The organism is Flavobacterium sp. B114r (genome assembly GCF_056824125.1).
Genome location: NZ_CP124858.1, coordinates 4,729,054 through 5,190,426 on the forward strand (window position 1 = coordinate 4,729,054; position 461,373 = coordinate 5,190,426).

A 461,373-nucleotide genomic window follows, 5' to 3' on the forward strand; every position below is an offset into this window, starting at 1 on the left:
ACTACTGCGCTAAGGGTAACATTACCTGTGTTTGTGACAGTAAAACTATACGTGATCACATCACCTACTGCTCCGGTACCTCCAATAGTACTTGTTTTTACAAGCGCGATTTTTGGTGCTTGTCTCAGTGATGTTTCGGTTGGATCATCATTTGAATCTGAGGTTCCTGAAGTATCATTTACTGTTGCGTTATCAGGAGCTGTTCCTGTAGCAACGGCCGAGTTACTCACACTTCCCTTATCAAGATCAGATTGTTTGATGGTATAAGTAGCAGTGGCAGTACCTGTAGCACCTGGAGCTAAACTTGAAGGACTGGTAGTCAGATTGGCACTGCCAGTCATTGTATCATCAACAACTACTGCGCTAAGGGTAACATTACCTGTGTTTGTGACAGTAAAACTATACGTGATCACATCACCTACCGCTCCTGTACCTCCAACACTGCTGGTTTTTACAACGGCAATCTTTGGGGTTTGGGTCAATGTCGTTTCAGTAGCATCATCATTTGAATCTGAGGTTCCTGAAGTATCACTTACTTTTTTGTTATCAGGAGCTGTTCCTGTGGCAACAGCTGAGTTGCTCACACTTCCATTATCAATATCAGACTGCTTAATGGTATAAGTAGCCGTAGCAGTACCTGTGGCTCCGGGAACTAAACTCGAAGGGCTTGTGGCCAGGTTGCTGCTGCCAGTCATTGCATCATCAACAACTACTGCGCTAAGGGTAACATTACCTGTGTTTTTAACACTGAACGTATACGTGATTACATCACCTACCGCTCCTGTACCTCCAACACTGCTGGTTTTTACAACGGCAATCTTTGGGGTTTGGGTCAATGTCGTTTCAGTAGCATCATCATTTGAATCTGAGGTTCCTGAAGTATCACTTACTTTTTTGTTATCAGGAGCTGTTCCTGTGGCAACAGCTGAGTTGCTCACACTTCCATTATCAATATCAGACTGCTTAATGGTATAAGTAGCAGTGGCAGTACCTGTGGCTCCGGGAACTAAACTCGAAGGACTGGTAGTCAGATTGGCACTGCCCGTCATTGCATCATCAACAACAACTGCACTAAGGATTACATCACCCGTATTGGTCACCGTAAATGTATAGGTAATCAAATCTCCTACTGCTACTGTATTGCTAACATTACTTGTTTTTACAAGTGCAATTTTGGGTGATTGCGTTACTGTTAGTAAAGCCTGATCTGTTGTTATAACACAGCCTGCATTACTATCAGGATGGGTCGTTATTATTTTGTAAAGGTTTTTATTACTTACTAACTGTACATCTGTTAGTTCCAGTTTTGAATTGACTTCTTCCTGTAAAGCAGTAAATATAATTCCGTCATCTTTACTTACATACCATTGGTAAGTAAGCTCATTGGTGACATCTGCAACAGTCTTAGGATTTGTATAAAAATTACTTACTTTGGTTGCAGAAATAGCTGATGAAAAAATAGCGGTATCGCCAATATTTACTGTTTGATCAGGCATTAATACATTTACAGTAATTTTTAAAGCAGTGTAAACAGGCACTAAAGTACCGGTATATGTAGCCATTGGATTAAGAACTGTTCCATCAGGTTTAGTTGCTACAGGATCCGGACCTAATCCGTACTGACCTCCGTCTCCTCCGTCTGCATTTGGATCGTTATAATACTCATTAGAATCAGGACAACCATCATTATCGCTATCCAAATCAAATGCATCAATTATCCCATCACCATCTGTATCAAAAACATCGGCTATTCCATCTCCATTTACATCGGTATAATCTGTTTTAGATCCATCACCCGGACCCGGACCTTTGCTGACATCTTGAAAATTTAAAATACCATCTCCGTCTTCATCTCCAAAAATATCATATCCATGAGATTCGTCAGTATCCAAAATACCGTCATTATCTGCATCTAAATCTACTCCATCATCCTTACCATCGCCATCAGTATCCGTTACTTGAACAGGTATAGAAGCTATATTGTTTTCGTAATCACATTCTACTAAACCAGTCGATGGAAAATCTGACCCTAAATCAAAAGGCGTTTGAACTGAACCGTTATCATTAACAACTGCAAACAATTTATAGCTTTGATAAGAAGGGATTGTAATTGTAATAGTTTTTGTAGTACCCGAAGCAATCACTTCTGTTGTATAACCGGTTCCTACAATGGTTGCTGCTGTGGTAGTAGGATTACCATTGTACACTGTTACAGGGCTTCCTGCAGGTAGATCTGATGCTCCTAAAACACTCACTTCAAGTGTCAATTCACCTTTAGGAACATTATAATGTTTCACACTTTTTAATTGCACGTCTGTAGCTGCAACTGTTCCTGGTTCTAATACTAAATTTATGGGATTTAGCTGAACATTATATTGATTTAAAATTCTATATTTTGTAGAATTTACCGGCATAAAGTTCGACATTTTGGTTTCTTGCCTGGTCACGGTCAAATCATCATTGATATTTACGACACGATATCCGCGTTGGTTCCATACTTTTCTTGCCGGTTGCCAAGAAGATCCTGCGCCAGCTTTAAAAATATTTAGACGCCCCTCGCCTGAAGCAGCACGTGGAAGACCAGTAAAAGCAATTATTTCTGCCTGACCATCATTATCAATATCAGCTATCACAGGATGCTCCATCCAGGTTAGCGTCCCGGAACTAAAGGTCGCCAGATTAACAGGAGTTCTGGTGTTTCCATCAATAATACGCACTTGCGTCTCATCATTATAAACAAGTTCCTGAATAGCATCACCATTAAAGTCAAAGGATGTTATTCCTGTTTCGCCTGAACTATCGGTTGTAGCGAGTGACCAAACTACATTTCCGGGAATTTGTAAATTATAGGCAACAATCTTGTTCGTGTATCCTATCAAAATTTCAGGGAAATCTTTACTCATGCCATCATTTGCAACCTCATCATACATATACGAAATTGTAGGCATACTTTGCCTTGCAGCACTTCCTACTGTGGCTATATTTAATAAAATTTGATTCGCGACTGGATCCCAAACATACACGCGGCCACCATTCGAAAATACAATATCTAAATTTCCATCTAAGTTCAAATCCGCTACAGCTGTGGGGCCGTCAATATTTAATGCAATTGAACTGTTAATAGCATTTAAACTCCTTAGTACTGTCAGAACTCCGGTTGTCATATTAACGCCATATACCGTACCTCCCGCCACAATTTCTTTCCCGGGATTTGAAGGTAAGATATCAACTACAACTATATCAGCCCCCCAAGAACCTGTATCTTTTCCATGCGGCCTACTTGTTGGGAGAGAAGTAAATCGTTTTAAGGTTTTATTTATCAAATCAAATTTAAATATGTTGTGTCCTACAATAATTTCCGGGACACCATCTTCATCAATATCTGCTATCCGCGGAGAACCATATATGACGGTAGAAGGCAAGTCAGATTTAAATTTATAGGTTGTTGCATTACCTCCTGTATGACCGAATACGTAAACATATCCATTCACATCAACACTAATAACCTCTGCTTTTCCATCCCTGTCAATGTCAGCTATAGCAGGTTGTACAACAGTACCACTAACAGGCTGGTACAAGGATATTCTAAAATTAATACCCGCATCTACGATTGCTCCTCCAATGACATGATAGGTCATATAACCTGTAGTACTGTTTCCTAAAGGGGCTATAATTTCTGGAATACCATCTCCATCCAGATCTCCAATTGTTGGCGATATCGATACATCTAATGTGTTTGGAGGTCCCTGAAGCGCTAAATCTATTTTAAAATTTGGGGCTGGTGCGGGCACAAAACATGTAGGTGCAAGGGTCGTATAACACTGCGGATCATACTGATCAACATAACCATTGCCATTATCATCAAGCCCGTTATTACAAATTTCCTGAGCCTGCAGCGATAAATGCAATAAAAAAAGAAGCATGCAATAAATGATCTTCTTTTTGTTATTTAAAAAAAAAGTAAAGTTTTTCATAAATGTATGATTTAATTGTCTCGGGTTGTATGCTAATAATTTTTGAATTATTAAAAATGAGGAAGGGTTTTTATAGCGGTATTTTTGAATCTGGTAGCGAATTTTACAACTCGAATTTTGAATACTCACTGTCTAAAAAGGTGTTAAAAAAGGACATTAATAATTGAATAAAGTTTGTCTCTCGTTACTTTTAAATTAAAAAAAAGAAATCAGTTATTTTTTTTAGCACTATCAACTTCTAATTATTTATTTCATTACTATTTCTCTTGCTAAATTACTTTAATACTATTTTAGAATAAAGCACATAAGTATGCACTATCGTGAAAGTGGATAGGCGAATAAAAACCATTAACAATTGACTATAAGTAATTTAAACCGAAATTAACACGTTAACTTTTCTTTAACAAACAGGGCAAAAAAAGATCCTGTTTTATCTAAAAAACAGGATCTTTTTACCTATTAAAGCCAGTACTAAGTCGTTATACAGCCTTTTTTTTAACTAAATATTCCATAAAAGTAGAAGGAGACATACCTATTGTACTCTTAAAAATCGAAGCAAATTTACTATGTGATGAGAAACCGCATTCTTCTGCCAAATAGCTTATTTTATAACTTAAATATATGGGGTCACTTTCCATCTTTTTTATAATGTAGTAGATTCTAAGTGTGTTTATATAATTATAAAAATCCATTCCTTTGTGTTTGTTGATAACATAGGAAAGGTATTTACTGTTTATATCAAATTTTGACGATAAACTCGAAAGGCTGATATGGTTGTTTGTGAAAGTATTTTTCTCTTCAAATTTTTGTAATTTTTTTAATAGTAACATTTCAGTTTCTTTTGACATTAAATCTTTCTTCCCTACATCCTCTTCATCAGTCAGATAACTTATTTTCTTGGGCGTAAGAGAAACATTTTCAATTTTATGTATGATCTCTTTAAATTTTCTAATGTCTGCTATTTTTCTCCTGACTATTACAAATATGATAACTAATAATATACTTACGCCAATAATAAAAAGCATTATTATTACTTTTTGTTTCTCAAATAATTTTGTTTGTTTGTCCTGTAATCTATTAATGATATTATTGGCTCCTTCTTTATTGGCATTCATTATCTTAAATTGCACATTTTCATACAATTTACTATAATGCTTATAATTTTCTACATCGTTATTATTTTCGTAATAAACGGCAAAATTATAGTAGATCTCTTCTTGTAAATTCAAAAAATCTGAATTCACAGCCACCACAAGCGCTTTGCTATAATTGAGTTCAGCGTTTTGTAAATCTTTTTTCTCAAAATATATTCTTCCTATATCACTATATATAAAGCCGCTCAAAATTGTCCCTTCTTGTGCTGTGTTGTTCATGTTTAAAATTAGTAAAGCAGCGTCATAATATTTGCGGGCTACTTTATAATTTTTCAATCCTAAAAACGACTGCCCGAGCATATAATTATTGGTTGCAGCATTGAAAAATTTAGCTTTAGAATTCTTCATTCTATCAATATACAGACTTGATTTATCTAAATGAGAGATCGCCTCTAAATAATTTTCATCATCAATAGAATACCTAGCAATCTGCTGATTAACAATTGAATATAATTGATTTTTTGTGTTTGTTTTTTTTATTTTAACTATAATTACCAGCACTTTTTTTAACGACAAAAGACTTTGTTCCTTTAATCCTATTGTACGATATTGAGCAGATAAAAATCCTGATATCCTTACCTGCCACTCATACAGACTATTAGATTCAGCTATAGTATCTGCTGCTATTGCATAATCAATAGCTTTTTTAAAATCCCCTACATTTTTTTGTAAATCAGCCATTAACATAATTGATTTGACTTTCTGTACGGGATCAATTGAATGTGTATAAAGGGAATCTGCAGTTTGCATTGCTTTGGTACTATTTTTACTTGCCAGATCAACTGACGTATGGTAAATAATACTATCAAATGAAACTTTTTTTTGTGCCAGGCCTTTGTTCATTGTTAATGTAAATAGTATTATTACATTAAAAACAATAGGAGACCATTTCACATCTAAGCATGAGAAAATCTTATTCATTTAATAGAAAGTTAGTAGGTTACTTGTTTTTTTAGAGAATACTCAATGAGTATATTTGACAGAGAAATTCAGGAATAAATTTTCTGTACTATTGGTAGAAATAGTAATAATTATGCTAAAATACTGCTACTTATTTTGCTTCTATTAGAATAATTAACAAAAAAAAAATTATTATCAATAGTTTAGAAAAACACCGTTATTTAAGGCTTATCAATTGTATTTTTAATAATAAGCCAACAATAATACGCAGCTTTTTAAGTAGCCACAAACGCAATCAACGAACCATTATTGCGTGAATAAATAAAAATTATTGTTTTGCAAGAAATCACATACCTGAATGTACTATTTGGAAGTGTACTTTATAATTTCAATGTTAAGATTTTGGTCATTACACCATTGCGTTAAAGTGAAAATCTAAATTTTTCATTTTCATAATTTTATATTCAGATATGCCGATTAATAATTGTTTTTTTATTAAATTTTTATAGTGAGATTTCCTGTCTTATTAATTTTACAAGTCAAAACCCATATAAAATTGCCAAACTCTGTTTTGTGCTTTTTGCTGATCATATAAATCACCTAAACCTAAATGGTAACGTGCTCCTAAACTTATACCGGAATTTGTTTTAAATCCTCCGCCAAAGTTTAGTCCCCAATCAAAACTATTAGGTTCATATTCTTGAGAACTATTAAAAAAACCGTCATATTCTTCTTTGTGCGAGACTGCTAATCCAATCTGTGGGCCAGTTTCCAAAAAGAAATTTTTAGAAGGATATACCTTAAGCATTATAGGAGCGTTTATGTAATCTAATTTTTGGGTAAAAGTTCGGTTGGTATTGGTTATTTTATATCCTTGTTGAGAATAAAGCAATTCAAGCTGAATAGAAAAACTTTCACTAATAAATGACTCTCCATAAACCCCTACATGAAAACCGTGTCGTTGGCCTGTTTCTCCATCTCCATCAAAACTTACAGCTGCCAGATTATAACCTCCTTTTAAACCTCCATTTGATTTAGGAAGAGTTTTGTTTTGTGCATTTATTATGGTTATACTGAAGAATAAAGTCATTATTAAAAAAAATACTTTGATCTGTTTCATATTTATATTATTTATTAAAGGTTATTTTCCTCCATTAGCACGGAGGTCTGCAATGCATTGCGCATCTAATTGTGGTGGCGCACCACCTGTAAGCATATTAGAAATACCACTGCCTGTTTCTGAAGACCAATACATTAAACATGTTTTTTCACTACAATGCTTTTGATGTTCTGCATCTTCATGATTGCTTTGCAAGGGAGTACCAAGATTGGTTAATCCTAATACATGTCCAAATTCATGGGTGATTACTGTAGTTTCCAGCTTACTTCTGTTGGTTTGAGAAGGACTGTTACTCAAACCCTGGATCGTTTGTTCGAAAATAACAAAAGAAGTGTTTCTGTAAGCCGTTCCTAAAATAACTGATGTTCCGGTATCACTAGACGACTTACCATCTGCAAAAAATGCCCAAACTGCTATTTCATCCTGGCTGTTGTATTGTGTTCTGTTGGCATCTTCTATACTAGCAATCTTCTCATTACTATACCCTGAATTTCCAGGAGAAGCAATAGACCGTTTGATTACTCTTATGCCATTTGGTTTGTGTGCTCTTGCGGTAAGAAAGCTTACAAAGTTATTTATTGCTGCACTGCCTGGCTCAAAACCTTCTACATAGACGAGTTCTATAACGATACTTTTAAATTTTTTATCTGATAATAAATCGTTGGCAGAATTTCCTGTTGGCTGTTTGTTTGCTTTAATATTAATTGCAGTGGGATGATCAATCGCATCTTCTTCTTTAGAACAAGATGTAATGAAGAGAAACAAGCCAAGGGTTAACAAAGAAATTATATTTTTCATTAGACCTTTATTATACGTTTATATATAGAAGAGCAGCTACCTTGTGTAAAACTAGCTGCTCTTAAAAATTTACTTTCTTAAATTCTACTATATTTGTTTCAGCACTAATGTTAGGGCCGCATTTGTTTTACTTTGCATTGTGATTGTACCATTCGTAAAGCTTGTTACTTTCCAGGTATCATTTAATGCCGTAATCAAGGTATTTCCAGAAAAATTAAGTTGCATAAAAACATCTAATTGTGAGCTTAAAGCATAAGTTCCATTAAAGGTTGTGTTTACCAGATCTACAGCTTTTATGGATAGATTATTTGCAAAATTGATCGTAAAATCTTTGTAATTCGTAGCTGAATTTACTCCTGCATTTACAAATGCATCTACCTTATACTTTCCGTTTACGAGGATAGTTTCTAATTTTTTTCTGCTTTGAACCGCTACGGCAATCTCCCCTTCGATTTTTAATGAGGTATTGATCGCTGCCTGCAATTCTGCATCGCTGGAAATCATCATTTTGGTTCCGTCAGCAATTGTCAGTGCAATAGGGTACTTTACCGAAAATAATTCTGTACTGCTAACATTAGACATGTAGGTGTATAATTGTTGTTCAGACGTTATCAAAACACTTCCTGTTTGTTGTAAACTCAAATTATACGTTAAAACTGTTATCGGAAAAATAATATTTACAGAAGAAATAGCATCCTGACCAGAAGATTCAGCTGATGTACAAGCATTAAGAATCGCATTATACTCCGTTTGATTATTAACCGTTGCATCTGTATAATTGCTTAATTTAACTCTTAGCGGGAATTTTAATACAACACTGTCCTGATCATTATTAGATTCTGCCAAAATAGCAATAACTTGCTGATAGTCTAATTGGCTTAAGATCGAAACCTGAATACCATTTACTGTAGCGCTGGCAGGTAACATAATTGAGGAACATGATGCTCCATCCAAGAAATCATCAAATGAACCATCGTATTGCGATGTGCGTTTTAAATTATTTGTTGTAGCTGAATTGGCTGAATTTGTATTTGGATTTTCTCCTTGCACATCATCAACTTCACTTTGGCATGATGCAAAACCTATTATGGCTAACATAGTAATTCCTATAACAATTTTTAATTTTTTCATAATTTTCAAATTTAGTGTATTTGTGTATTCATAGACGATGTTTTAGCGCCTTTCTAACAGTAAGACAACACTATTTATTTTTACCCTACTTAAAAAATGAAAAAAAATACAAATCTTCATAAATAAAACACAAAACACTACTGCTTAACACATTGTCTTTTATTATGTTATTATAAAATGCATTTGTATTGATCTCCCCATATTTTGCGAAAAAATAGGATACATTTACAGCCTACCAAAAAGAAATAATACTCCATGAGCGACAAAAAAAGTACACTTTGCGACGAGAGTCACTTTCGGGATTTTTACTTAAGGCATGTACAATCAGCAAGTAATTTTGCTTATTATAAATGCGGTGATAATCAAGCAGCATTAGATTTAGTACAGGATGCGTTTACAAAAATATGGGAGAATTGCTCTAAAATCGATTTTAACAAAGTCAAGACCTATTTGTTTACCAGTATCAATAATTTATTTCTAAATACTATAAAGCATCAAAAAGTGGTACTAAGATATGCAAAAGACAGCCCTAACTTAGACACTAATAATCAAAGTCCTGAATACCTATTTGAAGAAGAAGAATTTAAACTTAAACTCACAAAGGCGATTGCATCATTAAGCGAAGTACAGCGCGAAGTGTTTTTATTGAATCGAATAGATGCAAAAAAATACCGCGAAATAGCTGAGTTGCTCAATATCTCTCAAAAAACTGTCGAAAAAAGAATGTCCGGGGCGCTTCAACTCTTAAAAGCTCAAATAGAAAATATATAAATAGTCTTTTTAACTATAGGGTAATCTATAAGTTAATTGTCTTATAAACATAGAGGTATAAAATGAAAAACGAAAAAGAAATCTTAAAATGGTTCAACAATGAGCTTTCAGGCAAAGAAATTGAAGATTTGAAACAATCTGAAGATTTACAAACTCTTGAAAAGATCGCTCATTATGCCACACACTTGAATGCTCCAACAGTAGATACTGATGCGGCTTTTCAAGCATTCAAGGCCAGAGGCCACTCTGAAAAGAAACTAAAAACAAGAACTTTAAACTTCACACCATTTTACAGAGCAGCTGCTATTTTAGTTGTGGCATTGACATCTGCTTATTTTCTTTTTCATGCAACTACTATTTCTTTTGAGACCAAAATAGCAGAAACAAAATCAGTTATACTACCCGATCATTCTGAAGTGATCTTAAATTCTGCTTCTAAACTAAGTTTTAATGAAAAAAAATGGCCTGAAAAAAGAGAGCTGACATTAAAGGGTGAAGCTTTTTTTAAAGTAAAAAAAGGGCAGACTTTTAGTGTAAATACAGCTGCCGGAGTAATTGAAGTTTTAGGAACACAGTTTAACGTAAAAGAACGCAAAAATTATTTTGAAGTAAAATGTTACCAAGGTTTAGTAAGTGTTACTTATCAAAATAAAACGGTAAAATTACCTCCCGGAAAAACATTTAGAGTCCTAAACGGCAATATCGAAACTGTCGACGATTTTGTCGTTCAAAAACCTTCCTGGCTGTTGCAGGAATCAAGCTTTGATAAAATTCCGTTAACTCAGGTTATTGCAGAAATGGAGCGTCAATATAATATAAGCATAAAAGTAGAAGCCGTTGATACTACAAAACTCTTTACCGGAAGCTTTACTCATACCAATAAACAAATTGCGCTTGAGTCTGTTACAATCCCGCTTCAATTAAGTTACAAGATTCAAGGAAACGTTATTATATTTTACAACTATGTTGTTAAATAAATGGGGCATTTATTTGCTGTTATGCATTGGCAATTTTTGTTACGGACAAAATACACCTCAAAAAACTCCGTTGACCGAAGTTATTATTACCGTTGAAAAGCAATTTAATATCAAATTTTCATATGCTGTTGAAGATGTTAAAGCTGTTATGATCCAGATACCTAATGCTGCTTTTACATTACAAGAAACTATAACTTATCTCAACTCGAATACACTTTTAAATTTTAAAATTTTAAATGATCGCTATATTACCATTTCAGTACTCAACAAAACAATCTCTATTTGTGGAGTCATTTTCTCTGATAAAATAAAATCTCCCTTAGTGGGAGCATCAGTATTTGTAAATAATAGTAAAAGCAGTACGATAACAGATGCAAATGGCAGGTTTTCCTTCGGCAGCATTCCAATAACAGCGACACTTACTATTTCGTATGTGGGTTTTGAATCCAGGCAGTTTTCTGCAAACGAATTATTTACTACAGCAGACAAGTGTACTGAAATAGTGCTTTATTCAAAAAATGAAGAGTTAAATCAGGTTTTAATAAATGTTTATTTAACCCCCGGAATCCAAAAATACCTGGATGGAAGCACCGTTTTAAATACTAAAAATTTTACTATTCTTCCCGGATTAATCGAACCCGACATTCTGCAGTCGATACAACTGCTACCCGGTGTTGAAAGCATTAATGAAAGCATTGCCAATCTTAACGTGCGTGGCGGAACTAACGATCAAAATTTGATGTTATGGGATAACATTAAGATGTATCATTCCGGTCATTTCTTTGGGTTAATATCAGCCTACAATCCCAATCTTACCAACAAAGTGGTCGTCAATAAAAATGGTACCAGTGCAGAATTTAGCGATGGAGTCTCGAGTACGATCAACATGTATACAAAAAATTTGCTAACCAATACCTTTTCCGGAGGTGCAGGAATTAACTCTATTAGTGCTGATGCGTTTTTGGAAATTCCAATCACTAAAAAATTAGATTTACATATTTCAGGACGCCGCTCTGTTACTGATTGGGTAAAGTCCCCTACTTATGATAAATATTTTGAACGTAGTTTTGAAGACACTGAAATTAATAAAAGTAGCTACCAACATGATACCTCTTCTGACTTTTACTTTTATGATTATACCGCTAAATTACTTTTTGATTTAAATGAAAAACATCAATTTAGAGTCAATATTATTGGTATTAATAATGCTTTGGATTACTCCGAGCGTCTCACAAATTCAAATGAAACACAATCTAAAACCAGTAATTTATTCCAAAAAAATATAGGCTACGGGGGGAATTGGAAAGCAATCTGGAATACAAAATTAAGCACTGATTTTATCTCTTACTTTTCTAAATATACTATTAATGCTAATGATTATCGGGTAGAAACAGATCAGCTTGTAAGCGAAGAAAATCAAGTATTAGATACCGGTATAAAACTAAATACACATTACAAAACAAATGAAAACCTAAATCTCTTATTTGGGTATCAGTTTAATGAAACCGGAATGTTGAACCAAACAATTGTTATAAATCCAAATTATTCCAGTACTATAAAGGGAGTTATGCTCAATCACGCTTTGTTTTCTGAAGTCGAATACCATAAAAATAACACGTATGTGAGAGTTGGGTTGCGTTTTAATTATTTCCAGAAATTTGACAAACTTTTAATCGAGCCGCGAATAAACATTCGCCAAAAATTATCGAACGAATTTGCCTTAAAATTAGAAGGAGAATTTAAAAACCAATCTTCTACACAAATCGTAGATTTTCAGGATGACTTTCTTGGTGTTGAAAAAAGACGCTGGGTTTTAGTGAATAATAAGGACATACCAATCGCTACCAGTAAACAGGTGTCTTTTGGTTTAGAATTCAACAAAAACAAAGTCAATATTGAGGCCACGGGTTTTTATAAAATTGTAGATGGCATTACAGCTTCTAATCAGGGTTTTTACAACAGCTTTCAGTATACGATTGCCAATGGCAGTTATACTGCAAAAGGGCTTGAATTTTTCGCTAATAAAACAGGTTATCAATATAGCATTTGGCTGAGTTACACTTTTAGTATCAACAACTATCAATTTAATACCCTTAAACCTTCTGAATTCCCTAATAATGTAGATATAAGACACTCCTTATCTGTTGGTTTTTATTACACTATTATTAAAAATATAAAAATAGCAGTTGGTGGGAGTTGGAGAAACGGTCAGCCTTATACAAAACCAATTGAAGGTGCACAAACAAAACAAAACGGGAATAATGTTATGGTAAACTATGGTTCTCCTAATAATGATAACCTGGATAATTTCATGCGCTTAGATGCTTCTTTAAATTACAGTTTTAATTTGTCACCGTTAATTAAAGCTTCGATTACTGCCGGTGTAATTAATGTAACCAATCAGGATAATGTTATAAACCGATATTACAAAGTCAATTCAAATGATAAGAACAATGCCCTACAAGTAGATAACAAATCACTTGGTTTAACACCAAATATTAGTTTTAGGATAAATTTCTAAAGCATATTTTGGTGAGCAAATTACTCGTAGACTTGATATTCCGTTTCATTAGTAACTTTCCAACTAAATGAACCCTTTGCAACCCCAAAACTTTTATGATAAATGATCTTATGATTATTTTGAATCAGCACCGTTCCATTGAATAGGTTCGTAACAGCATACTGATTCACCATTTTGCTGATATTGCCTTTTTTGGCATAAAATATGTGCACATAAAAAGTAAAAGTATCAAATTCAAAACATTTTTTATTTTATTAATTTTATTGAAATTCGTAATATTTTTTTCTTTAAAGTTATCCAAATCTACGTGACTACTGTTAAGGAATTTTTTGAAAAGTTAGCCAAATTAGAGTTTATACTGATTCTGTATATTTTAACCAAGGACTTTTTTACTAGAGCCGAAGTTAACCGCTCAACTTAACATCAAAGTAAAAATGTTCAATTGTAAAATCAATAAATTGTAAAAATGCCAAGGTTAAATAATTTTTCATACTAGAATAATTTTCTAATTAAATCAACTTCTGATGTATGTTTTTTTATAAAATTTTTAGTCGCTAAATTTTGATGCAGTTATTTAAGAATTATGAGTTAAATTTTCTTGTGACAATTAGATTTTTATATAGAAAATTATTTATAGTTGAAATTAACGATTTTTACATTTAATCTCTACGATACCTACTTAAATACTAAAAAAGTAATTCCGTCAATATTTAACTATAGTGTTCTTGCTAAAAACTAATCAAAATACAACACACCTCGCTTATTTTTAATCTCTATTACTATGCTTCACCTTAGCCACAGATAATGGTAAAAGTCTGGATGGCAGTTATAAATAAAGAAAATTATAACTTACCAATTTATTTAGCACTAAATTTTAATCTAGACACTTTTCCAATCTTCTTAAATCCAGTATATTTACCCCAAAATAGGCAATAGGTTCGCAGAACTAACCAATTTTGATTTTTAGAGAACTTATCTTAGCAGTAATTTTATGACTACCTTACAGACCTTGGAGAACACTCCCATTGAAAAACTTTTAGAAGTTTTCAATTTGTCATTCTCAGACTACATAGTGCCATTTTACTTAACAAAAGAACAACTCGAAGATAAAATAAAAAGCGACAGTATTAAACTTGAATTTTCAGTAGGTGCTTTCCAGGATAACCAATTGATTGCTTTTATTCTTCACGGCTATGAACTTGTTGACCAATTGAAAATTGTTTATAATGCAGGAACAGGAGTAATTCCAGCAAAAAGGGGAAATAAATTAACGGCAAAATTATACGAATATGTTTTACCCATTTTACACCAAAATAATATTGACAAGTTGTTATTGGAAGTAATAACCAAAAATGAGTGTGCAATAAAAACCTACAAGAATATAGGGTTCAAAATTATCCGGGAATTAAATTGTTATAAAGGTGTAATTAATATAACCAATAGAAAAAGTGATTTTGAAATTCGCAAATTGGAAGAATATAATTGGCAAAAACTTCAATCCTTTTGGGACATAAAACCATCGTGGCAAAATTCAATTACATCCCTTGAAAAGCTGAAAAATTTCAATATTTCTCTAGGTATATATGATAATGAAAAACTATTAGGCTACACGGTTTTTAATCCCAAACTAAAAAGAATTCACCAACTTTCAGTTGATAAAAATTACAGAGGAAAGGGAGCAGGTCGGCAACTTTTACAATACATTGCTACAAATTATGAAAAAGATGTTTCTGCTACAAATATTGAAAATGCTTCAAAAGAAACACTAAGTTTTATGAAAGACATAGGAATGAATATTTTCGTTAAACAATATGAAATGGAATTTCTTTTGAAATAAAACTATCATTTCCTAATACTATTTTATCAGAAATGGTGGACCTGTAATATGCAGAATAACTTTTTCAAATTATTTTAGCTAATCAAATCAATTTGACTTTTCCCTTTAAAATGCAGTAACAAACTCTTAAGAGAATAAGGAAATTTTAAAGGATATTGCAAACCTTTTTTTTTAACACTGCCACTTTATCAAAGATTATTTTAGGCAAGAAATACCAGCCTGATTCACAGAACACTAAATGGAGTCTATTTAAATATAAAATCTTTAAATAGACTCTCGGAAAATACGTTCTTTAAAAAATAATATCTCAATTAAATCTTACTTTTTTTTAACTTTTACTTTACTAAAAACACCAACCATTGTAGAATTGGCTTTAAGAATTATTTTGCAAATCCAATTGAAAATATACAATAAGAGAGTTGTAAAAATCTTGTATAGAATGGTCTGAAAATTATCTAGCAAGACTCCCACAACAACAAGCTTTTAATCCTAGTCTAACCCCAGCTATAATATACTGAGGATTGTACAGCATTTATATCTGAGTTATTTTCGTAGATGTATTTCTGAATGATCAACCCTATATAATATGACTATGAATTTCAGTAACGATCGTCTATCCTTAGACAACATAAAGTCATTGGATATGGTTTCTTATTTACACTCCTTAGGATTTGACCCCTCTAAGGTAGCACATGATGATTATTGGTACCTTTCGCCACTTCGCAATGAGAAGACTGCTTCTTTTAAAATCAACCGAAGAATCAATAGATGGTATGATCATGGTATTGGAAAAGGAGGTAATATTATTGACTTTGGAATACTTTTTTTTAAATGCTCCATTGGAGAATTCTTGAAAGAACATAGTGGAAATAACACCTTATATCATTCGCCAGTTCCTGACAAAGATATCTTGGAGCAAAGGCAGTCAAAAATAACCATAGTTAAAGAAGAGTCCCTTAAATCTGCCGCTCTGTTACAATATCTTAAACAAAGAAAAATTCCCCTTGGTGTTGCCTCTAATTTTTGCTCAGAGATTAGTTATAACATAAGTGATCATCATTATTACGGCATCGGTTTTAAAAACGATCTGGGAGGATTCGAAATTCGAAATCCATATTTCAAATCCAGTAGCTCTCCAAAAGGAGTAACCTCTTACGATTATAACAATAAAGTACTGGTAGTCTTTGAGGGATTCATGGATTTTTTATCCTACAAAGCTATGAATTACGGTCTGAGAGAAAAAAAAGAGAATTTTTTAATTCTAAACTCGCTTTCCTTCCTGGATAAAGCCAGGCCATTTATGGAAAAACACAAATTAGTACAATTATATCTCGATCAGGATCAGCCAGGACAAAATGCTACTAAACGCGCCCTTGATTGGGGTAGTAAATACCTTGACCACAGTTCACTTTACAAGGAGCATAAAGATCTGAATGACTGGATTATAAATTCACCGCAAACAGTTTCAAAAAAGATAAAAACGGCCCCTAAACCATAGGATAAAGTCCTTAATAAATAAATCTGATCCCTAACAAAGAAAATAGTATTGACAAAGCAAAAAATTCTATAGTCAAACACCTCACTGAAAACTTATATTTTTTTATGCTCTACCAACCTTAACCTCTAAATCAATGGCGATGCAAACTGGAGAAAACGAACAGGCACTGAGGAAAATACTAGATATGACAAGGCTCATAAGTATTGCTTTACTGTGTTTGCATTTTTACTATTATACCTATAATGCATTCTCACAATGGCATCTTGTAAACGAGTTCGCCGACACGATTCTGCGCATTATTACCCGTACGGGGTTATTTGATAATTTCCACCTCTCCAAATTGTTTTGCTTCGGCTTTTTGTTCATATCTCTTTTAGGAGCCAAAGGAAGAAAAGATGAAAAACTAGGATATAAGACTGCTTTTCTCTGGCTAGCCCTGGGGTTGCTTCTATTTTTCATGAGTTATCTCTTAATGTTTTTAAAATTACAAAGCACCGATATTGCCCTTCTCTATATTGCCATAACTGCTACGGGATTTATTTTCCTTCTCACAGCAGGTACTATTTTCTCACGTATTATAACCAAAAAGCTCAATTCAGATGATATTTTTAATGAAGAAAACGAGACTTTTCCGCAAGAGGAAAGGCTTCTGGAAAATGAGTATTCTGTGAACCTACCCGCGCAATATCATCTTAAGGACAAAGTTCGAAAAAGCTGGATCAATATTATCAATCCCTTTCGCGCTCTTTTGGTATTGGGTAGCCCTGGTTCGGGTAAATCCTATTTTGTAATTCGCCATGTCATTACCCAGCACATCCGAAAAGGTTTTGCCATGTTTGTTTATGATTTCAAATACGATGATCTTACCATAATTGCCTATAATACATGGCTTGAATATAAAGCACATTATCTAATTTGTCCAAAATTTTACAGTATCAATTTTGATGACCTCTCTCGTTCACATCGCTGTAATCCATTAGTGCCTTCAGCCATGACTGATATTACTGACTCTTCTGAGTCGGCTCGGACTATTTTACTGGGACTCAACAGAGAGTGGATTAAACGTCAAGGAGATTTTTTTGTTGAATCCCCTATTAACTTTTTAACAGCCATAATATGGTACTTAAAAAAATATAAGGAAGGTCAATACTGTACATTACCTCATGTAATTGAGCTCATGCAAATAGATTATGATGATCTCTTTACCCTTCTCAGAACAGAAAAGGAAATAGAGGTCTTGATTAATCCTTTTATCAACGCATACCTAAATGATGTAATGGAGCAACTAGAAGGTCAAATCGCCTCGGCTAAGGTAGCCATGGCAAGACTCTCCTCTCCTCAACTTTACTATGTGCTCTCAGGTAACGACTTTACTTTGGATATTAATAATCCTGAGGATCCAAAAATTATTTGCATGGGAAACAATCCTCAAAAAATACAAATTTACGGCGCAGTACTCTCCCTGTATGTAAATCGATTATTGAAATTGGTAAACCAGAAAGGAAAACAAAAGAGTAGTCTTGTCTTTGACGAATTTCCAACTATTTACCTCAACAATATTGACAGTCTTATTGCGACAGGCAGAAGCAATAAAGTGGCAACATGCTTGGGAATGCAGGATTTTAGTCAGCTACGAAAAGATTATGGTCGTGAACAGGCCGATGTGATTATGAATATCGCAGGAAATATCATAAGTGGCCAGGTTACAGGAGATACGGCCAAACAATTATCAGAGCGAGTCGGTAAAATCATGCAGGATAGGGAAAGCTTTTCAATAAACAGCGGCGATACTTCTGTGAGTCGCTCCAAACAATTGGAATTAGCTGTTCCTGCTTCCAAAATTTCATCTTTAAGCTCTGGCGAGTTCGTTGGAATGGTAGCCGATGATCCAAATTGCAAAATAAAACTCAAGACATTCCATAGTGAGATACTAAATGATCATAATGCACTTGAAAAAGAAGCCAATAATTATAAAGAAATTCCCATTGTACGCAAGTTAAATAACGAGATCATACAGAGAAACTATTTTCAAATAAAACAAGACATCCAGGATATTGTGCATTATGAAATGGATCGTCTTGTAAGTGATCCGGAATTGTCTTACATGGTTCTTAAAAAATAACAATAATCCCAGATAGCATAGCAAAAATTAAATTAAAAGGTATAAAAAACATGCGTAAATCTTTGCTTATCCATTAGGAATAAAATCACTTAAAATAAAAAGATGATGATAAAAGATGATCTAAATAGAATTCGAGGTGTTTATGTAGGCTTACCAATTAATCAATATTTTGAAATTCAAAGTCAATGCAAAAAAAGTACCTGCCATACGGTAAGTGAGTATATACGAAAACGATTATCTGATAAGCCTGTAACGATATTGTACCGAAATCAATCTTTAGATGATTTGATAGAAGAAATAGCAGCACTTAACAATCAGATCAATACCGTTAGAAATAATGCATCCCAAGTTCTGGAAAAACTAAGTCAACACCAACAAATTAATCACGATGTTGTATCAATCTCAGGACTGGAAATAGCAATAAAGAATCTTAATCAGAGAATTGAAGAAATTAAAATGCAAATTGAAAAAATTATAGACAAATGGTTACAATCATAAAAATAAATAATTCAATACACAGAACTATCACCTACAACGAAAACAAAGTCACAAAGGGAATAGCCCAGTGCATTGGCGCGGTTAATTTTCCTGTGGACCTCGAGAAGATAAACGCTGCTATAAAATTAGAACGCTTCACCAGAAGGATGAAATTGAATGAAATTGCAAAACAAAATACAGTACATATATCGCTAAATTTCTCTTCCCTGGAAGAGCATCCCAGAGAAAAACTTTTGAGCATAACCAATTGCTATATGCAAAAAATTGGTTTTGATAAACAACCTTATTTAGTATACGAACATTATGACTCCGGGCATCAACATTTACATGTGATCACTACTAATATTCAAAGAGACGGCAAGCAGATCTATATGCATAATATAGCCATTAAAAAGTCCGAACCGGCAAGAAAAGATATTGAAAAACTCTTTGATTTGGTTCCTGCTGTAAGTAAAATAAAAACAAATCAATTTACTCTGCCTTTCACAAATATTAGCAAAGCTTGTTATGGTAAAATGGAATCAAAAAAAGCCATATCAAATGTTATTAATTTTGTTTTGAATAAATACTCCTGTACAAATTTGTCCGAACTTAACGCAGTGTTAAGTCAATACAATATTATAGCTGACAGATGCAGAGAGAGTTCAATAATATTCCGCAATGGAGGATTATTATATAAAATACTAAACGAAGAGGGAAAACCTATAGGCATGCCTATTAAAGCCAGTGATATACAAAACAAACCTACATTGAAATTTCTGGAGAACAAATTTAAAATAAATACAATAAAAAGTGCCGGTCAGAGAATAAGGATTAAAAAAATTGCGGATTTGTACTCAATAAGATCCGTATCGATAAACCAACTAATTAAAATGCTACAAAAACAAGGTATTACCGTTGTTTTAGCAAAGCAACATCATAGCTCTAATTATACAATTACTTATATCGATCATAAAACAAAAAGCGTCCTAAGTGATACTACATTCCCTCAAGAATCGATTACAGAAACAATAAAAGAAAATAATGAATTAAAACAGGATTACAAAAACAATAAGATCATTAGAAAAAATTATTACTTAAATAACTTGTGATCGTTAAGATCTGAATCTCTTTTATTGTATTAATTAATGTGCCTTTTTTATAATTTTACCTGCGGAAAAAAAGAAGAATTAAGCACCAAAAAAACAATCTTTATTTGATTGCTTTTTTAAGTTTATCAAAAGAAGCATCCTTTGATTGGTTAATTTGATTGACAACAATTTGTGCAATTGCTCTGGCCCCCTTCAGTGAGAGATGCGTATCATCGGCCTTGTCTTTATCATAATAAGGATTTTCACCTGCTTTAAAGTGTAAATGCAATTGCTTTGACTTTTCAGGTCCATAGGATTCTTCGAGTAATTCGCTGTAATATTCTAGATCTATAAAAGGAACATTATACTGCTGCGCTACTAGTCTGGTCTCTAATGGATACTCTCCATGAGTGGGAACCAGTACGCCCTTTTCATTAAAATTTCGTCTGGCAATAGAGCTCAGCAATACTGGGATTGCTCCTTTTTCACGACTTTCATTTACAAACCGAATAAGATTATATCTATAGGTTGTATGGGGGTTGGTATAACGGGTTGAATCTTCTATTTTTTGATCATTATGCCCAAATTCAATAAAAACATAATCTCCTTTTTTTAGCTTTTTATAAATAGAATCCCAACGTTTTTCATTGATAAAACTCTTAGTGCTCCTACCATTTACAGCTTTATTCTCAACGGTGAAATTATCTTTAAAAAAAGGTTGCAGAACTTGCCCCCAACCGTGTTCTGGATTACGATCTGGATCTTTTTTATTTGCCATTGTTGAATCACCAATGGTATAAATAGTAGTTTTTTGAGCAAAACAACTCACTGAGATTAAGCAGATAATTAACAGGTAATATTTCATTTTTTTGATTTTTGATTTTATTATACTCTCGCATCTTTCAACTTCGTTCAGTACAATAAGTATTGTGGTTAATTTATAGTTTTTATACCTTAGGCTAAAACAGCAACCACAAACTTTTTGTAACTTTTAGTACATTTTTCAGGCTTTGTCTTTTTCAACTTTCCTTAAAAAAAACTATTTTGCAGCTGAGGGAACCGTTGCTTTTTCTCCGATAAAAACTTCGTTCAAAAGTACATTCTCTGCATTGGCGCTTGAAATCGCATTTTTGGCCCATTTGATATCAATATTGTTCAATGAGATATTGGTGACTTTTTTCTCAGCAAATCCCTGAATCACAATTCCTGATGCTGTGGCTTTATTACAGGTAATATCCCAGAATGATATATTGGATATTTCGGACTGAAAACCATTACCTTCCCCATGATAATTTGCCGTGATATACAAACAATCTTCCAGTTCATCCAGCTTGATATTTCGAACAAAAACATTTTTTATAAAACCTCCACGATCAGCATTGGTCTTTAGATAAATCCCTCTTTTCAAATACCCTACGGTTTTGCAATTCTCTACATATATGTTTTGAACCCCAGCTGACATTTCGCTTCCTATAACAACGCCGTGAAGTCCTTTGAAATTACAATTTCTGATCACTATATTCTCACTTGGTGTGGCCGCGTTTGCTCTGCCTTCGTGATCTCTTCCGGCTTTAATGGCCACGTTATCATCTGCGTTATCAAAAGTCACATTTTCTATCAAAACATCCTTAGCATATTCAGGATCAATACCGTCATTATTATGATTTAAGGATTTATAACTAATTCCACGCACAGTAATGCTTTGCGATTTTAGTAGATGCAAACACCAAAAAGGTGAATTTTCTATTCTGATATTTTCCACCAAAATGTTTTTACAGTTAAAGAACTGAATCATTTGGGGACGCAAAAAATATCCTTCTCCAAATTTTCTATCTTTTAAAGGAGTTGCATTATGATTCATGCCACGGCTTAAGTTTTTCCCTGCACCTTCTTTTGCTTTAAAGCTTTTCCAAACCTTGCCTCCTTCTCCATCAATTATACCTTCGCCGGTTATGGCAATATTAGAGCAGTCATAAGCATAAATAAGCGGACTGTAATTGTAGAGCATAGTGCCTTCCCAGCTCGTTAAAACCATTGGTAGATAATCCTTCGGATTATCACTGAATTTGATTTTGGCCCCTTTCTCTATTTTTAAATTTACATTGCTTACAAAATGAATTGGACCATTGATTTTATAAATACCTTTTGGTACCACAATAGTTCCTCCATTGTTCTTTTTACACAATGCCATCGCCTTATCAAATGCTGCTTTATTATTGGTTATAGAATCTCCTTTTGCTCCCAATTTTACCACATTAATCTGATAAGATGGAAAGACAGGAAGCTGAATTCTCTTTACAATAGAATCTACTTTTTGGGATGGAAATTGCTGATTCTGAGCAAAAGAAGTCCATGAAATCAATAGAAAAATGAGAAGTTTAAAATTCATATTTTTTGTTTTTTTTAAATCTATTTTTTTACTTTGAATACCAATTGGCAATTGAATCTTTTAAAATATTCTCGATGGTATATTCTTGAGCTTCTTTCTTTTGAAGTTGGTGTGACCAAAAGACTCTCTTGGTGGGCTGAAATCCTTCACCTTTGCAATTATATTCAGCATAGAAAGCATTCTTTTCAGCTTCGGGTTTCGACCAGTTCTCCCAGCCCTCAGGTCTTATGTGTTTTCCCATATCACAATTCATATAAACCGTTTTTGCATAAATTCGCCATGGTCTGCCTAAGTAAACCGCCGTTGCAGCGGGTTCCCCGGTAAGTTTACAATCTTTGAAAACAAACCCAAAAGCGCTATTTTGGGGAGTTGAAGCAGCCGTAATAAAAGAACTCTTAATACTGTGAATCTCGCAATTTTCAAATAAAGCAGTGGCACCTCCAAAAATAAAATCAGTTGTTCCTTCAATATAACACTCTTTAAAATATTGCTTTGCATTTTTTCCAGAGAGGTATAATGTATCCTGATTTCCAAGAATATTACAGTTTACAAGCTTTGCGCGATTTGAAACAACAGACAAAGCAATTGCCTGACCTTTATCGCCTGAGGCATTTTTAATGGTTAGATTTGAAGCTAGAAAATCATCGGCTTCAACTAAAACTGTAGACGTGTAAAAAGTACTGTTTCTTCCTAAATTGATTCTAGAGAAATTATCATCAAAAGTGATAATGGTATTCTCTTTACTCTCACCAATCAAAGATAGATGCGTATTCCACTCGGGAATTCGCACTTTTTCATTGTAAATTCCATTTTTCACAAACACCGTCACTTTCTCGTACGGAAAAGAAGGGCTTGCATTTATGGCATCCTGAATTTTGGTAAAATCACCCGAACCATCTAAAGCAACTGTAATAAAATTGTTGTTTTTCTTATCTGTTTTTTCTGCCGATGAAACTTTTACTGCGTTTTTTATGGCCCATGCAGGATATTTTTTCAGAACTTCTTTTGGAGCATCCGAATACCATGAATAACCATTTCGTCTTTCAGCACCTATTTCATCCAATGATTTTTTCTTTATTCCGTCACGATCACAAAAGAACGGTTCGTTCGTATTAAGGTCCATAAACCTCGCCCAGAGTGGTGCTGCATTTTGGGTGGGAATCATCTTTTTGTCGATGATCTTTCCGACATCATTCAAAACACGTTTCTCTTCAAGATTCGTAATTTTAGTTTTTTCAAACCATGCCTGAGCGCTTTTAACTGCCGTAATGATCTGGGTCGAAGGTTTTTCGATTCTCATTAAAAGCAATACAATTTTAGCCGATTCGTATCCGCTAAGCGATGCTAACTCAAAAGCCCTTGCATTTGCCGGCGCTAATGTAACTTCATCATGCTGGGCACACCAGGCGGTTAAAACACCATTTTGTTTGTGCTGCGTTTTCAGTATACAATCAATTCCTTTATCAAAAGATTTCTTTGCTTTTTCAACAATTTCCTTTGATGGTTTTATGCTATAAAAATCAGTTTCTTCACTTACTTGTTCCATGATATTCATAATGTTTATCATCGAATCATCATTGTAAGTAATATGGGTATAATATCCTTTTTTTAACGGATAAAACTGAGGCCATCCTCCGTTTTTATATTGGGCTTCAAATAAATAATTTAATCCTTTTAAGAAGGATTCCCTGTAGCGGTCATCCTTGATCTGTGCATACATTTTCGACATAAAAAGCATTTCCTGAGAGGTTGCTCCATTGTCTGTGGTTGTTTCTGCTGTCGTTTTTTTAAGGGCTAATAAATCCTTTTTTTGAACAGGAGTCAATTCTTGCTGCATCTGGATATTCTTTGGCCATCCTCCAATGTCTCGTTGATAAAGCAATACATTCTCAGCTATTTTTTTAGCTTGGTCGGTACCAAACCAGACAGCATCGTTTTTACGAATGATATCAGGCCAATTTTTATAGGTATTCTGAGCATTTATACTAAAACAAACACTGAAGAAAACGAGAAGTATGTATTTTTTTAATGGAATCATTATTTAAGTTTATTTTGTAATTCTAAACCAATCTACTGCCACATTTCCCGAATCATTTGTCACTTTTTCGCTCAGGGCAAAAAGTCCGACTTTTGCACCAATCCATTTACCTTCTTTGGCAACAAAATCAGTACCTATTGGCTGGTATTTTTTATCATCTGAACTATAAAAAAAACTGCAGATTCCGCCTTTTTTAATTTTAACCCGTAGATAAATTGTATTGTTCGCTACCAGAACCGGTGTTGTTTCTGTCTCTGAAATTTTCTTGTCGAAAGTTCCGGTCTTTTGATTCAAATATAACTTTCCGTTATTATTCTTAAAATTCAAATAGCTATAATCTAATCCCATGATTATAAGTCCTGTTGATTCGCTATTTAATCTTGTATTAAAAGTCAATTTGGTCGTTACAGTAAACTCTTCAGCAGGAAATTTTTGCAGCAATAAATTTGGAGCGTCAAAAATTTTCTGATTGTCTTTTAGTGTGGTTTGACAAAATAAATTCAAATAACCTAAGCTTGTCGGGAAACCCCAATTGATTTGCGAATTCGCCTGCCATTGCCATTGCAGACCTAACCGAGGCTCATTAAACTCATCTGATTCTGCGGGGGTTTCTATTGGATATTTCTTGCCTACATTTGGTTTTTTGAAAGTTGTAACAGGTTCTCCAATTCCGTTTTTATCAAAATCCTGTCCCATAACCGGCCAGTCTTTTTCCCATTTCATAGGTTGAAGATGCACAATTCTGCCGTACGCTCCTTTGTCCTGAAAATGTATGAACCAATCTTCTCCGGTTTGTGTTTGTACCCACGCGCCCTGATGCGGTCCGTTTATTGCTGTTTTACCCTGTTCGAGTACTTTCTTCTTTTCGTAAGGGCCAAACACATTTTTAGATCTTAAAATAGTCTGCCACCCTGTAGCAACTCCTCCTGCCGGAGCAAAAATGTAATAATAATTATTACGTTTATAGAATTTTGGTCCCTCAATTGTTCCTTCGCTTTCGTGTCCGTCAATGACCATTACTTGGTCATTATTGGCAACTGTTCCTTCAGCATTCATACTGCAAACCACAATCAGACTTTTTATTTGAGCACGGCTTCCCGCAAAAGCATGAACGAGATAAACTTTACCGTCATCATCCCATAACGGACTTGGATCAATAAGTCCTGTTCCTTCTTTTACTAAAAGAGGTTCTGACCAAGGTCCTTCGGCTTTTTTGGCTTTTATCATGTAAATTCCAAAATCAGGATCGGGATAATAAATATAGAATTCATTGTTATGAAAAGTAATACTTGGCGCCCAGACTCCATTTCCATGCTGCACTTTATTAAAAACCTCAAATGGTGGTTGTTTTGGCAAAGCATAACTAACAATCTTCCAGTTAACCAGATCTTTAGAATGCAAAATTGGCAATCCCGGAATACAATTGAAAGACGATGCTGTCATATAAAAATCATCTCCTACACGAACAACATCCGGATCTGAATAATCGGCATGAATTATAGGATTGGTATACGTTCCGTCTCCATTATCAGGTACCCAAACCTGCGCAAAATTCTCTTGTATCGAGAATACTGATAATAGAAAAAAGAGAGCTTTTAAATTTTTCATTTTTTTTGTAATAATTACTTTTTAATTAAACCGGACAGGTTTTAAAAAACCTGTCCGGTTTGTCTATCTAGAAGACAAACTTTAATTATCTGTTCAATTCTAAAGCGGCCAGAATAAAAGGTCCGGTTGCTTTAGGGTCGTTGTCTTTTTTTCTTTCGTTTACATAATATTCATATGAACCATCACGATAAGGTGTTCCTCCTAATCCGGCAACCTGACAGGCGTGGGTTAATGTAATTCCGCCATCAGCATCTACTTTTGTGATGAGTTGAGTTGTTAAACCATCAAAAGCTTTGTTGGCTAATTTTTTATATTTTGCCGGCAAATAACCTTTGTTTGCTCCTTTTGCAAAAGCATAAGCAAACATTGATGATCCTGAAGCTTCAAGATAATTTCCTTCCTTACCTGCTTTGTCGGTTACCTGATACCACAATCCTGATTTATCCTGATATTTTGCTAAAGCAGCACATGCATTGTTCAAATACTTTACTAATTCTTTTTGTTTTGGATGTTCTTTTGGCATATAATCCAGAACATCAACAAGTGCCATTACATACCATCCTAAGGCTCTTGACCAGAAATTTGGCGAATTACCTGTTTCCTTATTTGCCCATGGCATTTGCTTGCTTTCGTCCCAGGCATGGTACAATAATCCTGTTTTTGGATCTGTGGCATGCAATTGAATCAATTCGAATTGTTTTGCGATATCATCAAAGCTTTTCCCGTTTTCAAACGTAAGGGTATATTGCGCATAAAAAGGTTCTCCCATGTACAAACCATCTAACCACATTTGGTTTGGATAAATTTGTTTGTGCCAGAAACCTCCGCTTGCAGTTCTGGGCTGCTCTGAAATTTGCTTGCGTACTAATTGCATTGCTTTCAAATATTTTTCTTCTTTTGAGGTTGCATAAATATCAAAAAGTAAACGTCCCGGAACCACAAGGTCGATATTGTATTTGTCTAGTTCGTAGGTTTTGATCGTTCCGTCATTTTGTACCAGTTCATCTACATAACCTCTTATGTAAGATTTGTATCTGGGATCAGGATTTTTCTTGTGTAATTCTTCGATCGAGTGCAACACCAACGCGTGGACATAATCCCATTTTGGTTTTTTAGAATCATCGATCATATAAGCTTCCGGATGGCGTTTCATTAAGGTCAAAGCCATTTTATCAGACCATTTTGCATCTTTAGAAATTACGATTTCTTTTTTTTGTGGTTCTTGCGAAATTACTTTACAGCTTGTAAAAGCCATTAAACAAACTAACATCACTGACGTAAAATAACCTTGTCTTTTATTATTTTTCATTTTAAAATATATTTAATTCTACTATTTTTCTAATTCAAGTGCCGCCAAAATAAATGGCCCTAACCCATGTGAGTTATCAATTTTTATTTTCTCTCTGATATAATATTCATAAGAACCATCACGATACGGATTTCCTCCTAGTCCTGCGCTGGCACAAACCTGCGTGATATGAAGTTCTCCATCAGGATCAACAGTAATTAATTTAGTAACGATTGCATCAAAACCTTTTTCTGCCAGTTTTTTATAACTTGCCGGTAAATATCCTTTTTTTACTCCTTTTGCAAAAGCATAAACAAACATTTCTGATCCGGATGCCTCGAGATAATTTCCTTCTTTTGCTCCTGAATCAGTAACCTGATACCACAATCCTGATGGATCCTGATATTTTGCCACTGCCTTTGAGATTTCATTGAGATACTGAATTAATTCTTTTCTCTTAGGATGTTCTTTTGGCATATAATCTAAAACATCTACCAAAGCCATCATGTACCAGCCTATAGAACGTGACCAAAAATTGGGTGAAGTTCCGGTTTCTTTATTTGCCCAGGGCATTTGTTTGCTTTCGTCCCAGGCATGAAAAAGCAAACCTGTTTTTTTATCAATGGTATGCAAATGTATTTGTTCGAATTGTTTCGCCACATCATCCAGATCTTTTCCCTTATCAAATTCTACTGTATATCGGGCATAAAATGGTGTTCCCATATACAATCCGTCGAGCCACATTTGATACGGATAGATTTTTTTATGCCAAAATCCGCCTGAATTTGTTCTTGGATGTGTTGCCAATTGTTTTCTCAAGCTTTGCATCGCAATGAGATACCTATTGTCTTTTGTAGTTTTATACAAGTCAAAAAGTATCTTTCCCGCATTGATATAATCAATATTATAATCTTCGAGTTTATAGTTCATAATTTCTCCTGAACTGCTGATAACCGTTTCTGCGTATTCCTTTACGTAATTTTCATAAACAGGATTGTTTGTTTTTTTATAAAGCTGCTCAAAAGACATCGCGACGAGTCCCAACTTATAATCCCATTTAGGTTTTTCGTTATTGTCAATTTGCCATAATTTAGGATCACGTTTCATGATAGAAAGTGCCATTCGCTCTGACCATTTCAGATCCTTAGAAATAACAACTTCTTTCCTTGCGGTTTGCTGAGCTGTCATTTTACCAACTGAAAATGCAATCAGGCAAACGAGCATAACCGCAGCAGAATGATTTTTTTTTCTATTTTTTATCATATCCTGAATCCTTAATTATTTATTCAATTCGATTGCGCTTAACATAAATGCTGCCAGAGCCGGTGAACTACTGTCTTTTGCTTTACTTTTTATATAATAATCATTTGTACCGTCACGAAATGGTTTTCCTCCTAAACCAACATTCGATGATACATTTGAAATCATTACTTGTCCTTTATCATCTTTTTTGACAAATTCTTTAAGGTAGGCGTCAAATGATTTTTGAGCCACCTTTTTATAGTTTGAAGCTAAATAACCTTTATCTGCTCCTTTTGCCAACGCATAGATAATCATTGCCGAAGAGGAAGATTCAAGATAATTATCTTTCAAATCCGGTTTGTCAGCCACCTGATACCATAATCCAGAAGTACTTTTGTACTGATCTGCACTTTTTGTAATTTGATTCAGATATCCTCTCAGCACTTTATATTTTGGATGTGTCTTTGGATAATAATCTAATGTTTCTACCAGCGCCATCATGTACCAGCCAATGCCGCGTCCCCAAATTGTGGGAGAAGTTCCCGTTTCAGGATTTGCCCATGCAATTTCTTTGCTTTCATCCCAGGCCTGAAAAACCAATCCTGTTTTTTTATCTGCAAGATGATTTTGAACCAGCTCAAATTGTTTGGCAATATCATCTAAAGCTTTACCATTTTCGAACTTCACGGTATATTGCGTGTAGAATGGTTCTGCCATATACAAACCATCAATCCACATTTGGTTGGGATAAATTTGTTTGTGCCAGAATCCTCCGCTTGTGGTTCTGGGCTGAGTCTGGAGTTGGGCTCTTAATTGTTTAATAACTTTAAGATAGCGCTCATCCTTTGTTTTATCATATAGATTAAAAAGTAATTTACCCGGATTTGCACAATCGATATTGTATTCTTTTATATCGTATTTGATGATATTTCCATTTGAATCTATCAATTCATCAGCATATTCTTTGATATAATCAAAATACTTTTTATCATTTGTTTTCTGGTATAATTTTTCAAAAGCTGACAAAACCAAACCCATTTTATAATCCCATTTTGGCTTTTCTGTTCCGTCAATCCGGTACGCTTTTGGGTACTTGCTTAAAATGGTAAGTGCTGTTCTTTCTGACCATTTTAGATTATCAGCAAGAACAGCATTTTGATTCGTCTGAGCCATTATCTTACTACTAAAAATCAATAGCAGAACCATGATACTTTGGGTAAAATTGATTTTTATAAAAGTCGATTTAAACATAAAATTATATTTTAATACTGTTTTTTTATTCTAAATTATTCAAATACTCTGTCTAAAAATTGTGTGGTATAAACCACCGTTTCATCTAGCCAGGGTTTAAAAAACCAAAAAGAATGAGGCGAATTCTGAATTGTTTTTACTTCATTATAAATCTTGTTCTGATTTAAAACTGCAATCATATCGTCTCTTCCGGCATGAAACCGATCAAAACTGCTGTTGATAAACAGTGTTGGCGGTGTATTTTTATTAGCATGATTTAATGCCGATGCCTGTTTCCAGTTTTCCGGATTTTCGTCGTAGGTTCCGCTGAGCCAAAAAGCTGCCATTTGGCCTTCTTCAGATTCGGGATGTTTAAAAGCGAGAATTCCATCTACATCGATAATTGCCTGAACTTTCGAAGAAGATTTACTTTTGTGTTGTAGATCTTCAAAAGCTAAATCTTCATTTGTTGTACCAATCAAAGCTGCCATCTGACCTCCCGAAGAGCATCCCAGAACTGCAATTTTGTTTGGATCTACATTGAATTTTTTCGCATTATCTTTTATAAATTTAATCGCATTTTTTACATCATAAATCCCTTGTGGATATTTTGCCTCAAGTGATAATCTGTATTCTATTGCAAAACAAGAATAACCTTTTGATGTTATTTCTTGTGCCAAAACCTGCATTTGATCTTTATTTCCTGATCTCCATCCGCCGCCATGAATCAGGATCACGCCCGGATTTCTTTTTTTATTTTTATTAAAAAAAGCATCTAAATGTAATGCTCTGTTTTTGTCCTGACAGTAAACTATATTCTTAATATGAGTATCATTTATTGCTTTATTACCTTCAGCAATTTTTATAAAAGGATATTTCTTAATTAGTTTTGCATAGGTACTCTTTACGGTGTACGATGTATCTGTACTATAGTGACTTTGCGCTATAATACCCTTAGAAAAAAGCAATAAAACAATTAATAATCTTTTCATTTCCGGTGCACTGGTATTTCGTTAAGAAAGGAGTCCGATATGACCGAACTCCTTTTTAACTTCTTCAAAAAAACTAAACCTCAAAAATTTTAAAATTACTAATAACCAGGATTCTGAGGAAAATCCTTGTTTTGATTTAAATCAAGCGCTGTTTGTGGAATTGGTCTTAAAATTTTAAGTTTACCATCTACTCCAACAAAATTGGCTGCCTTAATTTTATAATTATAAGCCGAAGCTCTGTCTACTAATGTACCGGTACGTTTTAGATCGAACCAACGTTTGTATTCTCCTACCAGTTCTCTACCTCTTTCATCTAAGATATAATCGATATTAAACTGTCCTATAGTTGCATTTGCTACACCTGCTCTTCTTCTCACTTCGTTTAAACGATCTAAACCAGTTGTAGGATTTCCAGCTTTAAAATAAGCTTCTGCCGCAATTAAATAGGTTTCTCCCAATCTTGATACAATAATATCTCTTGTACTTACAGGACCTGTACTTGAAGGTGTTGTTGGATTTGCATCATCAAATTTCTTAACCGGGATAGTATAACAATCACGGTTGTCAATCAGGGTATGATCTGCTCCGTATTCTCCCCACGGATGGTATACAAAAGTTGTCGCTCTTCTTGCTGCATTTGCTGTCATCCAGGCTGCTTTATCTGCAGCAGTAAACCATTTTGGCTCATAAAAGTGTCTTACTTTTACTGCACTCGCATTTGCAGGTCTGTAATAAGGAAAATATAGATTTGTCTTCGCTTTACCGTCAACAGTTACTGTTTCTTCCAGAATTTCTGTCATAAAGGTAGCGTCCCATCTTTTATCTCCTTTTTCGTATAAACCTAATGCATAAGTTGTTGGGCATAAATTGTAGCTTCTTAACGGCGCTCCTGTTTCTGCACCTCCTAAGTACGAACTGAAATAGTAAAACTGATTGTTTCCTAATTTTGTAGGATCTGTACTTGTAGAATTTTTATCATACTGCACTGAGAATATTGTCTCTGCATTCAAATCATTATCGCTTGTTGCAGTAGTCACGAATAATTGATTAAAAGGAATATTTAGTGCCTGACCCGCGATTGCAGCATCAGCATAAGCCGCTGCTTTTGTAAAATCTGCAGGAGTACCAAAAGTTTCGTATCCTCTTGTTAAATATACTTTTGCCAATAAATCGTTTACAGCTCTTTTATTTACTTTTCCTGTTGCAGCATATGCACCGGTTCCTACAGCAGCTAAAGAAGCATCCAGATCTGCGATAATTTGTGTGTACACTTCTTGGGCTGTATTTCTTTTGAAAGATAAAACCGCAGAAGTAATGTTATCCAGAACAATTGGAACTCCACCATAAGTCTGAACCAATAAAAAATAAGCATTGGCTCTTAAAAATCGTGCCTCACCAACAAGAGAGTTTAAACTTGCTGTTTGCTCTGTTATTGTCGAATAGTAGACTGTTTTGTTTACAGACTGAATCTGTTGGTAACATGACGTATACAAATCATCGACGTTTGCCGCAGACGGAATCAATAATGTATATTGACTGATACCGGCTGGTTCCGGAGTTCTTCCCTCAGCATACATATCTGTACCGGATTCAAACAACCATGGATTTCCTCCATAAATTCCTTTTAGTCTCGCATAGTCTGAATTTACTAATAACTGAAATCCTGATGCTGTTTTATATGTTTCGTCGGCAGGTACATTCGAAAGACTTTCTTCTTCGATGTAGTCACTACATGAACTGAAAGCAGTAACGATTATTCCTAAAACTAATATTATTTTTTTCATTTTATATCTTATTAAAATTTAACACTTAAACCCAATTGTGTAGTAACAGATGCAGGTCGGTTGATACCAAAATTAGAACCTGCCCATTCCGGATCATATCCGTCAAAATTTGTAAATACAAATGGGTCTAAAACATTTACATAAATTCTTAAATTACTCATTTTTAATCTTTTTAGTAATTCAGAATTAAAAGTATATCCTAGAGAGATATTTTTAATTTTAACATAAGATGCATCTCTATAGTAACCAAATAAAGAAGTCCAATAAGCACCTGCACCAGTTGCAACGGGTCCTGGTCGTGGATTTGTATTGTTTGCATTCGCTTCAATACCTGTTGCGTTTGTTGGAATAAAATAATCCATTTTAATTTTTTGACGGCCTCTGTCACTTACGTCAGCAAAATTTTGATGAAAAGTACTCAATACTGTTTGTCCCTGGCTTGTGATTACAGAGAAGTTAAAATCAAATTGACCTACTGTTAATTTAGAATAAAAACTTCCTTGCCACTGCGGATTTGCGTTACCGATAACTTGTCTGTCATCAGCATTAAATTTACCGTCTCCGTTTAGATCTTTGGGTCTCGCTTGTCCCGGTGCCATACCAAAAGCTGCTGCCTGAGCTGCTTCGCTTTCCTGCCAAACACCATCATATACGTAGTTGTAATTTGGATTTATTTCTGAACCTAAAATAAGTTTGTTTCCAATATCACTTACTTTGTCCTGATTGTAGATAGACTCTAACTTGTTTACGTTTTTAGTAAAGGTAAAAGTCGTTTCCCAGTTTACATTTTTAGATTTTATATTTTTTGTAGTTAATAAAACCTCGATCCCTTTATTGCTTACAGAACCCACATTCGAGAAAGTGTTTTTCCATCCTGTTTCCAGTGGCAATTGTTGTTTGTAAATCAAATCGTCTGATAATCTGTCGTAAACATCAACACTACCTGTAATTCTGTTTTTTAAGAATCCAAAATCAATACCTAAATTGATCTCTCTGGTTTTTTCCCATGTTAAATTTTGATTGGCAAGATTTTCAGACTGCCATCCTGATACTACATTTGCTCCGTTAGCATAAAAAGTTTGCTGATTTAATAAAGCTTGTGATGTATAAGGGGCAACATTATCATTTCCTGTATATCCTAAACTCGCTCTCAATTTCAAATCAGAAATTACGGCGCTACTTGATAAAAATGATTCTTTACTAATTTTCCATCCTAAGGCTACAGATGGAAAACTTTGCCACTTATTATCTGCTGATAAAACGGACGAACCATCCCATCTGTTAGAAGCTGTTAATAAATATTTGTCTCTAAAAGTATAGTTCAAACGAACGGCATAAGAACTTAAGGTATTTTTTGCATATCCTGAAGTTATATTATAACTGGTCTGAACTCCTGAACCCATATTATTTGATCCTACATCAAAAGGTTGGTTATTAGAATACATATAAGAGTTTTCATCTGTATTAGAATAAGAACTCTGCAATAATAATAAGCTAAAATCGTGAACATCATTAAAAGTGTGTTTCAAATCAATCTGATTATCCCATGTATAATTAAAATTATTATAGGTTTTAATTGATGCTGAATTTTTTCCGTTTAATGTTACCCCTGCATTAGTCTGTGCTGTATAAGCTGTACTTGTAGTTGTATTTTGAACTCCTGCAGAAAATGTCGTTTTGAACGTTAACCATTTTAATGGCTGGTATTGCATATATGCATTTCCAACGGTCTGCCAGGTTTTTTCAAGCTGAGATGAATTGGCAATCTCCATTAACGGGTTTACAGCACTGGTTTTATTAATTGCCCATGATCCGTCAGGGTAGGTTAATTTACCCGGTAAGAAAAACAAAGAACCTACATTCTCTTTTCCGCTGGCATCTACTGACCAAGGCGACATTAAAGGGCTTAATCTAAATGCATCCTGCATGGCTAAATCACTACCAAATTGTGTATCAACATGTGCTATTGTAACATTTGCTCCTGTAGAAAATTTGTCGTTTATCTTATGGTTTAAACCTAATTTGAACGAGTATTTATCAGTACCGTCATTATCAACTAATCCTTCGTCGCTCTGAATACCGAATCCCATGTTATAACTCAATCCGGATTCTGAACGCCCTGAAATATTCAAATAATTGTTTTGGGTCATTCCCGGTTTAAGAACTGCATCGTACCAGTCAAAATTATAACCGCTATTGGCTCTTGATACCAACAGAGGACTTTGATTTCCTGCCAATGTTGCTAACTGGGCTGGTGTTTGTGTTTGTGGTGTTGCGCTCATATAAGCCACCTGGTGAAATTTCCACCATTCTGAGCCCGACATCATTTCCGGTAATCTTGCAGCAGTTTTAGTACCATAAGAAGAGTCAAAAGTTACATTGATACCTGGTTTAGCATTTATTCCGCTTTTAGTAGTCACAATGATAACCCCATTGGATCCTCTTGAACCGTAAATTGCAGCCGAAGATGCGTCTTTCAGTACATCCATTCTGGCAATATCCTGTGGATTCAAAAAGTCAATTCCGTCCATTGGCACACCATCAACTACATACAAAGGTGTTGATCCTAATACATTTGGATTGTTCGAATCTGCCAATAAGGAGTTATTACCTCTAATTACTACCTTAAATCCATCTCCCACACGTCCTGAACTGGATGAAATCTGAACTCCCGGTGTGCTTCCCTGAATTGCTTCTAATGCACTTGTCGTATTTCTTTCTGTAATTGTCGCCGCACTAATAGTACTTACTGATCCTGTAAGATCTGTTTTCTTTACAGATCCGTATCCTACGACCACAACTTCATTAAGTGAGTTGGATTGCTCTGAAAGGCTCACATTTAATCTTGATTTTCCTGCAACACTAACTTCTTGTGTCTGAAATCCTAAATAACTAAAAATTAATACTGCTTTATTATTGGTTACATTAATTTTAAAACTTCCCTCAAAGTCTGTAGAGGTACCATTTTTAGTTCCTTTTTCCTGGACATTTACACCTGGAAGCGATAATCCCGACGCGTCTGTAATTTTTCCTTCTACTACTGTTGATTGCGCATAAATTGTTGTGCTCAACAGGAAATTCAGGAAAAATAAAAATACAAGATTGTATTTTGTTTTTTTCTTTGTTAATCGTTTTAAGTTCATAGTTTGGTTAAATAGTTTGGTTAATTGATAGTTTTTAATTTTTAATTTGTGCTACTTTTTTTTCATTGATATAAGTATTAATAAAGTTTATATTCTTGACATTTTTCAATAAATAGATGGAATCTACTTTATGAATCACTACGTTTTTAAGAGTTATATTCTCTACCGGAGACTCTTTGTATCCTTCTGCCCAGACACTGTATTTTCCTCCATTTTTTACATTGATATTTTCAAGGCTGATATTTCTGATTGTGGGAATAAAATTTCCTGTTTGCGATCCGTAGACGTTATAAAACATGTTCAGTTTTAAAACACATTCTTTTACTGTGCCTACTTCAAGATTTCGAACGAAGACATTTTCAATCACTCCTCCTCTTTTAGAATTTGTTTTAATACGTATCGCACGATCAAGATTGGGACTGTCCATGATACAATTCTCTACAAAAACGTTATTTACGCCTGCAGATATTTCACTCCCAATAACCACTCCGCCATGACCATCAACCATTTTACAATTCTGGACAATAATGTTTTTACTTGGCAGTGCGACTCTTCTGCCATCTGCATCACGACCCGCTTTTATAGCAATACAATCGTCACCAGTATTAAATGTGCAGTTTTTAATGAGTACATTTTGCGAATATTCAGGATCACAACCATCATTGTTAGGTCCGTGGCTGTTTACTGTAACACCGTCGATAATTATGTTATTGGTTTTTATAGGGTGCAGGATCCAAAACGGAGAGTTGATTACTTTTACATCTTTTACCAAAACGGTATTGCACTGGAAAAACTCTATAAAATTGGGGCGCAAATAACGTCCTTCTCCAAAAATTCTTTCAGTAACCGGAACACCTCTTTCCGCCATATCAACTAAAACTTCTCTGTTTTGAGGATCATTCTGTGATGGGATTCCTTTTTTCCAACCGTAATCTTTACCTCCGGACCAAATCCACCAATTTGTGCTGTTCGCCTGTCCATTAAGAGTTCCTTTTCCGGTTATGGCAACATTGGTTTTATTTTTAGCATAAATAAGAGGAGAATAATTCATTAGTTCTGTTCCTTCCCATGAGGTATGAACGATTGGATAATCTTTTGGATTTAAACTAAAAAGTATCTCAGCATCATCCTCTAAATGTAAATTCACATTACTTTCAAGATGTATTGCGCCGGTAAGATATTTACCGTCAGGAACCAAAACTCTTCCTCCGCCATTTTCTGTACATGCTTTTATTGCTTTTTCAAAAGCTGCAGTATTGGAAGTTTTTGCGTCAGCTACAGCACCGTAATCCTTAATATTAAAAGTTTTATCAGGAAATTGTGTTTGAGGAATGCTTTTTATAATCAGTTCCATTCTTCTCCACGGATCAGAATCAGAAACATTTGTAGTTTGCTTTGCACATGAAAAAACCAATGCAGTAAACGTACTAACCATTAAAACTCTCTTCAATGCTATAATCCTGTTTGCAATCATCTTGTAGTATTTGTTATTTGGAAGTCAAATCAATACATGTATGTAATCGATTACACGAAAATAGAAAATAACTTCGAGTGCACCAAATTTATTTAGAAATAAATTATATATTTAATTTTTATTAGGAATTATATTTACATTTAATGTAAAAAAACATATAATTTATTATCATTGTAGAATCGAAAACGTTTTAATTATAAATTATGGTAATCGATAACAATTTGTTTAACATTATAAAAAAAAATGTATTTTTGTCTAAGATTAATCTGAAAAACCTTTTTTAATGAGCGAAAAAATAACCATTTACGATATTGCTGAGAAATTAAATATCACTGCCGCTACTGTTTCAAGGGCTTTAAACAATAACCCCAAGATTAAAGAGAGTACGCGTGAGTTGGTTATCAAAACGGCTGCTTCGATGAACTACAAGCAAAACAAGCTCGCTTTGGCATTAAAAAGCGGAAGAAGTAATAATATAGGAGTAATTGTCCCTCGTATCGACAGTAACTTTTTTGCATCTGTTATCAGGGGAATCGAAGAAGAGTTACATCCTCATGGTTATCAGGTAATTATTTGTCAGACACATGAAAGCCCCAAAAGAGAAAACGAAAATTTATATACACTAATAGATGCGCAAGTCGATGGTATTATAATGTCTGTTACGGATGTTACTACTGAAAATGATGGTGCTTTTCGCAACGTATTAGAAAAAAATGTCCCTCTTATATTTTTTGACAGAAGTAAACATATTGATGGTGTTAGCTCAGTAACTATCAATGATTTTAAAGGCGGATATCTTACAACGCAACATTTAATAAACGAAGGCTGTAAATCTATTGCTCACTTATCAGGGGATCAATCTCTTGAAATTTTCAAAAACAGGTTTTTAGGATACAAACAAGCTTTGCTTGATAACGGATTGACTTTTAAAGAAGAATATGTTCTTCCTGTAAAAAGTTTTGTTGATGCCGGAAAAGAGGCTGTTGACATTTTGCTACAATTAGAAACTCCGCCAGATGCCATATTCTCATCTAGTGACTTTGCTGCCCTAGGCGCAATTCAAGAACTAAGAGCGCGAAATATTAGTATTCCTAAAGATTTTTGCGTGGCGGGTTTTAGTAATGAGCCTTTTACAAAATTCATGGAATTATCGATTACTTCTGTTGATCAGTCTCCTCTTGAAATGGGAAAAATGTCTGCACGTGTTTTCCTTGAACAGGTTGACAAAACGGACACTATTAAAATTGAAAAAAAGGTGGTTCTGGCACCGGAATTACATATTCGTAAATCATCGTCGAGAAGTAACACTTAACGCTTTACACCATATACATGTAGAGACGCACAGCTGTGCGTCTTTTTTTTACCATATAATGACATAATAAAATACAAACTGGCCTGTATAAATTAGCTCATATTAGTAATTTCCGATAACTATCCGTATATAATGGTTTAAAAAAAGTTAGCCACGAATTACATTAATTATGACTAATTTTAAAATGCTAATTATCCACCATGTAAGTTATAAAATATAATAAAAACTGCATTGTAGCGACAAGCTCATATTAGTGATTTCCGATAACTATCCTGATATAATGATTTAAAAAAGTTTGCAACGAATTACACGAATTATCACGAATTTTTTATTCTCTGATTATTTAAACTAATCTTTGCAAGATTAGTTTAAGACAATTAATTCGTGGAATTCGTGGCAAAAAAACTTTTAATATTTTTAATCTGTGGCAAAAAAAAGCACCATATAAAACTTATATGATGCTTTCTCATTTTGTATCTTTTTATAATACAACTTATATTTTCTTAAGACGCACTGCTGTGCGTCTCTACATGTATATTACGACATAACCTTACAAAGAAACGCCTCTTTTCCAAGGAATAAAATCGTTTTGGTTTAAGATTGCTGCTTTGGTTTTGATTGTACCGCTAGCGACATTTATTATAAATTCTAACATTTCGTCAGCCATTTCGTCAATTGATTTTTCTCCAGTGATGATTCCACCAGTATCGATATCAATAATATCAGACATTTTATTCGCTAATTGTGTGTTTGAAGAGATTTTTACAACCGGTGCGATCGGGTTTCCTGTTGGCGTCCCTAAACCTGTTGTAAACAATACCATATTTGCTCCTGAACCTACCATTGCAGTTGTACATTCAACATCGTTTCCAGGAGTACATAACAATGTAAAGCCTGGTTCATTAATATATTCTCCATAATCGAAAACACCTGTAATTGGTGAAGTCCCTCCTTTTTTAGCAGCACCAGCAGATTTCATTGCATCTGTAATCAAACCGTCCTTGATGTTACCCGGAGATGGATTCATGTCAAATCCTGAACCTGCATCTACAACTGTTTTTTCGTACCATTGCATTAAGTCTAAGAAACGTTTTCCATCCTTATCATCTACACAGCGATTTACTAATTCCTGCTCTACTCCACATAGTTCAGGAAACTCAGAAAGAATTGTAGTTCCTCCTAAAGCAACTAAATGATCCGATAACACTCCCAATGTTGGATTAGCTGAAATTCCAGAGAATCCGTCAGATCCACCACACTCTAAACCAATTCTTAGTTTCGATAACGGAGCTGGTTCTCTTTTTATTTCATTTGCTTTTTTAATCGCTTCAAACGTATCTTTTACAACACTGCTAAGCATTGCTTCGATAGTTCCTATTTGTTGCTGATCGTAAATCAAAACAGGCTTGTTACTGTTTGGATTGATCGCATCCATTGCGTCTTTAAAGATCTGAATCTGTAAGTTCTGACATCCTAAACTCAATACAGTTGCTCCTGCCACGTTTGGATTGTTTACATAACCTGCCAATAACTTAGCCAGACTATGCGAATCCTGACGAATACCTCCACAACCACCTTGGTGCGTGATAAACTTTACTTCGATATTATTGAACAAGTTAGCATCGTTTGAAGCCGCCTCATTTCCTGCACCGCCAGTTTCAGTTTTTACCAAAGAACGAAGCAATAATTGATAATCGTTTTCCTTTGGCTTCATCAATTCTTTTTCGAAGATATCTTTTAATATCTCGATATTTCTGTTTTCACAGAATACTAAAGGAAAAAACAACCAAACATTCTCAGTTCCAACCTGTCCGTCTTCCCTGTGATAACCTTGCCATGTTCTGTCTTTCCATTTATCAATATTTGGAGCAGTCCAGCCAATTGTTTCCGTTTTACCGGTTACTTTATCGCTTTCATGTTTTACGTTTAGTGTAGAAAGCAATCCTCCTTTTTCGATTCTCGCACTTGCTTTCCCTACCAAAACACCGTACATAATAATCCTGTCTCCTACATTAAAAGGAACCATTGCGATTTTATGTTTCATTTTTACATCAGCCTCAACAGTGATATCTTCACCTTCAAAGTTAATCACTTCACCTGCTGAAAGATTCACCAAAGCTACTGCTACATTATCAGTAGGATGAACTTTTATTAATTTTTTTTGCGTTGCCATAACTAAACTTTCTGAGTTGTTGTATTTAATTGTTTTTGAAAATTGGCGAACCCATTTTCTATTCCGTTTGCATCAATTTCTTCTAATGCTATTGTAATTGCTTTTGTTAAACCTGGTACAAGAGTTAAATCTTCATCCCAGAAACTTTTATTCTGCAAAGTAAGTCTTGCTATTTTCTCATAATCATCAGATTTCCAAAGTCCATTAAAGAAAGACACAATATCTTCGCTGTCTTTAACCGGTAAACTTTGACCATTCCATGTTCCTTTGTAGAAACGAATTAAACTCGCTAATGAAAAAGTCAAATTAACAGGTAATTTTTTGTTCGCATTATAATATCCTAATAAACTAGGCAAAACCCTTACTTTGAATTTCGAGACAGAATTTAATGCAATATCCGCAAGTGCATGTTTGATAAACGGATTTTTAAATCGGTCCATTACTTCCTCAGAATAGGCCGTAATTTCATTTTTGTCCATATCAAGAGTTTCACTAATTTCGCGAATAACGCTATTGACAAATTTTCCTGTAAAATCTCCGTCAACAGTTTCCATTACTAATTTGTTTCCGTACAAAAGTGAAAAAGGAACCATTGCTGTGTGCGAACCGTTTAAAATACGAACTTTAATCATTTTAAAGGGACGTATATCATCAACGATTTTTACATTCAAATCTGTTTTATGAAAAGGCAATTTTGTTTTTAAAGCATCTCCGCCTTCAATAGCCCAAAGGAAAAAAGGTTCAGCAGCAACAATTAAATTATCCTGATAATCTAATTTATTATTGTATTCTTCAATTTCAGCTCTTGGATATCCGGGAACAATTCTGTCAACCAAAGTACTGTGATATGTACAAGCATCTGATACCCAAGTTTTAAATGCATCTTCTAACTTCCATGTATCACAATATTGCAAAATATATTTTTTCAGCGTTTCTGAGTTATAATCAATCAATTCACAAGGAATGATTGTTACTCCTTTAGAAGCATCTCCATTAAAATGTTTAAATCTTTCATACAATAAAACAGTCAGCTTTGCAGGAAATGACACTGGCGGCTGCATGTCCGGAGTATCACTTTCAATGAATTCAATTCCAGCTTCAGTAGTATTGGAAACAATAAACTGAAGTTCTTCTTCTTTGGCTAAAGCCAAATAATTTGCAAACTCAGTATATGGGTTTATCGTTTTTACAATATTAGTAATCAACTCAATATCCTGTATCTTTTCGCCTTTTTTAATTCCGTTCATAAACAAGGTATAAAGACCGTCCTGATCATTAATCATGTTTACCATACCGTCTTTCAAAGGTTGAACTATTGCAATACCGGCATTAAAATCAACTTCTTTATTTAGTTTGTGAAAAGCATAATCAACAAAAGCTCTTAAAAAGTTACCTTCTCCAAACTGAACTACCTTAATTGGATATAACTTTTCTAATCCTGTATTTATTCTATTTAATTTTTTCATTTTAAATTTTCTTTAAAGCGTTATAAATAACCACATTAAATACCTTATTCTTTTATTAGCTTTTTTTTTACATTGTAAAAGAAACATTACACTTGTGTGAGGAAAATAAATCTTGCTGTGAGGAATGACAAGATTTATTTTTCAAGTGTAATGCTCAATTACAATCTCTAAAATCTAAAAAAAACGCAATCTAAATAAGGAATTGGCATGATTAATCCTTATTTATTTTCTAATATTTTTAATGATCTCAAGAACCTGACTTACTTTGGTTTTTAAACCGTCATAATCCTTATTATCTAATATGTCTTTTGATATTAATTGCGATCCGATACCTACGCATGTTGCGCCTGCACTTAGCCATGAAGTCAAACTTTCTACCGTTGGCAAAACACCTCCTGTAGGCATGATGCTTGTCCATGGGCATGGGCCTTTTATTGCTTTTATAAATTCCGGTCCGTAAATATCCCCAGGGAATAGTTTTACAATTTCGCAACCCAATTCTTCTGCTCTTGCTATTTCTGTAAGTGTTCCGCAACCTGGCGACCATAATACCTTACGACGGTTACAGGCAATTGCGATATCTTCTCTAAAAACCGGAGTTACAATAAAATTAGCTCCTAAACTCATGTACAATGAGGCTGCAGCAGCATCAGTTATAGAACCTACACCCAACATCATTCCCGGTAGTTCAGCCAATGCATATTTGTTTAAAGCCCCAAAAACTTCATGAGCAAAATCGCCCCTGCTTGTAAACTCCATTAACCTTGCACCACCATCATAACAGGCTTTTAATACTTTTTTGCTTATTTCGATATCTGAATGAAAAAACAACGGAACCATTCCGTTTTCTTTCATTTGTAAAGCCACTTCAATTCTTGAATATTTTGCCATTTTATATTAATTATCTAGATACTAATGCAGAACCATCACCATCTATCATATTTTCAACTTCTTTTAAAGTAACCAGGTTATAATCTCCTGCAATAGTATGTTTTAAACAACAGGCAGCTACTGCAAAATCTAAAGCTCTCTGGTTATTATTCTGGTATTGCTGTAATCCGTAAATTAATCCTCCCATAAAAGCATCTCCACTGCCTACTCTGTCTACAACCGGCGTAACTTCTTTTACAGCTGCCTGATAAATTGCTTTTCCGTCAAACAAAATACCTCCAATTCGTTGGTGTGATGCGCTTACAGAATAACGTAATGTTGTTGCTACTGTTTTTAAATTCGGAATCAGATCAAACAGCTTTGTGTATAAAACCGGAAGCGATTTCTCATCCTGATAATTAGGATTTACTTTTGGGATTCCTAACATGAAATACGCAGTATCAATATCACCCAAAATAACATTGCTGTACTGTAACATTTCCGGCATAACATCACTTGGAGTTTTGCTATATTGCCATAGTTTTGATCTGTAATTCAAATCGCATGAAATCGTAATCCCTAATTTATGAGCCGCCTGAATAGCTTCTAAACAAGCTTCGGCAGCACTTTGTGAGATCGCCGGAGTAATACCGCTCCAGTGAAACCAACTTGCACCTTCCAGGACTTTCTCCCAGTCAATTGATCCTTTTTGAATAGTTGCCATTGAACTGTGTGCACGATCGTAAACAACGTTACTGCCACGTGTTCCTGCACCAGTTTCAAGAAAATAAATTCCTAAACGTTCACCTCCATAAACTATGTTTTTGGACTCTACATTCATTTTTCTCATTTCTTTTAATGCCGAAGCACCAATTTCGTTTTCAGGTAATCTTGTTACAAATTCCGCATCTAAGCCGTAATTCGCTAAAGACACACAAACATTAAATTCGCCTCCTCCATAAGAAGCGCCAAATGCTTTAGCCTGCGAAAAACGTAAATGCCTCTCTGTCGAAAGACGCAACATAATTTCTCCGAATGCAACTACTTTACTCATATTGTTTTATTGTTTTACCAGTAAATTTTTCTTTTTTTCACCATTAAGAGATTAAGCAAATTAAGCTGTGTCTTAATAGTTTTCTTTTACCATTAAGTGATTAAGAAAAATTAAGCTTTGCTTTAATATCTTAATGGTAAAATTCTTTATTCTCAATTAAAATTTGAAATATTCTTTTGCGTTGTTGTATGAAATATCAGCAACCAGTTTTCCTATCCATTCCATGTCGTTTGGCAATTCTCCGCGTTTGATTTCATCTCCAAGAAGATTACATAAAATACGTCTGAAATATTCGTGTCTTGGGAAAGACAAGAAACTTCTTGAATCTGTAAGCATTCCAACGAAACAACTAATTAATCCCATGTTTGAAAGGGCATTTAGTTGTTTGGTCATTCCGTCTTTTTGATCCAAAAACCACCAACCAGATCCAAACTGCACTTTACCTTTAATGCTTCCGTCATTGAAATTTCCAATCATGGTAGCCATCACTTCGTTATCAGCCGGATTTAAATTATAAATGATCGTTTTGGTCAATTTATCTTTACTGTCCAATGCATTTAAAAAACTTGATAATTTTTGGGCCTGTGGATAATCTCCAATAGAATCCCAACCTGTATCAGGTCCTAAAATGCTATGCATACGAGCATTATTATTGCGCAATGCACCTAAGTGAAACTGCTGTACCCAGCCAAACTGATGGTATGTTTCAGACAAGAATAACAATACTGCACTTTGAAATTTCAATGCTTCCTCGGGAGTAATAGTTTGATTTTCTCTTTTCTTTTTGAAAATTGTATTTATTTCACTCTCCGTAAAATTTTCAAAATAAATCTGATCCAAACCGTGATCACTAAGTTTGCAGCCATTTGAATTAAAAAATTCAATTCTGTTTTTTAATGCACTACATAAATCTGAGTAGGTATTAATTGCAACTCCGGACACATCCCCTAATGTGTCCAGATATGCATTATAACCATCATTAGAAATTAAGATGGCTTTATCAGGTCTGAAAGCCGTACTCATTTTAGTTCCGATAGGATTTTTTGCCAGTTTCTGGTGAAACTCTAAACTATCAATCGGATCTTCTGTAGTACAAACCAATTCAGCGTTTACTTTTTTAAGCAGGTTTTGTGTGCTGTATGCCTGAGAATTAATTTTTTCCGTAGTTTCGATATAGATTTTCTCTGCTGATTTTTCATTCAGTAAATCATAGATATCAAAATAACGTGCTAATTCTAAATGTGTCCAGTGGTACAAAGGATTACGCATGGTGTACGGAACCGTTTTTGCCCAGTTGATGAACTTATCTTTATCTGAACCATTTCCGGTTACGAATTGCTCGTTGATTCCCAACGTACGCATCGCGCGCCATTTATAATGATCTCCGTTGATCCAAACCTGTGTGATATTGTCAAAAATTTTATCTTCAGCAATAAACTGAGGATTCAAATGATTGTGATAATCGATTATAGGTTGATTTTTTGAATAGTTATGGTATAACTCTTCAGCAAATTTATTTTCAAGTAAAAAGTTATCGTTTATGAATGTTTGATTTGCGCTCATGTCTTTTTAAATATAATTTGAGAATTATTCTTCGTTTGATGGTTTACCAATTGTAGCCAAAATTCCACCATCTACATACAAAATGTGACCGTTGACAAAATCACTTGCTTTTGAAGATAAAAATATTGCTGCTCCTGCTAAATCACCCGGATCTCCCCATTTTGCAGCCGGAGTACGACTGATGATAAAATCGTTAAAAGGGTGACCATCAACACGAATAGGTTTTGTTTGTTCCGTAGCAAAATAACCCGGTCCGATTCCGTTGATCTGAACATTGTATTTTGCCCATTCTGTCGCCATGTTTTTAGTCAGCATTTTCAAGCCGCCTTTTGCAGCAGCATAAGCACCAACCGTATTACGGCCTAATTCACTCATCATCGAGCAAATGTTGATTATTTTTCCTTGTCTTCTTTCGATCATTCCTTTTGCAACATGCTTAGAGACAATAAAAGGAGAAACTAAATCGATATCAATCACTTCTTTAAAATCGGCAACTTCCATTTCGATTAACGGAATTCTTTTGATGATTCCCGCATTGTTAATCAAAATTGCAATTGGCCCTACTTCACTTTCAATTTTCTGAATTGCAGAGATCACTTCTTTTTCATCGGTTACATTAAATTTGTAACCCACCGCATTTATTCCTTCACTTTGAAGTGCTGCTACAGCATCGTCAATTTTTTGCTGAGAAGAGTTTCCGTTTACAACAATTGTTGCTCCAGCCTGACCTAATCCTTTTGCCATTGCCATACCCAGTCCGTGTGTACTTCCTGTAATCAGGGCAATTTTTCCTTTTATATCAAATAAGTCTGTCATAATTCTTATCTTAAATCTGTGATTTTACAAACATCCATATCTCCGTAATCTAAATTTTCTCCCGCCATTCCCCAGATAAAAGTATAATTACTGGTTCCTGAGCCTGAGTGAATTGACCATGGCGGAGAAATCACTGCCTGATGATTGTTCATCCAGATATGTCTTGTTTCCTGAGGTTGTCCCATAAAATGGCAAACTGCCTGATTTTCCGGAATATCCAAATAAAAGTAAACTTCCATTCTACGATCGTGAACGTGTGCCGGCATGGTATTCCAGACACTTCCCGGACGCAATTCCGTCATTCCCATTTGCAATTGGCAAGTCGTAACCACACTTCCAATAATCATTTGATTTACAGTACGGTGATTGGCTGTTTCCATCGTACCCAATTCTAATTTATTTGCTTCTGCCAAACTTACTTTTACCGTTGGGTAAGTAGTATGGGCCGGTGCAGAGTTGATATAATATTTTGCCGGATTTTTGCTGTCATTACTTCTAAAGATTACTTCTTTGTTACCGCTCCCGATATACAAAGCATCTTTAAATCCTAATTCATATGTTTTTCCTTCAACAACAATAGAACCGCTTCCTCCAACATTGATAATTCCTATTTCTCTTCTTTCTAAAAAATAGCTTGCTTTAAGCGGATCGATACTTTCTAATTTCAAATCTCCTTTTACCGGAACCGCAGAACCGGCAATGTATCTGTCGTAATGAGAATATGTTAATACAACTTCGTCCTGCTGCATTAAATCATCAATTAAGAATTCATTTCTCAATTCCTGAGTATCATATTTTTTTACAGCTTCTGGGCTTGACGCGTATCTTGAACTATATTTTGTCATAATTTTTATTTTAATGTAATCGATTGCACAAAATTAGATTTTTATTTTAAATATACATTTTTTGAAGTAATAAAATTTTCCAAAAATATTACATTCCTGTAATCGGGCTGTATTTTGGAACTAAAGCTTTCATTACTATCCAGCCCGTTAAGTAACAAACAGCACAGATGGAGAAAATGATGAAGTATCCGGCTTCAATACCGTGAAAGCCCATAAAAGACATATTGGTTTCTTTAGCATGATCAAATAATAATCCAGAACCTTTGTTGATTATCGTAGAACCAACACCTCCTGCTAAACCGCCAATTCCTGTAATGGTAGCAATTGCTTTTTTAGGAAACATATCACCAACGGTTGTAAAAATATTGGCTGACCATGATTGATGCGCTGCACCTGCAATACCAATAATAATTACGGGAATCCAGTAACTGATATACCCTAAAGGCTGCGCAATTAGAGCTAATAAAGGAAAAAATGCAAAGATTAACATTGCCCTCATTCTGCCCTCATAAGGATTCATTCCTTTTTTCTCTACAAAATAAGTTGGTAACCAACCACCAATAATAGAAAGCAGTGTTATCATGTAAAGAACAAATAACGGAAGAGCAGCCTGAGTAGAATCCATTCCGTAAACAGAACTTAAGTACGCCGGTGTCCAAAACAAAAAGAACCACCAAACACCATCTGTCATAAATTTACCAAAAGCAAAAGCCCAGGTTTGTTTGTATTTAAAGCATTCAGCAAAAGATACTTTAGTTGTAGTTTCAGGCACATAACCTACTAATTTACTATCTGCAACATCATCTTGCTGGATATATTCTAATTCAGAAGCAGATACTTTTGGATGTCTTTCCGGTTTATCATACATAAAAACCCAAAATCCCATCCAGACAAAACCTAGTGCCCCAATAATAATAAAAGCCATTTCCCAACCGAAAGATTTCGCGATAAACGGAATCGATATCGGAGCGGCTAATGCTCCTACAGTTGCACCGGCATTAAAAATACTGGTAGAAAAAGCCCTATCTTTTTTAGGAAAATATTCTGCTGTAGTTTTTATAGCTGCAGGAAAATTTCCTGCCTCTCCTACCGCCAAAACAAAGCGGGCAAAAATGAATAATGTAACACTTACATTAATAACTAATCCGGTATCTTGCACAAGATTAATAGCGTCTTTAGCCCCTTCAAAGCCTACAAACCAATTTCCTGTAATAATTCCTGCTGTTGCAATACCACAAAATGCATGCAAACAAGCTCCTAAAGACCATATTCCGATAGCCCAAAGAAACCCTCTTTTAGTATCTAACCAATCGACAAATCTTCCTGCGAATAATAATGAAACTGCATAAAAAATAGAGAATAGTGCTGTAATATTTCCGTAATCATTGTTTGTCCAATGAAATTCAGGTGCAATAAAATCACTCCATGTTAAAGAAAGTACTTGTCTGTCTAAGTAATTTATGGTCGTTGCAAAAAAGAGCAAGGCACATATACTCCAACGATAACTTCCTGTTGTTTTTTTTGTTTCATTGTTAATAACTGCATCTGGTGGTTGATTCATAGTAAAGGCTTGTTAAAAAATTGATATTTTTTTTGGTAATTTCATTTTGCTCCTTAAAACCCTGCGCACAGACCGTAAAATCAATGCATTAAATCTAATGAAACAAAACAATGTAATCGATTGCACAAATATACTTTTTAATCTTTATATTCCAAATAAATTGTATAAAAAATTATTTTAATCAAATAAATAAACATATAGAATAAAAAAATATGCTCAAAATTACAAATTAAACAATATATTTGTTAAATGATCACATGTGAAATTTGTCCTTTTTAAGGGGTAAAATTGTACCAAAATCAATACTTTCAAATCTTTTTTAGACGAACTTTCTTATTTAAGGCAAAACTTGTTTTTTTAACTTTCTTTAAAATTCATAAATCAATAAAAAGTTCTATTTTTGAATATCTTCCAATACATTATCATTGAACTAAATCACAATACAATTGAAAACTCCGAAAAAATCCCACTGGAAAAAAGCTTTTATAGTTCTTGCGCTCGTTGCAGGAATAACAAATGAAATGCAGGCACAAAATCAAATAATCCCGATTTGGAATAAAATACCGGATCAAATTAAAGCTCCGGATTACAAGGAAAACCAAAGTATCAAAGACGGAAAAGTGCAAAGCACAAGTTTAGTTTCAATTCCTACTTTGAGTATTTTTTTGCCAAAGGAAAACAAACCCAATCAAGCGGCAGTTCTTATTTTTCCCGGCGGTGGATATCAGCATTTGGCTATTGACAAAGAAGGTACTAAAGTTGCTGAATGGCTTAATACTTTAGGAATCGCTGCTTTTGTGGTAAAATACAGATTGCCAAGTGATAAAATAATGAAAAACAAAAGTGTTGGACCGCTACAGGATGCTCAGGAAGCGTTGCGTTACGTGAGACAAAATGCTATAAAATATAATATTGATCCTACCAGAATTGGAATTATGGGCTTTTCTGCCGGCGGACATTTAGCCTCGACTTTAGCGACGCATTATGATGATAAAGTTTATGATACAAGTTCTAAAGTAAGTGCGCGTCCGGATTTTGCACTTTTAATTTATCCTGTAATATCAATGGTTGAAAATATTACGCACAAAGGTTCACAAACCAGCTTAATAGGTGATCATGCTTCTCAGGATGTTCTGGACTATTTTTCGAATGAAAAAAGAGTAACAGCTCAAACTCCTCCCACTTTTTTAGTACATGCCAGCGACGATCAGACCGTTATGCCAGAAAACAGTATTAATTATTATTTGGCTTTGAAAAATAACGGAGTTCCTGCTGAATTGCATATCTATGAAAAAGGCGGACACGGTTTTGGACTAGGTGTAAAAGATACTAGCAAATTCTGGACAAGAGACTGTGAAGAATGGCTTAAAACCCGCGGATACAGCAATCAAAATTAAAGTAACACAAAAGGCGAAACTCATAAAGTTTCGCCTTTCTAACTAACATCAAAAAGTATAAAAACGGATTCTCAGTCCGTTATACTGACAATTCTTTCTCTAACACTTGCTTAGGTTTAGCGATGGGAATTGCTTTTGCCGCAACCTTTGGAGATGAAACAGTTTTTTTGCCAAATTTCTGTTTTCCCCACCAAATTAAAAATCCCGTAATGGGTAAACTTGCCGAAATCAGACTGGCAAAAAAAGCAATAATTTTTCCGGTAAGTCCAAGGACAGCGCCCACATGAATATCATAATTCATCCTGCGAATTTTATCCGGAATATTGGCTTCGATATATTTTCCTGAAAAAGGAGTTTTTATCGATATTTCTTTTAAGGTTTGCTGATCAAAACTATAGCGATCCATATTATAATAGGTGTTCTTTTGTTTGTAAACAAATGCGCCAATAGGGTCCGCTGGCTTTTCAGGAATACTAATCATAATTCCTGCAGCCTGAGGATTTTCTTTTGCTATGTTTTTTAAAACCCTGTCAACTGTAGACAATTCAAATGTTTTGACGTGCGTTGTATCAGATTTTGGAGATTCTCTATTTTCAACTAATGGTTTTCCGCCGGAAGTAACCCAATATAAGGATTTACTCCACCAGCCAAAACTCCATACCAAGCCGGTTACAGCAATAAAGAACAGAAAAATACAACTGTAAAACCCCAGCACATTATGCAAATCATAATTGACACGTTTAAAACTGGCATCTGTTTTTATTTTGAAACTTTTATTAATAATTGACTTAATCCATTTGGTTGGCCACCAAAGTACTATACCTGAAATCAATAGAATAACAAAAATTATAACCGCCACACCTACAATTGGCCTGCCAATATCATAAGGCAGCCATAAGGCACGATGACCATTTAAGATCCATCTGAAAAAATCCGGGGAATCTGTTCTTGAAACTGATTTTATATTAAGAATCTCACCTGTGTAAGGATTCATATATATACTGGTAAAAACACCACTTCTTCTCTTTTTGGGTTTTTCTTCTTTTCCTTTTCCCTTTGCTTTTCCTTTTTCTAATGTTTTTCCTTTCTCGCTATCGTTTTTAGCAATTCCTTCTTTTTTCCCTTTTCCTTCTTTGTCTTTTCCTTCTTCTTTCTTTTGGATAAAGTATCCCACAATGGCGGCATCCTCTTTTTCTCCAAAAGTTACACTGGTTGCATGTTTTCCTTTCATTGCTTTATCTGCAATTGTAACCAACTGGGAGGGCAATAAAAAAGCTTTTTCCTGAGGTTCGACAAAACGCCAGTCTTCAATAAAATCTTTAATTTCATTTTCAAAAACATAAATACAGCCCGTAATACTAACAATGACGACGATAATACCAGAAGCCAGTCCGAGCCATAAATGCAGCCAGGCCATAACACGCTTGAAAAGCGATTTTTTACTTTTTTTCTTATTTGAACTTGATTTTGATTTTGAAAAAGAAAACATATTTAATAACGTATAAGGATAAATAAAAAAACCGCAAGCCCCGAAAGGCCTACGGTTCAAAAAAAACCAATTTTAATATTTTAACTTCGCAATTGCAGTAATTTGACCACCTTCGACTTTCATACCTTTAGTAGCAACCGCAGTTGAACCATTAATAGTATAAATCCAGTTTCCTTCAGGTGTATTAATACCAATTACAGCAGAATTTCCGTCTTCTGTAGTAATATTATAACGACTTGTAGCCGAAGTTAATGTTGCGGGAACATTCGTTACCCATGTAAATGTTTGGTTGTAAACATCTGCAATAGCCAATTTAGCTGCTCCGTTGTTTTTACCCACATTACCGTACATCAACAATAAAAATTTACCTTTTGAGATATAACTTGTAGCTGAGATTTTGTACCCTCCTGATTTTTCCTGTACATTAAAAAAGTATGACTGATCAAATTCTGTAGTTCCTTTTTTAATTTTAATAATTGCAGATGGCTTTTTAGAAACCAAAACTGAATTACTTGTTGCGATTGCTCCTGAGAATCCATACGCATCACCGTTTTCATCCTGAAACAATCCATTTGTAAAATAAGCACCTAAATAACTTGTACGGTTATCTTTGATTACTTTTTCTAATTTAAGCTCCGGATAGTTGTAAACAGCCACCCAGGTACTATCCGGATTTACAGTTCCAAAATTATCAACTCCATCTCCTTTGATACTCATATACGGCATATATACTTTATCTCCAACCTGAGTCGCCCAGGTATAAAAAGCTCTTTCTCCGTTTTTTGCTAATTTTTTAGTGTCGTGTTGCGCTTCACCGGTAATTAATGATTTTTCAGCATCAATTTTATACATTGAAGCAATCGAAGCATCACCGCTTCTTGGAACTTTTATTGTTAAGATATCTTTGTTTACTGCTGCAAATACCTGTACGGTTTCAGCCTGGAAATTCGATTTTTTCACCAATTTTCCTTCTGTATTCAGATTATAAGTAGTTACTGCACCAGGGTTTCCTTGTCCGTAAAGTAAGCTAAAGAATTTATTTTGATTGGTAATATAATAACGGTACGAACCGTCTTGCTCTAATCCGTTTCCTGTTGTTGTAATAGATCCTGTAGAAATATCATCAGCCGTCAGTAAATAATCTGCAATTCCTGCTGCTCCTGTAGTAGCAGTAATAATGTATTTTGTTTTACCTGTATCTCCTCCTCCACCTGGTTCGCCTGCAGATTTGTCAGAATCACTGCTGCACGAGAATGATGTAAAAGCCACTACAGCCGATAATATCGCTAATTTGCCCATTTTTTTCATAATAGTTTATTGTTTGAATTATTAAATTTATTTATTTGATTTGGTGAAAAAATACCTGAATTTTATATTAAAAGCACGACTTGGTTTTTGCAGCGAAAAGTTGTCATACAGCTTGTTGTCTAAGACATTTTTGCACTCGAATGCGATATTGTATTTACCATCTGCAAAGGTGTAAACCGCATTTAAATCATGATTAAATTGTTGTGGTATATCAAGTTTACCATCCTTGGTACCGCGGCTTGGCCATGATAAATAATAGTCGTGTACATACAAAAAGTTGTAGCCAATAGATAAATTATTACCTTTTTTTATACAATCATAAAAAAATACTGAAGCATCCAGATTGCCAAAAAGAAAAGGAATATTAGGCACTCTGTCTTTGTACCATAACGACACAAAATTTTCGTTTGGTTCGTATTTCGTCATATTACGAAGATTTTGATACGTCATATTCATCCCCGCAGTAAATCTATTTCGGTATGAATATCTCACTTCACCATCTATACCATAATTTGTAACTCCTTTTTGGTTCACATTGGTTACCATTGTTTGATTCAGATTCAATTCAGGACGAATAAAATCAGTTGCATCCCGATACAAAAGATTTACATCGAATGTCATCGCATTGACTTTCTTAAAACTAGTCTGATAACTGAATCCAAGATTAAAATTGTTACTTGTTTCCGGCTCAAGTCCAATATTCCCCGCTATATTATTATTTACGTTTCCAAATAATTCTTCAGGAGTTGGCAATCTGTAGCTTTTTTCAAAAGACCCCTTTAACTGCAGATTATGTTTTAAGTAATAACTGCTGGCGGCACCATATCCAACCAGATTTTTGTTGTTAACATGTTCTCTGTACGCAATATCACCAGTTGTACCGGAAGGGTTGTAACTTTCTGAATAAGTACTTTTTAAAGAGTAATTTTTGATAAATACAGATGTGCTCCATTTCTCATTGTAGTCAAATTTGTAACCTGCGCCCAAAACATTTTTTTGTGTTTTTTTCGGTTGCTTATATACTAATGATTCCGGAACCAACTCATCGCTTTCTTTACGATCAAAAGTATTAAACGTGTTATTTAGCATAAAAGAATGTCTTAGTCCTAAAGCATACGTAAAATTTGCTGTGGCTATACCATTATTATTTTTGAATTTACGCAGCGTACGGCTACGTTCACCACCTAATCCTACGAGTTCTCTGTAATCTCCAAACCAGTTATACCTTCTATAAACGGTATCGACATTCTGTTCTTCACCAAAATTAAAATTACCCGTAACGTTAACATTTAGCCCTTTTGTAAATAAATCTTTTACCTGATACTTTACTGTTGGCATTAAGATATTTCCTGTGCTGTACACTTTTCCAAAGACACTCGTCATTCGGGCTCCAGTTTGAATATCGGCTTTGTTTTCTCCGGCTGTAAAACCAAATAATAATTTATCAGCGTATTTTTTACCTGTTATTCCAATATTAAAAATCACCGTCTCGTTGCGATAACTATCATGAAACCTTCTCACACGGGCATTTGGAAAATATTCGCCTGTGTACAAATCGGCCGCTTCAACATTTACCCAATAATTATTATCTGAATAATTCTGAAACGCGTTAATTTCAGTAGTAAAACCACTTTTTGCCGTATATCCCGCATTGATAGTCGTACGATGTGTATTGAATGATCCAAAAGAGTACGAAGCATCCAGATAAGTGCGGGGTTTAGAATTTGTTACAATATTAACCGCACCTCCAAGAGCATCTCCGCCTAACCAGATAGGCACAACACCTTTGTAAACTTCTATTCTGTCAGCAAGATTTATTGGAATATTATTCAATTGAAAAGACGAACCAAAATTATCCATAGGCACACCATCAATAAAAAACTTTACCTGATTACCTGAAAAACCATTAATAGAAAGCTCAGATTTAGAACCTACACCACCCGATTCACGAACCCGAACACCGGAAACCCTGTCTAATGCATGCGACAAATCGAGAGTAGAATTGTGGAGCTTTTTTGCATCAATCGCCGTAACGCTATAAGCTTGTTTGTTTACTTTATCTGTTTGCGAACGGCCTAACACTGTTACAGATTCTAATTGATTCAATTCACTCTGTAACTGAACAGAAAAACTGACATTACTTGCTAAAACTTCAATGTGTTTTTTTTGAGTTGAGAAACCAATTGCCGTAATTTTTAAAACATGTTTTCCCGGCTTTACATTTTTGAAAATAAACTTTCCGTTTTCATCAGAAATAATACTTAAGTCAGTTTTTTCTATATTAATTGTGGCATAAGGAATTGTTTGCCCTGAATTTTCTGTTACCTCTCCACTTACTGAAACTCCCAGTTTTTGCTGGGAATACGATAGGATTGTAAAGAAAAAAAATATACTAAAAAATAAAAATTTGTGAGTTGTCATATCTTTAATTAGACTAATTATAAATAACTTTGGCGCAAAAGTACCATCAACAACTCTAAAAAAGATAGGGAAAAACGGATTATTATTTTGTAAAAACGGATTATATTTTGAAGATCAAATCGAAAATTTCAGGACACGAAAACTCAATTATTCAAATTGAAATTGGTGGCACTCATTATCCGAAAAATTATTTAACGGAAGAGAATGTCTACATAAAAAACAACGATTCAGAAGAAATTAAAAGCCATCATTTGATTACAGACGGAATGGTTTTACTGGATACACAAATGCTTTTTTCGACCCCACAAACTATCATTTTTGAAATTGACGAAGAATCAGTTGTCATGAATTTTATCTGCTGCAATAATGTCGAAACTCATATTGATCAATTAGAAACCGAAAAATATTCAAAAAAGAATACCCATAATATATTTTACGCTACAAAATATAAGGCAACTTTTAAAATACCTGCTTTCGAACAAACTAACCATTTCTCAATCATCCTATCAAAAGATTTTTACTACAAGATTATCAACGAAGACTGGGAACTTCATGAGAAATTTTCAAAAAATATCTTGCTTAAAAAATCCAGTTATCTGACCTCAAAATACATTCCGTTTACGCCAGCGATACAATGGGTAATTCACGAAATAAAGAATTGTAATCGTCAGGGCGCATTAAAAAAAATGTATTTGGAAACCAAAATCAAGGAACTGCTGATACATCAACTTGAAAAAATCATAACCATACCGGTACAAAAAGATCAAATTGATGAAGACGATTATAATAAATTACTGGAAGCGAAACATATATTGGATAAAGATTATGTTCATGCACCAACATTAACAGAGCTTTCAAGAACGATTTCGCTAAATGAATTTAAGCTAAAAAAAGGATTTAAAGCTTGTTTTGGAACTACTGTAAAAAGCTATATTATTAAACTCCGAATGGAACATGCCAAAGAACTATTTCAGAATAAGGCTTCGACCGTTAGCGACGTAGCATATAAATGCGGCTATAAAGATGTGTCACATTTTTCGGCAGCTTTTAAAAATTTCTATGGTTTTTCTCCCCAGAAATTCAAAATCAATTGGGACTTTATTCATATCTGGATTACCGGAATTCTAATATTCACCCAATAAAAAAAGGGTCTTTAGACTTTGTTACAAAATAACGTTATCTAAAAACCCTGTAAAATTAGACTTTTGTATGCTTGCAAACTTATACAAAGCCATCCATCATCAAATGGATATGTCAAATTTCATTGCAAAAAAAAAAAATGTTTCTCCAAAAACAGTTAACCTGTAGTATCTGTAATGTTGTTTAAAAAGGCAAAAAACATCACCTATATCGATTTCTACGCGACAAAATTACAAGCTACTTTAAAGAAAACATTACGGCTTTCCTCATTCATGCAAAATATTTTTATCCAAAAAACGCTAACACACTAATTCTCTGAGGTTATCGTTTATTTAACTCTAAAAAAAAATATCTCTTAAAAACACTTTTTTCAAGAAATTGCTAAAAACCTTACTTTCTGAATTGCTTAAATATTCAAATTAAAAACTCAGAAACTCTATTTCTTATCCTGGATTAAGTCCAAACTATTATTTTACTTCTAAATTTGCAAATAAAATATTGATTATGAAAACATATGAATTCTTAATACTCGGAAAAAACCAACCGATCCTGGAAATTTTACTACGACTGGTAAACGCTTACGAAAACTGGAATGCAATAGCTTTCAATGACGAAAAAACAGCTCAGACATATTTCTTAAACAACAAAATTGATATTGTTTTATTAAGTTCTGCGATAGAAGAACAAGTCGAAAAAGATTTTACATCGTTTTGCATCAAACACCAACCTGAAGTAGAAGTAATTGAACATTTTGGCGGAGGAAGCGGATTACTTAAATCAGAAATAGAACACAGATTGTATTTAAAGGGAAAACTTTAGGTTTCCTTATTTTTAAAGTATCGATCATACGTTTTCATTTTAAAATTTAAATTTGCATAAAATCCAATCTTAAATGGAAAAGAAATATTCAGTTGTTATTCATCCTTCAGAAGAAATTATACAAATTATCAAAACCATGAAAGAAGGTTTGGCTTCCAGAATTGGTTGGTTCAACAGCAAAAATTCAGTAGCTCACATTACAATTTGCGAATTTAAAATTGATGATTCTCAAATCGATAAATTCAAACAAAAGCTGGGTAAAATCGCTGATACGTTTACTCCTTTTCAGGTACATTCAGATCATTTCGATTCTTATCCAAATGGTGCATTCTTCATTGGTCCTGACGAAAACTCTAAAGTACAACTGAAATCTATCATGAAAAAAATTCAGGATACACTCCTGATACCTGGTAAAGACAGAAGCAGCGATCCACATATTTCTATTGCAAGAAAACTTAGTCCTGAAAATATTGCAATTGCAAACGAATTATTTACCACAATTGATGTTCGCTTTTTGTGCGATCATATAATATTACGAGAATTAGAACCTAAAAAGCAATATTTCGTAATAGATAGTTTTTCTTTTGGCAGTAATCCACAACCGGAATTAATTCAGGGAAGTTTGTTTTGATGGGGTTGCCGCAAAGGCACTAAGACACAAAGTTTATTTATTAAATACTGCTATCTTGGGATCCTTCGCTCCTCAGGATGACAAAAATGAACAAAAAAATCAGCTTAAATCCGTTTAAATCTGCTAAATCTGCGTGCTAAAAAACATAAAATTCTAAAAGCTTTGTCTTCAAGCAGCTTTGCGAACTCTTTGCGTTTACTAAGCGCAAACTAAAAAATTGCGGCCTTTGCGGTTAAATAAACACAAAGCAAAGCAACCTGAAACTTCAAACTAAAAAAACAATCTTTTAATTTTCGTATATTTGAATTTTACAATTCACTCTTATGAAATCACTAGATTCATTCTACCAGGATATTACCGAAGGCTCTTCTGTAGAACCAAGCTCATTATTACCCAACGACATTAAAAAAGAAATTGGTCATTTTAATGTTTTTGATATTAAAGAACTTTTGGAAAGAATGCAGGGAAAACCCGGGATGCCATATGATCGACGTGCTTACTACAAAATCAGTTTGATAAAAGGTAAAAATCGAGCTGAATATGCCGATAAAATAATCGAAATCAACAAACAGGGGCTTTTATTTGCTACACCAAAAATTCCTTATAATTATCTTCCGCAAGACACCAATCAATCCGGACAATTTTGTGTTTTTACAAGTGAGTTTTTATCCAAAAACAAAAGCGGAATTGACTTAGATGAACTTCCTATTTTTGCATCAGACGGATATCCTATTTTTCAGCTTACGGATGAAGAAGTTGCCGAAGTGGAATTGATTTTCAACAAAATACAAAAAGAAATTAATTCTGATTATATTTATAAATATGATTTAATCCGAAATTATGTGGCGGAGTTAATTCACTTTGGGCAAAAATTGCAGCCTATAACCGCTTTGTATTCCAAACATAATTCGGCAGCAAGAGTTTCCTCTTTATTTGCTGAATTACTGGAAAGACAATTCCCAATAGAATCACCAAATCAACGATTAGAACTGAGAACAGCCAAAGATTTCGCCGAACGATTATCCGTTCATGTGAATCATTTAAATAAAGTTTTAAAAGAAAACACCGGAAAAACCACCACTGAACTCATCAGCAGCAGATTAACCAATGAAGCAAAAGTACTCCTAAAACAAACCGATTGGAATATCTCTGAAATCGCATTTTCATTGGGTTTCGAGGAACTGGCGCATTTTTCTAACTTCTTTAAAAAACAAACAACCTATACGCCTTTAGCATTCAGGAATTGATTATAGAATATAGATCATAGAATATAGATCATAGAATATAGATTATAGAATATAGATTATAGAATATAGATTATAGAATATAGATCATAGAATATAGATCATAGAATATAGAATATAGATTTTGGAAAACTTTGTCAAAGTTTTAAACTTTGACAAAGTTGAACACCAAGTTTTGGAATTTGGAATTTATTTTTTAGAATTTATTTTTAGATTTATTTTCTTCCCTTGGTTTGAATTTCGCAAACATCGATTTGATATTTACAATTCCCTAAGCCTACTTCGCTCCTACCTTTGTCCTATCAATTTAAAAGAACGAAAAAGATGAACTTATCAAATAACAAAATTCTAATAACAGGTGGCGCAAGTGGTATTGGACTTGGCTTAACCGAAAGATTTATTCAGGAAAACAACACTGTAATTATTTGCGGCAGACGAGAGTCTGTTTTAAATGAAGTAAAGGCAAAATTCCCAGCCGTAATTACAAAAGCATGTGACTTAGCAATCGAATCTGAGCGTATAGCGCTTTACGAATGGATTGCAGAAAATCATCCTGATTTGAATGTTTTAATTAACAACGCAGGAATCCAGAAATGGGTGTCGGTTACGGATGCTGATTTCTATGAAAGTGCTAAAACAGAACTTGCTACCAATATTGAAGCTCCGTTACATTTAACGTCACTTTTTATTCAGCTAAAATCGCTTACGACCGTAATGAATGTGACTTCTGGATTGGCACTTTCGCCTTTCGCAAAAGTTCCGGTTTATTCAGCTACTAAAGCATTTTTCCGTTCGTTTACAATTTCACTTCGTCATATATTGAAATCAAAAAACATTGAAGTGATCGAAATTATTCCTCCGGCACTAAATACAGATTTGGGAGCTCCTGGTTTGCATGACGCACATCCAAGCGTAAGTGATTTTATCATCTCTATTTTTGAGCAATTGAAAGAAGGAAAAGATGAACTTACTTTTGGAACCAGTGCAACAAGAATAAACGCAAGTGTTCCGGAATTAAAAGCTTCATTTAACGCATTGCATTCTAATTAATTTGATGGAACATAATTTAATTAAACACATAGAAACATAGCTTTTAGCAACTTTAAAAAAGGCATTTCATTTATTTAAATTCACATAGCTATGTGTTAGAAACTAGTTTCTTTTACAATCTTTTTAACTCAAAATAAAATCTATGTTTCTATGTGTTTAATTTTTTTCTCGCAGATTTAAAAGATCAAGCAGATTTTATAATCTATTTAATCCTTTAATCTGTGGCATACATTTTTAATTCTCAATTTTTAATTCAATAATAAATAAAATTTAAAACATATATAAAATGGCAGTAAATACAAAAATAGCTCTTGTTACCGGTGGTAGCAGAGGTTTAGGAAAAAATATGGCAATCGCAATTGCAAAAAAAGGAATCGACGTTATCATTACGTACAACAGCAAAAAAGACGAAGCTGATGCTGTGGTAAAAGAAATTGAAGGTTTAGGACAAAAAGCAGCTTCATTACAATTGAATGTGGCGGATTCAGGAACTTTTGATGGCTTTTTTAATCAAGTTTCAGAGGCTTTAAGAAGTACTTTCCAAACAGATAAATTCGACTTTTTAGTAAATAATGCGGGAATAGGAATCCATAATTCATTTGTTGGAACAACTGAGACTGAATTTGATCAATTGACTAATATTCAGTTCAAAGGTCCATTTTTCTTAACTCAAAAAGCGTTGATCTTCTTAAATGACGGTGGCGGAATTGTGAATATTTCTACAGGTCTGGCTCGTTTTTCATTTCCTGGTTATGCTGCTTATGCCGCTATGAAAGGTGCTATTGAAACTCTGACAAGATATCAGGCAAAAGAATTAGGCACAAGAAAAATTAGAGTAAACGTAGTTGCTCCTGGTGCTATAGAAACAGATTTTGGCGGCGGGGTTGTTCGTGATAATGAACAAATGAACCAACAAATAGCATCTGTAACAGCTTTAGGAAGAGTTGGTTTACCTGATGATATTGGCGGTGTCGTTGCTTTTTTATGTACCGAAGATGCGAGATGGGTAAATGCACAGCGTATTGAAGTTTCAGGCGGAATGATGCTTTAATTAATTGTGAATTATTAATTGTTGATTGTTAATTAATCATAGTGTTAAACCCGACAGGTTTTTGAAACCTGTCGGGTTTGCTCATAATACTTAATATCCTAAAAAACAAAATCCGACAGATTGCAAAATCTGTCGGATTTGTCATTTAGAAATATATTGAGTTAGTAAGTATTCTGGTTTAATCTTTTTCGACAATCACGTCAAAACCTCCATTTTTATCAAACACAACATCATAGAATTTCAAGTCTTTTTGTATTTCTACTTCATATGTTGTCTTATTTTTATCATCTACCACAACTGCAATTTCTTTAATGGCTTTGGCAGGATAATTTTTCTTTAAGTATGCCTGAGCTTTTGCAGGAAGTTTACTCAGCGCAATCTGAGATTCAAAGGCTTTTAAAACACCCAAATTATCATAAACTGCTAATGCTTCGCTAGTCGCATTGGTTTTGAATTTGGCTTCGTAACGAATTTCATCATCATCGTCGCCAACATACTTCATTGTCCAGGTGGGCGTTTTGCCGGGATATTCTTTTTGAAAAGTATATAAAACTTTTTCCGGCGGAGTAACTGCTTTATCCGGAGAAACTCCATTTTGTCCTATTATAAAACTACTGCATAAAAAGATAATAAATAAAAAAAGATTTTTCATGATCCTGAGTTTTAAATTGACATTCGCTAAATAACGTATTAAAATTACTACTTTATTTTGAGAAAAATTAATTTATAAAAGAAATGTTAAAACAAATAGTAACATTATTCGAAATTAACCGTCTTATAACAAACCACAACCACAAAAACCATGAAATTTAGTCTTAAGAATTTCGAAAGTTCACCGCAAAATTATGCTCGTATTGCAGGAATGCTATATCTCATAATTATCATCATGGGATTCTTTGCAGAGACTTTTGTTCGAAATAAACTGTTTGTTTCAGGTGATGCTGCTGCAACAGCAAATAATATTATACATTCTCAATTTTTATGGAAAATAGGGATTACGGCTGATCTGATTATGCAAATTTGCGATTTGCCTGTAATGATCCTGCTTTATTACCTTTTAAAACCGGTAAGCAGGAAACTGGCCTTAATTAATTTGTCATTCAATTTGATACAAACAGCCGTTTTGGCTGCTAATAAATTAAATCTCTTAGCCGCATTATTCTTTCTGGGCGACGCTGATTATCTAAAATCATTTACTCCGGATCAATTGCATACTTTATCGTATCTGTCGATCAAACTGCATGATTTTGGATTTGGGGTTGGATTAATCTTTTTTGGGTTTGTTTGTCTTATTGAAGGATATTTAATTTTTAAATCAGGATACTTTCCAAAGATAATTGGCGTTTTAATGACAATAGCAGGGATCTGTTATCTGTTCAATAGTTTTGCCTTAATTCTTGTTCCGCAGCTTTCCGGCATAATTTTGTTAATGCCATGTCTGATTGCAGAATTAACATTAAGTTTATGGCTGATTTTCAAAGGAGTAAATCTACCCGTCTGGAAACAAAAATGCATATAATATATATTAAATAAAACTCAACCAGAATCTAAAAAGCCTGTCAGAAAAACATCATCACAGGCTTTATTTGAAATAATTTGAATTAGTAAGCAATCTTATTTCGAGTTTTATTTTTTTATCCGGTCGGATAATTCCCTTTTATAGGTAATCCCGACCGGTAATTTTTCATTTTTAATGACCACAAAATCTTTGTCTGTTGCTTCGATTTTATCCAGCGCTACGATATATGATTTATGAATGCGCATGAAATTTTTCTCAGGTAAACATTTTTCCAATTCGCTTGTTGTAATCGAGGCTAAATAGGTTCTTTTTATTGTGTGCAATTTTACATAATTACCAAAACTCTGCGCAAATAAAAGCTGATCAAGTTCGATATCCATAAAATAACCATCGACTTTTACATTCACAGAATTCACAACTGTTTCTTCTGTTTTTATTTTTGCGCCCTCGGTAGCAAAAAAACGATCAATTGCTTTTAAGAACCTTGGAAAATAAATAGGTTTTAAGAGATAATCTATTACACCATAATCATAACTTTCGAGCGCATATTCAGAATAAGCCGTTGTCAAAATGGTTTTAGGATGTGTTGGAATAATCTTTAGCAATTCCATTCCTGAAATCTCGGGCATATTGATATCGAGAAACATTAAATCAACAGGATTCTCACGAAGATAATCCATTGCCTCGATGCCATTATAGCCCTGAAAAACCAACTCTAATTGTGGATTTTGCTTTATATAATTCGCCAACACATAATGTGCCGCCGGTTCATCATCTACAATTATACATTTTTTGGGTTCTCTCATTCTACAAACTTTTTCAATTGCAACTTCAAATCTACAATATATGTGTTCTTATTACCATCCTGAATGTCTAATTTATAGTTTTTACCATAGATTAAATTCAAACGTTCTATTGTATTTTTCAATCCAATTTTAGTAGAAACAACATCTGTCTTTTTTGTCGGAATTGAATTGACGACATGCAAATGCAGCAAACCATTTTCTACTGTAATTATAATTCTGACATAACATTTCTCAATCGCACAAGTCCCGTGTTTAAAGGCATTTTCGATAAAAGCAATCAACAGCATCGGCGATACTTTATAGGCATTCTCGTTATCGATTTTACAATCATAAGTAATCTCGCAACGGTATCCTACCCTTTCTTTTTCGAGTTGTACGTAACTGTTTATAAACTCCAGTTCATCTTCAAGAGAAACACATTTCTTATTATTGCTTTCGAGCTGATAACGCATTAATTGCGACACTTTCATGATCAAATCCGGCGTTCTTTCGGGAAACTCCAAACTTATTCCGTAAAGTGTATTAAAGGTATTAAATAAAAAGTGTGGATTCAATTGCCCTTTTAGTGAATTGAGCTGCATTTCGTTGAACAATAAGGTTTCATCTGTTTTTTTTCTGTGAATCCTATAGAATTTAAATACGATTATAGGACTTAAAATACAAACCAGAGTTCCTAAAACACTTGCCAATTGATACGCATAACTTCGTTGATGAGAATTTTGATACAGATGACAATTACTAAACATATCGAGCATTGTAATCTCATATAAAACTACCGAAAAGACAAATACACCAAAAAGAGTTAAAATGATATAAGTTACAGGACGTTGTGTTTTGAATAAAATAGGTAAAAGAAAGAAACGATTGAATTGGGCATGCATGTATAAAACCAGATAGAAAAACACACCCATTAATATGGAAGTAAAAGAACTAAATAACATCCAGTCATTTTTTAACGTATAGATCGTAAATGAAAAGACAACAACGGCTACCTCCTGCCACCATTTGTTGTCTAATATGTTATCAAATTTTTTATTCATTTTTAATACTTAAATAGTTTACAAAGTACGCACAAATAATTAATTATTATTTCCAATAAATGACAAATTCAATTGGTCATTTATTATCGTAGTACATCATTTAACATGACATATATCAGCGCAAGAGAAATAATTTTGTTCTATCAATTTCATATCACTAATTTTATGTACTTCAGAAAAATTACTTTGTTAGTTTTCTTGATTTTTGCCTGTGGTAGTTATGCACAAACCTTGTCTTTAAAAGAAGCAGTAAAAACAGGTTTAGAAAACTACGGTTCGATCAAGGCAAAAAGCAATTACACGAATGCGTCACGCGAGACTCTCAAACAATCCAAGCGTGATTATCTGCCAAACCTTAACTTATCGGCACAACAGGATTACGGAACCATCAATGGCCAGAACGGTGTCATGTATGGTTTTAATGGTTTAGGAACAGCTTCTTCCGGACCCGCATTGCCGGATCAAAACTGGAACTCAGCTTTTGGCGCCTTGTATTTGGTCAACATGAACTGGGATTTTTTCACGTTTGGAAAAATTCAGGAGAAAATCAATTTGGCGAAAGTCGATGTTCAGGCAAAAGAAAAAGATTTGAAACAGGAAGAATTCCAACAGGAAATCAAAATTTCTGCTGCTTACCTGAACTTACTAGCGAGCCAAAGATTATTGATTTCCCAACAAAAGAATTTAAGCCGCGCAGAAGTTTTCAAAAAGACAGCTGTTGCACGGGTTAAAAATGGATTATTGGCCGGAGTCGATTCTACATTAGCTACAGCCGAAGTTTCTAAAGCTAAAATCTCTTTGAACCTGGCTAAAAACTTCGTCAAAGAACAAAATAACAAATTAGTTGATTTGATGGGAGTTGCTCCTCAGGATTTTGTAACGGACACTTTATTTGTAAATGAAATTCCGAAAGAGATTCTTCGAGGAACAGCAACTTCTGATAGTCTGCACCCTTTACTTCAATTTTACAAAACTAAAATTGATTACAGCAATCAACAAATGAAACTTTACAAACGTTTTTATTATCCAACTATGAGCGCATTTGGTGTTTTGCAAACGCGTGCTTCCGGATTTAATAGCGATTATATCACAGATCAAAATTCGTTCAACAGAAATTATTGGGATGGCGTAAATCCGGATCGTACCAATTATTTGGTGGGAATCGGAATTAGCTGGAACCTGACGACGCCTTTTAGAGCAAGCAAACAAGTAAGCGCTCAAAAATATGTTTCGCAAGGTTTACAAGAAGAATATAACCAAGCCGACAGAGAACTAAAATCGCAACTGGCATTGGCCGATGATAAAATAAAAATCACAATCGACAACTTTGCCGAAGCACCAATTCAGGTTGATGCAGCAAAAAGAGCCTATTTGCAAAAATCGACTTTATATAAAAACGGATTAACGGATTTAACGGATATAACCCAAACGCTATATACGCTGAATCGTGCCGAAATCGATCGTGATATCGTCAACAATAATGTGTGGCAATCATTCTTGCTTAAAGTAGCAGCTACTGGCAATTTTGACTTATTTATAAATGAATTTTAATTAGATCCCAATGAATTTAATACGTTTTGCACTCCGCAAACCCATCTCCATATTAGTATTGGTTGCGGGTCTATTTTTCTTCGGAATTGGTGCCATCAAGGACATTAAGGTAGATATCCTGCCAAAAATGAACTTGCCGGTTATCTATATTGCACATCCTTTTGGTGGTTATACACCGGACCAGATGGAAGCTTATTTTGCTAAGACTTATGTCAACATTTTACCGTTTGCCAATGGTGTAAAATCGGTAGAAACCAAGAATATTCAGGGGTTGATGATTATGAAATTAACCTATTATGAAAACACGAATATGGCTCAGGCTGCAGCCGAATTGAGTTCACTTTCGAACAGAATCCAGGCGGCATTTCCTCCGGGAACACAACCGCCGTTTATCATTCGTTTTGATGCTTCGTCTTTACCAATTGGTCAATTGGTTTTGAGTAGTAAAATCAGATCAAATAATGAATTACAGGATTTAGCCAACGTTTACGTTCGTGCTTCGTTTACTTCGATTCCCGGTTTATTATCTCCGGCACCTTTTGGCGGAAGCCCAAGAACTATCGAGGTCAATGTTGATCCGGATTTATTGCGTTCGCACAATATGACGCCGGATCAGGTTGTAGAAGCCATTCGTATCAACAACCAGACAGCTCCGTCAGGAAATGTGAGAATTGGTGATAAAAATTACATTACACCAACTAATAATACCATTAAAGAAGTTAAGGATTTCGAGAAAATTCCGTTGTTCAAAGGAAGCGTTCAGAACTTAACTCTTGGCGATGTGGCAACTGTAAAGGATGGTGCCGATATTACGGCAGGTTATGCTTTGGTAAACGGAAAACGTTCGGTTTATATCAGTATTGCAAAAGCAGGAGATGCTTCGACATGGGATGTAGTTCAGAAATTAAAATCAGAATTGCCAAAAATTCAAAGTACACTTCCAGAAGATGTAAAATTATCTTACGAATTTGACCAGTCGGTTTATGTAATCAACTCGGTAAAAAGTTTGATTACCGAGGGTATTATCGGGGCAGTTTTAACCGGATTAATGGTTTTACTTTTCCTTGGAGACAAACGTGCCGCTTTGATCGTAATCTTAACGATCCCAATTTCGATAATATCAGGAGTTTTATTCCTGAAATTATTCGGACAAACGATCAACTTAATGTCTTTAAGCGGATTGGCATTGGCCATTGGAATTTTGGTGGATGAAAGTACGGTAACCATCGAAAATATTCACCAGCATCTCGACATGGGCAAACCCAAGGCACTCGCCATCTGGGATGCGTGTCAGGAAATTGCGTTGCCTAAATTATTGATTTTACTTTGTATTCTGGCGGTTTTTGCTCCGGCATTTACCATGGTCGGAATTCCTGGAGCTTTGTTCCTGCCATTAGCCTTGGCAATTGGTTTCTCTATGGTTATTTCGTTTTTATTATCTCAGACTTTTGTTCCCGTAATGGCGAACTGGTTAATGAAAGGACACGAAAAACACGAACACGCACCTGGTATTACAGATGATGAAGCTGAATTTAACGATAGCGGAATTACACCGGAATCTGAGAGAGATTTGATTACTCAGAAAAAAGGTTACGTTGAAAGAGATGATACTAACAATGACGGAAAAATTGGTGCTTTCGAGCGTTTCAGAATCCGATTCATGAAGACTTTAAATAGTTTATTCCCTCATAAAAAAGCAGTTACTTTAATCTACTTAGTAGGAATTACGCTTTTGGCTGTTACCCTTCTTAATTTCATTGGAAAAGATGTTTTCCCTAAAGTAAATTCAAGTCAGTTTCAGCTAAGAATGCGTGCTCCTGATGGAACCCGTTTAGAACGTACCGAAGAAAAGGCGATTATTGTTCTGAAAGAATTACAAAAAATGGTGGGCAAAGAGCATATCGGAATTTCATCTGTATATGTAGGACAACACCCGTCGTTATTCTCGATTAACCCGATTTATTTGTTCATGGCAGGTTCGCATGAAGCAGTATTTCAGGTGAGTTTAAAAGAATATCATGTCGATATGGACGACTTTAAAGACGACTTTAGAGCCAGAATAAAAAAAGTGCTTCCCGATGTGAAACTTTCTTTTGAGCCAATCGAATTAACAGATAAAGTTTTGAGCCAGGGATCCCCTACTCCAATCGAAGTTCGTATTGCCGGAAAAGACAAAAAACGAAATGAGTTATACGCCAATCAAATTGTAGAGAAACTTAAAAAGATTGCTTATTTCAGAGACGTACAAATTGGTCAGCCAATTCATTATCCAGCCATGAATATTGATATTGACAGAACTCGTGCTGCTGAATTGGGTGTTGACATGAATGATATTTCAAGATCACTTGTGGCTTCTACCTCATCATCAAGATATACCGAGAAGAATATGTGGGTAGATGAAAGAGCAGGATTATCATACAACGTTCAGGTTCAGGTACCACTAAACCAAATGAAGAGCAAAACTGATATTGGAGAAATTCCAGTATTAAAAAATTCATTACGTCCTGTTTTAAGTGACGTTGCAAAAATTACACCCGGATTTGTAAGTGGTGAAAATGACAATTTAGGGGCTATGCCATACATTACCGTTACAGCCAACATTAGCCAGACCGATTTAGGTACGGCAGTAAAAGATGTGGATGCAACTATCAGTTCGTTGGGAGAATTACCTAGGGGGTTATTCATTACTCCTATCGGAATGAGTAAAGTATTGGTAGAAACATTAAGCAGTTTACAAGTAGGTTTATTGGTTGCCATATTTGTAATCTTCTTAATGTTAGCCGCTAATTTCCAGTCGTTCAAGGTTTCGTTGGTAATTTTAACCACAGTTCCAGCGGTAGTTTTAGGAGCATTATTAATGCTGACTATTACAGGTTCTACACTAAACTTACAATCATATATGGGAATCATTATGTCCGTTGGGGTGTCGATTGCAAATGCCGTTTTATTGGTTACGAATGCTGAACAGCTTCGAAAACGAAACGGAAATGCATTAGAATCAGCACGTGAAGCTGCAGCGTTGCGTCTTCGTCCTATTATCATGACATCTGTTGCGATGATTGCGGGAATGTTGCCTATGGCAATTGGTCATGGCGAAGGTGGCGATCAGGTTTCTCCGTTAGGTAGAGCTGTAATTGGTGGATTATTATTCTCCACTTTTGCAGTATTGCTTATCTTGCCATTGATTTTTGCATGGGCACAAGAAAAAACAACAACACAATCTGTTTCTTTAGATCCTGAGGACGAAGAAAGCATCCATTATATCTCATCATTAAATCCAAAAAATGAAAAATAACATTATACAATCGACCGCATTATTTTTTGTAGCCGTATTTTTTCTAACTAGTTGTAATTCCAAGAAAGAAGAAACTCCTGCTGCAGAAATTGAGCCTAAAACTGAAACGTTTTCTTTAGAAAAAGAAAAACTAACTACAGAATTGCGTTTACCTGCCGAATTAACCGGTTTTCAACAAGTAGACTTGTACGCAAAAGTAAGCAGTTTTGTAAAATTGCTAAAAGTAGATATTGGTACTAAAGTAAAAAAAGGACAACTTTTGATCGTTCTTGAAGCGCCGGAAATCAGTTCTCAACTAGCTGCAGCCGAATCAAGACTAAAATCGATGGAAGCTATTTATGCTACTACAAAAAGTACCTACAACCGTTTGTATGAAACGAGTAAAGTCGAAGGAACGATTTCTAAAAATGACTTAGAAATGGCCAACGGAAAGAAAAACTCAGATTACGCACAATACCAGGCAGCAGTTGCAGCCCACAAAGAAGTGTCGATTATGAGAGGTTATCTTGAAATTCGTGCTCCTTTTGACGGAGTTGTAGCAGCAAGAAATGTGAATTTAGGAACATTTGTTGGTCCTGCAGGAAAAGGATCTGATTTGCCTTTATTGACCATTCAGGAACAAAGCAAATTGCGTTTAGCAGTCTCTATTCCGGAATTGTACACAGGATATTTACACAATGGCGATGAAATGAGTTTTAATGTAAAATCATTGCCGGAAACTTTCAAAGCGAAGATCACGAGAATGTCCGGAGCATTAGACATGAAACTTCGTTCTGAACGCGTAGAAATGGATGTACACAACACAAAAGGAGATTTATTACCAGGAATGGTAGCCGAAGTTTTGTTACCGCTTAACGCGAAAGACAGTACATTTGTAATTCCAAAATCGGCTTTAGTGAATTCTGCTGAAGGATTGTTTGTGATTAAAGTAGTCAACCACAAAGCAACAAGAGTTGATGTAAAAAAAGGAAGAGAAATCGACGATAAAATTGAAATCTTCGGTGATCTAAACCAAAAAGATAAACTGGTAAAAATTGCCAGCGAAGAAACTAAAGAAGGCGATATCATAAACGAATAAACTTCGTTTAGCTTTCTTATAGTAGTTTACCAAAAACTGTACGCTTCAATGCGGCATTTTAAAATCTAATTTTAGAATGTAGATTAAAATTCACCTTTAGGGCGGTACTTGATATAGTATCGCCCTTTTTTTATGCTTTTTTGTTTTTGCCACAAAGGCGCTAAGTAGCTAAGTTTTTATTCTCATTTTTTATCATACCCTATTGTCACCCTGAGCTTAGTCGAAGGCTTATGAAATTAAAAATGAATCTAGAAATCCCGATAGCTATCAAAAGCAAAGTTTTTTATTCTCATTTTTTGTCATACCATTAAAGAATCAAATTCAATTACAAAAAAAAAGCAAGACCAAAATTGATCTTGCTTTTTTTACAACCTGATAATCTAAATAAAAATATTTTTTAAACTGTCTGGCGCTCGTGTTTTCCTTCTTTAATTTCTTCCACCATTTTTTTATTAAAAGCAGGTAAATCATTCGGGTTTCGGCTGGTTACTAATCCGTTGTCTACGACTACTTCTGAGTCTTCCCATTGTGCTCCTGCATTTTTCAAATCGTTTTTAACAGAGAAGAAAGAAGTTACTTTTCGACCTTTTAAGACATCAGCATCTACCAGAATCTGAGGACCATGACAAATCGCCGCTACTGGCTTTTTACTTTCAAAAAAGGAACGTACAAAATTTACTGCGGCTTCTTCTCTTCTCAATAAATCAGGGTTTATCACTCCTCCCGGAAGAACCAAAGCATCGTAATCTGCTTCATTTGCCTGATCTAATACTACATCAACACTATATTCCTTGCTCCAATTTCCGTCTTTCCAGGCTTTGATAGTTCCAGATTTCAAACTGATAATATCTGCGTTCCAGCCTTGCTCTTCCAGATAGGCTTTAGGCGATGATAATTCTACTTCTTCAAAACCGTCTGTGGCTAATATGGCTATATTCTTTTTCATAATTTTAAATATTAAAACGTTATTAATTTTTATTTTTATTAAAATTAATAATTTCAGACAGTCCGCTAAAACAGACCATGTTAAACCTTTCTTTAATAAAAGTTAATTAATTACATATCAATGCTTTATTAAAAACAAAATTGAAATTATATAAAATTCATGTCAATTTAGTTTGCTATTTTATAGGATAAAATCTAAAAGAATAATGCTATAAATTACTTAGTATGAAATAAAAAGAAAATCGTTTTTTTTTGTTTGAAAAAACAAGATCTATATGATGACACCAACTGCCGGAATAGTTTCTGAAAATTGAAATAATTAAATTCCTAAACATCTTCTTTTCCTACAACATTCAATTTTAACAACAATTGCGATAATTAAATGTTATTTTTGATAATTCGCTTTTCTAAATTAATATTATGCAAGAGATAAAAATCACAATATATAAAGTCAAACCTTATGAATTGTCTAATAAAGAACAAGAGATTTTAGATAGCCAAGTTCAGCTGGATAAAAATCTATATACCGATGCTGAATTGCTTTATACTGATTTAATAAAGAAATATAATTTATAAAATAAATACTTTATAAAAACGATTCATCAGGTAATTTCGCTTTAGTTCATTATCACTTCCTGATAAATTCAAAACAACTATTATAACATTAGATTTTTAAGTATGAATGTTCTGCTCATTGAGGATGATAAACGCATTAGCGAATTTATTATAAAAGGTTTAGAAGAAAACAATTTTACGGTGCATCTGGCTGAAACAGGCGAGATTGCCCGCGATCTTATTCAGCACGATACCTGGGATATTATCCTGATGGATATTATGCTTCCGGGAATTGATGGTATTCAGCTGACTAAAATGATGCGCTTTAAAAAAATTCATACTCCAATTTTAATGTTAAGCGCTCTTAGCGATACGGATGATAAAGTAAATGCGCTGGATTCCGGTGCTGATGATTATTTGGTTAAGCCTTTCCATTTTAAGGAATTGATTTCCAGAGTAAATGCTTTGACACGCCGAACCAAATTTAATTATGTCAATGAAGAAACCTTATACAAATTAGGAACTCTATCTATAAATCCTGAAGAACATAAGGTTACAGAAAATGATGCTTTGATTGATTTGTCTCCAAGAGAATATAAATTGCTTTTATTTCTATTAGAAAACAGAAATAAGGTTATGTCAAGAACGCAGATATTAAATGCAGTTTGGGGCATTAATTATGACAATAATACGAATGTTGTCGATGTCTATATTTCGTATTTAAGAAACAAAATCGAGCAGAACCATAAATTTATCCATACCATAAAAGGAACGGGATATATGCTTAAAGAAGAGTTATGAAAATACGCAACAGGTTTACCTTAATATCGTCTTTTACTTTTAGCGTTGTATTTGTCATTGCTTCTATTATAACGTATTTTTCGTTTTATAGTTATTCGGAAAAGATTATTTATAACGAACTCCAAAAAACATGTTTACTTACTGGTATTTTCTATCTTGAAAAAGATGAATTACCAGAAAAACAACATTTAATAATTGGTCAGCAATTCAGAGAGAATTCACTTGAGATCATAACTCGTGTTTACAACAAAAAAAATCAGATTGTATATGGTGACAAGGCAATTGACGCTAATATAAATGCAGAAAGGCTGGATTATATTAGAAAAAATCGAAAGCTGAATTTTAAATCGAATCATCATTTTTATTTCGGAAGTTTTTACCATGACAATGAAGGGGATTTTGTGGTATTTGTTAAGAAAAATGATCAGGAATTTAAAACCATTACCAATCGTTTACTAATTATCATGATCCTGGTTTTAATCAGCGGATTAATTACGATTTACATTGTGAGCCGTTTGCTTTCAAACCTTGCCTATAGCCCGATAAAAAACATTATCAATCAGGTCAATGAGATCGAAGCTTCGTCTTTGGATCGTCATATTACCTCTCCCAATACAAAAGATGATATTCAGGAATTGATCGAAACGTATAATAATTTATTCAAGCGACTTTCGGACACGTTTATCATCCAGAAGAACTTTATTAATTATGTTTCGCATGAATTCAAAACGCCTTTAACAGCAATATCCGGAAACCTGGAAGTATTTGCCCAAAAAGACAGATCAAGTGCTGAGTACAAAGAAATGTCTGAAAAAGTATTAGAAAACGTCTATCAGATCGAAGATACGATGAATACGCTCATGATGCTTTCCGGACTGCGGGACAATACAGAATTAAATGAAATTTTCAGGGTCGATGAACTCGTTTGGGATATTAACGATCAACTGCCGGATGTCTATCAATTAAAAGGTTCTCAGATACAAATTGCGATCGAAATTGTCAATGATAAATTGCTTTCGATAAAAGGAAACAGTAATGAAATTAAAATCGCTTTATACAATATTATAGAAAATGCCGTAAAATACTCCAACGGTAATCCTATAAAGATAAGTCTGTTGCAGCACGACAATCAGCTTAAAATTGTAATCGAAGATCACGGAACGGGTATCAGCGAAGACGACTTAAAATTTATTAAACAGACTTTTTACAGAGGTAAAAATGTAAATAATATAAAAGGTAGCGGTGTTGGACTTTCGCTTGCTAATATCATCTTTAAACAAAATAATATCTATTTTACAATTACATCTAAGAAAGACGAAGGAACAACGGTAACTTTATTATTTCCTGCGCTCTAATCGTTTTCTAATGTGACTCTAACTCCTTTCTAACAGACATCAAATTAAGGGTTAATATACCGCAGATAACTTTGCAGCATATTAAAAACAAACTTAATTTGAAACGTATACTTTTAACCCTGCTCGTTATTGTATCGCACAACGGTGTGGCGCAAATTGCCGCAATAAACGATACAATTGTTCTGTCCCGAACACAAGCCGAGGCTTTGTTTCTGGATAAGAATATTTCTCTTATTTCTGAAAAGCTAAATATCGACATTGCTGATGCGCAAGTTATTCAGGCGAAATTATGGCCCAATCCTACCCTTACTATTGGCGAGATCAATCTTTGGCACAATGCCACAGCCGAGCAATTACCTCCTTTATGGGGAAATTTTGGAACGACCTCCCAAGTGAATGCTGAACTTGAGCAACTTATCCAGACAGCCGGCAAAAGAAAAAAATTAATTGCCATGGAGAAAGTGGGAGTAGATATTGCCAAAGAATACTTTAAAACCTTTTTGCGCAACCTAAAAATTGAGTTCCGAGGCAATCTAACCGAATTGCAGTATACACAAGGACACCAAGCTGTTTATAAAAAACAAATTTCTTCGATACAAATCTTACTTAAAGCATACAGCAACCAAGTCTCACAAGGCAATATAGGAAGAGGCGAATATATAAGACTTAAAGCAACTGAGCTACAATTCTTAAAAGAAATCAGCGATTTGCAAAAAGAGAATAACTCCTTACAAAAAGAGCTTAAAGTTCTTATGAATCTGCCTGCTACAAGTTATATCAAACTTACCGAAGATGGTTTTGTTCCCAATAATAAAAATCTTGACAATATTAATTTAGGCAATCTTATGGCTTCAGCTCTAGAGAACCGACCTGATATGAAAGTCATTAAACTAGCAAATGAGTATAACAACAATAAGTACAAATACGAAAAGGCGATGCGAACACCAGATGTTACCCTTGGAGTCACCTATGACCGTGGGTCTAGTACAATGGTAGATTTTGTTGGTGTTGGTTTTGCTCTTGATCTTCCATTTTTCAATAGAAATCAGGGAAACATAAAAGCAGCTAAAATATCGGTTACCCAAGGTAAGTTATTGACCGAAGAAAAAACAATTAGCATCCAGTCTGAAGTATTACAAGCTTATGAAGATTTACTGGTAACCAAAAAATTGTATGAGAGCGTCGATGCCAATTATGAAGAAGATCTTGATAAACTTCTTGAAAGCTACCGCAAAAATTTCATGCAGCGAAATACAAGTATGTTAGAATATCTTGATTTTGTTGATGCTTATCTAGACAACAAATCTATCCTGCTAAATTCTAAAAAAGACCTTAATAAAAACCTTGAAGAACTGCGCTACATCTCAGGTCAGGAAATTAATTAATTATACTGATCCTGAATACTTAGCAAATGATCTTACAATAATAATAAACACAATGAAGAAACTTATTTTACTCCCGATACTTGGGTTAATGCTCGTTTATGGATGTGGCAAAAAGGAAGAAATCAAAGAAACAAAAGAAGAAAAATTTTGTATCGATAAAGACTTAAAAGAAAAAATCACAATCGAAGCCGCACAAAAGCGTTCCGTTACTGAGTCTATCAATCTTACCGGAAATATCACTTATAACGCAGATCATGTAGTACAATTTAATAGTCTTGTAGAAGGAATTATTACCAAAACTACTTTTTCATTGGGAGATTATGTAAAAAAAGGACAAGTTCTGGCTGAAATAAAAAGTACAGAACTGAATGGTATGCAATCTGAAAGTAAATCGTTTCAATCTCAGATAGCAGTGGCACAACGTAATTTACAATCGATCAAATCAATGTTTGATGATGGAATTGCTTCCCAAAAAGATTTAATGCAGGCGCAAAGCGAATTGGATGTTTTAAAGTCTTCTCTTGAAAATGTGAGAGCCAATCTTGCCATGTTTAGTGCCAGCAGCGAGAGATCAGTTTTTCAGATAAAAGCACCTACCGAAGGATATATCGTGGCTAAAAACATTAGCCCGGGAATGCAAATAACAGATGGCAGTGATCCTCTTTTTACTATTTCTGACTTAAAAGAAATCTGGGTATTAGTAAATGTATATACTAGTAATCTGAAAAACGTAACCGAAAATATGTTAGTAGACGTTACAACACCTGCTTATCCAGGCGAAGTTTTTAAAGGGAAAATTGCCATGCTTGCCAAAGTTTTTGATGCAGATGAACATGTATTGAAAGCCAGAATTGTGTTGGAGAACAAAAACCTGAAACTAAAACCCGGAATGACGGCAGATATCGTAATCGATAAAAGCAAAGGTGGAGAAATGTTAGTTTCTATTCCTGCAAAAGCAGTCATTTTTGATAATAATCGCGACCATATTTTGATCTACAAAGATGATTGTACAATTGAAACCAGAGAAATTAATCCGATTATAAAAAACAACAACTGGGTTTATTTTGACAAAGGAGTTAATGAAGGTGAAATGGTGATTACCAAAAATCAACTTTTGATTCACGAACGATTAAAAAACTAATTATCCCTAAAAACGGATAAATACCATACAAGAAATGAAAAAATTTGTACAAGGTCTGGTGGCTTTCTCGCTAAAAAACTCTCTTATAGTTTTTTTCCTAACAGCCGTATTACTAGTCGCGGGTATAGTGAGCTATATCCATACGCCCATCGAAGCTTTTCCTGATGTAACCAATACAAGGGCAAGAATCATTACACAATGGCCGGGAAGAAGTGCCGAAGAAGTAGAGAAATTCATCACACTTCCTATTTCAAAACAAATGAACACGATCCCGAAAAAAGCAGAAGTACGTTCTATTTCACTTTTCGGATTATCAGTTGTAACTGTATTATTTGATGATGATGTCGAGGATTTCTACGCACAGCAATATGCCTCTAATCGCCTTAACGGATTAGATCTTCCCGAAGGTGCCGATGTAGAAATTGAACCACCATCCGGAGCAACAGGCGAAATATTCAGATACATCATCAAAAGTGATTTGCCAATTAAGGAAATAAAAGCCATTCAGGATTGGGTAATCGAAAGAGAACTAATCGCTGTTCCCGGTGTTGCCGATGTGGTAAGTTTTGGCGGTGAAGAAAAAATGTTCGAAATCAAGATCAATCCAACACAATTAGAGAATTACAATCTTTCTGCATTAGATGTTTACGAAGCAGTTTCGAAAAGTAATATCAATGTTGGTGGAGATGTTATTCAGCGTGGTGATCAGGCTTATGTAGTACGTGGTGTAGGTTTGATTAATAAAGTCGAAGATATTGGTAATATCCTGATTGAAACCAAAGGATCATCACCCATTTTAGTAAAACACGTAGCTGAAGTTTCGATATCAGCCAAACCAAGATTAGGACAAGTAGGTTTAGACGGCGATGATGATGTTGTAGAAGGTATTGTAGTGATGCTTCGTGGAGAAAATCCAGGCGAAGTAATCAAGAGACTCAAAGATCGTTTGAATGAACTGAACGAAAGAGTACTGCCGGATAATGTAAAAATAGTCCCGTTTATTGACCGTACCAAATTGGTAGATACAACCGTAAAAACGGTAACAAAAAACCTTGTAGAAGGTATATTATTGGTTTCATTAATTGTATTTATTTTCCTTTACAACTGGAGAACATCATTGATTGTGGCATCTGTAATTCCGCTTTCGTTTTTGTTTGCCATTATTATGTTGAGAATTCAGGGATTGCCCGCAAATTTAATTTCGATGGGAGCGCTGGATTTCGGATTATTACTCGAAGGAACATTAGTAATTGTCGAGCAGGTCTTTGTATCGCTCGAAAAGAAAGCACATAAAGTGGGAATGGAACGCTTTAACAACATGAGTAAAATGGGACTTATCAAGAAAAGTGTTGGTAGTGTGGCTACTTATATTTTCTTTGCCTTAATCATTTTGATTGTTGCATTAATGCCAATTTTCTCTTTCACAAAAGTAGAAGGAAAAATGTTCTCTCCCCTTGCCTTTACACTAAGTTATGCCCTTTTAGGATCTTTGATTCTATCCCTTACCTATGTTCCGGCAATGTGTAAAGTGATGTTGACCAAAAATATTGTAGAGAAAGAAAATATGATTTCGCGTTTCTTCAGAGTAAATCTTTTTAAACTTTTTCAATGGAGTACCAGACATCGTAAAGCAACAATATATGCTTTCTTAGCTTTACTTGCACTTTGTTGTGCCAAATTTGCTTTTTATGGTTCAGAATTTATTCCAAAATTGAATGAAGGAGCTATTTATGTCAGAGCAACTTTGCCTAATAGTATCAATCTGGACGAAGCCGTGAGGCTTACCAAAGAAATGAAAGGCAAAATAAGGAAATTCGAAGAAGTAAAATTCGTTCTTACCCAAACCGGAAGACCAAATGACGGAACAGATCCAACAGGATTTTTTAATATCGAATTGCATATCGAATTAAAACATCAGGACGAATGGAAACGTAATATCAGCAAAGAAGAACTGATTGCTGAGATCAAGAAAGAACTCGATGTATATCCCGGAATCGGATTTGGATTTAGCCAGCCTATTCAGGATAATGTCGAAGAATATGTTGCCGGAGTAAAAAGTCCGCTTGTAATTAAGATATTTGGAAATGATCTTTTTCAATTGGAAGAAATGGCTAAAAAAGTAGCTAAATCAATCAAAGATGTAAAAGGGATCGAAGATATCAATGTCTATAAAAACATTGGTTTACCGGAATTAAGAATTCAACTTGACGACGAAAAAATGGCGCGTTACGCAGTTACAACTGCCGATGCGCAAGCTGTTATCAGAATGACAATTGGAGGTCAGGCAGCAACCAAATTCTATGATGACGAAAAGGTGTTTGATATCACTTTACGTTTTGAGAAAGAATATCGTGACTCAAAAGAAAAGATTGAAGACATTCTTATTCCGACAATGAATGGCAAAAAAGTTCCGTTGAAAGAGATTGCTACTGTAGAATATAAAACAGGTCCAACATTCATTTATCGTGAAGGAAACAGTAGATATATTGCCGTAGGTTTTAGTATTGAAGGAAGAGATTTAGGAAGTACGATTGACGAAGCTCAGAAAAAAGTAGCTGCAGAGGTAAAACTACCTAAAGAAAATGTAATGAAATGGGCAGGAGAATTTGAAAGCAAAGAAAGAGCTTCTAAACAATTAGCAATGATTGTTCCGGTTGTTTTGATTTTGATTTTATGTTTGTTGTATTTCAATTTCGGTAATTTCAAAGATACCTTAGTGGCTATAAGTGCCATGCCTTACGCTTTTATTGGTGGTTTCTTATCACTTTGGGTCACAGGAACCGTGTTCGGAATATCAGCCGGAATTGGTTTTATTATTCTCTTTGGGGTCAGCGCTATCGATAGTATTGTCCTCATTGGTATGATCCGGGAAAATATGCAAGCAGGAATGCATTTGAAAGATGCTATTTCTAATGGTATTTACAGCAGAATTCGTCCAATTGTTATGATTGCCCTTATGGGATCTTTAGGATTACTACCTGCAGCATTATCAACAGGAATGGGTTCTGAAGTTCAAAAACCATTAGCCATCATGATCGTCGGTGGATTGATAACTTGTATGTTCTTATCACTAACTGTATTACCACAAGTTTTTTATCTGGTATATCGCAAAAAAGATACAAGCAGAATAGATTCATAAACATCTTATTATATTTTAATTTTGAAGACACCTCTAGACAACTTTATGTTTAGAGGTGTATTTTTTATTATTCCTTTTTAATTGCTCATTTTTAAAAGCAGATAAATTTCATTCAACCAGAACTTTAGTTCCGCTCTACATTATATCTTTTCCTGTCTAAAGATCCAGGAAAAAGATATCATTTCGATCGGGAACATTCTAAAAAATTAAGACTTCAATCACCTTTCACATTCCTATTAAGTCCTGCCTTCATTATAAATAAAATTTAAATATGAAATTAAATTTTGAATATATGTAGTTAACTACGTATATTTGTACACGATTTATTTTCAAGTCAATCCCGCAATTATATTGAACTGATTAATAATATAATAATTTATTCGAAGCCATAAACAAGTAAAATACCAGAAATTATAATGAGCAATAACAAAACTCAGACGTATACCGAAAACACAATTGTAGTAGAAAAAGTTGAAGATCAAAAATTAATAGAAACCGCATTCTCAATTAGAAAAAAAGTATTTGTCGAAGAACAAAATGTATCTCCGCAACGCGAATCAATGGATGATGAAGATGCAGTACATTATTTGGCAACCGTAAATGGTTTCCCGGCCGGAGCAGCACGATACCGAAAAATGGAAAAAGGAGCAAAAATTGAACGAATCGCTGTCCTAAATATCTTTAGAGGGCAACGAATTGGTGAAGCCTTACTATTAAAAATATTAGACGATTTAAAAAACGAAGACAAAATTTATCTTTATGCTCAGGTAATTGCAACTCCGTTTTATATCAAAAACGGATTCAGACAAACTAATAATTATTTCCTCGATGCGGGAATTGAGCATGTAGAAATGGATTTTATAAAATAATTTTTTATTAAAAGCTCCAGCCGACCGATATATATATTTTTCTGAATTATAAATATGTCGCAAAGTCCAAAATCACAAAGATTTTGTCATCTCGACAAAGGAGAAATTACGCTAGAAGATCGACAAAGATTGGCGATTCCAGGTACGGAGTTTCGTGTGTGATTTCTCTGCTGAAGCTTCAGAATCGAAATGACAAGATTGTGTTTCAACTTTCGGCTTTGCTACAAAAATCATACTTCAAAAAAGTAACATTAAAAATAATCAAACTTATGTTGCTGAAATAATTAATGATTTTTTAAATTCAGATGGAGAGATTCCCGTACTTCTCATGATGAATTTATTAAAATGACTACTATCAATAAACCCTAAATCATTACTGATTTCTGAAAAAGTCAAATTGCTTTTACTTAATTTTTCGATAACTACTTTCAGCTTTGTTTGCTCGATATAATCTCTTAAAGTAATATTGAGATGCGTTTTAAAGTACTCACCAATATAATGGATCGAAACATTGAAATAAATCGCCATTTTTTTTTTCTTCAGCAAATGTGGATTCGCAATATTCGAACGGATATAACTTAAAATAGTATCAATCTTTAAAACCTCGTTAGTTTGAAAATTAAGACTGTTTTCGTTTATGCCGGCATTTCGTCGAATAATCTGAATTAATGACATCATCAAACTTTTAATAATGATTTCGTTTTGCCCTTTTGGTTGAGCAACTTCGTCCAGTATCTTTAAAATAACCATTTCACAAAAAGCTTTATCATCTTGCAAAAAAATCAAATTTCCATTGGTTTGATTGTGATAATAAAATAGCATTTCGATCTCTTCTATTTCTTTTTTGTTCGAAAAAAAATTGGGCAGAAAACGCAAACAGTGAAATTTTGTGGGCTCCAATGTTTTAAAGGAATGATAATCCTTGGGAGTAAGTAAATAAATATCGTGCTGTTTGTAATGATGAGCAATCGAATTTAAAATATGATTTCCTGTCCCGTATTCGATATATAATAGTTCGAAAAAATTATGTCGATGTACTTCCTTTTTCCAGGTGAGTTCTTCTACAGAATAAATTTCGAAATCTTTGTATATAAAAAAGGTATCTTTCATAATCCTTAATTTTTACAAATATAACCGATATTTTTACATCAATCATTCGTCTTAAACCTATTTACTTTGCATTGATAATTTAAAACCCAAAATACTACGATATGAACTCAGATACGATGAAAATAGGAATTCTTGGAATCGGCGGCATCGGTGGATTTGTTGGTGCTCCACTAGTCAAAAAATATAAAGACAGTACAACCAAAATTATATTCATTTGCAGAGGTGAAACCAAAAACGTAATCCAAAATAAAGGTTTAGTGTTTGAATCTAAAGGCACTAAAGAAACTATATCTCCCGATTTAGTATCAGATAATCCAACTGAAATTGGAATTCTGGATGTTTTGATCCTTACTTCTAAATCTTATTCTATAAAAGATGTATTATCTACATACAAAGATTGTATAGGTCCCGAAACGATCATAATCACTTTGCAAAATGTCGTGAATGCCAAAGAAATAATTCAAGAAAATTTACCGCAAGCCGCAAACATTATGGAAGGTTGTATTTATGTGGCTTCAAACGTAAAGCAACCAGGACATATACAGCATGTTGGGGGACCTGGGAAAATTTTCGTTGGAGGACATGAGAATAAACAATTAATAGAATTATTGGCTTCAGGAGGTTTAGACATTACATATGCAGAAAACATCAATCAGATCTTATGGACAAAATATCTTTTCGTTGCTCCCGTTGCAGGAATCACGTCGGCATATAAAATTACCTTTGGTCAACTTTTAAAAGATCAAAACCTAATGTATATTCTGGGAAATATGATGATGGAGATTCAATCACTTGCCAGTAAAAACAATATCACCCTGACAATGCAAGACATCGAAACTTCTAAAGATTTATTGACCAAATTTCCATTCGAATCCAAATCATCTCTACAATTGGATTTTGAAAACAATAATCAAACAGAGAAACGTTTCTTGGTAGATTACGTGATTGAAAATGCCAATAAATATGGAATCGAAACTCCTTTTTATAATGATGTAAATGAAAAAATAAAAACATCTTGTAATGTTTATTAATGAAACATACTCATTTTAATCTGGATTAAAATCAAGCCTTACAATATAAATCATTCCTCTGGAATTTTACAATCTATTTGGGTAAGCATAAAAATGATTAAAAAAAGAGCCATATGCTCGAACTATATTGTAAGGCTGGATTTCAATCCTGTTTAACATAAATAATTTCGTCAAAATTTTATTCGCGATTAAACCGAAAACCTCTTAAAAAAAACAGATCTTCCCCTAGTCACGATCGAAACGGCATCCTTTTATAGCGGCGTTTACCATAAATGATACAGTGAAGAGCGGGAAAAATGGTCTTGAAACACGAAAACCCATCTGCTTCTTAAAAAAGAAAAGCTGAAAATAGCCTTATAACTAAAGGCTTTCAACGTATTTCAATATTTGTCTATACAACAATAAGAAAATATTATGATAAATTTATTTCATAATCAGAAAAACCACCATACATTTGCCTAACGGTGTTAAACAATTTAATACTTAAATAAAATGGCTAGTAAAGATCGTATTTTAAGACAAAAAGAAGAGACAAGAAGTAACATTCTTGAGGCTGCTTATGCTATCGTTAAAGAAGAAGGATGGCAAGGTCTGAGCATGCGAAAAATTGCTGACAAGATTGAATATACGGCTCCGATCATTTATGAATACTTTTCGAATAAAGAAGCTATTCTTAATGAACTAACCGGAAAAGGTTTTATCAAGTTAGCAAAAGAACTTCAGGATGCCCGAGATAAATTTGAAAAACCGGAAGAACAATTAGAAGCCATGTGGATGGCCTATTGGGATTTCGCTTTTACAGATACCGAAATGTATCAGGTGATGTTTGGAGTGCAAATGAATTGTTGTTCCCAACAATGTTCAGCTCAGGAAAGACCTTATAAATTATTCACTTCGGTAATTGCTGAAATTATGAAAAACAGCAACCCTACTGATGAAGTAATCAAACAGAAGTATTTTACTTTTTTCTCTGTAATTCACGGTTTGATTGCAATTAATATCATCAATAAAAGCGAAATAATGGAAACTATCAACAATCAAATCCTAAAAGATGCGATTGGTGGAATTATAAAATCAATTCAATAAAAAAATTTCATTTTAACTTAACAGTGATAAATGATTTAATAGAGTAATTTAGCAACTATTTTTTTACTACTTTACTTAACAGTGTTAGAAAATTTAATTAGCGTAATATCAGAATTTGTTTTCCGATTTACTTAACAGTGATAAATAATTTAATCCCATTTCATAATAGATTTGGAAAGTACTGTTATTTGAATTTTTGCACAATATTACTTAACAACGTTAGATAATTTAATATAATTAAATATGAACACCGGGAATGCCAGAATGCCACAATTTTTTAACAAAGAGAATGTCCAACAAATTAAAACCAATACTAAAATGAAAAATGTAATTATAACCAGTTTTATCCTGGCACTAGTGCTAAGCAGTTGTGCAGATAAATCGCAGGCTCCAGCAGCTCCTGCTCCACCATTGTTACCCGTTCTAGCTATTACAAGCGAAAACACTACTACAGATGCTGAATATCCTGCTTCGATTCAGGGAACAGTTGATGTTGAAATTCGTCCTCAGGTAAGCGGAAACCTTGAAAGAGTTTTTGTAGACGAAGGAGCTTATGTAAATAAAGGTCAAACTTTATTCAAAATAAACGAACGTCCTTTCCGTGAGCAATTAAACAATGCATTGGCAAGTCTTCATGCTTATGAAGCGGCTTTAATAAATGCTCAGTTAGAAGTTGATAAATTAACTCCTTTAGTTCAAAACAAAGTAGTTTCTGATTATCAGTTAAAAACAGCTAAAGCTTCTCAAAAAATTGCTGCTGCAAACATCGAACAAGCAAAAGCAATGGTAGGATCTGCCAAAATTAATTTAGGATATACAAATGTTACAGCTCCAGTAAGCGGTTACATTGGTAGATTGCCTAAAAAACAAGGAAGTTTAGTTTCTGCAACTGATGTTGAGCCGTTAACAAACTTATCTGATGTTCATGAAGTTTATGCTTATTTCTCTTTAGGAGAAACTGATTTCATCAATTTTAAAGCGCAATACGCTGGAAATACACTTGGTGATAAACTAAAAAAATTACCTCCTGTAACTTTGGTTTTAGCAGATAATAACGCTTATCCTCAAACCGGAAAAATCGATATGGTAGACGGTCAATTTGATAAAACTACCGGCGCGATTACTTTAAGAGCAACTTTCCCTAATGCTGGCGGAACTTTACGTTCAGGAAACACAGGAAGAATTCGTTTAGGTCTTCAACATGATGATGCGGTTTTAGTGCCACAATCAGCTACTGTTGAGATGCAGGATAAAGTTTTTGTTTTCACAGTAAATAAAGAAAACAAGGTTACTAAAATGCCTATCACAGTTTCTGGTAAAAGCGGAACGAATTACATTATTAAAGATGGTGTAAAATCCGGTGACCAAATTGTATTAAGCGGAATCGATAAACTTCAGGACGGACAAGCAATTCAGCCGGAAAAATCATCTCCTGCAAAAGTTGCCCAAATAATTAATAAAAAATAATTTTTACGAAAATGTTCAAAATATTTATACAAAGACCTGTACTGGCAACCGTTATTTCCATTTTATTGGTCATATTAGGTATACTTGGTCTTACGAAGTTGCCCTTACAACAGTTTCCTGATATTGCACCGCCATCGGTTTTGGTAACGGCAGTTTATCCAGGAGCGAATGCAGAAACGGTTTTACGTTCTGTGGCACCATCACTTGAAGAGTCTATCAATGGTGTTGAGAACATGACTTACATGAGTTCTACGGCCAGTAATGACGGATCTCTTGCAATTACAGTGTTCTTTAAATTAGGAACTAATGCAGATCAGGCCGCGGTAAACGTGCAAAACAGAGTTGCTCAGGCAACTAGTCAGTTGCCGGCAGAGGTTGTTCAGCAAGGTGTGACTACTGCAAAACAACAAAATAGTTTCATTATGGCTATTGGTATGTTTACCGAAGATGAGTCAAAATACGATCAGACTTTTGTTGCCAATTATGCACAAATCAATATTATTCCGGAGATCAAACGTATTCCAGGAGTTGGTTCAGCCAGTATTTTTGGAGGTGTAAAAGATTACTCAATGCGTGTTTGGTTGAATCCAACGCAAATGTCTACTTACAAAGTGACACCAAACGAAATCATGAGCGCGATTCAGGATAAAAGTTTGGAAGCTGCTCCGGGTAAATTTGGAGAAAGAAGTAAAGAAGTTTTCGAATATGTAATTAAATACAAAGGAAAATTAACTAAACCGGAAGAATATGAAAATATAGCTATACGTTCTAATGCTGATGGTTCAATACTTCGTCTTAAAGATGTAGCCAGAGTTGAACTTGGTGCTTACTCTTATAACAGTTTAACACGTTTAAATGGTAAAAAAGGAGTTGTAATTGGTATTATCCAATTAGCAGGTTCTAACTCGAATGATATACAGGTTGCCATTAATAAATTGATGGAAAAATCAGCTAAAGATTTCCCTAAAGGAATAAAACATAACATTTTCTATAGTACAAAAGTTGCTTTAGATCAATCTATAGAACAAGTTCAGCATACTTTACTTGAAGCGTTTATATTAGTATTTATCGTAGTATTTATATTCCTTCAGGATTTTAGATCAACATTAATCCCGGCTATTGCTGTACCTGTAGCAATTTTAGGAACGTTCTTCTTCATGCAGTTATTCGGATTTTCGATCAACCTTTTAACGCTTTTCGCTTTAATTCTGGCGATTGGTATTGTGGTAGATGATGCGATTGTGGTCGTCGAAGCCGTGCATGCGAAAATGGAGCACAAACATTTGTCTCCAAAAGTAGCCACTCATGAAGCAATGCACGAAATAACGGGTGCTATTATCTCGATTACGCTGGTAATGGCTGCTGTATTCCTGCCGGTTGGTTTTATGGAAGGCTCAACAGGGGTTTTCTATCGTCAGTTTGCCTTTACGATGGCGATTGCAATTGTAATTTCAGCTGTTAACGCATTGACTTTAAGTCCGGCACTTGCTGCTTTATTCTTAAAAGACAATCATACAGCTCACGAAGGAGATGCTCCGTATGTTAAAAAAGGATTTAAAGAGAAATTCTTTAACGGATTCAATAAAAGTTTTGATTCCTTAACCAACCGTTATGTTGGTGGTTTGAAATTTTTAATTAGAAGAAAATGGTTAAGTTTAGGAGGTTTAGCTTTAATTACTGTAGCAACTGTAATAATGGTAAAAACTACTCCTGCAGGATTTATCCCAACTGAAGATCAAGGTTTTATTGCAATTGCAGTAAACACTCCTTCAGGAACATCTTTAGACGGAACTCAAAAAGTGATGACTGAGGCTGAAAACATTCTTAGCAAATTAGATGCATCAAGAGACGTTACCGCAATTTCAGGTTTCAACTTATTGACCAATTCTACAAGTCCATCTTCAGCTGTTGTTTTCGTATTACTTAAACCAAATGAAGATCGTGGAGATGTCAAAAATATTGACGAGATCATGAATCAGGTTCGTGGAAAATTAGGTTCAATTTCAGGCGGAAGTTTCTTCGTATTTAGTTTCCCTACTGTTCCCGGATTTAGTAACGTTGAGGCTTTAGATTTAGTACTACAGGATAAAACGGGAGGAAAACTGGATAAGTTTAGCGGAATCTCTCAAAACTTCATTGGCGAATTGATGAAACGTCCGGAAATTGCAGTAGCATTTACTTCTTTCAAAGCAGATTATCCTCAATTGCAATTGGATATCAATGATGAAAAAGCAGATCAGTTAGGCGTAAAAGTAAAAGACATTTTGCAAACCATGCAAACGTATTTTGGTAGTGCACAAGCTTCTGACTTTAATAGATTTGGTAAATACTACAGAGTTGTTGTTCAGGCAGATATCGATGACAGAGCTGATCCGTCATCAATAGACAGAGTTTTTGTAAAAAACAAAACTGGCGAAATGGTGCCAATAAATACTTTAGTAAAACTAACCCGTATTTATGGTTCAGAAACTGCTTCGAGATACAATTTGTTTAATTCGATTTCGATCAATGCAATCCCAAAACCAGGATTTAGTTCCGGAGATGCGATTAAAGCGATTCAGGAAGTAGCAGCACAACAATTACCTGCGGGTTACGGTTTTGAATTTTCAGGACAAACTCGTGAAGAGATTTCGTCCGGAGGTCAGTCAGCAACTATTTTCTTACTGTGTTTGATATTCATCTATTTCTTACTTGCTGCACAGTATGAGAGTTACATATTGCCATTGGCCGTAATCTTATCAATACCTGCAGGTATATTTGGAGTATTTGTTGCCATTGGATTAACAGGAATCGAAAACAACATTTACGTGCAAGTTGCACTGGTAATGCTTATTGGACTTCTCGCCAAGAATGCGATTCTGATTATAGAATTCGCCGTCCAGAAAAGAAAATCAGGTCAGGCACTAGTCAGAGCGGCAATCGACGCAGCGAAACTACGTTTACGACCAATCATCATGACGTCACTAGCCTTTATTGTGGGTCTAATCCCAATGATGAGCGCCACAGGACCATCAGCACAAGGTAACCACTCAATTAGTATTGGTGCCGCCGGAGGTATGATATCAGGAGTAATACTTGGGTTGTTTATCATCCCGGTTTTATTCATCATCTTCCAGCATTTACAAGAAAAGGTTTCTGGAAAACCAGTAGCCGTAATTCATAACGAAGAAAAATAAAATGGAAAACTATATAACGACAATCCTCGTGGCCATCATAATTGGCATTGGATACATATCCTATAAAATCTCAAGAGATCTTGATAACAGAAAAGATACTTGTACAGAAATTTAATGACAACATATAAAATGAAAAATTATATAACCAAAATCGTGATGATCGCCATTTTGATCACGACTATAATATCCTGTAAAGTTTCGAAGGATATTGAAACTCCAAAAGATGCATTTCCTGAAAATTTCAGGAATGCATCGGTTTCAAAAGACACCGCGAGTATTGCAGATGTGGAGTGGAAAAACTTCTTTACAGAAAAAGATATTATTCAATTGATTGATAGCGCTGTAGCAAGAAACAATGATTTGCAAATTGCAGTTAAAAATATCGAAATTGCACAATATAGATTTACACAATCAAAATGGGGAAATGTTCCTCAGGTGAGTTTGAATGTAAGTGCAAGTACAAGCAATCCTTCTGATAATAGTTTTACCGGAAAGAATTTAGGACAGGCTTTAGGCCAAAATCATATCGATGATTATTCTGCCGGAGCATCACTTTCATGGGAAGCTGATATTTGGGGGAAAATCAAAAATCAGAAAAAAGGTGCTTTTGCAAGTTACCTTCAGTCAGAAGAAGTTAAAAAGGCTTTGCAAACTACTATTGTAGCCAATGTTTCTAAAGGATATTACAATCTTTTGATGTTGGATGCACAATTGGAAATCGCGAAACAAAACTATAAATTGAATGACAGTACAACAACCATAATCAAATTAAAATACGATGCAGGTCAAGTAACTACATTAGCGATTCAGCAATCAGAGGCGCAGAAACTAGTTTCGGCACAATTGATTCCACAATTAGAACAAAACATTGCCATTCAGGAAAATGCTTTGAGCGTTTTGACAGGATCTTTTCCAAATTCAAAAAACAGAACGATTCGTTTAAGTACTCTTGAAGTAAAAAACAATAAAGCAGTTGGAATTCCATCTTCATTAGTGAGTAGAAGACCGGATGTAAAAAGTGCTGAATTAGCGCTAAAAGTTGCTAATGCAAACGTAGGAATCACAAAAGCCGATTTGTATCCGGCACTTAGGATTACAGCTCAAGGTGGTGTAAATTCATTTGAAACAAGCAATTGGTTCAACATTCCGGCTTCATTGTTTGGAACTGTTGCCGGAGGTTTGACTCAGCCTTTATTAAACAATAAAAAGGTAAGAACGCAATACAATATTGCTGTTGCCGAAAGAGAAAAAGCAGTTTTAAGCTTTAGACAATCTGTTTTGGTTGCTGTTAGCGAAGTATCTGATGCTTTGGTAAAAGTAGAGAAACTACAACAGCAAGAATTTTTCCTAAAAGAAAGAGTAAAAACATTGCAGCAAGCGATTAAAAATGCCAATTTGTTATTTAAAAATGGTATGGCTGAATACTTAGAAGTTCTTTCTGCTCAGGCAAACTTATTGCAAAGCGAGCTGGAACTTGCCAACATAAAAAGAGAACAATTTTCTGCTAATACCGAGTTATATCGTGCATTGGGCGGTGGTTGGAGATAATACCCGTTAATTATTTATTTTTTGAGATGAAAACGCTGTAAGACTTAGGTTTTGCAGCGTTTTTTATGCTTTATAATGACATGGCACGCGGATGACACAGATTTGCTTCGCGAAGCGCGGATTGACGCATATTTTTTCTCAATCTTTGTGTAATCGTACGCTGATGACGCAGATTCGCTCCGCGAAAACACGGATTTACGCAGATTTTTATTCGCAATTTATCATCCTGACGCAGGAAAGCTCACATAAGAAACCCTGCAATAATAATTACATTTGTCACATTGAGCGAAGTCGAAGAGCGGAATGTAAATAACCAATCTTTGTCGAGCTACTTGTGTGTCCTTCGAATTCGCTCACGATGACAAAAATGAGAACAACATACATAAACAGAACAAAAATCCGCGTCAATCCGCGTTTTTGCTTTAGCAAATCCGCGTTATCCGCGTGCCATTTGTCGCAAGCCATTTATTACACTTTATTTCTTTACTTTTGATAAGCCTAAAAACCTCAGGAATGTCTATCAATTACAATAAATACCTCAACGATTTAAAACTAAAATTTGAAAGCTACTCTCCTATTTCAGCAGCATCATGGCAATTGATTGAAAATATAGTTGAGATCAATTCAATAAAAAAAGGAGAATTACTTTTAAGAAACGGACAAGTTGCAAAAGAAATCCATTTTATCGCGAAAGGTGCTCTACGTGCTTTTATAACAGATGACGAAGGAAATATTTACAATAAGAATATTTTTCTCGAAGGTGATCTTGCAGGCTCAACGGCTTCTTTAATACAGCAAACTCCTTCTTATTTTGCAATAGAGGCCCTCGAAGATTCTATTTTAATCAACATCAATTACAAAAAATATCGCCAACTGATATTCCAAAATGACGATCTGAAAAACTTCTATATTGCCTATCTCGAAAGAAATTGGGTGATCGAAAAAGAGCAAAGAGAAATCTCGATAGTCATGGAAAACGCCACCGAAAGATATTTGGACCTTCTCTCTAAACATCCTGATATTTCAGAGAGAATTGCATTGCTTCATATTGCTTCACATTTAGGGATCACGCCAACGCAATTAAGCCGTATCAGAAAATCTCTTGAAAAAAAATTGTAAGTCAACATAGGTAAAGATTTTCCAAAAAAACTAAAAGTATCTTTGCTTTATATTCTGTATAATTATTATCGAAATGAAAAATACCAAGCTAATCGAAGACAACATAAACAATCTAACCGATTTATGGAAAACTGTTGGAACTCCCTTCCTATCTTATCATAAAAGCGATTCTTTTGAATATTGTAAAATCGAAAATTCAGAGTGGCCAAATAAATTGTGGTTCCGTAAAGATATTTCCAAAAATGAAGTAATAGACATTCGTAGAACCATCCAGAATAATTCAGGTTTAGTTCTACCCTATTGGGATATTTTCGGGACAAATTCATACGAAATATTTGATGCATATGGTTTTGAAATAAAAAGCAAACAAATTGCGATGGCATTGAAATTAGATCAGAAATTTACGTTTCAAAATAATCTACACTTTAAAAAAATTAACAATCAACAAGATGCCAAAATCTGGTCTGACTTATATCCAAATGCTTTTGGTTATGTAATCAGCAAAGAAACTCTGATTCATAATCATAATAATGTTCACTTTTATTTGGCTTCTCATGAAAACCAGCCAATAGGAACTTTTATGCTTTTTCAAACTCAAAACAACATCGGAATACATGGCGTTGGTGTAATTCCTGAAATGCGAAGAAAAGGATTCGCAGAAGAAATTATGAAATTTGCTCTAAATCTTTCTATAGATTTAAAAGCTGATTATGCTTTATTGCAAGCTTCTGAAATGGGAAAAGACATTTATACAAGATTAGGATTTGAAGATTTATTTGTGATTAAAAACTATATTTTGAAAGCTGAATAATGGCACGCGGATGACACGGATTCGCTTCGCAAAAGCGCGGATTTTTTTTATTCTCTTTTTTTTTATTCGTAATCTTGTCATCCTTATATAGGAAGAATCACACCAATAATTCGATAAAGATTATCGATTTTGATTGCGGAGTTTCTGGCGTGGGCTTCGACTCCGCTCAGCCTGACAAACTATACGAAAAACCCGGTGTAAAAACTACATTCTATTTCTATTACTCTTTACTCTATACTCTTTCCTCTTCATTCTTCATTCTTTCTTTTTTTTTCTTTCTTCTATACTCTTTATTCTATTCTCTTTATTCTATTCTCTTTATTCTATTCTCTTTACTCTATTCTCTATTCTCTTTACTCTATTCCCCACATTTCTTCCACTTTGTCCTAAATGACCTTAAAATAGTCGCAAATGTGTATTTACACAACAAAATAAGAATCGTAAGTTTGTAACACATTAACTGATAACCATTTAAAAATAAACCACATGAAAAAAGCAAAGATCATTTTTTGGATTACGACAATTATTATTTTTCTGTTCGAAGGTGTTATGCCGGCATTAACTTCGCAAACTGAACTTGCTAAAGAAGGAATCAAACATTTAGGTTATCCGGAGTATTTTGGAAATGCTTTAGTTGTTTTTAAAATCCTGGGCGTTTTAGTATTGGTAATTCCTCAAATTCCAAAAAATGTAAAAGAATGGGCATATGCCGGATTTGGTTTCGATTTCATTTTCGCTTCGATAAGTCATTTTTCTGTTGACGGTGTTGGTTTTCAATCCTTTTTTCCGCTAATCTTTTTAGTGATTCTCGCAATTTCATATACCTACTATCACAAAATTGAACGATATAAAAATATTGCTTTGTAATTTTAGGAAACGATGATCGAAGTTTTTAAAACAAATGTTCAGGAAGTAGAGCAATCGCAAATGATTGTTCAAAAACTTCTTGAGCATTTCCCAAACAGCGCCATTAATTTTGATTTGGAAGATTGTGACAAAATTTTACGGATTCACAGTTTATCAATTTCAAACAGAAAAATTATTGCCCTTCTTAATGCGCATGGATTTTATTGTGAAGAACTTTAAAAACCATTTACGTCATAATAAACTGATTTTTAAATTCTTAATTTAAAATTGTAAATTTATCATACTAACTATTAAAATAATAGAAATATGATTTTACCAGCAGGACATCAGGCGATAATGCCTTATTTAATTTTGAATGGTGCAGCACAATTCATCGATTTTACAAAAAAGGTTTTTGATGCAGAAGATTCTAAAGAACAAATTCTTCGTAAAGACGGCACTATTATGCATGCCGAAATTATCTTAAACGGAAGCACTCTTATGGTTACGGATGAAACTAAAGACTGGACGAAACAAACTGCCAACTTATTTGTTTATGTTCCTAATGCCGATGAAACCTACAAAAGAGCGCTCGAAAATGGCGCAACAAATCTAATGGGATTATGCGATCAGAATTACGGCAGGACTTGCGGAATTACTGATTCTTTTGGAAATGTGTGGTGGATAACCTCTGTTTAGAAACAATTTCAATTTTAAAATCAACAAAATGAAAACAGCACTTCAAAAAAATATTGTTGAAACGTTTAAAAAATTAAACGAAATCCTTTCATCTTTTTCTAATGAAGAATTAAATATTGTTCTTTACAAAGGGAGCTGGACAGCCGGACAAGTTGTACAGCATATTATTTTGGGAAATTCCGGTTATCCCGAACTGTTTAATGGAAAAACACAAAAAACAATCCGTAAATATGATGAACATGTAAAAGAGCTGGAAATTCTTTTTCTAAATTTCAATACTAAAATGAATGCGCCGGATTTCCTAAAACCAGAAATGAAAAATTACAATAAAAATGAGTTAACTTTATCCCTGCACGAAATAGAATCTGAATTATTGAATGCATCTCAAAATTATGATTTAACTTTAACCTGTGTCGATTTTAATGTCCCGGGGTTTGAAAATTTTACTATTTATGAATGGATTAATTTTGCTCTTGTTCATTCTCAGAGACATACACACCAATTGAATTCTATATTTAAGATGTTAACTAAAGTGTAATGTTTTAAGATCCAACACAAACCCATCTCTATGAAATCAAAATCAGGAACAATTTTTTTATCAGGTCTAATAGCCGGAACACTTGATATTCTGGCGGCTATTTTTGTGTATGTCATCATACTCGAAAAAACAACCACAATAAAAATTCTGCAATCTATAGCCAGTGGTATTTTCAAAAAAGAGGCATATACGGGAGGATCACAAATGATATGGTTTGGACTGGGATTTCACTACCTGATTGCTTTTGTTTTTGCCTGGTTCTATTTTAAAATTTATCCCTATTTACCATTTCTTAAAAAGAGTACTGTCATATCTGGATTTCTATACGGAATTTTCGTGTGGATTATAATGAATCTAATCGTCCTGCCAATTGTATTTCCAGTTCTGCCAGAAAAACATTTTGATTTTCCTTTACTATTATCTATCACAATATTGATGCTATTTATTGGTCTTCCAATTGCGTCTGTCACAAAAAAGTACTATTCTCCATTAGAATAAGTTTTCAGTCGCAATAGCAACCAGAAACCTAAAAACTTCAAACGATCTGAAACAAAAAGTCCCCGTATTCAAATTTGCAGCAAAAAACTGAAAATTGAATACCGGGACTCGATACTGTATAAAGTTTTGCTACACTTTTGTTCTTCCGGTAAATAATGAAATTATAAATAATACCAAAAATATAAAGAATAAAATTTTTGCAATGCTGGCTGCTCCTGCGGCAATTCCGCTAAAACCAAAAATTCCCGCTATTATAGCCAGAATTATAAATGTGACTGTCCATCGTAACATAATTATAGATTTAAATTTATAAATATGACTTTTATAAGTCGGATTTGTTTGTTACACAAAGTTTCTTAAATCTTACAAAATCCTTTAACTCAAAACGTTAATTTATTATCTCAATCAACTATAAATCAGTTTTTTGACGTACTTTTATAATTCCCCATTTTCGTTACAGAATTCCCACAGAAATGCTTTTGAGTTAATTTTTTGATTGATTGGATTAATCGGGCCTGCATCCATAAAGTAATTTTAGATAAAATTTTCAGAGATATGGAATTGGCGACAAAGCATGGTGTGATTTTAGAAAAAACCGAAAGAGCTTTCGAAGAATTAGGTGTTTTGAATCCTGCCATATATCAAGATGAAAATAATGTTCATATGTTTTACAGAGCTGCTAAAAGAGGAAACTTTTCCACAGTGGGTTATTGTCGACTTGAAGGTCCGCTAACTTTAGTAGAAAGAAGTACAGAGCCCATTTTTTCTCCTGAATATATTTACGAAATTCATGGTGTAGAGGATCCCCGAATTACAAAAATCGATGATCGCTTTTACATGACTTATGTAACTTATGATGGCATTAATGCATGTGGAGCTTTAGCAACTTCTAAAGATTTAAAAAAATTTAGAAAGAGAGGAATTATTACACCTAAATTCATTTTGAATGAATTTACTAATTTGATTAGAAAACATTTACAAAATCCGAGTATTGCAAAAATACTTGCTTTTAATCTGGAAAGAAATTATCCTTTGACAGAAACGATAAAGGATAACTTATATGTATGGGATAAAAATGTAGTCCTTTTTCCGAAAAAAATCAATGGAAAATTTGTGGCATTACACCGCTTATTTCCATCAATTCAAATCTTTACTTTCGAAAAAAAGAAAGATTTAACAGTTGAATTTTGGAAAGATTACTTGAAAAACCTTCCTGATTATATTGTAATGGAGCCTAAATATGATCACGAAACAAGCCATATTGGTCCCGGCGCTCCTCCTATCGAAACTCCTGATGGATGGTTATTAATTTACCACTCAGCAGAAAAGCGCGATAAAGGATTGGTTTATCATGCATCAGCAGTTTTACTGGATCTTGAAAATCCGCAAATCGTTTTAGCACGATTACCAAAACCAATTATTACGCCCTCAGAATATTACGAACGACACGGTTATGTAAATTATGTTGTTTTCCCAACAGGGACAGCCATTTTTGAAGACCGATTATATATTTATTACGGTGCTGCCGATGACAAGATTGCGGTAGCTTCATTGAACCTAAACGACTTATTAACAGAACTAAAACAGAATCCCAATGAAAACGATATCAAATAAATCAAAAATAGTTTTTCTATCTACATTTCCACCAACTCAATGTGGCATAGCAACATATACGCAGGATACCATAAAAGGAATTACAGAAGTTTTTGGGAAATCAATTACTTGTCAAATTTGCGAATTAGTAGATAAACCGAAAGAAAATCCAACTCAGGCTTATACTTTAAACACAAAAAATAAGCAAGAATATACCAAAGTTGCACAGGAAATCAATAAAGATAAATCTGTGAAATTGGTTCATATTCAGCATGAATTTGGTTTATTTGGAGGAAATTATGGAGACTATTTATTAGATTTTTTGAATGAAGTCAAAAAACCATTAACCTATACCTTTCATAGCGTAATTCCAAACCCGAACAACGAACTTAAAACTTTCGTGAAATTGTTACTTTCTTATAGCAATTCGGTATTTGTAATGACCAATCAGTCAAAAGAAATTTTGATAAAAGACTATGACATTAAAGAAGAGATTATCACTTACGTACCACACGGAACCCATATTGTAATTTATGAAGCTCCACAACAGGCTAAAGAAAAATTTAATATACAGGACAGAAAAGTATTATCAACTTTTGGCCTTTTAGGAGAAGGAAAAAATATCGAAACTGGTTTACAGGCATTGCCAAAAATCATTGAAAACACACCAAATGCCCTATATTTAATCATTGGCAAAACACATCCTAATTTAATTATTGATGGCGTTGACGCTTATCGTGATAAACTAGAAGGCATTGTAAACGATCTCAACCTAAAAGATCACGTTCGTTTTATAAATCAATACCTTGATACAGATGAGCTTTTAGATTACTTAAAAGCCACAGATGTATATTTATTTACATCAAAAGATCCAAATCAGGCAGTAAGCGGCACTTTTTCTTACGCGATGAGTTGCGCTTGTCCTATTGTAGCTTCAAAAATTCCACATACCAGAGAAGTTTTAACACCAGATTCAGGGATATTAGTAGATATAGGAAACGTAGATCAATTTTCTAAAGCCGCAATAAAACTACTGTCAAATGACAATTTAAGAGAAGAAATGGGGATTAACGCATTTAGAAAAACCCGCGCATCATCTTGGGAAAATGCAGCAATTACACATATGAATACTTATCAGGAACTTTTTGAAAATCAGACAGAAGTAAAATTTACATATCCTTCTATTCAATTGGCACATATCAAAAAAATGACCACTGATTTAGGAATTATACAATTCAGTAAAATCTCAATTCCTGATCTTGATTCAGGATATACATTAGATGATAATGCTCGTGCATTAATTGCTTTTTGCATGCATTTTAAACTAACTCAGGACAAAGAAGACTTAGCTTATATTTTAGTTTATTTAGATTTTATTATTCGCTGCCAACAGCCAAAAGGCGATTTTATCAATTACGTTGATCAGGAGAACCGTGAACATGTCGAACAAAATGCCGAAGTAAATTTAGAAGATTCTAATGCAAGAGCCATTTGGGCGTTAGGAACTGTTGTGGCAAATAGCGAAATATTACCTGAAGCTATTGTTAAAAAAGCGTCTAAATGTTTGTTGAACTCTCTAAAATGGGCTGAAAATATTCAATCGCCACGTTCTATTGGTTTCGCAACAAAAGGTTTGTATTTGTATCATACAGCTGTTCCTAACTTATATGTAGCGGCGATCATCAATAAACTGAATGCGAAGCTGCTTTCTAATTATGAAATTCATGCTTCAAGCGATTGGAAATGGTTTGAAAACTATTTAACTTACGGAAACGGAATCTTGCCGGAATCAATGTTATATGCTTTTCTCACCACCAACAAACCTATTTATAAAAAAGTAGCATTAGATTCTTTAGACTTTTTAATGTCGAAAATGTTTATTGATAAAAAGTTCAAGGTAATCTCTAATAATGGATGGCTGCACAGAAATTCACAAGAAGCAGTAAACCAATACGGAGAACAACCAATTGATGTGGCGTATACAATTCAGACTTTGAATTCATTTTATAGTGCATTTGGAACTCCTGAATATAAACATAAAATGAAAACGGCCTTTAATTGGTTTTTAGGAAAAAATCATCTGGGAGAAATTATGTACAACCCAATTAGCGGCGGTGGTTATGACGGACTTGAAAAAGAAAATGTAAACTTGAATCAGGGTGCTGAATCGACTGTTTGTTTTCTAACAGCAAGATTATTAATGGAAAACCTTAAATTATCTGAGATAAAAGTAATACCGCTAATGAAACCTAAAAACGGAATCGCTATTAATTCTTAGCAATAACATCCTATATTACTGACTAAATATACTATTTAACCGTAAAGGGCTGCCACAAAAGGCAGCCTTTTTTATGCTCCATTTTGTCGTTCTCGCGAAAGAGGAATCATATTATCCCACTGACAACAATTGCCCCTGCAGATACAAGTACAAGCTAAGTATGAATTTTACTAATTATTACTAATTGGTTTGTAAAATTGATTTCTCAAACCAGATTAACACAATAAACATTTGTGCAAATTCGTGCAGTTCATGTTGTTGTTGATTTATGATATTCATCTTGATACATTATCCTTAAAAGTTTCTTTGTTTTTAACAATTTCCCCATAACGTTACTATTTTCAGATTATTGTGTTTAATTATGTTAATTATATAAACTTGAAAAAAAGTTGTGTAAGATTTTTTCTGTAGTTCTAAAGTAATTTTAATCTACAATAATCAAAGGGTATGCAACCAGATCAAACCGTTGGTTTTCATGCATTTGATTTAACTTAAAAACATAGTATTTTGATACTTACTTTAAAAAATACATTCACAGAAATAGGAAATGCAACCGTGTTTGCAAAGCAGTTTTTTAAGGAGGTTTTTGTTCCGCCTTATGAAACGAAAGAGTTTTTGAAACAATGTTATGTTATTGGCTATAAATCATTGCCGCTCGTTGCCATAACCGGTTTTATAATGGGTTTGGTACTTACGCTTCAATCCAGACCAACTTTGGTGAAATTTGGGGCCGAATCGTGGTTGCCGGGAATGGTTGCGCTTTCGTTAATTAGAGAAATTGCTCCGGTAATTACAGCCTTAATTTGTGCGGGAAAAATTTCGTCAGGAATTGGTGCTGAACTAGGCTCTATGAAGGTTACCGAACAAATTGATGCAATGGAAGTTTCAGCTATTAACCCTTATAATTATTTAGTAGTTACCCGAATTTTAGCCTGTACATTAATGGTTCCTATTTTGGTGTTTTTTGCTGATGCAATAGGAATTATAGGCGGATACGTTGGTATAAATATTCACGGTGATGTTAATTTTTACCGTTACCTGACACAAATACTACAATCACTGGAATTTTTAGATCTTTTTCCGGCAACTATTAAAACATTTTTCTTCGGTTTTTTTATTGGAATGATTGGATGTTATAAAGGCTTTAATGCTGCAAATGGAACTGAAAGCGTGGGAAAAGCAGCCAACTCTGCAGTAGTTACGGCTTCGTTAACCATTTTTATTATTGATATGGTCGCTGTTCAAATAACCGATTTATTTTTTTAAGATGATTAAGGAAAAAGAAAATATAAAAAAACCTGTTTCAAAAGCTAAAAAGCAAGAGCCTATTATTGTGATAAAAGACCTTCACAAGACTTTTGGTTCTGATAACGAAGTTTTAAAAGGTGTAAATCTTACGGTAAACAAAGGAGAAGATTTAGTGATTTTAGGACGTTCAGGATCAGGAAAATCAGTTACAATAAAATGTATCGTAGGCTTAATTGAACCTGATAAAGGCGAAATAAAAGTTTTTGATGAAAACGTATTAAACCTAACTAAAACGGAACTGAATAAAATCAGGGTCAGAATTGGGTTTTTATTTCAAAGTGGTGCTTTATACGATTCAATGTCCGTACGAGAAAATCTGGCTTTTACATTAAAAAAGCATAAAAGGGATTTAACCGCAGAAGAAGTTGAAAATGAAGTAATCGAAGCGCTGGATAATGTTGGATTAAGTGATGCAATCGACAAAATGCCATCTGAATTATCTGGCGGAATGCAAAAACGTATTGGCTTAGCCAGAACTTTAATCCTAAAACCGGAAATCATTTTATACGATGAACCTACAACCGGATTAGATACCATAACATCCAGAGAAATAAGCGAGTTAATTCTCGACATCAAACATAAACGTAAAACAACTTCGATCATTATTACGCACGATATGGCTTGTGCAAAATTGACAGCTGACAGAATTATGGTTTTGAAAGATGGAGTAATACATGCCGAAGGGACATACGAAGAACTAGAAAAAGACGAAGACGAATGGGTTCGCTCTTTTTTTCAATAATACTAAAAATAAATAATTAGAAATCATGGATAAGCAATCTGGATATACTTGGAAATTAGGAATGTTTGTAACAATAGGTTTGTTGCTTTTTATAATGGCGATTTACTTTATTGGGAAACAAAAAAATCTTTTTGGTTCAACATTCCACATCTCATCAAAGTTTAAAACCGTTAGTGGTTTAGAGGTGGGAAATAATGTTCGTTTTTCAGGAATTAATATCGGAACAGTCGAAGAAATAAGATTGATTAATGATTCTTCGGTTGTGGTAAGAATGGTCATAAAAGATGAAGTTCGTGAATTCATTAAAACTGATGCTCGTGCCAGCATAGGTTCAGACGGATTAATGGGCGATAAAGTTTTGACTATTTCTCCAGGTGAAAAATCTCAAAAAGTCGTCGAAAACAACAGTGCAATTGCTTCTATTGATGGTATCGAAATGACTGACATCATGAAAAGTGTCAAAAAAAGTGTGGATAATATTGGTGTGATTTCTGATGAAATTGCCATTTTCAGCCATAGCATGAATAACGGAAATGGTGCTCTGGCACGATTAGTTCGTGATGATAAAATGGCCAATAGTGTTTCTAACACGCTTTCTAACCTAGAATCAGGTACAAAAGGTTTCAGTGATAATATGCAAGCAGCTAAAAGCAACTTCTTGTTTAGAGGTTACTACAAGAAAAAAGAGAAAGAAAAGGAAAAGAAAAAAGAAGAGCTGAAAGAGAAAAAAGAGGAACAGCAGGAAAAGGCAGCAAAAGAGAAAGAGGAGAAAGAAAAAGAGAAAGCTGACAAAGAACTAAAAGCGAAAGACGAAAAACAAAAACAGGAGAAGCAAAAAGAAGAAGACGCTAAAAAAGCTGCATCTGAAAAAGGAAAAAAATAATTGATTAAAGTCAATAATATGAAAACTTCATATAAAAATATAAGCCTGAAAATCTTAAAAGTAACGGGAATAGTAATAGCAAGTATCTTGCTGTTACTATTTTTGATTCCGCTGCTTTTTCCCGGAACTGTAGCCAGCGAAGTAAAGAAAATTGCGAACGAACGTTTAGATACCAAATTAAATTTTACGAAATCAAGACTATCATTTTTTACTCATTTTCCCTCATTAACCGTTTCATTAGATGATTTATCCCTTACCGGCTCAGCACCTTTTAGCAACGATACTTTGCTTAAAGCAGACCAAGTTGCTTTTGGGATTAACTTAAAGAGATTGATTTTTGACAATGAAGTAAAAATTAATAAATTATATGTTTCTAAAGCATTAATTAATATCATGGTCAACCAAAAAGGGCAAGCCAATTATAACATTTATGTAGCTCCTGAAGACCGCGATAAAAAACCAAATGATCCAAATGCACCTGAGGAAGGAACTGCCATTCGATTAGAACGAATTGATCTTAAGGATTGTCACGTAAAATACAACGATCGTTCTGCTAAAATTTTGGTCGATGCAAAAGGTTTTAATTATATTGGAAAAGGAAATCTGAGCGAAGATATCTTCGACTTAAATACGGATGCCAGAATTGATAATGTCGATTTCTATTATGACCAAACTGCGTATCTAAGAAAAAAAGCAGTGCGTGCTGATTTAATTACCAGAATTAATACACATGCACTTTCGTTTATTCTTCAAAAAAACGAATTAAGAATCAATAAATTACCTCTAAAATTTACCGGTTTATTTACCATTTTAAGAGATGGATATAAAATCAATATCAAAGCGGCATCAGAAAACACAACCGTCAAAGATTTGCTTTCTGTAATGCCTCCGGAATATTCTTCCTGGATGGATGAAACCGAAATTTCGGGTAATAGTGACCTCCTTTTTACTTTTAGGGGAAATTATAATGTAGCCAAAAAACAAAAACCGGATCTGGCTTTTAATCTAAAAATTGATAAAGGCGCCATAAATTATCAAAATGCCCCTGCCCCGTTAACAGATTTTCAAATGAACCTGAATGCAGTTCTGCCTTCACTTGATATCGAAAAACTCTTGATTAATCTGGACACTTTTAAATTTAAAGTTGGAGAAAAAGATTACTTCACCGCTTATTTACGAAGCAAAGGTTTTAACGAAATGACTGTAGATGCGAGCGTAAAAGGTGCATTAGATTTAGCCACAGTCGATGCTGCACTGGGTTTAACAAGCATTGATCTAAAAGGAATTTTAAAAACTAACATTCAGGCAAAAGGAATTTTTAGCACATCAAAAAAACTATTCCCTAAAACGATTGGCGGAATCGCATTACACAACGGCTGGCTAAAAACAGATTCTTATCCCAACCCTATTAAGGACATTACTTTTGTCGCTAACGTACTTAACAAAGCAGGAACGTTTCAGGATTTAATTGTTGCAGTTGCTCCCGCTTCATTTGTTTTTGAAGGCAATCCGATGTATGTAAATGCAACACTTTCTGACTTTAGTGATTTAGCTTATAATGCCAAAATAAAAGGAGAACTAAATGTTGGTCGCATTTATCAGGTTTTTTCTAAAAAAGGACTTGATGTAACTGGTTATGCAAAAGCTGATCTCTCACTTAAAGGAAAACAAAGTTACGCCACAAAAGGACAATATGAAAAACTGGACAATCGCGGTACAATTATCTTAAAAAACATTAAAACAACATCAGAACTTTTCCCTAAAGCATTTTTTATTAAACAGGGAAATTTCCGCTTTCAGAACGAAAAAATGTGGTTCGAAAGATTTGATGCTTCTTACGGAAAATCTGACTTTGCCATAAACGGATATTTACTCAATACAATCAATTACTTTCTTGAATCGCACGGAACTTTGAGCGGGAATTTTAACATGAAGTCAAAACTGATCAATGTCGATGAATTTATGGCGCTTAAAAAAGGTGAAAATACAGATCGTAATATCGAAGTAGAATATGCTAAAGAAGATCATCCAAAAATGAGCGGAGTTGTTATTGTGCCCAAAAACTTAAATGTTGCGCTTACTGCAAATGCGGATAAAGTAGAATATAACGGATTGGTCTTAAACAAACTTAACGGTAAAGTTGGAATTACTAAAAATGGTTTTTATTTAGAAAATACCACTTTTAATATTATTGACTGCCTATTGGGTGTTGATGCTACCTACAAAGATGAATCGCCAACATCTGCCCATTTCGATGCTCATTTTACGGCCAAAGACTTTAGCGTTCAAAGGGCTTACAAAGAAATCCCGATGTTTCACGATATGGTTAGTGTAGCAGAAAAAGCACAAGGAATTATTTCTGTCGATTATAAAATAAAAGGTGATTTGAATGGTAATATGGGACCTATTTACGAATCGCTTGAAGGTGGCGGAAAATTGAATTTACGTGATGTAAAAATTAAAGGATTAAAACTATTTGACGGAATCAGTTCGCAAACTGGCCAAAAAGGCCTGGATGATCCTAATCTGAAAGGAATCGAAATTAATTCGACGATCGATAATAATTTAATTCATATCGAAGACTTCACTTTTAGCGTCGCCAGTTTTAAACCTACGATTAAGGGAACAACAAGTTTCGACGGACTTCTAGATTTACGAATGCGATTAGGATTGCCGCCATTTGGTATTATAGGATTTCCAATTGTTATTACAGGAACACACGAAGCTCCTAAAATTAAAATTTTCAGTAAAACGGGTCAAAAAATTGATCCTGCTGTTTATGATGAAAAACACAATAAAGTTATTCGCGAAGAAAAAGTAAGTAAAAAAGTAGATAAACGGAAAAGGTAAATTCAAATGAAAACTAAAAAACAAAACAAAAGCAGTGCTTTCGAAAAATTCGCAACCAATGTTTCTAAAGCCGCAGGAAGTACGACCGCTTTTATTGGTGCTTTTTTAATAGTCGTTGCCTGGGCAGTTTCAGGACCAATTTTCGATTATTCAGAAACGTGGCAATTGGTTATTAATACCGGAACTACTATTATTACTTTTTTAATGGTTTTCCTTATTCAGAAAGCGCAGAATAAAGATTCACTTGCTATACAGCTAAAATTAAACGAATTAGTAGCTTCAAACGAGTATTCAAGTAACAGTTTGGTCGACATTGAAAGTATGACTGAAGAAGAGATGATTATTGTTCAAAAATATTATCATAAACTAAGCGAGCTTGCCAAAAAAGATGAAAGCATAAGAAATTCCCATTCTATTGCAGAAGCATCTGAACAGCATGAACGCAAAGACAAAAGCAGAACTAAATTACGTACCAGAAATATCACTAAAAAATGAAACTACGCTCTACTGAAACTTTCTGGCCCTTAAAAAGTGCCATGAAATACAGTTATCCGTCTATAGATTCAGATCTTAAGACGGAGATTTTAATTATTGGCGGAGGAATAACAGGGGCTTTAATCGCTTACAAGTTAATCTCTGAAGGCAAAAAAGTAATATTGGCAGATCGCCGCGACGTTGCAAACGGTAGTACGGCTGCAAGTACGGCTTTGCTTCAATATGAAATTGACGTTCCGCTGCACGAACTTATCAAAATTAGAGGATTAGAATGTGCCGTTGATAGCTATAGAAACGGAAAAAAAGCCATTTTTGATCTCCGCACTATTATTGATACAATAAAAAGTAACTGCCAGTTTGAATTCAAAAAAAGTATTTATTACTGCTCTCTAAAAAAGGATATTCCATTTTTAAGAAACGAATATAAATGCCGAAAAGAACACGGGTTTGACGTCAACTGGCTCGAAAGATGGGATCTTGAAAAAATGGGTTTAAATGCAGTTGCAGCCATAGAATCTAAAACTGCTGCTGTCATGGATCCTTATAAATTAGCGATAGATTTATTGCGTTATTGCCAAAAAAAAGGAATGCAGATTTTTGACAGAACTAATATAACATCTATTCAAAATATAAGAGGAAAGTCTATAGCGCACACTGAAAATAAATGTACCATTACGGCAGATCACGTTATTCATTGCAGTGGTTATGAAAGTACCGAAACATTAGCTGAAAAAGTAGTCGATCTAAAAAGCACTTACGTCATAGCATCAGAAAGCATAGAGGTATTGCCAACAGCTTTTAAGAATGCTATTTTTTGGGATACTTCTAAGCCTTATCTCTATTTTAGGGTCACGGCAGACAACAGAATCATTATGGGCGGTGGCGACGAAGATTTTAAAGATGCTGTAAAGCGTGATAAATTATTACCTAAAAAAGAGCAATATCTTTTAAGACATTTTAGAAGAAAATTTCCCAACATCAATTTTAAACTAGATTATTCATGGGCGGGAACTTTTGGAGAAACTAAAGACGGTTTGCCTTATTTTGGAAAACCAAATCCGGAAAAAAATGAACATTACGTTTTGGGATTTGGCGGAAACGGAATTACTTTCAGCGTGATAGGCATGAACTCAATTCTTGATTCTATTAACGGTAAACAGAATACTGATTTAGACTATTACCGCTTTGGAAGATAAAAAAGGTTAAACCTTTTTTAGGCACAAAGTAACAAAGGTTCAGAGGGACAAAGTTCTAACCTTTGCGCCTTTGCAACTTTGAACCTTTGTAACTAAATTTTTAACTCCATCTGAATATTACAACGTTTATAAGGTGTTGCTAATCCAAAAACCTTCTGGAAACCTAATTTATAATACAGGTTTATTGCAGGTTTCAGTATTGTATTGCTTTCCAGGTAAATTTTCTCAGCACCTAATTCCCTGGCACTATTTGCGATTGCCTGACCTAATAAAAAACCAATATTTTTGCCTTGTGCTTTAGGCGAAACCGCCATTTTTGCCATTTCAAAATCATAATCTGAATTGTTCATTTTGATAAGTGCACAAACGCCAACAGGCTCATCATGATACAAAGCCACCAGAATTTTTCCCCCTTTATTCAGGATATATTCATCAGGATTATCTAAAGCCTTATAATCCGCTTCTTCCATTTCGAAATAAGTCGAAATCCATTCTATGTTTAACGATCGAAAAGCGTCCAGATATTTAGGCTCAAATTCAACAATTTTTACATCCTGGCTTTCGCGTTTCTTTTTATGTTCATTTACCCTTTTTAGCAAACTTTTTTGCTCCAATAAAAATTCCCATTCTTCCAGCGCGGCCCAAAGATTATGACTCGATTCGGTTATTAAACCATCTACAGCAGCTTCAACATCTTTAAGCTGTAATTTTAACTCTTTCGAAAATTCCCACCCTTGTGGCGTGAGCACAACAATGTTTCTACGTTTGTCACTGCTCTTTTGATTTTCTTCTATCAGCCCTGCAGCAATCATTTCCTGAATAATTTTACTGACTGATGGTTGCGAATGACCAATTTCGCTCGCGATTTCAGTAATTGTCATCTCTTTTTCTTCCAGAAGAGTATAAAAAACAGGAAACCATTTGGGCATAAAATTCATACCATACGACTCATATATTCTTGCCGCATCATCTGTTATGATTGCCGTCATTAAACGTAAACGACTTCCTAAAGCCACTTTACCTACTTTATTAAAAAATTCCATATATAATCAATTACATAACTAGTTATGCAAATGTATATATTTTTTAGACACTAAGGTTCTAAGTTGCTAAGAATCTAAGTTTTTTTTTGAAATACTTATAAATTAAAATACATATCTAATGAAAACGAGTGCCATAGCCCTGATAGAAGTGGAAATCCTTTTTTGCCGGGGTTCGGCACAAAAGATTGAAACGGATAGCAGGAAACAGCTCCTAGAAAAGATGCAAATTCAGCTTGACATTCATAACGAAAGACACACTGCTACGAATCTCTACGGTAAAAATCCAGAAAACTTTGAACACAAAAAAAAGACGCACTTGATGTACGTCTTAGTATAATTTTCGCAACTTAGCAACTCAGAACCTTAGTAACTTAGCAGCTTTAATCAAGCTGTAATAGCCAAAGGATTTAAATTGAATTTATATTCTTTAGGACTGCAATGGAATTTTTGTTTGAATATTTTTGAGAAATAGCTTCTGCTTGTAAAGCCAATACAGTACACAATTTCGGATATATTTAAGTCTGAAGTTCTAATTAGAATTTCGGCTTTTAGCACACGCATATGGGTAATGTAGTCGTTTACAGTTCTGTTGTGGATCATTTTAAAACCTTCCTGAAGTTTATTGGGTGACAAACCTGATTTTTTGCTCAACGATTTTATCGTAAAAGCTTCTTCAGGATTGGCTTTTATAGCTTCAGACAGTTCTTTAATTTCTTCCATTTCGCGTAAAGTCAAACAATTTGTATCTTTTGAGAATGCACATTGATCATCAGTATGTTGTTGGATTTCCATTGCCAGAATGATTCTTAAAATTCCTTCTTTCAAAAGATTTCTAACAATTCCGGTTTGATTAATGGCATCTAATTGCTCTATTTTCTCGGCAATTTTAAGATTGTACGACCCTAAATAAAAGAAATCCTGACCTGCATTATTTTCAAAGAAAGTTTCTTTTACTTTTTGGTTTAAAGAATGCATTTGATCCTGTACAGTGTTTTGGGTTCCTACAATAATTAATGTGAATTTTGTTTTCTTGTCTTTTTCAAAAAGCAATACATTATCCTGTTTTTGTTTTGAAGTTACGATCGCAGTCTGAAAGGTTTTAAACTTTCTTTCTTCGCCGGTAACGCCAAAACTGTGCGATAAATTACCTTTAGAACAATAAGCAAAATATATAGGAGACGATTTACTGTTAATGATATCCATGCGAACATCGACTGAAAAAGTCATATCGAACTGAACGTACGAAATATTGTCATTGAAAGAGGCACCAATAATTGAACCTTTTGCAAAACTATTGTTCGTTTCAAGCGTATATTCGTTCAAATCAAATGTTACTTTTCCTCCAAAGTTTGTATTTAATTCTTCAAAAATATTTTGTGCTTTTTCTGTATTTATAGTAACTATTTTCATTTTGCAAGGATTTAGAATTCTACTTAATTTTATATAGATTTATAAAAAAGAAAAACTCCGTTTTGTAGTACTGGATTTCTAAAAATCTATAGTTCAAAGTTCGTCCACAACCAAAGCAAAAATGTTATATAATTTTTCTAAATTGTTTTATAATTACTTATGGATGATTATTTTAACTTTTAAAATCTTTACCTTGTTATATTACTAATAAAAAAATTATGAAAAGTTTTTCATTTTCCCCTATATCGAATAACGATGCTACTATTTTGATTTTAGGCACAATGCCCGGAACAAAATCCCTGGAACTGAACCAATATTATGGTCATAATCAGAATAATTTCTGGAAATTTATGTTCGCCATTTTCAAGGAAGATTTCTCGAACGATTACGAAACCAAAAAAGCTCTTTTGCAAAAAAACAAAATCGCTTTATGGGATGTGCTCCAATTTTGTGACCGAGTGGGAAGTTTAGACAGTGCAATAAAAAATGAAATTGCCAATGATTTTGAAACGTTTTTAAAACAACACCCCAATATTAAAGCGATATTATTTAACGGGCAAAAGGCAGCGGCTTTCTTCAGGAAATATGTTCACTTAAATAATGCGTATCAACTTATTACGTTACCATCAACAAGTCCCGCAAATGCGAGCAAAACATATCAATCAAAATTAGAGGAATGGCAGATTGTTGCTTCTCTTCTAAAAAACAATTAAGTTCTTAAATATTGAAATTTTAGAACTTTTCTATTTTAAAATATAACATAAATCAAACAAAGCGAGACTAATTTTACCCTAAACAAATTAAAGCCATGAAAAAGGATGATCATGCAAGTGAGGCTTTTTTAAATATTGATATTACTAAACAAACTTTAATAAGTTTAATTTATAAAGGAAACATTGGTTATGTTAGTTTATTTTTGGAAAAAAAGCTATTCTATTTTTTAGGGTAGCTTTTGTTTTTTTATGCCATACTTAAAACAAATAAATTATGAAAATTCAAACCTATTACAATCATATTCGCTATTATGCCCCACATCATTTTGTTTACTATCCAGTTTTGACAATCTTCTTAGCTGCAAGTATTTACTTTGCTTTTACAACAGACGATTCGTTAATCTGGTCGTTTATAAGCGTAGTTTTTGTGTTCCTGTTTTGTCTTGCTTTTATGTTGCGCCAACATTATGCATTAATTCTTCAAAACCGAATTGTACGATTAGAACTTCGCTATCGTTACTTTACTCTTAGCGGGAAAAGATTTGAAGATTTGGAATACAAATTAACTGATGATCAAATATTTGCCTTGCGATTTGCTCCCGACAATGAACTGTTGCCTCTTATCGATGACGCCTTAAAAAATAACCTGACGGGCGATGCTATAAAAAAAGCAATCGTACACTGGAAAGCCGATTATAACAGGGTTTAGAATAGCACTTGCAATGTCTAAATCAATAGCAATGGCAGGAATAAATATAAATGTAAAGAAGTAAAAACGCTATTTAGTCTTTTTATCTAGGCCGTTTTCTTTTATAATTAAACAAAATATAAATTAGAAACCCAAGTAGCCAGGCACCAAAAACAACACCAAAAAAGATTCCAATAATCGAGGGATGAAGATAATTGGGTTCATAAAACAATCTGTCCAAAGTTGTAAATTTTTCTTCTAATATCTTTCTGTCAAAGTTATTATTGATTCCGTTGAGCAGTTCATTATTATGATCTTTAAAATAGGCAACCTCTTTAGCAAGCTGTTTAGGAGTAATAGAACTTTGTACTCTATACTTTTTAAGCAAAGTATCCAGTTTCTGAAAATTAGCTACCAACGAATCCGGTTTATATTTATAAATCAGTTTGTATCGTTTTACCGCTGCATCATATTGCTGTTTCTCAACCGGAACTCCTTTTACAGGCTTGTACAAAGAATTGTTCTCTACAAATATGCAAATATCTACATCATATCTCGGGTCAACGGTTCTGCCCTTATAAATAATTTCAGTACTGTCTTTTATTATATTCTTCTTAATTATTCGATCCAGAAGTTCTTTTTTACCAAAACCAATGCTGTCCAATATTGTGCCCGCTGCATTCGAAACTTTATTTAAATCTGTTGTCAGCATTTTCAAAGTATCAATACTGTAATATCTATAGTCAACACTATAATAGTTACCCGAAATCAAAGTGCTGTCGACAACCTCAATAACCGGATAAGGTTTCGGATATAGAATATTAAGCGGATTAAATAATTTCTCTGAGCTATAAGATGTATAATTATACAAAAACGGATTCAGGACATTCAGCAGCATTTTGTCCTTATTGAATTTTGCTTCAGACAATTCCGATTTCAATTTTGCATTCATACCAAAACTATAACTGAGAAAAAATGAAAAACTCAAAAAAGAAACCAACAGCAATACACCGCCAATTTTAAGCAAATTTGCAAAAGAATAATTTTGTTTGGAATGATTTTTTAATAAAAAAATCAGAAAAATGAGTAGAAATAAACCGGTAACAAAAAATTGGGAAATCGAAACATCATCATAAAATTTAAACCTGTAGAACTCTGTATTGATATAGATATTTCCTATGCCATCAAACTTGAAATAGCCGTATAAAAAATACCCTAAATGAATCAACAATAGCACTACAAAAGACTTAACGAAGAATTGCTTTAATTTTTTATCCATAATTGTTTTCAGATTATACTTTCAAATATAAAGAATCAATTTTAAATATCAATAGCAATGGCAATTACAACTACAACTAAAAAAATGTGATTACAGAATCAAAGGCAAAAAATGCACTGCTGTGCGCCCATACAGAAAACCTTTTGAGACCAAAAAAATTTACTGTTGTTAGACCCGACAGGTTTTAAAAACCCGTCGGGTTTATATTGAACACAAAAAAAAGACGCACTGCTCGCTTCTACAGAAAAACTTTGAGCTTTCTTTTAAACCTTTAAACCTTTCAAAAGAAGCCCTACTTAACCTCAAATCCTTCTTTTACGATTTCTTTCTCTACTTTATTTATTAGTTTATTTGTTTTACCGGTAAGTCGCTCTTTTTTCCAATCGCCTTTTGCATAAATAAGCATTGTCACAATTGCAGTAATAACGGTTGAAACAGGGAAAGCCCACCATATTCCGACTGCTCCAAGTGAGGTATTATGCGATAAAATATAAGCCAGCGGAAATTGCAGAACCCATTGCGAAACCAATGTTAGAATCATAGGAAGCGTTGTATTTCCTACCGCTCTAAAAACACCTAACAAACACATTTGAAGTCCCAAAAATCCCCATGACAAACACGTAATTCTCAGGAAAGTTGTACCTCCCTCGATAACTGCGGGATCATTTGGTACGAAAAAAGCAATTAAATGTGGCGCAAAAGCATATGCTATTATTCCAATTCCGGTTAATAATCCAAAACCTAAATAAGCACCTAATTTTGCTATTTTTCCGGCACGAAGCATATTCCCGGCGCCAATATTTTGTCCTACCAAAGTAGCAATTGCCATAGAAAGTCCCAAGGCCGGAATCATAATCAACTGAATCAGGTTAGAGCCGGCTCCATAAGAAGCAACCGTTGTTGTGCCAAAATGTACGATCAAAAAAGTAATGGCGGTTAATCCAATCGCACGCATCGATTGTTCTATTGAAGATGGAAAACCAATTTTAAACGCTTTTCTTATATGCTTAAAATCTGGTTTAAAATCTTTTAATTGCAAATGAATACCATGTTTTCCTCTAAACAAAATGACAAAACCAATGATGATTGCCAGGCTCTGAGTAGACAAAGTTGCCAGAGCTGCGCCTTTTACCCCCATTGCAGGAATAAAATTCCATCCAAAAATAAACAACGGATCTAAGGCAAAATTTAGAATTACAGTTCCCAATACGATATATACTGGCAAAGTAACACGACCAACGCCTCGCATAACGGACTGAAAAATCATGAAACTAAAACTAAAAACCAGTCCAATAAAAGCAATCTGCATAAAGCCCAGCGCATTATTATAGACTTGTGGTGTGACTTTAAGTAAATATAAAAAATACGGACTCAGCCAATATCCAATAAAAGATAGCACTATAGATACTGTAATAACCATTAATAATGTTTGAGCAGCAACATGATTGACCATTTCCTGCTGTCCTGCACCAAAATATTGTGCGATAAGTATAGATCCGGCAATTGCCAATCCGGTTCCTAGAGCAATCATCAGAAAAATTACAGGTGTACTTACAGAAACTGCAGCAACGGCATCTCCGCCCAAACGTCCCACCCAAAAAGCATCAACCAATTGATAAGCAGCTTGTAGTAAATTAGCAATCATAATTGGCACAGCCAATTTTAATAATGAAGAAAGTATCGGACCTTCTAATAATTCAGTTTTATTCATTTTGCATTTTTTGTTTTTAATGTTTTTTTATACCACGGATTGCACAAATTTTCATGAATTGCATTTACTTCTTCTTCTGTATAAAAATTCGGGCTAATTTGTGTAACTCGTGGCGAACTTTTTTTAGAGAATAAAAAATTCCTCGAAAACCAGCCTAATTCATAAAATCATTGTACTGTTTTAAAGCGTATCCAATTTATCTGCATAACCTCTGATTGTTTCTAAAGCTTCTGTTCTTTCTTTAACTGAAAAAACGGCCAAAACCTCATCTTCTGATCGTTTCATTAAGAGCCGAATGCTTTTTGCCAGACTAATTCCTTCTTCCGTGAGGCTTACGATATTTTTACGCTTGTCTTCTTTATCTTTCTGAACGTTCACTAAAACTTTTTTTTCAAGTGCATTTATACTTCTTAAAATAGAAGATTTGTCACGCATTGTAATATCAGAAAGTTCTCTTTGAGAAAAACTCTTTCGTTGCAAAATCATAATTATCGGAAGTTGTTCTAACTGTAAATTTATTCCGGCTTCATTCATTAAGGCATTTGTATGACGAAAAATAGTTCGTTTCATTCGATGTATCTGAAAGAAAAAACTCTCTGAAATTCCATCATTAAAAGTATTAAAATCTTCTTCATTTTTTTCCATAGGACAAAATTACAAAAAAGAGTGACATGTCAACTAATTTTAACAAATCACATAATTCATTGATAATCAGTATTTTTATTCAAATAAAAAATATAAAAAATAAAAATGAGTGATTTTTTTTGTTAACTTTAAGTGTTAAAAATTTATCAATAAAATTTAAAAATAAATCCAATGAAAAACTTATTTTATTTTTTGATAGTCTCTCTTTTTTGTCTCTCGATTCAAGCTCAAACCACTTCTGAAATCCCAATCGAAAATTCCCTGCCTGCTATACAAAATGATAACTCAGAAAATCCGCAGGATTATGACGCCACAGATTTACCCTGGCATGATAGACGATTTAAAGTAACTGCCGGAGCTTTTTTTCCTGTAAATAATACTGAAATTGAAGTAGGTACAAACAATGGAAACAGAGGTACAAAAATAGATCTCGAAAATGACTTAGGATTCTCAAAATCAAGCGCTTCCTTTATGGCAACATTTGACTGGCGTATTTCAAAAAGATCGAGATTAGGTTTTGAATATTTTGCTTTAGACAGAAGTTCTACCAAAACTCTGGAAAAAGACATCACTTTTGGAGAAAATACTTACCACATAAACACAAGAGTAACCGCGTTTTTTGATGTTCAGATTGCCCGGATTGCTTACGGTTATGCCTTTTTAGTAAAACCAAAATATGAAATCGGTTTATTAATAGGTGCCCACGTACTTTTTACAGATCTGGGGCTACGCGTTGATGCCAATCAGGCTGTAACAGAATACAGAGATAGTTTTAATTTCACGGCTCCATTGCCTGATGTTGGAATCTGGGGCGAATTTGTCCTGACAAAACGTTTTGGCTTGTATGTGAATGCAAATTATCTTGCTTTGAAAATTGACGATATCGATGGGCGAATTATTAGCTATAATTTATCCCTTTTATACAATGTACACAAAAACTTTAGCCTTACCGCCGGATATACGGGACTAAATTTTAAAGTTGATGCCGTAGAAAAAAGACTAAACGGTTTTTTAAAATGGGGATATAATGGTCCTACTCTCGCAGCAGCCTATACTTTTGGCGGACACATAAAGCTTAATAAACATTAGAAAGTTAAATTACAATTGTTCATAATTTTTTCATTTTCGACCACGGGGAGAGTACTTGATTCCAAATAAAAAATCTGTTTTATCCGCGTTTTCGCAAAGCGAATCAGTCAAGTAATAGCATAAAAATCACACAATTAGAGTATTCAATTCTAGATTACCTTTGTCAAAGTTTAAAACCAAGAGTGTAAGGAACTTTATTTTATGCATTGAATGTCTCTATTTTAGCAGGATCCCCACCACAATGTATTACTATTTGTTGAATGATTTCATTTTGTAATTGATTACAAAATGAAATTTTGGGGATCTTATATCCTTTTAATTCATTTAGTTTTATATAACTCAAGAGCAAGATTGATGCAATTAAAATAATATATATCATTACCTGAATTCCATTCCACTGTCTTGAAAAATAGTGCTTAAAATTCATTTCTTGCTTTATAAATCTAAAGAAACGCTCAATGTCCCAACGCTTTTTATAAATTTCTGCTATTTGATCTGCCGTAAATTCTTCTTCTGGCAAATTGCTTAAAAACAAGATCTTCTCTCCATCAGATTTTAATATCCCTTCCACTAATCTAAAAACTATTTTAGTCTTTTTTTGATTCGAGTAAAGATAAACCCTGCTATGTTTTGTTAATTTAAGAATATCATTTTCAAAATCCAATGGAGTGACCTTACTGCCTTTCTCTACTTCATATTTAGATGATTTATAAATTCGGGTTACAAAATATTTATCATCAGTAGAGAGATCAACCATTGTTTTTCTATTCTTCATTCCACGATCAAAAACGGCAATATCTTTTTTGTTGGCTATGTGCTCTTCTAGAATATTGCCCAAAGCCAAATCTTCACTAATCATTTTTTGATCCTTGTGAAACTTTACATTAAAGGGCAATTCATTAAAACCAATTGTAAATTTTATACTATTTTTGCCCTGTTCTCCTTTTTTGTTTTTCTGCCCATTTCGCATCCCGAAACTTAACAAAGAAGCAGATAAGCTTGTAATTGTGGAATCATACAAACTTAATTTGATCTTATCTTTATCATTGAGTTTATCCTGAAAAACAGTAACGGTGTGCTGATAAAGTTTTTCGAAATACTCAACGTTTATTTTTCCTATTCTCTCTGCAATACTGCTGTGACTTACACTTTTATCTTTGGGAATTTGAGCATATTTACAAAAAAAATGATTCTCATAAAAATTCTCAAATACTCTAGAGCTGGCTCTATTTTCATTTAAGACTCCAAAAACACAAAGTTTAAATAATTCCTTGCCTTTTAGTTTTTTAGCATTCCAGTCAACCATAGTTTGCTGAGCAAAAAAATCAAGTTGATCTTCTGAAATATAATTTAATATTTCTTTTACTTCTGTTCTGATTTGCATTTTCTGATAGATTTATAAATACAGAAAATAAAAATAATAGTTTTTTACAAAAGTTCCTTACACTCTTGGTTTAAAACTTTGACAAAGGTATCAACCAAACTTATAATATCTTACCTCAACTTATATGGTAAAAAAATAAAAATAACAAACCCGATACTTTTTTTCAAAATATCGGGTTCATTGCACCAACTTAAACTTAACTCAAAATAAAATCAAACTAACTTATTTCTCGATTGGAGTAAATTTTATAGCTGTTCCTCCGCCAGCTGCCAATTTAAGATCAAATACCGTTTTGTTATTTACTTTCTGTTTTGAAATCGTGACAGGATATGGGTTTGTTTTATAATTTGCTCCCGCTCCATCAGCATAAATTTCAGCTTCATACTCTTTTTCAGCATCTAAAAACGTCAATGCTACTTTTAGATTTCTGGCATAGCTGTTTGTAATAGAGCCCAAATACCAATTTTTCTCGTCCCAGTCTTTACGCACGATTGTTGTATATTCTCCTATTCTGGAATCTAAAACTTTAGTGTCTGACCATGTACAGGGAACATCTTTGATAAACTGAAACTCCGGTTTTCCTTCGTAATTCTCCGGTAAATCTGATGCCATTTGCAACGGACTGAAAATGATAACATACAATGCCAATTGATTGGCTAAAGTTGTTTGCACTCTTGCTCCGGAAGGTGTTTTATAATCAAAATTAAAATTCCCTGGTGTATAATCAAACGGTCCTGAAAGCATTCTGGTAAAAGGCAAAGTCGTTAAATGTTCCGGAGTATTTCCGCCATCAACAGACCAGGCATTGTATTCTTGTCCTCTTCCGCCTTCTTGTGTCATAAAGTTTGGATAGGTGCGCTGCAATCCTGTTCCTTTTATAGGCTCGTGATTGTCGATCATGATATGATATTTAGCCGCTGTTTCCATTACTTTTCTGTAATGACGTGCTCCGTATTGGCTATCATGCCATTCTTTTTTATCCAGATATTTATTTACATAACCCGTTTTTACGGTATTTACGCCCATTTTCTGATACAATTTAAAAGCATCTTCTAGCTGGCTTTCGTAATGTTTTGTAGCACCTGCCGTTTCGTGGTGCCCTATTAGACGAACATTTTTTATGGCTGCATATTTTGTAATTTCTTCCAGATTAAAATCAGGATATGCTTTTACAAAACTAAAAGAAGATCCGTCAGCGGTCCAATCGCCATCCCAACCTTCGTTCCAGCCTTCTACAAGAACTCCGTCTAAATTATTTTTGGCAGCAAAATCAATATATTCTTTTGTATTTTTAGTTGTCGCACCGTGTTTTGGTCCTTGTCCCCAAGTGTATTTTTCCAGATGCATTCCCCACCAGATTCCAATATATTTTGAAGGTGTAATCCAGGAAAGATCTTCAATTTTTGAAGGTTCATTTAGATTTAGCATAATGGTCGAAGTCGCAACTTCTCCCGGATTTTTTCCTACCACAATTGTTCTCCAAGGAGTTTTAAAAGGTGTTTGGGCATATACTTTTACGCCATTTTTCCAAGGCACCAATTCGCTTTTGTATTGTTTATCATTTGTTTTCAATAATGTCATTGAAGTGAAATCCGTTAGATTGGCTTCGTGAATTGCTACAAATAATTTTTCTTTTGTTTCAAAAGTCGCCGGTGTATTGATCGTATCAGTTTTACTTGTTGGCGTTTTACGGTAGGTACTTTCATAATAACTGTTTTCACGGTGCACGGGAATCCACCAAACATCATTATTTGATTTGAAAGTAAATTGAGTAATCTCATTGGATATTTCAACTTTATTTAAATGTGGCTGTTTTGGAAATTCATATCTAAAACCAACTCCGTCATCAAAAACCCTGAAGATGATATCAACCAAACGTTCTTCTCCTTTTGACTCTTTCAAGTGAACAATTAGTTCGTTATGGTGATCTCTTACTTTTTTGAATTCTCCCCAAGGTTGTTCCCATGTTTCGTCTGCTGATTTTTCTTCGGTGGAAACCACTTCAAAACCGTCGGTCATTTTTTGGATTCCTTTAAATTCAAATCCCATTAAAGAAGGTTCTATAACTGATTTTCCGTTTGCTGTAAAACTATATTGTGGCTGACCTGTGGGGGTTAATTCAAAAACTAATTCAGTATTTTTTCCCGGAGAGCTTATTTTATATGTTTTTTTAGTACTGCATGCAACTAACAATATTGATGCTAAGGCGATTAGACAGTATCTATATTTTATGTTTTTCATTATTTAATTGTATTAATTACAACTCTTTATTTAATTTCGTTTAGTAACTGTTTTGCTTTTGCTGGCTGCATGGAAACAAAATAATTAAAAGCCTGATCTATTTTTTTCTGGGCATCGGCATTGCCTTTTTTATCCATTCGCAGATTGTACATTTTACTGATATCAGGAAAAACAGTTTCGGTACTTTTTACACCGGCAAATGCTTTTACTTTTTCGATATAAGTATAGCCAAATTCTACTGTTGGTTCGAACATTGTTCCTTCTCCAAAGTCATTCCAGGTCACCAATTGCAGGTAATTGACATTGGCATTTTTTGCCAGAGAAAGTGTTTCATCCAGAGTTGCTCCGTTATTGTGTTCTATAGTCCAGCCAATTGCTGCTCCACCGCCGCCTTCGGCATAAAAATCTTTAAAACCGGGATAAGCACTTCCCATTGCAACGCCCAATTTTGGCATTGTATTGGTGTAAAAATTTGTAAGCGTGGTACTGTTTTTATATACCCAGGCATATTCTCCTGAGGCATTGTCTCCCGCGTCTGCAGATTCGCCCCAAAGGGTTAAAAAAGTAGGTTTTACGGTTAACGTATTAAAAACATTTGTCCATTCAGCCGGTGTCTGCAATACAATTGGTCCGAAATTAAGCAACAATGGTTTTCCATTTATTTTGATATAATTTTTATCTCCAAAATAATTGGTTTGCAAATAAGCTAAGTCCGTTTTTGCTGCACCTGTAACTGAAATCGCTTTTCCTGCATTTACTACATTGGGCAAAAATCGATCTTCATAAACAATAGCATATTCTAGTCCTACTTTGTTTAACATGGCTATTAACTGTTCTGTGTTTTCCTTTACCATTCGATAATCGTTTACATCAAAAGTGCCATACCAATCGATCAAAACACCATCGATTCCTGAATATTTCATCAATAATAAATGATTTTCAATCACATTTTTATCGCCTGAATGATAGGGACCAATTAGCGGATAATAGTACGACGCAATTTCTCTGCGATTGTTTGCACCAATGTTATTTGGATTTTTGTTTGCCATTGTCCAGTGATATCCCCATTTTTTATCGGCACTACTTTCATTGGTTTCAAACCAAGACATATAATGAACATAAATTTTGGTGCTATTTGTTTTTTCAATCGCAACAGGTTCAAATGTTTCCGGTTCTGTAGGTTTATCAGAATTTTTATCATCGCTGCTACAACCTGCGGCGACTAAAATATTCATGATCCCAAAAAACAATAATGTGATAGATCTTTTCATATTGATGTGTTATTTGTTTTATTTTTTTGCCACAGATTAAAATGATTAGAAAGATTTTTTTTTAATTATTTCATGTAGATGAATTGTAATTATATCAAAACCAAATCTGCTTTAATCTGCTCAATCTGCGTGAAACTTTTTTAATCATTTTAATCTTCTAATCTGTGGCTAAAATTATTTCACGCAGATTGAGCAGATTATTTTTTTTGCCACTGATTAAAAAGGTTTCCATAGATTTTTTTAATCATTTTAATCCTCTATAATTTGTGACTAATTTTTTCTCGCAGATTTTGCAGATCTGGCAGATTTATTTTTTTTGCCAATGATTAAAAGATTTTTAATTCTCAATTTTTAATTCATAAGTTTCATTCATATAAAAATATGTCAGCCTTCCACGACTAACCAACACGGAAGACTGACATTCAAGAACCTAATACCCAGGATTCTGTACCAGGTTTTTATTTGTAGTTAAAACTGTGCTTGGAATTGGAAAAATTGCTCTGTACTTTTCAGTTGTTCCTTTTTCCCACCATGTCTTGAAGAATGTTCCAAAACGGATGTTATCTGTTCTTCTTCTTCCTTCAAAAGTAAATTCCTTAAGCAATTCTTTATCAATAAAGTCAAGATCGATCAGGGTTGGCATTTCTTCTCCGGCACGAGCTGTAATTTGTTGAACAAATGGTTTTGCCAAATCTGCAGATCCCAGACGAACATAACATTCAGCTTGCATCAATAAAATTTCGGCATAACGAATCAATACAAAATCATTATCACGTTCCCATTGATCACCTGCTTTCATTTCATATTTTCCTAAACGAACTCCTTGGTTTTCTTTGGCATCAGCAACACTGGTAACTTCTTCTGTATATGTTAACGGTTCTCCGTTATCCATTACAATAACCTGACCTGTTGCAACACTAATCTGATCTCCGGCCACCATACATTTTCTTCTTTTATCTGTCTCGGCAAAAGCAGAATATACGCCTGGTTGAGCACACATTCCGTTCGCACTCCACGGAAAATCATTTCCTGATGCCGAGATCGTCAATTTATGTAAATAATGGCACGACATTGAGCTCATATAATTACCTACTGTTCCTGCTTTTTGATCGTAAGGAATTGCGAAAATAATCTCTGGTGACTTTTCATTTTCTTTTGCAAAATTGGCAAAGAAATCGGGTGTCAAAGTATATCCGGTAACTTTCTGGCACATATTGATGCAATCCTGCCAACGGGCCGTACCTATAAAAGCTTCTGAATTTAAATACAATCTTGCCAGTAAAGAATAGGCTACATTTTTTGTCAATTTAGAATACACCACATTTGAATTTAAATATGGAATAGCATCCAGCAGCTCTTTTTCTACAAAATCATAAACTTGTTTTCTGGTAGAATTTGATGGTAAAGAAGTATCCTCAAAATTGACTACAATTGGCACATTACCAAATGCATCTAAAAGGTTGTAGTAATAATAAGCTCTCAACGATTTTAGCTCTGCATAAATTGGAGCTTTTGCTGCATCTGTCAATGGCGATTTATCTACTTGGTAAATAATCGAGTTGATTTTGGCAATTCCGGTATAATTGTAACGCCAGGCCGAAAGAATCAAACGATTATCTGCCTTCCAGGTGTGCTTTTGTATGTCCTGATATTGACCTCCATCATACCAGTTGGTTCCTCTTGTTGGAATCGTCGCTTCGTCTGAAGCTGTTTCATTCAGGAAAAATACATACTCACTTGTTGGATAATTATTTGATATTCCGTCTGCAAATCCTCTTAACGAAGAATAAGCTCCTCCCACTAATGCATCAACTTCTTTTGGAGTATTTCCAAAATTGCCGTCTTCTACTCTGTCATATAAATCTTCATTCAGATTGGTACATGATATCGTAAAAAGCACGCTCACTAATAGTGCTGCTGTTATTTTGATTTTCATTTTTTATATTTTTGAGTTAATCGCTTAGTTATTTAGCGTAAAATTTAATCCTACAGAAATCGTAGTTGGTCGGGGATAATTATTATATCTGTCAATTCCGGGAGCTGCTAATCCGGTTAAATCCATTACTCCAGTCTGATTGATTCCGTCTTGTGCATTTAATCCAATTTCAGGATCTACGCCTTTATACTTTGTAATTACAGCAAGATTTTCTCCCATAAGATAAATTCTCAATTTTGAACTTTTGTATTTCAAAGGCATAGTATACCCAACAGAAACATTTTGAAGCCTGAAGAAAGAAGCATCTTCGATCCAATAACTGGAGTATTTTGGAGCAGATGTAATGCCGCTATTTAGAAAATCATCAGGAACATTAAAACTTGGTAATCTGTTAGGATCGTTCAACATCATGTTGGTTGCATTCAATGCTTTTTGACCAAACATTCCGTATCCTGTCACACCTAAATCAAAATTTCCGTAAGCAAAATTCATTCCGATACCCATAGTCAAATCAGGCTGGATATTTCCTAAATCTCTTTTGTCACCATCTACTAAAACATTATCTAAAACTTTGTCTCCGGCAGCATTATAGTATAACATTTTTCCATCGGCACCAAGTCCTGCGCTTTGAAAGCCCCAGAAAGTTCCAACTGCATAACCTTCGGCAATAATTTGAGAATATTGTCCTGACATACCTGCTAAACCATGCAAAGATCCACTGTAAATTACATCAGTTTTATAAGTAGGATTGGATAATTTTTCTATTTTTTGAACGTTGTGACCTAAAGTCAAATTAGCGTTCCATGAAAATTTATCTCCTTTTATGATATCAGCATTCAAAGTAAGTTCAACTCCTTTGTTGGACATTTCGCCAACATTTGCCAACATTGTTCCAACTAAATAAGGAGGCTGAGGCACTTCGTAAGTATATAATAGATCATCAGTGTTTTTTATATAATACTCAAATGAACCTGTAATTCTGTTGAACAAACTAAAATCTACACCAACGTTTAATTGTCTTGTTGATTCCCATTTTAAATCAGGGTTCGGATTTTGTTTTGGTGAATATGCCAAACTCCAGGTTCCTGTCTTTGGATCGTAGTAACTATCATTACCAACTCCTAAAATCGAAAGTGATTTGTACTCTCCAATTCCGTCCTGATTACCTGTAACTCCATAACCTACTCTAACTTTAAGATTGTCTAACCACCCTTTTGTTGAGCTCATAAATTCTTCGCTTGAAACTTTCCATGCCGCAGATGCTGATGGGAAAGTTCCCCATTTATTGTTTTCTCCAAAACGGCTGGAACCATCCCTTCTTACAGTACCTGTAAGCAAATATTTACCATCGTAAGAATAATTTGCACGGGCATAAAACGAAACCAAATCTGATTTTCCTTTATAAGAATACACATCGCCCAAACGATAATTATATCCCGCTCCTAAATTGTTTGAGGTAAAAGCATCTGTTACAAAACCACTACGCTGAGCACCAAAACCTTCGTAAATATTCTCTAAGTAAGAATATCCTGCAAGAGCACCAATAGTGTGTTTATCAATTACTTTATTGTAATTTACATAAATCTCGCCTTGAGCATTTGCAAATTCTGCATATGTTTTTTGAGCATAACCGTTTTCAGTTGTCCCTTCCATAACTGCATAACTTGGTTTGTAAGTACTACCTTTTACTGCATTATGTTCGTATGAAATGTTTGCTACAGCAAGAAAGTCTTTTGCAAACTTTACTTCGGTTTTAAAATACCCTAACAATCTGTGTCTTTCGTTATCAACCGTTCTGTTGGTTAAAATCTCTACTGGATTTTCGTAAATATTTCCGGAAACAGCTGAAAATTTGCCATTAGCATCATATACCGGAATTGTTGGATTTAGATTATAAGTACGCTCAAAAATTCTATAATCCATAGGATGCCACTTATCAACATTGGCAAATAACCCCATATCGAATTTCACCTCTTTATTATCTCCTAAATATTGATAAGCATTAACGTTTCCACTTAATCTTTCTAAACCTGTTTTTTTAATAACTCCCTCATTATTCAGGTACGAAAGTGATGTTCTAAAACCACTGTCAGCTTTTCCTGAATTAATACTTAAAGTATGAGATTGTGAAATTGCAGTTTGTTCAATTGCTTTTTGCCAGTTTGTATTTCCGCCATAATCAACAGCATCTTTATTTCCTGTACTGCGAACATAACCTCTCCATTGATTGGCTGATAAAAGATCTAAATTATCTGTTACATAACCCACACTTGATAAACCGGTGTAGGTAACTGAAACTCCTTTTGTACCGGATTTTGTTGTAATGATAATAACTCCGTTTGCTCCTCTTGATCCGTAGATAGCTGTTGCCGAAGCATCTTTTAGAACATCTACTGATTTAATATCAGAGGGCTGAACGATATTAATATCAACTCCTGCAATACCATCAACTACAATAAGCGGACTGTTGCTTGCTGTTAATGAAGTTCCGCCACGTAAACGTATAGTAGAACCTGCTGCAGGATCTCCCGAAGGACGAATAATATTTAATCCCGCTACTTTTCCCTGCAAAACCTGCTCTGTAGAAGAAAGTGTTCCTTTTACTAAATCATCTGCCTTAAGACTTGAAATTGCTCCTGTTAAATCTGATTTCTTTTGTGTTCCGTACCCTACAGAAACTACCTGAACTTCAGCAAGCATATAACCGTCATTTTGCAAACGAACATCTAAATTTGGTTTTGTTGCTGTAGTGATCTGAACTTTCTGAGTAGTTGATCCTATAAATGAAACTTCGATAGAACCTCCTACGGCTACGGCTAAAACAAATTTTCCGTCAAAATCTGTTGTGGTTGCATTTCTGGTTCCTACCTCAATTACCGTCGCTCCCGGTAATACACTTCCCACATTATCATAAACGGTACCTGATACCTGCTTTTTTTCCTGAGCAAACATTCCTGCCGAAAGAAAAAGCATGAAAATCATGAATACCACATTTTTAGTAGTCCACATTTGATGCAGGACTATTTTTTTATTTTTACTATTCATATGTAGTTATTTATTGTTTTTATCGGTCATATGCAATTCACATAGCCATTATTGGTTTTAGACCAAATTTTAGGTTATGCTCATTTCATTAGAATTGATGTTTTAATTTGATAGTGAATTATTTGTCTAAAGTTTTAAGAGGAATCGTGGTATCCGAAATCGTTTTGTCTTTATTATCTTTTACCAAAACATGAATTTCATTTAAATTAGGAACATCCTTAAGCTCTGTAACCAGATTGACAAATCCTTTTATTTCTGCCGTTCCTCCGGCAAACTCACCCTGAATTACTTTGCTTCCGGCTGTAATTGTATAGATCAATTTGTTTACACCCGACTCATTATTTTTTCTTGACATTCCAAGAAAATCTTTTTGACTGATTTGCAACGGAAAAAATCCAAAAACTGGCGGTGGAGGTGGCACAAAAGCTCCTGCGTATAAAACCTGATCCGGAGTTGTACCTGCCCAATTATCTTTTACCATCAGGAATACTAAATTTTTCATTTCGTAACCATCCGGTGTATTGTAATAATCCTTAGGAACTAAATCCATTTTATAAAAACCGTTTCCTAAATCTTTCAATTTTGTTTTTTCGGCAATTTCTGGTTTCGATGCTTCATACATTTGCTGAACGTCCCAATCATTCAATCCGCTATGTATGTGAACACTTGTTGCTCCCGCAAATTCCGGAATTAGATTAGCATTAAACAAAATACTTACTCCTTTATCAATTGTTGGTTTGGTCGGATAAGCTCTGATCAGCTCATTAGCCGTGTAAAATGAGGAAAAATCAGTATAAGCTATATTTGCTACTTCACTTTGTTTTGATCCGTTTTTATTTTTTATACGAAGCCAAAATCCATCACTTGCAGCAATTTGAGCTGCGGTTTTAGAAAAATATTGTGTTGGAGTCAAAGTAAAACTCCAGATTTTGTCTTTGACGTGAGTCAGTTTTGCAAAATCAGAAGAATTTTCCCAATGTCCTGCATCTGGTTCTGATGGTGACCAAATCCACATGTATAATTCTTCATTTTCAGCATATGTAGTTGCCGAAAGATCAAAAAACCATGTCACCTTTTCATCATATTTGTACACGACAGGAAATGATGATATAGCACCCACAGCTCCTACAGTTTCTTGTGCCTGCATAAAATTAGGAGCCATCAAAAGGGCAAGTAAAATTGTATATATAAATTTTTTCATATTACTTTTTATTTAATAGCAGTTAATTTAAACACATAAGATAGAAACGTAGCCCCTCCGGAAGTACGCGCTAACTGTAATTCCATTTCACCACCTTTACCCGGAATCGAGGTCACTCTTAATTCATCTGTTTTCTGAGTTTTTTGCGCATCGCTATACAAATAAATCTTAACAGCAGTACCCGGCGTTGTTGGCTGAAAGTCTGAACTTAGCTGCCAATAGCCTTTTGGTGCAAAAAGTGCAGGCACATTGCCCGTAACTTCATAACTTGTTGGATTGTTTTTTTCATCTACGCTGAATTTGATTTTAAAATCCTCGTAGTTAAAATAGGTACTCAAGTTTTCTTCGCTTGGTTCGATCTTATTTGCCTTCGCAAAATCATCCACCATTTTCAAATTTGTTAATCCCCAATTTCCACTTACTTTCTCATAAATGGTAATCGGATCAACGTAGCTTCCCTCTTCAGTGTTATCACAGCCAATGGCAAATAAACACATCATAAGAGCTAACCAGTAAATACTTTTACATCTCATAAATTTTGGTTTTTGTTAGTTTTTTTATCCCTTTAAAAGGACAGTACGAAACTAGATGTTAAATAAATCTAAAAAAAAACATCTGTGAAAAATCAAGATAATATCTGAATATATTCAAACTTAAACCGTTGAAAATCAATAAACTATTACGTTTTCGTAAATTCAAAAATCAAGACTTTGTTGAGATAAAAAACGCAAATAAATTATGGTAAAAATGACAATATCCAAATTAAAACATATTATTTTTTCACTATACTTATATTTAATTGGTTTTTATTGTATAATTGCAAGTTATTAAATTACTTTTAACATTTCGAAACCACTTTCTCACTGTACTGCCACTTTATTTAATCATATATTTATACTAACTACCCTAATTATTAAAAGTTGCTAATCATCAGCTCTTAAACTATTTTTGAATTACAAAAAGATTAACCATAACTATTTTTTTTACCCTAAACCAATCCAAAAACATGCGAAGAATAGTAATTCTGTATTTTTTCATTGCGGGTTTTTCTCTATCTGCAAAAGAGACAAATCCTGTTCTAGAAGAATTAGATAAAGTACTCCTCAAAAAGGAAACATACTTAAAACAGAAGTATCGTAAAATAGAAGCTTTAAAGAAAAATGTATCCAAGTTTACTTTGAGCCAAAACAACGATCTTCTCTATGATAATTATATGCTGTTGTTTGAAGAGTATAAATCTTTTAAATACGACTCTGCTTACTACTATTTAGAACAAGCTAAAATCAAGGCAATTGTTCTAAAAGATCCCAAGTATCTGGCTAAAAGCCGCATTAAAGAAGGATTCGTATTGCTTTCGTCCGGTCTTTTTAAGGAAGCAATTGATACACTAAATGTAATCGACGATAAAAAGCTCGATCTTAAAAACAAATTCGAATTCTACTCTATAAAAGCGCGCGCTTATTATGATTTAGCCGATTATAACAGGGACCAACGCTTTAATATACATTATGTACAACAAGGAAATCATTTCCTGCAAAAGGCGTTGGCCTTAATTGGTACCAATACTAATGAGTATTGGGCGGCAGAAAGTTTAAAACGCCTGAAACAGCAAGATTGGCGTGGCGCAGAATTTGCTTTTAGTTATTGGATCAATAATTATAAATTACCTCCGGATTATTACGGTATTGCAACTTCAAGCCTGGGTTATATTTACTCTGAAAGAGGATATACAAAAAAAGCCATTCATTATCTGGCTCTTGCCGCTATTGCTGATGTTAAAAATGCGACAAAAGAAACTGTGGCATTGAGAAATTTAGCCAATGAGCTTTTTAAAATGGGCTATCTCGACAAGGCCAATGAGTATATTAATATCGCCATGGATGATGCAACGTTTTATAATGCTAGGCATCGAAAAATAGAAATTTCGTCGATATTACCTATTATCGAAAAAGCACAATTGAATAATGTAAAGGAGAAAAATGATAAACTGGAAAGAATTATTATACTATTAACGATTTTGACTTTGATTATTATTCTGTTTTCTATCATTATTTTCAAACAACTAAAAGAAAGAAATAAAGCCAGAAAAATAATGGCTTCGTCATATGCGCAACTTCAGGAAATGAACATTAGCATGAGTGAAGCAAATAAGATTAAAGAAGAATATATTACGTATTTTATTAAGGCAACTTCAGCTTTCATTAATAAAATAGATCATCTGCAAAAAAGTACATTACACAAGATCATAACTAAGAAAACAGATGAAGTTATTGCGAGTTTAAAGCGTTATAATGTTAAGGAAGAACGCGAAAATCTCTTTCATCAATTTGATGAAATCTTTTTGAAATTATTTCCCACTTTTGTGGCTGATTTTAATCATTTATTCCCAAATGACCATAAATGCATCGTTAAAAAAGGAGAACTTTTAAATACGGAACTCCGCATTTTTGCTTTGTACAGATTAGGAATTCAGGACAGCAATCAAATGGCAGAATTTCTGGAACTTTCTGTGGCTACAATTTATACGTATAAAACGAGAATCAAAAGCAAATCTGATTTTAAAGATTCTTTTGAAGAGAAGATTATGGCGATAAAAACGATTTAAATTATTTGGCCAAGGGTTAAACGGGTTAAAACAGATTTACACAGATTTTTTTTAAAATCTTTGGAAAAAAAATAGCCACGACCCGAACGATCAATGTCATTAAGTTAAACGTTTTTGGAAAATAAAATTAATCGCGCAAAGGCGCTAAGATGCAAAGTTTAAACACAATAATGTCCTCCGATTAAATCTTTGCGATTTTGCGAAAGATTTAATCGGAAAACATTATTGCTTTTTTCTTAACTTAATGACATTGCCCGAGCGAGAGCGAATAAGCCACGCTATTCACGAATTTTCACATACTGATTGTACATAATAATTCGTCAATTCGTGGCTAACTTTTTTAATCTTTATAAAAAATCTGTGATAATCCGTTTAATCCGCATAATCTGTGGGCTATTTTTTATTCTGAAACTTCTAATTGAAGGACCACGTTTTGATATCGGGTACTTAATGAAAATAGCTGCTCGGCAAAAATCATAATGGCAAGCGGAACAAAGAAAAACGAGATTAGATTTTCTTCGTATAAAAAGTAAGTCGTTACAATAAAAATGCGTCCATATTCGAGATAATATATCCATTTTCGCTGTTCTAACAAAGCACCACAATTCACTAAAGTGATCAGAATAATCAAAAGCACAAATACCTTATCAACAGCATTCAAATATTCAAAATAATACGTAAAAACGGTTAAAAACAAAGTGCAAACTCCTAACTGAATATAGAGATAATTTTTGAATCGAAGTCTCTGATGCGGATTGGCTTTGTCTTGCAGAAAACGTTTCTCTAATATTGGCCTTATATCCTGATCCATATGAGCAGGACTTCCAAAAACGGCTTTCCATTTGGCTTTAAAACCTTTAGAACGTTTCCATAATTCATAGATTTCGAAATAATAATGAAAGTGCTGCCACAGAAAACTATAACTTTTTAAAGGATGTGTCAATCCATATTTGGGTTTTTCCTCTTCTTCCTGGAAAGTTCCAAAAATACGATCCCAAAAGGTAAACATATCACCATAATTTTTATCCAAATATTTTTCGTCAGAGGCATGATGGATTCCGTGAATAGATGGTGTTACAAAAACATATTCCAGCCATTTTATACGTTCAATAAGCTGCGTGTGTGTAAAAAAAGAATACGCTCCGTGAACAATTAACATTGTAATAACCATAGACGGATGAAAACCAACAAACGGAAGTACGCACCAAAAACCTGTTCTTACTATTGCCTGAAAGGTTGTAATTCTTGCTGCTGCAGTAAAATTAAATTCTTCGCTGTGATGGTGCACGATATGCGCCGCCCAGAAAAAATTGACTTCATGCCCTAACCGATGGTACCAATACCAAACAAAATCAGTCGCAAGAATTAAGGCAAACCAAACAAAAACATTACTTGGTATGTCAAAAATTCTATAATTATCATAAATCAAATAATACAATTGATAGAAGCTTGCCGCAATAAATAAATTGATCAATCGCTCTGCAATACCAATGCTAATATTCGAAACTGAACTTTCATAATTAAAAATTTCCGGTCTCTTTTTTCGTTGCGCTAATTTATATTCTAAAAACAAGAATAGAAAAAAAGCGGGCATTGCAAAAGCTAGAAAATTAATATGTTTCATTTTAAAAATTACTTTTTTGATTTAAAAAAAACTTAATACATTTTACTATAAACACTGGGACAATTATTTTTAACACATAGAAACATAGCTTTTGCTTACTCAAAAAAAAGGACGTTTCACTTATCTAAATTCACATAGCAACTATGCGAAAGAAATGTATTTCTTTTTGTATCCTTTATTTCACATAAATTCCTATGTTTCTATGTGTTTAATAATTTTTCACGTCATACAGTGCATTACTATTAACTTAAAACAAAGATATTTTCATTGATTAATACTTCTTTTTTGAAAAAATAGTAATCAATGAAAACAGTCTTTATATTCTAAAATCTAATTTTTAATTTTGCTTAAATTTTGGTTCAGCCAACGCTACTTCTTTTACAGACTGTGTATCGGCTACTTTTTGCAAAGCAATTATATAAGCTGCAATACGCGGTGTCACATTATGCTTTGCTGCAATTCTAAAAACGGTTTCGAAACCTTTTTCCAGAATATCTTCCAAACGGGTATTAATTTGGTGAATTCTCCAGGATTCTAATAGTGAATTTTGAAGCCACTCGAAATAAGAAACAGTTACTCCCCCAGCATTTGCTAAAATATCAGGAACTACCAAAACATTATTATCATGCAATATCTGATCAGCATCAGAAGAAACTGGCCCGTTTGCACCTTCTACTATGATTTTAGCACGAATATTATTGGCGTTTTTTTGCGTGATAACATCCTCTTTAGCCGCAGGAATCAGTACATCGACATCTAATAATAATAAATCCTCATGTTTGATAGCAATTGAATTTGGATATCCTTTGATACTTTTATTATTTAGATTATAGTATAAAATTAACTCCGGAATATTTAATCCTTCAGGATTATAAAAAGCTTCAGAAACATCACTAACAGCTACTACTTTTAATCCTTTTTCGAACAAAAACAAAGCGGAGTGCAATCCTACGTTACCAAAACCCTGAATTGCAACACTCGATTTTGCTGGTCTTAATTTTAATTTTTGAAGCGCAAGCAAAGTAATAATACTTACCCCTCTTCCTGTGGCTTCTACTCTGCCTAAAGAACCGCCTGAATGCAAATGTTTTCCGGTTACAACGGCGTGAATCGTTTTGCCGTGAACTAATGAAAACTCATCCATCAACCACCCCATTTCGTCAGGGCCAGTTCCCATGTCCGGTGCAGGAACATCTTTTTCAGGTCCAAAAATATCAGCTAAAGCTTTTGTATAAGCTCTCGTAATTTTTTCTAATTCAGTTTTAGAAAGTAATTTAGGATCACAAATAATTCCGCCTTTTGCTCCTCCAAACGGAATTCCGGTTACGGCTGATTTCCAGGTCATCCAGGCTGCAAGAGCTTTTACTTCATCCAGATTTACAGCTGTATCATAACGAATCCCTCCTTTTGAAGGCCCTAAAGCTGTATTATGGATGACACGATATCCTTCGAAATTTTGTTCTTTTCCGTTGTCTAACCTAATAGAAAAATTAACAACAATTTGTTTTTCAGGTCGTTGTAGTTTTTGTCTGATCGATTCATCTAAATTAAGAATGTCAGCAGCGATATTAAAACGATCAATCATCGATTGAAAGGGATTCTGTTTTATTAATTCTGTACTCATGATATATTTTTTTTAATTTGGGTTATTTGGTATCTTTTTAAGTCTTTAAAAGCTTTTGTAATTACTCAAAAGCTATTTTATTTATTCTTCATTAATTAATGACGACATCCGCAACATGGAATTTTAATAAGACAGCATTGCATTATGATATTGGTATTTCTATTTGATCTCATTTTATTTGTTTTTTAATAGTTCTAAAAAAAGCCTTTCATGGTGCATGAAAGGCTAAAAAAAAAAATAACTAACAAGTACTTTCTCTATTAACGCCATTTCATCACGTAGTTTTGCATGCAACACATCGTGGTACTGCATTTGAACGGGATGATATATAGACTATAGTTTTTCATTGTTACTGCAAATCTATAAATATATTTCTTATATTCTATAGAATTAGTCGAGTTTATTTTCAATATAATAAAAACATAACACAAAAACACCTGTAAATTAACGATTTAAGAGTTAAAAAAAAAATTATTTAAACTGGGAGATAACAATCAAAATAATAGAAATCAAAGCCAAAAAGATTCCAATAAAATTAATTTTTGATAGTTTTTCCTTAAAGAATAACAAACCAACAAGACTTCCTAAAATGATCACTCCCATATTCATTCCGGCAAAAACTGTTGAAGGATTTTCGGCGAAAGCTTTATGTGCTTTCAAATAAAACAGAATATTTCCGAAATTAAAGACGCCAACTAAAGCTCCAAAAAGAATATTTTTAGATTTTAATTTTACCTTTTTAAAGCCAATTTCATAGACAGAAATTAAAATTGCAACGGCCAAAGCAATACAAAAAACTACAAATAAAGAGGTAGGATAAGGTAAAGTGGTATAAAGTGCTACTTGCTTAAAAAGAATGTCGATTACCCCAAAACCAACTAAAACAGCTGCGGGTAAAAACCATTTATTTTGTGTGTTTTCAGATTGTTTTCTCAGGATAAATAAAAGGGCAAGAAAACCAACAACAATTCCCACTACTTTATAAGAATTAAACTCTTCCTTAAAAATCAGCCAGGCAGCTAATATTGGTATAAATAGAGATAAACGCTGGGCTGCATCTGTTTTTACGATTCCCATGTGCTTTATTGATGCTACTAAAACCAATAAAATAAAAGGTAATAAAACGCCAATTGCAATATAGATGTTCCAAGGTGCATTTGCGTCCACTTCTGCCAGATTTGGACTAAAAGTAAAATAGCAAAGTGCTAAAGCTGTCAAATAATTAATTGCTACAATCTGAATTGGATTGCCATTGTATTTTCTGGTAATTTTGAAAATTACGCCCACAATTACACTACAAAGAATACTTAAAACAAGGAACAACATAGGATTAAATTTTGGGTACAAAAATAGTACTTAAACTCCTTTTGTTTTATTTTTTTTACCGCAAAGTCAGCAAAGTTTTTTTTTAATTAAGCAGTTTTAATAAAACACAAAGTTCCAAAAGCTTTTTGCTGAAGCTGTCTTGAGAACTTTGCTGTAAAATTTCCATTTTTTAGGTCTTTAAAAAAGTTTAATCACTCTTTAACCAACCTGTAATACTCATTCTTGTGTTTTGGGTAACCAAAACTTCATGAACCAGTTCATTACTTTTAAAGAAAACTGTCTTGCCCTGAGTTGGTGAGATTTTTTGATTATTATTTTCCTGATGGATCATTAGTTCTCCTCCATCGCTTTCCTGCCAATTGCTATTAAGATAGGTAATCATGGAATACTTACGGCTTGGATTATTTTTAAACTGATCTAAATGCTTTAGGTAAAAATCTCCTTTTTCATATAGCGAATAATGAAATTCATAACCGGTAATTCCGGTGAAGCAACTTTCATTGAGATACTGTACAAAAGCATCTATTTTATCAAAAAACTCATTTTCAAAAACATTATCATGCTTTTTATCCAACCAATATATCGAATCACTCCTGATAGCTCCATCATAAGACAGTTTCTCTGAGTTTCCGATTCCTGCTGCCTGCAGTAAGCTTTTTTGATTTAAATCAAGTAAATTTTGTTTTAAATGATTGGCTAATTCCGGGCTAAGAAAATATTCTGCAATACCTACTTTATTCTCTATATAAGAAGCAATTAAATCTTCGAAACTATCATCCATTTTGATTTTGGGAAAAACTGCAAATACAGTCAACGGAGCAAGGTAGAATAATAAAAAATGGTAATGGCATTTTTAAAAATAATAAACTTAACTGGCTTTACATAAGTAAGCTTAGTATTACAATTCACTTCTGTAACCGCAAAAATAAACCCGACAGGTTTTTTGAACCTGGCGGGTTTGACTAACAAAACGTTGAGTTACAATTTACTGATATAACTTCCGTACATATCCTTAAACTGATGTCCTTGTGCAAAACGATCTTTGCTTAATTTTTTATATTCTACCAATCCCCACAAAATAAATTCTTTCATAAAATATTGGTCTTTTTTATCTAATTGTGGCTGATATTTTTTCAATAAAGTATCCAAAGGCGTTACTTCATCTAAAATTGCCTGATAATCCTTATCTGAAGCATCATCTAATAATTCGAAACCACTTTCAGCAAAGAACCATTCAATCAAATCTGAATATGGCGTTTTTTCTCCTGGTTTTTCTAATTTTTCAATCTTAGGCAAAAGCGTTGGGAATAAAGTTCTGATCGCCGATCCAATTAAATTTTGCGCTACTGCAGCCGCTCCCTCCTGCTCTCCTTCATATACCAATTCTACTTTTCCGGTAATCGCAGGAATAATTCCAATGAAATCAGACAAACGCAAAGTAGTTTTATCTACTCCTGCTTTTAGTGCGCGACGTTCTGCCGTACTCATTAAATTCTCGAAAGCCGTGATACTCATTCTAGCACTTACACCACTTTTATTGTCGATGTATTCGCTGTCACGAGCTTCAAAACTTATTTGTTCCAAGATATCTTTGGCTAAACTTGGCACATAAACTAATTTGTGTTGGGTTTCGTCTAACTTCGCTTCTTGTTGTGTAATTGTTCTGGCAATAGCAACACTTTCCGGATAATGTGTCAGGATTTGAGAACCAATTCTATCTTTTAACGGCGTAACAATACTTCCTCTATTGGTATAATCTTCAGGATTGGCCGTAAATATAAATTGCAAATCAAGCGGCATTCTTAATTTAAATCCTCTAATCTGGATATCTCCTTCCTGCAAAATATTGAACAAAGCTACCTGAATTCTTGCCTGTAAATCTGGCAACTCATTAATAACGAAAATGCAGCGATTCGCTCTTGGGATCATCCCAAAGTGAATTACGCGATCATCAGCATATGATAATTTAAGATTTGCGGCTTTTATCGGGTCAACATCTCCAATTAAATCGGCTACGGTAACATCCGGTGTTGCTAGTTTTTCAGAGAAACGTTCGCTTCTGTGCAACCACGAAATTGGCGTTTCATCTCCTTTTTCATCAATTAGGTCTTTTGCAAAACGCGAAATTGGATTCAACGGATCATCATTGATTTCTGAACCTGCCACAAACGGAATGTATTCGTCTAACAATTCGACCATTTTACGCGCCAAACGTGTTTTTGCCTGACCACGAAGTCCTAATAAATTTATATTATGACGAGATAGAATAGCACGTTCTAATTCCGGGATTACAGTATTTTCGAAACCATGAACACCTTCAAAAACCGGTTTCCCTGATTTTATTTTCTCACGAAGATTATTTCGCAATTCGTCTTTGATACTTATGCTTTGATATCCTGCGGCTTTTAATTGTCCTAATGTGTTTATATTTTTTATTTCCATTTTTATTGAAATATGTATTTTGTTATTTATTGTTTTTGTGAAAAGAATTGTGTCTTCACTTTGAGGAGATACAGTGCTGTGCGCCTCTACGTATATTCGTTGTGCGCTTCGACTCCGCTCAGTGTGACAATTAGAAACCTTTTTCACTTTGCTTCTTTGAACCTCTGAACCTTTGTAACTTTGAACCTATTTAACGAACTCTCTTCTTCCTATTTGTTTCATAATCTTCAAAAATCATTTCTCCCAAACCTTTTAGTCCGGTGTAAAATGCTTTTCCCTGATTGGCTTCGGTAAATTGATTGACAAAACGCTGTAAATACGGATCGTTTGCAATCATAAATGTTGTAATTGGTATGTGTAACTTTCTAGCCTGCTGTGCTTGTGTGTAACATTTGTCTACGATGTATTCGTCAAGTCCGTTACTATTCATATAATACGAACCATCACGTTCGCGCACGCAACTTGGCTTTCCGTCAGTAATCATAAAAATTTGTTTATTGGTATTTCGCTTTCTTCGCAAAATATCCATTGCCAATTGCAAACCTGCAACTGTATTAGTATGATAAGGACCAACTTGTAAATACGGTAAATCTTTGATTGGAATTGTCCAGGCATCGTTTCCAAAAACCAAAATATCAAGTGTATCTTTTGGATAACGGGTTGTGATTAATTCGGCTAAAGCCATTGCTACTTTCTTGGCTGGCGTAATTCTGTCTTCACCATACAAAATCATACTATGGCTGATGTCGATCATCAAAACCGTACTCATCTGGGCTTTGTATTGCGTTTCTTCTACTACCAAATCATTTTCAGTCAGCATGAAACTTTCGACGCCATTATTAATTTGGGCATTTCGCAAACTTTCTGTCAGTGAAATTCGTTCTAAACCATCGCCAAAATTAAATTCGCGGAATTCTCCGGTATGCTCATCGCCATTTCCGGCATGTTTGGTTTTGTGATTTCCTGTTCCGGAACGCTTCAAATTTCCGAAAATCTGATCTAATGCTTGTTGTCGAATGGCGCGTTCTGTTTTAGCAGTGATTCCAAAACCACCTGTTCCATCCTCTTTAACCTCGTCTTTTATGTAACCTTTCTTTTTTAAATCTTCGATAAAATCATCGATTGTGTAGTTTTCATCAGTCAGTTTATATTCTTTGTCCAACTCCCGAAGCCAGTCTATAGCTTCATCAAAATCGCCCGAAGTATGGGTGATTAACTCTTTGAAAATGCCAAAAAGTTTTTCAAACGGAGACTGAAATGGGGCTTCGTACGTCTTAAAATAAAAACCTTTTTTAAATTCGTTTTTCATAATTCTAAAATTACGCTATTTTAGAATTATGAAAAAAGAAACGTTTACTAATTTTTAGTTAAAGTATTTCAATAAAATTAGCCGAAATTGGCAAGAAGTATATTAATTATTCAAACTTTCCATCGACATAATACCAAGCACCATTTTCGAATCTGAAGGTCGAAAATTCATAATGCACCTGAGGATGATTATTTGAATCAAGAAAATAAGCTTTGAATTCGACTGTGTTTTCAGTAGAACTCAAAATTTCCAGTTTTTGCCATTTATTGGCGGTTGCCCAATTTAGGATTTCTGTTTTTGAGTAATGCTTTCTTTCAGAAATATAAGTAGTTTCTAAAAGATAATCGGCATTATGAGTTGCATACGCCGAATACCTAGATCGCATTAAAGCTAAAGCCGTTGGTGCTTTTTGATTGTTTTCAAGATACAATTCGCAACAATCTTTAAACAATAAACCAGTATCGCAGAAACATTTATACTCCATCAACTTGCTCTTCGCCGTTAATCTTTACATGCAGCTGATTCAATAATACCTGATATCTGCTGATTTCTCTTAAATCTTCGTCTTCTTCTGCATGATCTAACATTTCGTCTAAAGTTTCATTTACTTCAAGTAATTTGTTGTTTGCTTCTCTATTATTTTTTGCAGCAATTAAATCAATAATTTCCTGTACGCTTGCTTTTAAATCTTCGAATTTCATATTTATGTGTGTTTTTTGTTTCAGGTTTCTTTTGTTTCAAGTTCTAGCAAAGTAACTTGAAACAAGGAAAATTTGAAACTTTTTTATTCTTCCTTTTTATCTTCGTTGAACTTTTTGATAATCTCTTTTAGTTTTTCCTTACGTGCAATTTCAGCCTGTTTTACTTTGTTTTGGGCTTTGTGCAATTTGTCATTGTGCTTTTTAATATTTCTTTCGTTGTTGCGTCCCATTATATTTCTCTTTTAATTTCGTCTAAAGTTTTCTCTGTGTAAATTAATTCGTTGATAATTTGCTTTCGTAAATCATCGATATCATCATAATCAAAATGTTTTGCCCATGATGTTAGTTGCTGCAAATTCCTGATTTGTTTAATGCGTTTCGTGGTTTCAAAACTGGTTCTCAGAATGGCTTTACTATTATATTTTGGATTCTTTTTATGCTGATAGGTTACTGCATTTTTATCAAAATCAGCTTCTATATAATAGAGCTTTTCTTCGGCATTATCAGGATAAAACTCATTCCATGCAGCAAAACCTATTTTAGTTTTTGATTCGGTTTCAGGTTCACGCGCTATCAAACGCCATTTACTGTTGGCTAATCTTCCCCAATGATTTGAAATGCGATACATTCCGGTTTCAGTGTAATAATAAGTACTTCCGGCTTTGCTTTCAAACTGTTTCTTTAAACCTTCGATTTCGCTTGAAAGCACTTCGTGAAAAACACAAAAGGTATTTTTGAACGAATTAGGATGTGGCTTGAAGTTTTTTTGCATGTGCAAATATACTCAGATTGACCAAAACTCCCTAAAACAAACATAAATTGATTAACTTTGTACCTTTAATTTTAAAATAAAAAAGTCATGTCTAAGGATTCACAAGAAAAAATGTTGCAAAAAGGAGTTTATACTGGCATCATGGAGAAAGATGAAAACAACAATTATTTTTGTGGTGAATATCTTTTAGATTATAAAATCGCACATGCTAATCATGCTATTGGCGATTTGATTACTATTAAATCTGTTATCGAAAATCCAAGCGATATTAGTTATGATAAATATCCAAAGAAATCAAAAAACTTCCATAAAGCGAATCAGAAACCTGAGGATAAGTAAAAATTTGTTTTTTTAGTTTAAGGTTTTCTTTGTTTCAGGTTTGAAATGAGAGTTTAACCGCTAAGAGCGCTAAGTTTTTCATTCTATTGTAGAATGTTTAAAAAATATAAAGTTCGCAAAGCTGGCTGAATACCTGGTTTTGCGAACTTTGCGTTTTAATAGAATTCATAAAAAAACTTTGCGTCTTTGCGTGATTAAATTTTAAGCATTGTTAAACTTAATTGAGAATTCACGCAAAGGCGCAAAGCTAGATTAACACAATCCCGATAGGTATCGGGCAATGTCATTAAGGAGGAATCTATTAAATTACTTAACAGTTTAATCAGAAAAGTAATTAGAAAATCCGTTTTTATCAGCGTTTTCGCTTTAGCGAATCAGTAAAATCAGCGTCTAATTTTGACGCGGATAAAACAGATTTACTTCGTAAAAACGCGGATAAAAACGGATTTGATTTGCAATATATTTTTTTTTAAAAGCGTAACTTAATAACATTGAGCTATTTGTATTGCACTTTGCGTTTCTATAAAATTGCTTGATAAAAAACTTTGTGTTCTCTGTGGTAAAAACAACCTCTTTCAAACTTTTGAAAACTAAACATTTTATGAAACCTAATGCCCTAGCCCCGATAGAAGTGAAAATCCTTTTGTGGCGGGGTTCGCCACAAAAGATTGGAACGTATAGCGGGAAATAGCTCCTCATTATAATTAAGCAAACAAGAAACCTACTTCTGCCCGTTCACAATGAATATTTTAGATATTTTTCGAATATTTTTTGCTTCAAAAGTAAAAAGTTAAAAAAAAGTGTACCTTTGCAAAAAATTTGTCTTTTGAACAATTAATTTCAATTTCAAACTAATAGACAAGTAGTTACCTTATTTATGAAAAAAATAGTTGAATACCGCAAGTTACTAAACGTAGACAAAACTGCAGAGTTAAAAGATTTAAAAACAATCTACCGTAATGCAATGAAAGAATCTCATCCTGATAAATTTCAAGGTGATGATGCTGGATTGAAAGATGCAGAAGAAAAAAGTAAAGCTATCATTGAAGCTTATCACTTTTTGGTAAGCATTAATCCTGAGACAATTAAAGCAAATTTACCTGAATATACTGAAACTATCGCAACTTCGGCAATTACTGATTATAAATTTGTTGAAGGTCGTTTGATTATCGATTTTTCTAACGGAAGTGTTTACGAATACATTAGTGTTCCTAAAGCAACTTACGTGAAAATGGTAAATGCTGATTCTCCTGGAAGATTCGCAAAAAGACACATTTTGAACTCTTTTACATGGAGAAAGAAAACTAATCAAGAATAGTTTTACACCAAAATATTTACAAAAGCACTCCCTAACAAGAGTGCTTTTTTTATGCACAAAAATCAAAAAATTATCTATTTAGATTCATAATAATAATATAATTAAGAGTTTAAAATGAAATTAAGCCCGCAAACACCCTGATTATATGCGAATTAAACCTGAAAAAACTATAACAAAATTTTAGGTTACAAAATTCTGTATGTTTTATAATTTTAGATACTTTTGTTGCACAAATCAATTAACTAATTAATTTTTTATAATGAAAAAAATACTTTTTTTACTAACCGCTTCTGTAGCGATTATTTCATGCAGCAAAGTTAAAGACGGAGAATACCTAATTACTGGAACTGCAACAGGAATTGAAAACGGAAAAACAATCATTCTTCAAGGTCAGGATCCTACTACTAAGATGGCAGTATCTCTTGATACAGTAAAAGTTGAAAACGGAAAATTCGAAATAAAAGGAAAAGTAACTGAACCAGCTTTCCATACTTTAATAGTACAAGGTGCAAACGGACCAGTTCCTTTTATATTAGAAACAGGAGAAATCACTATTGCAATTGACAAAGACAGTATTCATAAATCTAAAGTTTCTGGAACTTACAACAATGATGAGTACGTAAAATTCAACGAGGATTTGACTAAAACTCAAAAAAGTTTAATCGACTTCCAGAAAAAGAATACTCAAAAAATGCAACAAGCTCAACAAGCTCAGGATACAGCTACTGTTAATGGTTTGATGAAACAATACATGACTCTTCAAACTGAAGTACAAGCTAATTCTAAAAAGAAATATTTAGCTTACGCTGAAAGTCATCCTAAAGCTTACATCTCTGCTTTGATTATTCAAAGTATGATTTCTGATCCAAGCGCTGACATAAAAAAAACAGAAAGTTTATACAATGCTTTAGATGAGTCTGTAAAAAATACAACTCCTGGAAAAGAAATTAAAACAAAACTAGGTCAAGCAAAAATGCCTGCAGTTGGTGCGTCAGCAGCTCCTGTTGGTAGCCCTAACTGAAGATCAGATTTTTCAGCTCCTAATCCAGAAGGAAAAGTAGTTTCGCTTAAAGAAAGTTTAGGAAAAGTTACTATTGTTGATTTTTGGGCTTCATGGTGTGGACCATGCAGAAAGGAAAATCCGAATGTTGTAGCAATCTATAAAGAACTACACTCTAAAGGATTAAATATTATTGGTGTTTCTCTTGATAAAGAAGCAGCAGCATGGAAAGAAGCAATTGCTAAAGATGGTTTGACATGGACTCAGGTTTCTAATCTGAAGTTTTGGGAAGAACCAATTGCAAAACAATACGGAGTAGAATCTATTCCGGCAACTTTTATTCTTGATGCATCAGGAAAAGTGGTTGCTCAAGACTTAAGAGGTCCTGAATTAAAAGCAAAAATCTTAGAGCTTTTAGCTAAATAATACCGATATTAAGAATACAACAAAAAATCTCCCTAGTGGAGATTTTTTTTGTTTTATTGAATACCATTGAATAAAAAAAATTTAAACTAAATTATGTCAGACAGATGTATGAACTTTTAGATATAACCTGTTTGCATTAACAAACCCAATTTTCTAATCGATTTAAAGATCGTTTTGTTTAAAATCATACTTTGTTCTGCTTTTAATTAAACAAAGCAGAATAAGCTTTAAAATGAGCTAGCATAAAAAAGCTTTTTATCAGGATCGCTTTTCTATCTAAAATTTTAAAAGATGTATTTTCTAAAATTTAGAAAACAGAAATATTTAGATAATTTTATTCTTAATTCATCAGGAAAAGTAATCGCTCATAGCCTAAAAAGTTTAAAATTAAAATCAGATACAGCATAAATACACCTACGAAAATTCCTATATTTAAAAACAAATCAAAAAAAAGTTTCGATTTGATATTTTTTATTTTATTCAATTTCAACGAATTAAAAAATAACTTTAAAATTGCTTAAAATTAAGTTCCTTTTTTGTTTGTAAACATTAAAAACGTTCTTATATTTGCAACCGCTTAGCAAAACAAAGCGCATCAATACAAGCTTCGGGGAGATACTCAAGCGGCCAACGAGGGCAGACTGTAAATCTGCTGTGTGAACTTCGCAGGTTCGAATCCTGCTCTCCCCACGGAAAGGCCAAAAAGGCGGAAAACTTAAAGTTTTCAATCTTTTCAAAAAGCCTCAAAAAATGTCTGAAGACCTGCAAATTCAAGGATTTGCAGGTTTTTTTTATTTTAGGCCTGTTTTCAATATTTATAAATCCTCACAAAATTAAAGGGGATGAAGCGCAAAGCTTGGGGAGGAAATGTCAAAATAAAATAAGAACTTTGTAATCTAAGAATTTTATATGACCCCTATAGAACTTTTGAAGTTTATGCTTCCTGATTTTTTAGTAGAACATTTTGAAGTAGTTTCATCTACTAATAGCGAAGAAATATTACACCTCTATTTTGAAGAGAATGCTAAACCTCCAGAAGAGTTTAGTGATCTTCAATTAGTCTCAAAGGGTTTTCAAGATGAGATTACCATACAGGACTTTCCTCTGAGGGGTAAGTTCGTGTATTTACATATCAAAAGACGTCGCTGGACTAATAAAAATACAGGTGAGATCGTTAAAAGAGATTGGAATTTAGTAGCTAAAGGAACCCGCATGACTCAAGAGTTTGCGGCTTTTTTAAAAGAAATTAATAGATAAAACTGCTATTGACTGTCGTACCATTGGAGGTTTCTTTGGAGTCAATGGGAAAAAATTACAAAGACAATACAAAAAATTTTTAAGCTCCTTTAGTACGTGGGCTCCACGTGAACATGCGCATGAGTGGATTATTTATCCTGAAAATATAGGTACTCACTTGTCAATTGATGAAGTAGCCTTGTCTCAGGGTGAGCTTTTTACTATTGTAACCAATAAGGAAGCTACAATTGACAAGTTATATTTTCTTAAAAAAATAAGTCACCAAAGCAAGAGCAAAGCCAAAAAAACAAGAAATTAAACGTAAAAATGTTTGTACTCCAAATCAAAATATGGAATTAAAAATACCAAATCAATCTAATTTTTTAAGCTATTTTTTTGTAATTGAAATGAACAATCAATCTGTTGTCTACTAATGTTATCCCAGGAGCTTTAGAGGCAATATAACCAGCTTCTTGCTTTTGATATAAGGATGAAACAATGCCTGATAACCTGACAGTAGCCCCATCCACTTTTACCATTATATCTTTAGACCTGATTGACCAGTTTCGTGCAAGAGCCTGCTCAACGTCCCTTTGTTCAACAGTGTCGTGAAGTTTAGATTGGACTATAATATCGTTAGTGATACTTTTGACCCCCTTAATATATCCTAAAAATGCCTGAGCCGAGAACTTTTGATAAAGATATGGCACTACTCCGGTAAGGGTTACCTTTCCATTTTCTAACTTTACCTCTATACTGCTTCTGGGTATAGACCAGTTATTATCTAAGACGCTCATGATTTGTTTGAAAAGTTTGCTATGGGATTCAGGCGATGTGACATGAGTTGGAACTTCCATTTTTACAACAACATCTTTTACACCCATAACATTTTTTACTGCATTTTCTGCCTCTATTTTTTCACCAAAAGTATCAACTATTCCCGTAAGGGTCACTACGCCGCTTCTAACCCCTATCACTATTTTTGACGATTGTAATGAGGGTATCCAATTCAGGGCAGCCTGTACTTTTTTTTGTAATTCTGAATCTGTTTTCATAAGCAAAGTTTTTTATTTCTCTCAAATAATAGTCATTAGTCAATACTGTTTTTTTATGCCCAATAATAATTTGTGTGATCCGTAATTTCTTTATTTTTCGAGTTTCCAGTTTTCGGATATTAAATTCTCTATTTGCCCTGAGATGTTAATTTTCTAAATTTTAACTATCATTTTACCCTGATTGGTTCCTTCAAACAAATCCAGAAATGCCTGTGGGATATTATCAAAGCCTTCGATTATTGTTTCACTATAGATAAGCTTGCCTTCTTTAAACCATGAAGTCATTTTTTTTTGCGTCTCAGCGAAATGTTCTGTAAAATCGCTAACTATAAAACCAGTCATTGTAGCGCTCTTAGTCAATAGTAAAGGCTGTAAACGCGGTCCTGTTGCCGCGGCAGTATTATTGTAGAGTGAAATAGCACCGCACACCGGCAGTCTGGCATATTTATTAATATTGGCCAGTACAGCATCGGATATCTCTCCCCCAACATTGTCAAAGTACACATCTACACCCTGGGGGCAGTATTTTTTAACAGCCTCATTAAGATCGGTAACAGTTTTGTAATTAATGGCGTGATCAAATTTAAATTTTGATTCCAGGAGTGTTACTTTTTGGTCAGAACCTGTAATTCCCACAACTCTGCATCCAAGAAGTTTGCCTATCTGTCCCACAACACTGCCAACTGCCCCAGCGGCTCCAGATATCACCAGGGTTTCACCTGCTTTTGGCTTGCCCGCTTGTATAAGTCCCAAATAAGCTGTCAGGCCTGTCATCCCTAAAATCCCCAGATATACAGAAAGCCCACTCCCCTGATCGGTAATTTTAGTTAGGCCTTTTCCCTTAGAAACCTGATATTCTTTCCAGTCCAGATTACCTGAAACAAAGGTCCCTGTTTTAAAATCAGCATTTTTACTTTCCACAACCTCTGCTATAACAGCTGATTGTATGGGCTTATTTAATTCGAAAGGCGGCACATAAGATTTGATATCATTCATCCTTCCACGCAGGTAGGGATCTACAGAAATATATAATGATTTTAATAAGATCTCACCCTCTGAGACAACTGGTATTTGTTCTGTAATCAATTTAAAATCATTTAAAGCTGGTTTTCCAACAGGACGCTTTGCTAAAAGAATTACTTTATTCATAATATTTTTATTTATTGGTCTATTTTCTATTTTCATCTTTTACCTAAACTAAGGACGAATAATACAAGTATGAGCCCCGAAGCAAATAAATCAATATTCCAGTAAAAGAAATCGGGAGTATATGCTCCCGACCCTACGTATTAGTCGATTAGCGCATAATCATATTCCACCACCAGATTATTTTCCACACTCCATACTCCAGGGGTATCCCAGGCAATACGGGCAGCCTCATCTTTTTGGTATAAAGAGGTAACTGTACCGGTAAGGGTTATTTTTGTTCCTGATACAGATACGGTTATATCTTCTGCATTAATGGACCAATGTCTTGTAAAAGCATCCTCAACACGTTTTTTTTCAAGGGTATCATGTGCTTCTGATTTGATGTTTATATCGTTGGTTATACCTTTAACACCTGAAAGTCTGGCTACAGCACTTTTAGCTGCGTCTTTTTGGTAGTGCCATGCAAGTTCGCCATCAAGGGTAACCCATCCATCCTCTACTTTTACGTTGATCTGATTATTAGGAACAGACCTGTCATCTTTTAATGCTTTTACTACCTCGGCAGCAATTTCATTATTGGTTTTTAAAAAATTGCTGGGATATTTAACATTGATTTCTTCCACCACAGCATTAACGCCCGCTACTCCTTTGGCAGCTGTTTCTGCCTCTGTTTTTTTGTAGTATCCGTCAACAGTACCTGTTAGGGTTACTATAGCGTCTTTTACCGTTACACCAATTTCAGCAGCATGAAGGGACGGCTGCCATTTCATAGCATCCTGTACATCTTTTTGTAATTCCTGATTTGTTTTCATTATATAACTGTTAACTTTATATCATTTGAGTACCTTACTTTAAGGAGCTTTCAGATAATTTCCTAACAGCAAAGTTGTGACTTTATAATAGCCAGGGAAATGACAGTGATCATGTATCTGTGTGATTTATAGCACTATTTAACAAGCTGCCTGTTATCGATTTGCAGAATCAATAACTATTTGAAAAAAAAGATGTATAAAAAAGCAGTATACCTTTTGTTGTATATCACTAAAGTTTGAGTAGTATGAAATCCATAAAATGACTGGATAATATATTTTGTACCCTCAAAATTAAATCAAAGTTCTATATGTAAATGAGCACTGGAGTAACTATGCACTACATATAGTGAAACAGGCATCAGGGAAACTTATTTGTTGCCACTGCCTACATAATGGATGGTAAAATGAAGTAAAAGAGCCCTGGAAATACGCATTATTGGAATCTGCAGGCCAAAACAAATGATGATAAAGAATCCCAGCATCATTTCTAAAGAAAGCGAATAAGTCTCTTTCAAAAGAAATCCAAGAAAAATCATGGGCACAAAAACAATGAGTACTATAGGATAACTAATCCATAGTGCGGCGGAATAAAACCCAGGCTCGATCCTGAAATCCTGATTGCAGCACGAACATCTCTCGGGCATTTTTAAAATGGACTTAAAAACAAAAAGCCCCGGTCTGGTAAATAAATTCCCCTTATAACATCGAGGGCATTTTAATGCAAAAATGTTGTATAATTTTGTTATTTCTCTCATGGGTCAGGTAAGTTATTATAATTTAATCCAGAGAGCCCAATTAAGAGCTGTCTGGATTAAGCAGCTAATGAAACATACTACATATTATCGACAACTGCCTGGCCGAATTCAGAACATTTCACAAGGGTTGCCCCTTGCATCAAACGCTCAAAATCATACGTAACGATTTTATTGCCGATTGCGCCTTTTAGTCCCTTTACGATAAGATCGGCCGCATCCTGCCAGCCCATATACTCGAGCATCATGACCCCTGAAAGGATTTCAGAAGACGGATTTACCTTGTCAAGATCCTTATACTTAGGCGCCGTACCGTGTGTGGCTTCAAAAATAGAAACCCCTGAGGCGTAATTGATATTGGCTCCGGGCGCTATCCCTATTCCTCCCACAATAGCGGCCAGGGCATCAGAGATGTAATCTCCGTTAAGATTTAGTGTAGCAATCACATCATACTGCTCAGGCCTTAAGATGATCTGCTGTAAAAACGCATCTGCTATTACATCTTTTATAATTACTTTATGTCCGTATTTTTCCATAATAAGCCACGGACCTCCCTCATACTCTTTGGCTCCAAACTCGTCTTTAGCCAACTGATAGCCCCATTCTTTGAACTGTCCTTCGGTAAATTTCATAATGTTTCCTTTATGCACGATAGTCACAGAGTCCTTCCTGAAATCAATGGCATGCTTGAGAGCTGCTCTTATCAGGCGCTCACTTCCTTCTTTGGAAACTGGTTTAATACCAATGGATACTGTATTGGGAAACCGAATGTTTTTAACCCCCATATCATCAATAAGAAAGTTTTTTACCTTTTCCAGCTCCGAAGTTCCTGCCATCCATTCGATGCCGGCATAAATATCTTCGGTATTTTCCCTAAAGATAATCATATCAACTTTTTCGGGCGCTTTTACCGGAGAAGGTACCCCTTTGAACCACTTTACCGGTCTTACACACGCATATAAATCCAGTTTTTGTCTCAGCGCAACATTCAGTGATCGCATACCGCCTCCAACAGGAGTGGTCAAGGGCCCTTTAATAGCCACCAGAAACTCCTCAATATCTTTAATAGTCTGGTCCGGAAGCCAGTTTCCTGTTTTTTCAAAAGCTTTTTCACCGGCATATATTTCCTTCCACTGGATCTTTCTGCTGCTCCCGTAGGCTTTTTGAACTGCAGCATCGAAAACCAATCTTGAAGCTTTCCAAATATCCGCCCCTATGCCGTCTCCCTCAATAAAAGGAATTATAGGATGGGAAGGCACGACGAGTCTGCCGTTTTGAATACTTATTTTATTTTCGTTCATCATACTGTAAATTTTTGAAAAAAAGTTCCACGCAGACTTTCCTTGGTTCAACTTTATTTTCGTTATTTAACCTTCGCTATTGACTTACTTAATTAAACGTAAGAAGCACAGCTAATTTTTACAAATATATAACAAATGTTATGTATTTAATTAATAAATGTTATATTTGTTTTATGAAAGATTTCTTTTCCCAATTTGATTTCCAGAGTAACCTGCTCTTTGAAGACCTAACGGAGTCAGAAAATCAGGCTGTTCAAAACGTTATGGAACCTCTTGTTATAAAAAAGGGCAGTATGCTTTTTTATGAAGGGGGCATCCCTACTGGTATCTATCAGATAAAGCAAGGCAAAGCCAAAAAATTCAAACGGGGTTTTAGCGGTGAGGAACAAATATTTTACATTTATACCCAGGAAGATGTACTGGGTTATCATGCCCTGCTTGGACAGGAACGATATCAGGACTCGTGCGAGGCTCTCGAAGATTTAAAAGTAAATTTTATAGCTAAGGAAGATTTCCTTAGACTGCTTAATGAAATTCCTGCCTTGCAGCAAAAACTCATTAAAAACATCGGTCACGAATTTGGTGTTCTGGCCAACATCATTGCTGTACTGGCACAAAAGAACCAGAATGCACGTTTGGCGCTGTTTTTACTCCTTTTGGAAAACAGGTTCAATCGAAACTCCCCAATAGTAAAAGGCATAGACCTGACGCGTGATGATCTGGCGAACCTTATCGGCACATCACCCGAAAGCCTGGGCAGAAGCCTTAAGCAATTTAAGGAACAGGGCTACATTGAAACTGACAAAAGAAATATTTATATAAAAGACAGCCTACAGCTCGAGCAGCTCCTGCAGGTGAAAACAGACTGATTTTTACCTCCGTAAAAATAGACCAGCCGCCTATTTTAAAAAATGACGAAGATTACCTTTTGGGGTGATCTTCGTCATTTTTGTTTTTTTTACTTCCTCTTAACTTGCTCTCTGATACCTAACAACCAATACATGGAGATGCAAGTACAGAAAAAAAAAGCAGCTCTTATCGTGGCCCATCCTGATGATGAAACCCTATGGGCTGGAGGAATGCTGCTCAGTAATCCCCATTGGGAGTGCTTTATAGTATGCCTTTGCAGAAAATACGACCCTGACAGGGCTCCTAAATTTTATAGAATGCTCGAAGTACTGCAATGCACAGGTAACATGGGCAATCTGGACGACGGACCTGACCAGATACCTCAAGATAAATCAGAAATCGACCGCCTAATACTGCAATTATTACCTGCAGAACACTATGATATCATCCTTACTCACAATCCGCTAGGCGAATATACAAGGCATCTAAGACATGAAGAAACAGGCTGCTCTGTAATAGGACTCTGGGATGAAGGAAAAATTTCATGTGATGAGCTTTTGGTGTTTGCCTACGAAGACCACAATAAGCAATATTATCCCAAAGCCATGCCAAATGCTGATATTCAATTAACACTTCCATCTGAAATCTGGCAGAAGAAATATGAAATTATGACCCAAATATACGGCTTTACCACCGATAGCTGGGAAGCTCAAACGACTCCAAAAACAGAAGCATTCTGGAGATTTTCCAGCAAAAAAGACGCCCATAACTGGCTTAAAGAAACAAAACTATGAAAGTACTTGTATTATACGATTATCCGCCCACACCCGGTGGTCTTGCTACCCAGGGGGACCTGCTCTATAAAGGCCTTCTGGCCAATGGCGTGGAGGCGCATGCAGTTCATCTAGAATCAGCTCTTGAAAAGCAATGGTATTACAACTGGTTTAAACCCGATGTTGTGGTAGGCACCGGTTACTGGGGGCATACGCCACAGCTGGTGCTGCATCCTCAAAAATTCGGTATCACGGCTGTACCCTGGCTCGTGGCCGACGGCTATATTGCCAATTACCAAAATGTACTCAATGGCTTGCCGCTGATACTGGTCACTTCCAACTGGGTAAAGGAAATGTATGTAAGGGATGGCATTAGCGGTGATAATATTGAGGTCCTTCCCGTGGGCTGTGATACCGACGCCTTTAGGCCTTATGATGTAAATGATCCAAAAGTAATCGCAGCGCGCAAAGCTCTTGAAATAGATCCGCAGGATCAGCTCCTGCTGACCATTGGCGGGGACGCGGCCTCCAAAGGCGCCCGTGAGGTCATGGAAGCACTGGCTATTGCAGGGAAAGAGCTGCCACCCTGGAAGTATGTCTGCAAGGTCTGGCCACAGCCCAGAACTGCCCTTCAGAGCAATCTGGATCAAAAGCTTGCCGAACAGCTCGGGATCAGCAAAAACGTGATATTCCAGACCAGTATCATCTCAAGAAATTTTATTCCGTATCTGTTAAATGCCTGCGATATCTATGCCGCCCCATCAAGGCTCGAAGGATTTGGCATGCCCCAGGTGGAAGCAGGCGCCTGCGGCAAACCCGTAATCGGGATTAAGGCAATGGGAATGCTTGATACCCTTATAGACAACCAGACTGCCTGCCTGGCGGGTATAGGACAAAAAATAGTAGTCAATGAAGTAACCCTGGGCAACGAATCAGGTTTTGAGGAAAACAGGCGAATTGTATTTGATGAGCCCAGAACAGTAGATTACCGCGCCAATGTAGCGGATATAAAAGATGCCCTTGTCAAATTAATGAACAATAAAGACCTGCGCGGACAAATGGGAACCGCAGGGCGAAAACGGGCAGTTGAAAACTTCGACTACAGGATTGTGGCAGCGAAATTTATAAAAATCATCAATGAAAGACTCCAAATATATTAAATTCCACAGCTCATGGGCAAAAGAAACTGGACAGAAATAGAACTAGCAAAAAGTGCAGCCCTACAGGTACTGCTGCACAATGTAAAAGGTCCCTTTGAGGGGCTTCCCAGAACTGCGGCATGGGGATATCCCGAGCCTTATACGCGGGATTTAATGATTAGTATCCTTGGTGTTGCCGTATCCAAAAATGAAGAGTTAATCACAGCGATGCAGAAAACACTTCAGGTGCTTTCTAAAAATCAGTCTCTCAGGGGAAACATTCCTTCACTAGTCCACGATCCTGACAATAGAGGAGCAAGCGATACCACGCCTCTATTTTTACTGGCAGTGGGCATTTTCCGAAAATTAACAGGAGAAAAGGATTTTCTGGAAGAGGCAGTCCAAAAGGCATTAACCTGGATGGAGTACCAAAGTCCTTCTGATGATTATCTTGTGGCTCAACAGCCTACAAGTGACTGGCGTGACGAGCAATGGGTGTTAGGATATGGCTTGTATGTTAACACTTTGACCTACAGTCACCTCAAGATACTGGGGCATACGGAAAGGGCACTCGGACTGCAAAACGCAATGGAACATTTTACCATTACCACCCCTACAAATCCTACTCATCTGCATGAGGGGATGCTGATAAAACAAAAGCCCTATTACGCCTTATGGTCTTATAAAATATACAACAGTGAACGATTTGACCTCTTGGGCAACAGTCTGGCTATTCTCTCAGGACTTGCTTCTGAGCAGAGGGCAGATGAGATTGTGAAATGGATAGAAAATCAATGTGATATTATGATACAGAATAAAGATCTGGCCTTAAAACTGGCCCCGAATTTCTTCCCTTATATCCTGCCTGAAGATCCCGACTGGATCCCCAGATATGAGCAGTATAATCTTCCCGGGGATTATCACAATGGAGGTATATGGCCTTTCATTTCAGCCCTTCACATAGCAGCTCTGGTTCGGGCCGAAAAACAGGAACTGGCAAGAGAAAAATTATTCCTGCTTACCGACCTTATTAAAAAATCAAGAAACAAAGACCTCGATTATGGTTTTAATGAATGGTATAAAGCCCAGGATGGCGAGCCTATGGGGCAGGACTGGCAGAGCTGGTCGGCCTCCCTCTACCTTTACGCGGCAGAATGCGTAAAGACAAACAGCACGCCTTTTTTTGCATTCTGATGCTGTGCTTGAGCATACTTTAAAGTATTCTTTGCTCATAATAAAGGTCGCTAATCCCTTTAAAACTCTTTTGGATGAAACAGTACTATTAGCTCCTGCTCAAATCAGGAGAATAGTATGATGCTATCGGGAAGTGTCACAGATCACTTTTTCAGATGATCGGTATCATTGGCAGGGGATGAAATTTAATACAAATTTGCATCAAATCACAAATCGTATGATACCTATCAGTATGCAGATCATCTGGCTTTTTATTTTGGCAATGCCTATTGCATGCGTTGCCTGGACGGTAACCCATGAGGAAGTATTCCGGGAGCCTAGAGACTATTGCACCCGGCGCAGTAAAACAGGCATCTCTATAGCAGAGCGAAAATTCTTTTATCTCTTTACCTGCGAATATTGTTTTAGCCATTACGTCACTATTGTTGTACTTATTGCTACGGGATATAAACTTCTCATGCAAAATTGGACCGGTTATCTCGTTGCAGGTTTCGCCCTGGTCTGGATCGCTAACGTTTATATGAGGCTCTTCGGTCTGCTTCGTCAGGATATTAAAAAGGAGAAAACCCAAATCACTGAAATTGAAAAAAGCATTTCATCGAAAGAAAATCTTCCTGACTAATCCAATAGCATGTTTTTTAGATTATCAGATATATCCTTAAAAAAGTGTTTTAGATCACTTTCAAATCTGCCGGGCATCATTTGCTGCCAACTTACCTAAATAGATCTTTGCAATAAGAAAATTTCTTAAAAAAATAAAATAGATACTAATGAAAACAACTATAATAACCTTTGCAGCAAGCGTCTCCCTGATGTTTTGCAACTGTAATACGGCATCAAAAAAAGACCTGAGCGATGCAAAAGACAATATCAATAAAGCCAATCGAGAGCTGCAACAGGCTGCAAAAGATTCCCGCGATGCAGCAAAGGAAAAAACAATAAGTGAGTGGAAAACTTTTAATGATAAATCTGAAAAAGATATGGAAGCCTTAAATGACCAGATCAGGCAATTTCAAAAAAAAATAACCACGGCAGATCAAAAAGAAAATTTGAGATTAAAAAATGAACTGAGCCAGAACCACGAGAAGCTCAAAGCAATGAGGGAAAAGCTACGTGAACGTAACGCTAAATTCGAAAATGGCATGCTCAAATTTGATGATTCCATTGTATCGAAAAATGAATCTTTCCAACGGGAGTTCAGCTACGATATGGATGAACTTGACAAAGCTGTTAAAGACCTTTTTAAAAATAATGTGAAATAATCTAAAAACAAATATCATGTCAATACAAACCACTGATCCCAATACCAATAGGCTTATCAAAAGTTTTGAAGAAATGACCGATGCATCCCTTGAAACAGCTGTTGCAACTGCAGAAGAAACTTTTCTGAACTGGAGAAAAACATCCTTTACCCAGCGAATTGACTTAATGCATAAAGTGGCCTCTCTAATGCGTAAAAAAAAGCAGGAACTTGCCCGGGTCATTACCCTTGAAATGGGAAAGCTGATCTCGCAGGCAGAAGCCGAGATTGATCTTAGCGCCAATATTATCGATTACTACGCAGATAATGGAGAACAATTCCTGTCTGACAAACACCTTGATCCTGAATACGGTAAGGCCTTTATACGTTATATGCCCCTGGGTGTAGTATTTGCGGTAGAGCCATGGAACTTCCCGTTTTATCAGGTAGCCCGTTTCGCAGGCCCTAATATCATTGCCGGAAATACCGTGCTTATTAAACACGCCTCCATTGTTCCCCAATGTGCCATCGCCATCGAAGAACTCTTCAATGAAGCCGGAGCTCCAAAAGGATTGTACACCAATCTTCTAATCTCTGGAAAAAGGGCTTCAGCACTTGTTTCTGATCAGAGAATCAAAGGGGTTTCCTTAACGGGAAGTGAAGCCGCCGGTGCAAGCCTGGCCGCAGAGGCTGGCCGAAACCTTAAAAAATCGGTTTTGGAACTTGGCGGAAACGATGCCTTTATTGTACTGGAAGACGCCGATATCGAAAAAACAGTCCATTGGGCCATGGTAGGAAGAATCAATAACAACGGACAATGCTGTGTGGCTTCAAAAAGATTTATAGTTGTTGAGGCTGTGGCCGATGAATTCCTTGCCAAATTTACCCAAAAAATGGCCAGCCTGAAAGTAGGTGATCCTATGGACAGAACAACAGAATTAGGTCCATTATGCAATGAGGAAGCTGCAGTACTGCTAGCCGATCAGGTCATGAGATCCGTAGATGCAGGGGCAAAAGTCGTGCTTGGAGGCAGCCGCCTGAAACGCGAAGGAGCTTTCATGGAGCCCACTATACTAACAGACCTAAAACCCGGAATGGCCGCTTATCATGAAGAACTCTTTGGTCCTGTGGCATCATTTTACAGGGTAAAAGATGAAAAGGCCGCCATTGACCTTGCAAACGACAGCCCATTCGGACTTGGAGGTTCTGTTTTCACCAGTGACATAGAACGCGGTAAACGCGTGGCAGACCAGATTGATACCGGAATGGTATTTATCAACCATCCTACCTGGACACAAGCCGATTTGCCTTTTGGAGGAACCAAAAGATCAGGCTACGGAAGGGAATTATCTGAACTTGGAATTAATGAATTTGTGAATAAAAAACTGATCCGCGTAAGCGCGCTCTCTGATCCTTTTTAAATCGATAATACCTATAGAAATCGTTACAAGGTTTAAAAACAGTTTTCAAACAAGATAATACTACACCAATGATAACAAAGGATAAGTATGCTTTTTCACAGGATGTAAAAATACATATAGAAAAACTTCATGAGATTGTCCGCAATTCCATTGAAGCTGAAGAGCTTATTGTACACAAGCTCTCCCATCCTGATATTGAAAACCTTAGCAGGGGAGAAAGAATTTCTGATATGGTGGCACGATTTGGCGGAAGCTGGAAATTTATAATCTCATTCTTTGTCATACTAATCCTTTGGATCACCTTTAACATTCTTGCTATCGGGATTTATGAATTTGATCCTTCTCCCTTTATCCTTCTCAATCTGATTCTTTCTTGTCTTGCAGCATTGCAGGCCCCTATTATCATGATGAGCCAAAACAGGCTTGAACAAAAAGACCGGATACGCAGTGAAAATGATTACCTCATCAACCTAAAGGCAGAAATGCAGATTCGAAGCCTCAATCAAAAGGTTGACTTACTGCTGGAAGAAGAAATAAAAACGCTGTTTGACGTACAGCAGAAACAGTATGATCTGCTTCGTTCTATCAATTCAAAACTGTCCGTAAAAAAAAGTAAGTGACCAGGCTACCTTTAGTATTTAAAAAATAAAACTAATAAATTTAAAAAATATCCCCTATGAAAACGAATGAAGAATTACAAAAAGACGTACAAGATGCCATTAAATGGGAACCGCTTTTGCATGCCGCAGAAATTGGCGTAATTGTTAAAGACGGCGTTGTGACCCTTACGGGAATTGTAGACAATTATTATAAAAAGACAGAAGCCGAAAATGCCGCCAAAAAAGTAGGTGGTGTCAAGGCAGTAGTTGAAAAAATTGAGATACAGGACGCGCGGCACTTTATAAAAAATGATACTGATATCGCTTCAGATCTGGTAAAATCCTTTTCAGAAAACCTATTGCTTCCTCATAATAACCTGACAGTTAAAGTTGAGGACGGCTGGGTTACACTGGAGGGTCAGCTGGGATGGAATTATCAAAAAGAGCTGGCCAGAAAATCTGCCACCGAACTCAGGGGTGTTAAAGGTGTTATGAACAATATCACTGTTCAGTCAGAATCAAACAGTGCCATTGAGAAAAAACACGTAGAGAATGCCTTAGCGCGCCATTGGGCCATAAATGCCAAGGATATTACAGTATCGGTATCAGGAACAACGGTAACACTTACTGGCGATGTTACCTCGCTCTACCAAAAAGAAGAAGCCGCCAGAATTACCTGGAATACACCCGGGGTTGCCTTTGTGAAAAATGAATTAATAGTCGATTATGACTATGCCTTTACAGAATAAAAAATTGATACTATTTATCTAAACATTAGTACTGAATTACAAAATAACTTCCCTGAATATGCTATGCCATTCAGGGATTTTTTTTAAAATAACTTCAATAAAATGTAATGAGGGTCACTTCGCGCAATGATATCCATCATTTCTAAACGCACCATGCTATTGCATCTTTGCCTGAGGATACTACAAAGATTCAAAACTAAAACTAAAAGCATCATAAATTCAATTTTATAGCGGTCAAGAGAAGAAAATTCACCTGTTCGGAAATCAGGTCCTAACCCAGTAAAATTGTTTTTTAAACTATAACCTAAATCAAATCTTATAATGATAGCCATCGTAAAAGAGCAGCTTACACAGGCAGGAAATTTTTCATTGTTCATAGGACGTTTTTTTAAAGAAATTTTTGTCCCTCCTTTTCAAATCAATGAATTCCTTCGCCAATGTTACACCATTGGATGCAAATCACTTCCCCTTGTAAGCATAACGGGCTTTATCATGGGTCTGGTACTAACCATTCAGTCGCGGCCGACCATGACAAAATTTGGGGCAGAATCCTGGCTGCCAAGTATGGTTTCGCTTTCCCTGATCAGGGAAATAGCACCAGTGGTTACAGCACTTATCTGCGCCGGAAAAATTGCATCAGGCATAGGCGCTGAACTGGGGTCAATGAAAGTATCCTCTCAAATCGATGCCATGGAAGTCTCTGCCGTGAATCCCTATAAATATCTGGTGGTTACCCGAATATTAGCCACAACACTAATGGTGCCGCTATTGGTTATTTTTGCTGATCTGGTGGGTATTTTTGGAGGTTACATTGGCTATAATATACACAATACCATTACAATGAGTAGGTATTTTTCAGAAGTCATTGAACATCTGGATTATCTGGATCTTATGCCCGCTACGATAAAAACGTTCTTCTTTGGATTTTTTATCGGGGTCATCGGCTGTTATAAAGGTTTTAATGCCTCAAGCGGTACGGCAAGCGTGGGACTTGCTGCAAATTCAGCAGTCGTAACAGCATCACTTTCTATTTTTATTGTCGATATGCTGGCAGTTCAAATCACCGATTTATTTTTTTAAACCATGAAAGACGAACCCATCATAAAAATCAAAAACCTCTACAAAGCCTTTGGGAAGAACAAAGTGCTTAAAGGGATTAGTTTTGAGGTAAACAAAGGCGAGGATCTTGTAATCCTGGGACGCTCCGGCTCAGGGAAATCAGTGGCAATAAAATGCCTTGTCGGCCTTCTGGATCCAGATAAAGGTAAAATGGAAATCCTCGGCACAGACATGACAAAACTTACCTATAAAGAACTCAATGAAATCAGGCTCAAAATAGGTTTTATGTTTCAGGATGGAGCCTTATACGATTCCATGTCGGTTCGTGAAAACCTGACTTTTACCCTCAAACACCATACGCGCCATTTGACAGAAGAAGACATTCAGCAGCAGATTATGGAAGCCCTGGACAGCGTTGGGCTAAAAGAAGCTATTGACAAGATGCCTTCTGAATTATCAGGCGGTATGGTCAAACGTATTAGCCTGGCACGAACGATAATTATCAAGCCCGAAATCATATTTTACGATGAACCCACAGCCGGACTTGATACCATTACGGCGCAGGAAATCAGCGAACTGATCTTATCGGTACAGAAAAAATACAAAGCAACCTCCATTATCATTACCCATGATATGATCTGCGCTAAAATGACCGGAAACCGCATCATCATTATCAAAGATGGTCTGATTCATGCGCAGGGCACCTATGAGGAACTCGAAAACAGTACTGATCAGTGGGTAAGATCATTCTTTTTTGCAAACAATTAATACCCCGACAGGCCCTCGCCTGTCTATTTAAATAATACCATCATGAAGAAAAAATCAGGCTATATCTGGAAATTGGGATTGTTTGTCATTGCCGCGCTGACGATTTTTCTCGTAGCGGTTTATTTTATTGGCAAAAGCCAAAACCTGTTTGGTGACACCTTCCAATTGAAAGCAAAATTCAAAAATGTCAGCGGACTCAAAAACGGCAATAATGTACTATTGTCCGGAATTAATATTGGTACCATAAAAGACATCTCCTTTATATCCGATTCTACCGTAGTGGTCGACATGATCATCAGGGAAGAAGTGCATCAATACATTAAAACTGATGCCTGGGCCAGTATTGGCTCCGATGGGCTAATGGGCGATAAAGTACTGACAATTTCTCCTAAAAACAGCTTCGCGCAAATGGTAAAAGACGGCGATATGATTGCTTCCAATGAAGCTGTCGGGATGGAAGATCTGATTGCCGGGCTCAAAAAAAGTGTTGACAATGCTCAGATCATCACCAAACAACTTTCTGAATTCAGCTATAAAATCAATAACGGAAAAGGCGCACTCTCTAAAGTATTAACCGATGAGAATTTTGCAAACAGTATCGATGTTACGATGAAAAACCTAAAGGAGAGTTCCAACGAATTTGCTGTTTTTACCAAAAAAATTAACGATAAGGACGGAACGTTATCAAAGCTCATGACTGATCCTTATTATGCCAACAGCATTAAAAAAACACTTTCTGGTTTTGAGAAAAGTGTCTCTGATTTAAATGTTTTTACCTCAAAACTAAATACAGGAAAAGGCATCCTGCCAAAACTGATCAGTGATGAGAAATTGTCCAATTCCTTAGATTCAACCTTAACAAATTTACAGACAGGCTCTAAGAATTTAATTGAAATCGAACTGGCTGCCAAGCAAAATTTCCTGCTTAGGGGTTATTTCAAAAAAAAGAAAAAACAAGAGGCAAAAAAAGAACTGGAACTGCAAAAAGCATCCGGTGCTAATTAAAAATATAAACCCAAAGAAAAAATGAACAGACTTCAAAACAAAGTAGTATTTATCACAGGTGGTAATTCAGGAATAGGAAAAGCCTCCGCTCTGGAAGCGGCGCGCGAAGGCGCGACAGTTGTAATTGCCGATCTTCCCGGAAAAGACCATCAACAGACAATTCTGGATATTGAAGCGCTGGGCGCTCCGTGTATGTTCGTCCCAATTGACGTCAGTGATGTTCAGAGCGTTAAAAAGGCCATTACAGCCACAGTTGAGAAATACGGCAGGCTTGATGTGGCGTTTAATAATGCAGGAATCGGCGGGGTATATTCAGGAATTCACGATATGCCTGAAGCAGTATGGGATAAACTAATCGCCGTGAATCTTACCGGCCAGTTCTATTGTGTTAAATACGAATTACAGCAATTTCTCAAACAAGGCGGTGGTGTTATTGTCAACATGTCTTCCCTCGGCGGATTAAAAGCCGAGCACGGTTTAGTTCCTTATACGGTTGCCAAACATGGAGTATTGGGATTAACAAAAAATATCGCCGTTCAATATGGTGCCCAAAACATACGCGGCAACGCTATATGTCCCTATTATGTAGAAACACCTTTACTGGGCGCCGCGCCGCAAACAGTCCATCAGGCCTGGATCGATGGCACTCCGGCCAAAAGGTTATGTACGCCTGAAGAAGTAGCCAAAACATTTATTTTTCTGGCCTGTGATGATTCGAGTTATTGCAATGGTACCCAAATTATTTTGGACGGCGGCGTACTGGCTTAAAGGTCTGCTTTATTATGACTTTGGCAACAGCTATGATATTGCACTTGCCAATAAGTAACAACGCTCACTTATTGCTGCGCTTTCTATCATTTTGGTTTGGCTCTAATAGTTTCAACTTTGCTCTGAAAATAAGCAATTCAAAAAAAACGAAAATGAAAACCACTACTTCAAAAAGAGCTCATATAAGAAACCTATCGAGTAAACTCTCGAGTATTCTTTGTGATGAGTACATCCTATTAACTAAAACTCAAAGTATCAATAACAGTTTACAGTCGATTGATTTTCAGGATAAATATCTTTTTTTTACAGCCCAATCCAGCGAAATTGATAGTATAATTGAGCGCGTTGAGAAACGTGTTCATGCCTCAGGTCATTATGCTGATGCCATGCTCAAGGCTTTTTTAAAGGTGACGCGGTTCAATAAAAAAAGAAAAAAAATAAATGATCGCGCAGGTTATATCAATGAATTGCTCGGTGATCATGAAAACCTTATTACGATACTAAAAAACAATACATCCCTGCTTGAAACGACTTCTAGAGACTGTAAAACAGATGATTTTGTTACCACACTAACCGAAAGCCATGAAAAAATGGCCTGGTTCCTTCGCTCCTACTTAAAATAATGCCTTTAATAAATTAAGAACAATCATGAAAACTAAAATAAAATTCACGCTTTTACTTCTGACCATAGTCTTCTCAGGGATGAACCAGACGGTTTTGGCACAATCCCATTTCAAAATTGGTACATCCAAAGTTAATGAAATGAAGATATCGGGAACCTCCACCTTCCACGACTGGACGATGAAAACGGCTTCTTTTTCAGGAAAAGCAGCATTTAATATCGATAGTGAAAATCAAATTACAAAACTCAGCGCTATTGAGTTTAACCTGCCGGTGCTCACCCTTAAAAGCGGTCAGAAAAAATTAGACAAAAATGCGTACAAAGCCCTGAAAACGGATCAGTTTAAAGAAATCCTGTACAAACAGGTCTCCGCTGAAGTAATGAGCTTCAGCAATTCCAAATTCCATATCAAAACAGCCGGAAAGCTTACCATTTCAGGTGTTACCAAAGATGTTGTTATTGATTTGTACTGTTTTGTAAATAAAGATGGAAGCATCAGCTGTGAGGGCAATTACCCCATAAACATGAGCGACTACAATGTTGCTGCACCTGTATTTATGGGCGGAGTCATGAAAACCGGTGATGCGATCAAACTTGAATTTTCTTTCCTTTTTGAAAAATCTTAATTCAGATGAAAAATATAATATTGCTATTACTGTGCCTTTGGATAACATTGGCACAGGCACAAAAGAAACCTATGCAGTATTTTAGGTACAACGACCAAAGAGGACTCAATGTTTTTGAAACCACCAAGAAGGACAGCTCCTCTTTTGAAGGCTTCACAGTAAAAATGGGAGGGAACTTAACATTGGATTTTCAGGGACTAAACCATCAAAATACAGCAACCCCTGTACTGATTGACGCAATAAACAGCAATGAACTTATTGATATTACCAATGGGTTCAATCTGGCTATGGCCAATATGAATCTCGATACGCAACTAGATGACGGAATACGAATGAACCTTACTATATATTTGTCATCAAGACACCATGAGGAAACCTGGGTCAAGGGAGGTTATATACAGTTTGATAAACTTTCTTTTCTAAAAAGCAATTTTATAAATCAGGCAATGAAATATGTAACTCTTAAAGTAGGCGCCTACGACGTAGACTATGGGGATCAGCACTTTAGAAGGAGTGACGGAGGAAACGCCATTTACAACCCTTTTATTGAAAACTACATCATGGATGAATTTGCTACTGAAATTGGAGGTGAAGTATATTACCATGACAATTCAGGCATGATGATCATGCTGGGACTCACAAATGGCGCCCTGAACCCAACTGTGGTGGTTTCCACTAAAATAGATGCGGCAACAGGAGAATTAAACAAACCCACAGCGGCATTACATGGTAAAATAGGTTATGATAAACAATTCGACAAAGATTTACGACTAAGGCTTACCGGTTCCTTTTACCATGTAAAAAGAGCTTTGAACAATACCCTTTTTGCAGGTGACCGGACCGGTTCCCATTATTTTTATGTATTGGAGAATACAACTGCAACGGCTGTTGACAATTTCAGATCCGGACGTTACAATCCAGAATTCAGCCAAGAGGTAACCGCATTAATGTTTAATCCCTTTCTGAAATTTAAAGGATTAGAAATTTTTGGAACCTATGAAGTTGCCAAAGGAAGAAAAATTACCCAGTCAGATACCCACCAGGTTGTACAGTCTGCTATTGATCTAATTTATAGATTTCCTGCCGGAAAAGAAAATTTCTGGATTGCAGGAAGGTACAATACCCTAACTGATTCTCCGCTAAATCAAAATGACCAAAAAATCAATAGAGTCACAGCTTCTGCCGGCTGGTTCTTAACTAAAAATATCCTGATCAAAGCGGAGTACGTAAACCAGAAGTATAAAAATTTTCAGCCTAGCGATATCAGAAATGGCGGGCAATTCGACGGCTTTATGTTAGAATCAACGGTGGGATTTTAAATATGTCAAAAAGATACTTGTAAAAAGTGTCTAACATCAATTATGAAAATGAGCAGAGTCATTTTGTAAGGCTAAAGTTCTGCTCATTTTTGTATCCATATAATACCTCTGGTTTTATTTCAATAAATCAGATATCAAAGATAACATCTATAAAAATTTAAATTATGAAAGCAAATTCAAAAAAAATGGCCGCTGAAATAACAACGGCAATTACCACTGCACTAACCGCAAAATCAAACACAAAAAAGATTCTGAAAACAATTGACAATACAGCCAAAAAGATAGCTAAAAAAATCAATAAGAGAATCGTTAAAACTACTGCAGGAGTTAAAGGAAAGAAACTAAAAAAAGCTCAAAAAATAAAAAAAGGCCAAAATGGAATGCTGCCCGAGGTGAAAAAAAATAAATTACTCACAGAGATGGCGGCCGACGAAATTAAAGCCAATTAAAATATCCTGCAATTAAAGAAAACCTGAACATAACAGTACCTATTGTTATGTTCATTTTAATTAAAGACTTCCCCCTTTCAAATTATACTGTCGAAAAATCCAAGCTAATACCTCCCCGATGAAATATAAATACGCATTGATTTTCTTAATATGCGGTACCTGGCTAATGTCCCGGGCAGATTCTGTGAATCATATTCAAAAACATTTTCAGGAAAATCTTTCGCAAATCGACACCACAAAAATTGCTGCTTTTTTTGACTCCTATCCTAAATTCAGCCCGTATCAGGCTCAGGTACATCTACTCTACAAAAAACATGGCGATTATATTTGGTACAACAACAAAGGACTTGTTGAATTTGCCTATGCACTGCACAAACAGGTAGGGCAAATGAGACAAGAAGGGCTTCCTGTAGAGATACCCTATGAAACCCAATGGGAAAAAATCTTTGAACAAAATGCCAGTACAATTCCAAATTTAGAATCTGAGCTACTGATCAGCTGCATGTATTTTTTCTATACTACCAAAGTTTTTAGTGGATTTACCATAGGAAAAAGCGAAGAAACAGGATGGTATCTTCCCAGAGAAAATGCTTCCAACGTGGCATACATTGACACCCTTGTACAGGGAATTGAATCTAAAAAAGAATTCAAACACGACTATTTTAATCAATATTATCCCCTTAAAGAGGCTTTAAAAAAATATCTTGAAATTGAAAAAAACGGAGGCTGGAAAATTGTTAAATTTGAAAAAGAAATCAAATCCTTTCATCAGGGCGATTCTTCCACTACGATAAAAGAGGTCAGAAACAGACTTTTTTTAGAGGGTTTTGTCAAAGAGGATAACGCATCTCTTGTTTTTGATCAAACCATAACTGACGGCATTTTAGCTTATGGAACCAGTCAAAATCATGATTTTGAAAACAAGATCACGCCCAAACTTATTGAAATGCTTAATGTTCCTGTAGAGAGTAGGATCAAAACCATTTCGGTTAATATGGAAAGATGCCGCTGGATCAGTCCTAAAATAAATACTGCGCAGGAATATATCGCAGTAAACATACCTTCCTACAAACTGCTCTATTATCGTGATGGAAAACCAATTCTTGTTTACAAAGTGGTAGTAGGAAAGGAATTTCATAAAACCATAGTATTTAGTGGCAATATCAGTTATTTAGCTTTCAGCCCATACTGGAATGTACCCACGAGTATTCTTAAAAAAGAAATACTACCCAAGATAAAAAAGAATCCTAATTACCTTGAAAATCAGAATATGGAATGGCATGACGGACAAGTAAGGCAGAAACCTGGAGGTAGTAACGCATTGGGATATGTGAAATTTATGTTTCCAAACTCCCATAACATTTACCTTCATGATTCGCCATCAAAATCCTTTTTCAATAAAGACAAAAGGGCTTTTAGCCATGGATGCGTACGGGTTGAAAAAGCCCGTGATCTTGCAATCGCTATTATGGAAAAAGAAGCGAACTGGAGTATCAAAAAAGTGGATGAAGCCATGCATTTAGGAAAAGAAAACACCTATGTGCTCCAGGATAAAATCCCCGTCTATATTGCTTACTTTACTGCTTGGGCTGACGGCAGTGGAAATATTGCCTTTTACGATGACCTTTATAATCGGGACAATGCACTGGCCAAAGTACTTTTTGAAAATTAAGTTTATGGCCTGCCAATTTAAGAAATCCCAATGGAGTACCCATTGGGATTTTTCTGTTATATCAATTTTTCATCTTGCTTATTTTCATGTAATCCAGAATTTTCAGCTGGCTGCCTTTTTTTTCTATTAATCCTTCATTTCTAAACTCGGTTAAGGTCCTGCTCACGGTTTCTGAAGCCGTTCCTGACATCGCCGCCAGATCATCCCTTGTTACATTGATGCTATCCCCTTTTGCGGCTTCTTCCTGACGAAAGAGTCTCAGCAGGGATTCGGCAATGCGCTTTCTGACCGACTGATAGGCCAGTTGCAGCAAATGAGTGTCCTTGCTCCTTATCTCATTCGATAAGATTTTAATGAATTTTTCGGCTACATCAGGATATAGTTTTAGCAATTCTTCGAGCTGTTCTTTTGGAAAAAAACAGACCTGACTATCTTCCAGTGCTGTTGCAGTATCGGTGTAGGTATCATCAGAAAGAATTGTATTGACCCCTAAAAAATCATTGGCATGGTACATACCGGTCATCAGTTCACGACCGTCTTCAGACATCTTAACTGTTTTGATTTTACCTGAGATCACCAGGTAAAGACCTATAGCCCGATCCCCTTCATAGTGAATAATCTGGTTTTTCTTAAAGGGCCTGTGAATATGCTCCTCTATCATTTTTTTTAGCTCGGAAAGTCCTTCCCTATCCCCTACTAAACTCCCAAGCTGTCCCAGGGACTGGCTGTAAAAATCCCTTTCTGAATTCTTTTTGTTCAGCCTGCTTTCAATGGCCTGTAAAAGTTCCATATCATCAAAAGGTTTGGTCAAGTAATCATCTGCTCCCATTTCCATGGCCTTTCGCAAATCAATTCTTTCGGATTTGGCAGTTATAAAAATAAAAGGAATAGTGCTTGTTTTTGGATTTTTATTCAGCATATACAATACACCGTAACCGTCCAGTTCGGGCATCATAATATCACATAAAATAATATCGGGCAGGTTTACAACAGCAGATTCAACCCCTATTTTACCATTATTGGCCTGATAAATGGTGTAACCTGCCAAAGTAAGTATTTCGGCAATATTTTCCCTAATGTCATTATGGTCTTCAATAATCAATACTTTGCTCATGATATGGGAAATGTTAGGGTGAATAATGTTCCTTCTTGTTCATTGCTTTTAAAATCAGCTGTTCCCTTCATAAGTGAAACGTAACGGCTCACTATATTCAGACCTAGCCCAGTCCCAGGGATACTGCCGGTGTTATACGCTCTGAAAAAAGCCTGAAACAAATGTTTTTGTTCTTCCAAAGGAATACCGATTCCGTCATCATGAACTGAAATGATATAATCTAAATCATTAATTTCTGTTGTAAAATCAATACAGCAGCTGTCTCCGGAATACTTTATGGCATTTCCAATTAAATTAATGGCACAATTCTTTAACAAATTAGCATCGAGGTATATCATGGTTTGATCTCCGAGATGTTTACAAATGATATTTTGGCTGGGTTTGGCCAGAAGCTGCATTTCTTCGGTTATTTCTTCGCCAAATTTAACCAGATCAAAACAAGTGAACTCAGGCTTCATTTTGCCTATTTCCAATTTTTCAACATACAGAAAGTCATTGAGTATCGCCGTTAGGCTCTTTACCGAATTTTTGATCTTGCCAATATGTTTTCCGATAGGTTCACTTTCAAAAGGTATAGCGTATTTTTCAATTAGTGAGGCCGATAACTGCACATTGCTGAGCGGTGTGCGAAATTCATGGGAAGCCATCGATAAAAACCGGTTTTTTAATTTACTGAGCTCTTTTTCCTTTTCCAGGGAAATACTCACTTTTTCTTTTGCCTTTTCCAAGGCAAAAATAGTATCGTTGAGCGATTTTGTCCTCTCCTCGACAAGTTCCTCCAGATGAGATGCATAATCCTTATACTTTTCCTCATCTATTTTCTGCTGGGATAGATCATGAATAAAACCGGCATAAATAGTCCTGCCTGAATATTTTACCTCACTAACTCCAAGTTTCATTGGAAACAGAGCACCGCCTTTACGCATTCCTGTCAGTTCACGCCCCACACCAATTATGCTGGCTTTTCTTGTTGTTTTGTATTTACTTAAATAGTTATTGTGCCTTTCCTTATCCGGAGAAGGCATAAGCATTGAAATGTTTTTACCTATAACTTCCTCTGGCTGATAACCAAAAAGTACACAGCCGGCTGGATTAATAGTTTCGATAGTACCAATGTCATCTATGGTAATGATGCCATCCAAAGCATTTTGTACAAGAGCGTATAACAGGGCGGCATTGTCCATCATCAAATCGATCAAATTATGATGATCCTTATAAAGGTCGGCTATTTAAAAATGGGAAGTTACATTCTGCCTGAATTTCACACTATAATTAACACATTATCATTCATTTAACAACAAACAAAACTTATTCTGATAATTTTAACCGCTCCATCTACTTTTAAAAAATCTTTAATAATGGATTGACATTTTTAAATAAGTAAAATTTAATAGAGTGACCTTTTCTTATCGGTTTAATCGTTGTCTATTTTTTATTCTAAAAGTGCCCTACATCATTTTTATTGCTGATGACTGTCATTTCCAGTTCCTTGCTTCTACCTCAACTTTGTATTAGTAATAAAGAATACAATTTAAGTTTTCAGTCGAATTTTAATTTAAAGGAACAAGAACGAAAAAGAATGAAATTTTACAGAGAGATGTTCTGGATACCATAAAATGGGAACCGCAATTATCAAATAGAAAGCCCCGAATTTTCGAAACATAAAAAACAATCTCAAAGTAATTAAGAAAACCTGCAAAGAAAATACAGGATGTGTTTATAAAATAACTCATTAAAAACTATCAATATGAAAAACACAAATACATTAGTCGCCTTTTATGCCACGCATCAAAAGGCGGAAACAGCTATTAAAAAGCTCGAAAAAAGCGGATTCGATATGACCAAACTATCCATAATAGGAACAGACTACCATACTGACGAAACTGTAACAGGTTACTACACCGTAGGAGATCGAATGAAAAAATGGGGAAGTTTTGGAGCCTTTTGGGGAGGCTTCTGGGGTTTACTATTTGGATCTGCTTTCTTTTTTATTCCCGGACTTGGGCCTCTACTTGTTGCCGGGCCGCTTGTTTCAGCTATTATTGGGGCTCTAGAAGGTGCAGCCTTACTGGGTGGTACCAGTGTTATTGCAGCTGCCTTAGTTAGTTTGGGTATTCCAAACGATGAAGTGCTAAAATATGAAACAGAAATAAAGGCAGGCAAATTTATGCTCTTGGCACACGGAAACAAAATCAATATTGAAAATGCCCGAAAAGTGCTGAGGCTTCATGTCCCAAAAGAAAACGGTGTGAAAAACGAAGAATCCATTTCTGCTGAGGAAATTGAAGCCGCGGCAATGCAATAAGAAAGAAAACATTAAAACTTATACCTTAAAAAAATGAAAACTATAAATCAATTAGGAATTTACCTGGATCATGCCTCCGCCAATTTGATCGATTTTACCGATAAAGAGAGTGAGACTATAATCTCTGAATTTGATATTCAGGATAAACATGAAACCCTGCAAAGAAGCGAAAGTGAAATGCACCATAAAGAGCAGGATAAACAAAGGTCATATTTTAAGAAAATTGCGACGCTCGCCATTGGCTACAATGAAATCGTTTTATTTGGTCCTACTACGGCAAAAACTGAATTACTGCACTTCTTGCAAAAAGACAACAGTTTTATCAAAATCAAAATAGAAGCCGAAAATACGCCAAAAATGAATCTTCAGGAGCAAGAGGTTTTTGTTCACGACCATTTTAAAAAGTTTGACTTTAAAAATAGTTGAGATGGAAAATATACTTTTTAAAATAAACTGCTATACCCTGCAAAATGGAATTGTAATCAAAACCATTGCCTTATACCAGAGCATTCGATATTATCTGGGAATTGTATTTCCAATCTGATGCGTAAGCCTAACTATTACCCTGGATAAAACTTTTTCAAGGGGCATTAATTACAAAAAAATTATAAATTTTTAAATACATACATTATGAAAACCAACGAAGAATTACAAAAAGACGTTCAAAATGCTATCAAATGGGAACCGCTTTTACATGCCGCAGAAATTGGAGTAACTGTAAAAGATGGTGTCGTAACCCTTACGGGCATTGTAGACGGATATTTTAAGAAAAAGGAAGCTGAAAATGCGGCCAAAAATGTATCCGGGGTAAAGGCCGTTGTTGAGGAAATAGAAATCAAATACTCTAATACCTTTACCAAAACAGACAATGATATTGCCCATGAAGTATTAAAAGCCTTGAAAGACAATTGGGCCGTAGCTGAAGACCGTCTTAAGGTAAAAGTAGAAGACGGATGGGTTACCCTTGAGGGCGAACTAACCTGGAATTTTCAGAGACAAGATGCCAAGACTGCTATCAGCTTCCTTCCTGGAGTTAAAGGAGTGACCAATGAAATCAAAATTAAATCCGACATCAAGGATGCCATTGAAAAAAAAGATGTCGAAAAAGCGCTCGCAAGAAGCTGGTCACTTAACGCTAAAGATATTACAGTTACTGTAAATGGCACCAATGTAAAATTAACCGGTTTTGTTGATTCTGTTTACCAAAAAGATCAAGCTGAGAAAATCGTCTGGAAAACTCCGGGGATCTGGTCCATTGACAATGACCTTGTTGTGGAATATGATTATGCCTTATTATAAAGGTTAAAAAAATAGAGGGCAACGTCCTCTATTTTTATTTTAAGTTTGAGCCTGATTGACCTGTAAATTAAACAATTAGTGTCAGAAGATCCTTTAAACACTTAAATGAGCATTATGATATCAATAAAAAGAGAAGGAATTATACTAGAGAAAACCGAACTTGCATTTGAAGATGAAGGGGTAATGAATCCGGCTGTTATCAAAAAAGGAGATGCAGTTCATCTTTTTTATCGGGCCGTGAGCCATGGCAATTATTCAACTATAGGTTATTGTAAACTAGAGGGCCCCTTGCGCGTTATCCAGCGAAACACTGTGCCTATAATTACTGCTGAATTTGACTATGAAAGTCACGGATTAGAAGATCCAAGAATAGTAAACATCGAAGAAATATATTATCTCACCTATACCGCTTTTGATGGCGTAAATGCCTTGGGCTGTCTGGCCGTTTCTAAAGATTTAATCCATTTTGAAAAAAAAGGAATAATTGTGCCCACCATTACCTATGCCCAGTTTAATGAATTGACAAACGCTAAAATTTTAAACAACAGCAAATATTTCAGATACAACCAACACAATGGAATGGTCGAACAAGATGGTAAAAGAATACTCATATGGGATAAAAACGTTATTTTCTTTCCCCGGAAAATAAACGGCAAATTCTGTTTTATGCACCGCATTAAACCGGAAATCCAGATTATTGTTGCTGTTACATCACTTGAGGACCTGACAGCTGCGTTCTATAATAATTACTTCATGAATTTTAATGACCATATTTTACTCTCACCAAAATACGATCATGAATCCAGTTATGTAGGCGGCGGATGTCCGCCGATAGAAACACCAAAGGGATGGCTTATTATTTACCATGGGGTCAAGGACAGCATTGATGGATATGTATATTCAGCCTGTGCCGCTTTAGTGGATCTTGATAACCCTCAGATTGAAATAGCACGTCTGCCCTATCCTCTTTTTAGCCCAAAAAAAGATTGGGAATTGGAAGGAGCAGTAAATAATGTGTGTTTCCCCACCGGAACAGTTGTCTTTAGTGATACTTTATATATTTATTATGGTGCCGCAGATGAACAAATAGCCTGCGTATCGGTCAGCTTATCAGGTCTGGTTAATGAATTAATGCTTAATACTAAAAAAAATGATAATTAAGACTCCGCTTCGCAAAAGTATTAGCCTATGGGCAAATAAAAATAATACCATTATTTCAGAGAATCAAAAAGAATTTAAAACTCCTGAAATTTTATTTATCACATCATTTCCTGCCCGGGAATGCGGTATTGCAACCTATTCTGAAGATTTAATTGCTGCTTTAAACAATAAATTTGAGCACTCTTTTAACATAAAGGTCGCTGCTCTGGAATCTATCAATGACAGCTATACTTATGGGGATGCGGTAGATCGAATTCTTAAAACGGACTCCCCTGATTCCTATCTGAAGCTTTCTGAGCACTGCAATACCGATAAAGCAGTAAAACTAATTTTAATACAACATGAATTCGGGCTCTTTAAAAATAATGAGACAGATTTGATTAAATTCTTAAGCGCTTCGATAAAACCTGTTTTAATTGTTCTTCATACTGTTCTGCCTCACCCCAATGGAGATATGAAAAGAAATATTATCGAAATGGATACTCTTATCGACGGATTTATTGTCATGACCCAAAGATCTGCTGCATTGCTGGAGAGTGTTTATGGCATTGACAGGGGAAAAATTACGGTTATTGCCCATGGAACACATTTGGTAAAACATGGTGATAAAGAAATTTTAAAAGAAAAATACGGGCTTTCAGGAAGAAAAATCATCTCTACTTTCGGACTCTTGAGTTCTGGTAAATCGATTGAAACCACGCTGGATGCTTTACCTGTTATCGCAAGCCAAAATCCTGATATTTTATTTCTGATTATTGGCAAAACACACCCATCAGTGATTAGGCAAGAAGGTGAAAAATACAGGGATTTTCTAAAAAAAAGAGTCGAAATCTTAGGGCTGCAGGCACACGTAAAATTCATTAATGCCTATTTGCCTTTAGAGGAATTACTCGAATATCTGCAGCTTACTGATATTTATCTTTTTACTTCCAATGATCCGCATCAGGCTGTAAGCGGCACTTTTTCATATGCTATAAGCTGCGGGTGTCCTATTATATCTACCCCCATTCCGCATGCACTTGAAGTGCTTGAGGATGGAATGGGAGTTATTATAGAATTTGAAAATACGATCCAATTGGCTGAAGAAGTTCTAAGGCTTTTAAAAAATCCACAATTACGTAAAAATATTTCAGCCAATGGTATACACAAAATGGCACCAACGGCATGGGAGAATTCCGCAATTGCACATGCAGGATTATTTAAAAAAATTATAGCCGAAAAAATAGCATTGCATTATAAAATTCCTGAAATAAATCTGAGTCATTTCAAAAATTTAACCACTCCATTTGCCATGATACAATTTTCAGTAATTAACCATCCTGATATCGATACGGGTTATACTTTAGATGACAACGCACGTGCATTGGTAGCCATTTGCCAGCATTATGAATTGAAAAGAGAGCCTGAGGATTTAGAACTCATTGAAAAATATTACAGGTTTATCAAATTTTGTCTGCAGCAAAATGGGAGTTTTTTGAACTATGTCAGCAAAGAGGAAGAATTTACCAAACAAAATAGTGAAAACCTGGAGGATTCTAACGGAAGAGCAATCTGGTCTCTGGGTTTCATGCTGTCTCTTTCGAATATTTTACCTGTCGGATTTACAGCAGATGCTGCAAAGACCATGGATTTAGCTTTACAAAAAGTAAATACAATTTATTCAACAAGGGCAATGGCATTTATAATTAAAGGAGTTTATTATCGCAACAAAAATGCTGTAGATTTTGAAAATATTACACTTATAAAACTGCTTTCGAATCGATTGGTAAAAATGTACAGGCACGAATGTAAATCAAACTGGAAATGGTTTGAAAGCTACCTGACTTATGGCAACAGTATACTGCCAGAAGCACTTCTTTGTGCCTATTTAGCCACGGGCGAATATCAGTATAGGGAAGTTGCCAAAGAATCCTTTGATTTTCTTTTATCCTGTATTTTTACCGAGAATAACATCAAGGTAATATCCAATAAAGGATGGCTTGACTCGAGCAGGCAAAATAAAGAAACCATAGGCGGAGAACAACCTATTGATGTTGCCTATACTATTCTTGCCCTTGAGAGATTCAATACCGTTTTTAAAAATTCATCCTATCTGGAAAAAATAGAAACTGCCTTTACCTGGTTTTTAGGCAACAACCATTTGCACAAGATAATCTATAATCAATGCACCGGAGGATGTTATGATGGCCTGGAAGAAAATTATATTAATCTCAATCAGGGTGCAGAATCTACAGTAAGTTATTTAATGGCCCGTTTAACGATGGAAAAATTTACTGCTAAAAAAGAGGTCCTTTATGAAAATACAAGCAAAATCAAGCTTTCAGAGCCTATTGCCGTAAACATATAAATCATTATCCAAAAATAGTGGCAGGAAAACAAATCTGATCAATCTAATGATTTAAAGATACTTCACTCCCGAGAGCTCTAATTTTGTATTAAATTCATATACTCGTGGCTGACCTGTGGGGATATTTACCTTGACAATGTCAAGCGGATTGATGTTTTCAAGGTACATCATCAGGGATCTTAAACTGTTGCCATGGGCTACTATTAAAACATTTTGACCCATTTTTAATTTTGGTTCTATTTCTGTTTTATAATAAGGGACTACACGGTTGTAGGTATCGAGCAGGCTTTCTCCTCCGGGAGGACATATATCATAACTTCTTCTCCAGATATCCACCTGGGCCAAACCATACTTTTGCGCTGTTTCATCTTTGTTGAGTCCTTGCAAAGTGCCGTACATCCGCTCATTAAAAGCTTTATTTTTTACAATGGGAATCGTCACGTGCATTTCACGCAGGATAATCTGCAGGCTTTCCTGTGCCCTTATAAGCATAGAAGTATAGGCCATATCAAAAACATAACCGATCAGTTTTTGACCTGCCAGCTTCGCCTGTTCTTTTCCCAGGTCAGTGAGCGGAATATCCAGGATTCCTGTAAAACGGTTCTCTAAATTATAAAGAGATTGTCCATGTCTGACAAAGATTAATAGTGCCATTTTTTTTCTTTAAAACCAGTCTCAAAGCTAAGGTAAAAATAGCCTGAAAAAGTGTTCCAGATCACTTATTACAATGTTGATGATCATTTCACTACTGGCTGCTTTGTGTCAAATTTGCTGAACAGATTTGAAAACTAAATCTTATAAAATTTAATCTTTCTAAAATTATAATCATGAAAACAATATTCGCACTTATCGCATTGGCCGCTTTAACAGCTACTATTCTTTTGGATACTATAGGCAGAAGAGTTACACCAACTAAACCAAGTCCTAGACCTTAAACTAGTAATTTATGTGTTTTTCTGCTACAGCAAGTTTCAGTGCCGGGATTGTTCTTACAATTATTGGGGTTTCTTCCATAAAAAAAGTACAGCATCGCTCACAAAGGATGTTTGCCTTAATCCCCTTTATATTTGCCATACAGCAGTTTTCTGAAGGTTTTTTATGGCTGTCCATTCCCAATGAAAAGTGGTCCTACCTGCAAACCGGGATCACTTATTTTTATCTGATTATCGCACAAATAATCTGGCCCGTCTGGGTTCCGGTTGCCATACTGCTGTTGGAAAAAGAAAAAACAAGGAAAAAGACACAAAGACTACTTGTAGCAATTGGAATAGCGGTTTCCCTATACCTTACTTACTGTTTGCTCCATTTTAATATCAGATCTGAGATTGATTGTTATCACATAGCCTATATTCAGACTTATCCGGAACCCTTTCGGGTAATGGGTGGATTGCTTTATATCATCGCTACAATTCTTCCCCCATTCTTTTCGCACATCAGACGCATGTGGTGGTTGGGAGTTATGGTTTTAATATCCTATATCGTTACAACTGTTTTTTATGAAAGTTATCTCGTATCGGTATGGTGCTTTTTTGCTTCTGTCATTAGTTTATCGGTATACCTGATTATGTCAGAAATAAGAATCAGTCATCGTGAAGAAATATACCTAAAAAAAGCCATAGAACAGAACTAAAAAAAATAGTATGAAAGTAGCTGTATTTAGCACCAAATATTACGAAAGAGAATATCTGAACAACTACAATAAGGAAAACAGGCATCAGCTGACATTTTTTGAAATGGCACTAAATACACAAACCGTGTATCTGGTTACTGCTTTTGATGCCGTTTGCATACAGCTTACCGATATTATAGATACGGCTGTTATTGTAAAACTGTCTAAGTCCGGAATAAAACTAATCGCTCTTCGAAGTGCGGGATACGACAATGTAGATATCAAAGCAGCTTTAAAGAGTAAAATTACCATAATGCGAGTTCCTGCTTATTCTCCACAGGCTATTGCCGAGCATGCTGTAGCCCTTATTTTAACGCTGGACCGTAAAACCCACAAAGCCTACAATAGAGTGAGGGAAAATAATTTCTCTTTGCAGAACCTAATGGGTTTTAACCTTGACGGAAAAACTATAGGTGTGGTAGGTACCGGAAAAATTGGTGCCGTATTTTGCAAAATTATGCTGGGTTTTGGATGCAAAATAATAGCCTTTGATCTTATTGAATCCAAAGTCCTGATCCGCAAAGGTGTTCATTATAATACCTTTGACAAACTCCTTGAAAACTCTGATATCATTTCCATACATTGTCCCCTTACTCCAAAGACAAGACACCTTTTTAATAAAAAAGCATTCTCAAAAATGAAACCTGGTATGATGCTCATTAACACTAGCCGGGGTGCGCTCATTAACACATCAGATGCCATAATTGCTCTTAAAAAAAGAATTATTGGTTATCTGGGTATTGATGTTTATGAGGGTGAGGAAAAAATATTTTTCAAGGACTTGTCAGCTGCCGTAATAAAGGATGATCTCATTGAAAGGCTCATGTCTTTTAACAATGTACTGATTACACCTCACCAGGCCTTTTTTACATATGAAGCATTGAGTGAAATAGCGCGTATTACAATCGAAAATTTTTCCAATTTTGAAAATGATGTTCATTTGGAAAATAAAATCAACTAATACATTTCATCACGATATGTAACTACAATCAGTTTTTAGAATGTCGACGATCATTTCTAAATACTACCATTTGGCTCAACTTTGCTTCAATAAATCTATTAGCAAATGAAAACGAACGAAGAATTACAGCGAAAAGTGATAGAAGCCATCAATTGGGAACCCCTGTTATCAGCAGCAGAAATTGGAGTTGCCGCTTTCGATGGAATTGTAACCCTGACAGGTTCGGTAAATAGTTATGCCAAAAAAGAAGAAGCCGAAAGAGCTGCTAAAAATGTATCGGGCGTAAAAGTCGTAGTAGAAAAAATTGAAGTTGTACTAAACGACAAAACTCAAAAATCAGATAACGAAATTGCTGCCGAAATTATAAACGCTTTCAAATGGCATTGGGACATTCCACATGAAAGGGTTCAAGTAAAAGTCGAAAATGGCTGGGTAACCCTTACCGGATCCCTGGAATGGAACTACCAAAAAGAAGAGGCTAAAAAAGCAGTTAGCGTTCTCATTGGCGTCAAGGGGATCATCAATAACATAATGATTATCTCTTTATCCAAAGACCGAATCAACAAAAAAGATATCGAGAATGCTATAGAACGAAACAAAATTATTGGAAATATAGCTATTAAAGTTGAGGTATTGGACAATTCTGTTACTTTAAAAGGGAATGTTGAATCCTGGTTTCAAAAAAATGAAGCAAGCCGCCTGGCATGGAAAGCCCTTGGCGTACTTGAAGTTAAAAACAACTTATATGAAGACCTTGAACAATAGTCTGAAACATTCCCTGCAAAAAAAATATGAATTATGGAAAAAGTAAACATGGACAGTCTGGTCACTGTACTGGCTGAAATAGAAAACCTGGGATTTACATCCCAATTTGAAGTGAACGGAAAAAGTCTGGTTTCACTCAAGACAGATCATCACTTTACGCCTGATCAGATAAAAATAACCCATTTCTATCGTTTTGAAGGCGAATCAAATCCTGAGGACTCTTCGATCATGTATGCCATTGAAACCAATACTGATGAAAAAGGTACTCTTGTGGATGGTTACGGAACTGCAGCTGATCCTGCAACAGCAGATTTTATGTGTAGAGTAAATGACATTCATAAATAACAAATCCTATACTAAAGATGAAAAAACTGAACCCCTCCATTGCTGTCATTTTTGTAATCTCGATAAGTATCATTCTACTTAACCAATATACCCAGTTTCATATCAATGATTACCGGGTACATTTCTTTTTTTTGTTTTTTGCAGCCTCATCACTGGTCATCGCTATTGGACAATTCTTTAAAAAACTCCAAACCAACTGGTCCATTATTTCAGTGTTTTTAACCATTGGAATCCTATGCGGATTAAAAGCTTTTTTTACCTGGGGGGGAGACTGGAAAACACAAACAGTGCTTTACAGCAATATCGGGAATCCGGCTAAAACAATTAATTATCAACTTCGCGGAGACCGATTTGCATTTGGCTACAAAAAACGTGTTGTGGGCATTTACCGTTTAGCACCTTTTATGGAATGGACAACAGATATTGATACCCTTCACTTGGATAAAACAAAATGGAAAAAACTAGATCTGAAGCTTAATGAAATGAAACTAAAATAAGACAATCATCATCTAAAATTGCTGATTTTTTTTAGATAAACCTCCAAACAACGATTTCAGTTTAAAAACAAATACAATGAAAAAATTACTCGTTACTACAGACTTCTCAAATATCTCAAGGGCAGGGATACGATTTGCGATTCAATTTGCCGCTCAGACTCCCTGCGAACTCATATTCTATAGCGTAAACACCAAAACCTTTGAGGATAATATCGACAACTATTATAAAAAAACCACGCAGGATTATAAACTTAAAAAATTCATATTATCCATTTACAAAACAACCAAAAAAGAACCTGGTAAGGTGGAATTTGTAACAGAGAACCATACTCACGTAGATCAGGCCATTATAGCATATGCACAAAAATGCCATGTCGATTTTATTTGTATCAATACCTCCGGCCCAGGGATATTTAATCAATTGATAGGCACTACTGCCACAAAATTGATTACTACTTCCCCTATTCCGCTTTTGGTTATTCCTTATAACTATCGCATGAAGACAATACAGCTTTTATTATACGCCTCAGATCTTGTAAAACTAGGTGTGGAACTGCCTTTTGTTAAAAAATTTGCAGCCCTTTTTGCTGCAGATGTGGCATTGTATCATTACAACGAATTATTGGATCAGGGTAATTTCAAGGAAAATTTCAATAAGATAGCCCAAAACTACCAATCAGATAAAGTCTCTTTTAATTTTAAAAAATTAAATATCGAATATTCCCTGCTCAATCATTTAGAAGTAGATATCAGAACAATAAGACCCTCAATTGTTGTAATGTTTACCAAACAAAACCGCGACTGGTTTGAACGCCATTTTCTTTCGAGTAAAACCAAGGAATTTGGTTTTGACACCCATACTCCTATACTTGTTTTTAGAAAGTAAAAAATAGTTAAATAATGACTACAAACAAATTTAATACAGCTGGTTTAACCACTGCACAAGTACTTGCGGCCAGGAAAAAATACGGCCAAAACGTATCATCGTATAAAAAAACAAACCGTTATACGGCTGCGATGATCCGAATGATCAAGGAACCCATGATGATCCTATTATTGGTTGCATCGAGTATTTATTTTATCAGCGGAAAAACGGCCGATGGTTTCTTTTTAGCCTCAGCAATAGTTTTGATTGCAGCTATTTCATCGTATCAGAATGCGAGAAGCCGTAATGCTTTGGAGCAGTTGAAAAATTTCACCAAACCCAAATGCAAAGTCATAAGAAATGGCGATTCTGTAGAAATAAAAACAGAAGAGATAGTTATTGGTGACAGTCTTTTGGTAGAAGAAGGCGTTTTAATTGCTGCCGATGGAATCATTTTACATTCCAATGACTTTTCTGTTAATGAATCGATCCTTACCGGAGAATCCATGGCCGTCAATAAAGACAAAGAGGCCAAAGACAATACAATTTATCAGGGAACGACTGTTGTAGGCGGATTAGCCATTGCAGCGGTCACTGCCATTGGCACCGAAACCAAACTGGGTAAAATAGGCAAAAGCCTTGAGGGAATAAAAGAAGAAAAAACACCTCTGGAAATTCAGATTGGTAATTTCGTAAAAAAAATGGCTATTGCCGGAGCCGTAGTTTTTTTGATTGTATGGGGAATCAACTACTTTCATTCCTTTAAGATATTCGACAGTCTGCTAAAAGCCCTAACACTTGCCATGAGCATCCTTCCCGAAGAAATCCCGATCGCTTTTACCACCTTTATGGCTATTGGCGCCTGGCGGATGATGAAAGAAGGCATCATTGTCAAACAAATGAAAACCGTCGAAACATTAGGAAGTGCTACGGTGATTTGTATTGATAAAACAGGAACTATTACCGAAAACAAAATGAGTCTGGCTAAGATTTTTTCTTTAAAATCAGAGAAAATTACCGATTTGGAGTCTTCATTATCTGACGATGAGAAAAAGCTAATTAGCCTGTCGATGTGGGCAAGCGAACCCATAGCTTTTGACCCGATGGAAATCGCTCTTCATGAAACCTATGCAGAGATTACTGAAAAAGATCAGAGACCTTATTTTCAATTGGTACATGAGTACCCTTTGTCGGGAAAACCGCCTATGATGACGCATGTTTTTGAAAATAAATCAGGCAGTAAGATCATTGCCGCTAAAGGAGGCGCAGAAGCGTTAATGGAAATATCAGAACTTACCATAAACCAGAAAAAAATAATTCTAAAAGCAATCCAGGAATTATCCCGGGACGGTTACCGAGTTCTGGCAGTGGGCGAAACGCATCAGACTTCTGAGCATTACCCTAAAACACAACAGGAATTTAAATTTGAATTTATTGGACTATTAGCCTTTTATGATCCTCCGAAAAAAAATATTAAACTCGTTTTACAGCATTTTTATAAAGCCGGCATAGACGTAAAGATCATCACCGGTGACAATGCCCTGACTACTTCATCCATCGCAAAACAGATCGGTTTTAAGGGATACGAAAAAAGCATCTCCGGAGATGAGCTGATGAAACTTAACAAAAAAGAACTCAAAAAATGTGTCAGGGATACTACTTTATTCACCCGAATGTTTCCTGAGGCTAAACTCAAAATCATCAATGCCCTGAAATCTAATAAGGAAATTGTTGCCATGACCGGTGATGGTGTAAATGATGGGCCAGCGTTAAAAGCGGCTCATATCGGAATTGCAATGGGTAAAAAAGGAACTGAAATTGCCAAACAGGCAGCTTCACTTATTCTGGTCAATGATGATCTATCAAAAATGGTGCATGCTATTGCCATGGGAAGAAAGATTTATGCTAACATCAAAAAATCAATCCAGTTTATTATTTCAATCCATATACCGATCATATTTACCGTTTTTATTCCACTGGCGCTGGGCTGGCGATATCCAAATATATTTTCTCCCATCCATATTATCTTTTTAGAATTGGTGATGGGTCCCACCTGCTCTATTGTCTATGAGAATGAACCAATGGAAAAAAACACAATGGCACAGCAGCCAAGACCTTTTACTTCAACATTTTTCAATTGGAGGGAACTCTCTACCAGTATTGTTCAGGGATTAGTAATCACTATTGGTACACTATTTACTTATCAATATTCTATCTATAGCGGTTATGACGAGCAGCATACGCGTACTATGGTTTTTATTGTACTGGTAACCGCTAATATCTTTTTGACATTAATGAACCGCTCTTTTTATTATTCCATTTTTACCACTTTACGCTACAAAAATAATTTAGTTCCATTAATTATAAGTATTACCATTTTCATTACCGCAATGCTGCTTTACATCAAACCATTTGCAACATTCTTTGCATTTGAACGCCTTGATCTCCTTTCGCTGTGTATGGCAATTGGAGTTGGTTTTCTGGCTGTGATTTGGTACGAATTAGTTAAAGTATGGAAACGAAATTTCAAAGAATTTAAACCATGATCCTGTCACTCACTACAATGATAAAAAAGCTGCTTGTATTATTTTTAATTTTTACAGGACTATATTTTGCTAAAGATCTTCTGATGCCACTTTGCATCGGTGGTATTTTAGCAACCTTATTTCTGCCTTTGTGCAAATGGATGGAAAGCAAAAAAATGACAAGAAGTATTTCCATATTCTTTTGCCTGCTGACCTTTTTGTCGGTAATTTTTATTCTGATTGCTGTTTTAGGTTTAAAAATTTCGGAGCTTTTAACGGATATAGCTTTTATCAAGCAAAAGTCAATAGAATCTGTAGCCCATCTCCAGAAATACATTTTTAATCATCTAAACATTTCGATAGACGAGCAATTTGAAATCCTTAAAAATGAACAACCCTCCTACTCTAATATCCTGCAGGCAATTTTTGGGTCTGTAGCTTATTGTTTGACCACCTTTATTCTTGTGATGGCCTATTTTTTATTTTTACTGCTTTACAGAGATCATATCAAAAATTTTCTATTGAAAATTACACCCGCAGCGCAAAAGCCAGAAATGAAAAATATACTCTACAGCGCTGCACATATTTCCTATCAATATTTAATAGGCCTCTCCAAGATGATTGGTCTGCTTTGGATTATGTATGGCATTGCCTTTAGCATCATAGGAATTGAAAATGCTGTTTTCTTTGCGGTATTATGTGGTTTGCTTGAAATCGTTCCCTACATAGGCAATATTACAGGAACTATACTGACCGTCATTTTTGCGGCTATTAATGGCGCCCACCCTATAATACTTGCTGGAATTGTACTGAGTTATGGGATCATACAACTTGTTCAAACCTGGTTCTTTGAACCCTTGATTATGGGACCACAAGTAAAAATAAATCCTCTTTTTACCATTATTGCATTGGTACTTGGAGAATTGCTCTGGGGCATACCCGGACTTGTTCTGGCTATTCCCCTTACGGCACTACTCAAAATTGTTTGTGATCATATACCTGCCTTAAAACCATACGGGTTTTTAATAGGTACCATTAAGCCTGTTGTCCATCCTAAAATTATTTGACTTTAAATTGTATGAGACGCCTGTACTTTCTTTCGAGTAAAACAGCATTAAAACGAATCCTGTCATATAAAAGTCCTAAAAGCAAAGCGACAACTCCAATGAGTAAAACATGCAATCCCATATTCGAATAAAAAATGCCGCCAATAATGCCACCAAAAAAGAAAAAGCTAATAATGGTCATTCGTAACTTGATCGATACAAACAGTTTTTTTCGAAAGAGTTCTTCGTGATAAAAAAACAGTTGGGATAATTCGATTCCAAGGTCTGTAAAAAGCCCCGTTAAGTGTGTTGTTCTCACTGTGGCATTGGAAATTTTTGTTACTAAAGAATTTTGCAGCCCCATGGCAAAGAGTAACGTATAGGCTATAAAGTCAGGATTATCTATAATTAAATTCTCCCCAAAGACTGCAATCCCAAATAAAATAGCACTTTCAATTGCTGTTGGAATTATATAACTGTATTTTTCATTTCTTCGCAAAAGAAACTCTACAAGCAGACTGGAGAAAAAAGAACCCAGAAAAAAGAAGAAAATATATAAAAAGTATATAAATCCCTGTTTGAAATTGAGCTTAAAAACCTCATCTACAAAAAAGGCAAAATGTCCTGTAACATTTGTAGTCAGTTTTTGAACTGCCAGAAAACCAGCGACATTGACCAGTCCGGCAACAAACGATAATAAAGAGGCTATTTTTAGATTGTGTCTTAAATTTCTTTTATTTCCGTGATGTTTGAACATTCTCTTTTAGTATTTTACAATCCTTTAATTCCAATTATTCTTTAACTATGCTATTGTTTTAGAAATATTTTGGTTGTATTTTATTTCTGTGACTTGAAACTTTGCGTATGTGTAATCTCCTGCTTTCAATTTCCAGACTACCTGTGCCGAAAAAGGGATTTTCACTCCATTAATTTCTTTATAATTTTCCATTTTGCAAAGCCATGGTTCCCTTTTATTGGTCATGAAGCGTTGGGTTTCCATTGTAACAATTTCACCCACAGTATTAAATGTAACGATAAAATCAAATGAGATTTCTTTATATCGGAATGATAATTTTGCCAAATTTTCATCTATGGCGATCCATGTTACATTCTCTGAAGGAAGTAAATTTGTTGGAAACCAAACGCTTTCGGCCAGCCAGCGCTGCATCTCGCCTTCACTAATTTCGCTGCCTTTGCCGTCAACCACTGTAAAAATATTGAATAATGAAACTTTTAAATTTCCCTTGTCGGCAATGAAACTGTCTCTTGCGGTAAAGATTAGCGTTGAGCCTTTCCATATAAATTGTGGTTTTTGAACAGAAAAATATTGCTCGCCCGTAATATTGATGAACCCACTTTTTAAATTGGTTTTGAATAGACCCTTATGTTTTAATCTAACTGAACTTATATAGGGCATTCCGTCTTTGAGTACATATTTAAAATAACGCTGTACTGGTATGGGCAAGCCATCTAACTGACCTATACTATAAGTTTTATCAGATATATTCAATGCATTTGAGTATAACAGCTTGACCTGATTTTTAAATTTTAAATACATCGTTATTTTTCCCAGAAGTATCACCAGCAGTAATACTCCAATAATGATTAGTAAAAGTATCATTGTTTGCTATTTTTGTTAGGTTGGCAGGTGAAGTTTTTTGTGTAATTATTTCTTGTATACGGCAATAAGGCAACAATAAGCATAGCAATGGCATACAGCATATAAAACATTTGCAACCAACCAACTCCCTGTACAAAAAAGGTTTCCACCTGTATCCAAATAATGAGCGCGAAAGCGATATAAATGCTAAAAGTCCAAGCCCAGTACATGTCTTTAAAAAGATTAAAATGTTCTGCAAACGGAATGAAAGGTCTTTTGAATAAAGCCATTACTATTAAAACTGGGAAAAAGCCTAAAACGGAAAACGGAAAACAGAATAATCCCGGGAATCAGGAAATCAGTGAATGGTGAGTTTTCTAAAATAGATAGCGGCAGTCCTCCAAGAAGTTTCCCTGATGGTGAAATAATTAATGCGCCACCACCAATCATAGCAGTAAGTCCCAAAAATAAGAGAAGTGCACGATGTGTATTTTGCGCTACTTTTTTCATCACGTTATCTCGTTTAACTGTCTTATGTTTTTATTTGTCAATACTTAAATTCCAAAACGCTTAACATTATAAAAACTTTATATCTCACTTATACCTAAGTTCAATATGATTGATTGCAAACTTTAGACAGCATATCAATCAGGCTCCACCACAAGTTCATTATCAACATACCATACCCCAGGAGTATTCCATGCTATCCTTTCTGCTTCTTCTTTCTGAAAAAGTGAACTCACAAAACCGCTAAGGAATATCGTTTTGCCATCAACTCTAACTTTAATATTGTCAATATCCAAAATCCAGCTGCGACTGAGCGCTTTCTCAACAATCTCTTGCCCTAGTTCATTTTTTACTTCCGCTTCAATCTTTATCTTATCAATTACTCCTCTCACTCCTTCCAGATAACGAATAGCGTTATCGGCAGCTTTTCTTTGAAAATTCCAATGTAAAATCCCCTCAAGAGTTACCCAGCCTTGTTCTACTTCAACTCTTAATCTATGATCGGGAACAGCCCAGTTATCCTGTAGTGCCTTGACAACTGAACTGGCAATATCTGTATCATTTTTGCTTGCTGCCGGAGATAAATCAACCTTGACATCATCGACAACTGCCTTTACCCCGGAAATGTGTTTAACGGTCTCCTCAGCTTCCCTTTTTTGAGCATAGTTCTCGATGCTTCCTTCAAGTGTCACAATACCCTCTTGTACGCTAACATCTATTTTATTGGGCTGCAAGAGAGGCTGCCATTTGATAGCCTCAATTACTTCTTTACATAAAACTTCATTACTTTTTTTCATTAGATCTTTTATTTAGGTAATGATCTGTAAAAGTCATTGGTTTACTTCTTACATTCAGTGATCAATAAGCAAAAGTGAAAAAAACAGGTCTAAAAAAAAATGATTTCTGTCAATCTAAAAAGTGATAAGAAACATTTTGACAGTTAAGAGAATACCTAACTTTATTTGATTCTTAAAATAATAACAATGAAAGAAAATACAGTTAAATTTGATAAAGTTCTAAATGCCAAAACTGAAAACAGAAATGTAAACCATGAACCTGATTCCAGTAAAGAGCAGCAGCGCAATACACCTGAAAAATCAATGCCGTTTTCGGATCAGATTGGAAACTATCAACGCAATATAGGGATTCCCCTAAAATCGTATAAAGACAGTAAAGTTTATATTATAGGCAGTGGTATCGCCGGTATGGCAACAGCTTATTACTTTATTCGCGACGGGCAGATTCCAGCCAAAAATATTATATTTCTAGAACAACTTCATATTGATGGCGGATCTCTTGATGGTGCCGGTAATGTCAAAGACGGCTATATCATAAGAGGCGGCAGGGAAATGGATATGACTTATGAAAACCTTTGGGATATGTTCCAGGATATTCCGGCCCTTGAAATGCCTGCTCCTTACAGCGTTTTGGATGAATACCGTCTTATTAATGATAATGACTCCAATTATTCCAAAGCACGCCTTATCCATAACAAAGGAGAAATAAAAGACTTCAGCAAATTTCGCCTCAACAAAAAAGACCAGTTGGCCATCATTAAACTTTTACTAAAGAAAAAGGAAGAACTGGACGATTTAACTATTGAAGATTATTTTAGTGAATCCTTTTTAAGCAGTAATTTCTGGACGTTCTGGCGTACTATGTTTGCCTTTGAAAACTGGCACAGTCTGCTTGAACTAAAATTGTATATGCACCGTTTCCTGCATGCTATTGACGGCTTGAATGATTTTTCATCTTTGGTATTTCCCAAATACAACCAATATGACACTTTTGTAACACCACTGCGTAACTTTCTACAAGAGAAGGGTGTCACCATTGAATTTAATACACTGATAAACGATTTGGATATTCTTATCAATACTGATGGGAAACTAGTGAAGGGAATTATCGCAGAAAGGGATGGCAAAGAACTAAAAATACCGATTGGAAAAGAAGATTATGTGATTGTAACTACTGGATCAATGACCGAAGACACTTTCTATGGCGACAACAAAAAAGCTCCTGTTATTACAATTGATAATCAAACCAGCGGAAAAAGCGGTGGATGGAAACTATGGAAGAATCTTGCCACTAAATCAGAGGTTTTTGGCAAACCTGAAAAATTCTGCAGCAATATCGAAAAATCATCCTGGGAATCAGTGACCTTAACCTGCAGGCCTTCCGCACTCGTGGAGAAACTTAGTGAATATTGTGTGAATGATCCTTACTCCGGAAAAACGGCTACAGGAGGAATTGTCACCATTACAGATTCAAGCTGGCTAATGAGTTTTACCTGTAACAGACAGCCCCATTTTCCTGAACAGCCGGATGATATTCTGGTACTTTGGGTATATGCATTGTTTATGGACAAAGAAGGAAATTACATTAAAAAGACAATGCCTGAGTGTACCGGAGACGAAATCCTTGCCGAATTGTGTTATCATACCGGGATCATCGATCAGTTGGATAATGTGATCCAAAACACGATTATACGTACGGCCTTCATGCCTTATATTACTTCGATGTTTATGCCAAGGGCAAAAGGTGATCGTCCAAGGGTTGTTCCTGAAGGATGCAAAAATCTGGGACTAATAGGTCAGTTTGTAGAAACAAATAATGATGTGGTTTTCACGATGGAAAGTTCGGTAAGAACTGCGAGAATAGCTGTTTATGAATTATTGAATCTCAACAAACAGGTACCTGATATCAATCCTCTGCAATATGATATCCGCCATTTGTTTAAAGCAGCAAAAACACTCAATGACAATAAGTCCTTTTTAGGAGAAGGCATATTAAGAAAAGTTCTCAAAGGAACTTACTTCGAACATATCTTACCGCCAAATGTAGAGGAAGATGAAGAACACGAGTCTTTTTTAACAGAACAGGTAAGCAAATTTAAAGATTGGCTCACAGGTGTAAAAGAGTAATACCTACTTTAAGATTTTATTTTGCAATCTTAACATTTATCAAAAACGGAAGTAGGATTTACATAATTAAGTAAATCCTACTTCCGTTTTTCATGCTAATATAACTGCTTCTCTTCTCAATCGAAAAAGATCTAGATAGGCAATATGATATGAAATTCCGCGCCAATATTTTCTTCGGCTTTAGAGAAAATAATTCCCTTGTGATTTTCTACTATTTTTTTTCCAATTGATAGTCCAATACCAGTACCTATATACACTTCATTATTGTGAAGTCTTTGAAAAATAGTGAAAATCTTATTTTCATATTGCTGATTAAATCCAATGCCATTGTCTTTTATTATGATCTCACAATATGCTAAACCTGGATCCAGATCCGGATATGTTTTAACTTGTTTTAAAGTCAGTTTTTTGGAACTTATCTCTATTTTAGAAATTGAATTGTCTTTTTTATAAAACTTAATGGCGTTACTGATTAAATTATAAAAAAGCTGATTCATTTGAAGCGGAATTGCATTGATAACGGGTAAATGACCCACTTTTATTTTAAAATTGCGTTCCTGAATCAGCAACTCAAAATCAATTAAAATATTGTCGATAACCGTATTCAAATCAGTGGCTTTAAATTGCCTATCGGGATTGTCAAGATAAGAATAGGCCAATAAATCTTTAATAAGCGTATTCATCCTAATAGATGATTTGCTGATTTTTTCAAGCAGCAAAAGAGCCGGATCAGAAATTTTTTCCTCCATTCCTAAAAGCCTGCTGATAAACATCAATATTTTACGCAATGGCTCCTGCAGGTCATGACTGGCCACATAAGCGTATTCCTGCAACTGTTCATTGGCTGTATGCAGGTTTTTTACAGAGTTTTCCAACTCCTTATTGGACGTGAGCAGGTCTACCGTACGTTCCTGAACTTTAACTTCTAAACCATCGGACATTGCCTGTAATTTCTTTTCAATCTTCCTGCGTTCGGTAATATCTTCAATAGCCAGCAGAATTAATTGTTTTTTACTGGTTTCATAAGTGACTTGTCTGGCATTTAGAAGCAGAATACTTTCGCCGTAAGGCAAAAGATTTACCGCTATCTGATAATCATCAAGTTGTGTTTTTTGCTGAAGTACTTTTTCTAGCATGGCGCGCATTTGAATATCATCAAAAAGATGATTTTGAATTTCATATATGAGCCTGTCTGCTGCCTCTTCTTTGGTAATATTATATTTTTCAGAAAATGCCCTGTTGATGTTTTTTATTCTAAGCTTGTTATCCAAAACAACTATAGGTTCACGAAGAGTTGCCACTATTGCTTCTGTATAATTTTTTGCAATATTAATTTCCTGTTGCTTGTTTAATAGTTCCTGATTGATCTGCGATAGTTCTTCATTGCTGGATTGTAATTCTTCTTTAGAAGTTTCCAATTCTTCGTTCAGGCTTTGCAATTCCTCGCTTCCGCTTAATAATTCCTCATTAGCCCTCTGCAGTTCTTCATTCGAAGCTTCCTGTTCTTCACTAATCGCATTTACGTCATTTCGTATTTTTTCCAATTCTTTTTCAAGCTGTGCGATCCTTTTTAAATTGACATCATTACGGATTTCTTCGTCCGTCATATTGTTTGGGGATATCACTGGTTGGATATTGTTTGTTTTATAAAACAATATTAGGAAATAGGGCTCTGAAGTATCTGGCAGCGGCTGTACTTCGATTGTAACTTCACTTATAACTTCTTTCCTTTTAACCTGTATTGCTTCTTTTTTTACAAGCGATCCTGTTTCTTTAGATTTATGCAAGGCATTACGAAGTTCAAAAGCCAATCCTTCTCGAACCATTTTCAGCAAATTAAAAGTAGGCTTGCCCTGTGAAAATTTAATAAAATCAGTAATATCTCCAATAATATGTAAAATATCCACCTGTTCATTTACTATGACACTTACTGGTCTATAATTCGAAAGTAAAATTAATTCTGCACTTTTTATAAAATCTTCTTTTACGATTTCTTTTTTGGGAAGTTCTGATTTAAAACTTTTCAATTTGTCACTAGTTCCTACTCCCCAGCGAGATTGCACTGATCTTGCTGAAACCTCTTTTCTTGTATATATTTTTCCGGCTTTATCAAAAGACTGAAAAAGTTCAACGGCCGGAATAGCAGTTTCTGATTTTCCTAAAAGTAAAAAACCGTTTTCTTTTAAGGCATAATGGAATGTACTTAAAGACTTTTTCTGTAAAAATGCATCCATGTAAATAAAAACATTCCTGCAGGTAATCAAATCCATTCTGGCAAATGGAGGATCTGTCAAAAAATTATGAACAGCAAAAACGCATAAATCCCTAATTTGCCGTTTAATAGTATAACCGTTGGTATTGGATGTAAAATACTTGGAAAGCGTAGCTTCAGAAACATTACGCATTTGAGATTTTCTATAAAATCCAGCCCTAGCCTTGGCAATAGCAACTTCTGAAATATCCGAAGCAAAAATCTGAATTTCTTTTCCCTGAAGATTTTCTCCCAAAAATTCATGAAGGGCAATAGCCAGCGTGTAAGCTTCTTCACCGGTAGAACATCCTGCAATCCAGATTCGTATTGCATTTCCTTCCGGTACCCTGCCCACTAATAAAGGGAAAACTTTTTCCCTCATCATCTGAAAAATTTTAACATCCCTGAAAAATTCCGTTACCGGTATAAGCAGATCGTTAAATAAATCTTCAGAGGCCAATTTATCACCTCTCAATACTTTAAGATAATCCCTCAGATTGACGATTTTATTTAATGCCATTCGTCTGGCAATACGTCTGCGTATCGTAGTTTGTTTATAATAAGCAAAATCAACCCCGCTGTGGTGACGCAGAATTTTAATAATTTCATTAAATACTGCCTCATCATTAAGTTCATTATCTTCACCGGCAATCGCTTTTGCATTACAAAGCTCAATTAATTTCGCCACTATTTTCACTGGTGATAATACGTAATCAACAACTCCGGCATTAATTGCATTTTGCGGCATTTCATTATAAGAAGCGTCAATATCCTGAGCAAAAGTTATGCCTCCGTGTTCCTTAATCGATCCCAAGCCAAGTGTCCCGTCAGATCCATTTCCCGAGAGCAATACTCCGCAGGCCAAATTAAGATGAACCTCCGCCAATGAATTAAAAAAAATATCGATTGCCTGATTTTTAGTATCTTTAAGACGTGGACTTAGTTTTAGTACTCCATCAAAAGAAGTCAGTATTTTGTTTTCCGGAATAACATAAATAGTATTTGGGGCCAAATGAATATCGTCGGTAATTTCAATAATTGGTATTCTGGCTACGCGAGATAAAAGCTCTGTAAGTATACTGTCATGCAATGGATGTAAGTGCTGAACAATGACATAGGCCATTTCTGAGTCTTCAGGGATAGCATCAATAAACTGGGTAAAAGCCTCAAGCCCTCCTGCCGAAGCTCCAATACCAACAATAGGAAAGTCCTGGCGTGTAGCCTTGGGCAAGATGTTTTTTTTATGTTGCATTACTTGTAATTTAATTCTGTTGTAATAAGTTACCTCAAAAGTGCAAGAGTTTAATTAAACCGTAATAATAAAAGATTCTAATTTGGAATATTTCAGCTGTTCTTTCCAATCCATTTCGATAACTTTTCTTATGAGTTTCTTTAACTCGTTAAAATCAGTGGGCTTCACGATATAGGCATTGGCACCTGATCCAAAAGTGTTCTTAATACCTTCTTGAGATGATGAAGTGGAATAAATGGCAATAATAGGAATGTCCTTAAATAAAATGTCTTCTCTAATTTGTTTCAGGGTTTCAAAACCTGACATAATCGGCATATTAAGGTCTAAAAATATGATGTCAGGGATAATACGATTTTTATCATAAAGATAATTTATAAGCTCAAGTCCATTTATACAAAATTCAACAGTCACATTAAGATGAAGATCCGCTACTGCATCTGCAAAAAATTCCCTGTCATCCTGATCGTCGTCAGTGAGTAAAATCCGTATATTTTCTTTATTATCCATTAGTTGTTTATCAATTATTTCAAATGTACGCTTTAATCAACGTTAAGCAGTTTATTATTGTTTTAACTGTAAATTAAAACCTAAGCAGGCACCGATCAGCGCAATTCTGTTGCTTTGCAAATCTTCGTCGATAAATCTCATTAGATTTCATATCAATCAAATTCTACAAAAAGTTTATTATCCACTTGCCATACTCCGGTTGTATTCCATGCTATCTTTTCTGCCTCTTCCTTCTGAAGAAGAGAACTAACTATACCACTAAGGAAAATCGTTTTACCATCAACTCTAACTTTAATATTACCGATATCAAGTATCCAGCTGCGCTTAAGCGCTTTCTCTACAATCAGTTTCTCCAGTTCATTATTTATTTCAGCTTCAATAATTATTTTGTCCATAACTCCTCTTACACCTTCCAGATTTCGGATGGCATTCTCTGCGGCCTTCCTTTGGAAATTCCAATGCAAAATACCATCAAGGGTTACCCATCCGTCTTGGACTGTAACTTTTAATCTGTGATTAGGTATAACCCATTTTTGCTCTAATGCTTTAATAACTGCACTGGCAATCTCTTTATCACTTTTAATTACTGAAAAAGAAAGGTCTACCCTCACGTCATCTATAATGGCCCTAACCCCTGATATATCCTTAATTGTATGTTCAGCTTCTTTTTTTTGATTATAATTATCTACAGTTCCTGCAAGAGTAACAATTCCATCTTGAACACTAACCTCTATTTTATTAGAATCTAAAATAGGTTCCCAATTTATAGCTTCCATAACTTCTTTACGTAAAACATCGTTACTTTTTTTCATTAGATTTTTCGTTAATATTTTTCAACAATAAGCATTGATATACTTGTTTTTATAAGTATAATAATCTCTATATCGGTAGGCAAAATTGAGACAAATAGAGCTGAAAAAAAATGATTTCTGTCAATCGAAAAAGTGATAAGAAACATTTAATATATTGAAGCAATAAGGACAATTATTTACTTATACCATTATTTGGTTGTATTTACAACCTGAACTTTTGTGGGCACTTTTTCTATCGAGAGAAAAGAATTCAATAAAAGAAGAACAATAGCTACAAGAATGGCAAAAGTGGTAAGACCCACTCCTTGCATGTACCTTTTACTCGCTTTTAACGTTGCTTTATTGTTTTTTATGTAAGAAACTTTGTTTGCTTCAATTTCATAAAGTAATATATCTTCATACGACTTCTTTAATAAGGCTTCATACTTGGTTACAGATAAGGCCTGATCCAATGGTTTACTTCTAAAAATACTGAGCATTAAAAGGATAGAACTGATAAAACATGCGATAGGTATAATCGTAATTAATTGAATACTTTGATTAGCCCCCTCTAAACTATTTAAGAAAAAAGGAATAAACAATACTGTAAAACCAATAATGGTACCTGCATAAGAATGCTGCTGACGATAGGAGTCTACTTGTTTTTCGATAACTTCTTTAGAATTCAGGGCTAGAAATTCTAAATATCTAATGTCTTTCTCCATTTAAAATAATTTTAAGGTTTTAAAGCTTGTAAAAAAATCCTGTTGAAAATTATTTTTCAACAGGATTTAATATATTGTTTTATGCTTGTTCCATATACTTTATCCCCTAATTATAAATAAGTTAAAAAAACTTTATAAATTTATATACCCTTAAAAATGATAAATACCGGTAATATTCTAATAATAGAAGATGATGCAGATGAAAAGGTATCAGAGATCTTTTAATAAATCTTCTAACTTATATTTTTCCTGAAGATAGTCTTCTTTTAATGAGTCAATTGTATGCTTTAGAGCTGGATCATATTTTTCAATATGAATTGCAAACCCTTTAATATATTTTACTTTTTTCTTCAATTGATCAAGATGCTGTTGAGCTTCTCCAATGCATGAATTAATATACTCACGCTCATCTGGCGGATGAGCTTCCACTTCGGTTCTCTTTTGCTTAATAGTCTGTTGTGCCAAAGCCATTATACTGTCTGATTCCCTATTCATTAAAAACCACTTCCTAACCATCCTATCACTGATGCCAGAGATTTCAGACGAATCTGTCTCCATACCACTTTCATTTGAACCTGTCCAATCCTTTTGCTGGCAAGAGTATAAAAGTATAGCCGTGACAACAAGCATACTTAACTTCTTTTTCATCTGTTTATTTGTTTAGTTATTCCTGTAAAACATAGTGTTGAAATGCTATTTATAGCCGAAGATTTTAGGTTCATCATAAAATTAATTATAAGGCCCAAACCTTGCAAAGACTTGAAAAAATACAGGATTATTTCGTGAATAAAATTAGATTAAAAAGACGTCTACGAAAATGATATTTATCAAATTAATATGTGATATACAACATATAATCCCCAACAGGACATCCAAATAAAAATACTCAAGACATCAAAATACAGCCACTACCAGTAGTAAGCCAATCTCTTCAAATCGTCCATAAAATTTACAGAAATTTGTGCATATCCTGTCACCACAGCCAAATGGCACCAATTAAAGACAATTGGCGCCTTATTTTGCTTAAAAAAATTTTAATCAATGATTAGTGATTTTTTGTTTTCATTTCCTTTTTTATAAGACATAAGAGCCAGAAAATATTTTACAAAAAAACTTTATTTTTTGCACCACCTGTAAATTAGAAATACAACAATTGAATTCAAATTTACATTTCTCCAAACGCAAAATAGGGCCTACAGCCCTTAGCCCCGATAGCAGTGGAAATCCTTTTGTGCCGGGATTCGACGCAAAAGATTGCAACGTATAGCGGGAAAAGCTCCTAAAAGTTTATGGGTGATGCTATGCAATTGGACATGAAATCCTATTAACAGCTGATAAATAAAAAATAAGGCATTTTTTAACAGTTGCTTTATTCAATGGCTAATTTAGGGTGAATTGAAGTAAAAAAACAATCAGATTTAACATTTAGAACCATTCTACTGAGTAGGAAAAAACTTCCAGTAACAACTTTATCGCCCTTTGTTTTTAAACAGCCTTTTATCTTTGTGCAGGTAAAACTTAAAAGTATTTTGGCAAGACTTAACTATTTACAACATTTCTAAACAACCAGTTACCTCAAAATATCATAAGAATATTAGTTATATTTGAATTGTGAAAAAACAACTGTCCATATTATTTTTATCTGTTTACCTGCTGTCTATAACACAGCTGGGCGAACTCATAAAACTGCCTGTAATGGCAGAACATTATATGGAACATAAAGAACAAAATCCTAATTTAACTGTTCTTGAGTTTTTATGCATTCACTACCAGGGACCAGATGTATTTGATGCCGATTATGTAAAGGATATGAAACTGCCTTTTAAATCGCACGCCAATATCAGTTCTGTTGTATTTTATCCGTTGACACAAGAATACAAAACCATGCAAAAAGTAAATTTTACGTATAAAAAACAAAATTTATATACGTATTCTTTCTCCTATTTATCTATTTCCCTTTCCTCTGTCTGGCAGCCGCCCAGAGACTGTTAATCGTTTTTTATCGGCTTAAAACTCTCACGTCTAATGGCGCGTGTTTTTGCTATTGCTTATTTTTTAAAGCGGCGATTAACAAAACAAGCTTATGCTTACTAAAATAATTGCGTTTTCCCTAAGCAATAAACTCATCGCAGGGCTTTTTACAATTGCCGCGACTGGTCTATCAAGAGCAATGCCGAGAGGAAGAAGCATCGGGCTCAGCCAGCGCATTGCCCGGATAAAATGGAAAACAAAGAAGAATAGAAAATCAATACTTTAAAACAAAACATTATGAACGGAGCGCATTATCACTTAGTATTGAACCACCTGCCTATTATTATACCCATTGTAGGTTTATTGGTTCTCATAGGTGGATTTATAGTAAAATCTGAAATTGTAAAAAGGACAGCTTGCTGTATTTTTATACTGGGGGCAATTACGGCATTTGCAGCAACAGCAACAGGGGATGGCGCCGAGCACGTGGTAAAACAAATTGAGGGAATCTCTAAAAATTTAATCCATGAACATGAAGAAAAAGCAGAGGTATTTGCTTTACTATCCTATGTACTGGGCATCGGTTCGATAGCTGCTTTATGGAGCAATTGGAAAGAGAAATCGTATGCTGATTATATTGCACTGGCTCTGATGGTGTACTCTCTGGCAGTTTTATACTCTGGCCGGCAGACAGGCACTACAGGGGGAGAAATCAGACATTCTGAAATCAGATAATATACTTTGATCCTTTCATTAAAAAAAATATTTTAAATATGGGTATCATTAGAGATCAGGCAAATCTCCAGATTATTCTAAAAAAGGCTGACTTAGATATACATAGGCTTAATGATCAAAAAATAAAAGCCTTTTTTGAATTTTTAGGATTGAAGGACCGTGAGGATATCCCTAAGAATTTTCTTGATTGGGAAAACATTCTTGTTGTAGTGCCAAATCGCGGAATGTTACATGAGATTATGAAATACAAGGATTCAATATCCCGGATTTCATTTGTTACAAACACAAATGCCAAGCAGATTCATATTTATGATATCAATGACTGGAAAAGCGCTACACAAAACAAAACAGCATTACAAATTAGACAGTTTCTAAAAACTAATTTTGGAGGTGTTCCAAAAACCTCTGAAGATCCGCATTGGATTAAACTACTATAAAATTAAAATTATGCATGTTGAAAATCATTATATCAATAGAAGCGGATGGCTCAGGGCAGCAGTTCTGGGGGCAAACGACGGAATTTTATCGACCACCAGTTTAGCCATTGGTGTGGCTGCGGCAAGTGTTACAAGAGAGCCTATTTTACTGGCTGCCGTAGCGGGTCTAACAGCAGGTGCGCTTTCTATGGCAGCAGGTGAATATGTATCGGTAAGTTCCCAGTCTGATGTAGAAACTGCAGATTTGAAAAGAGAAAAAATCGCTCTTGAAACCCTGCCGGAAGAGGAACTGGAAGAACTCACCGATATTTATATTCAAAGGGGATTAAATAAAGAACTTGCCAGGCAGGTTGCTGTGGAATTAACGGCTCATGATGCCCTTGAAGCCCATGCGAGGGACGAACTCGGAATTAATGAAATCACACAGGCCACCCCCCTTACAGCAGCTTTTGCATCGGCCATATCCTTTATTATTGGTGGTTTATTGCCGCTTTTGGTGGCCATTTTTGCCCCTATAAAAGAAATGGTATTTTATCAGTATGGTTTTTCAATACTCTTTTTGGCATTATCGGGAATGCTGGCCGCAAAAGCCGGCGGATCCCATACGCTGAAAGCGATATTGCGTATCTGCATCTGGGGCACCTTTGCCATGGCAGCCTCGGCATTTGTGGGCTATATTTTTGGTGTTCAGACTGCTTAAAAAAACAGCTTTTTATTTGGTTTAAAATTTAACCGAATCTTAAGCAAGTTTAAAAAATAAGATACCTGACAATTCGTTATTTCGTATATACCTAAAAACAAACTGAAAAATGAAACTAATTACATTATTTCTGTTATTAACAGTGCTTCCCATCAACTGGGAACCTGACTTTACTAATGCCAAAAAAACAGCAAAGGAAAAGCACGAGTTAATTCTACTGAACTTCTCCGGTTCAGACTGGTGCGGGCCTTGTATTGTAACGCGCAGAGATTATCTTGAAAGCCCGGCATTCACAGAGATGGCCAATGAGAATCTGGTACTGGTTAATGCTGATTTTCCAAGAAAAAAGAAAAACATAGGAACGCCCCAGCAGGTAAAAAGAAACGAGGATTTAGCCGAGATTTATAATAAAGAAGGAAGTTTCCCTCTAACCCTGCTTTTGGATGCTGATGGTAAAGTACTTAAAACCTGGCACGGAAAACCAGAAACTACTCCTGAGCAGTGGACTGCCGAAATAAAAGCAATCTGTGATAGCAAAAAGTAATATATTAAAAAATAAAAAATATTCGCAATCCCTAAAACTCATGGGAAACAACTTTACAATTACAGTTGTGGCTGAAAATGAGAAAATTGGGAATGAGAATATTAATCTTGCTATTGAAGAAATCAGACGGATCGAAAAACTTTTGACTACTTATAAAGATGATAGTCAGACGAACCTGATTAATGAAAATGCAGGAATTAAGCCTGTTAAAGTAGATCTTGAAGTTTTTAATCTTATCGAAAGATGTATTGGAATTTCAAGAATTACGCAAGGTGCCTTTGATATTTCATACGGAAGTATCGATAAAAGTCTTTGGAATTTTGATAAAGCCATGACCAAATTACCAGATGCCGAAACAGCACTCAAAATGGTACATCTTATTGATTATAGAAATATCATTTTAGATAAAGAAAACTCAACCGTATTTTTAAAAGAAAAGGGAATGCGAATTGGTTTTGGCGGAATCGGAAAAGGTTATGCTGCCGAGATGGCAAAACAAATACTTTTAAATCATGATGTTGAAAGCGGCATTATCAATGCCAGCGGAGATCTTTCGGCCTGGGGATTACAGCCTAATGGCAAAAAATGGACCATTGGCGTAGCAGATCCTGATGCTCCAAATGCGGCATTTTCTTATATGGAAATTTCCAATAAAGCAGTGGCAACATCCGGGAATTATGAAAAATTCGTGACCATTAACGGAAAGAAATATTCACATACTATTGACCCAAAAACAGGATTGCCTATAACAGGAATTAAAAGTGTAACCATTATTAGCGGGAACGCAGAATTTGCAGATGCAATGGCAACGCCAATAGCAGTTATGGGTATTAAAGCAGGCTTGTTTTTAATAGATCAGATAGCAGATCTATATTGTATAATAATCGACGACAACAACAAAATTTACACTTCAAAAAACATTAACCTGAAATGAAAAAGCCAAAACAAAAAGCGCTCGTACTATTTTGCAGCATTGCTTTTACGGGCATTCTACTCACCTCCTGCACATCGGTAAAAGAATACCAGAAAGGAAAAATCAACGATTCTGAAATGGTCCTTTCTAACAGAAAAATCGAAAAAACAGAACTTAGTTTTCAATCCTACCGTGAAGGAGCTTCCGGAGCAAATTCAGGAAAAAGCGGCGGTGGCTGTGGCTGTAACTAATTTTCATACTCTTAAAAAATGAAAAGAATATTCATTACAGGATTTGCCTTACTGGCATTATTTCAAACAAGAGCACAAAATGTTCCTACAGATTCTACCAGTTACAAAAGCAAAAAATTAAAACTGGAAGAAGTAAATTTAGTTTCCAGTTATTATAAGCAAAACGGAGACAATTCGGCCGTTACAGGAGGAATTGGTTCTGAACATCTTACCGATATTGCCAATACCATTGACGTAAAATTGGTAAAATATGGAGAAACCGGAATCAAACATACTTTTGATATTGAAGCTGGAATTGATCATTATACTTCTGCCTCATCAGATATGATTGATTTGAGTGCCAATTCATCTGCATCTTCTTCAGACAATCGTTTTTATCCTTCTTTGACTTATTTAAGAGAAAATGAAGCAACAGGAAGAACAATTGGTCTTGGAGTTTCATCATCCACTGAATTTGATTACCAGTCTTTTGGGGGAAACATTAGTTTTTCCCAAAAAACAAGAGACAGGAACGGAGAGTTTACAGCTAAATTTCAAACCTTTCTCGATCAGCTGAAATTAATTGAACCTGTTGAGCTTCGTACTCCGGGTCAGGAAGGCTACGGAAGTGCAAACCGAAATACTTTTGCAGGAACTTTAAGTTATTCTCAGGTGGTCAACCAGCGATTGCAGGTAATGCTTGTAGGTGATGTGATTAGCCAAAACGGGTATTTAAGTCTTCCGTTTCACAGGGTTTATTTTACTGACGGATCTGTACATCAGGAAAAAATGCCCGATACAAGACTCAAAATTCCATTGGGGATCAGGGCAAGTTATTTCCTGGGAGACAATGTAATCATTAGGGCTTATTACAGATATTATACTGATGACTGGAGCTTAAAAGCACATACTGCCGATCTTGAAATTCCTGTAAAATTAACTCAGGCCTTTTCGATAAGTCCGTTTTACAGGTATTATACTCAAACGGGAACGAAGTATTTTAAACCGTATGGCGAACATTCAGCAGCGGACGAATATTATACCAGCAATTATGATTTATCTAAGTTTGACAGCAGTTTCTTTGGGATGGGAATGAAATTCACTCCCTTAAACGGAATATTCGGTCTTAAACACTGGAATACATTGGAGATTCGTTACGGGCATTATACCAGAACGACAAATATGACTTCGGATATTATCAGCATCAATATTAAATATAAATAGAGTATAAAGTCAAATTTAATAACAAAAGCCCTATTATAGCGCTTTTGTTATTAAATATAGCTAATCATCAACTCTTGCTTTTAACTTTATTACATTATTATTATCAGAAATCTTTTAATGCATCTTCTAACTTATATTTCTCCTGAAGATAGTCTTCTGCAAATTCCGGTTATATTGATCACCCCATTCCGTTTTAAAGTGAGCACCTGATTCCAGTTCAAAATGACCACCTAATTCCGGAGCAAAATGACCACCTCCGTTTTGATTAAAAACTATATTTTTTCATCTGTTAATTAGTATTCAAATATAATAAAATATCACTCTTTGTTTATTCCTCTTTTCTTTCTCATCGATTCTCCATGTAATTCAAGCCTGTGAGATTGGTGTATCAGTCTGTCTAATATTGCATCTGCTATCGTTTTTTCTCCAATTATATCATACCATCCTTGAACTGGGATTTGTGATGTCACTATTATAGAGCCGTTATTATGCCTGTCCTCTATGATCTCCAAAAGAGTAATTCGGTTATGGCTGTCAAGTGCCTGAAGCCCAAAATCATCAAGTATTATAACATCCTGTCTTTGTATTTTGGTAAGTTCCCGCAGATAAGTACCATCTGCTTTAGCCATTTTTAGTCTAGCAAACAATTTTGAGGTATTAAAATAACTTACCTTAAAACCCTGTATACAGGCTTGATAACCTAATGCGGTACCTAAATAACTTTTACCGACCCCGGTACTTCCAGTGATTAAAATGTTTTCATTTTTCTCTATAAATTCGCATTCTGCCAGACGCAGTACCATGTTTCTGTCCAGATTACGTGATACATCAAAATTGATACTTTCAATATTTGATTTGTAATGGAATTTGGCATTAGTTATACTTCGTTCAATACGACGATTGTACCTTTCATCCCATTCTGCATCAATAATCATCGATACAAACTGGTCAAGGGTATAATGATCTGTTTTTCCGCTTTCAATGGCTGTTTTAAAAGCATTAAACATGCCATAAAGCTTCATTTGTTTCATTTTGGTTACTGTGGATTCATTCATTTTTTCAAGATTTAATTTAGTTATAATAATGTTTTCCTCTTATGTTACTGTGATCGGGAAGTTCCTGCTCAGGCTCTTGATCAAAATCAATATGATCCAAGTTGTTTTCTAAAATATTTTGTATGGTCTTAAAATTGTAAATTTTAAAATCAAGTGCCCGCCTGCAGGCATTTATTAATCGCTGTCTGCCTACCTTTTTTTCAAAATTCAGTATTCCTAAACAACTTTTATAAGCCTGTTCTGGATGATTTCTGCTTTCGATTATCTGCATTATATATTCTCCCACTGACTCATCAATATTATTAGCCCATTCAATGAAGCGGGCAGCACTCCATTGGGCTACAAATTGATGTGTACTGGCTAAATGCTCAGGGGTTGTTGTATAGACATAAGGTTTGTAGTTTCTTGGATGTACAGCTATTCGATTGTATTTATAATAAATCTCTACCGTTGATTTGGTATATAACAGCTTTGCTTTCTTTTTTACATATTGATACGGAACGCTGTAATAGTTTTTGTCCTGGCTTAATTGAACATGACCGTTTTGCATTACCGTTGCAAAAGACTGGTATTTAATTTCAAAACGATCTTGTGGCAGTGGACGCAGTTTTTCTTTTTCGTCTTCTAAAAATAATTCAAAGCGGGAATAAGGGCGTCCTGTTAGTTTTCTGTTATTATGAGAGTCAAGTAAATCCCAGATCTGCTGATTTAATTGTTCCAGAGAAAAGAACTTGGTTTCTTTTATGGTTACATAAATCCTTCGATATAATATCTTAACAGCTCCTTCAACTAATGATTTGTCCCTGGGCCTGTAAGCTCTGGCAGATAAAATTGTAGTTTCGTAGTGTTCTGCTAAATCAGCCAGGGTTTCATTGATTGTCGGTTCAAAACGACTGCTTTTTATTACTGCAGATTTTAAATTATCCGGAACAATGGCAGCAGGAGTACCTTCAAAAAAGCGCATGGCATTCTCTACTGAGTCAACAAAGTTTTCCTTTTGCTGGCTCATGGAAGCTTCAGCATACGTGTATTGGCTAGCGCCTAATATTGCTACAAAAAATTGTACTTCTTTGACTTCTCCGGTATCTATATCAATAATTGAGAGTGTCTTTCCGGCATAATCAACATACATTTTATCACCAGCCTTATGGTTCATATGCATGACCGGATTAACTCGTTTGCCCCATATATTGTAGTGATAATGAAATTGTGAAGTTCGATAACCATCAGGATTTACAGCAATATATTGTTCCCACATATGCTGTACGGTAACGCCAACTTTTTTTAGTTCACGTTCCATTTTAGGAAAAAAATCATAAAGTGTCTGTAATCTCGGGCTAATGGCCTCTACACTAGTCTGGGAGAATAAAAGTTCCAGCTCTGCATCGGTTTTTTGGTCGATTAATTCAAAGCTTAATCCGAGAACTTCAAATAAAGAAATATATTTCTTTACCGTATTTCTTGAAAGGGATAAGTAGCTACTTATAAATAACTTACTCTTTCCATTACAATAGAATTTAATTACTTTTCTAATTTTACTCATGTCTGTTATTTTGTTTGCCATAATCCGTATGTTTTTAACGAATGTATGGTTCTAACAACATGAAAAAATCAATAGTTTTTAATCGTTAATTAACCACAAAACTTGGTGGTCAATTTGCTCCGGAATTAGGTGGTCAGTTTGCTCCGGAACGGGTGGTCAATTTACTCCGGAATTAGGTGGTCAAATTGACCGGTTTTTCCAATCAATGATCAAACTCCAAATGCAATTTTAGGATCTTGGACTTGGCAAAAATCAATAGGGCAAGATGGAAATTATATCTCCACCCCAAAGACTCTGGGTCATACTAAAAAAATAGTTTTTACTCCGGACAATAAAGTTACTACCTATATGAATGATATAGAGCTAAGGATCAGCAAATATGTTATTAGCAAAGGCATAAGCGTTTATGATAATAAAGAGCATGATATGGTCATTTTTGAAGGTCTAACATATATCATTGAAAATCCTGACAGTAAAACTCTTACTCTTACAAATAATATTATAAACGGCTATAGTTCTTCGTATAAGAGGAAAAAGTAGTCTCCCAAAAAAACATACTAACAAAATTATATTTCATCAAGCTGGAGTGGATACCTCTTTCTCCATATGCGGAAATAAAATTTAAACCCTATTTAATTTCCTCAAATCATCCGCAAAATGGTTTGAGAATTTTCCCGTCAGGGCTACTAAGACAAAGCTTCAGAGAAATCTGAGGCTTTTTGTTTTAAGCGAAAACTTAAAAAGTCAAGAGACTTTTATAAGGTTTAATTTTCATAAAAATGCCCCCAAATAGTGTCTAACTTTTTGAGGGCAGTTCAGAGACATTTGCGCAGCATTATAAGTAATACTTCGGAGAGCGAGGGGAATTTCAAAAGTAGGCGAAAACAAGCAATTACTTATAGCCATTGTTGTACAGTGTTTTTTATTCAACTGGTATGCAAAAGTCAACAATAGCTTTCCCTTCAGTATGTTCATTAAAATTATTATAATAAATTTCAAAAGGCTCTCTGTCAGCTTTCTTATATCCATTTTCGTTCATCCAGACAAATAATCCAGTCCACGACTTTTCAAATTCGTTTAATCCAATTTCAAAACTTCCAACGATAAATTTTCCAGCTTCTATTGTTGTCAGTCCGATTTCTCCATTTGTTTTCACTGCCTTATCAAGTAAAATCGAAGCACTCATCCTTACTTTGTCGGCTTCAGTAACTTTAAAACTGTCGTGATAAACCGTTATCATTTTTGTTTGGTCGTTCATTAATCCTTTTGGTGTTGCCCATTGCATTAATTTTCCATAGGCATTCTCAAGGTTATGAGGACCAATACTTGATACATAAGCCAAATCTATTTTTGACATTTCTTTAATTTCAATTTTTGCGTTCATTTTTATCCAATTTTTAAGATTATTAATGACACAAATGTATTTTTTATAGTCAGGATATTCTTGTCCATTCTTGCTTTTAAGTTGACGAATCTTGCTAAATCTATTTGGATTTTGGTTTTTAAATTCAGTCGGGCTTACTCCAAAATACTTTTTAAATGCTTTGGAATAGGAAGAATTATCACTAAATCCATATTTATGTGCTATTTCAGTTGCTGTTATGTTTTTATGTAACAAATCAGATGCTGATTTTTCTATTCTTCTTCTTTTTACGTATTCATGTAGAGTTTGTTCTGTAACAAATTTGAAAACTCGATGAAAATGAAATGATGAGAAAAAAGCAATTTCCGAAACTGCATTTAACGATAAATCCGATTCCAAGTTTTTGTCAATAAATTCAAAAACTTGGTTAATTCGATTTTTATAATCAGCTTGTATTTCTTTATCAGTTACTGTCATTTCTTAAATGCTATACAACTTGTTTATATGTGTGACAAACTACACAAAGCTATCCAAATTTGGGTAACTTTATGTGATAAGTTATTAAAAAAATATCAAGATGCAATGGGATAATATTATAATAATCTTCAATTAACTGGTTAGATTTTTGAATGCGTTGCGCTACAAGTATAAAGCTTCAGAGAAATCTGAAGCTTTTTTTGTATCATAAATTTGATTAAATTTTAGGTGCGAAGTCAGATACATGCGCACAGCATTAGTTTTAATTAGAAGATATGACTCTTTTAGTTTTCTATCAAAAAATTAAGAAGTTAAACTAAATGAAGATCTCTCGGAAAATAAGTAAATTCTCTAATCGTTTTTTGGAATACTTCATTTCTGTAATTTTCTATTCTCTCTATCCAGTTTCCTTGTTCATCATATTTGTATTCATATGTCCTATCGGTTGTTTTAGTAAGATTATCATGTACATCATATTCATATAAATGATGTGTACCCATATATCCCTTTGGAAGAGAAATTTTGTTTTTTAATCAATAAATCTTTGGGTTCTGTCGCATCTGTCAGAATCAAATATAAAAATTTAAGTCATTTAAAAGTTAGCCCGCCAATTTACAGAATGATTTAAACATAGATATTCCTGGTCTAACCATCTGACTCTTTCTTAGCATATGTACAACTTCAATTCCACTCAAGGTTCGTCTGGCCGATTCAAAACTTTTAAAACCTAATCCGTTTTGTATGCGCCACTTGATAAAACGATGATCTTGTTCTACAATATTGTTGAGATATTTACACTGTCGGATTTTAATCTTTGAGAATGAACGCTTGTTATAGAATTTGATAGCGGCAGTATTTGAACCACTTTTATCAATATTTATTACTCTTGGCTTGTAGTTATTATTAATTGCTTTAATTAGAAATGACTGAGCACTCATTCTCTGTCCTTTTTCTGGTCAAAAGAAAGTCTACTGTATTGCCCAATTTATCTACCGCTCGATATAAATAACACCAAATACCTTTTACTTTAATATAGGTTTCATCCAATCTCCAACTCGCCCCCACTCTGCCTTTTCTCTTCTTAATCTCTGACTCAAGCAAAGGTGTAAACTTATAAACCCAGCGCTGAATATTAGCATGATCAACAGAAACTCCTCGCATTTTCATGATCTCTTCAACATCCCGATAGCTTAATGTAAACCTAAGCTTAAAATATACGGCCTGCAGTATAATTGACTTCGGATAGCAATGACCTTTAGTATTCATGAGTTTAAGAATTAAAAAGGCAAAGATAAAACTTAGCTTTAGATGCGACAGAACCACATCCGCCAGCCCCTGCAGTGGATTTGGGTATTTAGATTGGAACCTATAGCGGAAAGAGCTCCTAAAAAATAATCTTAAATACACTCCCGCTAATCAATCCAATTTTAAATATAGGCAAGTTTATAAAGGTCTCTTATGAGCTAAAAAAAAAACGCATGCATGGAGATTTTTTGCCAAGACCTGACAGGCCCGGCCTTGCTTTTGCCAAAGGACACGGACTACCTTTGCTCGTGAAATAAGACAAAAGCATACAGGGTCTCTGATAAAAACAAAAGGGAAGCAGTTGGGATACTGTGGATAAAGAGCACTAGGGGAGAAAAGCAGTGAGCTTGGGCATGAATTCCAAAAGATTCGCTTAAAAAAGCTTACTAATTGCACAAAGCCAACTAAAAAAAATTGTATTATTGCCATTTTATGGCTGGTATAAATTAGTTGGCAGTAATTGAAAACGAAAAAGAAATAAAAAAATGAATTTTGAAAATTGGGAGTATGATGTGATTACAACTGTTTTTATTTGTGTTTTATTACCACTATTCCTTTATTTTTCATATTGGCTATTTATCAACGGAATTATTGGGTTACATCGAATGGAAGAAAGTACGAGATGGAAATATTGCATTGGAGAAGTTAAAAACGCTGAAATAAAATATATGCAATTTTCTAACGATGGTGATACTGATTATCAATTCACGTTAAAAAAAACATATAAATATGTTGTAAACAATATTGAATATGAATCAAATCAAACTTACGCAAGTGCTTCTCTATTTGAAAAAGAACATAAAAGTTTGGATCAATTTCCAAAAATCGATGAAATCTTTTTAAAAAGTAAACAATTCATTCAAATTGAAAAAGAAAAAGAAATCCAAATAGGAAGAAAAGTAACCGTTTATTATGATAAAAACAATCCGAAAAAATCTTGCCTGATAAATAAAATCAATAAACAGATTTATTTACCAATATTTATGGGATTTTTTTTTGGATCGGGACTAACCATTTTTGCGTTGAAACTAATCGGAAGTTTAACTCAATAAAAAAATCAACTACTGCCAACACACCCTACAAGCAATTTGGGAATTTTGGCTTAATGGAAAAATTGGTTTGTATTTGGAAGATTTAGCAAATCCGAAAAATAACGATAATTTACCCCCAAACTTCTTGTAGTGCCAGAACGTCAGGCTGTGAAAAAACCTCCTTTTCTAATTAAAACCTCCAAATTTCAAGGTACTACAATTCAAATAAATCGTTATACTGAACCCCTTTTTTTTAGGCTGCCAATTTCTCTGGATAAAAATTAGTTGTTGTATGAAGCTTTAAATAACTCGTTTTTAGTAAAAACAAGACTTTTGTCTTATAGGGTGAGTTCCATTTTTGGAGTTTTGCAATAAGTTCGGGGACGCCGAGTATATTGATACTGCGTTTGATGTTATATACTAACATAATTAAGCTGTGTTCTCCGTTTACTTTTTCTAATCCTGTCAAATTGGTGTGATTGTAGCCCCATTGCCGTTTGATCGTACCAAAGATGTGTTCGTTGATTTCCTGTCGCTTACGGTAGAGTTGTGGGTTTTCCCCATAGCGTTTGTTGTTTTCTTCTACAGCATCAGCATATTGGCTGCGGTCTATTTCCCTACCTGCTGCTCTACTGGTACATAAATGTTTTACGGGACATTCTTTGCATTTGGGTGTTCGGTACTTTTTAAAATTATAGCTGTCTTTATCGGTCGTTTTTTTATGCCAACTACCCGTAGTTTTTAGTATTTCACCTTGCGGACAAGTATAAGTATCGGTAGTTTTATCGTATCGGAACCTGGCTACCAAATAATCCTTGGTGGTGCCGTTTTCGTTACTTTTTCCTTGTTCGGGTTGCGCTACAATGGTCGTTATGTTGGCTTGTTTACAGATTTCTATTTGTTTCCCGTTATGGTAGCCTTTATCTACCAAAGCGGTATAGGTTTCAATTCCTAAATTCTCTTTGGCTTCAAGGGCGATAGCAGATAAAGCGCTGCGATCGTTTTTATTTATAGTATGAGTAGCTACCACAAGATTGTGCTTAGCATCAACGGCTGCTTGTATATTAAATGATATTTCTACTACTTGTCCTTGTACTAATAATGCTCTGGCATCGCTATCGGTAGTGCTTATTTGAGGCTCGCCGCTGGCTTTTAGTTTTTTCTTCCAGCATCTCATAGCGAAGTTTGTTTTGCTTTAATCGTTCTATTTTTTGTTGGATGTTTTGAATTTCAGGTCGCTTTTCATTGGAATCATTTTCTTCCAAAGCATCAAGATATTCCTGAGTTTTGGCTTCAATATATGCTAGGTGCTTGTCAATTTTTTTTTGATTAAAATTAGCTTTTTTACTGTTGTGAGCGCGGCTCTTGGTGCCGTCAATGGCAATGGTTTCGCCACTTATCAAATCGGCATCTTTCAAGAACGAAACAAATAGTTTGAATAGTTTGTTCAAGGCGACAGGATTATCTTTTCTAAAGTCTGAAATGCTGTGGTAGTTCGGACGAATGTCTTCCAATAGCCATTGTATTTCTATATTTCTAAAACATTCTTTTGCTAATTTTCGAGAGCTTCTTATTCCATTGAGATAACCATACAAATAGATTTTAAGAAACGCCTTGGTATTATAACTCGGGCGACCCTCTTTTTTGAGCGTTTTAACTTCAAAACCAAGCTTAGATAAATCTACAAACGATACAAAAGCATCTATAAAACGAACCTGATTATCGGGACTGATAGCGTCTTCTAAACTTGAAATACGCATCTGGTGGCGGGAAATTCCTGATATAAATTGCATTCTTAAAAATACGAAAATTCCTGTTTTAGCACAACTTTTTTGTTATATTTGAGGTAATACAAACGGAAGTTTTTTCAAAGACTGTCGTTATAGGCAATGAGTGCCTCAGTATTAAAAGTGGTGAAAAACTGTAGATTTTAAACTTAAAAACATGCAAAAATATATTTTAATTTTATTGACAATATTATTTTCAAATAATTTAATCTCCCAAACTATAATTCAAGAAAACGATAGATCTAAAGCATCAGATTTAACAGGCGATTTTAAGGAAGGCTTGGCAAAAGTTAAAAAAAATAGTAAATGGGGATTTGTTAACGATAAAGGAGAAGTTGTAATTCAATTAAATTATGATTTTGTTGATGATTTTTCCGAAGGTCTGGCTCCAGTTAAACAAAATGGGAAATATGGGTATATTGATAAAACTGGAAAGGTTGTTATTCCAATAAATTTGAATTACTTATCTGTTGGACGTTTTTATGAAGAACGAGCTTTTTATCTTGATTCTAATAGGAAATTTGGATTTATTAATAAATCCGGAGATGTTGTAATACCTTCAAATTATCAATCTATAAATAATGGATTTAAATCTGGGTATTGTTTAGTTTCAAATAATGATTTGTGGGGCGCTATTGATATTGAGGGTAAAATCATTGCGCAAATTCAATATATTTTGTTTGAAAATTTTTCAGAAGGTCTTGCTGTTGTTGTAAACGAAAATGGAATGTATGGTTTCGTAGATACAAAAGGTAAAGTAATAATTCCTTTGAAATATAAAAGCGCAGAAAATTTTAAAAATGGGAAAGCAAAAGTTTCCGATAACCACAAGACATTTTTTATTAATATGAAAGATAAAAAAATATAATTTACTTTCGATTGAGATAAAAATACCAATGCTAACTTCCTATAACACCTACTACAACGGATTTGGACAATTGGCTTAGTGGAAAGTTGGCTTTGTATTTGGGATGGTTTGCTTCGCCTGTTCGCTATCGCTCGGGTGGCAAATCCGAAGAATGGACTTAATTTAGTTCCAAACCTGCTGTAGTACCCAAAGGTTAGTCCTTATATTGAGAAAGCAAAGAGTTTAAATTAATTATCTATGAACGTGTTTAATCCTGATGAATTTCCTAAAAACTTAAATGACGAGGAAATTGAAATATTATCCCAGCTAGTTATTAAAAATCCAATATCAGATTTATGGAAGCAGATTGCCAGTAAACTAACTTCTGAACAAAAAGTAAGAATCAATAAAAAAATTGACAGTAAAAAATATTCTGAATCAGAAAAACTGCCCTCATTCCATAAAAAAGCAATGGATGATCAAGAAAAGAAATAGAAAATTAGATACAGCGCCTAACAGCCGTTTGGCGATATTTTTTTTGCCTTAATGGAAAGTTGGTCTTGCATTTGGAAAATTTGTGTTTAACCGAAAAATCTCCCTCATAATTGCCAAACCCACTGTAATACCAGGACGTTGTGCGATACTACCCTAGCCCCGATTGCTTCGCCAGTTCGCTTCGTTCGTGTGCAATGAAAATCCTTTTGTGCCGTGGTTCGGCACAAAGGATCGGAACGGATAGCGGGAAAGGCTCCTAAAAACTAACAATAAACCTATACTAATATTAACTTGCAGCCATACAGTGATACTGCCCGCAGTCCCTCTCACTGGGATTAAATCAAAAAGATTTAATATTATTCTTATATTCGCAAAAATCTTACAATCGGCATACGACTAAAAAAAATCGTAGTGCTACGATTTATCGATGCTATAAACTAAGCTCCAGGCAATGCAGACGATTATAAAAAACCACATTACAAAAATACTGTTGAAATAATCTAAACTATAAATTAGAAAAATGAATAAAATCACATTAACTTTTTTAGGCCTATGTCTGACACTTTTTACTTTTGGCCAGGGAAAGAACCAGAAAAAATGGGAGAAAGTTGCTACAGAGATGACCAAAGCAAACCAGGGCGACACCATTTCCGTAAGGTCAAAAGCTATTTTGGAATGGTCTGATTTTAAAATGCCGCCTGAAGTAAACAAAGATCTGCATGTTTATCCGGAATTGACATTTGGTGTTTTTACCAAAAAAGTAAATGTCTGGACAGGAACTATTACTGTTGAATCCTATGGAGGAATCAGAAGGGATTTATCCTGGGTTGAACCCGAATATAAATCCCAGCAATTATTGGATTACCTGCAGCTGAAATATAACATTTCACATTACTTTGCAAAAAAATCAGAAAAAGAAATTAACAGCGGGAAAATAAATGCTGGAAATGTAAATAAAATTAACGCAATTATAGAGAAACATTTAGACGCGAGGGACAAAGCTATTAATGAATTTGATACAGAGTCTAGTTTTGGAAACAATGCTGAAGCTCTTAATAAGTGGAAAGAAAAACTCCGCCAAAACGAAATATAAAACGCACCGCCTGATGCAGCTGCTGCAACGGATTTGTGCAATTGGCTTAATTGAAAGCATTTCTAAAGCAGTGCTAAATAAGGATTACGGAAACGTGGCAGTCATAATCCAAACACTGTAATATTTCTTGTAAACGCGACTGCCTGTAAACAATCAAATTCTTAATTTCCTTTATGCAAAATTCTACGAAAATTCTACTTGCAATTCTCTGTTTTATTATAGGGATAGCAACTAATATTGTTACATCGGGAATGCACAATGACGCAATTTCATTAATGAGCTTTTTGATATATGTCGGAAGTTTAATATATATCTTTTATATAGCCACAAAAACCAATAAACGATAAAATATAATGCCGCTAACAGCTAATAAGCGCCATTGCATTAACAATTAAATTTTATAAGCAACACCTTTAAATTTACTATGAAAAATTTAATACTAACCTTAGCACTAATTGTAACTGTACTTAGCTACGGACAAAGTGAAGAACAGAACAAAAAAGTCTACAATGAGCTTTATCCGATTACTGTTAATGATATATTCGGTTTTATTGACAAAAAAGGAAAAATTGTAATAAAGCCCCAATTTTATATAGCCACCTATTTTAACGAAGAATTTGCAGTTATTAAAAACACTGCCGGCAAATTCGGTTATATAGATCTTTCAGGAAAAACAGCTATCATGCCTCAATTTGATTTTGCAGATAAGTTTAGCGAAGGACTTGGATTAATTAGTATAAAGGAAAAATTTGGCTTCGTTAACAAAGCAGGAAAAATAGTAATTAAACCACAATTTACTTGGGCTAATGATTTTCAGGAAGGACTTGCATGTGTTAAATATGACGACAAATATGGCTATATTGATCAAACAGGACAAATAGTCATCAAAGCGCAATTTGACTACGCAGATAAGTTTAGTGAAGGACTTGCCATGGTCATCCTTAATGGTAAATCGGGTTATATCAATAAAACAGGAGAATTAGTAATCAGCCCTCAATTTGGGATAGCGCATGACTTTAAAGAAGCACTAGCCCCTGTTACTATTAATGGTAAATTTGGTTACATCAACAAATCCGGAGAAACAGTTATAAGCCCCACATTTGATTCTGCATTTCCATTTAATGACGGGCTGGCCAGAATCATAGTGAATAAAAAACAGGGCTACATTGATAAAACAGGAAAAATAATTGTCGATCCTCAATATGAATTTGCACGGGATTTTTGTGCCGGCTTTGCACGTATTAAAAATGGTGATAAATACGGTTATCTTGACAAAACAGGACAAATAGCCATCAAAGCCCAATTTGATTATGCAGATGATTTCAGGCAAGGAATTGCAAACGTCAAATATAATGGCAAATACTCCTACATTGATGAAACAGGAGCACTTATTTATAATCCAAAAATATAAGCTAAAAATTAAATATATTGCCCATGACAGCTACTATAAAGGAGGTGGGCTATTGTCTTATTGGAAAGTTATGAATTAAAAATTAAACTGACAAGCTTTTATATTTGGATTGCCGCAAAACATTAGAACGGTCCTTCCCTAGCCCCGATTGCTTCGCCAGTTCGCTTTGCTCGTGTGCAGTGGAAATCCTTTTGTGCCGGGGTTCGGCACAAAAGATTGGAACGTATAGCGGGAAGAGCTCCCAAAAGACAGCGTTATATACAATAGAATGATGATGATTATTCAGATAAGATTCCGGTAACAATTCTTGATACAAAAATTAGAAAAATATGCCAAACAACAGGAAGGACAATCATTTATTCCCGCTGCCTACATAATGGATGGTAAAATGAAGTAAAAGAGCCCTGGAAATACGCATTATTGGAATCTGCAGGCCAAAACAGATAATGATAAAGAATCCCAGCATCATTTCCAAAGAAAGGCAGTAAGTCTCTTTCAAAAGAAATCCAAAAAAAATCATCGGCACAAAAATAATGAGTACTATGGGATAACTAATCCATAGTGCGGCGGAATAAAACCCGGGTTCAATGTGGAAATCCTGATTGCAGCGCGAACATCTCTCGGGCATTTTTAAAATGGACTTAAAAACAAAAAGCCCCGGCCTGGTAAATAAATTCCCCTTATAACATCGCGGGCATTTTAATGCAAAAATGTTGTATAATTTTGTTGTTTCTTTCATGGGTCAGATAAATTATTATAATATAATCCAGACTGCCCCGGATGGGACCGCCTGGATTAAGCAGCTAATGAAACATACTACATATTATCGACAACTGCCTGGCCGAATTCCGAACATTTGACCAGGGTTGCCCCTTGCATCAAACGCTCAAAATCATACGTAACGATTTTATTACCAATAGCTCCTTTTAGTCCCTTTACGATAAGATCGGCCGCGTCCTGCCAGCCCATATATTCGAGCATCATGACCCCAGAAAGGATTTCAGAAGAAGGATTTACCTTATCAAGATCCTTGTATTTTGGGGCTGTTCCGTGTGTTGCCTCAAAAATAGAAACCCCTGTGGCATAATTAATATTGGCTCCGGGCGCTATCCCAATTCCTCCCACTATGGCGGCCAGGGCATCTGAGATGTAATCCCCGTTAAGATTTAGCGTAGCAATCACATCATACTGCTCGGGCCTTAAAATAATCTGCTGTAAAAACGCATCGGCTATTACATCTTTTATAATTACTTTATGTCCGTATTTTTCCATAATAAGCCAAGGTCCTCCCTCATACTCTTTGGCTCCAAATTCCTCTCTGGCCAGCTGAAAACCCCATTCTTTGAACTGCCCTTCAGTGAATTTCATAATATTCCCCTTATGAACGATCGTCACGGAATCTTTCCTGAAATCAATCGCATGTTTCAAAGCCGCTCGTATCAAACGCTCACTTCCCTCTTTGGAAACCGGTTTAATACCAATGGATACCGTATTGGGAAACCTAATGTTCTTAACCCCCATCTCATCAATTAGAAAATCTTTCACCTTTTTGAGTTCCGGCGTTCCTGCCATCCATTCGATACCGGCGTAAATATCTTCTGTATTTTCCCTGAAAATAATCATATCTACTTTCTCGGGCGCTTTTACCGGAGAAGGAACTCCTTTAAACCATTTTACAGGCCTTACGCAGGCATATAAATCCAGTTTTTGTCTCAGGGCAACATTCAGTGATCTCATCCCACCCCCAACCGGGGTGGTCAAGGGCCCTTTGATGGCCACCAGAAATTCCTCAATATCTTTAATAGTCTGATCCGGTAGCCAATTCCCTGTTTTTTCAAAAGCTTTTTCGCCTGCATATATTTCCTTCCACTGGATCTTTCTGCTTGTGCCGTATGTCTTTTGAACTGCAGCATCAAAAACTAATCTGGAAGCTTTCCAAATATCCGCCCCTATTCCGTCTCCTTCAATAAAAGGGATTATAGGATGGGAAGGCACAACTAGCCTTCCGTTTTGAATACTTATTTTATTCTCATTCATCATTTTGTAAATTTTTGAAAAAAAGTTCCACGCAGACTTTCCTTGATTCAACTTTATTTTCGTTATTTAACCTTTACTATCCGGTTCTGTTTTCTATTCAAACAGAACTTACATAGCTCTACAAATATATAACATTTGTTATATATTTTATTAATAAATGTTATATATTTGTTATATGAAAGATTTCTTTGCCCAATTTGATTTCCAGAGTAACCTCCTTTTTGAAAACCTGAGCGAACCCGATAAACAGGCTGTTGAAAATGTAATGGAGTCCCTTGTTGTAAAAAAAGGCAGTATGCTTTTCTTTGAGTGCGGTATCCCTACTGGTATCTATCAAATAAAAAAGGGCAAAGCCAAAAAATTCAAACGCGGTTTTAGCGGTGAGGAGCAAATATTTTATATCTATACAACCGATGACGTACTGGGATACCATGCCCTGCTTGGACAGGAAAGATACCAAGACTCCTGTGAGGCTCTTGAAGATTTAACAGTAAATTTCATTGCCCGGGAGGATTTTCTCAGACTACTTAATGAAATCCCAGCCTTGCAGCAAAAACTCATTAAAAACATCGCTCACGAATTTGGTGTTCTGGCCAATATCATTGCTGTACTGGCACAAAAGAACCAAAATTCACGCCTGGCCTTATTTTTACTCCTTTTGGAAAACAGGTTGAATCGAAACTCCCCAACCCTAAAAGGCATTGACCTCACGCGTGACGATCTGGCGAACCTTATCGGAACATCACAGGAAAGCCTGGGCAGAAGCCTAAAACAATTCAAGGAACTAGGCTGTATCGAAATAGATAAAAGGAATATTTATATCAAAGACAAAAAGCAATTAGAGCAATTACTGCAAGTCAAAATAGACTAATTTTTTAATCAAGTAGCATTAAACCATCTGCTGTAACCTAAAGCTATTTACTTTTAAACTGCACTATACGTCTTCTGTACTTCCTTTGCAATAAAAAAGCATTAAACCTGATCCTGTCATATAAGAGCCCTAAAAGCAAAGCCATAACTCCTATTAATAAAACACGCAATCCTACATTAGAATAAAAAATTCCACCTGTTATTCCTCCTATAAAAAAAAAGCTAATAATGGTTATTCGTAATTTTATCGAGACAAACAGCTTTTTTCTAAAGGAATCTTCATGATAAAAAAACAGTTGGGATAATTCGATTCCTAAATCTGTAAAAAGCCCTGTCAGGTGTGTTGTTCTTACAGTAGCATTAGATATTTTTGTGACCAGAGAATTCTGCAGGCCCATTGCAAACAATAAGCTATAGGCTATAAAGTCAGGATTCTGTATAATTAAATGTTTTCCAAAGACAGCAATCCCGAACAAAATTATGCTTTCAATTGCTGTTGGAATTACATAACTGTATTTTTCATTTCTTCGCAAGAGAAACTCAACAAGTAAACTTGAAAAAAAAGATCCCAGGAAAAAAAAGAAGATGTAGAGAAAGTAAATAAACCCCTGCTTGAAATTAAGTTTAAAAATCTCATCTACAAAAAAAGCAAAATGTCCTGTAACATTGGTTGTTAATTTTTGAACTGCCAAAAAACCCGCTACATTTACCAGTCCTGCCACAAACGATAATAAAGAGGCAATTTTAAGATTATGTCTTAGATTTCTTTTGTTTCCATGATGTTTGAACATTGTATTTTAGTATTTTATAATTCTTAAATTATAATTATCACTGAACGGTAAGATTCCACTAAACTAAGTAAGATATACACCGTCAGCAAAAAAAATGGTGTCACAGATAAACAATCGATTGATCTTCGTTATTAGCTAAAAAAGTAATTGCATCTGGTAGATTTTCTCCATTGCTAAATACTGCAATAAACTCTTGTAATTCACAAATAGTTTTAAATGATACTTCAAAAAATTGAAATATTATCATCCTGATCCAAAATACGTATAATTTTGAATATATCGTTAAAAGTTAAGCTCTAATTTAATTATAGTTGAGTTTGTTGCCTAGTATACAGTTCCTTCGAGCTTTGTGTTTTATATCATCCATGTCAGGTGTTTTTTTATATACCTAAAAACAAATCTGTAAAATGAAATTAATTATAATCTTTGCCTAGCTTAATTTTGTCTTTAATGTACAATATAAAATAGTGGCTATATATAATACATATATATAAGTTCTCTTAAGATTGAAATGATTAAGAATAGAAGCGAGAATTCATTATCTGAAATTGCAGTAGAATTTGGTTTTATTGATTCAAGTCACTTTAATAAATTTTTCAAAAGACATACCGCTATTACTCCATTGAGCTACAAAAAAGAAATAAAATAAAAATAATATCTTAATTATCTTTTATTGAATTAAAATTAAACCGATAAGCTTTTATGCATTGGATTACAACAAAACAACAGTGATGGCCCTGCCCCATTAGCACCGATAGCAGTGAAATTCTTTTGTGCCGGGGTTCGGCACAAAAGATTGCTTCGCCAGTTCGCTGGCGCTCGGGTGGAACGGATAGCGGGAAGAGCTCCTGAAAAATAATATTATATACAATTGACGATGATGACCACTCCAAATTAATTGCCTAATTTATCTACCGCCCTATATAAATAACACCAAAACACCTTTTACTTTAATATAAGTCTCATCCCATCTCCAACTCAACCCTACTCTGCTCTTTCTCTTTTTTCATCTCTGACGCAAGCAAAGGTGCAAACTTATAAACCCAACGCTGAATCGTGGCGTGATCCACAAGCACTCCTCACATTTTCATGATCCCTTCTACTGTATATTTCTCCTAGAAGACAATTATTTACATATCAGCTTCTTCTCTTTAAACAAATAAACTTCGATAATTCTTCTGTCGAAGTGTTTAGTGATTCAGCAGATTGAATAATCAATAGTAAAACTTCTCTCAACTCATTATTTCCAAGATTTATATCTTCACACAACAATTTTGAAAGACCTAGAATATTAGCAACAGACTTTCTGACTTTGTGTGAAATCGAAAACATCATCTGTTCTAAATTGCTATTAAATTCTTCCATATCAAACTCTTTTTCCGTTTCGCGAATATTCAGATTTATAGTAGCAATTTTTAAATCGCTAGTACATTTTTCCAATTCTTCATGATTCAAAATAAGTTCTTGCTTCGCTTTTTTTAACTTATCTAATATATTATTTTGATCCATAATTTTCAATTATTAAAGTGAGATTAAAAGTACAACATTTAAAGCTACTTTAGAATGACAAGAACCATCCCTATTTTACATTAACATACTTAAAATCAATACGAATAACCCTAAAATTTAGACGTAAAAATCATTTGACAGGTATAAGTTTAAATTTAATATTGTCAATCAAAGTGCCTTCGGTACTGCTTAAAATAGTAAATTCAAATGAATTTGAATTAGTTGCTAATCCTATTTTTTCCAGCTTCTCTGTATTAATTTTTGCTGTATAATTACCCGGTAATAATCCTAAGTAAGAAAAATATCCGTCAGCCTCAGAAGTTATTTCTGTAATTTTTTTAGATTTATCATTGTAAATAGTGATTGTGATACCTGCAATTCCTTTTTCGTCCTGATTATCCACTACAAAGACACGTCCTGCAACCTCTCCAAATACAGATACAGGCACTTCAATGTTTTTTACAAAATTAGGCTCTACAACTACCGTATAGTTTTTTTTAAGCAGTCTCCAGGCTACGCGTTCAAATCCGGAAGGATCCAATTCTATATTTAAGTTTCCATAAGCTTCAAGATCTTTTATAAGTATAGAACCATCTTTGGCTGATCGTTCTGTTCGCCCTGCGTTTACCATTACTTTTAAACCTTGTACATTAGGCTCATCCTGGTCTCTCCTCTTATTACCGTTCAGATCCAGATATGGAAGCAATAGAACTGCTCCTTTGCCAATACTGGTATAATTATTAAAGTCTGTAATACCTGATCTGCCATCATGTATCAAACTTCCGTTAATACTTTGCAGTGTACGGTAAACCTCATTGGTTTTACGTACAGAGAACCTTGTCTGGGCAAAAGAAAAATCATAACGCAGACCAAATTCAACATAGCTAATCTCGCTAATGAAATTTTTCTCATAAGAAAGATTGGCGTATCCATTTATGAAAATTCTTTTTTCTAATTCTGTTTTTATGGTCATTACCTTTTTACTGCTATACTCATACTGGAGCTGCTGAGTGATGAGCATATTTCTAAAGGACCTGATCCCAACAGCGTAATTAGTATAAAGATAAGAGGCCTTGTCTGGGAAAAAAAGTCCAAAAGTATTAGCGCTGGCATTAACATTTCCTACAACAGTTGAAAGCATCCATTCTGTAGCGCTGTAACGTGTATTCTCTAAACGAATATCCTGCCATGACAAACGGGTATACGCGGCATAATGACGTCCTCTGAAGGGAAAAGAAAGAATTGCCTTGTGGTCCTCTATAAAGGTAGTATTGATCGCTGTTTGTCCTCTTTTGTACCAATAGTTGTACATCTCAAATTGCAGGCCTGAAGTTAAATTATAACTCAATACTGCCTTGGACCTCACATTAAAATCATACTCTCCTGAGATGAGTAAATTTGGTAACAAACGAAAAGAAGTATTTACATAAGGAATTTCTGTTCCCGAAGTTATAGAAGACAAGTATTCAAATCCGGCTCCTACAGTAATATTTTTGTTAAATCCGTAATTGCTACTAAATCTTGCAAACCGCGTATCTTGTCCATCTTCCACAATACCTGCACTGGCTGTATATTCGAATTCGCCTTTGGGTAAAAAATTAAAGGGAATATTTATATTTTGTTCGGTGGAGCGTTCTTCTCCAAACGGACCGTAGAATCGTAACTTTACAGCAGTATTTCCATAGACAAGAGGTACTTTAAAAGTATAAAAACCAGCCGCATCAGCTTTAATGTAATTAATAAGCACACCGTTAACGTACAATTCTACAGTCCAATTTGGCTCTGTATAATTATTTATGGTATAGGTCCCAAACGAGCGTCGGTAAGTTGTAGGAGCGTTAGTAACCTGCACACCAACTATAGGGGCATAAATAGACGAAATAGACTGTCCTCTTATTTTTCCGGCTAAAAACTGTCTGGCAAAAGTTTTGTCATTATCTACATAGCGCCACAAGTAATACTGCTGGCGATTAGAAAAAGCAATATTACTCTGATAATTCAGGATTACATTTGTTTCGCCGCCAGCTACTATACCGCCAACACCAAGACTTGCTCTGGTGTCTGTGGGAGTTTCTTTATTTCCAGCCGAAGTAACAAATGAATAATCTGCTGTCCCGAAATAAAAAGATGGATTTTTGCGTCCCACAAATTCATCTGTTTTAAAAACACCCTGCAATTTGTTTAGGTTATTTCTCATCTGTTCCAATCTCATTTCACGCATAATAGGCAGCTCTAAATCTGTGCTAATAACTACCGAAAGACTACGAAAATTAAACAGGCAATTCAACCCGAAAATCTCATAAAAATAATCAGAACGCAGATAAAGATTCGTTGTAGTTCTAATAAGACTATTGGGTTTTAGATCAAAATTCTTTCCCTGATAAACAATACGATTATTGGGCAAATCAAATAAAAATGCTGAATTTGGGTGGATGAATGTCCCGCTTAGAGCATCCAGATCCCTTACTATTATATTGATCTTTAAAAAATCAAAGAGATCAACCACAGGTATGTACGCCGTTTGATTATAGATAAGAGTCGACATTTCTGCTGTACCGATGCGCTGAATATTGAATGATACTGAAATTTCATCATAATCAGTTATCGTCTGGGCTTTACATGTCATACCCGATCCTGCCATTATGATCCACACAATGGTAATCTTAGCCCAAAAGCATGTATGTAAACTGACGTTGACTTTGTGCATGGGTTAGGGTTGAATAAATGTTACAGAAAAGGTACCGTTATAATTTCCCGGAGGATTGACTAATGGATTACCTATGGTTAATGTTCCACCTATCCTAATAAGGGTTCTTGAAGGAGAAGTGGCTGTCGCAATAAACGGGCTTGGTGGATCGGCACTACCTATACTTAGAACTATTGTACCTCCGTTACTTCCGGTAAGAGTAACATCGGGTCCGTTTACAATAGTAACCAATGTGCCAGGTTCGGCCTCTACTTCAAATATTGCAGGAGAAAAGGAAACCCCCTGACTGGTTTGTATTACACTGCCTGTTGTTGTTCTTGATCCGTTTGGATACACCATCACTGAACCTCCTGTACCTCCCTGATAAAAAGCTCCAAAATTCAATCCCTGTGCCGGATTTACATATATTACTACAGGTTTGGGAGGGTTCTCCGGACCTTGGGCACGGGCTGAAAAAGTGGCTAAAAAAGAGGCAATAGAAAAAACAATCACTATGGATATTTTACTATTGAAAAAGTATTTTATTTTATTTTTCATCTTACTTCATTTTGATAATCATTCCGGTTATCATCATTTATTTTTATTTATTGCTCAGCAGTGATTATTTTAACGGTATATTTACTACCCGAAGTAATAAAACTAACAAAGTACACTAAATTTGATGTTAGATGCCCCAGGTTATATTCACCGTTTCCACTTATTGGAGTACTTGATATTTCCTGACCCAGAATATTATGAATAAGCAATTTACCAGGCTGCTCATCTACAAGCTTAATTTTAATAAACATATCGACACCTGACCCGTAGGCCATAAAAATGTTGTCGTTATTTTCAATAACACCATCTACAGCCTTGAAAAACAAAAAGAAACGATTTTCTATAATTCCCTTTTTTAAATTTACACTGTAGACCGGATCCTTTTGCAAATCCTTACTGATACCCGTTTGAGTATCTCTTAAATAGAGGTTAAGATGTACAGGCAAATTTTCAATATCCCGAAGATTAAAACTTATTGTACCATCTCGCTCGGTTTTTATTCCAAGAGGAATTACTGTTGCCCCATCTATTGTGGAAAGTCCATTGATTACTAATTTTGAATTATCGGCTGCTATGGAGTATAAATTGGGCAGCTGATCATCTATATTCATCAGTTTTATAGCATCATAACTCTTGTCAAAATTAGAACTAGCTTCATTAGCCCTATAAACAACCAATGGATCGGCTGACTGGGTATGATCTGAAAAATTAGCACTGATTCTAATCAGAATTCTATCAGAATCAGAATTAGCTGTGCGCATCGTTGATTTATGAAAAACAGGTGAAAGATCGTCTGTTCTTGCAGTATTATTTATTGCCAGTGTTCCTGCTACCGGATATGCACCATCACTAACATGTATAAAAAATCCCTGCATAGAAGCAATAATAGGAACTGTAAGTCCATCGCTGGAAACACCATTAATATAAGAGCTGTATGCCCCTGTATACTGGCTTACTGCTCCGGAGTTAAAGAAATAAATAGCATTGTCTATGTTTGTCTTGTTCCAGCCTGTTGGCGAATCCCAATTGACAGGAGAAGGATAAGGGTTTCCAACCAGGTTAAATCCTTTGGTATAGGGTTGATTGTTGTTGTATAACGTAGTTGAAAGACTACCGTTATTTACAAGTCCGGTCATAATTACCGTTTTCTGTACTGTAGCAGATCCAAAATCTGCGGCATAGCCCTGCATTGGGTACAATGGATTTGAAGGATTGGTATATGAAGTAAATCCGCTGCTTAGCTTGTTTTCAATGTAATTATAGAAATTAGGGAAACCTGCATTTAAATCTACTGTTGATGCAAAACTGTTTACTGTAACATTCTGAAAAGGTGAGCTAAAATATTTATAGCCAAATCCTGCAACCAGATAACGCTGCATGGTAACATTTCCTGAGACTGCCCCTTGACCGCTTCCGTCAATTAGCGCTGTCTTATCCACTGTTGAAATCAGCGTAAGATTGCCTGCAGAACTTAAAGTGCCCGTGTTTACAAGTAATATTTCTGTCAGGTTTAATGGGCCTGCCAGCCCGACACCTGCCGGGTTGGCAATGGTTAAGTTTCTGATCAGATTTCCTGTAAAAGCGGATGCAGCGATTGTTTGTGGATTAGTTCCGTTCATTTCAACAGTTCCCTCATTAACAATAAAATTTCCACTGCTAGTGATGTTTCCTCCTATGGCTATAAGCCTGTCATTTATATCCAATGTACCTGCAGTAATGGTAACATTATTTTTAACTGTTAAATCATTACCTACCAAAGGAACTGTAACACCTGCATTACTCACTTGTAAATTAAAAAGCGGCCTAGTGGTATTAATACCCATTATCTGAGTTCCTGCAGTAGCAGAATTTCCCATTTGAAGCATTCCTCCGGTAAATCCCGTACCAGCTGCAGACAGGTTTTGATACCCCAGATTCTGCCCTGCAGTTCCTCCTGAATTTTGAATAACGATTGTTCCTCCTGATACATTAAAAGCATCCGTGACAACATCCATATTAAAAGGAACAATACTACTTAGTGTACTTCCAAATGTATTTACATTCATAATTCCTCCTTGCATATTAAAATTCCATGTTGCGCCAGGATTACTAATTGACGAAGCCAAATTTAATGTTCCTGCTGAAACTGAAAACTGTGCCTGATTTTTAGGAATCACTACATTGTCTGTCGCATTTCCCATATTCAGGGTTCCTCCCGTTACTTGTATGGATCCTGCAACAGTCCAATTCATAGAAGATGAATTAACTGTTCCTGCATTTACCCATAAACCGGCGCTTGAAGGAATTAAATAATGGTCACTGACAATATCTGCTGCAAATGGAGTTATATCCAAACTTGTATTATCGAGTTTAAATGTTCCATTACTTAAAGTCAAAAAACCGATTGGAACAACAAATCCGGAAGTCGTTACATCAAGTATATTGGCATTGTTATAACCTTGATTTACTATGATTTGATGGAAATCACTAATGCCTGATCCTGATATGGTTTGATTTCCATCTCTTATAAAACTCACAGTAGCCAGACTATTTGAATCAGCAGTCATATCCATTACCCCATTATTGATTATATCTCCGGCAATATTGATCGAATGTGTAGCATCTGAAGAAGGAGATATGGTTAAAGTTGCTCCGCTGGCAATAATAATATCGTCATAAACATTAATTTTATGCTCATCATTTGTACTTCCTATATGAACAGCCCCAAGACTTACACTAAAAACTTTATTGACAGTTACATCATGCAGCGTTACAATACCTGATGGATTTGAAGCGTCAAGGTTGTAATAAACCATATCTGCAATGGTTTGGTCAGAAGTACCATTATAACTAATAGTACCCGCATTGGATAATGCATCCGGGGTAATTGTACCTGCATTGATAAGGCTGCCGGTAATACGGGTAACACCTGCTGCAAAGGTTTTTATACCCGCATTATCCAGTGTAAGATTATTATAGGCAGTCGCCGCTATTGTCTGAGCTCCGTTACCATTATAACTGACAGTACTTCCCGCAACCGTATAACTGTTCACCCCTGGAGTAAATGTATTGGTAATCCCAATTATACCCGTTGATGCAAATACTCTGGTGCCAGTTGAACTGCTTACCAGATTATAATAATTATATGCCGGTATGGTTTGTGACCCCAATCCGGTAAAGCCCACAGTTCCTGCCGATACATCAACAAGGCCTGTTATTGATGGAAATGCTCCAGCCATGTTAAATGTTCCTGAGGCCAGTGTCAGATCTCCCGAAATCGAAAGTGTATTTACACCAATAGTACTTAAAACCAGATCCGGATCACTTAGTAAGAGACTCTTAGTTATGGCTGGAACATTAATGTTAATAATATAGGCACCGGTTAATTGCACATTGTCATTCACTGTAGGAACACCATCAACATTCCAGTTGGCTGCATCTCCCCAATTAATCGTTCCGGCACCACCGTCCCAGGTCTTAATAGAAATCGTTAATTGCCCAATTTGGAAATCTGCAAAATTGGTAATTCCACCAGCTGTAAGACTTGTAGCTGTTAAGGCTGTAACCATAGGATAATTCCAGGAACCACTATTGTATTCTCCTAAAACAAAAGCATTTGTAACGGCTCCCACATCCAGATCTGCTGCTAGGTAATTAAAAATAACATTAGCAGTACTAAAGATAATTCCATTGTTATTTATTGTCCAATACCTGTTTACGCTTTTATCAGGATTGATCAGTGAATTGCTTATGCTGGGCTGATCGCCTTCAATAGTAGACACTGTCAAATCTCCGGAAGTACTAATATTGGCAAAAGCCACAGAAACAGGAAGGTAGTTAGTCGAATTTCCTATTTCGAAAGTTTTGGTAATTACTCCGGTTCCTGTATTTTTCTGCAAGCTGCCATAGATCCAGCCTGTATTTTGGGCTGCTCCTAAAACTGAACCTGCGGCCGGTTGAATAACTACATAATTACCTGTTTTAATTTTCCCTGTTGTAAAACTCAGGGTATTGTTAACCGTTATATTTGTGGACATCGTAACAATTCCGCTGCTATTGTTTATGATAAGACCATATAAAGGAGAAATACAGTACAAGTCCTGAGCAGCACTTCCGTTTAAAGTAAAAATAGAAGTTCCACTATTTAAAGTACCATTATTTAATAGGTTCCCCCCAAGTAAATAATTATAAATTCCTGCATTAAATACCGATCCGTTATTAATGGTAAAATTGTTTTTAATTGTGAGATTAGAAACAGAAGTAATGCCTGCCGGATTTGTATTTGAAATGAGCACGTTTTGTAATGACACGGGATTCCCGGCAAGTGTTATAGCTCCCGTGCCGCCAAAAACCACAGTTCCTGTACTTGAAAAATTAGTTCCCATATTAAGCATCACTGCAGAGGAAGGAATAAAATTAAAAGTACCTGCACTTGTTATTATGCCATTATTGGTAAGAGTGCCCAGCAAATTATGAGTTGATATGCCTGCATTAAATGATGCACCGCTCCCTATCGTAAGGGCATAAGCAATAGTCCAGCCAACACTCGCATTAACACCTGCTGTATTATTGATATTCAGATAGCCAAATTGTGGAGCTGAGGTAGAGTTTAATACGGGAGAAACAGAACCATTAAAATTAACTGTTATAGCCACTGTTGTCACTGCATTAATAAGACTAAGGGTCTGTAGAATAGTTCCGGTAAAAGTTGTGGTACCTAAGGTATACAATGTACCACTGTTGATTAAGTCGGCATTAACAACAGTACTAATACCTGCGCCGCCGCTGAGCGATCCCGAGCTGGTTATATTTAGTAATCCATTAAAGGTGACATTATTTAAGATGGTGTAACTTCCTGTAACAGTTAGCCCATTGAATGTAGTATCACCTGTTATGGTTTTTGTCGCGCCTGTAAGCAATAGCGTACTTGCTGCAGGTACAAATGTCCCATTATTGAACCAATTCCCATTCAGAGTAATCGTATTGGCACCGGCATTAAAAATAGCGGTGCTCTCTATTGTTAAATTATTTTTGACGGTAATTGGCGTATATAATATTTTTGTTCCCGAATTTCTGAAAATTATATTTCCATAAACAACCCCTGGCAATAGTAAATGTTGTGTCCCTATTCCATTAAAAACAACACTGCTTCCGGTACTTAAAATATAGTTTGAAAAATTGTTTGGCGCATTGTCTGCTCCAATAATTAAGGTAGCATCATCATTTAATGTGGCAGTACCACCCTGTGTAATTCTATTGAAATAATATGATTGAATGTCAAGGGTTCCTGAAGTCCCGTTAAGGTTACCGTTGATCGTTACATTACCTGTTAATGTGGCAAGAGTACCTACAGGTTTATTAAAAACAAGATTATTAAAGGAGGTTGTTGATATTGTTTGTGTCCCCGTTCCATTAAAAATGACGCTGGTTCCGGAATTGTTTGATGCAAAAGAGCCATTGTTGTTCCAGTTACCTCCAACACTTACAGTACTGTTATTCTGAAAAATAGTACCGGAAGCAATATTTACATTTCCGGCAATAACACTGGCGGCATTACTATCAAATTCACCCGCCGTAATATTCAGATCACCTGCAATGGTTAAAGCACTAACAGCAATTGCATTTGCAACCGTTTTATTAATCATCAGGTTATTATAATTTACAATACCCACATTCTGATTGGAACTTCCATTGTAGGTAACTGTGCCGGATCCAGGTGTAAAAATGCCATTTACATAATTAAAATCACCTCCAATGTTCAGATTTCCTGCCCCTGTAAAGGTAATATTGGCATTGCCATTTTCGGTTAGTGCTCCAATAATGTTTAGTGTTCCAGAATCAATATTTAAATTAATAGCATGGCCGGAGGTACCATCACTCAATGCCAGGTCTCCATTAACGCTAATGGTTTGTGCATTTACATTTAGCGTATGTGTAGCATTGGTACTCCATATTCCATTCATGTTAGATGAAACGAGCGATCCTCCTGCTGCCATTGAAAGGGTTACGGATTTCTGGCTACCAAAATTTATATTTTTGACCGTTACCGCAGTGCTTATAGTAGGCTGGTTCGTAAAAGTTGCAGTACCCAAATTTACTATATCAGTAGCCGCAGGAGGTGCTGAGGCTGAGCCTTGGGTCACTGTCCAATTAGCTGCAGTGTTCCAGTCTGTACTGACACTTCCATTCCACTGTACCACATTTGAATTATCAGAGATAGTCCAACGGTTGGTGATATTCAATAGCAATGTCTGCTCCACATAATTACTTGTCGTATTATTGAATGTTTTACCACTATATCCCCACGAAGCTCCATTATAATGCCACAAAGCCATGGTACTTTCGTTACTACCGTTAAGTTCATTGTCTTCATAATGAAGTCGAAGTGTTGCATTATCATATGTTCCAGAAGGAATAGTAACAGTATAAGTACGGTTTATTGATCCATTAAATGGAAAATCGCTAACAGGGGCACTTATGGCAGTTATTGTTACACTATTAATAGCTGATGCAAGAGTAAAAGTAATGAGGTTGTTAGGTCCTTCAAAAGCATAAGACGTTCCGGATGAAAAGGCATGATTTCGGGTTATCGTTCCCAATATAATACCATTGCCTGTTCTTGTCGTTGTTATAATCAATGTATTGGTTCCTGTATGCACAGTACCACTAGTCATATTAATCGTAGCTACCGAAATATTGCTCAGCAAAGTAAGCGTTATAGCCGAACTGGTATTATTAACTGTTACAATATTAAAGGTAGTGGCTCCACTAATTACTGAATTCTGACTGCCAAGAAACTGTACTGTACTAGTTCCGGCAGTAAAAATGCCGTTATTGTACCAATTGTTATAAATAGAATGTGTAAAAGTACCAGCTATAAACGTGGTACCCAATCCTATTGTTATATCATTATTTACTGTTATTGCCCCGGCTGCTGTTTTAGTACCCGCATTACTCGTTACTAAATTATTATAGGTAATTGCATTGATACTTTGTGCCCCACTGCCATTAAAATTTATGGTGTTGGGCGTTGCACTTACATTAAGTGTACCTGCTGTAACCGTAAGTGCCCCGGCAATACCCAGATTTGCATTTGCAGATAGCTGAAAGGAAGTTCCATTGATTGTTACATTAAACAAATTAGCAATTCCGCTCAAACTAGACGTTCCTGTAAAAGTTACTGTTCCTGCTGAGGCCGTTAAACTTCCATAGACAAGTAAAACTGAAGAAATGCTAAAATTTACAGCAGTAGTAACTGTACCGGTAAGAGAAAGGATATAAAAAGTTTTAGTCCCTGACCCCGATATGGATTTAGAAGTTCCGCTCATGATAATAGTTCCCGTACTGGCAGTAAAACTTCCACTCACTGCTAAATTACCCGTTAAGATAATAGATGAGGTTGTTGTCACTGATCCACTAATAGCAAGGTTATCGACAGAGATTGAAACTCCGCTAATAGTAACACCTGTTCCGGTCATCGTCAAAGTTCCGCCAGATGCCTGAATAAATGATCCTGATCCGGTTGTGGCTAAATTTCCTGATAAAGTAAGCCCTTCTGCTGAAAAACTAACCAAAGATGCGGCCACCGTAAGACTATTGAAATTTTGAGTCCCCGGTCCGCTTACTGTAGTGCCTGAACCTGTAAAAATTACCGTACCTGTGTTACCATTAAATGTACCGTTATTGATCCAGTTCCCTCCTACATTATGAATAAAACTGCCACCATTAAAGGTCGTAGAAGCTCCTATTACAGTGTTTCCATTTATTGTAATGGCCGAACCTGCCGTAAAGATTACCGAAGTTCCGGCACCTATCGCACTGGTCAAATTACCAATTATGGTTAAGGCTGTCACGGGGAAAGTTTTTACTGCTAAACCGCCAGAGCTGCTTAATCGCAAGTTACCATAAACCTGATTGGCAACTATTTGGTTAGTACCTGAATATTCAACTGTACTGGCCGTAACCAGAGTATTAGTCGTATAATTTGAAGGATAAGTATTAGTACCTCCTATTTTTAGTGTTGCATTATTGGCCAGGGTAAGTGTACCGCCAGCTGTAGCTCTGTTTGCCGTAAAGGCTCCCAAATCAAAAGTCCCCGTATTTACCCAAAGATTTCCGGTAATACTGGCATTGACAGCAAGACTTACAGTGTTTCCAACATTTGCTATAATGAGGTTATTGAAAGTGGTTGAAAAAGTTCCTCCAATGACTTTGGCTGTTGTACTATTAAAGCTAACTGTACCTGTACCCGCTGTAAAAGCTGTACCTGATGTATTATTTGTCCAGTTCCCGGCTATACTAATATTGAAATTATTTGCATTTAGCGTACCCGCAGCAATTATTAGGTCATTATTAATCGTAATACCTAAGGGCAATAACAATCCGCTGCTATTACTGAGTGTTAGATTAAAAAATGAAGTAAGGCCTGAAAAAGTCTGCTGACCAGTTGTTCCGTTAAAATTTACAGTTCCTGTATTGGTAAAAGTGCCATTGTTTATTAAGCTGCCAGCAATATTTAAGGTACCTGAAACTGCCAATGTTAAATTTGCTCCATTATTTATGGTAAGACTTCGGCTATTTACACTGGTACTAATGTTTGGCATTCTGGCTGCACCAGCTGTAATTACCACATCTGTAGCAGCTGTAGGTAAGGTTCCGCTACACCAGTTAGCGGCATTAGCCCAATCGTTACTCACATTTCCGGTCCATTGTCCACTTGAGGTAGTAGATACAACATTTGTATAGGCCGTTGTAGTAACAGCACATCCCGCTACGTTTACCTGTACTGTGTAGGTACCTGCGTATGCTGCTGAATAAGTAAGACTTGGATTTTGCAGCAAAGAAGTAAAACCATTAGGACCTGTCCATGAATAACTAGCTCCTGATATAGAAGAAGCAGTAAGGTTAAGATTGGCTCCGGCACAAACCGGAGAATTACTTCCCGCACCATCTGGCGAATTGTACAGTACACTTACCTCTGAGGCAGATAATTCACGGTGGTATACCACCATATCATCCAAGGTTCCCTGAAAGAAATAACTTGAAGATTCATTGGGCCATGTAGAAATATCACTATATCCTAATCGCCAATATCCGGTAGTAGTTTCAGCAGCTGTTACCGTTAAATCACTTGCAGAAAGTACACCATCTATATATAACTTCATACCCCCCCCTCCAAGGGTAGCGGTAACCATATGCCAGTTCCCATCGTTGTAAGCAGTAGTGGTATTGATATATTTTTTTACTGCGCCCGGTGCTACACCAAAATATAATACTCCTGTACCAGTCATATAAACAAATCGGTCTCTGGTACCTCCTGCACCGGTTTGAAGGCTCGAAAATCCAATTAACGCTCCACCAATAGCAGAGGTAGTTTTAAACCAGGAAGAGACACTTACAGAAGCCGGATTTACATATAAATTTGTAGTAGAGATATAATTAGTCGTTCCATTAAAAGCATAAGCTTTTCCTGCATTATTGAACCGATCAACAGACGGTGTAGGTGTGCCTCCCTGCAAAGTGCCGGAATTGTTACCGGTAGCATCTGCTGCATTTCCTTCAAATTTATAATAGGAGATTAAATTTGTTACTGGTAGTTGAGATATTACAGGACCGTTACAGGTAGTTGCCTGAGTTCCATTAAGAGCGCTGCTCATTGCTCCTTCCGTAATGGCATATACTTTCCAATAGTAAGTTGTTGCTGCAGTCAGCCCTGTTTGAAGTGAAGAGGTCGCTCCGGCCGCAGTCTGACTTATAAAAGAATAGTTAACTCCATCTGTAGAACGATAAATAACAAAGCCTCTCTCGTTTGTAGAGAGGTCGTTCCAGTTGAGTGTCATCGAAGAGAGCGTTATTGCAGAGAAACTAAGATTTCCAGGGGTAATAGGTATTGGCGAGGTAAATCCGTATGTTCTGCCGGTTACCCGTTTGGTGGTAACAGTTGCAACAGTAGTAGAACTTACACTGGTACCTGCATTATTTACAGATAAAAAATTTCCCGAACCCGTAGCTGCGGTAGTTATCCCAATAGAGGCAGAAGGAGCGTTTACTGCAAAAGCATCAGAACGATAAACAAATTCAATTTTTCCAGTAGTTTCATAAAAATTTACCTGAAACGAGCATACCGCGCCTAAGGCTAAATAATTCCATTCTGTATTAAGATATTGTATTGTAAAAACTCTATTACCCACTGCTCCTGCTGTTCTATAGGTAACATTTGCCGTAGAAACAATATCAAGATCGTCCCACAAAGGGGCAATCACCGGTCTGGGTGATCCCGAAGCAGATAAATTATTGTTATAAACAAAATCAGTTGCAACAGTTCCCAAAGTCAGCCATCCATTAGTAGTTGCTCCAATAGTGGTATATCGTATACCCATATACCAAAAGTCAAACCCTATTGGGATAAGTGCAGATACTGCATCATCTGTAGACCCTGTCCATGTTGTTGTATTTCCGCCAGTAATTGGTGTAAAACCCGCCGCTGTAGTACCAACAAATGCATAATTAGTGATTGATTGACTAAAAAGCTTTGTATTAACAGAGAGTAATAAAAAAATGACAAGCATACATCTACACGATAAAGCAAAAATAATTTTTGTTTTCATGTGCTGAAGGGCTAAATTAGCAAAGATTGATTCGTTTGAAAGCTATTTCGAACTAAAGGAGATCAACTTGTGAAGAAGTGATTACTATTGGTTTTGTTTCAGATAAAGTAGTATATATAATATTGAGTTTTCCTTTACGATAATCCACCGTTGAATTCTTGTCTAAATTAAGGGTAAAATTACGTACAGAATTAGGAGTGTAAATCGCAAAACCTTTTGCAATACCAACCTGTGTAGCTCTTCCAGTTACCGAAACGTGTTCTATTTTTATATCTCCGTAGACAGAGATATTACCAGTTCTCTTAAATAACATACTCAATTGAGGTATCCCGGCTGTACTTATTGAAAACATCGGTTTTTCAAGCTTAACACTTAAAGTTAAAGCACCGCTTCTAATAATAACAGGAATAGCAATACCAAATGTGGGTACAAGTTGTACAGACATCGATTTTGGTGGCTTGAAAGCTTCTTTCTCTGCAGGCAGATTTTTTGTAACTGCCCTGAAATAAAGATGCGACCTATATTCACCTGGCTGCATTTCATTTGTATTTATTGCCTGAATTTTAATTGTTTGCGATTCATTGGGGGCAAGTGTAACAGTACGTGGAAAAAATCTAAAATTCTTATCTGCAAAATGCTGCGCCGAATCCGGTTGAGCAATCTGCTCAAAAGCACCATTTTCAAGCATTCTGTAATGTATAACAGAAATGAGATATTTTGTACTGTCAGATCCTGTATTGGCAACGGTCAATTCTTGTGTTCTTTTGTTTGCATCAAGAATTACCCTGCGTGGCATTATCATAAGATCACCCTGACCTGCACTATCATATGGGGCAACTAATTGCCCCGCTGTAAAAATAAATGATAGTACAAGAAGAGTAACCCCAACTTTCATAAAGAGGGTATTATTCATAATACGAGGATAAAGTGTTAATAATCTAAAGTTGTAACTGTTAGATTTAAATACAGTTTTTTTTTAATTCTAATAATGTATTTATTAATTGTAATTAACAGTAACTGCGAAAGGAGCTGCAGAAGTATACGATCCCTCAGCTTGTGAAGCCACCAGATTTAAGGTTGCACCAATAGTTATAGTCTCTGAACCAGAACTTAATGTTCCTATTGTTGCCGGTGTACTGGTAAAATTATCAACAGTCATTTGGTCAGTACCACTTGCAATAATTACTGATGATGGCAAAGTAATGGCATAGGTATACGAATCAGAACCAGAAACCGTAAAAGCTGCTGCAGTTACTGTACCTGAAGCTGCAGGCAAAGTTACCCCCCCTGTAATAGTCCTGCTATTATCCGGAGCTAAAACAACTGTACCAACGGTTCCATCTGTAGCTATGTTTCCAAAATTCATATCAGAAGCATTAGTAATACTTATTGGTGTGACTATTGTGGCCGAAGCTGTAGCGGTAGCTGTAGCCTGAGCAAAAACAGAAGAGGTAAACAAGATCCCTAAAAGGCATAAATTTGCTGGAGTAATTAAATTTTTCATGATGAGAGTAGGTATAAAATTATTAATATTAGATTGCGAAATTAAAATGAGGGGACAAAGAATAAACAGCTATAAAAATGACAATAAACAGCATAGGTCTATACGAAAACGAATTACCTATTTTTATATTTTATTTATATTTTTACAATTTATATTATCAAATGTATATCAAATATATCGATAAACTGAAAATTATTAAATTTATATGTTTAATTAACTGTTTTGATCTATGAGAACGGAAATTATTCTAAGTTCGTTTTTTCTAAAACAGCAACGAACTCAATGACAGTAAGATAAATTATAAATCAGACATGAAAAAGTGAATAAATATGTTAAAATTAATGACGTAGCTTATTTCTTCCTTTTTTAAATTTAGCGCATATTTTCATATGTTTTATCTATAATTCTAATCTACATCAGTCTGGCAAAAAGATGGTTTAATTAAATATCTGAGAATTCTCATTCTAGATTTAACTAACGGGTTATGAAGTTAACCGGGATGAAAAAAACTGGCAAATGAAATAGGTTTATCTGTCTTTTATCATTTTCATATATAATGAATAAAGAAAAATATTTTAAACGTATTATTTTTTGTAGGTTGGAAAAATCAGTTCAATTGACCATTACTGTCACAATGAAATTACCTTCCTAATTCGCTCTAAAAACTATCCTTTTCTGTATCATCAAAGACGGACCACCGGCTTTTCGGAAGCAAGAACCATTGCTTGCGTGTCGATAAACTCCCCATTTTAGTTAATTTGTCCTTTCAAAAGCTAATGGCGCTAATAAGATCAAAATAGTCCTCGATCTTTTGACCTTCTCAGTGCTTGAACTAAGATCCCGAACCAGTTTCCCTGCGTACAAATTCCCTGGTCTGGCGCCATGACGTTTACAGCTTTTTGCTGAGCTCCTCAATCAAATCCAATAATTCAGGTATTATCATATGTTTCTTTATCTTTCATTTTTGGTACGGCTTTAAAAACCATAGATACCGCGGGAAACGGAAATTTGCTCTCCTGTGATCCACGCAGCGTCATCGGAAGCCAGAAATACTACGGTTTTCGCAATATATGCAGGCTGTCCTCTGCGGCCAAGTGGTATTTTTTCGACAAACATCTTTTCATAATCACTGCCAACGATAACACCCGAACTGGCCACATCCTCTGTTTCCGTAGCTCCCGGCAAAATAGAATTGATACGAACGTTTTTAACACCCAACTCCTTAGATAAAACAATTGTGAAGGCATCCAGTGCAGCTTTACTTTAAGAGTACAAAGAGGCATTTTGCAGCGGATACTTACTTGCACCCAAACTGATATTGATGATATTTCCACCCTTATCACCAAAAAGTTTCAGAGATGTCTGGATAGTCAGAATTGGCCCCAGCACATTTACATTAAAAGCCAGATGAAATTTTTCTATTGAAATGAGTTCACTCGGTGAGTATCCTTGAGATAGCGCGTTATTTACTAAAATATCGAGCGTGTCGAAAGACTTCACGGTTTCTTTAAACAACCTGGTCACATCGGCTTCTTTCGATACATTGGCCTGTACCGCAATGGCTATGCTTCCATTACTAATTATCTCTTTTATGGATATTTTTAAAAAATACTAAACATTTAAATTAAAAATTATGAGAAAAGATATCCGAAAAATTCGCGATTATATAAAGGAGGAAACATTTACTTGCATTGGATTTGTTTTATCTGTCTTCTACATTTTACTTTATGTCACTGTTGTTTTAAACATAATTTTAGAATAAAAAACTTTTTACATAGAAAGACATTTCTCACAAACAAATAATTAAACTACTATTTATATATAAAATTCAAAAAAATGTAAGAAAAATTTTTATTGCTCATTGTTTTGTTCTCCTTTTATTCGTTTACTTCCAGTTCCGTTTTTAATGATCAAACTCCAAATACAATTTTAGGATCTTGGACTTGTCAAAAATCAGAAGGAGGAGAAAATGCAAATTATATCTCCACCCCAAAGACTCTGGGATATACTAAAAAAATAGTTTTTACTTCAGACAATAAAGTTATTACTTATAAGAATGATGTAGAGCTAAGGATAAGCAAATATGTGATCAGCAAAGGTATAAGCGTTTATGATAATAAAGAGCATGATGTGGTTATTTTTGAAGGTCTAACATATCTTATTGAAAATCCTGACAGTAAAACATTTGATTTACAAAGTGAATTATAACATTCATTTTAAACAAGTTGCATATTCAATATTTATAAAAACACTTAAAGATTCCGTGGCACAATCGTGGCGCAGTACATTTTGAATCCGGTTACATATATTAAAAATCCATTATATAAAGGAGGTCCTGGAGTTACAGTTCGAATCCCTCTTTCTCAAGTACTAAATTATTTCAACAAAAACTGCATTTTTCAATACCTAAGCAATACAGCTTATAAAATAATTATTAAAAAAAAGAGCAAAAACATAAAAATGGATTCAACTCTTAGCCCCGATTGCTTCGCCAGTTCGCTTCGCTCGTGTGCAGTGGAAATCCTTTTGTGCCGGAGTTCGGCACAAAAGATTGGAACGCATAGCGGGAATAGCTCCTAAAAAAAAGCATTAAGGAAGTAAAGCAACCCGCATCTGCATGAATTCCCAAAGGGCGCCGCAGGTCCGGACCAGCCCAAATGAAAGCCTGAAAAAATAAAAACAGAATCTGAAGGGATAATTTAATGAGCCTCAGTACATTTGGAACAAATGCAGGTAAAACACATAAAAACACTGACCCAGAAATTGACCCTAAGCCCTTGCCCTCTCTGCAATTTTTACCTAATTTTTGCCCCATGACCCCAGAAGAAATAAAACGCTATTTTGACACCACTCCCCCACCTGAGGAAGTGGAGTTAAAACCATGGGCGAGAATCACAGATTCCCAGCTTTTCCTTAAAAGCTGTTTCCTTACTATAAGCATACCACTGCTGATTGATAAGCCATTTCTCGATGGCTGTAAAATCTTTATCTTTCAAATGCTTTTTTAAATCGCTTAAATCCAAATCGGGACTTCCTACAACAATAAAATTTTCGGTAAGGATAGGTTCATAAACGATATGTTTATTCTCAATGGATTTTTGGCTTGCTACAACAAAATCAAGTTCCCCATCGGCTAATTGCTGTAACAAGTCCTTGGCTATGCCAAAAGTTGCATTCAGTTGAAATGGAATATTCTTCAAAAGAGGGTTTAAGAATATATCTATTCAACTTTATTATAGCGTTAACACAAACATTTTAAAAGATATTTATGAATTACGTCCGAAGTACAGCCGCCATTACAATGTCGAAAATCGAAAAAACAATTACTCTTGATTTTTAAATTAATTTTTCTTTATCGCAAAATTTTATGGTAGTAAGTTTATTTGCTATAATAAATTATCGCCATTTTTAATTTGTGGCAGAATCATGGCGCATGAAGTTTTGAAAACTAGAAGCTAAGCAAAATAAGGCGCTAAGAAGTTTAGGTTTGAAACTATTACAGTCCAACAATTCTGCCGACAGGGTCGGCAGAATTTATTTTCCATATTCAAATGTTTTCAAAATTAGATTAAATTCATTAAATTAGCAGTATGGATAAAGAAGCAGAATTAGGACTCGATTTTATAATTGACAAATTAACAAACTCAATAGAAAACGTGATTACTGGAGATCGTTTTCAGACTGAAATTTCTATTCTCCAAAATTCTGATTTAAAGTCTTTAACAAAGAAAAATGGCTGGCTTTTTAATTGGAATGAAGAATTTAAAAATCCAATTAGAGATGTTTATAAACTTACAATTTTTGGAAATTCAAAAATAATCCAAGGTCTTATAAGCTTAGAAGTTAAGTCAGATCATGTCTATATGCATCTTGTTGAAAGTGCTCCATTCAATAAAGGACAAACAAAGGTTTATGCTGGTGTAGCTGGTAATCTAGTTGCTTATGCTTGTAAATTATCTTTTCAGCGCGGTCACGATGGAAATGTTTCTTTTCTTTCAAAATCGCAATTAGTTGATCATTATGAAAAAACACTTGGAGCATTCCATTTCGGTGGTAGAATTATGATAATTGAAACAAAATCAGCTTTGAAATTAATCAATAAATATTTTCAAAATAAATAATTATGAAAACTAAAAAATTAGATTTAGATATAGACAGTATTGGTGGACTAAGTTCTCTAACATTAGCTGAAGAAAAAGCTTTAAGCGATTTTTTTCAAAAGAAAAAACTAACAAAAAAGAAAACTGAGAAAAAGAAATTAATACTTAAAAATTAGAACATAACATATCACATTTGATGTAGTTGATACTTTTTGCTTCAAAAATTTGGCAATCAGATGAATTATTATCTCAATTGTCTACATTATTGGTTTTGTGGCAGAATCGAACAGATTTAAAAAAATTAACGTGTAATCAGGCCAAATTAAAAAATTTATACAAATTTACATCAATCCCCAATGGGACATCCAAACCAAAATCATTATGCCATTCAAAGACAGCCTCTACTTCCAGAAGAAATAAAACGCTATTTTGACGCCACTCCCCCGCCCAAGGAAGTGGAGTTAAAGCCATGTGCTAAAATCACAGATTCCCAGCTTTTCTTAAAGAGCTGTTTCCTTACTATATACCATTATAAAGGAGACATTGAGAGTGCCCTGCCTGGTGGCATTTAAAAGAGTTCTATACACTTGTAAAATAATGTAAAGGAATATTTTATAGATACTCGTCTTACCACACAAGATAATTATAAATCAATTCTCAATTATTTCGAAATAAAATACAATTAAAAACAAGACAAATCAATCAATACAACAAACAAATATCTTATATTTACATCAAAAAGAATGATAGCAAAAAGCAGTAAGTCAATCTGTTAAAAATCAAATCATTACATACGAAAATTAACAATTTTATTTTCGTGGCAACATCGTGGCACCACAGGTTTAAAAAAATAAAAAATGCAGGAAATACGCGGGTTTCAAGCTTAAGGTTCGAATCCTGCTCTCCCCACGTAAAAAGTCCTAATGAAAATTAGGACTTTTTTTATGTATAGAATTTTAAGATAAATTCCAAATTTCTAAAATTCCAATCTAATGGAGGATCAAACGGATCAAACGCAAAAGTTGGGGATTAACCAAAAAGATTAGATAATCTGAATAAGAAGAAATCTACTTTCACTCCTCTAAATTGAGATGCCAGCGGGTCAATTGCAAAAAACCTACCAATCCTCGGGTCATGCATTCTAAAGGTGTAATCCAAAGAATTCCCTTCGCCTTTAATCTCATCATCCTTTTCCTGACCTTGGAATCCGTATCGATATTCGTTTGCATTACCTCGTCTAGTGGGCACTTGCATTCCAAAAGGGCATTACCTTATCATTGATAAGTCATCGTAAGAACATAAAACAAACATGTACAAAAAAACCGTTCAGATAGATTCTAAACGGTCATTTTTATGTAATAATAAGTTTTTTGAATTAATAAATCAACTTATAATGTGCTGTTTTGCATTTTGTTAATTTTCTCTACTTTTTCAGGAGAATCGAATGCTTTTTCAAAAAGTTTACTTTTTTCTTTAGCAAATTTCTCCACCGCTTCTAGTTCTTGGATAGTCATTTTAGGACGACCAGCCCAAAAACTAGTAGATTTTTCTATCTGCTTTTCTACTAAATCTCTTAATTCTTTTGTTCCCATAACGTTACAAATATACTATTTTTTTACTTATCCAATAATTATTGGTCGTTTTTCAGTTTAAACAAAACAAATTGATAGTCAGCTGTTTTATCTTTATTGTACTTTTCAATCTGTTTTACTACAATATCCTTTTGGAGTGATGTAAGGTCTTTTTCCCGTATCGTTCTTTCATGTTCTTTTCCTTTCCTTGTTATTGTTTGCTTTTTTTCAATAATTGTTATTTCTTCTTCTATCTTGCCTCCTGATATATCCAAATATTGTTCCAAACTACTAATATTTGAAGATATTTTCTGTTTGTAAAGCCTGTGTTTATGTAGTGTATTTCCAAAAAACAATATGGTGCAATCTCGATTAGAATTGAAAAAATGAAGAATACACATAAAAACAGTCGCTAAAACCTCATCATAATCGTTATTGTTGATTTCAGCTAAATCATTAACTCTTACTGAACCGTCATTATTTTCTAAATTTCCAAAACCTACATTATACCAATTGTGGCTTTTATCAACGGGTGAAATGGAAACTATTTTCGTTATTTCCTGTATTCCTGTACTAATGAACCTAAACTGATAAACTTCATTAGTAATACCTTCAAAATTATAATTATACGCCTTTTCTAAAAAATCCAAATCTTATCTTTTACAATTGAATTACAAATGTAAATATCATTCTCACTTAATTAGGATAATTATAGCGTTTTTAATTTCATCTCTGTTATTTTACTTCTAATTCCCAAAGCGTTCCATCGGGTGATTGTATTCGAGTTTCAATTTTTAAGTCATTAATGCTTTTAAAATCATACCGCTGAACACTGGTCACATATCGATAACCTCCCAGATACTGTGCATGCCTGAGTCCTAATTCTGTAATCCAAATCGACATTCTAGACTGCTTGAACTACTTGAAGTCCTTCACATAATGAAATTCACGTTTAAGTCGTTTCATCATTCTGGAGAGTACAGCTTCTAGTCCAATTGCTTCACCACAGTGCAATAACTGCCTTGACAATTTCTAAACTAAAAAATTTAATAAACCTTAAATTTTTCTGCTAAAAATGTATCAACTCTATAAACAATCAAAAGCCACTCCGTAATAGAAGTGGCTTTTTTTGTTTGCTTTAGATTGTGGACAGAAGTCAGAATATATTCCAACAGCATAGACAACAATTGCATATAGTCATAACAATTTTTACGAAAGCGGATAAAGTAATTTTTTCGAAATTTCATCATTCTCATCAAATGAAAAAAGATATTTATTTGAGTCTTTATCAAATGTAGAATGATAATTTGGCATTTCCACTTTATAGTAATTACAAATCCAACTTGCTATGCCAAAAAATAAACCTTCTATTTGGAAATTACAAAAGTTTAAATCAATCTCATTTATTTTAATTAAAACCTTCTTTTGTTTTGGAAAAATCTCAGAGACCCACTGTATTCCATTTTCAAGTTTTGTTTTATTGTTATGAATATATTTATTTTCATTAGATATATTCAGTTGCAAATACAAAAAATCATTTATTTTGATTAAATCATTCATTTCAAACTCCTCAGACATTTCGAGAATCTCACCTTTAAAGCCAATCAATATTCCCCATGAAGATTTAAATAACCTAAAATATGATTCATAGTCACCCATAATTATTAAAATTTTATTTGATTAAAATTACCTGATGGTCTAATTACATGGTCAAAAGTATGATTATTTGGATATGCATGAGTTTCTAACCATGCATTTGCCGCATCGTCACCAATACCTCTCATATCGAAAACTTTTAACTTTCCATAATTAGAAACTTTAAATGTTAAAACTTGTAAATCAGTATAACCAAATCCTTCTAACATAGACTTATATCTTAATGCATCTGCTTTGGTTCCAAAAGAATAAACACCTTCACCCACAAATGATTTAGTATAACCAACTGGAAAAGGAACTCCTCCATTCAAAAGTCTAGCAACATCTTCAACGCCCTGAACAGTATAAAAACTACTAGCGCTACTACCCATTGCAAAACCCTTTGGTATAAAACCAGCTAAAACAAAGAATGGAGAATCTAGTTCTTGAGGAGTTACTCTACCACTTGCTGAACCCGCCATGGCTTTATTAGCCGAATTTATTTGGCTTGCACCTATTTGCGTTAGTAATTCACGATAGTTTGCGGCCGTAGTTCTTGAAGATAAGAAATCACTTGTTTCTTGTGAAATCACATCGCTTGGTTTACCAGGATTACCAATTAAATCTTGTGCTGATTTCCAGTTACTTCCAAACTTCCAACCTTCAGATTGTGCATAATCAATAGCAAAAGAACAAAAAACTAAAGCACCGGAAGGATTCGGTCTTGTTGCAACAGATTATTTTACCGGGATCGCCTGGCTAAAAATGAGACTTCTCCCAGACGAAGACACAAATTGTGCTATTGGTGAAGTGATATTTGAACCAAATTGCAGAAACAACTGGCATACACATCCCAGTAATCAGATACTCATTGTTACAGAAGGTATCGGTTATTATCAAGAAGAAGGTTTTTCCATTCAACAAATAAAAGTGGGTGATGTTATTAATGTGTTACCTGGTATCAAACACTGGCATGGCGCTACACCAAATGGAAGGTTTATACATTATGCTGTAAGTATCAATACTGAAAAAGGTATGGTTGATTGGCTTGATCCTGTTACTGACGAACAATATAATTCTATTAAGATCCAGTAGCGTTATACAAACCGATGTCATCGATTGCTGGAAATGAGAAATTAACTCCCTGCAATTCATGCAATCTTTTAATTAACAAAATAAAATTGCTTTAAAATTTGGAGCAAACGTATTTTTATTTCTAATTTTGTATTGATCATTACAAAAATAAATAAAAAAATGAGAGGAAGGCCTACCATATACCAAGACGCTAATATTGTAAAGAAAGCACAGGAAGTTTTTTGGCAGAAAGGATATAGTGCTACCTCATTGAGTGATCTGCAAAAAGCAACTGGTGCCGGTGCCGGAAGTTTTTATAATACTTTCAAAGGGGGCAAAAAAGAGGTCTTTCAAAAAGCTATTGAAGAACGACTATTAGCTTTTGACGCCTTTAAAAAGGAATTAAGCAAAAGCGAATTTCCATTAGAATTAATTAAAGATTTTTTTAGAAGTATCGCTTCCGCAGAAGAAAATGAGCATCTTAAAGGCTGTATTATTGCCAATACGGTTGTAGAAATGACTTTTATTGATGATAATCTGGAAGCAGATGCGGTTCAGATTTTAAAAGAGGTCGAACAAATGTTTACTCAGGCAATTAAAGACGAAAAATTAAAAGGAAATTTAAAAACCCAGACTGATCCGGAAATACTTGGCAGATATCTCATAACATTTTGGTGCGGACTTAATACGCTCAGAAGAATGTATCCAGACAAAAATGTCTTAAAAAATCAAATCGAAATGCAATTAGCTGTTATCAGCTAATTTTTTTGACTATTTATGTATCAATCATTACAAAATTAAAATAATAAAAATGAATTTAAAATTAGAAGGGAAAAGAGCTTTTATTAGCGGTTCGACACAAGGTATTGGTTTTGCAATTGCCAAACAATTATTAAATGAAAAAGCCGAAATTATCATTAATGGAAGGCATGAAGAAAAAACAAATCTGGCAGTACAAAAATTAAAAAATGAATTTCCAGATGCCTTAGTTTCGGGAATTGTCTGTGATTTTGAGAAAAAAGAAGAAGTAACTGCTTTATTAACTAAATTAAACAATATTGATATTTTGATTAATAACGTCGGCATTTTCGAATTAAAAGATTTTGAAAATCTGGAAGATGGAGATTGGTATAGAATTTTTGACATTAATGTAATGAGCAGTATCAGGCTTTCTAAAAAACTTTTACCTCAAATGCTGGAGAAAAAATCAGGAAGAATTGTTTTTATCAGCAGCGAATCGGGTGCGAATATTCCAGAAAATATGATTCATTACGGAATGACAAAAGCTGCAATGACAGCAGTAAGTAATGGTTTATCTAAACTAACTAGAGGTACGGAAGTTACAGTGAATACGATTTTAGGCGGACCAACTTATTCTGACGGTGTTGCTTCAACAATTGAACATATCGCTTCTGTACAGAATATAGAGATTGAACAAATGAAAAATGCCATCATACAACAGACCAATCCGCATTCTTTATTACAGCGTTTTATTGATCCATCTGAAATTGCCTCGCTGGCAGTTTATCTTTCAAGTCCGCTTTCTATAGCAACAAATGGGGCATCGTTACGAGCAGATGGAGGTGTTTTAAAAACTATCTGATTATTCTAAAATTGAATCAATCAAAAATTATTCTTTTTGGTCAACGAAAATTGGAGATACCTCCAATTTTGCACAAAAAGCTAAGTCGGTTTTAATAAAAAGAGGTTAACGATATGTATATTTGACTCTACATTTTCCTTCAATCCCCAATAGGACATCCAAACCATATTCATAAAGCCAATAAAAGACAGACCCTACATATAACAAGCCAATCTCTTCTAATCCTCCATAAAATTTGTTGAAATTTGTCCCGCCAAGGTATCTCAACGGAACATAAAAACCGCATACTATTTACAAATAATTATTACTTAAACAGTATAAAAAAAAAATATTCCATTTATAAATGAACTTAGAATTATAAAAGTTCAATATTATTAACTACGTGCAGAAATTAAATTTCCATTTTTTAAGTGCACTAAATACATTTGAGGTATTACAAGTGGAAGAAATATAATTAGAGTAGTAAATCAATAGAATTTATTATTAAATACATTATTACCATGTACTTATATGATTCTTTACAATATCAAGGTTCTATATAGGGATTTGATCAAAAACGGGATTCTTATTATATGATCAAATAAATCACAGATACCCTGAAGTTTTAAAAATCTAATACTGGAGAAAAACCGGTATTCGATTTTCTTTTTCCAATGTTAAATTACAATCGTTATAACTATTTTTGGGTTAGTTGTTATTCTCAAGGGACGTGTGTTCCTACAAATGCATTTTGTAAACATCTAGGGATATTTATTTTCATGAAAAAGTTTGCTCCAGCTATTTTTCTTGCAATGAAAACTGTGACTATATCCTCTAATAAGTAACATTCGCCACTGGCAACTATTTTTAATCAATTAACTGACAACCTTTTATCTTGTACTGAAAATTCCAATTGAGTAATTTGATTTAAAAACAAATTAAAATTTTAATGGTTAATTTTGATTAGTTAATTTTGCTCCCTAAAAATATGCTTTATCCATCCCGTTTATATTTTTGGTCACCCATAAATAAGTTAATAAATGATTAAAAAGATTTTAAAAATTACTTCAATTTTTACAGGATCACTACTGCTGCTTTTATTGATAATCCTAACCGTTGTTCCGTATTTTTTTAAAGATGAAATAACAGCTAAAATAGAAAGTATTGCAAACGAAAAATTGGATGCAAAGATCTCTTTTGATGAAGTTGGACTTTCGGTTTTTAAACACTTTCCTGCATTAATTGTTTATGCTAAAAATATTAGTATCGATAACAAAAAAGTTCAATTTGCATCATCAAATGTGGTAAAGGCTAAAACAGCAGCAGTTGGAGTTAATTTTTATAGTTTACTAAAAGGTAAAATTATTTTAGATGCTATTTATTTAGACTCAGCAAATTTAAACTTTGAAATAGATTCGAGCGGGAATGCAAATTTTAATATTGTAAAACCCTCAGGAGCTTCAAAAGATACTACTACGACCGAATTTAAAATTAAACGTATCATTGTCAACAAAACAAACATATCCTATAACGATAAAAGCACTCCTTTAGATTTTAAAATTCAAGATCTTAATTATAAAGGAGAAGGAGATTTAAGCGCTGATATTTTTGATCTTAACTCTCATATCAAAATAAAATTGTTTGATTTTAGTGCAGACGGGGTTCATTATGTACACAATAAACCCATAAATGCGGAAATTATTACGCATATAGATGCTAAAGAACTTAAATTTAAGTTCGAGCGCAATAACATTCGGATCAAAAATTTTCCTTTCTCATTCAACGGTTATTTTGCTTTTATTAAAGGAGGATATGATTTTGATTTACACATGCAATCTAAAAACTCTACAATAGAGGAAATGCTATCGATTGTACCGCCTTCTTATGACAATTGGAAAGAACAGATGGCTATTACAGGGAATATTGATTTCAAAATTATAGCACGTGGGAAGTACATGCAGGACCAATCAGAGAAACCAATGGTTTTAGCAGATCTGCAAATTAATAGCGGTACCATTGCTTATAAAAAAATTAAAGAGCCTGTAAAAGAAATTAATATCAATGCCAGGGCTTTGGTCAAAGACTTAGATATTAACAAATTAAAATTTGATCTGGAAAACCTGTCGTTTAATCTGGATGGAAAAAAAACAGTCCTGAATTTCCATTCAGAAGGCTTTAAAAAGTTAAAAATTAAAACTGCAGTTTCTGCCCATTTAGATTTAGCAAAATTTAAAGAAGCACTAAACCTAAACCGACTTGATATTCGCGGAGACATTGCTCTTAATTTAAAAGCCGATGGTATCTTTTTACGCGATCTGGGATTTAGCCCGCGTTTAAATAAAATGGATACTATAATTAAAAGTATTCCTAAGTTTGAGTTTAATGCAAGCTTAAAAAATGGATATCTGAAAGATCTAAAGAGAAAAGATGCTATAAAAAATGTTAATCTTAATTTAAGTTTAACGGCTAAAGACAGTATTTTACGTAACATTTCAGGTAAAGTAACCAATCTGAATATAGAAGCTCTGGATAATTTTATTCGCGGAAATTTCTCTCTTCATAAATTATATCCTTTTACTGTTGATACTGAATTAGAATCTAAAATTAATTTAGCCGAGGTACATCAATTTTATCCTTTAGACAGTTTAGAAGTTAAGGGAGATTTAAATTTAAAAGTAAGTATGCACGGGGTTTTAAACCGTAAAGAAAAAAGATACCCATCCTCTAAAACGATCGTAAACATTAAAAACGGCTATTTAAAATCACTTAAATTCCCAAATATTCCGATACAAAATATAAACTTAAACGCAATTGTTACGAGCGAAAAAGGTACAGGACAAGATCTAAATGTCAAATTGCAGCCCGTCGAATTTGTTCTTGCAGGATCACCTTTTAAAATTGAAGGGGAAGTGACTAACCTTTATGATTTAGTATACAATATCAAAACTCAGGGAACTTTGGACATTGGTAAATTAACTCAGATATTCCCCATTAAAGACGTCAATGTTTCAGGAATCATCCAGACCAATCTTATCGCTAAAGGCTCTAAAAAAGATTTAGATGCCAAAAATTACGACAACATTAAAAATGGCGGAAAGCTCGAAGCTAAAAACATAGTAATTAAAAGTGCCTTATTTCCGGAAACGTTTCAAATTTCTAAGGGTACATTTAAATTTTTTAAAGATAAGATGCGTTTTGAGGATTTTAATGCTACATACGGTAAATCTGATGTTGTATTAAATGGTTATATCCATAATTTTATACGATATATGTTTAATCGCAAATACCTGCGTGACGCTAATGAAAAGCTTAAAGCAGAGATTGATCTTTCCAGCAATCATATTAATGCCAACGAGTTTTTTGATATGATTGCCAAATATACTGACGCTAAAGCTGAAGAGGAAACAGCACAAAAAATAGATTCTACTGCTATAAACACCGGCATTAAAAATGTAAATACTAAAAATAAAAACTACGTCATTAGAATTCCCAGAACAGCGGATTTAAAAATTACGGCAAAAGTGAATCTCCTTCAATTTGATTCTTATAAAATCAATAATTTTACAGGAACACTGGATATCAACGACCGCAAAGTTCAGGTAAGCCAGGCGACTTTTGATATGGCGGGTACCCAGATAGAGATGACCGGAGATTATAAAGCGCAACATCGCTTGCTAGCGAAATACAATGCCCATTTTAAAGCCAGTAATTTTGATATTCAACGTGCCTATTCAGAGATTCCTATTTTTGCAGATATGGTGAGTATGGCTAAAGATGCCTACGGTTTGGTTTCTGTTGATTACCAACTTGCCGGAAGTATTGACCAAAATATGGATATTGATTTTAAATCGATAGCCGGAGAAGGAACGTTAACACTGGAAGATATTAAATTTAAAAACTTTAAACTTTTAAATCATGTAGCTAAAAAAGCGGATGCTGCGGATTTAGAAAAAGCCTCATTTAATAAAATTGCCATTCACTCTACCATTAAAAATAATGTGATGACTATTACGCCAACAACGATGAAAATGGCAACTTTTAGAGGTAAGCTTGAAGGGCAGGTTACTATGGATGGCAAATTAAATATCGGGTTTCGATTAGGACTGCCACCAATGGGACTTATTAATGTTCCTATGAAAATTACAGGTACCGCAGACGATTTTAAAATTACTACCGGTAAATTTAAAGAAGACACTACTTTTTCAGAAGAGAGTGAACTCAATAACCTGAAGGCGCCGGAGCGACAAATCAGAGAAAGAGATACCCTAAAGTTACCTCCTGTAAATTCAAAAATTTTAGATACACTTAAATCAAGATAAAAGTTTTTGAGTTTGTGTTAATTACTAAATATCTATAATTTTGTCCCGGACACTTCAAAAAAAATATTCTACTAAAATAAGAGTGTGACTTATAAATTTTTTTACATGAATTATATAAGTCCAGACTCTACAAAACCAAGTTAACAATGCTAAATTTATTTTCTTACGGAACTTTACAAAAAGAGCAAGTGCAAATGGAAACTTTTGGCAGACTGCTAACTGGAAAAAAAGAGACTTTATTAGGGTATGCCCTAAAAATGGTTGAAATTACAGATCATGAAGTTTTACGAAAAAGTGGACAAAAATTTCATCCAATAATTGACTTTACAGGCAATTTAAATGATAAAGTTGAAGGTATGCTTTTCAAAATATCAGAAAAAGAAATACTTAACGCAGATAAATATGAAGTTGATGATTATAAAAAAATTGAAGTCGAATTTCAATCAGGTGAGAAAGGATTCATTTACGTAAAAAAGTAAAAATCAGTTCTACTAAAACAACTCAGGAGACGTTCTTTTGGCGCTTTCTCCCCTGAATAAATTACTCAGTAAATTATTAAACAGTTTTTCGTTTTTTGCTTCTTTTGCTGCATAAAAAACAAAACAGGAAATAAATACGAGATCCTGTTTTGTTATCATTTTATTCCTTCAAAACCCTTATTGCAGTAATTCTTTTGACTGAGCCAGTGTATCAGTAACCACGGGAACCATAAATAGCTGTTGAAGAAGCATCTTTAAGTATATCTATTCGCTGATTTGATGAGTTAATCAATATTTTCAATAGCTGCTTCAATTTGAATCTGGGACATATCAAAAATGTTACTATCAACAGTAGTCCAAGCCACCGATAATTCTGTACAAGCCAATACCACTGCATTATTTAAACTGTATTTTTTGATGATATCAGCATACTCCTGCATTAGCTCTTTACTTTCTGTTTCCCAATAAATATGTTTACGAACGTCCTCTATTACGACCCGTTCTGCTACTGCAGGAAGTGATACTGCAATGTTTTGATTGTTAAATGCCCATTTTAAGTAATCCGATTCCATCGTATGCAAGGAACCAAATAAAATAATCTCACTAAAACCCTCATCCTTAAGTTTGGCAATAGTGAGATGCACCGGATGAATAATTTTTGGCATTGTACTAAGCTTATCAATGGTTTCATGCAGGGTAATATTTGGAACTAAAACAGCATCTACTTGCAAATGACTCAATTCTGTCAAATAATTACTCAAGAGCACTTTAAGCTTATTTGAAGGTTTGGGGAGCAAGTTATTTAGAACATCAAAATTGGTATTCAATAATGTAAAGGGACAAGTACTGTATCCTGCTCTTTTTTTATGATAAAGGCGGTTAAGTTCCTTAATATAAAAAAGGGTAGAGCGGCTTCCTAATCCCAATATACCAAGTGATTGTATTTTCATTATAAATGCTCTAAAACGTAATTGGCAAAATACTTTTTACGATCCGTAATTCTGTCTTTGATAACAAACGCTGTCTTTTTTAGAATTTTATCTAAAATTTTATCATTGTATTTTCTTGAAATTTCAGTTAAAATTTTCTCGCCTTTAGCGAAATGAAATATCTTATTGATCTTTTTTATAAATACATCCTGTTCTTTCGTACTTACTAAAAAACTAGTCGCGATGCCCTGCTTTTCGTCATATTCCGGTTGGTGTTTAAAATTTTCAATTTCAAAATCAGCATCCAGTTCTCTATTGATTCGTTCCAGTAAATTCAGGTTAAACGCAGCGGTAACCCCTTTACTGTCATTATAGGCAGGCAAAACAATAGCTGCCGGTTTTATTAGGTCTACACCTAAAAAAAACTTATCCCCAAAATTTAAATTTTCACTCAGATTAGCAATAAAGACTTCCGCCACATCATCAGGCATATTCCCGATATTGGATCCTAAAAACAAGATCACTTTTGGATGTTGATTTTCTTTTAATGATTCTAAAACCTCGAAATAATCTCCTTGTTTGGTTTTTACCGCAATATGGGGCATTTTCTGATTGAGATCTTTTTCTAATTTTTCTAAAGCATTCTGCGAAATATCTACCGGAATGTAATCAAATTTGTAATTTTCGCGAGAGAGTTCCTGTAGCAATTCCTTAGTTTTCATACCATCACCAGCCCCAAGTTCTATCAGTTCAAAATAAGTATCCTGATCTAATGCTAATGCTTTAATTATCGAAGCGCTTTTATCTTTAAATATTTCATGCTCTGAACGCGTAACATAATATTCTGGCAAATGCATAATTTCGACAAAAAGAGCATCTCCTTTTTTATCATAAAAAAACTTTGAAGGTAACGTCTTCAAAGACTCATTTAATCCGTCATTAACTTCCTTTTTAAATTGCTCTAATGTACTTTTTTGGGATTCCTTTTTATTTAAAACGACTGTCTCTTTCATAATTAAGGCTATTGGTTATTTATTTTTAAGTTATCTTAAAAATACGATAGGAAACGATGCATGATGTTATACTATTTTCGAAAAATGTTCTGTTTAAAGAATGTTACTATACAATAAAGATACAAAAAGCTAAAAGGTAAAACCATAATAATTAAAAGATTACTGATTCCATTTAACAGTTCGCTTGTACCAAGAGCAGTAAGTCCTAATGCTGTAGCCGTAATGATAATACCCCAACCAAGTTTATGTTTTTTAGAAGGATTTTCATTGCCATTATCACTAAACATCCCTAATACAAAAATGGCTGAATCGACTGAATTAATAATAGAAATAGCGACTAAGAGACCTGCAACCAAAAAGGTAATTTCATGAAATGGAAAATGCTCTAAAAAAACAAACAAAGAACTAAACACGTTATCAAACTGTGTACTATTGCCCTTTTCTATTATCTCAAAAGCAGCATTGGCAAATATGGAAAACCAGATGATAGTGGCTAAAGTAGGTACTAAAATTGTAGCAATCAAAAATTCCTTTATGGTTCTACCTTTCGAAATGCGGGCAATAAAAATACCCGTAAAAGGAACCCACGCCAACCAGAATGCCCAATAGAAAACTGTCCAATCCTGGGTAAAAGTCCCTTTGGTTGTATAAGCTCCTGTAGCGAGACTCATTTCAAAAAAATGAATCACATACTGATAAAAAGCCGTAAAAGTCTGAGTTATATAAAGATTAAAATTTAGAAACAAGGCCACAAAAAGCATTAAAATAATGGAAAAAACAAAATCAAAATCAGCCAAAATTTTAATCATTTTTGTAATTCCCGTCAATGCGGAATAAGTAGCGATGCATCCCATTACAAACACGCTGATCAATAAAAAAGAAGTTCCAAACTCTGCCTCAAAAGTATAATTCAGTCCGCCTATTAATTGTGCCGTTCCCAATCCTAATGAAGCGATTACTCCCGTAATAGTGATTAATACGATAAAGAGAATAGCGCTAAACTTCAGTATATTATTTTTTATATCGGGAACTATGGCATGCAATAAATTAGGTGCTTTTTTTATATAAAGATTATAAGCAACTAATAAACCAAACAGGCTGTACATCGCCCAAGGCGTAAAACCCCAATGAAAAAAGGTGTATTGAAGTGCTGTTTCTTTTGCATTCGTAGTGGCAACCGGACTATTATTAAAATAATAAACAGGTTCCTGTACCGCACGAAGCAATAAACCGGAACCCATTCCGGTACTGTACAATAAGGCAATCCAACTGAAATAGGAATAAGCCGGTTTCTCTGATCCCAGTCTTTTGTTTCGAATAGGCAAAAACAGCAACACTAAAGAAGCAAGCACTATAAGAAGTCCCAATCCTAAATAATAAGTGCTAAAAACTGATAATAACTGCTTATTGATATGACTTAAAACAGACAGCAAGGTATCCGGTGCCAAAATTCCGGTTATAAAGAATACAGCACCAAAAAACATCCCGTATAAAAGTAGATTATTAGCCCGAAAATGACTGGATAGTTTTGAAATCAAAATACTTCTTATTTAGCAATTGGTTTTAAATCTTCTAACATCGTTGGGATAAGTTCACTTACCGTAGGATGAATATGTATTGAATCCCTCAAAACGGTATAAGGCTTTTTGGCATACATCAAATTCGTAATCCCATTTATGATTTCGTCCCCACCCACTCCTAAGACACAGGCACCTAAAAAGAGATTGGTTTTAGCATCGATTACTGCTTCCATAAAACCTAAAGTTTCTGCTTTTTCTTTAGCACGATTTACTTTTGTCATAGGGCGGTACCCTACCAAAATTTCATGTCCTTTTTCGAGAGCTTCTTTTTTTGTCATTCCAATTCTGCCTAGCGGTGGGTCAATAAACAATCCGTAAGTTGTGATTCTATCGCTAATTTTTCGCTCCTTTTTCTTAAAAAGAAAGCTTTCTACAATTTGAAAATCATTGTACGAAGTATGTGTAAAAGCACCTTCACCGTTACAATCCCCGATGGCAAAAATACCCTCAACATTTGTCTGACAGTAATTGTTGACTTTTATATACTTTTTGTCATCCAATTTGATTGTCGTATGCTCCAATTGCAATGTATCAGTATTAGGGGCACGACCAATGGCCAATAACAAATGTGATCCTTTTATTACTTTAATATCGGTGTTCAGGGTAATACCTTCTTTATTATTCTCTTTTACGCTAATATCTTTGGCATTAAAAACAATATCGACACCTTCTGCCTTCATGATTTCAGCTACGACATCAGTTACTGTTTTATCTTCTCTGTTGATCAATTGCTTATTACGTTCTATGATTGTGACTTCACTGCCAAATCTTCTGAAGATCTGAGCAAATTCTAAACCAATATAACTTCCGCCTATGATGATTAGATGTTTGGGAATATCCTCAATTTCCAGAATATTTTCGTTGGTATAAAAAGGAACTTCCTGATATTCCTTAGGAACTACTGCCCTTGCTCCTACATTGATAAATATTTTTTTTGCAGTCAGGATTGTGTCTCCAACTTTAACCTCATAATTGCTCAAAAAATGAGCTTCACCATTATATAAGCTAATTTTTTCATCTCTCTTAATGGCTCTTTCAATATTAGAGCGGGATTCATTGACCAACTCGTCTTTACGTGCTTTAATTTTTCTGAGATTGGCTTTTGTTCCTTTAGGAATTTCGACACCTAGGTCATCGCCATGAAAAGCATCCCAGACTCTTCGGGCACTGGCAACATAAGCTTTGGTCGGTATACAACCGTTATTGACGCACGTTCCGCCCAAAAAACTTTTTTCAATAATGGCAACGGTTCCTTCTTTTGATAAGCTAAACGCCAAAGGAATACCTGCCTGTCCGCTTCCGATAATAATATAATCAAACTTTTTCATAGTATTTTTGTTTTTAAAGACTGAGCTGATTTCAAAAAATCACTTTACCAGTCGTAATCCTGAAAACTGCCAACGCATTACAGGATGAAAAAAATTACGGTAGGTATTACGGCTATGATTCTCCGGAGTTGCTGCTGAGGCTCCCCTTAAAACCATTTGGTTCACCATAAATTTTCCGTTGTATTCTCCCAATGCTCCAGATGCTTTATTAAAATTAGGATAAGCCAGATATGCACTGTTCGTCCATTCCCAAACTTTACCCCAGGACAATTGACTACTCGCTATTTCCCATTCAAATTCTGTTGGTAATCGCATTCCCTTCCATTGCGCATAGGCAAAAGCTTCGTAATAGTTCAGGTGCATTACCGGTAAATCTGCTGCGATTTTCTGCAAGCCATTTAGATCATACACCTGCCATTCATTATCTATTTTATGCCAATACAAGGGTGCTTCGATTTCATTTTCGTTAACCCACGCCCAACCTTCATCATGCCAGTAATTAAAATTTCTGTAACCGTCGTCTTGTATAAACTGCAGATATTCTGCATTGGTTACAAGTGTATTTGAAATCTCAAAATCATCTACATACACTTTGTGCCTTCCCAATTCATTATCAAAACAAAAAGAAGATCCTGTATGTCCAATTTCATAGATACCTGCTGCAATTTTTACAAAACCAACTTCCTGTTTTTCAGAAGCTGGCAAAAAATGATTGCCATAACCAGGAAAAGTTGCCTGTGTTCCTAAGAGGTATTTTATATCATATACTAAAAGTTCCTGATGCTGTTCTTCATGATTGATTCCGATCTCAATAATATCAAGTATTTCCTGATTTAAATCGTTCTTCATAAACAATTCAACGGCGGCAGTAACATATGTCCTGTAAGCATAAACAGCTTCTACGGATGGTCTTGTCATAAATCCTCTGGAAGGACGCTGTATCCGTTTTCCAACTGTATTGTAATAACTATTAAATAAGTAGGAGAAATCAGGATGATAAACTGTGTAATCAGGGTTGTATTTCGTAAGTAGAAACTCTTCCCAAAACCAGGTGGTATGAGCCAAATGCCACTTTGGCGGAGAAGCAAAATCGCTGGGTTGTACAGAATAATCCTCTACAAGTAAAGGAGTGCAAATTTTTTCTGTTTTTTTTCTGACTTTTAAGAAACGTGCTGTCATAGTATTAAATTACTGCTGTTTGTGAGTTTGTATTATACTCTAAGTTAGTAATTTAAAAAACAGAATAAGTATTTTTAAATAAAAAATAGTATTAATTTAATAATTTCAGTCGTGAATTTACTTCTTGTTTTTGTTATTAAAAGCTTCACAGAGATAACTATAGATAGGTTACATTAGAAATTTTCAGTTCAGCATCAAACGTGTAAACTCTGGGTATTCCTGTTGCGATATTTACTTTTACAATATCAAGAGGATTGATGTTTTCAAGATACATCATCAGGGATCTCAGACTGTTGCCATGGGCTACTATTAAAACATTCTGTCCCATTTTTAGTTTTGTTTCTATTTCGGTTTTATAATAAGGAACTACGCGGTTGTAAGTATCTAACAAACTTTCCCCATCAGGAGGACATACATCATAACTTCTTCTCCAGATGTCCACCTGAGCCAGACCATATTTTTTTGCCGTTTCTTCCTTATTGAGTCCTTGTAAAGTACCGTACATTCTCTCATTAAAGGCTTTATTTTTTACGATAGGGATTGTTACCTTCATTTCATTGAGGATAATCTCTAAGCTTTCCTGAGCCCTTATCAGCATAGAAGTATAGGCAATATCGAAAACATAACCAATGAGTTTCTCTCCCGCAAGTTTTGCTTGTTCTTTTCCAATATCCGTGAGCGGAACATCAAGAATTCCTGTAAATCGATTTTCCAGATTATAAAGAGATTGTCCATGTCTGACAAAAACTAATTGTGCCATTTTTTATATTTAAAGCCATATCAAAACTATTATAAAGATAAAACAATTAATGCATTAGTTTTTAGAATTGTATAAAATCAAAATATACATCTTATGGCTCAGTTTCATATCTGTTTTTAATTTTAACAGAGCTATGATAAACATTAACAGTACGCTAAGTTTATTGAAAAATGTAAGGTGTACCTTTATAAGTATACTTTAAATAATATATTATTATGGAAAATTCAATTAAAGAGTCATCTGTTAAATCAGTCAATCCGTTTAATAACGAAATTGTAAAACAGTTTGATGTTATGAACGATAAAGAGCTTGAGTCAAAAATTTCAAAAGCAGACGCAGCTTTCAAAACCTGGAAAAAAACCGCTTTTAATGTTAGAGCCAAATTATTGCATAAAGTGGCCTCTATCATGCGCGATAGAAAAAAAGAATTAGGGGCTTTGGCAACACTGGAAATGGGTAAATTACACCGAGAAGCGATACAAGAAGTGGAATTAAGTGCCGCTATTTTTGATTATTATGCTGATAATGGCGAAAAATTTCTGGCTGATAGTCCGTTAGAAACTCCTATAGGATCTGCTTTTCTTAGTTATGAACCGTTGGGTGTTTTACTTAGTGTACAGCCCTGGAACTTTCCTTTCTATCAGATTACCCGATCAGCGGCGCCTAATATAATGGCCGGTAATACCATGCTTTTTAAACATGCTTCAAATGTACCGCAATGTGCTCAGCTTATGGAAGATATTTTTCTTGAAGCCGGTGCTCCCGAAGGTGTTTACCAAAACCTTTTTATACCGGGTGAAAAAGCGAGTGAACTAGTTTCTGATATACGTATTAAAGCGGTTACATTAACCGGAAGTGAGCCAGCCGGAGCATCGATTGCAGCGGCAGCAGGTAAATATATAAAAAAATCGACTTTGGAACTTGGCGGAAGTGATGCTTTTATTGTGCTCAATGATGCCAATATAGATGAAGCTGTTGATGCTGCTGTAAACGGTCGTATGTGGAATGCCGGACAGGTATGTACTTCTCCTAAACGAATTATTGTTGAAGAAAGCATTGCAGATTCTTTTTTAGAAAAAGTAAAAGTAAAATTTGCTTCTATTAAAGTTGGAGATCCTATGAGTCCGGAAACTACACTTGCTCCTCTGAGCAGCGAGAAAGCTGTTGAAGGTGTTATTAAACAAGTACAACAAGCCGTAAAAGAAGGTGCTACTGTATTGTTGGGTGGTAAACGAATTGATCGCAAAGGTGCTTTTATGGAACCTACCCTACTTACAAATATAGAACCTGGAAACTCTGCTTATAATGAAGAAATCTTTGGTCCGGTATTTATGTTTTATCGTGTTAAAGACGAAAATGAAGCAGTAGCTCTTGCAAATGCAACAAACTTTGGCTTAGGTGGAAGTGTATTTAGCGGAGATGAAAAAAGAGCCGTAAATGTTGCCCGACAAATAGAAACCGGGATGGTTTACATCAACCATCTGACAGGGATTACTCCAGAACTGCCTTTTGGCGGAACTAAAGGATCCGGATATGGCCGTGAACAATCTCCTGCAGGGATTTATGAATTTGTAAATGCTAAGCTTATACGAATTACTAAAGCTTCAAATCCAAATTAAATAGATTGTTTTTTTTATAAAGAGTCCGTTTCGTAAAATATCGAAGCGGACTCTTTTTTTATTTTTTCATAAGGAAAATTATAAAGATGTGTAGTAGAAATATTTTATAATATTCATCAACGCCAGCCTGAAAATCATCAGAAATGTTTATAAATTGCGAAAGATTGCTCTAGTAAGATGTTAATTAAAACTTTTCTATACTTCCCACAAAGCAATTAATCCTGTACCAAATGGTCAATCAAATTATCAAATCGTTGCACTAACAGATTTTGTGTCGATAAATTCCCCTTTTTGAGCAGCAACTTGATTCCCCCACTCAGTAATGGCATTAAGCATAGGAATACAGGATCTTCCAAAATCCGTTAAACTATAAACAACTTTAATAGGAGGCTTTTTGCCATAAACCGTCCGCGATATAAGACCATCCTTTTCAAGTTGCTTTAGTTGCAGGCTAAGTGTCATTTCCGTGACAGCAGGCATTTCTTTTCTTAACTCATTATATCTTTTATCTGTATCTTTTAAGTGATATAATATAACTGCTTTCCATTTTCCGCCAACCAGATCCATAGCTATACTTACAGTGCATGGAAATAGTTTACTGTTCACCTCAATAAAATCACTTTTACATTCTAAATCCATATCATTTGTTTTTTATAAGAGCTATCTAAATAGATAGTTATTGCAAATTTACTTAACTATAAATAATTTTGCTACTATTATTTTTATAGTTTAAAATTTACTTAAAAAACACAATATGGTATTTGATCTAAAAGGACATGAATCAACGTCCAAAAAAAACAAACCGCTTATTACTATCGTAGGTATTTTGGGCAAACAAGGAGGCAGTGTTGCACGCACTCTTTTACAAAGTGGTCGCTATAGGGTACGTGGCATTACACGACGCATTGATTCACCCGATGCAATCAAGCTGATCGACCAGGGTGCTGAACTTGTTAGTATACCACTTGATCTTGGATATAAAAAAAACTTCGTTGAAGCATTTCAAGGTTCCTATGGTGTTTTCATGCTCACTCCAAATATTGCTCCGCCACAAACACATGAGTTTGAGTTAGGCAAAGAACTGGCAGACGCTGCTGTCGAGGCAGGAGTTCAGCATGTTGTCTTTAGCAGTTTGGAAAATGTAGATAAAATTACCGATGGTAAAAAGTTTGCACCCCATTTTACAGACAAGGCAAAAGTTGAAGATTATATACGTACACTGCCAGTCAAAAGCACGTTTATATATATGGCTTTCTTTTATACAAATCTGATAGAATTTTATACTCCAATTGTAAAAGACGATGTACTTGTATTTCCTATATATCTCCCAAAGGACTTCCGCGCACCATTTGTTGATCCCATTACTGCCACGGGACCGGCTGTTTTAGAAATTTTTGCACATCCGCTTAAATACGCGGGTAAATCCTTACCGGTTATTGGTGATATCATCGCTCCCCAGGAAATAATTGATACTTTTATCAGGGTCACAGGTAAGAAAGCCGAATATAGTTCAGCATTCAAACGGGAAGATTTTCTTGATCATTTCCCGGAATTTAGTTCAAATGAAACCTTATTGCAGGAGATTATCGGCATGTCTGAATATGCTGTTGAGTATGGCTATTATGGGCAAGACAAGGATTTGCTATGGAGCAGACAAATAAATCCTGACACGCTTACCTGGGAAGAATTCCTCCATCGTACAAATTGGCAAGGAGAAAAAACAAATTATTGATTGTTTAAATGCAAAAAAACTACTGCTTCATCAGAGCTAATAGAAAAAGATAATGATACAAAGCAAATTGCGCAAGTACCACTTAAATAATTGAAAAACAGAAGTATACATCATCCAAAGTTTTTATATAATTTAGCACTGAATGCGATAAACATTTAAAAGACAGCTTTTATTTCAATCTGTTCAGAAACATAAAAAAACACTAAAACCTGCAAATCTTAGGATTCGCAGGTTTTTTATTTCTAAATTATTCTCATCCCACTATCATAAACAATTCTTCACTTTATCTTTTTTCAAAACCAGATGACTAAAGATCTGCATTAGAAAGACACTATTATAATCCGAATTGTTTTTTCATGTCCGCAATAAAAACGGCATCACTTTCATTGTTCCTTTTTTCTAATAAAGCTATTGCATCAGGTGTTGCAGCATATCGCAATTGGTCAGTACCATCAGTTGCAGCTTCATAAATTTTTTGTGCCACTACCTCAGGAGGAAAACTATTTGCCCCCAGACTTTCCATTAAATCAAATAATTTTTTCATCAAGCCTTGGTATTCTGTCAGATTCTCATCATTTTTAAAATCAAAAGAACGTCCTGCAAAATCAGTTGCTGTAGCACCCGGCTCAATTATTTTGACCTTTCCGCCAAATGTAGCCACTTCAAAGTTTAACGACTCTGAAATCCCTTCTACAGCAAACTTGGTACCGTGATACAAAGCCCCGAAAGGGAATGTCAGACGTCCGCCCATAGAAGAAACATTAATTATAATTCCATCTTTATTTGCTCTGAAATGAGGCAGCACTGCTTTGGTAACATCAAGTAAACCAATTACATTAGTATTAAATTGACGGATAATACTTTCTCTTTCAAAAACTTCCAATGGCCCATAAGCGCCATAACCTGCATTATTAACCAAAACATCAATTTTACCAAAACGTTCTATACCCTCACGTACTGTTTTTTCGATGCTTTCAGGATCTAAAACATCCAATGCGGTTACTGATACATTATTCAATAATGTAAGTTCTGTTTCGTTTTGAGGTGTTCTCATTGTCGCAATAACATTCCAGCCCTGATCTGCAAAAAATATCGCTGTTGCTTTGCCAATACCACTGCTGCTGCCTGTTATTAGTACTGTCTTACTCATCTTTTTTACTTTTAAATTAATAGAACAAATTTCAGGTGTTTTTAGGAAAATTTATTTCTTGTACAGTTCAAATTCTATGTTCTGAAAAGCTCATTTATATCAATTCGAAAAACAATTCTCTGTAAGCCTCTTTTCTTTTGCATATTAATACGTTGAATAAATTATAAGAACTGACATAATCATGTGTTTTTCAAAAAACAGCAAAAGATTAGTTATATTTTTATTCCAAAAATGTCTACAAATTAAAGTGAAAATATTTCTTATATTCGCCTGGATAAAAGTCAGGTTACGGTACGATGAAAATATTACTAATTGAGGACGAACTTGAATTACAGAAAAGTATTCAGCAATACTTTGAAATGGAAGGTCATATTGTAGAAGTAGCCTCTGACTATGATAGAGCAGAGCAAAAAATAGCGCTCTACGATTATGATTGTATTCTTGTTGACATTACATTGCCTAAAGGCTGCGGTCTTGATCTGGTAAGAAAAACAAAACTAAAAAAATCCAAAGCCGGTATTATCATTATTTCTGCCAGAGATTCACTTTCAGATAAAATCTATGGTCTCGATCTTGGTGCTGATGATTATTTGCCTAAACCTTTTCACTTATCCGAATTAAATTCGAGAATAAAAGCCCTTATCAGACGAAAAGATTTCGATGGTAATTTAGAAATTACGCTCAATGAAATCCGGATTCTTCCAGCAGAGAGAAGTGTTTTTATCAATGGTCAAAACGTAATTCTGACTTCTAAAGAATACGATTTACTCCTCTATTTTATTGCCAATAAAAACCGCGTGGTGAGCAAAAATGCACTTGCAGAACACTTATGGGGAGACAATGCTGACCGATTCGATAATTTTGATTTTATTTACAACCATGTAAAAAATTTGAGAAAAAAACTTTTAGAAAATAAGTGTTGTGATTACCTCCAGACCATCTATGGCATTGGCTACAATTTTAAAATACATCAATGAAATTATTAGCTAAAACTAATCTGTATTTCGTGGTATTGAGTATTCCTGTTTTACTCTTATCGGGATTTGTTACTTATTCTTATATTATTAAGGAATTAAAAGAAAGTAATGATGATGTACTGATGGACCGGAAAGAAAGGATTGAACAATACTTAAGAGAGAATGACACTATCTCTGATTATTTGTTTACAAAAGGTAAAGAGGTTCAAATAAAAATAATTACCAAACCTGACTTTAAAAAAGTTAATAAGGATATCTTCTCAGATACTTTGATTTTTGACCGATCAGAAAAAGAGTTGGCCATAAATCAGATGATTACTTCTGTACTAAGAGTCAAAACAAAATATTATCAAATAAAAATATGGCGCAGCTCAGTCGAATTTGACGAACTCTTTGAAGGTATTTTTTCTATGCTTACCGCCATTTTATTATTACAGCTTTTAATTTCACTTGGCATCAACTTCTGGGTTACTAAAACACTGTGGCAGCCTTTTTATAAAATGATACATACCTTAAGAGTTTTTCGTGCCAGCGACAATCATGTTCCAAATCTTGAAAAAACTTCGGTAAAAGAATTTAAGGAATTGAGTCACTGTGTTAAAGAAATGATGAGTAAAATGATCACAGACTACAATAGTCAGAAGAGATTTACCGAAAACGCATCACACGAAATCCAGACGCCACTTGCCGTAATAAAATCTAAAATCGATCTCCTTATACAATCTGAAAATCTTGAGCAAAAAGACATAGAATTGATTATTGCTATTGATGACGCGAGCTCGAAACTAATCAGGCTTAACAAGTCGTTGCTATTGTTGACCAAAATCGAAAACAGGCAGTTTAAAACTACTGAAACAGTATCCGTAGAGAAAATGGTCAATGAATCATTACTGCTTTTTGAAGAACATATCAGAGAGCAAAAAATAGAAGTTCAAAAAAATGTCAAGTTTGATTTTTTAATCAAAATGAATTCTGACCTGTGCATGATCCTAATTAATAATTTATTTCAAAATGCCATTCGTCATAATATAACCGGAGGTAAAATTATCATTTTTATAAACCACAATAAGCTGTCCATTCAAAATACAGGAAAGGAAGAAGCTCTTGATGCAACTTTACTGTTTAAGAGGTTTCAGAAAATTTCTGTTTCGCATTTATCTGTTGGATTAGGAATGGCTATTGCAGACGAAATAGCAGAGGTCAGCGGATTAAAACTGAAATACAAATTCGTAGACCATCAACATCGTTTTACATTAAAAGTGCGATAACTCCTAATCCCGGAAGAATAAACGGAATCAGCAGCTAAAACTTTTTTATCGATACCAATACTGGTATACTTTCAAATAACTTACCAATTACATAAAGCCATCAATAAACATATTGTTGTGCTTGAGGATTTCTTGTGATAAAGGTCAATCTATAATTGACGGCAGAACTACTACAAAAAACTGCCATAATAAGATCTATACTAAAAAAAAAACATGACCTGACTCGTTTCCATTTTCCCTTTCTTTTTCTACAAATCTGCTATTTATTACACTTAAATAAATTTATTGTGAGGTTCCTGTTTTCTATGAAAACTTAAAAAACACTTAATAATTAAGTTCATAGCTAAAAATACAGAATTGCCACAGAATTCAGAAATAACTTCCCCGAAAATAAATGAAACACGCAGAAAGAATTAAAAACACTCTACCCAGAAAAAACTAGTGCAAAGGAAAAAATTAATTAGGTATCCCGCTTAAAAAAGTATCTTATCAAAATCGTTCACCTCCCCATAAAACCATAAATATCAGTATATCTTAAATAAATTTATGAAAGCAAATCTGTCAGGAAATAGTATAATAAACACTTATGCTATTAATAATTATTCAAAACTCAAATTATCTTTATTTTTTTTACCTCTATTTTTTTTAGTCGCAGTTGTTTTATTTCTTTATAAGCATGATGCTTTAAATACAGAGAACTATATACTGATACAAAAGGATTGTTTTCTTTTTATTAATTCAAAACTATCACAATTTCCTAATACAATCTATAACCTTACGCAGCTTGGGGATTGCTTAATTTCTTTTTCGCTCTTAACCCTTTTTATTATCTGCGCTCCTAAAATCTGGGAGTCTTTATTGAGTGCTTCACTTGTTTCCTGTGTATTTAGTACGATCCTTAAAAAACTATTTGCAGTACCAAGACCTGCTTTGGCATTTGATAATAGTCCCTTTTTTATTATTGGAAAAACATTATGCGGAAACAACAGTCTACCATCCGGGCATTCTATTACAATTTTTACAACCTTTACCGTTCTGTTGTTTTCTTTTATGCCAAAAAAACTGGATTATAAAATCTTGTGGATTTTTTTCATAATCACGACAGCGTTCTCTCTTGCTCTAACCAGAGTAGGTATTGGAGCGCATTATCCTCTTGATGTTTTTATAGGAGGCATCTTTGGATTTATTTCGGGACTTTTAGGTATTTTTATCACGAGAAAGTATAAAATTTGGGACTGGATTAGCAACAAAAAATACTATCCTGTTTTTATTGTATTATTTTTAATTTGTTGCATTTCATTAATCATTAGAATAACGCACGAAAATTTGATAATATATTATTTTTCAATTGCCAGTTTAGTTGTTTCACTATATAAAATTACCACTGTTTATGTTAAAAAATAATCTAAAAATAACTCATTTTGCCCTACTAATGAGTTGTATTAATTTCTTATTCTTCCATTTTCCATTCTTTTCCTTTGTCTTCGATAAAGTCGATTATAAGACCCTCAACGGTATTATACTCATTATAAGTTTAGTTATTATAATGTTGGTAGCAAATTATTTTGTCTTTTACCTCATATTCTTTCTGTCCCGCTTTGTTGGAAAATTTCTATTGGTAATATTTTTTGTAATCAATTCAATCGCAGTTTACTTTGTCAATACCTATGGTGCTATAATAGACGAGAGTATGATTGGTAATGTACTCAATACCAATTTTGCTGAGTCCAGTAGTTTTTTTTCTTTAAAACTAATATTGTATATCATTCTTCTGGGTGTTATTCCATCTGTGTATATTATTAAAGTCAAAATAATAAATGAAACACTAAAGAAATTTCTAATATCCTCTTCTATTATCCTGCTGTTTATTCTGGGCTTAGCATATGCTAATGCAAGTAACTGGCTCTGGATTGATAAAAATTCAAAAACTTTAGGCGGGCTTGCTATGCCCTGGTCTTATACTGTAAATACTTCTCTTTTTTATATTCACAAATACAAAAAAAATGAAAAAGAAATTCTCTTACCAAACGCTACCATAAAAGATAACAAAAAATCAGTTGTAGTCTTAGTAATAGGAGAATCTGCCAGAAGAGAGAATTTTTCTCTTTATGGCTATAAGAAAAATACAAATCCATTATTATCTAAGGTCCCAAACCTCTTTCATTTTGATGCGACCTCATGTGCCACTTACACCACTGCCGGTGTAAAATGTATTTTAGAGCATAAAAATACTGACGACTTATATGAAATCTTACCTAATTATTTATATCGAAATAATGTAGAGGTGATCTGGAGAACCACAAACTGGGGAGAACCGCCCGTTCATATCAAAGATTATCAAAATAGAGAAGTTTTAATGCCAAATTGCAAAGGCGAAAACTGCAACTACGATGAGATTCTTTTAACGGGATTAAAAGAACAGATACTAGCCAGTAAAAAAAATAAAATATTAATTGTATTGCATACCAGTACAAGTCACGGACCAACTTACAGCAAGAAATATCCACCACAATTTGAAACATTCAAACCTGTTTGTAATAGTGTTGAATTAGGAAAATGTTCGCAAACAGAACTAATCAATGCATATGACAATACGATTGTTTATACTGACTATATTCTATCTCAAGTTATCGAGGATTTAAAGCAGTTAAAGGAGTATAATAGTGCAATGATTTTTGTTTCTGACCATGGAGAATCTTTGGGAGAGAAGAATCTATATATGCATGGCGTACCTATAAGTATTGCACCTAAAGAACAATATGAGATTCCTTTTATAGTATGGTTATCTGATACTACTAAACAAGTTAAACCGAACAAAACATTAACACAGAACTATGTGTTTCATAGTGTTTTAAATTTTTTAAACATACAAAGCCCGATATATGACGAGGAAATGAATATTTTTAAATAATTTATTCAAATTAATAACCTGATACTTCGTTTCTATTAGAATCTAAAAAACCTATAATACCTTTTAATAGTGAACAATTGAGAAAAAAATTGATTCTTCTCTATTGATTTTAATTCGCACGGCGCGTAAAAAAAGTCTTAATGAAAATTAGGACTTTTTTTATGCATGCCAAAACATTCGGTAGTAATCCCTCTATCTTACCGGCATCAAACACATACAAATACAACATTTGTAGTACATAATGCTTCAAATTTGCTATTATGATTACTCGTCTAAAACTACATTTACCCTTTTTATGTTTTTATTGATTTCGGGCAAACGAGCTTGTAAAATGATATCATCCAAAATTAAAAAAGACACTCTAACGCATTCATGATTTAAAAACTTTACCATAAAACTAAAACCACAATAATGAAAAAACAAATTAGAAAATATGCCTTTTTACTCCTAATCGTTTTTGGAAACGGCTATGCTCAAACAAAAAAACATATGGATACCAAAAAGCCAATTGAAGAACGAATCTCGCTTTTGATCAAAGAAATGACATTAGAAGAAAAAGTGGGACAAATGAATCAATACAATGGTTTTTGGGATGTAACGGGACCCGCACCCAAAGGCGGAAGTGCTGAACTGAAATACGAACATCTACGTAAAGGCTGGGTTGGATCGATGTTAACCGTTCGAGGTGTAAAAGAAGTTCGTGCGGTACAGAAAATCGCAGTCGAAGAAACCCGATTGAGAATTCCTTTGATCATTGGTTTTGACGTTATTCACGGTTATAAAACTTTGAGTCCGATTCCGTTGGCAGAAGCCGCGAGTTGGGATCTGGAAGCGATAAAAAAATCGGCAGCAATTGCGGCAGATGAAGCATCGGCATCCGGTATCAACTGGACTTTTGCACCCAATGTCGATATTACAAATGATGCACGCTGGGGACGTGTGATGGAGGGTGCGGGGGAAGATCCTTATTTAGGAAGTAAAATAGGTTACGCCAGAATAAAAGGTTTTCAGGGAGAAACGATGGCAGATTTAGCCAAAGTAAATACAATTGCAGCTTGTACAAAACACTTTGCAGCATACGGTTATGTCGAGGCAGGACTAGAATATAATAGTGTAGATATGAGCAATTCTAAATTATACAATTCGGTTTTACCGCCTTTTGAGGCCACGGTACAAGCCGGAGTTCGTACGTTTATGAATTCATTTAACACCTTAAACGGTATTCCCGCAACAGGAAATGCATTTTTACAAAGAGATATCCTTAAAGGAAAATGGAAGTTTGACGGATTTGTAGTTTCAGATTATGCTTCTATTCGCGAAATGATTGCGCACGGTTATGCAAAAGACGAAGCCGATGCAACAGCAAAAGCAGTTATTGCAGGTTCTGATATGGATATGGAATCGTATTTGTACGTAGCAAAATTAGTGACTTTGGTAAAAGAAGGAAAAGTAAAAGAAGCTTTGATAGATGATGCTGTTCGCAGAATTCTTCGCGTAAAATTTGAATTGGGTTTATTTGATGATCCCTACAGATATTGCGATGAAAAACGTGAAAAAGAAGTTGTTGGCAGCAAAGCCAATAATGACGGCGTACTGGATATGGCAAAAAAATCTATCGTATTATTAAAGAATGAAAAGAATCTTTTACCACTGAAAAAATCCGGACAAAAAATTGCTTTGATCGGTGCTTTGGCAAATGATAAAAACAGTCCGCTTGGAAGCTGGAGAATTGCAGCCGATGATAATACGGCAGTTTCGGTTCTGGAAGCAATGCAACAATACAAAGACAATCAACTAACTTTTGAAAAAGGTGCAGATTTACTTTCGCAGAAAGCTACTTTCCTTACAGAAACAATTTTTAATACTACAGACAAAAGCGGTTTTGAAGCGGCAAAAACAGCTGCAAAAAATGCTGATGTTGTAGTAATGGTTTTAGGTGAATATGGATTTCAAAGTGGAGAAGCAAGAAGCAGAACCGATCTAAATTTGCCTGGAATCCAGCAAGAATTACTGGAAGAAATTTACAAAGTAAATCCTAATATCGTTTTGGTTTTAAATAACGGTCGTCCTCTGACTATTCCGTGGGCTGCCCAAAATATCCCGGCAATTGTTGAAGGCTGGCAACTGGGAACTCAAGCAGGAAATGCAATCGCTCAGGTTTTATACGGAGATTACAACCCTAGTGGTAAATTGCCAATATCTTTCCCGAGAAATGTGGGACAAGTACCTATTTATTACAACAAATACAGTACAGGAAGACCAATTGATAGTGATAAAAATGTTTTTTGGTCGCATTATATGGATGTAGAGAAAACGCCTCAATTTCCTTTTGGTTTCGGACTGAGTTATACAAAATTCGATTATAAAAATCTTAAAATAAATAAAACTACTTTTGCAAAAAGAGAAAAAATTGAAGTAAGCGTTGACGTTACCAACTCAGGAAATTATGACGGGAAAGAAGTTGTTCAATTATATATTCATGATGAATTTGCAAGCATCGTTCGCCCAATAAAAGAATTAAAAGGTTTTGAATTGGTCAACCTCAAAAAAGGAGAAACTAAAACTGTGCACTTTACTTTGACAGAAAGAGAACTTGGTTTTTATGACAATAACGGTAACTATTTAGTAGAACCGGGAGTATTTAACATCATGGTAGGTTGGAATTCTAATGAAGGACTTACCAGCAAATTTGAGTTAAAATAAACTCTATATAACCCGTTGGGTGTAATTATTTTCAAAACATTTAAACATTTCACCCAACGGGTTAGATATATTAAACACATAGAAACATAGATTTTTATAGAAAAAGAGTGATCCCAAAAAGAAACAAGTTTCTTTCACATAGTCCTGAAGCATCGGGCAACGTCATTAAGTTAAGAAATTTTTTAATGCGGATTACCTCTTTCAGAATCCGCAATCTTGTCATCTCGACGAAGGAGAGATCACATAAGAAACTCAGCAAAGATTGGCGAATAGCTGAACGGAAATACTAGTGTGATCTCTCCTGCGTCGAGATGACAAACTTTGTAGTTACTTCTCTGTCTATTTACTGATTCCTTAACTTAATGGCATTGACACATACCTATGTGAATTAATGTAAAGTAAAACGCCTTTTTTTAAGCAAACAAAAGCTATGTTTCTATGTGTTAAAACAACTACACAGCAGTTTAGTATACTTTTTAAAACAACCTTATAACCTGAGTACGATTAATCATTTCAAAATTATTAATCATGCTCATATTTTTTTGGAAATAGAATCAAATTTGCATAAAAAGTAAATTTTCTATTTAGTTTTATTAATATTGTTTATATATACTTAAAATAAAAGTTAATTTGCAAATTGAATCTCCGGAATGAAGTTGATCAATACTACTATGAAATGAAAAATATCAAATATATTCTTGCATGCTATTTTGTATTCATAAATTGCCTTTTATCTCAAGGTAAATTTGATAATTACCAATTTAGAAGCATACAGGAAACTACTTCAAAACGCGCCATAACTTCGATTATTCAGGATAAAAACGGTTTTATTTGGATAGGCACAAACGGCACGGGTTTATATCGGTATGATGGCGTAAATTATTTTGGGTACGAGTACAATAAAAAGCCCGGTTCGCTAAACAGCAACTTTATTTATGCCACCTTTCTTGATGCTGATAATAATTTATGGATTGGTACTGACGATGGGTTATGCCTGTACAACAGGGATTTAGACAATTTTACTAAAATCAATATCGAGGATGTCATTACAAAAGGCTACGACGAACCCATTACCGTAAAAACAATTATTCAGGATAATAACGGCAATTTAATCCTTGGCACCTATGGTTTTGGATTATTCAGACTTAATATAAAGACATTACAAGCTAGTTTAGTACAATCAAAGGTGCTTAAGAAATTTGATTTATTAATAAAATCTTCAGTAAAAAATAAACAGGGAATTGTTTATTTAGGAACTAATTATGGTCTTTTAGAACTTGATTTAAACGGAAAAGTCAAACAGGTTTATAAAGACAAATTCAAAAGAGAACCATTATTAGATGATATCGAAAATCTTGTTATCGATAAATATGGATATATATGGCTGGGAACAACAGAAAATGGCCTGATCAAAATTAAACCTGAAACAGATAATTACCAATTTGAAAATTATGCTATTACCAAAAACAAAATCTTATCTATTATAGAAAGCAGTCAGGATTACATCATTTGTGGTACAGAAAATGACGGATTGCTGGTTGTCAATTATAAAGGACAAGTACTGCAAAAATACCTGCACAGTAAATACAATGACTTCAGCTTAAAATCGAACTCGGTTTGGTCCTTATACGAAGACAAAGAAAAACGTCTTTGGTTAGGTTATTTTAATAAAGGACTGGGTGTATTTGATAAACCCAATAACAAATTCAATTCGCTTGAATCACTTGTAAACAATGATAATTCATTACAAACAAGTTACGTAACTTCAGTCATAAAAGATAAAAAGGGGAATCTATTAATCAGTAATGAAGGCGGCGGACTTGATATTTATAATCTTAGTAATAAAAGTTATATTCACGTAAACAAAAACAATCAAAACTACTATTCAGGTTTAGATGCTGTTGATATTCAGACCATCTTTATAGACAGCAAGCAAAATATCTGGATAGGAAGCTGGGATCGTGGTATCTACTTTTTGAAAAATGGCACTACCCGATTTGTAAACTACAATACAGTAAACACGACAGGATTAAAATCGAATCGGATTTTTAGTTTTTCAGAAGATTCAAAAGGCAGGATCTGGATTGGGACTTTTATAAAAGGACTGCATTATTTTGACAATAAAAGCAACACATTTGTGCATTGCGATTCTAAAGATTTTACAGATAATTCTATAGACAAAGCCTTTATTCGTAAAGTTTTTGTAGACTCTGATGACATTTTATGGGTTGGAACAATCCTGGGATTATACCAAGTTAGCTTAAAAGAAGAATCCGGTTTTAAAGTGACCAAAATGCGGGATGCCATGTTCAAGGACAAAACGAAGTACAACAGCATTCAGACTATTTTGTCTATTTATGAGTCTAATGATAAAACAATATGGATAGGAACAGATGGCGAAGGATTATTTAATTACAATAAAAAAACAAAGAAATTTTCAAATTATAATGACTTCCCAGGTTTTAAAGAAAAATCTGTTCGTGCGATAATTGCTGACAACAATGGCTCTTTGTGGATAAGCGGCGGATCAGGATTGACCAAACTCGATTTTAAAAATAAAAAAAGCACCAATTTCAACAAAGATGATGGTCTAGTTGATAATGATTTTAATAATAATGCGGTCTTTAAGGACGGAAACGGAGAACTGTATTTTGGCAGTTACGAAGGAGTAAATTATTTTAATCCTAACGAAATCAAAAAAGCAGAAAAAGCGCCAAGGTTATATTTTAGTGATTTCAAACTATTCAATCGATCTGTAAAACCCAATGAAGATGCTTCGCCCTTAATCAAAGTAATTGCTCAGACCAAAGAAATCACGCTCGATCATACACAATCTGTTTTTACTATTGAATATGTGGGAATTAACTATAATTATTCTAAGAAAAACCAATACGCGTATTATCTTGAAGGTTTTGAAAAAGACTGGAATTATGTAGGAAATAACAGAACGGCAACTTACACCAATCTTGCTCCCGGCAATTATGTTTTTAAAGCAAAATCAGCCAATGCAGATGGTTCCTGGAGCAATGATCAATTAGAACTAAAAATAAAAATCCTGCCGCCTTGGTGGAAAACCATTTGGGCGTACTTGTTATACACTTCTATTTTGGTGTTTCTGATTATATACTTTAATAAAATTTATCAAAATCGTTTTAAAGCGGGACAAGCCATCATTTTAGAAAAAGAAAAAAGTATCCAGTCAGAGAAACTAAACAATAAAAAATTACAGTTTTTCACGAATATCTCGCATGAATTCAGAACCCCATTAACGCTGATTATTAATCCGCTGGAAGATATTTTAAGAAGCAAAAATCTATCTCCTGAAATACATAATAAATTAAAAATTGTTCATAAAAGTTCAGATAGGCTTTCGAGGTTAATCAATGAACTTATGGATTTTAATAAATTAGAGTTTAATAAAATTTCGCTGCAAGCCAGAAAAATTGAAGTAGTAGCATTTACGCAGGGAATTATTGGCTATTTTGATGAAGAAGCCGCTGCCAGAAATATTACTATAAATTTTGAGTCCAAATTTGATGAGCTTGAAGACTGGCTAGATCCAAAAATGCTGGAAAAAATACTCTTTAATATTATTTCGAATGCCTTTAAATTTACTCCGGACAATGGTTCAATTACTATTGCTATAGATAAATCAGATCCAGATAATTCGCTGCTCATTAACGGAAATAAAGTTCCCTCATTTTCTATAACCATTACAGATACGGGTTCCGGAATTCACAAAAAAGATCTAAAAAGAATTTTTGACAGATTTTATCAGGTCAATAATGTCAATAAAGATTATTACGGCAGTACAGGAATTGGTTTAGAGGTTGTAAAAGAATTTATTGAGTTACATAAGGGGAAAATTAATGTTGAAAGTAAGATAGAAGAAGGTACAAAATTCACGGTGACATTTCCGTTAGGTAAATCTTTTTATAAGAAAAGCGAAATAGTGGATGCTGTTTTTAAAGTTGAAAAAAGTAAAAACAAATTTCTGTCTGAATCTTTTAATAATGAATCAGACGACAATGAAAGTACAAATCAAATCGCAGAAAATGATGTTGTCGAAACCACAAAACCCTACACTATTTTGATTGTTGAAGACAATCCTGAATTAAGAAATTATCTAAAACACGAACTCAGCAAATTATACAAAGTTATTGTTGCCGAAAACGGTCAAAAAGGCTATGAACTTGCTGTTCAGAAATTACCGGATTTAATCATTACAGATGTTATTATGCCCGTAATGGATGGGTTGCAATTGTGCAAAAACATCAAAGGAGATCTAAAAACAAGTCATATTCCGTTATTAATGCTCTCGGCAAAAGCAATGGTAAAAGACAGATTAGAAGGCATCGATTCCGGCGCAGATATGTATTTGAGCAAACCATTTGAACTGGATATTTTAAAATCGAGTTTGGCACAGCTTATTACAAGCAGGCAAATCATGTTTAAGAAATTTTACAGCGGAATCACAAAAGACGGGAAAGAAAAAACAACTTCGCTGGATAATGATTTCATTCAAAAAATCCTTGCATTTATAAACGAAAATATCAGCGAACCTGAATTGAGTGTAGAATTATTATCTTCTAAAATTTTCCTGAGCAGAAGTCAATTGTATCGAAAAATAAAAACATTAACAGGTGTTTCAGTCAATGAGTTTATTAGAAATGTTCGACTGGAAAAAGCCAAACAACTGATCGAGAAAGGAAACAATAATATTAATGAAATAAGCTATAAAGTTGGGTTTACTTCTCCCTCCTATTTTACGAAATGTTATAAAATTAAATACGGGTATTTGCCTACGCATGAAAAAAGAATAAAAGAATAAGACGTTAAAAAAACAATCTACTGAAAGCAAAATCCAGCTAAAAGAGCTTCAATTTTTAAAAATTGAAGCTCTTTTTTTTGTAAGTCAATTTTTTCAATAATTAGTCTTTCCTATTCAAATCAATATTCACATATAAAAAATATTCTGCTCATTTTTTGAACATAAAATATTTTTAAAGCTAAAAACTTAGCAAATACTTGACAAGCTGTTCAAATGTCATAGTAGTCTCTTTTCTTGCCAATAGTGCATTTACAGCTTTTTTTGCATCAAATGTTGTACAATATGCTTCATCCGTTCTATAATAGCAGACCGCTACATTTTACTTTCGTTAAGAAATATTTAAGAAATAATACTGCTTGTCATTCCCTCATAATTCGCTTGACAAAAGAGGTTACTATTTAATATTTTGAAATAAAAACTAACTAATTATCAAAACTTAACGACCAAATTTTATGCAGAAAAAAACATTAAAAAAACTATTGTGTTTAATAGTATGTATGTGGGGAAATTTTTTCTTCGCACAAACTGTTAAAGGAAAAGTAACATCAGGCGGAATGGGCTTGCCGGGTGTTAGTGTAATAGTACAAGGAACAAAAAATGCAACCTCCACTGATTTTGACGGTGGTTTTGTATTAAACAATGTAGAACCAAAATCTATATTGACTTTTAGTTATATCGGGTACAAAAATGTATCCCTGCCAGCGGATACAAAATCTGTAATGCAGGTTGCTATGATCAATGATCTGGAAAAACTAAATGAAGTAGTGGTTATTGGTTACGGAACTTCAAAAAGGAAAGATATTAATGGCGCCATTTCTTCTATTAAAGCATCAGAAATTCAGGACAAACCTTTTACTTCTATCGATCAGGCTCTTGTAGGTAAAGCTGCAGGTGTAAATGTAACACAAAATTCAGGTACGCCAGGAGGTGGAATCTCGGTTCAGATTAGGGGAATTACTTCGATCAATGGTAACGAACCTTTGTATGTTATTGACGGAACTCCGGTTTTTGCGGATAAAAACAATGATTCATTTTCGTTTGGCGCATTAGGCGGTGGAAACGGTCAAACAAAAAATTCAGCTTTATCCAGTTTGAATATTTCGGATATTGAATCTATTGATATCTTAAAAGATGCATCTTCTACAGCAATTTACGGGGCAAATGGTGCAAACGGTGTTGTTTTGATTACAACCAAAAAAGGAAAAAAAGGAAAATCGACTTTTGCCTATGAAACGTATTTGGGAACTCAGGAAGTGACAAATCATGTTGATGTTTTGAATTTACCACAATATGCAGCGTATCAGGCTAAAATTTTCAAACTAAATGGCGAGCCTGTTCCTTATCAATACCAAAAGCCAAATTTATTAGGTAAAGGAACCAACTGGCAGGATGAACTTTTTAGAACCGCAACAATGTACAATCATCAGTTGTCATTCTCCGGTGAAAAAGACGGAACAAGATATTATACTTCTTTGAATTATTTTGATCAGGAAGGTGTTGTTCTAAACTCCGATTTCAACAGAATGTCTATGCGATTAAATGTAGACTCGAATGTAAAATCGTGGTTAAAAATTGGCAACAATATGTCATTGAGCAGGTCCTCTCAAAAAGTAGTCCGTAACGATGATCGTGGCGGTTTAGTGATGAATTCGCTCAGACAATCTCCAGAATTACCGGTAAGATATGCTGATGGTTCTTATGCTGGTCCTGCAAGCGGTATAGGTTCCTCTGCAAATGAAGCAACAAACCCAATTGCTTTGGCCGAATACAATAATGCAAAAACAGAACGATATAAAGTCAACGGAAATTTCTTTGCTGATTTTACGCTTATAAAAGGATTGGTTTTTAGAAGTGAATTGGGATATGACTTAAATTTTGCAAAAAGCAGTTCTTTTGCACCTGCTTATACTTTAGGAACTGTATCTGAACTTTTAAATAAATCATTCAAACAACAGGATCAAAGTTATTACTGGAGCCTTAAAAATTATTTGACTTACAATAAAACCATTAACGAAAAACACAGCTTTACCTTTTTGCTAGGTCAGGAAGCGCAGGAAAGTCGCTACGAATATTTGAGCGGTTACAGAAGCGGGGATTTTTTAAGCAAAGATTTTCCTAACTTAAATATAGGTGATATTGATACCGCAGTAAACGGAAATGGTTCCGGAAGATGGTCGATGACTTCTTATATTTCGAGATTAAACTATAGTTTTTCTGATCGCTATTCTTTTTCGGCTTCTTTAAGAGCAGATGCTTCGTCAAACTTTGGACCTAATAATAAATGGGGTTATTTCCCTTCATTTGCCGCAGGTTGGACAGTGAGTAACGAAAAGTTTTTTGAGCCTTTATCAAATACTGTAAATTATTTAAAATTCAGAGCAGGTTACGGTTCAGTAGGTAACCAAAATATTCCGGCAAACAGATACCAGACCATTTTATCGCTAACGGCGTCTCCGTTTGGCGGTGTATCGCCAACGATTGATAATTTAGGGAACCCGGATATTAAATGGGAATCATTGAAATCGTTTAACGTTGGTTTTGAATTAGGAATGTTTAATAACAGGGTAAAATTAGATTTTGATTATTATGTCAAAAAATCTTCTGATTTCCTGACCAAACAAATCAATGATGAATCAAATCAAAGTGCCCTTAATTATTATTTGAATACAGGTGAAATTCAAACAAAAGGAGTTGAATTTACCTTGAATACAAGAAATATTATTACAGAGAATTTTACATGGGACAGTACGATTATTTTATCAAAATATAATAACGAACTTACTAGTTTTCAAGGAGCAGGAAAAGCTTTATTGGGCAAAGTACAGTTCGATTTATACAACGTAACCAGAACTACAGAAGGACAGCCGGTTGGTCAGTTTTACGGATATGTAACTGATGGATTATTTAAAAATGCTGCCGAGTTAGCTGCAGGACCAATTCAGGAAACAGGAACAGGAATTGGCGATATCCGTTTTAAAGATCTTAATGGCGACGGAAAAATTGATGCTAAAGATCAAACAGCTTTAGGAAGTGCAATTCCGGATTTTACGTATTCATTGACCAATAACTTCAAATACAAAAACCTTAGTTTATCTGTTGTTTTAACCGGAAGCCAAGGCAATGAAATCTACAACTTTACCCGTCATTATACTGATGGAATTTATCCCGGATTTGGAGATCGATATGCAAATGTGACCACTCAGGCTTTAAATGCTTTTGAAGCGGGAGTAAACGAAAATACAGATGTGCCAAGAATTACCCTAAACGATCCAAACGGAAACGGCAGAATCTCGAACAGATTTGTTGAAGATGGTTCTTATCTAAGAATCCAGAATGTATCGTTGAGCTACGATTTACCAAAACAAATATTCGAAAAATCAATTATTACAAAAGTGAGATTGTATGTCAATGTTCAAAACTTATATACCTGGACAAAATACTCCGGTTTTGATCCTGCTTTAGGAAATTTAGATCAAAATATAACATTGAGCGGTATTGATTTAGGAAGATATCCAGTACCAAGAACTACTTCTGTAGGTTTGAATTTAGAATTCTAAAATTGAGATAAAACACAATTAACTTAATGATTCATAGTCATTAAAATAAAAATAATAGTTATGAAAAAATTCCTAAAACTTTTTCTGATGGTAATGCTGATACCATTGCTTTCTTTGTTTTCCTGTTCTGATGAATTTTTGGATGCTCCATCTGAAAATCAATTAACACCGGCCGATTTACCGGAAGGCGTTACGGCTTTTGATGGTATTGCCGAGAGTTTATATTTTAAGCCCTGGTTTACTTTTAATGATAAATTCCTGATTGCCGTTGGCGATATGTATGCCGGAAACGCTTTTACATTCGATGGTGCTTATGCTCAGTTTAAAGATGCTCAGGTAACCTCACAAAATCCAATCCTGACAGAAGGATATGTTTCGTTGTTTTCGGTGATCGATCAATCGAATAATTTAATGAGTCTGGTTGAAGACAGAAAAAGCGAATTGCCGGAAGCATCCTATAAAAATTCGATCGCCATCTCACGATTTATGCGAGCAAATGCCTATTTCTATTTGGTAAGAACTTTTGGAGCCGTGCCAATTATTAGCAAAGCAGGAACCGCCGCTCAGCCAAAAAGAAATCTTGTTGCAGATGTTTATAAATTTATAAAACAAGATTTAGAATATGCTATCGAAAACTTGCCTGATACTTCGGTAAAAAAAGGATATGTAACTAAAACGGTGGCAATGGGAATTCTTGCAAAAGTTCATTTGACTTTAAAAGAATACACAGAATGTGCAGATTTGACCCAGAAAATTATGGGAAAACAATATTCGTTAATTCAGGATTACGGCAACTTATTTAGCAGCCCTGAAAACAATAACAGTCCCGAAAGTATGTTTGCCTTGCAATGGAAAGCTATTGCTACCGAATGGGGAACTCAAAATACAAATCAGGCCTATATCGTTCCCGGAGGTACAGGAATAACTGGCGGTGGCGACGGTTGGGGAGTTCACCTGCCTTCTATTTCATTGCAAAGTGATTTTGAACCAAAGGATACCCGAAAAAAGAGCACGATCATGACCGATGGCGACTTTTATCCTGAATTATTAAAAAATAAAGGAGGTTTCACGTATAAAAAAATCCTCTCTTCGACAGGAGCCAATTTCAGAAAATACATTGTAGGTTCTGCAGCAGAAAGAAACGATGTTTTCTTTATGAAGACTTCACAAAACACGATTATACTACGATATTCAGATGTTTTATTAATGCATGCCGAAGCGATTTTGGCCGGAGCGCCTTCTACAACTAATGCATCTGCATTAAGCGCGTTTAACGAAGTGAGAACAAGAGCAGGATTATCAACTAAAACAATACTTACCAGAGATGAGTTGTTTAAGGAAAGAAGAATTGAATTTGCCCTTGAAGGACAATATTTCTTCGATTTAAAACGCCGCGGTCTGGCCGAAGCAACAGCAATTATCTCAAATCAGGAAGTTGGTTTTTATTCTGATGATGCCAGAACCCAATTGATTTCTGTAAAGATCACTCCGGGAAGCAATTATTTTGAACTGCCATTACCGCAATCTGCTATTGATACTAATCCATCATTACTAGAACCTCCTGTTCCTTATAACTTTAATTAATTTATACTATGATTAATAAAATAAAATATACAATTATAATTCTTTTGGCATTTGCTTCTTTCACGGCTTGTCAAAACGATGACGCAGTTACCGCAAATGTAGATGCAATGGTTGCAGAACCGGGCGATTTACTCAACCAAACCTTTCCTCTAACTAAAATAAGAGTCGAAGGAACAGGATTAACAGGATTGAAAAAAATCACGCTCGATAATAAAATTGATATCAGTTTCAATCCCAACTATAACTCAGATAAAGCGTTTATTTTCACTATTCCTTTTGATGAAAAACTGGGCAGCAGATTTGGCATACAACCCATCACATTTGTAACAGCATCCGGATCAGTAACTAAAAATATTGAGATTTTACAGCCCGTTCCTACTATTACAAAAACAATTCCGGCTGTAGCAACTCCGGGGTTTCCTCTGGAAATACAAGGCACATGGTTCTATAATGTTTCTTCGATAACCTTAGGAGGTAAATCACTCAGTTATTCTGTCAATTCATCTTCATCCATTATTATTGGTTTACCTGCGGATGCAGTTTCCGGATCAGAATTAGTAATTAGTACACCAGGAGGTTCAGCAAAAAAAACAATAGAATTTGCAACATCAATTCTTGTGTCTGATTTTGACGGAGCTGGTACAAGACGCGATTGGAGTGCGTATGGTGATATGGATAGTTTTAATGCAAATACCACAGGCGGACCAACTGGTAATTATGCCGCATTATCATGGGTTGGTTCAACTGCCAATGGTTACAATGGAAGCAGTGCCGGTGGCGGAGCTAGTTTTCTAAGCGCAGCTAATAACGATGCAACAAAAGCTTTTATAGATATTGATGTAAGCGGGAATGTTGCAGGCGCTCAATTTGCCATTCAATTGAATACCATTGATGGAAAAGATTACGGTTATAATTTTAAAATAACCGATGTTAACTGGACTACAAAAACAATATCAATAGCTGATTTTAAAGACAATTATGGTTTTGGTTCGAATTCAGCCGCTACATTAGATCCTTCTAAAATCAATGAAATTAAAGTTGGAATTGCGCAAGGAGATACACCAAATCCAAGCGTAATAAAATTTGATAATATTAAAATTCGCTACCAATAATTAATGGTTTTGTGTTTTAATTTTTAAAACTAAAAAAGAGGCTGTTTTTAAAAGCAGTCTCTTTTTACTACAGTGGAGCTATGAAATATTGAACACGAATTTGCACAAATTATAAATGGGTCATTTTAGTTTGTGAAATTAAATTTCACGAACGAATTAGTGTCAATTCGTGCAATTCGTGTTTGTTTTTTACTTGTGCTCTTATATAAACTATAAATACAAGTAATTGCATGAATAATACTAATACTTTAAAATAAAAAACAATATGAAAAATAAAATTTTACTTGTACTCACCAGCCTTGTCTTTTTTTTAAACTCTTGTTCAAAAGATGACAATGTAATGGCCAATACTTTAGAATTGCCTGTTGCAAACGCACCAAAAGATGTAAACGATGCTAGTTTCAGAGCAAAATGGAATTACGTTTCTAATGCTAAAAGCTATCTTTTGGATGTTTCTACCAGCGAAAATTTCGCCACTTTTGTATCTAATTACAATGCAAAACCAGTAACTGATTTAAACGAAGTTGTCATTGGTTTAGATGGCGGCACACAATATTTTTATAGAGTCAGAGCCAAAAACGAGACAGAAATTTCGGCGTATTCAAATGTTATTTCTGTGGTAACTACAGGTACAAGCAGTATTCCTGAAGATCCTGCTTTTCTAAAAGTAAAAGCCAATAAAGTCACCAATCCGTTTTTTGTAGGTATGGCGGTAAAAGCTTCACAATTGACTGCCGGAAGTCCGTATGATGTTATTTTGAAAAATGAATTCAGCAGTATTTCTGCCGAATATGAAATGAAAATGGATCAAATTTCTACTGCAAGTGGTGTTTACAACTGGACTGTAGCAGATAAAATTGTCGCTTATGGAAATGCAAATGCTATCAATGTTCACGGTCATGCTTTGGTATGGCATAATTCGGTTCCTAAATGGTTACAGGATTTTGCAGGAACTGATGCTGAATTTACGACAGAAGTAAAAAAATACATTACAGATGTGGTTACGCATTATGCAGGAAAAGTAAAATCCTGGGATGTGGTAAATGAAGCTGCAGACGATAATGGCGGTAACATGAGAAATACTATTTTCCTTAAACGAATGGGACCTAATTACATCAAAGACTGTTTTCAATGGGCTAGAAATGCGGCAACTGCTGCAGGCGATACCAACTTGTTATTGTTTTATAATGATTATGCAACTTCAACTAATATCGCAAAACAAGACCGGGTTTTTACCATTACAGATGATTTAAAAGCAAGTAATCTTATTGATGGTCTTGGTTTTCAAATGCACAATACGTATTTAAGCCCAACCAAAGCTCAAATAGAAACTGATCTTAACAGAGCAGTAGCAAAAGGATTGAAAATTCACGTTTCTGAATTGGATATTCAAGTAAATCAATCGAATGACATTGCTGCTTTTACAAATGAAAGAAGACTGGCGCAAAAAGAAAAATACAAAGAGATCGTGAAAATTTATAATGCCCTTCCTAAAGCTAATAAATATGCTTTAACGGTTTGGGGAATGAAGGATAATGAATCCTGGATTCCGTACAGTACAGAACTAAACCACGCAGGAAATGACTGGCCTTTATTGTATGATGCAAATTTTGCCATCAAAAGCTCCCATACAGGATTTCTTGAAGGTTTAGATTAAATATAAATCTATAATGAACACGAATTTCATGAATTAACACTAATTTTTAAGGGTATTAACCTGGTTTGCGAAATTAATTTCACAAACTAATTAGTGACAATTCGTGTAATTCGTGTTTATATTAAAATCTATAAGAAACATAAATTACACGAATCAGTACTAATTTAAAAAGGTAGACCCCGTTTGTGAAATTATTTTTCACAAACCAATTAGTGATAATTCGTGCAATTCGTGTTTGTATTTTAAATAGGTCTTTTGTAGACTGTTACATCATCAACCCACATCATTACAGTTGTAAATAAGTTTATTTTATTAGGATCTATAAAATTAGAATCTTTTGATCCCACATTGACATTAAAAATAATCGAATGCTTCCCGAAATTATTTAAATTAAGGTTCGATACACCACTATTTGTATAGGTTGAAACAGTCACATTATCTACCTTGATTGTTACTGTTACTATATTATCTTTCATCTTCCAGAAAGATTCGTATAAATGCCATCCTCCATTTCCGTTAATATCAAAATTAGCAGGATAATTTCTTTCGGCTGAGTTTCCTAATTGGTTATTTCCCGTAGAAGTTCCGTAAAAAATATTCGAAGTATAACGGCTTGCGTTAGGCGCAAAAGAATATCCTTCCAGAATATCAATTTCTCCCTGTGTTGGCCAGGCATTTCCCTGAACCGACCAAAAAGCGGGCCACGCGCCATAAGTTTCTGTAAAAGACTTGTAAGTTCCACCGTCCATGGCTATTAATTTAATATTAGCAGAAAGCATATATTCCGTATTGTTTTCTGGTTTGTATTGGTAATTAGACGTAATAAAACCAGATTGATATTTGTACGTGCTTAATTTTGTGGTCTTGATTTCTAAACATTGTTTTCCATCTCGCCATTGCGTGGTGGGCACAGAACTATAATAGTCACAATACCAGGAATTGTAATCCGCTCGTTGTTCTTTTGTCCATTGTGAGAGACTGGAACCTACATCAAATGTATCTTCAAATTGTTTTACCCAGGGCGCACCGGCCACTTTGTTCGTACTGCCTTTTGTAGTTGCAGTTGCGTTTGCCAATTGATTCTCTGCTGCAGGTGTTGCATTATCTGAGCAGGATGCAAATCCTAAAACACACGTTAGTGTTAATGATAACAGACTTAATTTTTTCATCGTTTTTTGTGGTTAAATTTATAATTATAGTAAAGTATTTATTCGGATTTATGATTATAAAAGTAAGTTTATATATACAAAAAAAGTATCCCATTTGATGCAAAACATATCATAAATGATGTACGCAGGTATTAAATATTGAGAAACTGATAAGATTAGAAGAAGACACAATGGATTAATATAATCTACAATTCAATTAAAATTAAAATAAGAGTGATGTGTTTTAAAAGTGGATTTTCCCCATAAAAAAAGTCCTAATGAAAATGAGGACTTTTTAATATAATTTAAATCAGAAATATTTTAAACAATAGATTACTTCACTTTACATTCATAAACATAGCCACCACCGCACGAAAAATAAATTTATCATTCAAAATTGTTATTCCCGAAATCCCTGCTTTGCCTTTTATTTTCTTTTCAATCATCACTTCACCATTATTTTTGTTTAGAACGAATAATTCGGGTTTAACCAAGTTTGAAGCGCCTGATCCTGCCTATTGAGTTCAGCACGGTTATGCTGTTTGTAATCCTGACGCCCGCGGAATTGCACATAGTGAAGGCGATATAACCATGATTGGTTCTCAGGAAGCAGAAGATTGTTATGATCTTATAGAATGGCTGACAGTACAAGATTGGTCCAACCAAAAAACAGCCTTATCAGGAACTTCATATTAGCGTTTTCACAATGGTTTATTGCTGCAGGTCAACCACCACATCTTACTTGTATAAGTCCAACGGAAGGTTTGCAGGATGCTTATCGTGATTTAGCTTATATTGGCGGGATTCCTGATCCAAATTTCCTTCACCGTCTGCAGATAAATCATGTAAGCGCAACCGAAGCAAAACGCGAAGATATGACTGTCGAAATGGAAGCTTACCCTTTAGCAGATGCTGAATTGTGGAAAGACAAAGTTGCCGATGTTTCTAAAATTACCGTGCCTACTTATGTTGTGGCAAGTTACTCGAATACATTGCATACAATGGGAACTTTCCGCTCATGGCGTTCTATTGGTTCTAAAGAAAAATGGTTGCGTATTCATGATACTCAGGAATGCCCTGATTATTACAATGCTGAATTTACTGAGGAACTACGTAAGTTTTTTGATTATTATTTTTTAGGAAAACAAAATGGATGGGAGAAAACACCCACTGTACGTTATTCAATTTTGGATTTTCAGGCTAACAACAAAACAGGGCTTATTGCTGAAACTTTTCCTCCTAGAGAGTCCCAATTACAGCGCTATTACTTCAGCGGCAGAACAAGAACTTTACAATTAAATGCCGATGATAATGAATTGCCATTACGCTATTTTCCTGAGGCTTTGCCTTGCCGTGTATCGTTCCACACTGTTTTTGAAAAAGAAACTACTTTTATTGGTTATCCAAAAGTAAAACTCTTTATGGAAGCAGAAAACACCGATGATATGGATGTATTTGTATGGGTACAGAAAATTGACAAATTAGGCAATGTACTGAGCGAATTTGTAGTACCTAACCGCAATGCCGCTTTACAGGATTTTACTCAGGACGGAGCGTCTGCCAGACATTTAGATCCAATCCTTTCTACTGATGAAATTTCCGCATACAGTTTTGACGGATGAAGCGCAAAGCTTGGGGAGGAAATGTCAAAATAAAATAAGAACTTTGTAATCTAAGAATTTTATATGACCCCTATAGAACTTTTGAAGTTTATGCTTCCTGATTTTTTAGTAGAACATTTTGAAGTAGTTTCATCTACTAATAGCGAAGAAATATTACACCTCTATTTTGAAGAGAATGCTAAACCTCCAGAAGAGTTTAGGGATCTTCAATTAGTCTCAAAGGGTTTTCAAGATGAGATTACCATACAGGACTTTCCTCTGAGGGGTAAGTTCGTGTATTTACATATCAAAAGACGTCGCTGGACTAATAAAAATACAGGTGAGATCGTTAAAAGAGATTGGAATTTAGTAGCTAAAGGAACCCGCATGACTCAAGAGTTTGCGGCTTTTTTAAAAGAAATTAATAGATAAAACTGCTATTGACTGTCGTACCATTGGAGGTTTCTTTGGAGTCAATGGGAAAAAATTACAAAGACAATACAAAAAATTTTTAAGCTCCTTTAGTACGTGGGCTCCACGTGAACATGCACATGAGTGGATTATTTATCCTGAAAATATAGGTACTCACTTGTCAATTGATGAAGTAGCCTTGTCTCAGGGTGAGCTTTTTACTATTGTAACCAATAAGGAAGCTAGAGGTAAAAAAGGATGCCTAGTTGCTATTATTGAAGGGACAAAGGCAGATCAGGTCATTGAACATATTTGTAAAATTAATTACAAAAAAAGAAGTTGGGTTCAAGAAATAACACTTGACATGGCTAATTCCATGAAATTGATTTCCAAAAAATGTTTTCCAAAAGCGGTACAGGTTACCGATAGATTTCATGTTCAAAAATTAGCTCTAGAAGCATTACAGGAGATTAGAATAAAATATCGTTGGGAAGCTATGGATACTGAGAATCGATTGATATTACAAGCGAAAAGAGAAAACAAAACTTATCTCCCAGATCTTTTATCTAATGGAGACTCTGTAAAACAGTTGCTCGCCAGAAGTCGATATGTTCTTTATAAATCCCGCGATAAATGGACCGAAAGACAAAACGAACGAGCCCAATTGTTATTTGGCTTATATCCCGATATTAAAAAAGCATACAGTTTAACCCAACAACTACGAGGTATTTACAACAATAATAACAATAAACACATTGCGATGACCAAACTGGCACATTGGTACAGGAATGTAGAGGAGTCAGGGTTTAAAAATTTTAATATTCTTTTAAATACCATAACGGTTAATTACCAGTCAATCTTAAACTATTTTGACAATAGAAGTACAAATGCTTCAGCAGAATCTTTTAATGCCAAAGTAAAAGCATTTAGAAGTCAATTTAGAGGAGTACGAAAAGTAGATTTTTTCTTATTCAGATTATCCAATCTTTTTGCGTAATCCCCAACTTTTGCGTTTGATCCGTTTTGACCGCGCAGAAAAGCTTTCAGGAAAAGAAATCGTAGAATTGAATATTGTACTTAGTCCTATTGGTATGACATATAACGAAGGAGATACTCTGCGTGTGATGATAAGCAGTAAAGACGAAATTGGTTCTGTGATGCCGGGGACTCCAGGTTGTATCACCAATAACAAAGGCGTTCATATTTTGCACACAGGTGGCAAATATGTAGAGGAGTCAGGGTTTAAAAATTTTAATATCCTTTTAAATACTATAACAGTTAATTACCAATCAACCTTAAACTATTTTGATAATAGAAGTACAAATACTTCAGCAGAATCTTTTAATGCTAAAGTAAAAGCGTTTAGAAGTCAAATTAGAGGAGTGCGTAAAGTAGATTTCTTCTTATTCAGATTATCTAATCTTTTTGGTTAATCCCCAACTTTTGCGTTTGATCCGTTTTCGTGTTGATCCCGACAGACCCCGATAGCTATCGGGGCTCGCCTATAACCCCAGTATTTTGTAAAACAAAAAACCCTGTTTCGCTAGAAACAGGGTTTTCAAAAGAAAGGCGACGACATACTCTCCCACATAACTGCAGTACCATCTGCGCAGGCGGGCTTAACTACTCTGTTCGGGATGGGAAGAGGTGAGCCCCGCCGCAATAACCACCTTAAGAAGTTATAATTGCTTTGGGCAATTTGTTCTTCAATTTTTAATTTTTAATTCAAAATCTATAATTGAAGTAATATCTTAACATACTGAGATAAAGAAAAAAGTATTGATTTAGAAAGTTTCTTCCTCCCGATCACTCGGGAGGAAAAGGGTGTACATAAGCTTACGGATTATTAGTACTACTCGACTATGACATTACTGCCTTTACATCTATAGCCTATCAACGTGGTCATCTCCCACGATCCTTAAAAGAAATCTCATCTTGTGGTGGGTTTCGCGCTTATATGCTTTCAGCGCTTATCCCTTCCAAACGTAGCTACTCTGCGATGCTCCTGGCGGAACAACAGATACACTAGAGGTTTGTCCAATTCGGTCCTCTCGTACTAGAATCAGATCCACTCAAATTTCTAACGCCCACAGTAGATAGAGACCGAACTGTCTCACGACGTTCTGAACCCAGCTCGCGTGCCACTTTAATGGGCGAACAGCCCAACCCTTGGGACCTTCTCCAGCCCCAGGATGTGACGAGCCGACATCGAGGTGCCAAACCCCCCCGTCGATATGAGCTCTTGGGGGAGATCAGCCTGTTATCCCCGGCGTACCTTTTATCCTTTGAGCGATGGCCCTTCCATGCGGAACCACCGGATCACTATGCTCTACTTTCGTACCTGATCGACCTGTATGTCTCTCAGTCAAGCTCCCTTATGCCATTGCACTCTACGCACGGTTACCAAGCGTACTGAGGGAACCTTTAGAAGCCTCCGTTACTCTTTTGGAGGCGACCACCCCAGTCAAACTACCCACCAAGCAATGTCCCCCGTAAAACGGGGTTAGGCCTCAGATAAACAAAGGGTTGTATTTCAACAATGACTCCACAACGCCTGGCGACGCCACTTCACAGTCTCCAACCTATCCTACACATCATTTATCCAAGGTCAATACTAAGCTATAGTAAAGGTGCACAGGGTCTTTTCGTCCCACTGCGGGTAAACGGCATCTTCACCGTTACTACAATTTCACCGAGCTCATGGCTGAGACAGTGTCCAGATCGTTACACCATTCGTGCAGGTCGGAACTTACCCGACAAGGAATTTCGCTACCTTAGGACCGTTATAGTTACGGCCGCCGTTTACTGGGGCTTCAATTCAATGCTTCTCCGAAGATAACATCTCCTCTTAACCTTCCAGCACCGGGCAGGTGTCAGGCCCTATACTTCATCTTACGATTTTGCAGAGCCCTGTGTTTTTGATAAACAGTCGCCTGGACCTCTTCACTGCGGCCCTGATTACTCAGGGCGACCCTTCTCCCGAAGTTACGGGTCTATTTTGCCTAATTCCTTAGCCATGAATCTCTCGAGCACCTTAGGATTCTCTCCTCAACTACCTGTGTCGGTTTACGGTACTGGTACTAATTACCTGAAGTTTAGAGGTTTTTCTTGGAAGCCCTTAGGCGCACTATCTCTTTGTCCGAAGACTCCGAGTACTATCGTATTTCCCCAAAACCCGTGGATTTGCCTGCGGGTCTTATAGGTAGGTACTTCAACGAACTATTCCGTCAGTTCGCGGCGCTTTCATCACTCCGTCACCCCATCACAGTAATTAGTAGTACGGGAATATTAACCCGTTAGCCATCGACTGTCCCTTTCGGGTTCGCCTTAGGACCAGACTAACCCACAGCTGATTAGCATAGCTGTGGAAACCTTAGTTTTTCGGTGTGCGGGTTTCTCGCCCGCATTATCGTTACTTATGCCTACATTTTCTTTTCTAACCAGTCCAGCATACCTTACGATACACCTTCAACCCTGTTAGAATGCTCCCCTACCACTTACAGTTACCTGTAAATCCATAGCTTCGGTAATATACTTATGCCCGATTATTATCCATGCTCGTCCGCTCGACTAGTGAGCTGTTACGCACTCTTTAAATGAATGGCTGCTTCCAAGCCAACATCCTAGCTGTCTGGGCAGACAAACCTCGTTCTTTCAACTTAGTATATATTTGGGGACCTTAGCTGATGGTCTGGGTTCTTTCCCTCTCGGACTTGGACCTTAGCACCCAAGCCCTCACTGTTAGTGAACATTATATAGCATTCGGAGTTTGTCAGGAATTGGTAGGCGGTGAAGCCCCCGCATCCAATCAGTAGCTCTACCTCTATATAACTTTATAACTAACGCTGCACCTAAATGCATTTCGGGGAGTACGAGCTATTTCCGAGTTTGATTGGCCTTTCACCCCTACCCACAGGTCATCCGAAGACTTTTCAACGTCAACCGGTTCGGTCCTCCACTGTGTGTTACCACAGCTTCAACCTGCCCATGGGTAGATCACACGGTTTCGCGTCTAACACTACTGACTAAAGCGCCCTATTCAGACTCGCTTTCGCTACGGATCCGTGGCTTAACCACTTAACCTTGCCAGCAACGTTAACTCGTAGGCTCATTATGCAAAAGGCACGCCGTCACCCCACGAAAGGGCTCCGACCGCTTGTAAGCGTATGGTTTCAGGATCTATTTCACTCCGTTATTCACGGTTCTTTTCACCTTTCCCTCACGGTACTGGTTCACTATCGGTCTCTCAGGAGTATTTAGCCTTAGCGGATGGTCCCGCCAAATTCAGACAGGGTTTCACGTGCCCCGCCCTACTCAGGATACCACTATCTATTATACTCGTTACCCATACGGGACTATCACCCTCTATGGTGTCACTTTCCAGTAACTTCCGGTTCCTTGTACATAAAATATCGTGGTCCTACAACCCCAATCTTGCCGTAACAACATTGGTTTGGGCTAATCCGCGTTCGCTCGCCACTACTTACGGAATCACTTTTGTTTTCTTCTCCTCCGCCTACTTAGATGTTTCAGTTCAGCGGGTTTGCCCACCTATCGGTGTACTATGTCTTCAACATAGTGGGTTGCCCCATTCAGGTATCTACGGATCAATCGGTGTGTGCCCGTCCCCGTAGCTTTTCGCAGCTTATCACGCCTTTCATCGCCTCTGAGAGCCAAGGCATCCCCCATACGCCCTTATTTTGCTTATTGTACCAATCTTAAAATTAATTAAGACCGTTTTTTTTTGTTCTTTACAATAAATTGTAAAAAACGCTTTCTACTTTTTATTATTTTCTTATCTCAATATGTCAATGAACTTTTTCTTTTTCAGAATAAAGAACATAGAGAATAGAGAATAGACTTTGTCTATATTCTTTTTCTATATTCTATCTTCTTAAAGATAGTGGAGAATAACGGAGTCGAACCGTTGACCTCCTGCGTGCAAGGCAGGCGCTCTAGCCAGCTGAGCTAATCCCCCTTTTTAATTAAAAATTAAAAATCGTGAATTAAAAATTATGAACTATTTGATCCTTAATCTTTCAACTTCTAAAATTTCCTTCTTTTTAAGCATAAAATAGTTGTCTCGGACAGACTCGAACTGTCGACCCCTACATTATCAGTGTAGTACTCTAACCAGCTGAGCTACGAGACACTCTTATTCTTAAAATTTATTATTTGAACTAACAGCAAGAGTAAAATAGTCTTAAAATCAAAACCCATAAAGCTTCTTCTTTTTTCCTCAGCGTGTTGATAAATCAACTAACACTTGAGGCTCTAGAAAGGAGGTGTTCCAGCCGCACCTTCCGGTACGGCTACCTTGTTACGACTTAGCCCTAGTTACCAGTTTTACCCTAGGCAGCTCCTTGCGGTCACCGACTTCAGGCACCCCCAGCTTCCATGGCTTGACGGGCGGTGTGTACAAGGCCCGGGAACGTATTCACCGGATCATGGCTGATATCCGATTACTAGCGATTCCAGCTTCACGGAGTCGAGTTGCAGACTCCGATCCGAACTGTGACCGGTTTTATAGATTCGCTCCTGGTCGCCCAGTGGCTGCTCTCTGTACCGGCCATTGTAGCACGTGTGTAGCCCAAGGCGTAAGGGCCGTGATGATTTGACGTCATCCCCACCTTCCTCACAGTTTGCACTGGCAGTCTTGTTAGAGTTCCCGACACGACTCGCTGGCAACTAACAACAGGGGTTGCGCTCGTTATAGGACTTAACCTGACACCTCACGGCACGAGCTGACGACAACCATGCAGCACCTTGTAAATTGTCTTGCGAAAGATCTGTTTCCAAACCGGTCAATCTACATTTAAGCCTTGGTAAGGTTCCTCGCGTATCATCGAATTAAACCACATGCTCCACCGCTTGTGCGGGCCCCCGTCAATTCCTTTGAGTTTCATTCTTGCGAACGTACTCCCCAGGTGGGATACTTATCACTTTCGCTTAGCCACTGAGATTGCTCCCAACAGCTAGTATCCATCGTTTACGGCGTGGACTACCAGGGTATCTAATCCTGTTCGCTACCCACGCTTTCGTCCATCAGCGTCAATCCATTAGTAGTAACCTGCCTTCGCAATTGGTATTCCATGTAATCTCTAAGCATTTCACCGCTACACTACATATTCTAGTTACTTCCTAATAATTCAAGTCTAACAGTATCAATGGCCGTTCCACCGTTGAGCGATGGGCTTTCACCACTGACTTATTAAACCGCCTACGGACCCTTTAAACCCAATGATTCCGGATAACGCTTGGATCCTCCGTATTACCGCGGCTGCTGGCACGGAGTTAGCCGATCCTTATTCTTACGATACCGTCAAGCTACTTCACGAAGTAGTGTTTCTTCTCGTATAAAAGCAGTTTACAATCCATAGGACCGTCATCCTGCACGCGGCATGGCTGGATCAGGCTTGCGCCCATTGTCCAATATTCCTCACTGCTGCCTCCCGTAGGAGTCTGGTCCGTGTCTCAGTACCAGTGTGGGGGATCTCCCTCTCAGGACCCCTACCCATCGTAGCCTTGGTAAGCCGTTACCTTACCAACTAGCTAATGGGACGCATGCTCATCTTTTACCGTTGTGACTTTAATTATAAAATGATGCCATTTCATAATACTATGAGGTATTAATCCAAATTTCTCTGGGCTATCCCTCTGTAAAAGGTAGATTGCATACGCGTTACGCACCCGTGCGCCGGTCTCTAGTTCCGAAGAACTATACCCCTCGACTTGCATGTGTTAAGCCTGCCGCTAGCGTTCATCCTGAGCCAGGATCAAACTCTTCATCGTATATTGTTGATCTAATCACTTAGATCGTATTGTTATTCGAATCAGTCTCTATCGGTTCTTTTTTAATCTCTCGATTATCTTACTCTTTATTCTTTTGTTTTAACATCTCTGTTAAAACGGCTGTCAATTCAATATGTCTACGAACGTGTCTTCTTTTTTGTTTCGCTTGTTTCTCAAAGCGGGTGCAAAAGTAGAAAATTTATTTTCAACTGGCAAGTAAATTTTGAAGTTTTTTTTGGAAATTTTTATTTCCTTTTCTTCTCATTTTCCAACCAATCTATCAATGAACTTCCGTTGTTTTGCGGGGTGCAAATGTAACATCTGTTTTCAAATCTCACAAGCTTTTCGAAATCTTTTTTAGAAAATAAATTTTCGTTTTGATCAGTAAGGCTTGTCAGTATTTCAGTGAACGTCTGTCGTTGTTGCGGGTGCAAAAGTAGGTCCTTTATTTACATTTACAAGCCTTTTTGTTCTATAATTTCAATGTTTTTACAAACTTTTTCTTAACACTCTGATAACACCAACCTTAACCATTGTCCTTTTTTTGACTTTATCGGAATTTTCGTAAGCACATTGTGCTTTTCACAATAACAACACTTGAAGAACCTCCATTTTTATGAACTTTACAGACTTATGGAGGTTTTTCTATTACTTTATAATAGTAATCACATATTAGTTTCGGCTCCCTGCGCCGGGGCTTGCCTGATTATACCACGAAGACACGAAGGTTCTTTTGCTTTGCCTTTTGAATAAGACACTAGGATTTGCTCCCCATACCTATATACACTATACTTCTAATTAAGAACAACTGCCCTGGCCCCGATAGAAATGGAAATCCTTTTGCTTTTTTCTTTAAAAAGCAAAAGATTGAAATGCATAGCGGGATGAAGCTCCTAATTCATATTTCAAAAACATATTAACTAAGCTTAAACCAGGAGCCAGCCAAATAAATCTATACTTATAACAACAAACGCGACAGGCTTTAAAAACCTGTCAGGTTCAAGGCTCAAATTCTTACCTTATATATAGGAAAGAAATTTCTAATTCCAAAAATGCACTAAACAAGCTTTAACTGTACCCACCCTAGCAAACCCAATCCTTATATCTATAAATAAGAAACCCGACAGGTTGAAAAACCGCCGGGTTCAAGAACCAAATCTTACCTTATACTAGGAGGGAAATTTCAAATCCGACAAACTATAGGGACAAAAAAAATCCAGATCCAAATTTTTAAGTTGAGATCTGGATTTTATTATGTTGAATTGATATCGCTTAGTCTAAAATAAAACTCACACTAACGTTTGCAACAACTTCAATCTCTCCAATAGCTAAAGTTTCGTTTGAAGCACCGGCTGAATCCATAGCCATTGATTTCATAGCGGCATACATTGGTTGTGGACGGTAAACCTGAGTATTATCAGAAATAGTATATGCCTTACCAACTTTTTGACCTAAAACCGAAACATAATCTTCTGCTTTTAATTTAGCATCTTTTATTGCCAATTTACGAGCTTCTGTTTCAATTAGAGCCAATTTAGAAGTTTCAAAAGAAACTCTGTCAATACGGTTAATACCTTGTTGAACCAAGCCTTCCATTAATTCATCATATTTAGATAAATCTTTTAATATAATTTCTACTGTTTGTGTAGCGTTATAACTGGTTTTCTTTTTCTCATAATCGTACTGTGGATTAAGAGCTACTTGTTTTGTTTTGAAATCTGCTGTTGGAACATTCATTTTTTTTATGAATTTTAAAACTGCATCGATTTTTTCGTCATTTTGTTTTTTGACGTCTTTAGCATTATTCCCTTTTGTTTCAACAGTTGCTGAAATACAAACCTGATCAGGTGCTACTTTTACTTTTCCTTCCCCGTTCACATTGATTTGAGGAATTTGTTTGGTTTCTTGTGCGTAAGACATAGTCATAAACATGATTGTTAAAAATAATACTACTTTCTTCATTTTTGTTATATTTAAATTTGTTTGATAATCGAATTTCAAAAGTTGTGCCAATATTATAATTTACCCAATTTTGCCATTACAAAAAGTATCAAAATAGGAATTGCTAACAGAATTACCATTAAACTATGATCTACAATCAAGGATGGTTCTTTTATCAACGTAATCAAATAACCTCCTATGGCACCTCCAAAATGCGCTGTATGCCCAATATTATCATTTTTAGCTCTCATTCCGTAAATTGAATATAATAAATATAAAATTCCAAATAAATAAGCTGGCATTGGTATGACAAAAAAGATTCCCAGCATCATATCCGGCTGTAATAATATCGCAGAATACAAAACCCCTGTTACAGCTCCCGAAGCTCCTACAGCTCTATAGCTGTAATCATTTTTATGAAAAAGCATTGTAAGCAGGCTTCCAAAAATCAAACTGCCGAAATAAATCAAAACAAAAGAAAAAGTTCCTAACCATTGTATGACTACAGGAGCAAAAAACCACAACGTAAGCATATTAAAAGCTAAATGCATAATATCAGCATGCAAAAACCCGGATGAAAGCATTCTGATTTGTTCTCCGGAACGAATACTTCCTACATGAAATTCGTATTTTCTAAAAAAAGCAAGATCATTAAAACCTTTGTAACTAATTATAGCATTAGCCACTATAATCCCTACTAAAATGGTATTCATAAAAAATATTTAATGTGATTTGTAAATATAGTCATTCTTAAACATATGTTAGCTTCAAACCAAAATATCGATGTTTATTCATTTTTACTTTATATTTGTAAAAAAATATTACATGCAATTTCTCGTTTATTTACTGGCCTATCCTTTACTTTGGCTGATCTCTATACTTCCGTTTCGTTTATTTTACTGGTTATCAGATTGTGTCTATTTTATTATATATTATATCATTGGATACAGAAGAAAAGTAGTTAAGGAAAACCTTGCGCTTACTTTGCCTTACTTAAGCAAAACGGAACAAAAGCAAATCGAAAAAAAGTTCTATCACCATATGTGTGATATGTTTCTGGAAACGATTAAAACGATGAGTATTTCACCAAAAGAGATGGAAAAAAGATTTCGTGTTACCAATATTGAACTTGTAAATGAATATGCAACAAAAAACAAAAGCGTCATTCTGGTGGCGTCACATTATGCTAGCTACGAATGGCTTTTGACAATTAACCCGAAAATTGATTTTAAGGGAATTGCTGTTTATAAAAAAGTCGCCAATCCTTATTTTGATAAATTAGTACGAAGAATACGTTCAAAATATGATACGGAATTAGTAGAAACGAGAAAAGCGATTCCCACTATGGCTCAAAATCAACGTCAGGGAATTTTAAGCATGTACGGATTAGCAAGCGATCAATCTCCTAAACTGGATCGAATTTTTCATTCGATGAAATTTATGGGTATTGAAGTTCCTGTACATACAGGCGCAGAAATGCTGGCAAAAAAATACAACCTAAGTGTCATTTTTGTAAAAGTAAAAAAAGTAGCAAGAGGTTATTATGAAGCAACATTTGTACCTATTGCAGATAATCCTAACGATTATAAAAACTTCGATATTACAGAAAAATACTTAAGGGAAGTTGAAAAACAAATTTATGAAGCTCCTGAATACTATTTATGGACGCATAAAAGATGGAAACACCGAGTTGAATAATTTACAAAAAAATACCTCTTTCAAAATTAATGAAAGAGGTATTTTTTTGTGATTTGAATTGCTGAAAATTAAATTCCCGCAATTGCTTTTATTTCGTCTATAATTCGAAGTGCCAGAACATCTGCCTTTTCCTGAGATGGAGCTTCTGTATAAATTCTAATAATTGGTTCTGTATTTGATTTTCTTAAATGCACCCATTCTGTTGCAAAATCAATTTTAACTCCGTCAATTGTTGTGATATCTTCATTTTTATATTTTTCTGTCATGGCAACTAAAATCGCATCAACATCAATTTGTGGTGTTAATTCAATTTTGTTTTTGCTCATATAATATTCAGGATAAGAAGCACGCAAAGCCGAAACCGACATTTTTTTATTTGCCAAATGCGTCAAAAACAAAGCTACTCCTACCAAGCTATCACGTCCGTAATGAGATTCAGGATAAATGATTCCACCGTTTCCTTCACCGCCAATAATAGCGTTATTCTTTTTCATTAACTCTACAACATTCACTTCTCCTACGGCACTCGCTTCGTATTTTCCACCATGAGCAACCGTCACGTCACGTAAAGCACGTGATGATGACATATTAGAAACCGTATTCCCCGGAGTTTTACCTAAAACATAATCAGCACAAGCTACTAATGTATATTCTTCTCCAAACATTTCTCCATCTTCGCAAATAAAAGCCAAACGATCTACATCTGGATCAACCACTACACCTAAATCAGCTTTTTCTTTTACCACCAATTCAGAGATATCAGTTAAATGCTCTTTTAAAGGCTCCGGATTGTGAGGAAAATGTCCGTTTGGTTCGCAGTATAATTTTACTACCTCAACACCCATTAATTCCAATAACCTTGGAATAATAATTCCGCCTGATGAATTTACACCATCAACAACTACTTTGAATTTTGCAGCTTTTACTGCCTCAACATCAACCAAAGGCAAATTTAAAACCTCGTCGATATGAATATCCATATAAGCATCATTCACCGTGATTTCTCCTAAACTATCTACATCCGAAAAATCGAAAGCTTCTGCATCGGCAATTTCAAGAATTTTAGCACCTTCTGCTCCACTTAAAAATTCTCCTTTTGCATTTAATAATTTCAATGCATTCCATTGTTTCGGATTATGAGAAGCTGTTAAAATAATTCCTCCATCTGCTTTTTCTAACGGAACAGCTACTTCTACAGTTGGCGTTGTCGAAAGTCCAAGATCAATTACATTAATCCCTAAACCTATTAAAGTATTTACAACAAGATTGTGAATCATTGGTCCGGAAATCCTGGCGTCACGACCTATTACAACTGTTAATTTTTCTTTTGAAGTATTGTTTTTAAGAAAAGTACCATATGCCGATGCAAATTTTACAGCATCAACAGGAGTCAGGTTATCTCCTACTTTTCCACCAATTGTTCCACGTATTCCTGATATCGATTTTATTAAAGTCATTTTTATGAGTTATGGTTACCAGTTACAAATATAGAAAAGTTGCCAGGGTTCTTAGGTGCTTTTTTTTTAAAAGTTATTAAGGTTCTGACTAGCTAAGGTTCTTACATTTTAATAAAGGCGTGATCATTCATGAAACGATATAAAAAAGTTTTCATACTTTTACTAAAATAAACTTAGTTTCTTAACCTCTTAGCCGCGAAGCTTCGGGATAGTAACTCGAAAAATACTTTTACTAAAAATAACTTAGAGCCTTAGCGACTTAGAATCTTAGCAACTCAAAAAAAATGAATTTCCTAGCCCACATCTATTTGTCCGGAGATAATGATTTAATCAAAATTGGCAATTTTATGGCCGATGGAATTCGCGGGAAACAATTTGAGCATTTTCCTGAAGAAATTCAAAAAGGTATTATTTTGCATCGGTCAATTGATACTTATACCGATTCACATGATGTTTTCAGACAAAGTACCAAACGATTACATGAAAAATACCATCATTATGCCGGCGTAATTGTAGACATTCTTTATGATCATTTTTTAGCCAAAAACTGGGAGAAATACTCAGATGAAAAATTAGATAATTTCATTAACCGTTTTTACAGATCATTACACGAAAACTATCCCATTTTGACTGAAAAGACACAGGATTTAATGCCTTATATGGTTAAACAAAACTGGCTTTTAAGTTATCAGACCGTAGAAGGAATTCATCAGATTTTGACACAAATGGACAGAAGGTCGAAAAACATATCGAAAATGCAGTTTGCAAGTGAAGAGTTGATAGAATTTTATACTGAATTTGAACAAGAATTTACTTTGTTCTTCGAGGATCTCAAACAACACTCCAAACAAAAATTACTTACTTTATAAAATCGGTCCGGTTCTATAAAAACAAAATACAATTCTCTTTATGAAAAAGATTGCCCTTTTATTCAGCTTTATTTCATTTTATAGTTTTGCTCAGCAAACTGCAAAACCAACCGGATTAACAGCAACAAAAGCCATGGTAGTTTCGGCACGCCAGGAAGCTTCGAAAGTTGGCGCCGAGATTATACAAAAAGGCGGAAATGCTTTTGACGCAATGGTTGCTACTGAACTGGCTCTTGCAGTTGCATATCCGTACGCAGGAAATTTGGGAGGAGGAGGATTTATGGTTTACAGAAAATCAAATGGCGAAGTTGGATCTTTAGATTATCGCGAAAAAGCGCCACTTGCAGCATCAAAAGATATGTTTCTGGATAAAGACGGAAACGTCATTAAAGGTAAAAGTACTGCAACTGCTTTAGCAATTGGCGTTCCGGGAACTATTGCCGGAGTATTTGCCGTTCACAAAAAATTAGGATCGATGCCAATGTCTGAAATTTTAAAACCAGTAATTGCCTTAGCAGAAAGAGGTGTAATTGTAACTAAAAAACAAGAAAAAAGACTTCAGGATTATCACGATGCTATTGTTAAAGTAAATGGACCGAATACATTACTGGCAGGTAATTTTAAAGAAAATGATACCATCAAATATCCTGCGCTTGCCAATACTTTAAAACGAATTTCTAAGAACGGAAGAAATGAATTTTATAAAGGTGAAACAGGAAAAATTTTAGTTAAATATATTCAGAAAAAAGGTGGAATTATAACGCTTAAGGATTTGGAGAAATATGAAGCTAAATGGAGAAAACCATTACAATTTAATTATAAAGATTTAAAAATAACTTCAATGTCACCTCCAAGCAGTGGCGGAATTTGTCTGGCACAAATCATGAAAATGATTGCTCCCTATGATTTATCAAAAATGGGACATAACACTGAGGAATCTATTCAGATTATTGTAGAAGCCGAAAGAAGAGCTTATGCAGATCGAAGCCAGTTTTTAGGTGATCCGGATTTTGTAAAAATTCCAATTAACGGATTATTATCTGATGCTTATTTAAAGGACAGAATGTCAAGTTTTGATGTAAACAAAGCGAGCCTATCATCAGAAATAAAAGAAGGAAAAGTCAACTTTAACGAAAGCACAGAAACTACTCATTATTCTATTGTTGATGCGCAGGGAAATGCGGTTGCCGCAACCACAACGCTTAATGACGGTTACGGATCAAAATACTATTGCGATGAATTAGGATTTTTCTTAAACAACGAAATGGATGATTTTAGTGCGAAACCAGGATCTCCAAATATGTTTGGCTTAGTAGGAAATGAAGCTAATAGTATTGCGCCGCAAAAAAGAATGCTAAGTTCAATGACACCAACAATTGTAGAGAAAAACAGAAAACTATTTATGGTCGTTGGTTCACCAGGTGGATCTACAATTATTACAAGTGTTTTGCAGGCTATTTTAAATGTTTATGAATATAATCTAAGTATGCAGGATGCTGTAAATGCGCCACGTTTTCATCACCAATGGCTACCGGATTTAATTACGTTTGAACCCAATGCTTTTGACAAAATCACAATTGACAAATTAAAAGCAAAAGGATATTTGATTAATGAAAAAACAACGCCTGTAATCGGTAAATTAGATTGCATTTTAGTCTTACCTGACAATACTCTTGAAGGTGGGGCAGATTTTCGTGGAGATGATACTGCTGTTGGTTTTTAAGTTAAAAAATTAGATTTATCCTTAAATGTCGTACAAATTTAAATGTTAAAAGCTAAATTTGCACTACACCTAACTTTTACAACAGAATGCTAAAAAAATATTTTAGAAGACTAGAAAGCATTATTGCTTTGGCTCAATCATTAATGACACCAAAGCAATTTATTTTTTTATCAAGTGTTTTAATTGGTATCTCTTGCTCTTTGGCTGTAATTGTTCTAAAAACTTTTGCCCATAGTGTTTTTTCCTTTGCTACTTATATTAATGGTATTCTTAAATTAAGTTTTATCAATAGTATTCTTCCTATTGTCGGAATCCTTCTGACTGTTTTTGTTGTAAAACGAATTCTAAATGGAAGTATCGAAAAAGGAACCTCTCAAATTTTATATGCTGTTGCGAAAAAAGCAAGTATTATTCCCAGAAAACAAATGTACGCCCAAATTGTTACCAGTTCCTTAACAGTAGGTTTAGGAGGTTCTGCGGGTTTAGAAAGCCCTATTGTGATTACAGGCGCAGCATTTGGTTCAAATTTTGCCCAAAACTACAAATTACCTTATAAAGACAGAACATTGCTTATTGGCTGTGGTGTTGCCGCAGGTATTTCTGCCGCTTTTAACGCTCCAATTGCCGGTGTTCTTTTTGCTATTGAAGTTTTATTGGTTGATGTCAGTATTTCTGCCTTTACACCAATTATGATTTCTGCCGCTACCGGTGCGCTGGTTTCTGCAATTGTATTAGACGAAAGTATTTTATTGTCTTTTAGAAAACAAGAAGCTTTTAATTATCATAACATTCCTTTTTATGTGCTGTTAGGCATATTGACTGGTTTTATTGCCGTTTATTACGCAAGAAATTTTCAAAGAGTCGAACATTATTTTTCTAATTTAAAAGTTGGTCCTTATAAAAAAGCATTAATCGGTTCTTCGTTATTGGCACTGCTTATTTTTATATTTCCAACACTGTTTGGAGAGGGTTATGAAAGCATTAAAACGTTATCTGAAAGTGATCCCGGAAAAATATTAGACAATACTTTATTTGCTGATTTTAGAGATAATCAATGGGTTCTATTACTGTTTGTTGGATGCACAATGATGGTTAAAGTATTTGCATCAGCATTAACCCTTGGAAGTGGTGGAAATGGAGGGAATTTTGCTCCGTCTTTATTCTTAGGATCTTATTTGGGATATTTCTTTGCAAAATTTATAAGTCTTATCGGATTGTCGAAATTGCCTATCAGTAACTTTACAATGGTGGGAATGGCAGGTATTTTGAGCGGACTATTTCATGCACCTCTAACTGCAATCTTTTTAATTGCTGAGATTACGGGTGGCTATAGCCTGATGATTCCACTTATGATTGTTTCTTCAATAAGTTTTGCTATCTCTAAACGTTTCGAGAAATATTCTCTTGACGTAAAAGGTCTTGCTAAAAAAGGTCACGCATTTACAAGTAATAAAGATTCAAACATTCTTTCTACTCTTGATATTGATACTATTATTCAAACTGATTATCTGACGGTTCATCCGGAAGAGAACCTAAGCAAACTTGTTGATCTTATCTCACACTCTAACCAGGTTGTTTTTGCCGTGGTTGATAATGAGAAAGACCTCGTTGGTGTAGTTCATTTTAATGATATTCGAGAAATTATCTTCAATTCATATCAGGTAAAATATACTCTGATCAAAGATGTTATGAAAACTCCGCTGGCCATTATCTCATCAAACGACAGTATGGAAATCGTAATGAGTAAATTCGAAAAATCAAAATCAGCCTTTCTTCCGGTCTTACGAAATGACAAATACTTTGGTTTTATTTCTAAATCTATAGCACTTGAAGCCTACAGAATGAAATTACGTTCCATGACAATTGAGTAAAATTTAATTTATCCGATACCAAGAAGTGCCTTTGTGAGATTATGTGGAATATAGACTTAACATACAGAACTGAATTTCAGTCAACTTTTGACCGATTGTGCTAAAAAAGGCTTGACCTGCAAAACAGCAGACTATTGCCCAACATTGCTTTGCACAAAATTCGCGAGAGTTTATCACTAGAATGGACATACAATTCTAATGGTATCCAAGGAAATACTTTGAGTTTACGAGAAACCCAAATGGTTATTCAGGAAGGAATTACTATTAAAAGGAAATCACTGCGTGAACATTTTGAAACACATAATCATGATAAGGCAATAGATTATTTATATTCTATTGTCGATGATAGTTACAACCTTCGAAGTATTGATATTCTTTCTATTCACGGATTAGTTTTACGTTCTATTGAAGATGACTTTGCAGGACGTTTACGCAATGGAGGTGTTCGTATTTCAGGTGCTAATTTCATGCCACCAAATGCCAATAAAATTTCAGATTATCTGGATGAGCTAATCGATTTTGTTAATACAAATCCATTAGATTTAAATGACATCGAACTGGCCACAATTTATCATCATAAACTAGTCTGGATTCATCCATTCTTTGATGGGAATGGGCGTACTGTTCGTTTGAGCATGAATTTACTATTGATGCGTTGCGGTTTTCCTCCAGCAATTATCCTAAAAAACGACAGGAAAAAATATTATGAAGCACTTAATCAGGCTAATAATGATAATTATCAAAAACTAACACTTTTAATGTCTCAGGCTTTAGAACGTGCATTAAACATATACCTAAGTTCGATGCCCGGAAATGATTATGACTACCAAAAAATTTCTGATATTGTTAGCGAACCTGAAACTCCTTACGAACAGGAATATGTTAGTTTACTAGCCAGAACAGGAAAAATTGATGCATATAAAGAACGTAGAAATTGGTATACAACCAGAGAAGCTATTGAAGAATACATGGCAACCCGAAAAAGAAGAGGTTGTCTGAAAAGACGACCTCTTTCTTTTATTATACTAGTAGATTTACAGAGTGTTTCTTGAAAAATGTAAATTTGGGCTAAAATGGTCTTCTATAAACTTTTCTAAAGCTTCTACGAGATCAAAAATGAGGTTAAAATTACCCAAACGGATTTTAGCGATCCATTTAGAAAAGTTGTGAGCAATAGCAATCAGGCCAAATTCAGTATTTACTTTGGCTGTTTTGGTAAGTGTAAATCTTTTAAATCCTTTGTTTTGCTTGATGTTACCAAAAACCGGCTCTGGTTCAATACATCTTTTACTATAAATTTCCCTGCCCAATTCACTTTCTAAATTCTCTCTTGCCTTGAATTTCAGTCTTTGAAGATTGTGATTAATTTCTATCCGTCTGTTCCCCTTAGCTTTAAAGCATTGCCCCCGCAGAGGACATCCTGCGCAATTTAAAGCCTCATATACCGAATGATACTGTTCAAAACCAGTTGTAGTTTTTGATTTCTTAGTAAAGATACGAGGCATTTGCTGCCCCATTGGACAAACCAAAAAGTCTTGCTCATTATTATGAAACAGGTTTTGTGCGTGGAATAAATTGTTTTTATGCTTACGGGTCTCTTCGATACGGTACATGTTGTAGGGAACAAAAAAATCAATTTCTTTGTCTTCAAGGAGTTGATAATTTTCCTCACTTCCATAGCCCGCATCGGCTATAACTTTTGCAGATTGTTTGCCGTAGTTGCTTTTGAATCCTTCTAAGTGAGTCTTTAATGTGGTAAAATCAGTAGAAGTCTGGTGGGTGGAGTAATGTGTAATAATTTGATTTTCTGTAGAAATCTGAATATTATAACCCGCTTTTAATTGTCCGTTGCCCATATGATCTTCTTTCATGCGCATAAAAGTAGCATCGGTATCGGTTTTCGAATAACTGTTTCTATCCCCCAGAATTTCGAGATGTTTCTCATATTCTTTAAGTTTTACAAGCTGTTCTTTCTCGAGTTTTTGAAGTGATTTGTTCTGCTGTTTACTCAGCTTCTGCTTTTTTTCACTTTGGTTGATCTCGTGTATTTTTTCTTCTAATTTCTTACTGTCTACCTTGGTATCAGTTTGGTTATCAGTATGCATAATGTCTGACTCGATAGCCTGACCAATATCTGCCAGAACAGCATCGATTTTTCCCTGAAGCCTGTCTTTATGTTTTTCAACTGCTTTCTTCCACACAAAGCTGTATTTATGTGCGTTGGCTTCTATTTTAGTACCATCAATAAATTGTCTCTCCAGGCTAATGAGCTCTAAATCTACCATCATCAGAACGACCTGGCTGAAAAGTTTTTCGATATTCCCTTTTAATTTTTTTCCTCTAAAGTCATTGATAGTTCTAAAATCCGGCTGAAGTCCTCCCGAGAGCCACATAAAATATATATTCTCCTTCACGGCTCTAGCCAGCTTTCGGCTGGAATAGGTATTATTGAGATATCCGTAAAACAATATTTTCAATAACATCTTAGGATGGTAGCTGGATCTTCCACCGCCTTTAAACTGTGATATAATCTCGGAAATTTCCAACCGTTCAACAACACTGTCTATTAATCGGGCAGAATGATTCTCTGGGATCAGATCATTTAAATTCAATGGAAAAAGATCTTGCTGGTGAACCGAATGAGGCTTAAAAACTGGCTGCATAATCATTGATTTTAGTACTTAAATATAAGAAAAATCAATGTGTAAAACAAAAAAAAACTGCCCGAAATTACTTTTCGGACAGCCTCATTTTGTTACTAATTGTAACATAAAGTTTTGCTATCGAGCACAAAAAGAACAAATCAAAGTGGTAACTTTGCGTTTTGCTCAAAATTATGTTAGAAAAAGACAATACTATTGAAGTTCTTGGTGCAAGGGTTCATAATCTAAAAAATATAGACATTTCTATTCCGCGTGAAAAACTGGTTGTTATTACCGGTTTATCAGGTTCGGGAAAATCTTCTTTGGCATTTGATACCATATATGCGGAAGGACAACGTCGTTACGTTGAAACTTTTTCGGCTTATGCCAGACAGTTTCTTGGTGGCTTAGAACGTCCAGATGTTGATAAAATCGACGGACTTTCGCCGGTAATTGCTATTGAACAAAAAACAACCAGCAAAAGTCCGCGTTCGACCGTTGGTACTATTACTGAAATTTATGATTTCCTACGACTTCTTTATGCTCGTGGTGCTGACGCTTATAGTTACAACACTGGAGAGAAAATGGTTTCCTATTCTGATGAACAAATTAAAGATTTGATTATTCAGGATTTTAAAGGGAAACGAATCAATATCCTTGCTCCAATTATTAGAGCCAGAAAAGGACATTATGCCGAGTTATTCCAGCAAATTACCAAACAAGGTTTCCTTAAAGTTCGTGTAAACGGCGAAGTTCAGGATCTGGTTTCAGGAATGAAACTGGATCGTTACAAAACACACGATATCGAAATTGTAGTCGACAGAATGTTGATAGAAGATACTGAAGACAATCAAAAAAGATTATCAGAAAGCATCAATACAGCCATGCATCATGGAGAAAACGTATTAATGATTTTGGACCAGGATACAAATGAAGTACGTTATTTCAGTAGAAACTTAATGTGCCCAACAACAGGAATATCGTATCAAAACCCAGAACCAAATTTATTTTCGTTCAACTCCCCAAAAGGAGCTTGTCCGCATTGCAATGGATTAGGAACAGTGCATGAAATTAATATTAAAAAAATTATTCCTAATCCTAAATTATCCATTAAAGCCGGAGGTTTCGCTCCGCTTGGTGAATACAAATCTTCGTGGATTTTTAAACAACTAGAAGTTATTGGAGAAAAATTCAGTTTTAAGATAACAGATCCAATTGAGAAGATTCCGGAAGAAGCTATGACGATGATCCTTCATGGTGGAAAAGATAAATTTGTCGTAAATTCTAAAGATTTAGGCGTTACCCGCGATTATAAAATAGATTTTGAAGGAATCTCACATTTCATCAAAAATCAGTTTGATGAAACTTCTTCAACCACGATAAAACGTTGGGCAAAAGATTTCATGGACGAAGTAAATTGTCCGGTTTGTGACGGTTCCCGTTTGAAAAAAGAAGCATTGTTCTTTAAAATCAACGGCAAAAATATCGTTGAATTGTGTGATATGGACATCTCCGATTTGACTGTCTGGTTTCAGGATTTAAACAAACATTTATCAGACAAACAGCTTTTGATTGCATCAGAAGTCGTTAAAGAAATAAAAGACCGTTTGAACTTTTTAATGAATGTTGGTTTGAATTATCTGGCTTTAAGCCGAAGTTCAAAATCACTTTCGGGTGGTGAAGCACAGCGTATTCGTCTGGCTACACAAATTGGTTCACAACTGGTTGGTGTTTTATATATTCTCGATGAGCCAAGTATTGGTTTACACCAAAGAGACAATGAAAAACTAATTCACTCCTTAGAACAATTACGCGATATCGGGAACTCGGTTATTGTTGTAGAACACGATAAAGACATGATCGAACGTGCTGATTATGTAATTGATATTGGTCCGAAAGCAGGTAAATACGGAGGAGAAATCATCAGTATTGGAACTCCCGCAGAAACGTTGAAATCGAATACAATTACCGCTCAATATTTGAACGGTAAAATGAAATTAGAGATTCCGAAAGAGCGCCGTAAAGGAAACGGCAAATTCCTAAAACTAACCGGAGCGACAGGAAACAACCTTAAAAATGTTTCGATCGAATTACCATTAGGGAAAATGATTTGTGTAACAGGAGTTTCAGGAAGTGGAAAATCTACTTTAATAAACGAAACCCTCTATCCTATCCTGAACGCTTATTATTTTAATGGCGTAAAAAAACCACAACCATACAAAAAGATTGAAGGCCTTGAGCATATTGACAAAGTAATTGATATCGATCAAAGTCCGATTGGAAGAACACCACGCTCGAATCCAGCTACTTATACAGAGGTTTTTACTGAAATCAGAAATCTTTTTACGATGACTTCTGAAAGTATGATTCGTGGTTATAAAGCGGGTCGTTTCAGTTTTAATGTAAAAGGCGGACGCTGTGAAACCTGCGAAGGTTCCGGTGTAAGAACTATCGAAATGAACTTTCTACCGGATGTTTATGTCGAATGCGAAACGTGTCAGGGAAAACGTTTCAATAGAGAAACATTAGAAATAAGATATAAAGGGAAATCAATTTCAGATGTCTTGAATATGACCGTTGATGAAGCTGTTCCGTTCTTTGAAATGATTCCGAAGATTTATAGAAAAGTAAAAACAATTCAGGATGTTGGGTTAGGATATATTACACTTGGTCAGCAAAGTACCACACTTTCCGGTGGTGAAGCACAACGTATCAAATTAGCCGGAGAATTGTCTAAAAAAGATACCGGAAATACCTTTTATATTCTTGACGAACCTACTACAGGATTGCATTTTGAAGACATTCGTGTTTTGATGGATGTAATTAATAAACTGGTTGATAAAGGAAATACGATCCTGATTATCGAACATAATATGGATGTCATAAAACTCGCTGATTACATCATTGATATTGGTCCCGAAGGAGGAAAAGGTGGCGGACAATTAATCGCCAAAGGAACTCCTGAAGAAGTAGCGAAAAGTAAAAAAAGTTATACGGCTAAGTTCTTGAAAAAGGAATTAGAATAGAAATGCATCTTTGTCAATTTTTTTTGACAAAGATGTATTGATTTAAAAAATTAACAGTAGTAATTTTATATTTTAGCATTAAAATATAAAAGATGAAATCAATTTTGCCATTCATTATATTAGTATTACTTAGTGCAAAAAGTTTTTCCCAGTCACAAAAAGATAGCCTTAGAGATGTTGTAAAAGAAAGGATTAAAAATATTAATGAAAAACAAATTGACAACCCTTACTATTCCAGACAAGAACTCGAAGAGGAATATCTCCGTGAAAACAGCGTATTTCAATCTTTAGCTCAGCCTAGCACAGAAAGTGATTTAGCAAATCATTATAAAATTTATCTGGAACAAAAACTTCTAAAAAAAATTAATTTTAGCAAACTGAAAACATCTTCTTACTACAAAGGCATTTCTAATAAAAAATACAATTACACTATCCGACTAACCTTTGAGATAAATAAGAAGAATAAAGCTTTTAATTTTCGCATTAATACAGGAGACAGGGAGCTCAATAAAAAAGTTATCGAAATTTTTAAAAATTATCCTTTAGAAAAATTAAACTTAAATGATAATGCTAAACTTGGAAAAATTAGTGTTCAGTTATTTACAAAAGAAGACAAAAACACACTAATAAAAGCAAGTACATTTGTCCTCATAGATGAGCTTCCCGTTTTAAAAGGATGCGAAAGTATTGCCTACAATTCCGAGTTGAACAGATGCCTTTATGATCAAATATTCGAGTATATTTTAAAAAACATCTCGCTTGAAAACATTGCGAAACAAAACAAAAGAGGAGAAATCGTTATCAATCCGCGTTTTTCTATTGATTCTAATGGAAAAATTTTCCGTGTTAATTCTATTGCTCCAAACAAAATCATTAAAGATGAAATTGACCAGATTATAACATCTTTCAATCAAGTGATAATTCCAGGTAAAAGAAATGACATTCCTAAAAACACTTATTGTGAAACTTTCCGGACGATAACTATCGAAAATTTAAAATGATGGACTTTATACAAACTTAAAAATACTTTCATAATTCATTGATAATGAATTAACAGCTTAAGAGATCATTATCACTACCTTACTTTAAAATTAATAAATGCTCATTTCTGTAACAATTCTCAAAAAAAGCAGTAATTTAGTATGCCCTAATTGCCAAAATCAGAAACTTTGGCAATTTTTTATGGGCTAAAAACAATGTTTCGATTGAAAACTGGTGCCCTAGCCCTGATGGGAGCGGCATCTTTTTGTGGCGCGGTTCACCGCAAAAGATATAGCGAACAGCAGGATTAAGCTCCTCACTTCGATTACGCTCAGTGTGACAATAACTACTCTGAGAATGATAATTAAAAAAAAGACACAACTTAAATAAAAATATAAATAATTAAAATACCTAAAATGAGATTAGAAGATTTTGATAATGATGAGGACAAAGTAATTCAGGACCGTTTAAAACAAAAAACGTGGAATGAAATTAGAACAAATGACAGCTGGGCGATTTTTAAAATCATGGCCGAGTTTGTAAACGGTTACGAAAGCATGGGACGTATTGGTCCTTGTGTATCTATTTTTGGATCGGCGAGAACGAAACCGGATGATAAATACTATTTATTGGCTGAAAAAATTGCATACAAAATCAGTAAAGCTGGTTATGGTGTGATCACTGGAGGTGGTCCCGGAATCATGGAAGCTGGTAACAAAGGTGCGCATTTAGGAGGTGGAATTTCGGTTGGTTTAAACATCGAATTACCTTTTGAACAACACTTCAACCCTTATATCGACCACGATAAAAACCTGAATTTCGATTATTTCTTTGTGAGAAAAGTTATGTTCGTAAAATATTCGCAAGGTTTTGTGGTGATGCCTGGAGGTTTTGGAACTTTAGATGAAATGTTCGAAGCTATTACTTTAATTCAAACTAAGAAAATCGGAAAATTCCCAATTATATTAGTTGGTGTTGAATTCTGGTCTGGGTTGATCGAATGGGTAAAAACAGTTTTGGTTGAAAAAATGCAAACTGTAAGCCCTGAAGATTTAAACTTATTTAAAATCGTAGATACTGAAGATGAAGTTGTTGATGTATTAGATAAATTCTACAAGAAATACGATTTAAGTCCAAATTTCTAAAAATTTTTTTCAGCATATCAGTAAATAAATTGACGCTGATTTAACAGATTCGCCAAAGCAAAGACGCGGATAAAAACGGATTTTATTGGAATTTAGAATTTAAAAATTGAAATTTTATTTTTATCCTTTATATGGTGAAATCACATTAAATCTTACAAAAAATTGAAGCTGTTTTTTTTAAACAGCTTTTTTTATACTATTTTTACAATAAAACCAGAACGACTATAAGCTCGTAACTTAGATTATATCCCTTAATTTTTAAGCCATCATTGAAATCATCTTATAAAATTATATTCTTCGTTTTTGTTTTGATGAGTTCGTTAAAACAATATGCACAACATCAATCTAAGATGGAAGTGGCGGTTAATCTCGAACTGAAAACACTTAACGTAAAACAAGATATAACTTATTACAATACTTCGAATGACTCTTTGATATCGATTGTTTTAAACGACTGGAACAATGCTTTCTCTGATAAAAACACACCTTTAGCCAGAAGATTTTCTGATGAATTCTACAGGGGTTTTCATTTAGCAAAACCAACAGAAAGAGGAAACACAACAATTTTAAATTTAAGCGATTCGGATAATATGGCGCTTGAATGGGAAAGAACTGCTAAAAATCCGGATTTTATTATTGTAAAACTAAATCGAAAATTATATCCCGGGCAAAAATTAGATTTGCATTTGACTTATATTTCCAAAATCCCGAGTGATAAATTTACTCGTTATGGTTTTGATCAAAATGGCGGAATGAATTTAAAAAACTGGTTTTTGAGTCCTGCTCGTTTTGAGAATCATCGTTTTATTAAATATAACAATTTCAACTTAGATGATATCGCAAATGCCAGCACTGATTATGAAATTTCTATCAGAATACCTAACCAATATTCTATTACAACTGACCTGAATTCAGTTTCTGAAGATCTTACAAATCCTTCTTTCAGGACATATTTGTACTCCGGAAAAAACAGAACTGATTTTAATTTATTTATAGAAAAACAAAATAATTTTGTAAGCTATGAAAATGGTTCACTAGAGGTACTTACAAATCTTAAAAATAAAAAAGTCAGCGAAATTCAAAAAGCGATTATCATCAATAGGGTTGTGAATTTTGCAAGTGCTTTTATCGGGAAATATCCGCATCAAAAAATCACAGTTTCTCAGGTTGATTACGACAGAAATCCATTTTATGGCCTAAATCAGCTGCCCTCTTTTATTAGTCCGTTTCCGGATGATTTTATATTCGAAATCACCTTTCTAAAAACGTATCTCAATAATTATCTAAAAAATAGCTTACGACTGGATCCCAGAAAAGACAATTGGGTTTATGATGGTATTCAAATTTACAGCATGATGAAATTCATGGAGGAAAACCATCTGGACCAAAAGATGCTTGGACGCCTTTCAGACATGAAACTATTTAAAAGTTACAACATTGCCAATTTGACTTTTAACGAGCAATACAGCTATTACTATATGCTTATGGCCAGAAAAAATCTGGATCAGCCACTTGGTGATCCAAAACAGACTTTAATAAAATTTAACGAACAAATCGCCAGCAAATATCGTGCAGGCCTAAGTTTGAGTTACCTCGATGATTATTTAAACCATGATATCGTACCTGAAAGTGTACAGGAATTTTATGATCTCAACAAACAAGAACAAACAAATCGTTACGATTTTGAAAAAATACTAACAAAGAACAGTTCAAAAAATATTGATTGGTTTTTTAATACTATTATAGATTCACGAGATATCATCGATTATAAATTTACGAATGTTTCTAGAACGAAAGACAATATACAATTTCAGATAAAAAATAAAACGAATAATTTTGTTCCTATTCCGGTTTACGGAATCAAGAAGAATGAGGTAGTTTTCAAAAAATGGATTGAACCAAAAAATAATGATTCAATTTATGAGTTTGCCAGAGAAAAAGCGGACAAAATAGTACTGAATTATGATAATGAAGTTCCGGAATACAATTTGAGAAACAATTGGAAATCATTAAAAAGTGTCGTTATAACGAATCGCCCAATCAAATTTAATTTTGCTAAAGATCTTGAAGATCCTTATTACAACCAGATTTTATATATCCCAACACTTACCTATAATCTATACGACGGTTTTACGCCCGGAGTTCGATTTCATAATAAAACCATTCTGGACAAACCATTTACATTTGATATCAATCCTGCCTACTCTATTAAAGCTGGAACGATATCTGGTTCTTCCGCTTTTGTCTGGAATGAATATTACAGAAACAGCACATTGTATAGCGTAAGATATTCGATGAGCCAAAATTATTATCATTATGCTCCTGATGCAACTTATTTAAGATTGAATCCTATGGTTCAGTTTAGAATTCGAGAGGAGAATTTCAGAGATAATCGAAAACAGTTGATCCTTTTCAGGCAAGTTATTGTAAATCGTGAAGCCAGTAAATATATAACTGACAATTCTAAACCAAATTATTCTGTATTTAATGCCCGTTATTCGAATACTAAAACTGAATTGATTGACCATTTTAGTTTCATGAATGATCTTCAGTTTGCGGGAGATTTCGGGAAAATTGCCGGTGAGGTTGAATATCGAAGATTATTCGAAAACAATCACAAACTAAACATACGCTTGTATGCGGGAACTTTTTTATACAACACAACAAATTCAGATTATTTTAGTTTTGGTTTAGACCGTCCAACAGATTATATGTTTGATTATAATTTTTACGGAAGATCAGAAAGTACCGGATTTTTTAGCCAACAATTTGTGATGGCTGAAGGTGGTTTTAAGTCAAAACTGGAACCAGCATATGCAAATCAATGGATAACAACATTAAACGCCAGTTATTCGATCTGGAACTGGATTGAAGCTTATGGCGATATTGGATTCCTGAAAAGCAAACATCAAAGTGAGCATTTTGTTTACGACAGTGGTATTAGATTAAATTTAGTACCGGATTATTTTGAAGTTTATTTTCCAGTTTACTCTAATAATGGTTGGGAAATTTCCCAAAATAAATACAACGAAAAAATTCGATTTGTGATGACTCTTTCGCCAAAAACATTAGTTAATCTTTTTACTAGAAAATGGTTTTAATTGAATAAATTTTAAAGAAAAACATGCGTTATTATCATTAAATTACATTTTTACATAAATATAAATCAAAAAATATGCATAGTTTTTTGATTTTAAATACAAATAATTAAATTATATTTATTTTAAAGAATTATGATTATTGATTGTTTTTAAGTAATTTCGCAGTCTAACATGACCCCCTCAAGATTATGATAAAAGAAAAAAGCAATACTACACTAACATTTGAAGATTTCAAAACTGAGGTATTGAATGACTACAGAATTGCAGTTACCAGCCGCGAATGTAGTCTTTTAGGTCGTAAGGAAGTATTAACAGGAAAAGCCAAATTTGGAATATTTGGTGACGGAAAAGAGGTACCACAGCTTGCTATGGCAAAATCTTTTAAAAACGGAGATTTCCGTTCCGGATACTACCGCGATCAAACTTTTATGATGGCTATTGGAGAGTTATCTCCTAAACAATTTTTCGCAGGTTTATACGGTCACACTGATTTAGAATATGATCCAATGTCTGCCGGAAGACAAATGGGCGGACACTTTGTAACGCACAGTCTAAACGAAGACGGATCCTGGAAAGACTTAACAAAACAAAAAAATTCAAGCGCAGATATATCGCCTACAGCAGGTCAGATGCCAAGACTTTTGGGATTGGCCCAGGCATCAAAAATCTACAGGAATGTTGCCGGAATCAAAACCAAAGACAAATTCTCTGTAAACGGAAATGAAATTGCGTGGGGAACTATAGGAAATGCAAGTACATCTGAAGGTTTGTTTTTTGAAACAATAAATGCTGCCGGAGTACTGCAAGTACCCATGGTAATGAGTGTTTGGGATGATGAATACGGGATTTCGGTTCACGCCAGACATCAGACCACCAAAGAAAATATTTCTGAGATCCTGAAAGGATATCAACGTGACGAAGATTCAAACGGATATGAAATTTTCAGAGTTAAAGGCTGGGATTATGCAGAGTTGGTTTCGACTTATGAAAGAGCTGCTGCCATAGCCCGCGAGCAACACGTTCCGGTTTTAATACATGTAAACGAATTAACACAACCACAAGGCCACTCGACTTCAGGTTCTCATGAGCGTTATAAAAATGCGGAGAGACTGGCTTGGGAAAAAGATTTTGACTGTATTCGCCAGATGCGTTTATGGATGATTGCCATCAATATTGCTTCGCCGGAAGAACTGGCAGAAATTGAAGCTGAATTGAAAAAAGAAGTTCTCGAAGCTAAAAAAGAAGCATGGAACTCTTTTATTAACCCAATTATAGAAGATCAAAAAAATCTAATGATTTTATTGGAGCAGATTTCTGCTGCCAGTATCAATCACAAAGATAAAATTCAAAAATATATCTCTGAAATAAGCGTCATCAAATCTCCTTTAAAAAAGGAAATGCTGGTGATCGCAAGAAAAATATTGCGTTTTATAGAAATACCAAACAGCAAAGTATTATTGTCTAATTGGATTACCAATTACATCGAAATCACGCAGCCAAGGTTCAGCAGCAATTTATACTCTAATTCAGGTCAAAATATTTTTTCTGTAGAAAAAGTACTTCCAGAATATGCAGATAACGCAAAAGCGGATCAGGATGGACGAATGATTATTCGTGATAACTTTGATGCTCTGTTTACTAAATATCCTGAAGCACTAATCTTTGGTGAAGATGTAGGAAACATTGGCGACGTAAATCAAGGTCTTGAAGGCATGCAGGAAAAATACGGAGAACTTCGTGTTGCAGATGTTGGTATTCGTGAAGCTACCATTATAGGACAAGGAATTGGGATGGCTTTAAGAGGTTTACGCCCAATTGCCGAAATTCAGTATTTAGATTATTTATTATACGCGATTCAAATCATGAGTGATGATTTGGCAACTTTACAATACAGAACTGTTGGTAAACAAAAAGCACCATTAATTATCAGAACCCGCGGACATCGTCTTGAAGGTATCTGGCATTCTGGTTCTCCAATGGGAATGATTATTAATGCTATTCGCGGGATTCATGTATTGGTTCCAAGAAATATGACACAAGCTGCAGGTTTCTACAATACTCTTTTAGAAACTGACGAACCGGCTTTAGTAATCGAATGTTTGAATGGTTATCGATTAAAAGAAAAAACACCATTAAATTACGGTGAATTCAAAACGCCTATTGGTGTTGTCGAAACCCTAAAAGAAGGTGCTGATATTACATTAGTTTCTTATGGATCTACTTTAAGATTGGTGCAACAAGCTGCAATTGAATTATTAGATTTAGGAATTGATTGTGAAGTAATCGATATCCAGTCTTTACTTCCGTTTGACATCAATAAGGATATCGTAAAAAGTATTGCAAAAACAAACCGTCTTTTAGTAATCGACGAAGATGTTCCCGGTGGAGCTTCGGCATATATTTTACAGCAGGTTCTTGAAGAGCAAGATGCCTATATTCATTTAGACAGTAAACCGCAAACTCTTGCTGCAAAAGCGCACAGACCAGCTTATGGTACTGATGGTGATTATTTCTCTAAACCTTCTACCGAAGATATTTTTGAGAAAGTGTACAACATGATGCATGAAGTCAATCCTGCTAAATTTCCGAATTTATATCAATAATTTAGTTTGGCTTTCAATATAAAAAAAGGCTTGTAAACAATTGTTTACAAGCCTTTTTTATTAAAGTCTCGTTTGTCATCCTGAGCAAAGTCGAAGGTAAACCAATTGGAACACGGGCTTCGACTTCGCTCAGCCTGACAAAAAAAGAGCAATAAAAAATCCGTGTAAATCTGCGCTTTCGCGATAGCGAACCCGTATCATCCGCGTGCCATCTCACAATACATTCATTGCTAAACATCGGCACACCAACACAAGTAAACATAAAAATCCGCATAAATCTGCGCTTTCACGATAGCGAACCCGTGTCATCTGCGTACCATCTCGCAATACATTCATTGCAGAACATCGGCAGACCAACACAAATAAACAAAAAATCCCGTGCTATCACACAACTATTTAGCTGCTAAAATAGCGCGAGCCTTCTCTAAATCTTCGGCAGTATCAATACCAATACCAACATGATTCGTTTCGACCATTTTGATGCGTTTACCGAATTCTAAATAGCGAAGCTGCTCTAATTTTTCAGAGGCTTCTAAAGATTTCATTGGTAAACTATAAAAATCTAATAAGGCTTGTTTTCTAAAAGCATAAATCCCGATGTGTTGAAAATAACGAACTCCAACATCTCTATCTCTTGGATATGGAATTACCGAACGAGAAAAATACAAGGCAAACTGTGATTGATCTACTACAACTTTTACGTTATTCGGATTATTAATTTCGTCCTCATTTGTAATTTCACGCATCAACGAAGCCAAATCAATCTTGCGATCTTCATCATTTTTAAAAACTGATAAAACCTGTTCTAAAGGTCCCGCTTCAGTAAAAGGTTCATCGCCTTGCACATTTACCACAATATCGACATCAAGACTAAATATAGCTTCAGCAATACGATCGCTTCCGGATTCATGTTCTTTGATGCTCATGATCGCTTTACCACCGTGATTTACTATTTCATTAAAAATCAAATCTGAGTCGGTTACTACAAATACATCATCAAACAACTTTGTTGCAACAGTTGCGTCATAAGTTCTTAGAATTACCGTTTTCCCTCCAAGGTCCTGCATTAATTTTGCAGGAAAACGTGTTGATGCATATCGTGCCGGAATTACAGCTATTATTTTCATTTTATATTCTTTTAATTTTTATTTATTCAGCAAAAGCTAAAGTCTTTCTGCCTGAATATTTACAATCTCGTTTTTTATCATTTCCAACATCCCTTTCGAAAAGCCTTCTGCCACATAGTTGCTTTCGCTATTATTATCATTGTTTATGATATAAACAAAGTAAATTATACCTGATCTCGGGGCTTTTTGCTCTCTAATTTCAAATTGAATCTCATTCAAGTTAAAATCCATCTTAAATAAAATATTTCCAAGCCAATTTGTTTTCTCGAATGTCAAAAGTTTCTGATCAGCATCAATTGTAATTTTTAAAGATCCCTGAACAGCTAAAGATATCAATCCCAAAATTATCACCAAAACAATCAAAACTGCAGTCATTTCTATTTCACCCATTATGAGGAGAACAATTTCTGCAAATATTCCTCCAATAATTATTGGCCCTAAAACAACTTGTTTAGAAGATTTATATGTTTTGATATGTTTATTTGATAGATTCATATTGAAACAAATATACCGATTCGCAATTAGGTTTTAAAAATATATTCCTAACATATTTTCTAAATAATTAAATATTAATATCTTATAAAATATTTATTTTTAAAATAAAAAACTATGAAAAGATTTTCAGCCACTCTTCCACTCTATTTCTTTTTAATTGTTGTTTATTCGGCTTTAAGCCAAAATAAAAATGCTGTAATATTGAATGCCTTTTCAGATCGTATCTTTAACGGAAAAGGCTACCAACCGGTTACGAGCCTAAAATGGAAGTATAAAACTGGTGGCAAAATTTTCTCTTCGCCTATTGCTCAAAACGGAATAGTCTATATAGGCAGCGAAGATGGTTTTCTTTACGCCATCGAAGAAAAATCTGGAAATTTAAAATGGAAATTTAAAACTAATGGTGCTATCCATAGCAGTCCCAGTATATTTGAAAATATTATTTATTTTGGGAGTTTTGACGGAAATTATTACGCAATAAACACCCAAAACGGGAAACTAATTTGGAAATTTAAAACTGGTGGCGAACACTGGTTAGGAGAACTTGGAATGTGGGGCATGAAACCTGAAACACAATATATGGAAGATTTATGGGATTTTTATCTTTCATCGCCTGTGGTGTATGAGAACAGAAAAACTTCGCAGGTTTTATTTGGAAGCAGTGACGGAAACATCTATTCTCTCGACGCTAAAACGGGAATTTTAAAATGGAAATTCAAAACCAATGGTCCCGTTCACGGAAGTCCCGTGATTGATAAAGACAAAATTTACATTGGTGGTTGGGACGCCACTTTATATGCTTTAAACATCGAATCCGGAAAAGAAATCTGGCGTTTCGCAACGGGAACACAAATGGGTTTTAAGGGAATACAATCATCCGTTGCACTTTCTGATGGTAAAATTTATTTTGGAGCAAGAGAACCTTTCTTTTTTGCCTTGGGCGCTGAAACCGGAAAACAAATATGGAAATACAATGCCGAGAATTCCTGGATATTAAGTTCTGCCGTCGTAAAAGACAATACGGTTTATGTAGGCACATCAGATACTTATGCTTTATTAGCGCTGGATGCTAAAACCGGAATCGAAAAATACCGATTCAAAGCCAATGGTTATGTTTATTCATCGCCGGCGATCGCAGGAAATACAATTTATTTTGGCGATTTTACAGGTAATTTTTTTTGTTTGGATTTACTTTCAAACGGGAAAAAATCAAATTTTATAAGTACGGAAAACCGCAAACAATTTGCAACTTCTACTTTAAAAAATGATCTTTTAGATTTTGGATATGCGGCTCAAAACGAAGATCTTTCTATTTACGATAACAACAAAAAAGTAATGGCTCAATTCTATAAATTAGGTGCTATTGTTTCTTCGCCGTTCATCAGTAAAAATGCTGTTTACTTTGGAAGTGCAGATGGTTATTTATATGCTTACAATCTAAAGAAATAACCCTTTGTGTATCTCAGTGAAACCTTCGTGCCACTTTGTATAATAATTCTACCACGGAGAGTCGCAAAGGTTTCACGGAGATTCGCAGAGTTGTATTACATAATTTTTACCGACGTCATACTCAATGAACCTGCTAATAATTTGTCGTTGAATAAGTCGAGTTCTTCAGATTCTTCTTTCAGACCTAAAGTGTACAACAAAGGCAAATAATGCTCCGGAGTTGGAATCGCCAATTGAGTTGCCTTATTCATTCTTTCGAAGTCAATTAAAGGCTGGAAATTTCCATCTAATAAATAATTATTGATCGTTTCACGAGCTTCAATTGCCCAATCGAAACCATAATTGTCTTTATCAAAATTTCTGAAATCAACCAAACGGAGGTTGTGAACGATATTCCCACTTCCGATAATCAAAACTCCTTTATGGCGCAGTGATTGTAATTTCTGAGCCAACTCAAAATGATACTGACCTGACTTTGTATAATCAATACTCAACTGAATTACCGGGACATTTGCTTCAGGATATAAATGTTTGATTACGCTCCAGGCACCATGATCTAAACCCCAATGTTCGTCTAAATCTACATTTACGGGTTCTAATATTTTCTTTGTTTCTGCTGCCAGTTCAGGACTTCCTTTTGCAGGATATTGTACATCAAAAAGTGCTTGCGGAAAACCGCCAAAATCATGAATCGTTCTTGGCATTTGCATCGAAGTTACTTTGGTTCCGTTCGTAAACCAATGTGCTGAAATACATAAAATTGCATTGGGTTGCGGTAATGTTTTAGCCAGATTACGAAAACCGGCCACAAACTGATTTTCTTCAATAGCATTCATTGGGCTGCCGTGCCCTAAAAACAAAACCGGCATTTTATCTGTATTCGAAAACGCAGATGATATCGAATGTAAATCGTTTAGTGTTGTCATTGTAAATAATTATAAACACGAATTTCACAGATTTTCACTAATGCTAAATCTAAAAAAATTAATTCGTGCTAATTCGTGAAATTAGTGTTTTATTCTTCAAAACTCTCGTCTTTAAATCCTATCAAATATAATTTATTTTTGGCACGTGTCATAGCAGTATAAAGCCATCTGATGTAATCGCGATCGATTCCGTTTGGCAAGTAAGGTTGTTCTATAAAAACCGTATTCCATTGTCCACCTTGCGATTTGTGACACGTAATAGCGTAAGAGAATTTCACTTGCAAACCATTGAAATATTCGTTCTCTTTTACCTTTTGAAATTTCTTATATTTTGTAGTCTCACTTTCATAATCTTTCATCACTTCTTCATACAAACGATTCGATTCTTCGTAAGTTAATGAGGGAGATTCACTTTTTATGGTATCTAATAACAATACCGTTTCAAAAGGTTTCTGATCCGGATAATCGACCATTCTTATTTTTACTTTCGCAAAATTAAATCCATACAATTCGGTGATTCCAAATAATTCCAAAACTTCAATAATATCTCCGTTGGCAATAAATCCGGCTTCGTCAGTTTCTTTTAGCCAGAAATAATTATTCTTTACTACCATCAAAAAATCGCCTACTGAAAGTTCGCTTTCCTTAAATAAAATTCGGGTTCTGATTTGTTCATTATATTGGTTTGCACGTTTATTCGAACGCACGATAAAAGCCGTGTCTTCGATACTATAATTGCTGTAAGCAGAATTTATAGCATCCTGAATATCATAACCATCCGTAAGACGAACGATATCTTTGAATTTTTTCACATTAAATTTAAACTCTGTAATAAAACTATCTTTCAGCAATTCGCGCAATTCAGTCGCATTAAATAAGATACCGGAACTTTCTTCCTGACGCATTACTTCATCCAATTCGATATGTTCGATTTCTTTATCATAATGAATCCCAAGAGTCTGAACATCCAGTGCCGGACTAATATCTAAATTCACCGGTGGCAACTGAGCGGTATCTCCCAAAAGAATCATTTTGCAGTTCGTTCCGGAATAAACATACGATATCAAATCATCGAGAAGTGATCCGTTGTCGTACAATTTCGAATCTGAGTTGCTGTCTGATATCATCGAAGCTTCATCGACGATAAAAATGGTGTTTTTATGTTTGTTTAATTGCTTGGTAAAAGCCACGCCTCCACCAGCTGATTTTTTAGGAAAATATATTTTTTTATGAATTGTAAAAGCAGGCGTATTAGAATAATTGGCGATTACTTTTGCTGCACGACCTGTTGGTGCCAACAGGACAAACTTTTTATTGATATCACCCAAATTATTTACGATTGTCGAAATCACAGTTGTTTTTCCAGTTCCTGCGTATCCTTTTAATACGAAAATCGTATCGTTATGTGTATCTGTTAGGAAAATAGCGATTTTTTGAAAAAATATGTCCTGTTTGTAAGTTGGTGCAAAAGGAAATTTTCTCTGTAAAAGGCTGTAAAAAAGTGATGAATTCATAAGGGTAATTTGAAATGCAAAGTTCGGCTTTTTTAATGGCAATGTCAAGGTCAAAAAAATTTAAACCATATAAGTAATATAAGTTAATTGAAGCTTAGCGTTTACTTTAATACAAACAAAAAAAAAATGCAGCAAATGAATTTAGCATAATAAAGTAATAAGAACTTATATCACTTGTATGGTTCAGAAAAAACACAAAAATAACATGTTGCTAACTTTGCTTTAAAATTGTTTTTCGAAATTGCATTTGTAATTGTTCCTTTTTAATTTGTAAGTTTGTAATCGCCTTAAATTCTTTCTTGTAAAACAGGTAACGAATTGTAAATCAATATGTCATTGCAAAATACTAATATCACTTCCAAAAATTATAAAAAGCTTTCTATTCAGGTTTCATTGAATGGATTTTCATTTTGTTGTTTTGATACTTTAAATAATACTATTACAGCATTTAATGAAATCAATTTTGATACTTCTCAAAAAACATCAAAAATTGAAGAATTATACAGTGCTGCATTTAAAAATCATTCTGAATTAAAAGAGACATACGACGAAATTCTGGTAATTCACAGCAACAATCTTTCGACTTTTGTACCAAGTGCTTTATTTGATGAAAATTTCTTAGGGAGTTATTTACAGTACAATACAAAAGTTTTCGAGACTGATTTTTTTACTTTTGATAAAATTTCAAACTACGAAATGAACTCCGTTTACATTCCGTACATCAATATCAATAATTTTTTAATAGATACTGTGGGTTCATTTGACTACAAACATGTCAACAGTATTTTGGTCGAAAAAATTCTGGAGAGTTCAAAAAACAACGACGAGAAAAAAATGGTAGTGAATTTCAATCCAAATCATTTTGAAGTTATCGTGGTTCAGAATCAAAAACTATTATTATTTAATTCTTTCGAATATCAGACTCCGGAAGATTTTCTTTATTACTTGCTTTTCACAGCGGAGCAATTGAGTTTAAATCCGGAAAGCTTTCAGCTTGAATTATTAGGTACAATACATCAAAACGATGCGTTTTATGAGATTGCATACAAATACATTCGTCATGTTTCATTTCTGGATGTAAGTACATTACAACAAAAAAATAGCTTTTCAACTGCACAAAATCAAAAACATTATATTTTATTTCAATCATGAGAATCATTTCAGGAAAATACAAAGGACGCCGCATTTTTCCGCCAAAAAACCTTCCTGTAAGACCAACGACTGACATGAGTAAAGAAGCATTATTTAATGTTTTGAACAATCATTTTAGTTTTGAAGGCTTAAAGGTTTTGGATTTATTTGCCGGAACAGGAAACATAAGTTTTGAGTTCGCTTCACGCGGAAGCGCTCCAATTACATCAGTAGACGGGGATTTTGGATGCGTAAAATTTATCAAACAAGTTTCATCAGAATATGATTTTGACATCGCTGCAACTAAAAGTGATGTATATAAATTTCTTGACAATTGTAAAACTTCTTACGACATTATTTTTGCTGATCCTCCTTATGGATTAGATCAGAATGCGTTTGAAAAAATTGTTCTAACAGTTTTCGAAAGAGAATTACTAAACGAAGACGGAATGATGATTATCGAACATTCTAAATACACCAAAATGGAACATTTGAGCAATTTCTCTTTTCAGAAAAATTACGGCGGTTCATTTTTTAGTTTCTTCGAATTAAATTCAACTGATGATGAGGAAGAACTGACTATAAAATTAAATAAAGCTACAGAAGACGACGAAGGTTAATCTTTGTGTAATATATTAGGTCAAATAGAGCGAAATCGTGATTCTTCAAAGATTTCGACTTCGCTCAGGGAGACAATATTTCAGCAAATGTTATTATAATTCGAAAAAAAAATTAGCACATAGAAATATAGTGCTCTATTCGTAATAAGAAAACAAAAAGAAATACATTTCTCTCACACAGTCACTTTGTGCTTTTTAAATAAGTGAAATGCCTTTTTCCTACACAGCAAATCTATGTTTTCTATGTGTTAAAAATAATTAGACTTGCTGTTTTTTCTCTTTCTAATTTACTCTTTCGGAATTCTCCTCCATTCTTTTTCCTTTAAATTCAGTTTCCTTTACTTTTCCAAAAGAATACCTGATCGAAATTGAGATCTCATGTTCATCCACCAAATATCTTGCTTTTGAATTGATGTTATTAATTGTAAAGACCTCTTCTTCATCTATCTTTTTAAATACATTATTAAAATTCAGACTGCAATTCCAATTTTTAAAGAATGTTTTCGAAACTGCCATATCTACCATTGCTCTCGCATTCCTTTCAAAAACACCTTTGTTTTGTTTTGTAACTCCTCTCAAAGCAAGAATTGCCGTATATCCTTTTGGAAGTTTAAATTCGTTGTTTGAGTAATAATACGCATATGGTTTTGAAGATAAAAATACCGCCGAAGCATCTTCGATCTTCTCTGAAACAAAAACTAAAGAATTTGTTATGGTCCAGAATTTATAAGTAAAAGGCAATTCGAAATCGAGAACAAAAGCAGATTCCCTGTCAAAATTTTCATCTTTAAAAGTCATTATATTCAGCTCCGTATCAAAGAAGAAACTATTATAAACCGGATTTGTATTTTGATAATATGTGAATTTAACTGATTTATTATGGTACTGAAATGTCGAAGAAATTTCGTTGACAATTGTTGGATCCAAATTGATATTTCTAGCGTATAAAAAATACGGATTTATGTATGTTGTGCCCTGACTTAAAGATGAATAATTGGGTCTTGAAATACTTTTGGCATAATTTACACTAATATTTTTTGTACTGTCGATAGCAACTGAAAATTGTGCTTTAGGGAAAAAATTGGTGTAATTTTTATTTATTAAAGGCAGTTGGTCTGTCTTGAATTTTCCGTCTACGTTGGTATTTTCAACTCTAAATCCTACTGAGAAATCTACTTTTTTAATCTTTCCGGAAAGCTGACTATAACCGGCTAAATTTTGTTCCTTAAAATCATAATGGTTAATTTCACTTTTACTGTTTTCATAATCAAATATATCTGAATCAGATTTTGAATCTGCTGCTGCATACAATCCTCCTATTTCAAATTTCATTTCGTTTTTAAACTTCTTTTCTACATCTATTCTTCCTGAAAACACATTGACATTAAATTTCTGATCCCGAAGTTGTGCCAATTCAAATTGAGTATTATTATAATTATTTTCAACCTGGCTCCATAATCCCTGATCAAAATTCGAATATTGCAAACCAGCAAAAACCTGCGTATCTATTGCTTTTATTTTTTTATTATAATTCAAAAATGAATTCACAAATTTTTTTTTGCTGTCATTATCACTATAAGTCACAACGTTATTTTCTATATTTTTATTTTTATTATCTGTAATGGTATTGATCGGAAAAAGGTCTTTTTGTAATCTACTATTCACACTAAACGAAAAATAATCATCTTCATTAATTTTATAAAATAAACTGCCGCCAAAAACAAATTGTCTTTTTTTTGAGTAGGCTGTCACATCATATTTTGAAGCAATGTCAGCATCAGGAATTTGATAATCTATACTATGATTTTCCCAGGGCTGCAACTGATTGTAATTGAAATTGGCTTTCCATTCGATTTTATTCTTTTTAAAACTGGTATTAAATCCAAGATAGTTATTGTACTTTTTCCTAAAGGAAGCAACCTCAGAAACTTCGGTCCTAAAACTATCTTTTTTACTAAATTTTCTAGTAATCAAAATTACAGAACGTCCTTCGGCTTCGTATTTAGAAGATGGATTCTGAATGATTTCGATCGTTTTAATATCGGCTACAGCCAAAGCATGTAAATCATTCATCCCAACCCTTTGATTGTCGATATAGATTAGAGGATTTCCACGACCAATAACTGAAATACTTTCTTTGTCTGAACTTACCTGAATGGTTGGTAATTTTGACAATAAATCTACTGTATTGGGGATTGAGCTATAAATAGAATTAGCAACATCTACTTTTATATTTCCGTTGGTATTGGTAAAAGTCTTTTGACTCTTACTGACAACAACTTCATTAAGATCATTTGAAATACTGTCTTTTGGAGTTTTAGATTGGGCATTTCCTATTAAGGAAAGCAAGAAAAAGAGCAGAATCAGAAAAAGTTTAAAGGGCAAAAACAGATTCATTTTTGATTTGATTTAAAGTTCGAATCCCGCAAAAGTGCTTCTAAAAAAAGGTTCTGTAGGTTAATTGAAGGTTAATGCGGAGTTAATGCATTTATTATATGATAAAAGCATTATTTTTGAATTGGAAATAGCCCACGAATTTTGCGGTTTAAACAGGTTAAAAACAGGTTTTCATATTTTGTAAAACCTCCAAAAATTTTAATCTGCATTACCCATAATAGAAATCCATGTAAACCAGTTTGATCCGTGTCATCCGCGCGCCATAACATAACAACTAATGAAACAAAGAATCAATTTATTAATAGCCTTTTCTGTCGTCGCTTTGATTGTTTTATCTGCGGTACAATGCTATTTAGTAAAAACGACTTATGATTATAAAGTGGCGCAGTTTCATACTGAAATTAAGAATGAAATTGCGAAGATTTCTAATGATTACAGTGATATTGATTCAGTTATAGTTTCTAAAAAAGAGGCACTTTACAAACAATTATCTGAAAATTATCTTCAGGGAAAAAACACAAGACCTGAAGTCAAATCTTACATTCTTGACAATGAATATAACGATGTTTTAACGCAGAAAATCCAACGTAAATTTCAAAGGGATTTACCCAACATAAAAATAGATTTCGCTATTGTCCTGAACAAATTTGTACTGTACCAAAATGCTAAAAAAGCGGACACCATTTTCTCTGAAAAACCTTTTATCAAAAATAAACTCTACGGAAATCTCGCCTCTTTAAATCATGCTTTTCTCATTCGTAATTACGTTGGCACTACAAACGGAACCTACCAGAATCAGGAATACAAGCTTTTGACTGAAGATTCTATGTATGTTTCTGTAATCGACTGGGAAATGATTATTTTAAGACGAATGACGTTTGTTTTGATTTTGTCACTACTGTCGATAGTAACGATAATAACACTCTTTATCATTGCGATAAAAGCATTAATAAAGCAGAAAAAAGTAAACGATATCAAAACAGATTTCATTAATAATATTACCCACGAACTTAAAACACCTTTGACTACTTTAGGTATTTCGACCAAGATATTAGAACGAAAAGATATTCGGGATAATGACGAAAATTTTAATGCTATCATAAATACGATTTCACGCCAGAACAATCGTTTACAAAATTTAATCGATCAGGTTATGGCAAATTCATTGGCAGAAAGTGGAATCGAATTGCAAAAAGAAAAAATAGAAACGGAAGATTTTCTGTTAACAATCGTGAATGATTTTAAGATTACATATCCAAAAATCGACCTTCAAACTGATTTTCAAACACAGAAAACCATTTTAGTTTTAGATAAATTTCATCTGACAACTGCTTTTTTAAATGTTCTGGAAAATGCTGTAAAATATGGATCAAATAAGATTACGATAAAAACACGACTAGTTCAAAATCAATTTTCGATTAGTATTGAAGATGACGGAATTGGAATTGAAAAGAACAAACAATCACTTTTATTTGAAAAATTTTATCGCGTAGCACAAGGAAATCTTCACAATACAAAAGGCCTAGGTTTAGGCTTGTATTATGTTGCTCAAATTATAAAAGCGCATCAAGGCACTGTTAGCGTTGTGAGCGATTTAGGAAAAGGAACCCAATTTACTATTTTATTAAAAGTTTAATATTACATTATTTTGAAAAAATTACTTTTAGCTGAAGATGATTTTGATTTTGCCGGGATTCTAAAAAAGTATTTAGAATTGCATCAATTTGAAGTTGTCTGGGCAGAAAATGGAGAAATAGCTTTGGACTATTTCAAAAACCAATCTTTTGATATTTGCATCTTTGATGTCATGATGCCAAAATTGGACGGATTTTCACTGGCCGAAAAAATAATTACAATCAATCCTGAGATTCCATTTATTTTTCTAACCGCAAGAAAGTTACAAGAAGACAAAATCATTGGATTAAAACTGGGTGCAGACGACTATATCATAAAACCTTTTGAAGTTGACGAACTTGTTCTGCGCTTGCAGAATATTCTAAAGAGAATCGAACAAAAGAGAAGTCTTAATGGAGAGAATATAATTGAAATTGGGTCTTATATATTTGATAATCAAAGATTAACTTTAAGTAATAAAAATCATGTTCAGAAACTCACAGAAATGGAAGCTTCTCTTATTGAGTATTTATATCTGAACCACAATCAGTTATTAAAGAGGGACCACATTTTAATGTCTGTCTGGAAAAAAGATGATTATTTCTCAGGACGCAGTATGGACGTTTTTGTCAGCAGACTTAGAAAATATTTTAATTCAGATCCAAAAATAAAAATTGAAAGCACTCGAAATATTGGATTGGAATTTAAAATAGAAAAACCTTGACAAATCAAGGTTTTCTAAAATCTTATTGAGGAATTATTTTCCAATAACCCAACCTAAAGTAAAGTTTGCGACCGGAGAGAATTCAGTATCATATTTATCAAAATTAATTCCGGGACCTATATTAAAATCAAGATTAAACCTGCCTTTATAAGTACGCTGCAATCCCCAAAGAACCGCAATTGTAAAAGACGGATCTAACTCTCTGTATTTTTCGTTGCTGGAAATCGACTTAAAATTATACAACGCATTAAGCGCTAAATAATTTCCGGAATTACGAGCAGTTCTTTTTCCTTTTTGCGCTCTTTTTTCTAAATTATAATAATGACGAAATTGCTCATTAATCATTGGGAAAATATAAAAATTAGACTCATCGTAAAAACCATTATAACTATATCCCGCTCCTATGCTCAACTCAGAATATAAGGTGTTTTTCGAATCAAAACCGTATTCGTAAGCAAAGCCCGGCAATAACATATTAATCTTGAATTGATGTTTCTCAACAGCAATTGCTGCTTCATCCTGTGCTTGAACAGCATTAATAAAAAGAATCGATAAAAATAAAAACAGGTAATTTTTTTTCATATTTGGTTTTAATTAAGTTGCATCAAAAATAAGATTAAAACAATACAAACAAATTAAAAACAAAATATTTTCTTACAACAAAAATGTTTCGATAATTATAGGTCAATCAAAGGTTATTAAGATTTAGAATTCGAGACTGTAAATGATATAAGTTTTAGAATCAATTATATAACGTTATTCACAAACCGCGTAATACATTTGTAATGAAACATTTAAATCCAAACATCATGAACCTAAAAAGATTTTTCGGTGGGTTACTTACGATCCTCGGAATAGTTGGTTTGATTTACACTGCTGTTATATTCGCAGGTACTTCAGGCGAAACACGAGACATTAAATCATTAATTATTTACGGTATACTTGGTATTGTATTTTTCATGTCCGGGATTAGCTTAGTTCGCGCTACAAAAGATGAAGCATAGACTTCTAAGACAAGAATAATACATTACTTATTTTTTCATATAGAGGAGTTTTAACGCCATATTTCGCAGCTTCGTTCACTACAAATTTTGTAAGCGAATTTGCTTCTATTTTATTACCTGCTAAATAATCTCTATGCATAGATGAAGTCGCTTCTTTAGGCGATTTCTCTAGTTTTATGATAGTCTGATTTACAATATCGTCAGGTAATTTTAAACCTTTTGCTTTAGTAACAGATTCGATTTCCTTTAGTAATTCTACATATAATGCTTTTGAATCCGGATTATCTAAAATTTCGCCAATATTCTGATTCAAATAAGAAGTCACCGTAGCCAGAGCCGAAATAAAAATAAATTTCTCCCAAACGGTCTCTTCGATATTATCAACCAGATAACTTTCAATATTAGCTTTATGAAAAATACTTTGAAGCTGATTTAGTTTAGAAACTGAAGCTGTTTTTGAGCCAAAAAATAACTTTTCATAAAAACCAATTTTCCGAATTGTTCCGGGTGAAAAAATCATTGAAATAATATAAACACAACCTTGCAAAACCTCATTGTCAGGAAATAATTTCTGAATACGTTCCGGTGCATCAACACCATTATATAACGGAAGAATTATAGTTTTTGGAGAAATACATTGCTGCAATGAAAGCAAACTTTCCTCAATATCATAGGTTTTGGTAGCGCAGATCAAATAATCTAACACACCAATTTCGTTCGGATTGTTCGAAACCATTTTTGGATAAACAATTGTCTCAGAATCATCAGTAATAATTTTCAAGCCATTTTCGGCAATTGCTTTTTGGGTTTCACCGCGTGCAATAAAAATTACTTCGACATCATCAGATTTATAATATTCTTTGGCTAAAAGTCCGCCAAAATAACCACCAACTCCACCGAGTCCTAAAATTCCGATTCTTTTTTTCATAATCAATTATTAAAATAGTTTTTCATTGCCAATCTTTATCGAATTGCAACTGTGATTTCTTTCTCCGGTCGAAATCAAAAAAATGAGAGTACTATGTGAGAGAATCAGTTCAATCAGCGTTTTCGCGAAAGAGAATCCGTTTCATCGGCGTGCCATCACACAAAGCAATACATTCACAAATAGAGTTTTGATGGGTTATTCATGAAAATAGATTAGAGCGTTTCACAAATATAAAAAAAATGCAGACCTATAAGCCGGATTCTGTCTCTGATAAATCAGAGCCTTATCATTTATCTAGATCCCGCATTACTACGGGACTCAAGCTACCTACCCTTCAACAACGGACGAGAAGCCCTTAAATGCTGATATACTTGGTATTTCACCGCATAGAGTTTACCTGGTTTCACTACAGCATTACCTGTACATACTTTCTGTTGCACTTGTCCTTGCGCCATTTCTAACGCCGACGGGTATTACCCGCTATGCTTCTCTTTGGTGTCCGGACTTTCCTCCCTCCTAATAAATCAGGACGACGATAAGGCGGTCTGCGGCGCAAAAATAGGTATTTATACACTAACAATAATGATTTTAAATTTTAGTTTTTTGACTTAATTTCATAACAATTTAATTTTAAATTAGTTATCTTTAAAATCCATAATTTTAAAATTCAATTATCATGATTAGAATGTATCACTACGCAACTGTTTCAAAAGCTTTAGATCAATTGAATGAAAAAGGATTTACGTTTGATTTTAATTTAAACTCAGATATGATAAAAAAAAATCCTGAAAAATTTGAAATTGTTCATGTGTATCGATACGAGGGAAATTCAGACCCGGGCGATGAGGCAGTTGTATACGGAATTAAATCAACATCAGGCAAAAAAGGAGTTTACGTATCAGGTTTCTCTGCGGACTCAGATCAGGAAACTGCTAAGTTTTTAAGCGATTTGAGTATAAAGGGAAGGTAATTTTCAGGAGCTGTTCCCGCTGTACGCTATATCTTTTACTTGCTAAAGGAGCAAGCAAAAGGATGTCGCTACGATCAGGGCTATGGCTTTAGAATTCATAATAATATTTTGGTCTATTTTGTTATCCTGAACGAAGGATCACACTCATAACCTGACAAAGTAATTCCATAATCTTTGTCATAGCATGCGGATGACATGTGTTCGCTATTGCGAAAACGCGGATTAAAAATGGATTTTATTCTTTTTTAATTGTTCAAAATAAAGTTACCACAATCTTGTCATCCTGACCCAGGAAGGATCACACTAGTAATTCCGCAATCTTTGTCGAGCTTCTTGTGATCTTTCCTGCGTCAGGATGACAAATAGACGAAAATATTATTATGAAAATGATTGTCCCAGCCCCGGTAGAAGTGGAAATCCTTTTGTGTCCGCCGCGGCGGACACAAAAGATTGGAACGGATAGCGGGAATTAGCTCCTAAAAAAAAGATTAGGCTTTATAATAGAAATCGAATGAAAAAATGAGCATAAAAAATCCGTATAAATCAGCGTTTTCGCAATAGCGAATCCGTACCATCCGCGTGCTATCTCTCAACAATAAGCCATAAAAAAAGTCCATCATAAGACGGACTTTCAATAACAGCTCATAAATAATTATGCTGTTGGTATTTTTATTTTCCAACCCGGCTGAATCAGGCTCGGATTTTTAATAATATCTCTATTCGCTTCAAAAATCGCTTCCCAGGAAACACCATGTTCTTTCCCTATTTTAGATAATGAATCACCGCTGACAACTGTGTAATCAGTAGTTTTTCCTTCGGCAACAGTGATATTTATAACTGCATCAGCTGCTCTAAAATCAGGATCTATTTTTCCGTAGGCACTCCAGATTTTTTCTTTGTCATCTGCAGATTTTGCTGTACCATCAATATACAAAACATTATCTTGTTCTCTTACCTGCAAATTAGCTATCCCTAAATTAGTCGCCAAATCCGTTAACTCTTTGTATTTATCTTGTAAACTCATAACTTAATTATTTAATAGTTAACTTGTTTTCTACTTTTTTAGGTTTCAATTCCTGCACACTTTTAATCAAATTAGGCAATTGGTCTTTTTTGATATTCCCTGTAAGAGTTACAACTCCGTCTTTTACGGTAGCACTAACACCGTTGTACGTTTTCACTACTTCATTTACCGAAGTGTTTAAAACGCTATCAGGATTAATCTCTACAGGAGCAGGCGCAACAGTTTCCGGTGCAGCAATTTCGCAATTATTCACTACAGATTTAACTCCTTTAATTCCTTTAATAATACTTTCTGCATTTTGCTTGAAAGCATCATCTTTACAAATACCTGAAATAGTAGCAACACCATCTTTTACAGTAACTTCAACTCCTGGCAGAGCGCTCAGTTTTGCAGAAATTTCTTTTTGAATATCCGCATCTTTAGGACCACAAGCCACTAGTGCAAGAGCAAGGCTCAATCCTAGTAAAATAGATTTAATTTTCATATTAGATATTTTTTAATTAATTAAACATCTAAAGTTAATAAATTAATTATCAAGATTTTACATAATAATATTATAAAATTTATATTTTTTACAGTTTCTTAATTTCATCGTTTCAATTAAAACTTACTCGTGCTGCGTTACATCATTGCATTGCCAAAGGACATTTATTATTTTCCACTCCCCGTTAGTTTTTACAATGTGCATATAATCTATCCACGCATCAGCCAATAATTTTACTGAAGCCGTTCTTGCAGAAATATCTAACAGCTTCACTTCTTTTCTTGGTTTTTTAGGAAACTTGTCCCCTTTTGCATTATAAGTCTCAGCAAGAATAACCATGTTTTCTGCAAAGTATTCTGAGATAAAATCTTTTTGAGCAGCTTTACTTCTAAAAACCGATCTTTTTACCAATCGGGGATGTAAAGCACTTTCCATCAATTTAGGATTTGGTGTATGCTGCGCTTCAATGTATGCCAATGCCACACGTTTGATGTCAATAGTATCTTGAGCAGTTTGTGCCTGAAGCTGGAGAGAAGAGAATACAATTGTGGTTAGTAAAAGGTATATTTTCATATCATGCGGGGTTTATAAATGGAAATCTCAAATTAACTACTATTTTTAGTCACTATTTATTATACAACAGCTGGTTCTAAAATAAACAACAATGCTTCAATCTCGTGTATTGACATTTTTACTACTGATTCTATTTGAGCATTTTCAGAACTAATAACTAAAACGCCTTCATTATCTTCTTCATAACCAACTGATTTAAAAGAATAAGTTGGAGCTGAAATTACTAATTCTTTTTTACCGTCTTTAAACCATCCGTAGTTTGCTTCATAAACAACTTTGTTAGCTAATATTTCAATATTTTCTTCTCCATAAGTATTCCATAATGAAACCCTAAGCAGATAAAATCCCATTAACGAAAATAAGCCAATGCCAATAAAGTAACCGAATTGCAATCCGCTTCCCATCAACATTCCGACTATAGCTCCAAATACAGGAAAAACAAAAAATGCAAAAGCGAAAAAGAACATTACAATTCTAACTGCCAATGGCGATCTTTTAACCTTTAGATTTAAAATATTATTTTTAAAGTTATACTGGTTCATAAATTAAAATAGTTCTGTTTATATTTTTTATAAAAATACTTGTTTTTTTATTCCAAAGGCATTTAATTTTATCCTATTGGATCTCTTACTTTCTCATATTCAAACTACTCAAAATTCCTTCTAATATTTATGAATTTCAGATTTGTGAATTGGCAATTTTCAGCCTATATTTGCTATCGAATAAAAAGAATATGGAACAATTTGTAGTATCGGCCCGTAAGTATCGCCCACAAACGTTTAAGGATGTTGTAGGCCAGAAAGCTATTACCAATACTTTGCTGAATGCTATTGACAGCAATCACCTTGCTTCTGCCCTTTTATTTACAGGACCACGTGGAGTTGGTAAAACGACTTGCGCACGTATTTTGGCCCGTAAGATAAATCAGCCCGGATATGATGATCCTAACGAAGATTTTGCTTTTAATGTTTTTGAGTTAGATGCGGCTTCAAACAACTCGGTAGATGATATTCGAAGTCTGATTGATCAGGTTCGAATCCCGCCACAAACCGGACAATATAAAGTCTATATTATTGACGAGGTTCATATGTTGTCTTCGGCAGCTTTTAATGCGTTTTTGAAAACATTGGAAGAACCGCCAAAACATGCTATTTTTATTTTAGCTACAACAGAGAAACACAAGATTATTCCAACGATTTTATCTCGTTGCCAGATATTTGATTTCAAAAGAATTACTGTAAAAGATGCTAAAGAACATTTAGCAGAAGTTGCGAAAAGTCAGGGAATCAATTTTGAAGACGATGCTTTGCACATTATTGCTCAAAAGGCTGATGGCGCAATGCGTGATGCTTTATCAATTTTTGACCGTGTGGTTTCGTACTGTGGCACGAACTTAACGCGTCAGGCAGTAACCGAAAACCTGAACGTTTTAGATTATGAAACGTACATTACTATTACCGATTTACTTTTAGAAAATAAAATTCCGGATCTTTTATTGGCGTACAATGATATTCTTGCAAAAGGTTTTGACGGGCATCATTTTATTGCCGGTCTGGCTTCGCATTTCAGAGATTTATTGGTCAGCAAAACTCCTGCTACAATCGCTTTGCTTGAAGTGGGTGAACAGGCGCAACAAATGTACAATGTTCAGGCACAGAAATGCTCTCAGGAATTTTTATTGAAGGGAATAGAAATTGCAAATGACTGCGATTTAAAATATAAATTAAGTCAGAATCAACGTCTTTTGGTCGAATTATGTTTGATGCAATTGGCCTCTATCAGCTTTGATGGAGAAAAAAAAAAGTTGAGCAATTCATAATTCCTCCTACTTATTATAAGAATGGCGGTTATTCTATAGTTGAAGTTAAGACTCCAAAAGTTGAAACTGCAAATACAACTGCACCAGAAGTTGAAACTGCAAAAAATAAGGAAGTTGTTGAAGCTCCCAAAGCAGAAACACCAAAACCTGAAGTAAGCAGCGAACCTAAAATTTCTGCTTTTTCATTATCCAGTATTCGCAAGAAAAAAGAACTCGAAGCCAGCACCAGAGCTTATGTAAAACCAACTTCTGTAATGCCAACAGAAGACTTTACAGAGACTGAAATGTTAGTAGAATGGAACAAATATGCACAACGTCTGGGTGACAAAGGTTTTAAAATCATGGAGGCGTTATTATTAATTAACGACCCAACTCTGGATGGAACAAACATTACTCTTGAATTACCAAATGAAGGTTCTAAACTGGATTTCGAAAGCCAGATTAATGGTCTTTTAGGACATTTGAAAGGACATTTGCACAATCATAACATTACAATTCAAATTAATGTTAATGAAGCTATTGAAAGTAAAAGAAGTTTAAATGATCAGGATCGATACAATCGTTTGATAGAAATCAATCCAAATCTTGACCTTTTACGCTCTACATTTGGATTGGATTTAACTACTTAATCTTTTTTACAACTGCCTGATCGATATTTAACTAGCAAAGTAAGTACAACAATCAATGGCATATTTATTAATTTTACTTATTACTCAGTCCTAAATCAAAAACTTTTTTGAGCCATTTTGCTCTTTGTGTTTCATCAGCCATTTTTATAACACCAATATAAGTAACCTTCACAGGTTTTAATCCACAGAATTCCAGAGTAGATTTTTTCAATTGATTGACACTTGGCCTGCCAAAAAACAATCTGTAATACCAGCCTGGCTGATCTAATGTTGTAATAATATGAGCTGTTTTGCCCTTTAGCAATTTGTCCCACCAAACAGAATTTTCGCGGTATTGAAATGCCATTCCGGGTAAAAACAACCTATCTATAAATCCTTTAGTAATTGCAGGCAAACCTCCCCACCAAACAGGATGAATCCACACTAAATGATCCGCTCTCTTAATTTTCTCCCACGCATCTAACAAATCCGGTTCTAATTCTGTTCGTTTTTGATAACCAAATTGTAGATTCGGATTAAATTGCAATTCAGATATAGTTATGGTTTCTATCTGAGCTTTAGACTGAATTGCTCCTTTTTTATAACTATCAGTTAACGCAAAATTAAAGCTTGATGGATTTGGATGTCCGTTTATAATCAGTATTTTTTTCATGTCTTATTCGCTTATTTTAAGATTAATGGTACTATAACTATTTAAGGCTTCATAAATTTCTTGCGACGAATGCATTTGATGGCTAAAGTAAATCCCATCCGATAAAGTTTTACTCAACATCTTTTCGACATGTAAAACTGTAGAAAAAGCAGTCAATTCGGCTTGGCCTTTACTACTTTGCAAGCTAACTCTTTTTATTTTATCCAAAGTTTTAATGACTACTTCAAAAATGGTTTGATCGCCATTTCCGCTTGAGCCAAAAAGCAATTGCCTTTCTCTTAAAAACATGATATTAAAAATCTTAAGAGATTGAAAATAGCCCATTAAACTGGTTACAAACTTAGAATTATAGGTCATTTTAACTGAAACAGTTGCTATTTTTTCTATCTGGTTTAAAATAAATAAATCCGGAACATCGAGGTTATACACCTGACGTTTTCCAATTCCGAATGTGAAGTTAAATTTTTCGGAATCTAAAAAATGTTTGACATTTTGTGGTTTGTTATTTTTATAAACAACGAATGGTTTACATACATTTTCGGCTAAAAAATTAGCTGAACTTTTCCCTGCCAGATCTTTTACAGAATAATAAATATAAATATTTGCCTCCTGAATTTTATGCTTCTCCGGCTCTGTAAAATCAATCAAACTGCCTACAATACCTCCCATCCAACCAGAGCTAAAAACAATTCGGCTATTTATTTTCTGTCTGTTTGCTTTAGCTAAATTATAAGCAAGAGTCAAATCCGGAGTGGGTTTTGTAATATCGATATAATCTAATTTGCTTTTTATTGCAAACTCTAAAATCTCATTGTTACCATCTTTTGTACACAATACAATCAGGTCTATTTTATTATCTGTAATACAATCAAAAGTTGCCGGATTGTTAACATCAATAAGCAAATCATTGTTGGTCTTTCCTAATTTACGACTTCCAACAAACAGGTTAAAGTCAGGATTTCTTGTCTGAAGAATTCGCAATATGACTTTACCTACTAAACCGGTTCCTCCAATTACTAAAATATTTTTTCTCATTATTATATATTGTTTTCAGCAAAAATAATAATGAGATCTCTTTTGATAACCGGACAAATGTCCTATAAAATCGCTTTACGGATTCTGCTTAAATGCCTTGGCGTAACGCCTAAATACGAAGCTAAATATTGCAATGGAATGAGCTGAAGATATTTTTGATGGTTCTTATAAAGTTCTTCATAACGTTGTGTCCCGGATAATTTCTGAAAAGAAATCATTCTTTTTTGAAGAGCTACATATTCCATTTCAGTTAGCTTTCTCCCAATTCCCTGCCAATGAATACCTAATTTATAAAGTTTCCCCAGACTTTCACAGCTTATAACCTGTAACTCCGTATCAGCTAAAGCCTGAATGTTTTCTTCGGCTACATTTTGTGTTATGAAACTGGAGAATGAAGCCATAAATTCATTTTCGAAAGCAAAACAATTTGTGATTTCATCTCCCTGATGGTTGAAAAAATACGAACGCAAAATCCCTTTTTTGATAAAAAAGATTTCATTACAAACCTGATTTTCTTTTGATAATAATTCTCCTTTTTTAAGTTGTCGGAAAGTAATTAAATCATCTAAAAGATCTAATTCGTTTTGCGATAAATGTTGAATGGACTGAAAAACTGATTTCATTATATATTCAGAATAGATTAATTTTTAGAAGCAAAAACCTTTTCAATTCTTTTATCGGGAATAAGCCATAACAATGCTACTATGAAATAAGCAGCACCTGAAATCCATTCGCTGTAAAAGGAAAACACGATTCCTAAAATATACAAAACAGAAGATACATAACCTTTTAAATCTCTGCCAATCGCTTTTGCCAATACTGAATTTTCTCCTTCATTAACGATTATAATCCGTTGTAAAATAAAATAAGCAACTGAGGACAAAAACAATATAACCCCATACAAAGTCATCGAGGCTTTTGCAAAATTATGTTCTCCCATCCAGCCTGTTGCAAGGGGAATTAAGGATAACCAAAACAATAAATGCAAATTAGCCCAAAGGATTTTTCCATTTATTTTAGTCATTCCGTGAATTAGATAATGGTGATTGTTCCAGTAAATTCCAACATAAACAAAACTTAAAATGTAACTGAGAAACTTAGGTATAAGCGGTTTTAAATCGGCAAATTCATGTCCTTGAGGCACTTTAATTTCCAAAATCATAATCGTTATGATAATAGCTAAAACACCATCACTAAAAGCTTCGAGTCTTGTTTTGTTCATATATTATATTTTTTTTAGCAAATATTTTAAAAAAAAATGCCTCGAAGTTCACAAATTTTCGCGAATTTTTTATTCTTAATGATGAAATATTAATTCGTGCTAGTTCGTGAAATTCGTGGCAAAAAAATCTTTCTTTTATATCTTAAAAATTAAATTTTACCGTAATACATTGCTTTTACGATTCCGTCAGAAAGTCCAATTTTTGGAACGTAAATTTGGCGTGCACCACTCCATTTCATTGCATTGAGATAAATTCTTGTAGCATGGATAATAACGTCGGCACGATCTGAATTTAATCCCAATTCTGCAATCCTCTGTTCGTAAGTCAATGAATTTAAAAAAGCATATTGTGAATTGATATAAATATACGAAAGCGGCTTTTCCTGCTGCTTTCCTGACATTTTGAACAATTTATTGATGTTTCCGCCGGAACCAATCAATGTTACTTCTTCATAATCTGCCGTATTGGTTTTAATCCATTTTTCGATTTCATCCCAAACTACATCATGTACCATATTATTTAGCAAACGAACTGTTCCGGCTTTAAATGATCTGGAATTAATCAACTTACCGTCAGAAAACAAAGTAAACTCTGTACTTCCGCCGCCAACATCTACAAAAAGATAGGTTTCGTCTGTTTTTAATAAATGATGTAAATCAGTCGAAGCAATAATAGCAGCTTCTTTTTTACCATCGATAATTTCGATTTTTATGTCAGCTTTCTTCTTAATCAAAGCCACCACTTCTTTGGCATTATAAGCTTCACGCATTGCCGAAGTAGCAAATGCCATATAACGCTCTACTTTATGTACTTTCATCAAAAGATTAAATGCTTTCATTGCATCTACCATTCGATCTATATTTTCTTCTGAAATTTCTCCTACTGTAAAGGCATCTTGTCCCAAACGAATTGGCACACGAACAAGCGAACTCTTATTAAATTGAGGTTCTTTGCCTTCTTGTTCTACAACATTCGATATGAGAAGCCTCATGGCATTTGAACCAATATCTATTGCTGCAAGTTTCTTTATATTAATCATGCTCACTTATGATTTGAAAATTATTCTTTATTTTATTATTTTATTTCTGCGAAATTGCTTCTAACACTGAAACTTTATTTTGATAATATTTATAGGTTTCAAATTGAGCTCTAAATGGGGCATGATGATTTCGCGGTTTGTATTTGTTATCTAATTTATAGGAATGATACCTTACTTTAACATTTCCTTTCCAGGCAATATTAAAATTATCTATTAATTCTTTTTTTATTTCTAGATCATAAATTGGGCAGGTTACTTCGACTCTTCCATCAAGGTTTCGTGTCATAAAATCAGCTGACGAAATATATACTTCGGTCAAACCGGCATTTCCAAAAATATAAACTCTGGAATGCTCGAGGTAATTATCAACAATACTTATGGCTTCAATATTTTCGCTCATTCCCGGTATTCCAGGTATTAACGAACAAATTCCTCTTACCTGAAGCTGAATTTTCACTCCTGCATTACTGGCTTCGTATAATTTGTCGATCATTTTAAAATCTGACAAACTATTCATTTTAAGCTTTATATGCGTTTTTCTTCCGGCCAGCGCATGTAAAATTTCACGATCAATTAGTTTAATAAATTTTGTTCGTGTATAATGTGGCGATACAATTAAATGTTTGTATCTGTGTACTCTGTAATTGATATCAAAAAATTCGAAGATTTTAGAAATATCCTTCAAAATTCCCTGATGACAAGTAAATAGTGTTACATCTGTATAAATTTTCGCTGTCGATTCGTTAAAATTTCCTGTTGAAATAAATCCATATCGACGTGCTTTTCCTTCTTCAATTCTTTCTATGACACATATTTTACTGTGTACTTTTAAGCCTTTTATTCCAAAAATAAGATCAATACCTTCGGTTTGCATTTGTTCTGCATACGAGATATTCGATGCTTCATCAAAACGTGCCTGAAGTTCAATTTGAACGGTTACTTTTTTACCATTTTTTGCTGCATTAATCAACGAACTAATGATTTGCGAATTCTTTGCTAAACGGTATAAAGTGATTTTTATACTCATTACTTTAGGATCCAGTGCTGCTTCACGTAGAAACTTCGTTAAGTATGAAAAGGACTGATATGGTGCGTGTAATAAATAATCTTTTTTGCTGATTTTCTCGAGAATACTTCCTCCCAGACTTAAACCCGGAATTGGTAATGGTTCGTTTGGTTTATAAAGTAAATCGTATCTCCCAAGGTTTGGAAAGCTCATATAATCACGACGATTATGATATCTTCCGCCAGGAATAATACTATCTGTTTCTACAATTTTCATTTTATCCAAAAAGAAATGCAGTGTATCTTTTTCGATTAAATTATCGTAAATAAAACGTACCGGTTCTCCTATTCGCCTGTCTTTTACTGATGTTGCAATTTTTTCGAGCATACTTTTACTCAAATCACTATCAATATCTAACTGAGCGTCACGGGTAATTTTGATCATGTGTGCTGAAACACTTTTATAATCGAAAATATTAAATATATTTTTTAGATTATAACGTATAACATCGTCAATTAAAATGACATAATGTTTATCATCATGCGATGGAAGAACGACAAACCTATTTATCGTTTTTGGAATTTCGATAACTGCATAACGAACTTCGTCGTTTGTATTCATCTCTAAACGAACTGCCAAATAACCCAAAGTATCTTTTAGAATCGGAAATTCGGCTAAATCATTTAAGATAATCGTAACGAGTTCGGGACTTAATTTTTGAGCAAAAAAGTCTTTAAGAAAGATTTTCTGATCTTCGGTAATTTGATCTTCGTTTATGATAAAGATATTTTCGGCTTCTAACTCTGCTTCAATATTACCCAGAATACGTAAACTTTCTGATTGCTGCTGGATTACAATTTCGGTAATATCTTTAATTAACTGATGAGCAGAAACTCCTCCTAAGTATTTTTCGCCAGAAATTCCGGAAAGGCTCAATCTTCGAATTGCAGCGTAACGGACTCTAAAAAATTCATCTAAATTATTAGAAAAAATTCCAACAAAACGCAGTCTGTCTAAAAGCGGAACGGTGTTGTCTGCTGCTTCCTGAAGGACTCTCGCATTAAACGCTAACCAGCTTTTTTCTCTATCGATATATTTCTGTTCGTACACTATTCTTTATTTTAAATCTTTGGGGAAAATTGTTTTATGGGTTTTACCTTTATTTATAGTATTCCAACTTTCTGCATCAAATTGCAATGATACAAAGCCAGAAGTAGGAACATTTTCGATAAAAACATCCCCAAATTTATTAACAAAATTTGTAATAGCCTCGTTATGTCCGAAAAGAATAACGCTTTCGAAACTATTATCACATGATTTGATAATCTTTTCCAATTGTTTATCGTCAAAAGTATAAAGATCATCCTTATAAACTATACTTTCTATAGGATACGAAATGTTTTGTGCAAAAATTAATGCGGTTTCTGATGCCCGGGCGGCAGTACTACTCCACATTATATATGTTTTAGGAAGGAAATTTGAAATATTCGATGAAACTTCATGTGCATCTAATATTCCTTTTTTCATTAAAGGTCTATCAAAATCTTTAAGAGGTGCTTCCCAACTTGATTTAGCATGACGTATTAAAATTAAATTTTTCATAAGCGACAGGTTTAGAAACCTCTTAGGAGGTTAATCTTTTTTTATTGAACTTCTAATTTACAAAAGAAATATCAATCCCTCTCGTTTTTTTATTTCTGTTAACATTTAATACAAATTTTAACAAGAATAAACAATCTTCAAAAATGATAAAATCAATCACTCTAAAATTGGGCTGTTTTTACGACAAGTGTTCTTCATCTATTAAAATAAACACTTAGTCGATATTATATAAATTTGCAAAATTTTAACTAAATAGTTGATTATTAATCATTTAAACTGTTTCATATTTTAGATTTTTAGTCGAAAAAATAAAAATACAACGGTTTTTTATTTGTTAAAAATGACAAATAAAAATGCTTTTTTGGGCTTTCTATAACAAAAATTCTACACTTAAACGAGTTTTTAGGTTAGTTATGGACAAAAAAAATCAAAATTAATCACTGTCTATAACTTTGATTCTGTTAAAATTTGATAAACATCATAAACCAAAATACTAAGTTATGAGAACCAAAACTACTTTAGAAAAAGCATTGAAATTTGTTCATAATTGTAAGTTTATTTTTTCTTTTAAAAATAACATTTTTCAAAAAAACCTATTTGCAATAGTCTTTTGTTTAATCTCCAGCATTTCACTTGCTCAATCTGGTTCGTGCAACGGCACACTGGTTGTTGAAAATAATGGAAATACCAGAAGTACTCCGCCTGACGGAACTTACTACTCAATGGTACTCACCAACAACAGCTCTTCTACTGATACCTTCACCCTGAGTACTAAGAATATAAATACGTCGTGTACTAATCCTGATGAAACCAGTACAGCAGGTAATGTTACGATCAATAGTAATTTTATAGATTCTGAAAAAAATCCAGTTAACGAGATTACTGTGAACGCAGGACAATCTATTAATTTCTATATACACATTACAGTACCAGTTGGCACTTCGTTACAAAAATGGGCTTGTAATCAAATTACTGCAACTTCAACAAACTGTGCGGATTATTCTTTTAATACAGTTTTACACACTTACATCATTAACCCTGCTAATGATTAATCAAAATATACCAGGTAAGACCTTAAAATAATTTAACATGGAAAAACTATTACTCTCTTTCAGCAATTATTTACGAGACACAAAAAAAATACATTGTATTGTATTTTTCCTTCTTTCCTCTTTTATTGGCTTTGCACAAACGATAACAACTAATAAAACCGTTACTGCGAATGCCACTAATTGTGGGATTGTGAATGTAAAAGTAGATATAACAGGTTCAAATCCACCGACCAGAAATTCTGATGTAATTTTAGTTATTGATGTATCCGGAAGTATGGGCTACCCCATTGCCGGTGATACAAAAACCTCTATGGATTATGCTAAAATTGCAGCAAAAGCTTTTGTTACTCAAGCTGCTGCTGCCAGCACTAATAATCGTATTTCAGTTGTCTCCTACACAACAACTGCAAAACTGGAGATTGGTTTGACTAGCCTAACTACTACTGGTGTAAATGCTATCAATGCAAAAATTAATGCACTAAATGCTACTAATGGAACAAATATTCAAGATGGTCTTGTAAAAGCTGAAACTGAATTAGAAACCAATGGAAGATTTAATTGTGAAACTGCAAGAAGTATCATTTTACTAACTGATGGTGTAACAACGCAAACAGGAACTACAGGATCTCCAACTTGCAATAATGCCAATATAGCATCAGTGTGTGTCACATCAGCTATAGCTGCTGCCACAAATGCTAAAACTACTGTAAAATCAAATATAACATATAATAATCAAATTTTTTCAGTTGGTTTATTTGGCGGAATTTCCGGTAATATAAATACTCCCGGAAGCGATAAATATGTGGCTAAATACACTTTGGATGGCATTCAGGGAAGTTCTTCTTACATTACACCAAATGGGGCAGATTTAACTGCAATATATAACCAAATCGCAACACAAATTTCATGGGTTGCGCAAAGTCTGATTACCAAAGAGACTGTTATTCCTGGTTTTACTATAGGTTCAATTACAACGAGCAAAGGAACTACTTCGACATCAGGACAAGTGATTACATGGAATACTGATTTTTTGAATACAGAAACCATTACTTTAACTTATCAATTAACACCAACCGGAACTGCCTGCGGAAATCAAACTGTAAGTACATCGACTTTGAATTATCAGAATTCATCTTGCGCCAGTGATTTAAAAGCTATCAGTAGTCCGAGTTATTTTGTCCCTTGCACGCCGGTAATTACAGGAACTTTAACCGCTTGCGGATCAACGACATTGACAGCAACTACAAATGCAACTTCTCCAACTTATGTTTGGTACAAAGACAATAATGTGATAGCCGGACAAACAGCTGCAACACTAACCGCAACGACTAGTGGAGTCTATACTGTAAAAGTGAAGAATGGTGCTACAAACTGCGAATTAACTTCGCTTGGATCAACTGTTACAATTAGTCCTGCGGCAGCACTTACTGCACCTGCTAATACAACTATTTCAGGATGTGGTACTGCAGCAATTACTGGACTTGTGTACAGTACAGCAAGTACCAATATAAGTTTAGCTCAATTGACAGCCGCGGGAGGAACATTGCCAAACAATGCTTTAATTGGCACCTATACCATATCCTATTCTGATACTGTATCAGGCACATGCCCGATAGTAGTAACACGAACTTTTAAAGTTTCGGCAGGTTGTGGTGACATTACTGCGGTGCAAACTATTACAATTCAAGACAATACAGCTCCAACATGGACAAGTGCTCCAACAGCCCTTAACAAAACTCTTCAATGTAGTGATACTGCCGGATTGACAACAGCACAAAACCAAGCGCCGGTTGCAACCGATAATTGTAATGGAACGGTAACTTATACTAAAACTACAGGAACTTTTGTAGCAGGAACTTGTGCCAATGCAGGAACGTATACCAATACATGGATTGCCAAAGATGTGTGTTTGAATACTTCTACAGTATTTACTCAGGTAATCACCATTCAGGATAATACAGCTCCAACATGGACAACTGCTCCAACAGCCCTTAACAAAACTCTGCAATGTAGTGATACTGCCGGATTGACAACAGCACAAAACCAAGCGCCGGTTGCAACTGATAATTGTGGTGGAACAGTAACTTATACTAAAACTGAAGGAACTTTTGTAGCTTCTGCTACTTGTGCAAATGCAGGAACCTATACCAATTCATGGATTGCAAAAGATGTGTGTTTGAATACTTCTACAGTATTTACTCAGGTAATCACCATTCAGGATAATACAGCTCCAACATGGACAAATGCTGCAACGGCTTTGAACACTACCTTACAATGTAGTGATGCGACAGGATTAACAACAGCTCAGGCTCTGAATCCTGTAGCAACTGATAATTGCTCCACAGTTACCTTAACTAAAACAACAGGAACTTTTGTAGCTTCTGCTACTTGTGCCAATGCAGGAACCTATACCAATACATGGATTGCAAAAGATGTGTGTTTGAATACTTCTACAATATTTACTCAGGTAATCACCATTCAGGATACTACTGCGCCAACATGGACAAATGCTGCAACGGCTTTGAACACTACCTTACAATGTAGTGATGCGACAGGGTTAACAACAGCTCAGGCTCTGAATCCTGCAGCAACTGATAATTGCTCAACAGTTACCTTAACTAAAACAACAGGAACTTTTGTAGCTTCTGCTACTTGTGCCAATGCAGGAACCTATACCAATACATGGATTGCAAAAGATGTGTGTTTGAATACTTCTACAGTATTTACTCAGGTAATCACCATTCAGGATACTACAGCTCCAACATGGACAACTGCTCCAACAGCCCTTAACAAAACTCTGCAATGTAGTGATACTGCCGGATTGACAACAGCACAAAACCAAGCGCCGGTTGCAACTGATAATTGTGGTGGAACAGTAACTTATACTAAAACTGAAGGAACTTTTGTAGCTTCTGCTACTTGTGCAAATGCAGGAACCTATACCAATTCATGGATTGCAAAAGATGTGTGTTTGAATACTTCTACAGTATTTACTCAGGTAATCACCATTCAGGATACTACAGCTCCAACATGGACAACTGCTCCAACAGCCCTTAACAAAACTCTGCAATGTAGTGATACTGCCGGATTGACAACAGCACAAAACCAAGCGCCGGTTGCAACCGATAATTGTGGTGGAACAGTAACTTATACTAAAACTGAAGGAACTTTTGTAGCTTCTGCTACTTGTGCAAATGCAGGAACCTATACCAATTCATGGATTGCAAAAGATGTGTGTTTGAATACTTCTACAATATTTACTCAGGTAATCACCATTCAGGATACTACAGCTCCAACATGGACAACTGCTCCAACGGCTTTAAATACTACTTTACAATGTAGTGATACTGCCGGATTGACAACAGCACAAAACCAAGCGCCAGTTGCAACTGATAATTGTGGTGGAACAGTAACTTATACTAAAACTGAAGGAACTTTTGTAGCTTCTGCTACTTGTGAAAATGCAGGAACCTATACCAATACATGGATTGCAAAAGATGTGTGTTTGAATACTTCTACAGTATTTACTCAGGTAATCACCATTCAGGATACTACAGCTCCAACATGGACAAGTGCTCCAACAGCCCTTAACAAAACTCTGCAATGTAGTGATACTGCCGGATTGACAACAGCACAAAACCAAGCGCCGGTTGCAACCGATAATTGTGGTGGAACAGTAACTTATACTAAAACTGAAGGAACTTTTGTAGCTTCTGCTACTTGTGCAAATGCAGGAACCTATACCAATTCATGGATTGCAAAAGATGTGTGTTTGAATACTTCTACAATATTTACTCAGGTAATCACCATTCAGGATACTACAGCTCCAACATGGACAACTGCTCCAACGGCTTTAAATACTACTTTACAATGTAGTGATACTGCCGGATTGACAACAGCACAAAACCAAGCGCCAGTTGCAACTGATAATTGTGGTGGAACAGTAACTTATACTAAAACTGAAGGAACTTTTGTAGCTTCTGCTACTTGTGAAAATGCAGGGACCTATACCAATACATGGATTGCAAAAGATGTGTGTTTGAATACTTCTACAGTATTTACTCAGGTAATCACCATTCAGGATACTACAGCTCCAACATGGACAAGTGCTCCAACAGCCCTTAACAAAACTCTGCAATGTAGTGATACTGCCGGATTGACAACAGCACAAAACCAAGCGCCGGTTGCAACTGATAATTGTGGTGGAACAGTAACTTATACTAAAACTAGCGGACAATTTCAAAGAGGAATTTGCGGAAGTACCGGAACTTATACTAACTCCTGGACAGCAAATGATATTTGCAATAATACCTCAACCGTATTTATTCAAGTTATCACTGTTCAGGATACAACTGTTCCAACATGGATTACACAAGAAGGATCTATAAATGTTACCGTACAATGTAGTGACATTGAAGGATTAAGTAGCGCTCAAAACCAAGCTCCAAGTGCTACTGCAAATTGCTCAATAGTAACATATACTAAAACTAATGGTCTATTTGTACCATCTCCATCTTGTGCAAATGCAGGAACTTATACCAATACATGGATAGCTAAGGATGATTGCGGAAATAGTACAGATGCTTTCACTCAAGTGATTACTATTGAAGACACTACTGCTCCAACATGGTCAACTGAAGTTGCTTCTTTAAACAAAACTATAGAATGCAGCGATGCAGCGGCTTTAATTTCGGCGCAAGCATTATCACCAACGGCTTCTGATTTATGTGATACTGATGTTTCGAATATCACTAAAATAAGTGGTTTGTTTGTAGCTTCGGCTGATTGTTCGAATGCAGGAACTTACACTAACACATGGACTACTAAAGACGATTGCGGAAATATTTCTGATATTTTCACGCAAGTGATTACGATACAAGATACTTCTGCTCCAACATGGTCAACTGAAGTTGCTTCTTTAAACAAAACCATAGAATGCAGTGATGCTGCAGCCTTAATTTCGGCGCAAGCATTATCACCAACAGCTTCTGATTTATGTGATGCTGATGTTTCGAATATCACTAAAATAAGTGGTTTGTTTGTAGCCTCTGCTGGTTGTTCGAATGCTGGAACTTACACCAACACATGGACTGCTAAAGACGATTGTGGAAATATTTCTGATACTTTCACGCAAGTGATTACAATACAGGATACTTCTGCTCCAACATGGTCAACTGAAATTGCTTCTTTAAACAAAACTATCGAATGCAGCGATGCAGCGGCTTTACTTTCGGCGCAAGCATTGTTACCAACAGCTTCTGATTTATGTGATAGTGATGTTTCGGATATCACTAAAATAAGTGGTTTGTTTGTAGCTTCGGCTGATTGTTCGAATGCAGGAACTTACACCAACACATGGACTGCTAAAGACGATTGTGGAAATATTTCTGATACTTTCACGCAAGTGATCACAATACAGGATACTTCTGCTCCAACATGGTCAACTGAAATTGCTTCTTTAAACAAAACTATAGAATGCAGCGATGCAGCAGCTTTAATTTCGGTGCAAGCATTGTTACCAACAGCTTCTGATTTATGTGATGCTGATGTTTCGGATATCACTAAAGTAAGTGGTGCATTTGTAGCTTCGACTGATTGTTCGAATGCAGGAACTTACACTAACACATGGACTGTTAAGGACGATTGCGGAAATGTTTCTGATACTTTCACGCAAGTGATTACAATACAAGATACTTCTGCTCCAACATGGTCAACGGAAGTTGCTTCTTTAAACAAAACCATAGAATGCAGTGATGCAGCAGCTTTAACTTCTGCGCAAGCATTATCACCAACAGCTTCTGATTTATGTGATACTGATGTTTCGAATATCACTAAAATAAGTGGGTTGTTTGTAGCTTCGGCTGATTGTTCGAATGCTGGAACTTATACCAACACATGGACTGTTAAAGACGATTGCGGAAATATTTCTGATACTTTCACGCAAGTGATTACGATACAAGATACTTCTGCTCCAACATGGTCAACTACTGTTGCTTCTTTAAACAAAACTATCGAATGCAGTGATGCAACAGCTTTAATTTCGGCGCAAGCATTATCACCAACAGCTTCTGATTTATGTGATAGTGATGTTTCGGATATCACTAAAATAAGTGGTTTGTTTGTAGCTTCGGCTGATTGTTCGAATGCAGGAACTTACACTAACACATGGACTGCTAAAGACGATTGTGGAAATATTTCTGATACTTTCACACAAGTGATTACAATACAAGATAATTCTGCTCCAACATGGTCAACTGAAGTTGCTTCTTTAAACAAAACAATAGAATGCAGTGATACAGCGGCTTTACTTTCGGCGCAAGCATTGTTACCAACAGCTTCTGATTTATGTGATACTGATGTTTCGAATATCACTAAAGTAAGTGGTTTGTTTGTAGCTTCGGCTGATTGTTCGAATGCAGGAACTTACACCAACACATGGACTGCTAAAGATGATTGTGGAAATATTTCTGATACTTTCACGCAAGTGATTACAATACAGGATACTTCTGCCCCAACATGGTCAACTGAAGTTGCTTCTTTAAACAAAACCATAGAATGTAGTGATGCAGCAGCTTTACTTTCGGCGCAAGCATTGTTACCAACAGCTTCTGATTTATGTGATAGTGATGTTTCGGATATCACTAAAATAAGTGGTTTGTTTGTAGCTTCGGCTGATTGTTCGAATGCAGGAACTTACACCAACACATGGACTGCTAAAGACGATTGTGGAAATATTTCTGATACTTTCACGCAAGTGATTACAATACAGGATACTTCTGCTCCAACATTTATTGGTGATCTTCCTTCTGACATTACAGTTTCTTGTGATACTGTTCCTGAACCTGCAAATATGGAGGCTTCTGATAATTGCAATGGTAATTTACCAATTGTTTTCACAGAAACTAAAAGCAATATCGTAAACGAGTGTGCTTCTAATTATACTTTAACACGCAAATGGACTACTAGTGATTGTGGTGGAAATACAACATCTTACACTCAAATTGTAACCGTTAGAGACACGACTGCCCCTACAGGAACAGCTCCGTCTGATGTCGCTAATTTGCAAAGTATTGCTGACATTCCGGCTGGTAGTCCAAATGATATAAAAGATGCTCTTGATAATTGCAGCACTACTGTAAACATCACAGTAAGCGATTCTAATAATGGAGGAAATGGTTGCGATGGAAATGCGTATATATTAACCAGAACTTATACTTTAACAGATTGTGCCGGAAATAAAACGGAACTAAAACAAACGTTTACTGTCGAAAATAAAGTTTCAGTAACAGGTGTTGTTTCTAATGTAACTTGTTTTGGAGGAAAAGATGGTTTGATCTTAGTTACTAATAGTCCTGGATCTACTGTAATTATTAGAAATGAAAACAATGAAGTTGTCAGTAATTCAAATTTACCGGCAGGAAACTATACACTTACATCAACATCATCGGTAAATGCAGGAAACGAAACTTGTTCAGCAACTGCAACGGTTGTAATTACTCAACCAAGTTATACCGTTAAAATATCCGGGCAAATAATCAACAAAGATACTAATACACCAATTGCAAATGTACCCGTTACTTTAATTCCTCAAGGTGCTACCACCGGTCCTATTTTATTATGTATAACTGGTGCTGATGGACTTTATAATTTCTCAGGTATGTCTGCCGGAAGTTATGTAGTGCAGGTTCAGGATGCTAACCTTAATAGTGCACATCAATTGTATCCTGTAGATTCAAGTTTATTCTTTACAACACTGGAAGACTGTAAAATTCAACAACATAATTTTGAATATGAAAAATCAAATCTTCCCGTTTTAGGTGATTATGTTTGGTATGATACGAATGGAAACGGAGTTCAGGATGAATGGTATGATGCTAATAATGACGGCATTGTAACCAAAAACATTCCTGACAGCAATGGAGCTATTGATTACAGCCAATGGGAATGGATTGACTTAAATGGGGATGGAAGCTACACGGGACCCTCGAATGTAGGTGAATTAAATGCCGGTGGTTTCGGAAATGCTCTGAGTTCTAATGTTATTATTGATGGTCCTAACGGATATCACGAAGAAGTAATTGTAGGTCTTACCGGATACTGGAGAGACAGACCAGGTACTGCTAATCCCTATGGAGATTATACTATTAAATTAGTAAAAGATGCTAATCTGGATGCTGTTGCTTCGGCCTTAGGAGCTACAGGTTTGGTAAAAGTTCTTCCAACAATTACAGGCAAAAAAACAACAAATAAAACACAAAAGCATACTGTTTGTAGTACTACCGGAGGCGCAAGCGGATATATTGTAACAATAACACCTGAAGATTTAGTACATCTGGATGCTGACTTTGGAGTTAATTGTAAAACATATTCTGATATTGTTGCTAACGATGATACTGGTGGTCCAATTGCCAGATCGACTACTACAACATCAAATGTTTTAAATGTATTGGTAAATGACACACTTGAAGGCCTTGTTGTAACTGCTTCTGATGTTATTATTAAAACAGTAACACCTAATGAGTTTTTACAACTTAATACTGATGGTTCAGTAAATGTTTTACCAAATGCACCTACCGGTATTTTGACATTAGTATATCAAATTTGTGAGGCTGATGAGACTTCAAACTGTGATACTGCAACTGTAACTATTACTATTGTCGATCCTGCACCTCCTACTCCCGTACTTGCTGTAAATGATGTTTATAATAATATTGGCTGTAATACATTTGGGTTAGTAGGAAACGTTTTGATCAATGACTTTAAAGGTATCATCAAAGCGTCGTTAGAATTGGTAAACTTTACATTATTAAATGAAACTAATAACGGAACAAAAACAAATCCGAACATCACTTTTGATGCTTTAGGAAATGTAAATGTATCGGGTTTAACTCCAGCAGGAACTTACACTTATAGTTATCAGATTTGCGACAAATTAAATTCAGGAAATTGTTCTACAGCGACTATTACAATAACTGTCGTTCCAAATGGAATAATAAATATTGTCAGCAAAGCTTGTAATGATGATTCAACCCTTATTGACTTACTTAAACTGTTACCGGAGAACACACCAACAACAGGAGTTTGGGTTGATTCTACTAATAGCAATACCATACAAGGAAACACTTTTAATGCATTGGGCTTAGCGCTTGGTAGTTATACTTTTGAATATAGAATCGCTGATCAAAATTGTCCTAGAAGTATTGTACTTAGTATGGAAGTAAATGATGACTGTAAAGTATTAGCCTGCGGAAATGTTGTGGTAAACAATGCTTTCTCTCCTAATGGCGACGGAATAAATGATTTTTTCAAAATAGATAATATTGATGATACAACTTGTTATCCTGAAAACAATGTAGAAATATATAATCGTTGGGGAATATTGATTTTTGAAACTGATAATTATAATAATACCTCCAACGCTTTCGACGGAACATCAAGAGGCAGAACAACTGTTAAGCAATCTGACGGACTGCCAACGGGAACTTATTTCTACATTATTAATTATAAATCATTAGATGGAAATAATGTACTTCAGAACAACAAGAAAGATGGATATTTATATATATCAAAATAACAAGAATCAATAAATCACTGTATAACAAATACATAAAAATATATTTACAAATAATTAATAGAAAAAATCCTTATTTTTGAATATACAAATGAATTGACTTTTTTTAGGATTTTAATTAATAGAAAAAATCAATAGTAATAATAAAAATAATCTACTATGAGAACAAAATTATTTTTCTTCGTCATTATGTTTGTAACCATTGCCAGTTATGCACAGCAAGATGCACAATTCACGCAATACATGTACAACACCATAACCATAAATCCGGCTTATGCAGGATCGCGAGGAGCTTTGAGTATTTTTGGTTTATATCGTACCCAATGGGTTGGACTCGACGGAGCTCCCGAGACCAGCAGTTTCTCGGTTAACAGCCCAATTAACAACAGTAATCTGGGAGTTGGTATCTCATTAATCAATGATAAAATTGGTCCTACCAATGAGAACAATCTTTCGGTTGATCTTTCGTATACCGTTCAGACATCGGCAGATTTTAAACTTTCCTTTGGTATAAAAGCCACAGGTAATTTATTCAACCTCGATGTGAGTAAATTAAATCCTGCCGATCAGGGAGATCCACAATTCCAGAATCTCGATAATGTCTTCAAGCCTAATATTGGAGCCGGGGTTTACTGGCATTCTGATAAAGCCTACATCGGATTATCAGTTCCTAATTTTATCGAAACCAATCGGTATGATGATAATGATGTGGCCATTTATAAAGATAAAATCAATTATTATTTAATTGCAGGATATGTATTTGATCTTGATAAATACCAATATATCAAGTTCAAACCTGCTGTATTGGGTAAAATGGTCGAAGGGGCACCGCTTCAGGTCGATATCTCGGCCAACTTTATGTTCATCGATAAATTTGTTGTAGGTGCAGCTTACAGATGGAGCGCCGCGGTAAGTGCCATGGTAGGCTTTCAGGTCACAGATGGCTTGTACATAGGTTACGGTTACGACCGTGAAACCACCAGACTGCAAAATTATAACTCAGGATCACATGAGATATTCCTGCGTTATGAATTCTTCAAAAACAACGGTAAAATGACAACACCACGTTTCTTCTAAAAATAAATGACTATGAAAAATTATATATTCCTTTGCCTGACCCTTATAATTGTTTTTTCATTTGACAGTTATGCCCAACAATCCAAAGTAGCGGCCGGTGATAAAAAATACGACAATTATGCTTATATCGATGCCATAAAAACCTATGAACGTGTAGCTGAGAAAGGATACAAATCCGAGGACATGTTCAAAAAACTCGGAAATTCCTATTACTTCAATTCCGACTTTGACGGTGCTGCAAAATGGTACACAGAATTGTTTGCCATGAATACTTCTGTAGAACCAGAATATTATTATAGATATGCGCAATCGCTGAAATCAACCGGACAAACTGATAAGGCCAACAAAATCCTGGCAGAGTTCAATGCCAAATTCAAAAATGACAACAGGGGAAAATTATACAAAGAAGATGTCAATTACCTTGATCAGATCAAAGCAAATTCAGGACGTTATAAAATCGAAGATGCCGGGATCAACTCCAAGTATTCCGATTACGGATCCTTTGTATACGACAACAAGGTATACTTTGCCTCGGCCAGGGATACCGGAAACTTCTCGCAGCGCAAACACAAATGGACCAATGAATATTTTACCAATTTGTATTTTGCAGATGTAGATCCTGCAACAGGCACAGCCTCGAAGGTAAACAAGTTCAAAACTTCGATCAATACCAAATTCCATGAAGCTTCACCGGCTTTTACCAAAGACGGAAAAACAGTTTATTTTACCCGAAACAATTATGTAAACGGCAAAAAAGGAAAAGATGAAAACAAAATTACTTTAGTCAAAATATACAAGGCGACCCAGGAAAACGGCAAATGGACCAACATTACAGAGCTTCCTTTCGATAGTGATAATTACAGCACGGCGCATCCTGCCCTGAGTCCGGATGAAAAGACCTTGTATTTTGCATCTGATATGCCCGGAACGTTAGGACAATCTGATATTTATAAAGTCAGCATCAATAATAACGGAGGTTATGGTACTCCTGAGAATCTAGGCAATACCATCAATACCGAAGGCAAGGAAACATTTCCATATGTCACAAGCGAAAACGAAATTTATTTTGCATCAGACGGACATCCCGGACTTGGGGGACTCGATGTATTTGTGGGTAAAATTGAGGACAACGGAACCATCAGCAATATTCAGAATGTGGGAGCCGATGTGAATTCTCCCAAAGATGATTTTGCCTATATCATAGATCCGGCTTCGCGAAGAGGTTATTTCAGCTCTAATAAAGATGGGGGTCAGGGTTCTGATGATATCTACAAATTTTTGGAAACCAGAAAACTGCAATGTGTTCAGACATTAGAAGGCATTATTACAGATCTTAATACGGGCGCAATTCTAGCGGGAACAAAAGTTACTTTATACGAAGGTACAATCCTCAAAAACACCTCAATTGCTGATGCAGGCGGCTACTATACTTTTGCTGTTGAATGTGGGAAAACCTATAACGTTAGGGCCGAGAAACAAGAGTACACAACCAAGGAAGTCAGCGTGACTATTGGAAAACTAACCGGAAAAACAAGTCTTCCTATTGCTCTGGAAAAATCAACCTGCAAGGTGACCATTGGGGATGATCTGGGAAAATGTTTTGGCATCAAAATGATTTATTTCGATTTGGATAAATCAAACATAAGAACCGAAGCAGCACTCGACCTAGAGAAAATCCTCGATGTACTAAACAACAATCCAACAATGAAACTCGATATCCGTTCCCATACAGATAGCAGGGCTACACATCAGTACAATCAGGCTTTATCAGACCGAAGAGCAAAATCGACGATTGCATGGCTGATCAAAAACGGTGTGGCCAAAAACCGATTAACAGGAAAAGGATATGGAGAAACTCAACTTGTAAACGGTTGTTCTGACGGAGTACAATGTACTGAAGAAGAACACCAAATGAACAGAAGAAGCGAATTTATTATTACAGGACTTTAAAAATCTAATGTTATTAATTAAATTCCAATATTATTTAATTCCAAATTTCAATAATGTAAATGCATACATTATTGAAATTTGGAATTTTTATTTTGGGATTTTTTCTAATAAAAAAAGTCGTTGCAAATCATAGATTTACAACGACCACTAAAAACCAACCAGTCCAATAATATTTTAAATTTTAGCGAATATATTCGTATAGTATTTTTTTCCTGTTTTAGGATCAGTTGTTACTGACAAACCAAAATGAGTAAAATCTCCCTCGATATTTTCTTTATGTCCAGGACTATCTAACCATGCTCTAACAGCTGCTTCAGAAGTTTTATAATTATAAGCTACATTTTCGCCTACTTTTTTAGCTCCTAAAACACTAACAATATTATTAGAACGTGAGGTAAAATCATTATGATCAACAACATTATTTGCAATCATGTATTTATTATGCTCTTCACATTTAAACGAAATATGATTTATTTTTTCTAATGCATTCAAACCAATACTTAAACGATAGTCATTAATAAGTTTCATGGTTTCTAACTCTGAATCATTATAGGAGTAGTTTGTTATCAGAGCTTCAGTAGTAGTACTATTATTGCTTCCCTCGGCACTATCTGCAGAGCATGAGTTCATTGTAATAAATATTACAACGAACATCATGGCACACATAATCTTTTTCATAATCAATAGCAGTTAAAATTAAAGTAAATGTTGGGGCAAATTCCTTAAATTATATTTTTAAATAAATTGTCTTGTTTTTCTTATTCAAACATATTCAATTTATCGGCAAACTGCAAAATTAATCGATGAAATACATAATTATTCAATTATTAAATATAAAAATCCTACAGACTAAGAAGAAAGTCGTTCAATCTTCCAGGAGAAATCAGATTGACTTTGATAACGAATCCTGTCGTGCAACCTATTTGGTCTTCCCTGCCAAAATTCTACCTCTAATGGAGTTACTAAATAGCCGCCCCAATTTGCAGGTCTCGGGATTGGCTTTCCTTCAAATTCTTTTTCTAATTTCTTCAAATTATCTTCCAGGAAAGTCCTTGAAGGAATCACTTCGCTCTGATGCGAAACAATTGCGCCCAACTTACTTCCGTCAGGACGAGAATCAAAATATCCATCAGAAATATTCTCAGATGTTTTTTGTGCAATACCTTTTATGATCACCTGACGTTCCATTTCCTGCCAAAAGAAAGACAAACAAACGTGCGGATTTGCAGCGATTGCTTTTCCTTTCTCTGAATCATAATTGGTATAGAAAATAAAACCTTCTTCAGAAAATTTCTTTAATAAAACTACTCTTGATTTTGGGAAACTGTCCAATCCAATGGTCGAAACGGTCATGGCATTTACTTCTCCTTTTGCACCAAAATCTTCTACCTCATGAAACCATCGGTTAAAAAGATTAATAGGATCTTCCGAAATATTAGCTTCCAGTAATTCACTTTTCTCGTAAGATTTTCTATAATTGCTTAAATCATTCATGATTGCTGATTTTAGATTGTTGATTTTAGATTGTTGACTCTAACTTTTTCGAAAACTTAGTTCCAAAGCCTCAGTATAGAAACTGAGATTAAAACTCAAAACTTCTTCCATCGTCTCCTAAAAGTACATTTGGAAAGATTTCTTCGGCTTCTTCTTTAAAGCGTTCAATACCATCATATCTTGTAGAATAATGACCCAGAACCAATTGTTTTGCATTTGCTTTCAATGCAATTCTGGCTGCTTCTTTAGCTGTTGAATGCAATGTTTTTAAAGCCAGAAGAGCTTCTGATTCTAAAAAAGTTGATTCATGATACAACACGTCAACATCTTTTATAATCGGTAAAATGTCTTCATGATAAACAGTATCAGAACAAAATGCATAACTCATTTCTGGAATTGGATCGAAAGATAATTTCTCATTTTCAATTACAGTTCCGTCGTCAAGCGTAACATCTCCGCCATTCTTTATTTTTTGATAATAAGCAGTATGAATATCATATTGCTGAACTGCATCAACATTCAGTTTTCTTTCACCTGGTTTTTCCTGAAATAAAAATCCGTTCGTATATACACGATGTTTTAACGGAATAGTTTTTACAATTACTCTGTTATCTTCAAAAATAACTTCGCTTTCTTTTGATTCTAATTCATGAAAGAACAACTCATAAGTCGTCCAGGAATTGGATAATCTAAGTTGTAAAGTAATGATTTCCTTTACTCCTTTTGGACCATAAATATGAAGATCCGTAGTACGTCCTAAAAGTGCAAAAGTCGAGATGGTTCCAATTAGTCCAAAAAAGTGATCACCGTGCAAATGCGAAATAAAAATGTGATTAATTTTTGAAAATTTAATCTTGTTTTTACGCAATTGTACCTGAGTTCCTTCACCACAATCAATTAAAAACAATCTGTTCTTAATTTCTAAAACCTGCGAAGTTGGGTTGGTAATAGTTCTGGGAGTTGCGGCATAACAGCCAAGTATGGTAAGTTTCAATTTTATGTTTATTCGTTTATGTGGTTAACTGTGTAATCGTAAAATTGGTACTTGGTTGAATCGCAAATTGATTAAACAGCTGAACGATTAACCGATTAAACAGCTAAACTATTAATCATTTTTTAAAAACCGAGGTCTCTTTCAATTTCATCCATTTCAATTATATCGTGCGCCTCTAAAACCGACGGAACCACGATTAATTTTTCTGAAATAGCATTAAAGTCAAGATCAGCGACTACAATTACAAACGACTTTTTGGCTTTTTTTTGCTGTTTTACAAGTGGTAAAAAAAGTTTCAAATCTTTTTCAGTCAAACCTGCATCTGCTGATAAATCGATTATAATATTTTGTTTTTCAAAGGTTTTAAATTGCTGCGTTACTTTTTCCAGAAAAGCATTAAAATCTCCCTGTGTATCTTTAATCGTAACGGTATGTCCTTTTTGATCTACTTTCATCTTCTAATTTATAGGCGCTATTGAGAAGCTAAGGTACAATTTTTTTAGTTTTCAGTCGCAGTGTCAGTTTTCAGTTTTTTAAACTTTGTGATTTCAGTTTTCAATCGCAGTCGCTGTTTTCAGTTTTCATTCTCAATTTTGTCAGGCTGAGCGAAGTCGAAGCCCGTTCCTATTGGTGCGCCCTTCGACTTCGCTCAGGGTGACAGCCGTTTATAAGCCTGTCATTGACACTGCAGACTGAGACCGAAACTGTAAACTAAACTTACTGAATCTTAGACGCCAATAAATAAATCACCGCCATTCTGATTGCAACACCATTCTCTACCTGATTCAAAATCACTGAATGATCGGAATCTGCAACTTCAGAAGTGATCTCTACTCCTCTGTTGATTGGTCCCGGGTGCATGATGACGATTTCTTTTCCAAGAGAATCTAATAAAGGTTTATCGACTCCGTATTGTTGTGCGTATTCACGTGTTGATGGGAAGAAGTTCACATCCATACGTTCGTTTTGTACACGAAGCATATTGGCTACATCGCACCATTCCAAAGCTTTTCTTAGATTGGGTTCAACTGTAACACCAAGTGATTCGATATATCTTGGGATCAATGTTTTTGGTCCGCAAACTTTTACTTCGGCGCCTTGCATTTGCAATGCATATATATTAGATAAAGCTACTCTTGAATGTAGAATATCGCCTACAATAACTACTTTTTTTCCGGCTACATCTCCTAATTTTTCCCTAATCGAATAACTGTCTAATAAAGCCTGTGTTGGATGCTCATGTGCTCCGTCTCCGGCGTTTACAATACTTGCTTTGACATTTTTGGATAAAAAATAAGCCGCTCCGGGATTGGAGTGGCGCATTACTACCATGTCTACTTTCATGGAAAGAATATTGTTTACTGTATCGATCAGGGTTTCTCCTTTTTTAACCGAAGACTGAGCTGCCGAAAAACTGATAACATCAGCAGATAATCGTTTTTGTGCCAACTCGAACGAAAGTTTTGTTCTGGTACTATTTTCAAAGAAAATATTGGCAATGGTTATATCTCGTAATGAAGGAACTTTTTTAATCGGTCTGTTAATGACTTCTTTAAAATGATCGGCAGTTTCAAAAATCAGGTTAATATCATTCTCATTGATGTATTTTATTCCTAATAAATGATTTACGCTTAATTCTTTCATTTTTATTTCTTTAATATTTATTTGTCAAATTCATGAATTTCTGAAACACTCAGTCTTTCAATGCTTCTAAAAAGAGAAGCTGCTTATTGAACCATTCTGTCTACAACTTCACTGTAATCCTGGAGATCTCTTGCATCTTCATCAAAAATCTTTTGCCATCTGAAACCCGGAATTTCGATTTTAGTTTTAGCAGAGCCATTCCAGATTATTTTAAAATCGTTGTTTATTAAAACCTCAGCCACTACTTTCCCTACTTCTATTGTCGTTGCATCATCAGAATTATCTACTTTCTGAAAAGCGATAAACAAACTTGGATTTTCGATTGCAATTGCTCTCGCCAAATCTTGTTCGTGATAAAAACAATAACCGTCAGATTCTACTTCGTTTTCCTGCAGTTCTCTTTCTACCTCAACCACTTCATATTCACCGTCGGTTGTGGTGTAACCTGCGTTGTGAAGTGCGACGATGTTTTCATCACCCAATTCATCAAACGCTTTTATTAGCCTTTCAGTATCTGTTGGACTTTCCCATTGTTTACTTTCTGCCAGTAATTTTTGGTATTCTTCTCTTATTTTGTCAAAAGCCCACTCTTCTGAGATTTCATCTGCAAATTCGTTGTCTTCAATTTCTTCTATAATGTTCTCCTGAATCTCATCAAGGGAAAGAAATCCCATTCTGACCTGATTAAAAATTGATTCATAAATAAACGCTTCATTCTCTGTCATGTTTTTTTGTTTATTCGTTGATTGTTTAAGCGTTTATTTGTTTGATTGTTTAATTGTCTCGTTTTTGCGATTAAACAATTAACCGATTAAACTAATTCGTTATGAGGTAAACCGCATCTTCGCCTTCATTCTCTTTCCAGCTTACTTTTACTTTTTCGTCATTAATTGCATCTACCTGACGGCCGCGATAATCGGGCTGAATAGGTAAATTACGGCTAAAACGTCTGTCGATTAACACCAACAATTCGATTTCTGATGGTCGCCCAAAAGATTGAATTGCAGTCAAAGCAGAACGTATGCTTCGTCCGGTAAACAATACATCATCGATAAAAATGACTTTCTTGTTTTCGACTATAAAATTTATTTGTGTTTTATTGGCTTCCAGCGGTTTATCAGTACGACGAAAATCATCTCTAAAAAAAGTGATGTCCAGATATCCTAAAGAAATTTCAGGAACCTGATATTCGTTTTCTAATATTTGTTTTAAACGTTCAGCTAAAAAAACGCCTCTTGGCTGAATCCCAACTAAAATAGTATCCGAGAAATCAAGGTGTTTTTCGATTAACTGACAAGCCAAACGATGGAGTATAATAGTAACTTCTTTTGAACTAAGTAATACTTTTTGACTCATAATTAAGTGTAATGTTTGGTTGGGCAAATATACGAAATCAGAATTTATTTGTTGGGGTGTTGGGTGGGGAAATATTTATTTTTGATTTGGAGAAACTTTTATCGCTTAAATAAATTTCATACTATACATTGTAACTTTATAAAAAATAATATTTTTACATTTTGTTTTTAATTAATGAACTATTTTAACATAACAATACTTTTTTACTTTTAACCTATGAATAAAGATCATGATAAATTAATCACCGACTTACATCGATTTTTAAACTCACAAGATTTCAAATCAGAAAAAGATCTAAGAAAGTTTATGGAAAGTATGGATCAGCAGATCCCATCACTTCCGGAAGAAGTATTAACTTCACAAGAACAAGCACAAAACTTAGTTTATGAAGCTTACGATCTTCCAACTTTTAAAGCTAGACAAAATATAAAAAAAGCTTTGAAACTTGACAATAATTGTATTGAGGCATATGAATTTCTCGGTTCAATCGAAGATGTTGAAGAAATTGCAATTCTTTTTTTTGAAAAAGGAATTAAAATAGGCCGAGAAAATTTTAATGAAACTTTTTTTGAAAGAAATAAAGGGAAATTTTGGTACATCCATGAAACCCGGCCTTTCATGCGTTGTTTATATCACTACTCTGTTTGCCTTTACAAAATTGGAAAAACAAAAGAGGCCGTAATAATTTCAGAAGAAATAATTGCACTCAATGAAAATGACAACCAAGGAGTAAGAGATCAACTTTTACTTTATTTTATTCTGCTTGACGAGAATGAAAAATTCCAAAAATATGCTACGATGTTTAAAGATGACGATGGTACATTTTCGCTTTTTAACAGAGCCCTGTTCGCTTTCAAAACAGAAGGAGAAACGGATAATACTAATAAACAACTCCAAAAGGCAATTAAGCAAAATAAATTTGTAGCAACTAAACTTCTGTCTAAAAAACCAATTACTAACACCACTGACTATTATAGTTGGGGCGGCGCAGACGAGGCAAACTATTATGCAGAATTTGCTAAATACATTTGGGAAAATACAAATGAAGCAACTTTATGGCTAAAGAAACATACTACTAAGTCATAATAACAGTTCTCGCAAACGTGATTACCCGGTATACAAATACCAACCCAAGCAATCGTCTAAGCGCAACGATAGCGCAGAAATCTTTTCCGTGGCTGCAAAGTTTGACAACGCTATACTGTGTGGTGCATATTCAAAATTAAATACGCTGTAAATTAAACGTGGAATATATTGATGTTTTTCTTTTTTTATGCTTGTAAACTGGATTAAAATCCAGCCCTATAATACGGATGGAGCCTATGGCTCTTTTTTTCGAATATCCTTAATATTTTCAATTTGTCGTTTAGTCAAAATCATAGAACTTTTGAACCAAATTATATAACACCTTTTTTTGATGTTTGAAGTAATTTTATTCTACGATAATTAGAATAGTAGATTCTTTTTAAAACAACTAAAAACAGCAAAATCATGCAAAAGAACATTACACGTTTGTTAATGGTATTCGTAATACTATTTTCATTTACAAGTTGCGAGGCTATTGGAGACATCTTTAAAGCCGGAATGGGATTCGGGATCTTTATCGTTATCTTTATTATTGCGATAATCATCTTTATATTCGCTAAACTTTTTGGTGGTAATAAATAAACATAAAAAATCCCGATCGGTAAAACGATCGGGATTTCTTTTCTATTTAAAAGCTATGTTTTATTTAGCATACATTTTTGTTCTTAATTCCTGAACTTTTTCATCGTCAAGATATTCATCAAATGTCATATAACGATCGATTGCTCCGTTTGGTGTCAACTCTACTACTCTATTACCAACAGTTTGTGCAAACTCATGATCATGTGTGGTGAAAATTACAGATCCTTTGAAGTTTTTCAACGAGTTGTTAAATGCTGTAATCGACTCTAAATCTAAGTGATTCGTTGGTTCATCAAGCATTAAAATATTAGCACGTTCCATCATCATTCTCGAAAGCATACAACGTACTTTTTCTCCTCCTGATAATACACGGCTTGTTTTTAAAGCTTCTTCTCCTGAGAAAATCATTTTCCCTAAGAAACCTCTAATAAATACTTCGTCGCGCTCTTCTTCAGTTTTTGCGTATTGACGTAACCAGTCTACCAATGTCAAATCGTTTTCGAAGAAAGAATGGTTTTCAGCTGGTAAATAAGCTTGATTCGTTGTAATTCCCCAATCAAACGTTCCTGCGTCTGCTTTTTGCTGGTTGTTCAGAATTTCGTAGAATGCTGTTGTAGCACGTGAATCTTTAGAGAAAAGAACGATTTTATCGCCTTTTGCCATATTCAGATCAACTCCTTTAAATAAAAGTTCACCATCTACAGAAGCTTCTAAATTTTCTACATTCAAAATCTGATCTCCTGCCTCACGATCCTGATCAAAAATAATTGCAGGATAACGACGGCTTGAAGGTTTGATATCTGAAATATTCAATTTAGAAATCATTTTTTTACGAGAAGTCGCTTGTTTAGATTTGGCAACGTTCGCACTAAAACGACGAATAAATTCTTCTAATTCCTGTTTCTTTTCTTCGGCTTTTTTGTTTTGCTGTGCACGTTGTTTTGCCGCTAATTGGCTAGACTCGTACCAGAACGTATAGTTTCCTGAATAGTGATTGATTTTTCCAAAATCGATATCAGAAATATGTGTACAAACTGAGTCTAAAAAGTGACGGTCGTGAGATACTACGATTACTGTATTTTCATAATTGGCTAAGAAATTTTCTAACCATGAGATAGTTTCAAAATCCAAATCATTGGTAGGCTCATCCATAATAAGCAAATCCGGGTTACCAAAAAGCGCTTGCGCCAAAAGCACACGAACTTTAATTTTTCCCTCAAGATCGCCCATTAATGTATAATGATGCTCTTCGTTGATTCCTAAGTTAGACAACATCGATGCGGCATCAGAATCTGCGTTCCATCCGTTCATTTCTTCGAACTGAACCTGAAGTTCTCCAATTCTGTCTGCGTTTTTGTCGTTGTAGTCTAAATAAAGTTCATCCATTTCTTTTTTAACAGCATAAAGAACTTTATTTCCCATCAAAACAGTTTCCAAAACCGTATGCTCGTCGAACAAATTGTGATTTTGGGTTAAAACTGACATACGTTTTCCCGGTTCTAAATGAATGTGGCCAGAAGTTGGGTCAATGTCGCCTGAAATGATTTTTAGAAAAGTAGATTTTCCAGCACCATTGGCTCCAATAACTCCATAAATATTTCCGTGTGTGAATGTGGTATTTACTTCGTCAAACAAAATTCGTTTGCCAAATTGAACTGATAAATTATTGACTGTTAACATGAATGTCTTTTTAATTAATTTCGTGCAAAAGTACGGAAAAAGGTTCAGAGTTGCAAAGGTGCAAAGGCTCTAAGTTTTTACCATGCGAAGAAAATTTCTCGCAAAGACGCAAAGGCGCAAAGAAAAGAAATTTTTAAAGGCAATAAATCTCAAAATAGAAGTCGAAAGCTTATTCAAAACTAAACTTAAAAACAATCCTAATAAAAACTTTGCGACTTTGCGAGATTAATTCGACTGCAATATGCTTTCTTTTGCCAAAGCCACTTCTAAACTTTCGAAATTAGGCAGCACTTTAGCAATCATTCCTTCTTTGTTCAGGATAAAATGTGTTGGAAATGAATTGAGTTGTAAGGCTTCATTCATATACACTTTCATGCTTGGAATTACCGAATATTTTAAAGGTCTTTTGGCTAAAAATGTTTTTAATTGTTCTGGCGAATCTTCGGCGAGGCTTATAAATAGTATGTCTTTTCGGTCTTTGTATTCGTCTGCTAATTTATTTACCTGAGGAAATTCTCTTATGCATGGCGTGCAGTGAATGTACCAACATTTTATAACAATTATTTTTCCTTTCATGGATTCGTTTGTTACCAGATTTCCGTTTAAATCTTTAAAAGAGAATTTAGGGAAAGCTGTTCCTTCCATTTCGAAATTCTTATGCGCGTCAAAACCAATCTGATTGATGGTTGCTTTTATACTTGTATCTGAATTGGGCTGAATCTCGAACAGCTTATAATAGTATTTGGAATCTTCCGATTTTAATCGGATTGGGATGAAGTTGCCGTTTGCTAATTGATCTAAGAAAGATTCTTTTGAAATTTCTTTTGAAATTTCTTTTGAATTTGAATCTAATGCTGTAAAATCTCTTGAAAGCATTATGCTTTTGCTTTGGTATGCTGACCAATCTGCAAAGTTTTTTTGAATTTGAATGGGATCAACTTCTGGGGTTTCATGATTTGATTGAGCGAAACCTGAAGTAAAAATTAAAAAGACTATTATAATGTTGATTGCTTTTTGCATGAAGTTTGAATGGAATTATTGGGATTCAAAATTACTTAAAATATTGGGATTTTAACCGTTAAAGACGCTTGGGATTTTTACTAGAGTTGCAAAGAAATAGCACAGATTATACAGATTCACTATCGCAAACACGGCTTTTACTTTTTGTCTTTGCTTAAAATTACAAAAAAATAACCGTTGAGTTTTCGAGGGCACTGAAAAAGTCTTTTCACAAATAAATTGTTAATTAAAAGGAGTAGAAGCTAAAAGTTTTCTGCTCCTTTTTTTGTATCTTTTCCGTGTAATCATAAGGCTTTTTAGATGTTAATTCAACAGCAACAAATTCAGTTTAGTCCCTACTCTTCATTATATGATTTAATTGTTCCTCAGGATAATCTCCTTAGAAAAATCAACGAACTCATAGACTTTTCATTCATCTACGATGAGTTGCTAAATAAATATTGTACAAATAATGGTCGCACCGCAGAAAGCCCTGTGCGTATGTTTAAGTATTTGCTTCTAAAAACAATTTATGATGTCTCGGATGTTGATGTAGTAGAACGTTCACGTTTTGATATGTCTTTTAAGTATTTCTTAGAAATGACGCCAGAAGAGAGCGTTATTAATCCAAGTTCATTGACGAAATTTCGTAAACTTCGTCTTAAAGATACAGACTTATTAAATCTACTCATTGGTAGAACAGTGACTATAGCTGTTGAAAAGGGAATCATTAAATCCAGGTCTATTATAGTGGATGCTACACATACTTTATCCAGATCCAATCCATTTTCAGCAATTGAAGTATTAAGGGAGCGTTCTAAACTACTTCGAAAGACGGTATATCTATTTGATGACCAATTCAAAGAACATATGCCCCAGAAGAATGATACCAATGAACTAGAAAAAGAATTGGCCTATTGTAAAGATCTGGAGAGCCGTATAGAAAAAGAACCATCTTTGAGCTCTATACCGGCTGTGAAAGAAAAACTAAACTTACTAAAAGAAACAGTAGAGGATACTCAAGAAAATTTCATCTTATCAAAAGATACAGATGCTAAGACGGGGCATAAATCCGCTGACAGCTCTTTCTTTGGATATAAGACTCATTTGGCGATGACTGAGGAACGTATTATCACAGCAGCTGTAGTAACCTCAGGAGAAAAAGGAGACGGTCCAGAGTTGCCAAAACTCTTAGAGATTAGTCAAGAAAACGGAATTGATGTAGATACTATCATTGGTGATGCAGCTTATGCAGGAAAAGAAAATCTAAAGCTCACAAATGAGCAAAACATTAAAATAGTAGCAAAACTAAATACTACAATAACACAAGGTATTAGAAAAGAAGAAGATAAATTTGATTACAATAAAGATGCCGACAGATTTGTTTGTCCTGCAGGCCACATGGCTATAAGAAAAGCTCATCAGGGCAAAAAGAATGTTGGAAAAAATCAAGTAGATACATACTATTTTGATGTTGAAAAATGCAAGTCTTGTCCTTTAAAAGAAGGATGCTACAAAGAAGGATCAAAGACAAAAACATATTCGGTATCAATAAAATCAGAATTACACCAAGAACAAATTGCTTTCCAAGAAACCGACTACTATAAAGAAAAGGCCAAACACCGATACAAAATAGAAGCTAAAAACAGTGAATTAAAAAATGTGCATGGATACGATAGAGCACTATCGTATGGTATCACCAATATGCAAATGCAAGGAGCAATGGCTATTTTCACAGTCAACTTAAAAAGAATACTGAAATTGATGTAAGAAATTATAAAATAAGTATGATTATAGAAAATGCCCCTCTACAAATAAAAAATCGACACATATAACCTCAAATAAAAAACAGTTATAAAACGAAAAACGCTTACAACGGATATTTTTAAATCCTGTTATAAGCGTTTTTTTATTGTCTAAAAAATAAACCTGATCAAAATAAGGGATGTTTTTCAGTGCCCTCGAGTTTTCAACGGTTATTTTTTCTAATTATTCACCTTGGGTAAAAAGGAAATGTCCATTAAATATTCCTTTGGATTATTAGGATCAATCATAACTTTTATTTCTTCTGTTTTGATAAAGTCTGTAGGATCAAACCATATATTATCGCTCTTGAAAATATATAATTCATTTGTATTTGTATCCAGCCATTGACTGTAAATTTGAAAAGGGTTTCTGCCATTTACTGCAAAACTTGAATTGAGTTGTACGTTCTCAAATTTTGTTGAAATACGTTTGCCATTCTCCAATAGATATTTTGTGGTTTTTTGCTTTCGATAACTAAACAGAATAATGAAGAAACCAATTAAAAAGAAAATTATTCCCAAAATCCCCAAAATTAATGGTGCCAAATACAATGAAGTAAAGCCGTTAATATCTGCTTTGTATGGATTAACAGGATCGTATAGAACCTCAACCGTTTCTCCTTGATTATAACTGGGAGGATTACTACTAACAGACGAGGTAAATTCTACCTTTTTACCTGTTTTTGTCGTAAATTCAACAACTGGACGATACGTTGTTGAATTATCTGATCTTGAGCTCTGTAATTCGATAACTGTTCCTTGGGCAACTTCTGCTTTCTTTAAAAAAGCTTGCTTATTTTGATAAAGATAAAAGGCTCCAAATATTAAAGCCAAACCAATTATCGAAAAAACGTATTTAATAATTTTCATGTTTTGTTGTTTATAAATTGGGTGCAAAATACTTTAAAAATAAATAATGCACGTCCTTTTATACGTTTTTTACGTGTTTAAAATTATACGAAAGTTTCTGTTTTTTATTTGGCTAATACTTTACTTTAATAGCAAACGGATTTTGAAGATAATCGATTTGATTTTTTCCTTTGCGAGCAAGGAAGTAATCTTACTGACTGAATCAAATGGCATGCGGATAAAAAGGATTCGCTATGCGAAAACGCAGATTTATGCGGATTTTTTTTACAATCCTTTTTTGTCATATCGAGGAACGAGAAATCTACGTGAAAACTTGGACAAAGATTAGACTTTCATTGCGGAGTTACTTGCAGAGATTTCTCGTTCCTCGAAATGACATACTTTCTGGTTGCTTTAGGGTAACTTTAGTTTTTTTTATTTTAAAGTAGAAAAAAATCTCTTTTGAAAACGAATGCCCTAGCCCTGATAGAAGTGGAAATCCTTTTGTGCCGGGGTTCGGCATAAAAGATTGAAACGAATAGCATGAAATAGCTCCTAAAAAAAATCATTCCTATTTTTACTCTAATTCAAACCATAAAAAAAACCTGGCAATACAGTTGCCAGGTTCATAATGTTCTCCTCCGGGTGAAAACCAAATAACAAATCACCCAAATTCAAAGCATTTAATCGAAATAAAAATTAGATTAAAAAATAAATAACCAAACTCAATTTTAACCGTTCCAATTTTTCTATTTCTAAATTTTTCATCTTGTAACTTAGTTTAAAAAGTTCATTACTTTCAATGACTTTTTATTTCCTGCTTTGTCTGTTACTATCACTATAAATATTTGTTTCGTCGAAAAACTTTGATTGTGAATCACTACTTCTTTATTATTCTGAATATTTTTATGACTTACTAATGGTTGCCCTATCGTGTTGAATACCTCTACCTGAGTAATGTCCTGAGTTTCATTTGTAACTGATAATGCGTCATTCTTAAAATAAGCTACAGTTCCGCTATTCACTTCTATATTGTCTAATGGCAGTTTTTTTGCTGCTGATTGCGAATTAAAATATGCCGCATAAGCATTCGAGAACTGATACCCTGTACCGCAAGCTGCATCCCAATTGATTGACCAGGTCATAACTCCGCGCATATCAGGATATGGGCCACCTTTTAATGTGTATGCTCTTCCTGCGAAAGTGGTTCCGTATCTTAAATAATTGAATGCCTGAATTCCTTTCTCAGGTGTTAAATATCCTCCTGCCGGAGCTGCTCCTGCACAAGCCGGAATCGCGATTACGATTTTAGAAGGAGGCAATGGAGGAAAATAAAATCCTGTTGAAGCTACGTTGAATCCTTTCATCAACATATCTGACATAGAGACTAAAAAGTCCGGCGTCGCTTGTGAATATGCTACATTATCTAAAGCACTTATAGATCCTGTGTTGTACAATTGCACCATTAGAAGGTCTAATTCGTTACGTAAGTTGTGGATTACGGGCAAGAATGAACCTGCTCCATCTGAATAAACAGAATATCCTACTTGTACATAAAATGTTTCCGGTGCAGATGTTAAGATAAATCCGCTTCCGTAACTTGCTTTTAGTTCTTTGAAAGCATCTACAATATTCTTTAACTTTGGATAAGCTGAAATTGCTGAATAAGAAAAATCCTTAAGTGCTCCTGCTCCAAAATTCATTGATCCACCTTCGAAATCAATATCTACTCCATCAAAACTGTATTGGTCTACAATAGCTTTTAAACCGTTTACGAAAGTATTTTTCTGAGCAACGGTTTGCAATTCTACGTGACCATTTTGTCCTCCGATAGAAACAATAACCGGAATCCCTTTGTCTCTCAGAAATTTGATATCGTTCTTTAATAACTGAGGATTAAAAACTCCATTTGTCATATACCTTGGTTCGTTTACTACCAAAATTGGCGTATAACCATCTCTGTTAAGCGTTTCGATAAAAGAGTAAACAACAACATTGAATTTCTTATCTCCCATTTGATTGAAATACAAAAATGGTGCACTGGCATTATCCCATCCATGTGCGTAACCCACAATTACTTTTGCAGGCAATGGATTAAAAGCGGAACTAATAATACTAATAGTCTGATTGAATGTTTTTATTCCGCCAAGATTATCTGTTGCTTTTACTATAATTGCATAATTTTTATAGCCATTTGGTGTAAAAGTATAGTTGTAAGCATTTCCGGTTCCTTTTGTCATAGGAAAAGAAATTCCGTCGATACTAATTGAAACACTTGCAATCGTACCGTCTGCATCTGTAACATTTACGCTAACTGGAACGGGCTGAAATCCTGAAGCCTGATTAATTGATGTTGCTGCTGGTGTTATCCATGCAATTTCAGGTACTATATTTGGGCAGGAAGTTCCTGAACATTGCAAATAGAATGCTTTTGTGTTTTCGGCAGTTAGACTATTTGAAGCTGTTGCAGTTGCTTTTAAGGTGTAATTTTTATTAAAATCTGCTGCAGCTGGTGTCCAACTTGCTACATATTCAGTTCCTGTAAATGTTGCTGTAATATTTTGTCCGTTGATGTTAAATACAACCGAAGAAATAGTTACGGTAGGATCTGCAAAAGTCAAACTTGCATTTGCTTTAAGCTGAATAGCAGTTCCCGGTGCAATGGCTACAGTTGCCAGAGACGGGCTTGTAATTGTTACTTGTGGCGCAACTGAATTTGAATTGAAATTGTAAACCTGCGGTGTTGTTGGCACTGCAAAATTGGCCAGATTCGTTGGAGAATAAATAATATCATTATTCTGCCAGCCGTTCAATTTCAGGCTTGAAATAGTAGTATAACCCGCCAATACTGAATTATCAAAACTAAAATTTCCCTGAGCATCTGTTGTCGCTATAACACTTTTCCATCCGTGGGCATTATCTGTCCAGGGCACGATCAATTCTACTTTCGCTCCCGTAACCCGTGTTGAACCGCTTTTTACAGTTCCGCTAATTAGGTTTGCAACAGGCAAATTTTGCATCAAATCCAATGTTTTGTTAGCCAAAGCACGATCAGAAACTGTCTCATAAAAAGAATAATTCAAATGCGTCAACTTACTTTCATCTACCCTGGGAATATTAAAATACCGGGTATTAATAGACCATTGCGCGTCATCCCCTACTGTGTTTTTGCCATGAACCGGCTGTACGAACGCAAATAAGGAAAACAATAACAAAAAAAGCAATCTGTAATAATGTTTCATAATTAAATTAATATTGGTTAATAGAAAATAAATATTCCAATCACGATACCTTACGTACTAAAAAAGCATGTAAATACAATAACTGGCTTTCGATAAATTGCAAACAAATCACAACTCATTGGAAATTAATTCATATTACTTCTAAAAATAAATATTACTATTACTGATCTTCCATAATCACTAGTGAATAGCACTGATTGATATTTATTTAATTTTTCAAAAAATTAGGTTAAGAATAGATAAATTTGGGATTCATCAATTTTAATACTTTACTTGTTTGTCATGTTTATTTTTATTCTGTATTATTTGGTTTTAATTGTTAATAGTTCTTTTTGGCTATATATTTTATCTTTTTGATTTAATGCATTTTATACAATTTACATTACCATATTTACCTCTACCAAAAAAAATTTGGCAGAGATAAATAAATTACTAATCAGGGTAACAAAAACTTACTAAATACTAACTCAGACCAAATTCATTAAATTAATTTTTTAAGACTTGCATAAACTGATAATTCAACATCTGCATGATCCTTTGTATTACATTGCTCGATTAAATACTTTAGAGCATCTGTATTTAATGTTGATTTATTTTCTAAGACAAGCAACAATTCCTGTGATGCATCATTTAATTTTTTAGACAATGGTAAAAGCGGCTGTACTAAAGGTGCATTGACACTTAACGCTGTTAATCCTTTATTTACAGCAATCCACTTGTTGAAAAACGCTGCGACTTTTGCTTTATTTTCCGGAGATTTATTGGCTAAGTATTGTGTTACAGCATCATCAAAAGCTAAAGCATCTTTAGCATCTGGTGTACAAGCATCTGCAAAAAGTGTAAATGGAGAATACATTTGATATTCTGTTCCGCCTTTATTACGTGTATACCCTTTTAATGGCTCACATACATTTGAAAATTCTTCTAATAAATCGATTTTTTGATTGTTTGAAATATTTCTTAAAATAACTGCTTTATTACGAATATGTGTAATACCAAGTTCTTCTAATCTAAACGAAACAGCATCAAGACGTTTACGCATATTGGCTACATCTGTAATATCTTCAGCAGACCAAAGTCTTTCAGCAATTGCAGCTGTTCTTGGCCAAAGTCTTGAATCTATCGTCAAAGGCGTTACAAGTTCTGTCCACATAGTAGCTTCTCCACCTAATATTCTTGCTTTTTCTTCAGTTGTCAGGTTTGCTCCTTTTGGCATAGGATCATTCAAATAATGACTTGCAACCGGATACATTAAATCGATATAATATCCGTTTGACAAAACTGTTTTATATCCTTTTTTTACCGCATCTACTAACGATTGTCCTGCAACAACTCCTTCATTTGGACCTCTCCAGGAATGAATGATAGCATCTTTAGACATGTTTTTTGTCAAAATCTCTTCCCATCCCATCAATTGTTTACCATGTTTTTTAAGCATTGGTACTAATTGCATTGTAAAATAAGTTTGCAATTCATGATTAGTTGCTAACTTATTCTTCTTCATGAATTCCTGAATTTTTGGGTTTGAATCCCAGTCTTTACCTTCGTTTTCATCTCCCCCGATATGAAAATAAGCGCCTGGGAATAATGGACAAACCTCATCAAAAATTTCACTTAATAATTGATATGTTTTAGGATTTGAAGGATCTAATGTTGGCGAAAAAATACCAGCATTTCTTTCAATTCCATAGGTAGCAATTGCTGTACCTTCAATATTTTTTTCAGAAGTTCCACCTGTCAATTTCGTTACTTTACTTCCTATTTCAGGATAAGCCGTAAGTATCGCAGATCCGTGACCCGGAACATCTATTTCAGGAACTACTAAAATACCGCGCTCATCAGCATATTTTACGATATTTTTAATCTCCTCTTGTGTGTAATACATTCCATCTGAAGCTACATCAATTAGTTTTCGATGTTTTTTCATTTCGATTCTCCACCCCTGATCATCTACTAAATGCCAGTGAAAAACATTCATTTTCACTGCCGCCAATGCATCAATATTTCTTTTGATTACGTCGATTGGTTGAAAATGCCTTGAAACATCAATCATCAAACCTCTCCAGGTAAATCTTGGAAAATCTGAAACTTTTGAGTTTGGAAAATAAAATGAGTTATTTGTGTTTTGTAACATTTGCAATAACGTTTCAAGCCCGTGAAGTGCTCCTAAATCGCTGGTTGCATTTATTGTAATCTGGTTTTCTTTGATATCTAGATGATAACTTTCATCTTCATATAAACCAATTTTTCCGGCTTTAGTACAGTTGATCTGAAGTGTCGCATTAGGAACTTCATTTAGTTTTGTAATAAAACCCTGCTCGAAAAACATACCGGTTCTACCATCTAAGCGACGTAAAAAACGAGTTACTCCATCAAAAATTCGAGGATTTGGATTTCCGGTAATGTTTACTTTAAAAGTTTTATTTAAAGCAAAATTTCCGTCGTTTACAGCAACGCTCTGAGGCCAGGGCATAAGATTTAACTGCTCTTTTTTAATTTGAGCACTAGATGTTACACCTGCTAATAGTAGGACTAATAAATATTTCATTTTTACTGTTTTTGAAAAGATGTTATCCTGAGATAACAGTATTAAATAGATAAAAGAAACAAAATTCAGAATGACTTCTATTGAATCCTCACTCTCATAACGAAATCAATCTGAATTTTGCAATGTGATCCGCTCTCACCCGAATCTTATATTTTAATTTTAGTAATCAAAACGTTTAAAAGCTTCGATTGCTTCGTATTCTGCCAATCCTAAGTCATCGTATAGAATTGCTGTGTTTTTGTTGCGGTCTTCGGCTCTCACCCAGAATTCTCTGGAGTCATTCCCTTGAAACATTACTCTGTCTTTTTGAGACTGATGGTATAAAATGGCATGACGCTTCAATAATACTTCTGATGGAGAAAGCGGAACGGCCATATCAATTTCGTGAATGTCCCATTCGTGCCACGCACCTCTGTACAACCAAAGCCAGCAATCGTCCATGTATTTCTCCGGTTTCAATTCTTTCATTGCTGCAAAAATCGCGTTCAGACAAACTTCATGTGTTCCGTGCGGATCTGCAAGATCTCCTGCTGCAAAAACCTGATGTGGTTTTATTTTTGCAATAATGTCTTTTACAATGGCTATATCTTCAACTCCTAACGGGTTTTTCTTTACCTGTCCTGTTTCGTAAAACGGAAGATCTAGAAAGTGTGTATTGGCATCTTTTAATCCAATGTATCTTGTAGCTGCATACGATTCTCTTCTACGAATAAGTCCTTTTAATTTGCGAACTTCAAGAGAATCAATTTGGTTTTCTGATTTACTGTTTAAAAACTCAATTACCGATTTGAAGTTGATTCCGCTGCCGGCTTCGCCAACAAAATCCTTGGCAACCTCAGCAAACTTTAATGCTTCATCGTCTGTAACAGCTATATTTCCGGAGGTTTGATATACGACATGTACATCGTGACCTTGTTTTATCAATTTTGAAAAAGTTCCTCCCATAGAAATCACATCATCATCCGGATGTGGACTAAAAAGTATCACTCGTTTTTTTGCTGGATTGGCTCTTTCCGGACGATGCGAATCGTCGGTATTGGGTTTTCCACCCGGCCATCCTGTGATGGTATGCTGCAATACGTTGAACATATTGATATTAAGATCATAAGCAGAACCTTCCTGCGCCAAAAGATCAGACATTCCGTTATTGTTGTAATCTCTGTCTGTTAATTTTAATATTGATTGTTTTGTTTTTTGGCACAACCAAACAATCGCTTTGCTTTTTAATTCCTGATTCCAGATGCATTCTCCCACTAGCCATGGCGTTTTGAAACGCGTTAATTCTGATGCTGCAGACTGGTCTAATACAAATGTTGCATTAGGATGGTTTTGTAAAAATGTAGCAGGAACTTCTGAACTGATATCTCCCTGAATAGTTCTCTTGATGATATCGGCTTTGTTTTGTCCCCAGGCCATTAATACGATTCTTTTAGATCTCATGATGGTTGAAACTCCCATGGTAATCGCTCTTTTAGGAACGTTGTCGATACCATTAAAATCTGATGAAGCGTCTACTCTTGTAATATGATCCAGTGTAATAATCCTGGTTCCTGAATTGACGTGTGATCCCGGTTCGTTAAAACCTACGTGACCGGTACGGCCAATTCCTAATAATTGAAAATCAAGTCCTCCGGCATTTTTAATATTCATTTCATAGTCGATGCAATATTGATTTAATTCCTCAATATTTACAGTTCCATCAGGAATATTAACGTTCTCCTGTTTGATATCAATATGGTTAAAAAGATGCTGGTGCATGAAATAATGATAACTCTGATTGTTCTCTTTAGTCATTGGATAATATTCATCCAGATTAAAAGTGATTACATTGCTAAAACTTAATCCTTCTTCTTTGTGCATTCTCACTAATTCTTCATAAACTTTGATAGGAGAAGAACCTGTTGCTAAACCTAATACGCAAGATTTTCCTTTTTCTTGTTTAGATCTAATTAATTGCGCGATTTCCTGCGCTACAATTATAGAAGCTTCTGTAGAACTTCTGAAGATTTCATTGTGGATTTTTTCAAATCTGGTCTCTTCAAATTTTCCCGCGCTTTTATAGCTGATATCAGGTTTTATTTCTAAAGCACTTTTCATGTCTTTTTTCTTTTTTTTGTATTTACAATTTTGGTTTTTGAAATGGCACAAGCAACTCACATTGCTTATACCATTTACTAACCAAACTTAAATTCTTATAGTTCTTTGATACTTTATTTTAGAAATTTGGAGCATTCACATCCCACCAAGTTCTGGTTCCGCCATTGTCAGGACCACCTAGTTTTGCAAGTCCAGTTTGAACTCCACCAGGGTTTCCGTCTTTTTCAGTAGAAACAAAAGGCATTCTTCTTACACCAAGTTCAGTAGTAATTAAACCAGCACTTTGATTGTTAAGAATTGGCAATAATTTAGGATAACCTGTTCTACGGTGATCTGTCCAAGCTTCGTAACCATCAGGAAAATTAGCAATCCATTTTTGAGTGATAATTTTTTGCAATTTTACTTCATTACTTGCTGTATTATCCCAGGCAACAGTTACTTTGTTTACAGCAACACCACTGTTGAACGGCGCAATAGGGTCTACATAATCTTTAGCCATTTTTACATTATCTGCTATATAATCAGAAGCACCTCCGGTAGCAAGCTGATCAAAAGATGCAGTAATACCAGCTTTGTATAATGATTCCGGATCACCACCCATGTTCCAACCTCTTAAAGCTCCTTCAGCTCTTAAGAAAAAGACTTCGGCAGCATTTAACCACACTACTTGTTTATCATCTTTTATGATCTTACCAAAGTTTGAAAATTTCATGTGCAACGTTTTGTCTCCCTGAACTCCTCCAGTACGAACTCCTTTGTATTCTCCAGGAACTTGCTCAGAAGTAGCAAAGTAAACTTTCATTCTAGGATCGTTGTAACCGCCCATAATAGACTCCATATCTGCAGACATACGACTATCGTTATACTCATAAGAAGAAACTCTAAGAGGGTGTTGTGATACATCTTTAACTAAAACAAAACTATCAGCAGCAGTTTTTATAACTCCAAATTTTTGGTTAACCGCTTTTTCTGCTTCTGCCTTAGCTAATGCAGGACTAACTTTTACAACGTGCATTGCTAATCTTAAACGCAATGAGTTAGCATACATAACCCATTTTGTATAGTCTCCACCATATGTCGAACGATCAATATTTGTAAAAGAACTTTTCTCTCCAGCATCAATTCTTTTTGTTAATTCGGTTACAGCAAAGTCTAAGTCTTTAAACATAAATCCATAAGCTTCTTCTTGAGAATCATATGCAATTGTTGCATCAGTAGTACCAAATTTCGAGTACACTATTGGTCCCCAGGCATCTGCCATTTTATGCAACGTTTGTACTTTAACAATCAAAGCAAGAGCATAAAACTCATTATATTTATCTTTAGATTCTCTTTCAACTTTTAAGAAATTTGACATTACTTGTGCATAAGCAGCTTCCCAGCACCAAATATTCCAGTTATCAGATATTGCGTACGAAATATTATTAGAACCATCGAAACCAGGAGGAGCCGTATATCCTCCCCAGTTATTCGCAGATAAATCATTCGCTACCTGGTATTTCCAACCCGGAGTATTTACCATTACGTTATCAAACATGGTTTTAAAAGGACCATTAATATGGTTAAAGTCCTGTGTTGTTTCCTCATAGGTAAAACCATCAGGATTACTATTAATCTCATCGAAATTATCTGTACAACCAACTAAGGTTAAAAGACCGAAACAGATTAATGATTTTTTTATATTATTTCTTTTCATGATATTTTAAATTAGAAAGTTACATTTAAATTAAGTCCAATGCTTCTTGTTGATGGTAAACCATAAATATCAACTCCTTGCAAACCTTGTCCCGTACTTAAAGCAATGTTTGGATCAAATGGTGCATCTTTATAAAAGAAAAATAAGTTTCTTGCGATTACTGATAAAGTAGCTGTATTAACAAATGGAAGTACTTTTTTATTGAAAGTATAACCAAGTGAAACCTCTCTTAAACTTACGTTTGTAGCATCGTATACATACTCAGCAGTAGCACCATTAAGTCCTCCGACTGTTTCGTAGTATTTTTGAGGATCCATTGAAGTTACTTTTGTACCATTTGGCATAACTGCATTTACTGCAACACCACCAGCATTTCTAGCATCTCCACTTCTTTGTGATACTCCGTAAAAATCATTCATAGATTCTGTAATACTCATTACATCTCCGCCAAAACGTCCGTCGATCAAGAAATTCGCTGTAAAAGCACCAAACTTAAATGTGTTTGACCAACCTAACATAAAATCAGGGTTTGCATTACCAACTTCACGAAAATCAGACTCAACTGCTAAATTTCCTTTGTCATCTAAAACAATTTCTCCCTGAGCATTTTTAACAATACCCTTTCCTTCGATCACACCAAATGGTCTTCCTTCAGTCAAAGAATATCTGTAATTAATATTATTTACCGGAGTTAAAGGAATTGAACCTCCTAATTCTGCAGGAATCTCTTTTACTTTATTTCTATTTTGAGAATAGTTTACTGTAGTATCCCATGAAAATTTATCTCCAGTGATGATTTTTCCAGTAACAACAACTTCAAAACCTTTATTTTCTATACTACCAGCGTTAATTCCGTAAAAAGTATAACCATAAGGATTTGTTGCAGGCGCAGGAACCTGAATGTATTGATTTTTAGTTTCTGAATTGTAGTATGAAATTTCAAAACCAAATCTGTTGTTAAACATTCTCCACTCAGTACCAAATTCATATTCTGATTTCAGCTCTGGTTTTAATCCTTCACCTGGTCTTGGTCCCACAGTAGGAGGAATAAGATTACCTCCCTGAACAGTTGATCTAGGAGAAGTTACGAAAGCCGAAACGTCATTACCTACTTGTGCATAAGTTGCTCTAACTTTACCAAAGTTAATCCAATCTGGCATAGTGGCCATTTCGCTAATAATAGCAGTTGCTCCTACAGATGGATAAAAATATGATCCAGTATTTGTATTTACTAATGTAGAAGACCAGTCATTACGTCCTGTAACATCTAAATATAACATGTTTTTATAACCAAAAGTTGCAGAAGCAAAGATTGACTGAACTTCTCGTGAAGAACCTGTAGCCTGAACATTTAAGTTATCTAATCCTTTATTGCTTCCAAAATTTCCTAATGTAAATAAGTTAGCATTGATAAGTCCCGGAGTAATACCTGAGTCTAAAGTAGTAGCATGATTTGCTAATGTATTATTGATACTTGTACCTACGATAGCATTAAAACTAAAATCTTCATTGAAGTTTGTATTAATTTTAGCGATTAAATCTCCGTAACGTTGTGTACTTAATGTAGCAACATTAATATATCTACCATTTATACCAGACAATGAATTGTTTGTTGTAGCATAGATTCTTTTATCAAAATCATTTTCGATTCTATTGTAGCTATATCTTGCTGTAATACTTAACCACTTATTAGCCTTAAAGTCTAAAGCAATATTTCCGTTAAAGAAATTGTCTTTATCAACAGATTTGTTTCTATTAATTAACCAATAAGGGTTTTGAACATAAATATCAGAATCTAATGGTGTATAGAAATTTTGACCGTAAAGATTTCTTGAAGGAATAAATGATTCAAAATTATCTTTGTAATAATTAAAATCATTTGCTCTTTGAAACAAATAAACTCCTGTTAAAGGATTTGAATAAAGTCCGTTTACAGGTCTGTTGTCAATTGTTTGGCTTGTATATTTTGCATCAGCTGAAACTGTTAATCTATTATCAAAAAATTTCGCTGTCTGACGAATTCCAAAGTTGTTTTTCTTTAATCCGTTTCCTTCAATAATTCCTGAAGAAGCTGTATTAGCATAAGATAAACTTGTAGTAGAAATATCTGTTCCAGTTGTAAATGCTAAAGAAGTAATTTGTGTAACTCCAGTATTAAAAAAGTCATCAACAAAATCATTTGAAGGAACTTTTCCTCCCCAAGATTTCTGTGCATTTGCTGTTCCGTAATCATTTTGGAATTTTGGCAAAGAATGTACCGATTCAAAAGTAGTAACAGAAGAAACTGCTAAGTTTGAAGTATTTTCTTTAGTCTTTTTAGAAGAAAGCAAGATAACACCATTTGCTCCCTGAGATCCGTATAACACAGATGCTGCTGCACCTTTAAGTACAGTCATACCTTCGTAATCATCAGGATTAATCAAAGAAACAGTATCTCCACCATCACGGTTACCTCCGGCAGTGCTACCAAAAGAATCATTTGGCTGATTTGAAGAACCATTATATAAAGGAATACCATCAATAACATAAAGAGGCTGACTGTTCATGATAGAAGAGTTACCACGAATAACTACTTTAGTAGATCCTCCAGTACCACCTGAACTTTTTGTAACAGCAACACCGGCAATTTTACCAGCAATTGTATTGATAACGTTGGCATCTTTTACACGAGTTAGTTCTTCTCCTTTAAGTTCCTGAGCAGAATAAGTCAAAGATTTTCTAGTTTTCTTAAGACCTAATGAAGTTACAACAACTTCTGTTAATGCATTAGATGCTGCAGTGATCATTTTAACATTAATTGTGGCAGCATCACCTACAACAACTCTTTGTGTTTCAAGACCTACATAAGTAAAAACTAAAGTCTGTCCTTTTTGTGCTTCAATTGTGTACAAACCATCAAAATCGGTAGTAGCTCCTTTTTGACCTCCTTGTACTGCAACAGATGCCCCTGGCAATGGCATCCCCTCAGAATCTGTAATCACACCTTTGACATTTTTTACTTGTGCAAGCGAAACTTGCGCCGTAAAAACAATCATAAAGATTAAGAAAATTTTTTTCATGTTTATTTATTTTGTTAGTTATGGTGTAAATTTATTCTTAAGGGATTGTTAAAAAAAATAATTTATACAAACGACTGCAAATTTTAAACCAACGACATAAAACAATCAATAATACGTTTCACGAAAACGTTTTCAAATTACTTTATCTATCTTTTTTATCACATTTATCAAAATTTTATTCATAGAATTTACTTATTTACTAAAAAATTCACATTTACAATAAAAACCTAATAATGTGATGTTTATATGTGAATTTAAAATTAAAGAGGCTGTTTTTTTAATTATATGCAAAAAAACAATACTCCTAATCTTACTACTTTAACAAAGTATTGTATTTTCAATTTAAACGATATTCATTTTAATTTCCACATAAAGCTGTTGTTTTTACTTTTAAAGTTGTAAATGTTTTATGAATAAGATCCAGTAAAGAATATTCATTGAAAGAATCCTGAGCTAATTCCCAAATCATAATACCACCCGTATTTTCAGAAGCCAATATTACTTTTTTGGCAATTGTAGGTCTGCCATTATAATATATCTTACCTAATTCGTCCTGATCTGCAAATTGAGTTCCTGCTTCTATAATTTGAGCATATGTAGAACTTGTAGCATCAGGATAAGTAAAATTATAACCGTAAAAAGGCACACCCAGAGTAATTTTATCAATTGGAACATTTTGAAGTTTGTGCCAAAAATCAATTCCTTCTTTTGCAAAATCAAAAGAACTATGCTGTCCGGGATTATTAGGAGTCCATGGCCCTGTGCTGTCATAAGCCATTACATTAATAAAATCGAACGCATTTAATACTTCCGAATTTATATTTTCGAAACGGGTATTATTAGGCAAAGCTGCCGTTAATATTTTTTTATGTTCTGTAAGGCTCTTTTTTAATTCAATAATAAAACCACTATATCCTGAGGTCACAGCGTTCCATTCCAGATCTACATCTACCCCATTCAGATCGTGCAACTCTACAAAACTTATTATGTTCTGAATTAGACCCGGCCTGTTTTCCGGTTTGTCTATCAAAAAAGACCAATTTGATGCTTGCTCTTCTGATATCACTCCACCGGCAAGCGAAATACTTATTATAATATTAGGATTAACTGATTTGACATATTTAATAAGCGGATCAAGATCTCCGTTAAAAATTAAATTTCCATTTTTATCCGGATTTGCGAATGCGATATTAAGATGCGTCAATTTGCAAAACTGTATAGAATTCATTTTATCGAAATTCCCTGAAGATAAATAACCTACGACTCTTGCCGTTTTAGTTTTTGAATTTTCAGGATCAGATTGTTTTTCAGCTGAACAGCTGTACGCTGAAAAAAGAGAACTTAGAAAAAAAAGGATGCCTAGTAAGGCTTTATTTCTTATCATAATTTTTAATTTAAACTTGTTGTTTTTAATCTTAATTAGAATGAAAATAACACCTTATTAGGCATAACTTTATATTTGAGATTTTATTTTTAGTTTACATCCCACCAAACTTTACCTAACCAGTCATTTTTCCCTCCTAATCTTGCTACAGCTTCCTGATAATTTTTTTCGTTTTTTTGCAATTCATCACTTGGATAGTATAAACGTGTTGGCACAACCCCGCCTGTTCCGGAATCTGAATTTGTTATAGGCACTAAATGAGGATATCCTGTTCTTCTCCAGTTAGAGTATGCTTCGATACTATTGAATAAATAGGTGATCCAAATTTGTGTTCCAATTTGTTCTTTTTCTGTTCCTGCCACTAATGGCTTGGCATTTACATAAGCATCGATACTTGCCTGACTTGCAGGAGCCGCACCATAAATCTCTAATTGCTTCACACCTGCCTCAACCCCTTTTTTATAATAATCTGCTGCAGAACCTGAAACCCAGCCTCTATAAGCTGCTTCTGCCAATAATAATTCTGTCTCTGAATAACTTACATGCAAAAAAGGAGTTGTTCTTAATTTTAAATAAGACTGTATACCAGAGGCTGAATTTGATCCTCCGGCAAGCTCCCATCTAAATACTCCAGGTTTAACACCTTCATATAATGTTTCGCCCGGCTGTATAGGTGCCCAGGGAACGACACTACTACTTGTTTTGGGAGTAGCGATCATAGTCAATCTTGGATCTCCGTTATTTTTTAGATAGTCTATTAGCAGTGAACTAAAATGATCTCCCTGATCATTTCCTATAAAACCATAAGACAATCCGTTTCCTCTGTAATCCAATCTGGCAGGATCATCACTAAAAGGAAAATCTAAATGATGCATAATACAGTTGTCATCATTACTTTCAAAAACTCCATTCTGAAGTGCTGCTTTCGCTTGTTTTTCTGCTTCAGCAGGGTTTACTTCAGAAATTCTCATTGCCGCACGCAAACGCATCGTGTTGGCTAATTTTTTCCATTTTGAAACATCTCCTTTATAAAACAGATCTCCTTTTATTAGATCTTTCCCAGTATTTAACTGATTAAAAGCTTCATCTAATTCTTTAAAAAAAGAAGCATAGATATCTTCTTGTTTATCATATTTGGGTGTTACAATTCCTTTAGAAAAAGCTAAACCTGCTTCTGAATAAGGTACATCACCATAAATATCTGTCAAACGCTGTGCAACCATCACTTTCATAATTTTAGCAACAGCATTCATATTTACAGCCAAAGGATCTTTACTCGTTACATCAAGAATATCAACAACACTTTTCATTTCATGAGCATATACGTTTCTCCATAAAGCCACTGCATATTCCTCTGAATTATTAAATTTGCCACCGTAGTTTGTAACCCCCCAGGAACCAGAGTAATGCTGCACAAAACCTCCTGCATATATTAAATTAGTTCTGTGCTGATAGTATCCGTCTCCGGACATACACAATTGGGTAAATGTAAGCTGACCTGCCGGATTTGCAGATAATGCCACAGGATCTTTTTCCAGTTCGTCAAAGTTTTCTGTACAGCCAACTACCGTAAATACTGCAAGTATGGCTATTATATATTTGATTTTCATAATTTACTTTTTTAGAATGTAATTTTAATATTAAAGCCATACGATTTCCTTGATGGTAATGAACCATATTCAAAACCTTGTCCATTTCCTGAAGTATACATCGACTCCGGATCTATGTTTGGTAAATCTTTACTGAATGTCAATAGATTTCTTGCAAATACAGAAAGATAGATAGAATTTATTTTTGCTCCGCCAAAAACACTTTTAGGTATGGTATACCCTAAACTTACCTCTCTTAATTTCACAAAAGAAGCATCATAAATAAAAGGTGCAGGCGTATTATCTGTAACATCTCTCCAATAATCCTGAGGATCTACAGGTTTTGTGTTTTTTACATAAACAGGATTATCAGCCGTTCCTGTATTTACCACTCCATTTGCTACATAACCACCCGTAGGAACCCATTTAGTGATATCGAAATTAGGATCAGTCGCGGCAGCTTGCGTTCTTGCAGCAATATAAGCATCTCTTCCTTCTGTAGTAATATCTAATAATCCTCTTGCTGCAGCAACAGAGTTTGTCATAGAATACACATCCATACCAAATTTCATATCCAATAAAAACTGAAGCGTGATTCCTTTATAAGAAAATCTATTGGTTAAACCAGCAGCCCAATCCGGAAGTCCTTTTCCTAAAGCAACCTTATTATCTGTGTAAACAGGCATACCATTTGCCCCTACAATCATTTCTCCCGAAGCTGTTCTTTGAAAATCTTTCCCAATAATGGTTCCAAATTGTCCGCCAACCTGTGCTACAATTGCGGCATTAGCCCAACGCGCCTCAGAAATAGTATAAGTACTGATATCCGGATGCAAAGAAAGAATTGAGTTTTTATTCTTAGAAAAATTCAAATCAATTCCCCATTCAAAATTCTTAGTTTTAATTGGAGTACCTGATAAAAATATCTCAATACCTTCGTTACGTAATTCTCCCGCATTTACTGAAAGAAATTCATATCCTGATGTTGCAGAAGAGGCTAAATCAAGTGTCTGATCAGATGTATCCTCACGATATACCGTAATATCTGCTTTTAATCTGTTTTTAAAGAAAGCCGTTTCTAAACCAAACTCAATTCCTTTTTTTGTCTGAAAAGTCAAGTTCGCATTTGGAGCCGATGTATTCTTAACATTTACCACACTCTGTCCGTCATAAGAAGAGTAAGTTGTGTAGTTTAATGAATTTTTATAAGCTCCCGGAGCATTAGAAACTTTTGCCCATGAAGCTCTTAATTTTCCATAAGAAAAAGCATCACTCTTAATATTAAATGCATCTGAGAATACGAAACCTAATGAGGCTCCCGGATAAAAAGCATCTTTATTAATAACACTGAACCAGTCATTTCTTCCTGTAAACTCAGCATATAAATAACCTTTGTAATCCAACTTTGCAGAACCGTAAACTGAATTTGTTCTTGTTCTTGTTTCTATTGGTGCATTTATTGTCTGAGTTGAAAAATTACTAATATATTCTGTTCCCGGCTGAATAATATTGGTTCCCTGACTAGAATTTTCTGATCTCCTGAAATCCCTTCTTGTTGCTCCTAAAATTCCTGAAAAAGTCAAATCAGTAGCTAATTTGATTGCATTAAAGCTGGCGATGATATCAGTATTCATTTCAGAAACCGTAATATCATTTAATCCAAGATAACCAGTATCTCTTCCTGGCCATGTATTGCCCGGAACCATGAAATCTTTAGAATCAAAAACATAAGTATCCAAACCGGTTCTAAAAGTCAGTCCAACCCATTTTTCAAGTTGATAGGTTCCTGCAACATTCCCTGTAAAACGATTTTTCTTAGAGGAATTGTGATTCGCATCTACCGTTAAATAAGGATTCAATTGATAAATATTGTTATTCCACTTATAGATTTCTGCAGTCTGCGGGTTTCCATAATTTTTCAACCACGCCTGATCAATATTTGGTGCCAGACCACTTAAGGAATAACCAACATTGTTAGGAGAATCACCTAAGCCAGGTCGATTATTTGTTGTTTCCATCATGTAATTTACATTAGCATCTAAAGTAAATTTCTCTGATTTTAAAGTAGCGTTTAAAGTCGCATTATTTCTTTCTAATCCTGAATTTGGAATAACGTCATCATTTTTCATGTTATTAAATCCAAAACGAAGAAATGCGTTTTCACTTCCTCCAGAAAGTGCAATTCCGTTTGTTGTTGTAACACCGGTTCTGAAAAAATCCTGAATATTATTATCCACTTTAGCATAAGGACGCATAGAACCATCAAATATTTTTACCTGTTCTCCTACATGATTAGAAAATTTAGGTCCCCATGCACTAGTCGTATATCCGTAAATTTCACTAGGTGCCTTTAAAGGATCCGGCAAAATTCCGCGGCCTCCAGTACCATATTCATCTTGAAAATCATCATACTTTGCATTTACACGATCAAAACTAACACCGCTGGTCAGTTCTACTTGCAATTTTCCTTTGCTTCCTTTTTTAGTCGTAATTAGTATTACCCCGTTTAAAGCTCTCGAACCGTACAAAGCTGATGCAGCTGCACCTTTTAATACAGTCAGACTCTCAATATCATTCGGGTTAATGCTCGAAAGACCGTCACCGTTATCTCTTCCGTCAAACCATTTACTGGCTGCGGCATTGTCATTATTCAAACCTGAGTTATCAATTGGCACTCCATCTACAATATAAAGCGGCTGGTTACTCTCGCCTATACTAGAAATACCTCTAATAATAACTCTGGCACTCCCTCCTACTCCTGTCGAAGGCATCGAAACATCAACTCCGGCAATTTTACCTGAAAGCGACGATGCTACATTTGTTGTAATCACTTTATTAAGCTGATCTCCTTTAATATCCTGAACCGCATAACCCAGTTCTTTCTTCTGTCTCTTAATACCTAACGCAGTCACTACAACTTCATTTAGGTTTTGTGTATCTTCTGCCAATACAACATTTACTGTAGTTGATTCGCCTACAGTGGCAGTCTTGGTTTTAATACCGATATACGAAAACACAAGAACATCTCCTGCAGATGCTTGTATCGTATATTTTCCGTCATAATCAGATTGGGCGGTTGTTTTCCCTCCTTGAATTACAATACTTACTCCTGGCAGCGGCAATCCGTTTTGATCGCTCACTAAACCTTTGATTGTTTTTACTTGGGCAAGCGTGACCTGCGCAGTAAACACAAACATAAAGATTAACATAATTTGTTTCATTTTAACATGGTTTTGTTGGTTAAGCGATAAATCTATTGTTAAAATTAACATAAATAAAACATTTTAAACAAACAGCACAAAACCTTAAACCAACGACACAAAACAATCAATAATACGTTTTACGAAAACGATATCCCAAATAGATAATATAAATTTTACCTTTTTTTATAAAATTTTATTTAAAAGAATTGCGTTTTACCCAGTAATTGTTTAAAGTTGCACAATATTTATAAGTAAAAGAATACCTAATAACAAATTGCAAAAGTAAAGTTGACTGAAATCCAAAAATTAAAATTTGACATTAAGCTTAAAAACCACGTTTGGTTTTGGGGCAGCTATTTCACTCTTAACTTTTTACGATGGGGAGCTTACTTTAATGATTATCCTTACTCCTTCAAATCAAACCTGATTGAGTTCTCTTTGCATATCCCACTTGTCTATTTTAATCTTTTTGTTTTAGTACCACGTTATGTATTAAAGCAGAAATATATTACATATACAATTTCGCTGATCATAAGTTTATTTTGCATCTATTTACTAAAAACAGCTCTTACCTATTATATTATATCAGAAAACATCTGGCCGGAAGCCAATAGAGAATATCATCCTTTCGAAATTAACCATATTGTTGCCGTTTGCATTGGCGAATTGTACGTTCTTGCCATGGCATCATCCGTTTACCTTACACTAACGTGGTTAAGAGAGAGAGAAAGAAACAGATCTTTGAGAGAAAATCAGTTTAAAATCAAACTAAAATACCTTGAAAATCAAATCCAGCCGCATTTCTTTTTCAACACCTTAAACAATCTCTATGCATTATCATTAGAATCTTCTGATAAGGTTCCGGATGTAATTATAAAACTATCAAATTTGATGGAATATGTTTTATATGATGTAAAAGGAACCAAATTTGTTCCATTAATTAAAGAAATTGATTATATTCAAAATTATATCGAAATTGAGAAGTTACGCTTTGATAATGTAGAAGTTACGGTAAACTTAGAATCTAATATCGATGACATTATAGTACCTCCTCTCATATTCATTTCATTGGTCGAAAATGCCTTTAAACACGGGAGTATAAACAACAATAACTTAAAAATTAAAATCAATTGTAAGATTATCGATAATAAAATATTGGATTTTGAAATCTTAAATAATTTTGTAAATTCACAAAATTTAAATACCAAAGGCGGAATTGGCTTAGTAAATACAAAAAAAAGATTAAAATTAATTTACAAAAACGATTTCAGTTTAAAAAATACCACTAAATTAAACTACTATATAATCCGTTTGCAAATACCTATTAATAATGAAGATTAAATGCGTGTTGATTGATGATGAGCCATTAGCGATCAAAGTCCTGCAAAATTATTTTACAAATTTTACAGATTTTGAGGTAATTGGTACATTCAATAATTCTTTAGAAGCGCTTGATTTTATAAACAGTACTGCTGTGGATGCCGTGTTTCTGGACATTAATATGCCTATGATGACAGGTTTTGAACTTATTAGCTTAATAGAAAACAAAACAAAAGTCATTATTACCACTGCCTTCAGGGAGTTTGCAGCAGAAAGCTATGATCTTGATGTTCTGGATTATTTAGTAAAACCAATTCCATTACCGCGTTTTATAAAATGTATCAATAAAATCACTACTGAATACAATGTAAAAAACAATATCAAGGTTGAAACCACAAAAGGCGATTCTCATATTTTTATCAAAGTCGATAAAAAAATGATGAAAATTAACATTGAAGAAATCCTATTTGTTGAGGGCATGAAGGAATATATAAAAGTTGTCACGCCTGATAAAACTTACATTACCCATAAATCATTGACATCTTTGTCTGAAGAATTACCTGCAGATCGCTTTTTACGCATTCATAAATCGTATGTAATTGCACTAAATAAGGTAAAATCTATCGAAGGAAACCGTATTCAGATACAATCTTACACCATTCCTATTGGCAGAAATTACAGTAAAGAGGTAAAAAATAAAATTCTTGAATAAACTTTAACTTTTAAATTCATTTTCTAAGTCGGTAAAAATTAACACTTTGTTGAAAAAATGACGTCGTTCGTTTAAATTTAACATTATTTGTGCCTTTTTATTTTTTTTTGATATACTTAACAAATATATTTACGGTCTTCAAAAAACAATAAAATAAAAAATTAACCTCTTAAATTATGAGTTCAGAAAATGTTCAAACCAAATGGGGACAGTTTATCTCGTTGATAATTGTTTTCTTCTTTTGGGGTTTTGTTGGTTCTGCCAATGATATCCTGATTCCGGTATTCAAAAAAGTTTTTACTTTATCTCAAGTACAATCACAATTAGTAGCCTGGGCATTTTACGCCGCATACTTCGTAGGGTCTGTGATTTTCTTTTTAGTATCTACAAAAGTAGATGTTTTACAAAAATTTGGATACAAAAAAACCCTTTCTGCTGGTTTACTTCTTTCAGCAGTTGGATCATTCTTATTTATTCCTGCCGCAACAATGGAAAGCTTTCCATTCTTCTTAACAGCTTTATTTACTGTAGGTTTAGGATTTTCAATCCAGCAAATTGTAGCGAATCCACTTGCAATTAAAATGGGAAGCCCTCAAACAGGAGCTCACCGTTTGACTTTAGCAGGAGGTATTAATTCTTTTGGAACAACAATTGGAGCTATTTTATTAGGAATTGCTTTGTTTGGAATGGGAGATAACAAAAACACATCACTTTCATTAGAAGATATCAAACTACCTTTTATTATCCTTGGACTTGCTTTTATCGCAGTTGCCATTTTCATGAACTTCTCTAAAATCGAAGATCCTGCAAAAGAAGAGGAAGAAGTAGTGAAGGTAGCTCACGAAAAATTCAAAATATCTGACTACCCTCAACTATACCTGGGAATGTTAGGAATCTTCATTTACGTTGGAACTGAAGTTACAATTATCAGTAACTTACCCGCTTTATTGCATACCGCTGAATTTGGTAATGTTTTAGAAGATGCCATAGCGCCATTTATTGCACTTTATTGGGGAAGCTTAATGATAGGCCGTTGGAATGGTGGTGCAAACGTTTTCAACACTTCTAACTTAGTAAACACAGCATTAAAATTCATTGTACCGGCAGTAGCTTTTGGAGTTATTATTGGCGCCAACATTTTTGCTGCTCACGATGTTTCTGCATTCTATATTTATCCACTTTGGATTTTATTGTTTATCGCCGTAAGTTTTGTAGGTGGTAAAAATGCCGGAAAAACGTTAATGCTTTTCGGAATATCAGGATTATTAATGATGGTTGCAGGATTGGTTTGGCCAGATCCTTCAATTGCTAAATTCTTCTTTATCTCCGGAGGTTTATTCTTATCTATTATGTGGCCGTCGATCTTCGATTTAGCGATTGCAGGTTTAGGTAAAAATACAGGAAAAGCATCTTCATTTTTAATTATGATGATTCTTGGAGGAGGAGTTATTCCTTTGATTCAAGGTAGTATTTGCGACTTTGATCTTACCAGTCCAGGAGGAATCTTCGGAATCACATGGACACATTTCTCTTATGTTATTCCACTTCTTGGATTTGCTTATTTAGGATTTTACGGTTTCTATTGCCCAAAAATCTTAAAAAGACAAGGAATTGATCATAACATTCAAAGCGAAGGCGGAGGTCACTAAGCCAAATCATAAAAACAAAAAAAATCCCAAATTCCAATTTTATCGATTGGAATTTGGGATTTTTTTATTTGCAACTTTATCTTTTCCTAAACCCTACCGGTTTTTAAAACCTGTAGGGTTCCTATACGTCAAATCAAAACCTTTGAACCTTTATACCTTTGTATCTTTGAACCTCTACTTAGCATTTATAACATTTTCCAGATTCTTCTTGAAAACTGCTTTATTTTGCGCCGACAACGTATAAACAACATCTTTATCAGCATGCACTATCACTTTGTCTATATTAGCTTCTAAAAGAGCTTTTGGGTCTTTTATTTTCAAAGTGCAGGCACCATCGAAAAAACCATCATCTTCGATAATTTTTTTCGCCTCGATAATAGTTCCGTCATTTAAAACTGCTGAAATTGTCATCGTCTTATTCAGTGTATTAGAGTAAAACCCATCCATGACCAATAATAATCGATATGAATTTTTCAATTCAGGCCCTTTAAACTCATGGCGTGTAATGTTATACCGCAAACCTTTTGCCAGCGTTTGAAATTGCACAGAACAATCCAGTTCAAAACTGGCCACATCACCTGCTTCATTAACCTGTTTTACAATTTTAGCAACCTGAGCATTAGCCATCATATTTCCAATCAAAAACACGAAAATCAAAATACTTTTTTTCATATACATTTCTTTTTGAGACATATAAATGTAAAAAAAAATCGTCACCTTATTTAAAAGATGACGATTTTTAAATTTTAAATACCTGAGTATTACTTATTTCCTTTTTCGAAATCAGCTACAAATTGAGCCAATCCAATATCAGTTAATGGGTGTTTCAACAACCCGTAAATTGCAGAAAGAGGTCCCGTCATAACATCAGCACCAATTTTAGCACAATTTACAATATGCATTGTATGACGCACAGAAGCAGCTAAAATTTGAGTTTCATAACCATAGTTATCATAAATCAATCTAATTTCTTCGATCAAATTCAAACCATCAGTTGATATATCATCTAAACGACCAATAAAAGGAGAAACATAAGTAGCTCCTGCTTTTGCAGCCAATAAAGCCTGACCAGCAGAAAATACTAATGTAACGTTTGTCTTAATTCCTTTATCAGAGAAATATTTTGCAGCCATTACACCTTCTTTAGTCATAGGCAATTTAACTACGATCTGATCATGCAATTCAGCCAATTCTTCACCTTCTTTGATCATTCCATCATAATCAAGCGCATTAACTTCAGCACTAACATCTCCTTCAACAAGATTGCAAATATCAACATAGTGCTTTAAAATGTTGTTTTTTCCGGTAATTCCTTCTTTTGCCATCAATGACGGGTTAGTTGTTACACCATCTAAAACACCTAAAGCCTGTGCTTCTTTAATCTGAGCTAAATTAGCTGTGTCAATAAAAAATTTCATAATTATATCTATTTAATTGTGTTCCTCTTTTGGGCGTGTTCGCCGCGGCGAATCGGGCTTTCGCCTTTATCTTTTGTTCCGTTTCACTTCACAAAAGGATACCGCCTCTATCTCTCACGCAAAATTCCGTGCAAAATTACAATTTATAATTTCCATAAAATAAAAAACTAAAGAAAAATTCTAAATATCAAGATTCAACCACATTATTTCTATAAGATGAAACTAATTTTATTTTTTGTACTTTTAAACAATAAAATTCCCAATAAAAAAGTGCTAGAAGATAACTTCAAACAAGATATAATTAATATCGAGAACATTACAATTGTTCCTAATCTACTTAATGTTATTTGCCAAACTACCGGAATGGGTTTTGCAGCAGTAGCAAGAGTAACAGAGGATCGATGGATTACTTGCAGCGTACAGGACAATGTTAATTTTGGTTTAAACCAGGAGACGAATTAAAAATAAAAACAACGATTTGTAACGAAATCAGACAAAATCCTAAACCTGTAATAATCGATAATGTAAGCAAAGATCCTGATTATCACGATCACCATACTCCCGCAATGTACAAATTGCAAAGCTATATTTCTGTACCAATAATACGTCAGGATGGAAGCTTTTTTGGAACATTATGTGCAATTGACCCAAAACCAAACAGCTTAAAAGAATTCAAAATTAGCGAAATGTTCAATTTATTCGCTGAGCTTATTTCGTTTCACCTTACGGCAGTAGAACAGTCAGCAGAAAACAAACTGATTCTAAAAGAAAAAACACATCTTCTTGAAAAAACAGTCGATGAAAAAAAAGGCATTGAGAAAAAGCTAATCCAAAAGAATATTTCATTAGAAAAAATGAACAGCGAGCTCGAAGCTTTCAACTACATTTCAAGTCACGATTTACAAGAGCCTCTAAGAAAAATTCAGCTATTTACAGATACAATTGAGCGCGAAGAAGCCTGTAATTTATCAGAAAAAGGGAAAGCAGCATTTCACAAAATCAAGTCTTCAGCTTTTAGGATGCAAAATTTAATCAATGATCTTTTGATTTATTCTAAAACAAAATTTGATGATAGAAAGTTCGAACTAAAAGACTTAAATGTTATCGCTAAAGATGTTATTGAAGATCTTACAAATGAGTTTGAAAATAAAAATGTAACTTTTGATATACAAGAATTAGGAAAACTCTCTGTAATAGAATTTCAATTCAGGCAATTACTTTATAACCTAATCAATAATTCATTAAAATTTGCAAGTCCGGACCGCAATTTAATCATCACGGTATCAGCAAAAATTACAAACGGTGAATTAGAAAAACTTTCACCGCTTACCAAATATTATAAAATAACCATTGCAGACAACGGTATTGGATTTGATCCGTCGTACAGCGATAAAATATTTGGACTTTTCCAGGCTCTACACACAAAACCCCTGAAAAGTACCGGAATTGGGCTCACAATAGTAAAACGAATTGTAGAAAATCACAACGGATTTATCAAGGCTGAAGGGATCCTGAATCAAGGAGCAAAATTCGAGATCTTTATTCCAGTAGAATAGATTCGAATTTTGCTCTCAGATTGTATTGTTACAATTTATAATGATTCATTAACATCTTTTCATATACTTTATCAGGAAGAGCACGTTTTAAGACAATCGAAAACTTTTGCATGAAAGCCCCCACTTTATAATGCACGTTTGGCTTTTTTTGCTGCATGATCTTATAAATAAATTCAGCCATTTCAGTAGGATTACTTCCCGCATCGACATGCTCATTCATTGTTGCAAGCGTTTCTCCATATACTTTTTCGTAGGCAGAACCTTTTACAACCGGCGCGTGATAACGTCCTGATGCAATATTTGTTGCAAAATCTCCAGGCGCCACATTCGTAATTTCGATTCCAAATGACTTTACTTCCATACGCAAAGCTTCTGTAATCAATTCCAAAGCTCCTTTTGATGCAGAGTAAACACTGCGATATGGCAATCCCATATAAGCAGCAATCGAAGTAATATTAATAATCAAACCAGATTTCTGCTCACGCATTTGTGGCAAAACAGCCTTCATTACTTCAATAGGTCCAAAAAAATTAGTCTCGAAATTATTTTTAATTTCTTCCATCGGAATTTCTTCCAAAGGTCCGGTAATTCCAACACCTGCATTATTAATCACCACATCTAATCGACCTGAATTTGCAATAATTTTATTTACGGCCAACTTTATCGATTCGGCATTGCGAACATCCAAAGCAACCAACGGGAAAATTGAATTGAGTACTTTCTCAGGATTTCTGCTTGTTCCGTATACTATGAAACCTTTTTTATGTAAAAATTCTCCAATTGATTTTCCAATCCCAGAAGATCCTCCGGTTATTAAAACGACTTTGCTCATTGCAAGTTAGATGTTAAATGTTATTAGGTAAAAAATTAATGTTTTTTTTTATTGCGGTCAAATATACAAAACAATGACTATTTTTTTAAACGATAAACTACGGCCTTATTAATGATCAAGCCAATATTTAAATTCAAGTTTTGATTCTAATTCTTTTATCATTGTTGAATCCTTTACTTCTTTAGAAAAATCAACACTAATCTTATCAGGATCTATTGTTGAATATTGTACTACGAAATATTTATTTAATTTAAATGTAGAACTATCAGGACAAGCACCTGCTCTATTTCGGTATAATTTATCATTTACATAATATTTTACATACGCATCACTAGTTTTTCCTGTTGGCCTACATAAAGTATATCTACAAATAGTCTCACCAGGATATTCTCTGATTTCTTTTTTATAATTTTTTCCTTTAACAACAAGATAAATCAATCCAAAAAATAAAAAGACAAAAAATAGTTTCGAAAATTTTTCTTTCATTAATTAAAGAATTTCAGGCGTAAACGAATAATACATTATAATCTTAGAACTAATTTGTTTATAAACATTTTCCCAGGGTTAAAACCTCGGGCTAAGACTGAAATACAACAAAAATATAGAAATTAGAGCTCTATCTTCTCACATTTCACTAATAACACTTCAAATTCAAAACATCCAAAAATAAAAAAATCCTCCATAAGGAAGACTACTTTTCAATTAATTATAAAAAAAAATCCCGAAAGATCGGGAATAAAAAAAAATGGCAAGCGACCTACATCGCACCGCTCAACCACGTACCCTTGCTATGTTCCCATCCTGGGGGAGTCTGCAGGAGCTGGTCGTGTAGGACTTGCCGGTGCAAATATACAATCTTTTTATATTTTTGCAAGACCTTTGTTGCTATAAAAATATCGTCGTATATTGGCTTATTCAAATTTTTAACTATGAAAAAATATAACTTCCTAACTGTCATTTTATTAGGAATCACATTAATTGGATGTGGAGATAAAAATAAAGCTGAAAATTCTTTATTTAATATTGATGATTCTGCTTTTCCGGCTCATTTTACACAACAAGAATCAATTTCTATTGGAATTTTGAACCCAAATTCGAAAGAAATCGACAGCATTGCATACTTTGTCAACGACAAAAAAGTGGGAAGCACAAAAGGTGCTCAAAAATTTAATTTCGCATTAAAAGATCAAAAATTAGGATATCAATACTTAAAAGCTTCAGTTTATTTTGGATCTGCTTCTTCTGATGCAACCAAAAGAATCGAATTAGTTTCTAATATTGAAGCTAAACCTTTAAAATATAAAATAGTCAATACTTACCCTCACGATAAAAAATCTTTTACTGAAGGTTTAGAGTTCTATAAGGATACTTTGTATGAAAGCACAGGACAAGAAGGCGCTTCTTACTTAAGAAAATACGATTATAAAACAGGAAAAATCTACAAACAAATTGATCTTGACAAAAAATATTTTGGTGAAGGAATTACTTTTATCAACGGAAAATTGTTTCAGTTGACGTGGCAAAACAAAACCGGTTTCATTTATGATGCAAACACATTAAAATTAGAAAAAACATTTGCTTACGATAAAGACATTGAAGGCTGGGGAATGACAAATGATGGAAAATACATCTATCAGACTGATAAAACAGAGAAAATCTGGAAAATGGATCCGGCAACTCAAAAAATGGTAGATTATATCAATGTATACTCAGGAACGTCAAAAATTAAAGCAATCAATGAATTAGAATGGATTAACGGAAAGATTTACACCAATGTTTGGTTTAAAGATGCGATTGCAGTTGTAAATCCAACATCCGGAGCGGTTGAAGGAATTCTGGACATGTCAGGTTTACGCAAATTGATGCCGGATGTAACCAAAGATGATGTTTTAAACGGTATTGCTTACAATCCTAAAACAAAAACAATCTTTGTAACAGGAAAAAACTGGAGTAAAATGTTCGAAATAACAGTTTCAGAATAAAAGTTAAAAGGAAATATTCAATTTTTTTTAATTTCAAATTCCAATATTAAACACGAATTTCACAGATTTCACGGATTAGCTCGTGATAATTTGTGAAATTTGTGTTTTAATCTAATAGCTAAATATCAAAAAAGTCTTTTCTCTAATACAACTAAATTCATATAATGATTACTCTCATCAAAAACATAAAAGAATTACTTCAGGTTCGTGAAACTTCTGTCCCTAAAGTTTCAGGGGCCGAAATGGCAGTTCTTCCTTCTATAAAAAATGCATTTTTAATTATAAAAGACAATCTTATCATAGATTTTGGTTCTATGGGAAATCTTCCGGAAATCAAAGCTGACAAAGTTATTGATGCAACAGGAAGAATTGTTTTGCCTTCATGGTGCGACAGTCATACACATATTGTATATGCAGGAAATCGCGAACAGGAATTTGTAGACAGAATCAACGGATTCTCTTATGAAGAAATTGCTAATCGCGGCGGCGGAATTTTAAATTCAGCCAAGAAACTCAACGAAACTTCTGAGGAAGAAATTTATGAGCAATCAAGACTACGCTTAGAAGAAGTCATGCATTTAGGAACCGGAGCTGTCGAAATAAAGTCCGGTTACGGCTTAACAATTGAAGGCGAACTAAAAATGCTGCGTGTTATTAAAAAATTATCTAAAAATTACCCAATTTCAATAAAAGCTACCTTTTTAGGCGCTCATGCTTTTCCGCTTCATTACAAAGACAATAAAGCAGGTTATATCGAAGAAATCATCACTAAAATGCTGCCGGAAATTGCTCAAAACAAATTAGCAGATTACATTGATGTGTTTTGCGAGACTGGTTATTTTTCTGTTGAAGAAACTGAAAAAATAATGGAAGCCGGAATTAAATTCGGCTTAGAACCAAAAATCCATGTAAATCAGTTTAATTCTATTGGAGGAATACAGGCCGGAATTAAATTTAAAGCCCTTTCTGTCGATCATCTCGAAATTATGACACGAGAAGATATCAACGCTTTAAAAAACACAGAAACAATGCCTGTAGCATTACCATCATGTTCTTATTTTTTAAGTATTCCGTACACGCCAGCCAGAGAAATGATAAAAGCAGGCTTACCAATTGCTTTGGCTACAGATTTTAATCCAGGTTCTACTCCGTCCGGAAATATGAATTTTGTAGTGGCAACAGCTTGTATCAAAATGAAAATGACTCCTGAAGAAGCCATTAATGCTGCAACAATAAATGGCGCTTATGCTATGGGAATCTCTGAAACCCACGGAAGCATCACTAAAGGAAAAAAAGCCAATTTAATCCTTACGAAACCTATTTCGTCTTATTATCAGATTCCATATGCTTTTGGCAGTAATCTCATCGAAAGCGTTTTTCTTGAAGGCGAAATCTTAATGTAAAAGACTTTTCAAACAGATTCTAAAAGCAATTAAAGAGATCATCTAATTCCATAAAAAAAGGTCTGCGAAAACTTCGCAGACCTTTAATATTTTAGTGGTATTATTATTCTAAAATACTAGTTTTTACCTTAAGTTAAAACTAGTTTTAGAAACTAATTCATCATTATCAAAAACATTGATAAAATAAGTTCCTTTAGCAAAATCTTTACCTGGTAAATCTTCACTAACATTCACTGTTTTGTTTTCATACTTAACAGTAGTTTTAAAACTATAAGTTAAAGTATTATCACCAAAATTTTCTGTTTTTTTATCTCCTAAAACATTATTTTTAGCATCGATAACTTGTACATAATACGTTTTATCACCTGATTTTGCAATTTGGTTTTCAGCAACAGTAAAACTAATTTTCAAAATATCTGCACGGCTTGCTTTATCAGTTTCAATTTGTTTTCCAGAACTTCTAAGTTTGTAAGCAGAAGTTTTTGTGTTCAAAATTGATAATTTAGCCCCTTTTTCAACAGTTTTTGCTAATTCTTCGTTTTGACCAACTAATACTTCATTGTACTTTTTAGATTCTCCTAAAACTACGATTGTACTATCTCTTTGAGTTGTTAAAACACCATTTTGTTTTTTCAATTCATCATTTTCAGCAACCAGAGTTTTCATTTTACCTTGCATTGCCTGAACCTGAGATCTAAATTTAGATACATCTCCTTTTGATTTATTCAAATCATCCATTAGAGCTACTACTTTATCTCTTTCCTGAATTAATTCATCAGACATAGAAGTATTTTCAGCGATTGCAGCATCATAAGTTGTTTTTAACTCTTGCAGATCTTTCATAACAGATTCTTTCTCTGTTAGAGTTGTTGTAAGTTCAGTTTTTGTAACATCTGAATCAGACGATAATTTAAAAATATACACTAAGCTACCAATCAGTAGGACTGCTAAAACTGCGATTACCGCTTTTAGACTTGAGTTGTTGTTCTTTGGGTTTTCCATATTTAAAATAATTTTCTTTAAAACAAATTTAAGAATTAATATAAGGTTATAACGTAAGTTACTACAATTATATTATTTTTGGAAAATAAAATTTTTTCATGGAGAAATTAATTCCTTTTACTATTAATGATTTAGCAAAAGTCACAAATCATCGCAGTGGTGAAATAAAGTTCGGAGAAAAGATGATTATCATTCCGAAAGGAGTTGATAAAATTAATTTTCTGAAAGAAAGCGAAGCCAAATATGTGCTTTTGGGAATCCCCGAAGATATTGGTGTGCGCGCCAATTACGGAAGGCCCGGAGCAGCATCCGCATGGGAAAGCGCTATAAAAAGTATTGCGAACATCCAGCACAATCGCTTTGCTAAAGGCAGTCAGATTATTGTTTTAGGACAAATTAATGTCACCCAGGAAATGCGTGATGTCGAAAATCTTGATTTCAATGATATTGACGATCGCTCAAAATTGAGCCAACTTGTTGAAAAAATCGACAAGGAGGTCTCGCATATTATTTTTAATATCGTAAAAGCAGGAAAAATCCCGATCATCATTGGCGGAGGTCACAATAATGCTTACGGAAATATAAAAGGTTCTGCTCTGGCCAAAGGAAAACCAATCAATGCTATTAATTTTGATGCCCATTCAGATTTTAGGATCCTTGAAGGCCGTCATAGCGGAAACGGGTTTTCATATGCGTATGAAGAAGGTTTCTTAAAAAAATATTTCATTTTTGGCTTACATGAAAACTATACTTCAAAAAGTGTTTTGGATATCATCAAAAAACTGGAAGACAGGGTTCGATACAATACTTACGACAGTGTAAATATTCGCAAAGAAAAAGACTTTAACAGAGAAATGGCTTTAGCATTAGAATTTATCAAAACAGATTCTTTTGGTATAGAAATAGATCTGGATGCAATTCCCAATATTGCCAGTAGCGCCATGACAATCAGCGGATTTTCAGTTGAAGAATTACGCCAGTTTATTTCCTTTTTCGGACAACACAGAAACGCGACTTATTTGCATATTTGCGAAGGAGCACCCGATTTGGCAGATTCTCCTAACAATAATTTAATTGGTAAATTGATTGGTTACTTAATCACTGACTTTATAAAAGCAAACAACGAAAAAGAAAAATTGCCATGAAGGTCAACCGGCTTAAAACCTCATATTTTCCAAATAATAGAAGATTCAAATAAACGATTGGTCGAATAAACCTATCTTTGCACAGAATTTTAGTACTTAAAACTAGAATCTTAATACCTAAGATATGTTATTCGAAGATTTATCACTTTCAAAAAGTATACAAAAAGCCGTATTTGAAGAAGGCTACCTTAACCCTACTCCTATTCAGGAACAATCTATCCCGATTGTTTTGGCAGGAAGGGATTTAATTGGTTGCGCACAAACCGGTACAGGAAAAACTGCAGCATTTGCAATCCCAATCATACATCAATTACACCGAATTGTAGGCTCAACAAAAAAAGCTAAAGTAATTCGTGCTCTTATAGTTACTCCAACACGTGAATTAGCGGTTCAGATTGGACAAAGTTTTGATACTTATGCCAAATATACTAACCTGACTCAATTGACGATTTTTGGTGGGGTTTCGCAAAATCCACAGGTAGATGCGTTAAAAAATGGAGTTGATATTCTGGTTGCAACACCAGGAAGATTATTAGACTTACAAAAACAAGGTTTTCTTGATTTAGATCATTTACACACTTTAGTTTTAGACGAAGCAGATCAAATGCTGGACATGGGTTTTATAAACGATGTAAAAAAGATCGTAAAACTAACACCTAAAAACCGTCAGACTTTATTGTTTTCTGCAACAATGCCAATTGCAATTCGCGAATTAGCCGAAATGTTTTTGCAGGATCCTGCAAAAGTCGAAGTTTCTCCGGTTTCATCAACAGCAGAAAACGTTGAACAGCGTGTTTATTTTGTTGAAAAAACAGAAAAGAGAAATTTATTATACCATTTAATAAAAAACGAAGATTTATCGAATGTTTTGGTTTTCTCAAGAACAAAACACGGAGCCGATAATGTTGTAAAAGCACTGAGAAAAAATAATATCGCAGCCGAAGCAATTCACGGCGATAAATCTCAAAATGCAAGACAACGTGTTCTTGATGCTTTCAAAAATAAAGAAGTTGGTGTTCTGGTTGCTACAGATATTGCTGCCCGTGGTATTGACATTGATCAATTACCATTTGTAATCAATTTTGACTTACCAAACATTCCTGAAACTTACGTACACAGAATTGGACGTACAGGACGTGCCGGAAACGGAGGAATTGCAATTTCGTTTTGTAGTAAAGATGAACACGGATATTGGAAAGACATTCAAAAACTTATAAAAGTGGATGTTAAAACCATTACTGATCATCCGTATCAATGGCATGCAGGAAGTCCTGAAGCAGTGGCAGAGAAACCTAAAAATTCAAACCGAAGCAGTGGAGCACATAAATCCAGAAAGTCAGACGCTTCTAAGCAAAATAAAAAACGCTGGTATTAGTATTAGCATACTATTATTGTAAATAGTTCTGAACACGAATTTCACAAATTAGCACAAAGTTTAATAGTTAAAATTAGTTTGAAAAATTAATTTAACGAAAGAATTAGTGGCAATGAATGAAATTCGTGTTTATTTGTTTATACTCAACTCGTTTTTCGCCTCATTTATTAAATAGCTTATAATTTTAAACAATTTAATAGGTTCAAATGGCTTAATAATAATATCATTGATTCCAGACGAAATTGCTTCATCAGTAATTTCATCCTTGTCAAAAGCTGTCAGAGCTACAATAGGCGTTCTTATCCCTTTTAAACGAATTCTTTTAGTAGTTTCAAAACCATTCATCAAAGGCATATTAATATCCATTAAAATAAGATCAAAATCTTCTTTTTCTAATATATCCAAAGCGCCAAAACCATCGTCAACTACTTTACAGATATAATTATTTTTTTCGATGATCTTCTTTGTTACCAATTGATTTATGAGATTATCCTCTACAATTAAAATTCTATAAACTTCATGTGATGTTAAATCAACTTCGATTTCATCAATAATATTTTTTGTTCTCTGAGGATCATATTCAAAAGGAATAACAAACAAAAACGAGGTTCCTTCGCCAACATTACTTTCAAGACTTATTGTACTGCCAAAAAGCCCTAACAATCTTTTTACAATACTCAGGCCTAAACCAGTTCCCTGATAATCCTCGTCATTTCTGCCAACCTGAACAAATTTCTCAAAAATTTTCCCCTGATCTACAATTGCAATCCCAACGCCATTATCTTTTATAAGAAAATCAAGAAAATAGATCTTTCCCTCTACCTTCTGCAGCTTTACAATAATCTCAACTTCTCCATCTTTGGTAAACTTTAATGCATTACTCACTAAATTCATAAGAATTTGTGCAAGCCGCAACTTATCCCCAATTAAATATTCCGGAATCTCAGGATCTATAGTGATTGAAATCTTATTATTATTTTTTTGAGATAAAAAAGAAAGAGAATTTTTGATCATTGTAATTTCATCTGAAATATTAAATGTCAAATTTTCCAATACCACTTTATTCTCTTCAATTTTATTAATCTGGAGAATATCATTTACTAATGACAATAAATAACGCGCTGAAAATTTCAGGGAACTCAAATGCTGGCTTCGGGATAATTCTTTATGTTCTTCAAGCAACATATTAGTAATACCAACAACACCATACAAAGGAGTGCGCAATTCATGGCTTATAGTCGAAATAAACTGAGTTTTGAGCAAAGAGGCTTCTTCTGCAATTTCTTTTGCCTGAAGGAGCTCTAAATTATGTTTTTTCTTGAATTTTATATTTTTTACTAAAGTGATAATTAAAAAGAGAAGAATAAGGGAAATCAGAATAAACAGAACAACTATTATTCTTGATTTTTTAAGACTTTGGTATTGTGAATCTTTTTCATTTTCTATTTTATCTATCTGTCTTTTATATTCATCCAGTTCAAGACTAAAACCGGCACTCGAAGCTTTCTTGAGTTTTTCCTGATTGTACAATTCATCAGTAATTTTATCATATAAAGCGAGGTTTTCATAAGCTTCTTTGTGCCTTTCGTTTTTATTCAAAAACTTCGAATATTCTAAATGAGCGAATGCCAGATCTGATTTCTCTTCACTGTTTTTTCCGGCCCTTATTGCTTTCTTAAAAAAATCATTTGCTGATACATTTTCATTTTTATGACTCATGTACATCCCGTTAAGCATATTAACTACAATACCAGTAGATCTGTCACCGTATTTTTGGATATTATTGCCTACAAATTTCAAATAAGGATATCCTTCTTCGTATTTACCAATATCAAAATAGGCCCAGGCTATATTTACATTTGTAAAATAAACCTGGCTCATGTCATTAATTTTTAAACCGTAAGCAATTGATTTTTTATAGTAACTGATGCCTTTATCAAATTGTTTTTTTTCGAAACAATATATATTCCCTAAATTATTATAAAGACTGTATTTTATAGAATCGTTGTTTGTTTTATTAGCATAAAACAAACCTTTATTATAGAAGAAAATTGCTTTATCAAACTCTGATAATTCACTGTAATTACCAGCAATAATTTTGTATGATTTTGCTATTAAATAATTATTCTTGGCTGCTGTAGCATAATTTAGTGCTACTCTGGAAGTAATTAATGATTTTTCGAAATTGGCTTTCTTATAATCATTCCATGCTTTTTTTACAAGTGCTGTGATTTTCTCATCTGACATGCTTTCAGATTGCGCACTTGCCGAATTGGCGAAACAATTCAGGAGTAAAAACATCAATAAAAAATTCCGCATTTGGGGCATCAATCGGCTAATTTTATCAAATATACACTTAAAAATAAAAAAAAGCTGTATTTCATTAAAAAATACAGCTTTTCTTTATTTGCTTGCTTATTACTTAATATTTCGATATGTTTTTATTTAAAAAACATCGAATATCTTATATATTATCTGAAATAACATCCTGTCCATCCGGAATGTCATCCATATCATTATCATTTTCCCATTGCCCAACAACAGAAGTTGCCAATGCATTCCCTAATACGTTTGTAGCACTCCTGAACATATCACAAAAGTGATCTATTGGCAAAATCAGGGCAATTCCTTCTACAGGAATTTTAAACATTCCACAAGTAGCCGCTACAACTACCAAACTTGCTCTTGGTACTCCGGCAATTCCTTTACTGGTTAACATTAAAACCAGAAGCATAACCATTTGAGTTCCCAAATCTAAATGCACACCATAAAACTGAGCAATAAAAATACTTGCAAAGGTCATGTACATCATACTTCCGTCAAGATTAAATGAATATCCCAGCGGTAACATAAAAGATACAATTTTATTTTTTACACCAAAATCTTCTAATTCTTCTGTTAATTTTGGAAAAACAGCTTCACTGCTCGTTGTTCCAAAAGCAATTGCTACAGGTCCAACAATACGGCGTAACAACTCTGTCATTCTTCCTTTCAGGAAAATATAACCTACCAGAATTAAAACTACCCAAAGCGTACTTATTCCAATTAAAAACGATCCGAAAAATTTAAAATAGGTAATCAATAACTCTTCTGCATCCCGTATTGCAAATACTCCGGCAATTGCTCCAAAAACTCCAATTGGAGCGAAGTTCATCACATAATTTACCATTTTTAAAACGATATGCGATATTTTATCAAAAGCATTAATAACCGGCTTCACAGTACTTCCTAACGAAGCTGCAGCCAATCCAAAAAATATTGCGAATATAACGATCTGCAAAATCTCATTAGTCGCCATTGCCTCAAAAATACTTTTAGGAACAATGTGTTCAATAAAATTTTCAAAAGACAATATTTTTGTTTTAGCAGTTACCTCAGATGCAGCCGCCATATCTACATGATCTAATTTCAGACCAACTCCCGGCTGTAAGATATTTACATAAAACAATCCTATTAATAATGATATAAAAGAAGCTGTGAAAAACCATCCAAGAGCCTTTCCTCCAATTCTTCCTACTGTTTTTAAATCTCCAAGTTTAGCAATCCCCACAACTAAAGTTGTAAATACTAAAGGAGAAATAATCATTTGTACCAATCGGATAAAAATGGTGGCAAGCATTTTTATTTTATCACTAAATGATTGCGCTGCCTCGGCCGAAATCGAGTTGTGCAATATAATTCCTAAAGTTGCCCCAAGAACCATTGCAATTATAATTTGGCCCGTTAACCCTGAAAGAAATGATTTTTTTTTGGTTTCTTTTACTTGCATTAATTTATTTATTTAGAATTAAAATACCAAGACCCTCACTGTCTTAATTTTTATTAATATGTTTTGTTGATCAAATAAAAATCAGCCAAAACAATTGCGGCCATTGCCTCTACAATAGGCACTGCACGCGGAACAACACACGGATCATGACGGCCTTTTCCGGTCATTGGTGTGATATTACCTTTATTATCTAATGAATCCTGAGTTTGCATAATAGTCGCAACAGGTTTAAAAGCTACTCTAAAGTAGATATCCATACCGTTACTGATTCCTCCCTGAATTCCTCCGGAAAGATTTGTTTTTGTAGTTCCGTCAGGATTGTATAAATCATTATGTTCACTTCCTTTCATTTCAGAACCAGAAAATCCGCTTCCGTATTCAAAACCTTTTACAGCATTTATAGAAAGCATTGCTTTTCCCAGCTCAGCATGTAATTTATCAAAAACAGGTTCGCCTAAACCAACCGGAACATTTTGAATCACGCATGAAACTATTCCACCAACAGTATCTCCCTGTTTACGGATATCACGAATGTATTCCTCCATAATGGCTGCTGATTTTTCATCAGGACAACGAACAGGATTACTTTCTATTTTAGAAAAATCCAAATCCTGATATGGCGTATCTAAATGAATTGGCCCTACAGATGAAACATAAGCATTGATTTTAATTTCAGGTAACATTTGCTTTGCAATTGCACCGGCTACTACTCTGCTTGCTGTTTCTCTCGCTGAGCTTCTTCCGCCACCGCGATAATCACGAAAACCATATTTTTGGTCGTACACATAATCAGCATGACTTGGTCTGTAATTATCTTTTATATGAGAGTAATCATCAGATTTCTGATTGGTGTTCGGGATAATAAAACCTATTGGCGTTCCAGTAGTTTTACCTTCAAAAATTCCGGATAAAAACTGAACTGCATCCGGTTCTTTTCTTTGTGTTACAATTGCTGATTGTCCTGGTTTTCTTCGGGACATTTCAACTTCAATTGCTTCTAAATCAATTTCAATTCCTGATGGACAACCATCGATAATTCCGCCCAAAGCTTCACCATGAGATTCTCCAAATGTTGTAACCTTATATAGGGTGCCGTAGCTATTTCCTGCCATTGTAATTTGTTTTGAGCAAATGTAAGTTTTATGAATTAAATTAAAAAATTTAAAATTAGTATTATTAAGTAAAGGTTAAGTAGTTTAAAAATTACAATTTAATAAAATTGTCGCCAAATTGGTAACCTTTTGATAAAATATAGCTCGCCAGAGTTTCTTTTATTTGTTAAACTTCAAAAAAAGAAAAATTGAAAAAACGAAATGTCGAACTGGTCATTCTCTCAGATGTCCATTTGGGAACTTACGGAAGTCACGCTAAAGAACTAAATAACTATCTATCAAGCATTAAACCCAAAACATTAGTCCTGAACGGGGATATTATTGATGCCTGGCAATTTAGAAAATCATACTTCCCAAAAGCACATTTAAGGGTCATTCAAAGAATAATTGGTATGGCTTCCAAGGGTACAAAAGTGTATTATATCACTGGAAATCACGATGAAATTCTTCGAAAATTTAGCGACATGAACATGGGAAATTTTGCTTTGGTCGATAAATTAGTTTTGGAATTAGACGATAAAAAAGCCTGGATTTTTCACGGAGATGTATTCGACGCGTCTGTACAGCACTCTAAATGGATTGCAAAATTGGGCGGATTGGGTTACGATTACTTAATTTTAAGCAATCGATTTGCGAACTGGTGTTTGGCAAAAATTGGGCGTGAACCTTATTCTTTTTCTAAAAAGATTAAAGCAAGCGTTAAAAAAGCAGTCAAATTTATATCAGACTTTGAAACTACTGCCACAGATTTAGCCATCGAGAAAAAATACGATTATGTGATTTGCGGACATATACATGAACCAAAAATTGTAACAAAAGAGAACAAACACGGCTCTACTTTATATCTAAATTCCGGCGATTGGGTAGAAAACCTGACAGCACTGGAATACCATAAAAAACGATGGAAATTATACTCTTACGCTGAAAGTAACTTTACTGAAGAAGAAAACCTTTTTGAAATGGAGGATATTTTAAGTTCTCAGTTAATTTCTTCTATATTAAAAAACAACATCTAAAATTAAAACTGCATTACAGATAAAAAGCTACTTCCTATACTCCTGGTTAGTTTCAAAAATGTGAATTATATAACAATTTTCAAAAATAGTATACGTTTGAAAATTATACGACACAGTACATTTGAAAAAAATTAATAACCATTTTTATGAAAAGAATCATTTTATCTGCCCTTATGCTATTAGGTCTAGCGTTTACGGCTCAATCGCAAGAAATTTCGAAACACGCTTTAGGGATTCGTCTGGGAGACAATAACGGATTTGGGGGAGAGATATCATATCAATTAGGATTAAGCCAAAAAAACAGACTGGAATTTGATTTAGGCTGGAGAAACAGCAGTGATGTTGACGCGATTAAAGGTGTTGCTCTTTACCAATGGGTTTGGAACATCGATGGCGGATTTAACTGGTATGCTGGTGTTGGTGGTGGTATCGCTGCTTGGGATCACGATTATTATAACAACAATTTTAAATATAATGACAGCGGAACTTATGTATTCGCAGCCGGAGATATTGGTATAGAATATAGATTTAGCGAAGCTCCTATTACATTATCACTAGATGCAAGACCGGAAATTGGATCAGGATATTATGATGATGACAACTTTGGATTCGATGTAGGATTGGGTGTTAAATTCAGATTCTAAATAAAAAATAATTATAAAAAGAAATCCTGTCGTTTTTAAGCGACAGGATTTCTTTTTTGTTTTCAATCTTGAGAGAAATCGAAGTATTGATTAAGAATGCATTTTAACGCAAAGTGCGCAAAGTTTTTTATATGCTCGATTTTATAAAAAGTAAAGTGCGCAAAGCTTTGTGTCGAAACAGCTTTGCGAACTTTGTGTTTTCTAAGTGTATTATTATAAAAATCTTAGCGCACTTTGCGGTTAAATTCTCAATCTAACCTAAAAAAAGTGCTTATTTAATGATAATCTCTTTTTTAGAATGTATTTTTACTACCGTATAAGGATATGTTATTACCTGCATAACCATAGCATCCGGAGCAGGATTTAGTTCTTTTACTGTAATGATAATATTTTTATCTGTTTCCTCTACTTTTTCAACCTCAATCGAGTAACCTCCGGTATTCTTTTCCCCCATATTCAAAACAACATAGTTCGAATTGCTAATGTCATCATGTTTCATTTTTTCGGCCAGATGAGGATCAGTTTCTAACATTTTGATTTCGTTTGGTTCAGTCAAAATTTCAAAAAACTTGATATTTCCGCCACCGTCAGATTGTTCCGTTAAAACTTCATATAAAGCTTTCGAACCCGAATCTGATGTTTTTTTTACTCCACACGACATCAAAACAAAAACCAATAAAACCGTAAGTACTTTTTTCATTTGTATTTATTTTAATAATCTAGCTTTTATAATCATCGATAGCTCTTTGATACAAAGCTTCGTATTTAGGCAATATGTTTTTGATGTCGAATTTTTTAGCAACCTCTAATGCATTTTCTTTAAACTGATTTAAGACTGCATCATCTTTAAGGATTTTAATTGCATTTGCAGCCATTTCATCCACGTTACCAACATCACTCAAATAACCTGAAAAGCCATCGAAATTAACTTCCGGCAAACCTCCGGAATTACTCGAAATAACAGGAACTCCGCAAGCCATTGCTTCTAAAGCCGCCAAACCAAAACTTTCAGTTTCTGACGGAAGTAAAAACAAATCGGTCATGCATAAAATCTTATCAATTTCATTACTGTTTCCAAAGAAAATTACTTTATCATAAATTCCCAGTTCCATACAAAGAACTTCTGCTTTCTCTTTTTCAGGACCATCCCCAACCATCATAAGTTTAGACGGAATCTCTTTCTGGATATTATAAAAAATCTTAATAATATCCGGAATACGTTTTACTTTTCTAAAGTTACTGATGTGGGTAATGATACGTTCATTTTCCTTCGCCATCACATAACGATGACAAGGTGCCTGAGGATCTTTTGCCATTTTATCCAACTCAATAAAATTCGGGATTACGCGTATTTTATTTTTGATCTTAAACAACTTCAAGGTATCGTCTTTCAAACTCTGGGAAACAGAGGTCACATAATCTGATTTATTGATACTAAAAGTCACTGCAGGTTTATAAAAAGGATGATTTCCTACCAATGTAATATCCGTTCCGTGAAGCGTTGTAATCATTGGAAGATTAATTCCCTCGTTCTTCAGCATTTGCTTCGCCATATAACCGGCATACGCATGCGGAATAGCATAATGCACGTGCAAAACCTCAATTTTATACAATTTTACCATATCTACCAATTTGCTTGACAAAGCCAACTCGTAAGGCTGATAATGAAAAAGAGGATATTCAGGAACGTTTACTTCGTGATAATGAACATTAGGATTCAAAAGTGCCAGCCTAACCGGCTGACTATAAGTAATAAAATGGATTTCGTGTCCGCGTCTGGCTAATTCAAGGCCTAGTTCTGTAGCAACTACACCACTACCACCAAATGTCGGATAACAAACTATTGCTATTTTCATGTATTAAATTTAATACTACGAAAGTACTCAAAAATAGCTTTTAATCGAAGTTTTAGATTGTTAGATTTTTGTGAAGATTAGATTTATCAGAGTATTAGATTATTAGACTAACTTAGAATCTTAGACTATCTTAGACATCAGATTACTTAATTTCTAATTCATCGAAAACCAAATAAAAGGCTCAATATTTTAACCAAACTCAAAACTCATATTCATGCTTATTTTCAGGAGCAGAAAAATTAATTTCCAAAAGAACCTTATGTCCCGCTGTCCGCTATATCTTTTCCTTGCTGGCAGCAGCAAGAAAAAGGATATCACTTCCATCGGGGCTAGATAAGAACTCTAGTTTTCATAAGAACTTCAATCCTAAACCCGACAGGTTTTAAAAACCTGTCGGGTTTGTTACGATCTTCCTTTGTCAGAGTTTAAAACCAAGAACGTAAGGAATTTTAAACTTTTTTTGCAAAGATTAATACGTATTTCGCGTAAAACAACCACAATCTTTCATTTCGACGAAGGACAAATCACACTAGAAACTCCGTACAGAAAGATCAATCTTTGTCGAATATTGGATGTGATTTACTGCGTCTGTTCGCTATCGCTCGGGACTCTTCCGTCGAAATGACAAAAAACACACAGATCCGCTTTAAACATAAGCTTTCGACAAAGCTCCTTACGCTCTTGGTTTTAAACTTTGACAAAGGTTTCTACACAAAACGCACGAAACCCGACAGGTTTTAAAAACCTGTCGGGTTTGTTGTGATGGCGGCAATCATGCCTTTTCTATATTATATAAATTCCTCTTAGAAAAACCTGCTATGCCAACTATCGGCAGCAGGAACTTCCCAAGACTCATTGTATTCTTCGATATTGTTCACCAGATTATTAAAAACAATCGTATTCTCAGATACTGATTTATCTTTAACCATTTTCTTGAAATCAATTAAAGGTTTGTGTGCGATATGTTCACCTAGTTTAAAAGTCACGTTCATTTTATCTAACAAATCAACGTTGTACTTTTTCTCTAAACTCTGGATAAATTCTACTGAGCTATCAATAGAACATCCTGTAGCCGCCTGCACATCCTGATTGACAGCCAAAATAATGAATCGGTTGTATTTCAGTTCATACGAAGCTTCTAAACTTGTTCCGTGAGCTGCCCAACCTTCAACAAAAGCTTTCAGGTCAGTTTCTATTTCAGAAAATTCTTCCTCAGAAAATTTTCTGTTTGATTGATAAATCCAAATTTTGGACTCACCTGGTAAATCTTCAAAAGGTATATACATTTTTACTTTTGTTTTTCTTGTTTGTTTTTCTTGTTTCAGGTTTCAGGTTTCAAAACTTAAAACCTTAGCATCTTAGTAACTTAGAACCTTTTATAAATCTTGCGCATTAGCAATTAACTCAGCAATGTCCATCACTTTCACTTGCCCTTCTTTCTCCTGGTGCTTGATACCATCTGTTAACATTGTATTACAGAACGGACAACCTGCTGCAATAATATCCGGTTGTACTTCAAGAGCGTCTTCTGTACGTAATACGTTTACTTCTTTGTTTCCTGGTTCAGCATCTTTAAACATTTGCGCTCCACCGGCTCCACAACAAAGTCCGTTTGCTTTTGAGCGTTTCATTTCGACTAATTCAACATCCAGTTTTTCGATTAAATCTCTTGGCGCTTCATAAATCTTATTGGCTCTTCCTAAATAACAAGGATCATGAAAAGTAATACGTTTTCCTTTAAACTGACCACCTTCGATGGTTAATCTTCCATCATCCAGTAATGACTTTAAAAACTCTGTATGATGAACTACCTCATACTGACCACCTAATTCAGGATATTCATTTTTTAAAGTATTAAAACAATGCGGACAAGCCGTAACAATTTTTTTAGCTTCATAAGCATTCAAAACCTCGATATTCATCATGGCCTGCATCTGAAACAAAAATTCATTTCCGGCACGTTTTGCAGGATCTCCGGTACAACTCTCTTCTGTACCAAGAACTGCAAAAGAAACATTTGCGCGATTTAAAATTCGCACAAATGCTTTTGTAATTTTTTTTGCTCTATCATCAAAACTTCCCGCACAACCTACCCAAAACAAAACTTCTGGTTGTTTTCCTTCGGCCAGCATTTCTGCCATTGTTGGTACTACTAAACTTTCTGACATGTCTCTTTATTATTAAATCGGTTAATTGTTCATTTGGTTAATCGCTCTCTTGAAAAACCTTTTCCATAACATTAAAAACCGAACTTTTTATTTTTTACAATCGAATAAACGGTTAAATAAATAACTTTTTAAACTATTTTAATTCTCATTTTTCCAATTCAATCTGTCCTGCTGATTGTATTGCCAAGGCGCTCCATTGTTTTCGATATTCGTCATCATCGCATTTAACGGCATTGGAGCAGCACTTTGTTCCATAACCAGATAACGGCGCATATCCATAATAATAGACAACGGGCTAATATTTACGGGACATTCTTCTACACATGCATTACATGATGTACAAGCCCACAATTCTTCGGGAGTAATATAATCGTTTAATAATGTTTTGTTATCCGGAACAAAAACACCTTTATTAGCATCTATATTCTTTCCTACTTCTTGTAAACGATCTCTTGTATCCATCATAATTTTACGAGGAGACAATTTTTTACCGGTTTGATTGGCAGGACATGACGATGTACAACGACCACATTCTGTACAAGTATAAGCGTTTAATAGCTGAACCCAGTTTAAATCCTGAACATCACTGGCTCCAAATTTACTTGGCACAGCATTTTCATCTGCCGGAGCAGCAGCAAACGGATCGGCATTTGGATCCATCATTAATTTTACTTCTTTTGTAACCGATGCTAAATTATCAAACTGTCCTTCCGGATTTAAGTTTGCAAAATAGGTATTTGGAAAAGCCAAAAGAATGTGCAAGTGTTTTGAGAAGTACAAATAGTTCATAAAAACTAAAATACCTGCAATATGCAACCACCAAAAAACCTCAAACAACAATCCAACCAATTCATTTGACAATCCGTTAAACATTGGTGCAATAAATTGACTTATTGGAAAACTTCCTGCTTTATGAAAATGCGAAAATCCTCCGGGAACATTTTGCAGATGTAAATCTGAAGCATTCATCAATAAAAACAAAAGCATCAAAACTGTTTCGAAGTACAGAATGTAATTGGCATCACTTTTAGGAAATCCGTTTAAATCAGGATTAATAAAACGTTTTAACCTGATCACATTTCTTCTGATCCAGAAAACTACAACAGCAAAAATTACAAGTAGTGCCAATATCTCAAAAGAAGCAATCAAAATATCATAAACGACTCCTAAATAAGGAGCAAAAATTCTATGGGTTCCAAATAATCCATCAATAATAATTTCGATTAACTCGATATTAATGATTATAAAACCTACGTATACAAAAATATGAAGTATTCCGGCTACAGGGCGTCTCACCATTTTTGACTGCCCAAGAGCAATCAAAGCCATGTTTTTCCAACGTGCTTTAGAATTATCTTTTCGATTTACATCTACTCCTAAATTGATGTTTCGGATGATTTTTTTTACGCTCGATGCAAAAAAACCGAAACCAATTATAAGGAGGATAGCGAATAAAATATTATCTAAATAACTCATCTAATTATTTTTTAGTAGTTGAATCTGCTTCTTCTGCCGGTGCCACATATGGCTTATTTTTCTTTCCAAAAAGAGAAACATTTACGTAACGAGTTGGGTACAAACGAACGTCTTGCAATAACAGCTCTAACTCTTTTGAAGTTTTAGCAAGATTATTATACAAAGCATCATCATTTAATAATTTACCTGCAGTACCTTTTCCTGAGTTTAAGTTACTCATAATACCATCTACTTTAGCTAAAGTCTGGTTTAGGTTTCTAACTGTTTTTCCTAAATCGGCTTTGCTTAAAGAATCAGATATCTTATTGAAGTTACTTGACATTTTATTAAAGTTTGTCACTACTCCATTAATCTGACCTTTATTTGTATCCAAGATAGAATTAAGAGTTCCGGAAGCTCTGTGAAACTGCTCCATAGTCTGACTTAATTCTCCTAATGATTTTTTCAGGTCTTCTTGTCCTTTTTTATCCAGAACATTATTTAATCCGGAAACAAGTGTATTGATATTAAGCAGCATTAAATCTAATTTTTGCTGAATAGGCTCAATTTTACCTCCTAACGATTCTGTTAAGCCAAGCTCAACAACAGACTCAAGTGTCTGACCATCTACAGCAGGATCTTTATCCGCAAGATTAGGCATAATCTTTATTTGTTTTCCGCCAATTAAACTTGGAGAATATAAAGCTGCTTTACTTGTTTTAGAAATTGGAAAATCTGTTTTTAACTGAAGTTCAACTAATAACTTACCGGTTACTTCATTGATTTTGATTTTACTTACTTTACCTATTGTAAGACCATTTATAGTAACGGGTGCTGATGCTGACAAATCTTCAACATTATCATATTCTACATATAATGTCTGGTAATTTGTAAAAAGGTCTTTGCCTTTTAAAAAACTATAGCCCCAAATAAATAATAAAATCGACGCGATGACTAAAATAGCCGTTTTAATTTCTCTTGTTAGTTTCAAAATTCTTAGTGTTTTGTACAAAATTAATATAAATATTCGAACAAAAGGCTATTATTTAATCGCCTCTTGAATACTGATTTTTTCTCCGTCTTTATTTGCAATTAAAAAAGCAGCTCCATATCCTTTATCTTTAGCTTCTTCCAAATATTTTTTGGCAGTTGCATAATCCGAAGTTTCCTGATAGAAATATTTATAAATATTGTTTTCATACAACATTGTTACATTTTTCAGGCCTTTGAAGTTTTTAGGTTCCAGTGGTGTTTTTTTAATGCTGGCAATAAGCTGTACTTTAAAGAAAACTCCTTTTGGGGCATTCTTGGCAACTGCAGCACTTTCGACAATTTTATTTTTTACGGGGGTCGAAGTATCTTTTACCGGTCTCGCATCTATAGATTCGTTAGATCCGTTACCAAAGTACTCTCTTTTATAACTAATAATTGCTTCGGCAACGGCTTTTGCAATATCATTTTGTCCTTCTTCTGAATTTAGAATATTTCCTTCTGTAGGATTAGAAATAAATCCGGTTTCTACTAAAACTCTTGGCATATAAGCTTTATGAAGTACCATAAATGGCGCTTGTTTCACTCCGCCTTGTCTTAATTTTTTTCCCAGTTTTTCAAAATTATCTTCGATTTTACTTGCTAAAGAAATACTATTGTCTAAATATTCTTCTTGCATCATAGTAATTCCAATCATAGATTCAGGCGAATTAGGATCGTAACCTTCATATTTACGTTTATAATCTTTCTCAAGGGTAATTACGGAGTTCTCTTTTTTCGCCGCTTCAAGATTCGATGCCACTTTACTTAAACCCATTACATAAGTCTCAGTTCCGTCAGCAGCAGTATTTTTATTTGCATTACAGTGAATAGAAACAAAAATATTAGAATTGGCTCTGTTGGCAATATTCGCTCTTTCGACCAAATCGATAAAAACATCGGTTTTGCGGGTATAAATAACATTAACATTTGGGGTCGACTCTAAAATCTTTCCCACTTTTAGAACAATAGCCAAAGCAATATTTTTTTCGATCCGTCCGCTATAAACAGCGCCAAAGTCATGATCTCCATGCCCGGCATCAAGTGTTACCTTAAAAACATTTGATTGGCTGAATGCACAAAAAGACGATATCATTAGAAAAAAAGTAAATATTACTTTAATTTTGTTAAATATATTCATAAATCTAAAAGTTAATTTTAATAAAACGTAACTGCTATAATTTTTACAATTGATTATTTTTGACAAAAAATTATATGTAAGTTTGACATGTCAAAAAACAAGCCATAATTTTACAAAAATAGCATTTAAACCTTTGCATACAAACTTATTTAATATCGTTTTATTATCATTTTTCCTAACATTAGGATGTGGTAATTTATATTCGCAAGAGATAAAAAACAAAAAAAAAGCATTACCAGCTGTAAAACAAACAGATAAACCCAAAACTGTTGTTACAGATGTTGCTCCGCCAATTGTCGTTGACACCATAAAATTGGATACGGTAAAAACTAAAAAGAACTTTCTTGATGCTGTTACCAAGTACAAAGCAAAGGATTATGCCAAGTATGATAAGAAGGCTAAGACGCTTACTTTATACAACGAAGCAGAATTATACTACAAAGATGTCGAATTAAAATCTGGAATTATCGTTTTAAATCTGGAAAAAGATGAAGTTTATGCCGGACGTATAAAAGATTCTGCCGGAGTTTTGACGCAATATCCAAATTTTAAACAAGGCGCGAGTGAAGTTCAGCCTGATTCTATCCGATTTAATTTTAAAACAAAAAAAGCTTTAATTTATAATTCAAGGACTGAACAGGGAGAATTTAAAATAAAGGCTGCGATAACGAAAAAGGAAAATGACTCTGTTTATTTTCTAAAAGGGGCGCGTTTTACAACTTCAAAGGATATTGACAATCCTGAATATTATTTCCAGACGAGCAAAGTAAAATTTATTCCGGGTAAAAAAGTAATCACAGGTTTAACCAACATGGTTATTGCAGATGTACCAACTCCTCTTGCCCTGCCTTTTGCCTATTTTCCAATGAGTCAGGAAAAAAGTGTTTCCGGTATTATCATACCTAGTTATAATGACTCTAACACGAGAGGTTTTTCATTGCAGAATATGGGGTATTATTTTGCTTTGAGCGAGAATTACGATTTAACTGTTCTGGGAGATTATTATACGAATGGTAGTTATGCCATGCGCTTTGAATCCGCATATGCAGAAAGATATAAATACAGAGGAAATATAAACGTTCGTTTTGAAAATTTGATCAACAGTGAGCGTGGTTATCCTGATTACAGCAAACAATCTATTTATAATATCCAGTGGTCACATTCTAAAGACACTAAGTCGAATCCTAATTCAAGTTTTTCTGCTTCTGTGAATATGGGTAGTAGTAAATATTTTAAGCGATCTATTAATCAGGCGAACATTGGGTCTAATCTAAATAATACTTTAAGTTCATCTATTTCCTATAATAAAACTTTTAATACAATACCGCAAGCCCGTATCTCATTAACGGCAACGCACCAACAAAACACTCAAACAGAAGAGATCCTGATGACATTACCGGCTTTACAAGCAAGTGTTGATCGTGTATATCCGTTTGTTGGAAAAGACGGTGTTAAAAAAGGATTTATAAAAAACATCAACTTACAATATAACTTAAGTGGTAAAAACAATTTTAAAACAACAGATTCATTGTTTTTCAAACCACAAATGTTCAGAGATGCTCAAATAGGAATGCAACACAGTATTCCGATTAGTACAAACTTTAAAGTATTTAAATATTTTAGTGCAGGAGCATCGACTAACTATCAGGAAACATGGGTAACCAAAACTATTGATAAAAATTACGACAATTCTCAGGGTAAAGTCGTAGACAATGTTGTTAATGGATTTGATGCCTACAGAACTTATAATTTCAGCACCAACCTGGGAACTACAATTTACGGTACTTTCAATTTTGGAGAAGATAAAAGAATTCAGTCTATTCGTCACGTCATGCGTCCGACTGTAACTTATGCTTACACACCAAGTTTCGACCAGTATTACAACAATTATACTGTTGATGCTTCAGGAAAAATCTCTACATATTCAAGATTCGATGGTGGTATTTTTGGAGCTCCGGGTAAAAGCAACTCAAACATTGTATCATTTGCTTTAAGCAACACGTTTGAGGCAAAAGTAAGAGACAGAGACAGCACAAAGACGGAACCTAAGAAAATTATGCTGTTGAACAATTTAAACTTCAGTACAAGTTATAATTTTAATGCTGACGGAAAAGAAACTTTAGCCTGGCAACCTGTTCTTGTAAGCGGTGGAACTCAGTTTTTTGATAATAAAATGAATGTCAATTTTGGGGCAACACTGGATCCTTACGCTATAGATAATGGCGGAAAAAGAATTAGTACTTACAACATCGATAATGGCGGAAGTTTGTTCAGAATGACTAGTGCAAACGTGACTTTAAATTATTCTTTCTCGAATAAGGGAACCGGAAAAGATCAGGATAACAAACAAAGTGAGCGGAATGGTGGTCGAAAGGATGATTTGTTTGGAACAAATACGGACTTGAATGACAGTCGAAACAGCCAGTTTGCAAATGAAAAGGATGATGATACAGATGTTATAACGGAGTTTTTTAACTCTAAGATTCCTTGGGATATGACAATGGCGTATTCCTTAACGTATTCAAATGTAAACAGGGAAAATAAAATCACAGGAAACTCTATTATGATATCTGCCAATATGGATATTACCCCAAAATGGAAGGGCGGAATTTCAACTGGTTATGATTTAGTACAAAAGGGTGTTACTTTTACCCAATTTCGTTTTGAGCGAGATTTATTAAGCTGGAGAATGGCTTTTAACTGGAGTCCTCTGGGTGTAAACGCCAACTGGAATTTCTTTATCGGAATCAAATCGGGAATGCTTAGTGATATTAAATGGAATAAACGCAGTACGTCTAATCGCTAATATCTCTCTTTTAAACATACACTATTCTTGTATTCGATTATCAAAAAAATTAAGTTTAGAGATTTAATCTTAATTTCATTATTTTAAATCACAATTCTTTATTTGAGAATTTTAAAACTATTATTATGAAAAAAATCATTTTTACAGACAAAGCTCCAGCACCAATTGGCCCATACAACCAAGCTGTTTTATCAGGAAATACACTTTATGCTTCTGGTCAGATTGCAATAAATCCTGCCTCAGGAGAAATTATTACTGATAATATCAATGATGAAACAACACAGGTAATGCAAAATATTGCTGCGATTCTGGAAGCTGCAAATATGACTTTCGAGAACGTTGTTAAAGCAACTATCTTCATTATGGATATGAATAATTTTGCTGCTATAAACGCCATATATGGTTCTTATTTTGACGAAAAAACGGCTCCTGCACGTGAAACGGTTCAAGTAGCCTGCTTGCCTAAAAATGTAAATGTAGAAATTTCTATAATTGCAGTGCAATAGCATTTAATAACAATTGTGCCGTTGCTTCGTTTGTTGCCAGCGGCACATTATGTACATCGCAAACCCAGAGCAGCATATTTATATCTACTTCATGAGCATGGTTTGTCAGTGGGTCTTTAAAAAAGAAAACGATTTTAATTTTGCCTTCTGCTACTCTGGAAGCAATCTGAGCATCTCCGCCCATCGAACAAGGAAGCATCTTTTTTACCTTAAATCCTGATTTCTCCGCATTTCTTCCCAGTAATCCTGTTGCAATAAGTTTTATTTTATCGTGTTGCAGTGTAACTTCGTTTTTTATTAAAAAATGAATCATATCTGCTTTCTTATTATCATGGGCAATTATCGCAATTAACGTCTTTCTTTTCATGATTTAACAATAAATATAGTACCAAATTTACGTCTAAAAAGCGAACAAACTCACAATAAGACCATGAATATCAAATATTTAAATAAACCACAATAAAAAACAGCAATACTATTATTATGGCGAATTTAAGGCATAAAAAAAACCGTTTCAGTAACGAAACGGTTTTTGAATATATTTAAATAATGTAAATTCTATAATTGCAAAGCGACAGCATTTAGTAACAACTGGGCAGAAGCTTCATTTGTAGCTAATGGTACATTATGTACATCGCAAACACGAATAAGCATATTAATATCGACTTCATGGGCATGGCTCGCCAGAGGGTCTTTAAAAAAGAATACCATCTCTGTTTTACCTTCGGCTACACGCGCAGCAATTTGCGCATCACCTCCCATTGGTCCTGAAAGCATTCTTTTTACCTTAAATCCAGCGTTTACAGCTTTACTTCCGGTAGTTCCTGTTGCGATCAGCTTAATATTTTCCTGAAGAAGAAGAGTTTTGTTTTTATTCAAAAACTGAACCATATCTGCTTTCTTACCATCGTGAGCTATAATAGCAATTTCCATATTTTACTTTTATTATTGATTAGCAACATGATAAGCTATTAAACCATCAATAGGTCTTCTTAAAACATTTCCTAATTGAAGCTCATATTTATCAAATATTTCCTGTAATTCGTCTTTCAGATAAAAAGCAATTGAACCTACAAAATGAACTGGAACTTCTTTGCAGTTATCATATTGTTTGATGTAGTTTTTTACGAAAGATTTCATTCCTTTGAAAATAATTTTTCTACAAAACTCTGTGTCTTTATGTTTGATTAAAAACTTTGCAAAGGTTGCTAAATAAGCATTTGGATTTGGCTCTTTGTATAATTTATTCTTGATATAATCAGGATCTAAATCATACTCTTTTTCAAATTCAACCGCCAATTCTTTAGGCATTTTATTGAAATAATATTTTCTTATTAATTCTTTTCCAAAAACATTTCCACTACAATCATCCATAGCAATATACCCTAATGATTGTACTTTTTGATGCAATACTTTTCCATCAAAATAACTGCAATTAGAACCTGTACCCAAGATACTCACAATTGCTGCTTCTCCTTTTGGAGTAGTGGCATAAACTGCTGCATAAGTATCTTCATGAACTTCTACAATAGCATTCACGAAATATTCCTGGAATATTTGCGAAAGTTCTGTTTTCATTCTGTCAGTTCCACAACCTGCTCCGTAAAAGAACAAATGTGTGGCATTTTTTTTATTTTGTAATATATCGAAACGGTCATTTAATCTTTCGATAATTTCAGGACCGTCAAGAATTTCAGGATTTAACCCTAAAGTTTGTGTGGTGAATAATACTTTTCCATTATCATCAATTGCAATCCAATCGGCTTTAGTAGATCCACTATCAACTATTAATTTCATTTTATTTAGTTTTTGGATTAGGTTTTCTTTAGCTAAATAAAAAGTGTGTTTTTTACATTAATTAAAGAAGTAACAAAATATGAAAAATCCCGTTACTTTGAGATAACGGGACTTTACAAAAATATATAATATTATTTTAAACCTGCGATATGTACAGATAAATCAATTAATTTACTAGAGTACCCGTATTCATTATCGTACCAAGATACTAATTTGAAGAAAGTTGAATTTAAACCGATACCTGCTGTAGCATCAACGATTGAAGTTCTTTTATCAGAGATAAAATCCTGAGATACTACTGCATCTTCAGTATATCCTAAAATACCTTTTAATTCATTTTCAGAAGCTTTCTTTAAAACAGCCATAATTTCTTCGTAAGAAGTTTCTTTAGCTACTTTTACAGTTAAATCTACTACAGAAACGTCAGCAGTAGGAACACGGAAAGACATTCCAGTTAATTTTCCATTCAAAGCAGGAATTACTTTTCCAACCGCTTTTGCAGCTCCTGTAGAAGATGGGATGATGTTGATGCTAGCAGCACGTCCACCTCTCCAGTCTTTTCTAGAAGGACCATCAGCTGTCATTTGAGTTGAAGTTGTTGCGTGAACAGTTGTCATTAAACCTTCAACAATTTCGAAATTATCGTGAATAACTTTAGCTAAAGGAGCTAAACAGTTTGTAGTACATGAAGCATTAGAAACAACAAGATCAGTTGCTTTTGCGCTTTCGTGGTTTACACCCATTACAAACATTGGAGCATCTGCAGACGGAGCAGAAATAATTACTTTTTTAGCACCACCTTTAATGTGCTCATTTGCAGTTTCGATAGTTGTGAAGATACCAGTACATTCTGCAACTACATCAACATCAACTTCGTTCCATTTTAAGTCAGCTGGATTTCTTTCTGCAGTAATACGGATATTTCTTCCGTTTACGAAAAGTTTTCCTTCTTTTACTTCTACAGTTCCGTTGAAACGACCGTGAACTGAATCATATTTTAATAAATAAGCTAGGTGATCAACATCTAATAAGTCGTTGATTGCTACTACTTCTACATTATCTCTATTGAAAGTTTCTCTAAAAACGATTCTTCCGATACGTCCAAATCCGTTTATTCCTAATTTTACTTTTGACATTTTTCTTAATTTTTGCTTTTGTTTTTATTACACTACTTTAAAGTCTAATTTCCTCACAATAAACTTCTTTCCTTTTTAAACTTTTATTTTATGTTGACATGATATCAGATACTCTCAACAATTCTCTATCAATTTCAGACTTTCCTTTGATAGCTTGTTCAAGAGGTGTCAGGGCAACTTTATCTGCCTGAAGACCTACCATATAATTTGACTTACCTTCTATTAAAGATTCTACTGCTTTTACACCTAAACGGCTTGCCAGAACACGATCGAAACAAGATGGAGAACCACCACGCTGCATGTGTCCTAAAACAGATACCCTAACATCATACTCAGGTAAATTAGCCTCAACGTAATCTTTTAATTCGAATACATTTTTACCAATTTTATCTCCCTCAGCAATAACAACTATACTTGATGATTTTCCTGAAGCTTTACTTTTTTGAAGTGAATCAAGTAATCTCTCGAGACCTAAATCTTCTTCAGGAATAAGAATTTCCTCTGCACCTGCACCAATACCAGCATTAAGAGCAATGTGTCCGGCATCTCTACCCATAACCTCTACAAAAAACAGACGGTTGTGTGAACTTGCGGTATCTCTAATTTTATCGATACAATCTACCACTGTATTCAAGGCTGTATCATAACCTAAAGTATGACTTGTACCAAAAATATCATTATCGATTGTACCCGGGATTCCCATTACTGGAAAACCATATTCTGAATTAAAAATTAATCCTCCGGTAAAACTTCCGTCACCTCCTATTACGACCAAAGCATCTACTCCGGCTTTCACAAGATTCTCGTGCGCTTTTTTTCTACCTTCCGGGGTTCTAAACTCAACTGAACGAGCTGATTTCAGGATCGTTCCACCTTTGTTTACAATATTATTTACGCTTCGGGGTCCCATTTCTTTGAAATCTCCTTCGATCATTCCCTGATACCCTCTATAAATTCCTATGCATTCTATATTATGATAAGCACATGTTCGAACAACTGATCGTATTGCGGCATTCATTCCAGGTGAGTCTCCTCCCGATGTCAGAACCCCAACTTTTTTTATTGTTTTTGGCATTATTTAAGTATTAAAGTGTAAAATTAGCAAACATTCACCACTTTCTAGGCGATGTTTATCATTAATTAATAAAATTTGTTAAATTCAAACGTTTTCGTTAATAAGTTTTTCAATAGCAAAAAATTCATTTAAAATAATAAAAGCCACTTATTTTAATTAAATCTTTAAAATTAACAATACATAAATGAAGTGTTATAAAATTTTAAGCATTTTGCCATTCTCAAAAAATAAATGAGCCTCTAAATTTAGCATAAAAAAAACCATTTGCCTTAGCAAATGGTTTCTTTTATGAATATTTTAAACAAATCCTTTTAAAAATCGTTATCAGGAATCAAACCCTCGTTATTATTTTGTGGCGGCGGCTTTTTCTCTTCTTCTTTTTTATCCGGTTTCTTTTTGTTTTTTTCTGCGTCTTTTTTATTAGAGAACTTTACTAAATCAGGATTTAAATACGAGTCCTGCAAATCGTCTGAAGAACTTTTTATGGCTCTTTCTAGTTTATGGTTTTTAAACAATTTGTTGACCAGCTCGCTAAAAGTATCAAAGTCGACTTCGTACGAAATACCAACTCCCTGAGTATATCCAATTCCCTGACCTATATAATTAATATCATTCTCTTTATTAAACAAACGAAGGTTCATTGTTCCGTCCTCATTAACCCTATACAGTATTTCGATATCTCCAACAATAGCAGATTCGTTAACACCACCTATCGGAACTCCTAATTTTCCGTTTATTGTAATTCTTTCGTTTACCTGAGAGGTTATATTGGCAACAAACTGACCATCTGCCTCCTGCCCTAATCTTTTATCGGCAGAAATATAATTTAAATCGATATTGACTTTATCATTATCTGATTTTATAATTCCTCCTAACAAACTGGATGCAGTTTCTGTCAACGTTCCGGACAAATCGCCCTGACTAAAACCATCTGTACTCATGAATGAACCTGTAGATAATAAATATAATGCCTGTGTCTGGCGAATATCTTTGTCATCTAACTTGTATTGTATCTCTGACTTAAGAACATTACTTACGGACGGGAACTGAATATCAAAATTAGGCTCAGGGCTTGTTAAATCTCCTCGTAAACCAATTACAACTTCTACCGGTACTTTTTTATTAAACGATGAAGTATTATCTAACAGTACAGCCGGATTTGCTGATGTTTTATAAACTGCTTCCAGATTTAACTGAGCTTTCATAGGGTTTCCTTCCCATATGATAGATCCTCCTTTTTTAACTGAGAATTTTTTATCTATTAAACCGCCGTATTTAAAATTATATGTTCCTTCGTATGCCTGGAAATCTCCCCACATATTAAACTTACCTAATGTATTGATTTTAAACAATAATGATCCGTATCCTTTTCCTTTCATACCGTGACCTGAATTACGATCTAAAATTACTTCGACCTCTGCATCCGGCGTAATATCAAAATCAAACTCGAGTTCAAGACCATTATAATTTCTTGTTTTTTCGATTATTCCATTGGCGAGGTTGTATTTTTCTTTTGGAGTTACAAAATGTATCCAACTGCTCTCTCCAACGCTTTGTGCATTGTTAATAGGTATTTTTACTTCTGTGCCTTTCTCAGATTTAGCATCTACTTTTATAAATAAACTTTCTGTTGGTCCTTTTATACTTGCTGTACCGTTTATAAATGCTGTACCAAAATAGGCCGCATCTTCACTATCTTTTGTATCAAGTGCCAGTAATCGTTTTGATGTAATGGTTAAATCCAGTTTCCAGTCTCCAAAATTATGATGCTCAATACTTCCGTTCAACAATCCCTTAGTACCGTATTTGGTATCTGTTAACTGATTATTCCGGAACAAGAACTTCTCATCTGTTAAGTCAATAACCGTTCGGTCGCTCAATTCGTAATCTGTATTAAGGTACGGCACTGTCATTCCGGCTTTTTCTACATAAAGCCTTCCGTTTATTTCCGGTTTTTTAAGATTACCAACTACTGCGGCATTTCCGGAAACAGAACCTCTGACATTAGACAATACATCGCCGCCAACTGTGCCTAAAGTTGCCAGATTAAATCCTTCGAGTTTTAGATTTAAATCTAAAAATGTCTCTTTATTTTCGATTGCAAAAGTTCCGCTTGCCCTAAACGACTCTGTAAAACCATTTTGTATGGACGAATTTATCGTAAACTTTTTAAAATTCTCATCTCCGGAGATATCAAATTTCAAAGTTCCTAAATCTACTTTATTCAAATTAAGATGATCTATAGAAATCGCAGCAGTAGGCTGATAGACGTTCTTATTTTGCTTATAATTTATATTTCCGTTCAGATTACCATTAAAAACAAATTTAGAATTTAATGGTGTAATTTTATTTATATCGACATCTTCAAAATTCAGTACAAGATCCTTATAATCGTTTCCTTTTATAACACCGTTCAAATCAATTTTCTGATTTTCATGGGATAAAATAATATTATCAATTGTAAAGTTTTTAAAATACTGATCAAAAACAATCTGATTGTCTTTTTCCTCGTTTTCGTTCAAATACCATAAATAGTCTTTGAACTTCATTTCTGATTTCTTGATCCCAACAATGTTGTTCTTGTTCTTATCGATAGTATGATACAAATCGAGATTATAATAATCCTCTCCTTTTTCTCCACCTTTAAACTCAGACCGAACAAACAGTGTATCTTTTGAGGTAACATTTATCAAACTAAAATCACGCACTTTATAATAAGGTGTTTTTATACTGTCTAACTCAACGTAAGCATTATAAAGCGTGTTTTTATTATCAATATTAATTCGGATATTATCGAATGTGTTTTTTGCTGCTGTAATTTTCTGGGACTTAAACCTGAATTTAAACTCTCCTAAATCAGCGTCAATTTTTCCGCGCACTACCGTAGATGAATCAATATTAATTTCCGGATAAAGCATTTCTACCACTTTATCATAAACATGAAAATTGAAACGTAAAAACTGGCCCTTCTTGACTTTATAAGGCTTGTAATTGGTATAAAGACTTCCTACAGAATTCATTACGAGCTTATCTAATTGCCCAAACTGAAATTTACCTACTATTTCTCCTTGTACAACATCATTTGAACTAATGGTGATTGTACGTAATTTATCGGCATCGAAATTTGAGTTTACTGTAATTTCATCAAAAGCATACGTAGCCTTTGGATTCTGAAAAACAGCATCTTTGATCGAAACAGTTCCCTGAAGATTTTCTATAGAATTTCCTGTAACTTCAACAACAGCATCTCCTCTAAAATGCGCAATAGAATCATTTAAAAACTTTAATTTTCGCAAATCGGCATTTTCAACATTAATATGAAAATCATACCTGCTTTCGCGTTTGCTTAAATCTACCAAACCATCAAATGTCAAACTTAAATTAGGATCATTTACAGCAACCTGTCCTTTATAGTATGGTAATTTAAAGTTTCCGTTTATAACAATATTGTTATAGGTATATTTATTATAATCTAGTTTTGATATATCTCCTTTTATAATCGTGTTGAGATATTTCTCTGTAAAACCAACACCATCAATATCCAGATTTAAAGTCGTTTTACCAATATCTTTTCGATTCAGTAAGGCGCCAACATTAAAGTTATCCAAAATTATATTTCCGGTATAAGAGGCTTTATCTATAAAATCGATATTATTCATATGCAATTTAGCCTGCCCGTTACCCAGATCCGTAATCATCTTAAAATCGGCTTCCAGAGCTGTTGTCGAGACTTTTGCTTTTCCAACAATATTAAATCTGCCTACTCTCTGCATTTCTTTCGGAAGTTTTTTACCCAAAATACCAGGCAATATCACTACCAAATTATCGTAACTGGAGATTAATCTGTCAAACTTTCCATCCATAGAAAACTTCTGGGTTTTACTTCCCAAAAGATTTTTGAAATTAATTGTTCCGTTGATCTTCGAACCATTTGTATCACTTAAATTAAGTTGTTTTAAATTAAGATCATTTAAAGTTCCTTTTATTTTTGTTTTAATTCTAAAATGCTGGTTTTTACCTAATCCATCATAAAAATAACGAATATCGTTTGAAGCTATCGAAGCAGAATCAAGCGCTACATTAAACTTTACTTTATCAGTAAAATCAAGAAAATCTTCTACTTTATAATTCAGGATAGCTTGTCCGTAAATCCAGGATCTTTTGGTCTTAATGGCTAAGTCGTCAACTTTAATTTGTTTTTTGGTATAACTGAATTTACCCGCAAAATTGGACACATACAAACCGCGATGATCTAAAAAAGAGAATCTGTGAATGGTTGTATTTACATCCGGACCGTATAATTTAAAGTCACTGATATAGGCGTTTAGCTTTTTGAAATCAAGAAATCTTGGGGTATTTTTGTTTTCATCAATAACAGAAAAAGCTCCTTTAGAAATATAAGCGTTTCTGGCTGTAAGCAAAAAGTGTTTGTCAGATTTTGTTTTCTTTCCGGTTTCAAACAATTTAATAAATTTATTAATATTGTTTTCGTCCTCGTTTTTATAGGTTTTCAAATTAAAAATCATACCTGTCAAACGAAGATCCCCAAAAAGCAAATCTCCTTCTAACAATCTCTGGATGCTTAAAATATCAGTTGTAATGATATCAGAGTAGATCAACGTTTTCTTGTGATGATCTAAAATGAGTACTTTCTTGAGTTTTACACCACCAAAAATATTGATCGCGACTTTATCGACACTAATATTGGTTTTAAAATCTGTATTAAGGGATTCTGTAATATAATGTGCAATTTTTGTCTGCACAACCGGCAAAGCCAGAATGATAGCGAGTGCCAACAAAAGTAAAATCAACCCAATTAGGGTTCGTGATATTATTTTCTTTACTTTTTTGATAGCTGCTTTTATTTTAGTTTTCTTTTAAATTTATTTTGAACAGGCAAAGAACGACTGTTTTTGATAAAAATTCTTTAATTTTGGCTTCTCTTATAACAAAAGAAAATCAAATATTTGATTTGTCAAATATAATTCAAAATTCGTGCCTTTATATGCAAAATTCAGAGGTTTTTATTCTTGCCATCGAAAGTTCATGCGATGATACTGCCGCCGCAGTTTTACATAACGACAAAGTACTCTCAAATGTTGTGGCAAATCAGTTAATACACACTCAATATGGTGGTGTAGTTCCAGAATTAGCCTCGAGAGCGCATCAACAAAACATTGTTCCTGTAATAGATGCTGCACTTCGTAAGGCAAATGTACAAAAAGATCAATTAACAGCCATTGCCTTTACACAAGGTCCCGGCTTAATGGGTTCTTTGCTTGTTGGAAGTTCTTTTAGCAAATCATTATCACTTGCCCTAAAAATTCCGTTAATTGCTGTCAACCATATGCATGCCCATATTTTAGCCCATTTTATAGACGAAGAAGGCTTTGACAAACCTGAATTTCCTTTTTTAGCTTTAACAATTAGTGGCGGACATACTCAAATTGTAAAAGTAAATGGCTTTTTTGACATGGAGATTATTGGCGAAACTACTGATGATGCCGTTGGAGAAGCGTTTGACAAGAGTGCAAAAATCCTGGGACTTCCCTATCCAGGCGGACCATTGATTGATAAATATGCTCAATTGGGAAACCCGAAAGCGTTTGCATTTACTAAACCAAAAGTTCCCGGACTGAACTTTAGTTTCTCCGGATTGAAAACGGCGATTTTATATTTTATCCAGAAGAAAAAGCTGGAAAACCCAAATTTTATCGAAGAAAACCTGAATGACATTTGCGCTTCTATTCAATATACGATTATCGAAATTTTGATGGATAAATTGAAATTAGCGGTAAAAGAAACAGGAATCACGCAAATTGCCATTGGCGGAGGAGTTTCGGCAAATTCAGGAATCAGAACAAGATTAAAAGAAACAGAAGGAAAATACGGATGGAAAACCTTTATCCCAAAATTCGAATACACAACCGATAACGCTGCAATGATAGGAATTGTAGGATATCAAAAATATTTATCAAGTCGTTTCGAAACTTCAGCAGTAGTTTCGAAAGCGCGAATTCAATTTTAATTATGCAATTATTTTACAATCCTGACATCGATGAATCAACTGAAAGTTTTTCTTTTGATAAAGAAGAAAGCCGACATATTATAAAGGTTTTACGAAAGAGAGATTCAGACATTTTACATGTTACAAACGGTTTGGGTTTGTTGTTCGAAACTGAAATTACATTGGCATCTGACAATAAATGTATTGTCAATGTACTCTCTATTAAGAAAGCTGACGAACCAAAATTTCGCTTGCATTTGGCCGTTGCACCGACCAAAATGAACGATCGTTTTGAATGGTTTCTGGAAAAAGCTACTGAAATTGGAATTCAGGAAATTACTCCAATTATTTGTGATCGTTCTGAGCGAAAGGTAATTAACCAGGACCGTTTTGAAAAGATTATTTTATCTGCGATGAAACAGTCTAACGAAACTTATTTGCCTAAATTAAATCAAGCGATTTCGTTTAAGGAATTTGTTAAGCAACAAAATGAAGGTTTACAATTGATCGCACATTGTGAAGAGACAGATAAAAAAACATTGAAAGAAATCCTGAAACCTAATGAGAGTGTGACTATGCTGATTGGTCCTGAAGGTGATTTTTCTGAAAAAGAAATTGCACTGGCTTTAGAAAACAATTATCAGCCTGTTACTTTAGGGAATACCCGTTTAAGAACTGAAACTGCTGCAATTGTAGCATGTCACAGTGTGGTATTTTTTAATGAAAGTTCGAATTAAAGACAATTATTAAAGTAAGATGTCATTTCGACGAAGGAGAAATCGCACTAGAAACTCTACAAAGAAAGTCGTCAATCTTTGTCGAATCCCGCGTGCGATTTCTCCTTCGTCGAAATGACAAAAAAATATATTTATATGAAAAGAATATTTTACTTATTGTTACTTGTTTCAGTTTCTTCCTTTTCACAAGAAATTGCTTTGCTAAAGTATAGCGGAGGTGGTGACTGGTATGCAAATCCTACTTCATTGCCTAACCTGATCAAGTTTTGTAATGCCAATATCAATACCAGAATAAAAGCAAAACCATCGACTGTTGAACCCAGTAATCCTGATTTGCTTTCGTATCCTTTTGTGCATATGACAGGACATGGTAATGTTGTTTTTAGTGACGCTGACGTTAGCAACCTTAGAAATTATCTTAATGGCGGCGGATTTCTTCATATTGATGATAATTACGGAATGGACCAATATATTCGAAAAGAAATAAAAAAAATATTCCCCAATAATAATTTGATCGAAATTCCGGCAAATCATCCCATATTTCAAAAACCATATCCTTTTCCTAACGGATTGCCCAAAATTCATGAACATGACGGGACACGTGCGCAGGCTTTTGGTATTTTTGTAGAAAACAAATTAGTACTCTTATATACCTACGAATGCGATTTAGGCGATGGCTGGGAAGATGCCGAAGTTCATAATGATCCTCTCGCCGTTAGGGAAAAAGCCCTGAAAATGGGCGCCAATATTATCAATTATATCTTTACCAACTAAAATCAAAACAGTGCAGCTTACTCACGAAGAAAATCAGTTTGAAAGAAAAACATTTCCGATAACATTGGTTTGTGACCATATTTATTTTCAGCAGAATATTGGATCGCTTTTTAGAATCAGCGAAGCATTTGGCGTCGAAAACATCATTTTTTTAGGAAAAGATATTCCGCTCACTCCCAGAAAAATCAATAAAACCTCAAGAAGTACGCATCTTCATGTACCTCACTCTATAATCGAAAAAACAACTGATCTTGTTGATTATTTACTTCAGAATAACTTTGAAATTATCGCTTTGGAAATTGCGAGCAATAGCAAACCTCTAAAAGAAGTTGTAATTCCTGACAATCAAAAAATTGCACTTTTGATAGGAAGTGAAATTGATGGAATTTCTGATGAACTTTTAAAAATTTCGAACCAAATTGTCCACATTAATATGTTCGGAAATAACTCAAGTATGAATGTTGTACAAGCAGCAAGCATTGCTTTGTACGAATTTACTTCTTAATAATTTTGTCTTTATTTTTGTAAGAACTAGACTATATAAGGGATTGTAAAAATTCTGACAAATAATGTATTGTAAAAATTTTGCTACAATATATTTTTGTTATAAAATTGCGGTATAAATACCATATTTTAATTTTTTATAACAAAAACCCAAATTATTATGAAAAAAGTTCTTATTACCGCATTTACAGCATTCGTGCTGTTTTCTTGTCAAAATGACTCAACAGAATCATCAGATTCAAATGTTAGTGCTATTGCCCAACGTGGCTGTGCGACTCAGGAAGTTTTTGAAGCTCAACTAAAAGCTGATCCTACCTTAGCCATTAGAATGAATGAAATCGAAGCTTTTACCAGTAAAAGTATCCTGACTAATCGTCTTGTAAATGGTAAAATTGAAATTCCGGTAGTGGTTAATGTTTTATACAGAACTGCTGCAGAAAACATTTCGGATGCGCAAATTCAATCTCAAATCGATGTTTTAAACAAAGATTTCAATGCCTTAAATTCAGATTACAATAGTGTTCCTGCTCTATTTTCTGGCGTAAAGGCGAATGTAGGAATTACATTTGTTCTGGATCAGATTATTAGAAAATCTACGACCAAAACTTCCTGGGGAACAAATGATGCTGTCAAGAAAGTGGCACAAGGTGGTTTAGCACCAACTTCACCAACAACAAAACTTAACTTATGGGCTTGTACCATTGGTGGCGGAATTTTGGGTTATGCTCAATTTCCCGGAGGCGCAGCGGCTACAGACGGAGTTGTAATTGATTCTAAGTATCTTGGTCTGGCCGGTTCAGGCAGTGCTCCTTATAACTTAGGAAGAACTGCTACGCACGAAGTAGGTCACTGGATGAATCTACGTCATATCTGGGGAGACGCAAATTGCGGAAGCGATTTAGTAAGTGATACTCCAACTCATAATACAGCAAATTACGGTGTTCCTGCTTATCCTCACTACAGTACTTGCACAGGAACTCCTGTAGAAATGACTATGAACTACATGGATTATGTTGATGATAATGCAATGTATATGTTCTCTCAGGGACAAAAAACCAGAATATCTGCAATATTCGTTACAGGTGGTCCTAGAGCCGCTTTTGGAATCTAAAAAAAACAGATTAAAATAATATGCTGAAAAGCGGGATGATATCATCTCGCTTTTTTTTGTTTAAGCCCCTGTTTTAAAAGCTTTTTTCCTATATTTATATCCTAAAATCGAATCATGATAACATCAAAAATCATTTCTAACGGAATATTAAGAGCTTTAGCAACAATAATTGTCATTCTAAGCATTCTATATTTTCTGTATGAAATACAAACTGTAATTGTTTACTTGTGTATCTCATTGCTATTGTGCCTTATTGCCAATCCTTTGATACAATTTTTAAAGCATAAATTAAAATTTAGCAACTCCTTGGCGGCTATCACTGCCCTTGTTATTTTTATATTGTCAATAGTAGGCTTTATATTATTATTTGTGCCTTTAATTATTACGCAGGCTAATAATTTATCTTTACTGGACACGCATAGTTTGCAGCAGCAATTTATTGAAACAGAAAAAAGCATCGAAGCTTATTTCAATATCCAGCACATGGATTTGAATAAGGTCCTGAAAGATTCTAAAATAACATCAATAATCGATTTTACTTATTTTACAGGTTTTCTAAATTCAATTTTAGGATTTATGGCAAATATGGGAATGGGTTTGGTATCTGTATTCTTTATCACATTTTTCTTTATTAAAGATCAGGATGCTTTTAAGGTGAGTGCCAGAAAAATTCTTCCTGATACAAACGAGGATAAGATTTTAAATTCTATTACTAAGATTAATCACTTTTTAACACGCTATTTTATTGGTTTGCTACTTCAGTTAACGGTTGTATTCATTTTGTACTTAATTGTTTTAATGATTTTTGGAAATCAAAATGCTTTTGTTATTGCTTTTTTATGTGCCATCTTGAATATTATTCCGTACATAGGACCAATCATAGGAACTACTTTAGCGGGAATTTTAACAATGATTAGTATGATAGGAAGCGATTTTCAAACAGAAATTCTACCCAGAACAATTTATGTTATCATAGGCTTTTTAGTCGTTCAGGCAATTGATAATAATGTGAGTCAGCCTATAATTTCATCAAAAAGTGTAAATTCGCACCCGTTAGAAATATTTCTGGTTACTTTGATTAGTGGAATTACTTTTGGAATCGTTGGGATGATTATTGCCATTCCTGTTTTTACGATGGTGAAGGTAATTTTGAAAGAATTTTTTCCTAACAACAAAATTGTCTCCGTATTAACCGAAAGAATCTAACAGTGAACACTTCTATTTTGCACCCTAATATTCAGGAATTTATAACTCTAAGTAGTGGTGCTTCGATTGCAAAATTAGCCCTTCAGAAAAATCCGTTTCCTGAAATTGACTGGATTTTAATTTTAAATCAGATAGAAGCGAAATCTAAAGCCAAAGATAAATTACCTACCTGGTATCTGACTGAAAATATTATTTACCCAAGTAAGGTTTCTGTTGAACAAACCTCATCTGAAAAAACAGCGGCTTATAAGGCTTCTTTAATTTCAGGTGAAAGTTTAATAGATCTCACGGGAGGTTTTGGCGTCGATGATTTTTATTTCTCTAAAAGATTCAAGAGTATAGCACATTGCGAAATCAACGAGGATTTATCTGCTATTGTAGAGCATAATTTCGAACAGCTTAAAGTTAACAATTGTACGTTTTATGCCAATGATTCTACAAATGTATTAAATGAACTAAACCAGAAATGGGACTGGATGTATATTGATCCTTCGCGCAGAAATGATGCAAAGGGCAAAGTTTTTATGCTTAAAGATTGTTTGCCGAACGTTCCGGAATTGTTGGATTTTTATTTTGAAAAAACAGATTCAATTTTAATAAAAACGGCTCCGTTATTAGATCTCTCGGCTGGTTTATCTGAACTTAAATTCGTTAAAAACATTCATATTATTGCACTTGAGAATGAAGTAAAAGAATTGCTCTTTGAAATTCATAACCACTACTCGGGCAAAATCACGATCAAGACTGCTAATATTTTAAAGGATAAAATAGAAAATTTTGAATTTTCTTTAGGTGACGAAACTGTATTTGCTCATTATCATTTGCCTCAAAAATATGTCTATGAGCCTAATGCCGCTATTATGAAATCCGGTGGTTTTGATGAAGTAAGTGTTATTTTTAATATCAATAAACTTCATAAACACTCTCATTTATATACTTCAGATGATTTAATTGATTTTCCGGGACGTACTTTTCAAATCGAAAAAGTGATTCCGTACAGCAAAAACGAAATGAAAACTACGCTCTCTAATCAGCAAGCGAATATCACAACACGAAATTTTCCGGACACGGTGGAAAACATCCGCAAGAAGTGGAAAATAAAAAATGGGGGAAATTTGTATTGTTTTTTTACAACTGATAAAAATGATAGCAAAATAGTTTTAATTTGCAGAAAAATTACTTAAATATGAAACAACTAATTACACTAACCTTTTTCTTCTTAACCATTACGGCATTTGCTCAAAAACCATGTGAATACAGTACAAATGTAAACGACTCTATTGGCAGCTATAAAGTAACTAACGAATACCTTATCAGCGAAAAATATTTTGGGGGAACATTTGATTATATCTTCTTTTCGCTGGCACAAACAGATGGTTTGCCAACACTAAATTTACAGCTTATCCAGAAAAGCAAAGATTTTATAAAAGCAAATTGCTTTGATAAAAACTCTAAAGTTTTTCTACAATTAGAAAACGGAAAAATAGTGACGTTAATTCATATCGACAGGGAAAATTGCGGTACGCTTATTCACGACGACAAAGGTTTTGATAATCGTATCAATACCGGAATTTTTATGTTTAAAAAAGAAAATTATGAAGAGTTAAAAAAATCTCCTGTTTCAATCATGCGAATCAAATACCTGACGACTACAGAAGATTATATTGTAAAAAGAGAATTAACTTCTGAGCTAAACGCAAAGGTTTATCACCCCAATACTTACTTTATGGAGAATATGAGATGTGTTGAATAATTAATCACATTTCCATTTCTGATTTGAAACTTTATCATTCAAACCTGCTTTTAAATTATAATGCCACCATTCTGAATCAAAAGAATTGAAACCGTTTTTTATCATTACCGTTTTAAGATATTTTCTATTTGCTTTTACAGATACAGGTAGTTTAGTATAATTATGGCTCGCCTGAATACCAAAGAAATCAAAATCGGTTCCCATTTCAAGTTCAATCCCATAAGCATTTACAACAGTAATATCTACGGCTCCTCCTCTATTGTGAATGGAGCCTTTTTTAGGATCTGCAACATACTTGGGGTTGGATACGATCTCCCACATTTTTTTTTGAATAGACAAAGGTCGGTAACAATCGAAAAGTTTTATTTTGCATCCCTGTTTCATAAATTCTTTGTTTGCTGCAATTAAGGCCTTAACTGTCTTGTAACGCAACAGGCATTCTGCACAATCATAGACTTTTGCTTTTAGAAAATTATCTTCGGTTGCATACTTCATATCGTAGATAAAATCGTTGCTATACTCTTTTAAATTCACAAAAGTTGTATCTGCAATTTCCTGTGTCGTTTCACTTGAATATGCTTCGTTTTGAGCTTTTACAGATACTCCAAACAAAATAAATCCTAAGAATAATAAAAGCTGAAGTTTTGAAGATGTGCTTATTTTCATTGCAAAAATGTATAGTTTAATGTAAATATAAAGATAAAAGTGCTGAACAGAAAAACCTGACTCGCACAAATACGGCTGTTATTAAGCATAAAGCGAATTTTAAGTATGCTGTTGTTCTCTAAAAAAAGCTCCACTTTTTATTAGTCTTTGTACTTTAAACGATGGTCTTTAATTATTTTTTGGCTTTTCAGTTTTATATTTTTAGATAATTGTTTCCAATTCTCATCGTATTCAACTCTATAAACATCGTCTTCATTTCCGGAAGGATAATAAGCTGTTGCTTTTGACTTTGTAAAACTCTGATTGCCTGACTTACCAGGAATGGTATAAATAATCTGCTTAAAAGGTTTTGCATCTAATCCATCACTATCTCCCATATACGATAAATAAAATTCAGGCTTTCCGTCTTTGTCTTCGTCACTGATGGTACAGTTTTCATAATTGAATTCCGGCCAGTACACTACATTACCAAAATCCTGAAATTTAGCTTTTTCAAGTATTCCTCCATGATCGTGCAACAATACAAAAGCATACAAATTATGCTCGCTATAAATTATAGTATCCTGAGGTTTTCCTGTCATATCGCTATGTTTCCAGGTTCCCTCTTCGTGATTCCATTTTTTTGTTTTAAAATTGTAGACCTCGCCAACGCCTCCGTTTTTATAATCAATGGTACGACTGAGTTTATTTATTTTCTTTTTAAAAACGAATTCAAAATGACCATATTCACTTTCGCAACGTACAATCATGCTCGTTTTTCCATATAATTTACTCTCATAGTTAAATTCAGCATCCGGAACAGCTTTCCTGTATTTAATTGAATCTTTTGGATAATAACGCTGTACCAGCAGAGATTTTGTTTGCGCTATTGTAAAATTTATAAAAAATAGTAACGCAATACTAAAAAGGTAATTTGAGATTAATTTCATTCTTTTCAATTCTGATTTTTCAAATTAATAACCACGGCTTTATTAAAGTTCGAAATTAGTTTATTCTAGAAAAATGCAACTACAAGAGTTGGTCTTTTTTATACCAGTTTAGGATATTTATTCTATGGCTTTGAAAAAATTAATTAAAGCTGCAATGGCCAAACCAATTATTATAATCCAATGTTTTAAAGCACCCGCAAATGTAAATGATTTAGAATCCCTACTTTCATTTCTCGCTTTTAACCACCATTTATGCAATTTAAAAAACCCAAATGACGTCAGGCTAAATAAAATAGCATATAATAAATTATAATTCATTTTTTTATTATTTCGTTTTCCTTAAGACACGCTACAGCTGTAGAATAAAAATTAATTCCTTACCGCTTTTAAATACGAAAATGAAAGCAACTCCGGTTTCAATTTTTTGTAATCGACAGCTACATCATCTTTTAAAGTACTAAAATTCATTTTCTGCTTTTGAGTAGTTCCCTTTTTTACATCTTCAAAAAACGCTAATCCATTGATATCGCTGTTTTCAGTATAATCAGCCGAAATATTTAAATCCTGCAAATTATACTTCGAGTTATTTTTTAGAATTATATAGCCGTCTTTGTAGGTATAACTAACACCATTAACCGTTTCCTTCATAAATTTATTAGACGGCTGTGAAAATTTTTGAGCATACGCTTGTGACATTCCAAACGCAATAAATGCAACCAGAGATAAGATAATTTTCATAAGAATATATTTTAGAATTAGATAATCCTAATTCTTTTTTAGAATTGAGATAAGTCATTATTGACAACGCAAAATTAGGAATTAAGTTAAAATTCAAGACCTGCTAAAATTTAAATATCTCGCCTAATCATAACTTAAATTCGTCTCCCTATCCATTATACAACTAAGGACTAGAAAACGAACTAGAATCCTCAAACAATACCTAGTTATTTTATGCTATATAGTTACTTCAATTCCCTTTTTTTCTAATTCTTCTACCATTTCATTTATCTGTTTTTTATACCACCCATCAAGAAGACCGCCGATACTAATTATGCTTTTATTATCCTTTTTTTTGTAAATCCTAAATTTCATGCTTAATGAACTTGCTCCTTCAAATTCATTTTTATACGTAAATTTCAAATCAGTGTATTTATATGATTCAGTATGTTCTTTAAAAAAGTATTTATTAAAAATTAATTCGATATGTTCTTTTTTAACATTTATAGCTTTTAAATTCTTAAGAAAAGAAAGAATTAAATTTGGAAGAATAATAGTTATACACCATAAGGGTATGGCGTTAGCATATGTCAAATTACCACCAATAGCTATTAATAGGATTAAAAAATGAGAGACTAAAATTCTATATAATAAATATTTTTTATTTCTTTTAAACATCATGTCATTTATTATTTTTTTAAGATTGTCATAAGTTGAAACTCCACTATTCACAGTGCAAAAGGTAATCTAAAGTCAAATTCCATTGTATAAAACATTTTTCCCTTGATATAATTCATTAAAAGAATTTACCGTACTATTATAGTTACCTAAAAAATTAGGCGAAGTAATACTTCCTGCAGCCCAAACTGAAGCAACATCAATACGGTATTGCTTAAACCATTCATAAACAGATTATCATCATCCCAGACTTGAGAAGGTCTGAAAACAACACAAAACTATCAGAAAATTGTTTTTTAACAATCAACTCATTCCCATAATATTTACCCACATAATCAACGTATATTTATTCACTTCGTTCTTCATTTCCTCTAGACCATCTTTTAATCTAGAAGTCCAAATAATTGTTTGATAAATCTTTTCTACTGCTTTAGCAGGATTATTAGAATATTCAGAAAAAGAAATTTTTATTACGTCATTTATCTAAACGTTGAGCTTATGAAATTTTAGATACTAAAAAATAAAAATATTATTACTGTTTTTTTTATTATGTCCTTATTTAATTGTGTTAATATATTTTTGCAGTAATAAATAATCAGCATTGTTTAAATTTTGCAAAACTAGTTTATAATGTGGATCTAATATATTTTTTGGCATAACTTCAATAACCAACTCTAAATTTGTATAATTACCAATGGAATTTATGTAGAACATTCCTAGCTCTGCTACCTCTTTCTTTATAATATAAAAAGGACCTTCATAAATTCTTAAATAATTACAGAAGTACATATATACTATATCATTATCGAAGAAAAATCGAACAAAAGATATTTGATTATTACGTTCTATAAAACCATTAGTCTTATAAAAACTTACTTTAATTTTTTTTGTATTAGGTAACAAAGTTACATCTTTAATATTCTTAGGATTTGGTAATTTTATAGCTGCCCAATATCCTAAAAAAGGCAGAGAAAAGAGAAGAATATTTTTAACAATATTAACTAATTCTTTATTAAAACTAATTTCCCATAAATCTAGTGAGCCCAATATAAAAACTAAAATAAATACAACTAAAATACAATATAATGCAGGGCGATTTGCCTGCTTTGATAACTTTATCATCTTTTGATTCTTTTAACCATTTTTTCTTATTATCAATAGGCAACGACAAAGAAATCTTCACGTCCAAACACCTAGCCCCATAATAGCTAAGATTCGTCTCAGGATCCACCTCTTCTTTCCCATTAAACAAATAAGGCTCGAATGAACTAGAATGCTCCTCAAATAAAACCAAGTGCGATGTAGTCACCTGTTGGCCAATATTTCTGTTTCGAGTTGTAATATACGAAGTACTTTTAAATTCTAAGGTTATTCGTTCTTCAAAAAAAACCTCGCCAATTGGCGAGGTTTCTATCTTTTGTGGCATTTGGTAATGGTCTTTCCAAAAATACCATTTTATAATTGATTAAATTTGTTCTACTTTATATACTCCATTTCTTCTCTTGAAAAACCAGCTTTTAAAATAGCCGTAGTATCTGTAATCTCTTTTGAATAATTCCCTCTAACTATTTCTGGTGAATCTAACAAATATCGGAATTCATAAAATTTCCCAATGTCTTTAGCTGATATTTTTTTATCTAACGCACTTTCAAAAGAATTATATTTCTTGTTCAATATAATATACGAGATGAATACTGTAGAAGATTTGGGAAATCTTACAATACTGTCAATTCTACCAATTGTCGTTTCTCCATCTACTTTTAATTTATTTTCGTATTGATAACTTCGTAGCTGACCATACAATACAAAAATAAAGAATGCTAATAAAATTAATAACGGAATAATGTTTTTCTTTTTTATCATAATTAATCTAATGCTTTTGGCGCAGTATTTGCTCCTACTCCAATAATTGTTTTAAAATATTCTTTTACCATTTGATCGGCAAAACCTGTACCTGAAAGATAATTATCAGACGCTTTTCCGAAGCGATTACATAAGATTGCTGCACCAACTTGAGTAGCCCATCTACTATCAAAAGAATATTGTTTTTGCGGTCCCTCATTTTTAATAATATTATTGGGATTCATAACCGTACCAACCTCCAAAGAATACATTTAAAACTATGTACCCTACATAAATTATTACCACTATTAAAATGGGCAATAAAAAAATATTTTTTCTTAAACTTTTCATTATGTTTATTTTAGTTCTTCAATTGGTCCTACTACAACAGTCTTAATAGGAGTTTTTTTAGCTACAATTGGATTACTTTTTAAATCTGAATTAATATTTTTTACAAATTGATTAAAACTATTAAAATATTGATTTGGTATTAACATATACATACCATAGCTACTTGCATCGAAAAAATCTAAATGTTTATCCCAAAATTGGGAATCTTTTTTTGATTGAATGTTAAGTCAATTTGCTACAACAGCTTCTATTGCTTCTTGTGGAACATCTATACATGAAGATCTAAATAAGTTATAATCTGGTAATCCAGCTTGTTTTTTAGCTGCTGCATATGCAAGTCCATCCTCAAAAGAATTCGTCACAACTTTGATCGCCCTATCAAATAAGGGCTAGAAAACGAACTGGAATGCTCCTCAAACAATACCTCTCCAAAGGCAATGTACTCCAAGTGTTGGCTAATACTTCCGTTTCGGGTAGTAATATACGAAGTACTTTTAAATTATAAGGTTATTCTTTTTTAAACGATCAAAAAACCTTTTATGATAATCTAAAACACATAAAACCACACATTTCTTGGAGGTTTATTTTTTTTATTCATTGTCGATTTTCTTTGTCAAGACAGAAAGAATTTTTACATTATCGTGGTTAATATTCCTTAATCTCGTACACATCACTTTCACTTATAAACTCTTCTATTAAAAAACGTACACGCTCTAAAGAATGAGAGTCATTACTACTATAAAGCCTAATAATTCTATCACTATCAATATTTTTCAAGCACTTCTCAGGATGTTTTTTATGAACAAAATTACTAAATGATTCAAAAAAATCAATAACTATTGAATCACTTTTACCAATTGAATATCCTTTAAAAAAAACAAAGAAAGATTCTACATTTTGAATTGAAAACATCGCCGGTCTTTTTGCAACAAGTTGAACTAAATCGATATTTTCTGTTTTTAAATTACTTTCCATTTTATAAATGTGTTAAAAAATTAATCTATTTTTTAGCACTATCGTATAATTCCCGTCCAGAAACGAATCTACGTGCTTTTGTATCATATTTCCCTAAAACCAATTATATAATCCCCTTTTGGAACCCCAATGCCTTGTCTAGTATTAAGTTCTTGTCGTTAAAAACTCCTTTATTATGCTGACCATCAAAATAAGGGAGCACGAAATACATTACCCTTTATTTTCATTAATTAATTTTGTGACAATATCTTCATCAATAGATTTATTTTCTGTTATTAATTTAAATATTTTTAAAATTACATTTAATTTGAAAGAGTCTCCAGACGCATTAAAAATATTATCGATAATACTATAGCCTATCCAATCATTTTCGGAGAATTCATACACTTTCCAATTTTCATTGTTAACTTCTGTATTTGTGAAATTAAAGTTAATCTCAACATTCCAACCTGGATTGTCAAGAGTTTCTATTTTTATACCTTGATGATGTTCCCATTCACCATCACAATTTTCCGTATACCAATTTTGAATCCAATTTATCATGTTTTAAAAGTTTAATTTGCAGGTATATCTTGACCTTGTACTGCTGGTCTAACATTTCCATTTTGTTGAATATGGGGAGTTTCTACCCTAGCACCTGTCTTTTTATTTACATGAGCTGCTCTCGAATAATCAACTCTTTTTTCTGTTTTAAAACATACTCCCTTACTGTTTTCCTTCGGATTTTTAGAGTCTACCGCGTAAGTTGTATTTCCATTATTATTTATTACTGTATGATCTCACCTACTGCTTCGTAATCAGCAGTGCTATTATTAGATCCTCTTCCACCTCCAGATGTATTTTCAGTTTGCATTAAATCAACTCCTAACTTTTTAAGAGCTGCTAAATTTTTGACTAAGTTAATTGCAGCAGTTGTTCCCATGCCTGCACCATATCCTGCAGTCACAGCTCCTCCTGTAGAAATCACTACTGCTCCCGGATTATTAAAGGAAAAAACATAAGCGCCAACATGAGGATATTTCTCCGACATCCTATCAACACCATACCAGATATTGCTCCAATCGTCATAATACCTAGCCCCATAATAACTAAGATTTGTCTCGCGATGAAGTTTCTTTCCATTAAATAAATAAGGCGAACTAAACGAACTGGAATGCTCCTCAAACAATACCTCACCAAAGGCGATGTACTCCATGTGTTGGCTAATACTTCTGTTTCTCGTTGTAAGATACGAAGCGTTTCCTAAAACATAAGATCATTCTTATAAAAAAAACACAGATATAATTGTTTTTTTGATTTTGTAAATAATTTAAAAGCTTCACAAAATTGTGAGGCTTTCTTTTATTCTAATCATTATAGATTTCTGTAATATACTAATCATTAAAGAAGACCTCAGTCAGATACAGCTACATCCCAACTTTAATCGTAAAACACTCATCATCAGAATATATTAAAGACATATGAGTTTTAAAATTTCTTTTTGTGTTGTTTATTATAGAATCCTGAAAATCTTTTATATTGGAATGAATTCCATAATATTGAACTAAAATAAATCCTTTTCTAAGGACTAAACTATCATTATAAAATTTTAAATATCTAGAATACTCTTTTCACATAGTCTTCAGCTTTTATTTTTTTGCAAGTTCCTGATAAAGCAAAATTTAAAATATATTTGCCTTTTTTAAAACGCATTTGATAAGCACTACAATCTTCTGAAATATTTTTTTCTGTTAATATATAAGGATCTGGCCTTCCAATTTCTTCATCTTTATTTTTGCATGATAGAAATAAAAAAAGAGCTATAATAATTATTGTATATCTTATATATACAAGATATATGTGTTTTTATAGTGAGGTATTTTTTACTTTCAAATCTCATGATCGATATGCTAATAATAATCTTTTTTTTGAAATACTTATCACATGACCCACAATTTTAAGTTATAGATTTATAAAAAAACCTCACAGCAATGTGAGGTTGTCATTTTTATTTTACTCTTTGTAGATTCTCTTTGCTAATGCAAAGTCAATCAGCAAAACCTCTAATAAATTATCAGCTTTTCGTATAACCCCTAAAACATTTTACAAAATTGTTCTCAAAGTAAGCAAAAACTATTGGTAATAAAATTTCACCTATCAAACCTTCAATCCGTACTTCTACTAAGAATACTTAGTATAGATAAATTACCAATTTATAATTCAACTATTAGACGTGAATTGTCAGGAAAAACTATTACTGCCTGATTATTTTTTTTATATACTTCTTCAATGCCGCCAAAATCTGATTTTCCTATTAACTCTTTTTTATAATTCAATAAATTAAATTTAAAAACATCAAAATTAGAATCCTGGAAAAAAATATTATTATCAATTAAATACATTTGACCTCCACTTATATCATCTGACGAAGTAAATTTGCCCACAACTTTATCTGTCCTCGTTTTAAAATCAAATTCATTGAGTTTCTTATCATAGGTATAAAAAAATACTTTATTATTTTTTATAAGCGGCTTTAACCTCTCTTCAAACAATAATTGTTTTTTAAAAACTACTATTCCTGTTTCTTTTTCTACTAAATATGCTCCGCCATTTTCATATGAATTATTAAAACCTAAAAATATGTAATCTTCATAAAGTAATGATGTATAAATTCCATCTTCTAGTTTTTTACTCCATAATACTTTACCGTTGGAAATATCAAATGAAGATATAGAGTTACAATTCCAATTTGAGATGTAAAAATTATTGTTGTCAACAATAACTGGGTAAGGAGATAAGTCTGGACTATGGCAATCATCTTTATTTCGTAAAATATTATACAAAACTTCACCATGTTCACTATTAAAAACCATAAAACCATAATTTTTAATATTAATTAAAATTGTTTTTTCATTTAATTTGATGATAGCCTTTACAATATTTGGGGTTTTCTGTTTCCATAAAACCTTTTTAGTTTTTAGATCCCAACAACAAATAACATCGTTTGATTCTGAAAAAAATATCTTATCATTAAAAATTAAAGGCTTATAACCAAAACTATTAGAGAGATTTTTTTCTAAAACTTTTTCATCATTCAAATCTTTAACAACCAATATGGTATCCTCCGCAACATAACAAATATAATTGTCAACTTTATTAAAATTAGAAATAGTTGTTTTAGTATCCAATTGGAAAAATTTATAGAATAATAATAGTAATACTACCATGATAAAAATTGTTATATAATATCTCATAATTTAAAAATTAAAATGCTGTGAATCTTACTGCTCCTCCATTTTTAATTAAAGGATTACAACCGCCTAAACTTCCACACTTTTTATAATAAGGTACAGCTTTTTTCATACCGTGATCATACCTTTCTTTCCAATTCATTAGATTTCCTTCAAATTGTAATTCTGGGGTATTACCGAAAATTACTCCCAATGAAAATAATCCTTCTTGTTTTGCCATATCAGAAAGCGTACCTAAAGTAGCTTTACTTTGTCTTTTATAAATCGGGTCCACCACATCACGCTGTTCATGAGTTAAAGTGGCTCTATCCCAATTGATTGCATCATTACCTTTAAGAGCTGGCCCATCAATCAAATCCCTTAAATTATCAAACACATCTTCAAAAATTGCTTTATTACCATCTTGAGCAAATTTTAATTCATCACTAGAAAGTTTCCAACTAATCAAAACATTTTCAGTAATAGACATTTGTTGCGCTATAATATATGCCGCACCTGCCCATACTGTTTCAAATCCTTTAGATTCGGTTTCTGATTGAAACCATCCATAAAAATCCGTCCTTTGAGAAATTGTTTTATATTCTTTATATCCATCATTTTGTTTCAAATTATACTTATTGGCACTTTTCCAAACATCAGTATTTTTTAATCGATCCTTTCGTAACCAATCACCTTTTCCGAGCTTACCTGTATAATCATCATCATACTCTTTTCTGCCATCTGGGTCTACTAAATTAACAGGATTGTTAAAACAATATCTGTACGGAGTCCAATTTGGGGTTGATTCTGCTAGTGGATCTACACTCAACCAAAGCGAGGTCTTCATATCCAAATACCTAGCGCCGTAATAACTCAGATTCGTCTCACGATCCAACTCTTTCCCATTAAACAAATAAGGACTAGAAAACGAACTGGAATGCTCCTCAAATAAAACCTCTCCAAAGGCAATATACTCGACATGCTGGCTAATACTTCCGTTTTTTGCTGTAATATACGAAGTACTTCCCAAATGATCAGGGTGAAAATAAAAAATATCCTTCTCTGGTAAACCAATTCCTGTAAATCCTTCTCCAGGTTTTATGGTTGTAGGTTCTACAGGGGGACCAAATTGTACCGGTGGTCCCGGCACATCGCCCGGAGCATTAAAAATCGGATTTCTTGGCCAACCTTCCGGTGGTTCCTGATTTTCTTCAACAGGTTTTATTACTTCACTTGGGTACGGATTACCTGTAAACTCTGGTGTGGCATAAATACCCTGTTGCGTTGGCGGTCCCGGAGGTACGCCTAAACTTTTTACATACATATCTAATGCCTTCTGCTGTTCGGCTGTTAGTTTACTATAATTGATTCCTCCCGCTGTTAATTTTAGAGGTTGTGCAAAAGTTCCGTTTCCTAACTTGCTCACGATACGTCCTGCGCCGTCAAAATAATGTTTGGTAAATTTTCCTTTACTTATTACGAAATAAGGAGATATATAACCTGTATAATCATCCGTATGCACAATGGTTGCCGCAGTTTCTCCGTTAATCGCTACGTTTTGAGAATCTCCTGAGCTTTTTATTATTCTTTCTCCCGCTGCGTCGTATGTATATTGGTGAATTCTTCCGTTATCGTTAATACCTGACAAACGGTTTTCTTCGTCCCAGGTCATTTTTCTGAAACTTAGCCCCCCAGCCCCCGAAGGGGGAGTTTCTTCGTAATACGTAGGATTACCGTTGCCATCATACACATATTGTCGCGGTTCTGTCTTTCCTGCTTCAACAATTTTGCTTGGTGCGTTAGGATGTAATTCGTTATCATAATTATAATCTAACACATAGCCTTTTTGTTCGTTGTTTATCGTATGCACTAAATTTTTAGTCGTGATATTGTGCATCTTGTTATAACTCATATTCAGCTCATAACTTGCCTTTGTAAACTCGCCCTGATAGGTTGCTTTTGCTGATTTTAATCGATAAAAATCATCGTATTGGTATTCGTGAGCCGAAGTCCCGCCCAGTGTATTGTTTACAACTGGCGCACTATTTTTGATCCCTAAAACATTACCTACCAGATCATAACTATACGAGTTATTCATGACTTGTCTCGCAGCACTTTTTACCTGCAATTGCTGTAATCTGCGCATTACAGGATCATAGGTATAATTGGTTTCTGTACCGTTACCGTACTTTAAATATTTGCGCTGTTCGAATTCGTCATAACTCAGTTGTTTGATGTAATCGTAGGTGTGGCTTTCTTTCTTCCCCTGCATGCTTTGTAGATTCCCTGCACGGTTATAGGTATAGTTTACTACCTCTCCATCCGGATAGGTCATTTTCTGGATCCTGTTCCAGGTATCATATTCGTATTGCGAAATATAGGTTTGAATATCAGTTGGAGTGATACGAAGTGTACGAATTTCTTTTTCTACTTCGCCTAATTTTCCGTAGAAAAATTCCTGTCCGCCACTGGCATCCTGTAAAAACCATAGCCTTCCTCGACGTGATGCGGTTCCGTCGGCTTTACCATAATTATACTGCACATTATTCTGCGGATTTTTAGGGTATTTAATGGTTTCTAAACGGTTGTAATTATAAATATATTCTATCGCTCCTCCATTTGAAACTGTATTTTTAATATCCTGTGTAATACGGCTTATTAAGTTCCCTGCTAAATCATACTGCATTGTTATAGTTCCTGCATCAGGATGGGTAAACTCAACACGTCTGCCTAGCCAATCGTAACTACTTTTGGTGATATGATCCATAACATCGGTTACTTTAATCATTTCTCCTAATGCATTAGTTTCAAACTTAGTCATCAAATCATTTTGCATACTTAATAAACTCTGACCTTTTGCATCTGTATAGGTTTGGCTTGTTCTATTTAAGGCATCAGTTTTTGTAGCATGCAATACTGTTAGACCATCATAATTTTCTAAGGCAAAAGCCATTGTATTTTTACTTCCGTCCGGCAATGTTACTTTTACTGCACGGCTCACTTCGTCATATTCAGTTCTAGTTGGCGTTATATCTGATATTTCGGTGCTAAAATTATTATCAATTGTTGTGGTTGTGGTTGGATAATAACTTACTATTTGTCTACCTAATCCATCATAAATAATTTTTCCGGAAACAATTTGCGCTTCCTGATCTGCACTTCCTGCTGCTGTAAACAAACTGGCCGTTTTCTTTACCTGCAAAGCTCTTCCTAATCCATCAGCATATGTAAAAGTTTCAATATTCTTATCAAGTTCCGGATCGTAATTTTTGGTTTTAGCATACGGTACCTTGGCTTCCGGGAAATATTCATACGCGATTGTATATGGTTTTCCGGAGGCAATTTCGTAGGGTGCTCTTATAGTTGCAATACGACCTATTCTGTCTAGTGTATAAAGTGTAATTTGATCATTACGATCGGTTGTTTTTATAGGTATACCAAAACGATAATTGTATTCCATTTTGTTTTGGTATCCAAATGCATCTTTGATCTCTGTCATGAACTGATGATTCTCCGGATCATACGTATAATCCAATGTCATACGCTGTGCTTTGTGATTGGCAGGGCCTGTTATTTTCTGCAGATTCCCATAAGTATCATAGGCTAAATCTGTAATTGCAATTTTATCTGCCGCGCTGTAATTTTTTACCTGAATAACTTCAGCTGTTGTGGTGTTGATGGTTGTGGTTCTTTTACGGCGTAAACCTTCGCTAGTAAACACTTCTAACTGTTTTGGTATTCCGCCATAGTAAGGCGTGCTGCTTTCATAATAACTAATTTTTGCTGTTACTTTTTTAGCTGCGCTACCGTTTCCTAAATCCTCGTATTGTGTGATATTTCCGTTGGCATCATAGGTGTTAAATCTATTGGTTTCGAGATAATCGCTTCCGCCTTCGTATACTTTTTGATTGGCGTGAATCATTCCCACAAAAATACGTTTAGCATCACATGATGGTAAATTCAACTCTGAAACAGCAACACTTGCCTGTGTCACTACATCTGTAAAACTATATTCGTTTTCACCTTCCTGACGCATTTTGTTGTTTTTATCTAACGTATAACTTCTTTTTAAAAGATTTTTACGGAAATAATCCTGGTTGTAAAATTCCTGAACAGTAGTTAAGAAAACTGAATTATCGGCAGCATCAATTTGCTCTTCAATTACTTTTCCGAAACCGTAAAATTCTCTTTCTCGACGATCATGATATCCGCCCTCATATCTAAATTTTGCTAATGAGTGATCAATCCCATCACCCACGTGACCGTCAAAAACATCAACGGATTGTAAAACCCATTTGGCCGAAGGATTTTCGTAGCTTGGTTTTACTAATTCGTAATCTACCACATAGCTGTTACCTGCGCCATTGGTTACTCCTTTCAGTTTATTGGTTCTCTTAATATTGGATAGGCGAACTACCAAATGATCTTCATCATCAGAAAGTACGTAATCCAGGTTTCCGTCACCATCCATATCGTTAAAAGTAGCTTCGGTACGAGAAGTACTGAAACCTGCAGAAGCACCCAGACTAGGGGTAATTCTAATCAAGAAAATAGGAATATCATAACTAAAACCTGTACTAAGTCCGTAATTCGTACTATTATTTTCATTCATTCTTGAATACTTAGGATACTCAACTGGTGCCATAAAACTATCACCCATATTTAAAGCGACCATCATTTTACCACCACTATAAATCACTTTATCGGTAAGTCCGTCTGAATTAACGTCAAGCATTAAAGTCTTTGAATTATCAGTTCCTTTTCCAAAATTGAATCCACCAGTAAATGAACCTGATTTGTATGACATTCCGCTAGAAGGACTTATGGCCCAATTCTCAGAATAACCCGTTGCAATACCATCAAAATTCCATTTTTCTTCGGCTAAAAATCCATAACCTGAATTTAAAGCTACTTCTCCAGTTTTCTTGATTCTGTCAGCAAGTCCGTCGCCATTGATATCAATATACATATACTGAGACTCATCTTCATTGGTTCCCATATTACCGGATAATGACATAGTTGCCGAAATACCTATTGATTCCTGTACAGATCTAAGCTCATTTACCATTGAGCAATTACTATCTGAAACAGCTACCATTTTCTGAACCGTTTTTGTAAAACCATGAGAATAACTTCCATCAGAACTAATACCATCTGATTTACTCTCTCCATGACTGTAATTGTAAATTTCGGCTTTTTGATTACTTATTCCTCCTATCGGAGAAGTAAACTGTACCTCTTTTCCACGAACATAATCAGGAAAACGGTCACCGTTAAAATCAGCCATAGTCTGAGTAACATAACTTTTTCCTGTTCCTTTACTTCCTCCCGGTCCAAGTGGTCCTACTTTTAGTCCGGCAGAATAACTGGTACTTTCGTTCTCACTTAAGATGTTTAATGCCATAGTTCCTCCACCGTCTAGACTTGGCAGACTTGCATCAAAATAAGAGGCAATATCATCTTCTCCGAGACGCGAAGTTCCCATAAATCTGCTGTCGATAAAAGTGGTTTCTTCCAGACCAGTCATATTATTTTTAGAATATATGCTCTGCATAGCTACAAAGTAGACTTTTGCAATATCATAACCCTGCTGCTCAGTTTCTGATTGGTTTTCAGGATCTAAATTTGGCTCTGCATTATAAGCATCAGATGTTTTTAATTGCGACACCGCTACTACATCAGAAGCAAAAGTTCCTGTATTATTAATAACAAATCCGCCCCATTCTCTGTGCCCTAATCCTAACTGTAATTCTTCAGCAAAAAATGGCGAATAAACAGCGTATCTATTTGTATCTGCAGACCAGATTGCAGCAAAATCACCAAGTACATTTAAATAAACTGGCATTTGGAAAAGAGCAGCACAATATTGAGTTATTTCATTACTTTCCAACTCCGGAACGCTAATTTCCAAATCAATTGGTAATCCGTTTATAACTTTTGAAAAATCTGCTACCGGCTCTAAAATTGTCAAATCTTCCTGTAAAACGGCATTTACCATTTTATAATATTTTCTGGCTACTAACTGGTTATTTTGCTTTGCCGTAATGGTTACATTGCCATTTAATTTTGCTTTAAGAGGATTAAATCCAGGGATTAAATCAAGATCAGTAGCTGCTAAATTAAGGGATAGAATTCCATCAATAGTAGCAACTTTTTTCTCAATAAGATAATTTCCCAGTCGTTTTTTATAACGTTGCAAATACACATCTATTTTCTTATTTTCAGATACAGCAGGTGCCACAGCTGGCATATTTATCGAAGGATTAAAAGTAATGGTGTTCCAATTTACATTTGTCTGACTTTCTAAAACAAAACGAATCTGCGAAGTTGCATTGTTATTTAATACTCCAATGCTACTCATATTAAAATTAACAGCTTGATTTGCTTTAAACTGCTTTTCAAATAGTACTGTTTCAACTGCTCCGGTATCCAGATTTTTTCTAAATATTCGAAGGGTTACATGATCTGATGTAATAGGTTTTACAAAAGTTCCCGCAAAAGAAATTGTACCGGCTGAAACTAATAAGCCCGAATTTGTACTGCTTACAAAGTCTTTTTCGGCATCATAATTTTTCAGTGAATATAAGTTGGCATCTACAGCATCATCATCTATTGGCAATAAACTGCCTGTATTGTCATTTACTGTGATATACGAAATCTTTGGACTCCACAAAACCTGATCAAAACTTCCATCCATCACAGAACTTACCCTGAAAAACAGCTTCTCACCTTTTGTTACGGTAATTACATCTTCTTTAGTTTTACTATTATAATCTTTTGCGTCAATAGCTTGTTTCCATACTAAACTATTTCCTTGTTGAAAAAACAATTGCACACCATCGGCTTTATCTTTTCCATCATTGGTTAGATATTCCGTTCTTTCTTTTGATAAATCTTTTTGTAATTCATAGGTATGAGAAACTTTGATCTGTCCGGTTACTGGTGCTTGCCACATACGAACCACATCATGCAGCGGATTTTTAATCTGCATCTCCTCGAAAGTCATTGCAGGTGTCGGAAAACTCAGACTAAGTTCTCCATCTCCCGAAACTGGTGAAGGTGTACCTGTACTGCTAGTTTTAAAAGTTGGAATTCCATTAACTAAACGGTTGTAATAAACCTGCCCGTTATTGGCAAAGTCAACTAATCCGTCACCGTTAAAGTCCATAAAATAACTTTTGGTTTTGCTATTTGTATATTGCTTATCAAAACCAACACTGGCACTAACTTTTGAATATCCTATAACTAAATCTACTCCCCAATTAAAAGTTTTACTGGATGAGTTTCCTATATTATTTAATGAGATTTCCTGAATTTCACCAAAACCATTAATTCCCTGGTTCGAAAGATTTTTTCGGTAATAAACATTATCTCCTTTTCTAAATACTTTGTCCGGAAGCTGATCACCATCTAAATCTTCCAGGGTAACAATAGTTTCAGATGATCCCCAACTGTTTCCTCCGTGCGCCCCTACAGTATTTTGCTTAAAATTTCCAGAATCGGCAGATAATCCAACTCCAATTCGATAATTAACCCCGGCTGATTTACCGTTCGAACTATTGCCCAGCGTATGTTTACCGGAAATATCTATATTAGGCAAGATATTATTTTTTAAGTGGTCATCCGGCACACTCCAATTCTGTTCTGGTCCAAAAGGATTATATTTCCCCGAAGCATCACGAATATCATCGAAATAATTCAGCGTATTAGTATAAAACAATTTAGACTCTGAGTCGTATTCTGAAATCGATTCAAGCAATGTTTTCTTAAAAGCGCCTTCTTTATACTTCAGTTCATAGCTACGTACCATATCGCTTTTGTAGCGGACTTCGATTTTTCGCAATAACTGATTGTTCAGTTGCTTGAAACCTAATCTTGCCGAAACTTGTACATCAGGACGATTGGCTTCGCCTAAATCTCCGTTTTTTACAAAAGTTACGTTGTAGTTTCCTTTTGTACTGCCAAATCCTGTATAATATACTTTTTTAAGATAGAGCTCGCCGTCTTTTTTATCGTATTCGTATTCAACTGTATTTCCTTTTAGATCAACCTGAAGACAAAGTGCCCAATGCCCAATATTTCCGGATGCATCCTGCAATATTCCTCCACTCGAAAGTCCTGAAGCAGTTCCTCCATAATAACTGGCAACTCCGCTTTTGTCCCTTACAATCCAATAATAATTTTTAGGGGATGATCCTTTACGGATAATTTGCTGAAAAGCACCTTCGCGTCTTGGGTAAAATTGTTTGTCTGTTGTTCTGCCTACCCATTCGGTTCTGTGTGAGTTCGGGATTAATTGTTCTCCGGCAATCGCATAAGTCTCTGTTTCATTGGCAGCATCGTATCTTGGTGCTCCCCAACGGGTTTCGATGCTTACTGCCGGTGCTGAAATATCCCAGCCCATACCTGCCCAGCTATGTCCGCCATCGCTGTCATATTGCAGGTTAAATGAAGGCTGCATCCCTCCTCTTCCGTTTGGAATCACAATAGAAAATCCGGTACTTGCCGTTCCTCTGCCATTTGCCGAAGGTGGTGCGATTGACTGAATTCCAACTAACGGACTTGCCGCTTTTAGATCCTTGATGCTTGTTGGTGTATAACCGGAAGTTTCCGGAGATTCCGGCATTTTGATGATTCCGGCAATAAAATCAGTAAAATGGGTGGTTTTTGCCTTGATGATTCCTTGTTTAATATCTAATGAATCTTTGGTCACTTCCTGCCACAATCTTTTGTTTTCATCAAAATAAAATACATTGATATCTTTCTCTGTATAACCTTCGGGAATTGTTTTTTTGTCGTACGGTAATGATAAAGTCACTGCTTTATCGAAGACGGTTCCGTGTGGCAATAATCTGAATCCTGCATTTGCTCCTGTTACATTGACCATTGCAGCGTTTAATGGTGCAATATCAATTTTTCGTAAAGCACTTACGGAGACCGAAACATCATTTTTTAAAGCTCCAACCGGAAAAACAGCAAGAAAATCTTTGTACGCTAATTTATTTTCGGTTTGAAAATGAATTATTTTTGTGATTCTTTCTTTTGCATTTTCTAAAGGTCTGAAACTATCTACTTTTAAAAACTGATTTACCTCTAAATGCTCATTTATAAGTACTCCTGTTGTCGTTTCTTTGCTTACAAGAATAGTTTTTCCTGCAGTTGAGCTTTCTAAAACCAATTCGAATTCCGGCTGATTGAGATCAATCGAAATTCCGCCAATACTCATCTTTTTTATCTGGGATGGAAAATTAGTACCTTTTATGTAAAGCTTATTGCCTGACTGTAATAAAGTAAAATGATTAGAAGGAATGGCAGATTTATAAACAATTCTAACATTTTTAATTCGGTATGAATTCGAAATTCCCTCGGGAGCGGTAAATAATAAAACATTATCTCCTTCTCGCAATGATTTTTCTGAAAGCAGCTCGGATTGTTTGTTCCAGTTTTTATTCTGGGATAAAAATTGTCCTCCAATACTAGGCTCATTGTTTAAACTTCTTGAAATCGATGCTGCCTGATCGTAACCATACAATTCATATTCTAAATAGGCACTTTCGTCATTTGATGGTAAAACATCTACCTTGAGATGAAAGACGTTATCATAAGCATCATCAACATCAGATTCATCCATTACACCAATAATTCCTTCGGAAATATCTGCACTAAATGACTTTGTGTTTTTATTTTCGTTTTTAAGAACTGTAATAGAGTCTGATTTTGAGACAGTCAGTTCCTTTTCTGGAGTAGTTTGAGTAAATAAAGAAACGATCTTGTATGGGCCAAAATTGGCTGCAAACAAAAACGAACCTATTAAAAAAACCAGTATTATAATTTTATTTTTCATAAAGCGGGGTAATCGATTATGGACAATCCATCTATTTCTTCAATTCTTTCAATCTCTAATTCGTGTAATCTATTGACAAACAGACCTGAATTACTTCACAATAACTTTGAAAGTTTTAGTTCCAAAATCTGAATTTACTGTTACCAAATACATTCCGGCAGCATTTTTTATAGCATCTTCATACAAATAAGTTTCTATCTGCGTGAATTGTTTTTGTTTCACCAGTGCTCCTGTGGGACTATAAATTGTGATGGTTGCATTGGTCTTTTTGGGAAATTGCATTGCTACCGAAAAACGACCGTCTATGGTAGGATTTGGATATAAAATCAATACGCTTGAATCTGTTATTTCTTTTCCGTCAGAGGTAACTGCAATCTTAGTGGCTGTTTTACATTCCTGACCATTTAATAGTCGAAGTTCATAAATACCGGGCTGATCGATTAGTATTTTAGGATTGTTATCTATAAAATCACCTTCATAAAACCATTGGTATTCATAATTACCTGTTGGCAAACCGGCACTTGCATCAAGTGTCAGGGCGTTTCCATCTTTTAACAGATAATCAGATTTCAGATTTGGAAATGTTCCTTGTTTATCTGCTATAAAAACAGTTTCTGAGTACAAATTCCCTTTTCCGTCACGAACGATATAATCATAAGTTCCTGATGAAAGCTGTAATCCTGTCGTACTTTTTGCTGCCTGGTTCCATTGTTTTACTACAACATCACTTCCTTCTTTTTTTACGGTAACAGTAAACGGTGCTTCACCGCCTTCTATGCTATAGTTTAAACCTCCTGATCCTGTAACTCCACAAGTGGCTTCGGTAATCCAGACTCTGCTAAACATCTCGGGGGCTACTTTCAGCGTAAATTTGGCTTTGCCAGATTTTTGTTTGTCCCAATTGAAATCATTCAGCGCCAATTTTTCTGTACTCGAAGTACTTGCCAGACGAATGTATTCGGAATCTTTTTCGTCATATGTTCCTTTGCCTGAGTAATCGACTAATAACCAGTAATAGGTGTCTTTGGGTAAAGTCCCTTTGATAAAATTTGGATTAAAACTCCAGTCCAGACTCAAATCCGCAGGATTTGCAAAATCCAATTGCCACTCTCTTGCAATCCCGATTGGCTCGCCTTGTTCTTGTTTTTTTACCAGAAGATTTTTTCCGTTATCGCTCCAGAATGCAAAAAAATTATCCGGAATTATATTCGATTTACTTTTTAATCCAATGGTCAAAAATCCTTCTTCTGCCATATTACTGCTTTTGGGCTGCAATAATCCGCTGGCATCATCACGGCCAATTCCGGTAATCGAATTTTCGAATCCTTTATGCTGATTGATGTCCCAAATGGTCTGTCCTTTACTGTTCAGGTAATTTTTATTATCAAACTGCGAAAGCGAAATACCATATTTAACGGCTAAATAACTTGCTACTTTTTGGGTTTCAAAACCTGACAATACTCTGTTGTACACCAGAATTTCGCTTATGCTTCCTTTAAATTCTTCGGGTGGTAATTTTTCAAGTTTGGACTTTTGCCCTATCGTTAATGAAGATAACTTTGCAAGACTATCGGTAACATTCTGCTGAAAAAAATGAATGTTGGCTTTATGCGGTTTTATTTTTTCCTGATACGATTGATAGGAATATTTTTTTAGATCGACCAAACGTTTATTGGTCGCTACAGAAAGTGTTTTTTTAGGATCGTTTATTGTCCATAAAAATTGCTCTTTTAAACTGTCTTTTACTTTATAAACCATAAACAAAGTTTGCTTTCTTTTACTTTCTGTCCCCAGAGGTAAAATCAACGAATCTTGTTTGGTATCAAAAACAATACTCGGATTAAAATTAAAAATAGCTCCATTATGTTTTCGGTCTGATATTTTTGCTTCCTTTTTTGTGAGGTTTTCCCAATAATAAGCATCACCACTGCTTCTGGATTTAATCCAAAACTGTGGTTCTTCTACTAATCCCGGCACTGCTTTTTGCTGAGAAAAGATCGCATTGGTCATTAATAAAGCTATAAAAACAGGTATACAAAAAATCTTTTTACACATAATTTCCTAAGTTTAAGGATGGGGGCGATGATTAGAAATTAGCTAAATCATCAAAGTCAAAAGAATAACCAATTATCAATGAAATACTATTGATTTTGTTTTTGTTCTCGCTATAACGATGTCCGTTTTCCTCTGTTGCCAGCGCATCTGTAAGTCCTAAGGTATAACGCGCTCCTATAGAAAGTTTTGAATTGAACTCGTATCCTGCAGAAAGCATTCCATAAAAATAATTTTTACCGGTTAAGGACTCTTTCAGTACTTTTTGCACATTGGCATCGGGTTCGAAATAAGCTCCTGAGTTGCCAAAAATCTCCTGACTATTAGAACTGTATTTAATATTATCACTGGCAATATTAAAACCTACATACGGACCAACTCCTAAATAAAAACCTTCAACAGGATAATATTTAAACTGTGCCCCAACATTTAGATAGCTATAGCCAAAAGTCATTTTGTATTTAAGTCCTTTTATGTCTTCATAATTTAAATCTGTTCCCTGTCCTGAATATGAAATCTCTGTTTGTATACTCACTTTGGCATACGGATATTTCCAGTTGATTACCAGACCTGCCGTTGCTCCAAACTTACCTTCTTCGGCTAGCGTATATCCTTCATAAATTCCTTTTGGAACAATGACATCGGGAAGATTAGACATTTTAGAATAAATTCCGCCGGCAAAAAGACCATAGGTAATCTCTCTGTCACCTTGTGCAAACAACGATTTTGTGCTTACTAATAGAAGAAGCAAAATAATTTTTTTCATTTTTTTTATTGAAATTACCATTGATGAAAACTATAGCCTAAAGAAAAACATACAACACTGCTTTTGTTTTGATTTTCGATAAACTGAAAGGAGGAAGAATTACTTTTTACTACATCTTTTACACCCAGGTAGTAACGTAAATCAAAATGGATACTTTTATGCAGTTCGTAACCTACGGCAAAACATAATGAGAAATCATCTGTACCATCAAGACCGTCTTTATAAAATTGTCTTGTGGCTACATCATACATTCCTCCGGCTTCGTTGGATTTATAGGTTACATTATTGGCAGATAAACTGATTCCGTAGAAAGCTCCAAAACCTAAATTCAAACCTTCGTATGGGTATACTTTGTACAAAGCTCCAATTTGCAGATAAGCATAATGCAAACCAAGCTCAAATTCTTTGCCTGTTGCATCATGATAATTTACTGTTTCGCCTGATTGTCTGAATAAAATTTCAGGTTGTATGGCAACCCGGGTATCATAAAGTTTGAAGTTTAAGAAAAAACCGCCTTCTAATCCGTAAGCACCTTTGCTTTCCATCACGCTATTGTCGAAAGTATTGTCTCTTCCTTTAATGCTTTCCGGCAAATTGCTTATTTTAGAAAATAGCCCGCCAAACTTGAGCCCGTAAGTAATATTGGTTTCATTTTGTGCATAAACTGCACCGCTAAAAAAACAACAAAATATTAATAAGTGTAATAGTACTTTCATCCAAAAAAATTTTGGCGAATATATGTATTAATTTCCAATTTACACTACCTGTGAAATCGATGAAATACAAATTAACACGATGAAATACATAATATAGGTATTTTGAAAAGAAAGTTTATAATTTTATGTTTTTTGGCAAAAAAGTTAATTTTACTAAAAAAAGATAGTTTTTAAAAGTGAAAAATTAACAAAAAAAAATCCTTTCACATATTGAAAGGATTTAAATCTTACTAATGATATTACTGAATAAAAAAGTATATCACGCTTTATTTTTTTATCTAAAAAATACCCATGTTCTCAGGTTTAATAGTAAAGCCAATACGTACCATACTCCTGTGTTCCTGATAATCGATCAAACTTTCTGTATACCCAACAAACCATTGAAGGGTGAGATAATAATTTTCGTTTTTGTATGGTCTCCAGTTTACTTGTGTCTGCAGGGATCCATATTTAATAACGCCGCTTCCTTTTCTAAAAAGAACATCTGCGCTCCATCGTCCGGGTTGTATCTGATATGTTGCACTTGCTTCTCCATATCCTACATATTGAGTGAGATATGGATTATCTTCTTTATCGACTATAGGAATCCAACCTCTAAGCCCAACAACCCATCGTGGAGAAATTTGCGATTTTAATGAAAAGGCAAGCATATTCCAGGTTCTGGAATAAATAGAATCTCTTCCGTTCGACTCGTGTTCTAAGGAGACGGTCCCGTAGGTGAGCCTTCCTCCTTTTAAATAAAACGGACGAACGAGGGCTACTCCAGGATTAAAATTAATCTCTGAAAATGGTTTTGAGCTTGCATAAATATCCCAAAAGGCTTTTTGAGTGTACATTAAATACGGAAAAAAACCACCCCATAAAGGTTTTGAATTCAGCCTTAACTTAAAACTTACCTGATATTTTACATCGGCTGTATTGCGGGTAATAGCAGTATTGATTGGTACTCCTGTTAGAAAATAATTGTCTTTGTGCACCGAGAAACTTGGCTCTTTGAGCAGCGAATCTGCCGCACGAAAATTTTTCGAATCTTCTACAATTTGTGAATTTGTTTTAACGGAAAACAAAATGAGAAACGCTAACAGGTATTTTAAATACATTCTTACAGTTTAAATTGAAGCTTATTTTTAGTTCTTTACTAAGGTAAGGTGTATGGGTATATTTTATTAACTCAAAAAACATAAGTGTTAGCTCATTAACGTAAACCTATTGATTCTAATTAACTCAAGTAGGTTAGTTAATCTGTGTTGTCCCTACGGCAATGTCATTAAGGTAAGAGATTTTTCAATGCAGATTAACTATTTCTGTATCATTAACTCTATCAGAATCCGCAATCTTTTCATCTCAACAAAGAGACCCGAGCTATAGCGAACAGGCGAAGCAAATCAAACAAGAAACGCGACAAAGATTGACGAATAGCTGAACGGAAATAATAGTGTGATCTCTCCTTCGTCGAGATGACAAACTTTGTGTTTAAACTTTGCGGAGAATGGATTAAAATCCATCCCTACAATATATTTTGTTCCTCCGGAACTCTTTCTAAAATTTCATAGTAATGGGTTCTTTTGCAGCAACGGATTTTAATCCGTTGAAAAAAACAAAAGATTTGGTTATAACAATCTATTACATTACCAACAAAAAAATATCTTTATAATTATTTGATTTTCAATTTCAAAATATTCACAGAATAAGCAGGTAATCTCAATTGTGCTTTCTCTCCTTTCAATTTGTATTCGCTTTCTTTTGGGCTTATTTTTTTAGGGTCAGCAAATGTATTTTCATCTTCTAAATTTGGACTTGTCAATGTTATTAAATTTCCTGTAGACTCCAATTTACTTCCCTTTACATCAATGATAATATCCTGCACCACTGCTGCTGTGTTTACTACTTTTATGATCACTTCTTTGGTTTTAGTGTCTTTTACCGCAGAGGCATATAAGTTGTTTTGCCCTGTTAATGGTTTTCTGTCTTGGGTAATCGTTAATAAATCTGTTCCTTTATTGAGCGAAAACAACTTTTGCACATAATAATTGGCAGAGCCATAGGTTTCGAGATTATTGAACCAAATCATGTCCGGTGTCCATTGCCAGGCATCTTCATGCGCCATTAGCGGTGCATAAGAAGTTAAAGTAACGACCTCAGCATTTCGCTCTAATCCCGTCATAAAAGCAGCTTCAGAAAAAGCACATTCCCAATTATTCCTGTTATTGGGATTTGCACCTGAAACACTTTGTGCAGCATATTCGCCAGCAAATATTTTTGGTCCTTTTCTGTCGTATTGATCATAACGGGCCGCATTTTCTCTAAACCATTGGGGACTTTTATAATAATGCTCGTCTATGAGTTCTGCATCCAGTTTTTTAAGTTCCTGCATTGCGTAATCAAAATGTTCTCCATCCGGAGACGGACCGCTTCCTGAGACGATAATTATTTTTGGATATTTTGCTTTTATCGCTTTTTCAAAAACTTTGTATCTTTCAATATAATCGGATCCCCATTGTTCATTTCCAACACCAATATATTTTAGATTGAATGGTTTTGGATGTCCCATATCAGCACGCAATTTCCCCCATGGCGTATCAACTGTTCCATTCGCAAATTCAATCAAATCTAAAGCATCCTGTATATAAGGATCTAATTCTTCTATAGGTGCCAATTCTCCTGTATTGTATTGGCACGCCATTCCGCAGCTTAAAATAGGCAATGGTTCTGCGCCAATATCTTCAGAAAGCTGAAAATATTCATAAAATCCCAATCCAAAACTTTGAAAATAATCCGGCGTCTGTTTGTGTCCAAATTCGACATTCCAGCGGTTCATCATCGTTTTTCTGTTCTCTACTTCTCCTACTGATTTTTTCCATTGATAACGATCTGCCAGCGTCCTTCCTTCTACGATACAGCCACCAGGAAAACGTAAAAATCCCGGTTTCATATCATACAAAAGCTGAACAATATCTTTGCGCAAACCATTTTTTCTGTTTTTCCAGGTGTCTTCCGGAAACAACGAAACCATATCTAAATCGATGGTTCCAGTACCTTCAAAAGTTATTTTCAATTTGGCTTTTGCCTCGGTTTGAGCAGCAGTAAATTGTACGGTATAATTTTTCCATTCTTTTGATGACGGAATTATAACAGTTTCGCCCAACACTTTTTGCTCTTTATCAATAAACTGAATAATTATTTTTTTGATAGTTCCATCAGGATTAGCTGCCTTTAGGGAAAGATTGTATTTGGCGTCTTTCTTAATTCCCATTCCTCTAAATCCTTCATTGATGATAGCATATCCTTTATCGTCATTGATAAGAATACGGCAAAAGTTGGGATTGGTTTTATTTTCTGATACGTTAACAGGTGTTGCTGCACCGGAGTGCATATTCATAGAAGACCTTTTGGTATTGGGCTGCTCCCATCCCATTAATGGTTTATCAAACTCAAAAGAGCGGTTTTTAATCATTTCGGCATACAACCCTCCATCAGCGGCAAAATTGATGTCTTCAAAAAATAAACCAAACATTGTAGGTTGTATTTTGGCAACGGTCTTCGCAATATCAACTTCTAATGTTGTCTTTTGGGCATTTACATAAATATTGCTTAACAACAGCGTGCAAAGGACCAATTTTATAATAGTATTGTTCTTCATTTTATTATTTTGAATTGAATCTATTGAAATTAATTTTAACATATCGAAACATAGGCTATTGTAAACTTAAAAAAAGTATTTCACTTAGCTAATAATACACATATCTGGCTATTTGAAAAAAACGAGTTTATTTTTTACTCTTTTTTACCGCTTCTAACTTCTCAGGAAATGCTGATTGCCCTTCGAGATTATTAATGATTAACGCATCTACATTTTTACTTTCGACTGCATAAGTAAAATAATCCGGTTTATTTTTTCCCCATTCTACGGAACAGTTCTGCATTTTTATTTTTTCTGCCGAATCAAAATAAAAACCGGCGGTGCTTCCTTTTACAAAACCTTCTAAATCAGACGGACGACGATCATAAATACCGCCTTGATGCGGGGTTGTTTTATCAATAAAAACGCTGACATTATCAAACACAATATTTTTTATTTTGTCTTTTGATTCTGCACTTACATATACTCCATTTTCTCCTGTGCATTGAATATTGCTAAAATAGATGTTTTTTATTTCACCCACTTTTCCCTCAACAGCATCTTTTGGAAAACGCCAGTTTGCATCTTTATGATTTCCTTTTGCCCTGCGATATGCCGTAATATAGATAGGTTCTGCTTTTCCCCACCAGGTATCTGTGGTTAATTTTGCTTCGATAATTATATTCGAAAATAAAATGTCGCTTACGGTTCCTTCATCTCGATTTTGAATTCCTAATGCACGATTGCTGTTTTTAATGATGCAATTATTGAACACAACCTGTCTGATCGCATCCATATTTTCTGAACCAATTTTGATCGCACAGCTGCTGCTGGTCATAGTACAATTGGTAACGGTTATGTTTTCGCAAGCGCCAAATTCTTCAAATTCACGTCTGTTTTTCAGACAGATGCAATCATCGCCACTTTCGATATAACAATCGCTGATACGCACATTCTTGCAATGATCTAAATCGATACCATCGCTATTGCGGACTTTCAGACTATTGAGTAATGTAATACCACTAATGACAACATCATTACAGCCTACAAGGTGAATCGTCCAATAAGCAGAATTACCGATATGAACATCTCTAATCCTGATATTTTTTCCGCCAATAATAGTCAGCACATGCGGTCTTGGATCTAAGACTGTAAAAGGTTTCAAAACATAAGAATCTTCGAGTTCCTCTCCCATAAAAGAAATCCCGTTTCCGTCTATTTCTCCCGTTCCGCTAATGCTGAAATTTTCTACATTTTCGCCACCAATCCAGATGGTTCCTTCTCCGGGATTACTGCGAAATGCACTTTTGGTATATAGTTTTTCATCCGGACTTGCCAATAATTTAGCGCCTGCTTCCAGATGAACATCAATCCCTGATTTTACATTAATTGGTCCTGCCAAAAAAGTAAATGGTGCGGGTATTAATACTCTTCCACCTGTTTTACTACAGGCATCTATTGCTTTTTGAATTGCCGCCGCATCATTGGTTTTTCCATCTCCTTTGGCTCCGTATTTTTTTATATTATAGACCTTTTGTGCTGAAGCGGTCAAGGAAAGACAAAAAAGTATTATAGCGATTATAAGTTTCTTTATCATTTTATTTTTTTATTAAAAGATTGCTTTAAAACGAACGCATGGACATCAGTCTAAAATAAACACGTATTTTACTAATTGTCACTAATTACTTTATGAAATTAATTTCACAAAGTAGGTTAACGTAATTGAAATTTGCGCGAATTAGTCGAAGCAAATCCATGTTTATAATTGATTCATACTATTCGTGTCTACACGGCAGACTCTAAAATTACTTTGTGAGTTTTGGTAATTAAATTTATTTTGATGGCAAGACAAACGTATTTTGTTCGGGTTCTATTTTTCTTTTTAAAGCCGCAGCATCCAGATTATCAGAGCGAACATCCTTAAAAATAATTTGATTCGTTTTGTCCGAAGGCACATTTACATCCCTCATAACAAGTCCGTTTACATCATCAAAAACAAAAGCCGGACGGAAATCTTCTTTTTCGAGAGTCACTTTTATATTTTTCATTACGATTCCGTTTACGTGTCGAACATAAAATCCCCATGAAGGCAATTCTCCAAACATGGTAAATTCCGGATACCCTTTTATATTTTCCAATACATCTTTTAATCGGGTCAAAGGCAGATACGCCATTCCTTTTGAAGCTCTTCCGGGATATGTAATTTCGATATTTTCGAGAGTTACATTTTCGATAGGATATCCCGGGATTCCGGCAATCGAAGAAGGGAATGGATTATGGAAATAATCTACTTCGGGTCCGCGTAAATCATAATCGATATCCGGGCGTCCGAAAGGAATTTGGGCTTTTACGTTTTTTATCGAAACATTTTTAATATAACCCGGTTTGTCTCCGTTTCTATGGCCTAACCTGATCAATATCGCATTTCCTGTATTTACGGCAGTAATATTCGAAACGGTAATGTTCTCAATTTCGGCACCATCAACAGATTCTATAGCAATGGCCGACCTGAAAGTATCAAAAACCTGAATGTTTTCTATTGTTACATTTTTGAAACTCCCATACGAACCTGTTCCAAATTTAACGGCATTGGCACTCGATCTGATCGTGCAGTTGGCGATATAAATGTTATTGTTCTGCAATCCCGGAGAATCTGATTTCAGACAAATTCCATCATCAGCAGAATTGACGTCACAATTTGTAATTCTTACGTTCTCACATCCGTCAATATCAATTCCGTCATTGTTCCAATACGCTCTGCTGTCAACTTTTATTCCATCGACCACGATATTACTGCTTTGCTCAAAACACTGTACCCAACCTGAACTGTTTTTTAGTGTAATAAGTTTCATTGTGATAGAATCGCATTTTACGAAAGAAACCAATTTTCCTCTTCCGTCTCCGGGACGCAGTCTTCTGTAATTATAACTGGCATCTATTTTTACTCCTGTATGGTGCAGACTGTCCACTGCCAGAGCCAGTTCCCTGCCCTGTCCATCAATAATTCCTTTTCCTGTAACAGCAATATTTTTTGCCGTATGAGCCAGAACCAAAGCTCGTACTCCTTCTAATTTTGGATAATCATTAGGGTCTGTACTTCCTAACAAAACTGCGCCTTCTTCAAAAAATAATTCGACATTACTTTTTATTATGATGCTGCCTGATAAAAATTTTCCTTTTGAAAAAACAACTCTTCCTCCTTTATTTTTATTAGCCGCATCAATCGCTTTTTGAATTGCTTTTGTATTTAATGTCTTTCCATCGGCAACAGCTCCAAAAGCAGTTACTAAATAGTCTTTTCTTTTTCCGGCATGCATTTCAACATTAAAACTGAGCTGTAAAAGAAAAAGTAAAACGATACAACTTCTGAAAATCTTTTTATTATTATTCATAATGCTTTGTTATTTAATAAACGCTTTGAGACGTATTACATAAAAATTTTATTAAACACACAGAAATATATAATTTAAGTATAAATATGAATACAAAAAGAAATATATTTCTTCTAAACAGCTCATTTTATGTATTTTAAACAATTGAAATACCTTTTTTAAGTCTACAAAAAATCTATGTTTCTATGTGTTGAAAACAGGTTAATTATTAATTTAAAATTACCAAAAGACGGTATATAATGCTATTAATACACCGCTGATAATAAATGATCCAATAATAAACTCTGAGGAAACCCTGAACATTGATTTATCAATTTCGATTTTTAATGTTTCCTGTTGTTCTTTAGTTTCAGGGTTTAATAGGCTAATTGCAACCATTATCAATACGATTAAAAAAAACGAGATGGTCATTCTGTCTAAAAAAGGATAATCCGGAAAAGCACCATTTGTCCATACCGGCAGGAATTTTAATACTGCTGCTAAAGGTACGGTCAGCAATGCCCCCGCAAGTCCGGCTGAAGGCGTTGTTTTCTTCCAGAACATTCCCAATAAAAAAATAGCCAAAACTCCCGGCGAAAAGAAACCAACATACTCTTGTATGAATTGATAAGCCTGATCTAATGATTTTAATGCCGGAGCAACAATTGCAGCAATAAACATGGCGATTATCACGACCCATCTTCCGGTAAGGACTAATTTTCTTTCTGAAGCATTTTTATTGAAATACTTTTTATAAATATCTAAAGAAAAAATCGTCGAAATACTATTTGCTTTTCCTGCTAACGAAGCTACGATTGCTGCGGTTAATGCGGCTAGGGCAACTCCTTTTAATCCCGCCGGTAATAAATTCATTAAAGTTGGATAAGCCTGATCCGGTTTTAAAACTCCTGCGGCATCTACCATTTCTTTTTGAAACATACCGTTTTGATGCATTACATACATAGCAATCCCCGGCAAAACAGCTATAATAGGCACTAATAATTTCAAAAAAGCAGCAAATAAAATTCCTTTACGGGCTGTTTTTAAATCGGCTCCCAAGGCGCGCTGAACAATATACTGATTACAGCCCCAATAGGCCAGATTATTGATTAGCATACCTCCTACAAGTACAGAGATTCCAGGAAGTTCAGCATAATGAGGGTTTGATTTGTCAAGGATCATATGCAGGTGTCCCGGTGCTTCTTCTTTTAGAACCATGAGCCCTTTCAGGATATCTTTTCCAAAACCAAACTGCTCTGACAATAAGGTCAGGGACAAATAAGTGGTTACCAAACCTCCCATAATCAATACGATAACCTGAAACATATCTGTATATCCTATGACTTTCATTCCTCCTAGTGTAACGATTATAGAGAATAAACTTAATCCGATAACACAAAATTGAAAGCTGACGGGTGCGATTGATGAGATGGCCAAAGCACCTAAATAAATGATCGAGGTAAGATTTACAAATACATAAATCAACAGCCAGATTATGGCCATAATGGTACTCACTGTATCGCTATATCTTTTTGCCAAAAATTGCGGCATCGTAAATATCTTATTTTTAAGATAAACGGGTAAGATGAATATCGCGACAACGATTAATGTGGCAGCCGCCATCCATTCATAAGACGCAATCGCCAGCCCAATCGCAAAACC

366 protein-coding genes, 3 tRNA genes, 3 rRNA genes, 2 other RNA genes and 4 pseudogenes (2 of these 378 cut by a window edge) are annotated in these 461,373 nt (G+C 34.6%); 180 read left to right on the plus strand and 198 right to left on the minus strand.

The features are described 5' to 3' along the window. The 5 genes from QLQ94_RS19725 to QLQ94_RS19745 form a co-directional block, all read right to left on the minus strand. Window positions 1-3,974, minus strand: the 5' portion of a protein-coding gene (locus QLQ94_RS19725; RefSeq protein WP_482498326.1) for a DUF7507 domain-containing protein. Its footprint begins 2,026 nt before the window's first position; 3,974 of the gene's 6,000 nt are visible here — the first part of the coding sequence; its start codon is at window positions 3,972-3,974; its stop codon lies beyond the left edge, outside the window. Between the two features lie 479 nt (window positions 3,975-4,453). Further along, window positions 4,454-6,049, minus strand: a complete 1,596-nt coding sequence (locus tag QLQ94_RS19730) for a helix-turn-helix domain-containing protein (protein WP_482498327.1) — start codon at window positions 6,047-6,049, stop codon at window positions 4,454-4,456. A gap of 511 nt (window positions 6,050-6,560) precedes the next feature. Then, window positions 6,561-7,118, minus strand: a complete 558-nt coding sequence (locus QLQ94_RS19735; protein ID WP_482499996.1) for a porin family protein — start codon at window positions 7,116-7,118, stop codon at window positions 6,561-6,563. 51 nt (window positions 7,119-7,169) lie between these two features. Beyond that, the gene (locus tag QLQ94_RS19740) at window positions 7,170-7,946 is read right to left on the minus strand and encodes a membrane metalloprotease (RefSeq protein WP_271336204.1); all 777 of its coding nucleotides are present in this window, start codon (window positions 7,944-7,946) and stop codon (window positions 7,170-7,172) included. An 87-nt stretch (window positions 7,947-8,033) separates the two neighbouring features. After that, a complete protein-coding gene (locus QLQ94_RS19745) occupies window positions 8,034-9,077 on the minus strand; it encodes a hypothetical protein (protein WP_271336203.1) in 1,044 nt (347 codons plus the stop codon). A 255-nt stretch (window positions 9,078-9,332) separates the two neighbouring features. Between QLQ94_RS19745 and QLQ94_RS19750 the strand changes: the two genes are divergently transcribed. From QLQ94_RS19750 to QLQ94_RS19785, 8 genes are all read left to right on the plus strand, one after another. Next, entirely contained in the window at window positions 9,333-9,848 is a 516-nt protein-coding gene (locus QLQ94_RS19750) for an RNA polymerase sigma factor (protein WP_271336202.1), read from the plus strand. A 62-nt stretch (window positions 9,849-9,910) separates the two neighbouring features. Then, entirely contained in the window at window positions 9,911-10,825 is a 915-nt protein-coding gene (locus tag QLQ94_RS19755; protein ID WP_271336200.1) for a FecR family protein, read from the plus strand. Beyond that, the gene (locus QLQ94_RS19760; protein ID WP_482498329.1) at window positions 10,812-13,346 is read left to right on the plus strand and encodes a TonB-dependent receptor; all 2,535 of its coding nucleotides are present in this window, start codon (window positions 10,812-10,814) and stop codon (window positions 13,344-13,346) included. The genes QLQ94_RS19755 and QLQ94_RS19760 overlap by 14 nt, the downstream gene beginning before the upstream one ends. Window positions 13,347-14,337: 991 nt before the next feature. Then, a complete protein-coding gene (locus QLQ94_RS19765; protein WP_271336198.1) occupies window positions 14,338-15,183 on the plus strand; it encodes a GNAT family N-acetyltransferase in 846 nt (281 codons plus the stop codon). 592 nt (window positions 15,184-15,775) lie between these two features. Further along, window positions 15,776-16,681, plus strand: coding sequence for a toprim domain-containing protein (locus QLQ94_RS19770; protein ID WP_271336197.1), 906 nt, complete (start codon window positions 15,776-15,778; stop codon window positions 16,679-16,681). A gap of 139 nt (window positions 16,682-16,820) precedes the next feature. Further along, a complete protein-coding gene (gene mobC / locus QLQ94_RS19775; RefSeq protein WP_482499998.1) occupies window positions 16,821-18,803 on the plus strand; it encodes a conjugal transfer protein MobC in 1,983 nt (660 codons plus the stop codon). Between the two features lie 102 nt (window positions 18,804-18,905). Then, window positions 18,906-19,301: a plasmid mobilization protein gene (locus QLQ94_RS19780; protein ID WP_482498331.1), complete on the plus strand. Its 396-nt coding sequence runs from the start codon at window positions 18,906-18,908 to the stop codon at window positions 19,299-19,301. Then, window positions 19,286-20,392: a relaxase/mobilization nuclease domain-containing protein gene (locus tag QLQ94_RS19785; RefSeq protein WP_482498332.1), complete on the plus strand. Its 1,107-nt coding sequence runs from the start codon at window positions 19,286-19,288 to the stop codon at window positions 20,390-20,392. The genes QLQ94_RS19780 and QLQ94_RS19785 overlap by 16 nt, the downstream gene beginning before the upstream one ends. A gap of 100 nt (window positions 20,393-20,492) precedes the next feature. Here the strand turns inward: QLQ94_RS19785 and QLQ94_RS19790 are convergent, their stop codons facing one another. From QLQ94_RS19790 to QLQ94_RS19840, 11 genes are all read right to left on the minus strand, one after another. Further along, window positions 20,493-21,236 carry a rhamnogalacturonan acetylesterase gene (locus tag QLQ94_RS19790; RefSeq protein WP_271336193.1) on the minus strand — a complete coding sequence of 248 codons (744 nt, stop codon included), beginning with the start codon at window positions 21,234-21,236 and terminating at the stop codon, window positions 20,493-20,495. Window positions 21,237-21,410: 174 nt separating this feature from the next. Then, on the minus strand, window positions 21,411-22,760 hold the full coding sequence (locus tag QLQ94_RS19795) for a glycoside hydrolase family 28 protein (RefSeq protein ID WP_271336192.1): 1,350 nt from the start codon (window positions 22,758-22,760) through the stop codon (window positions 21,411-21,413). 28 nt (window positions 22,761-22,788) lie between these two features. Beyond that, window positions 22,789-24,798 (minus strand): pectate lyase, encoded by a 2,010-nt coding sequence (gene pelA, locus QLQ94_RS19800; protein WP_482498334.1) that lies wholly within the window; start codon window positions 24,796-24,798, stop codon window positions 22,789-22,791. A 9-nt stretch (window positions 24,799-24,807) separates the two neighbouring features. Continuing rightward, the gene (locus QLQ94_RS19805) at window positions 24,808-26,406 is read right to left on the minus strand and encodes a glycoside hydrolase family 43 protein (RefSeq protein ID WP_271336190.1); all 1,599 of its coding nucleotides are present in this window, start codon (window positions 26,404-26,406) and stop codon (window positions 24,808-24,810) included. Window positions 26,407-26,491: 85 nt separating this feature from the next. Continuing rightward, window positions 26,492-27,715 (minus strand): glycoside hydrolase family 88/105 protein, encoded by a 1,224-nt coding sequence (locus tag QLQ94_RS19810; RefSeq protein ID WP_271336189.1) that lies wholly within the window; start codon window positions 27,713-27,715, stop codon window positions 26,492-26,494. A 21-nt stretch (window positions 27,716-27,736) separates the two neighbouring features. Further along, window positions 27,737-28,957, minus strand: a complete 1,221-nt coding sequence (locus tag QLQ94_RS19815) for a glycoside hydrolase family 88/105 protein (RefSeq protein WP_271336188.1) — start codon at window positions 28,955-28,957, stop codon at window positions 27,737-27,739. 15 nt (window positions 28,958-28,972) lie between these two features. After that, window positions 28,973-30,187, minus strand: a complete 1,215-nt coding sequence (locus QLQ94_RS19820; RefSeq protein ID WP_271336187.1) for a glycoside hydrolase family 88/105 protein — start codon at window positions 30,185-30,187, stop codon at window positions 28,973-28,975. Window positions 30,188-30,222: 35 nt separating this feature from the next. Beyond that, on the minus strand, window positions 30,223-31,158 hold the full coding sequence (locus QLQ94_RS19825; RefSeq protein WP_271336186.1) for an alpha/beta hydrolase: 936 nt from the start codon (window positions 31,156-31,158) through the stop codon (window positions 30,223-30,225). A 98-nt stretch (window positions 31,159-31,256) separates the two neighbouring features. After that, window positions 31,257-32,942, minus strand: coding sequence for a RagB/SusD family nutrient uptake outer membrane protein (locus QLQ94_RS19830; protein ID WP_271336185.1), 1,686 nt, complete (start codon window positions 32,940-32,942; stop codon window positions 31,257-31,259). 11 nt (window positions 32,943-32,953) lie between these two features. After that, a complete protein-coding gene (locus QLQ94_RS19835; protein WP_271336184.1) occupies window positions 32,954-36,085 on the minus strand; it encodes a SusC/RagA family TonB-linked outer membrane protein in 3,132 nt (1,043 codons plus the stop codon). 34 nt (window positions 36,086-36,119) lie between these two features. Continuing rightward, the gene (locus QLQ94_RS19840; protein ID WP_482498338.1) at window positions 36,120-37,559 is read right to left on the minus strand and encodes a glycoside hydrolase family 28 protein; all 1,440 of its coding nucleotides are present in this window, start codon (window positions 37,557-37,559) and stop codon (window positions 36,120-36,122) included. Between the two features lie 283 nt (window positions 37,560-37,842). Between QLQ94_RS19840 and QLQ94_RS19845 the strand changes: the two genes are divergently transcribed. Further along, window positions 37,843-38,871: a LacI family DNA-binding transcriptional regulator gene (locus tag QLQ94_RS19845; RefSeq protein WP_271336182.1), complete on the plus strand. Its 1,029-nt coding sequence runs from the start codon at window positions 37,843-37,845 to the stop codon at window positions 38,869-38,871. 550 nt (window positions 38,872-39,421) lie between these two features. Here QLQ94_RS19845 and QLQ94_RS19850 read toward each other — a convergent pair. From QLQ94_RS19850 to QLQ94_RS19885, 8 genes are all read right to left on the minus strand, one after another. Continuing rightward, complete coding sequence (locus tag QLQ94_RS19850) at window positions 39,422-41,044, minus strand: UxaA family hydrolase (RefSeq protein WP_271336181.1); 1,623 nt, start codon at window positions 41,042-41,044, stop codon at window positions 39,422-39,424. Window positions 41,045-41,046: 2 nt separating this feature from the next. Further along, window positions 41,047-42,510, minus strand: coding sequence for a tagaturonate reductase (locus QLQ94_RS19855; RefSeq protein ID WP_271336180.1), 1,464 nt, complete (start codon window positions 42,508-42,510; stop codon window positions 41,047-41,049). A gap of 222 nt (window positions 42,511-42,732) precedes the next feature. Beyond that, window positions 42,733-43,401 (minus strand): bifunctional 4-hydroxy-2-oxoglutarate aldolase/2-dehydro-3-deoxy-phosphogluconate aldolase, encoded by a 669-nt coding sequence (locus tag QLQ94_RS19860; protein ID WP_271336179.1) that lies wholly within the window; start codon window positions 43,399-43,401, stop codon window positions 42,733-42,735. A 10-nt stretch (window positions 43,402-43,411) separates the two neighbouring features. Continuing rightward, complete coding sequence (locus QLQ94_RS19865; RefSeq protein WP_482498341.1) at window positions 43,412-44,434, minus strand: PfkB family carbohydrate kinase; 1,023 nt, start codon at window positions 44,432-44,434, stop codon at window positions 43,412-43,414. A 156-nt stretch (window positions 44,435-44,590) separates the two neighbouring features. Further along, entirely contained in the window at window positions 44,591-45,997 is a 1,407-nt protein-coding gene (gene uxaC, locus QLQ94_RS19870; RefSeq protein ID WP_271336177.1) for a glucuronate isomerase, read from the minus strand. Window positions 45,998-46,021: 24 nt separating this feature from the next. Further along, complete coding sequence (locus QLQ94_RS19875) at window positions 46,022-46,813, minus strand: gluconate 5-dehydrogenase (RefSeq protein ID WP_271336176.1); 792 nt, start codon at window positions 46,811-46,813, stop codon at window positions 46,022-46,024. 5 nt (window positions 46,814-46,818) lie between these two features. After that, a complete protein-coding gene (kduI, locus tag QLQ94_RS19880; protein WP_271336175.1) occupies window positions 46,819-47,658 on the minus strand; it encodes a 5-dehydro-4-deoxy-D-glucuronate isomerase in 840 nt (279 codons plus the stop codon). Window positions 47,659-47,746: 88 nt separating this feature from the next. Then, window positions 47,747-49,219 carry an MFS transporter gene (locus tag QLQ94_RS19885; protein ID WP_271336174.1) on the minus strand — a complete coding sequence of 491 codons (1,473 nt, stop codon included), beginning with the start codon at window positions 49,217-49,219 and terminating at the stop codon, window positions 47,747-47,749. Window positions 49,220-49,665: 446 nt separating this feature from the next. Between QLQ94_RS19885 and QLQ94_RS19890 the strand changes: the two genes are divergently transcribed. Next, on the plus strand, window positions 49,666-50,616 hold the full coding sequence (locus QLQ94_RS19890; protein ID WP_271336173.1) for an alpha/beta hydrolase: 951 nt from the start codon (window positions 49,666-49,668) through the stop codon (window positions 50,614-50,616). A 79-nt stretch (window positions 50,617-50,695) separates the two neighbouring features. Here QLQ94_RS19890 and QLQ94_RS19895 read toward each other — a convergent pair whose 3' ends face one another. The 3 genes from QLQ94_RS19895 to QLQ94_RS19905 all read right to left on the minus strand — a co-directional run bounded on the left by QLQ94_RS19895 (window position 50,696) and on the right by QLQ94_RS19905 (window position 55,834). Next, entirely contained in the window at window positions 50,696-52,105 is a 1,410-nt protein-coding gene (locus QLQ94_RS19895) for a PepSY-associated TM helix domain-containing protein (RefSeq protein WP_271336172.1), read from the minus strand. A gap of 72 nt (window positions 52,106-52,177) precedes the next feature. Then, window positions 52,178-53,413: a DUF4374 domain-containing protein gene (locus QLQ94_RS19900; protein WP_271336171.1), complete on the minus strand. Its 1,236-nt coding sequence runs from the start codon at window positions 53,411-53,413 to the stop codon at window positions 52,178-52,180. A 27-nt stretch (window positions 53,414-53,440) separates the two neighbouring features. Next, the gene (locus QLQ94_RS19905) at window positions 53,441-55,834 is read right to left on the minus strand and encodes a TonB-dependent receptor (protein WP_271336170.1); all 2,394 of its coding nucleotides are present in this window, start codon (window positions 55,832-55,834) and stop codon (window positions 53,441-53,443) included. 107 nt (window positions 55,835-55,941) lie between these two features. Here QLQ94_RS19905 and QLQ94_RS19910 point away from each other — a divergent pair, with 107 nt between their 5' ends. The 6 genes from QLQ94_RS19910 (at window position 55,942) to QLQ94_RS19935 (ending at window position 61,769) form a co-directional block, all read left to right on the plus strand. Further along, a complete protein-coding gene (locus tag QLQ94_RS19910) occupies window positions 55,942-56,976 on the plus strand; it encodes a helix-turn-helix domain-containing protein (RefSeq protein ID WP_271336169.1) in 1,035 nt (344 codons plus the stop codon). A gap of 502 nt (window positions 56,977-57,478) precedes the next feature. Next, entirely contained in the window at window positions 57,479-57,793 is a 315-nt protein-coding gene (locus tag QLQ94_RS19915) for a hypothetical protein (protein WP_271336168.1), read from the plus strand. Window positions 57,794-57,866: 73 nt separating this feature from the next. Beyond that, a complete protein-coding gene (locus QLQ94_RS19920) occupies window positions 57,867-58,424 on the plus strand; it encodes a 2'-5' RNA ligase family protein (protein ID WP_271336167.1) in 558 nt (185 codons plus the stop codon). Window positions 58,425-58,747: 323 nt separating this feature from the next. Continuing rightward, complete coding sequence (locus QLQ94_RS19925; RefSeq protein WP_271336166.1) at window positions 58,748-59,671, plus strand: helix-turn-helix domain-containing protein; 924 nt, start codon at window positions 58,748-58,750, stop codon at window positions 59,669-59,671. 321 nt (window positions 59,672-59,992) lie between these two features. Next, window positions 59,993-60,718: an SDR family oxidoreductase gene (locus tag QLQ94_RS19930; RefSeq protein WP_271336165.1), complete on the plus strand. Its 726-nt coding sequence runs from the start codon at window positions 59,993-59,995 to the stop codon at window positions 60,716-60,718. 286 nt (window positions 60,719-61,004) lie between these two features. After that, window positions 61,005-61,769 carry an SDR family oxidoreductase gene (locus QLQ94_RS19935; protein ID WP_271336164.1) on the plus strand — a complete coding sequence of 255 codons (765 nt, stop codon included), beginning with the start codon at window positions 61,005-61,007 and terminating at the stop codon, window positions 61,767-61,769. 178 nt (window positions 61,770-61,947) lie between these two features. On the opposite strand, the gene QLQ94_RS19940 is transcribed toward QLQ94_RS19935, so the two are convergent. Further along, window positions 61,948-62,421, minus strand: a complete 474-nt coding sequence (locus QLQ94_RS19940) for a PepSY domain-containing protein (RefSeq protein WP_271336163.1) — start codon at window positions 62,419-62,421, stop codon at window positions 61,948-61,950. Window positions 62,422-62,571: 150 nt separating this feature from the next. Here QLQ94_RS19940 and QLQ94_RS19945 point away from each other — a divergent pair, with 150 nt between their 5' ends. Beyond that, window positions 62,572-63,288, plus strand: coding sequence for a DUF4386 domain-containing protein (locus QLQ94_RS19945; protein ID WP_271336162.1), 717 nt, complete (start codon window positions 62,572-62,574; stop codon window positions 63,286-63,288). A gap of 107 nt (window positions 63,289-63,395) precedes the next feature. Here the strand turns inward: QLQ94_RS19945 and QLQ94_RS19950 are convergent, their stop codons facing one another. Next, window positions 63,396-64,094 carry a LytR/AlgR family response regulator transcription factor gene (locus QLQ94_RS19950; RefSeq protein ID WP_271336161.1) on the minus strand — a complete coding sequence of 233 codons (699 nt, stop codon included), beginning with the start codon at window positions 64,092-64,094 and terminating at the stop codon, window positions 63,396-63,398. Further along, on the minus strand, window positions 64,091-65,134 hold the full coding sequence (locus QLQ94_RS19955; protein WP_271336160.1) for a sensor histidine kinase: 1,044 nt from the start codon (window positions 65,132-65,134) through the stop codon (window positions 64,091-64,093). Before QLQ94_RS19955 ends, QLQ94_RS19950 begins: the two co-directional genes overlap by 4 nt. Before the next feature lie 105 nt (window positions 65,135-65,239). Here QLQ94_RS19955 and QLQ94_RS19960 point away from each other — a divergent pair, with 105 nt between their 5' ends. From QLQ94_RS19960 to QLQ94_RS19970, 3 genes are read left to right on the plus strand one after another with little or no spacing between them, the layout of a single operon-like run. Then, a complete protein-coding gene (locus QLQ94_RS19960; RefSeq protein ID WP_271336159.1) occupies window positions 65,240-66,685 on the plus strand; it encodes a TolC family protein in 1,446 nt (481 codons plus the stop codon). 10 nt (window positions 66,686-66,695) lie between these two features. Then, entirely contained in the window at window positions 66,696-69,980 is a 3,285-nt protein-coding gene (locus QLQ94_RS19965) for an efflux RND transporter permease subunit (protein ID WP_271336158.1), read from the plus strand. After that, window positions 69,970-71,058 (plus strand): efflux RND transporter periplasmic adaptor subunit, encoded by a 1,089-nt coding sequence (locus QLQ94_RS19970; protein WP_271336157.1) that lies wholly within the window; start codon window positions 69,970-69,972, stop codon window positions 71,056-71,058. The genes QLQ94_RS19965 and QLQ94_RS19970 overlap by 11 nt, the downstream gene beginning before the upstream one ends. 397 nt (window positions 71,059-71,455) lie before the next feature. Here QLQ94_RS19970 and QLQ94_RS19975 read toward each other — a convergent pair whose 3' ends face one another. Beyond that, window positions 71,456-72,004, minus strand: coding sequence for a type 1 glutamine amidotransferase domain-containing protein (locus QLQ94_RS19975; protein WP_271336156.1), 549 nt, complete (start codon window positions 72,002-72,004; stop codon window positions 71,456-71,458). A 419-nt stretch (window positions 72,005-72,423) separates the two neighbouring features. Here QLQ94_RS19975 and QLQ94_RS19980 point away from each other — a divergent pair, with 419 nt between their 5' ends. The 7 genes from QLQ94_RS19980 to QLQ94_RS20010 all read left to right on the plus strand — a co-directional run bounded on the left by QLQ94_RS19980 (window position 72,424) and on the right by QLQ94_RS20010 (window position 81,248). Continuing rightward, a complete protein-coding gene (locus QLQ94_RS19980) occupies window positions 72,424-72,579 on the plus strand; it encodes a hypothetical protein (RefSeq protein WP_271336155.1) in 156 nt (51 codons plus the stop codon). Window positions 72,580-72,681: 102 nt separating this feature from the next. Next, on the plus strand, window positions 72,682-73,359 hold the full coding sequence (locus tag QLQ94_RS19985) for a response regulator transcription factor (protein WP_271336154.1): 678 nt from the start codon (window positions 72,682-72,684) through the stop codon (window positions 73,357-73,359). Then, entirely contained in the window at window positions 73,356-74,714 is a 1,359-nt protein-coding gene (locus tag QLQ94_RS19990) for a sensor histidine kinase (RefSeq protein ID WP_271336153.1), read from the plus strand. Before QLQ94_RS19985 ends, QLQ94_RS19990 begins: the two co-directional genes overlap by 4 nt. A 98-nt stretch (window positions 74,715-74,812) precedes the next feature. After that, window positions 74,813-76,099 (plus strand): TolC family protein, encoded by a 1,287-nt coding sequence (locus QLQ94_RS19995; protein WP_482498348.1) that lies wholly within the window; start codon window positions 74,813-74,815, stop codon window positions 76,097-76,099. A 52-nt stretch (window positions 76,100-76,151) separates the two neighbouring features. Next, window positions 76,152-77,240 carry an efflux RND transporter periplasmic adaptor subunit gene (locus tag QLQ94_RS20000; protein ID WP_271336151.1) on the plus strand — a complete coding sequence of 363 codons (1,089 nt, stop codon included), beginning with the start codon at window positions 76,152-76,154 and terminating at the stop codon, window positions 77,238-77,240. 34 nt (window positions 77,241-77,274) lie between these two features. After that, window positions 77,275-80,379: an efflux RND transporter permease subunit gene (locus tag QLQ94_RS20005; RefSeq protein WP_271336150.1), complete on the plus strand. Its 3,105-nt coding sequence runs from the start codon at window positions 77,275-77,277 to the stop codon at window positions 80,377-80,379. A gap of 416 nt (window positions 80,380-80,795) precedes the next feature. Then, on the plus strand, window positions 80,796-81,248 hold the full coding sequence (locus QLQ94_RS20010; RefSeq protein WP_271336149.1) for a GNAT family N-acetyltransferase: 453 nt from the start codon (window positions 80,796-80,798) through the stop codon (window positions 81,246-81,248). A 267-nt stretch (window positions 81,249-81,515) separates the two neighbouring features. Here the strand turns inward: QLQ94_RS20010 and QLQ94_RS20015 are convergent, their stop codons facing one another. Then, a complete protein-coding gene (locus tag QLQ94_RS20015; protein ID WP_271336148.1) occupies window positions 81,516-82,358 on the minus strand; it encodes a helix-turn-helix transcriptional regulator in 843 nt (280 codons plus the stop codon). Between the two features lie 101 nt (window positions 82,359-82,459). Here QLQ94_RS20015 and QLQ94_RS20020 point away from each other — a divergent pair, with 101 nt between their 5' ends. The 12 genes from QLQ94_RS20020 (at window position 82,460) to QLQ94_RS20075 (ending at window position 95,177) form a co-directional block, all read left to right on the plus strand. After that, a complete protein-coding gene (locus QLQ94_RS20020) occupies window positions 82,460-83,389 on the plus strand; it encodes a ketopantoate reductase family protein (protein WP_271336147.1) in 930 nt (309 codons plus the stop codon). A gap of 492 nt (window positions 83,390-83,881) precedes the next feature. Then, window positions 83,882-84,475 (plus strand): TetR/AcrR family transcriptional regulator, encoded by a 594-nt coding sequence (locus QLQ94_RS20025; protein ID WP_271336146.1) that lies wholly within the window; start codon window positions 83,882-83,884, stop codon window positions 84,473-84,475. 243 nt (window positions 84,476-84,718) lie between these two features. Beyond that, window positions 84,719-85,942 carry an efflux RND transporter periplasmic adaptor subunit gene (locus QLQ94_RS20030; RefSeq protein ID WP_271336145.1) on the plus strand — a complete coding sequence of 408 codons (1,224 nt, stop codon included), beginning with the start codon at window positions 84,719-84,721 and terminating at the stop codon, window positions 85,940-85,942. Window positions 85,943-85,953: 11 nt separating this feature from the next. Beyond that, window positions 85,954-89,118, plus strand: coding sequence for an efflux RND transporter permease subunit (locus QLQ94_RS20035; protein ID WP_271336144.1), 3,165 nt, complete (start codon window positions 85,954-85,956; stop codon window positions 89,116-89,118). A gap of 129 nt (window positions 89,119-89,247) precedes the next feature. Then, window positions 89,248-90,666, plus strand: coding sequence for a TolC family protein (locus QLQ94_RS20040; RefSeq protein ID WP_271336143.1), 1,419 nt, complete (start codon window positions 89,248-89,250; stop codon window positions 90,664-90,666). Window positions 90,667-91,179: 513 nt separating this feature from the next. Beyond that, window positions 91,180-91,785: a Crp/Fnr family transcriptional regulator gene (locus QLQ94_RS20045; RefSeq protein WP_271336142.1), complete on the plus strand. Its 606-nt coding sequence runs from the start codon at window positions 91,180-91,182 to the stop codon at window positions 91,783-91,785. Between the two features lie 73 nt (window positions 91,786-91,858). Then, on the plus strand, window positions 91,859-92,596 hold the full coding sequence (locus tag QLQ94_RS20050; RefSeq protein WP_271336141.1) for a GNAT family N-acetyltransferase: 738 nt from the start codon (window positions 91,859-91,861) through the stop codon (window positions 92,594-92,596). 486 nt (window positions 92,597-93,082) lie between these two features. After that, window positions 93,083-93,463, plus strand: a complete 381-nt coding sequence (locus tag QLQ94_RS20055; RefSeq protein ID WP_271338527.1) for a DoxX family protein — start codon at window positions 93,083-93,085, stop codon at window positions 93,461-93,463. A gap of 12 nt (window positions 93,464-93,475) precedes the next feature. Further along, window positions 93,476-93,682 carry a hypothetical protein gene (locus QLQ94_RS20060; protein ID WP_271338526.1) on the plus strand — a complete coding sequence of 69 codons (207 nt, stop codon included), beginning with the start codon at window positions 93,476-93,478 and terminating at the stop codon, window positions 93,680-93,682. A gap of 87 nt (window positions 93,683-93,769) precedes the next feature. Further along, the gene (locus QLQ94_RS20065) at window positions 93,770-94,141 is read left to right on the plus strand and encodes a VOC family protein (protein ID WP_271338525.1); all 372 of its coding nucleotides are present in this window, start codon (window positions 93,770-93,772) and stop codon (window positions 94,139-94,141) included. A gap of 28 nt (window positions 94,142-94,169) precedes the next feature. Continuing rightward, complete coding sequence (locus QLQ94_RS20070) at window positions 94,170-94,679, plus strand: DinB family protein (protein ID WP_271338524.1); 510 nt, start codon at window positions 94,170-94,172, stop codon at window positions 94,677-94,679. Window positions 94,680-94,709: 30 nt separating this feature from the next. Further along, window positions 94,710-95,177 (plus strand): DUF1440 domain-containing protein, encoded by a 468-nt coding sequence (locus tag QLQ94_RS20075; protein ID WP_271338523.1) that lies wholly within the window; start codon window positions 94,710-94,712, stop codon window positions 95,175-95,177. Window positions 95,178-95,306: 129 nt separating this feature from the next. Here the strand turns inward: QLQ94_RS20075 and QLQ94_RS20080 are convergent, their stop codons facing one another. Next, window positions 95,307-95,468 carry a DUF1328 domain-containing protein gene (locus QLQ94_RS20080; protein WP_271338522.1) on the minus strand — a complete coding sequence of 54 codons (162 nt, stop codon included), beginning with the start codon at window positions 95,466-95,468 and terminating at the stop codon, window positions 95,307-95,309. Window positions 95,469-95,732: 264 nt separating this feature from the next. Here QLQ94_RS20080 and QLQ94_RS20085 point away from each other — a divergent pair, with 264 nt between their 5' ends. The 8 genes from QLQ94_RS20085 (at window position 95,733) to QLQ94_RS20120 (ending at window position 106,522) form a co-directional block, all read left to right on the plus strand. Continuing rightward, window positions 95,733-96,791 carry a glycoside hydrolase family 130 protein gene (locus QLQ94_RS20085; protein WP_271338521.1) on the plus strand — a complete coding sequence of 353 codons (1,059 nt, stop codon included), beginning with the start codon at window positions 95,733-95,735 and terminating at the stop codon, window positions 96,789-96,791. Beyond that, the gene (locus QLQ94_RS20090) at window positions 96,772-99,048 is read left to right on the plus strand and encodes a glycosyltransferase (protein ID WP_271338520.1); all 2,277 of its coding nucleotides are present in this window, start codon (window positions 96,772-96,774) and stop codon (window positions 99,046-99,048) included. The genes QLQ94_RS20085 and QLQ94_RS20090 overlap by 20 nt, the downstream gene beginning before the upstream one ends. 507 nt (window positions 99,049-99,555) lie before the next feature. Then, window positions 99,556-100,314, plus strand: coding sequence for an MlaE family ABC transporter permease (locus tag QLQ94_RS20095; RefSeq protein ID WP_271338519.1), 759 nt, complete (start codon window positions 99,556-99,558; stop codon window positions 100,312-100,314). 1 nt (window position 100,315) lies between these two features. After that, window positions 100,316-101,098, plus strand: a complete 783-nt coding sequence (locus QLQ94_RS20100; protein ID WP_271338518.1) for an ABC transporter ATP-binding protein — start codon at window positions 100,316-100,318, stop codon at window positions 101,096-101,098. A 25-nt stretch (window positions 101,099-101,123) separates the two neighbouring features. Further along, a complete protein-coding gene (locus QLQ94_RS20105; protein WP_271338517.1) occupies window positions 101,124-101,981 on the plus strand; it encodes an MlaD family protein in 858 nt (285 codons plus the stop codon). 18 nt (window positions 101,982-101,999) lie between these two features. Continuing rightward, window positions 102,000-104,831, plus strand: coding sequence for an AsmA family protein (locus tag QLQ94_RS20110; RefSeq protein WP_271338516.1), 2,832 nt, complete (start codon window positions 102,000-102,002; stop codon window positions 104,829-104,831). 6 nt (window positions 104,832-104,837) lie between these two features. Beyond that, window positions 104,838-105,326 (plus strand): low affinity iron permease family protein, encoded by a 489-nt coding sequence (locus QLQ94_RS20115; protein ID WP_271338515.1) that lies wholly within the window; start codon window positions 104,838-104,840, stop codon window positions 105,324-105,326. Continuing rightward, complete coding sequence (locus QLQ94_RS20120) at window positions 105,323-106,522, plus strand: NAD(P)/FAD-dependent oxidoreductase (RefSeq protein ID WP_271338514.1); 1,200 nt, start codon at window positions 105,323-105,325, stop codon at window positions 106,520-106,522. The genes QLQ94_RS20115 and QLQ94_RS20120 overlap by 4 nt, the downstream gene beginning before the upstream one ends. Before the next feature lie 92 nt (window positions 106,523-106,614). Here QLQ94_RS20120 and QLQ94_RS20125 read toward each other — a convergent pair whose 3' ends face one another. After that, the gene (locus QLQ94_RS20125; RefSeq protein ID WP_427402886.1) at window positions 106,615-107,565 is read right to left on the minus strand and encodes a bifunctional helix-turn-helix transcriptional regulator/GNAT family N-acetyltransferase; all 951 of its coding nucleotides are present in this window, start codon (window positions 107,563-107,565) and stop codon (window positions 106,615-106,617) included. A 118-nt stretch (window positions 107,566-107,683) separates the two neighbouring features. Between QLQ94_RS20125 and QLQ94_RS20130 the strand changes: the two genes are divergently transcribed. Further along, the gene (locus tag QLQ94_RS20130; RefSeq protein WP_271338512.1) at window positions 107,684-107,902 is read left to right on the plus strand and encodes a hypothetical protein; all 219 of its coding nucleotides are present in this window, start codon (window positions 107,684-107,686) and stop codon (window positions 107,900-107,902) included. Between the two features lie 47 nt (window positions 107,903-107,949). Here QLQ94_RS20130 and QLQ94_RS20135 read toward each other — a convergent pair whose 3' ends face one another. After that, entirely contained in the window at window positions 107,950-108,975 is a 1,026-nt protein-coding gene (locus QLQ94_RS20135) for a helix-turn-helix domain-containing protein (protein WP_271338511.1), read from the minus strand. Window positions 108,976-109,193: 218 nt separating this feature from the next. Here QLQ94_RS20135 and QLQ94_RS20140 point away from each other — a divergent pair, with 218 nt between their 5' ends. From QLQ94_RS20140 to QLQ94_RS20150, 3 genes are all read left to right on the plus strand, one after another. Further along, on the plus strand, window positions 109,194-109,688 hold the full coding sequence (locus tag QLQ94_RS20140; protein ID WP_271338510.1) for a DNA-deoxyinosine glycosylase: 495 nt from the start codon (window positions 109,194-109,196) through the stop codon (window positions 109,686-109,688). A gap of 95 nt (window positions 109,689-109,783) precedes the next feature. After that, window positions 109,784-109,924 (plus strand): hypothetical protein, encoded by a 141-nt coding sequence (locus QLQ94_RS20145; RefSeq protein ID WP_271338509.1) that lies wholly within the window; start codon window positions 109,784-109,786, stop codon window positions 109,922-109,924. A gap of 38 nt (window positions 109,925-109,962) precedes the next feature. Further along, the gene (locus QLQ94_RS20150) at window positions 109,963-110,397 is read left to right on the plus strand and encodes a DUF6526 family protein (protein WP_271338508.1); all 435 of its coding nucleotides are present in this window, start codon (window positions 109,963-109,965) and stop codon (window positions 110,395-110,397) included. Between the two features lie 82 nt (window positions 110,398-110,479). On the opposite strand, the gene QLQ94_RS20155 is transcribed toward QLQ94_RS20150, so the two are convergent. The 3 genes from QLQ94_RS20155 to QLQ94_RS20165 form a co-directional block, all read right to left on the minus strand. Next, window positions 110,480-111,655, minus strand: coding sequence for a hypothetical protein (locus QLQ94_RS20155; protein ID WP_271338507.1), 1,176 nt, complete (start codon window positions 111,653-111,655; stop codon window positions 110,480-110,482). 292 nt (window positions 111,656-111,947) lie between these two features. After that, on the minus strand, window positions 111,948-113,366 hold the full coding sequence (locus QLQ94_RS20160) for an MATE family efflux transporter (RefSeq protein WP_271338506.1): 1,419 nt from the start codon (window positions 113,364-113,366) through the stop codon (window positions 111,948-111,950). A gap of 180 nt (window positions 113,367-113,546) precedes the next feature. Continuing rightward, window positions 113,547-114,011: a MarR family winged helix-turn-helix transcriptional regulator gene (locus QLQ94_RS20165; protein ID WP_271338505.1), complete on the minus strand. Its 465-nt coding sequence runs from the start codon at window positions 114,009-114,011 to the stop codon at window positions 113,547-113,549. Between the two features lie 171 nt (window positions 114,012-114,182). Between QLQ94_RS20165 and QLQ94_RS20170 the strand changes: the two genes are divergently transcribed. Further along, window positions 114,183-115,100, plus strand: a complete 918-nt coding sequence (locus QLQ94_RS20170; protein ID WP_271338504.1) for a hypothetical protein — start codon at window positions 114,183-114,185, stop codon at window positions 115,098-115,100. A gap of 199 nt (window positions 115,101-115,299) precedes the next feature. Here the strand turns inward: QLQ94_RS20170 and QLQ94_RS20175 are convergent, their stop codons facing one another. The 7 genes from QLQ94_RS20175 to QLQ94_RS20205 all read right to left on the minus strand — a co-directional run bounded on the left by QLQ94_RS20175 (window position 115,300) and on the right by QLQ94_RS20205 (window position 126,711). Next, window positions 115,300-116,484, minus strand: a complete 1,185-nt coding sequence (locus QLQ94_RS20175; protein WP_482497696.1) for an IS4 family transposase — start codon at window positions 116,482-116,484, stop codon at window positions 115,300-115,302. 222 nt (window positions 116,485-116,706) lie between these two features. Continuing rightward, window positions 116,707-118,725 (minus strand): glycoside hydrolase family 97 protein, encoded by a 2,019-nt coding sequence (locus QLQ94_RS20180; RefSeq protein WP_271338452.1) that lies wholly within the window; start codon window positions 118,723-118,725, stop codon window positions 116,707-116,709. A 26-nt stretch (window positions 118,726-118,751) separates the two neighbouring features. After that, the gene (locus tag QLQ94_RS20185; RefSeq protein ID WP_271338451.1) at window positions 118,752-119,996 is read right to left on the minus strand and encodes a glycoside hydrolase family 99 protein; all 1,245 of its coding nucleotides are present in this window, start codon (window positions 119,994-119,996) and stop codon (window positions 118,752-118,754) included. A gap of 430 nt (window positions 119,997-120,426) precedes the next feature. Beyond that, complete coding sequence (locus QLQ94_RS20190) at window positions 120,427-121,932, minus strand: RagB/SusD family nutrient uptake outer membrane protein (protein ID WP_271338450.1); 1,506 nt, start codon at window positions 121,930-121,932, stop codon at window positions 120,427-120,429. Window positions 121,933-121,956: 24 nt separating this feature from the next. Continuing rightward, a complete protein-coding gene (locus QLQ94_RS20195; RefSeq protein WP_271338449.1) occupies window positions 121,957-124,977 on the minus strand; it encodes a SusC/RagA family TonB-linked outer membrane protein in 3,021 nt (1,006 codons plus the stop codon). A 118-nt stretch (window positions 124,978-125,095) separates the two neighbouring features. Continuing rightward, the gene (locus QLQ94_RS20200; RefSeq protein ID WP_271338448.1) at window positions 125,096-126,178 is read right to left on the minus strand and encodes a hypothetical protein; all 1,083 of its coding nucleotides are present in this window, start codon (window positions 126,176-126,178) and stop codon (window positions 125,096-125,098) included. An 8-nt stretch (window positions 126,179-126,186) separates the two neighbouring features. Continuing rightward, on the minus strand, window positions 126,187-126,711 hold the full coding sequence (locus QLQ94_RS20205) for a DUF5004 domain-containing protein (protein WP_271338447.1): 525 nt from the start codon (window positions 126,709-126,711) through the stop codon (window positions 126,187-126,189). Window positions 126,712-127,184: 473 nt separating this feature from the next. Between QLQ94_RS20205 and QLQ94_RS20210 the strand changes: the two genes are divergently transcribed. Continuing rightward, a complete protein-coding gene (locus QLQ94_RS20210; RefSeq protein WP_482498358.1) occupies window positions 127,185-128,783 on the plus strand; it encodes a DUF6377 domain-containing protein in 1,599 nt (532 codons plus the stop codon). A 400-nt stretch (window positions 128,784-129,183) separates the two neighbouring features. Here the strand turns inward: QLQ94_RS20210 and QLQ94_RS20215 are convergent, their stop codons facing one another. The 10 genes from QLQ94_RS20215 to QLQ94_RS20260 all read right to left on the minus strand — a co-directional run bounded on the left by QLQ94_RS20215 (window position 129,184) and on the right by QLQ94_RS20260 (window position 138,581). Further along, window positions 129,184-130,407, minus strand: coding sequence for a sterol desaturase family protein (locus QLQ94_RS20215; RefSeq protein WP_271338445.1), 1,224 nt, complete (start codon window positions 130,405-130,407; stop codon window positions 129,184-129,186). 337 nt (window positions 130,408-130,744) lie between these two features. Further along, window positions 130,745-132,031, minus strand: a complete 1,287-nt coding sequence (locus tag QLQ94_RS20220; RefSeq protein WP_271338444.1) for a Glu/Leu/Phe/Val family dehydrogenase — start codon at window positions 132,029-132,031, stop codon at window positions 130,745-130,747. Between the two features lie 471 nt (window positions 132,032-132,502). Continuing rightward, window positions 132,503-133,357, minus strand: coding sequence for an EamA family transporter (locus tag QLQ94_RS20225; protein ID WP_271338443.1), 855 nt, complete (start codon window positions 133,355-133,357; stop codon window positions 132,503-132,505). A gap of 187 nt (window positions 133,358-133,544) precedes the next feature. After that, window positions 133,545-134,138, minus strand: a complete 594-nt coding sequence (locus QLQ94_RS20230; protein WP_271338442.1) for a 2OG-Fe(II) oxygenase — start codon at window positions 134,136-134,138, stop codon at window positions 133,545-133,547. Window positions 134,139-134,335: 197 nt separating this feature from the next. Next, complete coding sequence (locus QLQ94_RS20235) at window positions 134,336-135,799, minus strand: magnesium chelatase (RefSeq protein WP_271338441.1); 1,464 nt, start codon at window positions 135,797-135,799, stop codon at window positions 134,336-134,338. Window positions 135,800-135,989: 190 nt separating this feature from the next. Continuing rightward, window positions 135,990-137,108 (minus strand): vWA domain-containing protein, encoded by a 1,119-nt coding sequence (locus tag QLQ94_RS20240; RefSeq protein WP_131426799.1) that lies wholly within the window; start codon window positions 137,106-137,108, stop codon window positions 135,990-135,992. A gap of 106 nt (window positions 137,109-137,214) precedes the next feature. Next, the gene (locus QLQ94_RS20245; RefSeq protein WP_271338440.1) at window positions 137,215-137,592 is read right to left on the minus strand and encodes a YchJ family protein; all 378 of its coding nucleotides are present in this window, start codon (window positions 137,590-137,592) and stop codon (window positions 137,215-137,217) included. After that, window positions 137,582-137,809 carry a hypothetical protein gene (locus QLQ94_RS20250; RefSeq protein ID WP_271338439.1) on the minus strand — a complete coding sequence of 76 codons (228 nt, stop codon included), beginning with the start codon at window positions 137,807-137,809 and terminating at the stop codon, window positions 137,582-137,584. The genes QLQ94_RS20245 and QLQ94_RS20250 overlap by 11 nt, the downstream gene beginning before the upstream one ends. Window positions 137,810-137,892: 83 nt before the next feature. Beyond that, the gene (locus QLQ94_RS20255) at window positions 137,893-138,039 is read right to left on the minus strand and encodes a hypothetical protein (protein ID WP_089075917.1); all 147 of its coding nucleotides are present in this window, start codon (window positions 138,037-138,039) and stop codon (window positions 137,893-137,895) included. Continuing rightward, window positions 138,039-138,581, minus strand: coding sequence for a hypothetical protein (locus QLQ94_RS20260; RefSeq protein ID WP_271338438.1), 543 nt, complete (start codon window positions 138,579-138,581; stop codon window positions 138,039-138,041). Before QLQ94_RS20260 ends, QLQ94_RS20255 begins: the two co-directional genes overlap by 1 nt. A gap of 87 nt (window positions 138,582-138,668) precedes the next feature. On the opposite strand from QLQ94_RS20260, the gene QLQ94_RS20265 reads away from it, so the two are divergent. The 6 genes and pseudogenes from QLQ94_RS20265 (at window position 138,669) to QLQ94_RS20290 (ending at window position 142,921) form a co-directional block, all read left to right on the plus strand. Beyond that, window positions 138,669-138,920, plus strand: coding sequence for a hypothetical protein (locus QLQ94_RS20265; RefSeq protein ID WP_271338437.1), 252 nt, complete (start codon window positions 138,669-138,671; stop codon window positions 138,918-138,920). 877 nt (window positions 138,921-139,797) lie between these two features. After that, entirely contained in the window at window positions 139,798-140,238 is a 441-nt protein-coding gene (locus QLQ94_RS20270) for a KTSC domain-containing protein (RefSeq protein ID WP_271338436.1), read from the plus strand. Window positions 140,239-140,497: 259 nt separating this feature from the next. Then, on the plus strand, window positions 140,498-141,259 hold the full coding sequence (locus QLQ94_RS20275) for a DUF4369 domain-containing protein (RefSeq protein WP_271338435.1): 762 nt from the start codon (window positions 140,498-140,500) through the stop codon (window positions 141,257-141,259). Window positions 141,260-141,277: 18 nt separating this feature from the next. Continuing rightward, window positions 141,278-141,664: pseudogene (locus QLQ94_RS20280) on the plus strand (peroxiredoxin family protein); the annotation flags it as partial. A gap of 609 nt (window positions 141,665-142,273) precedes the next feature. Continuing rightward, window positions 142,274-142,354, plus strand: a tRNA-Tyr gene (locus QLQ94_RS20285). 219 nt (window positions 142,355-142,573) lie between these two features. Continuing rightward, window positions 142,574-142,921 carry an ISAon1 family transposase N-terminal region protein gene (locus QLQ94_RS20290; RefSeq protein ID WP_482498362.1) on the plus strand — a complete coding sequence of 116 codons (348 nt, stop codon included), beginning with the start codon at window positions 142,574-142,576 and terminating at the stop codon, window positions 142,919-142,921. Between the two features lie 362 nt (window positions 142,922-143,283). Here the strand turns inward: QLQ94_RS20290 and QLQ94_RS20295 are convergent, their stop codons facing one another. From QLQ94_RS20295 to icd (QLQ94_RS20315), 5 genes are all read right to left on the minus strand, one after another. Further along, window positions 143,284-143,955 (minus strand): BON domain-containing protein, encoded by a 672-nt coding sequence (locus QLQ94_RS20295; protein WP_271337398.1) that lies wholly within the window; start codon window positions 143,953-143,955, stop codon window positions 143,284-143,286. 153 nt (window positions 143,956-144,108) lie between these two features. Beyond that, window positions 144,109-145,104 carry an NADP-dependent oxidoreductase gene (locus QLQ94_RS20300; RefSeq protein ID WP_271337399.1) on the minus strand — a complete coding sequence of 332 codons (996 nt, stop codon included), beginning with the start codon at window positions 145,102-145,104 and terminating at the stop codon, window positions 144,109-144,111. A gap of 140 nt (window positions 145,105-145,244) precedes the next feature. Next, window positions 145,245-145,916 (minus strand): BON domain-containing protein, encoded by a 672-nt coding sequence (locus tag QLQ94_RS20305; RefSeq protein WP_271337397.1) that lies wholly within the window; start codon window positions 145,914-145,916, stop codon window positions 145,245-145,247. A 368-nt stretch (window positions 145,917-146,284) separates the two neighbouring features. Continuing rightward, complete coding sequence (locus QLQ94_RS20310) at window positions 146,285-146,671, minus strand: DUF983 domain-containing protein (RefSeq protein WP_271337396.1); 387 nt, start codon at window positions 146,669-146,671, stop codon at window positions 146,285-146,287. Between the two features lie 77 nt (window positions 146,672-146,748). Then, window positions 146,749-148,020, minus strand: a complete 1,272-nt coding sequence (gene icd, locus QLQ94_RS20315) for an NADP-dependent isocitrate dehydrogenase (protein ID WP_271337395.1) — start codon at window positions 148,018-148,020, stop codon at window positions 146,749-146,751. Window positions 148,021-148,142: 122 nt separating this feature from the next. On the opposite strand from icd (QLQ94_RS20315), the gene QLQ94_RS20320 reads away from it, so the two are divergent. The 9 genes from QLQ94_RS20320 to QLQ94_RS20360 all read left to right on the plus strand — a co-directional run bounded on the left by QLQ94_RS20320 (window position 148,143) and on the right by QLQ94_RS20360 (window position 155,933). Beyond that, window positions 148,143-148,838: a Crp/Fnr family transcriptional regulator gene (locus QLQ94_RS20320; RefSeq protein WP_271337394.1), complete on the plus strand. Its 696-nt coding sequence runs from the start codon at window positions 148,143-148,145 to the stop codon at window positions 148,836-148,838. Between the two features lie 132 nt (window positions 148,839-148,970). Continuing rightward, the gene (locus QLQ94_RS20325; RefSeq protein ID WP_271337393.1) at window positions 148,971-149,612 is read left to right on the plus strand and encodes a PIG-L family deacetylase; all 642 of its coding nucleotides are present in this window, start codon (window positions 148,971-148,973) and stop codon (window positions 149,610-149,612) included. Further along, complete coding sequence (locus QLQ94_RS20330) at window positions 149,609-150,751, plus strand: glycosyltransferase family 4 protein (protein WP_271337392.1); 1,143 nt, start codon at window positions 149,609-149,611, stop codon at window positions 150,749-150,751. The genes QLQ94_RS20325 and QLQ94_RS20330 overlap by 4 nt, the downstream gene beginning before the upstream one ends. Window positions 150,752-150,763: 12 nt before the next feature. After that, window positions 150,764-151,924: a glycoside hydrolase 100 family protein gene (locus tag QLQ94_RS20335; RefSeq protein ID WP_271337391.1), complete on the plus strand. Its 1,161-nt coding sequence runs from the start codon at window positions 150,764-150,766 to the stop codon at window positions 151,922-151,924. A 217-nt stretch (window positions 151,925-152,141) separates the two neighbouring features. After that, window positions 152,142-152,546: a hypothetical protein gene (locus QLQ94_RS20340; protein ID WP_271337390.1), complete on the plus strand. Its 405-nt coding sequence runs from the start codon at window positions 152,142-152,144 to the stop codon at window positions 152,544-152,546. 148 nt (window positions 152,547-152,694) lie between these two features. After that, complete coding sequence (locus QLQ94_RS20345; protein WP_271337389.1) at window positions 152,695-153,186, plus strand: hypothetical protein; 492 nt, start codon at window positions 152,695-152,697, stop codon at window positions 153,184-153,186. Between the two features lie 16 nt (window positions 153,187-153,202). Continuing rightward, window positions 153,203-154,585, plus strand: a complete 1,383-nt coding sequence (locus tag QLQ94_RS20350; protein ID WP_271337388.1) for an NAD-dependent succinate-semialdehyde dehydrogenase — start codon at window positions 153,203-153,205, stop codon at window positions 154,583-154,585. A gap of 68 nt (window positions 154,586-154,653) precedes the next feature. Next, window positions 154,654-155,205, plus strand: a complete 552-nt coding sequence (locus QLQ94_RS20355; protein WP_271337387.1) for a DUF1003 domain-containing protein — start codon at window positions 154,654-154,656, stop codon at window positions 155,203-155,205. 56 nt (window positions 155,206-155,261) lie between these two features. Continuing rightward, complete coding sequence (locus QLQ94_RS20360) at window positions 155,262-155,933, plus strand: BON domain-containing protein (protein WP_271337386.1); 672 nt, start codon at window positions 155,262-155,264, stop codon at window positions 155,931-155,933. Window positions 155,934-156,016: 83 nt separating this feature from the next. Here QLQ94_RS20360 and QLQ94_RS20365 read toward each other — a convergent pair whose 3' ends face one another. Next, entirely contained in the window at window positions 156,017-156,310 is a 294-nt protein-coding gene (locus QLQ94_RS20365; protein ID WP_482500007.1) for a hypothetical protein, read from the minus strand. On the opposite strand from QLQ94_RS20365, the gene QLQ94_RS20370 reads away from it, so the two are divergent. The 9 genes from QLQ94_RS20370 to QLQ94_RS20410 all read left to right on the plus strand — a co-directional run bounded on the left by QLQ94_RS20370 (window position 156,255) and on the right by QLQ94_RS20410 (window position 164,221). After that, on the plus strand, window positions 156,255-157,013 hold the full coding sequence (locus QLQ94_RS20370) for an MlaE family ABC transporter permease (RefSeq protein ID WP_271337385.1): 759 nt from the start codon (window positions 156,255-156,257) through the stop codon (window positions 157,011-157,013). The genes QLQ94_RS20365 and QLQ94_RS20370 overlap by 56 nt on opposite strands. 3 nt (window positions 157,014-157,016) lie before the next feature. After that, window positions 157,017-157,760, plus strand: coding sequence for an ABC transporter ATP-binding protein (locus tag QLQ94_RS20375; protein WP_271337384.1), 744 nt, complete (start codon window positions 157,017-157,019; stop codon window positions 157,758-157,760). Between the two features lie 42 nt (window positions 157,761-157,802). Then, window positions 157,803-158,765 carry an MlaD family protein gene (locus tag QLQ94_RS20380; protein ID WP_271337383.1) on the plus strand — a complete coding sequence of 321 codons (963 nt, stop codon included), beginning with the start codon at window positions 157,803-157,805 and terminating at the stop codon, window positions 158,763-158,765. Between the two features lie 21 nt (window positions 158,766-158,786). Further along, a complete protein-coding gene (locus QLQ94_RS20385; RefSeq protein ID WP_271337382.1) occupies window positions 158,787-159,533 on the plus strand; it encodes an SDR family NAD(P)-dependent oxidoreductase in 747 nt (248 codons plus the stop codon). Window positions 159,534-159,685: 152 nt separating this feature from the next. Beyond that, window positions 159,686-160,156 carry a ferritin-like domain-containing protein gene (locus tag QLQ94_RS20390; RefSeq protein WP_271337380.1) on the plus strand — a complete coding sequence of 157 codons (471 nt, stop codon included), beginning with the start codon at window positions 159,686-159,688 and terminating at the stop codon, window positions 160,154-160,156. A 25-nt stretch (window positions 160,157-160,181) separates the two neighbouring features. Beyond that, a complete protein-coding gene (locus QLQ94_RS20395; RefSeq protein ID WP_271337379.1) occupies window positions 160,182-160,781 on the plus strand; it encodes a YceI family protein in 600 nt (199 codons plus the stop codon). Between the two features lie 5 nt (window positions 160,782-160,786). Further along, window positions 160,787-162,100 carry a hypothetical protein gene (locus QLQ94_RS20400; RefSeq protein ID WP_271337378.1) on the plus strand — a complete coding sequence of 438 codons (1,314 nt, stop codon included), beginning with the start codon at window positions 160,787-160,789 and terminating at the stop codon, window positions 162,098-162,100. Between the two features lie 164 nt (window positions 162,101-162,264). Beyond that, window positions 162,265-162,549: a hypothetical protein gene (locus tag QLQ94_RS20405; protein WP_271337377.1), complete on the plus strand. Its 285-nt coding sequence runs from the start codon at window positions 162,265-162,267 to the stop codon at window positions 162,547-162,549. 118 nt (window positions 162,550-162,667) lie between these two features. After that, window positions 162,668-164,221 carry a L,D-transpeptidase family protein gene (locus QLQ94_RS20410; RefSeq protein WP_271337376.1) on the plus strand — a complete coding sequence of 518 codons (1,554 nt, stop codon included), beginning with the start codon at window positions 162,668-162,670 and terminating at the stop codon, window positions 164,219-164,221. 61 nt (window positions 164,222-164,282) lie between these two features. Here QLQ94_RS20410 and QLQ94_RS20415 read toward each other — a convergent pair whose 3' ends face one another. Continuing rightward, window positions 164,283-165,335: a response regulator gene (locus QLQ94_RS20415; RefSeq protein ID WP_271337375.1), complete on the minus strand. Its 1,053-nt coding sequence runs from the start codon at window positions 165,333-165,335 to the stop codon at window positions 164,283-164,285. Beyond that, window positions 165,332-166,522 carry a PAS domain-containing sensor histidine kinase gene (locus QLQ94_RS20420; RefSeq protein WP_482498368.1) on the minus strand — a complete coding sequence of 397 codons (1,191 nt, stop codon included), beginning with the start codon at window positions 166,520-166,522 and terminating at the stop codon, window positions 165,332-165,334. The genes QLQ94_RS20415 and QLQ94_RS20420 overlap by 4 nt, the downstream gene beginning before the upstream one ends. 560 nt (window positions 166,523-167,082) lie before the next feature. On the opposite strand from QLQ94_RS20420, the gene QLQ94_RS20425 reads away from it, so the two are divergent. The 5 genes from QLQ94_RS20425 to QLQ94_RS20445 all read left to right on the plus strand — a co-directional run bounded on the left by QLQ94_RS20425 (window position 167,083) and on the right by QLQ94_RS20445 (window position 172,447). Then, complete coding sequence (locus tag QLQ94_RS20425; RefSeq protein WP_271337373.1) at window positions 167,083-167,640, plus strand: general stress protein; 558 nt, start codon at window positions 167,083-167,085, stop codon at window positions 167,638-167,640. A 33-nt stretch (window positions 167,641-167,673) separates the two neighbouring features. Next, the gene (locus tag QLQ94_RS20430) at window positions 167,674-168,066 is read left to right on the plus strand and encodes a hypothetical protein (RefSeq protein ID WP_271337372.1); all 393 of its coding nucleotides are present in this window, start codon (window positions 167,674-167,676) and stop codon (window positions 168,064-168,066) included. Window positions 168,067-168,270: 204 nt separating this feature from the next. Continuing rightward, window positions 168,271-168,939, plus strand: coding sequence for a BON domain-containing protein (locus QLQ94_RS20435; RefSeq protein ID WP_271337371.1), 669 nt, complete (start codon window positions 168,271-168,273; stop codon window positions 168,937-168,939). Window positions 168,940-169,053: 114 nt separating this feature from the next. After that, window positions 169,054-170,100, plus strand: coding sequence for a glycoside hydrolase family 130 protein (locus QLQ94_RS20440; protein WP_271337370.1), 1,047 nt, complete (start codon window positions 169,054-169,056; stop codon window positions 170,098-170,100). Further along, window positions 170,090-172,447 (plus strand): glycosyltransferase, encoded by a 2,358-nt coding sequence (locus QLQ94_RS20445; RefSeq protein WP_271337369.1) that lies wholly within the window; start codon window positions 170,090-170,092, stop codon window positions 172,445-172,447. The genes QLQ94_RS20440 and QLQ94_RS20445 overlap by 11 nt, the downstream gene beginning before the upstream one ends. A gap of 51 nt (window positions 172,448-172,498) precedes the next feature. On the opposite strand, the gene QLQ94_RS20450 is transcribed toward QLQ94_RS20445, so the two are convergent. After that, window positions 172,499-173,101, minus strand: a complete 603-nt coding sequence (locus QLQ94_RS20450) for a 2,3-bisphosphoglycerate-dependent phosphoglycerate mutase (RefSeq protein WP_271337368.1) — start codon at window positions 173,099-173,101, stop codon at window positions 172,499-172,501. A 292-nt stretch (window positions 173,102-173,393) separates the two neighbouring features. Here QLQ94_RS20450 and QLQ94_RS20455 point away from each other — a divergent pair, with 292 nt between their 5' ends. The 8 genes from QLQ94_RS20455 to QLQ94_RS20490 all read left to right on the plus strand — a co-directional run bounded on the left by QLQ94_RS20455 (window position 173,394) and on the right by QLQ94_RS20490 (window position 181,141). After that, entirely contained in the window at window positions 173,394-174,077 is a 684-nt protein-coding gene (locus QLQ94_RS20455; protein ID WP_271337367.1) for a DUF6629 family protein, read from the plus strand. A 10-nt stretch (window positions 174,078-174,087) separates the two neighbouring features. Further along, window positions 174,088-175,077, plus strand: a complete 990-nt coding sequence (locus tag QLQ94_RS20460; RefSeq protein ID WP_482498372.1) for a 2-hydroxyacid dehydrogenase — start codon at window positions 174,088-174,090, stop codon at window positions 175,075-175,077. A gap of 105 nt (window positions 175,078-175,182) precedes the next feature. After that, a complete protein-coding gene (locus tag QLQ94_RS20465) occupies window positions 175,183-175,842 on the plus strand; it encodes a BON domain-containing protein (protein ID WP_271337365.1) in 660 nt (219 codons plus the stop codon). 33 nt (window positions 175,843-175,875) lie between these two features. Further along, entirely contained in the window at window positions 175,876-176,187 is a 312-nt protein-coding gene (locus QLQ94_RS20470) for a hypothetical protein (RefSeq protein WP_271337364.1), read from the plus strand. Window positions 176,188-176,204: 17 nt separating this feature from the next. Next, on the plus strand, window positions 176,205-176,684 hold the full coding sequence (locus QLQ94_RS20475; protein WP_271337363.1) for a hypothetical protein: 480 nt from the start codon (window positions 176,205-176,207) through the stop codon (window positions 176,682-176,684). 76 nt (window positions 176,685-176,760) lie between these two features. Next, a complete protein-coding gene (locus tag QLQ94_RS20480) occupies window positions 176,761-177,570 on the plus strand; it encodes a universal stress protein (protein WP_482498374.1) in 810 nt (269 codons plus the stop codon). Window positions 177,571-177,584: 14 nt separating this feature from the next. Then, complete coding sequence (locus tag QLQ94_RS20485; RefSeq protein ID WP_271337361.1) at window positions 177,585-180,095, plus strand: cation-translocating P-type ATPase; 2,511 nt, start codon at window positions 177,585-177,587, stop codon at window positions 180,093-180,095. After that, window positions 180,092-181,141, plus strand: coding sequence for an AI-2E family transporter (locus tag QLQ94_RS20490; protein ID WP_271337360.1), 1,050 nt, complete (start codon window positions 180,092-180,094; stop codon window positions 181,139-181,141). Before QLQ94_RS20485 ends, QLQ94_RS20490 begins: the two co-directional genes overlap by 4 nt. Here the strand turns inward: QLQ94_RS20490 and QLQ94_RS20495 are convergent. The 4 genes from QLQ94_RS20495 to QLQ94_RS20510 all read right to left on the minus strand — a co-directional run bounded on the left by QLQ94_RS20495 (window position 181,134) and on the right by QLQ94_RS20510 (window position 184,024). After that, a complete protein-coding gene (locus QLQ94_RS20495) occupies window positions 181,134-181,877 on the minus strand; it encodes a YoaK family protein (RefSeq protein ID WP_271337359.1) in 744 nt (247 codons plus the stop codon). The two genes, QLQ94_RS20490 and QLQ94_RS20495, sit on opposite strands and share 8 nt — an antisense overlap. Before the next feature lie 45 nt (window positions 181,878-181,922). Then, a complete protein-coding gene (locus tag QLQ94_RS20500; protein WP_271337358.1) occupies window positions 181,923-182,741 on the minus strand; it encodes a DUF6920 family protein in 819 nt (272 codons plus the stop codon). Between the two features lie 222 nt (window positions 182,742-182,963). After that, window positions 182,964-183,230, minus strand: a complete 267-nt coding sequence (locus tag QLQ94_RS20505; protein ID WP_482498377.1) for a hypothetical protein — start codon at window positions 183,228-183,230, stop codon at window positions 182,964-182,966. A gap of 134 nt (window positions 183,231-183,364) precedes the next feature. Next, window positions 183,365-184,024, minus strand: coding sequence for a BON domain-containing protein (locus tag QLQ94_RS20510; RefSeq protein ID WP_271337356.1), 660 nt, complete (start codon window positions 184,022-184,024; stop codon window positions 183,365-183,367). Between the two features lie 186 nt (window positions 184,025-184,210). On the opposite strand from QLQ94_RS20510, the gene QLQ94_RS20515 reads away from it, so the two are divergent. Continuing rightward, entirely contained in the window at window positions 184,211-186,151 is a 1,941-nt protein-coding gene (locus tag QLQ94_RS20515) for an oleate hydratase (protein WP_271337355.1), read from the plus strand. A 131-nt stretch (window positions 186,152-186,282) separates the two neighbouring features. On the opposite strand, the gene QLQ94_RS20520 is transcribed toward QLQ94_RS20515, so the two are convergent. From QLQ94_RS20520 to QLQ94_RS20540, 5 genes are all read right to left on the minus strand, one after another. Beyond that, entirely contained in the window at window positions 186,283-189,654 is a 3,372-nt protein-coding gene (locus tag QLQ94_RS20520; protein WP_271337354.1) for a CheR family methyltransferase, read from the minus strand. A gap of 54 nt (window positions 189,655-189,708) precedes the next feature. Continuing rightward, on the minus strand, window positions 189,709-190,161 hold the full coding sequence (locus QLQ94_RS20525; RefSeq protein ID WP_271337353.1) for a response regulator: 453 nt from the start codon (window positions 190,159-190,161) through the stop codon (window positions 189,709-189,711). A gap of 152 nt (window positions 190,162-190,313) precedes the next feature. Continuing rightward, window positions 190,314-190,973: a BON domain-containing protein gene (locus QLQ94_RS20530; protein ID WP_271337352.1), complete on the minus strand. Its 660-nt coding sequence runs from the start codon at window positions 190,971-190,973 to the stop codon at window positions 190,314-190,316. A 188-nt stretch (window positions 190,974-191,161) separates the two neighbouring features. Next, entirely contained in the window at window positions 191,162-191,677 is a 516-nt protein-coding gene (locus QLQ94_RS20535; RefSeq protein WP_271337351.1) for a hypothetical protein, read from the minus strand. Window positions 191,678-191,887: 210 nt separating this feature from the next. Next, entirely contained in the window at window positions 191,888-192,325 is a 438-nt protein-coding gene (locus QLQ94_RS20540) for a hypothetical protein (RefSeq protein ID WP_271337350.1), read from the minus strand. 1,047 nt (window positions 192,326-193,372) lie between these two features. Between QLQ94_RS20540 and QLQ94_RS20545 the strand changes: the two genes are divergently transcribed. From QLQ94_RS20545 to QLQ94_RS20580, 8 genes are all read left to right on the plus strand, one after another. Then, window positions 193,373-193,669 (plus strand): hypothetical protein, encoded by a 297-nt coding sequence (locus tag QLQ94_RS20545; protein ID WP_271337349.1) that lies wholly within the window; start codon window positions 193,373-193,375, stop codon window positions 193,667-193,669. A 276-nt stretch (window positions 193,670-193,945) separates the two neighbouring features. Then, window positions 193,946-194,383: a hypothetical protein gene (locus QLQ94_RS20550; protein ID WP_271337348.1), complete on the plus strand. Its 438-nt coding sequence runs from the start codon at window positions 193,946-193,948 to the stop codon at window positions 194,381-194,383. 38 nt (window positions 194,384-194,421) lie between these two features. Beyond that, entirely contained in the window at window positions 194,422-194,820 is a 399-nt protein-coding gene (locus QLQ94_RS20555; RefSeq protein WP_271337347.1) for a hypothetical protein, read from the plus strand. A 10-nt stretch (window positions 194,821-194,830) separates the two neighbouring features. Beyond that, window positions 194,831-195,520, plus strand: a complete 690-nt coding sequence (locus tag QLQ94_RS20560; RefSeq protein WP_271337346.1) for a VIT1/CCC1 transporter family protein — start codon at window positions 194,831-194,833, stop codon at window positions 195,518-195,520. Window positions 195,521-195,629: 109 nt separating this feature from the next. Continuing rightward, the gene (locus QLQ94_RS20565) at window positions 195,630-196,064 is read left to right on the plus strand and encodes a thioredoxin family protein (protein ID WP_271337345.1); all 435 of its coding nucleotides are present in this window, start codon (window positions 195,630-195,632) and stop codon (window positions 196,062-196,064) included. A 40-nt stretch (window positions 196,065-196,104) separates the two neighbouring features. Next, window positions 196,105-196,998, plus strand: a complete 894-nt coding sequence (locus QLQ94_RS20570; RefSeq protein ID WP_271337344.1) for an FAD:protein FMN transferase — start codon at window positions 196,105-196,107, stop codon at window positions 196,996-196,998. After that, window positions 196,995-197,228, plus strand: a complete 234-nt coding sequence (locus QLQ94_RS20575) for a DUF4266 domain-containing protein (RefSeq protein ID WP_072965097.1) — start codon at window positions 196,995-196,997, stop codon at window positions 197,226-197,228. The genes QLQ94_RS20570 and QLQ94_RS20575 overlap by 4 nt, the downstream gene beginning before the upstream one ends. Window positions 197,229-197,246: 18 nt before the next feature. Next, window positions 197,247-198,431, plus strand: coding sequence for a DUF3570 domain-containing protein (locus QLQ94_RS20580; RefSeq protein ID WP_271337343.1), 1,185 nt, complete (start codon window positions 197,247-197,249; stop codon window positions 198,429-198,431). Window positions 198,432-198,748: 317 nt separating this feature from the next. On the opposite strand, the gene istB is transcribed toward QLQ94_RS20580, so the two are convergent. From istB to QLQ94_RS20605, 5 genes are all read right to left on the minus strand, one after another. Beyond that, complete coding sequence (gene istB / locus QLQ94_RS20585; RefSeq protein WP_056251131.1) at window positions 198,749-199,486, minus strand: IS21-like element helper ATPase IstB; 738 nt, start codon at window positions 199,484-199,486, stop codon at window positions 198,749-198,751. A gap of 16 nt (window positions 199,487-199,502) precedes the next feature. Then, window positions 199,503-201,050: an IS21 family transposase gene (istA, locus tag QLQ94_RS20590; RefSeq protein ID WP_482498382.1), complete on the minus strand. Its 1,548-nt coding sequence runs from the start codon at window positions 201,048-201,050 to the stop codon at window positions 199,503-199,505. Between the two features lie 901 nt (window positions 201,051-201,951). Further along, window positions 201,952-202,869: an AraC family transcriptional regulator gene (locus QLQ94_RS20595; protein ID WP_271336693.1), complete on the minus strand. Its 918-nt coding sequence runs from the start codon at window positions 202,867-202,869 to the stop codon at window positions 201,952-201,954. A gap of 311 nt (window positions 202,870-203,180) precedes the next feature. Beyond that, entirely contained in the window at window positions 203,181-203,369 is a 189-nt protein-coding gene (locus tag QLQ94_RS20600; RefSeq protein WP_271336692.1) for a hypothetical protein, read from the minus strand. Window positions 203,370-203,468: 99 nt separating this feature from the next. Continuing rightward, a protein-coding gene (locus QLQ94_RS20605; protein ID WP_271336691.1) for an IS6 family transposase occupies window positions 203,469-204,135 on the minus strand; the annotation gives its coding sequence in 2 pieces (ribosomal slippage) (window positions 203,469-203,813 and window positions 203,815-204,135; 666 coding nt in all). A gap of 524 nt (window positions 204,136-204,659) precedes the next feature. Between QLQ94_RS20605 and QLQ94_RS20610 the strand changes: the two genes are divergently transcribed. Then, window positions 204,660-205,226, plus strand: a complete 567-nt coding sequence (locus QLQ94_RS20610; protein ID WP_271336690.1) for a DUF3592 domain-containing protein — start codon at window positions 204,660-204,662, stop codon at window positions 205,224-205,226. Between the two features lie 232 nt (window positions 205,227-205,458). Here QLQ94_RS20610 and QLQ94_RS20615 read toward each other — a convergent pair whose 3' ends face one another. Beyond that, window positions 205,459-206,382 carry a transposase gene (locus QLQ94_RS20615; protein ID WP_271336689.1) on the minus strand — a complete coding sequence of 308 codons (924 nt, stop codon included), beginning with the start codon at window positions 206,380-206,382 and terminating at the stop codon, window positions 205,459-205,461. Next, window positions 206,321-206,998, minus strand: coding sequence for a transposase (locus QLQ94_RS20620; protein ID WP_271336688.1), 678 nt, complete (start codon window positions 206,996-206,998; stop codon window positions 206,321-206,323). Before QLQ94_RS20620 ends, QLQ94_RS20615 begins: the two co-directional genes overlap by 62 nt. A 151-nt stretch (window positions 206,999-207,149) precedes the next feature. Between QLQ94_RS20620 and QLQ94_RS20625 the strand changes: the two genes are divergently transcribed. From QLQ94_RS20625 to QLQ94_RS20640, 4 genes are all read left to right on the plus strand, one after another. After that, window positions 207,150-207,860 carry a WG repeat-containing protein gene (locus QLQ94_RS20625; RefSeq protein ID WP_271336687.1) on the plus strand — a complete coding sequence of 237 codons (711 nt, stop codon included), beginning with the start codon at window positions 207,150-207,152 and terminating at the stop codon, window positions 207,858-207,860. Window positions 207,861-208,097: 237 nt separating this feature from the next. Beyond that, window positions 208,098-208,334, plus strand: coding sequence for a hypothetical protein (locus QLQ94_RS20630; protein WP_271336686.1), 237 nt, complete (start codon window positions 208,098-208,100; stop codon window positions 208,332-208,334). A gap of 520 nt (window positions 208,335-208,854) precedes the next feature. Beyond that, window positions 208,855-209,427: a hypothetical protein gene (locus QLQ94_RS20635; RefSeq protein ID WP_482498384.1), complete on the plus strand. Its 573-nt coding sequence runs from the start codon at window positions 208,855-208,857 to the stop codon at window positions 209,425-209,427. A 424-nt stretch (window positions 209,428-209,851) separates the two neighbouring features. Beyond that, window positions 209,852-210,838 carry a WG repeat-containing protein gene (locus tag QLQ94_RS20640; RefSeq protein ID WP_271336683.1) on the plus strand — a complete coding sequence of 329 codons (987 nt, stop codon included), beginning with the start codon at window positions 209,852-209,854 and terminating at the stop codon, window positions 210,836-210,838. Window positions 210,839-211,190: 352 nt separating this feature from the next. On the opposite strand, the gene QLQ94_RS20645 is transcribed toward QLQ94_RS20640, so the two are convergent. Continuing rightward, a complete protein-coding gene (locus tag QLQ94_RS20645; protein ID WP_271336682.1) occupies window positions 211,191-211,577 on the minus strand; it encodes a DUF983 domain-containing protein in 387 nt (128 codons plus the stop codon). A gap of 77 nt (window positions 211,578-211,654) precedes the next feature. After that, on the minus strand, window positions 211,655-212,926 hold the full coding sequence (icd, locus tag QLQ94_RS20650; RefSeq protein WP_271336681.1) for an NADP-dependent isocitrate dehydrogenase: 1,272 nt from the start codon (window positions 212,924-212,926) through the stop codon (window positions 211,655-211,657). A 124-nt stretch (window positions 212,927-213,050) separates the two neighbouring features. Between icd (QLQ94_RS20650) and QLQ94_RS20655 the strand changes: the two genes are divergently transcribed. Continuing rightward, window positions 213,051-213,746, plus strand: coding sequence for a Crp/Fnr family transcriptional regulator (locus tag QLQ94_RS20655; protein WP_271336680.1), 696 nt, complete (start codon window positions 213,051-213,053; stop codon window positions 213,744-213,746). A gap of 43 nt (window positions 213,747-213,789) precedes the next feature. Here the strand turns inward: QLQ94_RS20655 and QLQ94_RS20660 are convergent, their stop codons facing one another. Continuing rightward, a complete protein-coding gene (locus QLQ94_RS20660; protein WP_271336679.1) occupies window positions 213,790-214,536 on the minus strand; it encodes a YoaK family protein in 747 nt (248 codons plus the stop codon). A gap of 511 nt (window positions 214,537-215,047) precedes the next feature. Here QLQ94_RS20660 and QLQ94_RS20665 point away from each other — a divergent pair. Next, window positions 215,048-215,185 carry a helix-turn-helix domain-containing protein gene (locus QLQ94_RS20665; RefSeq protein WP_271336678.1) on the plus strand — a complete coding sequence of 46 codons (138 nt, stop codon included), beginning with the start codon at window positions 215,048-215,050 and terminating at the stop codon, window positions 215,183-215,185. A 251-nt stretch (window positions 215,186-215,436) separates the two neighbouring features. Here QLQ94_RS20665 and QLQ94_RS20670 read toward each other — a convergent pair. From QLQ94_RS20670 to QLQ94_RS20705, 8 genes and pseudogenes are all read right to left on the minus strand, one after another. Next, window positions 215,437-215,603, minus strand: a pseudogene (locus QLQ94_RS20670) (DDE-type integrase/transposase/recombinase); the annotation flags it as partial. 70 nt (window positions 215,604-215,673) lie between these two features. After that, the gene (locus QLQ94_RS20675; RefSeq protein WP_271336677.1) at window positions 215,674-216,045 is read right to left on the minus strand and encodes a hypothetical protein; all 372 of its coding nucleotides are present in this window, start codon (window positions 216,043-216,045) and stop codon (window positions 215,674-215,676) included. 130 nt (window positions 216,046-216,175) lie between these two features. Next, a complete protein-coding gene (locus tag QLQ94_RS20680; RefSeq protein WP_271336676.1) occupies window positions 216,176-218,671 on the minus strand; it encodes an MSCRAMM family protein in 2,496 nt (831 codons plus the stop codon). Between the two features lie 84 nt (window positions 218,672-218,755). Next, on the minus strand, window positions 218,756-219,289 hold the full coding sequence (locus QLQ94_RS20685) for a DUF4402 domain-containing protein (protein WP_271336675.1): 534 nt from the start codon (window positions 219,287-219,289) through the stop codon (window positions 218,756-218,758). A gap of 47 nt (window positions 219,290-219,336) precedes the next feature. Then, window positions 219,337-229,875, minus strand: coding sequence for a beta strand repeat-containing protein (locus tag QLQ94_RS20690; RefSeq protein ID WP_482498387.1), 10,539 nt, complete (start codon window positions 229,873-229,875; stop codon window positions 219,337-219,339). Window positions 229,876-229,927: 52 nt separating this feature from the next. Beyond that, window positions 229,928-230,788, minus strand: a complete 861-nt coding sequence (locus QLQ94_RS20695; protein ID WP_271336673.1) for a fimbrial biogenesis chaperone — start codon at window positions 230,786-230,788, stop codon at window positions 229,928-229,930. An 84-nt stretch (window positions 230,789-230,872) separates the two neighbouring features. Beyond that, the gene (locus QLQ94_RS20700) at window positions 230,873-231,379 is read right to left on the minus strand and encodes a DUF4402 domain-containing protein (protein ID WP_271336672.1); all 507 of its coding nucleotides are present in this window, start codon (window positions 231,377-231,379) and stop codon (window positions 230,873-230,875) included. A 975-nt stretch (window positions 231,380-232,354) separates the two neighbouring features. Continuing rightward, window positions 232,355-232,978, minus strand: a pseudogene (locus QLQ94_RS20705) (SDR family NAD(P)-dependent oxidoreductase). Window positions 232,979-233,233: 255 nt separating this feature from the next. Between QLQ94_RS20705 and QLQ94_RS20710 the strand changes: the two are divergent. Together QLQ94_RS20710 and QLQ94_RS20715 are read left to right on the plus strand one after the other, a co-directional pair. Further along, on the plus strand, window positions 233,234-233,587 hold the full coding sequence (locus QLQ94_RS20710; RefSeq protein WP_271336671.1) for a hypothetical protein: 354 nt from the start codon (window positions 233,234-233,236) through the stop codon (window positions 233,585-233,587). 605 nt (window positions 233,588-234,192) lie between these two features. Beyond that, window positions 234,193-234,387, plus strand: a complete 195-nt coding sequence (locus tag QLQ94_RS20715) for a DUF6965 family protein (RefSeq protein WP_482499999.1) — start codon at window positions 234,193-234,195, stop codon at window positions 234,385-234,387. Here QLQ94_RS20715 and QLQ94_RS20720 read toward each other — a convergent pair. Then, a pseudogene (locus tag QLQ94_RS20720) lies at window positions 234,346-234,579 on the minus strand (LysR substrate-binding domain-containing protein); the annotation flags it as partial. The gene QLQ94_RS20715 and the pseudogene QLQ94_RS20720 sit on opposite strands and share 42 nt — an antisense overlap. Window positions 234,580-234,969: 390 nt before the next feature. Here QLQ94_RS20720 and QLQ94_RS20725 point away from each other — a divergent pair. From QLQ94_RS20725 to QLQ94_RS20735, 3 genes are all read left to right on the plus strand, one after another. Continuing rightward, window positions 234,970-235,500 (plus strand): hypothetical protein, encoded by a 531-nt coding sequence (locus QLQ94_RS20725; protein ID WP_271336669.1) that lies wholly within the window; start codon window positions 234,970-234,972, stop codon window positions 235,498-235,500. Between the two features lie 2 nt (window positions 235,501-235,502). Continuing rightward, window positions 235,503-235,655 carry a hypothetical protein gene (locus tag QLQ94_RS20730; RefSeq protein ID WP_165571361.1) on the plus strand — a complete coding sequence of 51 codons (153 nt, stop codon included), beginning with the start codon at window positions 235,503-235,505 and terminating at the stop codon, window positions 235,653-235,655. 180 nt (window positions 235,656-235,835) lie between these two features. Then, entirely contained in the window at window positions 235,836-236,051 is a 216-nt protein-coding gene (locus QLQ94_RS20735; RefSeq protein ID WP_414655394.1) for a DUF6965 family protein, read from the plus strand. A 457-nt stretch (window positions 236,052-236,508) separates the two neighbouring features. Here QLQ94_RS20735 and QLQ94_RS20740 read toward each other — a convergent pair whose 3' ends face one another. From QLQ94_RS20740 to QLQ94_RS20765, 6 genes are all read right to left on the minus strand, one after another. Then, window positions 236,509-236,733: a hypothetical protein gene (locus QLQ94_RS20740; protein ID WP_271336668.1), complete on the minus strand. Its 225-nt coding sequence runs from the start codon at window positions 236,731-236,733 to the stop codon at window positions 236,509-236,511. A 134-nt stretch (window positions 236,734-236,867) separates the two neighbouring features. After that, window positions 236,868-237,071, minus strand: a complete 204-nt coding sequence (locus QLQ94_RS20745; protein WP_271336667.1) for a hypothetical protein — start codon at window positions 237,069-237,071, stop codon at window positions 236,868-236,870. Window positions 237,072-237,109: 38 nt separating this feature from the next. Continuing rightward, complete coding sequence (locus QLQ94_RS20750) at window positions 237,110-237,700, minus strand: DUF6934 family protein (protein WP_271336666.1); 591 nt, start codon at window positions 237,698-237,700, stop codon at window positions 237,110-237,112. An 85-nt stretch (window positions 237,701-237,785) separates the two neighbouring features. Continuing rightward, window positions 237,786-237,953: a hypothetical protein gene (locus QLQ94_RS20755; RefSeq protein ID WP_271336665.1), complete on the minus strand. Its 168-nt coding sequence runs from the start codon at window positions 237,951-237,953 to the stop codon at window positions 237,786-237,788. Window positions 237,954-238,259: 306 nt separating this feature from the next. Continuing rightward, the gene (locus tag QLQ94_RS20760) at window positions 238,260-238,709 is read right to left on the minus strand and encodes a hypothetical protein (RefSeq protein ID WP_271336664.1); all 450 of its coding nucleotides are present in this window, start codon (window positions 238,707-238,709) and stop codon (window positions 238,260-238,262) included. Window positions 238,710-238,714: 5 nt separating this feature from the next. Continuing rightward, complete coding sequence (locus QLQ94_RS20765) at window positions 238,715-239,278, minus strand: hypothetical protein (protein WP_271336663.1); 564 nt, start codon at window positions 239,276-239,278, stop codon at window positions 238,715-238,717. Between the two features lie 172 nt (window positions 239,279-239,450). Between QLQ94_RS20765 and QLQ94_RS20770 the strand changes: the two genes are divergently transcribed. The 5 genes from QLQ94_RS20770 to QLQ94_RS20790 all read left to right on the plus strand — a co-directional run bounded on the left by QLQ94_RS20770 (window position 239,451) and on the right by QLQ94_RS20790 (window position 246,139). Further along, on the plus strand, window positions 239,451-239,780 hold the full coding sequence (locus QLQ94_RS20770; protein ID WP_271336662.1) for a cupin domain-containing protein: 330 nt from the start codon (window positions 239,451-239,453) through the stop codon (window positions 239,778-239,780). 159 nt (window positions 239,781-239,939) lie between these two features. After that, the gene (locus QLQ94_RS20775; RefSeq protein ID WP_271336661.1) at window positions 239,940-240,521 is read left to right on the plus strand and encodes a TetR/AcrR family transcriptional regulator; all 582 of its coding nucleotides are present in this window, start codon (window positions 239,940-239,942) and stop codon (window positions 240,519-240,521) included. Between the two features lie 49 nt (window positions 240,522-240,570). Further along, complete coding sequence (locus QLQ94_RS20780; protein WP_271336660.1) at window positions 240,571-241,362, plus strand: SDR family NAD(P)-dependent oxidoreductase; 792 nt, start codon at window positions 240,571-240,573, stop codon at window positions 241,360-241,362. Window positions 241,363-242,381: 1,019 nt separating this feature from the next. Further along, a complete protein-coding gene (locus QLQ94_RS20785; protein WP_482498392.1) occupies window positions 242,382-245,660 on the plus strand; it encodes an AsmA family protein in 3,279 nt (1,092 codons plus the stop codon). A 146-nt stretch (window positions 245,661-245,806) separates the two neighbouring features. Then, window positions 245,807-246,139 (plus strand): gamma-glutamylcyclotransferase family protein, encoded by a 333-nt coding sequence (locus tag QLQ94_RS20790; RefSeq protein WP_482498394.1) that lies wholly within the window; start codon window positions 245,807-245,809, stop codon window positions 246,137-246,139. Between the two features lie 284 nt (window positions 246,140-246,423). On the opposite strand, the gene QLQ94_RS20795 is transcribed toward QLQ94_RS20790, so the two are convergent. The 6 genes from QLQ94_RS20795 to QLQ94_RS20820 form a co-directional block, all read right to left on the minus strand. Then, window positions 246,424-247,089 carry an aspartate/glutamate racemase family protein gene (locus QLQ94_RS20795; protein WP_482498396.1) on the minus strand — a complete coding sequence of 222 codons (666 nt, stop codon included), beginning with the start codon at window positions 247,087-247,089 and terminating at the stop codon, window positions 246,424-246,426. After that, window positions 247,089-248,081: an L-histidine N(alpha)-methyltransferase gene (locus QLQ94_RS20800; RefSeq protein WP_271336656.1), complete on the minus strand. Its 993-nt coding sequence runs from the start codon at window positions 248,079-248,081 to the stop codon at window positions 247,089-247,091. Before QLQ94_RS20800 ends, QLQ94_RS20795 begins: the two co-directional genes overlap by 1 nt. Before the next feature lie 71 nt (window positions 248,082-248,152). Beyond that, window positions 248,153-249,619, minus strand: coding sequence for a BCCT family transporter (locus tag QLQ94_RS20805; protein WP_271336655.1), 1,467 nt, complete (start codon window positions 249,617-249,619; stop codon window positions 248,153-248,155). Window positions 249,620-249,627: 8 nt separating this feature from the next. Continuing rightward, window positions 249,628-250,989, minus strand: coding sequence for a mercuric reductase (locus tag QLQ94_RS20810; protein ID WP_271336654.1), 1,362 nt, complete (start codon window positions 250,987-250,989; stop codon window positions 249,628-249,630). 39 nt (window positions 250,990-251,028) lie between these two features. Continuing rightward, entirely contained in the window at window positions 251,029-252,168 is a 1,140-nt protein-coding gene (gene egtB / locus QLQ94_RS20815) for an ergothioneine biosynthesis protein EgtB (protein WP_271336653.1), read from the minus strand. A gap of 157 nt (window positions 252,169-252,325) precedes the next feature. Next, window positions 252,326-252,928, minus strand: a complete 603-nt coding sequence (locus QLQ94_RS20820; RefSeq protein WP_271336652.1) for a 2,3-bisphosphoglycerate-dependent phosphoglycerate mutase — start codon at window positions 252,926-252,928, stop codon at window positions 252,326-252,328. A 215-nt stretch (window positions 252,929-253,143) separates the two neighbouring features. On the opposite strand from QLQ94_RS20820, the gene QLQ94_RS20825 reads away from it, so the two are divergent. Continuing rightward, the gene (locus tag QLQ94_RS20825) at window positions 253,144-254,547 is read left to right on the plus strand and encodes an NAD-dependent succinate-semialdehyde dehydrogenase (RefSeq protein WP_427402213.1); all 1,404 of its coding nucleotides are present in this window, start codon (window positions 253,144-253,146) and stop codon (window positions 254,545-254,547) included. A 246-nt stretch (window positions 254,548-254,793) separates the two neighbouring features. Here the strand turns inward: QLQ94_RS20825 and QLQ94_RS20830 are convergent, their stop codons facing one another. After that, a complete protein-coding gene (locus QLQ94_RS20830) occupies window positions 254,794-255,186 on the minus strand; it encodes a winged helix-turn-helix transcriptional regulator (RefSeq protein ID WP_271336650.1) in 393 nt (130 codons plus the stop codon). Between the two features lie 115 nt (window positions 255,187-255,301). On the opposite strand from QLQ94_RS20830, the gene QLQ94_RS20835 reads away from it, so the two are divergent. Then, window positions 255,302-256,279: an NmrA/HSCARG family protein gene (locus QLQ94_RS20835; RefSeq protein ID WP_271336649.1), complete on the plus strand. Its 978-nt coding sequence runs from the start codon at window positions 255,302-255,304 to the stop codon at window positions 256,277-256,279. A gap of 334 nt (window positions 256,280-256,613) precedes the next feature. On the opposite strand, the gene QLQ94_RS20840 is transcribed toward QLQ94_RS20835, so the two are convergent. Further along, complete coding sequence (locus QLQ94_RS20840) at window positions 256,614-257,429, minus strand: SDR family oxidoreductase (protein ID WP_271336648.1); 816 nt, start codon at window positions 257,427-257,429, stop codon at window positions 256,614-256,616. Between the two features lie 296 nt (window positions 257,430-257,725). Between QLQ94_RS20840 and QLQ94_RS20845 the strand changes: the two genes are divergently transcribed. The 10 genes from QLQ94_RS20845 to QLQ94_RS20890 all read left to right on the plus strand — a co-directional run bounded on the left by QLQ94_RS20845 (window position 257,726) and on the right by QLQ94_RS20890 (window position 278,029). Continuing rightward, window positions 257,726-258,406 (plus strand): response regulator transcription factor, encoded by a 681-nt coding sequence (locus QLQ94_RS20845; RefSeq protein WP_271336647.1) that lies wholly within the window; start codon window positions 257,726-257,728, stop codon window positions 258,404-258,406. After that, window positions 258,403-259,674, plus strand: coding sequence for a sensor histidine kinase (locus QLQ94_RS20850; RefSeq protein WP_271336646.1), 1,272 nt, complete (start codon window positions 258,403-258,405; stop codon window positions 259,672-259,674). Before QLQ94_RS20845 ends, QLQ94_RS20850 begins: the two co-directional genes overlap by 4 nt. Before the next feature lie 546 nt (window positions 259,675-260,220). Beyond that, a complete protein-coding gene (locus tag QLQ94_RS20855) occupies window positions 260,221-261,078 on the plus strand; it encodes a phosphatase PAP2 family protein (protein ID WP_271336645.1) in 858 nt (285 codons plus the stop codon). Further along, window positions 261,065-262,585, plus strand: a complete 1,521-nt coding sequence (gene eptA / locus QLQ94_RS20860; protein WP_271336644.1) for a phosphoethanolamine--lipid A transferase EptA — start codon at window positions 261,065-261,067, stop codon at window positions 262,583-262,585. Before QLQ94_RS20855 ends, eptA begins: the two co-directional genes overlap by 14 nt. A 411-nt stretch (window positions 262,586-262,996) precedes the next feature. After that, on the plus strand, window positions 262,997-265,288 hold the full coding sequence (gene bglX / locus QLQ94_RS20865; RefSeq protein WP_271336643.1) for a beta-glucosidase BglX: 2,292 nt from the start codon (window positions 262,997-262,999) through the stop codon (window positions 265,286-265,288). 676 nt (window positions 265,289-265,964) lie between these two features. Continuing rightward, window positions 265,965-270,119, plus strand: coding sequence for a hybrid sensor histidine kinase/response regulator (locus QLQ94_RS20870; RefSeq protein ID WP_427402215.1), 4,155 nt, complete (start codon window positions 265,965-265,967; stop codon window positions 270,117-270,119). A 452-nt stretch (window positions 270,120-270,571) separates the two neighbouring features. Beyond that, window positions 270,572-273,676, plus strand: a complete 3,105-nt coding sequence (locus QLQ94_RS20875) for a SusC/RagA family TonB-linked outer membrane protein (protein WP_271336640.1) — start codon at window positions 270,572-270,574, stop codon at window positions 273,674-273,676. A gap of 60 nt (window positions 273,677-273,736) precedes the next feature. Further along, on the plus strand, window positions 273,737-275,260 hold the full coding sequence (locus QLQ94_RS20880; protein WP_271336639.1) for a RagB/SusD family nutrient uptake outer membrane protein: 1,524 nt from the start codon (window positions 273,737-273,739) through the stop codon (window positions 275,258-275,260). Window positions 275,261-275,268: 8 nt separating this feature from the next. Further along, window positions 275,269-276,372, plus strand: a complete 1,104-nt coding sequence (locus tag QLQ94_RS20885; RefSeq protein ID WP_482498401.1) for a hypothetical protein — start codon at window positions 275,269-275,271, stop codon at window positions 276,370-276,372. A gap of 265 nt (window positions 276,373-276,637) precedes the next feature. After that, window positions 276,638-278,029 (plus strand): endo-1,4-beta-xylanase, encoded by a 1,392-nt coding sequence (locus QLQ94_RS20890; protein WP_427402216.1) that lies wholly within the window; start codon window positions 276,638-276,640, stop codon window positions 278,027-278,029. Window positions 278,030-278,271: 242 nt separating this feature from the next. Here the strand turns inward: QLQ94_RS20890 and QLQ94_RS20895 are convergent, their stop codons facing one another. Beyond that, the gene (locus QLQ94_RS20895) at window positions 278,272-279,198 is read right to left on the minus strand and encodes a glycoside hydrolase family 16 protein (protein WP_482498403.1); all 927 of its coding nucleotides are present in this window, start codon (window positions 279,196-279,198) and stop codon (window positions 278,272-278,274) included. A 543-nt stretch (window positions 279,199-279,741) separates the two neighbouring features. Between QLQ94_RS20895 and QLQ94_RS20900 the strand changes: the two genes are divergently transcribed. The 5 genes from QLQ94_RS20900 (at window position 279,742) to QLQ94_RS20920 (ending at window position 282,622) form a co-directional block, all read left to right on the plus strand. Next, window positions 279,742-279,873 (plus strand): CocE/NonD family hydrolase, encoded by a 132-nt coding sequence (locus QLQ94_RS20900; protein WP_414655395.1) that lies wholly within the window; start codon window positions 279,742-279,744, stop codon window positions 279,871-279,873. Further along, window positions 279,813-280,799 carry a CocE/NonD family hydrolase C-terminal non-catalytic domain-containing protein gene (locus QLQ94_RS20905; RefSeq protein ID WP_482498405.1) on the plus strand — a complete coding sequence of 329 codons (987 nt, stop codon included), beginning with the start codon at window positions 279,813-279,815 and terminating at the stop codon, window positions 280,797-280,799. The genes QLQ94_RS20900 and QLQ94_RS20905 overlap by 61 nt, the downstream gene beginning before the upstream one ends. Window positions 280,800-280,862: 63 nt before the next feature. Then, complete coding sequence (locus QLQ94_RS20910) at window positions 280,863-281,210, plus strand: ISAon1 family transposase N-terminal region protein (protein WP_482498407.1); 348 nt, start codon at window positions 280,863-280,865, stop codon at window positions 281,208-281,210. A 22-nt stretch (window positions 281,211-281,232) separates the two neighbouring features. Then, the gene (locus QLQ94_RS20915; RefSeq protein ID WP_482499945.1) at window positions 281,233-282,186 is read left to right on the plus strand and encodes an ISAon1 family transposase; all 954 of its coding nucleotides are present in this window, start codon (window positions 281,233-281,235) and stop codon (window positions 282,184-282,186) included. Further along, complete coding sequence (locus QLQ94_RS20920) at window positions 282,179-282,622, plus strand: transposase (RefSeq protein WP_482498409.1); 444 nt, start codon at window positions 282,179-282,181, stop codon at window positions 282,620-282,622. Before QLQ94_RS20915 ends, QLQ94_RS20920 begins: the two co-directional genes overlap by 8 nt. Window positions 282,623-282,753: 131 nt before the next feature. On the opposite strand, the gene rrf is transcribed toward QLQ94_RS20920, so the two are convergent. The 7 genes from rrf to QLQ94_RS20955 form a co-directional block, all read right to left on the minus strand. Beyond that, window positions 282,754-282,863 (minus strand): 5S ribosomal RNA (gene rrf, locus QLQ94_RS20925). 152 nt (window positions 282,864-283,015) lie between these two features. Continuing rightward, window positions 283,016-285,899 (minus strand): 23S ribosomal RNA (locus QLQ94_RS20930). A gap of 194 nt (window positions 285,900-286,093) precedes the next feature. Next, window positions 286,094-286,167 (minus strand) — tRNA-Ala (locus tag QLQ94_RS20935). 100 nt (window positions 286,168-286,267) lie between these two features. Beyond that, window positions 286,268-286,341: transfer RNA gene (locus QLQ94_RS20940), tRNA-Ile, on the minus strand. 126 nt (window positions 286,342-286,467) lie between these two features. Beyond that, window positions 286,468-287,981: ribosomal RNA gene (locus QLQ94_RS20945) — 16S ribosomal RNA — on the minus strand. Together the 16S, 23S and 5S rRNA genes with 2 tRNA genes alongside form the textbook arrangement of a ribosomal RNA operon. Window positions 287,982-289,253: 1,272 nt before the next feature. Further along, on the minus strand, window positions 289,254-289,943 hold the full coding sequence (locus tag QLQ94_RS20950; protein ID WP_427402856.1) for an SIMPL domain-containing protein: 690 nt from the start codon (window positions 289,941-289,943) through the stop codon (window positions 289,254-289,256). A 53-nt stretch (window positions 289,944-289,996) separates the two neighbouring features. Then, window positions 289,997-290,635, minus strand: coding sequence for a rhomboid family intramembrane serine protease (locus QLQ94_RS20955; protein ID WP_271337573.1), 639 nt, complete (start codon window positions 290,633-290,635; stop codon window positions 289,997-289,999). Window positions 290,636-290,747: 112 nt separating this feature from the next. Here QLQ94_RS20955 and QLQ94_RS20960 point away from each other — a divergent pair, with 112 nt between their 5' ends. Next, entirely contained in the window at window positions 290,748-291,620 is an 873-nt protein-coding gene (locus tag QLQ94_RS20960; protein WP_271337574.1) for a lysophospholipid acyltransferase family protein, read from the plus strand. 68 nt (window positions 291,621-291,688) lie between these two features. On the opposite strand, the gene glmM is transcribed toward QLQ94_RS20960, so the two are convergent. Beyond that, the gene (gene glmM, locus QLQ94_RS20965) at window positions 291,689-293,077 is read right to left on the minus strand and encodes a phosphoglucosamine mutase (RefSeq protein WP_427402857.1); all 1,389 of its coding nucleotides are present in this window, start codon (window positions 293,075-293,077) and stop codon (window positions 291,689-291,691) included. 284 nt (window positions 293,078-293,361) lie between these two features. On the opposite strand from glmM, the gene QLQ94_RS20970 reads away from it, so the two are divergent. The 4 genes from QLQ94_RS20970 (at window position 293,362) to QLQ94_RS20985 (ending at window position 298,592) form a co-directional block, all read left to right on the plus strand. After that, entirely contained in the window at window positions 293,362-293,946 is a 585-nt protein-coding gene (locus QLQ94_RS20970; RefSeq protein WP_271337576.1) for an acyl carrier protein phosphodiesterase, read from the plus strand. Between the two features lie 40 nt (window positions 293,947-293,986). Further along, on the plus strand, window positions 293,987-295,669 hold the full coding sequence (ggt, locus tag QLQ94_RS20975; protein WP_482498412.1) for a gamma-glutamyltransferase: 1,683 nt from the start codon (window positions 293,987-293,989) through the stop codon (window positions 295,667-295,669). An 86-nt stretch (window positions 295,670-295,755) separates the two neighbouring features. Beyond that, complete coding sequence (locus tag QLQ94_RS20980; RefSeq protein ID WP_271337578.1) at window positions 295,756-297,540, plus strand: chloride channel protein; 1,785 nt, start codon at window positions 295,756-295,758, stop codon at window positions 297,538-297,540. A 134-nt stretch (window positions 297,541-297,674) separates the two neighbouring features. Then, window positions 297,675-298,592 (plus strand): Fic family protein, encoded by a 918-nt coding sequence (locus tag QLQ94_RS20985; RefSeq protein ID WP_482498414.1) that lies wholly within the window; start codon window positions 297,675-297,677, stop codon window positions 298,590-298,592. Here QLQ94_RS20985 and QLQ94_RS20990 read toward each other — a convergent pair. Then, complete coding sequence (locus QLQ94_RS20990; RefSeq protein ID WP_482498416.1) at window positions 298,575-300,209, minus strand: IS1182 family transposase; 1,635 nt, start codon at window positions 300,207-300,209, stop codon at window positions 298,575-298,577. The genes QLQ94_RS20985 and QLQ94_RS20990 overlap by 18 nt on opposite strands. Before the next feature lie 167 nt (window positions 300,210-300,376). On the opposite strand from QLQ94_RS20990, the gene uvrA reads away from it, so the two are divergent. The 5 genes from uvrA to QLQ94_RS21015 all read left to right on the plus strand — a co-directional run bounded on the left by uvrA (window position 300,377) and on the right by QLQ94_RS21015 (window position 311,038). Further along, window positions 300,377-303,208, plus strand: coding sequence for an excinuclease ABC subunit UvrA (gene uvrA, locus QLQ94_RS20995; protein ID WP_482498418.1), 2,832 nt, complete (start codon window positions 300,377-300,379; stop codon window positions 303,206-303,208). Window positions 303,209-303,300: 92 nt separating this feature from the next. Continuing rightward, window positions 303,301-304,209 carry a hypothetical protein gene (locus QLQ94_RS21000; protein ID WP_482498419.1) on the plus strand — a complete coding sequence of 303 codons (909 nt, stop codon included), beginning with the start codon at window positions 303,301-303,303 and terminating at the stop codon, window positions 304,207-304,209. A 396-nt stretch (window positions 304,210-304,605) separates the two neighbouring features. Then, a complete protein-coding gene (locus tag QLQ94_RS21005; RefSeq protein ID WP_055096620.1) occupies window positions 304,606-305,334 on the plus strand; it encodes an LOG family protein in 729 nt (242 codons plus the stop codon). A gap of 350 nt (window positions 305,335-305,684) precedes the next feature. Then, window positions 305,685-308,435: a gluzincin family metallopeptidase gene (locus QLQ94_RS21010; protein WP_482500001.1), complete on the plus strand. Its 2,751-nt coding sequence runs from the start codon at window positions 305,685-305,687 to the stop codon at window positions 308,433-308,435. A 188-nt stretch (window positions 308,436-308,623) separates the two neighbouring features. Then, on the plus strand, window positions 308,624-311,038 hold the full coding sequence (locus QLQ94_RS21015; RefSeq protein WP_271337582.1) for an alpha-ketoacid dehydrogenase subunit alpha/beta: 2,415 nt from the start codon (window positions 308,624-308,626) through the stop codon (window positions 311,036-311,038). A 392-nt stretch (window positions 311,039-311,430) separates the two neighbouring features. Here the strand turns inward: QLQ94_RS21015 and kdsB are convergent, their stop codons facing one another. Further along, window positions 311,431-312,165, minus strand: a complete 735-nt coding sequence (gene kdsB, locus QLQ94_RS21020; RefSeq protein ID WP_271337583.1) for a 3-deoxy-manno-octulosonate cytidylyltransferase — start codon at window positions 312,163-312,165, stop codon at window positions 311,431-311,433. Between the two features lie 36 nt (window positions 312,166-312,201). Next, entirely contained in the window at window positions 312,202-312,660 is a 459-nt protein-coding gene (locus QLQ94_RS21025) for a hypothetical protein (protein ID WP_271337584.1), read from the minus strand. Between the two features lie 114 nt (window positions 312,661-312,774). On the opposite strand from QLQ94_RS21025, the gene QLQ94_RS21030 reads away from it, so the two are divergent. Further along, the gene (locus QLQ94_RS21030) at window positions 312,775-314,109 is read left to right on the plus strand and encodes a PQQ-binding-like beta-propeller repeat protein (RefSeq protein WP_271337585.1); all 1,335 of its coding nucleotides are present in this window, start codon (window positions 312,775-312,777) and stop codon (window positions 314,107-314,109) included. 95 nt (window positions 314,110-314,204) lie between these two features. Here the strand turns inward: QLQ94_RS21030 and ygiD are convergent, their stop codons facing one another. Next, window positions 314,205-315,035 (minus strand): 4,5-DOPA-extradiol-dioxygenase, encoded by an 831-nt coding sequence (gene ygiD / locus QLQ94_RS21035; RefSeq protein ID WP_271337586.1) that lies wholly within the window; start codon window positions 315,033-315,035, stop codon window positions 314,205-314,207. An 89-nt stretch (window positions 315,036-315,124) separates the two neighbouring features. Then, on the minus strand, window positions 315,125-316,549 hold the full coding sequence (locus QLQ94_RS21040; protein WP_271337587.1) for an ATP-dependent DNA helicase: 1,425 nt from the start codon (window positions 316,547-316,549) through the stop codon (window positions 315,125-315,127). 330 nt (window positions 316,550-316,879) lie between these two features. Between QLQ94_RS21040 and QLQ94_RS21045 the strand changes: the two genes are divergently transcribed. Then, on the plus strand, window positions 316,880-317,701 hold the full coding sequence (locus QLQ94_RS21045) for a DUF3822 family protein (RefSeq protein ID WP_271337588.1): 822 nt from the start codon (window positions 316,880-316,882) through the stop codon (window positions 317,699-317,701). Next, on the plus strand, window positions 317,698-318,300 hold the full coding sequence (locus QLQ94_RS21050; protein ID WP_271337589.1) for an RsmD family RNA methyltransferase: 603 nt from the start codon (window positions 317,698-317,700) through the stop codon (window positions 318,298-318,300). The genes QLQ94_RS21045 and QLQ94_RS21050 overlap by 4 nt, the downstream gene beginning before the upstream one ends. 282 nt (window positions 318,301-318,582) lie before the next feature. Here QLQ94_RS21050 and QLQ94_RS21055 read toward each other — a convergent pair whose 3' ends face one another. Further along, a complete protein-coding gene (locus tag QLQ94_RS21055) occupies window positions 318,583-320,697 on the minus strand; it encodes an outer membrane beta-barrel family protein (protein WP_271337590.1) in 2,115 nt (704 codons plus the stop codon). Window positions 320,698-320,974: 277 nt separating this feature from the next. Here QLQ94_RS21055 and QLQ94_RS21060 point away from each other — a divergent pair, with 277 nt between their 5' ends. Both QLQ94_RS21060 and QLQ94_RS21065 read left to right on the plus strand, forming a co-directional pair. Then, the gene (locus tag QLQ94_RS21060; RefSeq protein ID WP_271337591.1) at window positions 320,975-322,333 is read left to right on the plus strand and encodes a sensor histidine kinase; all 1,359 of its coding nucleotides are present in this window, start codon (window positions 320,975-320,977) and stop codon (window positions 322,331-322,333) included. 12 nt (window positions 322,334-322,345) lie between these two features. Continuing rightward, entirely contained in the window at window positions 322,346-323,035 is a 690-nt protein-coding gene (locus QLQ94_RS21065; RefSeq protein WP_271337592.1) for a response regulator transcription factor, read from the plus strand. A 33-nt stretch (window positions 323,036-323,068) separates the two neighbouring features. Here QLQ94_RS21065 and QLQ94_RS21070 read toward each other — a convergent pair whose 3' ends face one another. Continuing rightward, a complete protein-coding gene (locus tag QLQ94_RS21070) occupies window positions 323,069-323,617 on the minus strand; it encodes a DUF3575 domain-containing protein (RefSeq protein ID WP_271337593.1) in 549 nt (182 codons plus the stop codon). A gap of 203 nt (window positions 323,618-323,820) precedes the next feature. Here QLQ94_RS21070 and QLQ94_RS21075 point away from each other — a divergent pair, with 203 nt between their 5' ends. After that, a complete protein-coding gene (locus QLQ94_RS21075; RefSeq protein WP_271337594.1) occupies window positions 323,821-324,039 on the plus strand; it encodes a hypothetical protein in 219 nt (72 codons plus the stop codon). A gap of 4 nt (window positions 324,040-324,043) precedes the next feature. Here the strand turns inward: QLQ94_RS21075 and QLQ94_RS21080 are convergent, their stop codons facing one another. Together QLQ94_RS21080 and rnpB are read right to left on the minus strand one after the other, a co-directional pair. Beyond that, the gene (locus QLQ94_RS21080) at window positions 324,044-324,967 is read right to left on the minus strand and encodes a ketopantoate reductase family protein (RefSeq protein WP_482498425.1); all 924 of its coding nucleotides are present in this window, start codon (window positions 324,965-324,967) and stop codon (window positions 324,044-324,046) included. Window positions 324,968-325,201: 234 nt separating this feature from the next. After that, window positions 325,202-325,519: RNase P RNA component class A (gene rnpB, locus QLQ94_RS21085), an RNA gene on the minus strand. A 124-nt stretch (window positions 325,520-325,643) separates the two neighbouring features. Between rnpB and QLQ94_RS21090 the strand changes: the two genes are divergently transcribed. Continuing rightward, on the plus strand, window positions 325,644-325,937 hold the full coding sequence (locus tag QLQ94_RS21090; protein ID WP_271337596.1) for an SH3 domain-containing protein: 294 nt from the start codon (window positions 325,644-325,646) through the stop codon (window positions 325,935-325,937). Between the two features lie 652 nt (window positions 325,938-326,589). Here QLQ94_RS21090 and QLQ94_RS21095 read toward each other — a convergent pair. The 4 genes from QLQ94_RS21095 to QLQ94_RS21110 form a co-directional block, all read right to left on the minus strand. Next, window positions 326,590-326,961: a LysM peptidoglycan-binding domain-containing protein gene (locus tag QLQ94_RS21095; RefSeq protein WP_271337597.1), complete on the minus strand. Its 372-nt coding sequence runs from the start codon at window positions 326,959-326,961 to the stop codon at window positions 326,590-326,592. A gap of 7 nt (window positions 326,962-326,968) precedes the next feature. Continuing rightward, entirely contained in the window at window positions 326,969-327,445 is a 477-nt protein-coding gene (locus QLQ94_RS21100; protein ID WP_271337598.1) for a BON domain-containing protein, read from the minus strand. A 123-nt stretch (window positions 327,446-327,568) separates the two neighbouring features. Next, on the minus strand, window positions 327,569-328,018 hold the full coding sequence (locus QLQ94_RS21105; protein ID WP_482498428.1) for a nuclear transport factor 2 family protein: 450 nt from the start codon (window positions 328,016-328,018) through the stop codon (window positions 327,569-327,571). Window positions 328,019-328,077: 59 nt separating this feature from the next. Next, on the minus strand, window positions 328,078-328,503 hold the full coding sequence (locus QLQ94_RS21110; RefSeq protein WP_482498430.1) for a hypothetical protein: 426 nt from the start codon (window positions 328,501-328,503) through the stop codon (window positions 328,078-328,080). Between the two features lie 248 nt (window positions 328,504-328,751). On the opposite strand from QLQ94_RS21110, the gene dnaX reads away from it, so the two are divergent. Beyond that, window positions 328,752-329,837 (plus strand): DNA polymerase III subunit gamma/tau, encoded by a 1,086-nt coding sequence (gene dnaX / locus QLQ94_RS21115; RefSeq protein ID WP_271337601.1) that lies wholly within the window; start codon window positions 328,752-328,754, stop codon window positions 329,835-329,837. Window positions 329,838-329,865: 28 nt separating this feature from the next. Here the strand turns inward: dnaX and QLQ94_RS21120 are convergent, their stop codons facing one another. After that, window positions 329,866-330,039 (minus strand): hypothetical protein, encoded by a 174-nt coding sequence (locus tag QLQ94_RS21120; protein WP_271337602.1) that lies wholly within the window; start codon window positions 330,037-330,039, stop codon window positions 329,866-329,868. Window positions 330,040-330,091: 52 nt separating this feature from the next. On the opposite strand from QLQ94_RS21120, the gene QLQ94_RS21125 reads away from it, so the two are divergent. Continuing rightward, on the plus strand, window positions 330,092-330,466 hold the full coding sequence (locus QLQ94_RS21125; protein ID WP_271337603.1) for a DNA polymerase III: 375 nt from the start codon (window positions 330,092-330,094) through the stop codon (window positions 330,464-330,466). A 73-nt stretch (window positions 330,467-330,539) separates the two neighbouring features. On the opposite strand, the gene QLQ94_RS21130 is transcribed toward QLQ94_RS21125, so the two are convergent. From QLQ94_RS21130 to QLQ94_RS21160, 7 genes are all read right to left on the minus strand, one after another. Next, window positions 330,540-331,118, minus strand: a complete 579-nt coding sequence (locus QLQ94_RS21130; RefSeq protein ID WP_271337604.1) for an NAD(P)H-dependent oxidoreductase — start codon at window positions 331,116-331,118, stop codon at window positions 330,540-330,542. Between the two features lie 3 nt (window positions 331,119-331,121). Beyond that, a complete protein-coding gene (locus QLQ94_RS21135) occupies window positions 331,122-332,153 on the minus strand; it encodes a saccharopine dehydrogenase family protein (protein ID WP_271337605.1) in 1,032 nt (343 codons plus the stop codon). A 62-nt stretch (window positions 332,154-332,215) separates the two neighbouring features. Continuing rightward, entirely contained in the window at window positions 332,216-332,776 is a 561-nt protein-coding gene (locus QLQ94_RS21140; protein WP_482498433.1) for a Crp/Fnr family transcriptional regulator, read from the minus strand. A gap of 17 nt (window positions 332,777-332,793) precedes the next feature. Next, window positions 332,794-333,375 carry a TMEM175 family protein gene (locus QLQ94_RS21145; protein ID WP_482498434.1) on the minus strand — a complete coding sequence of 194 codons (582 nt, stop codon included), beginning with the start codon at window positions 333,373-333,375 and terminating at the stop codon, window positions 332,794-332,796. Between the two features lie 149 nt (window positions 333,376-333,524). Then, window positions 333,525-334,415 (minus strand): Ppx/GppA phosphatase family protein, encoded by an 891-nt coding sequence (locus QLQ94_RS21150; protein WP_072964926.1) that lies wholly within the window; start codon window positions 334,413-334,415, stop codon window positions 333,525-333,527. A 40-nt stretch (window positions 334,416-334,455) separates the two neighbouring features. After that, window positions 334,456-336,531 (minus strand): polyphosphate kinase 1, encoded by a 2,076-nt coding sequence (gene ppk1, locus QLQ94_RS21155; protein WP_271337609.1) that lies wholly within the window; start codon window positions 336,529-336,531, stop codon window positions 334,456-334,458. A gap of 6 nt (window positions 336,532-336,537) precedes the next feature. Further along, window positions 336,538-337,023, minus strand: a complete 486-nt coding sequence (locus QLQ94_RS21160; protein WP_271337610.1) for a SixA phosphatase family protein — start codon at window positions 337,021-337,023, stop codon at window positions 336,538-336,540. Between the two features lie 500 nt (window positions 337,024-337,523). Between QLQ94_RS21160 and QLQ94_RS21165 the strand changes: the two genes are divergently transcribed. From QLQ94_RS21165 to QLQ94_RS21180, 4 genes are all read left to right on the plus strand, one after another. Next, window positions 337,524-338,075: a hypothetical protein gene (locus QLQ94_RS21165; RefSeq protein WP_482498436.1), complete on the plus strand. Its 552-nt coding sequence runs from the start codon at window positions 337,524-337,526 to the stop codon at window positions 338,073-338,075. A gap of 37 nt (window positions 338,076-338,112) precedes the next feature. Further along, window positions 338,113-347,649 (plus strand): HYR-like domain-containing protein, encoded by a 9,537-nt coding sequence (locus tag QLQ94_RS21170; RefSeq protein ID WP_482498439.1) that lies wholly within the window; start codon window positions 338,113-338,115, stop codon window positions 347,647-347,649. A gap of 156 nt (window positions 347,650-347,805) precedes the next feature. Further along, window positions 347,806-348,723, plus strand: coding sequence for a PorP/SprF family type IX secretion system membrane protein (locus QLQ94_RS21175; protein WP_482498440.1), 918 nt, complete (start codon window positions 347,806-347,808; stop codon window positions 348,721-348,723). 12 nt (window positions 348,724-348,735) lie between these two features. Beyond that, window positions 348,736-350,673, plus strand: a complete 1,938-nt coding sequence (locus tag QLQ94_RS21180; RefSeq protein WP_482498442.1) for an OmpA family protein — start codon at window positions 348,736-348,738, stop codon at window positions 350,671-350,673. 174 nt (window positions 350,674-350,847) lie between these two features. Here QLQ94_RS21180 and QLQ94_RS21185 read toward each other — a convergent pair whose 3' ends face one another. The 7 genes from QLQ94_RS21185 to pyrR form a co-directional block, all read right to left on the minus strand. Next, window positions 350,848-351,351: a CAP domain-containing protein gene (locus QLQ94_RS21185; RefSeq protein ID WP_482498444.1), complete on the minus strand. Its 504-nt coding sequence runs from the start codon at window positions 351,349-351,351 to the stop codon at window positions 350,848-350,850. Window positions 351,352-351,522: 171 nt separating this feature from the next. Next, entirely contained in the window at window positions 351,523-352,167 is a 645-nt protein-coding gene (gene pdxH / locus QLQ94_RS21190; protein ID WP_482498446.1) for a pyridoxamine 5'-phosphate oxidase, read from the minus strand. A gap of 88 nt (window positions 352,168-352,255) precedes the next feature. Further along, on the minus strand, window positions 352,256-353,161 hold the full coding sequence (locus QLQ94_RS21195; protein WP_482498448.1) for a ribonuclease Z: 906 nt from the start codon (window positions 353,159-353,161) through the stop codon (window positions 352,256-352,258). Between the two features lie 122 nt (window positions 353,162-353,283). Continuing rightward, entirely contained in the window at window positions 353,284-353,616 is a 333-nt protein-coding gene (locus QLQ94_RS21200; protein WP_271338479.1) for a ribonuclease Z, read from the minus strand. Window positions 353,617-353,878: 262 nt separating this feature from the next. Then, complete coding sequence (locus QLQ94_RS21205) at window positions 353,879-354,805, minus strand: aspartate carbamoyltransferase catalytic subunit (RefSeq protein ID WP_029273654.1); 927 nt, start codon at window positions 354,803-354,805, stop codon at window positions 353,879-353,881. 83 nt (window positions 354,806-354,888) lie between these two features. Further along, window positions 354,889-355,530, minus strand: coding sequence for a DUF6891 domain-containing protein (locus tag QLQ94_RS21210; protein WP_482498450.1), 642 nt, complete (start codon window positions 355,528-355,530; stop codon window positions 354,889-354,891). A 91-nt stretch (window positions 355,531-355,621) separates the two neighbouring features. Further along, the gene (gene pyrR, locus QLQ94_RS21215) at window positions 355,622-356,161 is read right to left on the minus strand and encodes a bifunctional pyr operon transcriptional regulator/uracil phosphoribosyltransferase PyrR (protein ID WP_271338481.1); all 540 of its coding nucleotides are present in this window, start codon (window positions 356,159-356,161) and stop codon (window positions 355,622-355,624) included. Between the two features lie 216 nt (window positions 356,162-356,377). Between pyrR and QLQ94_RS21220 the strand changes: the two genes are divergently transcribed. Then, window positions 356,378-357,247, plus strand: coding sequence for a hypothetical protein (locus tag QLQ94_RS21220; RefSeq protein WP_427403074.1), 870 nt, complete (start codon window positions 356,378-356,380; stop codon window positions 357,245-357,247). A 405-nt stretch (window positions 357,248-357,652) separates the two neighbouring features. Beyond that, the gene (locus QLQ94_RS21225) at window positions 357,653-357,829 is read left to right on the plus strand and encodes a hypothetical protein (protein ID WP_271338483.1); all 177 of its coding nucleotides are present in this window, start codon (window positions 357,653-357,655) and stop codon (window positions 357,827-357,829) included. Window positions 357,830-357,889: 60 nt separating this feature from the next. Here the strand turns inward: QLQ94_RS21225 and QLQ94_RS21230 are convergent, their stop codons facing one another. Together QLQ94_RS21230 and QLQ94_RS21235 are read right to left on the minus strand one after the other, a co-directional pair. After that, complete coding sequence (locus tag QLQ94_RS21230; protein WP_271338484.1) at window positions 357,890-359,509, minus strand: ABC-F family ATP-binding cassette domain-containing protein; 1,620 nt, start codon at window positions 359,507-359,509, stop codon at window positions 357,890-357,892. A gap of 225 nt (window positions 359,510-359,734) precedes the next feature. Beyond that, window positions 359,735-360,529: a TlpA family protein disulfide reductase gene (locus QLQ94_RS21235; RefSeq protein WP_482498452.1), complete on the minus strand. Its 795-nt coding sequence runs from the start codon at window positions 360,527-360,529 to the stop codon at window positions 359,735-359,737. Between the two features lie 300 nt (window positions 360,530-360,829). On the opposite strand from QLQ94_RS21235, the gene QLQ94_RS21240 reads away from it, so the two are divergent. Further along, window positions 360,830-362,278 carry an IS1182 family transposase gene (locus QLQ94_RS21240; protein WP_482498454.1) on the plus strand — a complete coding sequence of 483 codons (1,449 nt, stop codon included), beginning with the start codon at window positions 360,830-360,832 and terminating at the stop codon, window positions 362,276-362,278. Between the two features lie 215 nt (window positions 362,279-362,493). On the opposite strand, the gene QLQ94_RS21245 is transcribed toward QLQ94_RS21240, so the two are convergent. The 9 genes from QLQ94_RS21245 to QLQ94_RS21285 all read right to left on the minus strand — a co-directional run bounded on the left by QLQ94_RS21245 (window position 362,494) and on the right by QLQ94_RS21285 (window position 381,998). Next, window positions 362,494-363,183: a DUF3592 domain-containing protein gene (locus QLQ94_RS21245; protein ID WP_482498456.1), complete on the minus strand. Its 690-nt coding sequence runs from the start codon at window positions 363,181-363,183 to the stop codon at window positions 362,494-362,496. A gap of 755 nt (window positions 363,184-363,938) precedes the next feature. Beyond that, window positions 363,939-366,404 (minus strand): glycosyl hydrolase family 18 protein, encoded by a 2,466-nt coding sequence (locus QLQ94_RS21250; RefSeq protein ID WP_482498458.1) that lies wholly within the window; start codon window positions 366,402-366,404, stop codon window positions 363,939-363,941. 481 nt (window positions 366,405-366,885) lie between these two features. Beyond that, window positions 366,886-368,952 (minus strand): beta-N-acetylhexosaminidase, encoded by a 2,067-nt coding sequence (locus tag QLQ94_RS21255; protein WP_482498460.1) that lies wholly within the window; start codon window positions 368,950-368,952, stop codon window positions 366,886-366,888. A gap of 159 nt (window positions 368,953-369,111) precedes the next feature. Then, complete coding sequence (nagB, locus tag QLQ94_RS21260) at window positions 369,112-371,049, minus strand: glucosamine-6-phosphate deaminase (protein WP_482498462.1); 1,938 nt, start codon at window positions 371,047-371,049, stop codon at window positions 369,112-369,114. Between the two features lie 118 nt (window positions 371,050-371,167). After that, window positions 371,168-372,745, minus strand: a complete 1,578-nt coding sequence (locus tag QLQ94_RS21265; protein WP_482498464.1) for a RagB/SusD family nutrient uptake outer membrane protein — start codon at window positions 372,743-372,745, stop codon at window positions 371,168-371,170. 11 nt (window positions 372,746-372,756) lie between these two features. Beyond that, window positions 372,757-375,804, minus strand: a complete 3,048-nt coding sequence (locus tag QLQ94_RS21270) for a SusC/RagA family TonB-linked outer membrane protein (RefSeq protein ID WP_482498466.1) — start codon at window positions 375,802-375,804, stop codon at window positions 372,757-372,759. A gap of 358 nt (window positions 375,805-376,162) precedes the next feature. Beyond that, window positions 376,163-377,188: a glycosyl hydrolase family 18 protein gene (locus tag QLQ94_RS21275; RefSeq protein WP_482498468.1), complete on the minus strand. Its 1,026-nt coding sequence runs from the start codon at window positions 377,186-377,188 to the stop codon at window positions 376,163-376,165. Between the two features lie 89 nt (window positions 377,189-377,277). Next, window positions 377,278-378,798, minus strand: coding sequence for a SusD/RagB family nutrient-binding outer membrane lipoprotein (locus tag QLQ94_RS21280; RefSeq protein ID WP_271336049.1), 1,521 nt, complete (start codon window positions 378,796-378,798; stop codon window positions 377,278-377,280). A gap of 11 nt (window positions 378,799-378,809) precedes the next feature. Next, window positions 378,810-381,998: a SusC/RagA family TonB-linked outer membrane protein gene (locus QLQ94_RS21285; protein WP_482498469.1), complete on the minus strand. Its 3,189-nt coding sequence runs from the start codon at window positions 381,996-381,998 to the stop codon at window positions 378,810-378,812. A gap of 270 nt (window positions 381,999-382,268) precedes the next feature. Here QLQ94_RS21285 and QLQ94_RS21290 point away from each other — a divergent pair, with 270 nt between their 5' ends. From QLQ94_RS21290 to QLQ94_RS21300, 3 genes are all read left to right on the plus strand, one after another. Then, a complete protein-coding gene (locus QLQ94_RS21290) occupies window positions 382,269-383,321 on the plus strand; it encodes a sensor histidine kinase (RefSeq protein ID WP_271336047.1) in 1,053 nt (350 codons plus the stop codon). After that, on the plus strand, window positions 383,311-384,012 hold the full coding sequence (locus QLQ94_RS21295) for a LytR/AlgR family response regulator transcription factor (RefSeq protein ID WP_271336046.1): 702 nt from the start codon (window positions 383,311-383,313) through the stop codon (window positions 384,010-384,012). The genes QLQ94_RS21290 and QLQ94_RS21295 overlap by 11 nt, the downstream gene beginning before the upstream one ends. 176 nt (window positions 384,013-384,188) lie before the next feature. Beyond that, window positions 384,189-385,661 (plus strand): MFS transporter, encoded by a 1,473-nt coding sequence (locus QLQ94_RS21300; RefSeq protein WP_271336045.1) that lies wholly within the window; start codon window positions 384,189-384,191, stop codon window positions 385,659-385,661. Between the two features lie 174 nt (window positions 385,662-385,835). Here QLQ94_RS21300 and QLQ94_RS21305 read toward each other — a convergent pair whose 3' ends face one another. Both QLQ94_RS21305 and fsa read right to left on the minus strand, forming a co-directional pair. Continuing rightward, window positions 385,836-386,333, minus strand: a complete 498-nt coding sequence (locus tag QLQ94_RS21305; RefSeq protein ID WP_482498472.1) for a hypothetical protein — start codon at window positions 386,331-386,333, stop codon at window positions 385,836-385,838. Window positions 386,334-386,422: 89 nt separating this feature from the next. Beyond that, window positions 386,423-387,079 carry a fructose-6-phosphate aldolase gene (gene fsa, locus QLQ94_RS21310; protein WP_192187922.1) on the minus strand — a complete coding sequence of 219 codons (657 nt, stop codon included), beginning with the start codon at window positions 387,077-387,079 and terminating at the stop codon, window positions 386,423-386,425. A 216-nt stretch (window positions 387,080-387,295) separates the two neighbouring features. Between fsa and QLQ94_RS21315 the strand changes: the two genes are divergently transcribed. Then, entirely contained in the window at window positions 387,296-387,541 is a 246-nt protein-coding gene (locus QLQ94_RS21315) for a hypothetical protein (RefSeq protein ID WP_427402731.1), read from the plus strand. A 2-nt stretch (window positions 387,542-387,543) separates the two neighbouring features. After that, complete coding sequence (locus QLQ94_RS21320; RefSeq protein ID WP_427402746.1) at window positions 387,544-388,635, plus strand: GAF domain-containing sensor histidine kinase; 1,092 nt, start codon at window positions 387,544-387,546, stop codon at window positions 388,633-388,635. A gap of 28 nt (window positions 388,636-388,663) precedes the next feature. On the opposite strand, the gene QLQ94_RS21325 is transcribed toward QLQ94_RS21320, so the two are convergent. The 3 genes from QLQ94_RS21325 to ffs all read right to left on the minus strand — a co-directional run bounded on the left by QLQ94_RS21325 (window position 388,664) and on the right by ffs (window position 390,308). Continuing rightward, the gene (locus tag QLQ94_RS21325) at window positions 388,664-389,467 is read right to left on the minus strand and encodes an SDR family oxidoreductase (RefSeq protein ID WP_482498474.1); all 804 of its coding nucleotides are present in this window, start codon (window positions 389,465-389,467) and stop codon (window positions 388,664-388,666) included. Between the two features lie 108 nt (window positions 389,468-389,575). Further along, entirely contained in the window at window positions 389,576-389,953 is a 378-nt protein-coding gene (locus tag QLQ94_RS21330; RefSeq protein WP_271336041.1) for a hypothetical protein, read from the minus strand. A 257-nt stretch (window positions 389,954-390,210) separates the two neighbouring features. After that, an RNA gene (gene ffs / locus QLQ94_RS21335) (signal recognition particle sRNA small type) lies at window positions 390,211-390,308 on the minus strand. An 88-nt stretch (window positions 390,309-390,396) separates the two neighbouring features. Between ffs and QLQ94_RS21340 the strand changes: the two genes are divergently transcribed. After that, entirely contained in the window at window positions 390,397-391,449 is a 1,053-nt protein-coding gene (locus QLQ94_RS21340) for a glutaminyl-peptide cyclotransferase (protein ID WP_271336040.1), read from the plus strand. A 164-nt stretch (window positions 391,450-391,613) separates the two neighbouring features. Continuing rightward, window positions 391,614-392,852, plus strand: a complete 1,239-nt coding sequence (gene hutI / locus QLQ94_RS21345; RefSeq protein WP_271336039.1) for an imidazolonepropionase — start codon at window positions 391,614-391,616, stop codon at window positions 392,850-392,852. Between the two features lie 123 nt (window positions 392,853-392,975). On the opposite strand, the gene QLQ94_RS21350 is transcribed toward hutI, so the two are convergent. Further along, complete coding sequence (locus tag QLQ94_RS21350; protein WP_271336038.1) at window positions 392,976-393,854, minus strand: hypothetical protein; 879 nt, start codon at window positions 393,852-393,854, stop codon at window positions 392,976-392,978. Window positions 393,855-393,952: 98 nt separating this feature from the next. Between QLQ94_RS21350 and QLQ94_RS21355 the strand changes: the two genes are divergently transcribed. Together QLQ94_RS21355 and QLQ94_RS21360 are read left to right on the plus strand one after the other, a co-directional pair. Then, window positions 393,953-394,999, plus strand: a complete 1,047-nt coding sequence (locus QLQ94_RS21355) for a formimidoylglutamase (protein WP_271336037.1) — start codon at window positions 393,953-393,955, stop codon at window positions 394,997-394,999. Between the two features lie 124 nt (window positions 395,000-395,123). Next, a complete protein-coding gene (locus QLQ94_RS21360; protein ID WP_271336036.1) occupies window positions 395,124-396,374 on the plus strand; it encodes a DEAD/DEAH box helicase in 1,251 nt (416 codons plus the stop codon). A 129-nt stretch (window positions 396,375-396,503) separates the two neighbouring features. On the opposite strand, the gene QLQ94_RS21365 is transcribed toward QLQ94_RS21360, so the two are convergent. The 3 genes from QLQ94_RS21365 to aroC form a co-directional block, all read right to left on the minus strand. Then, window positions 396,504-398,702: a response regulator gene (locus QLQ94_RS21365; RefSeq protein WP_271336035.1), complete on the minus strand. Its 2,199-nt coding sequence runs from the start codon at window positions 398,700-398,702 to the stop codon at window positions 396,504-396,506. A 136-nt stretch (window positions 398,703-398,838) separates the two neighbouring features. Next, the gene (locus QLQ94_RS21370) at window positions 398,839-400,143 is read right to left on the minus strand and encodes a dicarboxylate/amino acid:cation symporter (RefSeq protein ID WP_271336034.1); all 1,305 of its coding nucleotides are present in this window, start codon (window positions 400,141-400,143) and stop codon (window positions 398,839-398,841) included. Between the two features lie 53 nt (window positions 400,144-400,196). After that, window positions 400,197-401,255 carry a chorismate synthase gene (aroC, locus tag QLQ94_RS21375; protein ID WP_271336033.1) on the minus strand — a complete coding sequence of 353 codons (1,059 nt, stop codon included), beginning with the start codon at window positions 401,253-401,255 and terminating at the stop codon, window positions 400,197-400,199. A 188-nt stretch (window positions 401,256-401,443) separates the two neighbouring features. On the opposite strand from aroC, the gene QLQ94_RS21380 reads away from it, so the two are divergent. Then, entirely contained in the window at window positions 401,444-402,271 is an 828-nt protein-coding gene (locus tag QLQ94_RS21380; RefSeq protein WP_271336032.1) for a UDP-2,3-diacylglucosamine diphosphatase, read from the plus strand. A 146-nt stretch (window positions 402,272-402,417) separates the two neighbouring features. After that, complete coding sequence (locus QLQ94_RS21385) at window positions 402,418-402,915, plus strand: hypothetical protein (protein WP_482498478.1); 498 nt, start codon at window positions 402,418-402,420, stop codon at window positions 402,913-402,915. Between the two features lie 271 nt (window positions 402,916-403,186). Here the strand turns inward: QLQ94_RS21385 and QLQ94_RS21390 are convergent, their stop codons facing one another. From QLQ94_RS21390 to QLQ94_RS21420, 7 genes are all read right to left on the minus strand, one after another. Then, window positions 403,187-403,615 carry a protease complex subunit PrcB family protein gene (locus QLQ94_RS21390; protein WP_427402734.1) on the minus strand — a complete coding sequence of 143 codons (429 nt, stop codon included), beginning with the start codon at window positions 403,613-403,615 and terminating at the stop codon, window positions 403,187-403,189. A gap of 19 nt (window positions 403,616-403,634) precedes the next feature. Next, window positions 403,635-404,771, minus strand: a complete 1,137-nt coding sequence (gene bshA / locus QLQ94_RS21395; protein WP_271336029.1) for an N-acetyl-alpha-D-glucosaminyl L-malate synthase BshA — start codon at window positions 404,769-404,771, stop codon at window positions 403,635-403,637. Between the two features lie 803 nt (window positions 404,772-405,574). Continuing rightward, the gene (locus tag QLQ94_RS21400) at window positions 405,575-406,057 is read right to left on the minus strand and encodes an ABC transporter ATPase (protein ID WP_083692817.1); all 483 of its coding nucleotides are present in this window, start codon (window positions 406,055-406,057) and stop codon (window positions 405,575-405,577) included. Window positions 406,058-406,147: 90 nt separating this feature from the next. Beyond that, window positions 406,148-406,939, minus strand: coding sequence for a (Fe-S)-binding protein (locus QLQ94_RS21405; protein WP_427402736.1), 792 nt, complete (start codon window positions 406,937-406,939; stop codon window positions 406,148-406,150). 138 nt (window positions 406,940-407,077) lie between these two features. Next, window positions 407,078-408,415, minus strand: a complete 1,338-nt coding sequence (locus tag QLQ94_RS21410) for a 4Fe-4S dicluster domain-containing protein (protein ID WP_271336026.1) — start codon at window positions 408,413-408,415, stop codon at window positions 407,078-407,080. A gap of 4 nt (window positions 408,416-408,419) precedes the next feature. Next, complete coding sequence (locus QLQ94_RS21415) at window positions 408,420-409,385, minus strand: MlaD family protein (protein WP_271336025.1); 966 nt, start codon at window positions 409,383-409,385, stop codon at window positions 408,420-408,422. Between the two features lie 51 nt (window positions 409,386-409,436). Next, entirely contained in the window at window positions 409,437-410,564 is a 1,128-nt protein-coding gene (locus QLQ94_RS21420) for an N-acetylmuramoyl-L-alanine amidase family protein (protein WP_271336024.1), read from the minus strand. A 49-nt stretch (window positions 410,565-410,613) separates the two neighbouring features. Between QLQ94_RS21420 and QLQ94_RS21425 the strand changes: the two genes are divergently transcribed. Then, window positions 410,614-413,370: a putative LPS assembly protein LptD gene (locus QLQ94_RS21425; protein ID WP_271336023.1), complete on the plus strand. Its 2,757-nt coding sequence runs from the start codon at window positions 410,614-410,616 to the stop codon at window positions 413,368-413,370. Between the two features lie 125 nt (window positions 413,371-413,495). Then, window positions 413,496-413,876, plus strand: a complete 381-nt coding sequence (locus QLQ94_RS21430; protein ID WP_271336022.1) for a RidA family protein — start codon at window positions 413,496-413,498, stop codon at window positions 413,874-413,876. Here QLQ94_RS21430 and QLQ94_RS21435 read toward each other — a convergent pair. From QLQ94_RS21435 to QLQ94_RS21460, 6 genes are all read right to left on the minus strand, one after another. Next, window positions 413,857-414,243, minus strand: coding sequence for a methylglyoxal synthase (locus QLQ94_RS21435; RefSeq protein WP_271336021.1), 387 nt, complete (start codon window positions 414,241-414,243; stop codon window positions 413,857-413,859). The genes QLQ94_RS21430 and QLQ94_RS21435 overlap by 20 nt on opposite strands. Window positions 414,244-414,434: 191 nt before the next feature. After that, window positions 414,435-414,809: a methylglyoxal synthase gene (locus QLQ94_RS21440; RefSeq protein WP_271336020.1), complete on the minus strand. Its 375-nt coding sequence runs from the start codon at window positions 414,807-414,809 to the stop codon at window positions 414,435-414,437. A gap of 12 nt (window positions 414,810-414,821) precedes the next feature. Next, window positions 414,822-415,673 carry an N-acetylglucosamine kinase gene (locus QLQ94_RS21445; protein WP_271336019.1) on the minus strand — a complete coding sequence of 284 codons (852 nt, stop codon included), beginning with the start codon at window positions 415,671-415,673 and terminating at the stop codon, window positions 414,822-414,824. 131 nt (window positions 415,674-415,804) lie between these two features. Next, window positions 415,805-416,809: a type I glyceraldehyde-3-phosphate dehydrogenase gene (gap, locus tag QLQ94_RS21450; RefSeq protein ID WP_271336018.1), complete on the minus strand. Its 1,005-nt coding sequence runs from the start codon at window positions 416,807-416,809 to the stop codon at window positions 415,805-415,807. Between the two features lie 88 nt (window positions 416,810-416,897). After that, a complete protein-coding gene (pfkA, locus tag QLQ94_RS21455; protein WP_271336017.1) occupies window positions 416,898-417,884 on the minus strand; it encodes a 6-phosphofructokinase in 987 nt (328 codons plus the stop codon). Between the two features lie 311 nt (window positions 417,885-418,195). Beyond that, entirely contained in the window at window positions 418,196-422,695 is a 4,500-nt protein-coding gene (locus tag QLQ94_RS21460) for a translocation/assembly module TamB domain-containing protein (RefSeq protein ID WP_271336016.1), read from the minus strand. Between the two features lie 194 nt (window positions 422,696-422,889). On the opposite strand from QLQ94_RS21460, the gene tsaD reads away from it, so the two are divergent. The 8 genes from tsaD to QLQ94_RS21500 all read left to right on the plus strand — a co-directional run bounded on the left by tsaD (window position 422,890) and on the right by QLQ94_RS21500 (window position 429,976). Further along, entirely contained in the window at window positions 422,890-423,912 is a 1,023-nt protein-coding gene (tsaD, locus tag QLQ94_RS21465) for a tRNA (adenosine(37)-N6)-threonylcarbamoyltransferase complex transferase subunit TsaD (RefSeq protein ID WP_271336015.1), read from the plus strand. A gap of 2 nt (window positions 423,913-423,914) precedes the next feature. After that, window positions 423,915-424,628 carry a 16S rRNA (uracil(1498)-N(3))-methyltransferase gene (locus tag QLQ94_RS21470; protein WP_482498483.1) on the plus strand — a complete coding sequence of 238 codons (714 nt, stop codon included), beginning with the start codon at window positions 423,915-423,917 and terminating at the stop codon, window positions 424,626-424,628. Between the two features lie 135 nt (window positions 424,629-424,763). Continuing rightward, window positions 424,764-425,402 carry a DUF4159 domain-containing protein gene (locus tag QLQ94_RS21475; RefSeq protein WP_271336013.1) on the plus strand — a complete coding sequence of 213 codons (639 nt, stop codon included), beginning with the start codon at window positions 424,764-424,766 and terminating at the stop codon, window positions 425,400-425,402. A 10-nt stretch (window positions 425,403-425,412) separates the two neighbouring features. Beyond that, window positions 425,413-425,907 carry a TrmH family RNA methyltransferase gene (locus QLQ94_RS21480; protein WP_271336012.1) on the plus strand — a complete coding sequence of 165 codons (495 nt, stop codon included), beginning with the start codon at window positions 425,413-425,415 and terminating at the stop codon, window positions 425,905-425,907. A gap of 159 nt (window positions 425,908-426,066) precedes the next feature. Further along, window positions 426,067-427,017: a zinc metalloprotease gene (locus QLQ94_RS21485; RefSeq protein ID WP_271336011.1), complete on the plus strand. Its 951-nt coding sequence runs from the start codon at window positions 426,067-426,069 to the stop codon at window positions 427,015-427,017. 114 nt (window positions 427,018-427,131) lie between these two features. Beyond that, complete coding sequence (locus QLQ94_RS21490; protein ID WP_271336010.1) at window positions 427,132-428,223, plus strand: AI-2E family transporter; 1,092 nt, start codon at window positions 427,132-427,134, stop codon at window positions 428,221-428,223. Window positions 428,224-428,225: 2 nt separating this feature from the next. Beyond that, a complete protein-coding gene (locus tag QLQ94_RS21495) occupies window positions 428,226-429,407 on the plus strand; it encodes a THUMP-like domain-containing protein (RefSeq protein ID WP_427402740.1) in 1,182 nt (393 codons plus the stop codon). A 2-nt stretch (window positions 429,408-429,409) separates the two neighbouring features. Continuing rightward, entirely contained in the window at window positions 429,410-429,976 is a 567-nt protein-coding gene (locus QLQ94_RS21500) for a hypothetical protein (RefSeq protein ID WP_271336008.1), read from the plus strand. Here QLQ94_RS21500 and QLQ94_RS21505 read toward each other — a convergent pair whose 3' ends face one another. From QLQ94_RS21505 to QLQ94_RS21610, 22 genes are all read right to left on the minus strand, one after another. Beyond that, window positions 429,977-430,642, minus strand: a complete 666-nt coding sequence (locus tag QLQ94_RS21505; RefSeq protein ID WP_271336006.1) for a M15 family metallopeptidase — start codon at window positions 430,640-430,642, stop codon at window positions 429,977-429,979. A 140-nt stretch (window positions 430,643-430,782) separates the two neighbouring features. Further along, window positions 430,783-431,571 carry a hypothetical protein gene (locus QLQ94_RS21510; RefSeq protein WP_271336005.1) on the minus strand — a complete coding sequence of 263 codons (789 nt, stop codon included), beginning with the start codon at window positions 431,569-431,571 and terminating at the stop codon, window positions 430,783-430,785. A gap of 117 nt (window positions 431,572-431,688) precedes the next feature. Then, window positions 431,689-431,889, minus strand: a complete 201-nt coding sequence (locus QLQ94_RS21515; protein ID WP_271336004.1) for a hypothetical protein — start codon at window positions 431,887-431,889, stop codon at window positions 431,689-431,691. A gap of 51 nt (window positions 431,890-431,940) precedes the next feature. Beyond that, entirely contained in the window at window positions 431,941-432,309 is a 369-nt protein-coding gene (locus QLQ94_RS21520; RefSeq protein ID WP_427402742.1) for a hypothetical protein, read from the minus strand. A gap of 216 nt (window positions 432,310-432,525) precedes the next feature. Then, window positions 432,526-432,969 carry a hypothetical protein gene (locus QLQ94_RS21525; protein ID WP_427402743.1) on the minus strand — a complete coding sequence of 148 codons (444 nt, stop codon included), beginning with the start codon at window positions 432,967-432,969 and terminating at the stop codon, window positions 432,526-432,528. A 552-nt stretch (window positions 432,970-433,521) separates the two neighbouring features. Continuing rightward, on the minus strand, window positions 433,522-434,088 hold the full coding sequence (locus QLQ94_RS21530) for a hypothetical protein (RefSeq protein WP_271336000.1): 567 nt from the start codon (window positions 434,086-434,088) through the stop codon (window positions 433,522-433,524). A gap of 354 nt (window positions 434,089-434,442) precedes the next feature. Beyond that, window positions 434,443-434,829, minus strand: coding sequence for a hypothetical protein (locus QLQ94_RS21535; RefSeq protein ID WP_427402744.1), 387 nt, complete (start codon window positions 434,827-434,829; stop codon window positions 434,443-434,445). A gap of 2 nt (window positions 434,830-434,831) precedes the next feature. Next, window positions 434,832-435,071, minus strand: a complete 240-nt coding sequence (locus QLQ94_RS21540; RefSeq protein ID WP_482498488.1) for a hypothetical protein — start codon at window positions 435,069-435,071, stop codon at window positions 434,832-434,834. A 93-nt stretch (window positions 435,072-435,164) separates the two neighbouring features. Then, window positions 435,165-435,311, minus strand: a complete 147-nt coding sequence (locus QLQ94_RS21545; RefSeq protein ID WP_271335997.1) for a hypothetical protein — start codon at window positions 435,309-435,311, stop codon at window positions 435,165-435,167. A gap of 493 nt (window positions 435,312-435,804) precedes the next feature. Continuing rightward, complete coding sequence (locus QLQ94_RS21550) at window positions 435,805-436,134, minus strand: hypothetical protein (RefSeq protein ID WP_271335996.1); 330 nt, start codon at window positions 436,132-436,134, stop codon at window positions 435,805-435,807. 210 nt (window positions 436,135-436,344) lie between these two features. Further along, entirely contained in the window at window positions 436,345-436,677 is a 333-nt protein-coding gene (locus QLQ94_RS21555; protein ID WP_271335995.1) for an Imm53 family immunity protein, read from the minus strand. Window positions 436,678-436,900: 223 nt separating this feature from the next. Then, a complete protein-coding gene (locus QLQ94_RS21560; RefSeq protein WP_271335994.1) occupies window positions 436,901-437,329 on the minus strand; it encodes an RHS repeat-associated core domain-containing protein in 429 nt (142 codons plus the stop codon). 997 nt (window positions 437,330-438,326) lie between these two features. Then, complete coding sequence (locus tag QLQ94_RS21565) at window positions 438,327-439,301, minus strand: outer membrane protein assembly factor BamB family protein (RefSeq protein WP_482498491.1); 975 nt, start codon at window positions 439,299-439,301, stop codon at window positions 438,327-438,329. Between the two features lie 76 nt (window positions 439,302-439,377). Beyond that, entirely contained in the window at window positions 439,378-449,187 is a 9,810-nt protein-coding gene (locus QLQ94_RS21570; protein ID WP_271335992.1) for a SpvB/TcaC N-terminal domain-containing protein, read from the minus strand. Between the two features lie 90 nt (window positions 449,188-449,277). Continuing rightward, the gene (locus tag QLQ94_RS21575) at window positions 449,278-451,242 is read right to left on the minus strand and encodes a T9SS type A sorting domain-containing protein (RefSeq protein ID WP_427402772.1); all 1,965 of its coding nucleotides are present in this window, start codon (window positions 451,240-451,242) and stop codon (window positions 449,278-449,280) included. Between the two features lie 31 nt (window positions 451,243-451,273). Next, complete coding sequence (locus tag QLQ94_RS21580) at window positions 451,274-452,005, minus strand: outer membrane beta-barrel protein (RefSeq protein ID WP_271335990.1); 732 nt, start codon at window positions 452,003-452,005, stop codon at window positions 451,274-451,276. Window positions 452,006-452,019: 14 nt separating this feature from the next. After that, a complete protein-coding gene (locus QLQ94_RS21585; RefSeq protein ID WP_271335989.1) occupies window positions 452,020-452,721 on the minus strand; it encodes an outer membrane beta-barrel protein in 702 nt (233 codons plus the stop codon). Between the two features lie 278 nt (window positions 452,722-452,999). Then, window positions 453,000-453,821: a phospholipase A gene (locus QLQ94_RS21590; RefSeq protein ID WP_271335988.1), complete on the minus strand. Its 822-nt coding sequence runs from the start codon at window positions 453,819-453,821 to the stop codon at window positions 453,000-453,002. Window positions 453,822-454,375: 554 nt separating this feature from the next. Continuing rightward, complete coding sequence (locus QLQ94_RS21595; RefSeq protein ID WP_482498492.1) at window positions 454,376-456,361, minus strand: alpha-L-arabinofuranosidase C-terminal domain-containing protein; 1,986 nt, start codon at window positions 456,359-456,361, stop codon at window positions 454,376-454,378. Between the two features lie 127 nt (window positions 456,362-456,488). After that, a complete protein-coding gene (locus QLQ94_RS21600) occupies window positions 456,489-457,937 on the minus strand; it encodes a glycoside hydrolase family 28 protein (RefSeq protein WP_482498494.1) in 1,449 nt (482 codons plus the stop codon). 235 nt (window positions 457,938-458,172) lie between these two features. Next, window positions 458,173-459,732 (minus strand): glycoside hydrolase family 28 protein, encoded by a 1,560-nt coding sequence (locus QLQ94_RS21605; protein WP_427402770.1) that lies wholly within the window; start codon window positions 459,730-459,732, stop codon window positions 458,173-458,175. 219 nt (window positions 459,733-459,951) lie between these two features. After that, window positions 459,952-461,373: the 3' portion of a sodium/sugar symporter gene (locus tag QLQ94_RS21610; RefSeq protein WP_271335984.1), read on the minus strand. Its footprint extends 216 nt past the window's final position; 1,422 of the gene's 1,638 nt are visible here — the last part of the coding sequence; the start codon falls outside the window, past its right edge; its stop codon occupies window positions 459,952-459,954.

Bases quoted from the DNA above. Each gene is read 5' to 3' on its own strand.
- QLQ94_RS21055 (WP_271337590.1), bottom strand. From the start codon at position 320,697: ATGAATCTGTTTTTGCCCTTTAAACTTTTTCTGATTCTGCTCTTTTTC.
- QLQ94_RS20155 (WP_271338507.1), bottom strand. From the start codon at position 111,655: ATGGATAAAAAATTAAAGCAATTCTTCGTTAAGTCTTTTGTAGTGCTA.
- QLQ94_RS20870 (WP_427402215.1), top strand. From the start codon at position 265,965: ATGAAAAATATCAAATATATTCTTGCATGCTATTTTGTATTCATAAAT.
- QLQ94_RS21265 (WP_482498464.1), bottom strand. From the start codon at position 372,745: ATGAAAAGAAATAATATAAAAAAATCATTAATCTGTTTCGGTCTTTTA.
- QLQ94_RS21550 (WP_271335996.1), bottom strand. From the start codon at position 436,134: ATGGAAAGTAATTTAAAAACAGAAAATATCGATTTAGTTCAACTTGTT.
- QLQ94_RS21295 (WP_271336046.1), top strand. From the start codon at position 383,311: ATGAAGATTAAATGCGTGTTGATTGATGATGAGCCATTAGCGATCAAA.
- QLQ94_RS21150 (WP_072964926.1), bottom strand. From the start codon at position 334,415: ATGATTAATATAAAGAAACTTGCAGCAATAGATATTGGTTCAAATGCC.
- QLQ94_RS20340 (WP_271337390.1), top strand. From the start codon at position 152,142: ATGATACCTATCAGTATGCAGATCATCTGGCTTTTTATTTTGGCAATG.
- QLQ94_RS20635 (WP_482498384.1), top strand. From the start codon at position 208,855: ATGAATAAAATCACATTAACTTTTTTAGGCCTATGTCTGACACTTTTT.
- QLQ94_RS20015 (WP_271336148.1), bottom strand. From the start codon at position 82,358: ATGAAAGATACCTTTTTTATATACAAAGATTTCGAAATTTATTCTGTA.
- QLQ94_RS20640 (WP_271336683.1), top strand. From the start codon at position 209,852: ATGAAAAATTTAATACTAACCTTAGCACTAATTGTAACTGTACTTAGC.
- QLQ94_RS20525 (WP_271337353.1), bottom strand. From the start codon at position 190,161: ATGGATAATAAAGAAAATATACGGATTTTACTCACTGACGACGATCAG.
- QLQ94_RS20485 (WP_271337361.1), top strand. From the start codon at position 177,585: ATGACTACAAACAAATTTAATACAGCTGGTTTAACCACTGCACAAGTA.
- QLQ94_RS21390 (WP_427402734.1), bottom strand. From the start codon at position 403,615: ATGAAAAAAGTACTTACGGTTTTATTGGTTTTTGTTTTGATGTCGTGT.
- QLQ94_RS20430 (WP_271337372.1), top strand. From the start codon at position 167,674: ATGAAAACTATAAATCAATTAGGAATTTACCTGGATCATGCCTCCGCC.
- QLQ94_RS20055 (WP_271338527.1), top strand. From the start codon at position 93,083: ATGAAAAAAGCAAAGATCATTTTTTGGATTACGACAATTATTATTTTT.
- QLQ94_RS20780 (WP_271336660.1), top strand. From the start codon at position 240,571: ATGAATTTAAAATTAGAAGGGAAAAGAGCTTTTATTAGCGGTTCGACA.
- QLQ94_RS20105 (WP_271338517.1), top strand. From the start codon at position 101,124: ATGGATAAGCAATCTGGATATACTTGGAAATTAGGAATGTTTGTAACA.
- glmM (WP_427402857.1), bottom strand. From the start codon at position 293,077: ATGACTTTAATAAAATCGATATCAGGAATACGTGGAACAATTGGTGGA.
- QLQ94_RS21145 (WP_482498434.1), bottom strand. From the start codon at position 333,375: ATGAACAAAACAAGACTCGAAGCTTTTAGTGATGGTGTTTTAGCTATT.
- QLQ94_RS20400 (WP_271337378.1), top strand. From the start codon at position 160,787: ATGAAAAATATAATATTGCTATTACTGTGCCTTTGGATAACATTGGCA.
- QLQ94_RS21125 (WP_271337603.1), top strand. From the start codon at position 330,092: ATGCCAACAGAAGACTTTACAGAGACTGAAATGTTAGTAGAATGGAAC.
- QLQ94_RS20220 (WP_271338444.1), bottom strand. From the start codon at position 132,031: ATGAGTACAGAATTAATAAAACAGAATCCCTTTCAATCGATGATTGAT.
- QLQ94_RS21130 (WP_271337604.1), bottom strand. From the start codon at position 331,118: ATGAAAAAAATACTGATTATAAACGGACATCCAAATCCATCAAGCTTT.
- QLQ94_RS20420 (WP_482498368.1), bottom strand. From the start codon at position 166,522: ATGATGGACAATGCCGCCCTGTTATACGCTCTTGTACAAAATGCTTTG.
- QLQ94_RS20000 (WP_271336151.1), top strand. From the start codon at position 76,152: ATGAAGAAACTTATTTTACTCCCGATACTTGGGTTAATGCTCGTTTAT.
- QLQ94_RS20255 (WP_089075917.1), bottom strand. From the start codon at position 138,039: ATGGGACGCAACAACGAAAGAAATATTAAAAAGCACAATGACAAATTG.
- QLQ94_RS19845 (WP_271336182.1), top strand. From the start codon at position 37,843: ATGAGCGAAAAAATAACCATTTACGATATTGCTGAGAAATTAAATATC.
- QLQ94_RS19790 (WP_271336193.1), bottom strand. From the start codon at position 21,236: ATGAAATATTACCTGTTAATTATCTGCTTAATCTCAGTGAGTTGTTTT.
- QLQ94_RS19830 (WP_271336185.1), bottom strand. From the start codon at position 32,942: ATGAAAAAAATAATATTAGTTTTAGGAATAATCGTTACTGCTTTCAGT.
- QLQ94_RS21225 (WP_271338483.1), top strand. From the start codon at position 357,653: ATGCAAAAGAACATTACACGTTTGTTAATGGTATTCGTAATACTATTT.
- QLQ94_RS20130 (WP_271338512.1), top strand. From the start codon at position 107,684: ATGAAAACGAGTGCCATAGCCCTGATAGAAGTGGAAATCCTTTTTTGC.
- QLQ94_RS21050 (WP_271337589.1), top strand. From the start codon at position 317,698: ATGAGAATCATTTCAGGAAAATACAAAGGACGCCGCATTTTTCCGCCA.
- QLQ94_RS20595 (WP_271336693.1), bottom strand. From the start codon at position 202,869: ATGACAGTAACTGATAAAGAAATACAAGCTGATTATAAAAATCGAATT.
- QLQ94_RS19920 (WP_271336167.1), top strand. From the start codon at position 57,867: ATGGAAAAGAAATATTCAGTTGTTATTCATCCTTCAGAAGAAATTATA.
- QLQ94_RS20275 (WP_271338435.1), top strand. From the start codon at position 140,498: ATGAAAAAAATACTTTTTTTACTAACCGCTTCTGTAGCGATTATTTCA.
- QLQ94_RS20885 (WP_482498401.1), top strand. From the start codon at position 275,269: ATGATTAATAAAATAAAATATACAATTATAATTCTTTTGGCATTTGCT.
- QLQ94_RS20225 (WP_271338443.1), bottom strand. From the start codon at position 133,357: ATGTTGTTCCTTGTTTTAAGTATTCTTTGTAGTGTAATTGTGGGCGTA.
- QLQ94_RS20690 (WP_482498387.1), bottom strand. From the start codon at position 229,875: ATGAAAACAAAAATTATTTTTGCTTTATCGTGTAGATGTATGCTTGTC.
- QLQ94_RS19945 (WP_271336162.1), top strand. From the start codon at position 62,572: ATGAAATTTAGTCTTAAGAATTTCGAAAGTTCACCGCAAAATTATGCT.
- pfkA (WP_271336017.1), bottom strand. From the start codon at position 417,884: ATGCCAAAAACAATAAAAAAAGTTGGGGTTCTGACATCGGGAGGAGAC.
- QLQ94_RS20375 (WP_271337384.1), top strand. From the start codon at position 157,017: ATGAAAGACGAACCCATCATAAAAATCAAAAACCTCTACAAAGCCTTT.
- QLQ94_RS20050 (WP_271336141.1), top strand. From the start codon at position 91,859: ATGAAAAATACCAAGCTAATCGAAGACAACATAAACAATCTAACCGAT.
- QLQ94_RS20620 (WP_271336688.1), bottom strand. From the start codon at position 206,998: ATGCAATTTATATCAGGAATTTCCCGCCACCAGATGCGTATTTCAAGT.
- QLQ94_RS19860 (WP_271336179.1), bottom strand. From the start codon at position 43,401: ATGGCAAAATATTCAAGAATTGAAGTGGCTTTACAAATGAAAGAAAAC.
- QLQ94_RS20075 (WP_271338523.1), top strand. From the start codon at position 94,710: ATGAAATCAAAATCAGGAACAATTTTTTTATCAGGTCTAATAGCCGGA.
- QLQ94_RS20310 (WP_271337396.1), bottom strand. From the start codon at position 146,671: ATGAGAGAAATAACAAAATTATACAACATTTTTGCATTAAAATGCCCT.
- QLQ94_RS20160 (WP_271338506.1), bottom strand. From the start codon at position 113,366: ATGAATAAAACTGAATTATTAGAAGGTCCGATACTTTCTTCATTATTA.
- QLQ94_RS20175 (WP_482497696.1), bottom strand. From the start codon at position 116,484: ATGCAAATCAGAACAGAAGTAAAAGAAATATTAAATTATATTTCAGAA.
- QLQ94_RS19940 (WP_271336163.1), bottom strand. From the start codon at position 62,421: ATGAAAAATCTTTTTTTATTTATTATCTTTTTATGCAGTAGTTTTATA.
- egtB (WP_271336653.1), bottom strand. From the start codon at position 252,168: ATGACAGCACGTTTCTTAAAAGTCAGAAAAAAAACAGAAAAAATTTGC.
- QLQ94_RS20665 (WP_271336678.1), top strand. From the start codon at position 215,048: ATGATTAAGAATAGAAGCGAGAATTCATTATCTGAAATTGCAGTAGAA.
- QLQ94_RS20030 (WP_271336145.1), top strand. From the start codon at position 84,719: ATGAACACCGGGAATGCCAGAATGCCACAATTTTTTAACAAAGAGAAT.
- tsaD (WP_271336015.1), top strand. From the start codon at position 422,890: ATGCAAAATTCAGAGGTTTTTATTCTTGCCATCGAAAGTTCATGCGAT.
- ggt (WP_482498412.1), top strand. From the start codon at position 293,987: ATGAAAAAGATTGCCCTTTTATTCAGCTTTATTTCATTTTATAGTTTT.
- QLQ94_RS20745 (WP_271336667.1), bottom strand. From the start codon at position 237,071: ATGGGAACAAAAGAATTAAGAGATTTAGTAGAAAAGCAGATAGAAAAA.
- dnaX (WP_271337601.1), top strand. From the start codon at position 328,752: ATGGAACAATTTGTAGTATCGGCCCGTAAGTATCGCCCACAAACGTTT.
- QLQ94_RS21515 (WP_271336004.1), bottom strand. From the start codon at position 431,889: ATGAATTATAATTTATTATATGCTATTTTATTTAGCCTGACGTCATTT.
- QLQ94_RS20170 (WP_271338504.1), top strand. From the start codon at position 114,183: ATGAAAAACTTATTTTATTTTTTGATAGTCTCTCTTTTTTGTCTCTCG.
- QLQ94_RS21510 (WP_271336005.1), bottom strand. From the start codon at position 431,571: ATGAAATTAATCTCAAATTACCTTTTTAGTATTGCGTTACTATTTTTT.
- QLQ94_RS21420 (WP_271336024.1), bottom strand. From the start codon at position 410,564: ATGAATATATTTAACAAAATTAAAGTAATATTTACTTTTTTTCTAATG.
- QLQ94_RS21520 (WP_427402742.1), bottom strand. From the start codon at position 432,309: ATGAAAATTATCTTATCTCTGGTTGCATTTATTGCGTTTGGAATGTCA.
- QLQ94_RS19855 (WP_271336180.1), bottom strand. From the start codon at position 42,510: ATGAAAAAATTAAATAGAATAAATACAGGATTAGAAAAGTTATATCCA.
- QLQ94_RS19730 (WP_482498327.1), bottom strand. From the start codon at position 6,049: ATGAATAAGATTTTCTCATGCTTAGATGTGAAATGGTCTCCTATTGTT.
- QLQ94_RS20835 (WP_271336649.1), top strand. From the start codon at position 255,302: ATGGTATTTGATCTAAAAGGACATGAATCAACGTCCAAAAAAAACAAA.
- QLQ94_RS20675 (WP_271336677.1), bottom strand. From the start codon at position 216,045: ATGGATCAAAATAATATATTAGATAAGTTAAAAAAAGCGAAGCAAGAA.
- QLQ94_RS19905 (WP_271336170.1), bottom strand. From the start codon at position 55,834: ATGACAACTCACAAATTTTTATTTTTTAGTATATTTTTTTTCTTTACA.
- QLQ94_RS20215 (WP_271338445.1), bottom strand. From the start codon at position 130,407: ATGAAACATATTAATTTTCTAGCTTTTGCAATGCCCGCTTTTTTTCTA.
- QLQ94_RS20370 (WP_271337385.1), top strand. From the start codon at position 156,255: ATGATAGCCATCGTAAAAGAGCAGCTTACACAGGCAGGAAATTTTTCA.
- QLQ94_RS19960 (WP_271336159.1), top strand. From the start codon at position 65,240: ATGACATATATCAGCGCAAGAGAAATAATTTTGTTCTATCAATTTCAT.
- QLQ94_RS20480 (WP_482498374.1), top strand. From the start codon at position 176,761: ATGAAAAAATTACTCGTTACTACAGACTTCTCAAATATCTCAAGGGCA.
- QLQ94_RS19850 (WP_271336181.1), bottom strand. From the start codon at position 41,044: ATGGCAACGCAAAAAAAATTAATAAAAGTTCATCCTACTGATAATGTA.
- QLQ94_RS20120 (WP_271338514.1), top strand. From the start codon at position 105,323: ATGAAACTACGCTCTACTGAAACTTTCTGGCCCTTAAAAAGTGCCATG.
- QLQ94_RS20510 (WP_271337356.1), bottom strand. From the start codon at position 184,024: ATGAAAAAAAGTAATGAAGTTTTATGTAAAGAAGTAATTGAGGCTATC.
- QLQ94_RS20655 (WP_271336680.1), top strand. From the start codon at position 213,051: ATGAAAGATTTCTTTGCCCAATTTGATTTCCAGAGTAACCTCCTTTTT.
- QLQ94_RS20100 (WP_271338518.1), top strand. From the start codon at position 100,316: ATGATTAAGGAAAAAGAAAATATAAAAAAACCTGTTTCAAAAGCTAAA.
- QLQ94_RS19895 (WP_271336172.1), bottom strand. From the start codon at position 52,105: ATGTTTTCTTTTTCAAAATCAAAATCAAGTTCAAATAAGAAAAAAAGT.
- QLQ94_RS20460 (WP_482498372.1), top strand. From the start codon at position 174,088: ATGAAAGTAGCTGTATTTAGCACCAAATATTACGAAAGAGAATATCTG.
- QLQ94_RS21500 (WP_271336008.1), top strand. From the start codon at position 429,410: ATGAAACAACTAATTACACTAACCTTTTTCTTCTTAACCATTACGGCA.
- QLQ94_RS20950 (WP_427402856.1), bottom strand. From the start codon at position 289,943: ATGAAGAAAGTAGTATTATTTTTAACAATCATGTTTATGACTATGTCT.
- QLQ94_RS20455 (WP_271337367.1), top strand. From the start codon at position 173,394: ATGTGTTTTTCTGCTACAGCAAGTTTCAGTGCCGGGATTGTTCTTACA.
- istA (WP_482498382.1), bottom strand. From the start codon at position 201,050: ATGGCAAACAAAATAACAGACATGAGTAAAATTAGAAAAGTAATTAAA.
- QLQ94_RS20465 (WP_271337365.1), top strand. From the start codon at position 175,183: ATGAAAACGAACGAAGAATTACAGCGAAAAGTGATAGAAGCCATCAAT.
- QLQ94_RS20615 (WP_271336689.1), bottom strand. From the start codon at position 206,382: ATGAGATGCTGGAAGAAAAAACTAAAAGCCAGCGGCGAGCCTCAAATA.
- QLQ94_RS20680 (WP_271336676.1), bottom strand. From the start codon at position 218,671: ATGACATGTAAAGCCCAGACGATAACTGATTATGATGAAATTTCAGTA.
- QLQ94_RS20085 (WP_271338521.1), top strand. From the start codon at position 95,733: ATGGAATTGGCGACAAAGCATGGTGTGATTTTAGAAAAAACCGAAAGA.
- QLQ94_RS20305 (WP_271337397.1), bottom strand. From the start codon at position 145,916: ATGAAAACAAATCAGGAATTACAAAAAGATGTACAGGATGCTATGAAA.
- QLQ94_RS21590 (WP_271335988.1), bottom strand. From the start codon at position 453,821: ATGTATTTAAAATACCTGTTAGCGTTTCTCATTTTGTTTTCCGTTAAA.
- QLQ94_RS20300 (WP_271337399.1), bottom strand. From the start codon at position 145,104: ATGAATAAAGTAATTCTTTTAGCAAAGCGTCCTGTTGGAAAACCAGCT.
- pyrR (WP_271338481.1), bottom strand. From the start codon at position 356,161: ATGAGTCAAAAAGTATTACTTAGTTCAAAAGAAGTTACTATTATACTC.
- QLQ94_RS20115 (WP_271338515.1), top strand. From the start codon at position 104,838: ATGAAAACTAAAAAACAAAACAAAAGCAGTGCTTTCGAAAAATTCGCA.
- QLQ94_RS19755 (WP_271336200.1), top strand. From the start codon at position 9,911: ATGAAAAACGAAAAAGAAATCTTAAAATGGTTCAACAATGAGCTTTCA.
- QLQ94_RS20035 (WP_271336144.1), top strand. From the start codon at position 85,954: ATGTTCAAAATATTTATACAAAGACCTGTACTGGCAACCGTTATTTCC.
- QLQ94_RS21180 (WP_482498442.1), top strand. From the start codon at position 348,736: ATGAAAAATTATATATTCCTTTGCCTGACCCTTATAATTGTTTTTTCA.
- QLQ94_RS21135 (WP_271337605.1), bottom strand. From the start codon at position 332,153: ATGAGAAAAAATATTTTAGTAATTGGAGGAACCGGTTTAGTAGGTAAA.
- QLQ94_RS20505 (WP_482498377.1), bottom strand. From the start codon at position 183,230: ATGAAAAAAGTAGCGCAAAATACACATCGTGCACTTCTCTTATTTTTG.
- QLQ94_RS21170 (WP_482498439.1), top strand. From the start codon at position 338,113: ATGGAAAAACTATTACTCTCTTTCAGCAATTATTTACGAGACACAAAA.
- QLQ94_RS21080 (WP_482498425.1), bottom strand. From the start codon at position 324,967: ATGAAAAAAAGAATCGGAATTTTAGGACTCGGTGGAGTTGGTGGTTAT.
- QLQ94_RS19760 (WP_482498329.1), top strand. From the start codon at position 10,812: ATGTTGTTAAATAAATGGGGCATTTATTTGCTGTTATGCATTGGCAAT.
- QLQ94_RS21385 (WP_482498478.1), top strand. From the start codon at position 402,418: ATGAAAAGAATCATTTTATCTGCCCTTATGCTATTAGGTCTAGCGTTT.
- QLQ94_RS21470 (WP_482498483.1), top strand. From the start codon at position 423,915: ATGCAATTATTTTACAATCCTGACATCGATGAATCAACTGAAAGTTTT.
- QLQ94_RS19980 (WP_271336155.1), top strand. From the start codon at position 72,424: ATGCAAGAGATAAAAATCACAATATATAAAGTCAAACCTTATGAATTG.
- QLQ94_RS20845 (WP_271336647.1), top strand. From the start codon at position 257,726: ATGAAAATATTACTAATTGAGGACGAACTTGAATTACAGAAAAGTATT.
- QLQ94_RS20625 (WP_271336687.1), top strand. From the start codon at position 207,150: ATGCAAAAATATATTTTAATTTTATTGACAATATTATTTTCAAATAAT.
- QLQ94_RS21220 (WP_427403074.1), top strand. From the start codon at position 356,378: ATGAATAAAGATCATGATAAATTAATCACCGACTTACATCGATTTTTA.
- QLQ94_RS19955 (WP_271336160.1), bottom strand. From the start codon at position 65,134: ATGAATAAAAAATTTGATAACATATTAGACAACAAATGGTGGCAGGAG.
- QLQ94_RS20560 (WP_271337346.1), top strand. From the start codon at position 194,831: ATGCATGTTGAAAATCATTATATCAATAGAAGCGGATGGCTCAGGGCA.
- QLQ94_RS19930 (WP_271336165.1), top strand. From the start codon at position 59,993: ATGAACTTATCAAATAACAAAATTCTAATAACAGGTGGCGCAAGTGGT.
- QLQ94_RS20040 (WP_271336143.1), top strand. From the start codon at position 89,248: ATGAAAAATTATATAACCAAAATCGTGATGATCGCCATTTTGATCACG.
- QLQ94_RS20145 (WP_271338509.1), top strand. From the start codon at position 109,784: ATGAAAAAGGATGATCATGCAAGTGAGGCTTTTTTAAATATTGATATT.
- QLQ94_RS20385 (WP_271337382.1), top strand. From the start codon at position 158,787: ATGAACAGACTTCAAAACAAAGTAGTATTTATCACAGGTGGTAATTCA.
- QLQ94_RS20395 (WP_271337379.1), top strand. From the start codon at position 160,182: ATGAAAACTAAAATAAAATTCACGCTTTTACTTCTGACCATAGTCTTC.
- QLQ94_RS21025 (WP_271337584.1), bottom strand. From the start codon at position 312,660: ATGAATCTATCAAATAAACATATCAAAACATATAAATCTTCTAAACAA.
- kduI (WP_271336175.1), bottom strand. From the start codon at position 47,658: ATGACAAAATATAGTTCAAGATACGCGTCAAGCCCAGAAGCTGTAAAA.
- QLQ94_RS21230 (WP_271338484.1), bottom strand. From the start codon at position 359,509: ATGTTAACAGTCAATAATTTATCAGTTCAATTTGGCAAACGAATTTTG.
- QLQ94_RS20080 (WP_271338522.1), bottom strand. From the start codon at position 95,468: ATGTTACGATGGACAGTCACATTTATAATTCTGGCTATAATAGCGGGA.
- QLQ94_RS21285 (WP_482498469.1), bottom strand. From the start codon at position 381,998: ATGAAACAAATTATGTTAATCTTTATGTTTGTGTTTACTGCGCAGGTC.
- eptA (WP_271336644.1), top strand. From the start codon at position 261,065: ATGTTAAAAAATAATCTAAAAATAACTCATTTTGCCCTACTAATGAGT.
- QLQ94_RS20360 (WP_271337386.1), top strand. From the start codon at position 155,262: ATGAAAACGAATGAAGAATTACAAAAAGACGTACAAGATGCCATTAAA.
- QLQ94_RS20545 (WP_271337349.1), top strand. From the start codon at position 193,373: ATGGCAGAACATTATATGGAACATAAAGAACAAAATCCTAATTTAACT.
- QLQ94_RS21205 (WP_029273654.1), bottom strand. From the start codon at position 354,805: ATGAAAGAATTAAGCGTAAATCATTTATTAGGAATAAAATACATCAAT.
- QLQ94_RS21400 (WP_083692817.1), bottom strand. From the start codon at position 406,057: ATGTATATACCTTTTGAAGATTTACCAGGTGAGTCCAAAATTTGGATT.
- QLQ94_RS20855 (WP_271336645.1), top strand. From the start codon at position 260,221: ATGAAAGCAAATCTGTCAGGAAATAGTATAATAAACACTTATGCTATT.
- QLQ94_RS20045 (WP_271336142.1), top strand. From the start codon at position 91,180: ATGTCTATCAATTACAATAAATACCTCAACGATTTAAAACTAAAATTT.
- QLQ94_RS20240 (WP_131426799.1), bottom strand. From the start codon at position 137,108: ATGAAAAACGAATTTAAAAAAGGTTTTTATTTTAAGACGTACGAAGCC.
- QLQ94_RS20065 (WP_271338525.1), top strand. From the start codon at position 93,770: ATGATTTTACCAGCAGGACATCAGGCGATAATGCCTTATTTAATTTTG.
- QLQ94_RS20230 (WP_271338442.1), bottom strand. From the start codon at position 134,138: ATGGATGATAGTTTCGAAGATTTAATTGCTTCTTATATAGAGAATAAA.
- nagB (WP_482498462.1), bottom strand. From the start codon at position 371,049: ATGAAAAGTGCTTTAGAAATAAAACCTGATATCAGCTATAAAAGCGCG.
- QLQ94_RS19815 (WP_271336188.1), bottom strand. From the start codon at position 28,957: ATGATAAAAAATAGAAAAAAAAATCATTCTGCTGCGGTTATGCTCGTT.
- pelA (WP_482498334.1), bottom strand. From the start codon at position 24,798: ATGATTCCATTAAAAAAATACATACTTCTCGTTTTCTTCAGTGTTTGT.
- QLQ94_RS19970 (WP_271336157.1), top strand. From the start codon at position 69,970: ATGAAAAATAACATTATACAATCGACCGCATTATTTTTTGTAGCCGTA.
- QLQ94_RS21010 (WP_482500001.1), top strand. From the start codon at position 305,685: ATGGAAGTGGCGGTTAATCTCGAACTGAAAACACTTAACGTAAAACAA.
- QLQ94_RS20390 (WP_271337380.1), top strand. From the start codon at position 159,686: ATGAAAACCACTACTTCAAAAAGAGCTCATATAAGAAACCTATCGAGT.
- QLQ94_RS20190 (WP_271338450.1), bottom strand. From the start codon at position 121,932: ATGAAAATCAAAATAACAGCAGCACTATTAGTGAGCGTGCTTTTTACG.
- QLQ94_RS20025 (WP_271336146.1), top strand. From the start codon at position 83,882: ATGGCTAGTAAAGATCGTATTTTAAGACAAAAAGAAGAGACAAGAAGT.
- QLQ94_RS19825 (WP_271336186.1), bottom strand. From the start codon at position 31,158: ATGAAAAGATTATTAATTGTTTTATTGCTTTTTTCTAAGGGTATTATA.
- QLQ94_RS20580 (WP_271337343.1), top strand. From the start codon at position 197,247: ATGAAAAGAATATTCATTACAGGATTTGCCTTACTGGCATTATTTCAA.
- QLQ94_RS20365 (WP_482500007.1), bottom strand. From the start codon at position 156,310: ATGAACAATGAAAAATTTCCTGCCTGTGTAAGCTGCTCTTTTACGATG.
- QLQ94_RS20760 (WP_271336664.1), bottom strand. From the start codon at position 238,709: ATGGGTGACTATGAATCATATTTTAGGTTATTTAAATCTTCATGGGGA.
- QLQ94_RS20790 (WP_482498394.1), top strand. From the start codon at position 245,807: ATGCTAAATTTATTTTCTTACGGAACTTTACAAAAAGAGCAAGTGCAA.
- QLQ94_RS20090 (WP_271338520.1), top strand. From the start codon at position 96,772: ATGAAAACGATATCAAATAAATCAAAAATAGTTTTTCTATCTACATTT.
- QLQ94_RS21095 (WP_271337597.1), bottom strand. From the start codon at position 326,961: ATGAGTTTACAAGATAAATACAAAGAGTTAACGGATTTGGCGACTAAT.
- QLQ94_RS19745 (WP_271336203.1), bottom strand. From the start codon at position 9,077: ATGAAAAAATTAAAAATTGTTATAGGAATTACTATGTTAGCCATAATA.
- QLQ94_RS20140 (WP_271338510.1), top strand. From the start codon at position 109,194: ATGAAAAGTTTTTCATTTTCCCCTATATCGAATAACGATGCTACTATT.
- QLQ94_RS21440 (WP_271336020.1), bottom strand. From the start codon at position 414,809: ATGGAAATTGCTATTATAGCTCACGATGGTAAGAAAGCAGATATGGTT.
- QLQ94_RS21490 (WP_271336010.1), top strand. From the start codon at position 427,132: ATGATAACATCAAAAATCATTTCTAACGGAATATTAAGAGCTTTAGCA.
- QLQ94_RS20165 (WP_271338505.1), bottom strand. From the start codon at position 114,011: ATGGAAAAAAATGAAGAAGATTTTAATACTTTTAATGATGGAATTTCA.
- uvrA (WP_482498418.1), top strand. From the start codon at position 300,377: ATGTTAGAAAAAGACAATACTATTGAAGTTCTTGGTGCAAGGGTTCAT.
- QLQ94_RS20810 (WP_271336654.1), bottom strand. From the start codon at position 250,989: ATGAAAAAGTTTGATTATATTATTATCGGAAGCGGACAGGCAGGTATT.
- QLQ94_RS21605 (WP_427402770.1), bottom strand. From the start codon at position 459,732: ATGAATAATAATAAAAAGATTTTCAGAAGTTGTATCGTTTTACTTTTT.
- QLQ94_RS20695 (WP_271336673.1), bottom strand. From the start codon at position 230,788: ATGAATAATACCCTCTTTATGAAAGTTGGGGTTACTCTTCTTGTACTA.
- QLQ94_RS21485 (WP_271336011.1), top strand. From the start codon at position 426,067: ATGAAAAAAGTTCTTATTACCGCATTTACAGCATTCGTGCTGTTTTCT.
- QLQ94_RS21585 (WP_271335989.1), bottom strand. From the start codon at position 452,721: ATGAAAGTACTATTACACTTATTAATATTTTGTTGTTTTTTTAGCGGT.
- mobC (WP_482499998.1), top strand. From the start codon at position 16,821: ATGCAAACTGGAGAAAACGAACAGGCACTGAGGAAAATACTAGATATG.
- QLQ94_RS20470 (WP_271337364.1), top strand. From the start codon at position 175,876: ATGGAAAAAGTAAACATGGACAGTCTGGTCACTGTACTGGCTGAAATA.
- QLQ94_RS20570 (WP_271337344.1), top strand. From the start codon at position 196,105: ATGGGAAACAACTTTACAATTACAGTTGTGGCTGAAAATGAGAAAATT.
- QLQ94_RS20820 (WP_271336652.1), bottom strand. From the start codon at position 252,928: ATGGCACAATTAGTTTTTGTCAGACATGGACAATCTCTTTATAATCTG.
- QLQ94_RS21255 (WP_482498460.1), bottom strand. From the start codon at position 368,952: ATGAAATATTTATTAGTCCTACTATTAGCAGGTGTAACATCTAGTGCT.
- QLQ94_RS21240 (WP_482498454.1), top strand. From the start codon at position 360,830: ATGTTAATTCAACAGCAACAAATTCAGTTTAGTCCCTACTCTTCATTA.
- QLQ94_RS20600 (WP_271336692.1), bottom strand. From the start codon at position 203,369: ATGGGTACACATCATTTATATGAATATGATGTACATGATAATCTTACT.
- QLQ94_RS20450 (WP_271337368.1), bottom strand. From the start codon at position 173,101: ATGGCACTATTAATCTTTGTCAGACATGGACAATCTCTTTATAATTTA.
- QLQ94_RS21360 (WP_271336036.1), top strand. From the start codon at position 395,124: ATGTTATTCGAAGATTTATCACTTTCAAAAAGTATACAAAAAGCCGTA.
- QLQ94_RS20110 (WP_271338516.1), top strand. From the start codon at position 102,000: ATGAAAACTTCATATAAAAATATAAGCCTGAAAATCTTAAAAGTAACG.
- QLQ94_RS21370 (WP_271336034.1), bottom strand. From the start codon at position 400,143: ATGCAAGTAAAAGAAACCAAAAAAAAATCATTTCTTTCAGGGTTAACG.
- QLQ94_RS20905 (WP_482498405.1), top strand. From the start codon at position 279,813: ATGGCTGACAGTACAAGATTGGTCCAACCAAAAAACAGCCTTATCAGG.
- QLQ94_RS21595 (WP_482498492.1), bottom strand. From the start codon at position 456,361: ATGAAGAACAATACTATTATAAAATTGGTCCTTTGCACGCTGTTGTTA.
- QLQ94_RS19885 (WP_271336174.1), bottom strand. From the start codon at position 49,219: ATGAATCAACCACCAGATGCAGTTATTAACAATGAAACAAAAAAAACA.
- QLQ94_RS20795 (WP_482498396.1), bottom strand. From the start codon at position 247,089: ATGAAAATACAATCACTTGGTATATTGGGATTAGGAAGCCGCTCTACC.
- QLQ94_RS21005 (WP_055096620.1), top strand. From the start codon at position 304,606: ATGAGATTAGAAGATTTTGATAATGATGAGGACAAAGTAATTCAGGAC.
- QLQ94_RS20520 (WP_271337354.1), bottom strand. From the start codon at position 189,654: ATGCAACATAAAAAAAACATCTTGCCCAAGGCTACACGCCAGGACTTT.
- QLQ94_RS21330 (WP_271336041.1), bottom strand. From the start codon at position 389,953: ATGAAAGAAAAATTTTCGAAACTATTTTTTGTCTTTTTATTTTTTGGA.
- istB (WP_056251131.1), bottom strand. From the start codon at position 199,486: ATGAATGAATCCACAGTAACCAAAATGAAACAAATGAAGCTTTATGGC.
- QLQ94_RS21530 (WP_271336000.1), bottom strand. From the start codon at position 434,088: ATGATAAAGTTATCAAAGCAGGCAAATCGCCCTGCATTATATTGTATT.
- QLQ94_RS20825 (WP_427402213.1), top strand. From the start codon at position 253,144: ATGGAAAATTCAATTAAAGAGTCATCTGTTAAATCAGTCAATCCGTTT.
- QLQ94_RS20535 (WP_271337351.1), bottom strand. From the start codon at position 191,677: ATGGAGAAAGACATTAGATATTTAGAATTTCTAGCCCTGAATTCTAAA.
- QLQ94_RS21575 (WP_427402772.1), bottom strand. From the start codon at position 451,242: ATGTGTAAAAAGATTTTTTGTATACCTGTTTTTATAGCTTTATTAATG.
- QLQ94_RS19740 (WP_271336204.1), bottom strand. From the start codon at position 7,946: ATGAAAAATATAATTTCTTTGTTAACCCTTGGCTTGTTTCTCTTCATT.
- QLQ94_RS21475 (WP_271336013.1), top strand. From the start codon at position 424,764: ATGAAAAGAATATTTTACTTATTGTTACTTGTTTCAGTTTCTTCCTTT.
- QLQ94_RS20250 (WP_271338439.1), bottom strand. From the start codon at position 137,809: ATGAAATTCGAAGATTTAAAAGCAAGCGTACAGGAAATTATTGATTTA.
- QLQ94_RS20830 (WP_271336650.1), bottom strand. From the start codon at position 255,186: ATGGATTTAGAATGTAAAAGTGATTTTATTGAGGTGAACAGTAAACTA.
- QLQ94_RS21430 (WP_271336022.1), top strand. From the start codon at position 413,496: ATGAAAAAAATCATTTTTACAGACAAAGCTCCAGCACCAATTGGCCCA.
- QLQ94_RS21560 (WP_271335994.1), bottom strand. From the start codon at position 437,329: ATGGAGTACATCGCCTTTGGTGAGGTATTGTTTGAGGAGCATTCCAGT.
- QLQ94_RS19990 (WP_271336153.1), top strand. From the start codon at position 73,356: ATGAAAATACGCAACAGGTTTACCTTAATATCGTCTTTTACTTTTAGC.
- QLQ94_RS20005 (WP_271336150.1), top strand. From the start codon at position 77,275: ATGAAAAAATTTGTACAAGGTCTGGTGGCTTTCTCGCTAAAAAACTCT.
- QLQ94_RS19820 (WP_271336187.1), bottom strand. From the start codon at position 30,187: ATGTTTAAATCGACTTTTATAAAAATCAATTTTACCCAAAGTATCATG.
- QLQ94_RS20555 (WP_271337347.1), top strand. From the start codon at position 194,422: ATGGGTATCATTAGAGATCAGGCAAATCTCCAGATTATTCTAAAAAAG.
- QLQ94_RS20515 (WP_271337355.1), top strand. From the start codon at position 184,211: ATGAAAGAAAATACAGTTAAATTTGATAAAGTTCTAAATGCCAAAACT.
- QLQ94_RS20325 (WP_271337393.1), top strand. From the start codon at position 148,971: ATGGAGATGCAAGTACAGAAAAAAAAAGCAGCTCTTATCGTGGCCCAT.
- QLQ94_RS21280 (WP_271336049.1), bottom strand. From the start codon at position 378,798: ATGAAAATCAAATATATAATAGCCATACTTGCAGTATTTACGGTAGTT.
- QLQ94_RS21045 (WP_271337588.1), top strand. From the start codon at position 316,880: ATGTCATTGCAAAATACTAATATCACTTCCAAAAATTATAAAAAGCTT.
- QLQ94_RS21210 (WP_482498450.1), bottom strand. From the start codon at position 355,530: ATGACAGAGAATGAAGCGTTTATTTATGAATCAATTTTTAATCAGGTC.
- pdxH (WP_482498446.1), bottom strand. From the start codon at position 352,167: ATGAATGATTTAAGCAATTATAGAAAATCTTACGAGAAAAGTGAATTA.
- QLQ94_RS21355 (WP_271336037.1), top strand. From the start codon at position 393,953: ATGGAGAAATTAATTCCTTTTACTATTAATGATTTAGCAAAAGTCACA.
- QLQ94_RS20125 (WP_427402886.1), bottom strand. From the start codon at position 107,565: ATGGAATTTTTTAATAAAGTAGGTAAAGTGGCTTTAGGAAGTCGTTTA.
- QLQ94_RS20070 (WP_271338524.1), top strand. From the start codon at position 94,170: ATGAAAACAGCACTTCAAAAAAATATTGTTGAAACGTTTAAAAAATTA.
- QLQ94_RS20265 (WP_271338437.1), top strand. From the start codon at position 138,669: ATGTCTAAGGATTCACAAGAAAAAATGTTGCAAAAAGGAGTTTATACT.
- QLQ94_RS21570 (WP_271335992.1), bottom strand. From the start codon at position 449,187: ATGAAAAATAAAATTATAATACTGGTTTTTTTAATAGGTTCGTTTTTG.
- QLQ94_RS21075 (WP_271337594.1), top strand. From the start codon at position 323,821: ATGAAACATTTAAATCCAAACATCATGAACCTAAAAAGATTTTTCGGT.
- QLQ94_RS20320 (WP_271337394.1), top strand. From the start codon at position 148,143: ATGAAAGATTTCTTTTCCCAATTTGATTTCCAGAGTAACCTGCTCTTT.
- QLQ94_RS20890 (WP_427402216.1), top strand. From the start codon at position 276,638: ATGAAAAATAAAATTTTACTTGTACTCACCAGCCTTGTCTTTTTTTTA.
- QLQ94_RS21555 (WP_271335995.1), bottom strand. From the start codon at position 436,677: ATGATAAATTGGATTCAAAATTGGTATACGGAAAATTGTGATGGTGAA.
- QLQ94_RS21300 (WP_271336045.1), top strand. From the start codon at position 384,189: ATGAGTTCAGAAAATGTTCAAACCAAATGGGGACAGTTTATCTCGTTG.
- QLQ94_RS19810 (WP_271336189.1), bottom strand. From the start codon at position 27,715: ATGAAAAATAATAAAAGACAAGGTTATTTTACGTCAGTGATGTTAGTT.
- QLQ94_RS20610 (WP_271336690.1), top strand. From the start codon at position 204,660: ATGAATTTTGAAAATTGGGAGTATGATGTGATTACAACTGTTTTTATT.
- QLQ94_RS20960 (WP_271337574.1), top strand. From the start codon at position 290,748: ATGCAATTTCTCGTTTATTTACTGGCCTATCCTTTACTTTGGCTGATC.
- QLQ94_RS20910 (WP_482498407.1), top strand. From the start codon at position 280,863: ATGACCCCTATAGAACTTTTGAAGTTTATGCTTCCTGATTTTTTAGTA.
- QLQ94_RS19985 (WP_271336154.1), top strand. From the start codon at position 72,682: ATGAATGTTCTGCTCATTGAGGATGATAAACGCATTAGCGAATTTATT.
- QLQ94_RS21235 (WP_482498452.1), bottom strand. From the start codon at position 360,529: ATGCAAAAAGCAATCAACATTATAATAGTCTTTTTAATTTTTACTTCA.
- QLQ94_RS21030 (WP_271337585.1), top strand. From the start codon at position 312,775: ATGAAAAGATTTTCAGCCACTCTTCCACTCTATTTCTTTTTAATTGTT.
- QLQ94_RS20405 (WP_271337377.1), top strand. From the start codon at position 162,265: ATGAAAGCAAATTCAAAAAAAATGGCCGCTGAAATAACAACGGCAATT.
- QLQ94_RS19950 (WP_271336161.1), bottom strand. From the start codon at position 64,094: ATGAGAGAACCCAAAAAATGTATAATTGTAGATGATGAACCGGCGGCA.
- QLQ94_RS20210 (WP_482498358.1), top strand. From the start codon at position 127,185: ATGCGAAGAATAGTAATTCTGTATTTTTTCATTGCGGGTTTTTCTCTA.
- aroC (WP_271336033.1), bottom strand. From the start codon at position 401,255: ATGGCAGGAAATAGCTACGGCACCCTATATAAGGTTACAACATTTGGA.
- QLQ94_RS19785 (WP_482498332.1), top strand. From the start codon at position 19,286: ATGGTTACAATCATAAAAATAAATAATTCAATACACAGAACTATCACC.
- QLQ94_RS20875 (WP_271336640.1), top strand. From the start codon at position 270,572: ATGCAGAAAAAAACATTAAAAAAACTATTGTGTTTAATAGTATGTATG.
- QLQ94_RS21160 (WP_271337610.1), bottom strand. From the start codon at position 337,023: ATGAAAAATTTAATTTTAATACGTCATGCTAAATCAAGTTGGGAAGCA.
- QLQ94_RS21580 (WP_271335990.1), bottom strand. From the start codon at position 452,005: ATGAAAAAAATTATTTTGCTTCTTCTATTAGTAAGCACAAAATCGTTG.
- QLQ94_RS19875 (WP_271336176.1), bottom strand. From the start codon at position 46,813: ATGACAGACTTATTTGATATAAAAGGAAAAATTGCCCTGATTACAGGA.
- QLQ94_RS20645 (WP_271336682.1), bottom strand. From the start codon at position 211,577: ATGAAAGAAACAACAAAATTATACAACATTTTTGCATTAAAATGCCCG.
- QLQ94_RS21305 (WP_482498472.1), bottom strand. From the start codon at position 386,333: ATGAAAAAAAGTATTTTGATTTTCGTGTTTTTGATTGGAAATATGATG.
- QLQ94_RS21185 (WP_482498444.1), bottom strand. From the start codon at position 351,351: ATGAAAAAGATTATGTGTGCCATGATGTTCGTTGTAATATTTATTACA.
- QLQ94_RS19770 (WP_271336197.1), top strand. From the start codon at position 15,776: ATGAATTTCAGTAACGATCGTCTATCCTTAGACAACATAAAGTCATTG.
- QLQ94_RS19735 (WP_482499996.1), bottom strand. From the start codon at position 7,118: ATGACTTTATTCTTCAGTATAACCATAATAAATGCACAAAACAAAACT.
- QLQ94_RS19835 (WP_271336184.1), bottom strand. From the start codon at position 36,085: ATGAACTTAAAACGATTAACAAAGAAAAAAACAAAATACAATCTTGTA.
- QLQ94_RS20530 (WP_271337352.1), bottom strand. From the start codon at position 190,973: ATGAAAAAAAGTAACGATGTTTTACGTAAAGAAGTTATGGAAGCTATA.
- QLQ94_RS20445 (WP_271337369.1), top strand. From the start codon at position 170,090: ATGATAATTAAGACTCCGCTTCGCAAAAGTATTAGCCTATGGGCAAAT.
- QLQ94_RS21060 (WP_271337591.1), top strand. From the start codon at position 320,975: ATGAAACAAAGAATCAATTTATTAATAGCCTTTTCTGTCGTCGCTTTG.
- bshA (WP_271336029.1), bottom strand. From the start codon at position 404,771: ATGAAAATAGCAATAGTTTGTTATCCGACATTTGGTGGTAGTGGTGTA.
- QLQ94_RS19915 (WP_271336168.1), top strand. From the start codon at position 57,479: ATGAAAACATATGAATTCTTAATACTCGGAAAAAACCAACCGATCCTG.
- QLQ94_RS19795 (WP_271336192.1), bottom strand. From the start codon at position 22,760: ATGAATTTTAAACTTCTCATTTTTCTATTGATTTCATGGACTTCTTTT.
- QLQ94_RS21275 (WP_482498468.1), bottom strand. From the start codon at position 377,188: ATGATAAGAAATAAAGCCTTACTAGGCATCCTTTTTTTTCTAAGTTCT.
- QLQ94_RS21140 (WP_482498433.1), bottom strand. From the start codon at position 332,776: ATGAAATCAGTTTTTCAGTCCATTCAACATTTATCGCAAAACGAATTA.
- QLQ94_RS20775 (WP_271336661.1), top strand. From the start codon at position 239,940: ATGAGAGGAAGGCCTACCATATACCAAGACGCTAATATTGTAAAGAAA.
- QLQ94_RS19780 (WP_482498331.1), top strand. From the start codon at position 18,906: ATGATGATAAAAGATGATCTAAATAGAATTCGAGGTGTTTATGTAGGC.
- QLQ94_RS19765 (WP_271336198.1), top strand. From the start codon at position 14,338: ATGACTACCTTACAGACCTTGGAGAACACTCCCATTGAAAAACTTTTA.
- QLQ94_RS20725 (WP_271336669.1), top strand. From the start codon at position 234,970: ATGGATAAAGAAGCAGAATTAGGACTCGATTTTATAATTGACAAATTA.
- QLQ94_RS20540 (WP_271337350.1), bottom strand. From the start codon at position 192,325: ATGAAAAAGAAGTTAAGTATGCTTGTTGTCACGGCTATACTTTTATAC.
- QLQ94_RS20415 (WP_271337375.1), bottom strand. From the start codon at position 165,335: ATGAGCAAAGTATTGATTATTGAAGACCATAATGACATTAGGGAAAAT.
- QLQ94_RS20205 (WP_271338447.1), bottom strand. From the start codon at position 126,711: ATGAGATGTAAAAGTATTTACTGGTTAGCTCTTATGATGTGTTTATTT.
- QLQ94_RS20235 (WP_271338441.1), bottom strand. From the start codon at position 135,799: ATGGAAATAAAAAATATAAACACATTAGGACAATTAAAAGCCGCAGGA.
- QLQ94_RS20550 (WP_271337348.1), top strand. From the start codon at position 193,946: ATGAACGGAGCGCATTATCACTTAGTATTGAACCACCTGCCTATTATT.
- QLQ94_RS20185 (WP_271338451.1), bottom strand. From the start codon at position 119,996: ATGAAAAGATCTATCACATTATTGTTTTTTGGGATCATGAATATTTTA.
- QLQ94_RS20410 (WP_271337376.1), top strand. From the start codon at position 162,668: ATGAAATATAAATACGCATTGATTTTCTTAATATGCGGTACCTGGCTA.
- QLQ94_RS21365 (WP_271336035.1), bottom strand. From the start codon at position 398,702: ATGCCCCAAATGCGGAATTTTTTATTGATGTTTTTACTCCTGAATTGT.
- QLQ94_RS21435 (WP_271336021.1), bottom strand. From the start codon at position 414,243: ATGAAAAGAAAGACGTTAATTGCGATAATTGCCCATGATAATAAGAAA.
- QLQ94_RS21165 (WP_482498436.1), top strand. From the start codon at position 337,524: ATGAGAACCAAAACTACTTTAGAAAAAGCATTGAAATTTGTTCATAAT.
- QLQ94_RS20740 (WP_271336668.1), bottom strand. From the start codon at position 236,733: ATGCAAGTGCCCACTAGACGAGGTAATGCAAACGAATATCGATACGGA.
- hutI (WP_271336039.1), top strand. From the start codon at position 391,614: ATGATTACTCTCATCAAAAACATAAAAGAATTACTTCAGGTTCGTGAA.
- fsa (WP_192187922.1), bottom strand. From the start codon at position 387,079: ATGAAATTTTTTATTGACACAGCTAATTTAGCTCAGATTAAAGAAGCA.
- QLQ94_RS21250 (WP_482498458.1), bottom strand. From the start codon at position 366,404: ATGAAACATTATTACAGATTGCTTTTTTTGTTATTGTTTTCCTTATTT.
- QLQ94_RS20435 (WP_271337371.1), top strand. From the start codon at position 168,271: ATGAAAACCAACGAAGAATTACAAAAAGACGTTCAAAATGCTATCAAA.
- QLQ94_RS21505 (WP_271336006.1), bottom strand. From the start codon at position 430,642: ATGAAAATAAGCACATCTTCAAAACTTCAGCTTTTATTATTCTTAGGA.
- QLQ94_RS20800 (WP_271336656.1), bottom strand. From the start codon at position 248,081: ATGAAAGAGACAGTCGTTTTAAATAAAAAGGAATCCCAAAAAAGTACA.
- QLQ94_RS20970 (WP_271337576.1), top strand. From the start codon at position 293,362: ATGAATTTCCTAGCCCACATCTATTTGTCCGGAGATAATGATTTAATC.
- QLQ94_RS20440 (WP_271337370.1), top strand. From the start codon at position 169,054: ATGATATCAATAAAAAGAGAAGGAATTATACTAGAGAAAACCGAACTT.
- QLQ94_RS20425 (WP_271337373.1), top strand. From the start codon at position 167,083: ATGAAAAACACAAATACATTAGTCGCCTTTTATGCCACGCATCAAAAG.
- QLQ94_RS21525 (WP_427402743.1), bottom strand. From the start codon at position 432,969: ATGATGTTTAAAAGAAATAAAAAATATTTATTATATAGAATTTTAGTC.
- QLQ94_RS21090 (WP_271337596.1), top strand. From the start codon at position 325,644: ATGATTAGAATGTATCACTACGCAACTGTTTCAAAAGCTTTAGATCAA.
- QLQ94_RS21070 (WP_271337593.1), bottom strand. From the start codon at position 323,617: ATGAAAAAAAATTACCTGTTTTTATTTTTATCGATTCTTTTTATTAAT.
- QLQ94_RS20260 (WP_271338438.1), bottom strand. From the start codon at position 138,581: ATGCAAAAAAACTTCAAGCCACATCCTAATTCGTTCAAAAATACCTTT.
- QLQ94_RS19840 (WP_482498338.1), bottom strand. From the start codon at position 37,559: ATGATTGCAAACAGGATTATAGCATTGAAGAGAGTTTTAATGGTTAGT.
- kdsB (WP_271337583.1), bottom strand. From the start codon at position 312,165: ATGAAAATAATAGCTGTAATTCCGGCACGATATGCATCAACACGTTTT.
- QLQ94_RS21200 (WP_271338479.1), bottom strand. From the start codon at position 353,616: ATGAAAGTAGATCAAAAAGGACATACCGTTACGATTAAAGATACACAG.
- QLQ94_RS20840 (WP_271336648.1), bottom strand. From the start codon at position 257,429: ATGAGTAAGACAGTACTAATAACAGGCAGCAGCAGTGGTATTGGCAAA.
- QLQ94_RS20990 (WP_482498416.1), bottom strand. From the start codon at position 300,209: ATGATTATGCAGCCAGTTTTTAAGCCTCATTCGGTTCACCAGCAAGAT.
- QLQ94_RS20850 (WP_271336646.1), top strand. From the start codon at position 258,403: ATGAAATTATTAGCTAAAACTAATCTGTATTTCGTGGTATTGAGTATT.
- QLQ94_RS21340 (WP_271336040.1), top strand. From the start codon at position 390,397: ATGAAAAAATATAACTTCCTAACTGTCATTTTATTAGGAATCACATTA.
- QLQ94_RS20475 (WP_271337363.1), top strand. From the start codon at position 176,205: ATGAAAAAACTGAACCCCTCCATTGCTGTCATTTTTGTAATCTCGATA.
- QLQ94_RS20630 (WP_271336686.1), top strand. From the start codon at position 208,098: ATGAACGTGTTTAATCCTGATGAATTTCCTAAAAACTTAAATGACGAG.
- QLQ94_RS21105 (WP_482498428.1), bottom strand. From the start codon at position 328,018: ATGAAAATATACCTTTTACTAACCACAATTGTATTCTCTTCTCTCCAG.
- QLQ94_RS21100 (WP_271337598.1), bottom strand. From the start codon at position 327,445: ATGAAAATTAAATCTATTTTACTAGGATTGAGCCTTGCTCTTGCACTA.
- QLQ94_RS20735 (WP_414655394.1), top strand. From the start codon at position 235,836: ATGGGACATCCAAACCAAAATCATTATGCCATTCAAAGACAGCCTCTA.
- QLQ94_RS20290 (WP_482498362.1), top strand. From the start codon at position 142,574: ATGACCCCTATAGAACTTTTGAAGTTTATGCTTCCTGATTTTTTAGTA.
- QLQ94_RS20715 (WP_482499999.1), top strand. From the start codon at position 234,193: ATGACCCCAGAAGAAATAAAACGCTATTTTGACACCACTCCCCCACCT.
- QLQ94_RS20980 (WP_271337578.1), top strand. From the start codon at position 295,756: ATGCTAAAAAAATATTTTAGAAGACTAGAAAGCATTATTGCTTTGGCT.
- QLQ94_RS20755 (WP_271336665.1), bottom strand. From the start codon at position 237,953: ATGTCGATTTGGATTACAGAATTAGGACTCAGGCATGCACAGTATCTG.
- ygiD (WP_271337586.1), bottom strand. From the start codon at position 315,035: ATGACAACACTAAACGATTTACATTCGATATCATCTGCGTTTTCGAAT.
- QLQ94_RS20730 (WP_165571361.1), top strand. From the start codon at position 235,503: ATGAAAACTAAAAAATTAGATTTAGATATAGACAGTATTGGTGGACTA.
- QLQ94_RS20270 (WP_271338436.1), top strand. From the start codon at position 139,798: ATGAAAAAAATAGTTGAATACCGCAAGTTACTAAACGTAGACAAAACT.
- QLQ94_RS20565 (WP_271337345.1), top strand. From the start codon at position 195,630: ATGAAACTAATTACATTATTTCTGTTATTAACAGTGCTTCCCATCAAC.
- QLQ94_RS20345 (WP_271337389.1), top strand. From the start codon at position 152,695: ATGAAAACAACTATAATAACCTTTGCAGCAAGCGTCTCCCTGATGTTT.
- QLQ94_RS20195 (WP_271338449.1), bottom strand. From the start codon at position 124,977: ATGAATAGTAAAAATAAAAAAATAGTCCTGCATCAAATGTGGACTACT.
- QLQ94_RS21600 (WP_482498494.1), bottom strand. From the start codon at position 457,937: ATGATAAAGAAACTTATAATCGCTATAATACTTTTTTGTCTTTCCTTG.
- QLQ94_RS21175 (WP_482498440.1), top strand. From the start codon at position 347,806: ATGAGAACAAAATTATTTTTCTTCGTCATTATGTTTGTAACCATTGCC.
- QLQ94_RS19750 (WP_271336202.1), top strand. From the start codon at position 9,333: ATGAGCGACAAAAAAAGTACACTTTGCGACGAGAGTCACTTTCGGGAT.
- QLQ94_RS20785 (WP_482498392.1), top strand. From the start codon at position 242,382: ATGATTAAAAAGATTTTAAAAATTACTTCAATTTTTACAGGATCACTA.
- QLQ94_RS21350 (WP_271336038.1), bottom strand. From the start codon at position 393,854: ATGGAAAACCCAAAGAACAACAACTCAAGTCTAAAAGCGGTAATCGCA.
- QLQ94_RS21405 (WP_427402736.1), bottom strand. From the start codon at position 406,939: ATGTCAGAAAGTTTAGTAGTACCAACAATGGCAGAAATGCTGGCCGAA.
- QLQ94_RS20180 (WP_271338452.1), bottom strand. From the start codon at position 118,725: ATGAAAAACATAAAATATAGATACTGTCTAATCGCCTTAGCATCAATA.
- QLQ94_RS20660 (WP_271336679.1), bottom strand. From the start codon at position 214,536: ATGTTCAAACATCATGGAAACAAAAGAAATCTAAGACATAATCTTAAA.
- QLQ94_RS19935 (WP_271336164.1), top strand. From the start codon at position 61,005: ATGGCAGTAAATACAAAAATAGCTCTTGTTACCGGTGGTAGCAGAGGT.
- QLQ94_RS19965 (WP_271336158.1), top strand. From the start codon at position 66,696: ATGAATTTAATACGTTTTGCACTCCGCAAACCCATCTCCATATTAGTA.
- QLQ94_RS20770 (WP_271336662.1), top strand. From the start codon at position 239,451: ATGAGACTTCTCCCAGACGAAGACACAAATTGTGCTATTGGTGAAGTG.
- QLQ94_RS20330 (WP_271337392.1), top strand. From the start codon at position 149,609: ATGAAAGTACTTGTATTATACGATTATCCGCCCACACCCGGTGGTCTT.
- QLQ94_RS20500 (WP_271337358.1), bottom strand. From the start codon at position 182,741: ATGATACTTTTACTAATCATTATTGGAGTATTACTGCTGGTGATACTT.
- QLQ94_RS20955 (WP_271337573.1), bottom strand. From the start codon at position 290,635: ATGAATACCATTTTAGTAGGGATTATAGTGGCTAATGCTATAATTAGT.
- QLQ94_RS20020 (WP_271336147.1), top strand. From the start codon at position 82,460: ATGAACTCAGATACGATGAAAATAGGAATTCTTGGAATCGGCGGCATC.
- gap (WP_271336018.1), bottom strand. From the start codon at position 416,809: ATGTCAAAAGTAAAATTAGGAATAAACGGATTTGGACGTATCGGAAGA.
- QLQ94_RS20495 (WP_271337359.1), bottom strand. From the start codon at position 181,877: ATGTTCAAACATCACGGAAATAAAAGAAATTTAAGACACAATCTAAAA.
- QLQ94_RS21315 (WP_427402731.1), top strand. From the start codon at position 387,296: ATGAAACTAATTTTATTTTTTGTACTTTTAAACAATAAAATTCCCAAT.
- QLQ94_RS20490 (WP_271337360.1), top strand. From the start codon at position 180,092: ATGATCCTGTCACTCACTACAATGATAAAAAAGCTGCTTGTATTATTT.
- QLQ94_RS21535 (WP_427402744.1), bottom strand. From the start codon at position 434,829: ATGATAAAAAAGAAAAACATTATTCCGTTATTAATTTTATTAGCATTC.
- QLQ94_RS19900 (WP_271336171.1), bottom strand. From the start codon at position 53,413: ATGAAAAAAATGGGCAAATTAGCGATATTATCGGCTGTAGTGGCTTTT.
- QLQ94_RS21445 (WP_271336019.1), bottom strand. From the start codon at position 415,673: ATGAAATTAATAGTTGATAGTGGATCTACTAAAGCCGATTGGATTGCA.
- QLQ94_RS20200 (WP_271338448.1), bottom strand. From the start codon at position 126,178: ATGAAAAAATTTATATATACAATTTTACTTGCCCTTTTGATGGCTCCT.
- QLQ94_RS20295 (WP_271337398.1), bottom strand. From the start codon at position 143,955: ATGAAAACAGATTCAGAATTACAAAAAAAAGTACAGGCTGCCCTGAAT.
- QLQ94_RS20380 (WP_271337383.1), top strand. From the start codon at position 157,803: ATGAAGAAAAAATCAGGCTATATCTGGAAATTGGGATTGTTTGTCATT.
- QLQ94_RS20895 (WP_482498403.1), bottom strand. From the start codon at position 279,198: ATGAAAAAATTAAGTCTGTTATCATTAACACTAACGTGTGTTTTAGGA.
- QLQ94_RS19975 (WP_271336156.1), bottom strand. From the start codon at position 72,004: ATGAAAAAGAATATAGCCATATTAGCCACAGACGGTTTTGAAGAAGTA.
- QLQ94_RS21325 (WP_482498474.1), bottom strand. From the start codon at position 389,467: ATGAGCAAAGTCGTTTTAATAACCGGAGGATCTTCTGGGATTGGAAAA.
- QLQ94_RS21245 (WP_482498456.1), bottom strand. From the start codon at position 363,183: ATGAAAATTATTAAATACGTTTTTTCGATAATTGGTTTGGCTTTAATA.
- QLQ94_RS19925 (WP_271336166.1), top strand. From the start codon at position 58,748: ATGAAATCACTAGATTCATTCTACCAGGATATTACCGAAGGCTCTTCT.
- QLQ94_RS19805 (WP_271336190.1), bottom strand. From the start codon at position 26,406: ATGAAAAATTTAAAAGCTCTCTTTTTTCTATTATCAGTATTCTCGATA.
- QLQ94_RS21410 (WP_271336026.1), bottom strand. From the start codon at position 408,415: ATGAGTTATTTAGATAATATTTTATTCGCTATCCTCCTTATAATTGGT.
- bglX (WP_271336643.1), top strand. From the start codon at position 262,997: ATGAAAAAACAAATTAGAAAATATGCCTTTTTACTCCTAATCGTTTTT.
- QLQ94_RS20150 (WP_271338508.1), top strand. From the start codon at position 109,963: ATGAAAATTCAAACCTATTACAATCATATTCGCTATTATGCCCCACAT.
- QLQ94_RS20060 (WP_271338526.1), top strand. From the start codon at position 93,476: ATGATCGAAGTTTTTAAAACAAATGTTCAGGAAGTAGAGCAATCGCAA.
- QLQ94_RS21000 (WP_482498419.1), top strand. From the start codon at position 303,301: ATGAAATCAATTTTGCCATTCATTATATTAGTATTACTTAGTGCAAAA.
- QLQ94_RS20010 (WP_271336149.1), top strand. From the start codon at position 80,796: ATGAGCAATAACAAAACTCAGACGTATACCGAAAACACAATTGTAGTA.
- QLQ94_RS20700 (WP_271336672.1), bottom strand. From the start codon at position 231,379: ATGAAAAATTTAATTACTCCAGCAAATTTATGCCTTTTAGGGATCTTG.
- QLQ94_RS20135 (WP_271338511.1), bottom strand. From the start codon at position 108,975: ATGAAAATAGTTACTATAAATACAGAAAAAGCACAAAATATTTTTGAA.
- QLQ94_RS20355 (WP_271337387.1), top strand. From the start codon at position 154,654: ATGATAACAAAGGATAAGTATGCTTTTTCACAGGATGTAAAAATACAT.
- QLQ94_RS21545 (WP_271335997.1), bottom strand. From the start codon at position 435,311: ATGTATATGTTAATACCAAATCAATATTTTAATAGTTTTAATCAATTT.
- QLQ94_RS20685 (WP_271336675.1), bottom strand. From the start codon at position 219,289: ATGAAAAATAAAATAAAATACTTTTTCAATAGTAAAATATCCATAGTG.
- QLQ94_RS21270 (WP_482498466.1), bottom strand. From the start codon at position 375,804: ATGAAAAAAATTTTCTTAATCTTTATGATTGTTTTTACGGCGCAAGTT.
- QLQ94_RS21015 (WP_271337582.1), top strand. From the start codon at position 308,624: ATGATAAAAGAAAAAAGCAATACTACACTAACATTTGAAGATTTCAAA.
- QLQ94_RS20245 (WP_271338440.1), bottom strand. From the start codon at position 137,592: ATGGAGTATAAATGTTTCTGCGATACTGGTTTATTGTTTAAAGATTGT.
- QLQ94_RS20335 (WP_271337391.1), top strand. From the start codon at position 150,764: ATGGGCAAAAGAAACTGGACAGAAATAGAACTAGCAAAAAGTGCAGCC.
- QLQ94_RS20575 (WP_072965097.1), top strand. From the start codon at position 196,995: ATGAAAAAGCCAAAACAAAAAGCGCTCGTACTATTTTGCAGCATTGCT.
- QLQ94_RS19865 (WP_482498341.1), bottom strand. From the start codon at position 44,434: ATGAGTAAAGTAGTTGCATTCGGAGAAATTATGTTGCGTCTTTCGACA.
- QLQ94_RS20880 (WP_271336639.1), top strand. From the start codon at position 273,737: ATGAAAAAATTCCTAAAACTTTTTCTGATGGTAATGCTGATACCATTG.
- uxaC (WP_271336177.1), bottom strand. From the start codon at position 45,997: ATGAGCGCAAATCAAACATTCATAAACGATAACTTTTTACTTGAAAAT.
- QLQ94_RS21040 (WP_271337587.1), bottom strand. From the start codon at position 316,549: ATGAATTCATCACTTTTTTACAGCCTTTTACAGAGAAAATTTCCTTTT.
- QLQ94_RS20350 (WP_271337388.1), top strand. From the start codon at position 153,203: ATGTCAATACAAACCACTGATCCCAATACCAATAGGCTTATCAAAAGT.